At 56.9% G+C, this 461373-nt stretch carries 450 protein-coding genes, 3 tRNA genes and 1 pseudogene (1 of these 454 only partly in view); 236 read left to right on the plus strand and 218 right to left on the minus strand.

The genetic code is table 11. The features are described from left to right. Positions 1-343: 343 nt before the first annotated feature. Positions 344-3430 carry a cyclic nucleotide-binding domain-containing protein gene (locus tag CLV88_RS03975; RefSeq protein WP_341477145.1) on the minus strand — a complete coding sequence of 1029 codons (3087 nt, stop codon included), beginning with the start codon at positions 3428-3430 and terminating at the stop codon, positions 344-346. Positions 3431-3595: 165 nt separating this feature from the next. Here CLV88_RS03975 and CLV88_RS03980 point away from each other — a divergent pair, with 165 nt between their 5' ends. Beyond that, on the plus strand, positions 3596-3967 hold the full coding sequence (locus tag CLV88_RS03980; protein ID WP_243403566.1) for a DUF3307 domain-containing protein: 372 nt from the start codon (positions 3596-3598) through the stop codon (positions 3965-3967). Here the strand turns inward: CLV88_RS03980 and CLV88_RS03985 are convergent. The 7 genes from CLV88_RS03985 to CLV88_RS04015 form a co-directional block, all read right to left on the minus strand. Next, positions 3919-4713 (minus strand): MaoC family dehydratase, encoded by a 795-nt coding sequence (locus CLV88_RS03985; protein WP_165798798.1) that lies wholly within the window; start codon positions 4711-4713, stop codon positions 3919-3921. The two genes, CLV88_RS03980 and CLV88_RS03985, sit on opposite strands and share 49 nt — an antisense overlap. A gap of 61 nt (positions 4714-4774) precedes the next feature. After that, positions 4775-5983, minus strand: a complete 1209-nt coding sequence (locus CLV88_RS03990; protein WP_207797015.1) for a beta-ketoacyl-[acyl-carrier-protein] synthase family protein — start codon at positions 5981-5983, stop codon at positions 4775-4777. A gap of 2 nt (positions 5984-5985) precedes the next feature. Further along, a complete protein-coding gene (locus CLV88_RS03995; RefSeq protein ID WP_106607105.1) occupies positions 5986-6249 on the minus strand; it encodes an acyl carrier protein in 264 nt (87 codons plus the stop codon). A 214-nt stretch (positions 6250-6463) separates the two neighbouring features. Next, positions 6464-6835, minus strand: coding sequence for a rhodanese-like domain-containing protein (locus CLV88_RS04000; protein WP_106607567.1), 372 nt, complete (start codon positions 6833-6835; stop codon positions 6464-6466). 791 nt (positions 6836-7626) lie between these two features. Further along, positions 7627-8979, minus strand: a complete 1353-nt coding sequence (locus CLV88_RS04005) for an SIR2 family protein (protein ID WP_106607106.1) — start codon at positions 8977-8979, stop codon at positions 7627-7629. A gap of 307 nt (positions 8980-9286) precedes the next feature. Further along, positions 9287-11101, minus strand: coding sequence for a translation elongation factor 4 (gene lepA / locus CLV88_RS04010; RefSeq protein WP_106607107.1), 1815 nt, complete (start codon positions 11099-11101; stop codon positions 9287-9289). Positions 11102-11189: 88 nt separating this feature from the next. Continuing rightward, on the minus strand, positions 11190-11783 hold the full coding sequence (locus tag CLV88_RS04015; RefSeq protein ID WP_133169907.1) for a GmrSD restriction endonuclease domain-containing protein: 594 nt from the start codon (positions 11781-11783) through the stop codon (positions 11190-11192). Positions 11784-12052: 269 nt separating this feature from the next. Here CLV88_RS04015 and CLV88_RS04020 point away from each other — a divergent pair, with 269 nt between their 5' ends. Continuing rightward, complete coding sequence (locus CLV88_RS04020) at positions 12053-13711, plus strand: adenylate/guanylate cyclase domain-containing protein (RefSeq protein WP_106607109.1); 1659 nt, start codon at positions 12053-12055, stop codon at positions 13709-13711. Here the strand turns inward: CLV88_RS04020 and arsJ are convergent. The 4 genes from arsJ to CLV88_RS04040 all read right to left on the minus strand — a co-directional run bounded on the left by arsJ (position 13708) and on the right by CLV88_RS04040 (position 17666). Next, complete coding sequence (gene arsJ, locus CLV88_RS04025; RefSeq protein ID WP_106607110.1) at positions 13708-14961, minus strand: organoarsenical effux MFS transporter ArsJ; 1254 nt, start codon at positions 14959-14961, stop codon at positions 13708-13710. The two genes, CLV88_RS04020 and arsJ, sit on opposite strands and share 4 nt — an antisense overlap. A gap of 51 nt (positions 14962-15012) precedes the next feature. Next, on the minus strand, positions 15013-16023 hold the full coding sequence (locus tag CLV88_RS04030) for an ArsJ-associated glyceraldehyde-3-phosphate dehydrogenase (protein WP_106607111.1): 1011 nt from the start codon (positions 16021-16023) through the stop codon (positions 15013-15015). Between the two features lie 13 nt (positions 16024-16036). Beyond that, positions 16037-17089, minus strand: a complete 1053-nt coding sequence (gene arsB / locus CLV88_RS04035) for an ACR3 family arsenite efflux transporter (protein ID WP_106607112.1) — start codon at positions 17087-17089, stop codon at positions 16037-16039. A gap of 244 nt (positions 17090-17333) precedes the next feature. Continuing rightward, on the minus strand, positions 17334-17666 hold the full coding sequence (locus CLV88_RS04040) for an ArsR/SmtB family transcription factor (protein ID WP_106607113.1): 333 nt from the start codon (positions 17664-17666) through the stop codon (positions 17334-17336). 158 nt (positions 17667-17824) lie between these two features. Between CLV88_RS04040 and CLV88_RS04045 the strand changes: the two genes are divergently transcribed. After that, entirely contained in the window at positions 17825-18760 is a 936-nt protein-coding gene (locus CLV88_RS04045; RefSeq protein ID WP_106607114.1) for an alpha/beta fold hydrolase, read from the plus strand. 259 nt (positions 18761-19019) lie between these two features. On the opposite strand, the gene CLV88_RS04050 is transcribed toward CLV88_RS04045, so the two are convergent. Then, a complete protein-coding gene (locus tag CLV88_RS04050) occupies positions 19020-19487 on the minus strand; it encodes an Lrp/AsnC family transcriptional regulator (protein ID WP_106607115.1) in 468 nt (155 codons plus the stop codon). 107 nt (positions 19488-19594) lie between these two features. Here CLV88_RS04050 and CLV88_RS04055 point away from each other — a divergent pair, with 107 nt between their 5' ends. Then, on the plus strand, positions 19595-20983 hold the full coding sequence (locus tag CLV88_RS04055) for an aminotransferase class V-fold PLP-dependent enzyme (protein ID WP_106607116.1): 1389 nt from the start codon (positions 19595-19597) through the stop codon (positions 20981-20983). A gap of 2 nt (positions 20984-20985) precedes the next feature. Here CLV88_RS04055 and CLV88_RS04060 read toward each other — a convergent pair whose 3' ends face one another. Genes CLV88_RS04060 through CLV88_RS04070 form a run of 3 tightly spaced genes read right to left on the minus strand, consistent with a single transcriptional unit; the run spans position 20986 to position 23439 of the window. Next, positions 20986-21612, minus strand: coding sequence for a GNAT family N-acetyltransferase (locus CLV88_RS04060; RefSeq protein ID WP_106607117.1), 627 nt, complete (start codon positions 21610-21612; stop codon positions 20986-20988). Continuing rightward, positions 21609-22364, minus strand: a complete 756-nt coding sequence (locus tag CLV88_RS04065) for an SDR family NAD(P)-dependent oxidoreductase (RefSeq protein ID WP_243403567.1) — start codon at positions 22362-22364, stop codon at positions 21609-21611. Before CLV88_RS04065 ends, CLV88_RS04060 begins: the two co-directional genes overlap by 4 nt. Positions 22365-22386: 22 nt before the next feature. Then, positions 22387-23439, minus strand: coding sequence for a phosphotransferase family protein (locus tag CLV88_RS04070; protein WP_106607119.1), 1053 nt, complete (start codon positions 23437-23439; stop codon positions 22387-22389). A 199-nt stretch (positions 23440-23638) separates the two neighbouring features. Here CLV88_RS04070 and CLV88_RS04075 point away from each other — a divergent pair, with 199 nt between their 5' ends. From CLV88_RS04075 to CLV88_RS04090, 4 genes are read left to right on the plus strand one after another with little or no spacing between them, the layout of a single operon-like run. Continuing rightward, complete coding sequence (locus CLV88_RS04075; RefSeq protein ID WP_106607120.1) at positions 23639-24895, plus strand: imelysin family protein; 1257 nt, start codon at positions 23639-23641, stop codon at positions 24893-24895. Between the two features lie 7 nt (positions 24896-24902). Further along, entirely contained in the window at positions 24903-26450 is a 1548-nt protein-coding gene (locus CLV88_RS04080) for a di-heme oxidoreductase family protein (RefSeq protein ID WP_423827725.1), read from the plus strand. A 1-nt stretch (position 26451) separates the two neighbouring features. After that, entirely contained in the window at positions 26452-27465 is a 1014-nt protein-coding gene (locus tag CLV88_RS04085) for an imelysin family protein (RefSeq protein WP_165798799.1), read from the plus strand. A gap of 1 nt (position 27466) precedes the next feature. Next, complete coding sequence (locus CLV88_RS04090) at positions 27467-28525, plus strand: DUF1513 domain-containing protein (protein ID WP_106607123.1); 1059 nt, start codon at positions 27467-27469, stop codon at positions 28523-28525. Positions 28526-28543: 18 nt separating this feature from the next. Here the strand turns inward: CLV88_RS04090 and CLV88_RS04095 are convergent, their stop codons facing one another. The 3 genes from CLV88_RS04095 to CLV88_RS04105 all read right to left on the minus strand — a co-directional run bounded on the left by CLV88_RS04095 (position 28544) and on the right by CLV88_RS04105 (position 32222). Next, the gene (locus CLV88_RS04095; RefSeq protein WP_106607124.1) at positions 28544-29686 is read right to left on the minus strand and encodes a cytochrome-c peroxidase; all 1143 of its coding nucleotides are present in this window, start codon (positions 29684-29686) and stop codon (positions 28544-28546) included. 90 nt (positions 29687-29776) lie between these two features. Continuing rightward, on the minus strand, positions 29777-30520 hold the full coding sequence (locus CLV88_RS04100; protein ID WP_106607125.1) for a hypothetical protein: 744 nt from the start codon (positions 30518-30520) through the stop codon (positions 29777-29779). 70 nt (positions 30521-30590) lie between these two features. Then, the gene (locus CLV88_RS04105; RefSeq protein WP_106607126.1) at positions 30591-32222 is read right to left on the minus strand and encodes a long-chain fatty acid--CoA ligase; all 1632 of its coding nucleotides are present in this window, start codon (positions 32220-32222) and stop codon (positions 30591-30593) included. Between the two features lie 193 nt (positions 32223-32415). On the opposite strand from CLV88_RS04105, the gene CLV88_RS04110 reads away from it, so the two are divergent. After that, positions 32416-33327, plus strand: coding sequence for a pirin family protein (locus tag CLV88_RS04110; RefSeq protein ID WP_106607127.1), 912 nt, complete (start codon positions 32416-32418; stop codon positions 33325-33327). A 162-nt stretch (positions 33328-33489) separates the two neighbouring features. Here CLV88_RS04110 and CLV88_RS04120 read toward each other — a convergent pair whose 3' ends face one another. Continuing rightward, the gene (locus CLV88_RS04120) at positions 33490-34074 is read right to left on the minus strand and encodes a TetR/AcrR family transcriptional regulator (RefSeq protein WP_106607129.1); all 585 of its coding nucleotides are present in this window, start codon (positions 34072-34074) and stop codon (positions 33490-33492) included. Between the two features lie 98 nt (positions 34075-34172). On the opposite strand from CLV88_RS04120, the gene CLV88_RS04125 reads away from it, so the two are divergent. The 7 genes from CLV88_RS04125 (at position 34173) to CLV88_RS04155 (ending at position 39739) form a co-directional block, all read left to right on the plus strand. Continuing rightward, positions 34173-34415 carry a hypothetical protein gene (locus CLV88_RS04125; RefSeq protein WP_133169908.1) on the plus strand — a complete coding sequence of 81 codons (243 nt, stop codon included), beginning with the start codon at positions 34173-34175 and terminating at the stop codon, positions 34413-34415. 117 nt (positions 34416-34532) lie between these two features. Continuing rightward, positions 34533-35819: a homoserine dehydrogenase gene (locus CLV88_RS04130; RefSeq protein WP_106607131.1), complete on the plus strand. Its 1287-nt coding sequence runs from the start codon at positions 34533-34535 to the stop codon at positions 35817-35819. Positions 35820-36098: 279 nt separating this feature from the next. Then, positions 36099-37061 (plus strand): class II fructose-bisphosphatase, encoded by a 963-nt coding sequence (glpX, locus tag CLV88_RS04135; protein ID WP_106607132.1) that lies wholly within the window; start codon positions 36099-36101, stop codon positions 37059-37061. A 6-nt stretch (positions 37062-37067) separates the two neighbouring features. Next, complete coding sequence (locus tag CLV88_RS04140; RefSeq protein WP_165798800.1) at positions 37068-37628, plus strand: cysteine hydrolase family protein; 561 nt, start codon at positions 37068-37070, stop codon at positions 37626-37628. Beyond that, entirely contained in the window at positions 37625-39367 is a 1743-nt protein-coding gene (gene recJ / locus CLV88_RS04145) for a single-stranded-DNA-specific exonuclease RecJ (protein ID WP_106607134.1), read from the plus strand. The genes CLV88_RS04140 and recJ overlap by 4 nt, the downstream gene beginning before the upstream one ends. Before the next feature lie 169 nt (positions 39368-39536). Next, a tRNA-Glu gene (locus tag CLV88_RS04150) sits at positions 39537-39611 on the plus strand. 53 nt (positions 39612-39664) lie between these two features. After that, a tRNA-Glu gene (locus CLV88_RS04155) sits at positions 39665-39739 on the plus strand. A gap of 67 nt (positions 39740-39806) precedes the next feature. Here CLV88_RS04155 and CLV88_RS04160 read toward each other — a convergent pair. Then, positions 39807-41105 (minus strand): NAD(P)/FAD-dependent oxidoreductase, encoded by a 1299-nt coding sequence (locus CLV88_RS04160; protein ID WP_106607135.1) that lies wholly within the window; start codon positions 41103-41105, stop codon positions 39807-39809. Next, entirely contained in the window at positions 41095-42597 is a 1503-nt protein-coding gene (amaB, locus tag CLV88_RS04165; RefSeq protein WP_106607136.1) for an L-piperidine-6-carboxylate dehydrogenase, read from the minus strand. Before amaB ends, CLV88_RS04160 begins: the two co-directional genes overlap by 11 nt. A 224-nt stretch (positions 42598-42821) precedes the next feature. Between amaB and CLV88_RS04170 the strand changes: the two genes are divergently transcribed. The 3 genes from CLV88_RS04170 to CLV88_RS04180 all read left to right on the plus strand — a co-directional run bounded on the left by CLV88_RS04170 (position 42822) and on the right by CLV88_RS04180 (position 45549). Then, positions 42822-43709: a LysR family transcriptional regulator gene (locus CLV88_RS04170; protein ID WP_106607137.1), complete on the plus strand. Its 888-nt coding sequence runs from the start codon at positions 42822-42824 to the stop codon at positions 43707-43709. A 158-nt stretch (positions 43710-43867) separates the two neighbouring features. Continuing rightward, the gene (locus CLV88_RS04175; protein ID WP_165798801.1) at positions 43868-44698 is read left to right on the plus strand and encodes a universal stress protein; all 831 of its coding nucleotides are present in this window, start codon (positions 43868-43870) and stop codon (positions 44696-44698) included. Positions 44699-44808: 110 nt separating this feature from the next. Further along, positions 44809-45549, plus strand: coding sequence for a sulfite exporter TauE/SafE family protein (locus CLV88_RS04180; RefSeq protein ID WP_106607139.1), 741 nt, complete (start codon positions 44809-44811; stop codon positions 45547-45549). Positions 45550-45564: 15 nt separating this feature from the next. Here CLV88_RS04180 and CLV88_RS04185 read toward each other — a convergent pair whose 3' ends face one another. The 4 genes from CLV88_RS04185 to CLV88_RS04205 form a co-directional block, all read right to left on the minus strand. Continuing rightward, the gene (locus CLV88_RS04185) at positions 45565-46887 is read right to left on the minus strand and encodes a TRAP transporter large permease (RefSeq protein ID WP_106607140.1); all 1323 of its coding nucleotides are present in this window, start codon (positions 46885-46887) and stop codon (positions 45565-45567) included. Beyond that, on the minus strand, positions 46884-47411 hold the full coding sequence (locus CLV88_RS04190; RefSeq protein WP_243403568.1) for a TRAP transporter small permease: 528 nt from the start codon (positions 47409-47411) through the stop codon (positions 46884-46886). Before CLV88_RS04190 ends, CLV88_RS04185 begins: the two co-directional genes overlap by 4 nt. A 492-nt stretch (positions 47412-47903) precedes the next feature. Then, positions 47904-48296, minus strand: coding sequence for a Cu(I)-responsive transcriptional regulator (gene cueR, locus CLV88_RS04200; RefSeq protein WP_106607142.1), 393 nt, complete (start codon positions 48294-48296; stop codon positions 47904-47906). Continuing rightward, a complete protein-coding gene (locus CLV88_RS04205) occupies positions 48293-50776 on the minus strand; it encodes a heavy metal translocating P-type ATPase (protein WP_106607143.1) in 2484 nt (827 codons plus the stop codon). The genes cueR and CLV88_RS04205 overlap by 4 nt, the downstream gene beginning before the upstream one ends. Before the next feature lie 215 nt (positions 50777-50991). Between CLV88_RS04205 and xylB the strand changes: the two genes are divergently transcribed. The 6 genes from xylB to phbB all read left to right on the plus strand — a co-directional run bounded on the left by xylB (position 50992) and on the right by phbB (position 58442). Then, positions 50992-52446: a xylulokinase gene (gene xylB / locus CLV88_RS04210; RefSeq protein WP_106607144.1), complete on the plus strand. Its 1455-nt coding sequence runs from the start codon at positions 50992-50994 to the stop codon at positions 52444-52446. Then, on the plus strand, positions 52443-53747 hold the full coding sequence (xylA, locus tag CLV88_RS04215; RefSeq protein WP_106607145.1) for a xylose isomerase: 1305 nt from the start codon (positions 52443-52445) through the stop codon (positions 53745-53747). Before xylB ends, xylA begins: the two co-directional genes overlap by 4 nt. Further along, on the plus strand, positions 53748-54725 hold the full coding sequence (locus CLV88_RS04220; protein ID WP_106607146.1) for an aldose epimerase family protein: 978 nt from the start codon (positions 53748-53750) through the stop codon (positions 54723-54725). Further along, positions 54722-56026 (plus strand): cytochrome-c peroxidase, encoded by a 1305-nt coding sequence (locus CLV88_RS04225; protein WP_106607147.1) that lies wholly within the window; start codon positions 54722-54724, stop codon positions 56024-56026. The genes CLV88_RS04220 and CLV88_RS04225 overlap by 4 nt, the downstream gene beginning before the upstream one ends. A gap of 321 nt (positions 56027-56347) precedes the next feature. After that, positions 56348-57523, plus strand: a complete 1176-nt coding sequence (locus tag CLV88_RS04230) for an acetyl-CoA C-acetyltransferase (protein ID WP_106607569.1) — start codon at positions 56348-56350, stop codon at positions 57521-57523. A gap of 193 nt (positions 57524-57716) precedes the next feature. Further along, entirely contained in the window at positions 57717-58442 is a 726-nt protein-coding gene (gene phbB, locus CLV88_RS04235; RefSeq protein ID WP_106607148.1) for an acetoacetyl-CoA reductase, read from the plus strand. 46 nt (positions 58443-58488) lie between these two features. On the opposite strand, the gene CLV88_RS04240 is transcribed toward phbB, so the two are convergent. Next, on the minus strand, positions 58489-59193 hold the full coding sequence (locus tag CLV88_RS04240; protein ID WP_106607149.1) for a helix-turn-helix transcriptional regulator: 705 nt from the start codon (positions 59191-59193) through the stop codon (positions 58489-58491). A gap of 114 nt (positions 59194-59307) precedes the next feature. Between CLV88_RS04240 and CLV88_RS04245 the strand changes: the two genes are divergently transcribed. Then, positions 59308-59763 (plus strand): SRPBCC family protein, encoded by a 456-nt coding sequence (locus CLV88_RS04245; protein ID WP_106607570.1) that lies wholly within the window; start codon positions 59308-59310, stop codon positions 59761-59763. Between the two features lie 91 nt (positions 59764-59854). Here CLV88_RS04245 and CLV88_RS04250 read toward each other — a convergent pair whose 3' ends face one another. After that, positions 59855-60013, minus strand: a complete 159-nt coding sequence (locus tag CLV88_RS04250; RefSeq protein ID WP_165798802.1) for a hypothetical protein — start codon at positions 60011-60013, stop codon at positions 59855-59857. A gap of 108 nt (positions 60014-60121) precedes the next feature. On the opposite strand from CLV88_RS04250, the gene CLV88_RS04255 reads away from it, so the two are divergent. After that, positions 60122-61069, plus strand: a complete 948-nt coding sequence (locus CLV88_RS04255; RefSeq protein ID WP_106607151.1) for a transcriptional regulator GcvA — start codon at positions 60122-60124, stop codon at positions 61067-61069. Further along, positions 61066-61929 (plus strand): aromatic amino acid exporter YddG, encoded by an 864-nt coding sequence (yddG, locus tag CLV88_RS04260; protein ID WP_106607152.1) that lies wholly within the window; start codon positions 61066-61068, stop codon positions 61927-61929. The genes CLV88_RS04255 and yddG overlap by 4 nt, the downstream gene beginning before the upstream one ends. Here the strand turns inward: yddG and CLV88_RS04265 are convergent. The 4 genes from CLV88_RS04265 to CLV88_RS04285 all read right to left on the minus strand — a co-directional run bounded on the left by CLV88_RS04265 (position 61926) and on the right by CLV88_RS04285 (position 64912). Then, complete coding sequence (locus CLV88_RS04265; protein WP_106607153.1) at positions 61926-62096, minus strand: YdcH family protein; 171 nt, start codon at positions 62094-62096, stop codon at positions 61926-61928. The genes yddG and CLV88_RS04265 overlap by 4 nt on opposite strands. A 246-nt stretch (positions 62097-62342) precedes the next feature. Next, positions 62343-63827 carry an inorganic phosphate transporter gene (locus tag CLV88_RS04275; RefSeq protein WP_106607155.1) on the minus strand — a complete coding sequence of 495 codons (1485 nt, stop codon included), beginning with the start codon at positions 63825-63827 and terminating at the stop codon, positions 62343-62345. A 114-nt stretch (positions 63828-63941) separates the two neighbouring features. After that, positions 63942-64694 (minus strand): tRNA1(Val) (adenine(37)-N6)-methyltransferase, encoded by a 753-nt coding sequence (locus tag CLV88_RS04280; protein ID WP_106607156.1) that lies wholly within the window; start codon positions 64692-64694, stop codon positions 63942-63944. Next, positions 64691-64912, minus strand: coding sequence for a putative signal transducing protein (locus tag CLV88_RS04285; protein ID WP_106607571.1), 222 nt, complete (start codon positions 64910-64912; stop codon positions 64691-64693). Before CLV88_RS04285 ends, CLV88_RS04280 begins: the two co-directional genes overlap by 4 nt. A 58-nt stretch (positions 64913-64970) precedes the next feature. Here CLV88_RS04285 and CLV88_RS04290 point away from each other — a divergent pair, with 58 nt between their 5' ends. Further along, complete coding sequence (locus CLV88_RS04290; protein WP_106607157.1) at positions 64971-65972, plus strand: polyprenyl synthetase family protein; 1002 nt, start codon at positions 64971-64973, stop codon at positions 65970-65972. 83 nt (positions 65973-66055) lie between these two features. Here the strand turns inward: CLV88_RS04290 and CLV88_RS04295 are convergent, their stop codons facing one another. The 3 genes from CLV88_RS04295 to CLV88_RS04305 all read right to left on the minus strand — a co-directional run bounded on the left by CLV88_RS04295 (position 66056) and on the right by CLV88_RS04305 (position 69727). Then, entirely contained in the window at positions 66056-66868 is an 813-nt protein-coding gene (locus tag CLV88_RS04295) for a 4-(cytidine 5'-diphospho)-2-C-methyl-D-erythritol kinase (RefSeq protein WP_106607158.1), read from the minus strand. Beyond that, positions 66858-68567, minus strand: coding sequence for a tetratricopeptide repeat protein (locus tag CLV88_RS04300; protein ID WP_106607159.1), 1710 nt, complete (start codon positions 68565-68567; stop codon positions 66858-66860). Before CLV88_RS04300 ends, CLV88_RS04295 begins: the two co-directional genes overlap by 11 nt. Positions 68568-68779: 212 nt before the next feature. Next, the gene (locus CLV88_RS04305) at positions 68780-69727 is read right to left on the minus strand and encodes an SDR family oxidoreductase (protein WP_106607160.1); all 948 of its coding nucleotides are present in this window, start codon (positions 69725-69727) and stop codon (positions 68780-68782) included. A gap of 153 nt (positions 69728-69880) precedes the next feature. Between CLV88_RS04305 and CLV88_RS04310 the strand changes: the two genes are divergently transcribed. Further along, positions 69881-70774, plus strand: a complete 894-nt coding sequence (locus CLV88_RS04310) for an AraC family transcriptional regulator (protein WP_106607161.1) — start codon at positions 69881-69883, stop codon at positions 70772-70774. 115 nt (positions 70775-70889) lie between these two features. Here the strand turns inward: CLV88_RS04310 and CLV88_RS04315 are convergent, their stop codons facing one another. Further along, complete coding sequence (locus CLV88_RS04315; RefSeq protein WP_106607572.1) at positions 70890-72539, minus strand: electron transfer flavoprotein-ubiquinone oxidoreductase; 1650 nt, start codon at positions 72537-72539, stop codon at positions 70890-70892. 251 nt (positions 72540-72790) lie between these two features. On the opposite strand from CLV88_RS04315, the gene greA reads away from it, so the two are divergent. Next, entirely contained in the window at positions 72791-73261 is a 471-nt protein-coding gene (gene greA, locus CLV88_RS04320) for a transcription elongation factor GreA (protein WP_106607162.1), read from the plus strand. Between the two features lie 56 nt (positions 73262-73317). Further along, a complete protein-coding gene (locus tag CLV88_RS04325) occupies positions 73318-74340 on the plus strand; it encodes a hypothetical protein (RefSeq protein ID WP_106607163.1) in 1023 nt (340 codons plus the stop codon). Between the two features lie 69 nt (positions 74341-74409). Here CLV88_RS04325 and CLV88_RS04330 read toward each other — a convergent pair whose 3' ends face one another. Beyond that, on the minus strand, positions 74410-74979 hold the full coding sequence (locus CLV88_RS04330; protein WP_165798803.1) for a GlxA family transcriptional regulator: 570 nt from the start codon (positions 74977-74979) through the stop codon (positions 74410-74412). Further along, entirely contained in the window at positions 74927-75313 is a 387-nt protein-coding gene (locus tag CLV88_RS22940; RefSeq protein WP_165798804.1) for a helix-turn-helix domain-containing protein, read from the minus strand. The genes CLV88_RS04330 and CLV88_RS22940 overlap by 53 nt, the downstream gene beginning before the upstream one ends. A gap of 93 nt (positions 75314-75406) precedes the next feature. Between CLV88_RS22940 and CLV88_RS04335 the strand changes: the two genes are divergently transcribed. From CLV88_RS04335 to CLV88_RS04345, 3 genes are all read left to right on the plus strand, one after another. Continuing rightward, entirely contained in the window at positions 75407-76324 is a 918-nt protein-coding gene (locus tag CLV88_RS04335) for an MBL fold metallo-hydrolase (protein ID WP_165798805.1), read from the plus strand. 158 nt (positions 76325-76482) lie between these two features. Continuing rightward, positions 76483-77061: a hypothetical protein gene (locus CLV88_RS04340; protein WP_106607166.1), complete on the plus strand. Its 579-nt coding sequence runs from the start codon at positions 76483-76485 to the stop codon at positions 77059-77061. An 18-nt stretch (positions 77062-77079) separates the two neighbouring features. Next, positions 77080-77421: a hypothetical protein gene (locus tag CLV88_RS04345; protein ID WP_106607167.1), complete on the plus strand. Its 342-nt coding sequence runs from the start codon at positions 77080-77082 to the stop codon at positions 77419-77421. A 170-nt stretch (positions 77422-77591) separates the two neighbouring features. Here the strand turns inward: CLV88_RS04345 and CLV88_RS04350 are convergent, their stop codons facing one another. Genes CLV88_RS04350 through CLV88_RS04365 form a run of 4 tightly spaced genes read right to left on the minus strand, consistent with a single transcriptional unit; the run spans position 77592 to position 81677 of the window. Then, the gene (locus CLV88_RS04350) at positions 77592-79697 is read right to left on the minus strand and encodes a molybdopterin-binding protein (protein WP_207797016.1); all 2106 of its coding nucleotides are present in this window, start codon (positions 79695-79697) and stop codon (positions 77592-77594) included. Then, entirely contained in the window at positions 79694-80185 is a 492-nt protein-coding gene (gene mobB / locus CLV88_RS04355) for a molybdopterin-guanine dinucleotide biosynthesis protein B (RefSeq protein WP_106607168.1), read from the minus strand. Before mobB ends, CLV88_RS04350 begins: the two co-directional genes overlap by 4 nt. 5 nt (positions 80186-80190) lie before the next feature. Next, entirely contained in the window at positions 80191-80796 is a 606-nt protein-coding gene (mobA, locus tag CLV88_RS04360) for a molybdenum cofactor guanylyltransferase MobA (protein ID WP_106607169.1), read from the minus strand. Next, complete coding sequence (locus tag CLV88_RS04365; protein WP_106607170.1) at positions 80793-81677, minus strand: formate dehydrogenase accessory sulfurtransferase FdhD; 885 nt, start codon at positions 81675-81677, stop codon at positions 80793-80795. Before CLV88_RS04365 ends, mobA begins: the two co-directional genes overlap by 4 nt. Positions 81678-81807: 130 nt before the next feature. On the opposite strand from CLV88_RS04365, the gene CLV88_RS04370 reads away from it, so the two are divergent. Both CLV88_RS04370 and CLV88_RS04375 read left to right on the plus strand, forming a co-directional pair. Beyond that, the gene (locus CLV88_RS04370; protein ID WP_106607171.1) at positions 81808-82521 is read left to right on the plus strand and encodes an AzlC family ABC transporter permease; all 714 of its coding nucleotides are present in this window, start codon (positions 81808-81810) and stop codon (positions 82519-82521) included. Beyond that, positions 82518-82844 carry an AzlD domain-containing protein gene (locus CLV88_RS04375; protein ID WP_106607172.1) on the plus strand — a complete coding sequence of 109 codons (327 nt, stop codon included), beginning with the start codon at positions 82518-82520 and terminating at the stop codon, positions 82842-82844. Before CLV88_RS04370 ends, CLV88_RS04375 begins: the two co-directional genes overlap by 4 nt. A gap of 6 nt (positions 82845-82850) precedes the next feature. Here CLV88_RS04375 and CLV88_RS04380 read toward each other — a convergent pair whose 3' ends face one another. From CLV88_RS04380 to CLV88_RS04400, 5 genes are all read right to left on the minus strand, one after another. Then, a complete protein-coding gene (locus CLV88_RS04380; RefSeq protein ID WP_243403569.1) occupies positions 82851-83480 on the minus strand; it encodes a hypothetical protein in 630 nt (209 codons plus the stop codon). Between the two features lie 22 nt (positions 83481-83502). Then, positions 83503-83637, minus strand: a complete 135-nt coding sequence (locus CLV88_RS04385) for an aa3-type cytochrome c oxidase subunit IV (protein ID WP_106607173.1) — start codon at positions 83635-83637, stop codon at positions 83503-83505. Positions 83638-83728: 91 nt separating this feature from the next. Further along, complete coding sequence (locus CLV88_RS04390; RefSeq protein ID WP_106607174.1) at positions 83729-84193, minus strand: DUF6173 family protein; 465 nt, start codon at positions 84191-84193, stop codon at positions 83729-83731. A 13-nt stretch (positions 84194-84206) separates the two neighbouring features. After that, entirely contained in the window at positions 84207-85211 is a 1005-nt protein-coding gene (locus tag CLV88_RS04395) for an MBL fold metallo-hydrolase (protein WP_106607175.1), read from the minus strand. 32 nt (positions 85212-85243) lie between these two features. Beyond that, a complete protein-coding gene (locus CLV88_RS04400) occupies positions 85244-86962 on the minus strand; it encodes an acyl-CoA dehydrogenase family protein (RefSeq protein WP_106607176.1) in 1719 nt (572 codons plus the stop codon). Between the two features lie 118 nt (positions 86963-87080). Here CLV88_RS04400 and CLV88_RS04405 point away from each other — a divergent pair, with 118 nt between their 5' ends. After that, entirely contained in the window at positions 87081-88025 is a 945-nt protein-coding gene (locus CLV88_RS04405) for an L-threonylcarbamoyladenylate synthase (protein ID WP_243403570.1), read from the plus strand. 55 nt (positions 88026-88080) lie between these two features. Continuing rightward, positions 88081-88326 carry a membrane protein insertion efficiency factor YidD gene (gene yidD, locus CLV88_RS04410; protein WP_106607177.1) on the plus strand — a complete coding sequence of 82 codons (246 nt, stop codon included), beginning with the start codon at positions 88081-88083 and terminating at the stop codon, positions 88324-88326. Here yidD and CLV88_RS04415 read toward each other — a convergent pair. Then, a complete protein-coding gene (locus tag CLV88_RS04415) occupies positions 88323-90011 on the minus strand; it encodes a pentapeptide repeat-containing protein (RefSeq protein ID WP_106607178.1) in 1689 nt (562 codons plus the stop codon). The genes yidD and CLV88_RS04415 overlap by 4 nt on opposite strands. Positions 90012-90172: 161 nt before the next feature. Between CLV88_RS04415 and CLV88_RS04420 the strand changes: the two genes are divergently transcribed. Beyond that, the gene (locus CLV88_RS04420) at positions 90173-90691 is read left to right on the plus strand and encodes a hypothetical protein (RefSeq protein ID WP_165798806.1); all 519 of its coding nucleotides are present in this window, start codon (positions 90173-90175) and stop codon (positions 90689-90691) included. Between the two features lie 45 nt (positions 90692-90736). Here the strand turns inward: CLV88_RS04420 and CLV88_RS04425 are convergent, their stop codons facing one another. Further along, positions 90737-91264 carry a DUF3833 domain-containing protein gene (locus CLV88_RS04425; RefSeq protein WP_243403571.1) on the minus strand — a complete coding sequence of 176 codons (528 nt, stop codon included), beginning with the start codon at positions 91262-91264 and terminating at the stop codon, positions 90737-90739. Positions 91265-91369: 105 nt separating this feature from the next. Here CLV88_RS04425 and ttcA point away from each other — a divergent pair, with 105 nt between their 5' ends. The 7 genes from ttcA to CLV88_RS04460 all read left to right on the plus strand — a co-directional run bounded on the left by ttcA (position 91370) and on the right by CLV88_RS04460 (position 98804). Continuing rightward, positions 91370-92263: a tRNA 2-thiocytidine(32) synthetase TtcA gene (gene ttcA / locus CLV88_RS04430; protein WP_106607179.1), complete on the plus strand. Its 894-nt coding sequence runs from the start codon at positions 91370-91372 to the stop codon at positions 92261-92263. Positions 92264-92324: 61 nt separating this feature from the next. Next, complete coding sequence (locus tag CLV88_RS04435; RefSeq protein ID WP_106607180.1) at positions 92325-93878, plus strand: putative bifunctional diguanylate cyclase/phosphodiesterase; 1554 nt, start codon at positions 92325-92327, stop codon at positions 93876-93878. Between the two features lie 110 nt (positions 93879-93988). Beyond that, positions 93989-95809 (plus strand): membrane protein insertase YidC, encoded by a 1821-nt coding sequence (yidC, locus tag CLV88_RS04440; RefSeq protein ID WP_106607181.1) that lies wholly within the window; start codon positions 93989-93991, stop codon positions 95807-95809. Beyond that, positions 95809-96552: an MOSC domain-containing protein gene (locus CLV88_RS04445; protein ID WP_106607182.1), complete on the plus strand. Its 744-nt coding sequence runs from the start codon at positions 95809-95811 to the stop codon at positions 96550-96552. Before yidC ends, CLV88_RS04445 begins: the two co-directional genes overlap by 1 nt. After that, entirely contained in the window at positions 96552-97205 is a 654-nt protein-coding gene (gene yihA / locus CLV88_RS04450) for a ribosome biogenesis GTP-binding protein YihA/YsxC (protein ID WP_106607183.1), read from the plus strand. The genes CLV88_RS04445 and yihA overlap by 1 nt, the downstream gene beginning before the upstream one ends. 45 nt (positions 97206-97250) lie before the next feature. Continuing rightward, positions 97251-98060, plus strand: a complete 810-nt coding sequence (locus CLV88_RS04455; RefSeq protein WP_106607184.1) for an NAD(P)-dependent oxidoreductase — start codon at positions 97251-97253, stop codon at positions 98058-98060. Between the two features lie 48 nt (positions 98061-98108). Continuing rightward, positions 98109-98804 (plus strand): CDP-alcohol phosphatidyltransferase family protein, encoded by a 696-nt coding sequence (locus CLV88_RS04460; protein ID WP_106607185.1) that lies wholly within the window; start codon positions 98109-98111, stop codon positions 98802-98804. Here CLV88_RS04460 and CLV88_RS04465 read toward each other — a convergent pair. The 3 genes from CLV88_RS04465 to CLV88_RS04475 all read right to left on the minus strand — a co-directional run bounded on the left by CLV88_RS04465 (position 98801) and on the right by CLV88_RS04475 (position 102927). Continuing rightward, on the minus strand, positions 98801-99259 hold the full coding sequence (locus tag CLV88_RS04465; protein ID WP_106607186.1) for a methylated-DNA--[protein]-cysteine S-methyltransferase: 459 nt from the start codon (positions 99257-99259) through the stop codon (positions 98801-98803). The genes CLV88_RS04460 and CLV88_RS04465 overlap by 4 nt on opposite strands. 104 nt (positions 99260-99363) lie before the next feature. Next, positions 99364-102297 carry an isoleucine--tRNA ligase gene (gene ileS / locus CLV88_RS04470; protein ID WP_106607187.1) on the minus strand — a complete coding sequence of 978 codons (2934 nt, stop codon included), beginning with the start codon at positions 102295-102297 and terminating at the stop codon, positions 99364-99366. Positions 102298-102498: 201 nt separating this feature from the next. Next, positions 102499-102927: a GFA family protein gene (locus CLV88_RS04475; protein ID WP_106607188.1), complete on the minus strand. Its 429-nt coding sequence runs from the start codon at positions 102925-102927 to the stop codon at positions 102499-102501. Positions 102928-103084: 157 nt separating this feature from the next. On the opposite strand from CLV88_RS04475, the gene CLV88_RS04480 reads away from it, so the two are divergent. Beyond that, positions 103085-103492 carry a group III truncated hemoglobin gene (locus CLV88_RS04480; RefSeq protein WP_106607189.1) on the plus strand — a complete coding sequence of 136 codons (408 nt, stop codon included), beginning with the start codon at positions 103085-103087 and terminating at the stop codon, positions 103490-103492. Positions 103493-103554: 62 nt separating this feature from the next. Here the strand turns inward: CLV88_RS04480 and CLV88_RS04485 are convergent, their stop codons facing one another. Further along, positions 103555-104544: a YcjF family protein gene (locus CLV88_RS04485; RefSeq protein ID WP_106607190.1), complete on the minus strand. Its 990-nt coding sequence runs from the start codon at positions 104542-104544 to the stop codon at positions 103555-103557. After that, positions 104541-105956, minus strand: a complete 1416-nt coding sequence (locus CLV88_RS04490) for a YcjX family GTP-binding protein (protein WP_106607578.1) — start codon at positions 105954-105956, stop codon at positions 104541-104543. Before CLV88_RS04490 ends, CLV88_RS04485 begins: the two co-directional genes overlap by 4 nt. A gap of 111 nt (positions 105957-106067) precedes the next feature. On the opposite strand from CLV88_RS04490, the gene truA reads away from it, so the two are divergent. Beyond that, positions 106068-106835: a tRNA pseudouridine(38-40) synthase TruA gene (gene truA / locus CLV88_RS04495; protein ID WP_106607191.1), complete on the plus strand. Its 768-nt coding sequence runs from the start codon at positions 106068-106070 to the stop codon at positions 106833-106835. A gap of 150 nt (positions 106836-106985) precedes the next feature. Continuing rightward, positions 106986-108107 carry a beta-ketoacyl-ACP synthase III gene (locus CLV88_RS04500; protein WP_106607579.1) on the plus strand — a complete coding sequence of 374 codons (1122 nt, stop codon included), beginning with the start codon at positions 106986-106988 and terminating at the stop codon, positions 108105-108107. A 413-nt stretch (positions 108108-108520) separates the two neighbouring features. Here the strand turns inward: CLV88_RS04500 and CLV88_RS04505 are convergent, their stop codons facing one another. After that, entirely contained in the window at positions 108521-109399 is an 879-nt protein-coding gene (locus CLV88_RS04505) for a helix-turn-helix transcriptional regulator (RefSeq protein WP_165798807.1), read from the minus strand. Between the two features lie 202 nt (positions 109400-109601). Between CLV88_RS04505 and CLV88_RS04510 the strand changes: the two genes are divergently transcribed. From CLV88_RS04510 to CLV88_RS04565, 11 genes are all read left to right on the plus strand, one after another. Then, positions 109602-110189, plus strand: a complete 588-nt coding sequence (locus tag CLV88_RS04510) for a thymidine kinase (RefSeq protein ID WP_106607193.1) — start codon at positions 109602-109604, stop codon at positions 110187-110189. A gap of 148 nt (positions 110190-110337) precedes the next feature. After that, positions 110338-111294 carry an aspartate carbamoyltransferase catalytic subunit gene (locus CLV88_RS04515; RefSeq protein WP_106607194.1) on the plus strand — a complete coding sequence of 319 codons (957 nt, stop codon included), beginning with the start codon at positions 110338-110340 and terminating at the stop codon, positions 111292-111294. 103 nt (positions 111295-111397) lie between these two features. Further along, a complete protein-coding gene (locus CLV88_RS04520) occupies positions 111398-111970 on the plus strand; it encodes a hypothetical protein (RefSeq protein WP_106607195.1) in 573 nt (190 codons plus the stop codon). Between the two features lie 110 nt (positions 111971-112080). Further along, positions 112081-112464 carry a hypothetical protein gene (locus CLV88_RS04525; RefSeq protein WP_133169910.1) on the plus strand — a complete coding sequence of 128 codons (384 nt, stop codon included), beginning with the start codon at positions 112081-112083 and terminating at the stop codon, positions 112462-112464. Further along, positions 112461-112901: a hypothetical protein gene (locus CLV88_RS04530; protein WP_243403573.1), complete on the plus strand. Its 441-nt coding sequence runs from the start codon at positions 112461-112463 to the stop codon at positions 112899-112901. Before CLV88_RS04525 ends, CLV88_RS04530 begins: the two co-directional genes overlap by 4 nt. Further along, positions 112898-113431 (plus strand): aspartate carbamoyltransferase catalytic subunit, encoded by a 534-nt coding sequence (locus CLV88_RS04535; protein ID WP_106607198.1) that lies wholly within the window; start codon positions 112898-112900, stop codon positions 113429-113431. The genes CLV88_RS04530 and CLV88_RS04535 overlap by 4 nt, the downstream gene beginning before the upstream one ends. 15 nt (positions 113432-113446) lie before the next feature. Then, positions 113447-114730 (plus strand): dihydroorotase, encoded by a 1284-nt coding sequence (gene pyrC, locus CLV88_RS04540; RefSeq protein ID WP_106607199.1) that lies wholly within the window; start codon positions 113447-113449, stop codon positions 114728-114730. Beyond that, complete coding sequence (plsY, locus tag CLV88_RS04545; protein ID WP_106607200.1) at positions 114730-115338, plus strand: glycerol-3-phosphate 1-O-acyltransferase PlsY; 609 nt, start codon at positions 114730-114732, stop codon at positions 115336-115338. The genes pyrC and plsY overlap by 1 nt, the downstream gene beginning before the upstream one ends. 559 nt (positions 115339-115897) lie before the next feature. Further along, on the plus strand, positions 115898-116371 hold the full coding sequence (locus CLV88_RS04550) for a YHS domain-containing (seleno)protein (protein ID WP_106607580.1): 474 nt from the start codon (positions 115898-115900) through the stop codon (positions 116369-116371). A gap of 647 nt (positions 116372-117018) precedes the next feature. Further along, positions 117019-117240, plus strand: a complete 222-nt coding sequence (locus CLV88_RS23280) for a helix-turn-helix domain-containing protein (RefSeq protein WP_243403574.1) — start codon at positions 117019-117021, stop codon at positions 117238-117240. A 609-nt stretch (positions 117241-117849) separates the two neighbouring features. Next, positions 117850-118206, plus strand: coding sequence for a helix-turn-helix domain-containing protein (locus CLV88_RS04565; protein WP_106607202.1), 357 nt, complete (start codon positions 117850-117852; stop codon positions 118204-118206). A gap of 229 nt (positions 118207-118435) precedes the next feature. Here CLV88_RS04565 and CLV88_RS23725 read toward each other — a convergent pair whose 3' ends face one another. Further along, entirely contained in the window at positions 118436-118621 is a 186-nt protein-coding gene (locus CLV88_RS23725; RefSeq protein ID WP_106607203.1) for an aldehyde dehydrogenase family protein, read from the minus strand. Positions 118622-118847: 226 nt separating this feature from the next. Here CLV88_RS23725 and CLV88_RS04575 point away from each other — a divergent pair, with 226 nt between their 5' ends. Further along, the gene (locus CLV88_RS04575; protein WP_106607204.1) at positions 118848-119000 is read left to right on the plus strand and encodes a hypothetical protein; all 153 of its coding nucleotides are present in this window, start codon (positions 118848-118850) and stop codon (positions 118998-119000) included. 249 nt (positions 119001-119249) lie between these two features. Here CLV88_RS04575 and CLV88_RS04580 read toward each other — a convergent pair whose 3' ends face one another. Continuing rightward, a complete protein-coding gene (locus CLV88_RS04580) occupies positions 119250-121532 on the minus strand; it encodes an adenosylcobalamin-dependent ribonucleoside-diphosphate reductase (RefSeq protein WP_106607205.1) in 2283 nt (760 codons plus the stop codon). 166 nt (positions 121533-121698) lie between these two features. On the opposite strand from CLV88_RS04580, the gene CLV88_RS04585 reads away from it, so the two are divergent. Beyond that, complete coding sequence (locus CLV88_RS04585; protein WP_106607206.1) at positions 121699-122130, plus strand: DUF1489 family protein; 432 nt, start codon at positions 121699-121701, stop codon at positions 122128-122130. 55 nt (positions 122131-122185) lie between these two features. Here CLV88_RS04585 and hisG read toward each other — a convergent pair whose 3' ends face one another. Genes hisG through hisS form a run of 3 tightly spaced genes read right to left on the minus strand, consistent with a single transcriptional unit; the run spans position 122186 to position 125459 of the window. After that, a complete protein-coding gene (gene hisG, locus CLV88_RS04590) occupies positions 122186-122875 on the minus strand; it encodes an ATP phosphoribosyltransferase (protein ID WP_106607207.1) in 690 nt (229 codons plus the stop codon). Further along, positions 122872-123957 carry an ATP phosphoribosyltransferase regulatory subunit gene (locus tag CLV88_RS04595; RefSeq protein ID WP_106607208.1) on the minus strand — a complete coding sequence of 362 codons (1086 nt, stop codon included), beginning with the start codon at positions 123955-123957 and terminating at the stop codon, positions 122872-122874. The genes hisG and CLV88_RS04595 overlap by 4 nt, the downstream gene beginning before the upstream one ends. Then, positions 123957-125459, minus strand: a complete 1503-nt coding sequence (hisS, locus tag CLV88_RS04600; RefSeq protein WP_106607209.1) for a histidine--tRNA ligase — start codon at positions 125457-125459, stop codon at positions 123957-123959. The genes CLV88_RS04595 and hisS overlap by 1 nt, the downstream gene beginning before the upstream one ends. Before the next feature lie 137 nt (positions 125460-125596). Here hisS and CLV88_RS04605 point away from each other — a divergent pair, with 137 nt between their 5' ends. The 8 genes from CLV88_RS04605 (at position 125597) to CLV88_RS04640 (ending at position 132921) form a co-directional block, all read left to right on the plus strand. Continuing rightward, positions 125597-125791, plus strand: coding sequence for a SlyX family protein (locus CLV88_RS04605; RefSeq protein WP_106607210.1), 195 nt, complete (start codon positions 125597-125599; stop codon positions 125789-125791). A 318-nt stretch (positions 125792-126109) separates the two neighbouring features. Beyond that, positions 126110-126991, plus strand: a complete 882-nt coding sequence (locus CLV88_RS04610) for a 5-bromo-4-chloroindolyl phosphate hydrolysis family protein (RefSeq protein ID WP_106607211.1) — start codon at positions 126110-126112, stop codon at positions 126989-126991. A 21-nt stretch (positions 126992-127012) separates the two neighbouring features. Beyond that, complete coding sequence (locus CLV88_RS04615; protein WP_106607212.1) at positions 127013-128212, plus strand: toxic anion resistance protein; 1200 nt, start codon at positions 127013-127015, stop codon at positions 128210-128212. Between the two features lie 56 nt (positions 128213-128268). Further along, on the plus strand, positions 128269-129129 hold the full coding sequence (locus CLV88_RS04620) for a DUF2927 domain-containing protein (protein ID WP_207797017.1): 861 nt from the start codon (positions 128269-128271) through the stop codon (positions 129127-129129). 23 nt (positions 129130-129152) lie between these two features. Beyond that, on the plus strand, positions 129153-130295 hold the full coding sequence (locus tag CLV88_RS04625) for an SPFH domain-containing protein (protein ID WP_106607214.1): 1143 nt from the start codon (positions 129153-129155) through the stop codon (positions 130293-130295). Positions 130296-130379: 84 nt separating this feature from the next. Next, complete coding sequence (locus CLV88_RS04630; RefSeq protein ID WP_106607215.1) at positions 130380-131492, plus strand: TFIIB-type zinc ribbon-containing protein; 1113 nt, start codon at positions 130380-130382, stop codon at positions 131490-131492. Between the two features lie 11 nt (positions 131493-131503). Further along, complete coding sequence (locus CLV88_RS04635) at positions 131504-132184, plus strand: nitroreductase (RefSeq protein WP_106607581.1); 681 nt, start codon at positions 131504-131506, stop codon at positions 132182-132184. Further along, positions 132181-132921 carry a nuclear transport factor 2 family protein gene (locus CLV88_RS04640; protein ID WP_106607216.1) on the plus strand — a complete coding sequence of 247 codons (741 nt, stop codon included), beginning with the start codon at positions 132181-132183 and terminating at the stop codon, positions 132919-132921. The genes CLV88_RS04635 and CLV88_RS04640 overlap by 4 nt, the downstream gene beginning before the upstream one ends. Before the next feature lie 4 nt (positions 132922-132925). On the opposite strand, the gene CLV88_RS04645 is transcribed toward CLV88_RS04640, so the two are convergent. The 3 genes from CLV88_RS04645 to CLV88_RS04655 all read right to left on the minus strand — a co-directional run bounded on the left by CLV88_RS04645 (position 132926) and on the right by CLV88_RS04655 (position 137474). Further along, positions 132926-133993 (minus strand): DUF2235 domain-containing protein, encoded by a 1068-nt coding sequence (locus CLV88_RS04645; protein WP_106607217.1) that lies wholly within the window; start codon positions 133991-133993, stop codon positions 132926-132928. Beyond that, positions 133971-136268: a xanthine dehydrogenase family protein molybdopterin-binding subunit gene (locus tag CLV88_RS04650; RefSeq protein ID WP_106607218.1), complete on the minus strand. Its 2298-nt coding sequence runs from the start codon at positions 136266-136268 to the stop codon at positions 133971-133973. The genes CLV88_RS04645 and CLV88_RS04650 overlap by 23 nt, the downstream gene beginning before the upstream one ends. Before the next feature lie 75 nt (positions 136269-136343). Continuing rightward, on the minus strand, positions 136344-137474 hold the full coding sequence (locus CLV88_RS04655; protein ID WP_106607219.1) for a type III PLP-dependent enzyme: 1131 nt from the start codon (positions 137472-137474) through the stop codon (positions 136344-136346). A 107-nt stretch (positions 137475-137581) separates the two neighbouring features. Between CLV88_RS04655 and CLV88_RS04660 the strand changes: the two genes are divergently transcribed. Continuing rightward, complete coding sequence (locus tag CLV88_RS04660) at positions 137582-138019, plus strand: Lrp/AsnC family transcriptional regulator (protein WP_106607582.1); 438 nt, start codon at positions 137582-137584, stop codon at positions 138017-138019. Between the two features lie 37 nt (positions 138020-138056). On the opposite strand, the gene CLV88_RS04665 is transcribed toward CLV88_RS04660, so the two are convergent. Beyond that, a complete protein-coding gene (locus CLV88_RS04665; RefSeq protein WP_106607220.1) occupies positions 138057-138947 on the minus strand; it encodes a LysR family transcriptional regulator in 891 nt (296 codons plus the stop codon). A 103-nt stretch (positions 138948-139050) separates the two neighbouring features. Here CLV88_RS04665 and CLV88_RS04670 point away from each other — a divergent pair, with 103 nt between their 5' ends. From CLV88_RS04670 to CLV88_RS04680, 3 genes are all read left to right on the plus strand, one after another. Then, positions 139051-139929, plus strand: a complete 879-nt coding sequence (locus tag CLV88_RS04670) for a phytanoyl-CoA dioxygenase family protein (protein WP_106607221.1) — start codon at positions 139051-139053, stop codon at positions 139927-139929. Positions 139930-139943: 14 nt separating this feature from the next. Next, positions 139944-140570 carry an HD domain-containing protein gene (locus CLV88_RS04675; protein WP_106607583.1) on the plus strand — a complete coding sequence of 209 codons (627 nt, stop codon included), beginning with the start codon at positions 139944-139946 and terminating at the stop codon, positions 140568-140570. A gap of 368 nt (positions 140571-140938) precedes the next feature. Continuing rightward, positions 140939-144028 (plus strand): valine--tRNA ligase, encoded by a 3090-nt coding sequence (locus CLV88_RS04680; RefSeq protein ID WP_106607222.1) that lies wholly within the window; start codon positions 140939-140941, stop codon positions 144026-144028. A 109-nt stretch (positions 144029-144137) separates the two neighbouring features. Here the strand turns inward: CLV88_RS04680 and CLV88_RS04685 are convergent, their stop codons facing one another. Beyond that, positions 144138-144929 (minus strand): crotonase/enoyl-CoA hydratase family protein, encoded by a 792-nt coding sequence (locus CLV88_RS04685; protein WP_106607223.1) that lies wholly within the window; start codon positions 144927-144929, stop codon positions 144138-144140. Positions 144930-145049: 120 nt separating this feature from the next. Here CLV88_RS04685 and CLV88_RS04690 point away from each other — a divergent pair, with 120 nt between their 5' ends. Both CLV88_RS04690 and CLV88_RS22945 read left to right on the plus strand, forming a co-directional pair. Continuing rightward, positions 145050-146153 (plus strand): pyridoxal phosphate-dependent aminotransferase, encoded by a 1104-nt coding sequence (locus CLV88_RS04690; RefSeq protein ID WP_106607224.1) that lies wholly within the window; start codon positions 145050-145052, stop codon positions 146151-146153. Between the two features lie 77 nt (positions 146154-146230). Beyond that, positions 146231-146407: a hypothetical protein gene (locus tag CLV88_RS22945; protein ID WP_165798808.1), complete on the plus strand. Its 177-nt coding sequence runs from the start codon at positions 146231-146233 to the stop codon at positions 146405-146407. On the opposite strand, the gene CLV88_RS04695 is transcribed toward CLV88_RS22945, so the two are convergent. Continuing rightward, positions 146404-147606, minus strand: a complete 1203-nt coding sequence (locus tag CLV88_RS04695; RefSeq protein WP_106607225.1) for a pyridoxal-phosphate-dependent aminotransferase family protein — start codon at positions 147604-147606, stop codon at positions 146404-146406. The two genes, CLV88_RS22945 and CLV88_RS04695, sit on opposite strands and share 4 nt — an antisense overlap. A gap of 228 nt (positions 147607-147834) precedes the next feature. Between CLV88_RS04695 and CLV88_RS04700 the strand changes: the two genes are divergently transcribed. Continuing rightward, positions 147835-149664, plus strand: a complete 1830-nt coding sequence (locus tag CLV88_RS04700) for an ABC transporter ATP-binding protein (protein ID WP_243403582.1) — start codon at positions 147835-147837, stop codon at positions 149662-149664. Here the strand turns inward: CLV88_RS04700 and CLV88_RS04705 are convergent, their stop codons facing one another. After that, the gene (locus CLV88_RS04705) at positions 149665-150345 is read right to left on the minus strand and encodes a TIGR04283 family arsenosugar biosynthesis glycosyltransferase (RefSeq protein ID WP_106607226.1); all 681 of its coding nucleotides are present in this window, start codon (positions 150343-150345) and stop codon (positions 149665-149667) included. 72 nt (positions 150346-150417) lie between these two features. Here CLV88_RS04705 and ygfZ point away from each other — a divergent pair, with 72 nt between their 5' ends. Next, on the plus strand, positions 150418-151158 hold the full coding sequence (gene ygfZ, locus CLV88_RS04710; protein ID WP_106607227.1) for a CAF17-like 4Fe-4S cluster assembly/insertion protein YgfZ: 741 nt from the start codon (positions 150418-150420) through the stop codon (positions 151156-151158). Between the two features lie 49 nt (positions 151159-151207). Here the strand turns inward: ygfZ and efp are convergent, their stop codons facing one another. Then, positions 151208-151771 (minus strand): elongation factor P, encoded by a 564-nt coding sequence (efp, locus tag CLV88_RS04715; RefSeq protein ID WP_106607228.1) that lies wholly within the window; start codon positions 151769-151771, stop codon positions 151208-151210. 217 nt (positions 151772-151988) lie between these two features. Between efp and CLV88_RS04720 the strand changes: the two genes are divergently transcribed. Continuing rightward, positions 151989-152309 (plus strand): DUF6280 family protein, encoded by a 321-nt coding sequence (locus CLV88_RS04720; RefSeq protein WP_106607229.1) that lies wholly within the window; start codon positions 151989-151991, stop codon positions 152307-152309. A 166-nt stretch (positions 152310-152475) separates the two neighbouring features. On the opposite strand, the gene CLV88_RS04725 is transcribed toward CLV88_RS04720, so the two are convergent. From CLV88_RS04725 to CLV88_RS04735, 3 genes are all read right to left on the minus strand, one after another. After that, complete coding sequence (locus tag CLV88_RS04725) at positions 152476-153375, minus strand: hypothetical protein (protein ID WP_133169911.1); 900 nt, start codon at positions 153373-153375, stop codon at positions 152476-152478. A gap of 134 nt (positions 153376-153509) precedes the next feature. Continuing rightward, the gene (locus CLV88_RS04730) at positions 153510-154925 is read right to left on the minus strand and encodes a TolC family outer membrane protein (RefSeq protein ID WP_106607231.1); all 1416 of its coding nucleotides are present in this window, start codon (positions 154923-154925) and stop codon (positions 153510-153512) included. 42 nt (positions 154926-154967) lie between these two features. Continuing rightward, positions 154968-155621 (minus strand): protein-L-isoaspartate O-methyltransferase family protein, encoded by a 654-nt coding sequence (locus CLV88_RS04735; RefSeq protein WP_106607232.1) that lies wholly within the window; start codon positions 155619-155621, stop codon positions 154968-154970. A 230-nt stretch (positions 155622-155851) separates the two neighbouring features. Here CLV88_RS04735 and CLV88_RS04740 point away from each other — a divergent pair. Continuing rightward, positions 155852-155925 (plus strand) — tRNA-Cys (locus CLV88_RS04740). 68 nt (positions 155926-155993) lie between these two features. Here CLV88_RS04740 and CLV88_RS04745 read toward each other — a convergent pair. From CLV88_RS04745 to CLV88_RS23730, 3 genes are read right to left on the minus strand one after another with little or no spacing between them, the layout of a single operon-like run. Next, entirely contained in the window at positions 155994-157025 is a 1032-nt protein-coding gene (locus CLV88_RS04745; RefSeq protein WP_106607233.1) for a site-specific integrase, read from the minus strand. Next, positions 157022-157213 (minus strand): hypothetical protein, encoded by a 192-nt coding sequence (locus CLV88_RS04750; RefSeq protein WP_024096637.1) that lies wholly within the window; start codon positions 157211-157213, stop codon positions 157022-157024. The genes CLV88_RS04745 and CLV88_RS04750 overlap by 4 nt, the downstream gene beginning before the upstream one ends. 24 nt (positions 157214-157237) lie before the next feature. After that, a complete protein-coding gene (locus CLV88_RS23730; protein ID WP_106607234.1) occupies positions 157238-157456 on the minus strand; it encodes an Arc family DNA-binding protein in 219 nt (72 codons plus the stop codon). Positions 157457-157516: 60 nt separating this feature from the next. Between CLV88_RS23730 and CLV88_RS04760 the strand changes: the two genes are divergently transcribed. Beyond that, positions 157517-157831, plus strand: coding sequence for an Arc family DNA-binding protein (locus tag CLV88_RS04760; protein WP_106607235.1), 315 nt, complete (start codon positions 157517-157519; stop codon positions 157829-157831). A 2-nt stretch (positions 157832-157833) separates the two neighbouring features. Here the strand turns inward: CLV88_RS04760 and CLV88_RS23655 are convergent, their stop codons facing one another. After that, complete coding sequence (locus tag CLV88_RS23655) at positions 157834-158250, minus strand: hypothetical protein (protein WP_341477141.1); 417 nt, start codon at positions 158248-158250, stop codon at positions 157834-157836. A gap of 383 nt (positions 158251-158633) precedes the next feature. Between CLV88_RS23655 and CLV88_RS04770 the strand changes: the two genes are divergently transcribed. Further along, positions 158634-158846 (plus strand): helix-turn-helix domain-containing protein, encoded by a 213-nt coding sequence (locus CLV88_RS04770; protein WP_106607237.1) that lies wholly within the window; start codon positions 158634-158636, stop codon positions 158844-158846. Between the two features lie 2 nt (positions 158847-158848). Then, on the plus strand, positions 158849-159049 hold the full coding sequence (locus tag CLV88_RS04775; protein ID WP_106607238.1) for a hypothetical protein: 201 nt from the start codon (positions 158849-158851) through the stop codon (positions 159047-159049). A gap of 437 nt (positions 159050-159486) precedes the next feature. On the opposite strand, the gene CLV88_RS04780 is transcribed toward CLV88_RS04775, so the two are convergent. The 8 genes from CLV88_RS04780 to CLV88_RS04815 form a co-directional block, all read right to left on the minus strand. Then, a complete protein-coding gene (locus CLV88_RS04780) occupies positions 159487-160260 on the minus strand; it encodes a type 1 glutamine amidotransferase (protein ID WP_106607239.1) in 774 nt (257 codons plus the stop codon). Next, positions 160257-160946, minus strand: coding sequence for a GntR family transcriptional regulator (locus CLV88_RS04785; protein WP_106607240.1), 690 nt, complete (start codon positions 160944-160946; stop codon positions 160257-160259). The genes CLV88_RS04780 and CLV88_RS04785 overlap by 4 nt, the downstream gene beginning before the upstream one ends. Positions 160947-160981: 35 nt before the next feature. Next, positions 160982-161947, minus strand: a complete 966-nt coding sequence (locus tag CLV88_RS04790) for a threonine ammonia-lyase (RefSeq protein ID WP_106607241.1) — start codon at positions 161945-161947, stop codon at positions 160982-160984. Between the two features lie 4 nt (positions 161948-161951). Further along, the gene (locus CLV88_RS04795; protein WP_106607242.1) at positions 161952-162755 is read right to left on the minus strand and encodes an aspartate dehydrogenase; all 804 of its coding nucleotides are present in this window, start codon (positions 162753-162755) and stop codon (positions 161952-161954) included. Positions 162756-162819: 64 nt separating this feature from the next. Next, entirely contained in the window at positions 162820-163635 is an 816-nt protein-coding gene (gene ehuA / locus CLV88_RS04800) for an ectoine/hydroxyectoine ABC transporter ATP-binding protein EhuA (RefSeq protein WP_106607243.1), read from the minus strand. Continuing rightward, complete coding sequence (ehuD, locus tag CLV88_RS04805; RefSeq protein WP_106607244.1) at positions 163635-164303, minus strand: ectoine/hydroxyectoine ABC transporter permease subunit EhuD; 669 nt, start codon at positions 164301-164303, stop codon at positions 163635-163637. Before ehuD ends, ehuA begins: the two co-directional genes overlap by 1 nt. Before the next feature lie 3 nt (positions 164304-164306). Further along, positions 164307-164972 (minus strand): ectoine/hydroxyectoine ABC transporter permease subunit EhuC, encoded by a 666-nt coding sequence (ehuC, locus tag CLV88_RS04810; RefSeq protein ID WP_106607245.1) that lies wholly within the window; start codon positions 164970-164972, stop codon positions 164307-164309. A gap of 65 nt (positions 164973-165037) precedes the next feature. Continuing rightward, the gene (locus tag CLV88_RS04815; RefSeq protein WP_106607246.1) at positions 165038-165883 is read right to left on the minus strand and encodes a transporter substrate-binding domain-containing protein; all 846 of its coding nucleotides are present in this window, start codon (positions 165881-165883) and stop codon (positions 165038-165040) included. A gap of 183 nt (positions 165884-166066) precedes the next feature. Between CLV88_RS04815 and CLV88_RS04820 the strand changes: the two genes are divergently transcribed. From CLV88_RS04820 to CLV88_RS04890, 16 genes are all read left to right on the plus strand, one after another. Beyond that, complete coding sequence (locus CLV88_RS04820) at positions 166067-167224, plus strand: M24 family metallopeptidase (RefSeq protein ID WP_106607247.1); 1158 nt, start codon at positions 166067-166069, stop codon at positions 167222-167224. Then, the gene (locus CLV88_RS04825; protein ID WP_106607248.1) at positions 167221-168054 is read left to right on the plus strand and encodes a phytanoyl-CoA dioxygenase family protein; all 834 of its coding nucleotides are present in this window, start codon (positions 167221-167223) and stop codon (positions 168052-168054) included. The genes CLV88_RS04820 and CLV88_RS04825 overlap by 4 nt, the downstream gene beginning before the upstream one ends. A 687-nt stretch (positions 168055-168741) precedes the next feature. Next, the gene (locus tag CLV88_RS04830) at positions 168742-169068 is read left to right on the plus strand and encodes a hypothetical protein (protein WP_106607249.1); all 327 of its coding nucleotides are present in this window, start codon (positions 168742-168744) and stop codon (positions 169066-169068) included. Between the two features lie 64 nt (positions 169069-169132). Further along, positions 169133-169711, plus strand: a complete 579-nt coding sequence (locus tag CLV88_RS04835; protein ID WP_106607250.1) for a lytic transglycosylase domain-containing protein — start codon at positions 169133-169135, stop codon at positions 169709-169711. After that, the gene (locus tag CLV88_RS04840) at positions 169711-170001 is read left to right on the plus strand and encodes a TrbC/VirB2 family type IV secretion system protein (RefSeq protein ID WP_106607251.1); all 291 of its coding nucleotides are present in this window, start codon (positions 169711-169713) and stop codon (positions 169999-170001) included. The genes CLV88_RS04835 and CLV88_RS04840 overlap by 1 nt, the downstream gene beginning before the upstream one ends. A gap of 7 nt (positions 170002-170008) precedes the next feature. Continuing rightward, positions 170009-170287, plus strand: coding sequence for a VirB3 family type IV secretion system protein (locus CLV88_RS04845; RefSeq protein ID WP_096789458.1), 279 nt, complete (start codon positions 170009-170011; stop codon positions 170285-170287). Then, positions 170277-172643 carry a VirB4 family type IV secretion/conjugal transfer ATPase gene (locus CLV88_RS04850; protein WP_106607252.1) on the plus strand — a complete coding sequence of 789 codons (2367 nt, stop codon included), beginning with the start codon at positions 170277-170279 and terminating at the stop codon, positions 172641-172643. The genes CLV88_RS04845 and CLV88_RS04850 overlap by 11 nt, the downstream gene beginning before the upstream one ends. Beyond that, positions 172636-172794, plus strand: a complete 159-nt coding sequence (locus CLV88_RS22950; RefSeq protein ID WP_165798810.1) for a hypothetical protein — start codon at positions 172636-172638, stop codon at positions 172792-172794. The genes CLV88_RS04850 and CLV88_RS22950 overlap by 8 nt, the downstream gene beginning before the upstream one ends. Then, complete coding sequence (locus CLV88_RS04855) at positions 172787-173935, plus strand: lytic transglycosylase domain-containing protein (RefSeq protein ID WP_423827726.1); 1149 nt, start codon at positions 172787-172789, stop codon at positions 173933-173935. The genes CLV88_RS22950 and CLV88_RS04855 overlap by 8 nt, the downstream gene beginning before the upstream one ends. Next, positions 173932-174711, plus strand: a complete 780-nt coding sequence (locus CLV88_RS04860; protein WP_106607254.1) for a type IV secretion system protein — start codon at positions 173932-173934, stop codon at positions 174709-174711. Before CLV88_RS04855 ends, CLV88_RS04860 begins: the two co-directional genes overlap by 4 nt. Before the next feature lie 4 nt (positions 174712-174715). After that, entirely contained in the window at positions 174716-175366 is a 651-nt protein-coding gene (locus CLV88_RS04865; protein WP_106607255.1) for a VirB8 family type IV secretion system protein, read from the plus strand. 3 nt (positions 175367-175369) lie between these two features. Then, complete coding sequence (locus CLV88_RS04870) at positions 175370-176065, plus strand: TrbG/VirB9 family P-type conjugative transfer protein (protein ID WP_106607256.1); 696 nt, start codon at positions 175370-175372, stop codon at positions 176063-176065. Continuing rightward, complete coding sequence (locus CLV88_RS04875; RefSeq protein ID WP_106607257.1) at positions 176058-177371, plus strand: TraB/TrbI/VirB10 family type IV secretion system protein; 1314 nt, start codon at positions 176058-176060, stop codon at positions 177369-177371. The genes CLV88_RS04870 and CLV88_RS04875 overlap by 8 nt, the downstream gene beginning before the upstream one ends. A gap of 2 nt (positions 177372-177373) precedes the next feature. Continuing rightward, complete coding sequence (locus CLV88_RS04880) at positions 177374-178369, plus strand: ATPase, T2SS/T4P/T4SS family (protein ID WP_106607258.1); 996 nt, start codon at positions 177374-177376, stop codon at positions 178367-178369. Next, positions 178362-178538: a DUF4177 domain-containing protein gene (locus tag CLV88_RS04885; RefSeq protein WP_106607259.1), complete on the plus strand. Its 177-nt coding sequence runs from the start codon at positions 178362-178364 to the stop codon at positions 178536-178538. The genes CLV88_RS04880 and CLV88_RS04885 overlap by 8 nt, the downstream gene beginning before the upstream one ends. A 20-nt stretch (positions 178539-178558) precedes the next feature. Further along, on the plus strand, positions 178559-179557 hold the full coding sequence (locus tag CLV88_RS04890) for a TrbL/VirB6 family protein (RefSeq protein WP_106607260.1): 999 nt from the start codon (positions 178559-178561) through the stop codon (positions 179555-179557). 68 nt (positions 179558-179625) lie between these two features. On the opposite strand, the gene CLV88_RS04895 is transcribed toward CLV88_RS04890, so the two are convergent. Beyond that, on the minus strand, positions 179626-180087 hold the full coding sequence (locus CLV88_RS04895; RefSeq protein ID WP_106607261.1) for a P-loop NTPase family protein: 462 nt from the start codon (positions 180085-180087) through the stop codon (positions 179626-179628). Between the two features lie 301 nt (positions 180088-180388). Here CLV88_RS04895 and CLV88_RS04900 point away from each other — a divergent pair, with 301 nt between their 5' ends. The 4 genes from CLV88_RS04900 (at position 180389) to CLV88_RS04915 (ending at position 184493) form a co-directional block, all read left to right on the plus strand. Then, a complete protein-coding gene (locus CLV88_RS04900; protein ID WP_106607262.1) occupies positions 180389-180865 on the plus strand; it encodes a hypothetical protein in 477 nt (158 codons plus the stop codon). A 217-nt stretch (positions 180866-181082) separates the two neighbouring features. Further along, entirely contained in the window at positions 181083-182180 is a 1098-nt protein-coding gene (locus CLV88_RS04905; protein WP_106607263.1) for an ABC-three component system protein, read from the plus strand. Next, positions 182173-182664 carry an ABC-three component system middle component 2 gene (locus CLV88_RS04910; RefSeq protein ID WP_106607264.1) on the plus strand — a complete coding sequence of 164 codons (492 nt, stop codon included), beginning with the start codon at positions 182173-182175 and terminating at the stop codon, positions 182662-182664. The genes CLV88_RS04905 and CLV88_RS04910 overlap by 8 nt, the downstream gene beginning before the upstream one ends. Further along, positions 182661-184493, plus strand: a complete 1833-nt coding sequence (locus tag CLV88_RS04915; protein ID WP_106607265.1) for an AAA family ATPase — start codon at positions 182661-182663, stop codon at positions 184491-184493. Before CLV88_RS04910 ends, CLV88_RS04915 begins: the two co-directional genes overlap by 4 nt. 120 nt (positions 184494-184613) lie before the next feature. Here CLV88_RS04915 and CLV88_RS04920 read toward each other — a convergent pair whose 3' ends face one another. From CLV88_RS04920 to CLV88_RS04950, 7 genes are all read right to left on the minus strand, one after another. Continuing rightward, complete coding sequence (locus CLV88_RS04920) at positions 184614-186506, minus strand: type IV secretory system conjugative DNA transfer family protein (RefSeq protein WP_106607266.1); 1893 nt, start codon at positions 186504-186506, stop codon at positions 184614-184616. Next, entirely contained in the window at positions 186499-188307 is a 1809-nt protein-coding gene (locus CLV88_RS04925) for a relaxase/mobilization nuclease domain-containing protein (RefSeq protein WP_106607267.1), read from the minus strand. Before CLV88_RS04925 ends, CLV88_RS04920 begins: the two co-directional genes overlap by 8 nt. Continuing rightward, on the minus strand, positions 188294-188884 hold the full coding sequence (locus CLV88_RS04930) for a hypothetical protein (RefSeq protein ID WP_106607268.1): 591 nt from the start codon (positions 188882-188884) through the stop codon (positions 188294-188296). The genes CLV88_RS04925 and CLV88_RS04930 overlap by 14 nt, the downstream gene beginning before the upstream one ends. A 174-nt stretch (positions 188885-189058) precedes the next feature. Continuing rightward, positions 189059-189340: a hypothetical protein gene (locus tag CLV88_RS04935; protein WP_106607269.1), complete on the minus strand. Its 282-nt coding sequence runs from the start codon at positions 189338-189340 to the stop codon at positions 189059-189061. Beyond that, positions 189337-189552, minus strand: coding sequence for a hypothetical protein (locus CLV88_RS04940; protein ID WP_106607270.1), 216 nt, complete (start codon positions 189550-189552; stop codon positions 189337-189339). The genes CLV88_RS04935 and CLV88_RS04940 overlap by 4 nt, the downstream gene beginning before the upstream one ends. Further along, positions 189549-189752 carry a hypothetical protein gene (locus CLV88_RS04945; protein WP_106607271.1) on the minus strand — a complete coding sequence of 68 codons (204 nt, stop codon included), beginning with the start codon at positions 189750-189752 and terminating at the stop codon, positions 189549-189551. Before CLV88_RS04945 ends, CLV88_RS04940 begins: the two co-directional genes overlap by 4 nt. Further along, the gene (locus CLV88_RS04950) at positions 189749-190627 is read right to left on the minus strand and encodes an ArdC family protein (RefSeq protein WP_106607272.1); all 879 of its coding nucleotides are present in this window, start codon (positions 190625-190627) and stop codon (positions 189749-189751) included. Before CLV88_RS04950 ends, CLV88_RS04945 begins: the two co-directional genes overlap by 4 nt. Before the next feature lie 488 nt (positions 190628-191115). Here CLV88_RS04950 and CLV88_RS22830 point away from each other — a divergent pair, with 488 nt between their 5' ends. Beyond that, on the plus strand, positions 191116-191376 hold the full coding sequence (locus tag CLV88_RS22830) for a hypothetical protein (RefSeq protein ID WP_165798811.1): 261 nt from the start codon (positions 191116-191118) through the stop codon (positions 191374-191376). Positions 191377-191493: 117 nt separating this feature from the next. Here CLV88_RS22830 and CLV88_RS04955 read toward each other — a convergent pair whose 3' ends face one another. From CLV88_RS04955 to dctP, 11 genes are all read right to left on the minus strand, one after another. Further along, entirely contained in the window at positions 191494-192057 is a 564-nt protein-coding gene (locus tag CLV88_RS04955; protein WP_106607273.1) for a sarcosine oxidase subunit gamma, read from the minus strand. After that, positions 192050-195007 carry a sarcosine oxidase subunit alpha family protein gene (locus CLV88_RS04960; RefSeq protein ID WP_106607274.1) on the minus strand — a complete coding sequence of 986 codons (2958 nt, stop codon included), beginning with the start codon at positions 195005-195007 and terminating at the stop codon, positions 192050-192052. The genes CLV88_RS04955 and CLV88_RS04960 overlap by 8 nt, the downstream gene beginning before the upstream one ends. Then, entirely contained in the window at positions 195004-195291 is a 288-nt protein-coding gene (locus CLV88_RS04965; RefSeq protein ID WP_106607275.1) for a sarcosine oxidase subunit delta, read from the minus strand. Before CLV88_RS04965 ends, CLV88_RS04960 begins: the two co-directional genes overlap by 4 nt. 11 nt (positions 195292-195302) lie before the next feature. Then, a complete protein-coding gene (locus tag CLV88_RS04970) occupies positions 195303-196550 on the minus strand; it encodes a sarcosine oxidase subunit beta family protein (RefSeq protein ID WP_106607585.1) in 1248 nt (415 codons plus the stop codon). A 320-nt stretch (positions 196551-196870) separates the two neighbouring features. Next, positions 196871-197881, minus strand: coding sequence for an Ldh family oxidoreductase (locus CLV88_RS04975; RefSeq protein WP_106607276.1), 1011 nt, complete (start codon positions 197879-197881; stop codon positions 196871-196873). Positions 197882-198001: 120 nt separating this feature from the next. Then, on the minus strand, positions 198002-198916 hold the full coding sequence (locus CLV88_RS04980) for a dihydrodipicolinate synthase family protein (protein ID WP_106607277.1): 915 nt from the start codon (positions 198914-198916) through the stop codon (positions 198002-198004). Beyond that, positions 198913-200061: a mandelate racemase/muconate lactonizing enzyme family protein gene (locus CLV88_RS04985; protein ID WP_165798812.1), complete on the minus strand. Its 1149-nt coding sequence runs from the start codon at positions 200059-200061 to the stop codon at positions 198913-198915. The genes CLV88_RS04980 and CLV88_RS04985 overlap by 4 nt, the downstream gene beginning before the upstream one ends. 31 nt (positions 200062-200092) lie before the next feature. Further along, the gene (locus CLV88_RS04990; RefSeq protein WP_106607279.1) at positions 200093-201358 is read right to left on the minus strand and encodes an FAD-dependent oxidoreductase; all 1266 of its coding nucleotides are present in this window, start codon (positions 201356-201358) and stop codon (positions 200093-200095) included. Positions 201359-201506: 148 nt separating this feature from the next. After that, complete coding sequence (locus tag CLV88_RS04995) at positions 201507-202799, minus strand: TRAP transporter large permease (protein ID WP_106607280.1); 1293 nt, start codon at positions 202797-202799, stop codon at positions 201507-201509. Continuing rightward, positions 202793-203380, minus strand: a complete 588-nt coding sequence (locus CLV88_RS05000) for a TRAP transporter small permease (RefSeq protein WP_106607281.1) — start codon at positions 203378-203380, stop codon at positions 202793-202795. The genes CLV88_RS04995 and CLV88_RS05000 overlap by 7 nt, the downstream gene beginning before the upstream one ends. Positions 203381-203461: 81 nt before the next feature. Beyond that, complete coding sequence (dctP, locus tag CLV88_RS05005; RefSeq protein ID WP_106607282.1) at positions 203462-204463, minus strand: TRAP transporter substrate-binding protein DctP; 1002 nt, start codon at positions 204461-204463, stop codon at positions 203462-203464. Between the two features lie 195 nt (positions 204464-204658). On the opposite strand from dctP, the gene CLV88_RS05010 reads away from it, so the two are divergent. Next, positions 204659-205669: a LacI family DNA-binding transcriptional regulator gene (locus CLV88_RS05010; RefSeq protein WP_106607283.1), complete on the plus strand. Its 1011-nt coding sequence runs from the start codon at positions 204659-204661 to the stop codon at positions 205667-205669. A 219-nt stretch (positions 205670-205888) separates the two neighbouring features. On the opposite strand, the gene CLV88_RS05015 is transcribed toward CLV88_RS05010, so the two are convergent. The 8 genes from CLV88_RS05015 to CLV88_RS05050 all read right to left on the minus strand — a co-directional run bounded on the left by CLV88_RS05015 (position 205889) and on the right by CLV88_RS05050 (position 213923). Continuing rightward, a complete protein-coding gene (locus tag CLV88_RS05015; RefSeq protein WP_106607284.1) occupies positions 205889-206803 on the minus strand; it encodes a dihydrodipicolinate synthase family protein in 915 nt (304 codons plus the stop codon). A gap of 18 nt (positions 206804-206821) precedes the next feature. Then, positions 206822-208327 carry an aldehyde dehydrogenase (NADP(+)) gene (locus CLV88_RS05020; RefSeq protein ID WP_106607285.1) on the minus strand — a complete coding sequence of 502 codons (1506 nt, stop codon included), beginning with the start codon at positions 208325-208327 and terminating at the stop codon, positions 206822-206824. Positions 208328-208339: 12 nt separating this feature from the next. Continuing rightward, on the minus strand, positions 208340-209488 hold the full coding sequence (locus CLV88_RS05025) for a fumarylacetoacetate hydrolase family protein (RefSeq protein WP_106607286.1): 1149 nt from the start codon (positions 209486-209488) through the stop codon (positions 208340-208342). A gap of 38 nt (positions 209489-209526) precedes the next feature. Beyond that, positions 209527-210192: an RraA family protein gene (locus tag CLV88_RS05030; protein WP_106607287.1), complete on the minus strand. Its 666-nt coding sequence runs from the start codon at positions 210190-210192 to the stop codon at positions 209527-209529. 33 nt (positions 210193-210225) lie between these two features. Beyond that, a complete protein-coding gene (locus CLV88_RS05035) occupies positions 210226-210954 on the minus strand; it encodes an SDR family NAD(P)-dependent oxidoreductase (protein ID WP_106607586.1) in 729 nt (242 codons plus the stop codon). Positions 210955-211123: 169 nt separating this feature from the next. Then, complete coding sequence (locus CLV88_RS05040; RefSeq protein ID WP_106607288.1) at positions 211124-211966, minus strand: fumarylacetoacetate hydrolase family protein; 843 nt, start codon at positions 211964-211966, stop codon at positions 211124-211126. 12 nt (positions 211967-211978) lie between these two features. Then, on the minus strand, positions 211979-212725 hold the full coding sequence (locus tag CLV88_RS05045; protein WP_106607289.1) for an SDR family oxidoreductase: 747 nt from the start codon (positions 212723-212725) through the stop codon (positions 211979-211981). 25 nt (positions 212726-212750) lie between these two features. Continuing rightward, entirely contained in the window at positions 212751-213923 is a 1173-nt protein-coding gene (locus CLV88_RS05050; protein WP_106607290.1) for a pyridoxal phosphate-dependent aminotransferase, read from the minus strand. A gap of 110 nt (positions 213924-214033) precedes the next feature. Between CLV88_RS05050 and CLV88_RS05055 the strand changes: the two genes are divergently transcribed. Continuing rightward, positions 214034-214459 (plus strand): Lrp/AsnC family transcriptional regulator, encoded by a 426-nt coding sequence (locus CLV88_RS05055; RefSeq protein ID WP_106607291.1) that lies wholly within the window; start codon positions 214034-214036, stop codon positions 214457-214459. Positions 214460-215146: 687 nt separating this feature from the next. Here the strand turns inward: CLV88_RS05055 and CLV88_RS05060 are convergent. The 12 genes from CLV88_RS05060 to CLV88_RS05120 all read right to left on the minus strand — a co-directional run bounded on the left by CLV88_RS05060 (position 215147) and on the right by CLV88_RS05120 (position 226868). Then, positions 215147-216148, minus strand: coding sequence for an ABC transporter permease (locus tag CLV88_RS05060; RefSeq protein ID WP_106607292.1), 1002 nt, complete (start codon positions 216146-216148; stop codon positions 215147-215149). Positions 216149-216159: 11 nt separating this feature from the next. Beyond that, positions 216160-216915, minus strand: coding sequence for an ATP-binding cassette domain-containing protein (locus tag CLV88_RS05065; RefSeq protein ID WP_106607293.1), 756 nt, complete (start codon positions 216913-216915; stop codon positions 216160-216162). A 14-nt stretch (positions 216916-216929) separates the two neighbouring features. Next, positions 216930-218147 carry an ROK family transcriptional regulator gene (locus CLV88_RS05070; protein ID WP_106607294.1) on the minus strand — a complete coding sequence of 406 codons (1218 nt, stop codon included), beginning with the start codon at positions 218145-218147 and terminating at the stop codon, positions 216930-216932. A gap of 78 nt (positions 218148-218225) precedes the next feature. Continuing rightward, positions 218226-218870, minus strand: a complete 645-nt coding sequence (locus tag CLV88_RS05075; RefSeq protein WP_165798814.1) for a nucleoside/nucleotide kinase family protein — start codon at positions 218868-218870, stop codon at positions 218226-218228. Beyond that, a complete protein-coding gene (locus CLV88_RS05080) occupies positions 218863-219681 on the minus strand; it encodes a PfkB family carbohydrate kinase (RefSeq protein ID WP_207797018.1) in 819 nt (272 codons plus the stop codon). Before CLV88_RS05080 ends, CLV88_RS05075 begins: the two co-directional genes overlap by 8 nt. Positions 219682-219707: 26 nt before the next feature. Then, positions 219708-220781, minus strand: a complete 1074-nt coding sequence (gene fba / locus CLV88_RS05085) for a class II fructose-bisphosphate aldolase (protein WP_106607297.1) — start codon at positions 220779-220781, stop codon at positions 219708-219710. Between the two features lie 10 nt (positions 220782-220791). Then, complete coding sequence (locus tag CLV88_RS05090; protein WP_106607298.1) at positions 220792-222279, minus strand: family 43 glycosylhydrolase; 1488 nt, start codon at positions 222277-222279, stop codon at positions 220792-220794. A gap of 78 nt (positions 222280-222357) precedes the next feature. Further along, positions 222358-223434, minus strand: a complete 1077-nt coding sequence (locus tag CLV88_RS05095) for a sugar ABC transporter substrate-binding protein (RefSeq protein ID WP_106607299.1) — start codon at positions 223432-223434, stop codon at positions 222358-222360. A 409-nt stretch (positions 223435-223843) separates the two neighbouring features. After that, positions 223844-224041, minus strand: coding sequence for a hypothetical protein (locus tag CLV88_RS05100; RefSeq protein ID WP_106607300.1), 198 nt, complete (start codon positions 224039-224041; stop codon positions 223844-223846). A gap of 269 nt (positions 224042-224310) precedes the next feature. Further along, complete coding sequence (locus CLV88_RS05110) at positions 224311-225612, minus strand: type II toxin-antitoxin system HipA family toxin (RefSeq protein ID WP_106607302.1); 1302 nt, start codon at positions 225610-225612, stop codon at positions 224311-224313. A gap of 1 nt (position 225613) precedes the next feature. Continuing rightward, on the minus strand, positions 225614-225865 hold the full coding sequence (locus CLV88_RS05115; protein WP_106607303.1) for a helix-turn-helix domain-containing protein: 252 nt from the start codon (positions 225863-225865) through the stop codon (positions 225614-225616). 139 nt (positions 225866-226004) lie between these two features. After that, complete coding sequence (locus tag CLV88_RS05120) at positions 226005-226868, minus strand: hypothetical protein (RefSeq protein WP_106607304.1); 864 nt, start codon at positions 226866-226868, stop codon at positions 226005-226007. A 532-nt stretch (positions 226869-227400) separates the two neighbouring features. Here CLV88_RS05120 and CLV88_RS05135 point away from each other — a divergent pair. Both CLV88_RS05135 and CLV88_RS05140 read left to right on the plus strand, forming a co-directional pair. Beyond that, positions 227401-227667, plus strand: a complete 267-nt coding sequence (locus tag CLV88_RS05135) for an HNH endonuclease signature motif containing protein (RefSeq protein ID WP_207797019.1) — start codon at positions 227401-227403, stop codon at positions 227665-227667. Positions 227668-227685: 18 nt separating this feature from the next. Next, positions 227686-228063 (plus strand): hypothetical protein, encoded by a 378-nt coding sequence (locus CLV88_RS05140; protein WP_106607307.1) that lies wholly within the window; start codon positions 227686-227688, stop codon positions 228061-228063. A 511-nt stretch (positions 228064-228574) separates the two neighbouring features. On the opposite strand, the gene CLV88_RS05145 is transcribed toward CLV88_RS05140, so the two are convergent. Further along, entirely contained in the window at positions 228575-229357 is a 783-nt protein-coding gene (locus CLV88_RS05145; protein ID WP_243403575.1) for an IclR family transcriptional regulator, read from the minus strand. Positions 229358-229464: 107 nt separating this feature from the next. Between CLV88_RS05145 and CLV88_RS05150 the strand changes: the two genes are divergently transcribed. The 6 genes from CLV88_RS05150 (at position 229465) to CLV88_RS05175 (ending at position 237736) form a co-directional block, all read left to right on the plus strand. Beyond that, the gene (locus CLV88_RS05150; protein WP_106607309.1) at positions 229465-231066 is read left to right on the plus strand and encodes a GMC family oxidoreductase; all 1602 of its coding nucleotides are present in this window, start codon (positions 229465-229467) and stop codon (positions 231064-231066) included. 116 nt (positions 231067-231182) lie between these two features. After that, positions 231183-232277 (plus strand): TRAP transporter substrate-binding protein, encoded by a 1095-nt coding sequence (locus CLV88_RS05155; protein WP_106607310.1) that lies wholly within the window; start codon positions 231183-231185, stop codon positions 232275-232277. A 124-nt stretch (positions 232278-232401) separates the two neighbouring features. After that, complete coding sequence (locus CLV88_RS05160; protein WP_106607311.1) at positions 232402-234882, plus strand: TRAP transporter large permease subunit; 2481 nt, start codon at positions 232402-232404, stop codon at positions 234880-234882. Between the two features lie 3 nt (positions 234883-234885). Continuing rightward, the gene (locus tag CLV88_RS05165) at positions 234886-235938 is read left to right on the plus strand and encodes a DUF475 domain-containing protein (protein ID WP_106607312.1); all 1053 of its coding nucleotides are present in this window, start codon (positions 234886-234888) and stop codon (positions 235936-235938) included. 20 nt (positions 235939-235958) lie between these two features. Next, positions 235959-237266: a histidinol dehydrogenase gene (gene hisD / locus CLV88_RS05170; protein ID WP_106607587.1), complete on the plus strand. Its 1308-nt coding sequence runs from the start codon at positions 235959-235961 to the stop codon at positions 237264-237266. A gap of 65 nt (positions 237267-237331) precedes the next feature. Then, positions 237332-237736, plus strand: a complete 405-nt coding sequence (locus tag CLV88_RS05175; RefSeq protein ID WP_106607313.1) for a universal stress protein — start codon at positions 237332-237334, stop codon at positions 237734-237736. Between the two features lie 197 nt (positions 237737-237933). On the opposite strand, the gene CLV88_RS05180 is transcribed toward CLV88_RS05175, so the two are convergent. The 5 genes from CLV88_RS05180 to CLV88_RS05200 form a co-directional block, all read right to left on the minus strand. Beyond that, a complete protein-coding gene (locus CLV88_RS05180) occupies positions 237934-239082 on the minus strand; it encodes a Gfo/Idh/MocA family protein (protein WP_106607314.1) in 1149 nt (382 codons plus the stop codon). 1 nt (position 239083) lies between these two features. Further along, complete coding sequence (locus CLV88_RS05185; protein WP_106607315.1) at positions 239084-240142, minus strand: sugar phosphate isomerase/epimerase family protein; 1059 nt, start codon at positions 240140-240142, stop codon at positions 239084-239086. A 70-nt stretch (positions 240143-240212) separates the two neighbouring features. Beyond that, a complete protein-coding gene (locus tag CLV88_RS05190; protein ID WP_106607316.1) occupies positions 240213-241172 on the minus strand; it encodes a substrate-binding domain-containing protein in 960 nt (319 codons plus the stop codon). A 106-nt stretch (positions 241173-241278) separates the two neighbouring features. Further along, positions 241279-242298 (minus strand): ABC transporter permease, encoded by a 1020-nt coding sequence (locus CLV88_RS05195; RefSeq protein WP_106607317.1) that lies wholly within the window; start codon positions 242296-242298, stop codon positions 241279-241281. Continuing rightward, positions 242295-243818, minus strand: coding sequence for a sugar ABC transporter ATP-binding protein (locus CLV88_RS05200; protein ID WP_106607318.1), 1524 nt, complete (start codon positions 243816-243818; stop codon positions 242295-242297). Before CLV88_RS05200 ends, CLV88_RS05195 begins: the two co-directional genes overlap by 4 nt. A gap of 207 nt (positions 243819-244025) precedes the next feature. Here CLV88_RS05200 and CLV88_RS05205 point away from each other — a divergent pair, with 207 nt between their 5' ends. From CLV88_RS05205 to CLV88_RS05240, 8 genes are all read left to right on the plus strand, one after another. Next, positions 244026-245057, plus strand: coding sequence for a LacI family DNA-binding transcriptional regulator (locus CLV88_RS05205; RefSeq protein ID WP_106607319.1), 1032 nt, complete (start codon positions 244026-244028; stop codon positions 245055-245057). A 403-nt stretch (positions 245058-245460) separates the two neighbouring features. Beyond that, complete coding sequence (locus CLV88_RS05210) at positions 245461-246294, plus strand: FAD binding domain-containing protein (protein WP_106607320.1); 834 nt, start codon at positions 245461-245463, stop codon at positions 246292-246294. 12 nt (positions 246295-246306) lie between these two features. Continuing rightward, positions 246307-246801 carry a (2Fe-2S)-binding protein gene (locus tag CLV88_RS05215; RefSeq protein WP_106607321.1) on the plus strand — a complete coding sequence of 165 codons (495 nt, stop codon included), beginning with the start codon at positions 246307-246309 and terminating at the stop codon, positions 246799-246801. Beyond that, positions 246798-249218: an aerobic carbon-monoxide dehydrogenase large subunit gene (locus tag CLV88_RS05220; RefSeq protein ID WP_106607322.1), complete on the plus strand. Its 2421-nt coding sequence runs from the start codon at positions 246798-246800 to the stop codon at positions 249216-249218. The genes CLV88_RS05215 and CLV88_RS05220 overlap by 4 nt, the downstream gene beginning before the upstream one ends. 111 nt (positions 249219-249329) lie before the next feature. Next, complete coding sequence (locus tag CLV88_RS05225; protein WP_243403576.1) at positions 249330-250184, plus strand: AAA family ATPase; 855 nt, start codon at positions 249330-249332, stop codon at positions 250182-250184. Next, positions 250184-251365 carry a vWA domain-containing protein gene (locus tag CLV88_RS05230; RefSeq protein ID WP_207797020.1) on the plus strand — a complete coding sequence of 394 codons (1182 nt, stop codon included), beginning with the start codon at positions 250184-250186 and terminating at the stop codon, positions 251363-251365. The genes CLV88_RS05225 and CLV88_RS05230 overlap by 1 nt, the downstream gene beginning before the upstream one ends. 8 nt (positions 251366-251373) lie before the next feature. Further along, the gene (locus CLV88_RS05235; protein WP_106607324.1) at positions 251374-252189 is read left to right on the plus strand and encodes an XdhC family protein; all 816 of its coding nucleotides are present in this window, start codon (positions 251374-251376) and stop codon (positions 252187-252189) included. A gap of 113 nt (positions 252190-252302) precedes the next feature. Further along, complete coding sequence (locus CLV88_RS05240) at positions 252303-252755, plus strand: SRPBCC family protein (protein ID WP_106607325.1); 453 nt, start codon at positions 252303-252305, stop codon at positions 252753-252755. Positions 252756-252795: 40 nt separating this feature from the next. Here CLV88_RS05240 and CLV88_RS05245 read toward each other — a convergent pair whose 3' ends face one another. Further along, entirely contained in the window at positions 252796-253659 is an 864-nt protein-coding gene (locus CLV88_RS05245; RefSeq protein WP_243403577.1) for a MurR/RpiR family transcriptional regulator, read from the minus strand. Between the two features lie 123 nt (positions 253660-253782). Here CLV88_RS05245 and CLV88_RS05250 point away from each other — a divergent pair, with 123 nt between their 5' ends. Genes CLV88_RS05250 through CLV88_RS05265 form a run of 4 tightly spaced genes read left to right on the plus strand, consistent with a single transcriptional unit; the run spans position 253783 to position 257550 of the window. Beyond that, entirely contained in the window at positions 253783-254565 is a 783-nt protein-coding gene (locus CLV88_RS05250) for an N-formylglutamate amidohydrolase (RefSeq protein WP_106607327.1), read from the plus strand. Continuing rightward, positions 254562-255146 carry a TRAP transporter small permease subunit gene (locus CLV88_RS05255; RefSeq protein ID WP_106607328.1) on the plus strand — a complete coding sequence of 195 codons (585 nt, stop codon included), beginning with the start codon at positions 254562-254564 and terminating at the stop codon, positions 255144-255146. Before CLV88_RS05250 ends, CLV88_RS05255 begins: the two co-directional genes overlap by 4 nt. Continuing rightward, positions 255143-256462, plus strand: coding sequence for a TRAP transporter large permease (locus CLV88_RS05260; protein WP_106607329.1), 1320 nt, complete (start codon positions 255143-255145; stop codon positions 256460-256462). The genes CLV88_RS05255 and CLV88_RS05260 overlap by 4 nt, the downstream gene beginning before the upstream one ends. Before the next feature lie 53 nt (positions 256463-256515). Further along, on the plus strand, positions 256516-257550 hold the full coding sequence (locus tag CLV88_RS05265; RefSeq protein WP_106607330.1) for a TRAP transporter substrate-binding protein: 1035 nt from the start codon (positions 256516-256518) through the stop codon (positions 257548-257550). Positions 257551-257572: 22 nt separating this feature from the next. Here the strand turns inward: CLV88_RS05265 and CLV88_RS05270 are convergent, their stop codons facing one another. Continuing rightward, positions 257573-258229, minus strand: coding sequence for a ceramidase domain-containing protein (locus tag CLV88_RS05270; protein WP_106607331.1), 657 nt, complete (start codon positions 258227-258229; stop codon positions 257573-257575). A gap of 69 nt (positions 258230-258298) precedes the next feature. Between CLV88_RS05270 and CLV88_RS05275 the strand changes: the two genes are divergently transcribed. From CLV88_RS05275 to CLV88_RS05285, 3 genes are read left to right on the plus strand one after another with little or no spacing between them, the layout of a single operon-like run. Beyond that, a complete protein-coding gene (locus CLV88_RS05275; RefSeq protein ID WP_106607332.1) occupies positions 258299-258991 on the plus strand; it encodes a metal-dependent hydrolase in 693 nt (230 codons plus the stop codon). Between the two features lie 28 nt (positions 258992-259019). Further along, a complete protein-coding gene (locus CLV88_RS05280; RefSeq protein WP_106607333.1) occupies positions 259020-259988 on the plus strand; it encodes a nuclear transport factor 2 family protein in 969 nt (322 codons plus the stop codon). Further along, positions 259988-261166, plus strand: a complete 1179-nt coding sequence (locus CLV88_RS05285) for a M24 family metallopeptidase (RefSeq protein ID WP_106607334.1) — start codon at positions 259988-259990, stop codon at positions 261164-261166. Before CLV88_RS05280 ends, CLV88_RS05285 begins: the two co-directional genes overlap by 1 nt. Here CLV88_RS05285 and CLV88_RS05290 read toward each other — a convergent pair. Next, entirely contained in the window at positions 261163-261612 is a 450-nt protein-coding gene (locus CLV88_RS05290; protein WP_106607335.1) for a nucleoside deaminase, read from the minus strand. The genes CLV88_RS05285 and CLV88_RS05290 overlap by 4 nt on opposite strands. A 63-nt stretch (positions 261613-261675) precedes the next feature. Here CLV88_RS05290 and CLV88_RS05295 point away from each other — a divergent pair, with 63 nt between their 5' ends. Continuing rightward, positions 261676-262470, plus strand: a complete 795-nt coding sequence (locus CLV88_RS05295; RefSeq protein WP_106607336.1) for a pseudouridine synthase — start codon at positions 261676-261678, stop codon at positions 262468-262470. A 20-nt stretch (positions 262471-262490) separates the two neighbouring features. Here the strand turns inward: CLV88_RS05295 and dnaE are convergent, their stop codons facing one another. Continuing rightward, positions 262491-266009 (minus strand): DNA polymerase III subunit alpha, encoded by a 3519-nt coding sequence (dnaE, locus tag CLV88_RS05300; RefSeq protein WP_106607337.1) that lies wholly within the window; start codon positions 266007-266009, stop codon positions 262491-262493. Between the two features lie 163 nt (positions 266010-266172). Between dnaE and CLV88_RS05305 the strand changes: the two are divergent. The 5 genes and pseudogenes from CLV88_RS05305 to CLV88_RS05325 all read left to right on the plus strand — a co-directional run bounded on the left by CLV88_RS05305 (position 266173) and on the right by CLV88_RS05325 (position 272556). Beyond that, positions 266173-267213, plus strand: a pseudogene (locus CLV88_RS05305) (IS3 family transposase). Between the two features lie 691 nt (positions 267214-267904). Then, the gene (locus tag CLV88_RS05310) at positions 267905-269449 is read left to right on the plus strand and encodes an ABC transporter ATP-binding protein (RefSeq protein ID WP_106607589.1); all 1545 of its coding nucleotides are present in this window, start codon (positions 267905-267907) and stop codon (positions 269447-269449) included. Further along, positions 269446-270525 (plus strand): ABC transporter permease, encoded by a 1080-nt coding sequence (locus CLV88_RS05315; RefSeq protein ID WP_106607338.1) that lies wholly within the window; start codon positions 269446-269448, stop codon positions 270523-270525. The genes CLV88_RS05310 and CLV88_RS05315 overlap by 4 nt, the downstream gene beginning before the upstream one ends. Beyond that, positions 270525-271445: an ABC transporter permease gene (locus CLV88_RS05320; RefSeq protein ID WP_106607339.1), complete on the plus strand. Its 921-nt coding sequence runs from the start codon at positions 270525-270527 to the stop codon at positions 271443-271445. The genes CLV88_RS05315 and CLV88_RS05320 overlap by 1 nt, the downstream gene beginning before the upstream one ends. 40 nt (positions 271446-271485) lie before the next feature. Then, positions 271486-272556 (plus strand): BMP family ABC transporter substrate-binding protein, encoded by a 1071-nt coding sequence (locus CLV88_RS05325; RefSeq protein ID WP_106607340.1) that lies wholly within the window; start codon positions 271486-271488, stop codon positions 272554-272556. A gap of 169 nt (positions 272557-272725) precedes the next feature. Here CLV88_RS05325 and CLV88_RS05330 read toward each other — a convergent pair whose 3' ends face one another. Continuing rightward, positions 272726-273385 (minus strand): GntR family transcriptional regulator, encoded by a 660-nt coding sequence (locus CLV88_RS05330; RefSeq protein WP_106607341.1) that lies wholly within the window; start codon positions 273383-273385, stop codon positions 272726-272728. A gap of 124 nt (positions 273386-273509) precedes the next feature. Between CLV88_RS05330 and CLV88_RS05335 the strand changes: the two genes are divergently transcribed. The 14 genes from CLV88_RS05335 (at position 273510) to CLV88_RS05400 (ending at position 285016) form a co-directional block, all read left to right on the plus strand. After that, the gene (locus tag CLV88_RS05335; protein WP_165798815.1) at positions 273510-274016 is read left to right on the plus strand and encodes a TRAP transporter small permease; all 507 of its coding nucleotides are present in this window, start codon (positions 273510-273512) and stop codon (positions 274014-274016) included. A 3-nt stretch (positions 274017-274019) separates the two neighbouring features. Continuing rightward, complete coding sequence (locus CLV88_RS05340; protein ID WP_106607343.1) at positions 274020-275306, plus strand: TRAP transporter large permease; 1287 nt, start codon at positions 274020-274022, stop codon at positions 275304-275306. A gap of 19 nt (positions 275307-275325) precedes the next feature. Next, positions 275326-276336 carry a DctP family TRAP transporter solute-binding subunit gene (locus CLV88_RS05345; RefSeq protein WP_243403578.1) on the plus strand — a complete coding sequence of 337 codons (1011 nt, stop codon included), beginning with the start codon at positions 275326-275328 and terminating at the stop codon, positions 276334-276336. Positions 276337-276356: 20 nt separating this feature from the next. Then, complete coding sequence (locus CLV88_RS05350; RefSeq protein WP_106607344.1) at positions 276357-277325, plus strand: C-terminal binding protein; 969 nt, start codon at positions 276357-276359, stop codon at positions 277323-277325. After that, the gene (locus tag CLV88_RS05355; RefSeq protein ID WP_106607345.1) at positions 277319-277951 is read left to right on the plus strand and encodes a bifunctional 4-hydroxy-2-oxoglutarate aldolase/2-dehydro-3-deoxy-phosphogluconate aldolase; all 633 of its coding nucleotides are present in this window, start codon (positions 277319-277321) and stop codon (positions 277949-277951) included. Before CLV88_RS05350 ends, CLV88_RS05355 begins: the two co-directional genes overlap by 7 nt. A gap of 23 nt (positions 277952-277974) precedes the next feature. Then, positions 277975-278625 (plus strand): RraA family protein, encoded by a 651-nt coding sequence (locus CLV88_RS05360; protein ID WP_106607346.1) that lies wholly within the window; start codon positions 277975-277977, stop codon positions 278623-278625. A 74-nt stretch (positions 278626-278699) separates the two neighbouring features. Continuing rightward, entirely contained in the window at positions 278700-279890 is a 1191-nt protein-coding gene (locus CLV88_RS05365; protein ID WP_106607347.1) for an L-dopachrome tautomerase-related protein, read from the plus strand. A 61-nt stretch (positions 279891-279951) separates the two neighbouring features. Continuing rightward, the gene (locus tag CLV88_RS05370) at positions 279952-280872 is read left to right on the plus strand and encodes a sugar kinase (protein WP_106607348.1); all 921 of its coding nucleotides are present in this window, start codon (positions 279952-279954) and stop codon (positions 280870-280872) included. Further along, positions 280872-281576 carry an SDR family NAD(P)-dependent oxidoreductase gene (locus tag CLV88_RS05375; protein ID WP_106607349.1) on the plus strand — a complete coding sequence of 235 codons (705 nt, stop codon included), beginning with the start codon at positions 280872-280874 and terminating at the stop codon, positions 281574-281576. The genes CLV88_RS05370 and CLV88_RS05375 overlap by 1 nt, the downstream gene beginning before the upstream one ends. A 16-nt stretch (positions 281577-281592) precedes the next feature. Continuing rightward, positions 281593-282120 carry a 2,4'-dihydroxyacetophenone dioxygenase family protein gene (locus CLV88_RS05380; protein WP_106607350.1) on the plus strand — a complete coding sequence of 176 codons (528 nt, stop codon included), beginning with the start codon at positions 281593-281595 and terminating at the stop codon, positions 282118-282120. Then, positions 282098-282496: a methylglyoxal synthase gene (locus tag CLV88_RS05385; protein ID WP_106607351.1), complete on the plus strand. Its 399-nt coding sequence runs from the start codon at positions 282098-282100 to the stop codon at positions 282494-282496. The genes CLV88_RS05380 and CLV88_RS05385 overlap by 23 nt, the downstream gene beginning before the upstream one ends. Before the next feature lie 131 nt (positions 282497-282627). Next, positions 282628-283455 (plus strand): ABC transporter substrate-binding protein, encoded by an 828-nt coding sequence (locus tag CLV88_RS05390; protein WP_106607352.1) that lies wholly within the window; start codon positions 282628-282630, stop codon positions 283453-283455. After that, positions 283455-284285: an amino acid ABC transporter permease gene (locus CLV88_RS05395; protein WP_106607353.1), complete on the plus strand. Its 831-nt coding sequence runs from the start codon at positions 283455-283457 to the stop codon at positions 284283-284285. The genes CLV88_RS05390 and CLV88_RS05395 overlap by 1 nt, the downstream gene beginning before the upstream one ends. Further along, positions 284282-285016, plus strand: a complete 735-nt coding sequence (locus CLV88_RS05400) for an amino acid ABC transporter ATP-binding protein (protein WP_106607354.1) — start codon at positions 284282-284284, stop codon at positions 285014-285016. The genes CLV88_RS05395 and CLV88_RS05400 overlap by 4 nt, the downstream gene beginning before the upstream one ends. A gap of 9 nt (positions 285017-285025) precedes the next feature. Here CLV88_RS05400 and CLV88_RS05405 read toward each other — a convergent pair whose 3' ends face one another. The 3 genes from CLV88_RS05405 to CLV88_RS05415 are packed head-to-tail and all read right to left on the minus strand — an operon-like array spanning position 285026 to position 289636. Beyond that, positions 285026-285688: a TetR/AcrR family transcriptional regulator gene (locus CLV88_RS05405; protein WP_106607355.1), complete on the minus strand. Its 663-nt coding sequence runs from the start codon at positions 285686-285688 to the stop codon at positions 285026-285028. Between the two features lie 4 nt (positions 285689-285692). Beyond that, positions 285693-287237 carry a trimethylamine methyltransferase family protein gene (locus CLV88_RS05410; RefSeq protein ID WP_106607356.1) on the minus strand — a complete coding sequence of 515 codons (1545 nt, stop codon included), beginning with the start codon at positions 287235-287237 and terminating at the stop codon, positions 285693-285695. Next, positions 287234-289636, minus strand: a complete 2403-nt coding sequence (locus CLV88_RS05415; RefSeq protein ID WP_106607357.1) for a GcvT family protein — start codon at positions 289634-289636, stop codon at positions 287234-287236. Before CLV88_RS05415 ends, CLV88_RS05410 begins: the two co-directional genes overlap by 4 nt. 182 nt (positions 289637-289818) lie before the next feature. On the opposite strand from CLV88_RS05415, the gene CLV88_RS05420 reads away from it, so the two are divergent. Continuing rightward, on the plus strand, positions 289819-291534 hold the full coding sequence (locus CLV88_RS05420) for an amidohydrolase (RefSeq protein WP_106607358.1): 1716 nt from the start codon (positions 289819-289821) through the stop codon (positions 291532-291534). 2 nt (positions 291535-291536) lie between these two features. On the opposite strand, the gene CLV88_RS05425 is transcribed toward CLV88_RS05420, so the two are convergent. Then, positions 291537-291992: a MarR family winged helix-turn-helix transcriptional regulator gene (locus CLV88_RS05425; RefSeq protein ID WP_106607359.1), complete on the minus strand. Its 456-nt coding sequence runs from the start codon at positions 291990-291992 to the stop codon at positions 291537-291539. A 324-nt stretch (positions 291993-292316) separates the two neighbouring features. Between CLV88_RS05425 and CLV88_RS05430 the strand changes: the two genes are divergently transcribed. Continuing rightward, positions 292317-292898, plus strand: a complete 582-nt coding sequence (locus CLV88_RS05430; protein WP_106607360.1) for a VOC family protein — start codon at positions 292317-292319, stop codon at positions 292896-292898. 43 nt (positions 292899-292941) lie between these two features. On the opposite strand, the gene CLV88_RS05435 is transcribed toward CLV88_RS05430, so the two are convergent. The 3 genes from CLV88_RS05435 to CLV88_RS05445 all read right to left on the minus strand — a co-directional run bounded on the left by CLV88_RS05435 (position 292942) and on the right by CLV88_RS05445 (position 295995). Next, on the minus strand, positions 292942-294456 hold the full coding sequence (locus CLV88_RS05435) for a tripartite tricarboxylate transporter permease (RefSeq protein WP_106607361.1): 1515 nt from the start codon (positions 294454-294456) through the stop codon (positions 292942-292944). 1 nt (position 294457) lies between these two features. Next, entirely contained in the window at positions 294458-294940 is a 483-nt protein-coding gene (locus CLV88_RS05440) for a tripartite tricarboxylate transporter TctB family protein (RefSeq protein ID WP_106607362.1), read from the minus strand. Between the two features lie 68 nt (positions 294941-295008). Beyond that, the gene (locus CLV88_RS05445) at positions 295009-295995 is read right to left on the minus strand and encodes a Bug family tripartite tricarboxylate transporter substrate binding protein (RefSeq protein ID WP_106607363.1); all 987 of its coding nucleotides are present in this window, start codon (positions 295993-295995) and stop codon (positions 295009-295011) included. A gap of 108 nt (positions 295996-296103) precedes the next feature. Between CLV88_RS05445 and CLV88_RS05450 the strand changes: the two genes are divergently transcribed. The 7 genes from CLV88_RS05450 (at position 296104) to CLV88_RS05480 (ending at position 301834) form a co-directional block, all read left to right on the plus strand. Further along, positions 296104-296772: a response regulator transcription factor gene (locus CLV88_RS05450; protein ID WP_106607364.1), complete on the plus strand. Its 669-nt coding sequence runs from the start codon at positions 296104-296106 to the stop codon at positions 296770-296772. Then, complete coding sequence (locus CLV88_RS05455; protein WP_106607365.1) at positions 296762-298141, plus strand: sensor histidine kinase; 1380 nt, start codon at positions 296762-296764, stop codon at positions 298139-298141. The genes CLV88_RS05450 and CLV88_RS05455 overlap by 11 nt, the downstream gene beginning before the upstream one ends. After that, complete coding sequence (locus CLV88_RS05460) at positions 298120-299127, plus strand: ABC transporter substrate-binding protein (RefSeq protein WP_106607591.1); 1008 nt, start codon at positions 298120-298122, stop codon at positions 299125-299127. The genes CLV88_RS05455 and CLV88_RS05460 overlap by 22 nt, the downstream gene beginning before the upstream one ends. An 83-nt stretch (positions 299128-299210) precedes the next feature. Further along, entirely contained in the window at positions 299211-300287 is a 1077-nt protein-coding gene (locus tag CLV88_RS05465) for an NAD(P)/FAD-dependent oxidoreductase (protein ID WP_106607366.1), read from the plus strand. Continuing rightward, a complete protein-coding gene (locus CLV88_RS05470) occupies positions 300287-300943 on the plus strand; it encodes a DUF938 domain-containing protein (RefSeq protein ID WP_106607367.1) in 657 nt (218 codons plus the stop codon). The genes CLV88_RS05465 and CLV88_RS05470 overlap by 1 nt, the downstream gene beginning before the upstream one ends. A gap of 86 nt (positions 300944-301029) precedes the next feature. After that, complete coding sequence (locus CLV88_RS05475; protein WP_106607368.1) at positions 301030-301368, plus strand: carboxymuconolactone decarboxylase family protein; 339 nt, start codon at positions 301030-301032, stop codon at positions 301366-301368. Between the two features lie 61 nt (positions 301369-301429). Continuing rightward, entirely contained in the window at positions 301430-301834 is a 405-nt protein-coding gene (locus tag CLV88_RS05480; RefSeq protein ID WP_106607369.1) for an EF-hand domain-containing protein, read from the plus strand. A 73-nt stretch (positions 301835-301907) separates the two neighbouring features. Here the strand turns inward: CLV88_RS05480 and CLV88_RS05485 are convergent, their stop codons facing one another. Then, positions 301908-304415: a GcvT family protein gene (locus CLV88_RS05485; protein WP_106607592.1), complete on the minus strand. Its 2508-nt coding sequence runs from the start codon at positions 304413-304415 to the stop codon at positions 301908-301910. A 180-nt stretch (positions 304416-304595) separates the two neighbouring features. Between CLV88_RS05485 and panC the strand changes: the two genes are divergently transcribed. Both panC and panB read left to right on the plus strand, forming a co-directional pair. Further along, positions 304596-305441: a pantoate--beta-alanine ligase gene (panC, locus tag CLV88_RS05490; RefSeq protein ID WP_106607370.1), complete on the plus strand. Its 846-nt coding sequence runs from the start codon at positions 304596-304598 to the stop codon at positions 305439-305441. Next, positions 305438-306247: a 3-methyl-2-oxobutanoate hydroxymethyltransferase gene (gene panB / locus CLV88_RS05495; protein ID WP_106607371.1), complete on the plus strand. Its 810-nt coding sequence runs from the start codon at positions 305438-305440 to the stop codon at positions 306245-306247. The genes panC and panB overlap by 4 nt, the downstream gene beginning before the upstream one ends. Positions 306248-306259: 12 nt before the next feature. Here panB and CLV88_RS05500 read toward each other — a convergent pair whose 3' ends face one another. From CLV88_RS05500 to CLV88_RS05520, 5 genes are all read right to left on the minus strand, one after another. Then, entirely contained in the window at positions 306260-307327 is a 1068-nt protein-coding gene (locus CLV88_RS05500) for an NAD-dependent epimerase/dehydratase family protein (protein ID WP_106607372.1), read from the minus strand. A 98-nt stretch (positions 307328-307425) separates the two neighbouring features. Further along, positions 307426-308826 carry an FAD-binding oxidoreductase gene (locus CLV88_RS05505; protein WP_106607373.1) on the minus strand — a complete coding sequence of 467 codons (1401 nt, stop codon included), beginning with the start codon at positions 308824-308826 and terminating at the stop codon, positions 307426-307428. Positions 308827-308885: 59 nt separating this feature from the next. Then, on the minus strand, positions 308886-310655 hold the full coding sequence (gene ggt, locus CLV88_RS05510; protein WP_106607374.1) for a gamma-glutamyltransferase: 1770 nt from the start codon (positions 310653-310655) through the stop codon (positions 308886-308888). 35 nt (positions 310656-310690) lie between these two features. Further along, complete coding sequence (thpR, locus tag CLV88_RS05515; RefSeq protein WP_106607375.1) at positions 310691-311260, minus strand: RNA 2',3'-cyclic phosphodiesterase; 570 nt, start codon at positions 311258-311260, stop codon at positions 310691-310693. A gap of 3 nt (positions 311261-311263) precedes the next feature. Continuing rightward, entirely contained in the window at positions 311264-312250 is a 987-nt protein-coding gene (locus tag CLV88_RS05520) for a 2-hydroxyacid dehydrogenase (RefSeq protein WP_106607376.1), read from the minus strand. 119 nt (positions 312251-312369) lie between these two features. Between CLV88_RS05520 and CLV88_RS05525 the strand changes: the two genes are divergently transcribed. Further along, the gene (locus tag CLV88_RS05525) at positions 312370-312873 is read left to right on the plus strand and encodes an SH3 domain-containing protein (RefSeq protein ID WP_207797021.1); all 504 of its coding nucleotides are present in this window, start codon (positions 312370-312372) and stop codon (positions 312871-312873) included. 57 nt (positions 312874-312930) lie between these two features. Continuing rightward, positions 312931-313701 (plus strand): phosphate/phosphite/phosphonate ABC transporter substrate-binding protein, encoded by a 771-nt coding sequence (locus tag CLV88_RS05530; protein ID WP_106607593.1) that lies wholly within the window; start codon positions 312931-312933, stop codon positions 313699-313701. Between the two features lie 62 nt (positions 313702-313763). Here the strand turns inward: CLV88_RS05530 and rpe are convergent, their stop codons facing one another. Further along, positions 313764-314453, minus strand: a complete 690-nt coding sequence (gene rpe, locus CLV88_RS05535; RefSeq protein ID WP_106607378.1) for a ribulose-phosphate 3-epimerase — start codon at positions 314451-314453, stop codon at positions 313764-313766. 286 nt (positions 314454-314739) lie between these two features. Here rpe and CLV88_RS05540 point away from each other — a divergent pair, with 286 nt between their 5' ends. From CLV88_RS05540 to CLV88_RS05550, 4 genes are read left to right on the plus strand one after another with little or no spacing between them, the layout of a single operon-like run. Beyond that, positions 314740-315630, plus strand: a complete 891-nt coding sequence (locus CLV88_RS05540; RefSeq protein WP_106607379.1) for an urease accessory protein UreD — start codon at positions 314740-314742, stop codon at positions 315628-315630. A gap of 1 nt (position 315631) precedes the next feature. Continuing rightward, positions 315632-315934 (plus strand): urease subunit gamma, encoded by a 303-nt coding sequence (locus CLV88_RS05545; protein WP_106607380.1) that lies wholly within the window; start codon positions 315632-315634, stop codon positions 315932-315934. A 16-nt stretch (positions 315935-315950) separates the two neighbouring features. Next, on the plus strand, positions 315951-316115 hold the full coding sequence (locus CLV88_RS22955; protein WP_165798816.1) for a hypothetical protein: 165 nt from the start codon (positions 315951-315953) through the stop codon (positions 316113-316115). Beyond that, positions 316112-316420, plus strand: coding sequence for an urease subunit beta (locus tag CLV88_RS05550; RefSeq protein WP_106607381.1), 309 nt, complete (start codon positions 316112-316114; stop codon positions 316418-316420). The genes CLV88_RS22955 and CLV88_RS05550 overlap by 4 nt, the downstream gene beginning before the upstream one ends. Positions 316421-316565: 145 nt before the next feature. Here the strand turns inward: CLV88_RS05550 and CLV88_RS05555 are convergent, their stop codons facing one another. Beyond that, entirely contained in the window at positions 316566-317156 is a 591-nt protein-coding gene (locus CLV88_RS05555; protein WP_106607382.1) for a hypothetical protein, read from the minus strand. 73 nt (positions 317157-317229) lie between these two features. Here CLV88_RS05555 and ureC point away from each other — a divergent pair, with 73 nt between their 5' ends. The 12 genes from ureC (at position 317230) to CLV88_RS05615 (ending at position 326806) form a co-directional block, all read left to right on the plus strand. Then, a complete protein-coding gene (gene ureC, locus CLV88_RS05560) occupies positions 317230-318978 on the plus strand; it encodes an urease subunit alpha (RefSeq protein ID WP_106607383.1) in 1749 nt (582 codons plus the stop codon). A gap of 11 nt (positions 318979-318989) precedes the next feature. Next, entirely contained in the window at positions 318990-319574 is a 585-nt protein-coding gene (locus CLV88_RS05565; RefSeq protein ID WP_106607384.1) for a hypothetical protein, read from the plus strand. Positions 319575-319812: 238 nt separating this feature from the next. Continuing rightward, the gene (locus CLV88_RS22960) at positions 319813-319923 is read left to right on the plus strand and encodes a DUF1127 domain-containing protein (RefSeq protein WP_165798817.1); all 111 of its coding nucleotides are present in this window, start codon (positions 319813-319815) and stop codon (positions 319921-319923) included. Between the two features lie 37 nt (positions 319924-319960). Next, positions 319961-320440 (plus strand): urease accessory protein UreE, encoded by a 480-nt coding sequence (ureE, locus tag CLV88_RS05575; RefSeq protein WP_106607386.1) that lies wholly within the window; start codon positions 319961-319963, stop codon positions 320438-320440. Continuing rightward, positions 320376-321074 (plus strand): urease accessory protein UreF, encoded by a 699-nt coding sequence (locus CLV88_RS05580; RefSeq protein WP_423827727.1) that lies wholly within the window; start codon positions 320376-320378, stop codon positions 321072-321074. The genes ureE and CLV88_RS05580 overlap by 65 nt, the downstream gene beginning before the upstream one ends. Next, positions 321071-321481: a DUF3995 domain-containing protein gene (locus CLV88_RS05585; RefSeq protein WP_165798818.1), complete on the plus strand. Its 411-nt coding sequence runs from the start codon at positions 321071-321073 to the stop codon at positions 321479-321481. Before CLV88_RS05580 ends, CLV88_RS05585 begins: the two co-directional genes overlap by 4 nt. A gap of 1 nt (position 321482) precedes the next feature. After that, positions 321483-322118 carry an urease accessory protein UreG gene (ureG, locus tag CLV88_RS05590; RefSeq protein ID WP_106607389.1) on the plus strand — a complete coding sequence of 212 codons (636 nt, stop codon included), beginning with the start codon at positions 321483-321485 and terminating at the stop codon, positions 322116-322118. Between the two features lie 113 nt (positions 322119-322231). Continuing rightward, a complete protein-coding gene (locus CLV88_RS05595) occupies positions 322232-322906 on the plus strand; it encodes an energy-coupling factor ABC transporter ATP-binding protein (RefSeq protein ID WP_106607390.1) in 675 nt (224 codons plus the stop codon). Next, positions 322906-323502 (plus strand): energy-coupling factor transporter transmembrane component T family protein, encoded by a 597-nt coding sequence (locus CLV88_RS05600; RefSeq protein ID WP_106607391.1) that lies wholly within the window; start codon positions 322906-322908, stop codon positions 323500-323502. The genes CLV88_RS05595 and CLV88_RS05600 overlap by 1 nt, the downstream gene beginning before the upstream one ends. A 93-nt stretch (positions 323503-323595) precedes the next feature. After that, positions 323596-324132 carry a biotin transporter BioY gene (locus CLV88_RS05605; protein ID WP_106607392.1) on the plus strand — a complete coding sequence of 179 codons (537 nt, stop codon included), beginning with the start codon at positions 323596-323598 and terminating at the stop codon, positions 324130-324132. 9 nt (positions 324133-324141) lie between these two features. Further along, positions 324142-325656: an AMP-binding protein gene (locus CLV88_RS05610; RefSeq protein ID WP_106607393.1), complete on the plus strand. Its 1515-nt coding sequence runs from the start codon at positions 324142-324144 to the stop codon at positions 325654-325656. Continuing rightward, entirely contained in the window at positions 325631-326806 is a 1176-nt protein-coding gene (locus CLV88_RS05615) for a thiolase family protein (protein ID WP_106607394.1), read from the plus strand. Before CLV88_RS05610 ends, CLV88_RS05615 begins: the two co-directional genes overlap by 26 nt. A 116-nt stretch (positions 326807-326922) precedes the next feature. Here CLV88_RS05615 and ilvD read toward each other — a convergent pair whose 3' ends face one another. Next, the gene (gene ilvD, locus CLV88_RS05620; protein WP_106607395.1) at positions 326923-328773 is read right to left on the minus strand and encodes a dihydroxy-acid dehydratase; all 1851 of its coding nucleotides are present in this window, start codon (positions 328771-328773) and stop codon (positions 326923-326925) included. Between the two features lie 235 nt (positions 328774-329008). Here ilvD and CLV88_RS05625 point away from each other — a divergent pair, with 235 nt between their 5' ends. The 16 genes from CLV88_RS05625 to CLV88_RS05700 all read left to right on the plus strand — a co-directional run bounded on the left by CLV88_RS05625 (position 329009) and on the right by CLV88_RS05700 (position 349605). Beyond that, the gene (locus tag CLV88_RS05625; protein WP_106607396.1) at positions 329009-329506 is read left to right on the plus strand and encodes a lactoylglutathione lyase family protein; all 498 of its coding nucleotides are present in this window, start codon (positions 329009-329011) and stop codon (positions 329504-329506) included. 422 nt (positions 329507-329928) lie between these two features. Beyond that, positions 329929-331206 (plus strand): urea ABC transporter substrate-binding protein, encoded by a 1278-nt coding sequence (gene urtA / locus CLV88_RS05630; protein ID WP_106607397.1) that lies wholly within the window; start codon positions 329929-329931, stop codon positions 331204-331206. 93 nt (positions 331207-331299) lie between these two features. Next, positions 331300-333279, plus strand: coding sequence for an urea ABC transporter permease subunit UrtB (gene urtB, locus CLV88_RS05635; protein WP_106607398.1), 1980 nt, complete (start codon positions 331300-331302; stop codon positions 333277-333279). Between the two features lie 141 nt (positions 333280-333420). Next, on the plus strand, positions 333421-334653 hold the full coding sequence (gene urtC, locus CLV88_RS05640) for an urea ABC transporter permease subunit UrtC (protein WP_106607399.1): 1233 nt from the start codon (positions 333421-333423) through the stop codon (positions 334651-334653). Beyond that, positions 334650-335390 carry an urea ABC transporter ATP-binding protein UrtD gene (gene urtD, locus CLV88_RS05645; protein WP_106607400.1) on the plus strand — a complete coding sequence of 247 codons (741 nt, stop codon included), beginning with the start codon at positions 334650-334652 and terminating at the stop codon, positions 335388-335390. The genes urtC and urtD overlap by 4 nt, the downstream gene beginning before the upstream one ends. Before the next feature lie 3 nt (positions 335391-335393). Continuing rightward, positions 335394-336089, plus strand: a complete 696-nt coding sequence (gene urtE / locus CLV88_RS05650; protein WP_106607401.1) for an urea ABC transporter ATP-binding subunit UrtE — start codon at positions 335394-335396, stop codon at positions 336087-336089. Positions 336090-336156: 67 nt separating this feature from the next. Continuing rightward, the gene (locus tag CLV88_RS05655; protein WP_106607402.1) at positions 336157-336915 is read left to right on the plus strand and encodes a sulfotransferase; all 759 of its coding nucleotides are present in this window, start codon (positions 336157-336159) and stop codon (positions 336913-336915) included. Positions 336916-336994: 79 nt separating this feature from the next. Continuing rightward, positions 336995-337738 (plus strand): SDR family oxidoreductase, encoded by a 744-nt coding sequence (locus CLV88_RS05660; protein WP_106607594.1) that lies wholly within the window; start codon positions 336995-336997, stop codon positions 337736-337738. A 186-nt stretch (positions 337739-337924) separates the two neighbouring features. Continuing rightward, on the plus strand, positions 337925-338509 hold the full coding sequence (locus tag CLV88_RS05665) for an ANTAR domain-containing response regulator (protein WP_106607403.1): 585 nt from the start codon (positions 337925-337927) through the stop codon (positions 338507-338509). Next, the gene (locus CLV88_RS05670) at positions 338506-339681 is read left to right on the plus strand and encodes an ABC transporter substrate-binding protein (protein ID WP_106607404.1); all 1176 of its coding nucleotides are present in this window, start codon (positions 338506-338508) and stop codon (positions 339679-339681) included. Before CLV88_RS05665 ends, CLV88_RS05670 begins: the two co-directional genes overlap by 4 nt. Before the next feature lie 263 nt (positions 339682-339944). Next, positions 339945-341309, plus strand: coding sequence for a CmpA/NrtA family ABC transporter substrate-binding protein (locus tag CLV88_RS05675; RefSeq protein ID WP_106607405.1), 1365 nt, complete (start codon positions 339945-339947; stop codon positions 341307-341309). Between the two features lie 103 nt (positions 341310-341412). Further along, positions 341413-342495 (plus strand): ABC transporter permease, encoded by a 1083-nt coding sequence (locus CLV88_RS05680; RefSeq protein ID WP_106607406.1) that lies wholly within the window; start codon positions 341413-341415, stop codon positions 342493-342495. A 6-nt stretch (positions 342496-342501) separates the two neighbouring features. Beyond that, positions 342502-344184, plus strand: coding sequence for an ABC transporter ATP-binding protein (locus CLV88_RS05685; RefSeq protein ID WP_106607407.1), 1683 nt, complete (start codon positions 342502-342504; stop codon positions 344182-344184). 5 nt (positions 344185-344189) lie between these two features. Continuing rightward, entirely contained in the window at positions 344190-346634 is a 2445-nt protein-coding gene (gene nirB / locus CLV88_RS05690) for a nitrite reductase large subunit NirB (protein WP_106607408.1), read from the plus strand. After that, positions 346631-346963, plus strand: coding sequence for a nitrite reductase small subunit NirD (gene nirD / locus CLV88_RS05695; RefSeq protein ID WP_106607409.1), 333 nt, complete (start codon positions 346631-346633; stop codon positions 346961-346963). Before nirB ends, nirD begins: the two co-directional genes overlap by 4 nt. Further along, positions 346963-349605 (plus strand): nitrate reductase, encoded by a 2643-nt coding sequence (locus CLV88_RS05700; protein ID WP_106607410.1) that lies wholly within the window; start codon positions 346963-346965, stop codon positions 349603-349605. Before nirD ends, CLV88_RS05700 begins: the two co-directional genes overlap by 1 nt. A 27-nt stretch (positions 349606-349632) precedes the next feature. Here CLV88_RS05700 and CLV88_RS05705 read toward each other — a convergent pair whose 3' ends face one another. From CLV88_RS05705 to CLV88_RS05730, 6 genes are all read right to left on the minus strand, one after another. Then, on the minus strand, positions 349633-350469 hold the full coding sequence (locus CLV88_RS05705) for an alkaline phosphatase family protein (protein ID WP_106607411.1): 837 nt from the start codon (positions 350467-350469) through the stop codon (positions 349633-349635). A gap of 83 nt (positions 350470-350552) precedes the next feature. Further along, positions 350553-352190, minus strand: a complete 1638-nt coding sequence (locus CLV88_RS05710; RefSeq protein ID WP_106607412.1) for an ABC transporter ATP-binding protein — start codon at positions 352188-352190, stop codon at positions 350553-350555. Then, positions 352187-353002, minus strand: coding sequence for an ABC transporter permease (locus tag CLV88_RS05715; protein WP_106607413.1), 816 nt, complete (start codon positions 353000-353002; stop codon positions 352187-352189). The genes CLV88_RS05710 and CLV88_RS05715 overlap by 4 nt, the downstream gene beginning before the upstream one ends. Before the next feature lie 11 nt (positions 353003-353013). Then, positions 353014-353970 carry an ABC transporter permease gene (locus CLV88_RS05720; RefSeq protein WP_106607414.1) on the minus strand — a complete coding sequence of 319 codons (957 nt, stop codon included), beginning with the start codon at positions 353968-353970 and terminating at the stop codon, positions 353014-353016. 1 nt (position 353971) lies between these two features. After that, positions 353972-355561, minus strand: a complete 1590-nt coding sequence (locus CLV88_RS05725; RefSeq protein WP_106607415.1) for an ABC transporter substrate-binding protein — start codon at positions 355559-355561, stop codon at positions 353972-353974. A 302-nt stretch (positions 355562-355863) separates the two neighbouring features. Continuing rightward, positions 355864-357852: a CocE/NonD family hydrolase gene (locus CLV88_RS05730; protein WP_106607416.1), complete on the minus strand. Its 1989-nt coding sequence runs from the start codon at positions 357850-357852 to the stop codon at positions 355864-355866. A gap of 326 nt (positions 357853-358178) precedes the next feature. On the opposite strand from CLV88_RS05730, the gene rsgA reads away from it, so the two are divergent. After that, positions 358179-359252, plus strand: coding sequence for a ribosome small subunit-dependent GTPase A (gene rsgA, locus CLV88_RS05735; protein ID WP_106607417.1), 1074 nt, complete (start codon positions 358179-358181; stop codon positions 359250-359252). A 63-nt stretch (positions 359253-359315) separates the two neighbouring features. On the opposite strand, the gene CLV88_RS05740 is transcribed toward rsgA, so the two are convergent. From CLV88_RS05740 to CLV88_RS05770, 7 genes are all read right to left on the minus strand, one after another. After that, entirely contained in the window at positions 359316-359930 is a 615-nt protein-coding gene (locus CLV88_RS05740; RefSeq protein WP_106607418.1) for a trimeric intracellular cation channel family protein, read from the minus strand. After that, positions 359923-361329 (minus strand): FAD/NAD(P)-dependent oxidoreductase, encoded by a 1407-nt coding sequence (locus tag CLV88_RS05745; protein WP_106607419.1) that lies wholly within the window; start codon positions 361327-361329, stop codon positions 359923-359925. Before CLV88_RS05745 ends, CLV88_RS05740 begins: the two co-directional genes overlap by 8 nt. Further along, complete coding sequence (locus CLV88_RS05750) at positions 361316-361630, minus strand: (2Fe-2S)-binding protein (RefSeq protein ID WP_106607420.1); 315 nt, start codon at positions 361628-361630, stop codon at positions 361316-361318. The genes CLV88_RS05745 and CLV88_RS05750 overlap by 14 nt, the downstream gene beginning before the upstream one ends. Further along, positions 361608-362705, minus strand: coding sequence for an NAD(P)/FAD-dependent oxidoreductase (locus CLV88_RS05755; protein WP_106607421.1), 1098 nt, complete (start codon positions 362703-362705; stop codon positions 361608-361610). Before CLV88_RS05755 ends, CLV88_RS05750 begins: the two co-directional genes overlap by 23 nt. A gap of 306 nt (positions 362706-363011) precedes the next feature. Continuing rightward, positions 363012-364286, minus strand: coding sequence for a bifunctional folylpolyglutamate synthase/dihydrofolate synthase (locus tag CLV88_RS05760; RefSeq protein ID WP_106607422.1), 1275 nt, complete (start codon positions 364284-364286; stop codon positions 363012-363014). After that, the gene (accD, locus tag CLV88_RS05765) at positions 364283-365263 is read right to left on the minus strand and encodes an acetyl-CoA carboxylase, carboxyltransferase subunit beta (protein WP_106607423.1); all 981 of its coding nucleotides are present in this window, start codon (positions 365261-365263) and stop codon (positions 364283-364285) included. Before accD ends, CLV88_RS05760 begins: the two co-directional genes overlap by 4 nt. Before the next feature lie 64 nt (positions 365264-365327). Beyond that, positions 365328-366209, minus strand: a complete 882-nt coding sequence (locus tag CLV88_RS05770) for a CPBP family intramembrane glutamic endopeptidase (RefSeq protein WP_106607424.1) — start codon at positions 366207-366209, stop codon at positions 365328-365330. 184 nt (positions 366210-366393) lie between these two features. On the opposite strand from CLV88_RS05770, the gene CLV88_RS05775 reads away from it, so the two are divergent. The 3 genes from CLV88_RS05775 to CLV88_RS05785 all read left to right on the plus strand — a co-directional run bounded on the left by CLV88_RS05775 (position 366394) and on the right by CLV88_RS05785 (position 369966). Then, on the plus strand, positions 366394-367167 hold the full coding sequence (locus CLV88_RS05775) for a DUF6478 family protein (protein WP_106607425.1): 774 nt from the start codon (positions 366394-366396) through the stop codon (positions 367165-367167). Positions 367168-367189: 22 nt separating this feature from the next. Beyond that, positions 367190-367564 (plus strand): hypothetical protein, encoded by a 375-nt coding sequence (locus CLV88_RS05780; RefSeq protein ID WP_106607426.1) that lies wholly within the window; start codon positions 367190-367192, stop codon positions 367562-367564. 374 nt (positions 367565-367938) lie between these two features. Further along, a complete protein-coding gene (locus tag CLV88_RS05785) occupies positions 367939-369966 on the plus strand; it encodes an NADPH-dependent 2,4-dienoyl-CoA reductase (RefSeq protein ID WP_106607427.1) in 2028 nt (675 codons plus the stop codon). A gap of 72 nt (positions 369967-370038) precedes the next feature. On the opposite strand, the gene CLV88_RS05790 is transcribed toward CLV88_RS05785, so the two are convergent. Then, entirely contained in the window at positions 370039-370977 is a 939-nt protein-coding gene (locus CLV88_RS05790) for a hydrogen peroxide-inducible genes activator (RefSeq protein WP_106607428.1), read from the minus strand. A gap of 120 nt (positions 370978-371097) precedes the next feature. Between CLV88_RS05790 and CLV88_RS05795 the strand changes: the two genes are divergently transcribed. Both CLV88_RS05795 and CLV88_RS05800 read left to right on the plus strand, forming a co-directional pair. Then, the gene (locus tag CLV88_RS05795) at positions 371098-372069 is read left to right on the plus strand and encodes a sodium-dependent bicarbonate transport family permease (RefSeq protein ID WP_106607429.1); all 972 of its coding nucleotides are present in this window, start codon (positions 371098-371100) and stop codon (positions 372067-372069) included. Between the two features lie 293 nt (positions 372070-372362). Continuing rightward, positions 372363-373268 carry a LysR family transcriptional regulator gene (locus CLV88_RS05800; RefSeq protein ID WP_106607595.1) on the plus strand — a complete coding sequence of 302 codons (906 nt, stop codon included), beginning with the start codon at positions 372363-372365 and terminating at the stop codon, positions 373266-373268. Between the two features lie 106 nt (positions 373269-373374). Here CLV88_RS05800 and CLV88_RS05805 read toward each other — a convergent pair whose 3' ends face one another. From CLV88_RS05805 to CLV88_RS05820, 4 genes are read right to left on the minus strand one after another with little or no spacing between them, the layout of a single operon-like run. After that, positions 373375-374367 (minus strand): OmpA family protein, encoded by a 993-nt coding sequence (locus CLV88_RS05805; protein ID WP_106607430.1) that lies wholly within the window; start codon positions 374365-374367, stop codon positions 373375-373377. Next, positions 374364-374936, minus strand: coding sequence for a peroxidase-related enzyme (locus CLV88_RS05810; RefSeq protein WP_106607431.1), 573 nt, complete (start codon positions 374934-374936; stop codon positions 374364-374366). The genes CLV88_RS05805 and CLV88_RS05810 overlap by 4 nt, the downstream gene beginning before the upstream one ends. Positions 374937-374947: 11 nt before the next feature. Next, positions 374948-375679 carry a GNAT family N-acetyltransferase gene (locus CLV88_RS05815; RefSeq protein WP_106607432.1) on the minus strand — a complete coding sequence of 244 codons (732 nt, stop codon included), beginning with the start codon at positions 375677-375679 and terminating at the stop codon, positions 374948-374950. Continuing rightward, positions 375676-376395 carry a competence/damage-inducible protein A gene (locus CLV88_RS05820; RefSeq protein ID WP_106607433.1) on the minus strand — a complete coding sequence of 240 codons (720 nt, stop codon included), beginning with the start codon at positions 376393-376395 and terminating at the stop codon, positions 375676-375678. The genes CLV88_RS05815 and CLV88_RS05820 overlap by 4 nt, the downstream gene beginning before the upstream one ends. Positions 376396-376444: 49 nt before the next feature. On the opposite strand from CLV88_RS05820, the gene sfsA reads away from it, so the two are divergent. After that, positions 376445-377173 (plus strand): DNA/RNA nuclease SfsA, encoded by a 729-nt coding sequence (sfsA, locus tag CLV88_RS05825; protein WP_106607434.1) that lies wholly within the window; start codon positions 376445-376447, stop codon positions 377171-377173. 199 nt (positions 377174-377372) lie between these two features. Next, on the plus strand, positions 377373-378179 hold the full coding sequence (gene map, locus CLV88_RS05830) for a type I methionyl aminopeptidase (RefSeq protein ID WP_106607435.1): 807 nt from the start codon (positions 377373-377375) through the stop codon (positions 378177-378179). A gap of 29 nt (positions 378180-378208) precedes the next feature. Here map and CLV88_RS05835 read toward each other — a convergent pair whose 3' ends face one another. From CLV88_RS05835 to rsmD, 3 genes are all read right to left on the minus strand, one after another. Beyond that, positions 378209-379069, minus strand: a complete 861-nt coding sequence (locus tag CLV88_RS05835) for a DUF2189 domain-containing protein (RefSeq protein WP_106607436.1) — start codon at positions 379067-379069, stop codon at positions 378209-378211. Between the two features lie 154 nt (positions 379070-379223). Beyond that, positions 379224-379874 carry an HAD family hydrolase gene (locus CLV88_RS05840; protein ID WP_106607437.1) on the minus strand — a complete coding sequence of 217 codons (651 nt, stop codon included), beginning with the start codon at positions 379872-379874 and terminating at the stop codon, positions 379224-379226. Continuing rightward, complete coding sequence (gene rsmD, locus CLV88_RS05845) at positions 379871-380434, minus strand: 16S rRNA (guanine(966)-N(2))-methyltransferase RsmD (protein WP_106607438.1); 564 nt, start codon at positions 380432-380434, stop codon at positions 379871-379873. The genes CLV88_RS05840 and rsmD overlap by 4 nt, the downstream gene beginning before the upstream one ends. Positions 380435-380571: 137 nt before the next feature. Between rsmD and CLV88_RS05850 the strand changes: the two genes are divergently transcribed. Further along, positions 380572-381060 (plus strand): peroxiredoxin, encoded by a 489-nt coding sequence (locus CLV88_RS05850; RefSeq protein ID WP_106607439.1) that lies wholly within the window; start codon positions 380572-380574, stop codon positions 381058-381060. A gap of 46 nt (positions 381061-381106) precedes the next feature. Here the strand turns inward: CLV88_RS05850 and CLV88_RS05855 are convergent, their stop codons facing one another. The 6 genes from CLV88_RS05855 to CLV88_RS05880 all read right to left on the minus strand — a co-directional run bounded on the left by CLV88_RS05855 (position 381107) and on the right by CLV88_RS05880 (position 386985). Beyond that, on the minus strand, positions 381107-381397 hold the full coding sequence (locus CLV88_RS05855) for a 4a-hydroxytetrahydrobiopterin dehydratase (protein WP_106607440.1): 291 nt from the start codon (positions 381395-381397) through the stop codon (positions 381107-381109). Further along, positions 381394-382581 carry a GNAT family N-acetyltransferase gene (locus CLV88_RS05860; RefSeq protein ID WP_106607441.1) on the minus strand — a complete coding sequence of 396 codons (1188 nt, stop codon included), beginning with the start codon at positions 382579-382581 and terminating at the stop codon, positions 381394-381396. Before CLV88_RS05860 ends, CLV88_RS05855 begins: the two co-directional genes overlap by 4 nt. Positions 382582-382692: 111 nt before the next feature. Continuing rightward, positions 382693-383451: a glycerophosphodiester phosphodiesterase family protein gene (locus CLV88_RS05865; RefSeq protein ID WP_106607442.1), complete on the minus strand. Its 759-nt coding sequence runs from the start codon at positions 383449-383451 to the stop codon at positions 382693-382695. A gap of 6 nt (positions 383452-383457) precedes the next feature. Then, positions 383458-383919 (minus strand): RidA family protein, encoded by a 462-nt coding sequence (locus CLV88_RS05870; RefSeq protein ID WP_106607443.1) that lies wholly within the window; start codon positions 383917-383919, stop codon positions 383458-383460. 100 nt (positions 383920-384019) lie between these two features. Further along, a complete protein-coding gene (locus CLV88_RS05875; protein WP_106607444.1) occupies positions 384020-385339 on the minus strand; it encodes an HlyD family type I secretion periplasmic adaptor subunit in 1320 nt (439 codons plus the stop codon). Then, entirely contained in the window at positions 385336-386985 is a 1650-nt protein-coding gene (locus CLV88_RS05880) for a type I secretion system permease/ATPase (RefSeq protein ID WP_243403584.1), read from the minus strand. Before CLV88_RS05880 ends, CLV88_RS05875 begins: the two co-directional genes overlap by 4 nt. Positions 386986-387260: 275 nt before the next feature. Between CLV88_RS05880 and CLV88_RS05885 the strand changes: the two genes are divergently transcribed. From CLV88_RS05885 to CLV88_RS05895, 3 genes are all read left to right on the plus strand, one after another. After that, positions 387261-388040 carry an MlaA family lipoprotein gene (locus tag CLV88_RS05885; RefSeq protein ID WP_106607445.1) on the plus strand — a complete coding sequence of 260 codons (780 nt, stop codon included), beginning with the start codon at positions 387261-387263 and terminating at the stop codon, positions 388038-388040. Then, positions 388027-388638, plus strand: coding sequence for an MlaC/ttg2D family ABC transporter substrate-binding protein (locus CLV88_RS05890; RefSeq protein WP_106607446.1), 612 nt, complete (start codon positions 388027-388029; stop codon positions 388636-388638). The genes CLV88_RS05885 and CLV88_RS05890 overlap by 14 nt, the downstream gene beginning before the upstream one ends. 92 nt (positions 388639-388730) lie before the next feature. Next, positions 388731-389144 carry an ACT domain-containing protein gene (locus tag CLV88_RS05895; protein ID WP_106607447.1) on the plus strand — a complete coding sequence of 138 codons (414 nt, stop codon included), beginning with the start codon at positions 388731-388733 and terminating at the stop codon, positions 389142-389144. A 2-nt stretch (positions 389145-389146) separates the two neighbouring features. On the opposite strand, the gene CLV88_RS05900 is transcribed toward CLV88_RS05895, so the two are convergent. The 3 genes from CLV88_RS05900 to CLV88_RS05910 all read right to left on the minus strand — a co-directional run bounded on the left by CLV88_RS05900 (position 389147) and on the right by CLV88_RS05910 (position 393195). Then, a complete protein-coding gene (locus CLV88_RS05900) occupies positions 389147-389578 on the minus strand; it encodes a GNAT family N-acetyltransferase (RefSeq protein ID WP_106607448.1) in 432 nt (143 codons plus the stop codon). A gap of 18 nt (positions 389579-389596) precedes the next feature. Continuing rightward, the gene (locus CLV88_RS05905) at positions 389597-390841 is read right to left on the minus strand and encodes a dipeptidase (protein ID WP_106607449.1); all 1245 of its coding nucleotides are present in this window, start codon (positions 390839-390841) and stop codon (positions 389597-389599) included. A gap of 125 nt (positions 390842-390966) precedes the next feature. Continuing rightward, complete coding sequence (locus CLV88_RS05910; RefSeq protein ID WP_106607450.1) at positions 390967-393195, minus strand: transglycosylase domain-containing protein; 2229 nt, start codon at positions 393193-393195, stop codon at positions 390967-390969. Between the two features lie 257 nt (positions 393196-393452). On the opposite strand from CLV88_RS05910, the gene CLV88_RS05915 reads away from it, so the two are divergent. Continuing rightward, entirely contained in the window at positions 393453-393791 is a 339-nt protein-coding gene (locus CLV88_RS05915) for a P-II family nitrogen regulator (RefSeq protein ID WP_106607451.1), read from the plus strand. A gap of 26 nt (positions 393792-393817) precedes the next feature. Continuing rightward, entirely contained in the window at positions 393818-395149 is a 1332-nt protein-coding gene (locus tag CLV88_RS05920) for an ammonium transporter (RefSeq protein ID WP_106607452.1), read from the plus strand. Between the two features lie 73 nt (positions 395150-395222). Here CLV88_RS05920 and CLV88_RS05925 read toward each other — a convergent pair whose 3' ends face one another. Beyond that, on the minus strand, positions 395223-395510 hold the full coding sequence (locus CLV88_RS05925; protein WP_106607453.1) for a hypothetical protein: 288 nt from the start codon (positions 395508-395510) through the stop codon (positions 395223-395225). A 279-nt stretch (positions 395511-395789) separates the two neighbouring features. On the opposite strand from CLV88_RS05925, the gene hemP reads away from it, so the two are divergent. Beyond that, positions 395790-395948, plus strand: coding sequence for a hemin uptake protein HemP (hemP, locus tag CLV88_RS05930; protein WP_106607454.1), 159 nt, complete (start codon positions 395790-395792; stop codon positions 395946-395948). Continuing rightward, positions 395945-396421: a hypothetical protein gene (locus CLV88_RS05935; protein ID WP_106607455.1), complete on the plus strand. Its 477-nt coding sequence runs from the start codon at positions 395945-395947 to the stop codon at positions 396419-396421. The genes hemP and CLV88_RS05935 overlap by 4 nt, the downstream gene beginning before the upstream one ends. A gap of 14 nt (positions 396422-396435) precedes the next feature. On the opposite strand, the gene CLV88_RS05940 is transcribed toward CLV88_RS05935, so the two are convergent. Further along, positions 396436-397041 (minus strand): MliC family protein, encoded by a 606-nt coding sequence (locus CLV88_RS05940; RefSeq protein ID WP_207797022.1) that lies wholly within the window; start codon positions 397039-397041, stop codon positions 396436-396438. Positions 397042-397428: 387 nt separating this feature from the next. Here CLV88_RS05940 and CLV88_RS05945 point away from each other — a divergent pair, with 387 nt between their 5' ends. Next, on the plus strand, positions 397429-397971 hold the full coding sequence (locus CLV88_RS05945) for a hypothetical protein (RefSeq protein ID WP_133169915.1): 543 nt from the start codon (positions 397429-397431) through the stop codon (positions 397969-397971). A 276-nt stretch (positions 397972-398247) separates the two neighbouring features. Here the strand turns inward: CLV88_RS05945 and CLV88_RS05950 are convergent, their stop codons facing one another. Together CLV88_RS05950 and sseA are read right to left on the minus strand one after the other, a co-directional pair. Further along, complete coding sequence (locus tag CLV88_RS05950; RefSeq protein ID WP_106607457.1) at positions 398248-399432, minus strand: amino acid aminotransferase; 1185 nt, start codon at positions 399430-399432, stop codon at positions 398248-398250. Continuing rightward, positions 399432-400289 carry a 3-mercaptopyruvate sulfurtransferase gene (sseA, locus tag CLV88_RS05955; RefSeq protein WP_106607458.1) on the minus strand — a complete coding sequence of 286 codons (858 nt, stop codon included), beginning with the start codon at positions 400287-400289 and terminating at the stop codon, positions 399432-399434. The genes CLV88_RS05950 and sseA overlap by 1 nt, the downstream gene beginning before the upstream one ends. Positions 400290-400457: 168 nt before the next feature. Here sseA and CLV88_RS05960 point away from each other — a divergent pair, with 168 nt between their 5' ends. Continuing rightward, complete coding sequence (locus tag CLV88_RS05960) at positions 400458-401222, plus strand: hypothetical protein (RefSeq protein ID WP_106607459.1); 765 nt, start codon at positions 400458-400460, stop codon at positions 401220-401222. Here the strand turns inward: CLV88_RS05960 and smpB are convergent. Next, the gene (smpB, locus tag CLV88_RS05965; RefSeq protein ID WP_106607597.1) at positions 401205-401687 is read right to left on the minus strand and encodes an SsrA-binding protein SmpB; all 483 of its coding nucleotides are present in this window, start codon (positions 401685-401687) and stop codon (positions 401205-401207) included. The two genes, CLV88_RS05960 and smpB, sit on opposite strands and share 18 nt — an antisense overlap. A gap of 165 nt (positions 401688-401852) precedes the next feature. On the opposite strand from smpB, the gene CLV88_RS05970 reads away from it, so the two are divergent. After that, entirely contained in the window at positions 401853-402959 is a 1107-nt protein-coding gene (locus tag CLV88_RS05970; RefSeq protein WP_106607460.1) for a THUMP domain-containing class I SAM-dependent RNA methyltransferase, read from the plus strand. A 77-nt stretch (positions 402960-403036) separates the two neighbouring features. Here CLV88_RS05970 and CLV88_RS05975 read toward each other — a convergent pair whose 3' ends face one another. Both CLV88_RS05975 and CLV88_RS05980 read right to left on the minus strand, forming a co-directional pair. Beyond that, positions 403037-405976, minus strand: coding sequence for an error-prone DNA polymerase (locus CLV88_RS05975; protein ID WP_106607461.1), 2940 nt, complete (start codon positions 405974-405976; stop codon positions 403037-403039). Positions 405977-406121: 145 nt separating this feature from the next. Continuing rightward, positions 406122-406775 carry a pseudouridine synthase gene (locus tag CLV88_RS05980; protein WP_106607462.1) on the minus strand — a complete coding sequence of 218 codons (654 nt, stop codon included), beginning with the start codon at positions 406773-406775 and terminating at the stop codon, positions 406122-406124. 101 nt (positions 406776-406876) lie between these two features. Between CLV88_RS05980 and CLV88_RS05985 the strand changes: the two genes are divergently transcribed. Together CLV88_RS05985 and CLV88_RS05990 are read left to right on the plus strand one after the other, a co-directional pair. Further along, positions 406877-407287 (plus strand): nuclear transport factor 2 family protein, encoded by a 411-nt coding sequence (locus CLV88_RS05985; RefSeq protein ID WP_106607463.1) that lies wholly within the window; start codon positions 406877-406879, stop codon positions 407285-407287. Between the two features lie 4 nt (positions 407288-407291). Then, positions 407292-407996 (plus strand): SGNH/GDSL hydrolase family protein, encoded by a 705-nt coding sequence (locus tag CLV88_RS05990; protein WP_106607464.1) that lies wholly within the window; start codon positions 407292-407294, stop codon positions 407994-407996. Here the strand turns inward: CLV88_RS05990 and rarD are convergent. From rarD to CLV88_RS06050, 12 genes are all read right to left on the minus strand, one after another. Next, a complete protein-coding gene (rarD, locus tag CLV88_RS05995; protein ID WP_106607465.1) occupies positions 407993-408898 on the minus strand; it encodes an EamA family transporter RarD in 906 nt (301 codons plus the stop codon). The two genes, CLV88_RS05990 and rarD, sit on opposite strands and share 4 nt — an antisense overlap. A gap of 79 nt (positions 408899-408977) precedes the next feature. After that, positions 408978-409487, minus strand: a complete 510-nt coding sequence (locus tag CLV88_RS23735) for an REP-associated tyrosine transposase (RefSeq protein ID WP_106607466.1) — start codon at positions 409485-409487, stop codon at positions 408978-408980. 70 nt (positions 409488-409557) lie between these two features. Next, on the minus strand, positions 409558-412008 hold the full coding sequence (locus CLV88_RS06005; protein WP_106607467.1) for a GcvT family protein: 2451 nt from the start codon (positions 412006-412008) through the stop codon (positions 409558-409560). 56 nt (positions 412009-412064) lie between these two features. Continuing rightward, on the minus strand, positions 412065-412961 hold the full coding sequence (locus CLV88_RS06010; RefSeq protein WP_106607468.1) for a homocysteine S-methyltransferase family protein: 897 nt from the start codon (positions 412959-412961) through the stop codon (positions 412065-412067). Next, on the minus strand, positions 412958-414022 hold the full coding sequence (locus tag CLV88_RS06015; protein WP_106607598.1) for an alcohol dehydrogenase catalytic domain-containing protein: 1065 nt from the start codon (positions 414020-414022) through the stop codon (positions 412958-412960). The genes CLV88_RS06010 and CLV88_RS06015 overlap by 4 nt, the downstream gene beginning before the upstream one ends. Positions 414023-414089: 67 nt before the next feature. Then, the gene (locus CLV88_RS06020; RefSeq protein ID WP_106607469.1) at positions 414090-416552 is read right to left on the minus strand and encodes a GcvT family protein; all 2463 of its coding nucleotides are present in this window, start codon (positions 416550-416552) and stop codon (positions 414090-414092) included. Between the two features lie 11 nt (positions 416553-416563). Beyond that, positions 416564-416830: a hypothetical protein gene (locus CLV88_RS06025; RefSeq protein WP_106607470.1), complete on the minus strand. Its 267-nt coding sequence runs from the start codon at positions 416828-416830 to the stop codon at positions 416564-416566. Continuing rightward, positions 416830-417225 carry a GFA family protein gene (locus CLV88_RS06030; protein WP_243403579.1) on the minus strand — a complete coding sequence of 132 codons (396 nt, stop codon included), beginning with the start codon at positions 417223-417225 and terminating at the stop codon, positions 416830-416832. The genes CLV88_RS06025 and CLV88_RS06030 overlap by 1 nt, the downstream gene beginning before the upstream one ends. Further along, the gene (locus CLV88_RS06035; RefSeq protein WP_106607471.1) at positions 417218-417589 is read right to left on the minus strand and encodes a GFA family protein; all 372 of its coding nucleotides are present in this window, start codon (positions 417587-417589) and stop codon (positions 417218-417220) included. Before CLV88_RS06035 ends, CLV88_RS06030 begins: the two co-directional genes overlap by 8 nt. Before the next feature lie 10 nt (positions 417590-417599). After that, complete coding sequence (locus CLV88_RS06040) at positions 417600-418160, minus strand: helix-turn-helix domain-containing protein (RefSeq protein ID WP_106607472.1); 561 nt, start codon at positions 418158-418160, stop codon at positions 417600-417602. A 127-nt stretch (positions 418161-418287) separates the two neighbouring features. Beyond that, the gene (locus tag CLV88_RS06045; RefSeq protein ID WP_106607473.1) at positions 418288-418743 is read right to left on the minus strand and encodes a GAF domain-containing protein; all 456 of its coding nucleotides are present in this window, start codon (positions 418741-418743) and stop codon (positions 418288-418290) included. Between the two features lie 57 nt (positions 418744-418800). After that, positions 418801-419973 carry an acetyl-CoA C-acyltransferase gene (locus tag CLV88_RS06050; protein ID WP_106607474.1) on the minus strand — a complete coding sequence of 391 codons (1173 nt, stop codon included), beginning with the start codon at positions 419971-419973 and terminating at the stop codon, positions 418801-418803. 174 nt (positions 419974-420147) lie between these two features. Here CLV88_RS06050 and CLV88_RS06055 point away from each other — a divergent pair, with 174 nt between their 5' ends. The 3 genes from CLV88_RS06055 to CLV88_RS06065 all read left to right on the plus strand — a co-directional run bounded on the left by CLV88_RS06055 (position 420148) and on the right by CLV88_RS06065 (position 422616). Further along, positions 420148-420477, plus strand: a complete 330-nt coding sequence (locus CLV88_RS06055; RefSeq protein WP_106607475.1) for an STAS domain-containing protein — start codon at positions 420148-420150, stop codon at positions 420475-420477. 32 nt (positions 420478-420509) lie between these two features. Beyond that, positions 420510-420944, plus strand: a complete 435-nt coding sequence (locus CLV88_RS06060; RefSeq protein ID WP_106607476.1) for an ATP-binding protein — start codon at positions 420510-420512, stop codon at positions 420942-420944. A gap of 94 nt (positions 420945-421038) precedes the next feature. Further along, on the plus strand, positions 421039-422616 hold the full coding sequence (locus CLV88_RS06065) for a gamma-glutamyltransferase family protein (protein WP_106607477.1): 1578 nt from the start codon (positions 421039-421041) through the stop codon (positions 422614-422616). Between the two features lie 13 nt (positions 422617-422629). Here CLV88_RS06065 and hspQ read toward each other — a convergent pair whose 3' ends face one another. Next, complete coding sequence (gene hspQ / locus CLV88_RS06070; protein ID WP_106607478.1) at positions 422630-422956, minus strand: heat shock protein HspQ; 327 nt, start codon at positions 422954-422956, stop codon at positions 422630-422632. A gap of 83 nt (positions 422957-423039) precedes the next feature. Between hspQ and CLV88_RS06075 the strand changes: the two genes are divergently transcribed. After that, on the plus strand, positions 423040-423921 hold the full coding sequence (locus CLV88_RS06075) for an AEC family transporter (protein WP_106607479.1): 882 nt from the start codon (positions 423040-423042) through the stop codon (positions 423919-423921). Between the two features lie 95 nt (positions 423922-424016). Then, positions 424017-424604 (plus strand): transglycosylase SLT domain-containing protein, encoded by a 588-nt coding sequence (locus CLV88_RS06080; protein ID WP_106607480.1) that lies wholly within the window; start codon positions 424017-424019, stop codon positions 424602-424604. A 43-nt stretch (positions 424605-424647) separates the two neighbouring features. On the opposite strand, the gene CLV88_RS06085 is transcribed toward CLV88_RS06080, so the two are convergent. The 4 genes from CLV88_RS06085 to CLV88_RS06105 form a co-directional block, all read right to left on the minus strand. Next, a complete protein-coding gene (locus CLV88_RS06085; protein ID WP_423827728.1) occupies positions 424648-425247 on the minus strand; it encodes a LolA family protein in 600 nt (199 codons plus the stop codon). 90 nt (positions 425248-425337) lie between these two features. Further along, complete coding sequence (locus tag CLV88_RS06090) at positions 425338-428319, minus strand: DNA translocase FtsK (RefSeq protein WP_106607481.1); 2982 nt, start codon at positions 428317-428319, stop codon at positions 425338-425340. Positions 428320-428337: 18 nt separating this feature from the next. Continuing rightward, positions 428338-429519: an aminotransferase class I/II-fold pyridoxal phosphate-dependent enzyme gene (locus CLV88_RS06095; protein WP_106607482.1), complete on the minus strand. Its 1182-nt coding sequence runs from the start codon at positions 429517-429519 to the stop codon at positions 428338-428340. A gap of 293 nt (positions 429520-429812) precedes the next feature. Beyond that, positions 429813-431141 (minus strand): amidase, encoded by a 1329-nt coding sequence (locus CLV88_RS06105; protein ID WP_106607484.1) that lies wholly within the window; start codon positions 431139-431141, stop codon positions 429813-429815. 11 nt (positions 431142-431152) lie between these two features. On the opposite strand from CLV88_RS06105, the gene CLV88_RS06110 reads away from it, so the two are divergent. Then, positions 431153-432442: an FAD-dependent monooxygenase gene (locus CLV88_RS06110; protein ID WP_243403580.1), complete on the plus strand. Its 1290-nt coding sequence runs from the start codon at positions 431153-431155 to the stop codon at positions 432440-432442. Positions 432443-432548: 106 nt separating this feature from the next. On the opposite strand, the gene CLV88_RS06115 is transcribed toward CLV88_RS06110, so the two are convergent. The 5 genes from CLV88_RS06115 to CLV88_RS06140 form a co-directional block, all read right to left on the minus strand. Continuing rightward, positions 432549-432731 carry a Trm112 family protein gene (locus tag CLV88_RS06115; RefSeq protein ID WP_106607486.1) on the minus strand — a complete coding sequence of 61 codons (183 nt, stop codon included), beginning with the start codon at positions 432729-432731 and terminating at the stop codon, positions 432549-432551. Further along, the gene (locus tag CLV88_RS06120) at positions 432728-433372 is read right to left on the minus strand and encodes an LON peptidase substrate-binding domain-containing protein (RefSeq protein ID WP_106607487.1); all 645 of its coding nucleotides are present in this window, start codon (positions 433370-433372) and stop codon (positions 432728-432730) included. The genes CLV88_RS06115 and CLV88_RS06120 overlap by 4 nt, the downstream gene beginning before the upstream one ends. Positions 433373-433398: 26 nt before the next feature. Further along, the gene (locus CLV88_RS06125; protein WP_106607488.1) at positions 433399-434328 is read right to left on the minus strand and encodes a tetratricopeptide repeat protein; all 930 of its coding nucleotides are present in this window, start codon (positions 434326-434328) and stop codon (positions 433399-433401) included. 139 nt (positions 434329-434467) lie between these two features. Further along, the gene (locus CLV88_RS06130) at positions 434468-435256 is read right to left on the minus strand and encodes an exodeoxyribonuclease III (RefSeq protein ID WP_106607489.1); all 789 of its coding nucleotides are present in this window, start codon (positions 435254-435256) and stop codon (positions 434468-434470) included. Positions 435257-435708: 452 nt separating this feature from the next. Continuing rightward, positions 435709-436395, minus strand: a complete 687-nt coding sequence (locus CLV88_RS06140; RefSeq protein WP_106607491.1) for a response regulator transcription factor — start codon at positions 436393-436395, stop codon at positions 435709-435711. Between the two features lie 186 nt (positions 436396-436581). Here CLV88_RS06140 and ribA point away from each other — a divergent pair, with 186 nt between their 5' ends. Together ribA and CLV88_RS06150 are read left to right on the plus strand one after the other, a co-directional pair. Next, the gene (gene ribA, locus CLV88_RS06145; protein ID WP_106607492.1) at positions 436582-437673 is read left to right on the plus strand and encodes a GTP cyclohydrolase II; all 1092 of its coding nucleotides are present in this window, start codon (positions 436582-436584) and stop codon (positions 437671-437673) included. Continuing rightward, entirely contained in the window at positions 437670-438164 is a 495-nt protein-coding gene (locus CLV88_RS06150; protein ID WP_207797023.1) for a L,D-transpeptidase family protein, read from the plus strand. The genes ribA and CLV88_RS06150 overlap by 4 nt, the downstream gene beginning before the upstream one ends. A 66-nt stretch (positions 438165-438230) precedes the next feature. Here CLV88_RS06150 and CLV88_RS06155 read toward each other — a convergent pair whose 3' ends face one another. Both CLV88_RS06155 and CLV88_RS06160 read right to left on the minus strand, forming a co-directional pair. Continuing rightward, positions 438231-438881 carry a YggS family pyridoxal phosphate-dependent enzyme gene (locus tag CLV88_RS06155; protein ID WP_106607494.1) on the minus strand — a complete coding sequence of 217 codons (651 nt, stop codon included), beginning with the start codon at positions 438879-438881 and terminating at the stop codon, positions 438231-438233. 106 nt (positions 438882-438987) lie between these two features. Further along, positions 438988-439908, minus strand: coding sequence for a porin (locus tag CLV88_RS06160; protein WP_106607495.1), 921 nt, complete (start codon positions 439906-439908; stop codon positions 438988-438990). A 316-nt stretch (positions 439909-440224) separates the two neighbouring features. On the opposite strand from CLV88_RS06160, the gene CLV88_RS06165 reads away from it, so the two are divergent. Further along, positions 440225-440701: a DUF3576 domain-containing protein gene (locus CLV88_RS06165; RefSeq protein ID WP_106607496.1), complete on the plus strand. Its 477-nt coding sequence runs from the start codon at positions 440225-440227 to the stop codon at positions 440699-440701. Positions 440702-440785: 84 nt separating this feature from the next. Here the strand turns inward: CLV88_RS06165 and CLV88_RS06170 are convergent, their stop codons facing one another. After that, positions 440786-442045: a glycosyltransferase family 4 protein gene (locus CLV88_RS06170; protein WP_106607497.1), complete on the minus strand. Its 1260-nt coding sequence runs from the start codon at positions 442043-442045 to the stop codon at positions 440786-440788. A 185-nt stretch (positions 442046-442230) separates the two neighbouring features. Here CLV88_RS06170 and leuS point away from each other — a divergent pair, with 185 nt between their 5' ends. From leuS to CLV88_RS06190, 4 genes are all read left to right on the plus strand, one after another. Beyond that, positions 442231-444789 carry a leucine--tRNA ligase gene (gene leuS / locus CLV88_RS06175; protein WP_106607498.1) on the plus strand — a complete coding sequence of 853 codons (2559 nt, stop codon included), beginning with the start codon at positions 442231-442233 and terminating at the stop codon, positions 444787-444789. Further along, positions 444776-445279 carry an LPS assembly lipoprotein LptE gene (gene lptE / locus CLV88_RS06180; RefSeq protein WP_106607499.1) on the plus strand — a complete coding sequence of 168 codons (504 nt, stop codon included), beginning with the start codon at positions 444776-444778 and terminating at the stop codon, positions 445277-445279. Before leuS ends, lptE begins: the two co-directional genes overlap by 14 nt. Further along, positions 445276-446301 carry a DNA polymerase III subunit delta gene (gene holA, locus CLV88_RS06185; RefSeq protein WP_106607500.1) on the plus strand — a complete coding sequence of 342 codons (1026 nt, stop codon included), beginning with the start codon at positions 445276-445278 and terminating at the stop codon, positions 446299-446301. Before lptE ends, holA begins: the two co-directional genes overlap by 4 nt. Before the next feature lie 115 nt (positions 446302-446416). Then, complete coding sequence (locus tag CLV88_RS06190; RefSeq protein WP_106607501.1) at positions 446417-447007, plus strand: glutathione S-transferase family protein; 591 nt, start codon at positions 446417-446419, stop codon at positions 447005-447007. A 62-nt stretch (positions 447008-447069) separates the two neighbouring features. Here the strand turns inward: CLV88_RS06190 and CLV88_RS06195 are convergent, their stop codons facing one another. From CLV88_RS06195 to CLV88_RS06205, 3 genes are all read right to left on the minus strand, one after another. Beyond that, positions 447070-448224, minus strand: a complete 1155-nt coding sequence (locus CLV88_RS06195; protein ID WP_106607502.1) for a TIGR03862 family flavoprotein — start codon at positions 448222-448224, stop codon at positions 447070-447072. A 424-nt stretch (positions 448225-448648) separates the two neighbouring features. Next, positions 448649-449260, minus strand: coding sequence for an enoyl-CoA hydratase/isomerase family protein (locus tag CLV88_RS06200; protein ID WP_106607503.1), 612 nt, complete (start codon positions 449258-449260; stop codon positions 448649-448651). Beyond that, the gene (locus tag CLV88_RS06205; RefSeq protein ID WP_106607504.1) at positions 449257-450009 is read right to left on the minus strand and encodes an SDR family oxidoreductase; all 753 of its coding nucleotides are present in this window, start codon (positions 450007-450009) and stop codon (positions 449257-449259) included. Before CLV88_RS06205 ends, CLV88_RS06200 begins: the two co-directional genes overlap by 4 nt. 152 nt (positions 450010-450161) lie before the next feature. On the opposite strand from CLV88_RS06205, the gene CLV88_RS06210 reads away from it, so the two are divergent. From CLV88_RS06210 to CLV88_RS06220, 3 genes are all read left to right on the plus strand, one after another. Then, positions 450162-451664: a DUF2125 domain-containing protein gene (locus CLV88_RS06210; RefSeq protein WP_106607505.1), complete on the plus strand. Its 1503-nt coding sequence runs from the start codon at positions 450162-450164 to the stop codon at positions 451662-451664. A gap of 114 nt (positions 451665-451778) precedes the next feature. Then, positions 451779-453125 carry a TldD/PmbA family protein gene (locus CLV88_RS06215; RefSeq protein ID WP_106607506.1) on the plus strand — a complete coding sequence of 449 codons (1347 nt, stop codon included), beginning with the start codon at positions 451779-451781 and terminating at the stop codon, positions 453123-453125. Continuing rightward, positions 453112-453885: a 3'(2'),5'-bisphosphate nucleotidase CysQ gene (locus CLV88_RS06220; RefSeq protein ID WP_106607507.1), complete on the plus strand. Its 774-nt coding sequence runs from the start codon at positions 453112-453114 to the stop codon at positions 453883-453885. Before CLV88_RS06215 ends, CLV88_RS06220 begins: the two co-directional genes overlap by 14 nt. On the opposite strand, the gene CLV88_RS06225 is transcribed toward CLV88_RS06220, so the two are convergent. Next, positions 453886-454623, minus strand: a complete 738-nt coding sequence (locus tag CLV88_RS06225) for a glutamine amidotransferase (RefSeq protein WP_106607508.1) — start codon at positions 454621-454623, stop codon at positions 453886-453888. Between the two features lie 144 nt (positions 454624-454767). Between CLV88_RS06225 and CLV88_RS06230 the strand changes: the two genes are divergently transcribed. Together CLV88_RS06230 and lpxK are read left to right on the plus strand one after the other, a co-directional pair. After that, entirely contained in the window at positions 454768-455991 is a 1224-nt protein-coding gene (locus CLV88_RS06230; protein ID WP_106607509.1) for a 3-deoxy-D-manno-octulosonic acid transferase, read from the plus strand. Then, the gene (lpxK, locus tag CLV88_RS06235; protein ID WP_106607510.1) at positions 455988-456995 is read left to right on the plus strand and encodes a tetraacyldisaccharide 4'-kinase; all 1008 of its coding nucleotides are present in this window, start codon (positions 455988-455990) and stop codon (positions 456993-456995) included. The genes CLV88_RS06230 and lpxK overlap by 4 nt, the downstream gene beginning before the upstream one ends. A gap of 47 nt (positions 456996-457042) precedes the next feature. Here lpxK and CLV88_RS06240 read toward each other — a convergent pair whose 3' ends face one another. Further along, on the minus strand, positions 457043-457735 hold the full coding sequence (locus tag CLV88_RS06240) for a DsbA family protein (protein ID WP_106607511.1): 693 nt from the start codon (positions 457733-457735) through the stop codon (positions 457043-457045). Next, positions 457736-458251: a DUF721 domain-containing protein gene (locus CLV88_RS06245; protein ID WP_106607512.1), complete on the minus strand. Its 516-nt coding sequence runs from the start codon at positions 458249-458251 to the stop codon at positions 457736-457738. A gap of 86 nt (positions 458252-458337) precedes the next feature. Between CLV88_RS06245 and mutY the strand changes: the two genes are divergently transcribed. Beyond that, positions 458338-459396: an A/G-specific adenine glycosylase gene (gene mutY, locus CLV88_RS06250; RefSeq protein WP_207797024.1), complete on the plus strand. Its 1059-nt coding sequence runs from the start codon at positions 458338-458340 to the stop codon at positions 459394-459396. A gap of 63 nt (positions 459397-459459) precedes the next feature. Beyond that, positions 459460-460593, plus strand: coding sequence for an alkane 1-monooxygenase (locus tag CLV88_RS06255; RefSeq protein ID WP_106607514.1), 1134 nt, complete (start codon positions 459460-459462; stop codon positions 460591-460593). A 31-nt stretch (positions 460594-460624) separates the two neighbouring features. Here CLV88_RS06255 and CLV88_RS06260 read toward each other — a convergent pair whose 3' ends face one another. Further along, positions 460625-461373, minus strand: the 3' portion of a protein-coding gene (locus tag CLV88_RS06260; protein ID WP_106607515.1) for an adenylate/guanylate cyclase domain-containing protein. It continues 658 nt past the right edge of the window; the window shows 749 of its 1407 coding nt (coding positions 659-1407); its start codon lies beyond the right edge, outside the window; it ends in the stop codon at positions 460625-460627.

Raw genomic sequence — 461373 nt, forward strand, 5'->3', positions numbered from 1 at the left:
CTCGTCCGCCGCTCCGTCTGGCGCCCCAACCGCGCCTCAGCGCCGCCGGTAAGGGGGGTTCTAAAGTTACCAATCAAAACCCGCAACCCCTTTTTGTAGGTTTTCGCCAAAAAAGTTCGAAGTCCGAAATTTCCCCAATAAATCAGCAAATTCACACCCAAATCTCTTTCGATTAGACACTGCGCGCGCTCAGAACCGGCACTCTGACCTTCTTTTCTCGTGAATCAACCACATGAATCGCCATGATCTTGAAAAAACAGCGAGTACTTCAGACGTGAAAGTTGATTGCTGACGCACGTTTTGTGCCCAGCTACATCCAAGACATATGGGGTTTGCCCAAAACTCAGGAATCGTCGTCGGAATCATTGTCTTTCGGTGCACCAACATACCCAGCAACGGCTTGCAGAATGCGGAAAGCCGTAGACGCGTCATTCTCGACGACTGCCATGAACTCGGATTCGCCGAGGCGCAGCATATCTAGATCGGTCTTAGCGTACATATCCAATGCCCGCTTCTCTTTGCGCAACAATGCAAGTTCACCCACCAATGTACCTGGCCCCGCAACGGCTACCAAATGATTGACACCATCATCAGTCTGATATCCCAGCCCAGCTTCGCCTTCGAGGATCAAATAAGCACCATCAGCTGGGTCGTCGCCCATTCGGAACAGATATTCACCCTGTTTCTCTTTGTGCCACTGCGCACCAAAAGCAAGCAAGCGAAGCTGGCGGCGAGACAAACCAGAGAACATATCCGTAGACACCAGCGCTCGCATTTTGCGGCGCAAATCGGCGCTGGCAGCGTTGTCAATCTCTTCTATCTCGCCTTCTTCACCGTCTTTCAGGCGCCCGTGCTCCAGTTCAAGGAAGATGTCGAACGCATCCGTGTCTTCAAACTCTTCCTCAAGGAATATCTGCGTCGTGTCAGGCAGCAGCCGTCGCAAGTTCTGGACAATGCCAGCGCGCTCTTCTTCGTCATAGCTCGCGAGACATCTGTTAAGGATCAGCACGTCTGGCCGTTTGACTGCTGCCCTGCTAATCGCCAGTGGCTCTAGGAACGCCGTTGGCAGCCCCGCCCCGGCAATGCCCGATGGCACAGCAAACAACAGCTCAGCAACCTGTTGCTTCATGCCCGCCTCATCAAGCGCCTCTGCCACGATATCGCGAATGGCCTCTCCGCGCGGCCCGGCTGAAGCGGACAATTTACCGTAGATCGCATTTTCCAGCACACTCAGCCCTGGAGCAAACTTGTCTTCCTCCAGCGGAGCGAAATAAACCACCAGCCATTCAGCCAGCTTTTCGGACTGAGCCTGACGCAGCTCCAGGATTGACGCCTTTAACTCGTCGTCAAAACCAGGGCCGATCCGTTCTGCCGAAACCTCAAACGGCAGTTCAAGCATCTGAACCAGCTCACTGCGTTCCATCGCTTCAAGACCGACCTGCCTGCTTTTCTCGACCAAGCCGACCTTGGTTGTAAACACATCTGGATTTAGCCCCAGCTGACGGAAGAGAGGGTGATCGGTGCCATCTACGCCAAATGTCTGGTTAAGCATTTCGACCACTTCCTGGGACATGCGCAGGATACCCTCTTCCAGACCCAACTCGTGCAACAGGTCGAGGAAGTCGCTAATCGCTTCTTTGGAAGTGTCTTCAATAGGTTCCCGCGGTGTTGCAAAGAACAGGTTGGCCGCAACCGGAAGTGCTGGGTTATAAACGGCGGGGTCAAACCGGTAGAATGCTTTGTCCAACCCTTTCTCAATCAGCTTCTTCTCGATCACTGGGCGCATTTCAACGAGTGCATCTGCCAATTCGGGAGGGTCAGCCTGCTTAAAGGTCTGATCCAATCCGCGACGGAACAGTGCGTTGCCGGCTCCTGTAGCGTCCATCAACTCCAGCCACCAGGCATGTACCTCGTCCTCATCGGCCATGTCAGCCAACGAGGGGTCAACCCAATCCGAAAAGAACCGATCCGGGCTGTTACCAGTCCGATTGGATTCATACGCTCGCTTCTTATCTTCCGTCTCTCCTAATGGATCGGGCAAATCAGCCAACGGACGGCGCTTGAGTGGCATAAGGATATTGTGACCAAACGTCCCCTCGAACACATAAGGCGACGGATCCGCATACCCTACCCGTGTCGCAATCACACGTTGGTGCAAATCGGAAACATCAGTTTCACCAATTTCGATTGTGCCACCAACCGGCAATATCTCTCGCGTGAACAGCTCAGCCACGGCGCGCCGCTCCTCGGCGTCCTGCGAACTAATCGCCACCACGGACCCTTGCGGAAGGGTAACCGTTAGATTTTCAAGAACCGAGTCACCGTCGTGATCTCGGACAAACACTTCTTTCAAATTGATGTCGCCCTTCAGGCGCGGGATTTCGTCCGGCTCGCCTTCCAAACGGTCATCATCGATCATGCCATGGGGCGTGAAGCGTTCCAGAATCAATGTCCAACGCAAGGAAAGATCCTGAGCACGGTTGTAATAATTCAACAGCTCCTTCCAAGGACCAGACAGATCCTTGTAGGCCGCCAATGCCGCGACCAAAGCACCCAGCGAAACTTGACCGCGAATAACCAGAATGCCGCCAACCAAGTAAAAGAAGAACGGCGTCAGCTGCGTAATGAAGTTGTTTAGAAACTTCATAAAGAACTTTTTCTTGTAGATCGTCAGACGGATCAGGAACAACGTGCCTAACCGTCGCGTGATCCGCGACATCCGAAAACGCCAGCCACCATTGACCCGCAACTCCGGCGCGCCCGTAGCCGTTTCGCCTATTTCGGCGGCCAGATGGCGAACTTCCTGAATGCGATCTTTGTTGTGCAGGTTGATTTGTCGCTGCAACTTGGGGATCAGCCACGCCTGAAATGGGATCAGCGCAATGGCGGCCAACCCGAACCAGACACTTTGTAGGAACAGGAATGTCAGAATGGTCAGCATTTGTCCGGCCTGCATCACCGGCACACTGATCGCATCGCCCATCATGCCGCCCATCGGCTCGGCCTCAGACGTGATCATTGCCACAAGTTCGCCTTGTGACACGCGGCGGAGATAAGGCTGAGGGAAACGGGTCACCCGGGAAATCAGAATGAACCGAAACCGCCGCAGCATCCGCTCAGACAACACGCCCTTCATGGTGTTGATCCGCATCTTCATCAAACCATGCCCAAGCACAGCAACGAGGAACAACACGCTCAACGTGATCAGAAAAGTTTCCTGCGCCATTTCGATGTTAAACACATCGATAAAGCTTTGCTCGGCGTCGATCGCGTCGTTAATGATCCGCTTTGGCAACTCCAATGTCAGGAATTGCAACGGAAACAAGCACGCCGTCAGGACCAGCAATACCATCTGATCCCGTTTCGAAAACTTCCAGATAAAGGAAAAAAGTGTGGGTTCTATCGCCTGCTCTCCCCAATTGCCCATCACATCGGGCAATATCCTCTCAGTGTTCCGGTGATGCTAGCAATGTTACGCAACGGAATTCAAACGCTTTCTTGGTCTAAACTGCAACATGCGTTTGCGATAACGTGATTGTGGCGCTAGGCTCTTGTTAACGGGGACAATAAAAGGCCACGATCAATGGATCAAAGCATGGTGCTTCTGCTGCTGTTTGCAGCTTTCCAGATCAAACATCTGGTGGCCGACTTCTTTTTGCAAAATGCAAAGATGATTATGGGGCGCGAGCGCTATTGGCATATGGGGCGCGCTCAACATGCCGGTATTCACGTTATATTCAGTATTCTGGTGCTTTTTGTATTTGGCACGTCCGCTTCATTGATCTTCTGGATCGCATTGATCGAATTTATTGTGCATTTCCATATCGACTGGGCCAAGGCGCGCATCTCCGTCGATATGAATCTTTCCCCCGATCAGCCTATGTACTGGTATGCGATGGGTACTGACCAGGCACTACATCAATTGACATATGTCGTGATGGCGTGGGCTTGGTTGACGTTCATCTGACCAACTTCGCCTGACGGTCTTAACTGAACATCCATAACTGCCGCGATCACGCGCTCCGTCGTCAAAACAAACTGTCGCACAACCGTAAGCGCTCCTTGTGCGTTCCATTTTCGTGGCACAACAACAAAATCCACGGCCTCGCCAACCGGAACCGGCGCCATAAATCGTGTTTTCATCTGCTCGATGCGAGCCTCTGCTTGCGCATGACCTAGCGCGTATTCCGCCAACCCACACAGCAACATACCCGGAAGAATGGTCCCGGACAAACCAGCGGCGCGTGCTGCTGTGTCATCAACATGTATAGGGTTCTTGTCATGCGTCAGGTCAAGATACGCGCGCACATCACTCATCTGGATGGCACCAAGCGACACCCATTGCGCGCCCTCTGCCGCAAGCTTCTCGTGAAATTCCGCCCCTTTCAGCCCCTGCAACTCAGACCGAGCAGCCAATCTCAATCTGGTTTGCATCACGCTCGAAAAACCGGCATCTTTACCAATCGCAAAGTCGAAACCGATACTGCTGCCCGCATATTTTTCGGTAATTTCGATTTCGATTTCAGTTGAATTCTCGGGCAAATCAAAACGATTAAACTGCTGAAATTCGTGCACCAAAGTTTCCCCTGGCTGAGCCGTCATTCCCTCCGTTGCTTTGACAATCTGACCATCGCCCAAAAGCATCGCCGGGGCGATCAATGGCATGTCTGGTCCTGCATCTGTACCAACCAGACGCATAAGCAAATCTCTCATGATGGCTCGCTGGGCCTCTTGGGACACATCCAAACCCGAGACGACAACCTGTTTGTTGACCCTAGCCATATGCGCGCAAGATAAGCGTCACATTGATGCCGCCAAACGCCAGCGAGTTAGACATCACCGCATCCGTGCTTATGGCGCGCGCCGTGTTGGAAACTGGGTCAATTCCGATCTTGGAATCAATTTCGGTGAAATTGATTGTCGGTGGTGCGCTTTGCTCGTGCAGTGCCCCAATTGCAGACACCAACTCTAGCGCACCGGCTGCACCAAGCGCATGCCCATGAACTGGTTTGGTTGATGAAATTGCCAACTCGCTCAAATCATCCCCAAAGACACGGCGCAACGCATCGACTTCGTTAACGTCGTTTGCAACCGTGCCGGTTCCATGTGCATTTACATAGCCAATATCAGACGCGCTCAGCCCCGCATCCTGCAAGGCGACGTTCATACACGCAGAGGCCCGCTCGGCATCGGGACGTAGCAAGTCGCCAGCATCCGAGTTTGTACCGTATCCTGAAATCTCACAAAGAATCTCAGCACCACGCGCAATAGCACTTTCCGCTGTTTCTACTACAAATACGCCCGCACCTTCACCCAATGTCATACCATTGCGGTCTTTGCTAAAAGGCCGGTTCTTTGTCGCAGACATCACGCGCAGCAATTCCCAAACCCGAAACACGCCGCTCTCGAGCGGAGCTTCAGAGCCTCCGGCAAGACAACGCTCCATCGCACCGACCTTAACCATCTGGTAAGCTAGGCCAATGGACTGACTGGCCGAGGAACAAGCCGTCGCCATGCAATACGCAGGGCCGCGCGCGCCAAACTCCATCGAGACCCAACTCGCTGCGGCGTTATTCATGATCTTTGGCACAGACATAGGGTCCAGCCGCATGCTGCCCTCTGCGCCAAATTTGAGGTAATTCTTGTTCAGCGTCTGAGCGCCGCCAAACCCTGATCCGATAGACACGCCACACGCATCTCCGAAATCCGCGGTCTCTAACCCCGCCTGTTTCACCGCTTCACGCGCCGCTAACAATGCGTAATTCGCAACCGGTTCACGCATCCGGTGCGCCATTTCTTCATCTATCGCCGCTTTGGCTTCGGGCGACATGGCTGCGGCTGTACCGACGCGTTGAACATCAATTTCTGGGAAACGCACCGGACGCACGCCGGACACGCCAGCCTGCGTCGCTGAGATCAAAGCCTGCGCGCCATTCCCGCACGCCGAAACGGCTCCCATTCCGGAAATGACAACTCGTCTCACGTTCAGGCTGCCTGTGCTTCTTCGATTTTGGTAATAACCAGATCAAGCAGGTCTTGAACGGTTTCTACTTCGCTCAACTCGTTATCCACAGAAATGTAGACATCGTACTTCTCTTCAATCGCCATTAGAATCATAACAAAATCAGCCGATTGGATATCCAGATCTTCTAGGCGTTTTTCCGGAGCAATGTCGGACACATCCACCATGCCTTCGTCGGCGACCAGAGCAATCAGCTCTTTGGTCAGCGTCTCTTTGTCCATGCTCATCTGCGTCCTTCCAACTTACTGGGTCGTCATCCCGGTCCCTTACGCGCTGGCCGGGTTAACGACAAGTTTATTGAGCAATGCGTAAAACTTCCAGTCGGAATTTGGAACCTCGTGGCAACACATTTCACCCAATGCCTGTTCGGCATCGCGTCGGTATTACGTCGGTATTGCGTCGGTGTAAATCACCCAACTGCCTGCAAGGGCATGCATTTGCTCATGCCGTTGGGCCACCTGCATCGACCCAGTCTTTTAATCCACCCAAATTCCACACTTCGCGGTAGCCCATGTCCTTGAGCAACTTGCCCGCAAGAGCCGCCCGCCCGCCAGAAGCACAATGAAGAATCAGAGGGCGATCAAACTGCAATTCAGGGTCATGCGAGGGCAAGGATGGATCAGCGCGAAATTCCAGCATGCCGCGTGAGATATGATGCCCGCCTTCGGCCCGCCCGCTGGCCTGCACCTCTGCCCCATCGCGCACGTCTAACAACAACGCCCCCTGCGCCATCTTAGCCCGCGCCTCCTCGGTGGAAATTTTTGGAACAACAGCGTGGGCAGCTTCAAGCATGGCAGCAGCAGTCAAGGTCATGGTGGTCTCCATTGGTCAGTTTTGACCAACCTAGAACACATGCGAGTTTTTGCAACCGTATGGCAAACGCAGAAAAGGCGTCAGGGGCTCGGACATCACAGAGAGGAAACCTCTCCAAATCCGCGATCCTGACGCCTTCTTGGAATGATCACACCTTTGGGCGGGACCCGCCAGCATATCCATTCGCTGCTCAGGCAGGCCGGGCGTTCCTCTGACGAGGAGCCATCTGTTCCGCCATTGCTGCGGGATCCGAATCCTGTGACGTCCGCCCGAACACTAGGGCTGCCCCTCGCGCCCAAACCTCGTCCCAACATCCGCTCCCCCCAACCGATGATCAAGGTTGCCCCGTCTCACCGGCCACGCGCTGGCTTTTTGCGCTACCTTCCCGCCTCGGCTTGATCCGCGACCCTCATAAGAGTGCCGCAACCATCGCGACGTTTCAGCCAGCGTCCTGTTGCCCTCAACACGGGATCCGACGCGTTTCCGCACCCTCCCCCGCTCCGACCCCAAGAGACCTTCGCGTCCCGCGTGGGGCGTTTTGACCTAAGCCTAATGCCCCTTGCGTTAAGATCAGGTTGGGTCACGAACCCTGAGTCGGGCAAGGGATTTTTTAGGAGGGATGTGGGTAAGCCCGTGGGGAGGTCTGGGAGTAAGTTGTGGATAAGATGGGGATGGGTTGGGAAAGCTGTTTTGTTGGGCAGATTTGTGGGGGGATGGAAGTTTTTTGGGGTGGGCAAATTTAGGCTCAAACGAAATGCCTTCAAAATATCGGAAATAGCTTAGGGCTCGTCTTAGACCAAGTGTACTTCATAGCCCACTCCGTCCCGAACGGCTTCGAGCAATTCGACACAAGCTTCGGAATACATTTGCGCTTTTGATTTTTTACTGATGCGGACAGTACCGTGGTACTGATTATCCGACGCCTTTATATCCACATCCTTTTCATTCTTGATCTGTTTGATCAACTTGTCGGCGCCATGCCAAGTTGCATACCCGAGCTTTCGTCCAACTTCTGTGAGATTGTACGGATAACTCGCCGAAAATCCCGTTACCGGCTGCAATGTGCCAATTCCAAAGACCTTGGCAAACTGCTCCTTTGTATCAACTTTGTTCCGGATCAATTCAAAGTCCACCTCGAACATTTGCTTCGGGATGTCGGATCTTACAAGTTGATAAGATCTTGCCAAAAGTGACCGAAGAACTTGTGGGTTAACGTTGGACAAGGGAGCGTTGTGTCCAAAAGCCTTAAAAACCCATTCAAAATCCTTGGTTTCAATGGCGTTAACTCTAACGCCCTTGTCAGCAGAAACCTGCAGAATTTTTTCGAAGGCCGGTGTTTCACCATTAGGTCGCGTGAGAAAGAATATGTTTGGAATTGTGCCTCCCTTTATTTCGACAGCTTCATCCAAATCCTCCAAGATTTTGCGAATATTGGTATCTTCAACTCTGTAACCGACAAAAAGAATGGGATGCTCAGCAAAAAAGGTAAGCAATTTGGCCGTAAGATACTTCCGCTTGGCACCAAAAGCCAAATAGTCACTGGATGTCAAAACCATTGAACTAGGCTTTTCAACTGTGCCGTGAATTTTGTAGATTTCTCCAATGATGGCAAACGGTGCCGAAATCAAACCCGCGCCCAAAATCGGTTGATATCCCGGAAGAGTTTTCTCCAAAACACCATCATAGTTAGTAGTGATTACCGCATGAGGTCGAATAGACGCGAATGCAGAGGCTTCGTCTTGATACTGCTCCGCAATACCTGTGCCGAACCCCTTGATGTGCTGCGCAATCGCATACTTTAGGTAGATATCGGCTGGTACTTTGACCTCGAACAGTATTGGCGGAAACTCAGCGCTTCCGGCTCCCCATGCCCAAGACTGGTAAGCGGTGGCAATTCGTTCTGCAACTTCGGGAAGACCTACTTCTTGTTGGGTAAAGAACTGAATTGGCTTGTCAATTTCCGGACATTTTTCAATCGCCCAATCGAGAAGACTAAACCATGTAGGCGCTGAAATCCAGCGTCGACTTAGTCCGGAACCCACAAAAACAATTGGCTGAAGGGGGAACTTTTCTCGAGTCGAAATTATTTTTTGAGTTTGCTCTATTTGGTATTTTTCAACTGCTTCCACGTCGAGATCTGACATTTTTTTCCTTTGTTTTCTCGCAGTTCACTGCGCGATCTGGGGCGCGTATATGGAATAAGATATGCAACTAAAAGGAGTATTCAAGACAATTCCCCGGATCACCTGTGATCCGGATAGCGCCCGACCCCGCCCCTCAGGGCGGGTGCGATCCTTGGGGTGGTGGCCCTGCGGATGGGTCTGGGAAGGAGAAAGGCCGCTCGTGGGAGCGGCCTTTTGGGTGTTTGGGGCGCGAGTATCGCGCCTTTAGGAACGGGGTGCGCCCGCGAAGGCGTGGCCTTCGCTTCCGCGCACTCGCGCTTAAAATGGACTAGTCATCCATTTTGAGTGCACTGATAAACGCCTCTTGCGGGATGTCCACTTTCCCAAACTGGCGCATCTTCTTTTTACCCGCCTTCTGCTTGTCCAGCAGCTTGCGTTTCCGCGTGGCGTCCCCACCATAACATTTCGCGGTCACGTCCTTGCGCAGCGCTGACAATGTCTCACGCGCAATCACCTTGCCGCCAATCGCCGCCTGAATCGGGATTTTGAACATGTGGCGCGGGATCAGATCTTTGAGCTTTTCGCACATCGCCCGGCCCCGCTGTTCGGCGCGGTCGCGGTGCACCATCATCGACAGCGCATCGACCGGCTCATCATTCACCAGCACCGACATCTTGACGAGGTTATCCTCGCGGTAATCCTCCATCTGGTAATCAAAAGACGCATAGCCTTTGGTCACAGATTTCAGACGGTCGTAAAAATCAAACACCACCTCGTTCAGCGGCAGGTCATAGACCACCATCGCGCGGCTGCCCGCATACGTCAGGTCAAGCTGGATGCCGCGACGGTCCTGACACAGTTTGAGCACGTCGCCCAGATAATCATCCGGCACAAGGATCGTCGCCTTGATACGCGGCTCAGAAATATGGTCGACCTTGGACATATCGGGCATGTCGGCGGGATTGTGCAGGTCGATCTTCTCGCCCATCTCACCGTCCTTGCCCTTCATATAGACATGGTAAATCACGCTGGGCGCGGTGGTGATCAGCTCGATATTATATTCCCGCTCGATCCGGTCGCGGATCACCTCGAGGTGCAGCAGACCAAGGAAGCCACAGCGAAAGCCAAAGCCCAGCGCTGCGGATGTTTCCATCTCAAAGCTGAAAGACGCGTCATTCAGCGCCAGCTTATCGATGGCGTCGCGCAAGTCCTCGAACTCGGCACTGTCGACCGGGAACAGACCACAAAACACCACCGGTTGCGCAGGCTTAAAGCCCGGCAGTGCCACTTCGGTGCCATTGCGGTCATTGGTGATGGTGTCGCCCACACGGGTGTCACGCACCTGCTTGATCGACGCTGTCAGAAAGCCAATCTCGCCGGGGCCAAGACTGTCAACCATCTGCATCTCAGGGCGGAATACGCCCACGCGGTCAACATGGTGCAGGGTGTTGTTCGACATGAACTTGACCCGCATGCCTTTCTTGAGCGTACCGTCCATAATGCGTACCAGAACAATCACACCAAGGTAGGCGTCGTACCAGCTGTCCACCAGCATCGCTTTAAGCGGCGCGTCCAGCGTACCTTGCGGGGCAGGCAGATCCTGCACGATGGATTCAAGCGTTTCATGAATGCCAACCCCGGTTTTCGCCGAGACCTGAATAGCGCCCGTGGCTTCAATGCCAATCACATCCTCGATCTGTTCCGCCACGCGGTCGCAATCAGACGCGGGCAGGTCAATCTTGTTGAGAACCGGCACAATCTCGTGATCCGCGTCGATGGCCTGATACACATTGGCCAGCGTCTGTGCTTCAACCCCTTGGGTGCTGTCGACAACCAACAACGAGCCCTCAACCGCCTTCATCGAACGGGAAACTTCATAGGCAAAATCCACGTGACCAGGCGTGTCGATCAGATTGAGCACGTACGTCTCGCCGTCATCGGCCTTATAGTCGATGCGGACAGTGTTTGCTTTGATCGTAATGCCACGCTCGCGCTCGATATCCATGCTGTCGAGCAGCTGTTCCTTCATGTCACGATCTTCCACCGTGCCCGTCTCTTGGATGAGGCGGTCAGCAAGGGTGGATTTGCCATGGTCAATGTGGGCGACAATGGAGAAATTGCGGATTTTGTTCAGGTCGGTCATAGATGCGGGATATGGAGTGGAAACTGGGTTTGGTCAAGGTGGATTGAGCGCGTCGCGACCTTGGCCGCATCAGGCCGAAAGTTCAGTGTCAGCCTATTGGCGCTTTTGAAGAGTTGTGGGGGCGGCATGCAGCGTCCTTAGTGCTCCAGATTCTAATCGACTCCTGCGCAGACAACGTGAGTTCATAAAGCTCGATGGCAAACAGGAACCGCTCTACATATTCGCATGCAAAATGCCGGTTCATCGGCAGCACCTGATCCGGCCCCGCATCCCCCTTGGCAGTGTTCGCCCGCGCCTCGACCACCAATAGAAACCGAGGATCGTTGAAGAATTTTTTGCGTTTCGCGCGGGTCCAATCCTCGGCGCCATGGTCCCAAGCCCAGCAGACCGGGACCAAATGATCTATATGCACTTTGCGCGCATCGATGTTTTCAAAGACGTGACCTGTAAACCTGTCTTGCCAACTGCCCCGCACAACGCGAGTGCCAGCCGTGTTCCAAACCACAGGGGCAATACTGCGCTGATCCAGAATCTGGGCACGCGTATCCAGTCCATCAATGACGCGCCATCGCCCAAATGCGGCGCGATCACATGGATCAGCGGCAACAATTGAGCCACCCACAAGTGCAACAACACTTCCAAATGCGATTATCGCAAACAATTTTCCGAAGGCTTCAACCATTTCCAACGCACCGTTAACCTTCGTTAAGAAATAGTTAACGCCGCACTCAGTCCAATCAGAGATCGCATACATCGTTAACGCGCGGCATTGCCGCTGAATTGAAAACTGATCCGATTTCCAGAAAATTGAAAAAGAGCGCCGATTTCGCGACAGATCCCCACTGCCCCGACGTAAAAGAATCCGATACCGCCTCTTGAACCCACCTATGGCAAACCCAGATTCTGAACTACACTGTTTAGAAACCACCCAATCCGATACGGACTAAAATTATGAACCGCCGACTGACCATCCTGATGTGCGCTGACCTTGTTGGCTATTCCGCTCTTATGGGAGAGGACGAAGCCTTGGCGGTGCAGTCTGTGCGCGATCTAAAGCAGCGCTTGTTGGAGCCTGTGGCGGCCAATCACGGTGGCGAGGTGCTCAAGCGAATGGGCGATGGCTGGATTTTGGCATTCCCAGGTGTAGAGGCCGCGCTGAACTGTGCCGAAGAGGTGCAGACAGGGCTGGCCGAACACGAGGTGATTAAGCTGCGTATCGGCTGCCACATCGGCGAGATCGTCGAGGACGAAGACGATTTTTACGGAAATGGCGTCAACATTGCCCAGCGTATTGAGACCGAAGCGCCTCCGGGCGGTGTGATGCTATCCGAAGACCTGTTCCGTCAGCTTTCGGAGAACCGCCAGAGCAATCTCAACGATGCGGGCATGTTCAACCTCAAGAACATCGCCACGCCGATGCGGCTTTATCAATGGCGCCCGGCGAACCTGACCACGGCACCCGATGCAGGCGCCCTGCCCTCAATCGCAATCGAAGCAATCTCCTTTGCGCCAGCAACGCCCGACAACGAAGCTTTGGCGATGGATCTGCACGAAGGAATCGTTCAGCAGTCAGTCAAGCGCACAGGCATTACAACGGTAGATGCAGCCCAAGATCCCGATACGCCGACAATCTTTCTGTTGCGCGGGCGGCTTCGTATTTCTGGAACGCGTGGGCGTTTTACGGTTTCCCTCATGATGCGCGACGACATGAGCATGATCTGGTCTGGTACCTACGAAGGTGACACCAGCGACGTCTTTGCTTTTTGCGACGATGTACTGGCCCGCGCCGAGTCTGACATCAGGCTGCAAACCGTCCAGCATGATGGCGACCGGCTTATTCACCTGCGCGACGAACAGCTCAGCGTATCAGAGCTGCGCGCGCGCGCAGCCAACCTGTTTTTCCGTCAGGACCTCGAAAGTTGGCAGGCAGGATATGATGCGCTTGACCGGGCGGTAGCGCTGTCGCCGCGCGACGGCATGTCGCTGGCCATGCGCGCCCATAGTCGGATCAACAACTGGGGTATCAATTTTGAAGACACAACGGATGAATTAAAGGCGTCTTTGGGGCGTGATCTGGATTTGGCGGTCGCAGAGCACCCGCCTTCGGATTTTGTCTTCTGGTCGCGCGGCTCTTACAAACTGCGGCTCTGCGACGACATTGAAGGCGCCCGTTTCGACATGCGCCGGTCACTTGATGCAAACCCTAATTTTCTTGGTGGCGCGGATCTTGGTGCCAACATCGCGTTGCGCGAAAACCGTTTTCGCGAGGCGCTGGAGATTTTTGAGGCCTTTGACGCGCTTGGGGCTGACAATCCCTTCAAACTGTCTCGCCTGTGTTTTCGAACCCGGCTGAAACTGAGTGATGGCGATCTTGAGGGCGCGCTGCGCGACGCGACCGAGGCCGCGTACCTTGCGCCAACTGACCGCGCCGTGCAATTGCTGCGCGCACTTGTGTGTCTCAAAGCAGGCGATCAACCGGGGCTGGACGCTGCGCGCAATTCCGCGGTCGAACTAACCAAAGGCCCATCTGTTCTGATCCAGAAACTGCCCTTTTCGCCGGAATTTCAGTGGATCAATGACGCGTTGCACCCAGACGCCGATCCGGTCTAACGCAACCTGTTGGCGGCCAGCGTGGATGCCCCCGCCATCAGTGCCGCCGTGAACAGACACAGCGGCAGTCCACCGATCTGGTATGAAACACCCGACAACAATGTGCCCAGCAGCCGCCCGGCGGCGTTGGACATGTAGTAAAACCCCACATCCATCGTGACACGTTCACCTGTTGTAAAGGCGAGGATCAAATAGGAATGCACCGACGAGTTCACGGCGAACACAAAGCCAAACACCAAAAGGCCCGCAACCAGAATGATCGTCAGGTGGGGCGCTTGGGCCCAGACAGCTGCAGCTAGCGACAGCGGGATCAACGTCAGCACGCCAACCCAGACCACAGCCTTGTGAACGATCTGCGGCGTTGTGCTTTTGGCGGCGTTCAAGAGCTTGGGTGCCATGCCCTGCACAAACCCATAGAGCACGATCCACACCGCCATAAAGCTGCCGATCATGAAGAAAGCCGCGCGGTTGCCCTCTTCGGTGCCATCCGAGAGCACACCGTAGAAATAGATCGGAATGCCCACCACAAACCAGACATCACGCGCGCCAAACAAGAACATCCGCGCCAAAGACAGGCGGTTCACGTTGGTGTCCTTGGAAAACACCTGACTGAATTTGGCAGATTTTTTGCCCTGCGGCAGTCCGGGCGGCATGAACACAAAGACACCGATCAGGATCACCGCCAAGACAGCCGCCATTATCCAGACCGACGCGACAAAGCCCCAAACTGACAACAGCACCGCCCCAAGAAAAAACCCAAACCCCTTCACTGCGTTCTTGGAACCGGTCAGGATTGCGACCCAGCGAAACAACGTGCCATCCCCGGCGGGGGCAAGTATCTTGACGGCGGATTTCGCCGACATCTTCGACAAGTCCTTGGCCACGCCAGACAAGCCCTGCACACACATTACAAAAATGACCGAGGTTGTCAGACCCCACGCGGGGTCAAGCTGCGCGAGGGCCGCAAGGGCGACAATCTGAATGCCCAATCCCGCATAAAGCGTTGAGGTCAGCCCAAATCGTGCCGCCAACCACCCCGCAGACAAGTTGGTAACAATGCCCATCAACTCATAGAGCAGAAACAAATACGCCAACTGCACCGCAGAAAACCCGAGCGTGTGAAAGTGCAACAGCACCAGCATACGCAGTGCGCCATCGCTGAGCATGAACGCCCAATAGGCAGCGGTCACAATGAAGTAGGCGGCAAGCCCCTCTGGCTTTTTCCGAGGGCTTTGGGTGTCAATTGTCATATCACACACTTCCAACAATTGCCGGGGGCGCCCCCGGCCTAAAGATCACAGTCAGAGCGACGCCAGAACCATCCGCGTGACATCTGCCAGTCGGAAGGCATAACCCCATTCATTGTCATACCAGGCGTACACTTTGACATGGCGCCCATTCACGACGCGGGTCGACATTGCATCCACGATGGTCGAGCGGTCGTCATTTGTGTAGTCACAGCTCACTAAGGGCCGCGTTTCATACCCCAGAATACCCTCAAGCGCGCCTGCGGCCGCTTTCTCGAATAGCGCGTTCACCTCCTCGGCGGTGGTGTCCCGGCACACGTCGAAAACAATGTCGGTCAGCGACGCGTTGAGCAGCGGCACACGTACCGCATGGCCGTCGATACGCCCGTCAAGCTCCGGGAAAATCTGGATAATCGCCTTGGCCGAGCCAGTTGTGGTCGGGATCAGCGAATTCAGCGCAGAGCGCGCGCGGCGTGGGTCTTTGTGGGCGCGGTCCACGATGACTTGGGTGTTGGTCACGTCGTGAATGGTGGTGAAACTCGCCTGTTCGATGCCAAGCGCCTCGTTAATTACCTTAACAACTGGCGCAATGCAGTTAGTCGTACAAGAGGCGGCCGTGACCACTTTGTGCGTCTGTGCATCATAGGTGTCATCGTTCACGCCATGGACGATATTGGCAACGCCGTCGTCCTTGACCGGAGCCGACACAACCACCTTTTTGACACCTGCATCAAAATAGGGTTGCAGCTTGGCGTTGCTCTTGAAAACGCCGGTACAATCCACGACCAGATCCACGCCCAGCTCTTGCAGCGGCAGCGCCTCAATCGCGCGCTCATTGGTGAAACGCATCTGTTGGCCGTCGATAGTGATGCTGTCTGCATCATAGGCAAAATCGGCGCGCCAGCGGCCGTGCACGGTGTCGAACTCCAACAGGTGCGCGTGCAATTCCGCATCGCCAGTCGCGTCGTTCAACAGCACAACCTCAGCCTCAACGCCCAGATCAACAAAGCTGCGGATCACAAGCTTGCCCATACGGCCAAGGCCGTTGATTGCAATTTTTGTCATTTCACATTTCCTCTTAAGACGGGAACCAGCCGCGTGTGCGATTGGCAAAAGCAACAAGCGAGAGCATTACCGGCACTTCGACCAAGACCCCCACCACCGTGGCCAGCGCAGCGCCCGATCCCAACCCAAAGAGCGAGATCGCGACCGCGACGGCCAATTCAAAAAAATTCGACGTACCAATCATCGCGCATGGCGCGGCCACATTGAACGGCACTTTCCACAGGCGCGCAGCACCGTAGGCGACAAAAAAGATGCCATAGGACTGGATCAGCAAAGGGATCGCGATCAATAGTATCACCAGTGGACGGTCCAGAATGACCTGTCCCTGAAATCCAAAAAGCAACACAACCGTCAGCAAAAGACCGGCGATGGAGAACGGCTGCACCCTCGCTTTGAACGCATCCACCGCCGCCTCGCCGCCTTTTTGCACTAGCTGGTTGCGCGTGATCAATCCGGCCAACAATGGCAACGCCACATACAGCACCACCGACAAAACCAGCGTATCCCACGGTACGGTGATGTCCGTCACACCCAGCAGAAAGGCGACGATCGGTGCAAAGGCAAACACCATCACCACATCGTTCACGCTAACCTGCACCAGCGTATAGGTCGGATCACCCTTGGTCAGGTTCGACCAGACAAACACCATCGCCGTACAGGGGGCCGCGCCCAACAGGATCACCCCGGCCAGATAGGCCTGTGCATCATCTGGTGGGATCAGTCCGGCAAAGACGAACTGAAAGAACAACACGCCGAGCGCTGCCATGGTGAATGGCTTGATCAGCCAGTTCACCACCAGCGTGATCACCAACCCCTTGGGCCGGTCGCCAATCTGGCGCAGCGCGCCAAAATCAACGCCCACCATCATTGGATACACCATCGCCCAGATCAGCACCGCCACTGGCAGGTTGACCGAGGCGACCTCAAGCGAGGCAAGCACACCGAACAGGGCGGGAAACAGGCTGCCCAATGCCAGTCCTGCACCAATCGCCAGCGCCACCCACAGCGAGAGCAGCCGTTCAAATGTACCCAACCCGGCTTGGGCCTTCAGGGACTGATCACTCATCTACATGTCCTCGATTAAAAAAGTCGCTGGTCGAATCCAGCCAGACGCCCCAGTAGGGTGACCTTGTCCAACGCGACACACGGCAAGTTGGCAAAGACCGAGATACGGTCCCGCCGAAAATAAACCGCGTATTTCCGCCAAGGTTTCACGTTGCAAAACAGCCCCCGCCAAAATCGAGCGTACCGATTGTCCGATCCACGAAAAGGGCGCACTATACGTTTTGTCGGCCACGTCATCTGGTCCTTTAGCAGCTACACGTCAGGTCTTGGATCAATGGTTGGCAAAGATCTGGCCGGCCGCCACAGCAATCCTGCAACAAAAAACCCAACAGGCCCTGCAACCCCTCAGTGTCCGCGAAATAGCGGATCGCCCGCCCCTCGCGTTGATTGCGCACAAGTCCGGCATTCAGAAGCACCGACAGGTTTGCAGAAAGGGTATTCTGGCGCACATCCAGCGCTTCGGCCAATTCCCCGGCCTGCATGCCCACCTCGCCCTTGGTGATCAAAAGGCGGAACACGTCCAACCGGGTCGGTTGGCTCAGGGCGGCAAAGGCATTCAGGGCGTCTTTTTTATCCATAATTCATGAATTATTGAAATGAATGAAATTCCGCAATCGATTCCTGCGCCATGGGTATGAATTTTTTGTAACAGCGACGCGTCCTGCCATTTGCCGCTTGAACTCTGAGTGCTAATCTGGGCTCGCTTGCCGCAAGGTACACACGGAGATCAGCTGTCATGGCGACGATACTGGCAATATTGGCTGTGATGCTCATCGCTCTGGTGGTGCGCACGCAAATGCTGGCCCGCAAGGCCGAAGCGGCCCTGCCCGCGCCGGGGGCGTTTCAGCAAGTCGATGGCGCGATGCTCCATTTTGTCGAACAAGGCCCCAAGGATGCCCAAACACTTGTGCTCATTCACGGGCTTGCGGGCAATTTACATCATTTCACCTATGGCATGAGCGATCTCTTGGCGCAGGATTTCCATGTCATCGCTGTAGACCGTCCGGGCTGTGGCTATTCCACTCGTGACAATGATGGACTGGCCCATCTGGGAGAACAGGCAGAGATGCTCTGGGCCTTTTTGGATGCGCGCGGCGTGAAAAACCCTGTGCTAGTGGGCCATTCGCTCGGCGGATCTGTGGCGCTGGCCATGGCGCTTCTCCGCCCTGATCGGCCGTCGGCGCTGGCGTTGCTCTGCCCGGCCACGCACCCCATGCCCAAAGCCCCCGCCGTTTTTCGCCCCCTGCAATTGCGCAGCACGCTCAGCCGCCGCCTGTTTGCATATACCATCGTCTCGCCCATGACGCGTCTGATCCAGCCAAAGGTGCTGCGCAGCGTCTTTGCCCCCGAACCTGTGGTGCCAAACTTCCAGACCCGTGGCGGCGGATGGCTGGCCTTACGCCCGGAAACCTTCATTTCGGCCTCGGCGGATTTGATGGGAACCAGCGGCGATGTCGCGAGCCTGATTGACCGCTACAAAACCGATCTCAAAACCCCCGGCGCCATCCTGTTTTCCGAAAACGACACTGTCCTCTCGGCCAGTCACCATGGCACGCCGATGGCGCAATACGGCCTGCCGATGAAAACCCTACCGGGGCGGGGCCATATGATCCCAATGACAGCACCGAAAGAATGCGCAGATTTTGTTCGCGAGATTGCCAGAGCGACCTAGGGTCAGGATCCATTAATCCCGCGCCACAGGTTTGGCGGATTTTCTATTTAGCCAAGATCAAGGGCGAAGGAATAGCGGTCTATTTCACGGCCATGAGACAACGTCAGCCTGAAAATCTGCCAAATCCAAAGGGCGTCAAATCCGCTTCATCTCAGCGGCTCGGGCCGCTCAAAATGTGAACCACACTTACCGTCACGCCCCAAACCGCTGATATTTCGCAGATTTGGCGACAGAGATGCAGGATAAGTGGATCCTGACCTCAGGTAAACACATCTAGCGGCCTGTCTTCCAGCATGGTTTCCATCGAGAAATACCCGGTGACCGTGTCCAGTTCATACCCTGTGGTCAAACGTCGATACACCGCATCATAGCCGGACATACCCGTTGTCACGATCTTGAGCATATAGTCCCAATCGCCACCGATCCGGTGCATCTCCATCACTTGTGGAATGCGCGCGACATGTTTGCGAAACCCTTCGGCCCATGACATCTCGTGATTGCGCGTGCGCACCATCACGAACACTGTCAAATCAAGCCCAAGCGGCTCTGGGTCGATACGTGTCCGTGTCCCTAGCAGGACACCATCATCCTCCAACCCCTTCAAGCGTCGCCACAGCGCGTTCTGGGAAAGTCCGACCTTTTCCGCCACCGCCCGTTGCGACAAAGAGCCATCCCGTTGCAACAGGTCGAGTATCTTTCGATCAATGTTATCAATTTTTCGCGTCATTTAGATCAAATGACACAACTATTTTAAAATTTCCATATCAAATAGGCAAAAATGATCTATCGATCACAGCTTATCTTCTTCTCATGACGACGAGCAAGAGGTGTCCCATGACCAATCAGAATGCATTTGACCGGTTTTCTTCCAAACTCTCTCTAACCGGCGATCGCTTGGCCGATCTGCGTCTGGGGATGATTGGCGGGGACACCTCGATAGAGACGCCCTTTGGAACGCGAAAGCTCATCTATGCCGACTACGTCGCGTCTGGCCGTGCCTTGCGGCAGGTCGAAGACTTCATCATGGAAGAGGTTCTGCCGTTCTACGCCAACAGCCACACCGAGGCATCCCATTGCGGCGCGCATATGACACGCCTGCGCGAAGACGCACGCGCCACGGTCGCACGCCTCACAAACGCGTCTTCCAAGGACCACGCTGTTATCTTCTCCGGCTCCGGCGCGACCTCTGGCCTGAACCAACTTCGGCACATCCTCAATGTCGGCTCGGACACAACCGTTCTGGTTGGCCCTTACGAGCATCACTCGAACTTGCTGCCATGGCGCGAAAGTGGCGCACGGGTAATTGAGATCCCCGAAGGCACTGCCCCCGGCCCCGACATGACACTCCTAAAGGCCGCTCTGTTAGAACATACCAAAACCGGGCCAGTGGTTGTCGCCATGAGTGCCGCAGCAAACGTGACCGGTGTGAAAACTGACATCGTGGCAGTCACCCGCATTGTTAAATCATATGGCGCCACCATGATCTGGGATTATGCGGGTGGCGCCCCCTATCTGCGCATGGATATGACCCCGGCCCCCGACTCACCCATCGACGCAATCGTGTTTTCCGGGCACAAATTCATCGGCGGCCCCGGTGCCAGCGGCGTACTCATCCTGCGCCGCGACGCGGCACGCGCGGCCACACCCTACCGCCCCGGCGGCGGGACTGTTGCCTTTGTGAACGCCCATCAGCACGATTATGTCGATCGTTTGGAACAGCGCGAAGAAGGCGGCACCCCCAATGTGATTGGCGACATTCGCGTCGCGCTCGCAATGCTGGTCAAAGACGCCATCGGTCAAGACTATATGGATGCGCGCAATGCAGAGCTGGCGCATCGCGCGGCAACCGCGTGGGCTGATCATTCCAACCTGCATCTGCTCGCCGCAGATCGGGCCGAACGTCTGCCTATCCTGTCGTTTGTCCCAATCGGGCATGACGGCCAGCGCATCGACCATAACGCCTTTACCCGTGCCCTGTCAGACCACTACGGCATACAAGCGCGGGGCGGTTGTTCCTGTGCGGGCCCATACGTGCATCACCTGCTGGACATCGACGATGCAAACTCATCCCAAATTCGCGACGACATCCTGACCGGAGGCGGCACCAGCAAACCCGGTTTTGTCCGCCTCAACCTCAGTGTGCTGATGAGTGACGAAACCGTAGACTTCATTCTGAACGCGGTGACTGAACTGGCTGGAAACTGGGTCGCCCAAGCAGCCTGAGGCTACTCTGCTGGGCGGCGCATAACCCAATAATCGCAGCCCGTTACGGGTTCGTGGAATGGTCCGTGCTCTGCAAAACCCAGCCGTGTATAAAAGGGCATATTGCGTGGGGTAAATGTCTCCAGATAGGTAGCCACCCCCGCCGCATCTGCCTGTTCCAAAACAGGTAGGATCAGACCGGCCCCAAGCCCTTGTCCCTGAAATTCGGGCGACACCCCAAGGATGGAAAGATACCAATCCTCTGGCTTAGCAACCGGCGTCGTTGTCACAGTCATGTTCTCATTGATCTCTTGATAACAGCGCAGGCATTCAGCCCCCATCGCCGCCCGCAAGACCGCTGCTTTGGATTGCGACTTTGCGTCTGCGTCGGTCACGCTCATAGGTTTTGCCCAGATTGACGCCCCATACGCACCCGAGGGCGGCGTACACAGCACGCCAAACCGTTCAGCCTCCAGTGCGGAATAGTCATAATAGGCTAACATGGCGGCGCGACTGTCTTGTCCCGCAGGCGCTCGAACCTCAAGCGCATGGTAGAACGGGTCCACGGATAGCGCTGGATAGAGCGCTTCGGAATAAGGGCGAAACCTGCGCGCTTCGCGGATCAATGCCACGGCCTCCATACCACTCATATCGCCGTGAGACCGCCATCAATGGCGATCGCCTGCCCGGTCATAAACGAATTTTCAGGTGCGCACATCCACAGCATCGCCTGCACCACCTCCCCTGGTTCGGACACGCGCCCCATTGGCACGCGAGATGCGATATGATCATAAGCTTCTTCTCGGCTCGTCGATGTCCGTTCGCCGACCTGATCGGCCATTTCATCAAACAGCGGCGTGGCCGAGAAGGATGGACAAAGCGCGTTGATCCTCACCCCCCGTCGCGCATTTTCATCCGCCGCTGCGCGTGTCAGCCCCACAACCGCGTGCTTCGCCGCCGCATAGGCCGAAAGCTGCCCCGCCCCAACCAGCCCCGCGGCGGAGGCAACATTCAAAATCACGCCCTGCCCCGCAGCTTGCATGACCGGGATCTGAAACTTCATCCCCAGGAAAACACCGCGCGCATTCACTGCCATTGCAGTGTCAAACTCGTCCACACTCAGCTGTTGCAGCGGAGCTAGCCGATGCCCCAAGCCCGCATTGTTGATCGCAACGTCTAGCGCGCCAAACCCGTCAGAAACCCGCGCGACATGCCCTGCGACTGACGCTTCCTTGGTGACATCCACATGTTCTGTGATCACGTCAGCGCCCTTGGAACGCAGCGATTGCGCCACCTCCTCCAAGGCATCCCCCGCGATATCCGAAAGGGCCAGTCGCGCGCCTTCGGCTGCAAACCGTGCTGCGGCCAGCGCTCCAAACCCGCTCGCCGCGCCCGTGATCATCACAACCTTTCCCTGAAACCGCTCACACATTGCGCGCGGCCTCCAGCCCGGCTTCTGCAAACTTGGGCACAAAGGCCCCCAGCCGCATGGCCCGTTCAGGCTCCGAGGCATTGCCGTCCAATGCACGTTTCATCACACCCTGTAGGATTGCGCCCATGCGAAAGAAACTAAACGCCAGATAAAACCCAAACCGATCAATCCCAGCCAGCCCCATGCGTGCGCAATAGGCCGCGATAAACGCCTCGTCCGACGGAATACCCAAACTCTTCCGGTCCACCCCGGCCAACCCGCGCCCCTCATGACCAGGCGGCATTTGCCACTGCATGATGACCGAGGCGAGATCTGCAAAGGGGTGGCCAATTGTTGACAATTCCCAATCCAACAACGCCACAATGCGCGGCGCATCAGGGGCAAACAGCATGTTGTCGATGCGAAAATCCCCATGCACCAGCGTGCGCCGCCCATCATCCTGCGGCGCATTGTTTGTCAGCCACGCAATCAGCGCGTCCATCTGCGGCAGCACTTTGGTCTCGGATGCGCGATACTGCTTGGTCCAACGCGCAATCTGTCGCTCGTAATAATTGCCTTCCGGCCCATAATCCGACAACCCAACGGCCTTGATGTCGACCATATGCACAGCGGCCAGAACGCGGTTCATCTCGTCAAAAACCTGCGCCCGTTGCTGTGCATCCAATTCCGACAATCGCGGATCGTCAAAATTGCGCCCCTCAACGTGATCCATCACGTAAAACGCCGACCCGATCACCGCGTCATCCTCGCATAACACATGAACGGGCGCGACCGGCACGTCCGACCCGGCCAAGGCACGCTGCACCCGAAACTCGCGATCAACCGCATGGGCGGATTTGAGCAGCACTCCCGGCGGTTTGCGCCGCAGTACATAACTTCGCCCCGGTGTACGCAACACATAGGTCGGGTTGCTTTGCCCTCCAGCGATCTTTTCCGCCAAAACAGGCCCGCCAAATTCGGCAAGATGTGCACCCAGCCAATGCTCTACCGCTTGTGTATCCAGCGCATGTGTCACATCTGCGTCCTCCGAGGCGGCGGTAATCATAGGGCGTTTGTCTTCACCACCACGGTAGGCGGTTTGCCTTCTAAGGCAAGCGTCACCCACTAAAACATCGCGTCACTTGCGACCGCAATTATCAAACTAAAACAGTCAACATTATAATTGACTCTTTTAGTCGACAAATATACCTGAGTAAAAATATCAAATAACGGCCCGCGCCGAACCCTTAACCCAAGGACCCCAAATGCAATTTTATAAATCCCTCTGCCTGACCGCTTTGTTGGCAACAACCGCCTCTGCCGCCTACGCCGTTGATCGCGACGCTATTCTCGACAATTACGCAAACATCGCGCTGGCCGGATACCAGGACAGCCTGACCCTGGTCCAAAAGCTGAAAACCGCTGTTGAAGCACTGGCAGCAGACCCGTCCGACGCCACACTTCAGGCCGCCAAAGAGGCATGGCTCTCTTCACGCGTCCCATACCAACAAACCGAAGCGTTCCGGTTCGGCAACCCGACTGTCGATGAATGGGAGGGCAAAGTGAACGCTTGGCCACTGGATGAAGGTCTGATCGACTATACTGAAGGCGATACCGGCCTGAATGAAGAAAACCCTTTCTCCACCGCCAATGTGATCGCCAACGCGTCGTTTGACGTCGCAGGCCAGACCGTGGACGCATCCGAAATCACACCGGCCTTGCTGGAAAGCCTGCACGAGCTTGATGGCATCGAAGCCAACGTGGCCACCGGCTATCATGCCATCGAATTTCTGCTCTGGGGTCAGGACCTGAACGGCACCAACCACGGCGCCGGCGAACGCCCTGCCACTGATTTTGACACCGCCAACTGCACAGGTGAAAATTGCGACCGCCGTGTTCAGTACCTGGTCGCCGCGACCGACCTGTTGATCACCGATCTCGAAGACGCCGTGGCCAACTGGTCAGCTGAGGGGCAAGGCCGCGCAGATGTGACCGCTGATACGACACAGGGCCTCGTGATGGCATTCACCGGCATGGGCTCGTTGTCTTATGGCGAACAGGCGGGCGAGCGGATGAAGCTTGGCCTGATGCTGCACGACCCAGAGGAAGAGCATGATTGCTTCTCCGACAACACCCACAATTCGCACTATTACGATGGTCTGGGCGTGCACAATGTCTACACCGGTTCCTATGTGCGCGTTGATGGTTCGGTTGTGTCCGGCCCGTCGCTGCACGATCTGATCACAGATCTGGACCCGTCTGTCGCAAGTGCCCTGATGAACGACCTCAACACTTCAGTCATTGCTCTGGGCAACATCCGCGACGTCGCAGAATCCGGCATGTCCTATGATCAGATGATCGCTGTCGACAACGAAGCCGGGAACGCATTGGTTCAAACCGCAATTGACGGTCTTGTGGCACAAACCCGCAATATCGAACGCGCCGTTGCGCTGGTTGGCCTTGACGGTGTCACCATCGAAGGGTCCGACAGTCTCGACAATCCCAACGCCGTCTTCCAGTGAGGGCTATATGACCCTAGCGAATGTATCAGAGCGTGCCCCCAGCCGCTCTCTTACCATGGTGCTGGCGCTTTGCGCCGGCACTTCTGCTTTTGCGTCCCCCTATGGCGAACCGCATCTTGACGTGATCCCACGGACCGAGATCGAAACGGCCCGCATTCAGGCCGTCACCGCCCCCACAAGTGATTTCACGCAACCCGAAGTTTTTGAAACCCGCCCCGCCGGTGCCGCCACAGCGACGGCACAGCCCAGCGCAAAGGCGTTTCTAAACCCGTCGACCAATATGAACGAAGACGTCGGGCTCGATTTCGTTGTCGGCCAATCCCTGTTCGAAAAACTCTGGGTTCAGGCCCCGACGGCCACGATCTCAAGCGATGGCCTCGGCCCGCTTTATAACGCACGCGCCTGTTCGGTGTGCCACCCGCGCAATGGTCGCGGACGCCCCCCGACGGGCGCACATGACAACACCGGCTCGCTGTTCATGCGCGTCTCTATCCCCAAGGCGATATCCGCGCTCAGCCCTGCGGAACTGGAACGCCTCTCTAACGCGCCTGAACCGCAGTATGGCCTGCAAGTTCAAGATAAATCCATCGCCGCCGTTTCGGCGGAGGGGCGCACCCGCGTATCGTACGAACCGCTCCCCGTCATCTTGGGTGACGGCACTGTGATTGAGCTGCAAAAACCAACCTACACGCTGGAGAATCTCGGCTACGGTCCCTTGCACCCACAGGCGCAGCTGTCGCCACGCGTTGCGCAACAGATGATAGGCCACGGCCTTCTGGAAGCCATCCCCGAGGCGGACATTCTTGCTAATGCCGACCCCGCCGATACGAACGGCGACGGCATTTCAGGCCGCGCCAACCGGGTCTGGTCTGCGCCTTTTGACCAGTGGATGCTGGGCCGATTTGGTCACAAGGCGGGCGCGCCCACCGTGCGCGGCCAGTCCATGGACGCCGCCAATGGCGATATTGGCCTGTCCAGCCCATTGCGCCCCGCTGCCTCTGGCGATTGCACCCCTGCCCAGACCCAGTGTCAGCGGGCGCCTAACGGCAACTCACCGTCACAAGACAATGTCGAGATATCCGAAACCGTCATGGACCTTATGACATTCTATACCCGCAACATTGCCGTTCCGCGCCGCCGTAATGCTGACGACCCAACTGTCCTGCGTGGCAAGGAACTCTTTTATGATGCAAGCTGTACCGCCTGCCACACGCCAAAATTTGTCACTCACCGACTCAAAGATCGCCCCGAGCAGAGCTTTCAGCTGATCTGGCCTCATACCGACCTTTTGCTACATGACATGGGTGATGGGTTGGCGGATCACCGCCCGGAATGGCAGGCGACCGGGCGCGAGTGGCGCACGCCACCGCTTTGGGGTATTGGCCTGACCCAAACCGTCAGCGGCCATTCGCAATTCCTGCATGATGGTCGCGCCCGCACCCTACTCGAGGCGATCCTGTGGCACGGGGGAGAAGCCAAAGCCGCGCGCGATGCGGTGCGCCAGATGCCAAAACCCGACCGCGACGCACTTATCGCCTTTCTGGAGTCCCTCTGACATGATCCGCCCTTTCGCCCTTGTCATCGCTACGCTCACGGCACCGCCCGTACTCGCACAGGAACCCGACCACGCGGCCTTGCGCGAACGCGCGCTCATCGTGTTGGAAACCCAATTCGCTGCCTTTCGTGACACCAGCGCTGATCTCGCAAGCCGAGCCGAACGTCACTGTTCCAAGGGCATCCCCAAAGACGTCTTTGCCGATCAGTTTCGCGCCACATGGCTCGCTTGGGCACCGCTTGATGCCTACCAGTTCGGCCCAATCGAACAATGTGGCGCGGTACTCTCCATCGGCTTTTGGCCTGACAAAAAGGGGTATGTTGGCCGCGGCGTCAAAAACCTGCTGACCCTGCCCGCCGAAACGCTTTCTGATCCGGCCACCATCGCCCAGGCGTCCGCCGCAGCGCAGGGTCTGCCGGCCATCGAATACTTGCTGGATTCAGACCTGCCCGTCTGCCCGGCAGTCATTGGGCTATCAGCCAACCTGCGAGTCATGGGGCAAATGCTCTATGATGACTGGTTTGCACCCGACGGCTGGGCCGACCTCGCCCGTGCAGCTGGTCCTGCCAATCCGATTTACCTGTCTGAGGCCGAATTTACCAAGGCGCTGTTCACAGCGGTGGATTTTGGCCTCACCCGCATGATTGATCTGCGCTTGGGCCGCCCGCTGGGCACATTTGACCGCCCCATGCCACGCCGCGCCGAGGCGCACCGCTCCGGGCTCAGTCTCGACATCTTGGACACCCAACTCGCCGAACTGTCCCGCCTGATCCAAGACGGTTTAGGTGATGCCACCGGACCCAAAGGTCCCGAAATCCTTGCAGAATTTGACGCAGAACGTGCAAAAATCGACCGCTTTGATGCCCCCCTTGATCAGCTTGTAAGCGACCCGATCGGTCGGTTCCGGGTCGAGGGGCTGCTATCGGATATTCAGGTCATACACTCCCGTCTCGCCACTGATCTTGGCCCGGCGTTAGGGGTGAAATCAGGCTTTTCCGCCGCCGACGGCGATTGACATGCGCCGCCGTCACTTCCTGCTTGCCGCCACGGCTACCCTAGCAGCCCAAACCACACCGCTGTGGGCCGATATTGGCGACGCGCTGTTCCTCACGGCGGGCAACACGCCGGACAATGCAACATGGCTCGTCGGGCTCACGGCCTCGGGTGACATTCGTTTCAAACTGCCCCTGCCCGGTCGCGGCCATGCCGCTGCCGCCCATCCCCATGCCGCCGTTGCCGTGGCATTTGCCCGCCGCCCCGGCACGTTTGCGATTGTGTTGAACTGCGCCACAGGCGACACAGTCGCCAAACTCACCACCCCGGCTGGGCATCATTTCTATGGCCACGGCGCGTTCACATCCGATGGCCGCTACCTGCTCACTACAGAAAACGCCTATGACATCCCGGACGGGCGCATCGGCATTTGGGACACCGAACAAGGCTATGCCCGCGTTGGCGATGTCCCCTCGGGCGGTATTGGCCCGCACGAGATCATCCGCCTTGCCTCCGGTGATTTTGCTGTTGCCAATGGCGGCATTCAGACCCACCCGGATTTTGCCCGCTCCAAACTCAATCTGCCCACCATGCGCACCAATCTCGCGCGGCTCAGCGCCACCGGTACGATACTGTCCAAAATCGAACTGTCAGGCGAGATGCGGCAAAACTCGATCCGCCACATTGCCGCCGCTGCCGACAACACCGTCGTCGCGGCGCTGCAATGGCAGGGGCCGCCCACTAAATCCGCTCCGCTGATCGCCCACTTTGCCCCCGGCCGTGAGGCTGCGCTGCTCGATCACCCCGCCACCGCGCGGCTCAACCACTACGCTGGCTCTGTCGCCATCAACGCCTCAGGCACCCAAACCGCTGTCACCGGCCCCAAAGGCGGCCATGTTCTCTTTCTGAATGCATCCGGCGCGCCCAGCGACTCCCCCCTGTCTAGCGCCAGCGGCGTTGCGCGGCATAAGGACGGCTTGTTGATCACCTGCAAAGGCGGCCTGGCACTGTACCATGATGGCGCTCTCATGCGCATCGCCATCCCGGCGCGTGGAGTTGGGATAACCATCTCGTGGCCGTAACCCAGACCTGAACCCGCATCACTCTACCAACAAATGCTCATACCGCGCATCGGTCAGAGTCTTCATGAACGCGACCAGCGCATCGACCCGCTGATCATCCAACGCAGGTCCATGGGTCAGTTCTTCAAACGAAAGCGTCTTGCCGTATTGCGGTACGCGAAACGGCTCTCCTGTTTCTGGATTAATGCGCCGGGCCTCAACGCGGGTGTTGTACTGATTGTAAAACAACACAACCGTGCGCAGGTCTTCGAACACCCCATTGTGCATGTATGGCCCGGTTACAGCTACGTTTCGCAAGGTCGGCGTGCGAAATTTTGCGACCTGCGCCGGATCGCCATCCACAACCGGGTTCGCCGCCAACCCCTCATCCAACGTCCCTAGCGCCACGCCATTCTGCGCGCGCAGCTCCACATTCTCCGGCACACCAATATTGTGATAGCTGTAGTTACTAAACGTTTCGCGCGGGTCAATTGGGCTTGTTCTGAGCTGGTGGCACAAATTGCAATTGGTGAATTGTTCCGAGAAAAACAAAACCCGCCCCAGCTCTTCCAACCCTGAAAGCTCGACCTCGCCGCGCAGGAACCGGTCATATTTTGACTCAAACGGGCTGAACTCGGGCGTCCTCTCAAAGGCTGCGATGGCTTGGGTCATCGCGCTATATGCCGTCTCGGGGTCGTTCAGCACATCCGCGCCAAACATGGCCGGAAACGCCTGCGCATAAATCGGGTCTTCCACTAGTCGCGCCAGAACGCTGGCTTTGTCTGGCATTCCCATCTCTGCCGGGTTTAAGGGTGGCCCACCCGCCTGATCCTCAAGTGCCGACGCGCGCCCATCGTGAAACTGGCCGCCAACCCACGCACCGCTCGCATCTTTGCCAAAGGCAGGCGTGAACGCCGCATAACTGGCTGTGGGCGCGTTGCGGTCGCCAATAGAAACGCCATCATCCCCAATCGACGCCATGCCGCGCGGGTCAGCAAAGGCATATTCCGGATCATGGCACGTCGCACAGGCTTGGGTGCGGTTGGCCGACAGGTTCACGTCAAAGAACAGCCGCTCCCCCAGCTCATCTTTGGTTGTCGGACCGGTATCATCCAATGACACCGCTGCGGCGCCGACACTGCACAGCAATGCCGCCGCCGCGAACAGGTATTTTCGAAACATCCTTGCGCCCCCTAATTACCGACAGATTTAGTCGGCTTTATTGGAGCACGCCTTGATACAAGTCAATCACTGCCCCGCTTGGGGCAATTGTCACGCAGCTTCAACCGCCTTCTCGACCTGACCTGCGCCTGGCGACATCAACACAAAGCCCATCGCCGACACAAATCCAAAAATTGAGAACAACGCAATCCACGCACCGGGGCTGTTTCCGCTCATGTCAACAAAATGCGCGAAACCCATTTGCGAAGAAAAGAAAATCCACCCCGAAACCACCATCGCGATCCCAAATTCAGTCTGGCGCTTGAACAACCGCAGCACAGCCGCCACCGACAGAAACAGGATCGTCGCATTGTGCGCCGCCGTCCCGGTCACTGTGTGTTGATGATGGTTCAAAAACACCATCGCCAGAACGGCAAACGCCACAATCACGTTGATCGCCAAAGACGTGTCTTCGCCAAATTTATGCATCATCACCAGACCGGATATACCGATCACCAAAAACGTTCCCATCAGCGAAACATGCTCTTGTTCCGCATGGCCCGCGCCGTCAAAAACACCAAACGGAGGGTGCATGATGAATGTATCGGCCAAGATATAAATCGTGGCAAAAATGATCATGCCCCATGCTTCACAGCGATTGTAAAATCCGATGTGGCCCGCCGATAAAATGGCCAACCCACCTACAATGACCAGTCCGCCGCCCATCGAAAAATGGCCCCAGAACTGGTCAATAATATTACTTGGCCGATGATCGACCATCCAAAAAAACAAAAGCACAGCAAACGCCGTTTGCACCAACAAATACGAAAAAAACGAAATTAGATTGATCTTCATAAGTATCCCCTAGCCGTACTCCTACTATTGAGCGGCACGTCCTGACAACACATTTTTCTCACCCCGTTTTTCAAGTCTCGCGCATATCAGGCAGCTTATGGTCGGCGTAGATTTTGCGCAGCGTCAGCTTGCTCACCTTGCCTGTCGCCGTCAGCGGCAAGTCCTCAGCAAACACCATATCATCCGGCATCTGCCACTTGGCAAAATGCGGCTCTAACAGTGCGATAATACTGGCCATATCCGGCTTGTCTTCTCCCGCTGGAACCACCACCAACAGCGGGCGCTCGTCCCATTTGGGATGGGCAATCGCGATGACCGCGCAATTGGCAACCTGCGGATGCGCCATAACCGCGTTTTCAATATCCAACGAGCTGATCCACTCACCCCCGGATTTGATGAGATCCTTGGCACGATCCGTCAGACTCAGGAAACCGTCCTGATCAATCGTCGCCACATCACCCGTGCCAAACCATCCCTCGCTGTCAAAAGCGGCAGACGACGCTTCTTCGTTCTGGAAATAGCCTGACGTGATCGCATTTCCCCGCACGAACAGCTCACCTGCGGCGTCACCATCATGGGGCAGTCGCTGACCATCCTCGTCGACGATTTTCATCTCTACACCAAACACGCGCCTGCCCTGCTTGGCTTTGATGGCTACCTTCTCCTTTAACGGCAAAGCGTCCATCGACACGGGTAGATTGCCCTGCGTGCCAATCGGACTCATCTCGGTCATGCCCCACGCGTGGCACACATTCACCCCCGCGCTCTCAAAGGTTTCGACCATGCTCGCCGGTGCCGCTGATCCCCCAACAACCATGTCTCCTAAGCCAACCGGCATACGCCCTTGCTTCTCGACCTCCGACATAAGCCCCAACCACACTGTTGGAACGCCCCACGCGGAATATACGTTTTCCGCGTCCATCAGCCGAAAAAGGCTTACCCCATCCAAAGCGCCTCCCGGAAAAACCAATGACGCACCGGTCAGTGGCGCAGTATAGGGCAGGCCCCACGCATTCACATGAAACAACGGCACCACCGGCAAAATCCGCCTACCCGGTTGCAGCGCGGCAGGCAGCGACAGCGCAACAAACATGGCGTGCAATACTGTTGAGCGGTGTGTGTATAGCGTCCCCTTCGGATTTCCCGTTGTGCCCGAGGTATAACAAAGACCGGCCGCCGTCTCTTCGGGAAACTCAGGCCAATCAATGGTGTCGGGTTGCCCCTCCAGTAACTCTTCGTAACACAGGTAGTCGCCTTCAGGCATATGTGCTCGGTCGGTCATCACCACGACCATTAACCCATCAGGCCACTGCGCTCTTTGCGCCGCGATAAGTGGGACAAAGGTCAGATCAACAAACAGGATTTTATCCTGCGCGTGGTTGACGATATAGGTCATCTGCTCGGTCGAAAGGCGTGGATTGATGGTGTGGCAAACCGCGCCTATTCCCGAAATCCCGTAATACAGCTCAAAATGGCGATACCCGTTCCACGCCAGCGTGGCGACCCGGTCGCCCAAAACAACACCATGCGCGCGCAACCCGTTGGCCAATTGGGCCACCCGCCTCGCGGTGTCGGCATAGGTTTGGCGATGAACATCCCCCTCTGTGCGTACCGAAACCACCTCTCCAGCCGGGTGAATTTCAGCCGCATACGTCAAAATGTCCGCCACTTTCAGTGGACGCATCATCATTGATCCAAGCATATCTGGCTCTCCCCTGCCGTTTGATTGGTTTTTCGAATACGTTAGGCCCAGTGTTGAAGATTGCAATTCCTTACTGCGCACCCTTGTGTTGCAAATGCACATTTCGCGCACAGGTCTCGTTCATTCGCGCACGTTGCCAGTCGTTGTTGCCGGGTCGACGCGGCCCTAAATTGGAAGTGAAAGGAGACACACCATGTCCATCCGTCCCGTACTGGAAACCCGCGCGGCCCAACCCACAATGGAGGGCGCCGGCGTACACCTGCACCGCGTGTTCGGGTTTCGCGACCCCGAAGAGCTTGATCCGTTCCTGATGATGGATCACTTTCGCAACGATGATCCAAGGCTCTATCAAAAGGGGTTCCCCTGGCACCCGCACCGTGGCATCGAAACCATCACCTACATTATCTCAGGCGCGGTCGAGCATCAGGATTCACTTGGTAATACCGGCAATCTTGGCGCCGGTGACGTGCAATGGATGACTGCAGGCTCGGGCATTTTGCATCAGGAAATGCCAACACCTGATCCGCAAGGTGTGAACCATGGATTTCAGCTATGGGCCAACTTGCCCGGCGCTCTCAAGATGACCGATCCACGGTATCAGGATGTCGAGGCCCGTGAAATTCCCGAGATTACAGATGATGACGGCACGCATGTGCGTGTGATCACGGGAAAGTTCTGGGGCCGCTCCGGCCCGGTCGACGGAATCGCGGCTGATCCGGTGTTTCTCGATGTCACTGTACCGCCGGGCGTTAGGAAAACACTGCCCATTGACACGTACCGTCGCGCATTTGCCTATGTATTCGAAGGTGACGCTGCTTTTGCAGATGCTTCCGCCCCGACAGGTGTGCTGTTGGAAAAGGAAGTGGCGGGCGAAGAGGTCAACATTCGCGACATGTCCGGTGATCGAACATTGATCCGCTTCGGCACCGGTGACGAAGTCACGGTTCAGGCTGGTGAGCGTGGGGTGCGATTTCTTTTGATATCAGGCACCCCCATTCAGGAACCAGTTGCATGGCATGGCCCCATAGTGATGAACACACGGGCAGAATTGGAAAAGGCATTCAGCGATTTGCGCAACGGAACATTCATCAAACCGGCGCATTAAGCGAAAAGGCGGATTGGGGGCGCTGCCCCCGCCGCCGTAAACGGCGCCTCCCCCGGGATATTTAGGGCGAAAGGAATGGGCGAAAACGCAAAACCATCAGCGCGCGCCAATCCCGAGGCCGTCAGGCCGAGACATCCTGTGCGCCAAAGGCGCGCCTTTGGATCAGGCGCCCACCGCATTTCGCACCATATCAGTATAGATCTTGCCGACCTCTTCCAGAGACAGCCGCCCACCCTCACGAAACCAGGTATTCACGCCAGTCAGCATAGCGATCACCGCCATAGTAGCCACTTTGGTGTCTGCAACCTGAAACACTTTTCCCTCAACACCTGCACGCAGAATCGCTTCCAGCTGATCTTCATATCGGCGCCGCATTCGCTCGATAATCGCAAAGTTATCCGGGCCAAGGTTGCGCAATTCCATATAAGCAATAAACACCTCGTCCGGGCGCTCAGCATGAAAATTCAAGTGAAGCTGCGTAAACTCATCCAAAGCTTCCAGCGGCTCTATCGATTTGCGCACAGAGCTTGCTTCCAGCAACTCTTCCATGTGCGTCTTCATCAACTCAAACAACAGCGTCTGTTTGTCGGGGGTGTAGTTATACAGCGCCCCCGCCTGCACCCCGACCTCTCTTGCAATCTGGCGCATGGAAACAGCCGCATACCCGTGGCGCGCGAATAGTTGCAAAGCCGCCGCGCGCACGCGCGGGCCGGTGATGTCAGAATGTGATCCAGTGGTCCGAGCCATATTTAGAAAGTTAACTGAACGCTTGTTCCTTTAAAACCCCTGCTTGCCCTGTTCCCAACTGTAATGCACAACAGGTTCAGATCTTTCGGAATCCGCTCATGAAACGTATGCTCGCCTCAATTACTATTATTCTCATCGCCGGGTGCAGCCCTCAGGCCCCGGACCAACAGATCGACGATGGTGTCGCGGGTGCAGAGCCTTATCCGGACTTGATTCCCCTTGAACAAGTCCTCGTTGTCGACACCCCCCGCCTAAGCGAAAACAGTGAGGATGACTTGGAAGCGCGCGCGAACCGTCTGCGTCGCCGCAGTCAGGAGCTGCGCAACACGCCTGTTCAATAGTCAACTTTCAAAAGCATGCACAATTGACCACTTCCGATGCCCAGGTGCCGTTGCACAGCACATCGGAACCAGCTAAAGGCCACTCAATCACTTGTATCCATCTAAGGAGAGCGCCAGATGACCACCCCCCTGCGTCTCGGGATTGCCGGGCTTGGCACCGTCGGTGTCGGCGTCGTCAAGATCGTCCGCCAGAAAGCCGACCTTCTGGCCGCGCGCACCGGGCGCCCTGTGGAAATCACCGCCGTCTCAGCCCGATCCCGTAACAAAGATCGTGGTGTGAACCTATCAACCTATGCATGGGAAGATGATCCTGTCGCATTGGCCAAGCGCGACGATGTCGATGTCTATGTCGAGCTCATGGGCGGCGAAAACGGCCCTGCCAAAGCGTCTATCGAGGCCGCGCTCGCCACCGGCAAACATGTCGTCACCGCGAACAAAGCTCTGTTAGCGCATCATGGTCAGGCACTGGCTCAAACCGCCGAAGCTGCCGGTCGTGTCATCCGTTTCGAGGCCGCCGTAGCCGGTGGCATCCCGGTGATCAAGGCCCTGAGCGAAGGATTGGCAGGCAACGAAATCACCCGCGTCATGGGCGTGATGAATGGCACGTGCAACTATATCCTCACCCGGATGCAGGACGCAGGCCTTCCTTACGAAGAGGTCTTTGAAGAAGCCAACAAGCTTGGATACCTCGAAGCGGATCCAAACCTTGATGTTGGTGGTATTGATGCCGGCCATAAGCTCTCGCTGCTCTCTTCGATTGCGTTTGGTACACAGGTTAATTTCGCCGGTGTCGAACTAGAAGGCATTCAGCGCATTTCAACCGAAGACATCCGTCAAGCCGAAGATCTTGGCTACAAGATCAAACTGCTTGGCGTGGCGCAATTGACCGGTCGCGGTCTGGAGCAGCGCATGTCACCATGCCTTGTGCCCGCTGACAGCCCGCTGGGCCAGCTCAAGGGCGGCACCAACATGGTCGTAATCGAAGGCGACGCCGTGGAACAGATTGTTCTGCGCGGCCCCGGCGCGGGCGAAGGCCCTACGGCCAGCGCCGTGATAGGCGATGTATGTGACATTGCGCGCGGCTTCCGCTTGCCGACGTTTGGCATTCCCGCCTCAGACCTTGTTGAGGCCAAGACCGCACAATCCAATTCCCCGGCCCCATTCTATTTGCACCTCACGCTGGTGGATCGCCCTGGCGCACTGGCCAAGATTGCAGCGGCACTTGGTGAACACGGGATCAGCATCGACCGGATGCGGCAAACCCGCCACGACGACACCGCAGCGCCCGTTCTGATCGTTACACACAAAACGCAGCGCTCTGATCTGGATGCGGCTATCAATGCCATGCAGGCATCCGGTGTGATGGCGGCGGATCCGGTTGCATTGCGTATCGAGACGGTCTGACCAAACGCTTTCAAATGGGCGCTCTGGTTTTGCCGAAGTGAACGTCCTTGCCACCATCATAGGATGTAACGGATACGCCGCGCGCCTATATTCGTCCTTTGTTTGTGCTATCGTTTGATGCATCGCACCAAAAATTGACGGTACACCACCGACAATTCACACCATTTCGCGGTATTCAACGTCACATCGTCCTTTTTGGACGTTCCCAACGGGCATGGGCTTGTGACGTCGCTTTGCCTGCGCTATTCGGTCCTCAGATCTCAAAGCAAGGACTTTTCCATGACGCAGGAAGTTGAATTTCGCGACCGTATGCTCTCTCTCGGTCTGGCCCGTGTGGCTGAACAGGCCGCCATCGCATCGGCCACGTTGATCGGCAACGGCGACGAAAAAGCGGCCGACCAAGCCGCCGTCAACGCCATGCGCGAACAGCTCAACCTGCTCGACATCAAAGGTGTCGTCGTGATTGGCGAAGGCGAACGCGACGAAGCGCCGATGCTTTTCATCGGTGAAGAAGTCGGCAACGGCAACGGCCCTGGCGTGGATATCGCCCTTGACCCGCTCGAAGGCACCACCTTGACCGCCAAGGATATGCCAAACGCCCTGACCGTGATCGCAATGGGACCTCGCGGCTCCATGTTGCATGCGCCTGACGTCTACATGGACAAACTCGCCATTGGCCCAGGCTTCCCCACTGATGTCGTCTCGCTCGACATGTCGCCTAAGGAACGTGTCGAGGCGCTGGCCGCGGCCAAAAATTGCAAAGCTTCCGACATCACGGTCTGCATTCTCGAACGCCCCCGCCACGAAGAAATGATCGCCGAAGTCCGCGCCACTGGCGCGTCGATCCGCCTGATCACCGATGGTGATGTTGCTGGCGTCATGCATTGCGCCGAAGCCGAAGAAACCGGCATCGACATGTATATGGGTCGCGGCGGCGCCCCCGAAGGTGTGCTCGCAGCAGCAGCCCTGAAATGCATGGGTGGCCAGATGTGGGGTCGATTGACCTTCCGCAATGACGACGAACGCGGACGTGCGGCCAAAGCTGGCATCACCGATCTCGACCGTATCTATGCACGCGACGAAATGGTCACGTCCGACGTGATCTTTGCGGCAACCGGCGTCACTGGCGGTTCGCTCTTGCCACGCATCAAACGCACACCGGAATGGGTTGAAACCACAACCTTGCTGATGCGTTCCAAGTCAGGTTCCGTGCGTCGCATGACCTATCGCAACCCGGTCTAAGGGCTGATGCGCGCGCTTGTCTTAATCGACATTCAGGAAGGGATGGACAGCCCTCTCTGGGGCGCGCGTAACAATCCCGACGCCGAAACCAATGCGGCGCGCCTTTTGGCGCGTTTTCGCGAAACCGGCGCGCCCATCGCGCATGTTCACCACGTCTCAAAACGCCCTGCCAGCCCGCTGCACCCGGACAATGGCGGCACTGCGATCAAAGCCATAGTGACCCCACGTGGCGATGAACCGGTCTTTTCCAAATCCACCAACTCTGCCTTCATTGGCACCGATCTGGAACGGCATTTGCGCGACAGCGGTGTCACCGGCCTCGTAATCGCGGGTCTGTCGACCCCACAATGCATCTCTACATCCATGCGCATGGGGGCCAATCTCGGCTTTGACGTGTGGCTCGCCCATGATGCCTGTGCCGCCTTTGAAACTCATGCGATCACGACGTGGCGCGACGGGCTACCACCGCTGTCTGCGCAGCAGATTCATGATACCGAGGTGTCCATGCTACATGGCGAATTTGGACAGGCCCTCAGCACAGACGCCATTCTCAAGGCCTACCCATGACCGATTTCCTCGACGTCTCCGCCTCTCTCACCGGACGCCGCTGGATCGGCCCCGCCGCAGAAAACCATCGCGCCGCCGAAGCGCTTCAGCAGGACACAAACCTGCCCCCCGCCCTCTGCGCCATCCTCGCGCGGCGTGGTGTCAGCGCCCAGGACGCCGCCAGCTTTCTCGACCCCAAGCTGGCCGACCTGCTGCCAGACCCGCGCAGCATCAAAGACATGCAAAAAGCCGCCAGCCGCTTTCTGGCGTCCGTCTCGGCACGCCAACGCATCGCGGTCTTTGCCGATTATGATGTCGATGGCGGCACGTCCGCCGCGCTCCTGATCACATGGTTGCGTGCCATGGGCCAACAGGCCACGCTCTACGTGCCCGACCGCATAGACGAAGGATATGGCCCCAATGAGGCGGCAATGGCCGCCCTCGCCGACAAACACGACCTGATCATCTGCGTCGACTGTGGCACCCTTTCTCACGCACCCATCGCTGCCGCCAAAGGCGCGGACGTGATCGTGCTCGACCACCACCTGGGCGGCGAAACCCTGCCTGACTGCCACGCTGTGGTGAACCCGAATCGTCAGGACGAATCCGGTGATCTGGCCCATCTCTGCGCCGCTTCTGTGGTGTTTCTGATGCTGGTAGAAGCAAACCGACAAATGCGCGACCAGAACACGCGCGGCCCTGACCTGATGTCGCTGCTCGACCTCGTCGCACTTGCCACCGTTGCCGATGTCGCCCCGCTTACGGGCGTCAACCGCGCGCTGGTCCGCCAGGGTCTCAAGGTTATGGCACGCCGCGACCGCCCCGGCATTGTCGCCTTGTCAGATGTCTCGCGTATGGACGCAGCCCCCAACACCTACCACCTCGGCTTTCTGCTTGGCCCCCGTGTCAACGCAGGCGGCCGCATCGGTCAGGCAGATCTTGGCGCGCGCCTGCTCTCCACTGATAACCCGTCCGAGGCCAGCGCCATGGCTGAACGCCTCGACCAGCTCAACACCGAACGCCGCGATATCGAGGCAGCCGTGCGCGCCGCTGCTCAGGAACAGGCCGAAGAACGCGGGTTTGACGCCCCTCTGGTCTGGGCCGCTGGCGAAGGCTGGCACCCCGGCGTAGTCGGCATCGTTGCCTCCCGCCTCAAGGAAAGCACCAATCGCCCCGCCATTGTCATCGGCCTTGACGGCGACGAAGGCAAAGGCTCGGGCCGTTCCATCTCTGGTGTCGATCTTGGTGCCTCAATCCAAAGGCTCGCCGCCGAAGGGCTGCTGATCAAAGGTGGCGGTCACAAAATGGCCGCTGGCCTCACCGTTGCCCGCGACAAACTGGAACCCGCCATGGAACGGCTGTCCGAACTGCTCGCAAAACAGGGCGCGGGCACTGCTGGCCCGGCTGACCTCAAACTCGATGGGCTGCTTATGCCCGGCGCTGCAACGGTCGAGCTGGTGCAAGATATCGAAAAGGCGGGCCCCTATGGTGCGGGCGCCCCCACTCCACGCTTTGCTTTCCCAGAGGTCGAGATCAGGTTTGCCAAACGCGTGGGCGACAGCCATCTGAAAATCTCCTTTGGCGACGGTGGAGGCGCGCGCATTGACGCCATCGCCTTTGGCGCGTTCGATACCGCCCTTGGCCCAGCTCTCGAATCGCATAACGGTGCTCGCTTCCATCTCGCGGGGCGACTGGAAATCAACACATGGGGTGGGCGCCAATCCGTGCAACTACGCCTCGAAGACGCCGCGCCAGCCTAACCAAACCGTCCCAACCCCTTCATTTCGCCAATAATACTTCGGGGGAATCGCTGCTCAGCAGCGATGGGGGCAGCGCCCCCAACCCCACCTTCGAAAAACCTCTGCCGCACGCAAATTTCCACTTGCGCATAACATCTGCTTTCACTAATTACGCCTCACGCTTCGGCACGGCCCGTTCGTCTATCGGTTAGGACGCCAGGTTTTCAACCTGGAAAGAGGGGTTCGATTCCCCTACGGGCTGCCAGTCGAAGCAGGTTCACAGAGCCACGGCTCTGACCTAGAACCAAATGCCAGTGTGGCCCGTTCGTCTATCGGTTAGGACGCCAGGTTTTCAACCTGGAAAGAGGGGTTCGATTCCCCTACGGGCTGCCACGCACATCCTTGAAACTCCTCCGAAATCTGAAAACACCGCATATTTTTGCCGCCACAAAGCGGCTGCTCAAACACGCCTAGGGCGCCCGCCCCGGAAGCGGTTCAGCGCATGTGCAACCCCCGCCCCAAGCTCGAAATAAGCCGTCCTTGCCACCTTGAAACCTTCGCGATACGTGTCCGTGATCGGCACCGGCACGCGCGTCATATCTCCCGACAACATCGCCTGAACTGCGCATTTTCCGAAAACGGTCCCCGGCCCGATTCCCCGGCCCGAAAACCCAAAAACTGACAACCCATCCGGGCCAATGCTCTGCACTTTGGGCAGATGGTTCGCCGTCATGGCAATAGCCCCTGACCAACTGTGCTCAAACGCGGCTCCGGACAGCTCCGGATAAATCTGCGCAAGCTTACGCGCTGCCCAGGTCCTGTGCACCGCACCCAAACCACCTGTCACATTGCCAACCCCGCCAACAATCACACGCCCCTCGGTGTCAACGCGCACCGAACTCATGACCATGTCCGTGTCCCAACATCCTTCGCCTCCAGGCAGGATGGTTTCACGCTGGGCCTCCGACAAAGGGGCTGTCGCGAACTGACTGTAATAAACAGGTACAAATTCCGGTTTTGAATACGGCCCCAGACGGCTTGCATAGGCGTTTGTCGCCACCAAAAGATACCGTGCCCGCACCTGATGCCCGTTGACATCTGCAACCCAAATGTCGTCGACACGCCGGATCTTCTGGACCGCCGAATGCTCAAATATCTGTGCGCCAGCGCTCTGCGCCGCCCTGGCCAAACCGCGCACATAGGCCAGCGGCTGGATTGTCCCGGCCCTTGGGTCGAACAGACTGCCGAAAAATGCAGTGGAACCTGTCCGGCGCTCCGTCTCCTCTGCATCCAACAACACAACCGGGGCACCCGATCGGTTACCCTGCTGAAACCGTCGTTTCAACTCGTCCAAACCGGATGGCGCATGCGCCAGATGCAATGTGCCGTTGCGCGTCGCCTCGCAATCGATCGCATGGTCCTTGATCAGCTGAAACACAGCGTCTGGCGCACGGCTCAGCACATTGACCAGATGCGCCCCGACAGTTTCCCCAAGGTGTTTGACAATATCGTCAGGCGGCAGCCAAAGCCCCGCGTTGACCAGCCCGACATTACGCCCCGATCCTCCGTGGCCAATGGTATTGGCCTCCAGAACCGCAACGGAAGCGCCTAGTTGTGCGCCCTCCAATGCGGCCGAGCAGCCGGTGAACCCCGCGCCAACAACCAAAAGGTCAACCCGAAGCGATTGATCAACTGCGCGCGCTTCCGGTCCCGCCTGATGGCTCTCCCGCCAGAGGATGTCTTCTCTTTCAGATGTCAAACCTGATTCCTTGCGCCAACGGCAGCTCGCGGGAATAATTCACCGTGTTGGCTTGGCGCCGCATATAGGCTTTCCACGCATCCGAACCGCTTTCACGCCCACCCCCGGTGTCCTTTTCGCCGCCAAACGCGCCACCGATCTCAGCACCAGACGGCCCGATATTCACATTTGCTATGCCGCAATCCGAACCAGCGGCGGACAGGAAATATTCCGTCTCACGGATATCGGTCGAAAATATGCAAGATGACAGCCCTTGCGGCACGGCATTCTGTAGCGCTATCGCCTCATCCAACTCCCGGTATCTGACCACATACAGAATGGGGGCAAATGTCTCATGATGCATAATCTCTGACTGTTCGGGCATTTCGACAATGGCCGGATGCGCATAAGCCGCGTTGGCATGCGTCGCACGCAGCGCCTGACCGCCGCCATGCACCGTGCCACCCTCGCCACGCGCTGTCTCAAGCGCTGCATCCATCGCCGCCAATGCCTGCGCATCAATCAACGGACCAACAAGCGTACCATCCTCCAGCGGATCGCCGATAGGCAATCCCCGATAGGCTGTGACAAGCCGCGGCACCAGCGCGTCATAGACATCTTCATGCACAATCAACCGTCGCAGCGTCGTGCATCGCTGTCCAGCGGTCCCCACGGCCGAAAACACAATCGCGCGCAGTGCCATTTCCAAATCTGCTGACGGAGCAACAATCATCGCATTGTTGCCGCCCAACTCCAGAATGGTGCGCCCCAGACGTTTGGACATGTCAGCAGCCACTGCACGCCCCATCGGCACCGATCCGGTTGCCGAAATCAGTGCAACATTCTTGTGCGCCGTCAGCGCCTCGCCCAAATCACGCTCGCCAATCAACACCTGCGTCAGCCCCTCAGGCGCGTCTTCGCCAAACTCCGCACGCACACTTTCGCAAATCTTCTGAACCGCCAGCGCGGTCAGCGGTGTTTTCTCCGATGGCTTCCATATCACCGGGTCACCACACACCAGCGCCAATGCCGCGTTCCAGCACCACGGTGCGACCGGAAAGTTGAACGCGGTGATCACACCGCACACCCCCATCGGATGCCAGGTCTCGCGCATCGAATGACCGGGCCGCTCAGATGCAATTGTAAGACCATATAGCTGGCGCGACAGTCCAACCGCAAAGTCGCAGATATCGATCATTTCCTGAACTTCACCAAGCCCCTCTTGCAGGATCTTGCCGCATTCCAGCGTCACCAACGCCCCCAATGCCTGCTTCTGTCGGCGCAATTCTTCACCCAATAGCCGCACAAATTCGCCCCGGCGCGGTGCCGGAACGCTGCGCCAGACCAGAAAGGCTGCGTGGGACTTTTCGATCATGGCATTCGCTGTCGAAACGTCGTGCACAGCCAGCTGTGCAATCTCGGACCCGTCTACAGGTGTCTGAACAGTCAGTGTGCCACCGCTCAGGTCAGATGCGGACAATCCCGCCGCGCTGAGAATGTCTTTGTATGACATGTGATTATTCCTTACTCATTTCGGGCAGGTGCGCAACCTTGCCGCCGCTCTGTTCACTTAACTGAACACTCTCTGCAATCTCCAACACAGCAACACGGACCGGTCACGGAAAAGGGCTGTGAACACTCAACCCAGCCCCCACCTTGTGCGCTTGTGGAAAAGATAGACGCCAAAAACAACGATAAAAATTGACATCTGCGCACAATCACTGGAGAAAAACTCACATGATAGCACCGCGCCGTTTTCTCCCCTCAATCAACTCCCTACTCGCCCTAGAAGCTGTTGAAAGGCTCGGCACAGCCTCGGCTGCGGCTGAGGATTTGTCGCTGACCCACTCCGCCGTCAGCCGTCAACTCAAGGTTTTGGAAGAACAATTGGGCGTCGCGCTTTTCGTCCGCTCTGGCAAAAACCTGCAACTAACCGCCACCGGCGCGACGTATGCACAATCTGTGCGGGTGTGTCTGAACAGTCTCGCCCGCGCCAGCCTCAAGGTCAAAGCAGCGGGCGCAAAGGCCAGCTTGAACCTCGCGGTTTTGCCGTCGTTCGCGCCCTATTGGCTGGGCCCGCGCCTTACGGGGTTTCTGTCCACGCATCCCGGCATTCTTGTAAACCAAAGCACACGCATCAAACCGTTTGATTTCGAGAACGAAGACTTTGACGCAGCCATCCACTACGGCGCTGCGGATTGGCGCGGCGCGCACCACCGGCCTTTGCTCAAAGAACGCATAATACCGGTCTGCGCGCCCGGTTTTGCCGAAGCACTTCCTTTGTCACCGGGCGCTCTTTTGAAACAGCCCCTGCTGCATCTGGATAGCCGCCCCGGAGCGTGGGAGGACTGGTTCAAGGCGCATGGGCACGACGCGCCACAGCTTCGCGGCATGTTGTTTGATCAGTTCACCAACATGGTCGAAGCCTCAGTATCCGGGTTGGGTGTCGCCCTTTTGCCTGAGTTTCTGGCAGAGCAAGAATTCCAACGTGGCCGCCTTGTATCCGCCAGCGCTGGCTACATTGACGCAGGCGGCACTTACTTTCTCGTCTGGCCAAAGACCAAACAGGCCAGTGAACCGTTGACGCATTTCCTGAACTGGTTGTCGCGCAATGACACGTCTTAGGATTTGAACCTAACATAGCACTCCGTAACCGCGGCCTCTCACAAGGAAATGTGCAATCCCCGCGGCATTTCGGCCAACCGCCCTTTGACCGCGCGCAGAACTCTCCTATGTTACAGATCAAGCGGTTCACGCATCCAAACTCTCTCACGGAGGTTCTGTTGAAGTCCATTGTAGTTGCCACCGACCTTTCTCCGCGCTCGGATCGGGCGTTGCACCGGGCATTGCGCCTCGCGGCCAAGCTTCAGGCCCATGCCCATGTTGTGTCGATCGTCGATGACGCCATGCCCGAGGACATGGTCGCCGACCTGTCCACCAATATCAAAGAGCGCCTTGAAACCTATCTCAGCACCTTGGATCTGGATGCACAAACCAGCGTCGATGTTCTGCTTGGTGACCCGGTTGAGCAGGTCAATGAATTTGCTGTCGCTAAAGAGGCTGGCCTGCTGGTGCTGGGTGTGCACCGCCGCCGTGGCTTCCTCGACAGCCTGCGTGAATCCACCTCCGAACGCATCGTCGCGGCCAGCATGGTTCCCGTGCTGATCGTCAAAGACCTGAATGATGGCGACTATGAAACCGCCCTCGCCCCGGTCAGCTTTTCCCAAGCCTGCGCCAACGCATTGCGCGCAGCCTCTGTCATCGCACCCGAGGCCGAACTGCGCAGCTATCACGCTCTGCATGTACCCTTTGCCGGGCTGACCGGTGGCTCCAGCGGCACCGAGATGTCGCGTGCCGTGCGCCGTGAAACCGAAGAGAAACGCGACGATTGGATGAGCTCGGCCAAACTGCCAAACGGTTTGGCATCGCCCGAGATCATCACTGGCAGCCTGTCGCAGGTGCTCGACAAGCAGGTCGCGGAACAAAACCCGGACCTGATTGTATGCGGCACGCACACTCGCGGCCTCGCCATGCATAAACTGGGCAGCTTCGCCGCAGAATTGCTGCGCGATCCGCCGGCCGATCTCTTGGTCTCGCCCCCCGCCGCGCGCTGAACGTCACCAAGGCTGGCGAACAATCACGCCAGCCTTGGACCACTCATTGGACAATCCCCAAGCTTCCCTGTAAGCGCATTTTGATCTCACGCGCAGCAAGGGGCTATTTCATGGATTTCTGGATCGTTGCTGCGCTCGCCGCATTCCTGATGGGTTTGTCCAAGGGCGGCGTTCCAATGATCGCTCTGCTCGCTGTCCCACTGATGTCGCTCTATATGGATCCGGCGCTGGCCGCTGGCCTGTTGTTGCCAATCTTTATTGTGGCCGACATGTACGCCGTGTTTCTGTTCCGCAAAGCCTTCTCGCGGCGCAATCTGAAAATCCTGTTCCCGGGCGCGATTATGGGCATCCTGACCGGCTTTTTTGCGGTCTCTTATGTCCCCACTTCGGCTGTGAAACTGCTTGTGGCGGTGATTGGCTTTACTTTCCTGTTCAATGCCCTGCGCAGTCGCTTTTCCAAATCAGAGATCCCCGCGCGCCCCGCTGACGTCCCACGCGGGTTGCTTTGGGGCAGCGTCGCTGGCCTGACCAGCTACATCTCCCACGCGGGCGGTCCGCCTTATCAGGCGTATGTCCTGCCGCAAAAGCTCGACAAAATGGTTTACCTCGGCACCACGACGATCTTTTTCACCGTGGTGAACCTGCTCAAAGTACCGCCGTATATCGTCGCTGGTCAGATCACGACAACCAGCTTTGGCCAAGCCTTATGGCTCGCACCTGCGGCCCTCTTTGGTGCATGGTGTGGCGCAGCAATCTCGCGTGTTTTGCCCGAGAAAATCTTCTTTGCATTGGTCGAAATTGCGCTTGGCGTCGTATCCATCAAATTGGTGGTCGAAGTCCTGTGGGCCTAATCCTTTGCGGCACCGCTAGTAAATCAACCACACAAGCGCCAAGGTAATTGACGGGAACATCGCCAATATCGCGACCCTCACGATATCCGCCATCACAAACGGTGCAGTACCTCGGAATGTCTCGCTGATCGGGATATCTGGCGCCATCGTGTTAATCACAAACAGATTCATCCCCACTGGTGGCGTGATAAGCCCAACCTCGACGACGATCAGCACAATAATTCCGAACCAAAGCGCGAATTCTTCCGTGCTCATCCCGAAATCAAGTGAAATCATGATCGGGAAAAAGATCGGCACCGTCAAAAGCACCATCGACAAGCTGTCCATCACACAGCCAAACACCAGATACAGCACCAACACGCAAAACAGCACAAACCACGGGCTGAACCCCTGATCCAGCACCCATTGCGCCGATGTTTGTGGCAGCTGCGTCAACGCCAGAAAGCTGTTGAACATACCCGCGCCCAGCACGATCAGGAAAATCATGCCGGTCGAATTGGCTGTGGTCAGGATCGAACTCACGATCTTTTGCCGGTTCAAGCCCCCCGTCACCAACGCCACCAGCCCGGTGCCCGCAGCGCCTACGGCCGCGGCTTCGGTGGGCGTAAAGATACCCGCATAGATACCACCCACCACGGTCAGGAAGATCACAATCACCGGCCAAACAGCCGCCAGCGCCTTAAAGCGCTCACCAATCGGTTTGCGCTCCAGCGCATCCCCCGATCCCGGTACAACACGCACGTAAATCGCGATCACCAGCATATAGCCAATTGCCGCCAGAATGCCCGGCACAAAGGCCGCAACAAACAGTTTTGCAATATTCTGCTCGGTCAGGATCGCGTAGATCACAAGGATGACACTCGGCGGGATCAGAATACCCAGCGTGCCGCCTGCCGCCAAAGTCCCCGTCGCCAGCGGCCCGCTATATCCATAGCGGCGCAGCTCGGGCAAGGCCGTTTGCCCCATCGTTGCCGCCGTCGCCAAAGACGACCCGCAAATCGCACCAAACCCGGCGCAGGCGCCAATGGCAGACATCGCCACACCCCCCTTGAGGTGCCCAAGCCAAGCCTCTGCCGCTTTGAACAACCCCTTGGACATGCCCGACAACGTGGCGAACTGACCCATCAACAGGAACAGCGGTACAATCGACAGCGAATAGTTCGAGAAAGTGCCATAAACGAGGTGCTTCATCTGCCCCATCGTCATCATGGTCGAGCCAAACACGATCCAAGTGCCCCCGAAACCGACCGCCATCATGGCCAATCCAATAGGAATGCGCAGGAAAATCAGCGCCAGTAAAACAGGGAAAGACCACAGGCCGATTTCAATATTGCTCATGCCGTTTGTTCCGTCGTCTTACCAAAAAGGGCGCGCGTACTGCGCAAAACACAAAATCCAGCCACAACCGCAAACACCACCGCCCCGGCCAGCGACGCGGCATAGGCCATCCAAATCTCGAATTGCAGGATAAAAGTGGTTTCCTTATAGGCGAATTTGTCTGACATCCCCAGATACAGGCGCCACGCAATGACATAGGCGGCGATCAGCATCATGACATCGGCAATCAAATCTATCACCCGGTTGCCAAACTGCCCCAGCAAGGACTGCAACAAATCCACCCTCGCATGGCCTCGGGTATATTGGCACCACGGCAAAAACGAAAAAATTGCAAAGGCCACCCCGGCTTCGACCAGCTCAAAATCACCCGGAACCGGAGCCAACCCGATTGGGATCAAGGCGCGTCCCGTGATCGACACACAGGTCATAATCACCAGCCCAATCAGCACCACACCGCCCAATATCGCCATCGCGCGCGCCAGAAACTCAACCGCCTTATCAAGCAGATCATACAAGGATTGCACGTCCACCGCCCTCCCTTGAGCCACTCGACCCCGCCGGATGCTTTTTCCAAAGCATCAGGGCCAATACTCCGCCCCGTACCGCTTTGGATCACCAAGCGGTACAGTCTCCTCACTGTCTCATATCAACTACTTGATCAGTTAACAACTATTTACTGACCGCCCGGTCGATTAAATTTCATTGTTGGTCTATGTATTGAAAAAAACTATCGCATGATGGTCCATCAAAGGGCGGTCAAAGGCGTTGTTGTCAGACACCATCACGCGAATGATGATCTCGCACGGCTGCCATTGCGCGCTCACACTCTCGATCTGTTTCCGACTGACTTGTCGGCAACCTGTTGAAATCATGTTTCAACACTGTCCGCTTGCTGCACCGTTCATAGATCGCAATACCACAACCAGCGGCAAATACTGCCGCGGCAAGAATATATACAATTTCCATGAATTCAGGCTATGTGCAGACCGCGCCCAACACAACGGTGGTGGGTCGGATCAAACCGCCCCACGCTCCAGATCTTTCAGAATCGGACAATCGGGGCGGTCATCCCCCGCACACGCCCCCACCAGATGCGACAAGGTCGCGCGCATCGCCTGCAAACCTTCGATCTTGGCATCAATCTCACGCAGATTTTCCTCGGCGACGCGCTTCACATCTGCGCTCGCGCGCGATTGGTCAGCGTATAGCGCCAACAGAGACCGACAATTCTCAATCGTGAACCCCAATGACCGGGCCCGCCCGATAAAGGCAAGTCGGTGCAGGTCTTTCTCATCAAAATGGCGATAGCCGTTTTCGCTGCGCGCGGGGGTAATGAACCCGATATCCTCGTAATACCGGATCGTCTTTGCCGGAAGTCCCGACCGCTTCGCCACATCGCCGATGTTCATGCCGTCACCTCGCCCGTGCGTACCGATCCAGGGGCCTGCACATCGATTTGCACACCAATCCCGCGCAGCCGCAGCGCGTTGCTCAAGACAAAGACGCTCGATAGCGCCATCGCCCCCGCCGCCAGCATCGGCGACAGCATCGGACCGCCAAAAGGAAAGAGCACTCCTGCCGCCACCGGGATCAGAACCGTGTTATAGCCAAAGGCCCAGAACAGGTTCTGCCGAATGTTACGCATTACCCGCTGGCTCATCGACACTGCGTTCACCACGCCACCGACGTCCCCCGACATCAAAACCACATCCGCCGCCTCAATCGCGACATCCGTGCCCGTGCCAATCGCCACGCCCACGTCCGCTCGCGCAAGCGCCGGGGCGTCGTTGATTCCGTCGCCCACAAAGGCCACCGCGCCCACCTCGGATTGTAGCGCTTCTATGGCGGCGACCTTGCCTTCCGGCAAAACCTCGGCGCGCACATGATCAATACCCAGTTCCTGCGCGATCACCTCGGCCGTGGAACCATTGTCCCCGGTGATCATCGCCACGTTGAGACCCATCTCATGCAGCGCTTTCACCGCAGCGCGGGCGCTAGGTTTTATCGGATCAGCCACTGCGATCAGCGCCGCAACGCACCCGTCGACGGCCACATAAAGCGGTGTGCGTCCACGTTTGGCCAACATTTTGGCCTGTTCGCGCAATTCGTTCAGCGCCACCCCCTCGGACACCATGAACCGATCCGCGCCGATGGCAACGTTGCGCCCCTCAACAACCGCACGCACACCAAACCCGGCCACGGCCTCGAACGCGCTAGCTGGCGCGAGATCCGCGCCTGCCGCTCGCACAATTGCCCGTGCCACCGGATGTTCAGAGGATTGCTCAACACTTGCCGCCAGCCGCAGCAACCCGACCTCCTCAAACCCCTCAGCCAGCACCACATCGGTCAGTTCCGGCTGCCCCGCAGTAAGCGTTCCGGTCTTGTCAAAGGCCACCACCTTACAGTCGCGCAAAGTCTGCAACGCATCGCCCTTGCGAAACAGCACGCCCAACTGCGCCGCTCGGCCTGTGCCCACCATGATCGACGTCGGCGTCGCCAGCCCCATCGCACAGGGGCACGCAATGATCAGAACGGCCACCCCGGCCACCAGCGCGCGGCTCAACACCGGCTCCGGCCCCAGCGCCAACCACGCCATAACCGTCAATAACGCGACCGCCAGAACGGCGGGCACAAACCACGCCGTAATCCGGTCGACCAAGCCCTGAATCGGCAACTTGGCCCCCTGCGCGCGCTGCACCATCTCGATGATCTGCGCCAGCATCGTCTCCGCGCCGACCTTTTCGGCCCGAAACATCAGCGCGCCAGTTCCGTTCACTGTGCCACCGACAACCTGCGAACCCGCGCTTTTTTCAACCGGCACCGGCTCGCCTGTGATCATGCTCTCGTCAACCCAGCTCGCGCCTGAGGCCACCACGCCATCCACCGCGATCCTCTCGCCCGGACGCACTTGAACCAGATCACCCACGGCGATCTCGTCTATTGCCACCTCGACCACAACGTCTGCGCGCTCAATCCGCGCCGTGCGCGGTTGCAACCCCACCAGCGCCTTGATTGCCGCGCCGGTACGCCCCTTGGCCCGCGCTTCCATCAAGCGCCCCGCCAGGATCAGCACAACAATCACCGCCGCCGCCTCATAATACACGTTCGCCGTGCCCACCGGCAGCGCACGCGGCGCAAAGGTCGCCAACACCGAAAACGACCACGCCGCCGACGTGCCCAGCGCCACCAGCGCGTTCATATCCGGTGCGCCCTTGAACAGCGCCGGAAACCCTTTGGCATAAAACATGCGTCCCGGCCCGGCCAACACCAGCGTGGTCAGCACAAACTGCAAGTAATAGCTGTTCTGAAGCCCAATTGACCCCGCTACCCAATGGTGCATTCCGGGGATCAGATGTGATCCCATCTCCAAAACAAACACCGGCAGCGCCAAGACCGCGGCCAATATCGTGCGCTGTTTTAACGCCTCAAACTCGGCCTCTTTGCGCGCACCCGTATCGTCTGCAACCTCAGCCAGCGTTGCCGGGTATCCAGCTCCGCTCGCCAGTGCGGCAACGTCGTCGGCACGGATCACACCGTCGATAAATCGTACTCGTGCGGTTTCGCTTGCTAGATTTACCTCTGCCGAAACCACGCCGGCACCTTCGCTGAGCGCAGCTTCGGCCCGCCGCACGCAGGACGCACAGCTCAACCCTTCCAGCCGCAAAACCACCTCGCGACTCACCGCCGGATATCCGGCCTCGCTCAGCGCTTCGATCAGCTGAACGGGCGTTGCAGGTGCGTCATACCGGACCTCGGCGGTCTCGGCGGCCAAGTTGACCGACGCCGCCGAGACCCCTTCAACACTTGCCAATGCACGCTCTGCACGCCCCACGCAGGACGCGCAGTTCAACCCTTGAATCTGGAATTGCACAGAACCCGGAAACGCCATGATCTCACCAACTTGACTGTCTGACACGGTACATAAACCTTCCAGTAAGAGGAAGGTCAAGGCCGCACCAACCCTCCTCTGAAATCGGGACAACACGTCGCATCAGACAGCCCGCCTAAATCCGCCTTTTTCGAAAAAAGTGAATTTGGTGTTTGATATTTTATTTAATTTGAGTCTAAAATTTAACTGGGAGACATTTTGAGGGAGGAGCAATCGTGTTCATAGGACTTGACCTAGGCACATCAGGACTGCGCGCGCTTGTCATTGACGAGGCGCAGAAAATCGTCACCTCCAGCGAGGCACATTACGACACATCCCGCCCCCACCCCGGTTGGAGCGAACAAGACCCCGGCGCGTGGACAGACGCCTGCCAAACCGTCTTTGCAAAGCTGCGCGACAGCCATCCGGCGGAAATGCAGGCTGTGCGTGCCATTGGTGTTTCGGGCCATATGCATGGCGCCACTTTGCTGGACACCTCAGGTGCACCGTTGCGCCCCTGTTTGCTTTGGAATGACACACGAAGCGCCGAACAAGCCAAACGCCTTGACGAAAATCCAGCGTTCCGCGCGCAATCTGGTAATATCGTTTTCCCCGGTTTCACCGCGCCCAAGGTGCTCTGGGTCGCAGAAAACGAACCAGATGTATTTGCCCAAACCGCCAAGGTGCTCCTGCCCAAAGACTACCTGAATTTCTGGCTCACTGGGGTCTATGCCTCCGACATGTCCGACAGCGCCGGGACAAGCTGGCTGGATGTCGGCGCGCGCGACTGGTCAAATACCTTGCTTGATGGCTCGGGCATGACGCGCGCCCAAATGCCCACCCTCTTCGAGGGCTCCGCCCCTATCGGCACCCTGCGCCCGGATATCGCCAGCACACTCGGACTGTCGCCAGAGGTAATTGTGGCGGCGGGTGCCGGTGATAACGCGGCTGCCGCCTGTGGCATCGGCGCTCTGTCAGATGGTCAAGGGTTCGTATCACTCGGCACGTCGGGTGTGCTGCTCACCGGGCGTGATGGTTTTGCGCCCAATGCCGACAGCGCCGTGCACACCTTTTGCCATGCTGTGCCAAACCGCTGGTACCAGATGGGCGTGATCCTCGCCGCGACGGACAGCCTCAACTGGCTCTCTCGAAATCTTGGGCAATCTCCGGCTGCTCTGACCGCAGCCCTTGGTGATACAATCTCCGGCCCCTCTTCCTTGCGCTTTCTGCCCTATCTCTCGGGTGAACGCACACCGCACAACGACGCCGCCACACGCGGCGCGTTTCTTGGCCTCGACATTTCGCATGGCCCCACCGACCTCACCCAAGCGGTAATCGAAGGGGTCAGCTTTGCCCTGCGCGATAATCTCAATGCGCTTGCCTCTGCCGGGGCGTCACTGTCCAGCCTGATCGCCATCGGCGGCGGGGCACAGTCGCGCTATTGGGTCGAGCTGATCGCCACTCTTCTCGACATGCCCATTGACCTGCCAGCCAAGGGCGAATTTGGCGCCGCCCTTGGGGCCGCCCGCCTCGCGCTCTGCGCGGCTACAAATGCCGACCCTGACACCGTGATGACCCGCCCGGACATCGCTGAAACCATCGCTCCGCGCAGCGACCTGCGCGATGCATACACCGCGGCACATGCTGCTTTCACCCAATCCTATCCTGCCATAAGGGGCCTGACCCAATGACCGACTTTTTCGCAAATATCGCCCCCATCGCCTTTGAGGGCGCCGACAGTACAAACCCGCTCGCCTTCCGCCACTACAACCCGGACGAAGTTGTCATGGGCAAACGCATGGAGGATCACCTGCGCTTTGCCATCGCTTATTGGCACTCTTTCGCGTGGGAAGGTGGCGACCCGTTTGGTGGTCAGACCTTTGAACGCCCCTGGCACCCGCAAGACCAGATGGCGACCGCCAAAATCAAGGCCGACGCCGCATTCGAAATGTTCGACATCCTCGGCCAGCCCTATTTCTGCTGGCACGACGCCGATATCCGCCCTGAAGGCGACAGTTTTGCCGAGAGCCTCAAGAACTTTGAGGCGGTCATCGACTATTTCGGCGAAAAGATGTCAAGCCGCGACGTCAAGCTGCTTTGGGGCACCGCCAACATGTTCAGCCACCGCCGCTGGATGTCGGGCGCGTCAACCAACCCCGACCCGGATGTGTTCGCCTATTCCGCCGCGACCGTGAAAACCTGCATGGATGCCACACTGAAATTAGGTGGCGAAAACTATGTGCTTTGGGGTGGGCGTGAGGGCTATGAAACCCTGCTCAACACAGACATGGGCCGCGAACTCGACCACATGGGCCGCTTTCTCAACATGGTGGTGGATTACAAACACAAAATTGGCTTCACCGGCACGATCCTTGTGGAACCCAAGCCACAAGAACCCTCAAAGCACCAGTATGACTATGACGCCGCAACCTGCTTTGGGTTTCTGCAAAAATATGGGCTGGAAAATGAGGTCAAACTCAACCTCGAACAGGGCCACGCCATTCTGGCTGGCCACAGCTTTGAACACGAGATTGCAACCGCTACCGCCCTCGGTGTGCTTGGCTCAATCGACATGAACCGCAACGACTATCAATCCGGCTGGGACACTGACCAGTTCCCCAACAACGTCCCCGAAGTGGCGCTGGCCTATTACCATATCCTGCGCGATGGTGGTTTCTCGACAGGCGGAACCAATTTCGACGCGAAACTGCGCCGCCAGTCGCTGGATGCCGAGGATTTGATCGCCGCGCATGTCGGCGGCATGGACATTTGCGCGCGCGGGTTGAAAGCTGCGGCAGCGATGATCGAAGACGGTGGGCTTGATGCCGCCCTTTCGGAACGCTACGCCGGATGGGACACAGATGCAGGCAAAGCCATGTTGAACACCGATCTGGACACGCTCTTTAATCAGGTGCACTCAGGGTCCATCGCCCCGGCCCCAAAATCGGGCCGACAGGAGATATTGGAAAACTACGTCAACAGGTTTGTCTGAATGCCGCACGCGCCGACGCCCGACCAGATCCGCCAGACCACGCTTGAGAGCGAGACCATGTCGGTCACAATCCTCAATCTGGGCTGCATCACCCAGGACTGGCGGGTGCGCCACGCTGGGGCCGATCTACCCATCGTGCTCGGCTATCGCGCGGCCACAGACTATCTCAACAACCCGGCCTATCTCGGCGCAATCGTAGGGCGCGTCGCCAATCGGATTGGCGGTGCTGCCTTTGAGCTCAACGGCGCCCGCCATACCGTCACCGCCAACGCGCCACCCCATTGCCTGCATGGCGGCGATATGGGCATTTCCAAACGTATCTGGGAAATGGACGCTGACGAAACTCGCGCGGTCGAGCTGCGCCACACCTCGCCCCACGGTGATCAGGGATTTCCGGGCGAGGCCGTGTTTACCACCACCATCACCCTCTCGGGCACAACGCTCACCTATGACATGCGTGCCACGGTTGACCGGCCCACCCCGATCAACCTTGCTCAACACAACTATTACAACCTGATGGGACGCGGCACCGCCCACACGCACACCCTGCACATCCCCGCCAACCAGATCACCGAACGCAGCGACGATGGCATTCCCAACGGCACCTACCATGCCACCGCTGGAAACCGGTTCGACTTCACCAGACCACGCGCGATCTCTGACGCCGACCCGGCCCGTGAAGGTTATGATGACAACTTGGTTCTCTCTGCGCCGCACACCACCCTATCGGCACCCAATGGCCTCTCGCTATCGCTGACGACTGACCAGCCGGGGCTACAGCTCTACTCCTCCATGTTCCTGACCGAGGAACACACACCCCACGCGGGCCAATCTCACACCCCCTATTCCGCCATTTGCCTCGAGCCTCAGCACTTCCCCGACGCGCTCAACAAACCTGGTTTTGCGCCCATCATCGCCACCCCGGGTGCGCCTTATCACCAGCGCCTCACCCTCGAACTCTCCGGTGCCTCGCGATGATCCGCGCCCTTGCTATCGCCCTGTTCGCCCTGCCCATCACGGCAATTGCCTCCGAGCTACCCAAACCCGATGCCACATTCCCCGAACCGGACATGGCCCGCGTCGAACTGGGCTGGCAGCTGTTCTACGACCCGATCCTGTCAGGCAGCCGCACCGTCTCTTGTGCCACATGCCACCACCCGCGCCTTGGCACGGGTGACGGGCTGTCACTCGGCTTTGGCGACGGCGCCTCCGGCCTTGGCATCGACCGTGTGATCGACCCAGACAACCCACCCGAACAGCGCATCCCGCGCAACGCGCCGGGCCTGTTCAACCTCGGCGCGTCCGAATTCACCGTCTTTTTCCACGACGGACGTCTGGAAGAGGACCCTTCCCGGCCCTCCGGCCTACGCACCCCCATGGGCACCGAAATGGAATCTGGCTTTGACAGCGCACTCGCCGCACAGGCCATGTTCCCCGTACTCTCGGGCGACGAAATGGCGGGACATTACTCTGAAAACGATGTGGCCCAAGCCGTGCGCCAGGGCCTCATCACCGGCCCCGGCGGCGCTTGGGACATCCTCGCCAAACGGGTCGAAGCAATCCCAGCCTATCGCACAGCCTTCGACAACGTCATCGGTGTCGATACACCAATCCGCTTCCATGACATCGCCAACGTCATGGCCGATTTCATCCGCTTCGAATGGCGGGCCGATGACAGCGCGTTTGATCGTTTCCTGCGTGACGGTACCCTACTGCCACCCGAGGCCATGGCAGGCATGGACCTGTTTTACGGCAAGGCGCAATGCAGCACCTGCCACACCGGCCAATTTCAAACCGACCACAGCTTCCACGCCATCGCCATGCCCCAGATCGGTCCGGGCAAGGCCGCCCGTTTTGAGCGTCACAACCGCGATGTCGGACGGATGCGCGTGACCGGCGATCCGGCGGATGCCTACGCCTTTCGCACACCCACATTGCGCAACCTGCCCGAAACTGGCCCCTACGGTCATGCCGGTGCCTACCCGACCATCGAAACCGTGGTGCGTCACCACCTCGACCCTGTCGCAACCCTGCGCAGCTATGATCCAGCCGCAGCCCTCTTGCTGCCCCCGGACTATGCCAGCGATTTTGCCTTGATGCGCGATCCCACTGAAATCAACGCCATCGCCGCCGCCAACAAACTCGCCCCAACGCCTCTGAACGACACAGAAGTTGCGCAAATCGTTGCATTCCTGCGCCAGCTGCACGATCCGTTCAGCGACGAGAATCGCCTAGGCGTGCCCAAAGACGTGCCAAGCGGACTGCCCGTTGATCAATAATGAGGCACTTAGCTATGCACCTGCGGCATAACGCACCTGCAATCGCGTAACAAACGCGCAGGCCGCTTATTCCATCAGCACAGACTGGTTGCGCTAAACTTCTTTATCCAACAAGACATTACCGTATTTTCACCCGTCGCAGGCGTATGGAGACTGCCTGCAATTTTCCGCCAACATGCCCTTGCACCCCCCAATCCGCAAATCGCGATTGTTGCCGCATTGCGGCAAATGGGGTATCCACATCGCGGAAACCGGAGCTTGCGCAAAACCGATCCAAAAGGGGCCGCGCTGCGCCACCACATTTTGGTAAAGGAAATATGCATGACCAACGTAGTTATCGCCTCCGCCGCACGTACGGCTGTCGGCAGCTTTGGCGGCTCGTTCGCCAACACCCCGGCACATGATCTCGGCACAACGGTCCTCAAGGCTCTGGTCGAACGCGCAGGCGTCGATCCTTCGGAGGTTTCCGAGACCATTCTGGGCCAGGTGCTGACCGGCGGTCAGGGTCAAAACCCAGCTCGTCAGGCGCATATCAACGCCGGTTTCGCCAAGGAAGGTGCCGCTTGGGGCATTAACCAGGTCTGCGGTTCGGGTCTGCGCGCCGTCGCTTTGGCAGCACAGCATGTGCAACTGGGCGACGCCAGCATCGTTGCTGCCGGTGGGCAGGAAAACATGACCCTCTCCCCCCACGTCGCAAACCTGCGCGCGGGCACTAAAATGGGCGACGTAAAATATATCGACTCGATGATCCGCGACGGTCTGTGGGACGCCTTCAATGGCTACCACATGGGCCAGACTGCGGAAAACGTGGCCGAGCAGTGGCAGATCAGCCGCGACGCTCAGGACGAGTTTGCCGTCAGCTCCCAGAACAAAGCTGAAGCCGCCCAAAAGGCTGGCAAGTTCGCCGACGAAATCACCCCCTTCACGGTCAAAACCCGCAAGGGCGACATTGTAGTAGACAGCGATGAATACATCCGCCACGGCGCCAATATCGAGGCGATGGCCAAAATGCGCCCCGCCTTCACCCGCGACGGCACCGTAACCGCCGCCAACGCATCTGGTCTGAACGATGGCGCCGCCGGCGCTCTGGTCATGTCTGCGGACGAGGCCGAAAAGCGCGGCATCGAGCCATTGGCCCGCATCGCGTCTTATGCGACCGCCGGTCTGGACCCGTCGATCATGGGTGTCGGCCCGATCTATGCCTCGCGCAAGGCACTGGACAAAGCAGGCTGGGCCGTGGGCGATCTGGACCTGGTCGAAGCCAACGAAGCCTTCGCCGCTCAGGCATGTGCCGTGAACAAGGACATGGGCTGGGATCCTTCGATTGTAAACGTAAATGGCGGCGCGATTGCCATTGGTCACCCCATCGGTGCCTCCGGCGCGCGCGTCCTGAACACCCTGTTGTTCGAAATGCAGCGCCGCGGTGCCAAAAAGGGTCTCGCGACACTCTGCATCGGTGGCGGCATGGGCGTGGCCATGTGCCTCGAGCGCCCATAATTTTGCACCTGTAGGTATACCCCAAGGGCGCCTCACTGGCGCCCTTAATTACACATCCTAACCAGTATTCTGTTTCCCCTCTTTCACCACCCCATCGGGACTGCGACATTATAAGCGCGAAATGATATTGCACCCAACAATCTTTCTGCGTAATAAAATTACAGACGAATTAGGACCACATAGGAGAGTTACCATGGCAAGAGTTGCACTCGTCACCGGCGGATCACGCGGTATTGGCGCGGCCATTTCAAAGAAACTTCAGTCCGAAGGCTATTCTGTCGCCGCTACCTACGCGGGCAACGACGAAGCCGCCGCAAAGTTCACCGAAGAAACCGGCATCAAGACCTACAAGTGGGACGTTGGTAGCTACGATGACAGCGCCGCAGGTATCGCACAGGTCGAAGCCGATCTTGGCAACATCGACACCGTTGTCGCCAATGCGGGCATCACCTGGGACGGTTTCTTCCACAAAATGACCCCCGAACAGTGGAACAAGGTCATCGCAACCAACCTGACAGGCGTGTTTAACACGGTGCGTCCCGTCTGGCCCGGCATGCGCGAGCGTAAGTTTGGCCGCGTTGTCGTGATCTCCTCGGTCAACGGCCAAAAAGGTCAGGCCGGTCAGGTAAACTATGCCGCCACCAAAGCAGGCGACATCGGCATTGTCCGCTCGCTGGCCCAAGAAGGCGCGCGCGCTGGCATCACCGCCAACGCTGTCTGCCCCGGCTATATCGGCACCGAAATGGTCCGCTCGATCGACGAAGACGTGCTGAACAAGCACATCATCCCCCAGATCCCTGCCGGTCGCCTTGGCGAGCCAGAAGAAATCGCGCGCTGCGTGGCTTTCCTTGCTTCCGAGGATGCGGGCTTCATCAACGGCTCGACGATCTCCGCAAACGGTGCACAGTTCTTCTCCTAAGACTGTCCCGATAGACCTCCAAAGGCCGCCTCACTGGCGGCCTTTTTTATGCCTTGCTCTCACGGCCCTCAGGCGTCGCCATCTCAGCTTCCCACTCACGGATCAGCGCCACGCGACGGCCCGGATATTTTTCGCCCATCACCATGAGAGATTGCACCCGGTCTGTGCGAAAATGCCGGAACCCCGCCCGTGCCTCGCACCACGCTACAATATACCGCGTCCTGTCCAGAAACGCGATCATGAGCGGCCAGACCACACGGTCACTCGAACGCCCCTGACGATCCTCATACTGTAATTGCAAGCGATAGCGTTCACGGATGGCGTGACGCAGCAGCGCGCTGTCAAACCGCTCCTCGATCCGTGATTTGGTCTGAATTGGCTTGCTGGTCCCGTCCAGCACAATGGGCCGCAACTCTTTCGGAATCACCTCCGACAGCTTGCCCACCAAATCCCGCGCAGCGCGCGCCAGCGATGGATCGGCCTCAGCCGCGACCCAGGCCGCACCCAACGCGGCCGCTTCTAGTTCATCTGCCGTCAGCATGAGTGGTGGCATGTCATAGCCCTCGTCCAGCACATATCCCATACCGGCCTCGCCCGTGATCGGGATACGCTGTGCGAACAACTCTGCCATGTCACGGTAAAGCGTTCGCAGCGATATCTCCAACTCATCGGCCAGTTCTCTGCCGGTGATCGGCGCCCGCGCCGACCGTAATATCTGGATAATCTGAAAAAGCCGGTCCGTGCGACGCATTTTTCGCCCCTACTGTCATGCTGCTGCCATAACGCTGTCAGCAGTGCCCCGGTATTGCAAGGTTACCAACCCACTTCGCGCGCATTTGCGCATCTGAACAAAATAGGTTTCCTGATGATTCACTTCGAACGCAGCCTCACCATTGACGCAACACCTGAAACAATCTGGGGCATTCTGGGCCGCTTTATGCACATCGACAGCTTCGCACCCGAAATCACCTCCGTAGATGCATTGACCCAAGGGCCCGACGGCATCGGTTCCAGGCGTCGCAACCACTTCAAAAACGGCACTTCTCTGGTCGAGGAAGCAACCGCCTGGGAACCCGGTGTCGGCTATACGGTCGCTCTCTTTGACATGGCTGCCATGCCCCTGCGCGCGGCCACTTCCACCATCCGCATCACCCCCCAAGGCACCGCATCACGTGTCATTTGGACATTTGACTATCGCGTCAAATATGGCCCCCTGGGCTGGCTCTTGGGTCAGACACTGATGAAACTGATGATGGGCAAAGTCATCGATGCCAACCTGTACGGGCTTGCAGAACAGGCAGGTTCAATCAAAGCCGCATAGTCCAACCGGTCCGCCCCGCGGACCCGCCTCGCAAAACCAAAAAGGACCGCACCCAACGGTACGGTCCTTTGTTTTGCCTCGTAAGCACAATTTATGCGCAGCGGGGCGGCTCCGTAAGAGCGACACGGCTCAGCGGAACATGACGTTTGCGAAAGATCCAGCCAAAGATTGCAACAAACACGGCGCTGCGCTCGGCATGGGCTGCGCGATAGGCTTGGGCGGTACGGGTATTGGTGGCAACTTCGATCATGGCGTGATCCTTTCTCAAGACCATTTGAACTGATCCCAATATGCCCATTGAAAACAAAAGCCACAAACGAGACTTTCCAAGCCTTCAGTTAAGTTATACTTAAGTGATATGTCTGATCGCCTACCCCCCCTCACCGCCCTGCGCGCCTTCGAGGCTGCTGCCCGCCACATGTCCTTTGCCCGCGCGGCAGACGAATTACACGTTACCCCCGCCGCGCTCTCATTTCAGATCAAATCACTCGAAGATCACCTCGGCACCCCGGTCTTTCTGCGTCTTAACCGCGCCGTCGACTTGACCGAAGCAGGCCGCGCCCTCGCTCCCGGCGTGACCGAAGCGTTCCAGACACTGAACACCGCTTGGCGCTCAACCCAGCGATTGACTAATGACACCACGCTCATGGTCACCGCCGGACCCGCCTTTACGGCCAAATGGCTTGCCCCACGGTTTTACGAATTTGCCCGCGCCCACCCCGACATCGACCTGCGGTTTTCGGCCACTCTGCGCGCGCTGGATTTCACCCGAGACGAGGTTGATGTGGCAATCCGCTTTGGCATGGACAAGGCAGAGCCCGGCCTTTGGTCGCTCCCCCTCGAAGGCGAATGGGTCTGCCCCGTCATGACGCCAGAGATGGCCGAACGGTTCCCAACCCCGGAAAGCCTCGCACAGGCCACGCTGATCCACGACGACTCAATATCGTTCCTGCGTCCCCGTGCCGACTGGGCGGCATGGTTTCGCCTGATGGGATTGCCATTTGACGCCACCCACGGCCCCCGCTTCACCGGCGCGGATCACGCAGTTGACGCAGCCCTTGCCGGTGCTGGCATCGTCATGGGGCGGCGCGCGCTGGTGGTCAAAGATCTATTTGAGGGGCGCCTTGTCGCCCCTTTTGCCCACGCGATCGAACTGCAGGCCCGGTTCCGCTTTGTCTGCCAGTCGGGTGCGGAAAACCGGCCCCATATTGCGGCCTTTCGCCATTGGGTGCTGGACGAGGTCGCAAAAACCACTAGCGTGACCGACGCGTTACAAAAAACCCACATCATGGATATCCCGGAATGAGCCGCACCACCGCCACCCTTGTTGGATTTGTCGCCGTGCTGCTCTGGGCGTTGCTTGCGCTTTTCACTGTGGGCACCGCACCCACCCCGCCCCTTTTGCTGAACACAATCTGCTTCACCATTGGCGGAACCATCGGTTTGATCTGGACCGCACGCACAGGGGGCTTTGGCCAACTTCTGCGCATCCGCTGGACGGTCTATGTATTTGGTACTTTGGGCCTCTTTGGCTATCACGCGCTCTATTTCACCGCCCTGCGCCTCGCGCCACCGGCTCAGGCCGGGCTGATTGCCTATTTATGGCCCCTGCTGATCGTGATCTTTTCGGGCTTCCTGCCCGGTGAAACCCTGCGGCGCGGCCATCTGATTGGCGCGTTCTGCGGCTTTCTGGGGGCCGCCCTGATCATTGGCGGCGGCGGCAGCGGCTTTGACCTCGCCGCCCTGCCCGGCTACCTGATCGCGCTGGCCTGCGCCCTCACCTGGTCCGGCTACTCGGTTTTCTCTCGCCGCTTGGGCGACGTACCCACTGCCAGCGTGGCCGTATTCTGCGTCGCCACCGCCATCCTGTCAGGCGTCATGCACCTTGCGCTGGAAGAAACCGTCTGGCCGCGAAACACGCTTGCATGGGCCTCGGCCCTTGCACTTGGCGCCGGTCCCGTGGGTCTTGCCTTTTATGTGTGGGATATTGGGGTCAAACGCGGTGACATACAACTTCTGGGCACCGCCTCCTATGCGGCACCGCTGTTGTCGACACTGGTTTTGGTGGGTTTTGGTGTTGCAGAGCCAAGCTGGTTATTGGCTGCTGCAACCGTTCTCGTCACCGGCGGTGCCATCATCGCGGCCCGCGCCAGCCTAACGTCTTAAGCTGTCACAGACAGTCGTGTAATTTCTTCCTTGAGCTTCAGTTTTTGCTTTTTCAGCTCAGCAATGGTCAGGTCACTCGATCCTGGCGATCGCTGTTCCGTTTCCACCTGATTTGAGAGGGCTTCGTGCTTGCGTTTCAGTTCTTCCAGGTGTGCGCTTACGCTCATTCGGTATCTCCTCTCAGATTAAAACAACTTGGACAGTCCAGCACAATTCTCGCCACCTGTCACGCTGCAGTTGCATCAAATTTGTGACAGCAAGAGGAATATTGCCGATCATTTCCGCACAGATGCCGCGCTCAGCCGCCGCCACGCACCTCCATTCGCCAACAAGAAACGCCCGCCGCGCACCTGCAAAAGTCGCGACGGGCGTTTTTCACAAAACCATATACCCGAATATTTGGCGCAGGTTTTCTAGGTCATCACGGTCGTGATCACGAAAAAGATCACAGCCGACAGAACCGCTGCAGCGGGCACCGTAATCAACCAGGCCGCAATAATTGTCAGGAAATGCGACCGTCGCACCAATTTGCGCCGTCGGCGTTCTTCACGCGAATACTGGGTGCGCTCTGGCATCGTTTGCCGCGTCTTTGCAATCCGGCGCTCCGCATCCCACTCGCGGAAAAAGCCAACACCAAATACCGCACCGACCGCGATATGTGTCGAACTCACCGGCAGCCCCAACCAGCTGGCCACGATCACCGTGATCGCCGCCGAAAGTGCGACACAATAAGCGCGCATCGGGTTCAGTTTGGTAATCTGCCCCCCCACCATGCGGATCAGTTTTGGACCAAACAGTAACAAACCAAAGGAAATTCCAAAGGCACCTATAACCATCACCCACAGCGGGATAGACACGGCTGCAAGGAACCCTCCGGTATTAGAAGCCTGCACAATAGCCGCAAGCGGACCAACCGCATTGGCAACATCGTTTGCACCGTGGGCAAAGCTCAGCAACGCCGCTGACACCACCAGAGGAATGCCAAACAGCACTTTCAGCGACTTGTTGCGATTCTCCAGCCCTTCCGACTGCTTACGGATAACAGGGATCATCACCAGCCAGATCAATACACCAATCGCCGCACCAATCATCAAAGATGTCGGCAGGTCGATCTTGATGATCTTTTTCAGACCTTTTAGCGCCAGATAAGACGAGAACGCTCCGCCCATAATCCCGACCAAAACCGGAACCCAAACGCGCGCCGCGGCAATCTTGTCGTCGCGATAGATAATGCGCGACTTGATCAACGCCAGGAACATGGCCGCAATGACCCCACCCAAAACCGGCGAAATCACCCAACTGGCAGCAATCTTGCCCATCGTGGGCCAGCTCACAGCGGCAAATCCTGCCGCCGCGATACCGGCGCCCATAACACCACCCACAACCGAGTGTGTGGTTGAAACAGGTGCGCCCACCCATGTGGCCAGATTAACCCACAATGCCGCCGACAGCAGCGCCGCCATCATCGCCCAGACAAACACCGTCGCCGTCCCCATGCTCTCAGGGGCAATGATTCCCTTGGCAATTGTGGACACAACATCACCACCAGCGATCAACGCCCCGGCGCTCTCGAAAATCGCCGCAATGGCAATTGCGCCCCCCATTGACAGGGCGTTCGCCCCCACGGCCGGGCCCATGTTGTTGGCAACGTCATTCGCCCCGATATTCAGCGCCATATAGGCCCCAAGACAGGCCGCTATGACCACGATCATGGTATTATTGGCTTCGCCAAAAAATAACATCGCCGCCAGACCGGCAAGTACAACAAATACCAATGCAACCCCAAGGCCAACCATGGGTCGCCCGATTGCACCGGTAGCAACTTCAAGTCTGGAAAAACGGCGAAGATCGCGATCCAGGGTTTCTAGGTGGCGTGGATCGCCCGGTTGGTCAGCCATTGGTGATGTCCCTCGATATTTGGAACGTCCTTAAGGGCAAGCGGGCCGACTAATCAACTACGCAGTTTGTACCAAGGCGAGATCGAGCAAAAATGTCTCATGGCGCCCCGGGCGCTACCCCCAGCTCAACTCCGCGCCTTCGCGCAAAACCGCCCGGATTTCGGGCCGATAACTCTCTTGATCGGCGGCATGGGTCGCACCATCATGCATCACCACACCAGAATGAAGCCGAAACGCCGCCCGCCCACCTTTGCGACCACGCACCAGCACCAGACCCGCCTCGCGCCCCTCTCGCGCCTGCAACGGCAACACCTCGACCGAGCCCAACCGCCCGGAAATTGAGGCGAGCAAATCCGGTAGCCGCTCGGCCCGATGGATAAACGTGGCGTAACCCTTGGGGGCCAATCTCTTGGCAGCCACCTCCACCCACTTGTCTAACGGTGTAGCCTCGCCCATCGCCACCTCTCGCCCCGCATTTGCCGCCGCGGTGCTGGCTGCCCGGTCAAAATAAGGTGGGTTGGCCATCACATGGTCAAAACTCTCTTGCCTAAGCGCTCCCGGTAACGCTGCCAGATCCGCCACCGCAATTCGCGCGGCGATGCCATTGCACTCTGCATTTAACTCTGCCAGCGCCGCATAATCCGGTTGCAGCTCGACGCCGGTCAAAACCACCCCCGGCACACGCGCCGCCAAACAGAACATTGCCGTGCCGACACCACAGCCCAGCTCCAGCACACGCTCGCCTGTCTTTGCCGTAACCGACGCGGCCAATAGCACCGGGTCAACGCCCGCGCGATACCCGCGCTGGGGCTGTGAAATACGCAACCGCCCGTCCAGATACCCGTTTTCAGTGGTCTTTACGCTCATCCAGGTCGGCCCAAGTCGATACCGTTGTCCAGCATGACAACCTCGGCCGCCTGCAACAAATCGCGGTGCACCATCAATCGGCGCGGAAAAATTCCGATGGATCCTTCCAACACGCTCATATTTACGTCCATTTCAAAGCAGTCTATACCCTCCCCCCGAAGCAGGGCTGTGGCAAATGCGATGATCGTCGGGTCGTTACTGCGCAATAGCTCTTTCATACCGGGGATGTAAGGATAGAGAGCGTCTGTTGTCGACCCCTCTGACAGGAACTTGAGCATGAGTCTCGATCACGCCGCGCGCAAACCGCACGAAGCCCTCGCCAGCCTGCTGGCCGATGAACTGAATGACGTCAACACGCTCATTACCGAGCGTATGGCCTCCAAACACGCCCCGCGCATTCCCGAAGTCACCGCCCACCTTGTTGGCGCAGGAGGCAAACGTCTGCGCCCGATGCTGACATTGGCCGCGGCGCGGCTGTGTGGCTATACCGGTCCCTATCACGTGCATCTGGCGGCAACGGTGGAATTTATTCACACCGCTACTTTGCTGCATGACGATGTGGTCGACGAAAGCGCCCAGCGGCGTGGTCGCCCCACTGCCAACCTGCTGTGGGATAACAAATCGTCTGTTCTGGTCGGTGACTACCTGTTTTCGCGCGCCTTCCAGTTGATGACCGAAACTGGCTCGATTGATGTGTTACGCATCTTGTCCAACGCGTCGGCCACCATTGCCGAAGGCGAGGTGCTGCAACTCACCGCAGCTTCGGATCTGGGCACGGACGAGGGTATTTACCTACAGGTCGTGCGCGGCAAAACCGCCGCATTGTTTTCCGCAGCGACCGAGGTAGGTGGCGTTATCGCGGACGCTGACCCGGCCCATGTGCAGGCGTTGTTTGATTATGGCGACGCGCTTGGGATTGCCTTCCAGATCGCGGATGATCTGTTGGATTATCAAGGTGATACCAAGGAAACCGGCAAAAATGTAGGCGACGATTTCCGCGAGCGCAAGCTGACCCTGCCAGTGATCAAAGCCGTCGCACAAGCCACCGATGAAGAGCGCGCCTTTTGGGATCGCACCATCGCCAGAGGCCGTCAGGAGGATGGCGATCTGGATCATGCACTGGCATTGATGGGCAAATACGACACGCTGACCGCCACACGACAAGATGCACTTGGCTGGGCAGAAAAGGCCAAAACGTCTATCGCCACTTTGCCTGAGCAAGAGATTCGCACATTGCTAAACGATATTGCCGATTACGTGGTTGCGCGCCTGAACTGAACCCGGTTTGGGGGCCAGCCCCCGTCCCGGCGGCGCCGGGACACCCCCGAAGTATTTTGGGCGAAATGAAGCGGAATGGGCGTTTAGCTGAGCGTGCAGTCCTGTACCCACCACGTGGGATGCTTGTCCGAGAGCTCTTTTGCGGCGCTTGCCGCCTGTGCGCGGCTTCCAAACAGGGCAAAGCAGGTCGAACCGGAGCCGGACATGCGAGTCATAAGAGCATTTGGCAGGGCGCGCAGCACCGTCAAAACTGTGCCGATTTCTGGTGCGACACTTATTGCAGGGTTCTGAAGGTCATTGCGTTGCTGCGCCAGCCAGTCGACAAATCCGGTGATACCGGCAAAGCGTGGCAAAGAATGTGCCATGGCAGGGTTGTCTTTCTTCTTTAGGCGCTTGAAAACCTGCGGTGTTGCCACCGGCACCCCCGGATTGGCCAGCACTGCAAAAAGTTCGGGCAATCCAGGCACTGCACTCAGATGATCTCCAACCCCTGACATCCGCGCCGCACGCGCCATCACGCAAACCGGCACATCCGCGCCTATTTGCAAGCCGCGATCCGCGGGCATACTGCCCACCGCGCGCAATACCGCACCGGCATCTGACGACCCGCCACCAATGCCGCCGCCATGTGGCAGGTTCTTTTCCAGCCGCACATGTCCACGCCAACCGGCCAGTTCAGCCGCGCGCCAGACGAGATTGCGCTGATCAACGGGCACTCCCGAGGCAAAGGGCCCATCTACGTCCAGATGCATCGCTTTGCGTGGGGAGAACCACAGCCGATCCCCGACATCCGCAAAAACAGTAAGTGAATCAAGCAGATGATACCCGTCTACCCGCTGGTCCGTCACATGCAGTGTCAGATTGATCTTGGCCGGGGCAAATGCCTCAACCGTCATTGGCCACCTGTAAGGGTTCAGCCCCTTCTTCGGACAACACCGTGTCCAGACCCACTTCAAGTTTGCGCCGGATACGATCTGGCTTGGCCTCTTCCGAGGTTTCGTCATCCACAAAGCTCAGCGCACGACGCCACTGAAACTGCGCCTCTAGTGTGCGCCCAACCGCCCAGTACACATCGCCCAAATGGTCGTTCACTACAGGGTCCACCGGCATCAGCTCGGCGGCGCGTTCCAGATGGCCCACCGCCTCTTCGTAGCGCCCCAAACGGAACAGGACCCAGCCCAGCGAATCCACGATATAGCCGCTGTCCGGACGCGCCGCGACGGCGCGTTGGATCATATCCAATGCCTCGTCCAGCTTGATCTGCTTTTCCACCAGCGAATAGCCCAGATAGTTCAACACCTGCGGCTGATCCGGGCGCAGTTCAAGCGCGGCGCGAAAGTCGGCTTCAGCCATATCCCAATCGTCCAGCCGCTCGTGCGAGATTGCCCGCGCATAGTAGATGAACCACTGCCGCTCCTCGGCATCGTCATATAGGGCCAGAGCACGATTATAGGCTGCGACCGCACCCGCAAAATCCCGTTCTTGGCGCAGCAGATCGCCCAATGCTGTATGCACCACCGGCAAATCAGCATGGCTGCGCGACAATTGCTCCAGAACCTCGATGGCGGCGTCGGCCTTGCCCGAAACACGCAGCGCCTCGGCCCGACCCATTTCAGCCGCATGGAATGACGGGTGGTCAGCTGGAACACGTTTCAGGACCTGTGTCGCCAATTCATAGCGGCCCAAAATTTCCAACAACTCTGCGCTCAGCAACACGGCTTCGATATGATCAGGGCGCAGAAATTCGGCAACGCGCACGTAAAGCAGCGTGTAGTCGGCATTCGCCTCGTTCTGGAGCGCACTTGCGAGCGAAAAGAAGACCTCGGCCACACCGTCGGCGGCACTTGTGACTTGCGAGAACGGCAGTATATCGCCTGCTTCCAGCTGATCCCGCATCAGGCGCAAGGACGGATCCAGATCAGACCCAAACGCCTCGTCCAGCCGCGCAATCGCATCCGGGTTGCGCTCCAACTGGCTGAGTATTTCCACTTCGGCCATGATTGCACGGCGCGTCGATTCCAGCCCCTGAAGCCCGCCGTTTTCGAACACTTCATAAGCGCCTTCAAAGTCACCAACAGACGCCAACGCAAGCGCGCGGTGATACCCCGCAAAACCGGCCAGCCCCTGCTCCTTGGAGACGTCGTCAAATGCGGCCAGCGCCTCGGACATGGCACCGCGGCCAATCTCGGCCCATGCCAACATCAGACCGTCCACAAGTGGCCCAACTTTTCCATCACCGCGCAGCTGTTCAACCAGCTCGGAATAGGCACCGTCACGCACCTTGTCGGCGGCCGTCACCATATTGGCCAACTGGCTGCTCAGGCCATCTGCCTGCATCTTGCGCGCAATCGGCATCGCGCGGTCCAGTTCGCCCAGTGCGAGATAGGCCAGCACCGCATTTTCCAGCAGCACCGGATTGCCCGGATCGCGCGTCAACGCCTCGCTGTAATACCGCGCGGCGGCGGAGTAGTCGCTGTTGATCGTGGCCTGTCGCGCCGCAAGATACGCCCCCGACAATCCTTGCGCCATGGCTGGCACGGAAACAGCAGCCACAAGGGCCGCAAGCGTTGCAGTTCGAATGAATGAAAACGGCAAGAAAGGGCTCCTCAATGCGGCGTTCCACAAAACCTAGTGGTCTGCTGAGCAACACGCAATGCCACCTTCCGGCAAATGCCGCCCAATTGCCTCCTGATTTGATGACGTTTTTGGCAAAGCCACCTTAGTAGCGCCAAAAGCAGGCAAGCATCCGCCCATAGGCCGCGATGATGAGTCCGCAATGCTCCACACACGCTGTTGTAGCGTTGGCATCAAATGTGCCAGCGGAACTTAGTTTCTGCCTCTGAGAGGTCCCACAGTTTGGTCATGACTGCCTTGTCATAAGCATACGGCTCCAGAGTTCCTTTGCCGACTGGACCAACCCACTCCATGCGCCCCGTCGGACCAAAAAGCGCGCGCTGCTCCGGTCCAACTTCGGTGGCGCACATCACCTCTGGATAGGCCCCCTTTTGCGCTGACTGCACCATTGGGGACAGTGACATGAGCCCAAAAACAAACCTCGACAACCGGCTCCCACTGGTTTTGATCAGCGATGTCGCCGAAGAACCGGGATGGCAAACATATACTTCGACAGTTTTGCGCGCGGCCCTGATCCGATCTTGTAGTTCATAGGCAAACATCATCTGCGCCAACTTGCTCTGGCTATAGGCGGGATTGGCGCTGTAATTCCTGTCCCAGTTCATGTCTTCGAACTGAATTGTCCTTATCCCCATTTTGTAGCCAAGGCTGGCCACAATCACGATCCGGCCACTAGCCGCTTCGATGCGGTCAAACAGCATCCCGCACAAAACAAAATGGCCGTAATGGTTGGTGCCAAGCTGGCTTTCATGACCATGCTTCGTAAAGGTCTGACTGGGCACCTGCGCAATCGCGGCATTACAGATCAGGGCATCAATCCGGCGAACAGTCTCGCGCAGTTTTGCCGCAGCGCTGCGCACGCTGTCGAGATCCGCAAGGTCCATGCGAACAAAGCTCACCTCTGCATCTTCACCAAACTCATCTCTCAGCAAATCTAAAGCAGCGCTCGACTTTTCGGCGCTGCGGTTGAGCATCACCACCCTTGCGCCTTTCGACAATAAAATCCGCGCGGCCTGAAAACCCGTACCGGCGTTTGCCCCAGTGATGAGAAAGGTCTTGCCCACAAGTTGCCCAAGGCGTTCGGGCGTCCAGCCCATCGGGCCAAATTGAGTATCTGCCATTTCATTGGTCCCCTTGAAGTCGACATTCGCTTCAATCCATGACCAACAAATAACTCTCACTTTCAGCAAAAAACAGGCGACATCATCGCAAATACTTGCCTGATCGTCTCAACTACGTTGCATGGTTTCGCGTTATGCATCTAAGTTACCGACATGATCCAAGAGCAAATCAAACACATTATCCAAAACCGGACACTCCGCGACGGCCTTATGGAGACCGGCATCAACGGTGTACAGATTTTTCGCGCAACTCAGGCCATGCCATGTGTACCCGCAGTCTATGAACCCAGCGTAATCGCCATCGCAAGCGGAACTAAGGAAGCAGTGCTCGGCGGTGCGCGGTACGTGTATGACAACAAACAGTATCTGGTCTGCCCTCATTCCATGCCGGTCAAAGCCGGAACACCCAACGCATCACCAAATGCCCCGCTTTTAGGTGTCTACATTTCACTCAACCCGCGCGTGATGCGTGAATTGGCAATCGAAATGGAAAACGCTGGCGGCGCAATATCCACGGCGCGAGACCGCCCCGTATCAAACGGGATCAAATTGGCACATTGGGACAGCACGTTCTCTGACGCACTGTTTCGACTGCTGCAATTGGGCGATAGCGAAACGGATACCGCCGTTTTGGGCCCCACCAGGTTGCGCGAGCTGTATTACGCCATCCTAAAGGGAGAAGCCGGTGCATTCGCGCAACAGGCATTTGGCGCTGGCAATGCCATCTCTCGGTCCATCGCACATGTTTCCGCCAATCTGAACACTCCGATTTCGATCGACGACATGGCCACCCGCGCGGGCATGAGCCGCGCCGTGTTTCACCGCAAATTCAAACAAGCCACAACCATGTCACCCATCCAGTTTGTGAAATCGATGCGCCTCAACACCGCTGCGGCAAAAATTGCAGAGGGCCTGACCGTTAACCAAGCAGCCTTGGACGTTGGCTACATCAGCCCATCTCAATTCAGCCGCGAGTTTAAGCGCCTGTATGGCCAGTCTCCAAAACACTGGAGCGACGCACAACACACCTCGATGGCAACCGTGTAGCCCAGCTTTAACATTGCCGCCAAAAAAAGCCCCCGCAGTCTTCTGCGAGGGCGTAAGATGTTGGTTCTTCAGTGGCCTTTCAATCAGAGCGTTAAACGCTCCGACAGCACCAGTATTACATATTCGGATAGTTCGGCCCGTCACCACCTTGCGGCGTGACCCATGTGATGTTCTGGCTCGGGTCCTTAATGTCACAAGTTTTGCAATGCACACAGTTCTGGAAATTCACCACAAACCGTGCGTCCTTGCCTTCCTCCTCAACCACTTCATACACACCTGCCGGGCAATACCGCTGCGCGGGTTCTGCAAATTTCGGCAGGTTTACCTTAACCGGAATGCTGTCATCCCCCAGGCGCAGGTGGCAGGGTTGGCTTTCCTCGTGGTTGGTCATCGCAAAGGACACGTTGGTCAAACGGTCAAACGACAGCTTGCCGTCCGGTTTGGGATAATCAATTGGCTTGTGCTGATCCGCAGGTTCGGTCGCATCCGCGTCGTTCTTGCCGTGACCAACCGTACCAAACAACGAAAAGCCAAGCGTGTTGGTCCACATGTCCAGACCACCGAGCACCAGCGACGGCACCAGCCCCCATTTGGACCAGATCGGCTTAACGTTGCGCACTTTCTTGAGATCTTTGCCGATCTCACCGGTGCGCACTTCGACTTCGTAGTCGCTCAGCTCATCGCCCGACCGGTCCGCCTTGATCGCCGCATTTGCGGCCTCGGCTGCAGCCATGCCAGACAGCATCGCGTTGTGGTTGCCTTTGATGCGCGGCACGTTGACCATACCCACCGAACAGCCCAACAGCGCGACACCCGGCGCAACCATCTTGGGCATTGACTGATAGCCGCCCTCGGTGATCGCGCGCGCGCCATAAGCTACGCGCTTGCCGCCTTCCAAAAGCTCAGCAACCATCGGGTGATGCTTGAACCGCTGGAATTCCATATAGGGGAACAGGTGCGGGTTCTTGTAGTTCAGGTGCACCACGAAACCGACATAAACCTGATTATTCTCAAGATGATAGATGAACGAACCACCACCCGCGTTTGAATTCAGCGGCCAGCCCATCGTGTGGGTAACGCTGCCCTCTTTGTGCTTGGCCGGGTCGATCTCCCAGATCTCCTTCATGCCAACGCCAAATTTCTGCGGCTCTTTGCCCTTTTGCAGGTCGTACTTGGCGATCACCTCTTTCGATAGCGATCCGCGCACACCTTCGGACAGGAACACATACTTGCCCTGCAGCTCCATGCCCGGCTCTGTGTTGGCGCCATAACTGCCATCAGCCTCAAGCCCAAACACACCTGCGACAACACCCTTAACTTCGCCATTGTCACCGTAAACCAACTCAGAACACGCCATGCCGGGGAAAATCTCAACACCCAGCTCCTCAGCCTGCTCCGCCATCCAGCGGCACACATTGCCCATAGACACGATATAGTTGCCATGGTTGTTCATCAGCGGTGGCATTGGAAAGTTCGGAATACGCACTTCGCCTGCTTCGCCCAACATATAAAAGTGGTCTTCCTTGACCGGCGTGTTCAGCGGCGCGCCCTTCTCTTTCCAGTCAGGTATAAGCTTGTCCAGCCCGACCGGATCCAGCACCGCGCCCGACAGGATGTGCGCGCCCACTTCCGACCCTTTTTCCAAAACAACCACGTCGAGGTCCGCGTCCAGTTGTTTTAGGCGGATCGCCGCTGACAGACCCGCAGGCCCCGCTCCGACGATGACCACATCATATTCCATGGCTTCGCGTTCGATTTCCGACATTGGGTTTCCTTCCGACAGGCGAGCGTAACTTTGTTTCGCGCTTGCTATCCCGTTCGACAATATTGCGTCAATCACAACCCGACGACATTTGATGATAAATCGTCCAGTGATATGCCCAAACATGATATTTGCGCTTGCAAAGCCGCCTGTCTCTTGCTTTTCACGTCTCGCACGGGGCACTCTGCCCCTGTCACATACAAACGACCCGCCGCCTAATTTTTGGGCGGCACCGGACCAACGGGAACAAACCCATGGATAAACTACCTATGACACGCGGCGGGTATACGGCGCTTGAGATAGAATTAAAGCAGCTCAAATCTGTTGAGCGCCCCGCCATCATCGAGGCGATTGCAACCGCACGCGAACTTGGTGACCTCAAAGAGAACGCCGAATACCATTCGGCGCGCGAAAAACAGGGCTTTATCGAAGGCCGCATTAAAGAACTTGAGGCGGTGATTTCACTGGCCGAAGTCATTGATCCTACCAGCCTCTCGGGCACGATCAAATTTGGCGCCACTGTCACGCTGGTCGACGAAGACACTGACGAAGAGAAAACCTGGCAGATTGTTGGCGAACACGAAGCCAATGTCGAAGCCGGCCTTCTCAACATAAAATCCCCTATCGCCCGCGCTCTGATCGGCAAGGACGAAGGTGACAGCGTCGAAGTGCGCACACCCGGCGGCGGTAAAAGCTACGAAGTGCTTTCAATCGAGTTCAAATAAAACCGCTTTCACACCAACTGCGCATAACGCGTCACCAGTCAGGCAGTTTCAGCCACATGTCAGAAGACACCGACAGCAAGCCCACACCTTTGGGCATCTATGACAAACCAGAGCAACCGCGCGTGACCGGCATCGAGTTCATCGCGGTCGGGCTCAGCTTTGTTTGGCTGGCGGGCACCGTAGTTTTCTTTCTGGTGCTGAAACCTGAAACTGCGGGTGGCCTCGACAGTCTGCGCTTTATGATGACATTGCTGGCCATCTTTTTGCCTGTGGCCATGATCTGGGTGGCCGTCACTGCGGCGCGGTCCTCTCGGGTCATGCGCGAAGAAAGTGCGCGCCTACAGGCCGCAATCGACGCCATGCGCCGCACGTATGTCGCCCAGTCCCAGGGCACGCAGCCGGCAATACTGGAACCATCAGTCGCCAAGAAACTTGACGAGATTGCCGCCGCCACACGCAAAACTGAAACCGCGCTGGCCACCTTCTCGACCTCTCGCGAACGTGACACCGGCGCCATCCGCAAAGCCCCCGAACCGGAACCGCCTGCCGCGGATCTGGCCGATCAGGGGTCCCTTGCCCTCGGCACCCCCGCCGAGGAACTGACACCACCACTCCCACGCGAAGATTTTATCCGCGCGCTGAATTTCCCCGAAACCGCCGAGGACAAAGTAGGTTTCACCGCCCTGCGCAAAGCCCTGCGGGATCGCCAGACCTCGGCTCTGATCCAGGCCAGCCAGGATGTGCTAACCCTGCTCAGCCAGGATGGCATCTATATGGACGATCTGCGCCCGGATCTGGCCCGCCCGGAAATCTGGCGGCAATTCGCGGGTGGCGAACGGGGTCGCGCCATTGCAGCACTTGGCGGCGTGCGTGACCGTTCTTCGCTTGCCCTGGCCGCTGGGCGCATGAAACAAGACCCGATTTTCCGCGACGCTGCCCACCATTTCCTCCGCCGCTTTGATCAGGCTTTTGTCGAATTCGAAGAAACCGCCACCGACGCCGACATTGCCGCGCTTGCTGACACCCGCACCGCCCGCGCCTTTATGCTGCTGGGCCGTGTGGCCGGTATCTTCGACTAGGGTCCAACGATAGAGAACGAGACCGCAGCCCATATTGAGCTTGCCCAAACATTTCGCAGGGAAACAATACTACCCTGCACCAGCGGACTTGAGCGCAAACCGATTCCGAAACTCTGTTGGCGTCAAACCGGTTTCCTGAATGAACTTTCGCCCAAATGACGAATGATCGGAATATCCGGCTGCAAACGCGATGTTCTGAACAATTTGGTTTGAGTGTATCAACATGTCTTTGGACTTTTCGATTCTGACAGCTTGAACATACGCCATCGGCGGCAAACCCGTGATAGACGAAAACCGCCGAATAAACGTGCGCTCCGACATCCCCGCAACCGTGGCCAAGTCCCTGATGGAATACTTTCCGTCGAAGTCTCGTTCAATCGCCAGCTGAGCCTTCCGAACACCGGGGTCTCCATGCGTCAGATTTGGCGTAAACCGCCGATAACGCCGTTGGTCCCTTTGCCCGACATCGACCACAAATCTATGCGCCGTTTCAATCACCGCATCGCGTCCGATAAAGCGATCAATCAGCGCCAAGCAGAGATCGACCCATGCCATCATTCCGCCCGCCGTGATTAGATCAGCATGCTCAATCAATATCTGGTTTACGTCCGTCGCCACCATTGGATAGTGCTTCGCCATATGGGGCTCCAGCCCCCAATGCGTCGTGACTATCCGGTTGCCCAAAACATCCGCCTCGGCCAGCCAGACCAGCACAGACCGAACACAGGAGCGCGCCCCGCGTATGCTCCTGCTTGAGCCGTTCAGGAAGATCGCAGCCAACATCAACTTCAATCTCCTTAGTCGCCGGAGGCAAAACATAGACATCATACCCACAAGCCATTTCGTCGATAATCGAAACGGACATTTGGCGCTCATTGCTCAGACTGCCCGCAAAGCTCAACATTTCCTCAATCCCAAAAACGGCTGACTGAAGCGCGTTGTCATAGCGCAAAACGGCTAGGCGAAGCGGCATAATGGCGATCTCTGCATATATTTGGTCATGATTGCCAATAGTCCACCCGCCCGCACCAAGCAATACTTGGCAAAAGAAACACAGGACACTCCCATGACCTCACTTAAAATGACCCGACGCTCATTCTCGTTTGCCCTTGCCGGGGTCACGGCAGGCGCCGCTTTTCCAAGCACAAGCTTTGCCGCGGAAGTCGCAACCATCACGGTCGGTGACAAGACAATTTCGATGCTGTCAGACGGCCACTTTGACATTCCGCCTGCGTTCTTCACCGACGCCGACGACGCAGCGCTAGCCGCAGCCGGAAACCCTATCGAGATCGGGGCAACTGTCTGGCTAATCCAGACAGTTGACCGCCGGATTCTGGTCGATACCGGCTCGGGTCAGGCATTGGCCGGCATGTTCCCAACAGTTGGTAAGCTTGATGCTTTGCTGACCGCCGAGGGTATCGAAAAGGCTGATATCACCGACATCGTCCTGACCCATATGCACGCCGATCACATTGGCGGGCTGTTGGGGGAAGATGCTGGTGGATTCAGCAACGCGGCGGTGCACGTCTCCCAAGCAGAATGGGGATTCTGGACCAACCCCAGTTTGCTCGACGCCACGCCAGAAAGTGACAAGCCGATGATCGGGCTGTTGCAATCCATTGCTGGCCCTATTGCCAATCGTGTTACGACCTATGTCGATGAAGCCGACTTGGGCGATGGCATCACTTTGGTGCCGATGAACGGCCACACGCCCGGACATAGCGGTGTTCGCGTCACGGCCAAGAACAGTAATAATTTCCTAATCGTAAGAGACGCAATTATCTCCGAGTCTCTCCAATTTGAGAACCCAAAAGTGCGTTATGCGCTGGATTTGGATCCCGAGCAGGCCATTGCGACCCGGACCAGTCTGCTGAACACGTTGGCCGAAAGCGGTGACGTTTTCTCAGCCACTCACCTGACCTATCCAGCAACGGGTCGCGTAGTACGTGCAGGCAACGTCTTTAGATTTGAGCCTCTGACATAGGCGCGGCCCAAAGTTGCCCGTGAAAAACTTTTGACGGGCCACCTTCGCAAATCATCGCATCTTGCGACGATGGCCTGAGCGAACCGCCCGCAAAACCACCCAAGGTTGAGGAGAATCCGTTTTTTGGGTATTATGTGCAAATTCATTCTGGATTTTGCATGTTCTATTCCTTGCCCCAACGCGCCCTTGCGGTGCTTTTTATCCTATTTTTGTCGGCCTGCTCCGGACTGCGCCTTGTGCCCGCTTACAACCCGGACATTGTTGATGGGATCAACGCTTACCATACAGAGATGCTCGAGTTTATTTCTACGATGGAGACCAAACGCACACCCATTTCCGGCAGCTACAAATCCGAACCCGTCACCACCTTTTACGCCGCCTCCGACGCGGCCCTTGGCAATCTGGTGGTTCAGGCCGAGGCTCTTGAACCTAATGATGATTGCGCCTCTTCACGAGTAACCAATCTGGGACTTGGCCTCGTCACCGCAGAAGTGGATGCTGTCAGAACCGAGCTCGACGAGGCCCTTGGCCGCGACACGCCAGCGCTAACTGACGCCGATCTCTCAACCGGCAGCTGCACCGCCATTGTCCTCAAGGCGTTGCGGGCCAATCATAACTCAATGGCGGACCTGCACCGGCTTGAGGGCAAACTGGTTAAACCCACTTCAACACTCCTTCGCGACCTGATGAACGATTCCGTTCGCATCGCCTTGACCGCGGAAAATGCCAAACGCTAACCCAAAAGGAGCACCACAATGCCCGATCTCAACGATCTCAAGCCAGATGTGTTTGTGCCCCAGCTGCTGAACGTCGCCAGAACCACCGCCGGGCCGCTCTGGGATGACATTCAACAAACAGCGTCCCATGAATTTCGTGTGTTAGCGCTTCGCATCCGCGACATCGGCGAAGGTGTCGCATCCGGCGATGTAAGTCGCACTGCGGCCCGCATTCTGTTCCGCATGGCCAAACGCAATCTGATTGCCACCATCGCCATGCTCACCATCATGATCGAGGCCGCAGCCCAGAAACTGGTTAACGCGGTCCTCAAAGAAATCAAATCCATCGTCAATGGCGCGCTCGGGTTTACCCTCGTCTGATCTGTGCGCGGCACTCCGTTGCGTTTTCGCCAAGTTGGCGCCCGCAGCGTTAATTGGCACTTCCTGCCCCTCAAGCGCCGAAATGACACCGACGCAATACCGACAGAATACCGACGTTATGCCGATTTCCCGTTTTGGCGGCCGGCAACGCCGTTAAAACTTGGTCAAAGTCACAACCCAAACGCTGTATATGGATAATACGTCACCGGCGTACCCGGCGTGATGTCCATAGCCTCGTCCGGTAACTCGACTAGCCCTTCGGCCCAACTCAGCCCGCTGATCCGCCCAGACCCTTCCGAAGCAAACACCTCGACCTGACCCTCACGCAGCCGCGCGCGAAGATACTCGCGCCGCCCCGGTTTTTTGCGCTTGGAAAACCCTGCGGGCACCGTCAGCGCTTGTGGCATCTGCCACCCTTCGCCTGCCAGTAACCCCATGGCAGGCCTTGCAAAAATCAATGTGCACACCAATGCCGCCACCGGATTTCCCGGCAGCCCAAACACCGGTTTGCCACCCCAAATACCGAGTGCGAGCGGGCGCCCCGGCTTGATCGCAATCCGCCACAGCGCCATTGCGCCGCTCTCGTTCAACAACGCCGAAAGGTGGTCCTCATCCCCCGCCGAGGCCCCGCCCGACGTCAGAATCAGGTCCGCATTTTCGGCCGCACGATCCAGAAATTCCCGCAGCGCGGCCCGGTCATCCGGCGCGCGCCCCATGTCCACAGGCTCAAACCCAAACCGTTTGATCGCCGCCAAAAGCATCGGGCGATTCGCATCATAAATCTGATCCGCCCTCGCCTCAGTTCCCGCTTCGGCCAGCTCGTCTCCGGTTGAAACAACTGCGACTTTCAAACGCTTGTAAACAGGCAGTTTTTCTAAACCAACCGCCGCCGCCAATGCCAGATCCGCAGGCGTCACACACCGCCCCTCAGCCAACGTCACTTCGCCGGCCAAAACGTCCTCGCCGGCCTTGCGGGTATTGGCCCCAAACCTTAACGGCCCCCGAAACGCGATGGCCTCGCCGTCTGTCGTTACATCCTCCTGAAGGATCACCGTATCCACCCCATCAGGCAGCGCAGCACCGGTCAGAACCCGCACCGCGTGGCCCTCGGGCAAGGTGCCCTCAAACGGCTCACCCGCGGCAGAGCGCCCTTGTACCAAAGGCATTTCCTGTGCGCCGTCCACGATATCGGCATGGCGCAGACCATAGCCATCCACTGCCGTGTTGGGCAAAGGCGGGTTGGACCGGCGCGACACCACGTCCGCCGCAATCACCCGATCCAGCGCCGCACCTAACGTTAACTCCTCGGACGGCACAACCGTGTATAATCGTGACCGAATACTCTCCAGCGCCTCGTCCACCGGCGTCCAATGCGCCCCCGGCGGCAACGCAAAACAATCATCCTTTAACGGCGGCGGGGTCAATGTCGTTTTGGCGGCAGCCATCAGTTCGTCCTCAAATCCAAGCCCGAGAATCCATCCTTCTTCCGAGCCATCCACATCTAACATAGCCTGCAAACGCTCGGCTTTCAGCCTCGAAAGCGCCCGCGCCATCAGGCGCACCTGCGCCGCATCGCGCACTTCTCCCTGCGCTTCGGCCTCCTTGACCACCGGGTTTATCAACCCTGGCCAAACCTCGACCAACGCCACCGGCTTATCCAACGTTTCAAATGGCCAAACGGCTATGTGCCCCAGAAATTGCCGTCGCAATCGCGTCAGCACCGGCACCCCCATCAGGACCTGTCCTCCAACCGATCCCGCCCCGCTCAGCTGCCAACAGGTAAAGGCCCCTTTGGCTTGTTCTTCAACCACTCGTCGATCTGAAAACGGGTTTACATACAAATCCTTACGCCTTGGCAACCCTTGGATATTCCGCTTAAGCCCATTGCCCCAGAACGGCCCCCGCCCGCCAAATCGCTGGTTAATCTCACCCGCCAAATCAAACCGGTTATTCGCCTTTGGGCTGTCTTCAATCCGCGCCTCCAGCCAGTCCCACAAAGCAAACGGATCATCTGACCCGGCCACCGCACGCGCAAACCCCTTAGGATAGCCAAACGGAAAATCGACCCCGATAAACACCCGACGCCCCGCCGCCAGCTCATCTCTGATCAGCGCAGCCAGATACGCCGCCACCACATCCCGGTTGCGGTGATATTTCGGTGCGTCTGCGATTCCGGCGCGCGCGACGCATGTCCAGATCGCATCCCGTTTGGGCACCGCACCACGGTCGTTGCCCGCTGACCAATCCAGCATGACAACCGTGTCGAATGCGCTCAAAGACCAACCTCTTTCAGGACAAAATCCGCAATGCTTACCGTGTCGTTCAGGTCAAAAACTGGCCGGTCGCTATCCACTGCCACATCCGCTGCAATTGCGCGCACTGTGGGATCTTCCGGTGCAATCAACGGGTTACCCGTCACCGAGCGATGCGCTTCCACTTTGGGGTGCGCGTCACGTTTGTAGCCTTCGACCAGCACCAGATCGACCGGTGCCAACTTGGTCAGCAACGCCTCCAGAGTTGGCTCCTCGTCATTGCGCATCTCATGCATCAGCGCCCAGCGGGTGCGGGATGCCAGCAAAACCTCGCGCGCACCTGCATCGCGGTGGCGATAGCTGTCCTTGCCCGGCTGATCCACGTCAAACGTGTGATGCGCGTGTTTCACCGTCGATACGCTAAACCCGCGCCCGGTGATCTCGGCCACCAGCCGTTCCATCAGCCCGGTCTTGCCCGCATTCTTCCAGCCGACGACCCCGTAAATTCGCATTATTGTCAGTTCCCTATGGCCAAGCTGCGCGCGTGTTCCAGATCCTCTGGCGTGTTGATATTGAAAAACGCATCGTCATCAAAGGGCGCCGATGCCGCACCATGTTTGTCCGTCCAGAGCACGACCTTGCGCAGCCCATCCTCCAACGCTGCGTGTAAGTCCGCGCGCAGGTTCACCGGCCACAATCCAAAGGTAGGATGGCGGTTCATACGGCCCCCTTCCTGCGTTGCGGCCAAGGCAATTGGCGTGTTGGCGCCATTTGCCGCGCGCTGCAAACGGGCCACCAGATCAAGCGGAAAAAACGGCGTATCTGCCGCCGCCGTCACGATATACTCAAACCCCTGCCCGGCGGCATATTCCATGCCCGAAAGCACCCCTGCCAATGGACCCGGATAGCCCGGCAACGTGTCGCCGACCACTGGCAGGCCGTATTCGGCGAACCGATCCGGGTTACCATTCGCGTTCAGGGCCAGCCGCTGAACCTGAGGACCAAGCCGATCAATCACCCGATCCAACAGCGTGCGCCCTTCAAGAACCAAGGCCCCCTTGTCGCCGCCCCCCATGCGGCGCGCCTGACCGCCCGCCAGAATAACACCCATCACATTGTTCATCGGCCCGCTCCCTTGCGTCGATGTTTACGGTCCTCTTCGGCCACGGCACTGGGGTCGACATCCCGCACCAGCCGCGCCTCTCCGCTCAGGCACACAAACCGTCGCCCGCGCATCCGACCGATCAGGGTCAGCCCCACCTGCTGCGCAATCTCAACGCCCCACGCAGTAAAGCCAGAGCGCGACGCAAGCACTGGAATGCCCATCAACGCCGTCTTGATCACCATCTCCGATGTCAACCGCCCTGTGGTATAGAGCATCTTGTCTCCGGGTCCTTCGCCCGCGTCAAACATCCACCCGGCGATTTTGTCTACCGCATTGTGCCGCCCGACATCCTCCATATAGACCAACGGCTTATCGCCGCGGCACAGCACCGTGCCATGGATCGCCCCAGCCTCTAGGTAGAGCGAGGGAGTGGTGTTGATCTTGTGCGCCAGCGCATAGAGGTCACTGGTGCGCACCTGCGCATTAGGCAGTTCAACCCCGTCCAACCCTTCCATCATATCGCCAAACACCGTGCCAACCGCACAGCCCGACGTGCGGGTCTTTTTCTTGAGCTTTTCCTCGTGGTTCGTCGCTGCCTTTGTGCGCACAACAACCACTTCCAGCTCTTCATCATAATCAACCCCGGTTACCCCATCCTCGGGCTTTAGCATTCCTTGATTAAGCAGGAACCCAAGGGCAAGGTATTCAGGGTAATCACCAATTGTCATGGCAGTAACGATTTCCTGACTGTTCAGATAAATCGTCAGCGGGCGTTCTTCGACTACTGAAATCTCGATTGGCTGACCTTCGTGATCATGCCCCGTCACCGTCCGCGTTAACCGCGCAGCGCCCGGATTAGGTGCAATCAAATAGTCGCTGACATTTTCAGGTTTCGACATGATCGCCCCTTCCCAAACCCACAATTCTTAGCGCAAGCTAAGCCTGATTCTGAGAAGTTACCACCAACGATTGCAACTTGAATGGCGCTGCGCTACGCGTTTGCGTCCGGGACATTTTTCGCGAGGGCCCATGTCCACCAATTTTGACAAGTCCACATTCTGGCGCGGCTTTCGCGACGGTGTGCCGTTTATCTTTGTGGTCGGGCCGTTTGGCATGCTGTTTGGCGTTGTCGCAACCGAAGCTGGCCTGTCGATTTTTGAAACCATGTCATTCACCATTCTGGTGATCGCTGGCGCGGCTCAGTTCACGGCGATCCAGTTGATGACCGAACAAGCGCCCACCATCGTGATTATCGCTTCTGCGCTGGCCGTAAACCTGCGTCTGGCGATGTATTCGGCCTCGATCACACCGCATCTCGGCGCCATGTCGCTGTGGCGCAGGGTGCTTGCGGCCTATTTCCTCGTCGATCAGAACTATGCGCTTTCCACGGCTAAGTTCGAGCAAAATCCTGATATGACGCCCGGACAAAAATTCTCATACTTCATGGGAGCAATCGCGCCCGTTGCGCCAAACTGGTATCTCGCAACTCTGGTCGGTGCCCTAATCGGCAAGACCATTCCCCCGGAACTGGCGCTGGATTTTGCGTTGCCGATCACTTTTCTAGCCATGCTCGGCCCAATGCTGCGCACATCTGCGCACCGCGCGGCGGCGCTGGTGGCCGTCGCGGTTTCACTCAGTTTTGCTTGGGTGCCGTTTAACCTCGGGCTGATCATCGCCGGGGTGGCTGGCATGATGACCGGGGCCCAGGTTGAACTCTGGCTGGAAAAACGGGGGCAGACATGAGCGACACTACAACCCTCTGGATTGTCATCGTTGCGCTGGGGATCGGCAGCTTCGCACTGCGGTTCGTTTTCCTCGGCCTCGTTGGCGACCGGGCCATGCCGCCATGGGTGCTACGCCATCTGCGCTATACAGCCGTCGCCATTCTGCCCGCTCTCGTTGCCCCGCTCGTACTTTGGCCCGCAGCGACCAACGGTGCCCCGGATCCGTCTCGCATTGCGGCAGCAGCGGTCACGCTGGTACTTGGCATGTGGACTAAAAACATCTTTCTGAGCATCGGCGGCGGGCTGGCCACGCTATATGCCTGCCTGTACCTGATTGGCTGACACCACTCAGTTATTCAGTTCATATTCCGGCACAAAATCTGCGAGCACATTCGATTTGTCGTCGTCGTCATACTCATAAAGCCGCTCATAGCTTGCGCCTTTTTTGGCGAAATACTCGGACAGCTTGACCGGATAATATGTCTGTTTGGCATCTTCAAACCCCGGAAGGCTCGCGATCAGGGCCGATGTTGTATAGGCGCATTGCGCTTCGGTGACCGGCCCGATTGTCTTCGATCTCTGCAAGGCCAGCTCAGCCACAGCCGGGCTAACCTCCAACTTTTGCACCACGACATGATATGTCTCACGTGCGTGATAGCGGGTGTATTGGTCAACCAGATACGGCGTCATTCCGTAAACAACATCGTTCTTGGCCGCGATACCCTCCGCGCGGAATGATCCCGCCGGGTCAAACGCAACCCGCTCACTGGCGCTAATCAACAGCGACGTGTGCGCCCCTGCACCAGACGAGTTCGATATCATTGTATAAAGTGTCAGGCTGGGTGGTCCGGCGGGCACATACCGCGCCCGCGCCACATCTTCATCCGGCGAATTGGTTTCAACCGGGTTGCGCACCGCACAGGCCGCAAGCGACGCCATTACAGCCATCGCCAAACACAGGCGCAGCACATTACGCATCAGGGAAATCCTGTTTCGAACCTTAGCCGTTGACCAATGCAATAAAGATCAGCGCGGCAATCGAAACGCCCGCGACCCAAGTTGAAGCCTTGATAAAGCCTTCAAAGGTTTTCTTTTGAACTTCGATATCCATCGAGCCGTGCTTGTGTTCCGCCATTGTCGCGTTCCTTCGTATCCAACTGTCAGCGATTTAACCTATTCGATCAGGCCTGTCACCACGACAATCGCGCACAGTAACAGGCTTTTCTTCAGGCTTTGGTCAGGTCTTGGGCCAATCGGAACCCGATACGGTTCGGTTCGGCCGTTTCAATCTGTTTGGGCAATGCGCGCAACATCACGTTCAACTGGCTAATATGCTGTACCAGCTGGGTTTTCACACCGCTCGAATCGGTGCCATAGAACGTGACCAGATCAGGGTCGAAATACCCCATCCCCTCAATTCTCAGCGCGCCAGCGTGTCCACCCGTAAACCCCATGGCGACCTCATGCTCATTATCCAGCTGCTTTTCAAAGTTCTGGATGTAAAGAATCAGCCGCTCATAGGCCCATTGCGCCTGGCTTTTCTCGGTCACGGGTGTCTGCGCAACCGCGTCGGGCACTTCGCAAGGGGCCACCTCAGGATCGGCGTGTACCTCATGCCGACGCGGTATTGCTGCTGCTTCAACGGCCTCTGCCGTGGTTCTTATCTGATCCGCCTCTACGACCGTCGACATATGTACTCATCCCTTAATCAACGCTTTGCCAAACCCATGCGCCATCGTCGCGCAATGTGCGGCTTGCTTCACCAACATGGTAAAGGTGGTTGAGATGAGCAAGGGCCTCGACCAATGCTAAGCCATAAGCGCCCTTGTCGATGCTGCGCTTGAACAGCGGTGGGAAACACTCCCCTGCGGAGCGTGGCGTTTCAATGAACTCGCGCAGACGCGCCAATGCGCCATGGTGATTCTCGACCAATTGCCGCATCCGCACCGGCGCACCTGTAAACGGCAGCTTGTGCCCGCCCAGAACAAGCTGATCCGGTCTGGCAAACAACGCCAGCCGTTCACAGCTCTCAAGCCAATCGGCAACAGGGTCCGCTTCGGGCTCTGTCGCATAAACCCCAATGTTCGAGCTGATCGACGGCAGAATCTGATCGCCCGACAACACCAGATTGTCGTCTTGGCTCCAAAGCGTCGCGTGTTCGGGCGCATGGCCATTGCCGATATGTACGTCCCAGTGCCGACCACCGGCCTGGATCACATCACCCTGCTTGATCCGCCTAAAGCCCAACGGCAACGGCGCGACAACGTCGGAAAAATTAAACGGACGCTCACTCTTGCGCTCGTTAAAAATCTCTTCGTCCATGCCGCACTTGCGATAAAAATCCAGCGTTTCCTGACGTGGGACCGCCTGTTCATCCAACTGCAACATGCGCGCGAACAGCCACGCGGTACGCGTTGTCCACAGGCTCGCGCCAAAGTCTTCCTGCAGCCAACCAGCAAGACCAACATGGTCCGGATGGTGATGTGTCACGATCACACGCGAAATTGGTTTCCCGCCCAACGGCCCGTCCATCAACCTGCGCCAGATCGCCCGGGTGCGCTTGCTGTCAAAACCGGTATCGATCACCGTCCAGCTGTCGCCGTCGTCCAGCGCATAAACATTCACGTGATCCAACGCCAGTGGCAGCGGCAGACGCATCCAAAGAACGCCTTCTGCCACTTCAATGGCCTCACCCTCGGCAGGTGGCATTTCCCATGGGTATCTGATCCCACTCACATCGCTCACACTGCACCCAACTCTTCCGGGCTCAACGCGTACAAATCATTCGCCCCTTGCACCGCATGGGCCAGACATCCGGCATGTTCTGGTAAAAGCCGCGTGATGTAAAACCGCGCCAACTTGCTGCGTGGGCCGTTCCCCTGTTCGGCAATTGCTGCGCGCAGATGGAAATACCCTCCCAACACACGCGCAAACCCTTTCAGAAACGGCACTGACCCGGCAAAGCGTTCATTCATCTCTTGTGTAACCATCCATTCAGTTGCCTCGCGGAGCGTTTCTGTGGCCTGCCAGACAGGTTCCGCCAAATCGGCCATATTGTCGCGCACCGATTCCGCGCATTCTTCGATCTCATCCAACAAGGCATAGGCCGCCTCGCCGCCATCCATCAGCTTGCGTCCAACAAGGTCCATCGACTGAATGCCGTTTGTACCCTCGTAAATCGCGGTCACACGCACGTCCCTTGCGTATTGGGCCGCGCCCGTTTCTTCGATGAACCCCATGCCACCATGTACCTGCACACCTGTCTCTGCGACCGCGATTCCAGTATCCGTACCAAAAGCTTTGGCAATGGGCGTGAGGAACGCAGCGCGCGCTTTCCAGTCCTTGTCGCCAGTGGCCGTACCCATGTCAATCGCAACGGCACAGGACATTTCGATGGCGCGTGCCGCATAAATTTCGGCCTTCATGGTCGTCAGCATCCGCCGCACGTCTGCGTGATCCATGATTGTACCGGTGCCGCCTTCAAACGGGCTGCGGCCTTGCTTGCGTTCCAGCGCATAGGCCAGCGCGTGTTGATAGGCCCCTTCGGCCGTACCAATCCCCTGTCCGCCAACACCCAGACGCGCGTTGTTCATCATGGTGAACATGGCGCGCATCCCATCATGCGCCGCGCCGATCAACCATCCGGTCGCACCGTCATATTGCATCACCGCCGTCGGAGACCCGTGCAGGCCCAGCTTATGCTCAAGGCTCACCACTTTCAGGTTATTGGCGACACCCGGCGCGCCGGTATCATCTGGCAGAAACTTGGGCACCATGAACAGGCTGATCCCCTTGGTGCCGGGCGCGCCATCAGGCAATCGTGCCAGAACAAGGTGGCACACGTTTTCGGTGAAATCATTATCACCCCAGCTAATATAGATCTTCTGACCGGACACCGCATAGGTGCCATCGCCATTCGGCTCGGCTTTGCTGCGCAACGCACCCACATCCGACCCGGCGGCAGGCTCGGTCAGGTTCATGGTTCCCGACCATTCACCGCTGATCAGCTTGGGCAGGTACAGTGCCTTAATCTCATCACTCGAGTGATGTTCCAGCGCTTCGATCTGTCCCTGTGTCATCAATGGGTTAAGCTGGAGCGACAAACACGCCGCCGCCATCATCTCGTTCACTGCCGTGGTGATTGCATGGGGCAACCCCATGCCACCGAACTCCGCACCGGCGCTGGTGGAAATCCAACCACCTTCGGCCACCTTCCGATACGCGTCACCAAATCCCGGCGAGGTACGCACAACACCGTTTTCCAGAACTGCGCCCTGCAAATCGCCATTACGCTGCACTGGGTACATGACTTCCTCGCACATGCGCCCTGCTTCGGTCAGGATCGCGTCGACAACGTCACTGTCAGCATCAGCAAACCGCTCTGTCTCTGTCACCCGCGCAAAATCGATGACGTTTTCAAAAAGAAACTGGAACTCGGACACAGGTGCGCGAAAGGGCATGGTAATCTCCAATAGGCTTGGCTTTGCGTGCTGGCGCTTGTATGCAGCATTTCACCTTATGGTAAGGGGGCACCTGCCCCGAAAAAAGCGAAACGCCACGTCACAGGAGCCGCGCCCCGTGCAGACCCAAACGCTTGCCCCGGATACGGCAGGGCTTGAGATCGCCAGCGCATTGCTTGCCTCGGGTGGGCTGGTCGCGTTCCCAACCGAAACGGTCTACGGCCTTGGCGCAGACGCAACCAATGACATGGCTGTGGCCCGCATATTCGAGGCCAAGGGCCGCCCGCGCTTCAATCCGTTGATCGTGCATGTTGACAGCGTGACGACGGCTAAAACCCTTGTGCAATGGACAGATACCGCCGACCGACTCGCTGCTGCATTCTGGCCCGGCCCTCTTACGCTGGTTCTGCCGCTCAAGGCCAATTCTCCGCTCTCTGCGCTGGTCACCGCCGACCTTCCGACGCTTGCTGTGCGCGTGCCCGAACACCCCACCGCCCGTGCCTTGCTCGCGCGATTTGGTGGCCCGGTTGCCGCGCCTTCGGCCAATCCCTCGGGGAAGATCAGCCCGACAACCGCCCAGCATGTTGCGGCTGGCCTAACAGGCCGTGTCGACGCCATCCTTGACGACGGCCCCTGTGATGTAGGGGTGGAATCCACCATACTCGGCCTTTGGGAAACGCCCATCCTGTTGCGACAGGGCGGCTTGCCACAAGAGGCCATTGAAACCGCCGTGGGCGCACCCTTAGCCACCCATCAGGCCGACGACAAGCTGACCGCCCCCGGCCAAATGCTGTCGCATTATGCCCCCGGCGCCAAAATGCGCCTCAACGCCAACAAAGTCGACGCAGGCGAGGCGTTGCTTGGCTTTGGCACCGTTGAAAATGCCACCCTAAACCTCAGCCCAGCCGGTGATCTGACCGAAGCGGCCGCCAACCTGTTTAAACATCTGCACGCGCTCGACGCGCAATCGCCCGGCACCATTGCTGTGTCACCCATCCCAAACCGCGGGCTGGGCCGCGCCATTAATGACCGGCTTGCACGCGCCGCAGCGCCGCGCGACTAAACAACCGTTTGTCGCGCCCCTTTCCGAGCGCCTCACGAGCGTCTAAATAGGCTTCATGTCTCCGCTTGCCCATATCGCGGCGCTGCCTGTGCGCGCCTACCGGCTGATTTTCAGCCCATGGGTTGGATTCAATTGCAGGTATCAACCCACTTGCTCGGCCTATGCACTGGAAGCGCTGGAAAAACATGGTGGCCTCAAGGGAACGTGGCTGACGATACGCCGCATCGGGCGCTGTCACCCGCTGGGCAGCAGCGGCTATGACCCTGTACCGCCCAAAACCACGCCATCAGAAAAAGACTAATTCTCAAACGGCTGCACGCGTTTGATCCGCACCAACCCACGCGTACCTACCCGCGCCTCCAACTCGGCAAAATCCATAACGCTGTAAAGTGAGGCGACCTCCATAGCCTCTTCCAGCGATATTGCGTCTGCCTCAAATCGATCCGGCACAAAACTGCCCGGCGCGACCGTTGCCGCCAATTGCTCCAGCGCATCCGCGCCGATCATGATGGCGCCATCGAAATCAACTGATCCCACATCCGCCCCCGAAAAATCGGCATCCAACAAAACCGCCCCGCGAAACGTCCCCGCTGATACCCGCGCCGTCTGAAACTGCGCCTCGACCAGCGTCGCGCCATCAAACTGCACCGCAAGCGCATTCACGTTTCGAAAATCTGGCCGCAACAGGTATGCGCCGGTGAAATCCGTTCCGGCCAAATTGGTGTGATAGACCGCAAGTTCCTTGCTATAGGGTGGATTGATCGCCTCACCTGGAACAGAGGCAAAACTGACATCCCTCATAAACGCCTTTTGAAACCGCGCACCCGTCAGCGCCGCCCCACCAAAATCGGTCTCAAACACCTGTGCATAAGACAGGTCTGCATAGGCCAGCCGCGCTGATTGCGCCGATACTGTTGGCAGTATCAAACCCTGCGCATAGGCATAGCTCAGGTCCAACCCGTAAAAACTCAGAACCTCAGTATTGCGAATGCCCGATTGCAACAGCGCCGTCAGCAACTGACCACGCTCCGGGCTGGCCGGCCGATCCACCAACCCCAATCCACCGGTCTCTTCTTCCCAGCCAAAGCCTTGCGACATCGCCGCCCATGTCTGAGGCAAATCCTCGCGCCGCCGCGCAAGCGCGTCCCGCAGAATATCGCCCTGATCATGTGTCGTTATCCCGCCTTTAAGGAACCGATACGGACGTGTTGCAAGGCTGGCGGACGAGATCCGCATGATCAGCCCAAGATCAAGATCCTGCAACGGATCCAGCACCGGAACCGATCCATCCACGCTGCGCGCGCCCGACCCGGTTTCCGGCACGCCTTGCGCCGCCATCACCCGGTCCACCGCTTGACCGAGTTCACCGGCAATCGCTGTGATCTCAACTACCAGCTGCGCGTTGCGCGACGCCTCGGCCAGCTGCACCGTGTACTGATCAAGCGTGATTTGCTGATCAATCCGGGTGTTTTGCTCTGCAAACAAAACCGATTGATCCTGTAACAGCTGGTTTTGCCTAAACAACAGCGCCGTGCCCGCCAGCGCCGCCATCGCCGCGATCAGGGCCGTTAATGACCCGATGATCCAGCGCCGCGTCGACACCCATGCATACCGCGCGAACGCCATGTGAACCAAGTCACGCGCTGCATCCGTGGCCTTTTGCGGGTTGCGGTCAACTGCGCCGCGCGCCACCTCTGCCAGCGGTTCGGCAAAACTCTCCAGCTCGGTCTGTGCAAATCCGAACAAGCGACGCAAAAGTGGCTTTCGAAATAGATAAACGGCCAAACCAAACGCGCTGATGAACATCAACGCGGTCAAGAACACCAACAGCAAAATACCTGCTGCATCCTCGACGATGCCCAGCCCAGAGAATGCGATCAGAAACCCGGCAGCCACGCCAAACCCAAACACCAAAAGCCCCATCGAGCCGGTGTTAAACCAACCACCCCGTCGCACCGGTTTCTTTGTCTCGTCGTTTTCAGCCATTAAATCACCCAATCAATACTGAAACCGTCGCAAAACCACACGCATCTGACAAGCCTGCTGTGTCGCCGCGTAAACTCTGCAACGGCGATGAATGACGCTGGACAACGTCAGATACCGCCCCTACCGTTGCAGTTGCAATTTTCAAAACCGGGAGAGTTTGAATGCGTATTTCAACCAAATTTATCGCGACCTGCGCCGTGGCCGCAACGGCCGCATTTGGCGCGACAACAGCCATGGCAGAAAAGTTTGTCGGCTATGGCAAAGTCGAGGGCTGGAATGTCTATGTCGACACGGAACAAAACACTTGCATGATCGAAACCAAAGATGATTTCGACAACGTTGTGCAGATGGGCATGACCAAGGAACCGGGCATCGCCTATATCGGCGTCTTTACCAAGGAAAAGACCGATATCAAAAAAGGCGACAAACAGGGTGTCGCGATCCTCATCGGAGAAGAACTCTACTTTGGCGAAGCCACGGGTATGCGCGGCAACATCACCAAAGGCTATTCTGGCGGTGTCGTGCTGACCGACAATCCAGAGGTGTTTGACGCCATCGCAAAAGAATACACCATGACCGTCTTTCCCGAGACAAGCTATTCCTTCTTTGTCGACCTGACCGGCACTTACAAGGCCATTGAAATGGGCCGCAAATGTATGTCCGAACAGCAGGGCAGCTAACCATTAGTTGTGGTGGGGGCGTCTGCCCTCGCCACACGTGCCTGCCTATTTTTTCTCAAAAAATATCGTTGCCTCACCCACGTGAATGCCCGATTGACGCATATACGCCCGGTTCAATAGCCGCCCATCTTCCAACAACCACATCCAGTCGTCAAAACTCACTCGGATCGTGCCCGATCCGTCCGCTTTGGGCAGGTCGATTGTATAGCGCCAGTTGAACGTGTCGCCATTCTCTTGCCCTACGGCCACACCTTGCACACCATCCGCTGTACCCGACCAGGTATCCGGCCCGGTCTTGGCAAGCGTCCAAATGCGTGTCTCCTTTGAACCATCCGAATAGGTAAACCGCTCGTCCAGCACCAGCACCTCACCGTCCCACGTACCCGTGATCTCTACCTTGAACCGTCGCTGTATACGGCCCAACACATCCTGAAACTGGCCATATGCAACACTGCGCCCGACAAAATACTCTTCTAGGTTCAGGTCTTTGTCGCTCAGCTTGGGCTGTTCCAGAGACGGTGCGCCACAGGCGGTCAGTAAGGCGAGGCTAAGGGCGGCAATCAATGTTTTCACAAAATCTCTCCCCGATTTGTACAGATTACGCTCCGCGTCGCCAAATGGATGACCCGTGCCCAACAACGCTTGCCCGACGCGCCCCTTTCCAATAAAGGCGGGCGCATGCTTGACGATCTTGATGATATCCACCCGCTGTTCCACGGCGCCCCGTCCTCAGCCAGCTTCAAAAAGCTGCGCAAACGCATCGTGCGCCAAACGCGCGAGGCGATTGAGCAATATGGCATGGTCGACCGCGCCGGAGCGCCCACCGAAGGCAAGCGCGACAAGTGGCTGGTCTGTCTTTCTGGTGGCAAAGACAGCTACACCCTGCTCGCCGCACTATATGAATTGAAATGGCGCGGTCTGCTGCCGGTTGATCTTCTGGCCTGCAATCTCGATCAAGGCCAACCCGGCTTTCCCTCGACCGTTCTGCCTGAATTTCTGGAACGCATGGGCGTTGAGCATCGCATCGAATACCAAGACACCTATTCCATCGTGAAAGACAAGGTGCCCGCTGGCCGGACCTATTGCGCGCTCTGCTCCCGTCTGCGTCGCGGCAACCTTTATCGCATTGCCCGCGAAGAAGGCTGCACCGCCGTTGTGCTCGGCCATCACCGCGACGACATTCTGGAAACCTTCTTCATGAACCTGTTTCATGGCGGACGTCTGGCGACAATGCCGCCCAAACTCGTTAACGAAGAGGGCGATCTGTTTGTCTTTCGCCCCCTAGCGCATGTCGCCGAGGCCGATTGCGAGAAGTTTGCCCGCGACATGAACTACCCAATTATCCCCTGTGACCTGTGCGGTTCGCAGGACGGGCTGCAACGCCAGCAGGTCAAACAAATCCTTGATAAATGGGAGAAAAACAGCCCCGGTCGGCGTCAGGTCATGTTCCGTTCGCTGATGAATGTTCGCCCAAGCCACATGCTCGACCCGAAATTGTTCGATTTTAACGGTTTGGCACTTGGTTCTGTCAAATTTGAACAAATAGACCCGGAAATACCGAAGTTGCGTTAACCGTCGGCTCAGGTTGTGGCCCTACTTTGGATGAGAATCAAATCCATTAGGGACACGATACATGCCACTGCGCCCCGGAACTCTTTTGCCCGCACTCAAAAGCGTCCTACGTAAATTTACGGGACTTTGGCACGACTTTCCGCTGGTGTTCCCTGTGGCCACTATGCTCGCCTGGATCATTGCCGGGGAAAAGGGATTGCTAGTTGCGGCATTTCTGCTGCCCTTGCCGCTGCTTCTGTCACGGGACGCCGACACTCATTCGATCAGGCGCAGGGCCAGCGAAAACGACGGACTGACCGGATTGTTTCTACCTGCAACCTTTGATCGCAAGCTTGAGGCAATGATGGGGTCCTTGCCGGAAACCGGTCGTACAACCGCCTGTTTTTCTGTCAAAATTGACCATTTCGCCCGCTTGCGTGAAACCCATGGCGACTCCGATGCAGAGGAGGTTCTGCGCGCAACGGCAAACCGCATTTGCGCCGCGCTACGCTCAGATGATCTTGTCTGCCGTTCGGGTGATGCCACCTTTATTATTGCGCTTGATCCCGTGCGAATCCTCGATCTGGAATCCAGCCTTCAGCTTGCAGTGCGCCTGCAAACCGCCATTGAAGAGCCGGTGCCGCTGAAGCTGGCCTCTATCTATGCAACATGCTCGATCGGGTTTTGCCTCGCCGGCCGGCTGCGCGACGCAACGGCGCGCAGCCTCGTCCAAGCCACTGAAATGGCCATGTCAGAGGCGCGTCGCGCTGGCGAATCCAATATCCGTGCCTATACGGTCGACATGCGTCATCGCGTCACCACGCGCCGGAAAACCGAAGGTGAAGCAGCGCGCACATTGGAACGCGACCAGATCCGCGCGTGGTATCAGCCGCAGATCTCGACGGACACTGGTCAAGTTACTGGATTCGAGGTTCTGGCCCGCTGGGAACACCCGGAACGCGGCATTCTGGCACCGAATGAGTTTCTCGACGTGCTTACCCAAACGGGCCAGATGTCACGCCTTGCCGACTATATGCTGGGTCAGGCGTTGAACGCCGTGCGTGCATGGGACGAGGCAGGGCTGACGGTGCCCATGGTTGGCGTCAATTTTTCTGGCGACGAACTGCGCAGCCCATCCTTGCTGGACCGGATCAAATGGGAACTCGACCGCACCGACCTCGAACCAACCCGAATTTCAGTGGAAATCTTGGAAAGTGTCATTGCCGGTTCACCCGATGACATGGTCGTGCGCAATGTCGACGCTCTGTCAAATCTGGGATGTATGGTCGATCTGGACGACTTTGGCACGGGCCATGCCTCAATTTCCTCGATACGTCGACTTTCCATTTCCCGGCTCAAGATCGACCGATCGTTCGTCACGCATGTCGATACCGACCCGGAACAACAACGCATGATTGCCGCAATCATCACCATGGCTGAGCGTTTGGGCCTCGAAACACTGGCCGAAGGTGTGGAAACTGCCGGCGAGCACACCATGCTCGCGCAGTTGGGGTGCAAGCACGTACAGGGATTCGGCATCGCCTGCCCAATGCCGTTTGCAGATACGATCCGTTGGATCGAGCAACACCGCGCAAAACTCTGCACAACCCCGGAAATCGGCCGAAAGTCTGGTTGAACGCCGCGATCCCCGCCTCCAGAGGCCGCAGAACGCCACAATCCACTTGACCTTTGGGGCACACCTCTGTTGAACCACCCCAACGTTTCAAAGACAGGTGGCCATCGGCTATGGACGATCAGAACAAGAACCTCATTCTTGCGACAGTGCTCAGCTTTGTCGTGATCCTGGTTTGGTTTGTCATGTTCCCTCCCCCGGAACCGGCACCCCAGGATCCAAACGCAGCCGTGACCGAAACCGACGGCACCGTGCCTCTGGCCCCCTCGGCCACCGCGCCAGCCGCAACCGGCACCGCAGACACCGGCAGCGCGGCGACTGAGACCGTCGCCGCCGATGCACCGCGCATCGACATTGATACTGATCGCCTCAGCGGTTCTATCTCGTTGCTGGGTGGCCGCATCGATGATCTGAAACTCAACGATTACCGCGAAACCATCGACGAAGATTCGCCCATCGTGTCGTTCTTTTCGCCCTCTGGCGAGCCAAGCGCATATTATGCGTTGTATGGTTGGGCCCCCGGCGCCGGGCTGACCCACGATCTGGTTCCTGGCGCAAACACGCAATGGTCCCTTGGTGCAGGCGACACCTTGACTGTTGCGACCCCGGTTACTCTCGAATGGAACAATGGCGCGGGCCTCACCTTCCGCCGCACTATTTCGATCGATGAAAACTACATGTTCTCGGTTGAGCAATCTGTTGAAAACAACGGTGCGGGCAACGTTTCGCTTGCGCCTTATGGTATCCTTGCCCGTCACGGCGAACCGCAGGACCTTAAAAATTTCTTTATCTTGCATGAAGGTCTAGTCGCCATGGCCGATGGCGAGCTCACCGAAGCCGATTACGACGACATGACCGACTACCCCTTCAACCAGCGCGAGGGCGCTCGGGCTGAAGTCACGCAAGTCAACGAAACCGGCTGGATCGGCTTCACAGATCACTACTGGATGGCCACGCTCATTCCCGAAACCGGAAGCCCGTTCAAATCCGTTGCCAAGTTCGATGAACGCCGCGACATCTACCAGACCGAAGCTGTCATGCCGACGCTCACGGTGGCCCAAGGCACAACCGCCGCCACCACGTCGCGCCTGTTTGCCGGGGCCAAGGAATGGGCCACCATTCGCGAGTATCAGAACGAAGGCGACGTACAGGGTTTTCTCGACTCAATCGATTGGGGCTGGTTCTTCTTCCTTACAAAACCCATGTTCGCCCTATTGCACTATCTCAACGGCATCATTGGTAACATGGGTTGGGCCATCATCGGTCTGACCATTGCCATCAAGATTATCGTCTTCCCGTTGGCTTACAAATCCTACGCCTCCATGGCCAAGATGAAGGAACTCCAGCCACAGATGGAGGCCCTGAAAGAGGCAGCGGGCGACGATAAACAAAAGATGCAAAAGGGCATGATGGAACTCTACAAGAAGGAAAAGGTGAACCCCGCCTCGGGCTGTCTACCGATCCTGATCCAGATTCCCATCTTCTTCTCGCTCTACAAGGTTATCTTTGTCACGCTCGAACTGCGTCACGCCCCTTGGTTGGGCTGGATCACGGACCTTTCGGCACCTGATCCATCTTCGATCCTGAACCTGTTTGGCCTTCTGCCGTTTGCCACCCCCGACCCCAACTCGATCATCGCGATTATTTCGCTTGGCATCCTGCCGATCCTTTTGGGTATCTCGATGTGGTTGCAGCAGAAACTGAACCCGGCGCCCACGGACCCGACCCAGCAAATGATCTTTGCGTGGATGCCTTGGGTCTTCATGTTTATGCTGGGCAGCTTTGCTTCGGGACTGGTGCTGTACTGGATCACCAACAACGTGATCACCTTCACACAACAGTACCTGATCATGCGCACCCACGGCTACAAGCCTGACGTGTTTGGAAACATCCGTTCCAGCTTCAAGCGCAAGTCAAAAACGGACGCAAAATAATGGGTCATGTCACGGCCCTGTGGCGGCACCCAATCAAGGCTCATGGGCGCGAGTCCATGGACCGGGTCACCCTTACCGAAGGACAGACCGTCCCATGGGATCGCCGTTATGCCGTGGCACATGAAGCCGCAAAAACGACAGGGGGCGAATGGGCCCCCTGTGCCAATTTCTCCCGCGCGGCCAAGGCGCCCTCGCTGATGGCGATCACCGCTCGCGTCGATGAAGCGGCTGGCAAAATCACGCTGTCGCACCCTGATCTCTGGGACATGACATTTGATCCCGAAACCCAAGGCGACAAGCTAATCCAATGGGTCCGTCCTCTCATGCCCGCCGACCGTGCTGCCTCTGCAAAGGTTGTCACCGCCGGCCCACGCGGCATGACTGACAGCCCATTCCCGTCAATCGCCATCCACTCTACCACCTCTCACAAAGCGGTCGAGGGGCGCCTAGGCCGCTCGCTGTCAACTGAACGCTGGCGCGGCAATATCTGGCTCGACGGTTTTGCGCCCTGGGAAGAATTCGACTGGATTGACAAGACACTACGCATAGGCTCAGCCGAACTGAAAGTGCGCGAGCGCATCACCCGTTGCCTTGCCACAACCTCAAACCCCGATACCGGCTATCGCGACGCGGACACGCTTGGCGTGCTGAACGACGCCTTTGGCCATCAGGATTTTGGCGTCTACGCGGTCGTCACAAAGTCTGGTGACATCTCTCTCAATGACACGGCACAGGTACTCTGATGCAACTCCCTTTCCCCTTGGTCGAAGACCTCGATCCCTTGGCCGTCGAAAAGGGTCGCAAACTCTTTGCCGGTAACAATTCCGACTTCCTCAAAGGTGTGGTGGCCATGTCTGGCCTGCCTCCCGGGGACCGGATCGAAGTATGCTTTGCCGGGCGCTCAAACGTGGGCAAATCCAGTTTGATCAACGCCGTGACGGGACGTACCCGTCTTGCGCGCGCCTCCAATACGCCGGGCCGCACTCAGGAAATCAATTTTTTTTCCCTGACCGACAGCCACTATCTCGTCGACTTACCCGGCTATGGCTACGCCAACGCCCCGCTTGCCATCGTTGAAAAATGGCAGCGGCTATTAAAACAATACCTTTCTGGACGCGCCAATCTGCGCCGCGCCTTTGTGCTTGTCGATACACGCCACGGTATTAAATCTGTCGACGAAGAGATTATGAGCCTGCTCGACAGCTCGGCCGTCACCTTTCAGGTCGTCATGACTAAGGCAGACAAGGTCAAGGACAAAGACCGCCAAAGGATTCTAGAACAAGTGCGCGAAAGGCTCTCCAAACACCCGGCCGCCTTCCCCGAAATCGTCATGACTTCCTCGGAAAAGGGCGACGGCATCGCCACCTTGCGCGCCATCATCGCCGGGCTGGACTGAACCCACGTCTCCGCGCATAGTCTCCCGAGAAAGGCGGCTTGACGCATGACGCTTACGGGAATTGGGATCGCCGGATGTGGCCGTATGGGCGCGCCAATGTTGGCCGCGCTACGTCGGGCTGGGTTTGACGCCACCGGTTTTGACGTTAAGCATCGTGACCAATTCGGTCCCCTCGCGGATCACATGCGAGCCTTGGGTGATTTCTCTCAATGCCTAAGAATTCTCATCACTGTGGTCCGTGATATCCATCAGACCGAAAACGTTTTGTTCGGTGCGCAACACCTTGCCCGCTCTCCGTCACTGGAAACGATCATCATCTCGTCAACTCTCAGCCCGCGCTATACCAAAGCGCTGCGTGACCGTGTCCCGGATCACATCACGTTGATCGACGCCCCCATGTCTGGGGCAGCCATCGCCGCCGAACAGGCGCGGCTTTCATTCATGTTGGGCGGACACGCGGCTGACCTCGACCATCATCAACCTTTGTTTGACGCAATGGGCGCGCATTTTCACCGCATGGGACCCTTTGGAGCCGGAATGCAGGCCAAGGTGCTCAACAACCTATTGGCGGCGTCAAACACGGCCATGACCCGCCTCGTTCTGGACTGGGCCGACGCCGCCGGGATCGACGAAGCCAGACTCTTGGCGCTGATCGGCACGTCATCGGGTCAGAATTGGCTCGCCTCCGGCTTCAACGAAATCGAGTTCGCCCGTGATGGTCATGATCCAGAAAACACAATCGGAATCCTTGTAAAAGACGTCGCCACCGCCCTCGACGCTGCGCCTCCTCAGGCCGACACCACGCTTCCTGTCGCGGTTCAAAACACAATTCGCGCCCTCAAACCTCGCCGTTAGCATACGCCCCCCGTTGCACCCGCGCCCCATTTGCGGCATGACACACTCATGACACCCCAAGTGCGCGCTCTTTCCGTCCATCTCTTCACTGCCACAGGCGCTGTTTTTGCTATGCTTGCAATGCTCGCAGCCGTTGAGGGCAAATGGAGCCTTATGTTCCTTTGGCTGGTCGTGGCTTTCATCGTTGATGGGTTAGATGGCCCGATGGCGCGACGATATCACGTCAAAAAATACGCACCCGAGTTTGACGGCGTATTGCTCGACCTGATCATCGACTACCTAACTTATGTGTTCATCCCTGCCTTCGCGCTTTTCAAGTCCGGGCTCATGGACGGCTGGACTGGATGGGTCGCAATTATCGTGATCACCTTCGCATCGGCGATGTATTTTGCCGATACCCGAATGAAAACAAACGACTATTCCTTCTCCGGCTTTCCGGGGTGTTGGAATATGGTTGTGCTGGTGATTTTTGCGCTGGAACCCAACTTCTGGGTTAGCCTAACCATTGTCACCGTGCTCGCGATCTCGATGTTTCTACCGATAAAGTTTGTGCATCCGGTTCGTACCGCGCGCTGGCGTGCAATCACACTGCCAATGGCGCTTGCATGGACGTTCTTTGCCGGCTGGGCCGCATGGGTCGATTTTCACCCGGAAAGCTGGGCCCACTGGGGGCTTGTGATCACATCGATCTATCTGCTTGCCGCCGGTCCGGCACAACAACTGATTTTTCGCGAAAAACTCTAAATTAGAAACCCGCCAGCGCGTTCATGGCGCAACAGCCAAACCTTGCTTTCCACACCGCCTGCACCCGAAAACCCGGTCAGCCCCTTTGCGCCCATAACGCGATGACACGGAATAATAATCGGGATCGGGTTGCCACCGCAGGCCTGTCCGACCGCCTGCGGCATGGCCCCCAACTCCTTAGCGATTTCACCATAAGTGCGTGTATATCCGATTGGAATGGCAGACATTGCCGCACAGACTGCGCGCTGAAACTCTGTCCCTTCAACACGCAAAGGGAGATCAAAGACATCCAACTCTCCCGAAAAATACGCTCTTAGCTGCCGCTCTGCCGCCCTCAAAACCGGTGTATCGTCGCACTCACCACGCGCGCCGCCCCACTCCAGCCGCACTATCGCGCCGTCGTCATCGACAATCCGCATGTCCCCTAAGGGGCTCTCAATCCAACATTCCGCCATACTCCCACCTTGCCAATGAAAAAGGCGCCCCGCAACCGAAACGCCTCTCTTCATCTTGACAGAAATACTTCGGGGGTCCGGGGGCCTGGCCCCCGGTCTCGCCTTCAGCTCAACGCGTCGTTACAACGTCCGCAAACACCGTCATGCGTGTGATTGCCAACATCCGGCAAGATCTTCCAGCATCGCTGACACTTAGCCCCTTCTGCCTTTTCAAACACCACACCCACACCGTCAGCTTCCGGCAACCGGAACGCTTCTGCAGGGCTTGGATCGCCAGACAGCTCCACGGCCGATGTGATGCATACATCTTCAAAGGTCACACTCTTCAGCGCCTCCAGCACATCGCTGTCGCGCACATGTACAACCGGCGCTGCCTCCAGTGAGGCGCCGATCACCTTTTCGGTTCGTTGCACTTCCAGTGCCGCAGTCACAACGCGGCGCACCCCACGCACCTTGGCCCATTTTGCGGCCAAGGGTTCGTTTAACCAATCCGCTGGAGTCTCGGGGAAGTCTTCCAAATGCACCGAGCTTTCAGCGTCGCCAAACCGCTCAAGCCAAACTTCTTCCATTGTGAACACAAGGATCGGAGCGAGCCATGTCGTCAGTCGATGATAGAGGATATCCAGCACGGTACGCGCGGCCCGGCGGCGCTCCGTATCCCCGTCGCAATAAAGCGCATCTTTGCGAATATCAAAATAGAACGACGACAGGTCCACAGTGGCGAAATTGAACACCGCACTAAATACACCTTGGAAATCATACGCCGCGTACCCTGTGCGCACTTTGTGATCCAGCTCTGCCAAACGGTGCAGCACCCAGCGTTCCAGCTCGGGCATATCAGCCACGTCCATTCGGTCCGCCTCGGTGAACTCACTCAGCGACCCCAACATGTAGCGCATTGTGTTGCGCAACCGGCGATAGCTGTCCGCCACACCTTTCAGGATCTCTGGCCCAATCCGCTGATCTGCGGTGTAATCCGTCTGAGCCACCCAAAGGCGCAGGATATCTGCGCCGTATTGCTGCACGACCTTTTCAGGTACGATGGTGTTGCCCAACGATTTGGACATCTTGTTGCCCTTCTCGTCCAGCGTGAACCCGTGCGTGACAACGTTGCGATAGGGCGCGCGGCCCTTGGTGCCACAGGCTTGCAGCAGAGATGAATGGAACCAACCACGGTGTTGATCGGTGCCTTCCATGTAAACATCGGCAATGCCATCCTCGGTGCCATCTGCCCGGTCGCGCAACACAAATGAGTGCGTGGAACCGGAATCAAACCACACGTCCAATACGTCAAACACCTGTTCCCATTCGTCCGGATTGTAGTCGCTGCCCAAGAACCGCGCCTTGGCACCATCCTTATACCAACAATCCGCACCTTCGGTTTCAAATGCCGCTACAACACGCGCGTTGACAGCCGGATCCCTCATAAGGAAATCCTCGTCATGTGGCATCGCGTCTTTCTTGACAAAACATGTCAGCGGTACGCCCCATGCGCGCTGACGGCTCAAAACCCAATCGGGGCGCGTCTCGATCATGGCGAACAGACGGTTTCGGCCCGTTTGCGGGTGCCATTTAACCAGCTTGTCGATGGAATTTAGCGCACGCTCCCGGATGGTATCTCCCATCTCGCTCTGCCCGTCATCGATGTCGCGGTCCACAGCAGCAAACCACTGCGGCGTGTTGCGGAAAATCACCGGCGCTTTGGAACGCCAGGAATGCGGGTAGCTGTGTGTCACTCGGCCCCTTGCGATCAACGCGCCGCCCTCGGCCAGCTTACTGATCACAGCGGTGTTTGCACCGCCTTCCTTACCTTTGGGCGTGATGATCACTTCGCCACCAAACAATGGCAATGACTGCCGGAACGACCCGTCTTCGATCACGTTATGGGTCATTTGCAACCCGTGTTTGATACCAAGGATATAGTCGTCCGCACCGTGGCTGGGTGCAGTGTGCACAAACCCGGTCCCCGCCTCGTCGGTCACGTGATCACCAGGCAGCATTGGCACATCGAAATCCCACTCACCCTCGCCACCATCAACACTGCGTAGCGGGTGACCACATATCACCAGATCCAACTGATCCGCAGACACATCCCGTTTACGGATAAATTCATCCACCTTGGCCGACTTCATCACGTCTTCGGCCAGATTGTCGGCCAGCAGGTAATGATCACCTTTCTTTGCCCAATTCCCCTCAGGAGCCGAGGTGACTTTATAAAGTCCGTAGCTCAATTCAGGGTTAAACGCGATGGCGCGGTTTGACGGGATCGTCCAGGGTGTGGTGGTCCAGATAACCACATTCACACCGATCAGCTGTGACCGTGCGCCGGTTTTCTCTACCGCACGTACAATCAGGAATTTCACCCAGATTGTGTGGCTCTTGTGGTCGTGATACTCGATCTCGGCCTCGGCCAGCGCGGTCTTTTCGACCGGTGACCACATCACGGGCTTTGACCCCTGATAAAGCGTGCCATTCATCAGGAATTTCATGAATTCTTCGGCGATCACCGCCTCAGCGTGGTAATCCATCGTCAGATAGGGATCGTCCCAGTTGCCCGTGATCCCCAGCCGCTTGAACTCTTCGCGTTGGATGTCGACCCATTTCTCGGCAAAGGCGCGGCATTCCTGACGGAATTCGATCATGTCAACCGCATCCTTATCCTTTCCCTTGGCGCGGTATTGTTCCTCGATCTTCCATTCAATGGGTAGACCGTGGCAATCCCAGCCGGGCACATAGCGGCTGTCATGCCCCATCATCTGATGGCTGCGCACGATCATATCCTTGATCGTCTTGTTAAGTGCGTGTCCGATATGCAGATGCCCGTTCGCATAAGGAGGGCCATCATGCAGGGTAAAGGGTTCGCGACCCTTTTTCTCGCGCAGCTTGTCATACACCCCAATCTGTGCCCAGCGCTCCAGCCAACCGGGCTCGCGTTTGGGCAGGCCTGCGCGCATTGGAAAATCGGTTTTTGGCAAGTTCAGCGTGGATTTGTAGTCAGGTGTGTCCTGAGCGGTATCAGAGGTCTTATCGGCGCACATCTCGCGGCGTCCTTCATCTATCGGATCATGTTAGGGGTGTGTCAGGGCGGCGCGATGTCTCAAACGCCTTGTCCCGGCGGCTCGTCTTGCTCAGAGCGCCGGGCATATAATTCGAATAATGATCGCGAAATGGGCCATCATGCCCGCCTTATAGGCTTGGATTTGTGCGGGGTCCAGAGCTTGCACACCCGGCCCTATCCCTTACACCTCATAGGTGCTCAAGTCCTCGGGCGCGTGCAATAACGTGCCTTCGTATTTGGGTAAATCATCCTGCACCTTCAGCCAGGGTAATTTGCTCTGAAAGTTGACATGAAACTCTGGCTTGAATTCGCGCGGATCATCCAGCGTCGCTGCATAGAGATGCATCCCCCCTGCATAATGATCCGCCTCAAACCCCATCGGTGTGCCGCAGGTCGCACAAAAGTGCCGCCGCACCCGCGGCGAACTCTCATATGTGCGCACGTCGTCCCCGACCCATCGAAACGCCTTCTCCGGCAAGCCCAGCCACGCCACGACAGGAGCTGCGCAATTGCGTCGGCAATCGTCACAATGGCAATAGCACGCCCAAGTTACTTCGCCCTCAAAAGCAAATCGTGTTTGTCCGCACAAACACCGCCCCGTCTTTTCCATGCAAACCGCTCCCTAGCTCTCCTGGCAAAACTTTGCACATCAAAGCCTGACGGGACCCGCCCAGAAGCGACATTTTGCACCCACCAGCGATCTGTCATTTCACCCGACCCCACGGCGCGCTATGATCTGCCAACCAATTCTTTAGTGAACATAACCCATGCCCGCACTCCCCCCACGCTTCAACATCTCCCGCGACGACATCGCACGCGTTGTTGCCGCTTTTTACGAGCAGGTCCGCGTCCATCCCGGTCTAGGTCCCGTCTTTGCCGCCCACGTCACCGACTGGCCCTCGCATGAAGCTAAAATTACCCGTTTCTGGGCAAACGCCATCCTGCATGAACGGGGCTATGATGGGAATCCTGTCAAAATCCATCGCGATGCTGGCAATGTCCGTCCCGGCATGTTCGAACCGTGGCTGGCTTTGTTTGACCACACTTTGCGCCACGAGCTCACGCCCGAACAGGCCCGCGCGTGGTCCGCGCTCGCCCACACGATCGGCCGATCCCTGCGCGCCAGCGTCGTCGAGAAAATGCAAGGCCCCGGCGGCGTCCCGATACTGCGCTAACAACGTGCACCCAAGCGAGGAAAGCCCGCAAGGGCTTGAGGAGCGCGCGCGCCAAACCAATTTTACCGATCGAACAACCCAGTCAATGACCGCTTGACCAAGCCCGACACCTTTGGCTGACGCGCTTCGCCAAATGGCATCGGACGACACACCTCCATCGCCGCGACACCAACCCGCGCCGTCAACGCGCCATTGACCAGACCTTCGCCAAACCGCCGACTTACCTTGGCCAACGCGCCCCCACCTACCAATGTTCCAATCAAATCGTCACCCGCAGCAACGGCACCTGTGGCCACCAAATGCGTCATCACGGCTCTGAACAATCGCCAACTGCCAAGCGTCCCGGATCGCCCACCGTAAATTTCGGCAATGCGCCGTATCATGCGCATGTTCGCAGACAGCGCAGCAACCACGTCCGCCAACGCCAGCGGAACCAGCGCTGTGACCATCGCTACCTGCCGCGCTGCGGCTTCCACCTCTCGCTGCGCTGCCGTGTCCAAAGGCGCTAAAACCTCCGCCTCGGCCATCACCAACAACGCATCCCCATCCAGCACGTCACCGCGCCGTTCCGCGAGCCGCTCACGTCCCCAGCGTGTATCCGAGCGCCCCTGATAAAACCGATCCAGCCGATCCGCCACATCCCGCGCATCCGCAAGCTCACCTGACACCACCGCCGCATCCGCAACTGACCGCAGCTGATCCACCCGACGCAACCGTGCAAACCCCGCCAGCTCACGCAGAACCAACGCCAAAGCCACCACTAACAACGCGCCTCCCATGGCCATAAAAACCATGCCAAGCGTCGGAGAGCGCGCCACCAATCCGGTGGCAAAGTCCCACGCCGTCACCGAAATCCCCGCTCCCAGGAATCCAATTAACAGGCTCCAGAACAACTTCCCCAACCAGGATCCCTTACGTGCGCCCACCTGGGCTGCCACCTGCATTGCCCGCCCTTCTGGGCTGGGCGCCGTCAGATCCGGCACTGGCGCCGCATCCTCGACCTTGACCGAGGGTTGATCCTCAAGATCAATCAAAACAGGGCCCTTGCTCACAACCGATCTCCAATCAAAAACTGTGCCGCCCGATCCAACCGGATATGGGGAGGCCCATCACCCGCCCGTAAACTCAACGGGGCTGGCGCAAACTTCATTACTTGATAATCCTGATCCAGCCACGCGTCGGCCCCCTGCCGCGCGGGTCCCAGCAGCTGCGCCGGATCATCCGGCAGCGCGCCGGGATAAAACGCTGCCTGCCTCCCTGTCTCCAGCAGCCGCCCCCGAACACAATCAAGCTCGCGGCCATCATGGCGTACCTGTTCCTCTGTCGTTGCGCGTAAAGACGCTAGTGACATCGCTTGCGTCATTGCGCCTGCAAATTGTGCCCGATCAGATGCATCACCCGTCAACGCCTCCATGATGGCCGTCAACTGAGGGTGCTGTGTGTGGTGTAAATGGTCCGCTTTTGTCGCCGCAAACAAGATCTTTTCGACCCGCTTGCCCAACAGTAACCTTGTCAGAAACGCATTCCGCCCAGGGCGAAAGGCCGTCAGAATGTCGGCCAATCCGGCTCGCATATCCTCTACCGCACGTGGCCCTGCATGGATTGCGCCCAACGCGTCAACCAAGACCACCTGCCGGTCAATCCGGCTGAAATGATCGCGGAAAAACGGCTTTACCACCCGCGACTTATAGGCCTCAAACCGCCGCTCAAACGCCCGCCAAAGCGACCGACGGCCGGGCCGCTCAGCCTCTGGCAACGGCGCGAACGTCAATACCGGCGATCCATCCAGATCACCGGGCAGCAAAAACCGCCCCGGCGTGCAGTCATGGTACCCGGCACCGCGTGCCGCATGAAGATACCCGGTAAATGTTGCCGACAATCCCTTGGCCTGCACCTCGTCCAAATCTCCAGCTGGATCCACATCGCGCACCGCCGCGCGATACGCGTCGGCCTCGTCGCGCGGTTCGATCCGGGCCAACACCTCCCGGCTCCACTCTGCAAAGCTCTTGTCCAGCAACCCGAGGTCCAGCAACCACTCACCCGGATAATCCACGATGTCCAGATGCACGGTACGCGGCCCTTGCAACCCTGACAGCAACCCAGATGGTCGCACCCTCAACGACAAACGCAGCTCACTGATCGCGCGTGTACTGTCCGGCCAATGCGGCTCTGGTCCGGTCAAGGCAGCCAGATGAGTCTCATAGTCGAAACGGGGCACAGTATCATCTGGCTGGGGTTGCAAAAATGCCGCCTCGATACGCCCTTCGGACGCGGCCACCAATTGCCCCATGCGGCCCCGATCCAACAGGTTCGCGACCAAAGACGTGATAAACACTGTCTTGCCCGACCGCGCCAACCCGGTCACACCCAGCCGGATCACAGGCTCAAAGAACGTCTCCGACACCGTATCACCCAAGGTCTCGACCCCGCGTGCCACGCCGTCCGTCAATGACGAAAATACCAAACCGCCTGCCCCTTTAGTCGTTGCTTGCAGAAAATCTAGTCCCTCACCGCCCCATTTTCCAGTGCCACTGCCCGCTTCAAATCCGAGAGCGAATCCTCTATCGCTCACCCCATGCCCAGATACGCTCTCCAAGTCGAATACCACGGACACCCCTTTGCCGGGTGGCAACGTCAGGCCGACCAACCTTCGGTGCAGGGCGCGATTGAAGCCGCGCTCGCCCGCATTGAGCCCGGCCCCTTTACCATCGCCGCCGCCGGACGTACCGATGCAGGCGTGCACGGTCTAGCGCAGGTCGCTCATGCCGACATGGCCAAGGAGTGGGATCCCTTCCGCCTGTCTGAGGCGCTGAATTACCACCTTAAACCCAACCCCATTGCCATTGTCCAAGCCGCTCGAGTGGACGATGACTGGCATGCCCGTTTCTCTGCCCATGAGCGCCGCTACCTATTTCGCATCTTGATGCGTCGTGCACCGGCCACCCATCAGGCGGGACTTGTCTGGCAGGTCAGCCAGCCCCTTGACGCAGATGCCATGCAAGAGGGTGCCAATCACCTGATTGGCCATCATGATTTCACAACATTCCGCAGCTCCATCTGTCAGGCCGCCAGCCCGCTCAAAACGCTTGATGCACTTGATGTGGAATCGGTCGATACCCTGTGGGGCCCGGAAATCCACTTCCACGTGCGTGCCCGCTCCTTCCTGCACAATCAGGTCCGCAGCTTTGTCGGCACCCTCGAACGGGTCGGCGCTGGTGCATGGGCTCCTGAGGACGTTCGCACCGCGCTGGACTCCAAAAGCCGCGCCGCCTGCGGCCCTGTTTGCCCGCCACAGGGGCTCTATCTAGCCGGTGTCGGCTACCCGTCCGATCCCTTCACCTGATCCGCTTCTCAATGTTCCTCAATACCTCGGGGAGTCGCAGCTATGCTACGATGGAGCGGCGCGCAACTCCCCGCTTTCCTCTAGGGAAACCCTTGACCATCCGCGTCCGGCATGCTCACCCTGACGACCATCCATTTCGCGAGGGCGTCCATGTTCAAGCCAGCTATCACAGGCACCGGGGTGTTTACCCCTGAGCAAATCATCACAAATGACGAACTGGTCGAAAGCTTCAACGCTTATGTTGACCGTTTTAACGCCAAAAATGCCGACGTCATTGCCACTGGCGACATCGCTGCGCTGGAACATTCCAACAGCGATTTCATCTTGAAAGCCTCCGGAATAGAACAGCGACACGTGATCGACAAAGCAGGTGTGCTTGACCCAAAGGTTATGCGCCCGAACTTACGCCAACGGACCGATGATGAACCTTCGCTGATGTGCGAAATGGCACTTGATGCCTGCCACAAAGCACTCGAACAGGCCGGAGTCGCCGCAACTGACATCGACCTTGTCATATGTGCCGCCTCCAACCATGAACGCGCCTATCCGGCCATAGCCGTCGAAATCCAACAGGCGCTTGGTGCGGGTGGGTTCGCGTTTGACATGAACGTCGCCTGTTCCTCGGCAACTTTTGGCATTCAGGCCGCTGCCGACATGATCCGCTCAGGCTCAGTCCGAAAAGCCATCGTTGTGAACCCGGAAATCTGTTCGGCCCACCTCGAATGGCGCGACCGGGATTGCCACTTTATCTTTGGCGACGTCGCCACCGCCACCCTGATTGAGCGCGACGAAGACGCCGAGGGGCCGCATTTCGAAATCATCTCAACCCGTTGCTCGACCCAGTTCTCAAACAATATCCGCAACAACAATGGGTTCCTGCGCCGTTCACGCCCGGACGGCATGATCGACCGGCGCGACATGCAGTTCATGCAAAACGGTCGGAAGGTATTCAAAGAAGTGCTCCCGATGGTTTCAGCACACATGCTAAGCCATTTAGAAGACGAAAAACTTGCCCAGTCTGACCTAAAGCGGCTTTGGCTGCATCAAGCCAATAAGACCATGAATGATTTCATTGGAAAAAAAGTTCTTGGGAAGACCCCGGAACCAGGTCAACAACCCAACATCCTACAAAACTACGCAAACACCTCATCCGCAGGATCCATCATTGCATTTTCCCAACACTCTCAAGACTTAAGGCTGGGCGAAATCGGCATGATTTGCTCGTTTGGAGCTGGCTATTCAGTTGGTTCAGTTGTCCTGAGACGCCAGTAAACCCAACTTCCGATTCGTTGGAGTGGCTTTCTTGTCATGCAGGACACTACTATAAATCACAGCAATATCGCCATTAACTACCATTAATGACAGTAATTTATTACCAATTAGTTTGGGATTCCCTACCAGACAGAGTAATTTCCCTAGGGTAATCTGGTGCTAGGAAGTTGCAGTACACGCGAGTGCCCACATCCCCAGGTAGGCCAGTGTATTGTGAGGGGAAAGTTAATAATTTACCCACTTCTGCTTTGTGCTGTCCCGTGCAGAGCTATTTTGATCGATGCGCACACCCGTGCAACTCGAATTTCCTCTAGGTCTTTTTATGACGCATGGGTGTTTCAGGAAACTGAGACACCCAATTACTTTGTGTCGAACAGTTTCGCCAGAATTTCTCGTCTCGATCCAAACTCTTGTCAGCGACGGCGAATTTTGCCGCGACCTGCTTCAACCACGCCCATTTCAACCAACACAGACGCCTGACCATCATCCAGATGTGCAAGCGGGTCCGGCAACAATCCCATACTCATTGCCAAAGCCGCTAATTCCGCGCGATTGCCCAGCCCGGTCTTCTTTAGAATCTGGTTCATCCGCTGCCGTACGGCTGACACGGTTACACCCAGACGCTCTGCGATTGTCTTGTCCTGCAAACCCGCCCCGATCAATTCCAACAGTTCGCGCTGTTTGTCAGAAATTGCATTGCGTTCCGTAAATTCGGCCGCAAAATGGGTCATATAACGCTGAAACCCCGACATAGCGGCGCTTTGCAACACCCAACCGTGTGTCTGAATGATCAGATGCATGTCGCGTTTGGCGTGGTCTCCGGAAAACGTAATCAGCGCAGCTTGTGGCGGCGCATGAACACGCAACGGAATTGAAAACCCAGACCGCATCCCGCGCGCCGCAGCCTCGCGCAATACCAAATAACGCGCCTCTGGAACGTGATGAAATTCATCAGCAAACTCTAAACCAACTGCAATTGGTGTGAGATGCTTCATTGCGTGGCTTCTAAAATAAGACCACTTGGATAAGTCAGGATCTTGATTGGAGGATGTCAACCAGGTTGAGTCATACGACGTGCGTACAAACAGCGTTTTCTTCCAGTTTTCATAACTGCTCGCCGACACCATATCGACATAAGGCACGTTCAGCGTCCGTCCCAAACCAACAAGCAGGCGCCAAACGTCCGACGAATGCGCAGTCGTTTCCAGATCCACCAGAAAATTGTGCAACAGTTCGGGCACATGGCGTTCGGCATCCAAGAGAGGACGTCGCTCTGGGCCAGATATTAACACGATGTCACGTTCCTTGTTTGTATGAAGAGCGCCGCGCAAATGCGATTTTTTGAATACTAAAACCAATTCGCGGCATCTTGAAACCCCTATGAAAGTTGCATGCCATTGAGTCATGCGCATGCGACGCGGGCATTTCTGTTTTCTCCCTTCATGCCGATTAGAGTCTTGAACCTCAAGGCACTCGCGTCTTATCACCGCGCCCATGGCCAAGCTCTATTTCAATTATTCGACGATGAACGCCGGCAAATCCACAGTGCTTTTGCAGGCGTCTCACAACTACCGTGAACGCGGGATGCAAACCTATTTGCTAACCGCCCGCTTTGACAATCGAGCTGGCGATGGGCGCATTGCGTCGCGCATTGGCATTTCGGCTCCCGCCGATACGTTTGACGAAACCAGCGATCTGTTTGCACAAATCGAAACGCGTCTCACAATAGGCCCGCTCGCCTGCGTTTTCATCGACGAATCTCAGTTCCTTTCGGAAGAACAGGTCTGGCAACTTGCGCGCGCGGTGGACGATCTCGGAGTGCCCGTAATGTGCTACGGCCTGCGGGTTGATTTTCAAGGCAAGCTCTTCCCCGGTTCAGCCGCCTTGCTAGCGCTGGCCGATGAAATGCGCGAGGTGCGCACAATCTGTCATTGCGGCAAGAAAGCCACCATGGTTGTGCGTCAGAACGAAACCGGCAACATTTTGCGCGAGGGCGCACAGGTTCAGATAGGTGGCAATGAAAGCTATGTCTCGTTGTGCCGCCGTCACTGGCGCGCCGCCATGGATGACGTGACCGATTGAACAAAAAAGGGGGCTAGCCCCCCACTCAAAAAACACTCCGCGTTTTTTACTCCCCCCGAAGTATTTTTAGCGAAATGAAGAGCACCTGCTTGCCCCGACGAGGGCGGCTTTCTATAACGACAGCATCCATGAAAAAAGAGGTCCACGCATGACATTCCGCCAGAAGCATCTTCTCGGGATTGAAAATCTTGGCCCAGATGAAATCATCGCCCTGCTGGATCTGGCCGAACAATATGTCGACCTCAATCGCCGCGAACTCAAGCATTCGGATGCTTTGACGGGGCTGACACAGGTCAACATGTTCTTTGAAAACTCCACCCGTACACAGGCCAGCTTTGAATTAGCAGGCAAACGCCTGGGCGCGGATGTGATGAATATGGCGATGCAGGCCAGCTCGATCAAAAAGGGCGAGACCCTGATCGATACCGCGATGACGCTAAACGCCATGCACCCCGACCTTCTGGTTGTGCGCCATCCCCACTCGGGCGCAGTTGATCTGCTGAGCCAAAAGGTAAACTGCGCCGTTCTGAATGCAGGCGACGGACGCCACGAACACCCGACACAGGCGCTTCTGGATGCGCTCACCATCCGCCGCTCAAAGGGCCGCCTGCATCGCCTGAACATCGCGATCTGCGGCGATGTCGCCCATTCACGCGTTGCGCGCTCGAACCTGATCCTGCTTGGTAAAATGGAAAATCGAGTCCGCCTTGTTGGCCCACCCACGCTGGTGCCTGCCAATTTTGCCGAGTTCGGCGCCGAAATTTACGAAGACATGCACGAGGGCCTGCGTGACGTCGATGTGGTCATGATGTTGCGCCTCCAAAAAGAGCGCATGGATGGCGGCTTCATCCCCTCTGAGCGCGAGTATTACCACCGCTACGGGTTGGATAGAGACAAGCTTTCTGTGGCGAAACCTGATGCCATCGTTATGCATCCCGGCCCAATGAACCGCGGCGTAGAAATCGATGGCGAGATTGCCGATGACATCAACCGCTCTGCCATTCAGGAACAGGTTGAAATGGGTGTGGCCGTGCGCATGGCTGCGATGGACCTGCTCGCCCGCAACCTGCGCGCCACGCGCGCCGCCGAACCGATAGAGGCCTGATTGTGAGCGAAGACCCGAAAGATCCCCGCGCCTCTGGCATGGTCGCCATGGTTGCCCTGATCGTGATGTTCGCCTTTGTCGGCCTGATCGTCTGGGTGGGCGGATGACCGCGCTGCAGGTCGCAGAGAAAGAACGCGGAGTGATCCGCGTCTTTGCGCTGGACCTGCCAGAGAGCGACCTGAAACGCCTCACCGATCCGGCCAAACACGATCCAACCCCGCAAGCTACCGTCGCCATGCTAATCGGTCTGGACTGGCTCGAAGATGGCGGGTTCGAGATATTTGAAACCGATGTTCTGGGCGAACTGGGGCTTGCCGGATATCTGGCCAATGGTGGTGGCGTGGCACCGGCTGATCTAGCCGCCAACCGAGACCGTCTTAACGCCTATGATGGTCCGGTCCTTATCCTCTATTCCCGCGCCTTTGGCGGCGCGCCAACCTTGCTCAAACCCGGCCCTGGTGTCGCTCACCTGGGCACGTGGCACGAAGACATCGCGCCCGTGTCATTTGAAAAACTGCCCAGTACCGCCGCATTTGGCACTGCAGATCCATCCGCAACTGGCACGCCTAGTGATACACCGCCAAAATCGCCGTTTCTCACCGTCTTGTTGGCAATTCTGGCCCTGCCCATCGCCGCGGCTTTTCTTTTCATCTTGATCTACGGGATGCTCAATTGACCGCCCACCCTTCGCCTGAAACGCTCCCTTTTCTAGACCTGCGACCGGACGAAAAAATTTCGAGTGTCTGGCGCCCGGAGTTCCGCTTTTTCCTAGCGAAGCTATGCTTTGTGTCCAGCCTCACCGCCCTGTGCCTTGGCACCGGGATGCGGGTGGGTACAGGTATTTCAAATCCCCTGCTGTGGCTCGGCGCGTTTATCTTGTCGGCCGCCGTCTACGCATTCATTTTCGATGACTTTCTGGAATGGCGCGCCCGCAAAGGCGACGTGTGGGTGCTGACCAATATGCATCTGGTCTATTTCAACCCAAACGACGAAACCTCTCCTGCTGCCGTGCCACTTTCAGCGATCGAAACTGTTTCAGGCTGGATGTTCTGGGGCGTACGAGTTCGGCTTGTCCCCCGTGATCAATTGATGATGCTGTTCCTCGCCGACCGGACGACGGTGCGCGATACGATCCGCGCGCATTTGCCACCAAAAGAGACCACCAAATGACACGATCCATGACCCCGGACAGTCCCCTTGGCGATGGTGAGACGATACTCACCAGTTTTCGAGCGGACCGTGCAACCTATATTCAGGCAAACACATGGCTTGCCGCAGGTGCAATGGCGGGCGGGATGCTCATTCTCTGGCTGGTCGGCAATCCGCATGTCTGGACCGGTGCAATTGGCGGGTTTGCCGCTGTGGCGGTGCGTGCGTTTTACATGATGTCCGAGGAACTCTCGGTCAGATGGGATCTCACCAACCAGCGACTGCTCGGCCCAATGGGCCGCGCCATCCCTCTCTCGGCAATAAAGAACTTCAACACTCTGGGCAATATGGTTCAACTGGTCACCCATTCAGGCGACAAACACCTGATCAAATACCAACACGACCCCGCGCACATCATCGCCACCCTTAAGCACGTCGCGGCAGGGGGCACACCTTGACCGACGGTTGGGACGGCATCCTTGATCCGGACGAAGAAATCCTGTGGCAGGGTCGCCCTGACGGTGCAATTGTCTTTTCCGTTGACCGGATCATCCCGTTTGTCTTTGGCCTGTTCTTTGCCGGTTTCGCCCTGTTCTGGATGATCATGGCCGCGCAGGCCGGCGGATTTTTCTGGATGTTCGGCCTGTTGCATTTTGGCGTAGGCATCTCCTTTTCCATCGGCCCGATCCTCTGGTCAGCCTATCGTCGACGCAACAGCTGGTATACACTAACCAACCGCCGCGCCTTTATTGCCACCAATCTCGCGATCCGGGGCAAATCACTCGACAGTTACCCCATTACCGGATCGACCATCCTGGAGATTGTGGACGGCCCTATGCCTTCGCTCTGGTTTGCCAGCAGACCCAAACGCAGTAAACACGGCACCCGAAATATCAAGATTGGGTTTGAACGCATCGCCCAGGCGCGCGACGTTTATCGGGTGATGCGTGACATTCAAATGAAAGACCGGCAAAAGCAGGCCGACTAACCAAGAGACCGCGCTATGACCACACTCTTCACCAATGCCCGCCTGATCGACCCTGAAACCGGCAGCGACGCCCGCGGCTGGCTGCTGGTACGTGACGGTCATATCGCCGCCCGAGGCGAGGACAGCCCGCAAGGGCTGGAGGAGCCGACCGAAACCATAGACTGCAAGGGCAAATGCCTTGCCCCCGGCATTGTCGATATCGGGGTCAAGGTTTGCGAGCCCGGTGAGCGCCACAAGGAAAGCTACAAAACCGCAGGACTCGCCGCTGCAGCTGGCGGCGTAACAACCATTGTGACCCGCCCCGACACCACGCCCGCAATCGACACGCCTGAAGCGCTCGAATTTGTCGAACGCCGCGCCAATGAGGCCGCACCGGTCAATGTCCGCCCAATGGCCGCCCTGACCAAAGGACGGGCGGGCCGTGAAATGACCGAATTTGGCTTTCTCATGGATGCAGGCGCCGTGGCTTTCACCGATTGCGACCATGTCGTTCCAAACACCAAGGTTCTCTCGCGCGCGATGACCTACGCCCGCTCGCTGGGCGCGTTGGTCATCGCACACCCACAGGAGCCAGGTCTTTCCGCTGGCGCCGCCGCGACATCAGGCAAATTTGCCGCCCTGCGCGGCCTGCCCACTGTCACACCAATGGCCGAGCGCATGGGGCTGGATCGTGACATCGCTTTGATCGAGATGACAGGCGTCAAATATCACGCAGACCAGATCACCACCGCCCGCGCGCTGCCTGCTCTGGAACGCGCCAAACAAAACGGGTTTGACATCACCGCGGGCACATCGATTCACCATCTGACCTTAAACGAACTCGACGTCGCCGACTATCGTACCTTTTTCAAGATCAAGCCGCCGCTGCGCTCCGAAGATGACCGCCTTGCCATTATCGATGCGGTCAAAACCGGCCTGATAGATATCATCTCCTCCATGCACACACCTCAGGACGAGGAATCCAAACGCCTGCCGTTTGAAGAAGCCGCCTCTGGAGCGGTTGCGCTGGAGACGCTACTCCCGGCAGCAATGCGCCTTTACCATGCAGGCCACCTGACCCTGCCCGACTTGTGGCGCGCCATGGCTCTTAATCCGGCCAAACGTCTCGCTCTGCCCTGTGGGCGTCTCTCGACAGGGGCACCTGCCGATCTGGTGCTGTTTGATCCGGACGCCCCATTCATCCTTGATCGCTTCACTCTACAGTCCAAATCCAAGAACACTCCGTTTGACGGGCAACGTATGCAGGGTAAAGTGCTGGCCACCTATGTTGGCGGCGCCCCCGTCTATCGGAGAGACTGATGCCACTGATCGAGAACACCCCTGCCATTCTGCTGCTTTGGGCCGTGATCGGCTATCTGCTGGGGTCCGTCCCATTTGGCATGGTCATCAGCCGAGCCATGGGCCTCGGCAATCTGCGCGAAATCGGCTCGGGTAATATTGGCGCAACCAACGTGTTGCGCACTGGTTCAAAGCCTGCCGCTGCCGCGACTCTCGTCCTTGACGGGGGCAAGGGGGCTATCGCCATCCTGCTGGCTCGAGCGCTCGCAGGTGAAGATGCCGCGCAAATTGCTGGCTTCATGGCTTTCCTCGGGCATTGCTACCCCGTCTGGCTCGGCTTTAAAGGTGGCAAAGGCGTCGCGACGTTCCTTGGCACGCTGCTCGCGCTCGCATGGCCGGTCGGCATTGCATGCTGTCTGACTTGGCTTGCCACGGCCGCCCTGACGCGCATCTCGTCCCTTTCGGCCCTAACCGCCGCCGCCTCCAGCACGATATGGATCGTTTTCCTCACCACCGGTGAGGCCTTTATTCTCGGCGTACTTCTCACCCTACTGGTGTTCTGGCGACACCGTGAAAACATCAGGCGCCTGCGTGCGGGCGAAGAACCCAAGATCGGCAAACGAACCTAAAATCAAGTCTCTGCGCTCGCGCTTGCCCCTTTTGTCATCGCCGCACTGTTCTTTTGGGTTTTGCTGATCCAGATCTTTGCGCTGTGGTTTGGCTAACTCTCATGTCTTTTCTTCGCCGGTCACAAGTTTGCGATCGCCCTGCGGTACGTCCAACCACGCTTTCTGACATTCGCATTTATCGACCTCGCTCTAAACCTCGCGACACCCAAATTCTTTGTACCTTTCCTTCGTCTGAATGGTCATAAACCAGACTTTCAAGCCATCTTGCCCATTTGGCAATTCGGCCTCTTGGTTGCGACGGTCTGGGGTAGAGAATTTACATCTCCATACCGCGCGATCTTGTTTTTTCTAACCACGACAGCTAGTTAACGCCAAAATGTGCGAAATTGCACACCTATTCCGCGCTCAGACACACACACCTTTTGTTGTTTTGAATGTGAACGCATCCACCTCCATTTGCTTATCATGGCAGCGCAATTTCGTTGCCTGAAAATTGAAGATCTGGACGGGTGGTCAATTTCGGGCCGCGTTGTTCACAAAAGGACCAAAAGGAAAAACCATGAACACATTCAAATCTCTCGTCGTTGGCGCAGCGCTCGCAGTCACTATGGCCAGTTCGGCACTCGCCGCTGGTGTAGACGTAAACGCGACCCCAACTGGCCTTGCGCTGCAAGGGTATGACGCTGTGGCCTACCACACAGTTGGCGAACCAACCAAAGGCGACTTCCAGATTACTTCGGTCTACAACGAAGCGACCTACCGCTTTGCCTCCGAAGAAAACAAAGCCAAATTTGACGCCGACCCAGAATCGTATGCGCCGCAATACGGTGGCTATTGCGCCTTTGGTGCTGCCATGGGCTTCAAGTTTGACGGCGACCCAACTGTTTGGAAAATCGTCGACGGTGAGCTGTTTCTGAATCTCGCGCCTTCGATCCAGACGCGCTGGGAATCTGACCTCGATAACCTGATTGTTCAGGCCGACAACAACTGGGTTTCCATCGAAGACAAAGCTCCAGCTGAACTACAGCAATAAGCCATTTCACCACCCCGCGCTCTTTCGGCGTGGGCTACCACTCACGACAAAAGGCGGCACCTGGTGCCGCCTTTTTTTTTGTCGAGGTCGAAGTCAGGCAGGGCAGAATACCAGCCCGGCGATTTTTATCCGATTTCACGCTTAACTCCGTAACCGCGATACCTTAATCAAGACGGAACTTCGCAAGAGGCTGGCTCGTGTGAAACAACGCCAACCCACACGCCCAAGAGACAACGCCTTCACCATCTTCCAACAGCAAGAATGAAACAAGAATGGGCTTCACTTTCGCTTGTCCCGCTTGGTAGGCTTGGTTGAGGTCGACGCTTGCAGGTCTGAAACTTCGCCAAAACAATTGATCCAGAAAACTTCACCTTCCAGGCTTTACCTTTCTTGCATACTCTAGCAGTCGGCAAAATTCTTTCTGGTGAGGTTTGAGTGGCTCTGGCTGAGAGTTATTTATGCCCCAATCGGAATCTCGGTTGCTAGCCCAAATTGGATTTGTGCAGCTGCGATGGGGCAATGAATGAGGTCGTAGGCAATCTGGTCCTGTCGCGGTTTGATGCCGCTCCCCTGATAGCATTCTTTTGTTGATTATCACTGAGAACTGGCCCGGTATTCCCATAAATTGTCACTGAGAGTTGGCCCAAGTGAACACACTTGCCCGACGGTTTTGGTTGAGGGGATTTTTGAGTGGCTTTCGACACTACGCATTGCGTGACAAAATACCATTTCGCGAGATTGCCCGGCGGACGGGTTTGTCTCGAAGTACCATCAAGAAGTATCTACGCGAAGGCGCGGTGGAGTCGAAGTTCAAGACACATAGGCGCCCAAATAAGCCTGACCCGTATGCGGATCGTTTGTCAGCTTGACTTTTGATTCAGACCCGCAAATCACGCAACGAACGGCGAACTGTGAAGCAGATGCATGCAAATCTCGTGAAGATTGGATACGACGGCCCTAAGAACGGATTGCAGCCTTTGCCCGGGCCTGGCGTGACGATCGGCATCGCCTGAGCAGACAGGCTGTCGTGGAACGTTCTTTCCTTTGACCTTTCAGCCTGGTGAAGCCTTTCGGTGCGACTGGAGCGAAGACTGGGCCAATATAGGCGGTGAACGGATCAAGCTTCAGGTGGCCCATATTGAGTGTCTGACGTCAGCACCCATGGGTCCAATTTTGATAAGAGAGAGTTTTCGGACAACTGGCTCATCGTTACCATCAAGGAGTGGACGATGAGAAAGTAAACAAAGAGTCCTGGCGAGAAGGTCGTCAAAGACATCAAACGGGCCACGTGCAAGCAATATTCCAATGAAGAGAAGATTAGGTTCGTGCTAGACGGGCTGCGCTGCGAACACTGACAAGGTGAAGGAACTGCACCGCGAGGCGCGGGACCTCGAGGAGGTGGTTGCTGAGCAGACGCTCGAACATTGGCCATGCTCAGCATTGCCCGCAGGACATTCTACCATTGGTAAGATCGTTACCTGCAACGCGGGAATGCTGGCCTTGCAGATCAATCCCCCAAGCCCAAACACGTTTGGAACCGCCTGCCAACGGAAGTGAAGCGCAGGTCTGTCAAGCTGGCGCTGGAGCAAACGGAGCAGTCGCCACGCGATTTAGCGGTGATGTTCACAGATCACGAACGATACTTTGTATCGGTATCCACAGTGTATCGCAATCTCAAGGCACATGACCTAATCACCAGCCCTGCATTCATCGTGCTGAAGCCCGCCAATCAGTTCCAGCATGAGCCAACAGCCATCAGCCAGCTTTGGCAGACCGCCACATCCGCACATTTGCTAAACGAGTCGGCGTTGATGCTAAAGACTATGGCTTCTTGAGGCGCGTGTTTTGTTAAGCCACCGACGTATTGTGTATTTCTCTACGCAAATTTTTTGGTTGGATTTGGCAGATTGAACCCCTGAAAGGGTATCGCCAGCCATCTTTTGCGAGTTGAAAGTTGTCCTGCGGCACAAATCTTGTCTCAAAAAACCGGGCATGTGCTATATCCTGAAATGGCGCGATGCTGTCAGGTCAACGACCTTAGTGCGCCTTTAGGTGAAGGTTGATCTATTTTTCCCGCGTATATGACAGCAACTCACCGATATTTCCTTCGGTACCGATCCCACTTTCTTTCCATCCCCCAAATGGCGGGCCACGCGCCCAAGTCACCGGGCCGTTGATTTCAATATAACCCGCCTCCAGGTCATCCGCTGCCTGGTGCGCAAGGATTCGGCAAAGAAATGAAACACACATGGCGCACCTATTCCGACCCGCGCGAAACGCGCAAAACTGGAAAGCCCGCAGGCATCAGGAACTAAGGTCCGATTGCACAGGGTGCACGTTGCAGCAAAAGTTTTGCCCCAACTCAGAGGCCCGCGCAGTCCATCGCGAGAAATACGAAATCGTCAGAGCCTTCGCACGCCAATGCACCGCGTAAGAGTTCAATGTCACCGCGCAGAAACGACGACAGAAAGTTGAGATGCTCTTCGCACACCTCAAGCGCCTCCTTGGCCCCGGGCGGCTCCGATTAAGGGGACCTTGCGGCGTTCAAGATGAATTTACTCTCGCATCCATTGCCCAAAACCTCCGGAAACTAGCAAAACTCAGGCCTATGAGCCCAGCCTTCGGATAAGAAGGCAACCCAACCTCGAACATCCCAATAAATCAACGCGTTTTCACATGTCAAAGCGCGAGAAAGGAAGAGTTTTTCAACACAATCCGTCCGTGGGCACCCCTGATCATTGAAGTAGAATCGGACCATTGGCTAAATTCAGTTTTTGGAAAGAATTTAGCCAATGGCAAATTTATGAGCTCTACATGGCAATCCCTAGGGTCAAAATGGCAATACTATGGGTGCGTCCACAGAGCTCAACTTTCCCGATTATCCGCATTTTGAATAGCCACAGCTCATGCAAGTCATACAACCTTCCACCATCTGCACATCAAACTGACCACAGCTGGGGCAAGCTTTACCTCTCGGCGCCTCTCCAACGGCGACAACCTCGGCCTTTGGGTCTGACTTGAGGCCCATCCCCTCGCCTTCTATGAAACCGATAGCAATCATGTGCCGCTCGATCACACCGCCAATCGCTGCGAGGATAGATGGGATGTATTTCCCCTCCATCCAGGCACCGCCACGCGGATCAAACACAGCTTTGAGCTCCTCAACCACAAACGACACGTCCCCACCGCGACGGAATACAGCTGAGATCATGCGCGTGAGTGCAAGTGTCCACGCGTAATGCTCCATGTTTTTGGAATTGATAAAAACTTCAAACGGGCGTCGGTGGCCATTGATAATCACGTCATTCACCGTCAGGTAAATAGCGTGCTCACTATCGGGCCATTTCAGCTTGTAGGTCGCCCCCTCCAGCGTCTGCGGCCGTTCCAGCGGCTCAGACATGTAAATGACCTCTCCACCATCGGCCAAATGATCTGCTGGTTGTTCACCCGGTGCAGTTTCTGCGCTCTCTGACACGGCGAGAACCGATCCGGTCACATCATTGGGACGGTATGTTGTGCACCCCTTACAACCCGTGTCCCACGCCTGCATATAGACATCCTTGAACGCCTCAAAACTGATGTCTTCGGGGCAGTTGATCGTCTTTGAAATACAGGAATCGATCCATTTTTGCGCAGCAGCCTGCATCCGCACATGTGCGGATGGCTCCAGCGTCTGAGCATTCACGAAATACTCGGGCAACTCGCGATCACCAAACTTGTCCCGCCACATCTGCACAGCATAATCGACGACTTCTTCCTCTGTGCGCGATCCGTCCTTTTGCAGGACTTTACGGGTATAGGCATAGGCGAAAACTGGCTCGATCCCGCTGGAAACATTACCTGCATAAAGGCTGATTGTACCGGTTGGCGCAATCGATGTCAGCAACGCGTTGCGGATCCCATGCTCGCCAATCGCCGCCTTCACATCATCGTCCAACTGCGAAACCAACCCGCCGCTCAGGTACTTCTCAGCATCAAACAGCGGAAAAGCGCCCTTTTCTTTGGCAATATTCACCGACGCCAGATAAGACGCGCGCGCAATTGCCTTCATCCAGACCTCGGTCTGAATAGCAGCCTCTTCGGACCCATAGCGCAATCCAAGCATCAGCAACGCATCAGCAAGCCCGGTTACACCAAGGCCGATCCGGCGTTTCGCTTGCGCCTCAGCCGCTTGTTCAGGCAATGGGAACCGCGATGCATCCACAACGTTGTCCATCATCCGCACGGCGGTCGCGACCAGTTCGGTCAGCTCGACTTCGTCCAGTGCAGCGGCATCTTCAAACGGGGCCTTAACCAGTCGCGCAAGGTTGATCGAGCCCAGCAAACACGCGCCATATGGTGGCAACGGCTGCTCACCACACGGGTTTGTCGCCGCAATAGTTTCCACATAGTTTAGATTGTTCAGCTTGTTGATGCGGTCGATAAAAATCACGCCCGGTTCGGCATAATCATAGGTCGACTGCATGATCTTGTTCCACAGATCACGTGCTTCGACCGTATGATACACTCGGTCACCGAACTTCAACTCCCACGGACCGTCCGCCTTAACGGCGTCCATGAACGCATCTGTAATCAAAACGGACATGTTAAACATGCGCAGGCGGGCCGGGTCGGATTTTGCCGTTATGAACGCCTCGATATCCGGGTGGTCACAGCGCATGGTCGCCATCATTGCGCCACGGCGCGACCCCGCGCTCATGATGGTTCGGCACATCGCATCCCAAACATCCATAAAGGACAATGGCCCCGACGCATCTGCCGCCACACCCAAAACATCGGCCCCCCGCGGGCGAATGGTCGAGAAATCATAGCCGATACCGCCACCTTGCTGCATTGTCAGCGCGGCTTCCTTCAACATGTCAAAGATGCCTGACATACTGTCGGGCACCGTGCCCATAACGAAACAATTGAACAACGTCACATTGCGCGCGGTGCCTGCACCGGCGGTGATGCGGCCTGCCGGTAGATATTTGAAGTCTTCAAGCGCGGCATAAAACTTGTCTTCCCAAACCGCCGGGTCTTTTTCGACCCGAGCCAGATCACGCGCGATCCGTCGCCAGCTGTCTTCGACTGTCTGGTCAATTGGCGTGCCATCCGCCTCTTTAAAGCGGTATTTCATGTCCCAGATCGACTCTGCGATGGGGGCGGCAAAACGGCTCATCAACGTGATTCCCTGTAACTGCGCGTTTCTTGAAGAGGTACAAATCTAACCCAAAATGATTAGCGGTAGCAACGGCATTTACGCGCTCAAAACACAATAGGTTGAAGCTGGTACGACAAAGGGTACTATATAAAGCCCACTATCGGGAAGAATCTGGGGACAAGCTGTGGATAACTATATTAACCTGATAAAGCTTAGCGTCGGATCAGAGAGCGTAGAAACCCTCATTGACTGGCAGGAAAGCCGCGCCGCAAAAACATCTGACGGATTGCCGCGTCATGTCACTCGTATGTGGCCCAAACGCGAGGCAGAAATTTTGCGAGGCGGATCCATTTATTGGGTCATCAAAGGCACGATCCAGTGCCGTCAGCGCATTTTGCGCCTCGACGAAGTCATTGGCTCGGATGGCATTCGTCGATGCGCGATCGTGCTCGATCCTGAAGTTCACCGCACCCAAGCCGCACTCAAGCGCCCTTTTCAGGGCTGGCGCTACCTCAAGCCCGAGGATGCGCCCCCGGACCTGCCGCATTCACGCGAGGCCGATGATGCGCTGCCCGATGACCTCAATCGCGCCCTCGCGGAAATCGGTGTGCTCTAAGCTCCGATGATAGCCCACGAGGGCTTGAAGAATTGCCCCACCGCGCAGCCCCTGATCACCCCAACTTATTCAACAAGGCGCGCATCGCGACCTTTTCATCGCCTGATGTAACCGCCACACGGCTACGCCACAATGTCGCCTGCGAGCGCAGAATAGGTCCGTCCGTCAAAATTTTAAGGTGGTTCGCGCGCAAAGTTTCCCCGGTCGAGGTAATATCCGCCACCGCTTCGGATGTCAGGTTCTTTACTGTACCTTCCGTGGCGCCTTGACTGTCGACCAACTGATAATCCGCCACGCCGTTCTCACGCAGATAATCCCGCACCAATCTGTGATACTTGGTCGCGATCCGCATCCGAAACCCGTGATTTTGACGAAACGCCGCAGCAGCCGCGTCCAAATCGTCCAACGTATCAACATCCGACCAGCAGCCCGGAACAGCAATGATCAAATCAGCCTGACCAAAGCCAAGCGGCGCAACCTCTTGAACCTGCTGTTCCCAGCGGCCCAGTTTTTCACGGACAAGATCCGTTCCTGTCACACCCAGATGGATCCGCCCCGCCGCCAACTCGCGCGGAATCTCCCCGGCCGACAACAGCACCAGCTCGACACCGCCGACACCTTTGACAGCACCGGCATACTCGCGTTCTGACCCAGTCCGTGACAACTCGATGCCGCGTGCCCGGAACCAGTCAAATGTCTTGTCCATCAGTCGCCCTTTGGACGGCACACCCAGCTTGATACTCATAACTGCGCCCCCAATTCGACCAATAGACCCGGACGGATCACACCGCCCACCGCGGGAATCTCGCACCCCTGCCCCAACACGCGGGTTAAGGCATCATAGCGCCCACCCGTTGCCACAGAAGGCAAATCCGGGCGTCCGGGAACCGAAAACCCAAAGACAAACCCGTCATAATATTCCATCGAGGTACGTCCAAAACTGGCTTCAAAACTCAGATTGTCGACATCCACACCGCGATCTGCCAGCGCGCCGATCCGCTCTTGCAAGCGGAACACAGCTTCGGTGATGGCGGGCATATCCACTGCCAGATCGCGGATTTGTTCCAAGGCGAACGGCAGCGTCTCGCGCACGTTTAACAACGTATCGATCAATTCCACCTGACGCGCGCTAATAGGTGTCGCCTCGGCATCTTCACGCAGCGCTTCAATGCGCTCGGCTACCTCTCGCTGCGTTCGCATCCCGATGTCAGGAAATCCGTGCACCAAAGGCTCCGGGTTGTCCAGCAAAGCCTGTCGCGTTGGGGGCGCTTTACTGCGTCCGGAATACCGATCAAGCAAGGCACGAAACCGGCTCGGTCGCCAGATATGGCGCATCAGGGCCGCTTTGCGACGTTCTGTTGTATCCAGCCCACGCACAGCTGCCGCCAGAATACCAATATCCCCGGTTGCCGCGCGCAGTTCCATGTCGCCTAACGCATTCTGGATCACTGCAAACACTTCGGCATCCGCCGCCGCCGGGTTTTCCCGGTCAAAAACCTCGAACCCGACCTGCACATACTCATTAGCGCGTGCTTCATCGTCTTCCTGCCGCCGAAACACCTCGCCTGCATATGTGTACCGCGCAGGCTCAGCTCCGTCGGTCATGTGTTTTTGCACCACCGGCACCGTAAAATCAGGGCGCAACATCTGTTCACCGCGCAACGCGTCACTGGTTACATAGGCCCGTGCGCGGATGTCTTCACCATAAAGGTCCAAAAGCACTTCGGCAGGCAACAGGATTGGCGTTTCGACCACTTCTGCGCCCGCAGCTTCAAACTGCGCCCGCAGCTTAGCGGCACGCGCCCGAATTTCAGATTTCCGAGACATCACACGCCCTGCCCGTCCAGAATTTCGCGCACCTTCGCCACCAGATCACCACGAGGCACTTCAAACTGGCTCGGGCGCTCTTTCCACTCTTCCAGTGTTGCGCTCTCGGCAATCTTTGCACCAAGGATCAGGTCCTTAATCTGCACAATCCCCTGTTCCTTTTCGTCACCACCTTCGATGACAGCAATTGGCGAGTTGCGTTTATCGGCGTATTTTAACTGGTTGCCAAAATTCTTGGGATTGCCAAGGTAGACTTCGGCGCGAATGCCCGCATTGCGCAGCTCTGCTACCATCGCTTGATAATCCGCCATCCGGTCGCGATCCATCACTGTGACCACGACAGGCCCGGTCGCGCGACCACCCATGCGCCCCTTTTCACGCAACGCGGCCAACAGGCGATCCACCCCGATCGACACACCCGTCGCTGGCACCGCCTGTCCTGTGAACCGCTTGACCAAATCGTCATACCGCCCACCACCGGACACCGAACCAAACTGACGCTTGCGGCCCTTTTCGTCAAAGATCTCAAAGGTGAGTTCAGCTTCGAACACCGGACCGGTATAGTATCCCAATCCGCGCACAACAGACGGATCAATCTCGATCCGATCCGCACCGTAACCGCCCGCGGCCAGAAGCTCACCGATCTGCTCCAGCTCTGCGATACCTTCGCCGCCAATGGCCGAAGCCCCAACAGCGCCGCGCAGGTTTTCGAACGTCTTGGACACATCGTCCGCTTTGGATGTCAGGAACGCAAGCACGGGCTCGGCCTGATCCTCGCTCAGCCCGACTCCGTCGATATAGGCACCAGAAGCATCAAGCCGCCCTTTGGTCAGCAACGCACGCACACCGGCCTCGCCAACCTTGTCGAACTTGTCGATCGTGCGCAGCACATTGTCACGCGCGCCTTCGCCTTCGGGCAGGCCCATGGCTTCCAGCACGCCGTTCAGAACCTTGCGATTGTTGACGCGCACCAGATAGTCGCCACGCGGAATGCCAACGGTTTCCAGAGTGTCGCTGAGCATGGCGCAAATCTCGGCATCTGCTGCCATGCTGGCGGTGCCGACCGTATCGGCGTCACACTGATAGAACTGGCGATATCGCCCCGGACCCGGCTTTTCATTGCGCCAGACCGGCCCCATTGCATAACGCCGGTACGGTGTGGGCAGGTCATTGCGATGTTGCGCATAGACTCGCGCTAATGGCGCTGTCAGGTCGTAACGTAGCGCCATCCAATCGCCACGTTTACCTTCCGTGTCGTTCTCGTCAAACTCCTGCCACGCAAAAACGCCCTCGTTGGGACGATCCACATCTGGAAGGAACTTGCCCAGCGCTTCAACGGTCTCAACCGCGCTCGATTCCAAGGCCTCAAAGCCATAGCGGTGATAGACCCCGGCGATCTGATGCAGCATCTCTGCACGGTCGCTCACTTCGGCGCCGAAATAGTCGCGAAATCCCTTCGGCGTAATTGCCTTGGGGCGGGGGGCTTTTTTCTGCTTGGCCATATCCTGGTCTCTCAGGCTAAGAATATCGCCTTGGCCTTTACCCAATGCCCGACGCAGGGGCAAGGCAATGCTCAGATTGAAGTACCCAGCTTTGCGGTGGTCTTGACCCAGTCTTTGTCACACTCTAGGCCGATTGCATGGAAAAACTCGAAGAGCAAATCGCCCATCTGACCCGCACGCTGGAAGAGCTGAACGAGGTCGTCGCCCGTCAGGATAGCGAAATCGCGGTACTGACGCGGCGCGTACATATGTTGATGGAGCGTGAAGCCACCCGTGAGTCGGAAGGCGGCGGCGGCATTGTCATGGGCGACGAGCGACCGCCGCATTACTAACGCGGTACTCCCGCCGGTTGCCAACGCATCTGCGATGCGTTTGTCGCCCGTTGGGCGTGGCCGGGGCGCTGCCCCGGAGCCCCGAAGTATTTCAGGCGAAATGAAGACTTGTGAGCAATTGGCGGACGCTTTGCGCGAATTTGCGCCCACGGTTTGTGGGAAACGGCGATCTTCCCCCTAGCGTTGCCTGCGGTTTCTTCCTAGATTTCTGCACAGATTATCAAGGACCACACCCATGTCCGGCACCGGATTACAAAAGCTCTCATTTGTTCTGCTGATCATTTTGATTCTCTACGTAACGATCGCAGGGGGCGTATAATGGCGCAAAAGTTTGGTGGCAAATTCAGCCCCGATGGCAGCCCCGGTGGCAATGCAGCGCCACAGTCAGAGCCCTTTCACGGTGCTTCCCGAAGTAAAGTTGGTGGCCGGGTGAACTTGTTGTTTATCGCGCCTTTGCCCTTAATCTGGCAAGCCTTTGGCAATGGCGCGACGGCGCTGGCACTCAATCTTGTCGCACTGGGCGCATTGATGCTGGCCGCGTGGATGACACGCGAGGGTTTGTTTGCACAAGAAGCGTATGACGCACGCAAAGTGGCCCGTCGCCCTGCGTTTCCACGCAAGCTGTTGGGGTCTGTTTTGACTGGCATCGGGTTGGCCATTGCAGGATTTGCAGCCGGCGGAGGCATAGCTGCACCAGCCATCTATGCGGTAGTCGGCGGCGTCTTGCATAGCCTGGCCTTTGGCATAGACCCAATGCGCAACAAGGGCATGGAAGGTGTCGATCAGTTTCAGACTGACCGCGTTGCCCGCGCCGTGGAAGAGGCAGAGGCCCATTTGCGTGCCATGTCTGACGCTATCAAACGCTCGGGTGATCGCGCGCTGGAAAACCGGGTCGACAGGTTTCAGCAAACTGCGCGTGTGCTGTTTCGCACCGTTGAAAACGATCCACGCGACCTGACGGCGGCGCGGCGCTACTTGAGTGTATATTTGCGGGGCGCGCGTGACGCGACAATTAAGTTCTCCGACATATATGCCCGCAATCGCAGCGCAGACGCACGGGCCGATTTCGAAGCGTTGCTGGATGATCTCGAAGAGAACTTTGCGACCCGAAACCAGAAACTGCTGCTGGATGACCGCAGCGATTTGTCCATTGAAATTGACGTTTTGCGCGAACGACTACAGCGCGAAGGCGTGCGTTAAACCATTTAAAGAGGTGTCCAAATGTCAGAATCCGTCAAACAGAAAGCCCAAGCTGCGCTGGCCGAAATTGATGCCGTGACGGCCGTTGAGTTGGCTGAACCTGCACCGGCCAACCAGGTGGTCGCGTTAGAGAAAGCCGATGCGCCCCTCTCTGCCGAGATCACCAAACGTATGGCCGAACTGGACATGTCCAACACCAACTCTATTGTCTCGTTCGGGTCAGCGGCTCAGGCCGAGCTTCAGGAAATCAGCCAGGCCATGCTTCAGGATGTCCGCAACAAGGATGTTGGCCCGGCCGGCGATTCTCTGCGCGACATCGTCACTACCATTCGTGGATTTTCCGTCAGCGAACTGGATGTGCGCCGCGAACGCAGCTTTTGGGAAAAGATAACCGGCAAAGCCGCACCATTTGCCAAGTTCACCGCCAAGTTCGAAGACGTCCAGGGCCAGATCGACAAGATCACCGACAATCTCTTGGGCCATGAGCATACGCTGCTCAAGGACATCAAATCCCTTGATGTGCTCTACGACAAAACTCTGAATTTCTACGACGAACTGGCGCTCTATATTGCTGCGGGCGAAGCCAAAATCGCCGAGCTCGACAGCACTGCTATACCGGCCAAGGAGGCCGAAGTTGGCGCAGCCGACGAGAATGCCCAGGTGATGAAGGCGCAGGAATTGCGAGACCTGCGTGCAGCGCGTGACGATCTGGAACGCCGCGTGCATGACCTGAAACTGACCCGTCAGGTGACCATGCAATCCCTGCCTTCGATCCGTTTGGTTCAGGAAAACGACAAATCACTTGTCACCAAAATCAACTCGACACTGGTTAACACCGTGCCACTCTGGGAAACCCAACTGGCCCAGGCCGTCACCATCCAGCGCAGCGCCGAAGCCGCCGCAGCCGTGCGCGATGCAAACGATCTGACCAACGAACTTCTAACCGCCAACGCCGCCAATTTGCGTGAAACCAACAAGGTCGTACGCGAGGAAATGGAACGCGGCGTGTTCGATATCGAAGCTGTCAAACAGGCCAATGCTGACCTGATTGCCACGATCAATGAAAGCCTGCAAATCGCCGATGAGGGCAAGGCGCGACGCGCCTCGGCCGAAGAGGATATGAAGAAAATGGAGGCCGATCTGCGCGATACACTTGCCTCGGCCAAGGCGCGCCAGACCGGACTGGGCGACACCACTGCGACCTCTGTGCCAAACGCGTGAGGGCCCTGAAAGGCATATGCTTGGCGCTTAGTTTGGCGTTTGTGACGGCCTGTGAAATGCCGGAGCCCACGGACAGCGCACCTGCCGTGCCAGCCCCTTACATGCCCTCAACCGAAAGCGAGTCCCTGCGCAATTATTATGCGCATGTTCAGTCCGACCTTTTGGCGCGTGGGCTATTGCGCACCGATGGCGGCGGTCCTGACACGCCTTTCACACCCGATATGTTGGCGCGCAACTTCGAGCGCATAGCCTTTTATGACGAATACGCCTTCAACAGCGGCCTCAGCGCCCCCAGCGGACGGGCTGGGCAGTTGCGCCGGTGGTCAGGCCCCGTTCACGTTGCTGTGGAATTCGGTCCCTCGGTCCCGAATGAACAGCGCAAAATAGATCGAGACACGCTTTCGAACTATGTGCCCCGGCTGGCCAGTGCAACGGGGCATTCGATCGCGCTCAAATCGTCCCGGGCCAATTTCCACGTTCTGGTCATGAGCGAGGACGACAAACCGGCCCTCAACGCCCGCATAAAACAGCTGTTACCCGGCGCAAGCACAGCCACGCTGAACTTATTCTCAGACTTACCTAAGAACATTCACTGCCTTGTCGTTGCCTTCTCTGACCAGACCAACTCAAACGACTACAATGGCGCAATCGCGGTGATCCGTGCCGAACACCCGGACTTGTTGCGCAAATCCTGTATCCACGAAGAGGTCGCCCAGGGGCTTGGCCTCGCCAATGATAGCCCAGATGCACGCCCGTCCATTTTCAACGATGATGACGAGTTTGCCTTGCTCACCACCCATGACGAAAAACTACTGTCGATCCTATATGACAGCCGTTTGAAAATCGGCATGGAGATCGAACAAGCCCGCCCCGTTATCCGCATTCTCGCGCGCGAAGCATCCGGCGCGATTTACTGACACCCTCGAAAGGAACCTCAACTATGGGCATTTTCGATTTCCTCACAGGCGAATTTATCGACGTCATCCACTGGGTGGACGACACCCGCGACACGCTGGTCTGGCGGTTTGAACGGGAGGGCCATGAAATCAAATATGGCGCTAAGCTGACCGTGCGCGAAGGGCAATCAGCCGTCTTCGTGCATGAAGGCCAGTTGGCAGACGTCTTCACCCCCGGACTTTATATGTTGGAAACCAACAACATGCCGGTGATGACCACGCTCCAGCATTGGGATCACGGTTTCAAAAGCCCTTTCAAATCCGAGATTTATTACGTCAATACGACACGGTTCGCCGATCTGAAATGGGGCACCAAGAACCCGATTATGGCGCGCGATCCAGAATTTGGCCCTGTGCGCCTGCGCGCCTATGGCACCTACGCGATCCGCGTCGTCGATCCGGCCCGCTTCCTGACCGAGATTGTTGGCACCGATGGTGAGTTCACCATGGACGAGATCAGTTTCCAGATCCGCAATATCATCGTTCAGGAATTCTCCCGCGTGATTGCGGGCTCCGGCATCCCCGTGCTCGACATGGCCGCCAATACCGCCGACCTGGGCAAACTGGTCGCCGCCGAAATCTCCGGCACACTGGCCGAATACGGCCTTTCTATGCCGGAACTCTATATCGAAAACATCTCACTGCCTCCCGCCGTCGAAGAGGCCATGGACAAACGCACCTCCATGGGCATCGTGGGCGATCTGGGTAAATACACGCAATTCTCCGCCGCCGAAGCCATGACGGCTGCCGCCCAAACGCCAAACTCTGGTATGGGCGCTGGCATGGGAATGGGCATGGGCATGGCGATGGCCCAGCAAATGGCCAATCCTGGCCCTTGGGGCAGCCGCTCTGCGGCCCAAGCACCCGCGCAATCCGCCCCCGCACCACAGGCGGCCGCCGCACCGCCACCACCACCACCCGTCGAACACGTCTGGCACGTTGCCGAAAACGGCGAGACCAAGGGACCCTTCTCCAAGGCCGCCTTGGGTCGTATGGCCTCAGGCGGCGAACTCACACGAGAATCCTATGTCTGGACCGCCGGTCAGGACGGCTGGAAATACGCCGAAGACGTCCCCGAACTGGCACAGCTCTTCACCATTCTACCGCCCCCCCCACCCGGCGCCTGAAAATCTCGCCCCAGCGTCCACAACGCGCCGGGGTACCCACATTCTCAATGTTTGCAAATACCCCCGCCGGAGGCTTGAAATCTCATGTCCCAAACTCCTCCACCGCCCCCCGCGCCCAAGGAAACACACCGCTTCCCCTGCCCTAACTGCGGCGCGGACTATCGCTTTGCACCCCAGCAATCCAAACTCGTCTGCGATCATTGCGGCCACGAGGAAGCCACCGAACAAGGCGACCGCGCCGCCGCGATCACTGAACTCGATTTCAAACAGGCGCTCGCGGATCAACTCCCCAATGCCGAAATCGTCGAGGCCCGCGTCTCCACTTGCCCAAACTGCGCCGCGCAGGTCACGTTTGATGACACCACTCACGCCGCCGAATGCCCCTTCTGCGCTACACCCGTCGTGGTTGACACAGGTCTCCACCGCCAGATCAAACCACGCGCTGTGCTACCCTTCCAGCTTGAGGAACGCGCCGCCCATGACGCCATGAACACTTGGCTCGGCAAGCTGTGGTTCGCGCCCAACGGGCTTCAGGAATACGCCCGCAAGGGCCGTAAAATGGACGGCGTCTATGTCCCCTATTGGACCTATGATGCCGATACAAAGTCCTCCTACTCTGGCGAGCGTGGCACCATCTACTACGTAACCCAAACCGTGATGGAAGACGGAAAACAGGTGCAAAAACAGGTCCAGAAAATCCGCTGGCGACCGGTCTCGGGCCGTGTTGCACGCTGGTTTGACGACGTCCTTGTCCTCGCCTCCCGCGCACTTCCTAAATCTCACACCGACGCGCTCGAACCGTGGGATCTCTCTGCTCTGGAACCCTATTCACCCGAATTTCTCGCGGGCTTTCGCGCCGAAGGATATTCCGTCGAACTTCAGGATGGCTACGATCAGGCCCGCACCCACATGGACAGCGTCATCCGCCGTGACGTGACCTTTGATATTGGTGGCGACCGTCAGCGCATCCACCGCGTCTCCACCGCTGTCAGCGACGTGACGTTCAAACACATCCTCCTGCCGGTCTGGCTCGCCGCCTACAAATACCGCGGCAAAACCTACCGCTTTGTGGTCAACGGCCAAACGGGCCGGGTTCAGGGCGAACGCCCCTGGTCCGCATGGAAAATCGCCATCGCGGTTGTGCTCGGCGCTATTGTCGCTGGCGGGATTGGCTATGTCATAGCCCAAAACCAATGACCGGATATACAATGCCCCAGCACGCAACCCTTCAGGATCTCCTGAACACCCGTCACTCCTGTCGGGCGTTCCGCCCTGATCCGGTACCGCGCGACGTGATCACGCAAATTCTGCAAGACGCAGGGCGCGTACCCTCTTGGTGTAACGCCCAACCGTGGCATGTCTACCTGACCAGCGGTGCCGAAACCGAGGCATTTCGCACGACCATGCTCAACGCAGTCGATACAAAATCCTCAACCTGCGATTACGACCCACCCACGAGATATTCCGGGGCGCGACTTGCTCGCCGCCGTGCCTGCGGCCTGCAACTCTACGAAGCGGTTGGCGTAGAACGCCGTGACAAGGCGGCGCGCGCAGCGCAAATGCGCGAAAACTATCGGTTTTTCGGCGCGCCTCATGTCGCCCTGATCACCTGCGCAGCGGAATTGGGCACCTATGGCGCGCTCGACTGCGGTGGCTTTATCACCGCCTTCTGCCTCAGCGCTCAGGCGCAGGGAATTGCCACCATCCCTCAAGCGGCACTGGCGTTCTATGCCACTGAAATCCGAGCACATTTCGATATTCCCGAAACCCGCAATATCCTCGCCGCCATCTCTTTTGGCTACGCCGAAACAGACGCGCCGGCAAACGCCTTCCGCACCGACCGCGCTGAACTGAACGAATTTGTAACTTTCCACGGGGATCCGTCGTGACCTCTAAAAAACACCTGCTCCAGAAGCTGCTAAAAGGCATTGAAACCGGCGATCCAGAGGCCGCGTCGGTGGTCGATGAAACCCGCTACATCCAACACAATCCACAAACTCACGAAGGCAGCGAGGGCCTTGCCACCCTGTTCGCCCGACTTGCCAAAACCAATCCCCGCGTCACCTTTTGTCGTGTTTTCGAAGACGGCGATTTTGCCTTTGCCCATAACGAATACGATTTCGCCAGCATGCGCGCCGCGTTTGAGATTTTTCGGTTCGAAAATGGGTGCGCGGTTGAACATTGGGATAATATCCAACCCCTCAAGGGGCCAAACCCCTCGGGACGCGCTATGCTGGACGGCACCACAACAATCACCGACATGGACCAGACCGAAAACAACCGCTCTTCTGCTCGCGCATATGTCGAAACCGTTTTAGTTGGCCAAAACCTCGACGCGATCGACACCTTTGTCGCTCCTAACCTGATCCAGCACAATCCAGACCTGCCAGACGGAAGCAGTGCCTTGCGCGCCGCACTCACTGGCGCATGGCACTACACACGCCTGCACCGCGTCCTTGCCGAAGGAAACTTTGTGCTCTGCGTCTGCGAGGGTCGTTTCCACGGCACGCATTCCAGCATTTACGATCTGTATCGCTTTGAAGGTGGCAAAATCGTCGAACACTGGGACACGATCGAGGCCATCCCGCCGCGTGACCAATGGAAAAACAACAACGGCAAGTTCTAACCGACTACTCCGCCGACACCAGTGTACTTTTCATTTCACCGGCATGAACAAACGGTAGCGCTGTGGCGTGAATACTCTCCGAACTGTCCTGGCCAACGACTCGCCGCTTGCGCAGCAGAAACATACGCCCCCAACTGCGCCAAGTGCCCACCATCGGCGCGTCCGCATCCGTGGCAAACCGATCCCGCCACCCTTCGGGCAAATCCAGCCCGCACAGCTCGATTTTTTCCAGCATCCAAATCAGTGAAATATTGGACAGCGGCCGCGCCGCCTCAAACCCGCCCAACATGCCGCCAATATCACCATGTGCGCCGCGAAACCAAACCTGCTCTGACCGTCCACTCCACCCATCCGGACATTCCCACAGGATCGGCTCAAACGCCTCACGCGTCTCATCCAGCGCCAACGCATGATAGCCGTGTTTCACCACCGGGCTCAGATGATGGTTGTGAAACTCATGGCGCTGCTCGGTTGCGCGCCACAATACCGGCAACCGCAACCCCAGTGCCTTGACCGTGTCCCATACGCCCACCATCTCGATTTCGACATCCGCATGGCAGTGAGCTTGCGCAAACACCTGCGCCGTCTCACTGTCGGGCGTGCATTCATAATGCCGATAGGCCGTGCGAATATTGCGCTCCGTCGCGCAAGACGCCTTAAGCAGCCCCACTCGGTCAATCACACCGGCTAACGAGCGCACTGCAAATGCCCCGCGGGAGTAGCCCAGCAGGAATATCCGGTCACCAGGGCGATACCGCGACGCCAAATACCCATAGGCACGCCGGATCTGGCGATTTATGCCCCGCCCCATCATCACGTCCAGCGTCTGACGCCATCCGTGCCATTGCACGCCCGCCTCATAGTAAACCGACACGCTTGGCCCCATCTCCTGCAACAGGCGATAGGTCAGGCCGGCGTTGGTCTCATGCCCGGGCTCAAGCGTGGACATAGTGCCATCCAGAATGATCACATGAGTTAGCGCACCCCGGCGAGGCGTCGCCTTGGAATGGCGAGAGCTGAGCTTTTCGCCCAGCCAGCCAAAAATCCGCTCATGCAGCCGTTTCAGAGGCATCCCTTAACATTTCCCATACTCTTAGAGGCGTAAACGGCATGTCCGCCTGCCGAACACCGCGCTCCCATAGCGCGTCCTGCACCGCATTTGCCGCAGCCGCCATCGCGCCCACTGTGCCCGCTTCGCCGCACCCTTTCATGCCCATGGCATTGGCGGTCGACGGCACGGCCTCGGTTGTAAAACCGATCATCGGCAAATCACCCGCACGCGGCATTGCGTAATCCATAAAGGTCGCGGTCAGCAACTGACCGTCTTCATCAAACACGGTATGCTCCATCAGCGCCTGTCCAACGCCCTGCGCCACACCGCCATGCACCTGCCCTTCAGCCAGCATCGGGTTGATCAGATTACCAAAATCATCAACCACATTATAGCGGTCCAGCACCACCTGCCCGGTCTCCGGATCTATCTCAACCTCGGCGAAATGCGCTCCATTGGGGAACGAACGCGCGTCCAGCCTTGTGCGCGCTTCGTGCATCATCAGGTCATCCCGACCATCCTCGCGCGCCATCGCCGCCGCTTCCAGCATGGTCGGTGTGAGGTTCGATCCTTCCGCGCGGAACTGTTCATGGTCAAACAACAAATCGTCCGGTGAAACACCCATTTTCCCCGCCAAATACGGCGTAAAGGCCGCAACCATCGCGTCCACGGTCGCCAGGGTTGCCGTATTCTGCACTGTCACAGATCGCGAACCACCCGTTCCGCCACCTTGCTTGATCCGATCGCTGTCGCCCTGCACAACATCAATCAAATGGGCCGGAATACCGGTCTGATCCGATAGGAATTGGGCATAAACCGTCTCGTGTCCCTGCCCGTTACTTTGTGTCCCGACATAGATCGACGCTGTACCATCCTCATTGAATTCAACCTTCGCGCTTTCCGCAGGATCACCCAAAATGCTTTCGATATAGTAACACAAGCCCACACCACGCAGCTTACCCTTGGCCGCACTTGCGGCCTTGCGCGCGCAAAAGCCGTCCAGATCGGCGAATTCTGCCGCCCGGCTTAGAACACGATCAAAATCACCCACGTCATAGGTCTCATCCGTCGCAGACTTATAGGGAAACGCATCTACCGGAATGAAACTGCGCCGCCGCAACTCCAGCGGATCTACCCCCAGCTCCCGTGCCGCACGGTCCATCAGACGCTCCAGAACGTATATCGCCTCTGGCCGCCCTGCGCCTCGAAATGCGTCAACCGGCGTGGTGTTGGTATAGATACCGTCAACCTGCAACCAAGTATGCTGCACGTCATAAACCCCCATCAACACGCGGCTGAAAAGCTGTGTTTGGATGGCCTGCGCAAACTGCGAATTATAGGCCCCCATATTGCACACCGTCTTGACCCTATACCCGACCGCCTTGAGGTTTTCGTCAAACGCCATCTCTACCAGCGACACCAGATCGCGCCCGGCATTGTCCGACAGCATCGCTTCGGTCCGGTCGGCCATCCACCGCACCGGTCGCCCCGCAATCCGCGCCGCCTGCGCGATTACAAAGGGCTCGTTATAGGACATGCCCTTCATTCCAAAACCGCCACCCGTATCCGGGTTGGTTACACGCACCTGTTCACCATCCAGCTTAAAGATCCGGATCATGTCGTCCTTTGGAACCCAGACCCCCTGACCGTTTATCGCAACGTGCGCACGGCCCTCGACCCATTCAGCATAAGAACCGCGCGGCTCCAGCGAATTCACAATGACCCGGTTGTCGCCCACCTCCAGCGACACTACATGCGCCGCGTTCTCGAACACTTCCGCTGTCGCGGCTTCGTCCCCCAACCCCCAGTCAAACGCCTTGTTGTCGGGTGCTTCGCTATGCAGCGTCTCCCCTCCCGCGGCCAGCGCCATATGAGCGGGTAGATCGTCGAAATCGAAAACGATCATCTCAGCCGCATCACGTGCCTGATCAATGGTTTCGGCCACGATCACGGCAATCGGCTCGCCAACATATCGCACGCGCCCCTGCGCCAGTAGCGGCCGCTTGGGCCCAGCGCCCTTAGTGCCATTACGGTTCTTGACCTGTGTCCCCGTTAATGTCGCGTCCAGCCCGGCAGCCTCCAGATCGGCCTGTGTCAGAATACAGACAACACCTTCCAACTCTGATGCATCCGTAATATCCAACTCGGCAATCTCGGCATGTGCGACCGGCGAGCGCAAGAAAAACGCCGAAAGTGCGCCATCCGGCGCAATGTCGTCCACATAGCGCCCCTCACCGGTCAAAAACCGCGTATCTTCCGTCCGCTTGACGGATTGGCTTTTGCCAAACTTTTCCATTTCCGTGCTCCAGTGGGTCCCATCGTTATAATGGAATGTAGCCCTCCCACTTGCAGTGTCCAGTCCACGAATGTCTCACAATTCAGAGACGTTTATGACAACTTGGCGACCGTAGCCATTAAACCCCGTGGAAATCGACGCAGAATAGGCCCCCATCGCGCGGATCAACACATAATCCCCTTCACGCAAATCTTCGGGCAATGGCATTTTTTCGGGCAGACAATCCAGGCTATCGCAAGTCGGCCCGAAAACGACGTATGGAATGGCCCGCCCAAGGACCGTTGAACCATCTCCCCGGAAGACCTCAACCCGCTCTGGCACCCCAATATCGCGTAGTTCAGTCAACGCACCGTAAACGCCATCATTTAGATAAACCGCCCCATTGCGCACCGTTTTCACCCGAACAGCTAACGTAAATGCTTCTGCCACCATCGCCCGTCCCGGTTCGCAAACCAACTCTGGTGCGCTGACCCCAAAGGCCCGTAGCGTCTCTTTGGAAATACGCGCGAAAATGGCCTCCAGATCCGGCTTTGCTCCGCACCGATGGGCCGCAAAGCCACCGCCAACATTCAACCGATACAGCTCAACACCCGCAATCCGTGCAACATTTGCAGCTTCGGTCACATATGTGGCCCAGGCCCCCGGATCAGCACACTGCGTTCCGGGGTGAAATGTCAGAGACGGACGGAACCCCATCTCACATGCATGCTTTAGCAACCTTACCGCCGTGTCCGGATCCGCGCCGAACTTGTCGCCAAAATCATAAGCCGCCCCCGCGACAGGCAATCGAAACCGCACGGCTATTTCGGTTCCATTTCGCGGCAGATCCGCCAGCTTCTCCAACTCGCGCAGACAATCCACCGACCAGCTTTTTACACCGTATTTTAGCGCTCCAGCCACCTCTGCGATTGAGCGCACCGGGTTGTGGTAATGCAGTATCGCCTGTGGATTGACATCCCGCACGTGCTGCATTTCCAACGGCGAAGCAACGTCAAACGCTTCAATGCCGGCCCCGATAAGGTTTTCCAACACCGCCATCTGATCATTGGCTTTGACCGCGTAAGTAACCGTCCCATCAAACCCGTCTAAAAACCTCTGTGCTGTGGCCTGCAAAACGTCGGGGCAAAAATACAAAACCGGCTCGTCGGGCTGATACTTCTCCAGATGCCAGCGTGGCGTTGGCCAAAGGGCGGGCTGATTGCGCATATAAACCTCTTGTCCTGCTCCTTCTCAGCTTGAGGCAGCAATCGCTCGATTTCATGCGGCAAAGCGGGTATTTTGCCTCTAACTTTGGGCAAAATGACGAAGACATCATGCATATCGACAAAACCGACCAATCCCTGTTGGCGCTCCTGTCGGACAACGCGCGCGCTCCAGTTGCCACTCTGGCGCGTAAGCTCGGTCTTGCGCGGACAACAGTTCAGGCACGTATCGACCGGCTGGAGCAATCTGGCACAATCGCCGCCTACACCCTTCAACTTGGCGATCAGGTGAGGCCCCGCATTCATGCAACTGCGTTGGTGTCCATCGAACTGCGCGCGGGCCCGTCGGTTCTGCAAAAGTTGAAAACTCTCAGCGCTGTTGAAACCGTGCACACCTGCTCAGGTCGCGTTGACCTGATCGTCCAACTCGCGGCCGATACCACGTCCGAACTGGACGAAACGCTTGACCGAATTGGTGAAACCAAGGGGGTGAAAAACTCCGAAAGCCTAATCCACCTCAGCACAAAACTTAATCGAGCACGCGGGTAAACTGAGCTCTTTTCAGAATACCAAACGCATACAACATCTAATCCCACCCCTGCCGCGCGATCCAGTCTAACAGCCAATCCCGAAACCGCCGCGCCGGGGGCCGTAGCCCGGACAAACTGTCATAAACCAGATGATAGGCTTCGCTGCCTTGCACAGAAACGCCCGGCAGGCATGGCGTCAATCCCATGCCGTTCATCTCGATATCGCTCGCCGGTGCCCGCGCAAGTGCTATTCCCCGCCCTTCGCGCGCCATGGCCATCGCCATCAGGCTACTATCCGCATATACGATCCGTCGCCCACCGGGTCGTACCTTTCGATCCTCCAGAAACTGCGACCAACCCGAACGATGGGTACCGACTTCGATCAACGGCCACTCCAAAAGGTCCGAAGGGTGCGCAATACGCTCCGCGACATTTCGCACCGTCACCGGGAATAGGCGTTCCCCCATCAGCCGGTCACTTTCAGCGCCATAAGCATGTGGATTGCCAAAGATAATCTTCAGATCGCTAAAGCCACCCTGCAAATCGGATGCCGAATTCCCCGTCGACAAAACAACCGACACACCCGGATGTTGCTCCTCGAATTCAGCCATACCGCGCGACAGTATGCCATGGGCAAAAATGAGCACCGATTGCACATACAGGCCCTGCTCGCGCGTTTGCCCAAACAAGCCTTCTGTGGCCTCCTCCAACGTCATCAAGGCTTGCTGCACCGGCGGCAAGTAGGCCCGCCCAGCTTCCGTTAGGCGCACGGCATGGGCGTGACGTATAAAAAGCGGCGCCCCCAGCCGCTCTTCCAACGCGCGCACCTGTTGGCTGACCGCCGCCGCCGACATGTTCAACTGCTCAGCAGCGCGCGCAAAACTCTCTGTCCGCGCCGCTGCTTCGAACACACGCAACCAATTGAGCGAGGGAATTCTGCTCTGCATGCATGTAGCATAAGTAAAACTTAGCCTGCCCCGCAAGAGGTGTCATGCTGTCAAAATCACAGTTGCGACTAACCTGCACTTAACGCAAATTGCGAGGTTTCTAATGCTCCCCTCACTCCCTCTGGAAAACGGACACCTGTCCCAAAACCAGAAAGATCAATACTGGCAAGACGGCTATCTCTTCCCTCTTCAAGTCATGGCCACAGAAGAAGCCCACGCTCTGCGCCGCGAATTAGAATCCATCGAACACAATTGGCTAAACGCCGGTTTACCCTTGCCGCTCAACACGTACAAACGCGTGAACGCACAATGCGTCTTGCCCATGGCACATCGCATTGGCGCGGACCCGCGTATTCTGGATATTGTTCAGGGGTTGATCGGCCCCGATATCCTGATTTATGGCGTCGAGTTCTTTATCAAGGAACCACACACCAAGCACCGCGTTGGCATGCATCAGGACCTGACCTATTGGGGCCTTGGTGCCATTGACGGTCTAGTCACAGCATGGCTCGCCCTGTCGCCCGCCACTTCGCAATCGGGCTGTATGGACTTTGTGCGCGGCTCGCACAAAAATCCGATCCTGCCGCACGAAGACACGTTTTCCGAAGACAACCTGCTTAGCCGTGGTCAAGAAGTGCGCGTTAATGTCCCTGACACCGACAAGGTCCCGATTGAAATCCACCCGGGTCAAATGTCACTGCACCATGGCCTGACAATCCACGGCTCCGGCCCAAACACCTCAAACGACCGCCGCATCGCCGCTGTGATCCGATATGTCACGCCTACCGTGGCCCAGCAGGTCGCCGACAAAGATTATGCCATGCTTGTTCGCGGCGCGGATCGCGCGGGCAACTTCATTAACTATGCGCCTCCGCGCACAGCTTTCTCTTCAGAAAGCCTTGCGCTCTACGAAGAAATCCGCTCCGCTCAGGCCCAGGCCACGATGAAGGGCACAGAAAACGCAAAAGGTCTCTATGCATGATGGACGCGCAAAAAATGGAAAAGGTCAACTTTACCCAGATGAAAGATGGCACTAAGGAAGAGTATGAATTCCTGACCGCCCACGAAACCGACCATACGAAACACACAGCCGACCGCCTGCTCAGAGCCTTGGTGGAACTGGATGAAAGCCTGTCCGGTTACCAGATCACACGCCTTGGTCACTCTGTGCAATCCGCCACCCGGGCTTGGCGGGATGGGGCCGATATCGACTGGGTTGTCTCAGCACTGTTGCACGACATTGGCGACATCTATGCGCCATATAATCACGACGAATACGCCGCCACGATCCTGAAACCCTTTGTACGCGAACAATGCGCCTGGGTGGTACAAACCCATGGCGACTTCCAGATGCTGTACTATGGCCACCATCTCGAAGGCTTTGACCAGCACAAGCGCGAACGCCATCGCGGACACCCTTATTTCGACGATAACGCAGTTTTTTGTGAACGCTGGGATCAAGCGAGCTTTGACCCGGCTTACGTTACCTTGCCGTTGGAGTTCTTTGCCCCAATGGTGCGTGAAGTTTTTGACCGGCCACCCTACGACCCAGAAATCATCCGCCCCAGCGCCCGCGAGCCACTGCAAAATAAACTTGTCGCATCCCAGCGTCTCCAGGCGTGACCCAATGGGGCACGCCCATGGGCGTGCACAGTATGTGCACCTTCGGTGCTGAATTGGGTATTTGAGAACATTGAGAAATCTCAAAGTGCGCCCGGCAATGGCCCGGCTTCGCGGTTTGATAAACCCAAGGCGGGGACATCACCGCGCGACTTCTCAACGTTACGGCCATCGGCTCCCCAGCCTGTACCTCACGATCATCAAACACAATTTCAGTTAAAAAAGTGTTCTGCCGCTTCTCAATGTTCAAAAATACCCAACTCTGGGCCGTCCATTTGCGCTGTCCGGTGTGAAAAAACCAATGCGCCCTCCTTCCCCTTTGCCCCCGCATTCGATACAGCATCCCGCGACCACTAAAGGGATCAAGACGCATGCCGATGGAAAAAACATTCAACGCCGCTGAAGCCGAAAGCCGCCTCTATGCAGCATGGGAACAGGCCGGTTGCTTTACCGCAGGTGCCAACGCCAGACCCGGCGCTTCGACCTATTGCATCATGATCCCGCCCCCAAACGTGACCGGCGTCCTGCATATGGGCCACGCCTTCAACAACACGTTGCAGGACATCCTGATCCGCTGGAAACGTATGCAGGGCTTTGACACGCTCTGGCAGCCGGGTACAGACCATGCAGGCATTGCCACCCAGATGGTGGTAGAACGCAAGCTGGCGCAAACACAGCAACCATCACGCCGAGAGTTGGGCCGCGAAAAATTCCTCGAGAAGGTCTGGGAATGGAAGGGCGAAAGCGGAGGCACCATCGTCAATCAGCTCAAGCGCCTTGGCGCCTCCTGCGACTGGTCCCGCGAAGCCTTTACCATGTCCGGCGCACCCGGCGCCCCCGAAGATGTTGCTGGCGGCAACTTCCACGATGCCGTGCTCAAGGTCTTTGTCGATATGTACAACAAAGGCCTGATCTATCGCGGCAAGCGCCTCGTGAATTGGGACCCACATTTCGAAACCGCCATTTCTGACCTCGAAGTGGAAAACATCGAAGTCGCTGGCCATATGTGGCACTTCAAATACCCGCTCGCCGGCGGCGCGACTTATGAATATGTCGAAAAAGACGAAGACGGCAACGTCACCCTGCGCGAAACGCGCGACTATATCTCGATCGCCACAACCCGGCCTGAAACCATGCTGGGCGATGGCGCCGTCGCCGTGCACCCCTCGGACGAACGCTACGCGCCCATCGTGGGCAAGCTCTGTGAAATCCCAGTGGGCCCCAAAGAGCACCGCCGTCTGATCCCGATCATCACCGATGAATACCCGGACAAAGACTTCGGCTCTGGTGCGGTGAAAATCACTGGCGCGCATGATTTCAACGATTATCAGGTTGCCAAGCGCGGCGGCATTCCAATGTACCGCCTGATGGACACCAAAGGCGCAATGCGCGCCGATGGCGAAGACTACGCGGCTGCCGCAACAATCGCCATGTCGGTGGCCAAAGGTGAGCGCAGCCTGAGTGAAAACGAGGCAGACGCCGTCAACCTCGTCCCAGATGATATCCGTGGCTTGGACCGGTTCGAGGCGCGCAAACTGGTGGTAGATCAGATCACGGCCGAAGGTCTCGCAGTGATACACAACGTCACCGAAGAGGGCCCGGAGGGTCCCGAAGAGGTGCTGCGCCCCTACGTCGAAAACAAACCGGTCATGCAGCCCTTTGGCGACCGCTCCAAAGTTGTCATCGAACCGATGCTGACCGACCAATGGTTCGTGGACGCCAAGAAAGTCGTCGGCCCCGCGCTCGACGCCGTACGCGACGGCACCGTGAAAATCCTGCCCGAAAGCGGGGAAAAGACCTATTACCACTGGCTGGAGAATATCGAGCCTTGGTGTATCTCACGCCAGCTTTGGTGGGGGCACCAGATTCCGGTTTGGTATGGAATAAAACTAACAAAAAATGAAGATGGCACCAAACAATTCGACCTCAGTGGCCGGATAGCTCATTGTGCTCCTACTGAAAGCGAAGCGATAGAGTGGTTCCAAAACTACTATGGAAGTGAGGTAGATTTAGTTCCCTCACCTCCAACTGATCAAGAATTGAGGGAAAACTACGAAGCCGGTTTGTCTGTTTTTACGATGGTGAAGGCGTTCGAAGTTCAAGGCGAAAGTGGTAAATTCAAACTACCCGTTTACCGCGACCCCGACGTCCTCGACACCTGGTTCTCCTCCGGCCTCTGGCCTATCGGCACACTCGGCTGGCCCGAAGACACGCCGGAGATGGCGAAATACTTCCCGACCTCGACCCTCGTCACAGGGCAGGACATCCTGTTCTTCTGGGTGGCGCGTATGATGATGATGCAGCTTGCCGTTGTCGATCAGATCCCGTTTGACACCGTCTACCTGCACGGCCTTGTGCGCGACGCCAAGGGCAAGAAGATGTCGAAATCCACCGGCAACGTCATGGACCCGCTCGAGATCATCGACGAATACGGCGCCGACGCGCTGCGCTTTTCCTCGGCGGCCATGGCGGCCCTCGGTGGTGTGTTGAAGCTCGACATGCAACGTATTGCTGGTTATCGGAATTTCGGCACCAAGCTCTGGAATGCCGCCCGCTTTGCCGAGATGAATGGCGTTTACGACACCGACGTAATACCGACGCAATACCGACGTGATACCGACGTGGCCCAAACGGCCAATAAATGGATCATCGGAGAGACCGCCAAAGTGCGAGAAATCGTTGATGAGGCCCTCAGCAGCTTCCGGTTCAACGATGCCGCAAATGCGCTTTATGGCTTTGTCTGGGGTAAAGTCTGCGACTGGTATTTGGAGTTTTCCAAACCGATGTTTTCGTCCGAGGACGAGGCCGTCGTCGCCGAAACCAAGGCCACCATGCGCTGGGTCATCGACCAGTGCCTGATCCTCTTGCACCCCATCATGCCCTTCATTACAGAAGAGCTCTGGGGCAACCTCGGCGCGCGCGAAAAGATGCTGGTGCACACCGACTGGCCAACCTACCAAGCTGCTGATTATGTAGACGAAAACGCCGATCGCGAAATGAATTGGGTGATCTCGGTGATCGATAATGTTCGCTCGGCGCGCGCCCAGATGCACGTGCCCGCCGGACTAAAAATCCCCATGCTTGTCAGCGAGCTGGATGACGCCGGTCGCGCCGCCTGGACGCGCAACGAAGCGTTGATCATGAAACTGGCCCGTATCGACAGCCTGTCGGAAACGGCCGAGTTCCCAAAGGGCTCGATCACCGTCGCAGTTGAGGGAGGCAGCTTTGGCCTGCCTTTGGCCGATATCATTGACATCGACGCCGAAAAAGCCCGCCTTGAAAAGACTTTAGGTAAATTGGCCAAAGAGCTGGGCGGCCTTCGCGGGCGTCTCAATAACCCCAAATTCGTGGCCTCCGCCCCGGACGAGGTGGTCGAAGAAGCCCGCGCCAACCTCGCTGCACGTGAAGAAGAAGAAGCCAAACTGAAAGCGGCATTGGCCAAGCTGGCCGAGCTGGGGTAACACCTTGGAATAAGGGCGTGTCACCGGTGGCCTGCCACCACGACACGCCCAATCCGTGCCCAAGGGCGATAGGTTTCGTAGGTCGGACAATCTTGTCCGACTTACCAGATCAGTCGAAATTTGGCTTCCGTTTCTGTAGGTTAGAAGCAATCGTTTCCATTTGATGCGGCTTCCCGATCAAACCCGCCTGCACACGACTTTCTTCAAGCAACACTGCATCTTGATCCCCCATATGCGCCTCGGCAAACCCGATCAACTCCTTGGCGGCGCGGATGGCAGATGGGCTCTTTTCGGCAATCTCTTCAGCGAGCGCCAGCGCCGCCGCCACAGGATCTTCGGCAAGCTCTGTCACTAAGCCCCATTCCAACGCTTGCTCCGCCTCAAACGGTGCAGCAGAATAAGTCAATCGCCGGATGACATCGCTACCTGTCAAGTGCGGCAACAGTGCCATACCGCCCATATCCGGCACAATCCCCCACTTTATCTCCATCACCGCCAGCTTGGTTCCCGGTGCCGCAATGCGCACATCCGCGCCCAAGGCAATCTGGAAACCGCCACCATAAGCGACACCTTGAAGCGCGCAGATCACCGGCATCGGCAACTTGCGCCAGACCATCGCAACCTGTTGGAACAGATTTGCATCGCCATACGTCCGAGGCATCAGAAAACTCTCCGGATCTTGCCCCGCCATCGCGCCAAAAGACATGATGTCCAACCCAGCGCAGAACGCCTTTCCTTCGCCAGACAGCAACACCACGCGCACCTCATCTCGCGCCATGAGTCCCTCGCCCGCCTCAACAATGGCTTGCATCATTTTGGGATCCAACGCGTTCATCTTGTCGCCACGGGTCAGCGTCACGTGTGCTATGTGATTCTCGATTTCGACAGATACGCGAGACATGACGTCACTCTCCTCCGGTACAGTTCTCGATACTCTCTATCGAGCTCAACTCGAATGCTACACTAACGTCAGGGCATTTCGTGCTTGTTGCATGACGGCCAATGCGCCACTCTTTACCACATGACAGGACCACGCTTTACCAAACTCGCACAAACCCTGCCCGCTACCGTGCCTTTTGTCGGCCCCGAAGCTCAGGAGCGCGCGCGTGGAGAACCCTTTTCCGCACGCCTTGGTGCCAATGAAAACGTCTTTGGCCCTTCTCCCAAGGCCATCGCCGCGATGCGGGACGCCTCGTCCGATATCTGGATGTACGGCGACCCAGAAAGCCACGATCTCCGCTATGCGTTGGCAGCATTCCACAATGTGGGCCCACAGAATATTGTCGTCGGCGAAGGCATTGATGGGCTTCTTGGGTATCTCGCACGTTTGCTCATCGAACCGGGCGATGCTGTCGTCACTTCAAATGGCGCTTACCCCACATTCAACTACCATGTCGCGGGCTACGGGGGCATTTTACACAAAGTACCCTACTTCAATGACGCCGAAGACCTGCCAGCGCTGCTCAAAAAGGCCGGCGAGGTTGGTGCAAAGCTTGTCTATTTTGCAAATCCCGACAACCCTATGGGCAGCTGGCACACTGGCGGAGACATCGCCGCCGAACTGGATGCACTTCCAAACGGTTGTGTGTTGCTCCTCGACGAGGCCTATGTCGAACTGGCCCCACCCGGAACAGCAGTACCAATTGACATCAACGACGCTCGCGTCATTCGAATGCGCACCTTTTCCAAGGGCTATGGTATGGCTGGCGCAAGGGTCGGGTACGCGCTGGGACAGGCCGACTTCATCCGCGCCTTTGAAAAGATCCGCAATCATTTTGGTTTGAACCGCGCCGCCCAAGCTGGCGCGCTTACTGCGTTGCAAGATCAGGCTTGGCTCGAACAAACCGTAGCAAAGGTGACCGCCTCACGCGACATGCTCTCCGAAATTGCTGCCAAATATGAGCTCGCTGCGCTTCCATCAGCCACCAATTTCGTCGCGATAGATTGCGGCCGTGACGACACCTATGCAAAGCTCATATTGGAGGGCCTTGTTAAACGCGGTATTTTTGTTCGTATGCCCTTTGTCGCGCCCCAGAACCGGTGTATCCGCGTTAGCTGCGGACCAGCCCGTCACATGGCATTGTTCGACGCCGCCCTAGAGGAGGTGTTGGCCGAGATTGGCTGATGAGGCAACTGCACAAAAAAAATTGATCCCAGTCAGCACGATTCGCAGTTAACCTCTCAAACCGGGAGGATGTCAGCATGTCTCGTCCAATTCAGCGTGTTGAAAACTATACGATCACTTGCCTTGTGATGGGTTTTGTAAATCTCATCTGGATATTTGGCGTATTGTGGGTGGTCTGGGGTTTGCCTGCGGTGATGGTTCTCGCCGTGATCCTGAACGCGGGCATTGACCGTATCGGTCAAAAAACTCGCTAGACGTCCGAGCCAGCAATCACCGCCGCCGCCGCATCCACGCCGCCAACACCGTGCGGAATGCCCAGTGCAACCAAACCTGTCTGTACAGTTGCCAACATCCCCAGAATCATCTGCGCATTCACATGCCCCATGTGCCCAAATCGAAAGAACCCATCACTTTGGGGATCTTCTTCGGTCGCCATGCCCAACCCGATACCAAGCGTCAAACCCGCAGTTTCCTGAGTCCAACGCCGCAACGACGTCCCGTGCGGCACACCAATTCGCAAGGATGTTACAGCATGACTACGATGCGTCGGCTCGGTTATGTTCAACTCAAACGGTCCTTGCATGGCCCAAGTTTCAGAGGCGGCCCAAATCGCGTGTGCCAAAATCTTATGGCGTTTCCAAACGTTTTCCAGCCCTTCTTCATGGATCATGTCCAGTGCAGTTCGCAGGCCATACAAATGATGTGTCGGTGCAGTGCCGCAGAAATGAAGCGCGAAAATCTCTGGATTAGTGCGCGGTCGCCAGTCCCAGTATTTACTGACCCGGCGCATTTCGCCCCGCACACGATCTGCCTTGTCATTATAGAATACAAACCCCACGCCAGCCGGCACCATCAGACCCTTCTGGCAGGCTGCAACCATAACATCGACACCCCAATCATCCATCTCAAAGCGGTCACAGCCCAGCGACGCGATGCAATCAACCATCAACAATGCCGAATGCCCTGTGCTGTCAAGCGCCGCCCGAATTGCCGCAATATCAGACTTGGCAGAGGAGGATGTGTCCACGTGCACAGCCAGAACAGCTTTAAAACTATGGGATTTGTCTGCCGCCAATGCTTCGGCCACTCGCGCAACATCGGCGGGCTGGCGACGCCCAAACTCAAGCACTTCGCACTCCACTCCCAGCGCGCGCGCCATGTCCGACCACCCATGCCCGAACCAACCCGACGCCAGAACCAGAACCTTGTCGCCTTCTTCGACCACATTGGCCAGCGACGCTTCCCAGACCGCGTGACCATTGCCGATATATATCGCCGCCTCATGCTGCGTTCTGGCCACACGCTTTAGATCTCTCAGGATGTCGGGCATCATCCCGATCAATTCGCCTTCATAGATGTTAGGCGATGCGCGGTGCATGGCACGCAGCACTGCGTCCGGCATCACCGAAGGCCCTGGTATCGCCAGATAGGTTCGCCCCTGATTCAGATCCATATGCACACTCCCATTCAGCCAAGCGACCCTACTGCCACAGCTGGTAAGGTCAATATGGTCGAAGCGGCATTTTTCGCGCACACCACAGCGGAAAAACGCGGCACACCCATTGCCTCTGGTTTCGGGCCGTGCTCGGTTGTAAATGGTCACCAAAGCGACACCCCGGACACAAGGGCGACACCATTGGCACAACCGAACCAGGATAATAGCCAAAAAAGCGGCGAACTGATGCGCTGGGTGTGGACCGCCTATTTGCGTAAATACAAGTGGCTGCTCCTTTTTTCCGCTCTGCTCATGGCGATTGAAGGCTCTTCTCTGGGTGCCATCAGCTACATGGTCAAACCCATGTTTGACACCGCGTTTTCGCAGGGTAACGAAAACGCCCTGTGGGCTGTCGGCCTGATAATCACGGGAATCTTCGTTCTTCGCGGCATTACCAGTGTTCTGCACAAAGTCATCATGACCGCTGTTGCGCAAAACGCCTCAACCGATTTGCGCATCGACATGCTTGGCCATCTCATGCGTCAGGACAACGCGTTCCACCAAACGCACCCTCCGGGGTTTTTGATCCAGCGTGTCCAGTCCGACGTGCAATCCATTAACGGCGTCTGGGCTGCATTTATCACTGGTGTTGGCCGCGATTTCATCTCGTTGATCGCGCTTCTCGGCGTTGCAATTAGCGTCGATTGGAAATGGACCGTCGTTGCCTGTGTTGGAACGCCATTGCTCGTTTTGCCTACGCTCGCCGCTCAGCGATTTATTCGAAAACGCTCGCGCGAAGCCCGTGACCTTGGCGCTGGCCTTGCAACACAGTTGGATGAGGTCTTTCACGGCATCGTCCCGACCAAACTCAACCTGCTTGAGGAATACCAGGCCAAGAAATTTCGCATTGATTCCAAACAGCTTGTACGCGCCGAAGTACGCGCCCGTTTTGGCAGCGCCTCTATCGCGGGTATGGTCGACCTGACCGCCGGATTGGGTTTTTTCTGCGTGCTGATCTATGGCGGTGGTGAAATTATCGCCGGTGAAAAGACCATTGGTCAATTCATGAGCTTTTTCACCGCCATCGCAATGATGTTCGAGCCTCTGCGCCGCCTCGGTGGCATGACCGGCCTATGGCAAGTTGCGGCATCTTCTATAGAACGCATCAAAGAGCTGCTCGATGTTCAGCCCACCCTTGTGGACCCCACTAATCCACTGGCACCCCCCAAGGAAACCCCCGGCGTCGAACTCAGCAATGTGCACCTCGCCTATGGCGATGCAACTGTGCTTCAGAACACGTCTTTCGTGGCGGAAGCGGGCAAAACCACAGCGATTGTTGGGGCCTCTGGTGCCGGAAAATCAACGGTCTTTAATATTCTGACCCGCCTGGTCGACCCTCAATCCGGGTCGGTCAAGGTTGGCGGCGTCTCTAACCAAGACCTATCTCTGGCCGATCTGCGCGGGCTGTTTTCCGTCGTCTCCCAAGACGCCCTGTTGTTTGACGAAACTCTGCGCGAAAACATCTTGCTCGGGCAGACAAACGTGAACGATACCCGCCTCCAAGACGTGCTCAAGGCAGCTCATGTGGCCGACTTCCTGCCCAAGTTGCCCAACGGCCTTGATAGTGAGGTAGGCCCACGCGGATCCAACTTGTCAGGCGGCCAGCGCCAGCGCACGGTCATTGCCCGCGCGCTTTTGCGTAACACACCCATTCTTTTGCTAGACGAGGCCACATCCGCCCTCGACGCGCAATCAGAAACCGTAGTGCAGCAAGCGCTCGACCGGCTGTCCAAGGGGCGCACAACACTTGTGATTGCGCACCGTCTTTCAACAGTTCGGGAAGCCGACAAAATTGTGGTCATGGACAAGGGCGAAGTTGTGGACCAAGGCACCCATACCGAGCTGCTCGCGCGCGGGGGGCTATATGCGGAGCTCTACAACCTGCAATTCAACACCGAAGGTGAAACGGCCGAAGCCAAGGCACTCAAACCCGTCGCAATCGATCCCGCGCCGAATGCTCGACCAGCGCAATCGCTGTTCGCCCGTGCGCTTTCTCGTTTGCCTTGGGTGCGCTGATCAACGCCGATAATCCGCCGCCAGCCGTTCTGGTGATGCTCCCATGAAATACCGCAGCAATATGGTCAAGTTCCGCGTTCCTCGCCGCAACCATCCTGCTTTGGCGTATTTCTCGCCGCTCGTTTCGGCAGTCGAAGGCAGCGCCACCAACCGCCCACTAAGCGCAAGCGCTAATGCGACATCCTCCATCAGCGGAACGTCTGGATACCCTCCCGCGTGCGCATAAGTCTCGCGCGCGATCAATAAGCCCTGATCCCCGTAAGGCAAGCCAAATACCCGTGACCGTAGATTTGCCCACCCCGAAACTACGGTCGGGGCCAATCCGATTGTATCGAAACGCAATTTGAAATACCCGGCGCGATCTGGATGGCCCATATGTGACATCACGCTTTCGGTCCATCCTTCGGCCAAAACCGTATCTGCGTGTAGAAACAACAGCCACCTCCCCCGCGCCTTTTCCGCACCCACCCGCAATTGCCCACCGCGCGAAGGTGCGACTTGCACGACGTCCGCCCCGGATTCCTGTGACACCTCAACAGTGCGATCACTGGATCCTCCATCCACCACGATCAGTTCGCGGATAAGCCCACACTGAACACCCTCGAACAATGCCGACAAACACGCCGGAAGCGCCTCTTCAGCGTTAAACGTTGGGATAACCACACTCAGCGGTGCGCGCATTTTCCAGTCCAGCTCTGTTCATTCACGCGGATGCTTCTATATGAAGATAGTGAGCAAGAACAGGACCCCGCTATGGACCGCCCCAGAACCATTCTTCGCGTCTCAGGCGCCGACACCAACCATTTCCTGCAAGGGCTTGTCACCAATGACATGGATCACCTGACAGATGGGCTTCTGTATGCCGCGCTACTAACGCCCCAAGGCAAATACCTGGCGGATTTCTTTTTGAAACGGGACGGCGCGGATGTTCTCCTTGATGCTGACGCCGAACAAGCACCGGGCCTTATGGCGCGCTTAAATATGTATAAGCTGCGTGCCGATGTTTCGATTGAACAATCGGAGCTTCACCTGCATCGCGGGACAGGGGACACACCCACTGACGGTGTCGCTGATCCCCGCACATCGGCGCTTGGATGGCGCGCATATCGCAACGCTAAGCAAACAGACGACACGACCGATTGGGATGCCCTACGCGTCGCCCACAAGGTCCCTACAGCCGGTATCGAACTTGGCCCCGAGAGCTATATCCTTGAAAACGACTTTGAGCGCCTCAACGGTGTCGATTTCCGCAAGGGGTGTTACGTCGGCCAAGAAGTCACTGCGCGCATGAAGCACAAGACCGAACTGCGCAAAGGTCTCGAACGCGTTGAGTTGTCAGGCACTGCAGAGATTGGCACCCCCATTACCCGCGAGGATCGCGCGGTTGGCACGCTTTTTACCCGGTCCGGCGGTCAGGCATTGGCCTACCTGCGCCGCGACCGCGCCGTCGGTAACATGCGGGCAGGCGACGCCATCATTCGCTTTACCTCATAAACAACAAAGCCCGCCAAAGGCGGGCTGAGTTTCGCGAACCATGCGCAAGTTACGCGCGTTCGGAATAATCCATGGTCTCGGTGTTGACCACAATATCCTCGTCTTGTCCCACAAAAGGTGGCACCATGACCCGAACGCCATTGTCCAACACCGCAGGCTTGAACGAATTCGCCGCGGTCTGACCTTTTACCACCGGTTCTGTCTCAACGATTTTGCACACGACTTTCTGTGGGAGCGATGCGTTCAACGCCTCATTCTCATAAAATTCGACAACGATCGTCATTCCGTCCTGCAAAAATGGGCGGCGTTCGCCCAATAGATCCGCAGGCAACTGGATTTGCTCATAGGTTTCGGTGTCCATAAACACCAGCATCCCGTCATCTTCATATAGGAACTGCTGATCCTTTTGCTCCAAACGGACACGCTCGACTTTGTCCGCGCTGCGGAAGCGTTCGTTCAACTTCGATCCATTGCGCAAGTTGCGCATTTCGACCTGCGCAAATGCGCCGCCCTTACCCGGCTTTACGTGGTCCACTTTAACTGCAGCCCACAGGCCACCATTGTGTTCCAGCACATTGCCGGGTCGAATTTCATTACCGTTTATTTTGGGCATTTAGCAAAACCATGGCAGAGAGGTTGATCCAATTTGGTCCGATCCTATATCTGCATGGCTGACGAGAGGCAAGGTCTCAGACCTCGCAATGCGCGCCCCAAACGCCATGCGTAAATTGCATAGAAGCTATGCAAAAACAGCCTATCCGAATCAGATGAACTACGTCATAAGGGGCGTCACGCCGAAAACGCAAGAGCAATAATACAAGGACGACGAGATGACCGATTTCGTTGATGGAGCGGCTTTCAATAATGAACAAGGCAACCGCGCCCGCAAACTTTTTGCGGCAGTTGTTTTGGCCGCACTGGATGATGCCATCGCTGACGACAAGAAATATGGCAATGGCCCCGAGCAAATTGCTCGTTGGGCACGCTCGCGGGATGGCCGTGAAGTACTGTCATGCGCTGGTATTGACCCGAACGAACGTGTCGTATCGGGCCTGATGGACTTCGTTGGCAAAGGTGTGCGCACCTCAGTCGCTTTGTCGCGCGAAGAAAGCGAACGTCGCAATGCCGCTGCGCAGGCTGAAGCTGCCTAAGCAAACCATATTTCTGAAAAAGACGGCGCTCCTCTCTTGGGAGCGCTGCTTTTTTTGGCCATTTTTTGCGGTAATCTGCGACGCGTAGGAACTGACGAGGCTATTCCTTGTTTGGCCTTGGAAAAACCTCGAACGAAAGTCACTCAGCGTTGCTTCAGTTCAAACCTTAATCCAAGTCATGAGCAGCAAGTGCCCTGTGTATCTCGCGGCGCACCAACTTGCGCACGTTACGTGTGATACGCTCCCCCAGCGCCCCCTGAAGCTCCTGACGTACGATATCAGCAACCATTTCGCGCAGTATGTCTTCATCTATTACAGCGGCCTCATCAACCGCCTGCGCGACCTCTGGCACCGCCTCTTCAATGATTTCGTCGCTGATGACAGCTTCAAAGCCGCTCGCCGTATCGAATTCTTCCGTCACCGTGTTGTTCGGCACTTCCCAAGAAGACACTTCAGGTTCGGTTCCGGCATAGTCACTGTCACCGGGGGAGTCAGGTTCTTCAACCAAACCATCCCCATCGCGCCAGTGCACGATCCGTGCGTCTAAAACCCGCTGGAAATCGAATGGTTCTTCTTCGTCCAAGCCGTCTTCCGCAAGCTCATCGTCGACTAAAGGCTGTTCACTAACCTCCGAGACTTCAAGCGCTTGAGCATCCCCATCTAACGACACGCCGAGGGCATTTTCATACGCTCCGCCAAAATCGCTCTCCTGAGCGGCATCTGACAATTCAGCGCCCTCTGTCGAGTGCTGGGGTTCATCACAATCAGTAACCTCACCGCCTTCGCGATAGTCTCCCTGCTCTACTGGCTTAGACGGTATACCCGCCTCGTCAAGCGCTACCTCCACGCCTGAATCACCTTCAGCTGACATCACATTATCGGGATCAGATTCGGCTTGATCAATGTCTGTTTCGTCTTCCAAAACGCGCAATGCGGGTGTCAAAACCAGAGCGGAAGGCGTGTCTTCGCGAACGGTTGCCAGATTAGAAACTGCCGCCTTGGGTACATCCTCGACGTCGTTGGCAATCACAGATCTGGTGGCACTCGCATCTCGATTCTCTGACACGAGTCTCCGAATAGACGTCAAAACGTCTTCAATTTCACTGTGTTTTACCGGGTCAGGCATTCTTCAGCACCACTCATTCCTCAATGGAAGTGTAGCGACTACAGTCTCTTGGCACAACCGATAGGGATAATTGCTTACTCTTTGCCGAGCGACTTGAGGACTTTATCCAACTGTTGACCGCGCTTTGTATTCACCGCCGGCGCGTCCTTGACCAGATTATAGTATGCTTCGGGGTCGTACTGCTCGACACGCAGATTCAAATGATCTACCGTCAGCAACCCCATGGATGACAAGACCGCATAGGCGGCAATGACCTGCGTCGCTTGCGCTGAAATCAGGTTCGCTTCAGCGTCCAGCAAGTCTTGCTCAGCCGTCAATACATCCAGAGTAGTCCGGGCGCCCAGCTTCGCCTCTTCCCGCACACCTTCAAAGGCAATGCGCGCCGCGTCCACTTGACGTTCACTCGACGTGATCGCTGCGCCAGCAGCTATCAGCGTCGCCCATGAACTACCCGCCTGTTGGCGAATACTATGTCGCGTAACATGCAAAGACGCGCGAACAGCATCTCGTTGCGCCATAGCTTGACGTGTCAGGGCCGACAGGCGTCCGCCCGCATATATTGGGCCGCTAAAACTGAACCCGATGGACGAGCTATTTGAAAAATTGTCGCTGCCAAACTCTTGGTCTGTCGCCAAACGCCCAGTCAGGCTGATCGTAGGCCCCATGTCGGACTTAGCACGCATTACATTTAGCTCAGCTGCCGAAATCTCATGCTGGATCCGCACCATGTCCGGGTGCGACCGAATCGCGACTGCCTTGGCATCCTCTACGGAGCGGGCTGTGTACGGCAATTGCGAAGGCGAAACCAAGCGCCCTGGCCGACTTCCAATTGCCGCCGCATAAAACTCCTGACTCGTTGCAAGATCACCCTGCGCCGCTGAAAGCTCAGCACGCGCTCCTTCAAGCCGAGCCTCGGCAAGCGCCACATCTGTACGGGTGACTTCGCCGACTTCAAAACGATCCCGCGCAGCTTGCAATTCGCGCTCCAAAACTCGCAGGTTATTTTGCCGCAACAAAACAATTTCTTCGTCCCTAACGACGAACATGAACGACTGGACCGCGTCAAACAGAACAAATTGCTCGACAGAAATCAGTGATTGACGCGTTGCCAAAACGGTTTCCTTGGACGCATCAACAGCTAGCTTGGTTCCACCATTGTCAAACAACAACAAATCAAAAGACAAACCGATCGCCGCATTTTGCGTAGAATTGTAGCGAGTTGAAGCAGTGGCCGCAGACCGTACACCACTATTTAGGTGACCAACCTCACCAAACCAGCTGATCACAGGGCGTAACAGAGCTAAGGTAGCGGCGACGTCTTCGTCAGCAGCCCGCAACAGTGCGCGGTTTTGCTGTAGCAATCCGCTGTGATAGTAGGCTTCCGCCAACGCGTCTGGCAAAGTCTGCGCCTGCACGTTTACACTCAAACCAACTGAGGCGCTCAACACCAAAAATCCGGTGCGAATCGCTTTGTGAATATCGTAGAACATACCTGCCTCTATCCTTTGCGGTGCATTGCCAGGACCAACCTCTTACAACTCGAAAGTGTAGTCTTTTTGAAAACCCGGCAAAACCGGTGCCGTGGCGTTGAAAACAAAGCGCCAGTTGATTTCGCCATTCAGTTTGCTGCCGACCCGCACGGCCCCCAAAGCCCCATCCATAAACAGTGTGGCAATACGGCCGCCTTCTTTCAACTGCGATTTTAGTGCTTCTGGCAAAATCTCGACACCGCCTTCCACGACTATCACGTCATAAGGGCCATGCACTGCGGCGCCCTCATTTAAGTCACCGACTTGGACGACGACATTATCAACTCCATGCTCAACCAAAAGGCTTTGCGCTTCGCCCCCACGGGCCTCATCGTCTTCCAACGCGACAACTGCCTCTGCCATCCGCGCGATAATGGCGCTGGAATACCCCAGCCCGACACCTACATCCAAGACCAACTCATCTTGCTGAATATCCAACGAGTCAAGCATTTTGGCCAAGACACGAGGGTCAATCACGACGCGATTTGCATCCAGATGAATGTGCTCGCCAATATAGGCCGCGTCGCGTTTTTCGTGCGGCACAAACGATTCTCGCGGCACATTCAACAGTGCCTCGATAACGGTATACTTAGTAACATCCGATGGTCGTACCTGCGTGTCCACCATTGTGGTGCGAAGGTCAGTGAAATCCGCCATTGCAACCTCATCCGCTCTTGTTCGAGTTGCTCACTCTTGCCACACCTACTTGCTGTGGGCAATGTCCCACCTCCATAATTTGCAGCCGCGCGACCATCGGCCAAGCCGGTTGACCGCCATTTTGTTGTTATTTCCCTTTACGGCCGCTGCCGGGCGTAAAAAGAGCTTGCGCCGCCCAATTTTTCGGACCATTTAAGCGCCATACGTCGGGTTCCCCGACCACCACAGTTGGCGAGTTGGCGGAGTGGTGACGCAGCGGATTGCAAATCCGTGTACACCGGTTCGATTCCGGTACTCGCCTCCAATAAAATCAATGACTTGCGTCATCCCTCTTCTCCTTCACTGCCGTTTTTGAAACAAGCGTTGAAACTTTCACGTTTCGGTCTTGCTTCGTTCCATACGGTTTCTTGCCTCTTGCGCGCGCTTCGCCAGCTCCCTTTGCCGGATCGGCCCGCCATATTTTTTCAGCATCTCAACACCTGAGTGACCGGTGACGGCTTTGACCATCTCGTCATCACATCCGGCTAAATAGAGCTCGATGGTCGCGTTTTTCCTGAGCCCGTGCGTTTTGTAGTAGCTCGCCTTCTCATGCTTCATCTTCTTTTTGATGGTGCGCATTTCCTCCGCAACGATGCGGTAGCTCACCGGTCGACCTTTGGGGTCGGTCACGAGAGTACCGTCCGTTCGCGCGAGTCCGTCGAGATGGGTCTTGAGGCGATCCGTGAGCGGGATCCACAGCGGCTTCTCGGTTTTGCCTTGAGTGAAATCGAATCCCTCATCCGAAAAGTGCGCCCACTTCATCTTCACGACATCGCCAATGCGCTGGCCCGTGCCAACGCAAAGCTCGTAGACCAGCCGCGCGCGTTTTGAAGCCAGGGCTTCGAACTCTGCTCGAACATCGTCTGGCCAAGGCTCCCACCCGTCGCTTTGCTGCTTGAAGAGCGGAATGCCCTTCGCCGGATTGCCATGCTCTTTCTTGATAAAACCAATCAGACGGGCGTGGTTCATCAAGACGACCATGACCTGGACGAGATAGTTGGCTTGCCGCCAGTGATCCGCATTGGCGCGGTGCAATTCGTAAATGTGATGGGTTTCGATCCTGGCCGGGTCTTTCTCCGCCCATATCTCACGAATGTGGCTGATGTAACGCCGATAGTCGGATCTCGTCCGGGGCTTCAGCTTCTTGTAGGCGTCGCTCTCGTAGTAGCTGAGAATCAACGCCTCAAAATTGCGCTTCACCGGCGCAGGCGCTGGTTTTCCCTTCAGCAAGCGATTGTAGTGATCCCAAAATTCCGGTGTGCCCGCTTCCTCGTGCATCATGACGGAGATGCCGCGCGATCGCCGGATGAACCGTAGGTAACCCCTGTCACTATAGACGTATTTTGGCAGGCTCTTGCGGGTCATTCGCCCATTCTCAAGTCGCTGTTGAGAAAGTCGTCGGCGGCCTCTGGCGCGACCATATTCGCATCGACGATGACACTGCCATCAGGCTTGATCTCGAATTTCGCGCGCTGCCAACCTGCCTCCCGCGCCTCGCGGATAAAGGCTGAGGCCGCTTGTTTCGCTTTCGTCTGTGCACTTGCTTTGGTCATCGTCTCGACACCTCTCTCACCTCGTTAACAACGCGCATTATCACACTGATTCATATTGATATTTCCAATTGAACCGAGTGTGGAACGCCTGTCCTTCGCCGCGCGAATGGCTCGGATAACTTCAGAGTTTTGGGAGTTGCCATTGCGATCGGACTCCGCCTTGATCCACTCCTTGAGCTCTTGCGGAAGCCGAAGCTGCATTGGTTTACGACTATTCATGAAACGCCTCCAGGTTGAAAACATACCCCGTTAGTGGCACTTAGCCACTATTGCGTCAATCGAATTTTATGGCACAGTGCCACCATGTCAGAACAAAGTGCTCAAAATCAGGACAAGTTCATCGTGCGATTGCCGGATGGCCTTCGTGACCGGATACGGCTTGCGGCCGAGAGCAACCACCGTAGCATGAACGCTGAGGTCGTTGCCGTCCTTGAAGAAAACTACCCCGCGCCAGTCCCGGAAAACATCGGCGACCCCGCAGCCCGAATGCTATTCTGGCTCGCCAAACGAATCCGACGGAGAAGCCCGCAACCGGGCTCACCCAGAGACAAGCAAGCCGCCCTATACGAGCGTATTGCGGGCGATATTTCGGAACGCATGAAGGATATCGGGGAATAGCCTTAGTAGGCCACCCACTCGTATCCATGGTTGCCTTCGTGATCTTCCCATTCAACGCCAACCCCGCGTCGCCAATTCGATGACGAACAGCGCCGCGACGGCAGCACCCACTGCGGGGCCGCCGCTGGTGTCGTGCGTTGCCAACCGAATTCGCCCTGCGTGCCATAGGTCCCGAGGAGAATATTGTAGCTCTCAGAACAGTCATCGTCGCGACCGCGTTCGCGATGGCTGTAGTACCGGACATCCCAGACACGGATCGAGCGCACGAAATCGAATTCCAGACCACTGATGTCGATATCGGCACCGCCTTCAGCCGTCTGTGTCAGAATGACTTGGCCGAGCGTCTGACCTGTTTGGTTGCTGGCCTCCCAAATCTTTGGGGCCGTGCTTTGCAAAGACACCCGCTCAGAAACACCCATCGGGCAGCGCCAGATTTGCAACGGCGGCTCGATCGGCCAAGGCGTAATCCGCCTAATGAAAACCGCACGAGAATGGGCACATTCTGCTGAAGTTGGCCACCCGCCAGCCAGGCAAAGCAGAATGGCGCAATCAACTTGGTAGGCTTTTACTGCCTGCGGAGCCAAGCTGGAAACGACACTTATGGCGACCCCGCCAAGCAAATTTCGGATGGATTTGAGCCACATATCAATAAGCGCCTTTCGACTTCATTACTATAATATTGATGGTTGTTGCCCAACTTCGCCCCGCACACCATATGCGAGCAAGGGATTAGATCCACTCGCGCGCACTTTGTGGAATATATTCCGTAGAGCAATTCTTGTGATCTGGCCGAATACAGGCCATGAAATTGAGGGAAACAGTAGGGTTAAATATTCGGAATCTAAGAAATTCCAGAGGATTGAGCCAAGAACAATTAGCCTTAGCTGCTGACCTGGATCGTAGCTATATCAGCGAGATCGAGCTCGCGAAATTCTCAGCATCGATCGATGTTCTAGAGCGGATCGCGCATGCTCTCGAGGTCGCTCCCAAGGAATTGTTTAACGAGAGGGGCTAGTTTTGCCCGAATTTGAGAGTGGTCGCACAACAGCCGAAGCCATCGGCCGCATTACGTGCATCAAAACAGGCGTCGAAATCGGCCTACTTTATCTGTGGGATAACGGCGACACGCAGGCCGCGCTGCACGAAGACGGCCTGCTTCGATCGACAATCTGCCCAGAGCAACAGGCAGGACCGGACCTTGGTGCAAATCGCGGCTAAGAGCCGGAATGAGCCCTGAGTGGAAGTGACAAAATCTCGCTGCGCGCGCTCGCAGCACAAAATTCGCCACGACCGCATCATTTTCAGCGCTGCTGTGCGGCGTGATAACCAGCCGTTTACGTATGTCACAGCGATAAAGAGAACACGGATCTACAGGATGCGGACTTTCCGGACTTGCGCAGTCGCCGCTATTGTTTTTAAGAAACCTGATGCGTTTTCAGCGACGTAGTTGCGGTGCCGCAGCTGTTTTTACCAGACCGGGTGTTCGAATGCGTTGAACCCAACCGAAACCAGGCCGAATGTTCGCCACCTCCTGTTTAAGGCATCGAGATCAGGGCAACGCCAATTTCCCAATAGGTACGCCGAAGCAATCTGCGCAAATGCTGACACAGTTTTCCCGAACAAAAGCGAAAACGAGTTCAGATTCCGTATTGGTCCTATGGGCTCAACGTGACTGGACGTTGTTCATTCAGCTCTTTCGAAGCAATCTTCATGAAGTTTCGGATCAAATCGGCGCCATCCTGATCATCCGAATAGTTCCCGACATGCTCAGGTTCGGTCTGCTCATACATACAGGACCAGACGGATCGGCGGGATTCCGGATGGAACTGAGTTGTGTACCAGTGGTTACCATGGTCGATACAGATGGCGCTGCTTTCACCGATGCGGGCCAGGACCTTTGCCTTCTGCGCGTCTGATGGGATCACATGCAGATAATTGGCGAAGTTGAAACGGGGGGATGTGGACAGGCCCTCAAACAGGGGGTGCTGACGCCCAAGCTCTGTCAGCTCAATCTCATATGTTCCGGCAAGAGTCCCTCCGGCGCGGCCATCGAGCACGCCATCCTCGAATTGTGTCGATACCAGTTGATGTCCGCCACAAATGCCAAGCAAAGGCTTCCCGGCATCGCGATATTGGCGCAGCCAGGCATAAAGCGCGCGCAGCCAGGGACGGTCCTCAGTAACCACATGCATCGTGCCGCCGAGGATGACACAGTCGACATCATCAACTGCAGGCAGTGCATCACCGCGACAAATGTCGACACCGGATAGTGAAAAACCCGTTTCCTGCGCCACGGGGCCAAACCAGTCCACGATCCAGTCTTTTTCCTGGCCGGATGAACATAAGCCTCCAAAGTGATCGGGGTTGAAAAGTACATTTTCGCCCAACATGGAAATGAACAGCAAGGAGCGTTCAGCTTTTTCGGTCATGTCGTTTCTTTCTCTGTCTTGGATGGACCAGTTTCGAACAAAGTGCCGCCTTCCTCTTGGATGGCATCCAGACGCGACACGACCACCCTGAGATAGGTTTTGTGAATCGAGGCCGTCAGCCTGACATCGCCGATCTCCAGACTGCGGCGCAACATTCGGATCTCATCCTTCAAATCCTCGACCTGGACGCGCATATCGACGCGATCCAGCAACAGGAACCAAAAGCGCGCGGACTGATAGAACAATGTGTCGTTGATGTCCTCCAGCACTGCGTTGGTGGTCAGTTCATGCAGGATTTTGTGCAGGCGCAGAAGCACCCGAGCAAATTCGCGTTTGTCGTGATTGTGCAGCATTGCATCGCAGCGCGCTTCTAGGTCGCGCATTTCGTCCAGTATGGCCGGGTTCCGAGGAGCCGGAGTGGAATCGCCCATCGCATCCATGAGCCGCATTCGCACGATATAGATATCGCGCATGGATTTCAGATCGACCGAGGTAACGATGGTGCCATGCCCATGCTGGCTGGAGATCAGGCCATTGTGTTCAAGCTTTTGCAGCACGTCCCGCATCGGCGTGCGGCTGATGCCGAATTCCGCGGCCAGTTCCCGTTCGTTCAGACGCGTACCAGGCTGATAATCAAGAAGGCAGATACGCCTGCGCATTTCGAGATAAATATCATTTTTGGTCATGCGCTGCTCACTATCTGTCGCGGGTAATCGCCAACTTATGCCATCCACTCAAGAAAACTGTCCATATCGACGTTGCCGCCCGATACCAGAGCAACGATGGTCTGCCCTTGCAAGGCGTCATTGTTCGACAAGGCGGCGGCCACAGACACCGCGCCGCCGGGTTCGGCAACAACCTTGAGTTCGGTGAAAAGAACCCGCATTGCGGCGACAACGTCTGGCTCGTGGACGGAATAGCAACCAGACAGAGTTTTCAAGTTGATTGGAAAGGTCAACTTCCCGGGTCGCGCTGTCACGATCGAGTCGCAAATCGAGCTGTGACCCGGCTCAATCGACAGGGCCGTTCCCGCCGCCAATGAGCGCTTGGTGTCGTCGAAATTTCGGGGTTCAGCCGCCCAGATTTCAGTGTCCGCATGGCGCGCAAGCATGGCCGTGGAAAGCCCGGCGATCAGCCCACCGCCTCCGACCGGGCAAATGACCTTGTCCGCTTGCACGCCAAGCGCGTCCAACTGCTCAGCTATTTCCAGTCCGGCTGTGCCTTGCCCGGCCATCAGATGGTAGTCGTCATAAGGTGGCACCAGCGTTGCGCCGGTTTTTTCGGCGATGTCCCGGGCGATTTCGGCACGGTCACCCGTTTGGCGGTCATAGGTGATGACCTCAGCCCCCCACTGGGCGGTGTTGTCCAGCTTTATGCGGGGCGCATCGGAGGGCATCACGATTTTTGCCGCAACCCCCATCGCGCTGGCCGCTGCGGCGACACCTTGCGCGTGGTTGCCGGAGGAATAGGCCACGACCCCCGCCTTGCGCTGTCCTTCGTCCAGCGACGCAATCTTGTTGTAGGCCCCGCGAATTTTGAACGAGCCGGTCTTTTGCAGGCATTCCGATTTGATCAGCAACCGGAACCCAAGCGCGTTGTTCAGCAGAGGAGATTCCAGCAACGGGGTTCGGATCACGACATCCCGTAGCCGCTCGGCTGCTTGCGCAATCATATCGAAAGTCAACATGGGGTCACGTCCCTACTTGCAAGGTTGAATGGAAACGCCGCAACAGGGCAATCACGCTTCGGGCGGTAATGATACCGGTGGCCGGGTTTTCAGCGCTCGGACGGCCCTGAATGGACATTGTAAAATCCGAGCTGTCGGATGTTACCTCTACCGAATGCGTGTTTCGCGTCAGGGATGGATCAGCCCAGACCTCCATGTGCGTCCTGTCCGGGCCAAGCCCTGCCAGGCTGATCGCGGCCGCGACATTCACGTTGGCGGGAAACTCGCGTGCCACCTCGGTGACACTGCCCGCAATGACTTGCATTGGCTCACGTAACGCGGTCAAATCAATCCCCGACCGCGCAACAAACGGCGCCTTCACCAGGCCATCGATTGGTTTGCGGGTGACAATCTTGACCGTATGGATTTTCCCGACGTTCGCTGCATTCAACGCGTCGAGCCCCAACATCGCCCCTGATGCGACAAGGATGCGGCCCCCGGTCTCGTCCGCAAGCGAGATCAGGTCATCCCGGCCAAGAAGCTGACTTGCCGAAAGGACGATCAGGTGCTTGCCCGCCCGCAACACAGGCTCAGCCAAATCACCGAACAACGCAGGGGGCAACGCCTCGATGACGCAATCGCTTGCCTCCGCCAAATCTGCGAAGTCGCGCACTGGTACCGGGTGTCTCAGATTTTCATTCAACGCGGCTGCTTTTTTGGCAGTTCGTGCCGCGATGCCGCTCAGCCCGCACTCGGGAACGTCGCCACGATCCAATGACCGCGCAACTTCAGCGCCAACAGCACCGATACCGGCAACTCCAATCCTCATGGCGCGCCCTTCCTGAGCAGCGGGTCTTCTGGAAACCGTTCTGGGATCAAAAGTGATCTCATGTTCAATCCGCCGCCTTCACGGCGGACAGGAATTGCTGTGTGCGCTCACGCTGGGGATTGCCGAACAGACCCTCCGGAGGACCCTGTTCTTCGATCTTCCCCTGATAAAAGAAACAGACACGGTCCGAGATATCGCGCGCAAAGCCCATCTGGTGTGTCACCATCAACATGGTGAGGTTATGTTCGGCCACCAGCTTGCGAATGACACCGGTCACTTCGCCGATCACCTCAGGGTCTAACGCCGAGGTGACTTCATCAAACAGCATTACCTTGGGGCGCATGGCCAGTGCCCGGGCGATGGCGACACGTTGCTGCTGACCGCCGGACAGACGTGACGGATGCTGATCCTTTTTGTCGATCATGCCGACCATCGACAACAACTCTTCGGAGCGGTCTCGGGCCTCGGCCTTTGGCAAACCCAGCACCTGCACCGGCCCTTCCATGCAGTTCTGCAGCGCGGTCATGTGCGGGAACAGATTGAAATGCTGAAAGCACATACCGATCGAGGACCGCGCCCGACGCAGGTATTTTGCGTCGGCGGGCACCAGAACCCCGTTTTTGGCCATATGCGTAAGCGGTTGGCCATCAACATAAATGACGCCGCCATTGATGGTCTCCAGGGTCATCAGCATCCGCAGAACGGTGGTTTTGCCCGATCCGGACGGGCCGATCACGGTGACCATCTCACCCTCCGACACATCCAGATTCAGATTGTCCAGGACGGTCAGCGCACCATAGCTTTTGGTTACGTTCATGAACCGTACCATCGGCACGTCGGGCCCGCTCAGTTCCAGTGGGTATTGCGACATATCTTCCATCAGTTCATTCCCAGTTTCTTACGCACCCAGGCTTCAAAGACCCGGATCAGCCCGGCAGCGGGCAGTGAGATCGCCAGGAAGATGATCCCGACCATGGTATAAGGTTCCAGATACCGGTAGTGTGACCCACCAATGGCATTCGCTGCCTGCATCAACTCGGCCACGCCGATAACCGAAAGCATCGGTGTGTCCTTGAATATCCCGACCAGATAATTGCCCATCCCAGCCAATGAGGGCGGCAGGGCCTGGGGAATGATAACGCGGAAATAGGTCTTGGTAGTGCTCAGGTTCAGTGCGGTACAAGCCTCCCACTGTCCTTTAGGCACAGACTCGAGGCCACCGCGATAAACCTCGGACAGATAAGCCGAATAATGCAGCCCGATCGCGATCATCCCCGCTACCCAGGGACTGAGGCGTATCCCGAATTGCGGGCCGACAAAGAACACAAAGAAAATCTGCAGCACCAGCGGCGTCGATCGGATGAACTCGACACATTCCCGCACCACCATTGTGACGATGCGCGACGGTGTGCGTTGCGCCAGTGCAAAAACCAGCCCCAGTACCACTGCGATCCCATAGCCGATTCCGGCAGCGGCCAGCGTGTTCAGCGTCGCCTGCAAAAGCCGGGGGAGAATTTCAAAGGTAAAATCCCAACGCCAGTCAAACATGGCCTAAGCCCTTCCCAGTTTGCGCGCCATGATGCGCTCGAGCCAGCGCATAAATGGGGTCACGATCAGCCTTGCAAGGATGTAATAGATGATCAGGGCCGTCCCAAAGGCCTGCGCAGACAGGAAAGTCGACCCGTTTATTTGCTTGGCTTCGAACATCAGGTCAGTGACCGAGATCAACGACACCAACGCGGTCGCCTTTAGCAACTCGATCATCAGGTTGCCCCATGGCGGCAGCATGTTCAAAAGCGCTTGTGGCAGGATGATGCGATACATCCGTTTGGCCGGGGACATCGAGATCGCATAGGCCGCTTCCCACTGCCCTTTGGGGACCGACTGAATGCCGCCGCGAACGAGCTCGGCACCATAAGCCCCAAGGTTCAGCCCGACGGCGACGAAACCGGCATAGAATTTGTCCAGCGTCAATCCGAAGAGAGGCAGGACAAAGAAGATCCAGTAGAGCTGGATAAGAAGAGACGTGCCACGGAAGATTTCAATGTAAACCCCGGCTGTCCAGCGCACGGCGACATTGCGTGACAATTTCATCAACCCTGCGGTCAGCGCGAGCAGAATGGCAAGCATGGCCGACAAGAAAAATTGCGCGATCGTGACGAGCGTTCCGTCCAGATAACGCGGTGCGTTCTGGGCGAGAAATTCCCAATATGACATGACGTATCCCGGATGGCGGACGTAAAAGGCGGGCTGAACCTGGCCCGCCTGCTAAAGGAATGCCGTCAACGGTTCTGGCAAATCCATTCGGTTTTCACGCTTGGATCCGGAACCTGCAGTTTGGTGTATTCGAATGGCGCGACCGCCGCGAGCATCTCTTCTGAACCCAGGTAATCCGCCTGAGCAGCGTTGAAGGCTTCAAGAAAGTCGCTGTCTTCCGGACGGAATCCGATACCAACCCAGTTCTGGGTCCATTCGGGCAGCGCATTGGGATCGGTGACCTCAAGCTCACCATTGGATTGGGCCGCCAGGTTTTTCCCGGTGAAGAACGTCACAGCGCCTGCATCAGCGCGACCAACACGCATCGCGGCAAGAATCTCGGTTGCTCCGGGCACTTCGAGTATCTGATCGGCTGCCACGCCTTCGCGTATGGCGGCATCAACCGTGTTATAACCCGCGCCTGTGACCATTGTGGCACCCTGATCCTTGATGTCAGCATAAGAGGTGATGTTTTTGGGATTGCCGACAGGAACCACAAAAGCATCGCCGAAAATCCCCATCGGCTCGGAGAAGTCGATACTCTCACAACGCGCTTCAAGAATGTACATGCCACCCGTGATGATATCAAAGCGATTGGCTTTAAGGCCCGGAATTAACCCGCCCCAATCTGTCACGACGGGCTCGATGTTGTCGTAGCCCATCGCCCTCAGGACACCCAGCGTGTGAACGTTTGCAAATCCAAGTGGGACGTCGTTGTCGCCGGGGAAAGCCCACGGCACTTCATTGGAGAAACCAATCCGAATGGTTTCGCCACTTTCAATGCGATCCATCAGCGGACCAGCAAGCGTCGACGTCGTGACCCCCACTATCGCTGTGGCGGCGAGGACGGTGGTTTTTAGTATCTGATACATTGAACTCTCCCTGAGTTGTTTTTCTGATTCACAGTTATTGGTATACCTTATGGGGAGAGAGGTGTTGAGGCAAGCAAAAGATAGCTGGAAAAATAGGGTTATTGCTGAGATAGATCTCACTTGACTGAATATTGGTATACCTTAATGGTTATAAAAAGAATCGAACTTAATGCGGAGATACAGATGATCGAACATGCCCCATTCCCCAAAGACGAGCTGGACCGTCGGATTAACCGGGTAAAAGCCGCCTTGGCCGAGCAGGATCTCGACGGGGTCGTAATCGCATCTCCGGAGAACATCTATTATCTGACCGGAATGGACCACTGGGGGTTCTTTGCGGCTCATGTTCTCGTTGTGAACCGAGATGGCGAGATGGCGCTGATCTGCCGGGCCATGGAAAAGATCACGTTTGACAATCAGGTAAGAAACGCCCGGTTCTATGGTCATCAGGATCACGAAGAGCTTTCTGACTACGTGGTACAGGCGATGAAGGACCTAGGCCTGTCCGGTGGTCGCGTCGCGCTCGAAAGGCGCAGCCTGTTCTTGCACCTGCATCATGCCGAAGGGATATTGGCAAAGGCGGAGGGCGTCGAATGGGCGGACGGATCCGGTCTGGTCGACAACCTGCGACAGGCAAAGTCCCCGCTGGAAATCGAATACACACGCAAGGCCGCCAAGGCCGCAGATGTCGGCATGAGCGCTTGCATTGACCTGATCCGCGACGGCGCGACAGATTATGAGATTGCCGCTGAGTACATGCGCGCCTCGACTCTGGCGGGTAGCGAGCCGACCGGCTTTGGCCCGTTCATTCGCCCTGCCACTCGCTCGGGCGAGGAGCATACGACCTGGCGCGGCGAAACCTTCCGAAACGGTGACGCGGTGTTTCTGGAAAACGCCGCATCCTATCGCAAATATCATGCGCCCATGGGGCGACTGGTGCATGTGGGCAGCGCGCCGGAGGGTGCTGAGAAATCGGCAGAGCTGGCCATGGACGGCATGAAGGCAATTTGCGCTGCATTGAAAGTAGGCGGCAAGGCCGGGGACGCATATGCCGCCTGGCGCGAAGTTGCGGCAAGCGGCGGCCTGGCAGACTACGAACGGCATCATTGCGGCTATATGGTGGGCATCGGATTCTCGCCCAGCTGGACAGGTGGTTCGATGGTGACCAGCCTTTTCCCCAGATCAGAGCGCACGCTGGAGGTCGGCATGGTGTTTCACGCTCACAGCTGGTTCACGAACACTGATGTCGTCGACTATTTCATCTCGAACACGGTCATCCTGACCGAGGATGGTGCCGAAGTGCTGACCGCCACAACACCCGAGAGCCTTGTCATAAAATGATGACACGCACCGAAAGGCACACAATGCTGACCCAAGAGCACATAGCCGCTTATCAAAACGATGGCGTGGTTCGGATCAAAAACGCATTCTCGCAAGAATGGCTAGACGAAGTTCGACGTTCGATTGAATTTGGTCGCGCCAATCCGGGGCCGATGTATCTGGACTATTCCAAAGACACCAATCCGGGTACCTACTGCGCGGATATGTGGATCTGGCGCGAAAATGCCCACATGAAGAATTTCATTTTCAATTCTCCAGCGGCGGAACTTGCAGGCGAAGCTATGGAGGCCAGTTCAGTTGCGCTCGTGACTGACAATTGGTTGGTGCGCGAGGCCGGCGCGGTGAACAGAGCACCCTGGCACCATGACAATCCCTATTTCGATGTCAGTGGCGAATGGTGTATACTGTGGATGGGACTTGAACCCGTGCGTCAGGGTGAGGGCGTGGTTTTTCTCAAAGGTTCTCACAAATGGGGGCGCAAATTCATGCCTCTCAGCTTTGCCGGCACCGGACAAAAGGCCGCACTGCAAGAACCCTATGAGCCCACACCGGACTTTACTGAAAATCTGGCTGATTATGACGTGCTGGAATTTGATCTGGACCCCGGTGATTGCCTGATCTTCGATTCCCATACGTTACATGGCGCGCCCAATCCCGTACCGCCTGAACGTTCCGTCAACCGTCTGACAATGCGCTTCGCCCACGGGAATGCAGCGTTTGAAAAACGAGGCAGTTGGACCGACGCACAGACTGAATACTGGCAGGCTCATGGCATGAAAGAGGGCGAACCTATTGTGGGCGATCTGCTGCCGCTTGTGTGGAGCCGGTAGCTCCTTTCCGACTCCGACGCCAAGCGGCGAAAGAACAGTTCGAATTCGGTGTCTCATGATGGATTCCAATGGCCGGTTCAGCGACATCGGTTGCCTCCCAGCGAAAAGCTTGCCGCAGCTGCGAAGGAATGCTGCGCTAGCAATAGCGGCGCCAGCAAATGTCGGCAAAGTCCCGCCTTGGCGACCTTCGTCGCCGCGTTTTTGAACGGCAGCTTTCTCTACAGTGAGGACGGGCGTCATTTCCTCACGCGGCCCTGAAGCTCCAAAACGCGCGCGTAACCTTCGCTGACCTCGCGCGCTTGTTCGAAGACCTCTCGCCGCTCCTGATCCTGACAACGGAAGTACCTGCTCGACTTCGGCAAAATACGCCTCAGCATCACGCCTCAACAGGTCAGATATGCCCTGACATCATCGGGATCGGTGGGCATCCATGGCGACACTGGTGGCAGGCAACTGCCTGCGATCGAGGCTGATCCCCAACCCAAAACAGCCAGAGCCGCCCATGTTTGTTTCAAAAGCGCCATATTATCTTGGCTCAGCCACTCTGTTGCAGTAAATTCGTTTCAACGCATGAAAGGCGCATTAATACAAAATGCACCTATTGATTGCAAGATTATAATATTGTATCGGTTGGGTGGTCCATGAGGGACTGCCGGGCCAATGCACAATTCTGTAAGGCTCGATCCTATGAATTTGATGCAAGACGCCCCCAATGTTGTCAGCGAAGACGGGCTGCGCACACTGCTTGCCGAAGGACATTCGGCGGATGTTGTGTGCCGGGTTACGCCCACACGAACAGGTGCTCAATGGTCCGGAGTTTGGACGGTGCATTGCGTCTCGCCAGATGGCGAGACGCGTCGCCTGCTCGTTACCGCGCGCAACAACATGGCAGCTCGGGAATTCAAGACAATCAACGGCTTATCGAGCTTCCTTGCTGGGCTGGGCGTTTCGATCATTTCTATCCCGATGTTTGAGAGCAAAGTCGCCTCGCATCAGCTGGACAACGCGGACTAAGTTACTTGCCGCCCTCGCAGCATTCCTTGCTGCACCCGCCTATTCTGAAGGCTTCGTTCTTTCCATGCGGGCTGATGGTCAGCTGGAGACCAAAGCACCGCAATCGGGTTTCGCACAGAGCTATGTCGACGGTATTGGCGCAAACCCACCAAAGCTGATCGTTTTCGCCACGCCTGAGCGTGAAGCACCGCCTCCTGCACCTACCCGCGTGGTTCCCCGCCCCGAGATCCTCGCAGCCCTTGAAAGCACCGCGCATCGCTATGGCGGGCACCCTGCGCTGCGCCGCGCCGGTCTGTCGGTGACGGAATGGCAAGTACTCTTCCAGGCGAACATCGAAATCGAAAGCGCCTATCGACCAAATGCGCGCAGTTCCACAGGCGCGATTGGCCTCGGGCAGTTGATGCCTGCGACCGCTGCGCAGCTCGGTGTGGATCCCCATAATTGGCAAGCAAACCTCGATGGTTCTGCCCGTTACCTTTTGATGATGCTTGCACAGTTCAGAACGCCAGAACTTGCGCTGGCCGCCTATAACGCGGGACCCGACGCGGTCGCGCGCTACGGCGGCATTCCCCCTTACCGAGAAACCCAAAACCACGTGCGCCGCGTCATGGCCGTGCGTGATCGACTAACTGGAGCCTCCTGATGCACACACAAATCCGTACGATCCTGTCGCTGGCTCTGGCCAGTTTGATGATTGCCGACCCGGCTTTTGCGCAGAGCATTGACCTTTCGCCGGTGCAGAACCTTTTGCAAGGCATCGTCGACACGATCACTGGCCCCTTGGGCATTGTGATCGGCACCCTAGCTTTGATCGGTGTGTTTCTCTCCTGGCTCTTTGGCATCCTCGACTTCCGCCAAGCCCTCTGGGTGCTGGTGGCAATCGCGGGCATCGCGGCCGCGCCGACCATCGTAACCGCCATCTGGGGCGCGTAAATCCGGCATGGCAACGCAAACCCGCCTCTTCCTGGGCCTGATCCGGCCGCCAAAGCTCATCGGCTTGCCGATCATGTATGCCATGGTCTGGCTCTTCGGGTTTGTGTTGTTGTTTCTGTGGGTCCAAAGCTGGCCAGTGATCATCATTGCCGCTCTAGCCTATCCTGCGCTGTGGAAAGCGGCAGACTGGGATCCGGCCTTTCTTGAGGTGATGGTTACATCGCTGCAGGAAACGCCGCCTACCCCGAACCGCAAGATCCATTCTGGGGACAGCTATGCTCCGTGATCCTTCGGATGATCTTGCAACGCTGCCAGACTGGGCGCGCAAAGAGCGGCCGATGGCCAGCATGCTACCCTATGTCAGCCTCGTGAATAAAGTGACGATCCGCACGCGCGGCAATGCACTGTTCCAGTGCATCCGTCTTGACGGCGTCAACAGCATGACCAGCGATGACGCGCATTTGGAAAAAATCCGCGCGCTCTTCGCGGCGATCATCGCGCAAATCGGGCCAGAATACAGTTTCTACGTGCACAAGGTCTCAAAAGCGATCGAGACCGTCTTGCCCCCGGTGCCCAATGAGGGGTTTGCGCAAACGCTCGATACCCGTTGGCAAGCGGCGATGGCGCTGGCCGGATTGCGAGACAAAACTCTCACGCTCACGGTGCTAAAGCGTCCTCCCCTTGGAACGCGGCTGCGTCTGAAGCGCTCGGACTCAATCGCACAGCTGAAAGATCAGACGGCCAAGCAGCTGCGCAAGCTCGAGGAGGTCGTCGGGTTTCTGCTGTCGTCTTTTGCCGAGATGAACCCGCGTCTGCTCGGCGCTGAAAGCGGCGAGCTACTCGGGTTCCTCGGAGCGCTCAATATCGGCCAAGAGCGACCCCTCTTCGCAAAATCCCGCTTTGGCATCATTGCCGAGGATGTTGCCAACACCCGCGTCACGTTTCAGGGGCGAAGCTTCACGCTCGACGATGGGAAGGCGGGCAAGCGGTTTGGCACCAGCTTTGCGATCAAGACTTACCCAGCCAAAACCTGCTGCACCATGTTCGATGAACTGAACCTGCCGGTCGACATGGTGGTCACGCACTCCTTCACACCGATCAACAGCAACATCATGGCCAGCCGGATCAAGCGCCAACAGCGTCTGATGAAGGCCAGCGATGACGGCGCGATTTCCCTCGCCGAAGAACTGGTCGACGCGCTGGACGACTTGGAATCCAAACGGCTCAGCTTTGGCGATCATCACATGACAGTCACGGTTTTCGCCGAGGCCGAGGAAAAGCTAGAAACCATCGCAGCTGAAGTGCGCAACATCGCCGCCAGTGAAGGCGTTAATCTGGTGAATGAGAGCTTCGCAGCGCGCACCCACTATTTCGCGCAACATCCAGGCAACGGACAGATGCGCAGCCGTAAGGCCGCTATCACGAATACGAACTTTGCCGATCTCGCGGCGCTGCATCGCAGTCAATTGGGCAAACCCGGAGACAATGTACCTTGGGGCAAGCCGATCAGCCTGTTTCCAACGCCTGAACGCTCGGGCTTCCTGTTCAACTACCACGAGACCGGACAGCCAGACAAAGAGCCGACCGGTGGCCATACTTTGATCCTTGGCCGCCCTGGCTCTGGCAAGTCGGTGTTGTCAGCTTTCCTCATGACCCAAGCCCGCCGCTGCGATGCGCGCGTGTTCGTTTTTGACTATCGCGCGGGCATGGAAATGGCGGTGCGGGCCAATGGCGGGCGCTACAGCGCCATCAAGGCGGGTGAAGCAACCGGCCTCAACCCTCTACGCACGGAAATCGACGGGCGCGGGCAAGCCTGGCTCTCCGATTGGTTGGCCACGCTGCTGCATCGTGCCGACAAGCCCCTGAGCCCGGTTCAGATCAACCGCATCCAAGAAGTGGTGCGCCAAAACGCCGGGGCGAGCGATGCCGCCCTTCGCAACTGGCAGGATCTGGCCTCGCTCTTTGTGGCAGGGGCGGACGAAGGGGATCTGTTCGAACGGATTCAGGAATGGACCGCTGATGGTCGCTATGGCTGGATCTTTGGGCAAAGCGCCGAGGATACCTTCTCGCTCGATGGTGATGTCGTGGGGTTCGACCTGACCGGCATTCTCGACAGCGAAAGTGAGAAGGAACGCATGGCGGTCCTGTCCTACCTGTTTCGGCGGGTGGAGCGGGTGATCGAGGATCGCAAACAGACGCTGATTATCATCGATGAGGCCTGGAAAGCGCTCGACAACCCGTATTTTGCCGACCGGCTGAGCAACTGGCTGGTCACTGCGCGCAAACAGAACGCGGTCGTCGTGATGATGACCCAATACGCAAGCCAGCTTGAGAAAACCCGCACCGGCAAGACGATTGTCGAGGCGGTGCCGACGCAGCTTCTGCTTCCAAACATCCGCGCCTCGGCCAGTGATTACACCATGCTCGGTCTCACCGAAAAAGAACTCGGCGTTCTGCTCGGCACAGGCAGCAATTCCCGCTTGGCGCTGGTACGCGATGATCAAGGCTCGGTGGTGATCGACGCTGATCTAAGCGCCCTTGGCCCTTACCTCACGATCCTTGGCGGCATGGAAAAAGGCGAAGCGCTGGTTGGTGCAGATTATCGCCAGAATCCCGATTTTTGGAGACAGATGGATGCGTAGATTGCTCGCCTTGACCCTCACCCTTTTGACCATGACAGCCTGCGCCGAATACCGGCCGTCAGAGGCAGAGTGCTTCAACTCGTTTGCTGAGGTCAGCCGCAGCGACTGTAATTTTGTGCTGCTCGGACCGATTGGTAGCCTGGGTGAATAGCTTCCGCCCACATATCCTTGCGGGCTTGGTCTCGCTGGCCGCGCCAATGGCCTTTGCCCAAGGTGTGCCAACCTTTGATGTGGGCATGTTCCTGCAGCGCGAGCGCGTGTTGCAACAGGGCGAACAAGATCTGGCGCTGCAGCGGGATCGGTTGACCAAAGAAGAAGAGCTTGAAGAGCTCGAGCAAGAGCAACTCGACGCACTGGAAAACATCCTTAATGCCGCGACGTTGGCCAGCGGAAATTCAGGCGCGCTGGTCGCGAGTTTGGAAGCAGGCTCATCACCTGAAAGCGCTGCAGACACGCTTTACGGTCCGGTCGACCCGAACCCCGGCGCGGCCCAGATGTTCGGCGATGCCTCTGGCTCCATCGAACAGCTGATTATTCGCGCGGCTCAGGAAACGCACCATATGTCCGGCGTGGGCGCGGCGAGTTTGTCGCCCAAGCAATGGCGCTGCCTATTGCAGGCCCTGATCTGGCAAGAAAGCCGCTTCACCATCGGCGCTCGCTCCCCGGTCGGCGCATTCGGCCTGACCCAAATTATGCCCGGCACCGCGCAGGATCTCGGGATTTACCCGGCCTATTATGAAAACTCCTACATCCAGGTCACCGGCGGCGCGCGCTATCTGGCGCAGATGCTGGCGATGTTTGATGGCAACATCATTCACGGGCTGGCCGCCTACAATGCCGGTCCTGGCAATGTGCAGCGCTACAGCGGCGTGCCGCCTTTTGCTGAGACCCAGCACTACGTTCAAGTAATCCCTGAGCGCTACAATCTCTACCTTGCCCGTGTTGGCGGCGTCGATGCGCTTGGAACAATCGATCCCGTTCTACTCGCCAACTCCACCATGAGCCTCACCTCCTTCGGCGCAGGGGTCTATGGCGATTACTCCTTGGTCTCGGTGCAAGCGGCCGCGCTGCGCGTGCAGGACATCATCACCCGCATTGGCGAGACAGATGACATTCACGCGGCCATGTCGCTCAACACCTATGCGCGGGCCGAGCTCGCTCGCCTGATCGCAATTCGCACGCGCCTAAAAGCCGCCCATACCCGCCCGCTTGGCTCGGCCGAGCTGGCCATGGCGGCCGCGCAGGCCCGCGAACAAGACTTCATGCAATTCGATCTGGAGGCACTCCGATGATCCGCTTTCTTTCAGCCATAGCCACTTGCGCGTTGTTGTTCGCGTCACCCGTATCTGCCCAAGGCGTTCCGACGGTCGACACGCGCAACATCGCGCAGGAAATTCGCCAGCTGCAGCAGATGCTGGAGGATTTCGGGATCCAGACCGACCAGCTCGACACGCTTCTCGAACAGCTCGACCTGGTGCAACAGCAACTTGACACACTCAATGAGACCTATGCTGCCCTGACCGGCGCAACAGACATCATCGAGATGGCTATGGGCGGCGATCTTGACGGCCTCCTCGACCAAGAGTTCGGTGATCTCCTTGGCACCATCCGGCAAATCCAAAGTGGCGATTTCAGCGGCCTTATCGGCAATGCCGCACCTCAGATGGAAGGCCGCATGACGCAAGCCTTGGAAGATGCAGGGTTTGACCAAGACAGCCTGTCCGACATGGCCAGCAGCGGCAATCCGGGCGCGGAACGCATCGCCAGCCAGGCGAGCACCGGGGCGGTGATGTCAGCGGCGGCTGAGAACAGCTATGAAGAGGCCGCGCAATCCCTCGAACGAGTGGAACAGCTTGTCTCTCTGATCCCGGATATGGAAACGCTCAAGGAAGCCGTCGATCACAACACTCGCGTCACAGCTGAACTCGCGATCGCCATGACGCGCATGTGGGAACTCGAAGCCATTCAGACCGTCGGCGCGGGCCAATCCGGCGTGGTTGATGCCGCCACGCTGGCCGAAGAGCGCCGCTACATGGACTTCACCCTGCCAGACCTGCGCGCTGACTGATCCCATGAACAGTGAGGCAGAAATCATCGAAGAAGAGCTCGTCTACGGCGCACGACGACGCGAGCTCATGTGGCAGAAACTGGGGCTGACAGGCATGGCGTTTGGCATCGCAGGTTGCCTCGCCGCCGCCCTCGTGGCCCTGCTCGACGTGGACCCGCCGCCCATGATCGTGCCCTTTGATAGCCAAACCGGCATGGCCCTCCCCAATGCCATGGTCGAAGCGGTCTCACTCACGGAACGCCCCGCTATCATTGAGGCACAGGTCTACCGCTATGTCATTGATCGAGAGACATACAATCAGCTCGACAATGACGTGCGCGTGCGGCGGGTCCTGGACCAGTCGGACGGCGCGGCCGCTGCAGGACTGCGCGCGCTTTGGACCAGCGGCCACGAGGCCTATCCGCCAGACAGTTACGGCACAGATGCCCGGCTTGATGTCGAGGTGCTTTCGATCACCCATATCAGCGTCAATCGCGCCCAGGTGCGCCTGCGCAAGCAGCTCAACTCACCGCGCGGCTCTCAAAACGGGCTATTCACCGCAACGTTGATGTTTGAGTTTCGGCCCGAGAATAGCCGGTCGATCGATGATGTCTGGCAGAACCCCTTCGGCTTCACTGTCACCGAATACGCGATCCGCTCGGATCGTTTGGAGTAACCCATGCCCCGCCTGTTCCTGATCCTCGCCTTCCTCGCTACGCTCACTGGCACCGCCTTTGCCGAAACCCAGCCGCGCCAAGGTCCCTATGATGCCCGCGTTCGGCTGGCCACCTATCAGGATGGGCAGGTCTACCGCATCCGCACCAGCCTGACCCATGTGACCAGCATTGAATTCGGCCAAGGCGAGACCATCCGCTCGATCATTGCAGGCGACACTGAAGGGTTCCTGTTGGATGGTGTGCCCGGCGGTCAGGCCTTTGCCATCAAACCCGTCTCGCGCGGCGCGCATACAAATATCACCGTCTACACCAATCGGCGTAGCTACTATTTCAACGTGACCGAGGCGAGCTCGCCGACCTTCTACGTCATTCGTTTCACCTATCCCGAAGCGGCACCACGGCAATCCCGAGTGGCCGCAAGCCAACCTGCAAACCACGCTTACGGCGTCAGCGCGCGATCCGAGATCACCCCACGCGAAATCTGGGACGACGGCACCTTCACCTATTTCCGTTTTGCAACGAACGCACCGCTTCCCGCGATCTTTCGATGGTCTGGGGGCAATGAGCGGAGCGTGAATGCGCACGCGCGGCCAGACGGCGTGATCCGCGTGTCAGGTGTCAGCGATCGATGGGTTCTCAGGCTCGGCGAGGACGAGATTTGCGTCCAAGAGATGAGCGAGGCAAACCGCGATGAGTGAAACAGCTGAGCTTAAGAAGCGCCTCGAAGCGCTTGAAGGAAAACGACAAAACCCAAGGGCACGGCCGTCTGTTGTCACTATCGCCCTGGGCATCGGGGCAATCGCCGCCCTTGGCGGCCTCTTGCTGTTGTTCTCTGGCGGCTCTGAACCCGAAAGCCTGGAAACAGCCTCACCGGATGAATTCCAAGCGGCAGGACCGGGGTTTGGTACGCTCGAACCCACGCCTGCGCCGATTGAAACATCGCCACCGCCTGAGCCGGAACCGGCCAGCGAAACAGAAGAGCTGCGTGCGCAAATGGACGCCATGCGGCGCGAGCTCGAAGCCATGCGCAACGCACCTGCACCTGAAGCTCCAACTGTCGACCTCGAGGCATTGGAAACCTTGGGCGCAGAGATCGACGCCCTGCGCAGCGAGGCAGCTGCAACGCAAACCGCCTTGCGCGAAGAGTTGGAAGAACGTGCGCGGCAAATCCAGCGCCTGCAGAACGATCTTGAGCTTGCACGCCTGGAAACCCCTCGCACGCCTGCACCAACCGGCCCAACGGCCGAAGAGCTGCGCCTTCAGGAACTCGAGCGGCGACGGCAAGCGGAGCTTGAGGAGCTGCAAGCCCGTATCGCCAGCCCAATCATCGCCTTTGGCGGCACCGGAGGCGGCAACAATGAACCCGCCGCGCAGCAGCGGCGGCTTGATGGCGACACAGACTTTGTCCGCAACGGCGCTGAACCTGCTGAGGTGACGCAAGCCCAGTTGATCGTGAACCCTTCAAACACTGTTGTTCAGGGCACGATGATCCAGGCCGTGCTCGAGACCGCAATCGACAGCTCGCTCGCCGGTCAGGTCCGCGCGATGGTGTCCGAAGATGTCCACGCCTATGACGGCTCGCGGATCCTGATCCCGCGCGGCGCGCGTCTGATAGGACGGTATCAATCTGGTCTCGACATCGCGCAGCAACGCGTAACCATCGCCTGGGACCGGATCATTCTGCCCAGCAACCAGACTGTTGAAATCAGTGCCTTCGGTGGCGACGAACTGGGGCGGTCCGGCACAACTGGATTCGTCGACAGCCGTTTCGGCACGCGGTTTGGGTCAGCCGCCCTGATATCGCTGATCGGAGCCTTGCCCGCCGTGGCAGCCCAGAACACCGAAGATGAGATCGCCTCGGATGTCCTTGAGGGCATTGGCGAAGACCAGCAAGACAGCGCGCAAAGCGTGATTGGCGAATACCTCTCCGTCTCGCCCGTGATCTATGTCGACCAAGGAGCCCGCGTCACAGTGATGGTCGACCGCGATCTGGAGATCTTCTGATCATGGCGGCCAGCTATCTGCAAAGCTCGATGGACAAGATCCCCGAGGCGCGTGATCCGAAGCTGATCGAGCTTTGCATCAACCCCGACGGCACGCTGTGGGCGGAGTTTCAGGGTGATCACTTCATGCGGTCCCTCAGTCGTCGGCTCTCGCCCAATGAGATCAAAGACCTTGGCAATCAGATTGCTTCCGCCGCGAACACCACGCTCAGCCGGACCAAGCCCATCGTGTCGGTCAGCATCACCTACCGTGACCGCCCCATCCGCGCGCAAGTCATCCAGCCTCCCGCCGTTGATGGCGGTTATGCGATCTCCCTACGGTTCTTTGCGGACCTGCCGCTGGAGCAGATCAAGCTGTCCTACCTATTCGGGAAAGAACGCAGCAATGAGGGCGCAAGGCGCAAGTGCAATGCCGAGCTGCGTGATGTTGTGGCCACGGGCGACATCGATGCCGCGATCAAGTTTTGCGTTATCTACAAGCTCAACATGATCGTGTCCGGCGGAACCTCGACGGGCAAGACCGTCACGGCGCGAAAGATCCTCTCATTCGTCTCCGCTGACGAGCGTATCATCACCATTGAAGAGGCGGCCGAGCTGCGCCCGACGCAGCCAAATGTCGTCACGCTGATGTCTGACCGCGACGAAGCCATCCGCAGCGCTGATGTCCTGCTGACCTCTTCCCTGCGCATGCGGCCTGACCGCATCGTCCTGGGCGAAGTGCGCGGCAAGGAGGCCATGACCTTCCTCGAGGCCATCAACACCGGGCATGGCGGTTCTCTCACCACGCTCCACGCCGAAACACCGCAACTGGCTGTTCAACGCTTGGCGATCGCCGCCCTGAAAACCGATGTGCCCATGACCTACCAGGACATGAACGACTACATCACCCGCTCGATCGATGTGATCATTCAAGCCGGTCGTCATCACGGCGCGCGCGGTATCACCGAATTCTACCTGCCGATTGATCCGGCCCTAGCAAAGGAAACAGCCAATGTTTGAATACAAGATTGAACAGATCAACACCGCGAAAACAAAGCCACCGAAGGTCGAGGCACAGCTGACCGCCCTTGGTCAGGATGGCTGGGAGCTCGTCTCGGTCGTGCCAGATTTCGATGGCGAACACATCCTAAAGGCCTTCCTGAAGCGGCGCACTGGCGCAAGCGCCTAAACCTAACCGAGGAGACTCCGATGGGCGTCGTCACCTGGATGGTTGAGACAACCGACAACTTTCTGGCAGACGCAGCCCAAACAACTTTTGGCAACGTCGCGGGGCAGCTCGGCGGCGTCATCGCCGTGGCCTCGACGCTCGCCGTGATCGGCGTCTTCCTCAACATGATGTTTCAGTACAAATCCATGGATGGGCGGACCGCGTTCTGGTTCGCCCTCAAGCTCATGCTGATCTCCCTCTTTGCGATGAATTGGGTCCAATTCAACGCGGTGGCCAGTGCCCTCATCAACGGGCTCGACCAGCTCGCAGGCGGCATGGTGGCAGGGCTTGGCGGCGGCGGTGCAGGTGCGTCATACTTTGCCGAGGCCTTTGACGACCTCATCGAAGAGTTCGGCGACTACCTAAACGCGGCCGGTGACAACATGCATTGGATGGCCGGGGCCCTGATCGGCGCGATCGGCGCGTTCCTCTTGGGCGTCATCGGCGCTCTCTGCGGGCTTGTCCTGATCTTCGCAATGATCATGCTGGCCTTCATGATCGGCATCGCCCCAATCATGATCGCACTATCGCTGTTCGATGTCAGCAAGGACTATTTCCATCGCTGGCTGTCCAGCACGGTATCCTATGCGCTCTACCCACTCGTGATTGCAGGGGTGTTTTCCACCGTCGTCGGGATGTCGCGCTCACTCATGACCGAACTCGGAGACCCCACCGGCGCAAGCAACATCGGCGCGCTGGTGCCCTTCTTCATGATGATGTTCCTCGCAGGCGGCATGATCATCGCCACCCCGCTGATCGTCCGCTCAATCTCAGGCAACTTCATGATGGCCGGACCGCCGAGCATTCCGGGACCGGGCGGCTTCGCCAAAGGCTTGATTGGCACCAAGGGCTCAAGGGCGCGGGCACGGTTTGGGTCCAGGTCAAATGCTGAGATTGCAGGGGCTGGGATACGTCAGGCAGGCAATGCGACCGTTTCGATGATTCAGAGAGTTGCTGAACGGGCGAAGCGCTTAGAGTGAAATCGGCCCTTAGCCACCATTGATAGCAGACTGGGGGAACATACCCCCCAGCCGATGGTTGGTCTAGCTTAAGCTTCCGCCTTACGATCTGCTTGAATGGCGAGATCGATTACGTAATGGACCAGAAACGCCTCGATCAAAGAAAGCGCGTACTCGCTATCAATTGGAAGCATATCGGAGCTTAAATGGTGATTATCGACGTACTCTGCCGCATCCCAGAGCCGCCGCGTTTCAACTGGGTTATCAGGCTCAATCCGACGTATCACCATTTCGAACGTGCTGTTGGCCAGCTCAATCGCTTCTTTACGGTAAGCATCATCGACTGGCAGAGAAGTGATCTGATAGCCTGTCCGAGGTCGTACAGTCGGCTTTGGCTTCTGTGCTTCATAGTCCCCGATCAAGAGACCCCAGCTCGCATAGCCTTCTTCGTTGGCGATACGCGCATACGCTTGATTGAGCGGGATTCCCTCAGAGCGGCGCAACAGCTTTGCTTTGCGCTTAAGTTCATTGATCGGTGCTGATAGGTTCATTTGAGTTTCTCCTATTGCGAGCAAAAATACACAATCCCTCCTTATGTGTGCGCTCGAACAGAAAAAGCTCTATTTCAAACCCTGCATGCTGAATACTTTCCCGTCGGAGGGGGGAGGCTGGGGTGTCAGCTCAACCTAATGATACTTTCATACAAGACGGGTTTCAAGTGCCACCGGCCCAAAGCTCCCGTTGAAGAAACCCACAAGTGCTTCAGGGCAGCGTATCCAAATCGGACGTTACTTGCTACCAATCGCTAAGCGGCTATGGTTATGCGGTTTTCATAAGGGCGCGGCAGTTTCGATGATTATTAAAGTAGACTATGCAAAGACTGAAGAGCATCCAGTTCAAGCTATCGAACTATTCAAAGTCATGATGCGGCTTGAATTTTCCATCAAAGAGATTGGCTACTGTAAAGCCACAGGTAATCAAAATGCATCGGTCGATTGGGATCGGTTTGCTAATGAGTGTCTTGGGGCAGTATTCTTCGATGCTGTTAAAACAGCAGGTAGAGCAGTCACCTTAATCGAGACACCACCCAAGCGCCAAGCCGCTGACGGAAACGGCCACCTGAGTTGGGAGCAGACTGGCCCAGTATCGAACATACAAGATTTAATCGGGTCTCTTAGACGTGTCAGGAACAATTTATTCCACGGAGGGAAAAGCGGCGACCCCGACAGAGACCGAAACGACGCGCTGGTCCGAAATGCCTTGGCTGTGATCCATGACATCTTGCTGCGTGATCAAGATCTGCGAATGATGTTTGAAGGAAAATACTGAGCCAATCGGCCGGCGGCCGTATGCAGATCGTTTCTTCGGACCAAGTGACGCACCGAATGTTTGACTTCATCTCGCCCCACACACTGAGCACTTCTTAGATGACGAGAGCTTCCCAAGTTCCCAATCAGTAAAATTGGATTTAGAACGCCCATGTCGTTTGACCGTCGGAGCAAAATAGAGTCTCCTATAAATTGTCGGGAGATAATGAGAAAACCAATTGATTGAAGACAGCGACCTGAAAGAGATTAAACCTAAACCTGCGACATGCGCGGCATCGCCGGAGCATGTGATCAGTGGTTTGCCGATTCCAAAGGTCATGCGCATCCGCACTTTCAGCCCCGACGACTGGGAAGATTTCATTGAAGAGTGGTCCACGAGCCTATCGGGCGCTTACTTAAAAGTCAGGCGTTTCGGTGGATCGGGCGATCTCGGCGTCGATATCGCCGGGTTCACCTCCAAGACTGGATTTCAAGACGTTTGGGACAACTACCAATGTAAGCGCTATGATCATCCACTACGGCCGAGTGATATCTGGGTCGAATTAGGGAAGATCATCTACTACTCCTATAAAGAAGAGTACCTCCCGCCGAGGCAGCACTATTTCGTTGCCTCTCAAGGTATTGGCACGACGCTCGAACAACTGCTCAACAAGCCTGATACGCTCAAAGCCAAGATGCGCGAAAACTGGGAAAAGCATTGTGAGAACGAGATTACCTCGACCGAAGAGATTCCTCTTACCGGCGCCCTCGAAGCTTATTTTGACGCTTTTGACTTCAGTATCTTTACCTCAAAGTCTCATGTCGAACTGATCGAAGGGCACAGCACGACTGGTTATCACGCCGTCCGTTTCGGTGGGGGCTTGCCACCACGTCCCGACCCAGGCAAGCCGCCAACGACGCCGGAGGATTCAGAAAGCCGCTACATCAGACAGCTTCTCGACGCCTATGGTGATCAGCTCGGGACGGCCATGAACGATATTGTTGCACTTGAGGCCAATGTTCCGATAAAGCGCGACTTCCTGCGGCAGAGAGAGCGCTTCTACCATGCCGAGTCGCTGCGCAATTTTGCGCGTGACACGGTGCCGGAAGGAACGTTTGCGGCGCTACAAGACGAGGTTTGGCATGGGGTTATCGATATCTGCGAGGGGCATCATCAGGACGGATTCGAAAGGATGCGTACAACGCTGACGCAGGCGGCTGCACTCTCATTCACTGCAAACCCGCTCTCGTCTGTCACTAAGAAACAGGACTGCCAGGGGATTTGTCACCAGTTGGCCAACGACGATCGATTGACGTGGGTGCCGGATGATGGATAGCGATCGCAGCCCCACTCCGTTTAATAGCCCGCTGGAGACCGGTGTTCGGTCGCTGGCAATCTTGCATGCGGCCTTTCCTGCGGCGTTCGACCTCCAGCGTTTGGTTGAGATGGACTATCTGGTCGTCCATTCCGGTGACGCCGAAGGCCCGGAAAGCCTGCACGCCCCGTTGCCGCTGCGTGCCGGAGAGCTGCTTGTTCGGCATAGCCTAATTGAAAAAGGCCTAATTCTGATGATGAGCCGTGGCCTCGTGCGAAAATTGCCTGTACACGAAGGTTTCGCCTACATCGCCTGTGAGGCTGCCGCCCCGTTCATCGCCTCATTGAGTGACGAATATTCTGTGAATCTGAAAGAGCGCGCTTTGTGGGCCGTGCAAAGGTTCGCCGACATGCCGACCGATGAAGTCCGACGCTTTACGCATCAGTTCTTTGCGCGCTGGTCGAGCCAGTTCCAGTCCGTCCAACAGATAGGAGATGGCGCATGAGCGATGGCTATCTCCAGCTTCGAAGTATTCGTTTCCGCGGTCCAAAGGCGGGGGCGGAGCTCGATTTTCAGTCCGGCGTGAATGTGGTCTGCGGTGCCTCCGACACTGGAAAGTCATTTCTCGCGGATTCGATCGACTTCATGTTGGGCGGTTCCGCGCTGAAGGAGATTCCGGAAAGGGCAAAGTATGATCAACTCAACCTTTGTTTAGCGGCAGCCGGAGACGAAGAGTTCAAATTGCAGCGCTCGATGTCCGGCGGCAATTTTAAGCTGTTTGATCTGAGCGAAGGCGATGACGCAGAGCCCAAAACGCTCAAACAGAACCACGCGCACGATAAAACTGACAACTTGTCAGGATATCTCCTCGACAAGATCGGTCTCCTCGGAAAGCGAGTACTCAAGAGTAAAGTGAAGGGCACAACGCAGAGCCTAAGCTTCAGAAATCTTGCGCGGCTCGCCATTGTCCAGGAAGGCGAAATCCAGCAAACCGGCTCGCCCTTTTGGAGCGGCCAATACACGACCAAAACTTCCGAGATCGCCACCGTCAAACTGCTTCTAACCGGACTCGACGACTCTTCGGTTGTGCCTGATGCTGATCAGTCTCCCGACAATACCCGCCAGATCGCCCTTATCGACGAGCTTCTCTCTGACCTACAGACAGAGATCGAAGACCTTGGCGAAGATCGGGAAGAGCTTGAAGAGCAACTCGAAAGACTGGAAGGGTATATCGAAACCCGACGCGAAGAACTTTCCGCTTCACAGAAGGCCCTCGACGAGCTTCTTGGCAAGCGCAGGGAGCTGTTCGAGCAAAAGCAAAAAGCCTCGGACCGACTCGACGAAATCATTGATCTTCTCGCCCGTTTCAGGTTGCTTGCCGACCACTATGATGTCGATCTCAAAAGGCTCACCGCCATCCAAGAGAGCGGCTCGATGTTTGCCCATGTTGAACGGGTGGCCTGTCCGCTTTGCGGCGCAGAACCGGAAGCGCAACACGTTGATGAAACATGTGATGGCGATGTCGAGGCCGTCGTTGCTGCGGCGACAGCCGAAATCGAAAAGATTCAGCGGCTTCAGGAAGAACTCGAATCGACGGTTGCGGATTTGACAGCAGAGTCAGGAGAACTCTCGGTGTCTTTGGAGGCCATCGAGGCCAACTACGACGCGCTGAATGAAGAAATTCAGAAATCCGTCGGGCCTGACGTCACCGAGGTCCGCGCTTCATTTTCTGCGCTCGTTGAGGAGCGCTCCAGTGCCCAAAGGGCCGCTGATCTATTTGCCCGGCATGACAATCTCGTTGTCAGAAAGACCGGCTTGCTCGAAGAGGACGACAATCCTGAGTCCACAAATTCGGATGTAACAATTGGCATACCTGAGTCTGTCGCACACGAGTTTTCTGCAAAGGTTTCAGAGATATTGAAAGCCTGGCATTTTCCTGGCGAATGTCACGTGTACTACGACAAGGTCTCTTCCGATTTCGTAATCGACGGAAAACCAAGATCGAGTCGCGGCAAGGGCCTTCGCGCGATCACTCACGCCGCAGTGAACATAGCCCTGCTCGAATACTGCCAGTCAAACGGTCTGTCGCATCCCGGCTTCGTTGTTCTCGACTCCCCGTTGCTTGCGTATTTCAAACCTGAAGGTGACGAAGAGCTGGCTCTAAAAGGCACGGACCTGAAAGAACGCTTTTACGACTATCTCATCGAGCACCACGGACTGGACAGCCAAGTCATAATTATCGAGAACCAGCATCCGCCAGAGCGCATCGAAGAGCATGTGGCCCTGACAGTGTTTACAGGCAATCCGACCGCCGGTCGATACGGCCTTCTCTAAAGGCAAGAGACCTTTGTGCCGTGCTAATTGCGAGCAACTATTTCGCTCTTGCTACAGAGGTCTGCTTTCCGGCAGTATCCTGAGGTCTTCGCACCCGCAGCGAATTCACACTTTCCACCCTCATCCCTGAGCTGCTTCCTTCATAAATCTCTCCACCCGATCTTTTCCAGCCTGATACTCGCCCAGACCAGGCTCGTCGCCAGACGTTACTTCCCGCTGTTCGCTGGCCAAGGCATCGATCTCTTCGCGCCGCTTGGTTCCATCCACAGAGCCATTACCCGAAGCCGCTGTTGGCATCTCAAGCGCCCCGATTTTTGCTTCCAACGCCTTGATCTGCCCTTGCAGGCCACGCATTTGGCCCCCAGCTGATGGATATGGCAGATCGCCAGTTTGCTGGTCGAAGATCTGCTTTAAGAACCGATCGTCATAGTATTTGATCCGCTTTGCACGAATGGGCATTTGCGCGTCGACCACCAGAACGATGTCATCAAGATCCATGCGCCGCGCCTCATCCTCGGGTAGCAGCGCGGTTTCTTCGGTCCGTTCAGACATGCTCCGCCCAGCAAATGGGTTGCGGCCGATCGACCGTGAACGGGTCACAACGCGCTTGGTTGTTTTGCCGACGGCTTTGCTGAGCTCTTCGATGGTCTTTTCATCTGAGGGGGTCAGGTAGAGCTTAATGCCTGCGTTGCCCTGCAAGGCACGTCGGGCGTTCTCGCCATAGATCTCGTCCAACGCCGGGATCGTCTGCGTTACCATCGCAAGGTTGGCCCGATAGGATCGCAGGGTTTCGATGCTATCTAAGACAATCGGCATTTTCCCCAGGCGGTTGAACTCATCGAGCATGATCATCACTGGCCAGGGTTCGTCTTTGCCGGGTTCATGGTCCTGCAGCGATGCCAGCAAGTCCGAGAAAAACAGGCGGATCAGTGGCGCGAGCGGTTTCACCATCAACGGTTCGACCACCAGATAGACAGAAAAAGGCGTCTTGCGGATATCGCGAAAGTCGAAGTCTGACGTTGCGGTTGCCCGATCGATGGCGGGGTTCGACCACTGCTTGAGCCCAGATGTCATCAAGAGTGACAGATAAGAGGTCAGCGTATCGTTGTTGGTCGAGGCCATGCGCATGAAGATCAGCTTGGCGGCTGGATTGACCACCTCGTCGGCGCGGCGGCGATATTCCTTCTGCTTGTCGCCACCTGATGCGGTGATACGGTAGATCTCGCCCAATGTCGGCCGTTTGCGCTCGAAGGCCAAAAGTCCTGCCGCCACGAACAGATCGATACCACCATCAAGAAGCCCCTGCACCCGATCGTTATCAGCTTGCAGGAACAGTGAGGCCAGGAGTTGCAGCTCCATCTGCTGGCGATCGACGTTGTCCAGCGCCGATATGCGCAGCAATGGATTGTATCGGTGCGATCGGCCGTCCTTCCAATCAGTGGGCGCGAACCGGAACACCTTGCCGCCCTGCGCGGCCCTGTGGCGCGCCGTCGCCTCGAAGTTCTCGCCCTTCACGTCCAGCACCACAGCACTGCCCTGATAGGTCAGAAGGTTTGGGATGACGAAGCCCGTCGTCTTACCGCGTCCGGTCGGGGCCACGATCAGGGCATGGGGGAAGACCTTGGACATCACAAAGGGTTTTCGGCTCTTGGGTGTGCCCATTTTCCCGAGGACAAAGCCATGGCCGGGCTTGCCGAAAAAGCCGTTCCGCTTCATCTCTGACATGTACTGCCAGTGGGTTTCACCGAATTTGGTCAGCGCGTCGTTCATCAACACAGCACTTAGCAAAACACCGGCGCAGGTGCATATCCCGACGATCAAGTGAACGATCTGCATATCGGCCGGATGGGTCGCACGAAGCCCTCCATAGCCGCGCGCCAGCATCAGAAAATCGATATCCGCGCCGACCCCGAACCAGCGGAACGTCAGAAAGGCCGACGCCAGAACATAGCCCAAAGCCGCGCCCAGAGAAGCAAAGCTCATGACGCCGAATGCGATCCGAGCCTTACCCATGTGTCACGCCCTTTTCGCCATCGGCATCGACGTGCCGCTCGCGCTGAACATCAATTTCTTCATTGGCGATCTCATCAAGGACATGCTCCATCGCCACACTGTTTGCCAGTGCGGCGTCGCTCTGCAGATAGGCCTTGGCCGCATACAGCCGGTCGAGACGATCGCTCATATGTTCATCAAGCGTGGTCTCATCGCCGATCGCCAAGTCCGGGGTGCTTTCTTCACCGACCAGTTCCTCCAGCTCGGCACGCAAGGTCTCGCGTTCCAGATCACTGTGGAAAGGATCTGCGGTTGGGTCGTCCCTCATACGGCTCAGGATGTCAGCGGTGGTCGGCGGCAACCTGTCGACTATGGCATCCCGCCGGTCGGCCTCCACCGCCCCACTGTCTTTGAGAATCTCAGCATCGGCCAACAAACGGCCCAGATCACTGTGCACCTGGTCGAGGCGGTCGATCGCTTTTTCGAGCTCATCGGCGCGTGACAGGTCAAAGCCCTCCTTATCGGCAATCGCCTTCAAATCTTGCCCCAGCCATTGCCGTTCCAACGCGGCATTGCCTGCGCCGATTTCAACGCGACGCGTCACCTCCCGTGCATCTATGCCGGTGCCTTTCAAAGCCTGTTCAAGACGTTCGGCAAGAGCTGGATCTTGCAAGGCTCCTTGGGCCTCAGCCTGAATGTTGGCAGCCGAATAAATCCCGCTTTTGGACGCGTCTTCGAGCAAGGTGTGGGACTGCGTTCCCATTGGGCTGAGATGCGACAGTGAACGATAGATGTCGTTCAGCTCGTGTTCGAGCGCAGCACGCCGATCCACTGGGGCCTCTGCAACAATGCGCTCGGCTTGGTTGATCTTGTCGTGAAAGGCATCCACGACCTCATCAAACGAATGCTGTTCTTCGGCCATGCCATATACCTTTCCATCTGCTTCAATCGGTTTGCCCTGCGCCAAAAGCGTTGCGGCCTTGTCCAAGGCTGCTGCAATGTCGTGCTGGTTTTCGCGCGAGGCCTCGGCAGCCAGGCCTCGATAAAGCCGCGCGTTCTGCGCCACCTCACGCAAGGTATGGTCGAGCTCTGGACCAACGCGCTCGCGCTCGGTCAGCTTTTGGCCCGTGGCTTCCGCGCGACGCTGGTCAACATCGCTCGGCCTCTTCGTCGTGATCCCACGCTCGAGCTTTCGCGTCGCCTCAAGGCGCAGCCCATAGCGGTCCGACACCTCAACCATCGCCTCGCGAAAACTGTCGTAGTTGAAGTGGTGCCCTTCCTTCAGAAAGAAGAACTCCCCATCCTTACTGCGCCGGTTCAGAACGATATGAGCGTGCGGGTGGACCCGGTCTTCATGAACGGCAGCGACATAGTCGAAGTGGCTGCCTTCACCCTGAAAAAAACGCTCGCAAATCTCGCGCGTGATCTCGGCGACATCCTCGCCGCGCGTGCCAATTGGGAAGGCCATCAAGAGGTGCGAGGTATGTCCCAGCTTGGGATGGAACCCCTCATTCCATTGCGCTGAAAACCGGCGCGTGACCTGCTCGATCTCTTTCGCTGACAGAACGCTTTGGCCGTCATATGTTCCACGGCTGTCGATGATAAAGCTGGACTTGGTGGTCAGGTATTCCAGCTGGTTGCGCAGCTGCGTTTTATTGTGCGTGCCGCCGTCACGAATGGCTTTGAAGATCGCGGGGGAATGCCCCATGGCGGCGCGCGCCATTTGCTTGGCACGGGCGCGCGGGGCGCTGCCGCGAATGCGGCTCCAGTCGCGATCGAAGAAGGCATCCTGCGCGGCGGCAACGGCGCTATGCCGAGCCATCGGCAAAGCCCCCCAGAACGCGGGCAACCTCGCCGGATAGCGCACTTCGGCGGCGCTGCGCCATGTCCTGCACCTGGTCCGCAATGTCGAAGATCAGCCCGGCCAAGGCTCGCACCTGACGATGGGCTGAGTTGCCATAAGGCGGCGTCTTGCCCTGGCGCTTAGCCTCGTTCAGGCGCTGTGCAATCTGATTGATGTTGTTGCCGGTGCGATTGAGCGAGGCCGACAGCCCCTGCATCTGATTGGCCATTTCATCGTCGGGAACGAAGAGATCGTTTGAGGCATGGATCAGCCGCCGCAGCCCCTCCGCACGGCTGGCGATGTCATGCCGCGTCAGCACCGCATCAAAGCTCGCAAGCTCTTTTGGCGTGAGCCGGACATTCACCAGTTCAGAGCGCACGCGCGCATCAAACTTGCGGCTTTGATCGGCCTTCAAGGTGTAGAAGATACTGCGGGTCGTGACACCGAATTCGCGGGCCAGATCCTCAATCGGCATCCCCTCGGCACGCTTGCGCACGATGGAAAAACGTTGGTTCTGCGTCAGTCGCTTGTGCCGTGGTGCGCGCGGCTGGCCCATGTGAAGTAATCCCCCCTATTTCTTGCCAGCATCATACAGGCAGCCCTGTTATGGCACTTCGCCACAATTGATTCAATATTATAATATTGCATCAACTGCCTGTATTCCGTTTGGAGCAGCCATAGGCTGCGACCGCCGGGCAAAGCCCGGCCAGATGCGCAAGGCATGGCACCACTAGTCGTGGTTCCACGCCTCAGCATCGCTAAGCAATTGCAGCGCTATTGCGCGGGCCGCCCCTTCGGCGCTGATATAGGTCTGATGATCGGGCAGCTCGTGCAGATCAAAGGGCTGTTGCGGGTCGTCCGGGGTCTCTACTCGGACATAGATCGCCCAGCCATCGATCAGCGCCAGATCGTCACAATACTCCTGCCCGCCATCGGGCAGATTGCAGAACCCATGTAGATGCACGCTGGCGCGACCCTCTCGGGCCGCTTGTTTGACTTCGGAGAATTTCATGATGAAGCCTCCGTGCAATCTGCCATGAAGAACTCTTCCGGCAGCCCATTCAGACGCGTGCCGTCACGGTTGGTCAAACCGATAGCTGACCCGTTCCGCGCGAAGGTGATGAGGTACTGCCCGAGGCAATCGCGCGTCACTACATAACCCCTGTTTACCCAATGAACACGGTTGCCCGCGTCCACTGCTGTTTTGATCTCCGCCAAGGTCACTGCAACACCTCCTCAAGGATTGCGAGCGCCCCCAGACAATCGTCGATATAGGGCTGCTCTTCGCCTTCCAGATCGTTGAGTTCCAGCCGGTTCAACACCGCGTAGAGCGTGGCGCGCGCTTCGCGGGCGGCGTTCCGAAGGCTCACGGTATCTTCCAGACGCGCAGTCGAGGAATCATCGCTGTGATGGTCCGGAGTCATGCTGCCACCTCCTTGCTCTGACTTGCTGCGTGTAAAACAAAGTCGGCAGCTTTCTGCGCCTCCGACGCCGCGCGAAAAACGGCCCGTTTGTCTTCTTTGAGCGCTTTCAACCACCCTTCGACATAGGCGGCGCTTTGGTCGAATTCCGGCGCGACGCCAATCTGAGCACCAAGGAAACAAGCACCGATTTCCGCCACCAGCTCTTCAAAGGCGTAGGCCTCGCGGTTCGCAAATTTCTTGATCCGCTCAAGCCGCTTTTCGCTACCGGTCCAGTGGATAACCTCATGGGCCAACGTCCCATAGTAGCCTGCCGCAGCGTGAAAAGTGGCAATCGGCGGCATGTGGATGTGGTCTTTGGCGGGGCTGTAGTAGGCGCGCGGGTCGTCGCTGGTCAGGATCTCCGCCCCTGTCCGGCTGAAAAACGCCTCAAGCCCAGGATCAGCCTCAGTGCCAAGATCGCGCGGGGCCTCGGGACGGATGTAGTACTCCTCAGGCAAACCTTCGATCTGATCCGCGTTGAAGACGCGGTATGCGCGCGCATAAGGCAGTTCTTCCTCAATGCCCAATTCGTTCTCTCGGGTGAACGTCCCGTATTTGACCACGGTCGACGACGATTCGCCTTTTCGAACCTGTCCGCTCAGCTCTTGCGCCTGCTTGTAGGTCATCCAGCGGTTGGATACATAACCATGCTTGGCCGCCATGACCCAGAGCATCAGGATATTGATCCCGCGATACTCTTCCCCGTTGTGTCGGGTCGGCAGGGCGATGCCGGACGCGCTTCCGGTCCACGGTTTGCGCCATGGCGGCGTGCCCGCCTCGATCTCTGCAATAATGGTGTCGGTGACATGGGCATAAACATCAAACTTCGGTGCCATTTGTGGCCTCCTTGATCAAATTGACGCGGGTGAGGCTTCGCGCCCCCTTTCCGCCGATGGGCTGCGCCTCGGCCACCTGATCTGACCGAATACGCATGTATTCGGCGGAACAGAGTGGGAGAGGGCAAAGCCCGACCCACGGCCCTGGCCGGGGCTGTCAATCGGCCACATTTGCGAAGAAAATGTCTGCGCCAAAATCAGACGCCAATTTGCCCCGCGAGGAATGGCTCGCCTGCGAGACAGGGGAAATTGGTGGCTGATTTTGGGGATGGACTAAGGTTGACCGCCACGGTCAGGGGTGTTGGGCGGACCAAACCAAAGGAATGATGCCTGAATCGGGGTGAGCGGGCCAACGGCCCGTTGAGCCCCTGTTCAGTCGATTGGAATTTGTCGCCCGCGCACCAAAGCGCGGGCTCGTATCCATATTCGGGAAGATATATTTTTTCGGACCGTCGGAAAGAATGAAACTCGGCTGGTGGGAGACTTTCATGCTGAACCACCTGAAACCGACATTGAAACTTCTTCGAAATCGAATTTTTCGTTGCGCTGCCGCATGTCCGCTTGGAGCCCAACCTGTTCCTTGGATTTTCTCGCTGCTTGCACTCGCAGCGTCAGGAATGCCAAGTGAGCAACAAGTTCGGTGCCGCTATGCAGCGGAAGCAACGGTCATTCATACAGGCTGCAGCGAGAATCACACGTGGAATTCACAAGTCGCGGACGAAGCCGAAACTGGACAACTGCGTGGTTAACCCTAAGCTTTGGTACCTAGGGCCAAAAGATCAAGCAGTTGTCATGGGAAGTCTCCTGTACGTGGTTCCGCCGCGGTCGCAGTAGCGGCGGGTTAGTTCAGAAAGTAAGCCGATATTTCAAAGGGCCGAACGGGCGGCAGTCTCCAAAGCATGGTGCAGAGAGCCCGCGTAAGAGCGCGGGCCAAGAACCGCGTAGTGGCTGGCAGTTTCAAAGCAGATGATCACACAGCTAAGGTGCTCCAGCAGCGCGCGTGTGGCGCTCCCGGGCTCCATCGCAGCCAGATTGACGCCGCTCAAACGTTCAAACACACCCCGGCACGCACCCTCCAGATCAAAACGGCACCAGCCGTCTGTTTGCTCTGTTACCGAGGCTAGGCCCTCCACGGCATCCGCGAGTTGGTAGGACATAAGTTCATGCTCCGGGATTTCTGCGGAGATCAGCCACTGATCCTGCGCAAACCAGCTAGCCGCGTATGAGCCCGCTGCGGCGTGCTTCCCGACCGCAGGCAAAGCTAATCCCAGCATGGCCTCGGCCGCTTTCCGGCCTTCGTCTTCGCGCCCCCTACGCAATGCAAGCGAGGCAAGCGCCCGGTTCGGAACCTCAGTGATTGTCAGCCCATTGAATCGGTCGACACGCGGCGTTTCTCCCCAAAGCGGGGTGATGGATTGAAGATCAAGCACGCAGGCGCCCTCCTTCCGGGTCAAAGAAATGTGTGGGAATGACCTGAGCCTTTACATCGGTTCCCCGCACGGGATCGACTACGCGGATAATCTCGCCCATGCGCTGATCACCGCCTTTGAGAAAGGCCATTCCGATGGAGTGCCCCAGATGTGGCGAGATACAGGCTGATGTCACATGCCCCTGTTCGCTGTCGATATGAACAGGCGCAGTTTCATTCACCAACTGGGAACCGGCGGTTATCACTTCGCTTTGGTTCACGGGCTTCAGGCCGACAAGGCGCAATCCATTGGGATCAGTCAGCCCCTCCCGCTGGTCCAGTGTACTGCCGATGCTGTCTTTTTTGCGGGATACCATGCGCCCCATACCCAGCATCAGTGCGGTGGCCCTGCCGTCGAGTTCGCGACCCGTCGGGTGGCCTTTCTCAATGCGCATGATGTCGAGCGCCTCAAGACCATAGGGAGCTACTCCAAGATCTTGCCCCAACTCTAGCATTCGGCGCCACAGCGCATCGCCATAACGGGTGGGAACAGCCAATTCATAGGCCAGTTCACCCGAGAATGAGATCCGAAACAGGCGTGCCCTCAGGCCGCCGCACAGCGTCACGGAATCGCAGGCCATGAACGGGAATGCCTCGTTTGAGATATCAAACTCGGAATCCACAATCCTCTGCAGCAGTTCGCGCGATTTCGGTCCAGCGATGGCATACTGCGCCCAAGCCTCTGTGGTCGAGATCAGCTGCACGTCCATGTCCGGCCACAAGCATTGACGGGCAAATTCCATGTTTCTCAGAACCGCCCCGGCATTGGCTGTTGTGGTCGTGATGACGAAGTGTTCTTCCGCCAATCGTGCAGCGGTGCCGTCATCGTAACAGGCGCCATCTTCGCGCAGCATGATGCCATAGCGCACCTTACCCACTGCCAGCTTGGCAAAACCATTGGCATAGACCCTGTTCAGGAATGACGCGGCATCCGCGCCCTGAACGTCGATTTTTCCCAGTGTGGTCACATCGCAGATGCCCACATTCTTGCGCACGTTACAGGCCTCTCGGTCAGCGGACTGGCGCCAATGGGTCTCGCCCGGCTGCGGAAACCAGCGCGCCCGCATCCAGTCGCCGGCAACGTCAAAGGGCGCATTATGTTCTCTGGCCCATTTGTCAGTCGGGGTTTCGCGCGTCGGGTGGAAGTGTTTGCCCACCGTGCGCCCGCCGATTGTGCCCAGTGCAACCGGTGTATAGGGCGGCCGGAAAATCGTCGTTCCCGTTTCGGGGATCGATTTGCCGGTCAGCTCGGCCATTATTGCCAAAGCATTGACGTTAGCAGTTTTGCCCTGGTCAGTGGCCATGCCGAGAGTAGTGTAGCGTTTGAGATGCTCGACCGATCGGTAGTTCTCCTGATGTGCCAGCTTAACGTCCTTGACGGTCACGTCGTTCTGCTGGTCCAGCCAAGCCCGGCCCTTGCCATGGGGCACATGGTAAAGTGGCTGGAGGTTATAGGCGCCGTTATCGGCGCGCGGCAGCTTCAATGCGCTGGCGGCGATACCCAGGCTTTCCAGGGCAGCCACAGCTTCTTCCGCCCCGCTGCGCATTGCGTCTTCAGTCGAAAACAGGCCTTTGGCCGCACCCGCCACCGACATGCCAACTGGGATGTTCCGGCCGGGAACGAAAGCTGCAATACTCTCAATCCAGACAGGACGGCCGCCCTGGTGGCAGGTCAGGTGGACGTTGGGATTCCAGCCGCCAGACACGCCCAAGGCGCCACAGGCTAGCGTTTCCTCGTGGCCATCCGCTTGACGGACCCGGATGCTGCTCAGGCCATGCCGCCCCTTGGTGCCGATAACATGCGCGCCACTGATCAGCCGCACATCCGTCAGTGTCGGCGCATCCAGCCGGGCATCGACGATGGCTGTGACATCAACACCTTTTGCCATCAGGTCTACCGCAGTGCGATGGCCATCATCATTGTTGGTGAAGACCGCCACCTTCCGCGCGGGGGTTGCAGCCCAGCGGTTGGCATAGGCCCGCATCGATCCTGCCAGCATCACCCCCGGACGGTCGTTGTCCGGGAAAGCAATTGGACGCTCGGTTGCCCCGGCACAAAGGATCGCGCGCTTTGAATAAACCCGCCACAATGTCTGCCGCGGCTTCCCTGCCACAGGGGTTTGCAGATGGTCTTGCACCCTCTCAACCACACCGTAAACCCCGTGGTCAAAGGCCCCCATCGCCGTGCTTCGCGGCATCAGGCGCACATTGTCCATCGCGGTTAGCTCGGCCAGAGTCTGCTCAACCCATTCGACCGCAGGCTTTCCGTCGACATCTTCCTGTTCGACGTTCAGGCGCCCGCCAAAACGGCTATCTTCATCCGCGAGGATGACGTTTGCGCTTGCACGGCCCGCGGTCAGTGCCGCCATCAGGCCAGCGGGCCCACCCCCAATCACCAGCAGATCGCAATGGAGGAAGCCCTTTTCATATTCATCCGGGTCATCTTCCCCAGACAGGCGACCAAGGCCTGCAGCTGAGCGGATGATGGGTTCATAGACTTTCTCCCAGAAAGCCGCCGGCCACATGAACGTCTTGTAATAGAAACCGGCGCTCAGAATATCCGAGAACAAATCGTTCAGGGCAAGCAGGTCGTAACGTAAGCTGCCCTTGTAATTCTGGGAGCAAGCAACCAGCCCTTCGTACAGCTCCGCTACTGTAGCGCGTGTGTTTGGTTCCTGCCGGGCTCCACTGCGCAATTCGACCAGCGCGTTTGGCTCCTCGGAGCCAGCGGTGAAAATACCACGCGGACGGTGATACTTGAACGATCGACCCAGGAAACGCACGCCATTGGCCATCAGGGCAGACGCCAGCGTGTCGCCCTCATACCCCAGATAGGCACGACCATCGAAATTGAAGTTCAGTGGCTTTCCGCGGTTGATCAGGCCGCCATTCAAACGGTTGGATTGGGTCATTTGCTGCGCCCCTGCTTGCGGGCCACATCGCTGGCCAGTTCGACATTAGTGATTTCATGCGTCACCGTGTTGCGTGTTACGACTAGCCACGAGCGGTCGCCATGCTCGTGATACCAAAGCTCGCGGTGCTCCCCGGCTGGATCATCACGCAGGTAGACGTATTCGTAAAACTGATCCATCGCGTTCCCGGCCTGCCAGTCGGGACGGTCAATCAGGCAAGCATCGCCGAGATAGGTGAATTCCTGCCGGTCACGCGGCCCCAAAAGAGGGTGATTGATAATCATTTGACCGCTCCTTACTGCCGGTTCGGGTTCGGGCCTTGGCCCTTTTCATCAAGCAGGTAGCCGGTCCGGAACCGGTCAAGACGATAGGGCTTGGCAAGTTCATGCGGCTGTTCTGTGCTTAGAAGATGAGCAAAGCATTCGCCGGCTGCGGGTGTTGCTTTGAATCCGCCGTAGCACCAGCCGCCGTTCAAATAGAGACCCTTGATCGGCGTTTCGTCGATCACCGCATGGCCATCCATGGACATATCCTGCAAACCGCCCCATGCCCGCAAAAGACGAGCGCGCGACAGCATTGGGAACAAGGTCACAGCGGCTTCAATCACCGATTCAAAGACCGGCAGGTTGCCCCGCTGGGCGCAGGAATTGTACTGATCCAGGTCGCCTCCCATAACCAGGCCGCCTTTGTCCGACTGCGAAATATAGAAGTGACCTGCGCCATAATTGACTTGGCCGGGAATGATGGGCTTGAGCCCTTCAGACACGAAAGCCTGAAGAACATGGCTTTCGATTGGGGTACGAATGCCCGCCATGTCCATCACTCGGCTGGTATTTCCAGCTACCGAGACACCAACCTTCCTTGCGCCGATGAACCCGCGGGTTGTCTCAATCCCCAGGACCTTACCTTGCTCAATCCGGAACCCCATAACTTCGCAATTCTGAAGGATATCTACTCCGCGCCTGTCGGCCGACCGCGCATATCCCCAGACCACAGCGTCATGGCGGGCGGTGCCACCGCGCCGGTGAAGATAGGCACCCGTGATAGGGAAACGTCCGTCGAAATTCATCGAGGGGTACATCTTGCGCACCTGCTCAGGCCCCAAAATCTCGCCATCTGTGCCTTGCATCCGCATGATGTTGGTTTTGCGATAGTGGTCGTCCCTCTCTGAGTCGTTGTGGTGCACGAACAACAAGCCACGCTGTGAGTGCATGACATTGAAGTTCAACTCCCGCTCCATCTTTTCCCACAGGCCAACACTGTGATCGTAGAAGCGGGTATTTGGAGGCAAAGTGTAGTCACCACGCACAATTGTCGTGTTACGCCCGGCATTGCCGGACCCAATCCAGCCTTTTTCGACCACTGCGATGCTTTTCTCACCATATTTCGTCGCTAGGTAATGTGCAGTCGCCAACCCGTGGCCTCCGCCGCCAATGACAATGATGTCGTAATTGGGTTTGGGTTCCGGATTGCGCCAAGCAGGCTTCCAACCTTTTTGGCCATTCAAGGCCTCTCTAATGACTCTTAGCCCTGAGTACCTCATGGCATTCTTTTCCTTTATGGCATGGGTGCCCATTTGGCACCCAGTTCGTGGAACCGGCCAGTTTCAACGCTGATGTGGGCAATGCCGAATCCCATGTTCTGGAACGCTTAATGCTCATAAGTTAATCGATTAACTTCCAATTCGTCAATCACCTTCAACGCCAATAGGAGTCGCAGTTCAAGTATCACTTACAGTGCTGGGCGTTCGCCCGGGTGGGCGGACGCGTGCCCGATACTTGCGTATCGGGCGGGTAAACGCGATCAAATGCGACACCCTCCAAAAGACAACTCAGGCAACCAAATGGCGATCTTGTGCCTGATTCACGAATCGGGACGACTACAAAGCTCTTGAATGGTGGCGACAAGTTTCGCATCTATGGCACGGTTGGTTGTATCATTGCGGTTGTTGTGGCGCCTTGCGCCCGGCAGACGAGATCCCGGAATTGCCTCGTATTTTTCGAAAAACTCTTCGCAATGGCCCTCCCAACCTTCACCGGCCAGTAGTGATGGCGAAAATGCCAGGAAAAACTCTCCCCCACGGGGAGGGCCACCATCACCGTTGTCGGCATCTTGCGCTTCATAGCTAAACCGTTCACCGGTCGCACCAGCCGCCAAGAGTTCAACCATCGTTGCAATAGCAGAACCCTTGTGCCCTCCGAAGGGAAGCAAAACGCCTTTCAAGATTGCTGCCGGATCGGTGGTTTCATTGCCATTCTCATCCAATCCGGTTCCAAGGGGGACCGAATGGCCATCTCTTGCGGCAATTGCAACATCGCCGCCTGCCATTGCGGAGGTTGCCATGTCGAATACAAATGGTGGTTTGTTTTTCCGTGGCCAGGCAAAAGCGAGCGGATTGGTACCAAATAAAGGCTTGTTTGAACCATGTGGTGCGACATTTGGCATATAACTTACACAAGCCATCCCTGCCAAATTTTGTTCGGCCAATGCCTCAACTTCTGGCCAAAGGGCAGCAAAATGATGCGTGTGGGTAAGAGTCATTACTGCGATACCGAACTCACTCGCTGCTTTCGCCAGCGCTGGAATACCTCGCTCGATTGCCAAGGGGGCATACCCATCGTCGCCATTCGCGTTAACAATTACAGGTGATTTGTTGGAAATCTGCGGATCGGCGGCGCCGTTGACCTTCCCACTACGTAGGGATGCCACATATCCGGGCACCCTGAACAAGCCGTGGGAATGAGACCCGTCTCGCTCAGCAGCAACAACCGTCCGGGTCAGGGCCCCGGCGTTTTGAGGGTCGCATCCATTTTGGGTGAATGCTTCTAGTGCGAGATCATGTATCTCACTCAGCGATAGGTTTACGACGGTCATTAGAAAAGCCTCCTCAGCCGGGCACGGAACGAAATCGAATTTTGTAGCGCAGTATTATTCATGACTTTCTTCTTTTGGTGTCTGGGCCATTGTTTATGGCGGGTGATGTTGCGGAATATCTCAATTCAACGGTCCCAAGTGTTTCGAGAACCGGCGGATGCATGCTGCGCCGAAATCAGTCGCTGGCAATGAGGGTTCTCGGCTGCCGCCAAGCTCAATTCCCAAACGCGCTGCGGCCAGCATCTTTCCATAGGTCAGGAAATGTGGAATTCCCTGCATGATAAAGCAGAGAACCGGCAATAGATCGGCATATAGCTTATCGGCCCGCTCTTCGGTCCCAGCAGTGAATTCAGCGAAAATTTCGCTGGTCTTATCTACCGTATCAATCGCCGGGATCAGCCCACTGGCACCCGCGCGCAGGTTGTCAGGTAATTCCAGTCCGCACCGACCATTGAAAAGCATCACGCTATCCCCGAGCTCTGACGCGACAGACTCAAGATTGACGGCGTTGCATTCCAGTTTCGCGATGGTGAAATTTTCGTGGTCATTCGCAAGCGCGATCAAGCTCTGGTTACTTAGTCCGAAGCCAAGGAACTCCGGCGCGTTCTGAATCCCAACCGGGCAATCGACCGCCGAGATAATCTCGGAGAAAAAGCCCGCCAGCTTTGCATCGTCCATTTTCTGCGAGGGAGGCTGGAGCATCAGTGCCGACACGCCGCTTTGAATTGCTCGCTTCGAAAACTCAATCTGCTCGGTGATCGTATCGCCATAGACGGTCGCCAAGAGCGGTTTGCGTCCTTCAATGCGCTCCGCGACGACTTCAAGGACCTCGATGCGCTCATCGAATGTCAGCTTCGAGACCTCCGTACCCAGCCCCAGAATCGCAACTCCGGCAGCCTGGGTGCCCAAAGCCGCATCCACCTGACGCCGAAACGGATCCTGGCGCAATACACCGCGATCGTCAAAGAACGCATAGAGCATTGGATAAATGCCGGGCGATACGACCGCAGATGAATTGTCTTGCAATGCTATCATGTTACCTCCAAACCATTCTTCTTGTCGTAGGCTTCTGCGGCCCGACCAACGGCGTCCTCGTTCAGGGTAAATCCAAGACCAGGGGCGGACATGACCGGAATTTTCCCGACATTTGGCGCCAGATCCGGGCTTTCGACGATGTCCTCTTGCAGGAGTTGCCACATGATCTGATTGCCATCATCCAAATTCGGAACACCCGACGCAGCTTGTATCGAGGCGCAGGTGGTAATTCCGGTCTCCCAAACACCGTGAATACACACGTTGATGTCGAATACCTGAGCTATCGCAGCGACGCGGCGGAACCCAAGAATACCTCCAGTTTCGTGCAGACCCACAGTCAGCAGGCTTGCCGCACCGCTGGAGCACATCGAGTGAGCCTCCTCTAGTGTGTACACGGACTGGTCGGCGGCAATTGGGACTGAGCAGGATTGTTTCAATGCCTTCAATGCCGGAACGCCGGCAATCGCCGACACCGGCTGTTCAACCATCTCGAGATCATACTTGGCGAGCTTATTGATCATCACCTGGGCCTCCATCAAGTCCCAGGCCTCATTCGGGTCGATCCGAAGTCGCTTGTTGCCAATTGCCTTTCTGACAGCTTCGACATTGGCCATATCTTTATCGTTGGTGTATCCGGCCTTGAGGTAAATCACTTCAAAGCCGTCCGACGCCAACTGACCGGCATGTGCTGCAACCTCTTCCGTACTGTCTCCCTGGACAAACCCCATGAAACTCACCGTGTCATGGATCTTCCCACCCAACAGGGCATGAACCGGCAGATCCAACGATTTGCCAAGTGCATCCCAAAGGGCCAATTCAACACCTGCAAACGCAAAATTGCCTATTCTTGGATGAGATTGGCTGGCATAGTGATGTCCAAAATTTTGCGTAAAGAGCTGTTTCATCAAATCGGTGATCTGAGTGATGGGCTGCCCTATCAGGACCGTTTTAGCGGTTAGTAAGAGCGCATGGATCGCCTCTGGGGACGTCATCGTCGGGGCGGTTTCGCCGTAGCCGACGACGCCCGCATCCGTTTCGACCTCAATCAGGATTGTTGTTTGACCAAGATTCTTGCCCATGGCCCAGACATAGGGCGTCTTGAACTTGGAAAAGAGCCGTGTGAGGCGAATATCTTTTATTTTCATGACCTTGTCTTCCATTAGGTTTATCTTCTGTCTAGTGTGATCGAGTTACTGCATAGCTGGATGCGTCCAAGGCTGTTGGCTTGCCCATGATGAGGTCAGCAAGCAACTCTGCCGACCCGGTGGCGAGGGTCCAACCCAGATGGCCGTGCCCGGTATTGACCCAAAGCCCCTTGCTGGATGCTTCGCCGATATAGGGCAAACCGTCAGCACTCATCGGGCGGAATCCAGTCCACGGCTCGCGCTTGCAGCCGTCAAGCGTCTGCGCAAGGTTGGGGTAAACGGATTTGGTCAGGCGATCGAGTTGCCGGATTATTTTGGGGCTTAGAGTGTCGTCATGCCCGGCGAACTCGGCAATTCCAACAGCGCGCAATTTGCCATTTATTGGAACAATCCCGACATGCATCCCTTCGTCGATAACGGGATACGAAGGCAGGTCGTTGACGCCGGTTGTATCGTATGTGACCGAGTACCCTTTCACGGGGCGCACCAAGATTGATCTTGCGTCGTTTGCAGCCAATTTTCTTGTATTGGCCCCAAGGGCCAGAATGGTATTCTTCGCCCGAATATCTCCGATTGTTGTACGCGCGCCGATGACCTTTTCGCCTGACATCAGCAGTTCATTGGCTTGGCAACTAACATGTATTATCTGACCGGAAGCGACGAGGTCATCGCGGAGGATTTGACAGAATTTTCGCGATTCCGCCACCACATCAGCGGAAAAACGAATTCCGCCTGCCAGCTGCGGGGCCAGCGCTTGAAGGTGCGGCTCAGCCTCAACAGTTTGATCAGGCGTTAGTGCCTCCCAATCTAGCCCAACCTCACTGAGGTGACGATTGGATCTGATCTGGGCTTCCAGACCTGGTTGGTCGCGGTAGATTTTGATGGTGCCACATTTTTTGGCTTCGAATTGGTCTGCGTATCCTTTGTAGTATTCCTCAAAGACATCCATGGAAAAGAGCGCCAGTTCGAGCAATCGGCGGGTATGGAGTTCGTGCAGATGCGGCTTTGAGTTCTTGAGAAATTGCAGGCCCCATTTGAACAGGGACGGGATAGCTTTCGGCTTGATCCGCACTGCGGAATTTTGTGTCACGATTGACCTCAAAAGCGTGGACAATATCCCTGGCGAATTCCATGGCATAGTTTGTGAAGGCACCAGCATCGCACCGTTTGCAAAGTTGGCACCAAGACCGACATCCTCGTTGGCCTCCACCAGCACGACCGAGCAGCCGCGTTTGGCCAATCGGTGGGCCGTTGTGATGCCAATCAGCCCACCGCCGATTATGAGCGCGTCCGCCATCACGACTTGTCCGTGATATGAGCGTGGGCAGCGAAATCAAAATTGGCTTTCGGAGCCAGAATTTCAGCAACGACAACCGTCGCCCGGTTTGAAGGAACAGAGTTTTGCATACCAACTTCTTTCTATTCTGGCTGGTGTTTTCGTGTTGCTAGGAGCCGAAGAACATGTTCGGCAACCAAAGAGCGATCCCAGGGATAAATGTGGTGATCAGCAAAGTTGGCAGCCAAGCAAACACGATGAAAATCAGTGTCGGCCAGATCAGTTGTCGGACAGGCACGTCTGTCACTTGCGATCCGAGATACAGAAGCGGTGCCGTTGGCGGCGTGATGTTGCCCATGCCAAGATTGACACCAAGAACGGCGGCAAAGTGGATTGGATCCATTCCAGCTCCAACAGCGATGGGTAGCAGAAGCGATGCGCTCAGGATGATTCCGCTGATATCGTCCATCAGCATACCAATCAGAAGCATGACCAGATTGAGCATCAGGAAAATCATTATTGGGTTATCTGAAATGGAATAGATCAGATCCTCGGCGAGACCGGGAATATCTTCGAAAATCAGGAAGCGACTGGCGATTAAGACTGTGAAGATCATGACCATGACCACGCCGATCGTGATCGCCGAGTGTTTCATACTTTCATAGAAGGTTTTGAGTGTCAGGCCGCGGTAGACGAAGAAGCCCACCGGAATGGCATAAATTACGGCGACGCCAGCGGCTTCGGTGGGCGTCATGATGCCACCATAAATGCCGCCCAGAATGATCAGTGGCATCAGGATCGCCGGTGTTGCGATGGCTGTCTTACCAGCAAGTGCACGGAAGAAACGTTCCGGAACTTCGGTAACCAGAATCTCGGTATCCTTCCGAAGGATCACGAAATTCACGATGATCAACAGGGTCATAAGGATCAGTCCTGGTACGACCGTTGCGAGGAAACACTCAAGAACGTTCAACTGACCGACCCAAGCATAGAGCAACTGTGCGCCGCTTGGCGGAATCAATAGGCCTAGAGGACTCGCACTGATTACCAATGCGCCGGAAATGCCTGCGGGATACCGTGCCTTGCGCAGATGCGGCATGATGATCGAGCCGATGCAGGTCAATGTGGCGGCACCGCTGCCCGAGATTGCGCCGAACATCGCACTGGCCACGACCGAGGCAGCAGTTAGCCCGCCGCGGAGATGGCCGAACATAAGCTCTGCAATCTCGACAATCGGCTTTGCAATTTTGCCCCGCTGCATAATATCGCCAGCCATGATGAAAAGAGGAATGGCCAGCAGGATAACTGAATTCATCTTCCAGTGGCCCGTCGCGAAGAACCCAGAGACATCGTACCCTCCGGTATAGGCCAGAAGGATCAGCACACCGCCAAAGGCCAATGGAACCGAGACGCCGATTGCCAGCAGGACGCAGATAAGGATTATGGCGATGAGGATTACCATGTCACAACCTCCTCTTCATCGGGCTCTGCCCGTCGCGCATTCTCCATGGCCTCGGCATATCGATCGGGGCCCACTCGCAGCATCAGGAAGATCGACAAGGCGCTGTAGAACGCCATAAACACGAACCCCACGAAAATTCCAAAGCGTGGAACAATAAACGGAATCTTCAGGGCGATGGTGGTTTTCCATTCAGGATATGCCGCGATCTCATCCGCAATCATCAGCCAGGCCCAGTAAACAAGTACCAGCGTTATGGACAGCTCGATGATCTGGATCACGAGCTTGCGAAGCCACAGCAGTGTTGAATTTTCGGTGACTGTATCAAGAAGATCAGCGTTGATCTGCTTGTCGTAGTAAGTGCCAAGCGCACTGCCCAGAAAGAAGACCCAGAAGCAGATCGGCATGAGCCATTCTTCGTAGGCAAAAAGATCGCGTTCCAGAATGTACCGGAACAACACGACAAAGAAGAACGTTATCGGCAGTATCGGAAGCGCGACCGCGACCAGGACTGACTTTATCCGAACCATCAGCCGAACGAACCGGCTCAGACCGGGTGGCAATGCATCTTCAAATAGTACCATCGAAAGTTCACTCCCCGTTAAGAGGGGGATGCCAGACAATCACGGCATCCCCAATTAATGAGCAACCAAAGAAAATCTTGGTTACTTGGCGGTCAGCTCGTCGATAAGGTCCTGCCCAACCAAGTCCGCCAGTTCCGGCCAGACTTTTTCCTGGATGTGGGCAACCATCGCAGCGCGCTCTTCAGGGCTGTACTCAAGAATTTCCCAGCCAGCTTCCTTCAGCTTTTCGACGAAGCCTTGATTGCGGTCCCAGGATGTGTTGATCGCAACGTTGGCGGCTCTCTCGGCGGCAGCCCGGATAACGTCGCGCTGTTCCTGGTTCAACTTCTCCCAGGACTTGCCACTGGCATAGAATGATGACGCTTCGATAGCCGTGTTCACGGGAATAAAGTATTTCCCCACGCCGGCGGCCGCGAAGGTCGAATAGGCCCATTCCGGCGTACAGCAGATCGCTCCGTCGATGACGCCAGATTGAAGCGCTGGCAGAACCTCCGCCCAGTTCATCGTTGTCGTCCGATACCCGAGGCTTTCGGTGGTCTTTTTGGCGACCTCTGAACTCCAGACGCGGATGTTCACGCCCTTATCACCGAAACCGGCATAATCGGTAGGTTTTTCGTTCGCGACAATACCGACCAACCCTTCACCGGTATTGGCAAGATAGACCAGCCCCAGGTCGTCCATGATCCCGGCCAGGATCTGGTTAAACTTGGAGTCCGGGTTGCCGTAGACCGCTTTCAATTCGTCAAAAGTCGTCACCAACCCTGGCAGGTTCATGACTTCCAGCCGAGGATCGGCCTGAGCGTAGATGAACGCTTGTACAAGGTCGATATTGCCGCGTTGGGCATCCTCGATCAGTTCTTCGCCGGATCCCAACTGTGAGGCCGGGAAATAGGAGATTTTCACGCCTACGTCTGCGTCTTCAATCTCTTTGATCATGTTTTCGACAATCTCGTGGCCGAAGTGGTTGACTGGATAGGTCCCGGCCAATTTCAGCCTGACCGTGTCGGCAAGGGCTGTTGTTGCAAGTAGGCCTGACAACGCCAGCCCCGAGATTATACCGAATGCATATTTTTTGAGTTTCATGTTCGTATCCCTGTTGTGAATTCGTTTGGCTCCGAATGCTTGGGTAGTTCTGCATGGGAGTCACGCAAAGTTAATCGATTAACTTTTACAAATCAAATTAAATCGATTAACTCTGACTTCTCATGGGCAACTTGCCCGAAAGAACGTTGGAAATTACTACCCTAGGCAACCATAACCATAGGAAAAATAATAAGAATGCAGAAGCCGACCCTTAGTCAAATCGCAAAACAGTTAGGACTTTCCACTGCAACTGTTTCTTTGGCGATGAAGGAAAACAGCCGAATCTCGGACCAGACGCGCGCCAGGGTCAAAGAAGCGCTGCGCGAATCTGGCTATGTCTATCAGCGTTCCGCGGCAGGATTGAGGAAGTCAAAGACTGACACGGTGGGTATCGTGCTTAACAACGTGTCCGACCCGTCCTTCAGCGAGATTCTGGGAGCGATTGAAGGTGAACTTGCCAAAGTAGGAAAAACGGTCTTCCTGTGCAATACGGATGAAAAAGTGGAGAGACAATCCGAATTCATCAGGAAAATGTCTGAGTACAATGCAGATGGCATCGTCCTGGTTCCTGCGATTGGAACTCAGGCGACCGACCTGGAAGAGATGAAGAAATTCAGCCCCCCAATAGTGTGTGTCTCGCGAGAGATCAGTGGCTATCCCATCGATTCAGTCGTGGCTGATGAGACACTTGCGGGTTACACGGCGGCAAAACATCTGCTTAACCTTGGTCACAGACGCATTGCCGCTGTTGGCGGCACAGTCAATATTTCCCCATTTAACCGTCGCATGAAAGGCATCAGGCAAGCATTTGACGAAGCGGGTCAAGAGTTCGATCGTGCGCTTGTTTTCGAATGCCGCCCTGTTCGTGCTCAGGGATACGAAGCAGCGGCGAGAATTCTGGATGTCGAAGATCCGCCGACTGCTGCCATCGGATATAATGCTATCGTCACCCTTGGACTGAAAGCCGGTTTGCAGAGGTTGGGAAAAAAAATCGGAGAAGATTTCTCGTTGATCGCGAACGAGGGGATCGATGAGTTGCAACACACCAATCCGCCGCTGAGTACGACAAGCATTGATCTGCAAGAGATGGGGAGAGTTGTCATTCAACATCTGCTAAGCCGTATCTCGGATCCGACAGCGCCAACTAAACTCACTCTCGTCCCGACAGAATTGATCCTGACTGATAGCGTTAGCTCACATCGTTAAAGTATGTCGCGTTCTATCGTATTGATTTCGACCAAGTGCAGTATACGGTCTCGTTGGGTTGAGAAGAATGTGGGAGCGGCCTATGTCGCGAACGTGAAAATCACCGGCTCCTCCCGCAAGGCACCAATCCAAGAACTGTTCTCATCATGCCATAGTTGGCCGAGCGGGGCAGTTGCGGCCTATGTTTTTGGTTCAACGATGCAACCGCCCAGTCTTACTTCACTTGCCCCAGGACAGGACGAGCGGATCAATCGGCCGAAGAATATCCAAGAGCCCCGCAAGGGTCTCAGGATGCAACGGTGCAATCGGGTGGCGGCAGCAGTCGGAATTGATCACCCCCCCCTCCATCATCGCGGCCTTTGAGGCGCGCCAAAGGCACTGGCGGTTTTCGAAGTTGATCACCGGCAGCACCTGACGGTAGACTTCGGATGCACCTTCGCGGTTGCCTTCGGCGTGCAAAGCCAGAATGGGCTTGATCTTGTCGGGAATTGTGGCAGAGGTCATGGTGCCAGTAGCTCCGGCATCCAAGTCGGCCATCAATGTGATACCTTCTTCACCGTCGAAGGGGCCTTGAATCGCGTCACCGCCTGCAGCAATAAGCTCGCGCAGCTTACCGGTTGCCGGAATGCACTCGATCTTAAAGAGCTTCACCATCTCGATTTCGCGGGCCATCCTGACCAGAAGCGGCACAGTCAGATCATTGCCGGCCATCGGCGCATCCTGCACCATGATCGGGATGCCCACCTCGCCGACCGCTTCAAACTGCTGAAAAATTTGCTCCGGCGTCCCCCGCAGCGTTGTCCCGTGATAGGGGGGCATCAGCATCACCATGCTGGCGCCAAGCGATTTCGCGAGACGCGCGCGCTCCACCGCAATCTGGGTTGCGAAGTGGCTGACAGTCACGATCACCGGCACCCGGTGCGCCACATGTTCCAGCGACAATCGAGTCAGCACTTCGCGCTCTTCATCAGACAGCACAAACTGCTCGGAGTAATTCGCAAGGATGCAGATGCCATCGACGCCCGCATCGATCATGAAGTCGAGCACGCGCTTCATACCCTCAAGGTCGAGTGTTCCATCGTCATGAAAAGGGGTCGGGGCAACCGGCCAGATGCCTTTGTACATTTTAGCCATAATATTATCCTTGGACGTTCATTTCAGATCTTGAGGCAGCAGTGCCTCTGGCATGTTTTGAAAGCATACAGGCCGAAGGAAACGTCGGATCGACAGAGTACCCACCGAGGTCGCACCAAAATTTGTCGAGGCCGGATAGGGGCCGCCATGGACCATCGTGTCAGATACTTCGACGCCGGTCGGAAAGCCGTTGACCAAAACTCGCCCCGCCTTGCGCTCAAGGATTGGCATCAAGGCCTGCGCCTGGGCGGTGTCGTCTTCACTCATATGGACGGTGCAGGTCAGCTGCCCTTTAAGTCCCTTCGCAACAGCAGTCATTTCGGCCGCATCTTCTGCTTCGACAACCAGGCCCAGCGGACCGAAGACTTCCTCGGCCAACGCATCATTTGCCAACCACTCACGCGCAGTGACGCGGAAAAGGTACGGCGTTGCATTGCGCAGGACGCAGGTGGTGGTGAGGATTCCCTGCACGCTGGAATTGGCGCGGATCCGGTCGCGCCCATCGCGATAGGCTGCGGCGATCCCGTCAGTCAGCATTGTCTGCGCGCCAACCTGCTCCAATGCCTTGGTAGCTGCCGCAACAAAACGTTCGGCATCTGCGCCCGACTGCACGACGGCAATCCCTGGATTGGTGCAGAACTGGCCGGCTCCCATAGTCAAGGAGCCGGACCAGCCCTCGCCCATTGCCTCAGCACGGGAGGAGAGAGATCGTGGCAGCAGGAACATCGGATTGACTGAGCCAAGTTCGCCAAAGAACGGGATAGGCTCTTCGCGGGATGCGCACAGATCGAACAGGGCCCGCCCGCCACCCAGCGAACCGGTAAAGCCAACCGCCCTAACCAATGGATGCTGAACCAGCGCAGCTCCTACGTTCCGCTTGTCTCCTTGGATCAGGTTGAACACGCCAGGGTGCAGATCCATCGCCTTCACGGCCTTGTCGATGGCTTGAGCCACCAGCTCCCCCGTTCCCGGGTGCGCTGAGTGGCCTTTGACCACTACGGGGCAGCCTGCGGCCAATGCTGCTGCGGTGTCACCCCCTGCGGTCGAGAAGGCCAGTGGAAAATTCGAAGCACCAAAGACCGCAACCGGGCCAATGGGCCGCTGAACCATATACAGCTCAGGCCGCGGCAGCGGCTGCCGGTCAGGCAAGGCGCTGTCATGGCGACGGTCCAGATAATCGCCTTTCAGGATATGCTCTGCGAACAAGCGCAGCTGGCCGACAGTCCGACCGCGCTCACCGGTCAAGCGAGCCTCGGGCAAACCTGTCTCCTGGCTTCCGATCTCAGTGATTTCATCTCCAAGGGCGTCAATTTCATCTGCAATCCGGTGCAGGAACGCAGCACGTTTTTCCACGCCAGAGTAGCCATAGGACCAGAAAGCCTCTTCAGCCGCCTCACAGGCACGTCCGACAAGATCCACCGTTCCGACAGCAAAGTTATGGGCGGAGCCGTGAGCAGGCTGTGATGAAAAAGTGCTGGCGCTGCCTAGCCATTCGCCGGCAATCAGATGTTTTCCGTTTAGCATGAGTGTCTCCGTTCAGAGCAGGCCACGGCGGGCCAAATTGCGCATCAGATGCGAGGCTGCGAAGTCCCAGGGCGGGCATTCGGTAGAAAGGCGCACGGTATTGACCAAAGCACCCAGATCAGAGTTTGAAATGGTCACGACGTCGCCCATTTTGTGCGTGAAACCACCCCCGGGGTGATCACGGTCCTGGGTTGGAGCGAAAAGGGTTCCCATCATCAGCATGAAACCATCGGGATACTGGTGGTGCGCACCATAAGCCTGCCCAACCAGGTCAAGCGGGTCGCGGCTGATCTCGGCCATTGTGCTGTGACCGTCCATCACAAAGCCATCCTCCCCGGTAACCCGCAAATCAAGTTCCGCTTTACGCACATCCGCGATCGAATAGGTTCCATCAAAGAGGCGAATGGCAGGTCCTACCGAGCTGGCAGCATTGTTGTCTTTTGCCTTTCCAAGCAGCAGCGCCGAGCGGCCTTCGACATCGCGAAGGTTCACGTCGTTGCCGAGCGTGGCACCCTTGACCTCACCCCGGCTGTTTATCGCCAGAACCACCTCCGGTTCCGGGTTATTCCAGCGCGACATTGGATGCAGGCCGACGCTTGCACCCCAGCCAACCGAAGACAGCGCTTGAGCCTTGGAGAAAACTTCTGCATCCGGGCCAATTCCGACTTCAAGGTATTGCGACCAGGCTTCCTCGGCGAGAAGCGCGTTCTTCAATTGAATTGCTTGGTCTGACCCGGGAACAATCCCGGTCAGGCTATCGCCTAAAATAGTCTCGCAGCGCCCGCGGATCACCTTGGCCTTGGTAGGATCACCGAGTGCCTGCTCTTCAATCACCCGCTCCAACATTGAGGATACAAAGGTCACGCCACATGCTTTAACTGGCTGCAGATCGCAGGGCGCCAGAAAATAGGGTAATTTAGGATCAGGCCGTTCGACGGAACTCTCCTCGAGCTCGCCCAGCGTGCAAACTGCTTCGCCTGAGGCAGACTTGATCCAGCCCGCCGGATCGTCCTGCTCAAGCAGGTCGCGTACTGTTGCCACTTCACGCGAGGTCACATCGACAATGCATCCGTCGCGCAAGTGGCAAACCGAAGGCCCTGAAACCGCTGGATTCCAGACCCGCAAAACAAAACAGCCCTGGTCAGGCAAACCGATATGCATATTCGTATCTCCAAGTGCTGTTACGCCAGTTTGACCGCTCAGAAGCGCCCGTAGGTCAGGTAGGCTTCTTTCGGATCCGTCCCGCTACGGATAGCCGAGCGGACCTTGTTCTCGGTGTTCATCACTTCCTCGACCTCAACCACGATCTCTTCTGCGATTTCACCTGGGATAAGGATGGCCCCATCAATGTCGGCAATCAGAAAATCCCCGGGCTTAACGACAACGTCACCGATCTGCACAGGGACTTCCATTTTGTCGACCGACCATGCGCCCACCACATCGCGGGCGGTGTAGAAGCGATGGAAAACGGGGAAACCGATGTTACGAATGAAATTGCTGTCCCGACACCCGCCATTGGTCACATATCCGCGCACACCGCGCATCTGGAGCGTCTCGGCAGACAGTTCCCCCATCATCGCGATGTCGTCAGTGTGGCCATTGCAAACTACGACATGGCCAGACGGCGCTGTTGAAAGGAAACCCGTCCAAGCCAGCAGAGCATCATCAGCACTAATCCCAGGTTTTGGTGTTCCTGAAATTGTGAAAACGGGACCAGCAAGAACATGAGTATCGTCAATCGGCCGGATGTCTTTGGGCAGAACAGTATTGTCTATCCCTCTCTCGCGCAGGGCGTCATAAACTGCACCGCTGTAGCATTTTGCAAGGCGTTCGGTGAGAGCGGCTTTTTTGTCATTATCTGTCATGGGTTTTCCTCCAAGTGACTTAATTTACAAGAGTTAGTAGGTGGCCCGGCCGCCAGACAGATCGAATACAGCTCCAGTGGTGAAGGAGTTTTCAGGTGAAACCGCCCAAACGATCATCTTCGCGGCCTCTTCGACCTCCAGGAACCGGCCACGAGGGATTTTGGAAAGCATATAGTCAATGTGCTCCTGGCTCATCTGGTCGAAAATCCGGGTCCGGGCCGCAGCCGGCGTCACGCAGTTTACTGCAATATCGTAGCCAGCCAGTTCCTTGCCCAAGGACTTAGTCAAGCCGATCACCGCGGCCTTGGAAGCCGAATAGGCGGAAGCATTAGGATTGCCGTCTTTGCCTGCGATGGACGCGACATTCAGGATGCGTCCATAGCCTTGCTCTCGCATTCCAGGAACGCAGACGCGGTTCACATAGAATGTGCCGTTCAGGTTAATGTCGATGATCTTGCGCCAAGCTTCGGGATCGTAGGTGTCCAGCGGTTCGTTGGGACCTGCGATCCCAGCACTGTTGATCAAAATCGAAGGAATTCCCGCTGCCTCGCAAGTACGCTTGTAGGCCGCTTCCACCGAAGACAGATCGGTGATATCGCAGTCCACCGCGAAAGCATTGCCGCCCAGAGCAGCCATTGCGTCCCCGTTGCTTGCATCAATGTCCCAGCTGACGACCTTCGCACCTTTTTCGATCAGAAGCCGAGCCGCAGCCAGGCCTATTCCCTGCGCACCGCCGGTTACGATTGCAACTTGGTTTTCCATCACTTTGTCCTCCTGATGAAAATCACGGCTACAGGCAGCCTTCATTCACTGGGCTTGCCTTTTGAGACCGATATGGATGTAGGCCTCGGGAAAAGATGGACCGGGCAACCAATATAGCTGGCCCAGGAACAGCGCCAATGGGGTGAACGGCCTGGCGCCGGGGAGAAGGTCAGCACTGCACAACGTCCTGGCGCTGCACGCCCAGGCCTTCGATGCCGAGTTCCATCTTGTCGCCCGCCTTAAGGTATACGGGCTCAGGCTTGATCCCCATGCCCACACCCGGAGGTGTGCCGGTGGAGATGATGTCGCCTGGCTGCAGGCTCATGAACTGTGACAGGTAAGAGACGATGTGAGCCACCCCGAACACCATTGTGTTCGTGCTTCCGTCCTGGCGGCGCTCTCCGTTCACTTCCAGATACATCGGCAGATTCTGCGGGTCAGAAACCTCGTCGCGGGTCACCAGCCAAGGTCCAATAGGACCGAACGTGTCGGCAGATTTGCCCTTGGTCCACTGCCCTGCGCGCTTGTTCTGGAAATCACGTTCGGAAATGTCGTTGATCACGCAGTAGCCCGCAACATGTTCGAGAGCTTCTGCCTCATCGACATATTTTGCCTCTTTGCCAATTACGACGCCCAGTTCAACTTCCCAGTCGGTGGCCTTCGAGCCGCGGGGGATTTCTACCGTGTCGTTGGGACCGCAAATTGCCGAAGTCGCCTTGGCAAAGATCACCGGCTCCGGCGGCACCTCCAGCCCACTTTCCTCGGCATGGTCGGAGTAATTGAGCCCAATACAGATGAACTTGCCAACACCGCCGACGCAGGGCCCATAACGGTCGACCTCAACGGCAGGCAGCGACGACAGGTCAGCTTCGGCAATGCCGGCCAGGCCTTGATCCGTCAGAACCTCACCGGCAATGTCATCCACCAAGCCGGACAGATCGCGGACAACACCGTCAGCGTCGACGATACCGGGTTTTTCGTGCCCTTTCGGGCCATAACGCAAAAGTTTCATGATAGTCTCCGTTCAGAGGGCCCAGCCGCCGTCGATGATATGGGCCTGGCCCGTGGTGAATCCGCTGGCATCCGAGGCAAGGTAAACTGCAAGCGCTGCAATTTCGTCTGCATCGCCAACGCGCCCCATAGGCTGGCGCGCGATGAATTGCTCCCGCGCCGCCTCGTAATCGCCCGTGGCCCGCAACCGGTCGTGCAGCGATGGGCTATCTACGGTGCCAGGGCAGATCGCATTGCAACGGATGCCTTGGGTTACGTAGTCAGCAGCGATCGCCTTGGTCATGCCGATGACCGCTGCCTTGGACGCGCAATAAACAAAGCGGTTTGGAACGCCCTTCAAGGAGGATGCCACCGAGGACATGTTGATGATCGACCCCTTGCCCTGTTCAAGCATGCCCGGAAGGACTGCCTTACACAGGCGGTACATGGCCTTGGCATTCAGATCGAAGGCAAAGTCCCAATCTTCCTCGGTGCTATCCAGGATGCTGCCGGTATGGACAAATCCAGCGCAATTGAACAGCACATCCAGCCTACCAGCTTCAGGCAGTACCCGCTTGATGTCTTCGGGATCGGTTGCATCCAGTTTCCATGCGGTAATGCCGTCAATCGCATTGAGCTCAGCTAGCGAAGTCTCATTGATGTCTGTGGCAATGACCGAGGCGCCAGCCTGGGCAAAGGCCTCGGCGCTGGCACGCCCGATACCCTGCCCAGCGGCAGTAATCAGCGCGGTTTTACCCTCAAGGCTGAGTTGATACGTCATGTCTTTCCTCCCCGATATTGAGGCATCACTTCGAGAGGAACGGCTCGAGCCGCTTGAAGGCCTCTTCCAGCACTTCTGCCGGCTGCGCGTAGCAGAGCCGCAAATAACCTTCTCCCTGCGGACCGAACGCCACGCCCGGCGCTAGCCCGACCTTGGTCTGCTCAAGGATTTCACCAGCCGCAGCGAAGCTGTCAGTCAGCCCGTCAACTCGGAAGAAGCAGTAGAAAGCACCATCAGGCTCAATGAACTCCACCCGCGAAAAAGCGTTGAGGCGTTCTGCCGTGATTTCGTACCCAGCCTGGATCTTGCTCAGTAGGCTGGCAATTTCTTCCTCACCGTCGCGTAACGCGACAATGCCCGCTTCCTGGACAAAGCCGGCTGTGCAGGACGTGTTGAACTCGGTCAGCTGACCCAGCTTAGCCTCGAACACGGCTGGCGCCGTAATCCAGCCGAGCCGCCATCCGGTCATCGACCAGCACTTTGAAAATGAATTGACGGAGATCAGCAGATCCTCAGGCTCCGCAATAGACAGGAATGACGGCGCATGCCGACCGTGGCGGTAGAGCCGTGTATAGACATCATCAGCAACGATCCAGATGCCATGCCGACGGCAATGTTCCAGAACCCGACGCTGCTCCTCAACCGGCATAGTCCAGCCAGTAGGATTGTTGGGCGAATTGATCACTACTGCCTTGGTGCCCGGGGTCAGCGCTGCGATTAACTCTTCCACGTCCAGCGCCCAGTGAGCCTCCTTCGGCGCAATTGATACGCTTGCGATCTCTGCACCAGTTGCTTTGAAAGCACCGATGATGTTTGGCCAGCCCGGCTCCACTGCGACAACCCGGTCGCCGGGTGTTACAAGAAACTCCGCAGTCAGCATGAGGCCTTGCATACCGGAAGGAGTTACTGTGATCTGCGCCGGCTTCAGGCGGCTGCCCAATAGGTCGTTGCTGTAGGTGCAAATCGCCCGCCGCAGCGGCATCGCGCCATTATTCGGCTGGTACATGTGATTGCCGACCTTGAGCGAGGAAACTGCCGCATCCACGATCAGCGGATTGGTCGGCCAGGCTCCCTCTCCGAACCAGAGCGGCAGGACACCTCCCTGCTTCATTCCAAGTTCCGCAACCTCACGGATCTTAGAGGCTTCCAAAGCCTGCGCACGGGACGAAATCGAATTGAACAGAGCTGCGTTTTCCATAACAGAAATGTCCGTCAATACCGCTAGCTTTGTCGCCTGTTAAAACGATTGAAATCATAGGCAATCTGCCTATAACGTAGACAATCTGCTTTCCGGGAACGGCTTGAAAAATGCGTGATGAGATCGACGAGCAAATTCTTGAGACGCTGCGCCGGGACTCGCGTACTCCAATCACTGAACTGGCCAGGAAGGTGGGACGCTCCCGTACAGCGGTGCAAGCACGGCTAACGAAACTAGAGCAAACGCAGCAAATTCTAGGATACACCATCAAGGAACCCTCGACTGTTGAAACAGGCGGCCTAGGCGCAATTGTCCTGATAAGTATGGAGATCCGCAGTAAGGGAGAAGCAGCGGCACGCGAGTTTGCGAGCATGCCAGAAGTTGCAAGCTGTCTAAGAGTCATAGGAGACCACGACTTCGCGCTGCTCATCAAGCCAATCGAAAAGCCGCGTCTGAATTTCATGTTGGAGCAGATCTATAAAATCGATGGCGTCAAGCGCACCGAAACGATCATGTCACTTTCCAAAGAGTTCTAAACGACTACCGGCTTCTAAGGTTGCTGAATTATACTGGTTTAACCGAGTTGCACACCGATGAATGTCCCCAAACAGAAAGTCGTCTGCGATGCAACAAATAGCGTGCCGCGCCTGCGAGCAGATGCTGTGTCAGCAAACACCCGGAAGGGCAACGGCGGAAAAGTCCCGCATTGTGCCAGTTCAGGCAAGACGCAGTGAAGGGTCAATATTCGAACAAACCGAGCAAAAACCGTTACCGCCAATTCAGCACTCAACTGGACCCGCCCCTATCAGTCTCCCTCTCTGGCCAGCCAGAAAGAAAAAACTGCCACGTCGCGGTTGCCCCAGCCGCACCAAACAGCATCGCCCAAAACAAGTTTCCGTTCACAAGCTCCAAAATTGACCATCCAAAGCACAAAAGCGAGACTGCGACCCGCCGCCATAGCGAAAGAAAAAAGGGCGTTCGTAACTCAAACATGTTCATCGGGGCGTCGCTTTAAGGTTTCGGAAAACGGAAAGTTGGACTCCTGTTACGATAGAGGCGACAGAATGCTCGATCAACTTTCGCCTCTATCCAAGGTTTCGGGTTTCAGTTTCTGCTGAAACAATCGGTTACACGCCGTTGTCGTCGGACCAGCAACTCTGAAGTCCACCTCCTCGGAATCGCGATCTACATCTCAGGCGGCCTCGCCAGACTGTCGGTCGCGGTCACTTCACCACTTCAATCTTGCTGCGGTTTAGAGAAATCGCGATAGCGGCGATCAGCAGCAGGCCTAGGGCAACTTGACTCCAGGACGGCGGAACTCCCGCAATTGTCAGTCCGTTTCGAACGATTGTCAGTGTCAAAGCACCAATTATCGTTTTGACAACGCTGCCGTAACCGCCGGTCAGGGGCGTGCCGCCCAGGGCAACGGCAGCGATGGCGTCGAGTTCCATCATCATTCCGGCCTGGGGGGTAGCCGCCCCGGCGCGCGCAAGATTGACGCAAGCCGCGAGACCAACCATCAGCCCTGCGGCGGCGAAAACTTTGATCTTAAAGGTAGTGACGTTGATGCCGACGAGGCGCAGCACTTTTTCGTTGCCGCCGACGGCGCGAAGCTGCTGGCCGAAGACGGTTTTCTCGTAAAATACCCACATGCCAAAGGCGACGATGGCGGCGATGATGAAGATCGCCGGGAACTTGCCCATCGATAACAACCAGGGTGCCGCGACGGAGGAAATGTTGCCTCCGGAGGCGCCGCTATCGGCCGTGATGTAAATCGAGGTTCCGTCGGACATGATGATGACCAGCGCGCGCACGATGATCAGCATGGCCAATGTGGTGACAAAGGACGGGATCTTCAGAAGCGAAATGATACAGCCGTTGACCATACCGACGAAACCGCCTGCCAGGATACCAAGGATCAGGCCAACGTCTCCGAACCACAGCATTCCCAAAGCGCCGAGAAAGGCCGAAAAGGCAAGGCTGGAGCCGATGGAAATATCAATTGATCCGGTTGTGACGATCATCAACTGGGCAAAGGCCAGAAGTAGAAGAACAGGCGTTTGTTGGGCGATGAAGGTCCAGTTGCGGACAGACATGAATCGGTCGCCAGAGATGGCCCAGAACATCAGGATAACCAGCGCGATGGCGATGAAGGGCACATAATCGCGCAACTTTTCGACCCTTTCGGGCGTGAGGAAAGGCTGGGCTGTAGCTGTATCGGACATGGCGTTTCTCCTCATTCGCCTAAGGTGATGGCTTTGACGAGCCGATCTGATGTGATTTCGTCGCGCTTGAACTCGCGCGATGTGACACCGTGATGGGTGACAATGATCCGGTCTGCCAGACGACGCACCTGGTCGAGATTGTGACTGATCAGGATAAATGACGTGCCATGTTGATCACGGACATCTTCGACCAGCCGCTCAACCTCGGCGGTCTCGTTCGGGCCAAGGGCGGCGGTCGGTTCATCCAGAATAACAATGTCGCTCCCCCAGGCAATCGCGCGACCGATGGCGATGCTTTGCTGCTGCCCACCTGACATTGATGAAATTGGCTGCGACAGGTCCTGAACCGTGGTGACGTTGAGTTGCTCGAGCACCTCTCGCGTCTTCTTACGCATCTTTTTTTCGTCAACAAACAGCCCCCACTTTCGGGGAATACGGCCGAGAAACAGATTGTAGGGGGCAGTCATGTTGGGAACCAGCGCAAGGTCCTGATAAACGACCTCTATCCCGCAGGCCTGCATGTGAGACACGCTGTGGTCCGCCCGTGATACCTCGACGCCCTTGATGCATATGCGCCCGCTATCTGGCACATGCGCGCCAGACACGATCTTGGCCAAGGTCGATTTTCCGGCCCCGTTTCCGCCAACGATTGCGACAACTTCGCCGCGCTTGAGGTCGAATGACCCGTCCCGCATCGCCTGCACGCCGCCGAAGGATTTCGTGACGTGCTCAACCGTCAAAAGCGGTTCCGCGCCTGATCCATTCATTTCCATTCTCCCTGTCACCCCGTATCGTTGGTAGCCTTGTCTTGAGTTTCTCGCGCTGACCCCAAATAGGTCTGTGAAAACACATCCAAAAATGTGCCTTTGAGAACGGTGTCCTCTGTCAGGTTGCTGAGTTCGATCACAACTGAGCGGTACACGCTCGGAAGGACCGCCTTTTCCACTTGGCGTTTGATTGCGTCCAGAAATGGCTCTCCCAACAGCGCATATTCGTCGCCAATTACGATCAGATCGGGGTTGGCGAAATTAATGCAGTTGGTGATGCCCTGGGCGAGGTATCGCGCGACCTTGTTAACTTCTTCCGTCGCTACCGGGTCGCTATCTGCATAGGCCGCGACCACGTCCGAGAATGTGGCTTCTGTGGTTAAACGGGCCGTTGCTCGTTCACGAATGGCACGCAGTAGCGCAATTCGAGACGCGAATATCTCAAGGCAGCCGGTATTTCCGCATTTGCACTGCGGTCCATCGACTTTGATTGACATATGACCCATCTCACCCGCCAGGCCGAGCGCGCCTCGGTAAACTTCGCCGCCAACAACGAGGGCTGAGCCGATGCCTTGCCCAGCGGAGACATAAAGCAAGACTTTCGCCCCATTTTTGTGTGCGGTGTGGCGCCACTCGGTGAGCGCGGCTGCCTTCGCGTCGTGTGTGGAATGCAATGGTATGTTGGGGAAACGCGCCCGAAGCTCAGGGATCAGATCAAAACCCTGCCATTCGGGACTTTCAGTTATCAGAATGACACGCTCATCGCGTTCAAGGAATGGCCCTGGAACCGCAATGCCGATACCATCAATCTGCTGCAAGCCTGCGACCCGCCGTTCCAACGCATCCGCAATATCGCTGAATGTGCTTGCTGCAGGCTGTCCCCGTGGAATGGGGAACTCTTCTGGCTCAACGGGTTCTCCGCGCAGGTTAAAGCCCGCGATTGAGAAGCTGCGTCTTTGCAATCGCAAGCACAGGATATGCCGCCCGCCCGCGGAGAAATCGAGGTTGATCGACCGCCTGCCGCGCCCCCCTTTGACGAGGCCCACTTCTTCAACAATTCCGTCATCAAGTAGCGGGCCAATGGCGCGCGTGACCGTCGCTTGGTCAAGTCCTGAAACGACGCTGATGTCCTTGCGCGAACATGTCCCGAGGTCGTGAAGTGCTTTCAATATGACCTGTCGATTGTGGCCCTGTACGCCTTCAATCGACAATCCTTTTTGTGTCGCCCTCATTGCTCGCACCCTCCAAGTTGCTGATATTTCCAGCATAGTGGGAATTGCTTGCAGACGACAATGAATTGATAGCCGGGATCAATCATCTGCGTGCTCATAGAACAGGATGTCCTCGCGCTGCCGATCATTCCTGATGATCCGAGCATTTGGCATATCGGTGCGATTAATTTTTTCTAGCGCTTCACTTTGCGACCGCCCGCTTCTTTGGTGCCGCACCATAAGTCTCTGGCGGAGCACCTCATCCGGCGTATCAACAAAGATGGACAGGTTGAACGCGTCGCCCGCGGCCCGCCAAGGTTCGGTCTTAGAAAGCACGTAGTTTCCTTCGACAACGTAGACGCCCTCGGTCCCGGAAATTCTGGTCCCTTCAGGTATGGGGTCATGCCTTTGGCGTGAGTACACCGGCCACCAAAGAGAGGTTCTGGCCGCCAATCGCTGAACCGCTGCGACAAAGGCGTCAGCATCGAACGTATCAATTCGGCCTTTCGCGGGGCGTAGCCCCAAAGAGTCCAGTTGCACATTTGTCAGGTGGAACCCGTCCATGGGACAAAAGCAAGCTTGTTCCCCAGCGGCATTAAGATCGCCGACCAATCGCTCTGCAAGGGTGGACTTGCCGGTCGCAGGCGGCCCCGCAATCCCGATCAGGAATGGCGCGCCCTTGCGGCCAAATTGATCCAAAACGGTCTGTAACAATACATCATATGTACGAATGGTCTTAGGCACGCATCCAGCTCCGAGTGCCGGCAAATTCGCAAGATTTCGCGGCGATCCGGTTGGCACCATCTAAGGCCGCAACAAATTCACCGGTTTCGGCGTATGCATGGCAAAACGCGCCGTGAAAGATATCACCAGCACCCATGGTATCCACGGCGGCAACCTCCACCGCCGAAATTTCGCCAGATGTGCCGCCGTCCTGCCAAATGACGCCATTTGCCCCGCGCGTTATGGCCCAACGCGATATCCCGAGATCGTTACACATTTCAGCGAATGCGCGCGGTCCCTCAGGCAAAAATACTTCCGAAACGACGGGCACATCGGCAAGCCGAAGAAAATCAGGCGACCAGTCTTTCCAACTTCCACCGTCCAATATGACCGGGCCATCAAAGGCTCGGATGTTGTCGAAGTTTTGCTCGACAAAGGGGCGTTCGTATTGGTCTAGCTGGATCAGGTCAATGTTGCTGGCGAACAAATCGCGTCCGTCCTTTAGACGGCTGCAATCATCCTGTGCACCGTTGACGATCATTCGGGCACCGAGGCTGCGTGTCGAAACGACCGTCGACAGGGGGATCTGGTAGTCAGAGTCATCGCAAATGTCACACAGATCGACACCGTAGGTGTTCAAGTCATCGGTCACAAAGTCTCGAACAATCCCCTTTGCACCCATAGAGGTAGCCAAGGTTGCATTGCCACCAAGATAAGAAAACACCATAGCCGCGTTCAGTGACGATCCACCGGGTATCAGATCATTTGCCATCGCTTTAGCTTTGCCGTCCGGGCCAGGAAAATCCTCAACCAGGGCGATGATGTCCAGCACGGACCGACCTATGAACAACGCGCGGGTCAAGCCGCGGCAACACGCGGATCAAGCACGCCCTCCGCATAACGCTTGGCCATATCGGCCACCGAAATCGGCTTGATCTTGCGCGCCTGTCCGGCGGCTCCAAACCGTTCAAACCGATCTCGAACCAGCGTCTCAAGTTCTGCCATCGCCGCCAGAATGAAGGCGCGCGGGTCAAAGGCTTGGGGGTTTTCAATAGCAAATCGGCGCATCGCCCCGGACATCGCCATTCGACAGTCCGTATCAATATTGACCTTGCGCACGCCATGCTTGATGCCGCGTTCAATCTCTTCTACGGGTACACCCCATGTTTGCGGCATCTCGCCGCCATATGCATTGATCACGTCTTGCAAATACTGTGGAACGGAACTGGATCCGTGCATCACCAAGTGCGTTTCAGGCAAGCGTTTGTGGATCGCTTCAATCTGGGTCATCGACAGAATGTCGCCATCAGGGGCACGGGTGAACTTGTAAGCGCCGTGAGACGTCCCACATGCAATCGCCAAAGCGTCAACTTTGGTCGCCTTAACAAACGCAGCGGCCTCGTCCGGATCAGTCAAAAGCTGATCTCGATCCATCTTGCCTTCCGCGCCTGATCCGTCTTCTTGTCCGGCTTCGCCTGTCTCCAGTGAGCCAAGCACGCCAAGCTCACCTTCAATTGACGCTCCAATCCAGTGGGCTATCTGCGCCACCCGACCGGTGATATCGACGTTGTGTTCGTAGTCAGCAGGCGTCTTACCATCACCCATCAACGAGCCGTCCATCATGGCCGAGGTAAATCCCGCGCCGATTGCACTCACGCAGGCCTGTTCATTATGGCCATGATCCTGGTGCAGGCAGATGGGATTGTCGGGGTACATCTCGGCCAGTGCCTCTACGATCCCGACAATCATCCTGTCACCAGCATAGACGTTGCGCACATTCAGGCTGGCCTGAAGGATCACTGGCGCGTCACAGGCGCGCGCCGCGTTCATGATCGCCAGACCCTGTTCCATATTCGAAATGTTGAAAGCTGGCACGCCATAGCCGTGCTCAGCGGCATGATCGAGGAGTTGTCGGAGAGTTATCAAGGGCATGTGTTTGGCTTCACTTTCGGAAATTCAGGTCATGAAATGTCGCAGAACCTTCCTGCACAAACAGTCCGCAGGCGTCGGTGTTTGAGATGTCGTAAACCCGGAACGAGGCGACAACCTGCCCGGCAACAAAGCACTCGATAGCAGATCCGTTTCGCAGGATTTGAACGCGGTACCGCCTATCTTCGGGCGTAAAGGCCAGTGGCCGCTCCACCAACGGGCTGTCGATCTCCTGGCTGACTTCGATACCGTGCCGTTCATTCAGAACCAGACTATCCCAGAGGGGATCCATGGCGGCAGGCCAGCGATCAAAAACCACGCGTTCCTTCATCGGCTCGATGGCAAGGCTGTAACCACTGTCGAGGTGATCACCGCCGCGCGGTTCGATCAGAACACCGACAGCTTCAGTGTTGGCGGCGGGTTCAATGACGACATCCAGAAGCACGTCATCCCGATCTGGTCCATCCAGAAACGCATAGGCATAGCTGCCGGTGGCGTCACATTGTGGGCTATATCCGCCAGCCCAATCGCCCAGCATGGGGCGAAGCTGGTGCTCGACAGATGTATCATAGCTGTCATCCACTTCCTGAGGCAGACGGCTGACCAGCGTTCCGTCAGGCAGCGCGGCCAGTTCACGCGGACTGCCCAGTTCGCCGCCCCAGACCCAGCTGCGCTTGGGGCCGTGGTGTTTGCGGAACGGAATCCACGCGAAACTGAACCGACGTTCGCCGTCGCTGGCAGATTTAGCTGCATAGAAGCGGCGCCCATCAAGACTATCGAGCTTGCGGCTTTCCCAAGGCCCTTCGGGAGATCTTGCCACACGGTAAAGTGTCTGCATCCGCTCAGAGTAACGGCTTTCAACCAGATACCACCAATCCCCAAGCTTGAAGATTTCGGGGCATTCCGGGCAATGGGTCAGCATGGACGAGGCCAGCGGCGGACCAACTTCCCAGTGTTCCAGGTCGTTGGAGGTGGCAACCGCTACACAGCCGCGACGAAACTGTGGCCCGTCTTTCAGGCGCGCTGAAATCAGCATCTTGAAGCAACCCGCTTCTTCATCACGGTAGACGAACGGATCGCGCCAATCGACGGTTTCATACCAACGCGGATCGGGCAAGATCAGGGGGTTGCCGCCTGATTTGTCCCAGGTTTTCATATCGGTGGATGTCGCCTTGCAAATGCTCTGCGGCGAGGCGGACTGGCGATTGTAGCCCGTGTAAAAGAAGTGAAAGACGCCTTCGTACTCAATCACCGAGCCGGTCCAAATGCCATCACCATCACATTCACCATGCGCGCCGGGGCCGAACGCGTCGGGCATAACCGTCCAGCTCACCAGATCGTCTGATTGCAAATAGGCCGTTGAGACGCGGGCGCGCTCTACATATTCCCATGCGCCGACGGGGGGCTGGGAAAAGAACAGGTGCCATTTTCCATCATGGTAAAATGGCATGGTATCGCCAGCAGCGGCACCTCGTTCAGGAGCATAGCCGAATAGTCTCATCGCAGACCTCAAAGAAATATGTTGAATGGTAAGCACCCCCGACCAACCGAGTCGGGAGTGCCTCGTGCATGGGAGAGGTTATTGCACGTAGTCCCGCCAGTTTTCCTGCCAGTTGTTGATGAAGCCCACCAGATCAGCGTCCGGATTATGAACTTTGCTGAGGCTGCGCACAGTCTCCGGCGACAGAATACATCCGTTCAGCAAACCGTTTGCATAGGTTTCCACATTGTCCGAGGTGACCGGGATCAAGCCGACCTTCGGCTGCGTGTCCTCGATCGGATGACCATGCAGGTAGTCGTAGAGCTGGATCAACCCGAAGCCGCCAACCATCCAGTGACCGCCGATCGAGAATTCAAGCTCGCCTTCGGCAATGAACTGAGCGACCTGTTCGTCAATGTCCGTGGTGATGACGGCAATATCGTCGCGCCCGGCCTGATCGATAGCGAATTTGCTGCCCAGACCGGCAACCGCGCCAATCACGATAAAGGCGTCCACTTCCCCTAGGGCGAAGCGGGCGATGTATTGTTCGGCATATTTTTGGCCGTTTTCACGGCTCAGCACATCCCATGCTTCTGCCACAACTTCGACGCCACCGGCTTCGAGTTCACGGGCAACACCTTCCCAGATCTCGGTCGCAGAAATGTTGCCCTTCTGGGTCCAGATCATGGCCACTTTCTCGTAACCAAGCTCAACGGTCGCTCGGCCCATGGCTTCACCCCAGGTGGCGTTGTTTTGTGTGACTTGGGCAATGAAATCTTCGCCTTCGTAGTCATCGTCGTAGCTGGAGACGACCAGACGGCCAACAGCAATGCCAGGAATGTCATTGTCTTCGAGAAGGCGTGCAACCTGGATACCCGCAGGCGCAGTCAGGGGGTTGAAGATCAACCCGTCCGGCTGGCTCGCCATGATAGATTCGGCCTGCGAGACATGTTGTTCCTCAGAGTTTTGGTCATCGAACTCTCTCAGTTCCACACCAAGTGCGTCAGCGACGCAACGTTCAAATCGATGGCGATTGATAACCCAAGGGTTAGTTTCAGGTTGGCCAAGATCCGCGATCACCAGATCAGTGCGGGAATGGCTATCTGCGATTGCCGCGCCAGCGAGTGGCAGCAAAGCAGCCGTCGCAAGCAGGGTCTTTAGAAGGTTCTTAGTCATGTTCTCCTCCCTGGAGAGTATTCAGTTTGTAAGGCAATGGTCGAATCAGCCTATTAAATGCGTAACGCAATTAATTGCTTCTCGCAATAAATGTTTGCTCGCACCGCAAACCGGCGGTCGCCGAGGCAGCGTCGGACAAAGCAACTTCGACCAAGAAAGAAGACGTTGGAGCGCTGGATCACTTTGACCCGTGCGCAATCAAGCGTAGCTATTGGTTCGAGCTCAGCGAACGGTAACTTCGTCCCGCAGAGCACCAGTTCCGCCAACTGCCGATTTCGCACTTGTAGCGAAGGTCCGGTCTATAGGAGTTGCGCCGATGCGACATCGGATACTTGTTGAAGTCCAATTGGCAGCGATCCACACTCAGCTTCGGTTTTTCCGGGGCGGAAAACCCGCCCCGGCGCACCGGTCACTCGGCAACTGGATCGTCATCGCGGCGTGGGAAGGCGACCATTTCGACGTCGGGGAACATGCTGTGTTTGACGTTGATCGACGTGACGTTGCCGCGGTCGTCGGTGTTGACGAAGAGCACGCCGCAGCGGTCCCAGAAGTTCTTGCCGTCTTTTTCACCGGATTTGACGTTCAGTTTCAGAGTTTGAGTAGCCATTGTTTGATCCTCATTTTGAGTGTTTCGATGAACACGACCAACGCGGGCACCAAGGAGATGTCAGCTGGAATATTGGGTCGCGAGGAATGCGCTGGCGCAGGGGAATTTTCTTGTTGAAGCGGGGCTTGCACCGCGTCCGGCACGGCTGTCCGCTTATGTTCAGCAATCAGAAACACGGCGTTGAGGATCTGAGTTTGGCACGCCAACCTGACCTGATTTCGTTTGAACCAGAATAGACGCGTTTTCGCACCAGGCAGGCGCAACCCGCTTTAGTTCAGCAGGTGCAACCTAGCCTTCAGAGCGCCGTCGATCGAAGAAAGCAACGCCTCAGGGAAACCCTCCGGAAGCTGATTGAACGTGGCCTCAACGATCGCTTGTGAAGTCTCCTGCAGTTCTTCGAATAGGCCCTGTACGACAGCGCGGGATAAGCCGGATTGAACTCCGGTCTCCACGATGTGCCGACCAACGATATTCGAAACCTTGTAGTGGTTTGAGTTGCCGAAATTCATGGCCAGTTTGAAGTACTTTCGCTCGATCTGTCGCGCATCGACAGTCGGCTGCACCGTCAAAACGTCGTAAAGCGGTGTCATGCGAAAGCGACCGCCGGGTAAGAGGCTGACGCTGAAGTTTTTACCATGTCCGTCTGTCGCGCCCAGCAACCAGAACAGGACATTCGCTTTGAAAAAATCGTACCGGTCTTTGTTGGGGTCATCACTTCCCAACAATAGATCCATGATATCTGAGATTCCTGGGCCGCCCTCGTTCTGGTACTTCTGGGTAGGCACAACGGACAATGCTTGACAGCAATCCTCCTGCGGCAGACGGATCAAGCGGCCATCAGACGTCCAGCGCCGATCAAAACGCTCAACCACCAAGGCTTGCTTGTCGCCAAACTGAGCCATTTCAACATTCGCAGCCCGAAGCCCAAACGCTTCCATCATCTTCAGGCAAAGGTATTCGTTTTCTACACTGTCAGACAGATCCATGCCATTGGGCAGCCTGCCGATTTGCGGCTTGATGATGTGCGTGGTTGGCGTCGTGCCGGTTGGCTCAATCCACTGGCCACCTTTACGAAGCAGCGCCGTTTTTTCCTGCGCGCCCGCGACGGAAATTCGGAAGTCATTCTCGCGGCGAATGCCCAGTGGCGCGAGATCAAGATCGCTCAAAATTGCCCCAATCTGAGCCTCATTCACAACTTCTCCAGTCAACTCGGACATTGGCTGTGGCTCTTGCCCGTCGGGCAGAAACTGAAGCGCGCCGATACAGTCTCGCCCAATTTGTGACAGTAAGCTGAAGGCATCGACGCCCTCGGCCCCGACGCGTTCTGCTACCCTTCGACGGATTAGGTCACTGTCTGGCAACAGGTTGTCAAAAACGGCCATCACAGGTGCGCCGATGTACCGGTTCTCCTGCAATGGCAAAGACAACGACACCGGCATCCGGTGCTCCCAGTCGAGCCAGTCTCGTGCATAGGCGAAACTGACGCCGCCTGAAGGCTCACGTACCAGCTGGCCCACGAGCCGCGAGTTCAGGAACACGTTCAGCGGTGTGTAGCTGCGCTTGCGGCCCATGTCAGAAAATGTCCTCTAGCCCGTCTGATGTGCCTTTGCTGCGCTCGGCCACCGTGATCTCGAGGTCCAAGGCCGCAATCAAATCGAATAACGTTTCCAGCTTTGTGCCCCCGCTGCCGTTCTCGATCTTGGAAATTGTCTCCTGCCAGACACCGCTCATAGCGGCGAGTTCCTTCTGGGTTAGGTTCTTGGCCTTCCGAGCCCGGCGAATTGCGTGGCCCAAGTTTTTTGATGTACGAACGAGGTGCTTCATGGCGGTTCTCCTGCCACTGTATATGACCCCTGGATCATAAATTGTCAATATGATCTCCAAATCATAAAGTCGCAGTATGATCCAGGCATCATAAACCTCAACAGCGTTGCAAGCTGCCTCCCAGACTTCGCCAATACAATCACGCCTGCATCCCCGCCGCGCGCACCTGCTCAAGCGTCACCAGCTTTGACGCAATCAGATCCTCGATCTGCCGGTTGGTGATGTGGCGGCACAGGGGATGGCGCTCATGGATCCACTCGGCAAGGCTCGCACGGCCTTTGGCTTCAGCCTCTCGCGCCTTCTCGCGGTCGGCCTGGATCTGGGCCAGTCCCTTGTCCCACCGGCGCATCTTGAACCAGTTATCCGAGAAACAGACCTTGCTGCGCGTGTAGCCCTCACTTTCCTTGGCATAGGCCTCGACCGCCTGTTTCAGATCATCGGGCTTCAGCCCTGCCTTCAGGGCCGCAGCGATCAAGCGCAGAGTAGTCCGCCGGTCTCGGATCCTGTCTTCGGGATAGGCTGCTAAGATCTTCTCAGCTTCAAAATCTTCAACCTCCTCCGCCGCCTCGCGCTTGCGCGTAGGTGGTTTATGGATGGTTTTAGGATGGTTTGGGGTCCACAGTGAACCCCGTACCCCGTTCACCGTGGACCCCGTACCGGGTTCAGGCTGGACGGGGTTCACAGTGACCCCCGTCTCAATATCGGGCTCGGCCGTGGGTTCGAGCGCGGCCACCCGCTCCAGAACAATGCGGTAAATGACGGTGTAGCCATTCTTGCAGTGCCGCCGCCCTGTCTCGATCAAAATGCCTTCGCGCAGGAAGTCGATGATTGTACGCTTCACCGTGCTTTCGCTAAGCTCTGTGTGGCGCTGGATCGTCCCCTTGGAGCACCATATGCCCGAGCCGTCGTCGCTCGCCTTATCAGCCAGGAACATGATGATCTGCTTGCGCGCGGCGCTGCCGAAGCGACGCTCAGCGCATTCATTTGCGATACGCCAGCTCATTGGACCACCTCACGGTTCAGAGGCCGCGGAAAAGCTGACTGAGCGTTTGCGGTAAGGCATTGGCCCGCGCTAAGGTCTTCCGAAAGCTGACAGGCTTTTTCTATTTGGCCCCGGTTCACAGTTGCCGCTGTGACGGGGCCTTTTTCGTTTTGAACCGGCGAATTTGGCTTTGAAACTTTCGCTTTTTGTTCACTTTTTGCCAGGGGGTGTTTTGCACCCTTAAGCCCTTGTTTTCGCTTTATCTCTTTCTGGATTGCAAATCCGTCTAGACCGGTTCGATTCCGGTACTCGCCTCCATTTAAAGTCAAGCACTTAGCCATCTCCTTCTTGTGCCCCTAACGGGGCGTTTACAGTTGCGTTTACATTTTTGCCCTCGCGACGCTGCTTTTCGCGCTTCAGTAAGTCGAGAACTTCCGCGCTCTCTGAAGGCGAAACGGCGGCATAATGTTCTATGACGGCGGCTGCGTAGCGAAGCGACCACCCCATGTGATTTGCGATCTGGTTGAGACCAAGGCCTGCGCGGAGAAGCCTTGTGGCTACCAGCCAGCACATTGTCGATCACATCGACACCAACCGAATGAATAATCGCCCGGAAAACCTTCGCTGGATCACGAAACTTGAGAACATCTTACTGAACCCGATCACACTTAAGCGGGTTCTTGAGGCATACGGTTCCGTTGAAGAGTTCTTTGCCGACCCCACGAAGCCGAAGCATAAGTCGCTTCCGAACCAATACGGCTGGATGCGCACGGTAGCGGGTTCCCAATTCACCCACTTCCCCGCCTTCCAACATTCCTAAAAAAAAGAGATTGGTCCGATGCAAGATTGCGAGACCACTGACACAGCCCTACCCAAGCAAATCGAACGCGCACATGTCGTTGCCGCTTGCCTCATGGTTCTGACGCATGAGGTCTATAACGCTGGGCTTGAAACCCAAACTGCCTTGGACTTGCTTCGCGACGCGCCGGACAAAATCGAGGCCGCTCTTACTCGAGGTTCTCGCGCCCTGGTAGTTTACCGGCTCGATAAACATGGGGCGCGGAGTATCGTTGGTGAAAGCGACGCTCGACTGAAGCACTTTGTCGCCACTGCCGAACAGTCACACGCTCCCATGTTTGGTTTCTGCCCGGCCGCAATTGCCGAGGTCGCCAACTGTATCGAGGCCAGTCTCGGCTCCTTGCGAAAGGATGCCTGACCCATGCAATACGAGCGTTTCCAAAACACAAATACCCCTTCCTTTGGCCCTGAGATTGAAGCCGAGGCCAAGGTGGAGGAAGGCGAGCGATTGGTTCACCTATCCTTTTGAAGTGAAATCCCGGTCTTGAGGGATGGCCCTCAAGGACCGGCCTACGAGGTCTTAGGCCACGATCCGAGCGAAGTTGAGCTAGGTCGGCTCAACTCCGGTTCCGCACCAGTCCTCAAGGATCATCGGCGTGACGTGGACTCGATGGTAGGGACGGTAGTTTCCGCCCAGATCGAGGGACGCCGAGGCCGCGCAGATGTGCGGCTCGCAGACACGAAGGAACCCGCATCATGTTGGGAGCCGCCGCGCTGACCACGAACCGAAGCATGTACCCGAAAGACCTCAGCGCAAGGCAGCCAGAAGGTAGAGACAGGTAAACCCAATCCGAGCGAACCGCCTTGGCGGGCCATTTGATTGAGCAAGATCGCTTGACCGAGGCGACTTTGTTACCGAATTCCTAAGCCTAGTTAGGTTCGCCATTTGGCGAAAAGATGGCCTCTCTTATCTTGTTGGCAGCGCCTTGAAGCGTTGCGAGATGGGACAATGCAACATCAAATGACAGTCTCTGTAGCGGCCCGTGAATCGCTAGAGCCGCGACAAATCGGCCGGAATGATCTGTGACCGGGACGGCAATCGCGATCATCCCGTCAAGAAACTCCTGACGATCGAGCGAATAACCCTTAGCGGCAATCTCCTTCAACTCAGCCAATAGTGTGTTTGGATCGGTATGTGTTTGATCAGTCAGCTTTTCTAACTTCATCGAAGCCAGAAATGCGCGCCGACTGCGCGGAGGCATACATGCAAGAAAACACTTGCCGCTGGCGGTGCAGTGGAATGGTACGTGGGTGCCAATCGGCAACTGAATCCGAAAGGGCCACGCCGTTTCAACCCGATCTGTATAGCTCATCCCGAGTTTTTCAGGGACTACGAAGTTGACGGTCTCGTTCACTTCGCGGGCAACTTGAACCAGTATTTGGTGCCGAGCAATGTGCATACGGGACGCATCCAGTAACCCCGCCGAAACATCGCGCAGCCGACGGGCCGGCTGATATCGCTTGGAATTGCTCTGCTGCGTCAAAAACCCAGCCTCGACCAAAGTGTTGCACAAGCGGTGCACTGTTTGCTTGGGCAGTCCGATTTCCTGATTGATCTCGGTGGCGGTGAGCGGGTGGTCACTCTTGCTAAGTGCTTCGAGGATCAAAAGCGTTCTGATGTTGGTCGGTATTCGATCGCTTTCTTCCGTCACACTCTCAGCTCCAAAAATTGACAATTGTTTTATCTGCGAATCGTTGTAGCGTATCCATTGTGCGAAAATCGAGATAAAAAGTCTCATTTATTGACAAAAAGGGTGAAATGGAGTTCGATTTTGTAATTATCGGGGCCGGTTCCGCCGGATGCGCACTTGCAAACCGGTTGTCCGAAAGCGGGCGGTTTTCGGTTGCGCTGTTGGAGGCGGGGCCGCGGGATCTAAACCCTTGGATTCACGTTCCGGTCGGATATTTTCGGACAATGGGCAATCCCGGCACCGACTGGCAGTATCGGACAGAGGCGGATAACGGCATTGCTGGGCGATCCATTCCTTGGCCGCGTGGCCGGGTGCTGGGCGGGTCTTCTTCTATCAACGGGCTGCTTTATGTCCGTGGCCAACCCCAGGATTATGACGGTTGGGCCCAGTTGGGCTGCTCGGGGTGGTCATGGGAGAGTGTTCTGCCGTATTTCAAGCGCTCGGAAACTTGGAAAGGCGCGAATGGCGCGGAGCTTCGCGGGACGGATGGACCATTGTCAGTTCAGACTTCGCGACTGTCACGCGACATTGTCGATCACTGGATCGAGGCGGCTGTGAATGCCGGCTACAAGAGGGCTGAGGACTACAACGGTGCCGATCAGGAAGGTGTCGGGCATTTTCAATTGACGATGAAGGGGGGACGGCGGTGTTCCTCAGCGGTGGCCTATCTGAACCCAGCGCGCGGGCGAAAGAACCTTGAGATCATCACCAATGCGCAGACCGAAAAGGTGGTTCTGAAAGGCAAACGGGCCGTTGCAGTACGGGCACGGATCAACGGCACCATGACCGATATTCGCGCCCGCCGAGAGATTGTCCTGAGTGCGGGGGCTATTGGATCGCCGCAGATATTGATGCTTTCGGGTGTCGGTGATCCGGCGGAGTTGCGACCCCACGGGATTGATGTGCAGGTTGAGAGTAAGGGTGTGGGCAAGAACCTTCAGGATCATTTACAAGCCCGCCCGATATTCAAGACTGACCTCAGCACAATCAATGTAGAGACAGACAGTTTTTTCAAACAGGCCATGATCGGGTTGCAATACCTGGTCTCTCAGACCGGTCCAATGACAATGGCGGCCAGCCTGGGAACTGGTTTCCTGAGAACTGAAGAGCATCTCGAAACGCCGGATATTCAGTTTCACATTCAGCCCTTTAGTGCCAATAATGCCGTCGAGGGGCCGCACCCGTTTTCGGCTTTTACCGCGTCGGTCCTGCAATTGCGGCCAGAGAGCGCTGGGCATTTGACGCTGACGTCCAGCAGCATGGATGATCATCCCAAAATCCATCCGAATTACTTATCGACCGACACCGACTGCCGTACAATCGTGCGTGGCATTCAGGTGGCGCGCACGATTGCGCAATACGAGCCGCTGAAGTCACATGTAACCGAGGAATACGCGCCGGGCGTTGACGTGGCCTTTGACGACGAAGAGGCGACGCTCGATTGGGCAAGGCGGTCGGCAGTGACAATTTATCACCCCACGGGGACCTGCAAGATGGGCATTGACGAGTGTGCGGTTGTCGATCCTCGTTTGCGTGTACGGGGCCTGGAAGGGCTGCGCGTGGCGGATGCATCGATCATGCCACGCATCGTAAGCGGAAACACAAATGCCCCGGCGATCATGATCGGGGAAAAGGCAAGTGATCTGGTGTTGGAGGACGCGGATTCATGAGCTGTTACCAGAAAGGAATGATGACGGCAGGAAATTGAAGACGTGAACCGGGGCTAAGGCCTTCGCCCCCGGTCACACAAAGATAAATCAGAAGGCAACACCTTTGGGAGGTTAAGATGATAAACGCTAAAACACTGGCGGCAGGCGCAGCAGCGCTGGCGCTGATGGCAACCAGCGCTATGGCCGAAAAAGTCCTGCGCATTCAGTCGGTTCTGCCAAATACTGCCGACGAAGTATTCATGCTCAACGAGTTCGGCAAAGACGTGGCCGCCTTGACCGGCGGCTCACTTACAATCGAAGTGCTGCCCGCAGGCGCTGTTGTCGGCCCGCGAGACATCATGGATGCGGTTGATGCCGGACTGGTCGAAGGCGGCTTTGCATGGACCCACTATTGGGGTGGCAAGCACGTTGCGGCCAACCTGTTTGGGGCACCTGTGGCGGGTGCCGGAGTTGGCATGGACAACATCGCATTTCTGAGCTGGTTCCAATATGGCGGCGGCAAAGAGCTCTATGACCGTCTGTGGGAAGAGATGGGCGTAAACGTCAAAGGCTTCATGCTTCAGCCAGTTGGCCCTGAGGCGCTGGGCTGGTTCCCTGAGCCGATTAAATCCATGGATGACTTCCGCCAGATGCGGTTCCGCGCACCTCCGGGCATGGTGGGTGCAGCCTATGCAGATGTTGGTGTACCTGCCGTTGCGATGGGCGGTGGCGACATCCTGCCTGCGCTTGAGAAAGGCACAATTGACGCAGCCGAATGGTGCTGCCCCAAGCCCGACTCTGTCTTTGGCTTCCAAAAAGTACTCAAGCACTATTACCTGCAAGGCTTGCACCAGGTTGTTGTGAATGCGGACATGTATGTGAACCTCGACTTCTACAACGACCTGACGGATCTTGAGAAAAAGGCGTTGGAAGTTGCAGCAACTGCGTCTCTGTCCAAGTCAATGTCCTATCGCATCTACGAAAACGGTAAGGCGCTTAAGGATCTGACCGACAATCACGGTGTCATTCTGGAAGACACGCCTGCCGACTACTTTACCGAGTATATGGCAGCGGCAAAAAATGCGCTTCAAGAAGCGGCGGACGAGAATGAGTTCTTCGCGGAAGTGTGGCAATCACAAAAGGATTTTGCTGACGTTGCGGTTCCGTTCTGGGCCGGGGCGCAGGCCTCCAATGCGAGCTTGGGCAAAGCCCATGCCGACACACTTAAGTAACGCTTAGCAATCAAGAAAACCCGCCTCAGTGCAGTGCGCCGGGGCGGGTCCATCACGCGCTTTGCCCTGTATTGGTAAGCCGCCCCGCTAAAGTGGGCCGCTTTTGAATAAGGGGACGATGAGAATGGCAGACGAAGTCAATCCAGACGAGCTGGAAATTGCCGACGAACTTATTGCGGAGCGGCGATCTGAACAGCCGGGCGAGACTCCTGAAGATATGACCGCGTGGCAGCGCCCCATAACGGCGGCCATCGACGTGATCAACTATCGGGCGGGTCAACTTATCTCATCCCTGTTGGTGCCGTTGATTGCGGTCGTAGTCTACGAAGTCTTTGCCCGAAACTCGTTTTCGATCCTGTCCAATGCAGGCATGGGAGAATTTGCCCGGTCGCTGGGGCTGGGCCCGACACTTTGGGTCTACGACACCAGCCGCATGTTGGCCGGGGTGCTGTTTATGGCAGCGGCAGGCTACGGCCTGATGCGAGGCGTACACATCCGGGCGGACTTTCTATATCGCAACTGGTCAAGCAAGACACAGGCAACAGTTGACGCAATTTTGTATCTTTTGTTCTTCATCCCCGCGATGATTTTTTTCACTGTGGTGTCTGCGCAATTCTGGTGGCTGGCTTTTTCAACGGGTGAGACAATGCAGATCGACAGCGCATGGGGGCCGCTTTTGTGGCCAGCACGCACTGCGATGCCAGTTGGCGGCTTCCTGTTACTGCTGCAAGGCATTCCCGAGATTTTCCGAGCGTTTCATAAAATGGGCAAGGAGCGGGAACGCATTTTTGTAATCGCGCTACCGATCTACCTCATTGGTTTGACTTGGTTGGTGCTGGCGATCTTTGCCCCCGATCTGGTTCCAGGTGGCGAATGGTTCACCAACATCATGAGTGCCCGACCCAATATTTCGAAGCCAACCATTGGCTTGATCATGCTGGGTGCGATGCTTTTCGTGATTTTCATCGGGTTTCCGATTGCTTTCACACTCATATTTCTGGCTTTCGTGTTTGGCATCTGGGGTGCCAATTTCAAGCTGACGACGCTGTTGATGACGCTGAACACCAACTCGACAATGTTGAACGATCAGCTGATGGCCGTGCCCTTGTTCGTTCTGATGGGAATCGTGATGGAGCAAGCGGGGCTGATGGAACGTTTGTTCGGCTCCATCCAGATGATCATGTCGCGCGTGCGTGGCGCCCTTTATATCGCGGTGCTTGTGGTTTCAACGATCTTTGCAGCTGCGACGGGCATTGTTGGGGCATCTGTGACCATCCTAGGCATCATGGCCGGTGCCACGATGAGCCGGTCAGGATATAATGTGCAGCTTGCGGCGGGGACAATCACCGCCGGTGGGACATTGGGCATTTTGATCCCTCCGTCTATTATGCTGATTGTGATGGGGCCGGTACTAGAAGTTTCAGTATTGGATCTGTTCCGGGCCGCATTCATTCCCGGCGCGCTGTTAGCGTCGCTCTATCTGCTCTACACGTTGGGCCGGTGTTGGTTGAATCCAGATCTTGGGCCGATCCTTGCTGAAGAGGATCAGCCGGTTACATCCAACAATTATGGCGCCGAGGTTGTCTTGATCTGTCTTGGCGTGTTGGCCGTGTGCCGCGTGTTTGGTTGGGCGCTGGGTGGCTCGTTTTCCGGTCTCTTCCCGTTTGCCGGCCTTATTGCGACGCTTGCCGCAATTTGGCTCGCCTATCTTGCCTACAAGAAATTGACAATCCTGCGCATCGTGGCCGCAATTGTGGTCGGCGGGCAAATCTTGCTGTCGGTCAGTGCCCTCTTGGCGGGTAGCATGTCCGGGACCGCGACGGTTCTCACTGTTGCCTGGCTGTTCTTCATAACGGTCGCGGGCTACTTGATCCTGCCGATTTACAGGTCGGACGCAAAGGAGAACTTCTATTTCTCAGATCTGTGGGATGAATTCTTTCAAGGGCTGATGCCGCCCACAATCCTAATCAGTTTTGCGCTGGGTTCAATCTTGTTGGGGTTGGCGACACCAGCCGAGGCCGCCGCAATGGGGGCATTCGGTGCGATCCTCTTGTCTATTGGATATCGCAAATTCACGTTCAAGGGGTTTGGCGAATGCTTAATAAAGGCGCTGGAAATCACGGTATTGATCATGTTCCTTGTGGCCGCGTCGAATTTCTTTGGTGCAGAGTTCTCCAATCTAGGCACGCCCAAGATGCTGACAGACGGCCTATTGGCCTTGGACATGTCGCCCTACATGGTTCTGATCCTGATTATGGCGCTGGTGTTTCTGCTGGGTTGGCCATTAGAGTGGGTGCCGATTGTTCTGATCGTGGTGCCGATCCTGCTGCCCACGATCATCGCGCTTGACCTGCCGGGATTCGAAAGCAAGTACGACCTGTTGGTGTGGTTTGGCATTCTGGTGGCTGTGAATCTGCAAACTGCGTGGTTGTCGCCACCTGTGGCACTATCAGCGTACTTCCTGAAGGGCGTGGTGCCCAATTGGGACCTCAGAGACATTTACCTCGGCATGATGCAGTTCATGCTGGTGCAATTGCTCGGGCTTATCCTGTTGTTTACCTTTCCGCAGCTGGTGCTGTGGTTGCCCAAAGTCATGGGAGGCTGAGGCATGATCAGTGCACAGCGTTCGACACTTTCCTATCTGAAATGGCCTCTGATCGTGACGTTTGTCGGTCTGGTGTTATCCGGCTGGCTAGGCTGGGCTACAGAAGGCACCCTTGGCGGCATCCTGTCGTTCCTGTTAATCGGGAGTGTACTGGCGGCGTTGGAGATCGGGTTGTCTTTCGACAATGCCATTGTGAATGCCAACAAGCTGGAAGACATGACGCCGGTCTGGCGACAGCGGTTTTTGACGTGGGGCATCCTGATCGCCGTATTCGGGATGCGCATTGTTTTCCCGCTGGCGATTGTCGCGATTTTTGCGTGGATCAATCCGTTTGAGGCGATGAAGCTGGCCTTGTCGGACCCAGACGAATATTCGCACATCATCGAAGGCGCACATGGATCCATCGCTGCATTTGGCGGCACGTTCCTAATGATGGTGGCGCTAAAGTTTTTTGTGGACGAGGACAAATCCATCGACTGGATTGTCGGGCTGGAGTGCCGATTGCGAAAATGCGGGTCGGTCCGGGGGTTCGAGATTGCGTTGGTCCTTGGGATCATGTTGAGCATCTGCTATTTCCTGCCGACGCATTTCCAATCGACATTCCTGTTCTCGGCAATCATGGGCCTATTGGTGTTCACGTTGGTGGATGGGTTGGGCACTTATCTGGACTATAAGTCAAACCAGATGGCCCAGATGGGCGCTCGCGGCGGTCTGGGCGCTTTCCTGTATCTCGAAGTACTGGACGCCAGCTTTTCATTTGACGGTGTTATTGGCGCCTTCGCGTTGACAGCGAATATTCTGTTGATCGCGATTGGGCTGGGAATTGGCGCTATGTATGTGCGCTCAATGACAATTCTGTTGGTCGAAAAAGGTACGTTGCAAGAGTTTCGCTACCTCGAACATGGGGCGTTCTATTCGATTTTCGCCCTGTCCGTAGTCATGTTTGTGCAATCGCTGACCCATGTGCCTGAGATCCTGACTGGGGGCATGGGTGTGGCTTTTATCGGGTACGCATTCTTCTCATCCATTCGCCATAATCAACGAGAAACCCAATAATGGATCGGACATCGCGCGCCATGACAAGAACCTATCTCAAGAAAGCAACGCTAACGGCAGTGTCGGATGCGACCGAAGTCCGTGAAACCGTGTCACGAATTTTGCAGGAGATAGACACGCACGGAGATGCGGCAGCGCTGGAATATGCTGCGAAGTTTGACAAGTACGACGGCAACATCCTATTGACCGAAGAGGAAATCGCAGCGGCGGCGGCAAAGGTGCCGCAGAAGTTGAAGGATGATATACGGTTTGCACAGGACAATGTGCGCCGGTTCGCAGAACAGCAAAAACAAACGGTTTCTCATATTGAATATGAAATTGTGCCGGGTCTAATTGCGGGGCAAAAGGCTATCCCAGTTGCGGCGTCAGGATGCTATGTTCCAGCGGGTCGCTATCGCCACATTGCCAGCGCCGTTATGACGGTGACTACGGCCAAGGTTGCCGGGTGCAATCATATCACCGTGTGCAGCCCGCCCCAACCTGGAGAAGGCATCAACCCGGCTATTGCCTATGCCGCCAAGGTCAGCGGCGCGGACAAAATCATGGCGATTGGTGGCGTTCAGGCAGTTGCGTCCATGGCGTTTGGGTTGTTGGGTCAGCCCAAAGCAAATATCATCGTTGGCCCCGGCAACCAGTTTGTCGCCGAAGCCAAGCGCAGTTTGTATGGTCGTGTCGGTATTGACATGATCGCAGGTCCAACCGACAGTCTGGTCCTGGCCGACAAGGACGCGGACGCATTTATCGTCGCTACTGACCTAGTTAGCCAGGCGGAACATGGCTATAATTCACCGGTGTGGCTCGTTACCGATGACGGAGCACTGGCAGAGAATGTTCTGCGTTTGGTTCCCGATCTAATCGAAGCGCTGCCGGCGCTCAATCGCGAAAACGCTGCCGCAGCATGGCGGGATTATGCAGAGGTGATCTTGTGTACGGATCGCGAGGAGATGGCGGCGACATCAGATGAATACGCGCCCGAGCATCTTACGGTTCAAGCGGCTGAACTGGATTGGTGGCAAGACCGCCTAACATGTTATGGTTCGCTCTTCTTGGGCGAGGAAACCACTGTATCGTATGGTGACAAAGCGTCAGGGACGAACCACGTTCTGCCAACGTCGCGCGCAGCAACATATACTGGGGGCTTAAGCGTTCATAAGTACATGAAAATCGTGACATGGCAGCGCGCTACACGCGAAGGTTCTAAATCAATTGCCCAGGCAACCGCGCGTATTTCGCGACTGGAGGGCATGGAAGGCCACGCCCGCGCGGCCGATGTTCGGCTGGCCAAATACTTCCCGGATGAGGATTTTGATCTATCGGCAGATGGATGAATCGCAACCAAAGAGCAAATCAGATTCGGGGCACAACTGGCTCCTAACCATAGTCGGAGGTTTCCATGTACAACAAAATTCTTGTTCCATTGGCGTTAGATCACGGGTTGTCGCATCTACTACTAGATATCGCGCGCGGGCTGTTATCGGCGAAGGGCGAGATTTTAGCGCTGCATGTCGTCGAAGAAGCATATGGACTCGCGCGCGCAACGCAAAGTGATGCGCAAGCGCGATTGGCATTTGAACGGTCTCAAACTCTTATGAAAGACAAGATGTCAGGAGAGCTGGGTATTCACGGCCATGTGGTCGAAGGTCATGTGTATCGCAGCATTATCGAGTTCGCTGCTCAGCATGAGATAAACTGCATTGTCATGGGGTCACACAAGCCTGGCCTGAGTGACTACCTGTTAGGCTCAACCGCCGCACGTGTGGTGCGCCATGCGCCATGCGCCGTACATGTTCACAGGTAGCCCCAAACGTCTAAAGTCAAGATTTCCGGCCACCAAAGCGCTGAAGACTACGTAATTCCACCGAAAGGTGTACAACTCATCATCATTTAATACATTTTGATAATAGCTGGTCTACCAACGGCATTCAGCCACACCGATAGAATGCCGTTAGTACAAGAGGTCGTGTGCAGTAAGTGAAAAACTATCACTGATTGTTTCTAGAACTTAACCCACGCAGCGTTACGATTGGACGAAGCGACACACGCTTCAATAAACGCAACACCTCGAACGCCATCGTAGACTGTTGGATAAACCACCTCCGGGTCGGTTTTTTGCCCCGCCTGCCGACCGCGTATTGCCTTCGCCGCTTCAGCATAGATGTTGGCAAACCCCTCCAGATACCCTTCTGGGTGCCCACCCGGTGTTCGTGAAACTCGCGCGGCGACGGAATTCGCGGCCACCCCACCTCGAGTAATCAGGCGTTTTGCCTCGCCAAACGGCGTATACCACAGATAGTTTGGATCTTCCTGCGCCCATTCCAGCCCGCCCTTGGAACCATAGACACGCAATCGCAGCGCATTTTCATTGCCTGGTGCAACCTGACTGGACCACAGCATCCCACGCGCACCGCCCTCAAATCGCAGCATTGTGTGAGCATTATCATCCAAACGGCGGCCCGGAACAAAGCTTTGCAAATCGGCCGCGAGAGATTCAGTTTCTAGACCAGTGACAAAACTTAGCAGATTAAAGGCATGGGTTCCGATGTCCCCAATTGATCCACCAACTCCAGACCGGGCCGGGTCGGTCCGCCATTCTGCCTGCTTGTTGTCTTGCAATTCCTCCGCTTCAGTCAACCAGTCCTGAGGGTATTCTGCCTGCACAACACGAATGTCACCAATGTCACCTTTGCTGACCATTTCACGAGCCTGTCGTACCATAGGATACCCAGTGTAGTTATGGGTAAGCACAAATAGCGCATTCGACTTCTCCGCAGCTTCCAGGAGTTTCTTTGCATCCCGTAAATTTGACGACAAAGGCTTGTCACAGATGACATGGATTCCTCGCTTTAAGAACTCGCGGGCCGCAGGAAAGTGCATATGGTTGGGTGTAACGATTGTGACTGCTTCGATACCGTCCTTAAGCCGTGCTTCGCGCATGGCCATCACCTTGAAGTCATCGTAAATCCGATCCGGCGCAAGACCAAGCGCCCTGCCAGACGCCTGCGCCCTATCCGCTGTCGAGGACAACGCACCCGCGATCAAGTCAAAGTCACCATCTATCCGCGATGCGATCCGATGAACGTCGCCAATGAACGCACCCGCTCCTCCTCCAACCATTCCTAATCGAATTGGACGTGCATACCCCATATCAGTTTCCAATCCCGAGCATCCGACGGTTGGCCTGCGCGTTGGTCTCGCCACCTGCAAAGTCGTCAAACGCCTTTTCAGTTACGCGAATAATATGATCTTTTACAAAACTAGCCCCTTCACGCGCACCGTCTTCTGGGTGTTTCAAGCAGCACTCCCATTCGACAACAGCCCAACCGTCAAAATCCATGGCAGCGAGCTTGGAAAAGATCGCCGGAAAATCGACTTGCCCATCACCCAGCGAACGGAACCGACCAGACCGATCCACCCAGCTTTGATAGCCAGAGTAAACACCTTGTCTACCAGTCGGATTGAACTCCGCGTCCTTGACGTGAAACATCTTGATCCGATCGCGATAGATGTCCAAATTGTCTAAATAATCAAGGCACTGAAGCATATAGTGCGATGGATCATAAAGCATGTTCGCACGCGAATGGTCTCCCAGCTTTTCAAGAAACATCTCGAACGTGACACCATCATGAAGATCCTCGCCCGGGTGAATTTCGTAACAGACATCAACTCCCATATTTTCAGCGTGGTCTAAGATGGGGCGCCAGCGTCGCGCAAGCTCTGTAAAAGCTTCATCAATCAGGCCTGGCGGGCGTTGCGGCCACGGATACAAGAAGGGCCACGCCAACGCGCCCGAGAAAGTGGCGTGCGCATCGATCCCGAGGTTGTGGCTCGCTGTCAGTGCCAGCTTAACTTGGTCAACGGCCCAGGCCTGTCGGGCGATTGGGTTGCCCTGAACTTCAGGCGCGGCAAAAGCATCGAACGCTTCATTATAGGCAGGATGCACAGCAACAAGCTGCCCTTGAAGGTGGGTTGAGAGTTCCGTTACCTCCACACCGTTTTCCCGCGCGGTTCCCAGAAATTCATCACAATATGATTTTGAACTTGCCGCAAGTTTGAGGTCAAAAAGTCGACTGTCCCAACTGGGAACCTGCACACCGGCATAACCACAATCGGCCGCCCAATTAGTTATAGAGTTCCAGGAATTGAATGGCGCTTCGTCCGAGGCAAACTGCGCAAGGAAGAGCGCGGGGCCCTTGATCGTTTTCATCACATGTCCTTAGGAAAGTTTTGATGGGAGAGAGGTTTACCCCTCTCCCAAGTGCTGCAATCTACCGCCCTTAAAAGGGAGAGTCTGGGAAATAGAAGGACGCAGCATTCTCAGGTGTAATCAGTGTCGCACCAAGGATGTAACGCCCGGCCACGGGCCCGTTCGACTTGAACGCTTGAACGGTGACATCCATCGCCGTCGCAATCATTGCAGGCGGATAGAGCACGTCGACTGGGATAAGTTCATCACCATCCATAATCGACTTGATAATCTCTTTCATACCAGCGCCGCCAACAACGAACATACCGTCACCGTCGCGCCCCGCTTGCTTAAGCGCTGCAACAACGCCAATTGCGATGTCGTCATCCTGCGCCCAGACTGCGTCAATGTCCGGGAAACGGCTCAGGAAATCTTGCATGACCTCGAAACCATCGTCGCGGTTCCAATTGGCGTGTTTGTGATCCAACACGTTTACCCCTGACCCCTCCATCTCGGCCATGAAGGCATCAAAGCGCTCATTGTCGATCAAGGTCGGAATACCGCGCAACACAACTATGTTGTCGCCTTCACTCAGGCGGGTCTTCATATACTGTGCCGACACGCGTCCAAGCTCCGGATTGTTCCCGGCAACATAGATGTCTTCGATACCTGGCTGGCTTAGTCCTCGGTCGACGACCGTAATCAAGGCGCCCGACTTTTTGACGTTCAAAACAGGATCGGTGAGTGGCTCAGATTCAAATGGCAACACAACCAACGCGTCAATCTGATGCACAGATACCAGATCCTCAAGCGCGCTTGCCTGAGCACCTGGATCGGGTGAATTGACAAGTATGAGATCCACATCCGGATACAGTGCCTCCAAGCGTTCTTCGGCCTTTTCCGCATGCCAATTCATCCCAGAGGCCCAGGCATGTGTCGGTGTAGGGTAGCTGACCCCAATCTTGATCTTTTCCTGCGCAAGTGCCGCTCCGCCACTCAGGGCAACAGCCCCTACCAATGCGATGGCGCTGAGTTTGGTTAGTGTTTTCATGATTTTCTCCTCCGATAGTTGGTCTCTAGGCGCACTTTTCCTGTCCGGTGACGCCGGTTGTTTCTTTGGCGGGGATGACAGGCCCCGTTTTAGGATGTGAAACTACTTAAGTTGTGCGGATCTTCGATTTACCCCAACTGGCCCGTTGCAGCATAACGGCTACAATGATGATCAATCCTTGCATCGTTCCGTTCAGATAGTTCGAGATCATGTCTGTGAAGTTCAGAATGTTGCCAATAGTTGTAAGGATCAGCGCCCCAAGGATTGTCCCGCCAATCCGGCCATACCCCCCCTTGAGGACCGTGCCTCCAATGATCACTGCCGCTATGGCTTCAAGTTCCCACAAAACACCTGTTGTCGAAGATGCTGACCCCAAGCGAGGCACATAAATGATAGTTGCCACTGAGACGCACACGCCTTGGATCACATAGGTTAAGGTTTTGACCCGATCCACTTTGATTGCAGAATACTTGGCGACAGCCTCGTTTGATCCGATCGCCGTGCAATAACGCCCAAATGCGGTTCGGTTCAAAAGAAACCAACCAGCGACCGATACGATGATAAAAGCCCAGACCGGGATCGGCAGGCCCAGAAAACTGTCGTAATAAACAGGGCGATAGGTGCCGCGCAGGTCGAAATTCAGCGACAACGTGCCGCCATCCGCAAAATACGTCACTAAAGACCGGTAGATGCCCATTGTCCCTAACGTGACAATAAAGGCTTCGATTTTGCCCTTGGTCGTCAAGACACCGTTAATAAGCCCTGCCCCAAAACCTAGAATTACTGAACATCCACAACCCAGCAGGACTGTCGCGACTCCCGTGCCAAACGCATCGACTGCGCTGTTCATGATAATGATCATGACTCCTGCAATCGCCGCTGCCATTGATCCGACCGAAAGATCAATCCCACCCGCCGTGATAACAAAGGTTGCCCCGATGGCGATAATCCCAATGAACGCAGAGCGCGTCAGAAGGTTCGTCAGATTTCCCTCACTCAGGAATGCAGGGTTCAACAAAAATCCGATCACGCAGAGCACAAGCAGCGCAATTGCCGGTCCGGCCGTTTTGATGTCAAACTGCATCGACCTTCCTTTCAACTCTGAATTCGTAGTAACTTCGCTCATGCCGCTTCCTCCTGTTTAAGGCCGGCCGCGTAGCGAACGATCTCGGCTTCGTTGATGTGATCACCTGTCAAAGATCCCATGACTCTGCCCTCTCGCATCACGATCACACGATGACAAAGTCCAATAATTTCGGGCATTTCAGACGAAATCACCACCACAGACACGCCCTCGGCCGCAAGCGCAGCGATGAAATGATACACCTGCTGTTTTGTGCCAACATCGATGCCGCGTGTCGGCTCATCGATGACTACAATGCGCGGCTCTGCCTCCATGACCTTGGCCAACAACAGTTTTTGCTGATTGCCGCCAGACATGTCGCCCACGTTGATACTCGGGTCTCTAGCACGGATGTCAAAACGCCGAATGGCACGTTTCAACGCGACCTCTTCTGCCGCCTTATCCAATCGCAATCGTTTTACAAATTGATTCAGCGCAAACAGCGTTAAATTGGGCCGCATGCGCTGCTGCATAAGCAAACCCTTGGATTTGCGATCTTTGGTCAGATACGCAATGCCCGCATCCCGCGCCTTGGCAACCGAACCGAAATTGGCTGATTGTCCTGCGACGAACACCTCGCCATTTTCAATAGGTATTAACCCGCACACCGCCTCGAACACCGCCGTACGACCTGCGCCGATCAATCCTGAAAACCCGAGGATTTCACCTTGACGCAATTTGAAGGAAACGTCGCGAATGCCCTTACCGCTCAGCCCCTTCACCTCCAAAATGGTATCGGCATCAAAGTCCACTTCGTTCATCGGAGGATAAAGATCGGACAGCTCGCGCCCGACCATCATCTGCGCCATTGCATCTGGCGTAAGTTGATCGGCATCTTGCGTTGCGATCCACTGCCCGTCGCGCAAGATCGTCACCCGATCAGAAATTTCTTTCACTTCGCCGAGCTTGTGCGAAACGAATACAATTGCGACGCCTTGTTCCTTCAATCGGCGCACTTGTCTAAAGAATATTTCAGTTTCTGCTTCCGTTAGTACAGCAGTGGGCTCATCCATAATCAGAACACGAGCATCTCGGCTGATTGCCTTCACGATTTCGACCATTTGCTTCTCCGCAATTGATAGGTCAGAAATCCGCGAAGCTGGTGAAATATCCAATCCCACCGCATCTAGATAGCCGCGCACCTTTTGGCGCATCTCCACTCGGCTTAGAACACCGCCACGCCTCAACTCTCGCCCCAGAAAAACATTTTCCTCAACGGTCATCTGTTCAGCAAGGTTAAGCTCTTGGTGAATCAGCACGATACCCAGATGCTCTGCTTCACCGTTGGGCGGCAGCTTGACCTCCGTTCCATCCAATAGAATTCGACCCGAAGTGGGTTTGTGAAATCCGGAAAGGGTCTTTATGAGCGTCGATTTGCCGGCACCATTTTCGCCAATTAGAGAGTGAACCTCTCCAGGTCGAATGTCAAAGCTGACACTAAAAAGCACCGGCACAGACCCAAACGACTTGCTGACACGTTCCGCGGCAAGGATTGCCGTTTCTTTCTTCGGACTCTTTTGCATATCGGCTCCCCCCGAATAGCACACCGATTTTCCCCAAGTGTGCGCGCTGTTTGACCGATGTAAACCTTTTCATCATTTATGTAAACCTTTACATACTACAATGTAAACCTTTTCAATGCAAAACAGCGGAGGTATAGACATTCCTAAGCAACTGGAGTTGAACCTAAATTTCCTCGAAGGGCACTTCCACAATCCGGAATCAACTTAGTGAACGAAAACAGCAACAAACCCGCAACAATCGAAGATGTCGCTAAATTGGCAGGCGTCTCAATTGCGACGGTTAGCCGTGCGATTCGAAAGCCTGAGAAAGTCGCTGAAAGCACCCGCAAAAAGGTGACACAAGCCATTGCTCGAACTGGCTATACCGCAAACGCAATGGCCCAGAATCTGCGGATGCAGCGCTCTAAAATGGTCATGGTGCTGACATCCTCAATTGCAGACCCCAATTTCCCCGGCATCCTGATTGGGCTGGAAAAGACCGCGAATGAGCGAGGATACGGTGTTTTGATCGGCAATACGGAAGGCACTATCTCCCTTGAGGAAAACTACCTCCGGTTTTTGTCCGCTGGCATGGTGGACGGGCTTGTCCTGTTGACGGGTCATTTACCTGTCGCAGGCTGGCCCAAGAGCCCTGCTGGCTCGTTCCCTCCAATGGTTGCTGCAACATGCCCTGCGTCCGGCGCGTCAATACCCTATATCGGTACGGACGATGTTGCCGCCGCCAAGATGGCGACTGAATATCTCGTCTCACTTGGCCACAAAAGGATCGTTTACGTTGGCGCGGGTTCCAGCGATCACATCTCTGACCTGCGCCACCTTGGTTATCGCAAAGGATTGGAGGAATCCGCCACTCCCATTGAGGATTGGCGCGTCGATGGCGACGGTAGCAGCGAGGGTGGGCGTGCCGTTGTGGAACGCTTGTTTATCAAAGACACCCTTCCAACGGCCTTCTTTTGCTACAACGATGACACCGCGATTGGTGTAATCAGCGCATTGCGGCTACGCGGTCACAACGTACCCAGAGACTTTTCTGTAATTGGGTTTGACGACATTCCCTTTGCCAACAATATTACCCCCGCTTTGACAACGATCCGCCAGCCAAGAAACAAAATTGGCGAAATCGCAATGGCGACCTTACTGGACCAACTCAGCAGCCCTACGAAAGAGGCGTTCCAAACGTTGCTTCACGGCGACCTCGTCGTTCGCGAGAGTTGCGGTCCAACAAAAAGCGAAGTTTAACGCTCAAAGGCACACGCCAGTACCCAATGTGGATGTCTCGCTTTTTTTGTGAGTGGGTACGGCTACTCTTTGGAGGTTTTGGGCAGCGAATTATTTCTGTTTTTTCGCTTCCTTTCCCAAGCCTCCAAGAACCAAAGCTCTTGACGGACCTATTGGCGCAATACGTCACAACTCAACGTTTTCCAGGCTGACCAAGCAACACACGATCCAGATACGACAGGCTAGCGAGCAGCCTTAATATCGGTTTGCACCACCGTCCCAAAAGTCGTTTTTCGTGCACGCCATTCGCATTTCGTGCACAAACACCTGTTTTTCATGGCCCAATCGTTGGTCGAACAACTTCTATCCGGCACAGATTTCGAACGCTTACGTAAGCAGGAAGTCAAACCGGGAGGAACTAGGGATGATCCCAGCTAATTTTGAATACCATCGGCCGTCAGAAATCTCTGCCGCAATTGGTATCATTCAGCAACATGGAGACGAGGCGCGCGTGGTCGCCGGGGGTCACAGCCTGATCCCGATGATGAAACTGCGAATGGCCGAAATGGGTCACCTTGTAGATCTTCAGGACATAGAGGAACTCAAAGGTATCGAATTCTCCGATAGCTCTGTCGTTATGGGGGCAATGACAACCCAGCATGAGCTGATCGACAACGCCGACCTTGCCTCGCGTCTACCCATCTTGCGCGAAGCCGCTCTGCAAATCGCCGACCCGCAGGTTCGTTATATGGGTACCGTCGGCGGGAATGTCGCTAACGGCGATCCGGGTAACGACATGCCGGGCTTGATGCAGTGCCTCAATGCCACCTTCGAAGTTGTCGGCCCCGATGGCAGGCGCTCTATCCCTGCCCGTGATTTTTACGAAGCTGCGTATTTCACCGCGCGCGAAGATGAGGAAATCTTGACCAAGATTTCCATTCCTGTACCCGCTACCGGAACCGGCTACGCCTATGAAAAACAAAAACGCAAAATTGGTGACTACGCCACTGCCGCCTCTGCGGTCATGATCGGGAACGGTGCCGCATCAATTGCAATGACAAACTTGTCCGACACGCCAATCTGGTCTGAGGCCGCTGGCACTGCCCTCGCCGCCGGTGATGTCGACGGCGCCGTCGCCGCCGCCCTGGATGCCATTGACCCGCAAGAGGACATGCGCGGCCCTGTCGAATTCAAGAAACATGTGGCCGGCGTTATTCTACGCCGCGCCATCGCCCGCGCTCAAAGCCGCGTCGGGTAAGGGAGAAATACCATGAGCAAAATGCACGTCAAACTGAACCTCAACGGCGAAGAAGTTGAAGGTCTGGCAGAGCCACGCACCCTTCTGATCCACTTCTTGCGCGAGAACCTTAAGGTAACCGGCCCACATATCGGATGCGAAACCTCGCATTGTGGCGCCTGCACTGTCGATATCGACGGCAAGTCTGTAAAATCCTGCACCGTTTTTGTCGGGCAAGTGAACGGCAAAGACGTCACTACAGTCGAGGGACTCGTGAATGATGACGGCTCACTCGGCATTATTCAGGAAATGTTCCGTGAACATCACGGTCTGCAGTGCGGCTTCTGCACCCCCGGTATGATTACCCGCGCGCATCGGTTGCTTCAGGAGAATCCAAACCCAACCGAGAAAGATATCCGCTTTGGCATGGCTGGCAATCTCTGCCGCTGCACTGGATACCAGAACATCGTCAAGGCAATCGCGGCATCCGCCGACATGATGAACGCTCAAAAGGAGGCAGCGGAATGAAGGACGAAGTACCCACCACCGAAGAACGCGTCGCCAACCTCAAGGGCATGGGCTCATCGCGCAAACGTGTCGAAGATGTCCGCTTTACCCAAGGCCGGGGCAACTATGTCGACGATATCAAACTCGACGGCATGTTGTTTGGCGATTTTGTACGTTCTCCCTATGCCCACGCGCGTGTCACCACGATCCACACTGAAGAAGCAATGAAGGTTCCCGGCGTGCTTGCCGTGATCACCGCAGCCGACCTCGAACCACTCGGCCTGCATTGGATGCCAACGCTGGCCGGAGACAAGCAGATGGTTCTGGCTGACGGCAAAGTGCTGTTTCAGGGACAGGAAGTCGCCTTTGTTGTCGCAACCGACCGTTACGCCGCCGCCGATGGCGTTGAAGCCGTCGAAGTGGATTACGAAGAACTGCCCGTCGTCGTGGACCCTTTCAAGGCAATGGAACCGGACGCCCCCGTGCTGCGCGAAGACCTCGAAGGCCAGACCGAAGGTGCGCACGGCCCGCGTCGCCATCACAATCACATCTTCACGTGGGAACAGGGAGACAAAGACGCGACCGAAGCCGTTATGGCCGAGGCAGACGTTGTTGCCGAAGAGATGATCTACTACCACCGTACCCACCCCAGCCCGCTGGAAACCTGCGGCTCGGTGGCATCGATGGACAAGGTGACAGGCAAGCTGACCCTTTGGGGCACATTCCAGGCCCCTCACGCGATCCGCACAGTGGTTTCCTTGATCTCTGGTATTGCCGAGCACAATATCCGTGTCATCTCACCCGATATCGGCGGCGGTTTTGGCAATAAGGTCGGCGCCTATGCGGGGTATGTCTGCTCGGTTGTCGCCTCAATTGTCACCGGCAAGCCCGTGAAATGGGTCGAAGACCGCATGGAAAACCTTATGTCCACCGCCTTTGCGCGCGACTACTGGATGCAGGGAAAAATCGCGGCAACCAAGGAAGGCAAGATAACTGGCCTGTGGTGCCACACCACAGCAGATCACGGCGGCTTTGACGCATGCGCCGACCCGACCAAGTTCCCGGCCGGTTTCATGAACATTTGCACCGGGTCCTATGACATCCCCACAGCCTATCTGGCGGTGGACGGGGTCTATACCAACAAGGCTCCGGGCGGCGTGGCATATCGCTGTTCGTTCCGAGTAACTGAGGCGGCCTATTTCATCGAGCGCATGATCGAAGTACTCGCGATCAAGTTGAACATGGACGCCGCCGAACTGCGCCGGATCAACTTTATCAAAAAAGAACAGTTCCCATATAACTCGGCTCTGGGTTGGGAATATGACTCGGGCGATTATCACACCGCTTGGGACAAGGCGCTCAATGCGGTTGGATATGACGACCTGCGCGCAGAACAGGCCCAACAGCTTGAAGATTTCAAGGCTGGCAAGACCCGCAGGCTTATGGGCATCGGACTGACACACTTCACCGAAATCGTCGGCGCCGGGCCAGTCAAAAACTGTGATATCCTAGGGCTTGGCATGTTCGACAGTTGCGAAATTCGCATCCACCCCACAGGATCGGCGATCGCGCGCCTTGGCACAATCAGCCAAGGTCAGGGCCACGCCACAACCTTTGCCCAGATCATCGCTAGCGAGATCGGCATACCCGCCGATGACATCACACTGGAAGAAGGGGACACCGATACGGCACCGTATGGGCTTGGCACCTATGGCTCTCGTTCCACTCCGGTGGCCGGAGCGGCGACGGCCATGGCTGGACGCAAGATAAAGGCCAAGGCCCAGATGATCGCAGCGTATCTTCTTGAGGTGCATGACGACGATGTCGAATTCGACGTGGATCGCTTTGTGGTCAAAGGCGCGCCAGAGCGGTTCAAGACGATGAAGGAGATCGCTTTTGCCGCCTATAATCAAGCTATTCCGGGTGTGGAACCAGGCCTTGAGGCGGTCAGCTACTATGACCCTCCCAACATGACCTATCCTTTCGGGGCCTATATCTGTGTGCTAGACATTGATGTGGACACTGGCGAAGCAGAGGTACGCAAGTTCTATGCGCTGGATGATTGTGGCACGCGGATTAATCCGATGATCATCGAAGGGCAGGTACATGGCGGCCTGACCGAGGCACTGGCCATCGCGATGGGACAAGAGATTGCCTATGACGAAATGGGCAACAACAAATCTGCGACGTTGATGGACTTCTTTATCCCCACGTCTTGGGAAACGCCCAACTACGAAACCGATCACACCACCACCCCTAGCCCGCATCACCCGATCGGTGCCAAGGGTGTTGGCGAAAGTCCGAATGTCGGTGGCGTTCCTTGTTTCTCAAATGCGGTGCATGATGCGTTCCGCCCATTTGGGCTAACGCAGAGTCACATGCCCCATGACCATTGGCGCATCTGGAAGACGGCCAATGGCTTGGGGCTGCACAGCTGAGTGCGGATTAACTGAGAGAGGTTTCGGATCGGCCTTTGGCCGATCCGACCGAAGCGGGGGCCAGCCCCCGCACCCCCGAAGTATTTCTGGCAAGATGAAGAGAAGCGGCCCGTGACCCATTTGGAACTGCAAGGAAGTTTGAGCGCAACCGGCTATGTGGCCGATGAAAGCTTATCGATGGCGTTGCACTTGGCGCTTGCACTGGGCCGCCCACTTCTGATTGAGGGGCCCGCTGGTGTAGGAAAGACTGAAATTGCCAAGGCACTAGCCGAAATGCAGAGCATCGAATTGATCCGTCTGCAGTGTTACGAGGGGCTGGATGCCTCGCACGCGATCTATGAATGGAATTACCAGCGCCAACTTCTCTCAATCCGGGCGGAAAACACTTCTGAAGAAGAATTGTTTTCGGAAAAGTACCTGCTGAAACGTCCTCTTTTACATGCAATTTCGCGAGACAAGGCTCCGGTACTTCTGATCGACGAGATTGATCGGGCGGACGAAGAGTTCGAGGCATATCTTTTGGAAATTCTATCGGATTTCCAGATCACCATCCCGGAACTTGGCACGATCCACGCCAAGACACGCCCGATTGTGATTCTAACGGCGAATGGCACCCGCGACCTCTCGGACGCGCTGCGCCGCCGCTGTCTTTATGTTTACGTCGACTATCCCGACCGTGACAGTGAGCTGGCAATTTTGCGAAAACGCGTGCCTCATGTCGAAGACCGACTCGCACGTCAGATTGTTGGCACCGTGCAGGCCATCCGCCGCGAAGATCTCGACAAAACCCCTGGTATTGCCGAAATGCTTGACTGGGCCGCTGCGCTCTCAGGGCTTGGTGTCAACGACCTGACCGAAGACCGCGCGACGTTACAGGCGACCCTCGTTTGTCTGTTGAAAACCGCAGCGGACCGCGGCGCGCTGCCGCCAGAAGTGCTTGATCGTATCCTTGGAAAAGTCGCCTGATGGTCGTCACACACTTTCCCTCTCGCGCTGCTGGCGTGGCCGACCGTATGTCAGGGTTCATCGCGCATCTGCGATTGAATGGGCTAAAGCTCGGCCCCGGTGAAACAGGCGAGGCGCTGACCGCTTTGACCCAGGTTTCAGCGACTGACGTTCAAGAAGTGCGTCTTGCGCTCAAGACGCTCCTGGTGCCTGACGCGGACACTTGGAGTACGTTCGATGCTCTCTTTGATGCCTATTGGTTTAATGCAGGCAAAACCCGATCTGGCACTGCGTCCACTCATGTCCGGACTCAATCTGCACGCCCAACACTTTGGCAACCTCATCTAAATGGTGCGGGGGCCGACACCGAAGGCCAGAACGAAACTACACCCAGTCATGGTGATGGCGACGCTGAAGGGGTCGACGGCCGCCTCATTGCAACGCGCTCAGCAAACCTTCGCAAACGCGACCTGCGCGAACTGATGGATGAAGAGACATTGCGCGAGGCGGAGGCCGCCGCGCGTCGTCTGGCTCAGGCGATCCGCGACCGCCGTTCGCGCCGCCGCAAGCGCAGCCAGCGTGGCGCATTGCTCGATCTTCGCCGCATCCAGCGAACAAGCCTCGCCAGAGGCGGAGAGCTGCTAGACCTGCATTATCGCAAACGTCCAGACCGCTCGATGCGCATCGTTGCAATTGCCGATGTTTCAGGCTCAATGACCGTGTACTCACGCGTCTTTCTTGCCTTCATCAAGGGTCTCATCGACACCGACACCAGTGCAGACGCATATCTCTTTCACACCCGCCTCATGCGTATCACTCCAGCTTTGCGCGATCACGATACTCTGCGCGCGGCTGGGCGGCTTTCACTCATGGCCGAAGGCTTTGGCGGTGGCACCGATATCGGCGGCTGCCTTGCAAATTTTGTCAAAAACCACGCCGCCAAAGCAGTGAACAACCGAACCGTCGTGCTGGTATTGTCTGATGGCTATTGCACCGGAACGCCAGAAGCTCTCGCCGACAGCCTGTCAAAAATTCGCCGCAAGGCGCGTCGAGTTGTCTGGCTCAATCCGCTGTTGGGTTGGAAAGACTACGCCCCGGTCAACGCGGGTATCACTGCTGCGTTGCCGCATATCGATGCCCACCTCCCCGCCAACACGCTTGATGCGCTCGCCGCGCTTGAGCCACAGTTTGCCAAGCTATGAGGCCATCCATGGGACACTTTGATATCTTCGACACGATAGATACCCTGCGCCAATCCGGCGAACCATTCTGTGTCGCTACCGTGGTTCGCACGGCCGATGTGACCTCTGCCAAAGCGGGAGCAAAAGCCGCTGTGACGTCTTCGGGTGAGATCATTGGCCATTTGGGCGGCGCTTGCGTTCAGCGCGCTGTTCGCAGCGCCGGGCAAGTGGCCATTGACTCAGGAGAGACAGGCGTGATCCGCGTAAAACCATCAAGCAAAGTCGTGGATCTCACTGATCAGGACGGCGCTCAAGTTTACAAAAGTGGCTGCCCGTCTGGCGGCACTGTGGATGTTCTGATCGAGCCCTACGTTCCTCCTCCCAAGCTTGTCATCTTTGGCAACACACCGATCAGCCGCGCCCTTGCTGCCCATTCTGCACTAGCAGGATACCGCGTCGTTACACCTTCTGAAATGAACTTCGCCGAGTCGGTCGAAACTTTTGCTGATCACGACATCAGCGCGCTCACAATCACCACGCGCGACTTCGTGGTCGTCGCGTCTCAGGGCGCAAAAGATGGCGTTGCCCTGCGCGCGGCCCTCGAAAGTCCGGCACGGCGCGTGTCGATGATCGCCTCTCGTCGCAAGGCCAACGCCTTGACCGCCAAACTTGCCGCTGACATCCCACAGGACAAGATCGACCGGCTTAAGTCCCCGGCAGGTCTCGACCTCAAAGGCATCGATCCTCAGGAAATCGCGCTCTCGGCGCTTGCCGAGATTGTCATTTGGCGCAACACCGACGCCAAGGCCCCAAACTCCGGAGACAGCCATGAAAACACTGCGTAACTGGATCACGCGCTGGCGTGCACCTCAAGCAAGCGCCCTTACACCGGAAGAGCGCGCCGAACTTGCTCTGCGCAGCTTTCCCAAATGTTGTTGACCTAAAGGACCCATAAGACATGGAACTAAATGACGAAATCCGCATACCTGCGCCCAAACAGGTGGTTTACGACGCGCTCAATGATCCCAACATACTGCGCCAATGCATCCCCGGTTGCGAAGAGCTGATCCAGCACTCCCCATCCGAGCTTGAGGCCAAAGTCGTGCTCAAGATCGGACCGGTCAAAGCCCGTTTTGCCGGGACTGTGGAACTCGACCAATCGGGGGCACCCGATGGCTTTTCTCTCTCCGGAGAAGGCAAGGGCGGCGCAGCAGGTTTCGCCAAGGGCGGCGCCAATGTCACCCTAACAGAAGACGGAGACGAAACTATTCTGGCTTACACTGCAACTGCAGATGTCGGCGGTAAAATCGCCCAGCTTGGCAGCCGCTTGATCAAAGGAACGGCCAAAAAACTCTCTGGCGCATTCTTCAAGAAATTCGCCGAAGTTGTCGGAGAGTCAGTCGAGGCTTAACAGTATTTGGGACGCGCGCTGGAAACCACCGCGTCCCAATCTATCGATTGGCGTTTTGGCCAAATTTGCGAAACAATCGGGTGCGGTCAAAGGCTTGCTCAAGCTCTTCGGTACGCGATTTGACTGACTCCCACAATCGTTCCTGCGTTTCCGCAATCGCACATTCCAACAATACCAAAACCGCCGCCATGGAATCCCAAGCTGACGGTGCCGCAACCCGCATTCCAAAAGTGTGTTTGGCAAACCTGTGAATAGGCGAGCGCCATTGATCCGTGACCAAAACAATCTCAGCGCCACGCTCATGACACATCTGACCTATTGTCAGCGTCGTGTTTTCATAACGCCGTACATCCAGCGCCACCAAAACATCCCCCTCCCGCACCTCCAAAAGGTCATGCGTCCATGATGCCGCCTCAGGCAATAGCCGCACATCCGGGCGTACCATTTGTAGATGCAGGTAAAGATACTGTGCCAAAGCCCCGGTGATCCGACCGCCCGCAATGAAAATCCGGCGATCCGGGTCACACAACAGACTACAAAGGCTGTCAAACTCTGCGGGATCAATATCTTCAAGGCTCCGGCGCTGGTTCTCAATCGCTCTGGCGCCGAACCGGTTCAGAATGTGCTCGTCCGGCAATTCCGATTTCCACTCATCCCGCTTGGCAGCTGGATCTAAAATCATCGCCTTCAGCTCTAAACGCACTTGTGCCTGAAACTGCGGATAACCGCCAAAACCTGCCTTTTGCAACATCCGCGCGACAGTCGTTGTCGAAACTTTTGCGATCCCAGCCAATTCGGTGATACTGCCAAGCCCTACCACAGGATAATCGTCCAACAACGCTTGAACCAACTGCCGCTCACTAGGCGTCATCTGGTCACGCGCGGCCATTATCCTGTCGATCACCCGCACTCTTTCACCTCTCTTGCTGCCCCATAATGTCAAAAATTAGCCACCTCAATCAAGAGTGGAAAATTCCATGCAGGAAAATTATTGACAGACGCTCCAGCTCCGTGAAACTTTTCACAGATGGACACCTCATCTTTCAACGAGTCGCGATCCAGCGACGCCACTTTCGGCCCCGCGGTGCATGTCACGCCATCTAAGTCGGCCCCGTCCATCATTGTCGTGTGCGAACATGCCACAAACCGCGTACCCGAAACGCTTGGAACTCTCGGCCTTGATGCCCAGTCACTCGACGCGCATATCGCATGGGACCCAGGTGCGCTCGGTGTGGCACAAGCCCTGAGCCAACACCTCGACGCGGTTCAGGTGCATGGGGGCATCTCGCGGCTCGTCTATGATTGCAATCGCCCACCCCAAGCGCATGACGCAATTCCCGTCACCAGTGAAATCTTCGCGATCCCCGCTAATGCCAACCTGTCGGAAAAGGACAAGGCTGTTCGGGCCGCCAACGTTTACGCCCCTTTCCGCGACATGCTCTCCCAAACCATCACAAACAATCGCGACACGCTGGCCCTGATGGTAACTGTGCACAGCTTTACCCCAATCTACCGCGGCCAACCGCGCGACGTCGAACTTGGCCTTTTGCACGGCAAAGACCCCCGGTTTGCCACAGCAATGCTGGCCGCCAAACCGGCAAGCATCACCCTTAACACCCAGCTCAACGCGCCCTACTCGGCCACCGACGGTGTCGCCCATACGCTCGACGTTCACGCCGCACCGATCAACTTGCTGAACGTTATGCTCGAAATCCGCAATGACCTGATCCAGACATCAGCCCAGCAAAGCGAAATCGCTGAAGCGCTCGCGCTATGGATCAGCACGACGCGTGACGGGTTCACCTCATGATCCGCGTCATGTCCGGATATGTGTGTATTGTTGATGCCGTGAACTATCGCATCGGACGCGTGATGATGTGGGGCCTCTTCGTGATGATGGGCATCCTCCTGTGGTCTTCAATCTCGAAAACCTTCTTCCTGCCGTCCCTCTGGACACTGGAACTCGCCCAATTTGCCATGGTCACCTATTATATCATGGGCGGCCCCTACTCGATCCAGCTCGGCTCAAACGTCCGCATGGACTTGTTCTATCACAGCTGGAGTGACCACCGGAAAGCATGGTTCGATGCCTTCACAGTGCTACTTTTGATCTTCTATCTTGGCATTCTCTTTTACGGAGGCTTAGGCTCCACGGCCTATTCTCTGGGGTATTGGGGCGACAACCCGTTTGCCTTCTTCACTGGCCTCCTAAACGGGTCCGAGGAAATCGGACGCATGGAACGTGCCTCATCGGCTTGGCGTCCCTTTATCTGGCCCGTCAAATCCATCATGGTATTCGGCTTCTTCCTGATGCTGCTTCAGGCCATCTCGGAATTTCTAAAGGACATTGCCCGCATCAAAGGGCACGAGATCGGGGTGGCCCGCACATGAGCCAGGAATATATCGCGATCTTCATGTTCGCCTCAATGATGTTGATGCTCTTTACCGGGCAACGCGTGTTTGGCGCCATTGGCGCTGTTGCCTCCATCGCTGCGCTCGCGCTGTGGGGCACGGGCGGGTACGACATTCCATTCTCTGCGGCCATGAAGCTGATGAAATGGTATCCATTGCTCACGCTGCCGATGTTCATTTTCATGGGCTATGTGCTCAGCGAAAGCAAACTCGCCGACGATCTCTATCGGATGTTCCACGTCTGGATGGGGCCGATGAATGGCGGCCTTGCCATTGGCACAATTGCCCTCATGGTGCTTGTATCAGCAATGAACGGTCTCTCGGTGGCGGGTATGGCTATCGGCGCGACCATTGCCCTACCCGAATTGCTACGACGCGGTTACGACAAGATCATGGTGACCGGTGTGATACAGGCCGGTTCAAGCCTCGGCATCCTTGTGCCCCCCTCCGTGGTACTGGTGCTCTACGCCATGATCGCACGTCAACCCGTGGGACAACTCTGGCTTGCTGGAGTTATTCCAGGCCTGATGATGGCGGCGATGTTCATCTTCTACATATGGCTGCGCTGCCGCCTCCAACCCGAACTGGGTCCGGCTATGCAAGACGCCCATCTCGTTTCACGCGCCGAGAAACTCCGTGTGCTTGGCGCGGGTATCCTGCCACTTGCGATTTTCGCCGCCATGATGGTCCCATTTGTTAACGGTTGGACCTCGCTTGTCGAAAGCTCCGCCATCGGTGCGCTTACAGCTCTTGTAGCCTCGATCCTCAAGCGGCGTATGACATGGGCGATCTTTGAACTTTGCACCAAACAAACGTTGGCGATCTCTTGCATGTTCATGTGGATCATCCTTGCCGCCCTCGGCTTTGGTGCGGTCTTTGATGGCCTTGGCGCGGTTAAAGCCATCGACAACCTCTTTACCGAACAAATGGGTCTTGATCCGTGGACGATCCTAATCCTGATGCAGCTCAGCTTTATCATCATGGGTACGTTCCTCGATGACACTGCAATGCTGGTCATCGTCGCGCCGCTCTACGTCCCCTTGGTTAAAGTGCTCGGCTTTGATCTCATCTGGTACGGTGTGCTCTACACGATCACGACCCAAATTGCCTACATGACGCCACCGTTCGGCTATAACCTGTTTCTGATGCGCGCCATGGCCCCACCAGAAATTGGCCTCAAGGATATCTATCGTTCCATCATCCCATTTGTCGGGGTCATGGTTCTTGCCCTCGCAATCATTATGGCCTTCCCGCAAATCGCGCTTTGGCTGCCAAATTTTGTTTACGGAAAATAACGAGAATGCCCTAAGGCATCGCTGATTAGAAACCAACTGGAGAGGATAAACCAATGACAACAAGACGTAATTTCCTAAAAACCACCGCCCTTGGCGCCGCAGCGGCCCCGCTGGCCGCGCCTGCGCTTGCCCAATCCACGATTAAATGGCGGATGCAGACCTATGCGGGCGCTGCCCTTGCTGCTCATGTCATCGATCCTGCAATCGAGATGTTCAACAAGATCGCAGGCGACCGTATGCAGATCGAATTGTTTTATGCCGATCAGCTGGTCCCCACCGGAGAGCTTTTCCGCGCCATGCAAAAGGGCACCATCGACGCCGTGCAATCGGATGACGATTCCATGGCCTCCCCCACCGAAGTCACAGTGTTCGGAGGCTACTTCCCGTTCGCCTCGCGCTATTCGCTCGATGTACCGGTGCTGTTCAACCAGTACGGTCTGGCCGAAATCTGGGACGAAGAATATTCCGCCGTTGGTGTAAAACACATCTCAGCTGGCGCATGGGATCCGTGCCATTTTGCCACTAAAGACCCGATCAACTCGCTTGCTGATCTCAAGGGAAAACGCGTCTTTACCTTCCCAACCGCAGGCCGCTTCCTGTCACAATTCGGCGTGGTGCCGGTATCGCTGCCTTGGGAAGACATCGAAGTCGCCGTGCAAACCGGCGAACTCGACGGCATTGCATGGTCTGGCATAACCGAGGATTACACCGTCGGCTGGGCAGATGTGACCAACTACTTCCTGACCAACAACATCTCGGGCGCATGGGCAGGATCGTTCTTTGCCAATATGGACCGCTGGAACGAACTGCCCGAAGATCTCCAGACGCTGTTCAGGGTTTGCTGTGATCAGTCACATTACTACCGTCAATGGTGGTATTGGGGCGGAGAGGCCAACCTGCGCGTCAACGGAACCAAAATGCAGCTGACCACGATCCCGGATGACGATTGGGCACAGGTCGAAACAGCCGCCATTAAGTTCTGGGACGAAATCGCAGCCGAAAGCCCCACCAAGGCCAAGGTTGTCGACATATTCCGTAAATACAATGCCGACATGCAGGCCGCTGGCCGCCCATATCGCTACGGTTAACCAAAGTTTCGCAAGGCGGGGTTCATACCTCGCCTTGCGTCTTCAAATGCCGCCGCAACACTTCGATCATCCATCCCAGCATGATCGCATTCAGCACATGCCAAAGGAAGTGCGTCCCTAGCGGAATTGCATCGCAAATCGGCTCGTCCAGACTGCGCATCACCAGCGAAACAACCAGTATCGCCGCCCCAATGCCCAGCCCTTTTGCTACGTTCGGCACCCTGGCGCGCAGCAAAACCGCATAGATCGCAATCAAGGTTGGCACCGGCCAATACCCCGCAGAACTGCCGATAAACGGCACCATCTGAAACAACGGCACCGTCACATAAGCATACGGAAAAAACAGCACCGTCGCGCCCAGCGCCGCGAACCAGCGCATCCCCCAATAATACCGGTTCGCCGCCCAGATATAGATCAATACATAAATCGCGATAGGCACCACATCCGCGACCGCAGACCAAACTTCGGCATGGGTGTGAAACAGGTAGCTTCCTAGCCCAATCATCCCCAGCACCACGCACAGTAATCGCGCAGTACCTAACCCCGGTTCCTGCACACGTCGCCACATGACATACGCCGCAATCAAAAACGCTAGGTTTGTGACCGCATTAACCGGTTCCGCCCAATACATCGGCCCCAATCGCTCGCAATAACCGTCAATCTGACGTGTCCAATCCATTGCGCCCTTTCCAGAATCCAATCCCGTGCTAACCTGATGGCAACATACGTCATTTCAAGGGGCACTCACATGCAAATCATCTGGCTCGGCCACGGCTCGTTCCGCATCGAAACTGGCGACAAGGTTCTTCTCCTTGATCCATGGCTCACGGGCAACCCAGTCTTGCCCGAGGAACAGCATGATACGGCCATTGGCGGGGCCACGCACCTTGTGTTGACCCATGCCCATTTTGACCACGTCGCCGATATGCTGCCTCTGGCCCGCAAGCTCTCAATCCCCGTTGTTGGGCAATACGATCTTATGGGCCATTGGGAAGAACACGAGAAAATCACCACTATCGGCTTTAACAAAGGCGGTACGGTCGACTTCGGCGGTGTTTCACTCTCCATGGTCCCCGCCTCCCACAGCACCTGTTTTGGCACGCCAGACGGACCGAAATCTTCAGGCACCGAAGTTGGCTATATGCTGCGCGCAGAAGGTAAAACAGTCTACATTTCTGGCGATACCGACATCATGGCTGACATGGATTGGATGGGCGACTACTACAAACCAGATGTAGGCATCCTTTCCGCCGGCGGTCATTTCACCATGGACATGAAAGGAGCCGCCTACGCCGCCAAACGCTATTTCAACTTTCATACGGTGATCCCCTGCCATTACGGCACATTCCCGATCCTTGAACAGTCAGCCCAAGCGCTGATCGACGGTTTGCCCGGCGTCAACGTGATCGAACCTACTGTCATGCAGGCGATCGCAATATGACACTCATTGTCTGCACTCAGGCTCCGCCATGACCGAACATTCCGCCGAAATAGAAGCCATCGTACGCCGTTTCACATCGTCGATACGCGACCACAATGTAGAAGACCTGCCGCACTACTTTTCGCTTTCCGCCGCCACCACCTATATCGGCACCGCCGTCGGTGAAATCTGGCAAGGGCAGATTGTCCGCGATGGCATCGCTGCGCATCTGGCCGAAGTACCCGATTTCACCGAAAGCGATGTCCAGATTGACGCGTTCGAAAACGGCTCTACTGGGTGGGCGACCTACCAAAGCAAGTTCAAGTTCCACTCAACAGGGGCAACCGGTACGCACCGCGCGACCTTTGTGTTTGTTCTGGAACACGGCGCGTGGAAGTTAATTCAGCACCACATTTCCGAGGCCACATCCAACATCGAAAAGCTGGGAATCGAGCACACAGCATTTGCCGATCTGCTCACCGCCGCAGAAGCCGGCACTTTCGATTTTGGCTCTGAAGGTCTCGCCACGATCATGTTCACGGACATCGTAGACAGCACACGCATCGCTCTAAATCTCGGTGATCGGCAATGGCTGCAACAACTAGATGATCATATCACAAAGGTGACAGAGATCATCGAACAACATAGCGGCACATTGGTGAAATCACTTGGTGATGGAACCATGTCCGCCTTCCCTTCTGCAAGCAATGCGCTCACAGCGGCACAAGCAATTCGCCATATGACAAGCCAATCCTCACAAGAACCTGCTCTTGTTGTGCGCATCGGACTGCATACAGGCGAAGTCATTCGATCTCGGGACGATTTTTTTGGGAATGTCGTAAACAAAGCAGCTCGTATAGCTGGCTCAACCTTGGCTGGTGAAATTCGCCTGTCTGATGCAACGCACTTGATCTCTGGCATCTCCACCGAACTAGATTTCTCTGAACCTGAAATATTATCGCTCAAGGGAATCCCGGGTGACCACATAACCTACCTGCTCATAGCCAAGGACACATAATGCCCGCCAGTGATTTCAGCACCAACGAATACAACGCTCGTATCGCAAAAACTCGCATCGCAATGACAGAACAGGGCATCGACACGCTCATCGTTGCCGACCCGTCAAACATGGCGTGGCTCACGGGTTACGACGGGTGGAGCTTTTATGTCCCGCAAGCTGTCATCTTGCACGCGGCCGGCGACCCAGTTTGGTGGGGCCGCACCCAAGACCGCCCCGGTGCCGCCCAAACAACATGGCTGCCAGCCGACAACCTGCTCGACTGGCCCGAAGAACACGTTCAGCACCCTGACCACCACCCGTACGAGGCGCTTGTGACCCATCTACGCGACCGTGGCTGGACCAAATCCCTCGGCGTTGAAATGGACAACTACTATTATTCCGCCGCATCCCATCGCGTCCTCTCGGATGCATTAGGCGCGGATAACATCGCGGACGCAACCGGCCTTGTGAATTGGCAACGTGCCGTCAAAAGCGACGCCGAACTCTTAATGATGCGCAAAGCAGGCCGCCTTTCCGCTCATATGCACGCCACATTGCGCGCTGGATTTAAATTAGGTCGCCCTAAGCACGAACTTGTTGCCGAAGTTCAGGCTGCCGGTATCGCAGGCTTGCACGACCTTCCCGGCGACTACGCCGCAATCGCCCCAATCGCACCCTCCGGTCGCGAAGCCTCCGCCTCCCACATAACGTGGAACAACCGGCCACTGACAGCAAACGAGGCCACCTATTTTGAAATCTCCGGCTGTTATCACCGCTACCATTGCCCGATTAGCCGCACTCTCTTCGTCGGAGAACCGCCTGCCGATATCCGCCGCGCGGAAGAGGCGGTTCTTAGCGCCATTGCCGATACATTCGCAGCTGCAAAACCCGGAACGACATGCGAAGACGTCGCGGCTTGTGTTTACGAAAGTTTCGCCCGCGCCGGATACGTCAAAGGCAATCGAACCGGATATCCAGTCGGCCTCAGCTACCCACCAGATTGGGGCGAACGCACCATGAGCCTGCGACCCGGTGACACCACTCCACTCAAGGAAAATATGACCTTCCACCTGATGCCCGGCCTGTGGACCCCTGACTGGGGTGTCGCCATCACCGAAAGCTTCGTGATCACGCCAACCGGCGGTCAACCACTTGCCGACATCCCACGGGAAATCCACACTATCCCGAGCGCCTAGCGCATCCGTGCAAAAAACGCTTTCAGCAACCGCTCGGATTCAACAGCACCAATCCCGTCATACACTTCGGGCACATGATGGCTCTGGGGATGCGAAAACACGCGTGGCCCTTGCGCTACGCCGCCAGATTTCGGGTCAGCTGCTCCATAATACACACGTGCAATCCGCGCCTGCGATATCGCACTTGCACACATCGGACACGGCTCCAGCGTCACGTATAGGTCGTGCCCCGCCAGCCGTTCACTTCCCAGGATCCGGCACGCCTCACGGATTGCGACAATCTCTGCATGTGCGCTCGGATCACACCATTCCCGCACCCGGTTGCCCGCCGCCGACACGACCTTCCCGTCGGGCGAAACCACAACCGCTCCAACGGGCACTTCTCCGCGCTTCTCCGCTGCACGCGCTTCTTCCAGCGCCTGTTCCATTTGGCTTGTAAATGTCATGCACTCTGACATGCCCCGCCTTGCCCCCTTTCGCAATCCCCCAAACCCGGTTACAGGAAGTGCATGACCCAAGACAGCCAATCCCCGTCCACACCTCAGGGCGACCGCATCGCCAAAGTCCTCGCCCGAGCCGGAGTCGCCTCCCGCCGCGAGGCTGAACGCATGATCGAAGCAGGCCGCGTCTCAGTGAATGGCAAAAAGCTATCCTCCCCGGCGCTCAACGTCACGGTCAAAGATCGCATCACGGTTGACGGCAAGCCCATTCGCGAGGCAGAGCCCGAGCGGATCTGGCTCTATCATAAACCTTCGGGCCTTGTGACGACGAACAAGGATGAAAAGGGGCGCGAAACGATCTTTGATCACCTGCCCGAAGACCTTCCGCGCGTCATGACTATCGGTCGTCTTGATCTCAACTCCGAAGGGCTGTTGCTGCTGACCAACGATGGCGGCGTCAAACGCAAACTCGAACTCCCATCTACCGGATGGTTGCGCAAATATCGCGTCCGCATCAATGGCCGCCCTACCGAAGACACGTTTGCCCCGCTGCGCAATGGCATCGTTGTTGAACGCGAGCATTTTCAACCAATGGAGATCACACTTGACCGCCAACAAGGTGCAAATGCTTGGGCCACCATTGGTTTGCGCGAAGGCAAAAATCGTGAAATCCGCCGCGCGATGGAGGCTATAGGCCTAACCGTAAATCGCCTGATCCGCGTCTCGTACGGGCCCTTTCAACTCGGCGATCTCAAAGCGGGCAAGGTTGAAGAGGTGCGTCGTCGCATCGTGCGCGATCAACTCGGGCTCGACGGCGCCAAGCCACCAGAAGTTCGCAAAAAACCCGTGCGCAAACGCCGCTAACTGCGCGCGCGTTTCGCTCATCAGAACTCTTCGACGCTCATCACCCCATCCAGCGATTTCAATGCGCCTTTGATTTGCGGGTTCACCGGGAACTCGGCCTTTAAATCCATCTCCACGTCCCCCGGCAACTCCGGGTCCAGCAGACACACCATCACTGGCCCCTTCGGCACCCCGCGCAGGCTTTCTGCCGCGCCCTGCAACACATTTGCCACCGGCGCCACGGCCTCTGCCCGCTCAAGGAATATCCTTAGCCCAACCGCGCCCGCATCCGCGACAATCGTGTCCACCGGGGCCACCGACTGCGCAAGCAGCTTAAGCTGATCGCTTTCCATCTCGGCTTTTACGGTCACAACGACCTTGGCTCCGGTTTCCAAGAACTCACGAGATTTTTCAAGCGTCTCGCTAAAAATCGTCACCTCGTACGCCCCGGTCGGATCGCTCAACTGCGCAAACGCAAACCGATTGCCCCGCGCCGATTTGCGCTCTTGCCGCCCAGACACGCGCCCCGCAATCTTGGCAACGAGCGCGCCACCGCGCGCCTTTTCCGTCAACTCATCCAGCGTCAGAACCTTCTTACGCTTGAGCGCTCCCATGTAATCCTCAAGCGGGTGCCCAGACAGGAAGAACCCGATGGCGCGCGCCTCTTCATCCAGCCGTTCCGCAGGCAACCAATCCCCCACAGGTGACAATCGCGGCTCTGGCAAATCATCCCCTGCCTCGCCAAACAACGACACCTGATTGCTCGCCTTTTGTTCAAAAATTGCAGACGAATATCCAACCAGCGCATCTAGGCTGGCCAGCACGCGATGCCGATTTGGATCAAGCTGATCAAACGCCCCAGACCGCGCCAACATCTCCAGCGGGCGCTTGCCGACTTTCTTCAAGTCCACGCGCCGCGCAAAATCAAATAGCGTCGCAAACGGCTTTTCCGCACCGTCCACGTTGCGGCCCGCCACAACGAGGTTCATCGCCTCGACACCGACGTTTTTCAACGCACCTAACGCATAGACCAATGCACCATCAACTACCTTGAACATCGCATCCGAGCGGTTCACGCATGGCGGCACATACGGCAACTTCAGCGCCTTTTTGACTTCCTCAAAATAGACCGCCAACTTGTCCGTCAGGTGAATATCGCAATTCATCACCCCTGCCATAAACTCCACCGGATGGTTCGCCTTTAGCCATGCCGTTTGGTAAGACACCACCGCATAGGCCGCCGCGTGGGATTTGTTAAACCCATAGTTGGCGAACTTCTCCAGAAGGTCGAAAACTTCGGACGCCTTCTTGGCCGGCACACCGTTTTCCGCAGCCCCCTTCTCAAATTTAGGCCGCTCAGCGTCCATCGCCTCCTTGATCTTCTTACCCATCGCCCTGCGCAATAGGTCCGCTCCGCCAAGGCTATAGCCAGCCATAACCTGCGCAATCTGCATCACCTGTTCCTGGTAAACGATGATACCTTGGGTTTCTTCCAGAATGTGGTCGATCAGGGGATGCACTGATTCAATTTCACGCAACCCATTCTTGACCTCACAATAGGTCGGAATGTTCTCCATCGGCCCCGGGCGATAAAGCGCCACCAGCGCAACAATATCCTCGATACACGTCGGTTTCATCCGCTTAAGGGCATCCATCATGCCCGTCGATTCCACCTGAAACACCGCCACAGTTTTGGCCGACGCATAAAGCTTGTAGCTTGCTTCATCGTCCAGCGGGATGGCGTTGATCTCGTTCTCCGCCCCCTCTGCCGGCTCATAAAGCTGCGTACCATCCGCAGCGATGTGAATATGCCTCCCGGACGCATGTATCTGCTCGATTGCGTTTTGAATCACCGTCAGCGTCTTCAAACCCAAGAAGTCAAACTTGACCAAACCGGCCTGCTCAACCCACTTCATGTTGAACTGCGTCGCGGGCATATCCGAACGTGGATCTTGATATAGCGGCACCAACGCATCCAGCGGACGGTCGCCAATCACCACTCCCGCCGCGTGGGTCGAGGCGTTCCTCAGCAACCCTTCAACCTGCTGACCATAAGTCAGCAAACGGTCCACGACCTCTTCGTTGCGCGCCTCTTCGCGCAAACGCGGCTCATCCTGCAAAGCCTTCTCGATCGACACCGGCTTCACGCCTTCGACCGGGATCATCTTGGACAATCGGTCCACCTGCCCATAGGGCATCTGCAAAACCCGGCCAATGTCGCGCACCGCCGCCTTGGACAACAACGCACCAAAAGTGATGATCTGCCCCACTTTGTCCCGCCCATATTTCTGCTGCACATAGCGGATCACCTCTTCGCGGCGATCCATGCAAAAATCGATGTCGAAATCAGGCATCGATACCCGCTCTGGGTTCAAAAACCGCTCAAACAGCAGCGAATAGCGCAGCGGGTCCAAATCGGTGATCGTCAAGGCGTATGCGACCAGCGACCCCGCACCAGATCCACGCCCGGGCCCCACCGGAATGCCCTGATCTTTACCCCACTGGATAAAGTCCGCAACGATCAGAAAATACCCTGGGAACCCCATTCCCTCGATAATATCCAACTCGAAATCAAGCCGTTCCTGATATTCCTCCACCGATACCGCGTGCGGAATCACAGCAAGGCGTTTTTTTAACCCTTCATTGGCGATCCGGCGCAGTTCTGCCACCTCGTCATCCGCAAATTTGGGTAGGATGGGGTCGCGCAAATACGCCTTGAATGCACAGCGTTTGGCTATTTCTACGGTGTTTTCAATCGCCTCAGGCAAATCTGCAAACAGCGTGACCATCTCTTCGGGGGACTTAAAGTAATGCTGCGGCGTCAATCGCCGTCGCCCCTCCTGCTGATCGACATAGGCGCCCTCAGAAATACAGATCAGCGCGTCATGCGCCTCGTACATCTCCGATTTCGGGAAATAGACATCATTTGTCGCGACCAGCGGAATATCCATCGCATAGGCCATCTCGACAAACCCGCGCTCACTCAACCGCTCAGCCTCGGGCGCACCGCCCTCTCCCGGATGGCGCTGCAACTCGATATACAACCGATCGCCAAAGATCCGATGCAAACGCGAAATCAGCGCCTCGGCCTCCGCCCGCTGCCCGTGTCGTAACATCCTTCCCGCAGGCCCATCCGGTCCACCGGTCAAGCAAATCAACCCGTCAGAATGCGCCTCCAGCTCGTCTAGCGTGACCTGCGGCAACTGTCCGCCCTTGTCTACGTACAGGCACGAGCTCAATTTCATCAGGTTCTCATATCCTACTTCGCTCTGGCTCAGCAGTACGACTGGCGCAGGTGCTGGTGCCTGCGTTCGCCCGGATTGATCCGGATTTGGCATTTCCAGATCCACCTGACAGCCGATAATTGGCTGAATGCCTGCTCCGCTGGCCGTAACCGAAAACTCCAACGCCGCAAAAAGGCTGTTGGTGTCTGTAATCGCAACCGCTGGCATACTCATATCGGCGCACATTCCGGGCAATTTCTTTACCCGGACGGCCCCTTCCAAAAGCGAGTATTCAGTATGCGTGCGGAGATGAATGAATCGTGGTGTGCTGCTCATGCAGCCACTCTAGCCCAGCCCGCTAAGTTCCGAAATCCCGAACCGACCTGTCACCATCAAACTTGCATTGCTATGCTCGAAAAAGACGATCCAAGGGTAATCCTGCCGGAAATTGTGGGTGTTTAGAAGTGGAATTTTCTCAACAATGAACGAGGAGATTCTGATGAGGAAATCGAAGTACAGCGACGCTCAGATCCTGAACATTTTGAAGCTGGCTGATAACGGCGTTCCGGTTGCTGATCTGTGCCGTGAACATGGTAAGAGCTCGGCCAGCTTCTACAAATGGCGGGCGAAGTATGGCGGGATGGATGCGTCGCTGATCTCGCGGATGAACGCGCTGGACGAAGAGAACAAGCGCCTGAAGCGGATGTACGCCGAGAAGAGCATGCAGAATGACCTGCTGAAGGAGGCCTTTGGGGAAAAGTGGTAAGGCCATCTCAGCGCAAGGAGATGGCGCAATGGGCCGTGCGATACAAATCTGCCAGTATCCGGTTTGCGTGCCAGACGTTCAGCATCGGCGAGACCTGCTATCGGTATCAGACGAAACTGAGCGGCGAGAACGAGCTGATCGCCAATTGGCTGGTGGCGTTGACGGATCGGAAGAAGGCGTGGGGGTTTGGCCTGTGCTTTCTGCATCTGCGCAACGTCAATGCTTGGCTGGAACCACAAGCGGGTTTACCGCATCTATTGCGGGTTGGAACTCAATGTGCGGATCAAACCGCGCAATCGGCTGCAACGGGACAAACCGGAACCGCTGGCTGTGCCGGAAACACCCAACGAAGTCTGGTCCATGGACTTCATGGCCGACCAAATCGTGGATGACTGGTCGTTCCGCACGCTGAACGTGCTGGACGGCTTCAACCGCGAGGAGCTTGCCATCGAGGTGGGTTTCTCGCTGCCCTCAGAACGGGTCGTCCGAGCGCTGAACCAGCTCATTGGCTGGCGTAGAAAGCCACTGGCCATTCGCGTTGATGTACATTCGGCCCGGCAAGCCCAGCAGAACGCATATGTAGAGCACCACAACCGCACTGTCATGACGGAATGGCTGGGCCGGTATCACTTTGAATCCATCGCAGAGGTTCAGAATCATGCAATCCGCTGGCTCTGGACACACAACAACGAACTTCCGAACAACGGTATCGGTATCGGTATCGGTATCGGTATCGGAGGAATGACACCAATCCAGAAACTAAAAGCAGCATAGATTCTACTTTTGGACCCCACCAAAAATGGGGGAAATACCGATTGATCTTGCGTTTGTGGGTTCGGCCTGAAGAAGCGCGAGACCGATTATGTTTATGAGATTTAGCGACGGAATAATTGGGCCACAAACCAAACGGTAGATTATTCTGCCGGGCTTCCTTGACTCAGGACTCTCAGTTCGACAGCTGATTATGCAATCTATGGCGGGTAGACTGGCTGCTCGCTGCGCCGACGCTCGGTTTATAATCCGCCAAACCGCCAGAATTGGTACATTTACAAAGACCAACGCTGGCCGCTTTCCTCAAGGCTTGCCTCTTACTCTCCAGACAAGTCCAAAAACCGCGAAGCGCGCCATGCTCCAAAACGCAATGAACTACTAATTCTCGTTCTGGCCGCACTGTGCGCCGCGCACGAAATCCTCGCAAAGGCGCTGCACTTGCAACAAATCAGCCTAAAAGATAATCACTCTCACCTAGCAACACTTTCAATAATTCGTTGAAAATAGGATGGCATTACCCTTTATAAACACACACATTTTCCAAAAATCTTACACGTAAACACTCCAAAACCGTGCCCCATCCCGTGTCTCTAACCCTAAGTTCCTCTTGCTAAATCCGCCCTGCACTTCCTAGTGTGAGGCCGCTAAAAGCCATTCAGCACCCAATCAGCCCTCGGCCAAAGGAACGCACATGATGAGCGACACCGGACCCTTGCTAAGCATCTCCGGCCTGACCAAGGCCTATCCGGGCGTCGTCGCCAATGACACCGTGTCGTTTGATATCGGCCAAAGCGAGGTGCACGCGCTTTTGGGGGAAAACGGGGCCGGCAAGTCCACGCTCGTGAAAATGATCTACGGGCTCGTTAAACCCGACAGCGGCACCATGACATGGAAGGGCCAGCCTTTTACACCAGCCGAACCCAAAGCTGCCCGTGCTGCGGGGGTCGCCATGGTGTTTCAGCACTTCTCGCTGTTTGATGCGCTCAATGTCGCCGAAAACGTCGCGCTTGGCATGGAGGATCCGCCCCCCATGCGCGATCTGGCGCGCAAAATCCGTCAGGTTTCCGAAACCTACGGCCTACCGCTTGATCCCAACCGCACCGTTGGCGACCTCTCTGCCGGTGAACGTCAGCGGGTCGAAATCATTCGCTGCCTGCTGCAAGACCCCAAGCTTCTGATCATGGACGAACCCACCTCGGTCCTGACCCCGCAAGAGGTCGAAATCCTGTTTGAGACATTGAACAAGCTCAAAGCCGAAGGCACCTCGATCTTGTATATCTCGCATAAACTCGAAGAGATCCGCACCCTCTGCGATCACGCCACCATTCTGCGCCTTGGCAAAAACGTCGGCGAATGTGTTCCTGCCGAAACCTCTGCGCGCGATATGGCCGAGATGATGGTTGGCGACACATTGCAAACACCGACCCGCTCAACCGAAAAGGCAGGCGACGTGGTACTCGACGTCTCTGGCCTCTCGCTAGAACCGGCCAACCCATTTGGCACAACGTTGAAAAACATCCATTTTACTGTGCGGGGCGGCGAAATCCTTGGCCTCGGCGGGGTCGCGGGCAACGGGCAAGACGAATTGCTCGCGGCGCTGTCTGGTGAAACGCCGACATGGCCCGACGCAATCAAGGTCAAGGGCAGTGAGGTCGGTAATCTTGGCCCCAGTGCTCGCCGCCGTCTAGGCATTTTGGCAGCACCCGAGGAACGGCTCGGCCACGCCGCTGCCCCGGATATGAGCCTTACAGAAAACGCCCTTCTCACCGGTGCTATCCGCGAAGAACTCACCTCAAATGGTTTTGTGAACTGGTCGGGCACCACATCCTTCGCGGAAAACATCATCAAATCCTTTGACGTGCGCACCCCCGGAACGCATGTCGCCGCCCGCGCGCTCTCTGGCGGCAATTTGCAAAAGTTTGTCATCGGCCGCGAGGTGCTTCAACGCCCCGAAGTGTTGATCGTTAACCAACCTACATGGGGCGTCGACGCCGCCGCCGCGGCAGCCATCCGCCAATCGCTACTGGACCTAGCGGCCGGTGGTGCCGCCATTGTCGTCATCTCTCAGGATCTCGACGAGCTGATGGAAATCTCTGATCGCTTCGGCGCTCTCAACGAAGGTCGCCTATCCGACATTCGCCCCGCCGCAGGTCTCACCATTGACGAAATTGGCCTGATGATGGGTGGCGCACACGGCATGGAAGCCGCTCATATCGGCGCAGAAGGAACTCCGGCATGATCAAGCTCGAAAAACGCCCTATGCCGTCGCGCACCTTATCTGTGGCCACACCCCTGATCGCAGTCGCGATCACAATGATCGCTGGCGGTTTGCTATTCTCCGCCCTCGGCAAGAACCCGTTTGAGGCGATCCGTACGATTTTCTGGGATCCAATCTTTGGAGAGTTCGCCTTTTATTACCGCCCGCAATTGCTCGTCAAAGGCGCGCCGCTTGTACTCATCGCGATCGGCCTCAGCCTTGGCTTCAAGGCAGGTATCTGGAATATCGGTGCCGAAGGCCAATACATCATCGGCTCCCTGTGCGGAGCTGCTGTTGGCCTAGCGTTCTACCCATTTGACAGCTTTGTCGTCTTCCCGCTTATGATCCTTGCCGGAGCGCTTGGCGGTTGGGCCTGGGCCATGATCCCGGCACTTTTAAAGGTCAAATTTGGGACCAACGAGATCCTCGTCTCGCTCATGTTGGTGTATGTGGCCGAACAGCTGCTCGCCTCCATGTCGCTTGGCTTACTTAGAAACCCCGAAGGCCACGGCTTCCCTGGTTCACGCAATTTCAACGACTACCCTGCTGGCACGTCATGGATCAATGAGGCCGCAGGCCTGCACTGGGGCATGGTCTTTGCCTTCATTGCGGTGATCTTTGCTTACATCCTTCTCAATCGCCACATCCTCGGCTTCAACATCCGTCTCACCGGCGAAGCCCCCCGCGCCGCGCGCTTTTCAGGCGTCAGCCCAACACGTTTGATCCTGTTCTGCCTTGGCACCTCAGGCGCTCTCGCTGGCCTCGCGGGTCTATTCGAGGTCTCAGGCCCCGGCGGTCAGGTGAGCATCGACTTCAATGTCGGCTACGGATTTACAGCGATCATCGTCGCCTTCCTTGGCAGGTTGCACCCGGTCGGCATCCTGCTCGCGGGACTGCTCATGGCTCTGACTTACATTGGCGGCGAGATCGCCCAAGGCAACCTCGGCCTGCCCTCCGCCGCCATTCAGGTCTTTCAGGGAATGCTGCTGTTCTTCCTTCTCGCACTTGATCTTCTCACCAATTACCGCGTGCGATTTGCCGTAAAGGGAGCTGCTTAATGGATCTGTCCGCAATCAACCCCGTCCTGCTGATCGCCTCACTCATGGTCGCGGCCACACCACTGCTCTTGGCTGCCATCGGTGAACTCGTCGTCGAAAAGGCCGGTGTCCTGAACCTCGGCGTCGAAGGCATGATGATCGTCGGCGCGATCTCCGGCTTTGCCATTTCGGTCGAAAGCGGCTCTCCGATGCTCGGTCTTATCGCCGCAATGATCGGTGGCGCGCTACTCTCGCTGCTCTTTGCCTTCCTCACTCAGTTTGCGTTGGCCAATCAGGTCGCCTCTGGCCTTGCCCTCACCCTCTTCGGCCTCGGCCTCTCTGCCCTCATGGGGCAGTCCTATGTGGGCATCAAACCCCCGGCTATGGCCACACTGGACATTCCGGTCATCTCTGACATCCCGGTGATCGGCCCAATCCTCTTTTCCCATGACCCTGTGCTTTATATTGGCATTGCCCTCTGCGCCGGTGTTTGGGCTTTTCTCAAATTCTCACGCGGAGGCCTTGTGCTGCGCGCGGTCGGAGAAAGCCACGATGCAGCCCATGCCCTCGGTTATAACGTCATCCGAGTGCGAATCCTCGCCATCATGTTTGGTGGCGCCTGCGCCGGTCTGGGCGGGGCGTACATCTCGCTGATCCGCGTACCGCAATGGACCGAAGGCATGACCGCAGGAATCGGCTGGATCGCTTTGGCACTTGTCGTATTCGCAAGCTGGAAACCGTGGCGGGTTTTACTTGGTGCTTACCTTTTTGGCGGTATCAACGTTCTGCAACTCAATTTGCAGGCTGCTGGCATTGCCATTCCAGTCGAATACTTGGCAATGTCGCCCTATCTGATAACCATTCTAGTGCTGGTTATCATGTCGGCTGATAAGAGCGGTGCACCTGCGTCACTCGGCCGAACATTCCATGCCTCTCAGTGAGGCCAACACAAAAACGACGAACCAACCGGGGAGAACCAAAATGAAACTGACCAACTTGCTTACAAGCGCAGCCATGGCGCTTGGTCTGGCAACTACCGCAATGGCCGCAGACACTAAAGTGGGCTTTGTCTATGTCGGACCCGTCGGCGACGGAGGCTGGACATATGAACACGATCAGGGGCGCAAGGCCGTGGTTGAAGAGTTCGGCGATGCCGTTGAAACCGTTTATGTCGAAAACGTCCCCGAGGGCGCCGATGCAGAGCGCGTGATCACCCAGATGGCCCTACAAGGCGCTGATCTGATCTTTACAACTTCGTTTGGCTACATGGATCCCACGATCAACGTGGCCAAAAAGTTCCCAAAAGTGAAGTTTGAACACGCCACCGGCTATAAACAGGCCGACAACGTGTCCGTCTACTCGGCCCGTTTTTATGAAGGCCGTGCCGTTCAGGGTCACATCGCTGGTCAGATGACCAAAACCAACACTATCGGATACATCGCTTCATTCCCGATCCCCGAAGTTATTCGTGGCATCAATTCGGCTTATATCCACGCCAAGGAAGTGAACCCCGATATCCAGTTCAAGATTATCTGGGCCTATACATGGTTTGACCCCGCGAAAGAGGCTGACGCAGCCAAGGCGCTGATCGAACAGGGTGCCGACGTGATCCTTCAGCACACCGATTCGACAGCACCTCAAGCGGCCGCTCAGGCAGCAGGCAATGTTATTACATTTGGGCAAGCGTCAGACATGAGCGAGTACGCCCCTTACCCGCGCGTTTCTTCCATCATTGATGACTGGGCCCCCTACTATGTGGCCCGCACCAAGGCCGTTATGGACGGCACATGGGAAAGCGTGAATACATGGCATGGCATCGGTGACGGCATGGTCGGAATCGGTGAAATTTCGGATGCAGTTCCCGCCGAAATCAAAGCCTCGGCTCTAGCACTCAAAGACAAACTGGCCGACGGCTCCTATCACGCTTTCACCGGCCCGTTGAAAAAGCAGGACGGATCGGACTGGCTGGCAGACGGCGAAACGGCTGATGACGGCACTTTGGCCGGTATGAATTTCTACGTAGAAGGTCTGGACGCGGAAATCCCGAACTGATCAGGACGAAACCCAAATTAACGAAAAGCCCGCCAAATTCGGTGGGCTTTTTTGTTATCGGCACGACGTAAAGACGGTCTAAGCGGATTGGCCACTTAGGCCTCAACAGAGCAAGGGCATGTGATCTTAGCCCCGCATAGGCCAAACTGGCGCCATAAGCTTGTGCCCCCTACTCGGGGCTCGTCGCCTCAATCCAATAGGAACCCTCTTTCCGATCAATGTGGTACTTCAGGATATTCAGCGCCTTATGAGCGTCCTGCTCAAGTACGGCATCCGTCAATTCGCAGTGCTCCCGAAATGATTTTGCCATGTGATCGGTGTGCCGGCCCAATCGATTTCTTATTGCCGCCATCTTCAAGGCGATCGTTTGATAGGCATCGTTCAGAAACCGATTGTCCGAGAAATCGAAGAAGTATTGGTGAAAGGCCGTATCCTGAACCAAATACTCCCCATCGTCTCCCACGGCTCTTGCCGCCGTCATTTTCTCCACGCAGTCCTTCAACGCCTCATGCAACCCTTTCGGATGTGCTTGGATCGCCAGAGCCAGAGCCGTGGTTTCAAGACACACCCGAGCGTCACAAAGCTGCGCCAGCTCCTCAGGCTCAAGACTAAAAACAAATGATCCGCGCTGTGGCTCGACAATTAGCAAACCTTCCGTTTCAAGGCGGTTTATCGCCTCGCGTACGGGCGTTCGACTGACCTCCAGATCTCTTGCGATTCGAGCTTCCGACAACTGGCTTCCCAGTTCAAAACCCCCGGATACAATGCGCTGACGAAGATTTTCCGTCACCAATTCTGTTAATGATTTCGGGCGATTAAACGGGCTCATATGGCTCTCCTCCACAAGACCTTATCAGTACCTATTCTGGCATACAATATACAAGTGTTGACATGTTAGCATACTGTATGCCAGTTTCGACTCACCTTGAAAGACCGCGATGGGAGGAGCGTCTTTGCACTTACTTGAGACATGGATCGTCAGACTGAACAGGGCGCTGGTTGCCTTCGCGTTGGCGGCTGTATTCCTCATCGTTTTTGCCAACGTTGTGGGTCGCTACGGCTTTGGGTCGTCTTTTGCTTGGGTCGAAGAGGTTGCGCGTCACCTTATGATCTTAGGCGCCTTCTGCGGAGCAGGTCTTGCACTGCGCGAAGGTCGGTTGGTTGCGATCACAACGGTTCCTGACCTGTTGCCAGACACGCTGGCGACCACCCTTCGATGGGGCATCGTAATCGTAATGTTTGCCTTCATGGCAACCATGCTTTGGTTGGGAATTCGCTTTGTTGAATTTGGTTGGAACAAAGAAACCATGTCGACAGGCATCTCTCGCGGCATTCCATACCTCGCCATTCCGATTGGCTGCGCCCTGTTTTTGATACAGCTCCTGTTCTTCGCAAAGCGCTTTGTCGCACAGGAATTCGAAGCAGGCCTCGATCCCGAAATTGAAAAGCTTGAGGTCTGAACCGTGGCGAAAACTCTGATTATTCTCTTCTTTGCCACCCTGTTCCTTAGCGTTCCCGTGGCATTCACAATGGGCATCGCCGGGCTTTCGGCAATCTTCATCAATGGCGGTCTAAACCCTTTGGTTGCCACCCAGCGTATGTTCGCTGGCATTGACAGCTTCCCGCTGATGGCCGTGCCCTTCTTCATCTTGGCGTCCGAACTTATGACCGCATGCGGGCTTACCAACGCCCTGCTGCGCTTTGCAAACGCCCTTGTTGGGCACGTGCGCGGTGGCTTGGGTCACGTAAACATCCTCGTTTCGATGCTTTTTGCCGGGATTAGCGGCTCGGCGTTGGCTGACGCAGCAGGGCCATCGGCCATTGTGATGCGGATGATGCGTGAAGCGGGTTATGAAAAGAACTACGCTGGAGCGCTTTCAGCCGCAACCGCCACAATCGGCCCCATCATTCCGCCGTCGATCCTTGCCGTTATCTTCGCAATCTCTACAAATGGCGTGACCGTTGCGGGTCTCTTCCTTGCAGGCATCGTTCCAGGCGTCCTGCTCGGCGTGTCGCTGGCCATTGCAAACCACTTTGTTTCTACGCGAAACGGCTATCGTGGTCGCGAACACCGTGCATCCGCCTCTGAACTTCGCAGTGCCACGTTCTCGGCAGTGCCCGCGTTGATTATGCCAGGCATCATCCTCGGCGGCATCCTTTTTGGCGTCTTCACACCAACCGAGGCTGGGGCCGTTGCATCCGCGTATGCGTTGTTCCTTGGTTTCATCCTGCGCGCTTTCACTGCTCGTACGCTCTACGCCGCTTTTGTACGCGCGGCAGTTGTGACGTCGTCGGTATTCCTGATCGTCGCAATGGCATCCATCTTTGCATGGCTGTTGACTTACCTTCAGATTCCACAGGAACTCGCGAAACTCATCACAGAGATTACGGACAGCCGGCTCGGCATCCTCTTTATCCTCGCGGCTTTCGCGCTGATCTGTGGTTTTTTCATCGATACTCTGCCCGCGTTGATCATTCTGACACCGATCCTCGGGCCCATCGCATACTCGGCGGGCATTGATCCGCTGCAGTTTGGCATGATGTTGGTACTGAACCTGACCATTGGCATGATCACGCCTCCGGTCGGGCCCGTGCTCTTCGTCATCGCCACCGTCGGTCAACTCAAGATCGAGGCTCTGTCAAAAGCGGTTCTTCCGCTTCTGCTAGCCGAACTCATTGTGCTGCTTCTCGTCATTCTCGTGCCGGGCGTCAGCACCTTTGTCCCCAACTTCTTTGGATTTGCGAACTGACATGAAAGGGAGGAATACCATGAAACCCATGTCTAAACTGATGACTGCGACCGCAGCCATCGCAATCACCGCCGCAGGCGCTGCCTCGGCAAAAGAGCTCAAGTATGCTCACTTCCAGGCAGCTGACCTTAGCTCGCCTAAACACGCTGCAGCTCTGGCTTTCGAAGCCTGTGTGGAAGGCAAAACATCCGGGTCGATCGACGTCCAGATCTTCCCCGCGTCCCAGCTGGGGGGCGGTTCGGAGATCATGGAAGGTCTGCAACTGGGTACAGTTCAAATGGCTGCGATCCACGATGGTCCTATCTCCGCTGTCTACAAACCGTTCTCGGTTCTGGCGATGCCGTACCTGTTCGACGACCAGGCGATGGCATGGTCTGTCATGGACGGTGAATTCGGCGATGCACTGGCCGACGACATGCTGGCAAAAACCGGAATCCGCAACTTCGGCGTGGCAGACAACGGCGTTCGTAACTTCACCAACAACGTGAAGCCCGTTGCCGAGCCTGCCGACATGGAAGGCCTGAAAATGCGCGTTATGACCGCGCCGGTCTGGATCACACTCGTCGAAAGCCTTGGCGCTTCGGCAACTCCGGTTCCATGGCCAGAACTGCCTGGCGCTCTGCAGCAGGGTGTTGTGGATGGTCAGGAAAACGGCGTGACCAACATAGTGAACGCGTCGCTTTATCAGCACCAGAAATATGTGTCCCTCGACGGTCACGTGTTCAGCTGGCACGCATACCTGATGTCGGACATGTTCTACGCATCGCTGACAGGTGACGAACAAGCCGCTGTCAGCCAGTGTGTGGAAATCTCCAAAACCATTCACCGTGGCATGACTGCCGCTCAGGACGCCAACGCAACTGCAATCCTGTCCGATTTGGGCATGGAAGTTGTTCCGGTTAGCCCAGAGCAAAAGGCAATGTTCCGTGCGGCAGCTCAGCCTGCAGTGCGCGAATACATCGTTGGTGAGATCGGTGAAGACTGGCCAAACCGCCTCGACGCAGCCGTCGAAGCCTACAAAGCTCAATAAAAATACCTAGGGACCGTCACATGACTAGCCAAACCATCGCAATACTTGAACCCGGTTACGCACGCTACGATACCGAACGCTCGGTGTTAGCACAGCATGACGTTCAAGTCTTATCGGTGGCCGGTGACGTCGAGGCGGTCCCTGCGCTACAGGCATTGGACCCGGTTGCAATACTGGTGCGCGAGCGCACGGTGGATAAGTCCGTGATCAATGCCTGCCCAAATCTGAAAGTCGTCGTCCGCTACGGAGTGGGCGTCGACAACCTTGACCTTGATCTGCTGCGCGCACGTGGGATCTACGCTGCCAATGTCCCAGACTACGGCGCCGAAACCGAAGTCAGTGAGCACGCATTGGCACTGTATTTGGCAGTCCAACGGCGTGTTCCATCCCGTGACATCGAAATTCGCGATGGCAAATGGGGTATTGGACAGGCCGCGATGATTCCTAACCGCGAGAACGCCATTCTCGGCCTCATCGGATGTGGCAAAATTGGTCTCAAGGCCGCTGAGAAATTCCGCGCCCTCGGCTTTACCAAGGTGATGGTCTTTGACCCCTACATGACAGATGAAAATGCGACGACCGCGGACGTGGAAAAGGTGGATCTCGACACGTTGTGTTCGTCCGCCGATGTTATCAGCCTACACGCACCGTTGACCCCAGAAACCCACCATATTCTGAACGCCGACCGCATCGCACAGATGAAGCCAACCTCCATCGTTGTCAACGTATCGCGCGGCGGCTTGGTCGATGAAGCAGCTCTCGCTGAGGCTTTGGTGGAAGGGCGCATTTTTGGGGCCGGTATTGATGTGTTCGAACAAGAACCGGTTTCCCAAGACCACCCTTTGCTCAAGAGCCCGAATACTGTCGTCTCTGATCACGCAGCTTGGTACTCCGAGCGCTCGGTGGCGGTTCTTCAGAGTAACGCTGCACACGAAATCGACCGTGTTCTGCAGGGTCAGGCCCCTCAAAGCTGGGTAAACCCATGGTAAATTTTATCGAAAAATTGCGCGCAGCGCGCGTCGTCCCAGTTATCCGACACAGCAATCCTGACATTGCCATGGCGGCCTGCGAACTATTGGTCGGCGCTGGGATCAAAGCGCTTGAAGTCACGACAACCGTTCCCCGTGCCGACACGCTCATCGCAGACCTTCGCCAGCGGTTTCCAGATATCTGCACCGGTGCCGGAACTGTTTTTACCGCCGCACAAGCACACGACGTTCTCGCTGCAGGTGCCGAGTTTGTCGTGTCACCTTGCTGGAGCGAAACCGCCGCACCGGTCATTCTGGATGCTGGTATCCCCTATTTGCCTGGCGCGATGACACCGGGCGAAGTGCATCACCACGCCGAAAACGGCGCGTCCGTGGTCAAGGTTTTCCCGGCTGACGCGGCTGGCGGCCCCGGTTTTCTCAAGGCACTCAAGTCGGTTTTCCCTGATTTGGCCCTCATGCCAACCGGCGGCGTCTCTCCCGAGAACGCCACCGCTTACCTCAACGCTGGTGCCGTCTGCGTCGGCATGGGGGGCAAACTTCTTCCCGCAAGAGCGCTCGAGGCAAACGACCTGCCTCTGGCACGCGAACAAATAAACACGGCCATTGCGGCCGTCTCGATTCACTAATTATGAGTTAAAAGGACAAGACAATGAACACTCAAGAAATCGTAGCCGCCTTCCGCGACGTGGCAACAGCTTCGGTTGCTGACGCCGTTGACAAAATTGCTGGCAAAACCGGCTTCCTGCCGGAATCCATGAAACCACGCATCAACGAAAAGAAAATCGTTGGCCCAGCCGTCACCATTCTGGAAGGCCCATCTGACGAATTTCTGCCCCCCCAGCACGCGCTGGACGCCATAGACGAGAGCGAAGCCGGTTCGATCATCGTAATCTCGACAAACGGCACCACCGACGTTGCACTCTGGGGTGGCCTGATGACTGCTGGCGCCGTTGCAAACAAGCATGAAGGCGCGGTTCTCGATGGAGGCGTGCGCGATCTGGTGGAAATCAAGCGCGACTATGACTTCCCGGTCTACTCCCGCTGTGTAAACCCTGGCACCACTTTGGGCCGCATCAAAACGCTTGCCTCGAATGTCGAAGTCGCGATGGGCGAAGTCATTGTTCACCCCGGCGACATCATCGTTGCGGACGTTGACGGTGTCGTTGCGGTTCCCCGCGATCACGCCGAAGCGGTCCTGGAAATGGCCCGCGAGATTGACGAACGCGAAGCGGAACAAGCGCGCCTGATCATCGAAAGCGGCTCGCTGCGTGAAGGTCTGGCCAAATACGGCCGCATCTAATTCTAAGTTTCCAATCGTTCCGCAGGCTGTTGCAGCAGCCTGCGGAACACCAAAACTCAGCAAGGGAGGAATACATGCTGAAACGACTGATCAACACGGTTGCCCTTACAACCATTCTGGCTACCCCGGCGCTCGCGAACGAGCCCGAGGTAGTAGTGGAATGGAACAGTTTGCCCTACTCCGTCAAGGACGAGGCAACAAAGGCAGCTTGGGAGGGTAGCGAAATTTACGGTCGCGCATTGGTTCAGGGCGCGAAAGTAGACAGTGAGGGGAACATTTACGTATCCACGGCCCGTTGGGGCGGAGCCGAAATTCCCTCAACTTTGTCTAAGCTGGTTCAGAACGGCGACACTTGGGAACTCGAAGCATATCCCAACGAAGCGATGAACAACATCGCCGACGCAGCTGGCCTCAAGGCCGTTCTGGGCTTTGAGATTGACCGCAATGACGTAATGTGGATCCTCGACCAAGGCCACGTTGCAGGCCCTCCTTACAAAAACGGCGACGCCAAGCTTGTTCTGTGGGACATTAAAGCTGACAAAGAAATCCAGCGCTACGTCTTCTCAAACGAGGAAGCTGACGAAAACTGCTCGTTCCTGAACGATCTCGCCGTCGACAACGATACAGGCTTTGCCTACATCGCCGACAGTGGCATCTTTTGCGATCCCTTGCACGGTGGTCTGATTGTTTATGACAGCAACACAAACTCGGTGCGTCGTATTCTGGATCAGCACCGTTTCACCAATGACGAGCCGAACTTTTTCTTCAACATCGACGATCGTACAGTCCTCAGCGGTGGTAAAATGCGAACCGGTGCAGACGGTATCGCATTGGCTGGTGACAAAGAGACGCTCTATTGGACCAACCTGACCGGCAACCACCTCTATAGCCTCCCAACAGAGGTACTACGCGACTTCGACACAAACGAAACGGTGATTGAAAACGCAGTAGAAGTTGCCGCCGTATTGCCTTCTAACACCGATGGCATGACGGCTGACAATGCTGGAAACATCTACATGACCGCCCTCTCGCTGGACGGCATCATGAAGTTTGACGAAAGCACACGTCAGGTCAGCCGTTTCGTACATCACCCTGAAATGAACTGGCCTGACGCGCTGGCGTGGGGCCCGGACGGCGAAATGTATGTGGTCTCCAACCACCTGCATATCTGGGTTGATGGCGACATGAACTTCGAAAATCCCGAAATCCCGAACTTCCGCATCTGGAAGATTCCTGGGGTTGGACAAAGCTACACAACTGAATAATCCTCCCTACAACTTGGCCAGCCCTCTCTTGAGCTGGCCCCTTTCATAAGAAGAGATCAAAATGACACCCGATATTCTCTGCCTTGGTGAACCAATGCTGGAATTCAACCAGCAACCTGACGGCAACTACCTGCCAGGACATGGCGGCGACACATCCAACTGCGCAATTGCTGCCGCACGTCAGGGCGCGTCCGTTGGTTATGTAACGCATATCGGGGCAGACACCTTTGGAAATTCCTTCATGGACCTATGGAAGTCCGAAGGCGTCGACACATCCACCGTGTCTCAGGTCGACAGCGCCCACACAGGCGTGTACTTCGTGACGCATGGCGCCGATGGCCATGAATTCAGCTATTTCCGCGCCGGTTCCGCCAGCAGCCGCATGGGTGCAGAACACCTGCCTGTCGCCGCGCTCGAACAGGCCAAAATCCTCCATGTCTCGGGCATTTCCCAAGCGATTTCCGACACCGCCGCCGACGCTGTGTTCAAGGCAATCCGCATCGTCAAAGCCGCTGGCGGCAAGGTGTCTTACGACACCAACCTGCGCCTGAAGCTATGGCCCATCGAACGCGCCACGGCCGTAACGCATGCCGCCATGGCCCAATGCGACATCGCCCTACCGGGGCTTGATGACGCACAGCAACTGACCGGCCTGACCGACCCCGACGAAATTGCCGATTTCTACTTGAACCTCGGCGCAAGCGTCGTTGCTCTTACACTTGGCGCGGACGGCACACTTGTCGCGACGCCCGAGAAACGCGAACGCGTCAAGGGCCGCCGCGTTGAAGCGGTCGACGCCACTGCGGCGGGCGACACGTTTGACGGCGCATTTCTCGCTCGCATTTCCAAAGGCGACGATCCATTTCAGGCCGCTCGCTACGCAAATGCCGCTGCCGCGCTCTCAACCCAAGGATACGGCGCAGTTGAGCCGATGCCTCACAAAGACGCCGTCGAAGCATTCTTGGCAGAGGTTGTCGAATAATGCCGCACGCAGTTATCATTGGTGGCACTCGCGGCATTGGTGCAGGTGTCGCCAGCACATTACGCGACAAGGGCTGGACATTAACCGTTACCGGCGTCAGTTCAGAAGAAGTTGCGGACTATCTCGCAGTGAACCCGCAGGACTCCGCAACTCAACTCGACGTTCGCGACACTACGGCCGTCAATGATTTTTTCGCTGGGCTGAATACTCTGGACGGGCTCGTAAACTGCGCAGGTATCCTCGCGCGGGGTGCTGAATACGATATCGACATGTTCGAAACCGTCATCGACATCAACCTGACTGGCACAATGCGTTGCTGTCTCGCGGCCCAGCCTTTGCTGGCCGCATCCAAAGGTGCGATTGTGAATACGGCTTCAATGCTCAGCTATTTCGGCGGCCCCCTAGTTCCGGCCTACTCGGCGTCCAAGGGTGGCGTGTCGCAGCTGACCAAGGCTCTGGCAGGCAAATGGGCCGAAGACGGCATCCGCGTCAACGCCGTCGCGCCAGGCTGGATCGCAACTGAAATGACCCAAGCCCTTCAGAACGACGCAGAACGCAGCGATCCAATCTTGGGACGCACCCCCCTAAAACGCTGGGGAAAAACAACCGAGGTCGGGGAACTTGCCGCATGGCTTCTGTCAAAGGATGCGGCATTTGTCACCGGCGCCATCTACCCTGTTGATGGTGGCTATTCAGCAATGTGAGCGAGGAGAAAACGCGATGCCTGTCCAAGGACAAGACCACGACCCCAGAATGCCCTACCAGCTGCCGTTCCCTCAGGACGCGCAAGAAGAAATAGTCATCCCAGAGGCCGTGGCCACAGACGAACGTATCTGGGTGCCTCAGACCGAAAACGTGTCATTCCGTCCACTGTGCCTGAACCGGTCTCAGGGATACTGGATGAACCTGCTGCGTGTGCGTAAATCCGGCGTTCTGTCCCGCCACAGACATCCCCAACCCGTGCATGGCTTTGTGCTTAAGGGGCGCTGGCACTATCTCGAACATGATTGGACCGCTGAAGAAGGCGGCTATGTCTATGAACCACCCGGCGAAACCCACACGTTGGTTGTCCCCGATGATGTCGAAGAGATGATCACCTATTTTCAAGTCAATGGTGTAATGCTTTACGTCGACCCTTGGGGTAAAACCATGGGATACGAAGACGTCTTCACAAAAATTGACATGTGCAGAAAACACTACGAAGACGTCGGACTCGGAGCTGACTATGTCGAACAATTTATCCGGTGATACATTGCGGGTTGCACTCGTGGCCCACGACCAAAAGAAAGACGCGCTGGTCGCTTGGGTTGAAACAAACGCCGAGCATCTCGAATCGGCGCAACTCTACGCCACAGGCACAACCGGGTCACGCATCAACGATGCGTTGCCCGTTCTCAATATCCATTGCCTCAAAAGCGGCCCCTTAGGCGGCGATCAACAGATCGGCGCACTGATCTGCGAAGGAAAACTGGACGCGCTTTTCTTCTTCATCGATCCCATGTCGCCAATGCCACACGACGTTGACGTCAAAGCGCTGAGTCGCCTCGCGATCGTTTACGACCTGCCATTCGCAAACAGCCAGAGCACAGCCACTTACGTGCTCAAGGGCCTTCTTAACGGTTAAGGCAGCCGCAGACTTTGCCGCGTACTAACCTGGCAACCGTCTCTCCCTGACTGTCGGATCGATTCAATCACTGGACATTCAACGCGTCTTCCCGTTTCCTTGGAGCAACCCGTGAAACAAGAGGTATTTCCATGCGCTCAACTCAGTTCCTGACCGCCCTAGGCCTAACAATCTGCACTTTCCCCGGCATCGCCCTCGCCGATGGGCACTGCGCCGCCGGAAAAACACTCGAAGACGGCAAGCTGACCATCGCAACCGGGAACCCTGCATATTTTCCTTGGGTAATGGATGACGCGCCGGAATCAGGCCAGGGTTTCGAATCCGCTGTTGCCTATGCCATCGCCGCGGAGATGGGTTTTGAAGCTGACAATGTTGTTTGGGTGCGCTCCGGCTTTGACGAATCCATCCAACCTGGCGCAAAGAATTTCGACTTCAACATGCAGCAGTTTTCGATCACCGAAGACCGTGAAAAAGTAGTCGACTTTTCAATGCCTTACTATTCTTCGGCCATGGCTGTCCTAACCACACAAGGCGTGGTTGACGCGGGCGCGGAAGCAAATCTTGCCTCACTCAAATCCCTGAAATGGGGGGCCGACGCCAACACCACAGCCGTGCCGCTTCTGATGAACCTCGTCGCGCCCGACAGCGATCCATTGCTCTATAACGACAACACCGACGTCACCGCCGCTATTCAGGCTGGCCAGATTGACGCCGCCCTCTTCGATCTGCCCACAGCACTTTACCTTTCGGCGGTTGTGGTCGAAAATGGCACCCTGCTGGGCCAGTTTCCCGCCGACCGGTCCGAAAACCCGGACCAATTTGGTGCGCTTATGGAAGAAGGTTCGCCCCTCAAGGCCTGCGTTGACGAGGCAATCACGGTCCTTTCAGAAAGCGGTGCATTGCAGCAGATCGAAGCCAGCTGGCTCTCTGAAACAACCGGTGTACCCGTAATCAAATAATGACGACACCATCATCCGGCCTGACCCGCCGACAGGAATATGAACGCCGCCAGCGTCGACGCTCGCTCGTCATCGCTGGCTCGTCCACCGCTTTGATCATACTTGCCATCGTGCTGCTGGTGCCATTGGCACCAGGCTGGGAACGTGTGCAAAACAGCTTTTTCAACGCAGAGGTCTTTGCCAAGTCCTTTCCCAAGTTGCTCAGCGCCTTTCTCGTCGATGTCGCTATTTTCGCATGGTCTGCACCTCTGATCGCCATTCTCGGATTGGCCATCGCTCTGGCCCGTGACGTGCGCAACCCGGTCCTCTACCCTCTACGCCTCTTCGGTATGGTCTACACCGACGTGTTCCGCGGTGTCCCTGTCGTGCTAGTCGTATATCTGATTGGCTTTGGCATACCGGGTCTTGGCTTGCCCCGCCCGTGGAATTCACCTTACATCTGGGGCACTGTTGCTCTCGTGCTGACCTACTCGGCCTATGTCGCGGAAATCTTCCGCTCCGGCATCGAAAGCGTGCACGCCTCACAACGCAGCGCTGCCCTGTCCCTAGGTCTCAGCAGCTCAGACTCAATGCGCTTTGTGGTTCTCCCCCAAGCCATCCGCCGTGTGATTCCGGCTCAGATGAACATGCTGATAGCCTTGCAAAAAGACGTCGCCCTGCTCTCCTTCATTGGTCCGGTCGAGATTTTCCGGCAGGCCGGTGTTTTCAAATCCCTGCTCGCGAATTTCACACCTTATGTCGTAGCCGCTCTGATCTTCCTTGTGATCACCGTCCCGACAACCCGTCTCGCAGATCACCTCATTTCCAAACAGAACCGGGCCCGCTCGTGAAACTCCGCCTCGATCAGATCAAGAAGACTCTCGGCAACCGTCTTGTGCTGGATGGCATCTCGTTGGATGTGTCCCAAGGTGAAATGATCTGCCTGATCGGCGCGTCAGGGTCTGGCAAATCGACCCTTTTGCGCTGCATTAACCTGTTGGAACCATTGGATGATGGCGCGATCTGGCTGGATGGTCACGACATCGCAACCCCCGGCCTTGATCCGCAACCGGTGCGCCAGAAAATTGGCATTGTTTTCCAGTCCTATAACTTATTTCCACATATGACAGCCTTGGAAAACGTTCTCCTCGCCCCACGCCGTATCACCAAGAAATCACGCGCCGACCTGATGCCGCATGTTGGCGAATTGTTTGAACGCTTTGGCCTGTCCCAACATATGGACCAATACCCCGATCAGCTCTCTGGCGGGCAACAGCAACGCGTCGCGATCGTGCGCGCATTAGCGATGAAACCCGAGATCATGCTCTTTGACGAAATCACCTCAGCCCTTGATCCGGAACTGGTTGGCGAAGTTCTCGAAGTCCTCAAGGCACTCAAACGCGAAGGCATGACCATGATCCTCGCGACCCACGAAATGACCTTTGCGCGCGATGTGGGTAATCGCGTCTGTTTTCTCGATCGCGGGCGCATCCTAGAACAGGGCCCGCCGGAACAGGTGTTCAACACCCCCAAGGAACCCCGCACGCGTGACTTCCTCGCCCGTGTGCTAAACCGCGGCTAGGGTCGGAAACTACTCCCAGAAGCTCTGCGCATAGACACTAAATTCCTCAATTTCGTCCGGACGTGCTTCAATCCCTGTAAACGTCAACAAATAATGCGGCAGCAGCCTCAGCCGAAACGCGACCGGTTCATTCAGCTGCGCCAGATCATAACCGATCTGCATATAATACAGCACCCGCGCCCGCGTAATAGCTTCCAGCTCATCGTACCCATAACGACAAAACATCTTGGTTAATGCATCCACACGTTGCGCGTCGGACTGGTCCAGCAAATCTCGCACCTTGTCCGACCGACGCGCCCAGTCCCTAATTGCAAAATCCAGTGCCGTATTGAACAACGCCGGGTTCACCACACAGCGATGCACGTTGCACACCGCCGCAGTGATCGTTGCCGCCTCGGCCTCTGCCTGCCGGATCAACGCCCCGGTATTGGTCGCCTGCCAATCGGCCAACAACGCGTCGAGCAGCTCCTGACGGGACTTGAAATACCAATAAAACGAAGATCGCGACACGGCCATATGCGCGGCCAAATTCATCACTTTGACCTGCTCTACCCCGTCCGAAACCAATACATCGCGCGCGACATTCAGCCAATCGTCACGCGTGACTTTGACATTGCCACCCAATGGCTCGGCTTCGGGATTATCACGGTGCAGGACTGTCTTGGAATTCATGGCATCAACTTTCCGGTGGGGCACCCCCCTCGGATATGCGCCGCTCAATGAACCGATGCAAGTCATTCAACCCACTTGCCTTCGGTTCCGGAGCTGGAGAGTTAGCCACGATGTCTTGCCACAGCGCCGTGGCGCGCTGATTGGCATCTTGTGCCCCCCGCTCTGTCCATGTTCCAAAATTGGCGTAATCGTGCAAAAACGGCTCGTAAAACGCGGTCTGATACCGCTCCATCGTCTGTGGCGCGTCAAAGAAGTGACCGCTCGGCGCGACTTGGGTCAATGCAGTGTCATAGCCAATTTCATCCGCCCCCGCCTGTGCCCCAGCACACAGCTCGGCCACCATATTCAACACTTCGGCGTCGCAAATCATCTTCTCAAACGACACTGTTAACCCCCCTTCCAGCCACCCGGCGGAATGGATCACAACACTGGCCCCAGCCAACAGGCACCCCCACAAACCAAACTGGTTTTCGTTTGCGGCCTGAATGTCATTGCTATTCGACGCAGACCCGGCCGCAGAACGCCACGGCAGCCCAAGGAACCGCGCCAACTGTCCAGCCGCCAAAGACGCCTGAAAATGCGACGGCGTGCCAAAGGCAGGCGCGCCGGACTTCATGTCTACATTTGATGTGAACGTACCGTAGCAAATCAGCGCTCCAGGCGACACCAACTGTGTCAGTGCAATTGCTGCCATCGCCTCGGCATGGCTCAACGTGATCGCCCCGGCCACCGTGATCGGCGCCATCGCCCCCATCAACGTGAACGGCGTCACGATCGACATTTGCCGCATCCGGGCAAAATCAATCAGCCCCTGCGCCATCGGAATGTCCAATGTGCGCGGACTGTTTGTATTGATGATCGTATAACTATGCGGCGCGGCCCGAAACGTCTCATCCGAAAGCCCGCGCGACATGCAAAGCATCTCGAAACACTCCATCACCTGCGGCGTCCCTCGTGAGAAAAAGAACGGAAACTTGTCCGTCAATTCCACCTGCGCCTTGGTGGTAAAGTAATGACGCTCATGTGGTGGAATGTCCTGCGGCTCGACTTGCGGCGACACCATCTGGAAAACGTCAAAATGATGGGTCATCTTCAGGAAATCGATGTAATCCTGTCCCGTCGCTGGCCTGCGCCCCTTCACCAGATCCGTCGCATTTGGCGCACCCGCCCCTGGTTGGAACACAAGACTGCCCAGCTCCAGAACAAAGTCGCGGTTTCGTGCGCCCGCACGACATTCAATCGACTTTGGCGCCGTCGCAATCGCCGACTCGATAATATCGCGCCCAATATAGACCATGTCGTCGTCAGAGACGCGCGCCCCCGCTTTCGCGAATATGTCGCGCGCCTCGGGCAGCAAGACCCGGATGCCCATCTCTTCCAACAGGCGCAACGCGCTTTCATGCATGTGCGCGATCTGGTCCACCGCAAAAACATCCATCGTCGCGAACGGGTTCTTTAGCTGGCGATAGTTGACCTCGCGCTTGGACGTCCCACGATCCTCCTGCGATTTGCGCCGGCCTCTGCGCCGCTCTGGCCTTTGGCCGTTCATGCTCTCATGGCCTTGCCCGCCGGATCATAGGGCGATGCCTCAATAACACGCGCGGTCCGCTCAACCCCAACAATATGCACACTCAGTTCACTGCCCACTGCCGCCTTGGCCGGATCAACCAGCGCCATGGCAAGGGATTTCTTCAAATGATGCGCATATGCGCCAGAGGTCACAAAGCCTACGCGTGCACTATCCGACCAAATCGGCTCATACCCGCTCGCGTCCGCATCCGCCGCATCAATCTCCAGCGTAACTTGAACCTGCGCAGGCCCATTCCCGTTACGCTCAGAAATAGCCGTATCCTTGCCGATGAAATCTTTGTCCCAATCGATCCAGCGATCCATGCCAGTCATGCCCGGCGTGTACCCTTGCGTGAACTCTGCCGACCAAATACCGAAACTCTTCTCAATCCGCGTGCTCAGCATGGCGTTAAAGCCAATTTCGCGGATGCCCAAGGGCTCCCCCGCCTCCAGCAACATCCGCCGCAGCGCGATGTGATCGCCATATCGACAGTTGATCTCATAACCTTTCTCGCCGGTAACTGACATCCTCGCCACTTTGGCCCGCACCAGCCCGACATCAAACGCGCCGCATTGCATGAATTTCAAACCCGAAATGTCCTGCTCCACCACGCACTCCATAACTTCTTCGGATTTGGGGCCAATCACCGCAAATCCGCATATCTCTTCTCCCAGATCACGCAGGCTGACGCCCTCCTCCATGTGGTCATCAAACCACCGCATATGCCACGCGCGCAGGTAATAACTGCCCATGATCCAAAAGGAGCCATCCCCCCAGTTCAAAACCGTCAGATCACCCATAAGCCGCCCGGTCTCGCTCAACATCGGCGCAAGCTTTGCCCGCCCTGGTGCTGGCAACTTGCTGGCCATGATCCTGTCCAGCCACGCTTGTGCGTTTGCCCCTGAAACTTCGAACCGCGAGAACCCGGTAATATCCAACAGCGCCACACCCTCGCGGATGGCTTTGCACTCTTCGGCAACAATCTCATGCGCATTCGAACGTTTCAGCGTCGGCGTCTCTTCGAACCCCTCAGGCGCAAAGTAGAGCGGCACCTCTAGGTCCCAGCTGACGCCCCATCTGCACCCCGCCTGTGTCATCCCGTCATGCGCCGGCGCCATCTTCAGCGGCCGCCCCGCAGGCAATTGTTCATTCGGATAGGTCATCACGAACCGGCGTGAATAGAATTGCCCGGTGGTTTCTCGGATATAGCGCTTGTTCTCGGCATAGGTCCCATATCGCGCCACATCCACCCCATAGACATCCGCCTCTGGCTCGCCTTCTATGATCCACTCCGCCAGCGACTTGCCAACGCCCCCGCCCTGCAAGAATCCAGCCATCACCGCGCAGGCCGTCCAATATCCGCGCTTGCCCGGCACCGGACCAACCAACGGGTTGCCATCCGGCGAGAAAGTGAACGCTCCGTTCACCCACGTCTTAATGCCGGCCTCTTGCAAACAAGGATAGCGCTCAAAGCCAAGCATCAGCTCATTCTCGATCCGCCCCAGATCCTCCTGTTGCAGTTCAAACCCATAAGACCAAGGCGCACCGTCTTCCATCCAATGGTCATACTCAATTTCGTAAATCCCTACGAGCATCCCATTCTGGTCCTGCCGCATATACGTGAACCCCTCAAGATCCACCGTCATCGGCAACTCGTGATCCAGCGCGGCCACCTCCGGTATGCCATCGGTAATCAGATAGTGATGGTTCAACGGGCTAACCGGCAGCTCAACCCCCGCCATGCGGCCCACCTGCTTGGCCCACAATCCAGCGGCATTAACAACATGCTCGCACCGGATCGTGCACTTTTCGGTGACCACTTCCCATCCCTCAACCGTTTGGTTCAACTCTAGAACCCGGTTATTCTCGACCACGGTCGCGCCACGTTTCTTAGCCGCTCCGGCATAGGCATGCACGGTCCCGGTCGTGTCAATATACCCCTCGCGATCTGCCCACAGACCGCCCATAATACCGTCCCCCGACATGACCGGATTCAACGCAACCGCCTCGTCTCGTGTGACCAACCGACAATCATCAATGCCTATCGTCTGGAAAACGCGATAGGCCGATTGCAACCATTCCCAGCGCTCTGGCGTTCCCGCCAGCGTCAATCCACCAGTCATGTGCATCCCGACAGATTGCCCACTCTCCTTCTCAATTTCACTCAGCAAATCAATGGTATACGCCTGTAGTGACGCGATATTCGGATCAGCATTCAGCGCATGAAAACCACCCGCCGCATGCCATGACGACCCCGCCGTCAGAATTTTGCGCTCGATCAGACACACATCTGTCCAACCCATTTTGGCCAGATGATACAAGACCGACGCCCCCACGACGCCCCCGCCTATAACAACCACACGGTAATGCGAATTCATACGACCCTCCCCAGCGTGAACGCACTCACGCTAGACACACTGTTCACTTCTGTCTAGACATTTATGTACAGAGCCTCCTCCACGAAACAGTAACCGCAAAAACCCGCTCTTAGACCAATTGGCAAATTGACACGCGACAGCACGGGCAATCACACTCATGGCGCATTTCAAGGACCTGTCGCATGACTCATTTTAGCCGCCTGATTTCCGCGCTGATCGGCGCAGCCGTACTCGCAACACCCGTTTTGGCCCAAGACATCGCTGACCGCATTTACACAGGCGGTCCCATTCTCACAATGTCCGACCATGCCCCCCGCGCCCAAGCCGTCGCAGTGAAGAACGGTCACATACTCGCCGTCGGTTCACTATCTGATGTACGCCCACATTGGGGCGACAGCACGCAGACGTATGACCTCGCCGGGCGCACCCTGCTGCCCGGATTTGTAGACAGCCACGGCCACGCCGTCATGGGAGGGCTTCAGGCACTTTCCGCCAATCTACTGGCCGCGCCAGACGGCAACGTATCCGACATTGCAAGCTTGCTCGACACATTGCGCGGTTGGACCGCTGACCATCAAGCGACCGTTGACGCAACCAATCTCATCGTTGGCTTCGGGTACGATCAATCCCAGCTGGCCGAGCTGCGGCACCCGACCCGCGCAGACCTTGATCAGGTCTCAGCCGACATTCCGATTATCATCGTGCACCAATCGGGTCACTTCGGCGCTGCAAACTCGGCAGCGCTCGCTCTGGCTGGCATCACCGCTGATTCTGAAAATCCCCCCGGTGGCATCATCCGCTTTGACGATACCGGCCTGCCCAACGGCGTTCTCGAGGAAAACGCATTCTTCATCGTTCTCGGCGCACTGCTCGACGGCCTCGGCGAGGAAGGCTTCAAATCCTTTGCCCGCGCAGGTGTCGATCTCTGGGCCAGCTTTGGCTACACCACCGCGCAAGAGGGGCGTGCCACCCCTCAAGTCGCCGCTATTGTCGACATGGTCGCCGCCGAGACACCCTTGCCCATTGATGTCGTCGTGTACGCTGATGTACTTGTGGATCGCGAATTTGTCGCTCAAAACCATGGTCATGAGTACCAGAATCGCGTGCGTATTGGCGGCGCCAAGCTCACAATCGACGGTTCACCCCAGGGGTTCACGGCTTTGCGCGACCGGCCTTACTATGATCCGGTGGGCGACTATGCGGCGGGCTATCGTGGATACGCTTCCGCCACGATGCAGCAAGTCACCGACGCCATTGACTGGGCCTTCGCCAATAACGTTCAAATCTTAACGCACGCCAATGGTGAAGGCGCATCCGACATGTTGATCGCCGCCGTAGACGCCGCTACCCTATCTCATGGCGTGGCTGACCGCCGCCCTGTCCTGATTCATGGCCAATTTCTGCGACCGGATCAGGTCGACAGCTACAAACGCCTCGGCGTTTTCCCGTCCCTCTTTCCTATGCACACATTCTACTGGGGCGACTGGCATCGTGATCACACTGTTGGGCCAGAAAATGCTGACAATATTTCACCCACCGGTTGGTTGCGTCAGCGTGATATGATCTTTGGCACACACCACGATGCGCCCGTGGCCTTCCCAGACTCCATGCGCGTTCTCAGCGCCACGGTGACACGCCGCACCCGCTCAGGTGACATCCTCGGCCCCCATCAGCGTGTCGATGCAATGACCGCACTCAAGGCGATGACAATTTGGCCCGCGTGGCAACATTTTGAAGAGGGCAGCAAAGGATCACTGGAGCCTGGCAAGCTTGCCGATTTTGTGATCCTGTCGGATGATCCAACGGCCGTTGATCCCGAGATTCTTGCAAACCTCAAAGTGCTCGCCACAATCAAAGAAGACAAGGTGGTGTTCGACGCCTTGAAGCGAGACGAATAGGATTAGCCAGTGCGCGGCAATAGCCGCGCCAGCAACCCGACCAGCGTCTCGCGTTCTTGATCAGACAGCGGGGCGAGGTTCAGATCGTTCACCAGCCCGACCGCGTCATACAAACGCTCAGCCAACTGATTGCCCGCTTCCGTAACATGAACTGCGTGAGCTCTGCGGGAATTTGGATGCGGTCGCCGTTCGATCAAACCGCGCTCCTCTAATCCGTCCAAAGCGCGGCTGATGACATACGCCGGACGATGGTAGTATCGTCCAATTTCCGCCTGGCTCAACGGGCCATGCTCCAGAGCAACCATCAGGACCGGGAAATGCGGCAGGCTCAATCCCAGTTTCTTAAGTTCGGCTGTAAGGCGCTGCTGGCTCTGGTGAGAAACCTCTTGAACCATCCATCCGAAGCTGGACAACCTTACCCGACGTGCGTGTTCTTCCGCATTCATACGTCTCGCCATAAGGCCTTCATCACCTTCTCGCAACAATTGCGTGATTTGATAACGAAAATGCTACAAACCGTCATATCGCGCGCCACAACTCAGTCACCCCTATCAAAATTACCAGCTCAAGGCAGAGGCGAGCGCGCGCTCGGTCCCTAGCACGCGGTCCAATTATGGCACCTACGCGATACCGACGAACTACCGACGCAATACCGACGTGCCATTTCACGACGAAACGCCCGATGTCTGATTATCGCAATTCGCGCACACGTCTCGTGCGCTGCTCCTCTATTTGAGGCGCCCAGAAGGTACTGTAAGCTATCCCGAACGAGAGGAGACTTCATGCGCAAGATCCAAGCACAGGGCGTGCACCACATCACTCTGACCGGAGCGGACCGGCAGACATCTATCGATTTCTGGGAGGGGTTATTGGGTATGCCCTATATCTTCGACCAACCCAACCTCGATGACCCGAACGAGGGGCATCTCTACTTCGATCCCGGCGACGGTCGCTTGATAACCGTCTTCACCAACGAAACCCGCAAACCAGACCCGCAGCGCACACCGACCGAACCGGGTTGTGTGCATCACATCGCGTTCAACCTCAGCCGCGCCAGCTGGTTGCAAGCGATTGAAAGGCTTGATGAAAGAGATATTGAGCACTCAGGTGCTCGGGATCGGGGGTTCATGGATTCCGTCTATTTCAAAGACCCGATGGGACTACTTATCGAACTGGCCACCTACAAGTTTGAACCCCCGTTTGGATGCTCTCATGCAGATGTCCTTATCCGTGCCCACCGTCTGCGCGTCGCCCGCGGGGATTACAATATCGCCGAGGGCCATCTCGCGGATGCCGTGGAAGAACTGGTGCAAGAGCGCCAAGGCAGCCTCTCATCCGACCGTAGCGCCCAAGACCCGTACTAAACCTTCAGGTAGGTCGGACAAATTTGTCCGACCTACGAAACAATCAGTCCCCGTCAGCCACTCCCTCAGCCCGCGCCCGCGCACGGCGTGCCCGATAGCTCGGCAACACCACTAATAGCAACGCAATCGCCAACAAACCAAGGGTCATCGGACGTTCCCAGATGAACGCGACCCCATCATAAAGCTGCATTGAACGAGAGAAGTTATCTTCCAGCATCCCGCCCAGAATGAAGCCAATAAGCAGCGGCGCGAGTGGATAGTCAGCAAACCGCAGCGCTGTCGCGCAGACCCCGAATCCAACCAGCAATAACAGTTCCGTCGCGTTGTTTTGCCCGATATAGGCCCCCATCAGTGTAAAGAACAAAATAAATGGAATCAGATAGTTACGCGGCACAGATAGAACTTTTGCAATATACGGGATCAGCGGCAGGTTCAGGATCAGTAGCACGAGATTGCCAATGAACATCGACATGATCACGGCCCAGAAAATCTGTGGCTCATCGATCATCAACCTCGGCCCTGGCGTCACGTTCAACGCAATCAGTGCGCCCAACAAAATCGCCGTCGTTCCGGACCCCGGAATACCCAAAGTCAGCAACGGCACAAATGACCCGGTACAGGCCGCATTGTTCGCCGTCTCAGGCGCCGCCAATCCCTTAATCGACCCTTTACCAAACTCTTCCTGCTCGGCCTTTGGCGCAATATTGCGCTCGACTGCATAGCCCAGGAAACTCGCGATTGTTGCGCCTGCGCCGGGCAGAACCCCAATAAAGAACCCTTGCAACGACTGACGCCCAATGACCGGTGCAATGGCCCTGGCCTCACTGCGGGAAATGCGCAAATCCTTGATTTCTCCGTCATTTCCCCCGCCCATCTCTTTAGGCTTCAGCACCAGAAAAAGCGCTTCGGGTAGGGCAAACATTGCCATGGCCAGCGTGATAAAGCCAAAGCCAGACTGCAGATCCATGATCCCCATGGTGAATCGCGGCATGTTAAACAATGCGCCTTCACCAACAGTTGCCATGATCAACCCAAGCACCGTCATCATCAGTGCCTTTGCTACCTGCCCGGTTCCGGCAAAAGCGGCGATTGCGGACAGACCCACCACCATCAGCGCGAAATACTCCGCCGAATGAAATAACAAGGCCACCGACGACAGCGCTGGTGCAAAAATCATCAACAAAAGTGCGCCGACGCTACCACCCGCAAAACTTGCAATCGCGGCGATGGTCAGAGCTTTGCCCGCCTTGCCACTTTTCGCCATCGGATAACCGTCGAAACTAGAGGCGACAGTCCCCGCCACCCCCGGCGCGTTCAGCAAGATCGAAGAAGTCGAGCCCCCAAAAATCGCGCCATAGTAGACGCCAGCCAGCAGGATCAACGCCGCCGACGGATCCCCCATCGAGATCGCTACCGGGATCATGATCGCGATGATCGACATCGGCCCCAAACCCGGCAACATGCCAATGAATGTCCCAATTAAACACCCGCCGATCACCATCAACAGGTTCTGAACAGACAGTGCCGTTTGTAGACCAATCAGAAGTCCTTCAAGCATGTCAGCCTCCGATAAAGCCCGGCAACGGGCGCAAATAAATGCCCAGCACCTGCTGGACTAAATACCACACGACAAGTGTCGCAAAGAGAGCGATAGGCACCATGATGTGCCACTTACGTTCGCCCAGAATGAAAGACCCAAGGATCAGGAAGGCGGACGTGGAAAAGATAAACCCAAGCGGACGCAGACACAGCGCATAGGCCACCATCAACGCAAGCAACATCAATGCTTGGCCAAGGTGGTAATCCCCTAACCGCCTGTAATCTATATCCAGCTCCTTCTCCTCGCCCTTTTCCAATCCCAGCAAGATGATCAATGAGGCGACGATACCTAGCACAGACAATACCTTCGGAAAGGTGCTCGGCCAAATTGGGTTGCGACGCATGAACGGGGCCAAGCCACTATCCATTGTGAACCAGGCGGCATAGCCATAGGCCAAACACACGCCCAGCAAGACCAACGCTATCCAGCGATCCAAGGCCATCTGCATCTCCTGTCGGGTAAATCAAAAGACGACAGAGCGGGCATGCCGCTCTGTCGTGCGTAGGGTCTTCAGAGGAAGCCCAGTTTCTTCATCAGGTCACCAATGACCTTTTCCTGATCTTCTAGGAACGATTGGAAATCGTCGCCTGAATTGTGGATGTTCACCCAACCGTTGCGGGCGCGCACTTCTTCCCACTCGTCGGTTTCATACATCTCGCCCAGCGCTTTCTGATACATCGCCAGCTTGTCATCCGGCAGACCTGGAGCCGCAAAGAACCCGCGCCAGTTCACAAACGATGTATCGATGCCCTGTTCCTTCATGGTCATCGCATCAGGGGCTGCAGACACTCGCTCATCCGCAGTGACACCAATGATTTTCACTTCGCCTGCATTGGCCAAATCAACCGCTTCTGAGAAACCAGTCGACAGCGCTGCAATCTCGCCCGACAGCAACGCCGCCATGGCTTTGCCGCCAGCGTCGTAAGGGATGTACTTCACGCCCAGCGCGTCTTTGCCAGCCGCTTCCATCACCATCGCCGCCACCAGATGGTCCATACCGCCTGGAACCGATCCGCCGCCAATCGCGGTCTTGGATGGATCTGCGTCATAGGCCGCCATCAGGTCTTCCATCGAATTGATAGGGCTGTCTTTGCCCACAACCATTGCGGCGTAATCGCCGATAGTGCCCGCGACCAATGTAAGATCCCGGAAGTTATGCGGGAACACACCGGTTAATGAGCGAATGACAATCGGCGTCGAGTTCACCATCAGCGTGCCGTGGTTACTCTCGGCGTTTTCGATTAAGAAACCGATGGCTTTACCACCGCCGCCACCGGACATGTTTTCGTAAGACGCATTGCCCACTATGCCCGCCTTGGTCAACGCCTCGCCTGTTCCGCGTGCCGTGCCATCCCAGCCGCCACCGGCACCGCCGGGGATCAGAAAGTGGATGCTGTCGGCAACCTTGTGGCCGTCCGCCATTGCGGACCCACCAAAGGCCATTGCGGCGACAGCCGTCGCCATCAGGGCGCGGCGGCCCAGTTTGAATGTCGTCATGATTTCCTCCCAATTTGACAACTGTCCGAAAGACGGCTCAGTTGAAGAGAGAAAAACACCATAACCTGACACAAACCTGTCACGCTCTCAGAAAGGCGCAATCGAGACATGAAATTCCTGCTGGTCGAGGACAATCACGAGCTGGCCAATGCAATCTGCACGCGGATGCAACTGGATGGTCATGTTATTGATCACGCTGACAGAATCCAAGAGGCTCAAGCCTTCTCTGAAACCGGTGAATACGACCTGATCCTACTCGACATCATGCTTCCGGATGGCGACGGACGCAACTTTCTGAAACAGCACCGTGCCCGCCAAAATGACACCCCGGTCATCGTTTTAACGGCGCGCTCTCAGGTTTCCGACAGAATCAGCATGCTTGATCTTGGTGCTGATGATTATGTCACCAAGCCTTTTGATCACGAAGAACTACAGGCCCGATGCCGCGCCGTTTTGCGCCGCAATGCGGGGGCGGCCCAGTCTGTTCAACGGTTAGGTGACGTCGCCTTTGACTCGGTTGCCGGGTCGTTGACGGTCGGCGATTGTGTCATTCAGCTGCGCAACCGGGAACTGCGCCTTCTGGAAGTTTTGTTTAACGCACCCGGTCAGATATTTTCCAAGCAAAAACTCTTTGATCGTCTGTTTTCTTACGACGATGACGTTTCAGAAAACGCTATCGAAGTCTATATCGGCCGCCTGCGCAGACATCTGGAACCTTCACAATTGCGCATCACAACCCATCGCGGTTTGGGATATAGGCTGGACCATGACGAGTAGCGCGCCTGCCGATGTTCAGGTCCGTGGTGCGCTGCGCAACCGGTTGGTTATTTCATTGGTCGGCGGCGCGGCTGTCTTGGCAATTCTGATCTTTCTCGTGGTGCGCAGTTACGCAGCCCAGATCGCACAGCAAGGACAGGATGACGTGCTTGGCGCGTCTGTTACCTCGATCCTCGACGCCGCGATCATACGCAATGGCGTCATCCAGATTGACATTCCATATGCATCGTTTTCCATGCTGAACACTCCGTCGGACGACCGGGTTTTCTACGCGGTTTATCAGGACGGAACTCCTATCTCGGGCTACGCCGACTTGCCTCCACCTCTTGACACCAACGCTACGAAAAACGACTTTCGCACTGTCACCTACAACGGCACCCCAGTAAGGTTGGCCACAGCGGCGCGCGTTCTGATTGGCGCGGATGTCCGCACCGAGGTCAAGGTCTCGGTCGCACAAACACGTGACGCACTTTCAGGCACACTCAACCGTATCTCACGTAACGTCGCTCTCTTTGGCGCGGGGTTCTTTCTATTGGCCACAGTGCTGTCGTTCTGGGCTACGTCGACAACCATTTCTCGTTTGCGACGTCTGACCGACTCTGTGACCCGCCGTGGCCCCAAAGATCTCAGCCCGGTCGCCAAACCCGTGCCCGTCGAAATGGCGCCGCTTGTTTCATCGCTCAACTCGCTGATGTCGCGACTGGATCAATCCCTGCACCGCTCCGAAGACTTCATCGCCGAAGCGGCGCACCGCGTTCGCACACCACTTGCTACGGTTCGCTCTCATGCCGAGGCAACGCTACATCGCGTTGAGCGCGAGGAGAACCGCCAGGCTTTGCGCGCTATGATGCGCGCCATTGACGAAAGCTCCCGTGCCGCCGGACAGTTGCTTGATCACGCCATGATCACTTTTCGTGCCGATCATCTGGAACTACAAAACCTCGATCTCGTCGACTTGGTTCAGGATCTTGTGACACGCCTCACGCCAATTGCGGACATGAAGCACATTGACCTACGTCTCACCGGTGACACTTCGGTGCCCGTAAGCGGCGATCCCATCCTATTGCAGAACGCATTGCGCAACCTGATCGACAACGCCCTCAAATACGCGCCGAGCGAAACCGAAATAAGCCTAAATGTAACCACAGCCTCGCGACCAACTGTCGAAATTCGCGATCAGGGCGCGGGTTTTCCAACGGCAAACATGGCCGATCTGGTGTCCCGCTTTTCGCGCGGCGAAAATGCCAGCGATACTATCGGGTCCGGCCTTGGCCTTACCATCGCCCAAGACGTCGCGGCGGCCCATGGTGGCGCGCTGGTACTGTCCAACAATCCAAAGGGGGGCGCATGCGTAACCTTGTCACTCTGATCTTGTGCTTCCTGCCTGCCCTCTCGTCGGCCCAAGATTGGGAAGACCGGCAATTTTTTGGCACGACATCGCCAACGCAAACTCTGCGGGTGCTTTCCTCAACTGATACAGCGCTTTTCGAACCCATTATCGACCATTTCCTGCAATCCAACCGCGACATTGCAGTTGAATATCTCGTGGCCAGCACCGCAGACATCGATGCCGCATTCCGCGCGACACCAGAACGGTTTGACGTAGTGATATCCAGCGCGATGGACTTACAATTTAAACTGGTCAATGACGGGTATGCGATTGAAATAGAAGACTTACCTGCCCCCGATTGGGCTCAGTGGCGCCAAAGCCTGTTTGCCTTTACTGCTGAACCTGCGGCCATAATACTCAATCGAAACGCGTTTCGCGGCCATCCCATTCCACGCACCCGCCAGGAATTGATCCAAGCCATGCGCGCGCGTCCGGACATCTTTGAAAATCGCCTGGGAACCTATGATGTCCGCCAATCCGCGCTTGGATATCTTTTTGCCACGCAAGACGCGCGCGCGTCCGAAACTTATTGGCGTTTGATGGAGGTTATGGGCAGTCTCGGCCTACGTCTCTATTGCTGCTCAGGTGACATGATCGACGATCTCACTCGTGGCGATCTGGTCGTCGCATACAACGTACTGGGCAGCTACGCCGCCGCCCGCACTGAAAACGCGAATGTTCTGGAAATCATATTACCTTCAGAATTCCCCACAACAATGATGCGCACAGCTTTCGTGGCGGCACAAACCGACAAACCGGAAACGGCGGCGTCGTTCACGCGGTTTCTGGTTGAGATGCAGCAAGCGAATTCAGATCACGCGAGTTTCCCACTGCCACCGCTGAACCCAGCGGAAAACGTCGACAACCAATCCACCATCGCATTGGGCCCGGCATTGATGACGTATCTGGACACGCTTAAGAAACGAACATTTCTGCAAGAATGGGAAAACGCGGTTTTGCAATAGCGGCCAGATTCATCCCTTTTCCCACATCACATTCCATGCCACTCTCTCCTCGCTGAGCAGAAACAATACTCATTGGGAAAAACATGATCGACTTTTTGGTGATTGGTGGCGGCATTGCGGGCGTATCCGCTGCCGCTCGGTTATCAGAATTTGGCAAAGTAACACTGTTGGAGCGCGAAACTGCATTGGGCTACCATGCGTCCGGGCGCTCCGCCGCTTTGTTTGAATCAAATTACGGCCTCAAGAGCACCGTCGAGCTTTCAAAAGCCAGCGCCGAATTTCACACCAACGCCCATGGCGGCTTTCTAAGCGCTCGCGGCCTCTTGGTATTGGGCAAAGCAGGTGAAGCAACCGATTTTGCACATGCCTGCGATAACCTGAATGTCGCGCCCATCGACGTTGAACGTGCCTTTGAACTTGTCCCTATACTGGACCCCGCAAATGTCAAACACGCAGCCTTTCACAAGGCCGCTTATGACATCGACACCGATCTTCAAATTCAAACCTTTGCTCGCGTTTGCCGCCAAAATGGCAGCGCGGTGCTGACCAACCAAGATGTCACTGACATCAAACGATTAGACGCTGGGTGGGAAGTCACCTCATCGGGTCAGGTCCATAATGCCCGGATGCTCTTTAATGCAGCCGGTGCTTGGGTTGATCACATCGCTGAATTGGCGGGAATTGCTCCCTTGGGCTTCACCCCATTGCGCCGGTCCATGGCGCGCATTCCCGCACCTGCCAATCATGACGTCAGCCCGTGGCCAATGATGTTGGGATGCCGCGAAGATTGGTATGCCAAGCCGGATGCAGGCAGCCTCTTGGTTTCCCCCGCCGAGGAAGACCCGATGTCTCCCTTTGATGCTTGGCCCGACGATATTGTGCTGGCCGAGGGGATCGCCCGTTATCAGGAGTTTGTGACCGAAGATGTGACCCGGCTAACCGCAAGCTGGGCGGGCTTGCGCACATTCTCACCAGATCGCAATTTGGTCCTTGGCCCCGCTCTGGACGATGCCGGGTTTTTCTGGGTAGCCGGGCAAGGTGGATATGGGTTCCAGACCGCGCCCGCCGCTTCACAACTGATTGTGGATCTTGTTACCGGCAAGCCTTCTGACCTCGACCCAGACACGCTTGCAGCTATAAACCCCAATAGGTTCGCCTGATGCCAGAACGACGCAAACTGCCGCCCAGCGCTTCGGTTGCAACGCCGGATGAGAATGGCAAACTGTTCGCCCCATCACCAGATCGCAATGCAGGGGTCATTACTGATTTTGTATCTTCCGTCGCGCCGGTGTCGGGTAACGCATTAGAGATTGCCAGCGGCACCGGCCAGCATATCATTCAACTGGCCGCCGCCATGCCCGGCCTGCACTGGCAACCGACCGAAATCGCCCCAGAACGCCGTGCCAGCATCGACACGTATCTGTCTGAGGCCAATCTCTCCAACACTTCCCCTGCAATCCAACTCGACGCAACTGCGCCCGGTTGGGGCGCGCACCACCAAGGGCAAAGCCTGATCTTGTTGGTTAACCTGCTACACCTCGTGAGCAAGGCAGAGGCGCAAACCCTTGTGGCAGAGGCCGCACAAGCCCTGAAATCAGGGGGCCTCCTAGTGGTCTACGGTCCTTTCATGCGCGGTGACACCTTGATCAGCGAAGGCGACGCACGTTTTCACGCCAACTTACAATCTCAAGATCCAGAGATCGGGTACAAAAGCGATCAAACCGTTATTAAATGGGGCATCGGCGCCGGCTTATCGCACCAACGCACCACCCAAATGCCAGCCAACAATCTGGCGTTGTGCTGGCAAAAAACCTGAAAATCCCCACCCGATCTGATCCGGATCAATAAACACATTCCAAAAGTAGTATTTGTCTCATCCGATATCACACTTTGGAGCCTCTAATGAGCTGGACAGAAAAACTTACCGAAACCCGCACACAACTACGCTCGCTAAATAAAACCATCCCGGATGCTACCCGCGCCTTTGGCGGATTGGGCAAAGCTGTCAAAGAAGGCGGTACGTTTGATTTCAAAACCAAAGAATTCATCGCTCTTGGTATCGCGGTCGCAATGCGCTGCGACAACTGCATTGTCCTGCATTGCGAGGCGCTGCTTAAGGCAGGTGCCACTCGGGAAGAGGTTGGGGATGTTTTGGCCATGACCATACAGATGGGCGGTGGGCCATCGATGATGTATGCCGCCAAGGCGCTCGATTGCTTTGACACGCTTGCAAAGGGCTGACACCGTCTGCGCAACCTCTTAACATTGCACCAACTCAGGCTTTTCCAGATCGGACCACATTATGACTCGTTTTCTACCCCCAATCGCGGCCCTCGCCCTTGTTGCGACTCAGGCCACCGCCACAGACGCGTCTTTTCTGGAAAACTGGGATCTGGATGACGATGGTGGCGTGACATGGACGGAACTCGAAGATCTGCAACGCAAGATTTTCAGCACGTATGACATTGACGGTGACGGTGCACTCAATAGCGAGGAATACACAGCCTTTGACAAGGACCGCGCCGCCACAGCTGAGGCGACGGGCGACGCACATCACCGCCTCGCCGTGCATGGCATGGCCCGTAATCGATTTGACACGAACCTTGACGGTCTGGTGACATTCGAAGAGTTCCAAACCGGCTTGCGCAATTGGTTCAACAAGAACGACGGCAACAAAAACGGCATCTTGGAGTCAGGCGACTACTAGGCTCATCCGATGCCGCAAAAAGGGGCCAAGGCACATCATACGCCTTGGCCTTTCGTCTCTTTCACAAACGGGTTTACCCGTTCATGCGAATGGTTTCGTTCTTTGGGTCATAAGGGCTGTCACAGGTCACAACCGCATCCCAAAGCTGATCCTGCATCTTGACCTTAAGCTTGGTGCCTTCAATCACCAACTCCGGCTTGATATAGCCCATTCCAATGGATTTCCCGAACGCCACAGAATAACCACCTGATGTTAAGCGCCCTACGCGCTCGCCCTCCGGTGTATAAAGCACTTCGCGCCCCCATGGATCGGCATCCGACGGCCCATCAATCAGCAGCGTACAGCACTTTGCGCGTACACCCAGCGCCGCCATGGCCTCTTTGCCGTGGAACTCTTTGGACTGATCAATAAACCGCGGCAGATCAGCCTCGGCTGGCGTCGCATCCCGGCCCAGCTCATTGCCAAACGCACGGTAGCTTTTCTCCTGACGCAGCCAGTTTTGCGCCCGCGCCCCAACCAGCTTGATCCTGTGCTTCTCGCCCGCCTGCATCAACAGATCCCAAAGGTAGTTCTGCATCTCAATCGGATGATGCAGCTCCCAGCCCAACTCGCCTGTATAGGCCACGCGGATTGCGTTGACCGGGCACATACCCAGCTCGATCTGTTTGGCCGACAACCAAGGAAACCGCTTGTTGCTCAATGCCGTGTCCTTGTCGGCATCTACGATGATCTCCTTCAAAACGTCGCGCGTTTTGGGGCCTGCGATGGCGAACACGCCCCACTGGGTGGTCACGTCCTGAATTTCGATGTAGCCGAACTCATCCAACTTATCCTCGGCCGCCTTACGCAGGAAATCTGCGTCATATTCGGTCCAGGCACCGGCAGATACGAGGTAATAGTTGTTCTCGCCATTGCGTACGATGGTGTATTCCGTGCGCGTTGTACCATGCGCCGTTAGCGCATAGGTCAAATTGATCCGCCCCACTTTGGGCAACTTATTACAGGTGAACCAATCAAGGAACGCCGTCGCGCCGGGCCCTTTGACCACGTGTTTGGTAAAAGCCGTCGCATCAATCAGCCCAACACCTTCACGAATGGCCTTCGCCTCGTCGACTGCATACTGCCACCAGCCACCGCGACGGAAAGACCTCGCGTCATGGTCAAAACTCTCAGGCGCATCCAGCGGGCCATAATAGTTCGGACGTTCCCAGCCATTCACCCAGCCAAACTGCGCCCCAAGCGCCTTTTGCCGGTCAAACGCTGGTGCCGTGCGCAACGGGCGTGCGGCGGGTCGTTCTTCGTCCGGATGGTGAAGAATATAGACATGATCATAACACTCTTCATTCTTTCGCGCCGCGAACTCGGTTGTCATCCAGTTGCTGGAATACCGTTTCGGGTCCAACGAGGCCATGTCGATCTCGGCTTCGCCGTCCACCATCATTTGGGCAAGGTAATACCCTGTTCCACCTGCCGCCGTGATCCCGAATGAGAAACCCTCGGCCAGCCACATATTGCGCAGCCCCGGTGCTGGACCAACCAGAGGGTTACCATCCGGTGTATAGCAGATTGGACCATTAAAATCGTCCTTCAACCCACTTTCCTCGCATGATGGAATGCGGTGGATCATTGCCATGTACTGTTCTTCGATCCGCTCCAGATCAAGCGGGAACAGGTCGGCTCGGAAACTGTCTGGCACACCATGCTCAAACACCGCGGGGGCGTTCTTTTCATAGACGCCCAAAATCCAGCCGCCACGCTCTTCGCGCACATAGCTTTGAGCATCCGCATCGCGCACAACCGGATGTTCCTGACCGCCATTTGCGCGGTACTCGACCAAGGCCGGATCTTTGTCCATCACGATAAACTGGTGCTCAACAGGAATCGCCGGCATCTTGATGCCCAGCATCTTGGCAGTACGCTGAGCATGGTTGCCAGAGGCAGTCACAACATGCTCGGCGCTGATCACGATCTGTTCGTCACCCGGCACCAGATTGCCGCCCTTTTCAACCATCTTGGTTAGGGTCACGTCCCAGTGGTCGCCCTTCCACTCAAACCCATCGGCCTGCCATTTGCGCTCAATCATGACCCCACGTTGGCGTGCGCCCTTGGCCATTGCCTGTGTCACATCCGCCGGGTTAATATAGCCATCTTCGGTATGATATATCGCACCTTTCAGGTCTTCGGTGTTGATCAGCGGCCAACGTTCCTTAATCTGATCAGGTGTCAACCATTCATAGTCAACACCACACGTCTCTGCCGTGGACGCATAGAGCATGTATTCGTCCATGCGCTCTTGCGTCTGCGCCATACGTAGATTGCCGACTACGGCAAACCCGGCGTTTAGCCCGGTTTCCTCTTCCAGCGTTTTATAAAAATCCACCGAGTACTGGTGAATATGGGTCGTGGCATATGACATGTTGAACAGCGGCAAAAGCCCGGCCGCGTGCCACGTCGACCCAGATGTCAGCTCATCCCGCTCGATCAGCATGACATCTTCCCAGCCCGCCTTGGCCAGATGATAGGCAATTGAAGTTCCGACGGCACCCCCGCCTACGACCAGCGCTTTGACATTCGTTTTCATTGTCCAGACGACTCCCAAGACATCCCTTTGAACAAGAGTCTTACTCGATATAAAAAACCGCGCAGGGTCCAGCCGACGCTTATGTGCGCGAAACCGACCTTGGTGTGGCGTAAAAATAACTTGCTGCAACGCAGCAACAAGGCTAAACACAGAACCCATCTTGGGAGGAGACAAGATTACATGCGGGTTTGCCGTACAATTACCGACTGCCGCGCCATTGTTGCTGACTACAAAAGCAAGGGCGAAACTGTAGGCATGGTCCCGACAATGGGGTTCCTGCACGCGGGTCATATGACGCTTGTGAAACTCGCAAGTTCCAAGGCAGACCGCACAGTCGTCTCAATCTTTGTCAATCCATCCCAGTTCGGCGAATCCGCCGATCTTGACGCTTACCCTCGCGACGAGCCCCGCGATCTGGCAATGCTGAAAGCTGCCGGTGTTGACCTCGTGTTCATCCCCGACGTCGACACCATGTACCCACCGGGCGACGAAACCGTCGTTGAAACAACCCGCCTGGCCAACATGTTACATGGCAAGGTCAGACCGGGTCATTTTCGCGGCGTTACAACGGTCGTGTCGCGACTGTTCAACATCGTTCAACCTGACATCGCCTGTTTCGGCGAAAAGGACTACCAACAGCTGCAAATCATCAAACGCATGGTGGCCGATCTACACATGCCTGTGCAGGTGATCGGCGGCAAAACCGTGCGAGAAGACGACGGCCTGGCCATGTCATCGCGCAATGTGCGCTTGTCGACACAGGATCGCGCCGCAGCACTGGTCTTGTCCCGCTCACTCGACGCAGCTGAACACGCGGTACAATCAGGGACTACCGTTGAAAAGCTGCGCGATGTTATCGCGTCAACTATTAGGGCAGAGCCACGTGCCGCCCTCAAGGGGCTGGACATTGTCGCCGCAGAAAGCCTCAATGAACTCAGCGGGTTCGTCAACGAACCCACCGCAATAATGCTCTCCGTCGCTTTCGGAGACATCCTTCTGATTGATCAAAGGGTCGTCACACCATGAGCAAACAAGCCCCCATCCGCCGCACCACCGTGCCCCAAATCGCAGCGCGCAAGGGCGGCGAGCCTATTGTCTCGCTGACATCCTACCACGCACACACGGCAGCAATCGTCGACAAATACGCAGACTTCATTCTTGTCGGTGACAGCCTCGGCATGGTGATGCACGGTATGGAAAGCACAGTTGGCGTACCGCTTGACCTGATGATCATGCACGGCAAAGCGGTGGTTCGCGGCACCAAAAAAGCGCTTGTCGTGGTCGACATGCCCTTTGGAACTTACGAAGAAAGTCCCGGTATCGCCTTTCGCAACGCCGCCCGCATTATGAAGGAAACCGGCTGTGGCGCGGTTAAGCTTGAAGGCGGCGCGCGCATGGCTGAGACAATCCGTTTTCTGACCGAACGTGGCATCCCGGTAATGGCCCATATCGGCCTCACCCCTCAATCCAGCAACGTCATGGGCGGCTTTAAAACGCAGGGGCGCGACGAAGATGACTGGCCCGTACACGAGGCCGACGCACAGGCCGTGACCGAAGCAGGTGCCTTTGCCATTGTGCTCGAAGGTATGGTCGAACCCCTCGCCGCCCGCATCACCAAGCAGATATCGATCCCGACGATCGGCATCGGTGCCAGCTCTGATTGCGACGGCCAAATCCTGGTGCTCGAAGACATGCTGGGCCTGAACGAATGGACACCCAAATTCGTCAAAGTCTACGGCGACCTCGGCCCAGCCATCGAACGCGCCGTCAGCCAATACGCCGACGAGGTTAAAAACCGCAGTTTCCCTAGCGAAGACGAGGTTTACCGTTAACGCGAAAACTACTTACTTCTTAATGTACCCATCTTCGATCATCTTGGTGAACATGTCCTCCATGCTCTCCTGCATCGGACGATAGCTCATGCCAAGCGCCCGGATGCTTTTGGAGTTATCCCCGCGCCACGGCACATTCACCGTGCGGCTCACAAACTTGCGATCCATCCCCAGCAGAGGGCCAACCAACCAGACCAGCCACTTAGGCAGCGCTTTTTTGGGCAACGGGTATTGATCCGCAAACTTCGGTCGCAACGCCAGCGCCATTTCCAGCAAATCGGTTTCGTGCCCGGACACAATATGCCGCCCCTCGGCATCCGCCAAATATCCCGCTGCCAAATGTGCCTCGGCCAGGTCGCGCACATCCACAACACCAAACCCTAGCTTCGGTGCGCCCATTCGGGCCGTGCCATCCCCCAGTTGCCTGAGGATGTTAAAGCTCTGCGATGTCGGCTTTGCCTGTACCGCAGGCCCAACTACCAATGACGGGTTCACCACCACTAATCGCCAACGTTCCTGAGCCTCAGCGATCTCCCAAGCGACTTTTTCCGCTAGCGTCTTGGAATAAGAATAGGGCTGATACTCCAGAGACGCCGTTGTGTTCCACATATCTTCTGTGATGCACCGGCCCGGCACATCTAATGTATCCTGCGCATCCGTGTAAATCGCCGCACAACTGCTTGTCAGCACTACGCGATGCACGCTTTCTACGCGGTTCGCTTCTTCCAATACATTACGCGTGCCCTTGACCGCCGGGTCGATCAGCTCTTTTTGCGGGTCTTTCACTGAAATCGTAAAGGGTGACGCCGTATGGAAAACCACGCCACACCCCTCCATCGCCTCGGCATAAGACCCTTCTTTCAGCAAATCGGCCTTGAAGAATTTGATCTCACCAGGGCTTGCTTCGGCTATCGCCGCCAGATGCCCCACCTTGGCTGCATTCTCCGGATCACGTACAGGCGCATGAACTGTTGCACCCGCCTCTAACAAACGTCTTACGATCCACCCGGCCACATAACCTGTCGCACCTGTGACCAACACCGGCTGGTAGGTGGCCACTTCAATAGGCTTGTCTGCCATACCGTCACTCCCGCAAATCCACTGGTTGTCACCTAATCAAACTACGCCAGCCCAACAATAACAGATTACGCCAGCAAACTAGCAGATCATGCCAACCGCTAACCAACGATCTTGCCCGGGTTCATGATATCATCCGGATCAATCGCCGCTTTGATAGCCTCCATCACACTCACGGCCCCACCCAGTTCGCGCCGCAGATAGGGTTTCTTGCCCTGCCCAATGCCATGCTCGCCGGTGCAAGTGCCATCCATCGAAATCGCCAGATCATTCAGCCAGGAAATAAACGCCGCACCAGCAGCAACCTCATCAGGGTTTTCCATGTCGATCAGCGGTAATGCGTGGAAATTCCCATCCCCAACATGCCCGACAATCGGCGCCAACAGGCCCAGTTCCGCCGCCTTGTCTTGCGCCGCAGTCACGCATTCGGCCAACCGCGAAATCGGCACACAAACATCCGTAGAAATCCCCTTGGCTCCGGGCCGCAGGGCCAGTGTTGCCCAATACATATCATGGCGTGCCTGCCACAGCTTGTTACGATCCTCGGCTTTTGTGGTCCATTCAAATCCCGAGCCACCAACGTCACCAGCAATTTCACCAAATATTTCTGCCTGCTCCGCCACACTCGCCTCAGAGCCATGGAACTCAAGCAACAAAAGCGGCGATATCGGCAAATCCAGCCCGGAATAGGTGTTGGCCGCCTCCACGCTTTTCTCATCCAACAGCTCGATCCGCGCCACTGGCACGCCGTACTGTATGGTCGCCATCACTGCCTGGCAGGCCGCGTCCACTGTTTCAAACGAGCAGCGCGCCGAAGACATCGCCTCGGGAATACCCTGCAATTTCAACGTGATCTGCGTGATGATACCAAGTGTCCCTTCGGCCCCGACCATAAGCCGCGTAAGATCATACCCCGCGCTCGATTTCTTGGCCCGCGTCGCCGTACGGATGATTTCACCAGACGGCAACACCACCTCAAGCGCCAGGACATTGTCCTTCATCGTGCCGTATCGCACTGCATTTGTGCCACTCGCACGTGTCGCCGTCATTCCACCGAGCGAGGCATTCGCCCCCGGATCAATTGGGAAAAACAGCCCCTTGTCGCGCAAATAGGTGTTCAACTGTTCGCGCGTTACACCTGGCTGCACCACACAATCCAGATCCTCCGGATGCACCGCTACAATCTGGCTCATCTCGCTCAAATCAACGCAAATCCCACCCGCTGGCGCATTGACCTGCCCCTCAAGCGAAGTGCCCGTACCATACCCGATCACCGGCACTTTGTGCTCTGCACAAACACGAACAATTGCAGCAACATCTTCGGTAGATTGCGCGAAAACCACGGCATCAGGCGCTTGATTTACAATCCAAGTCGTCGTGTGCCCGTGCTGTTCACGCACGGATTGACCGGTCTGGAACTTCTCGCCAAAACGTTGCTTTAGAATGCCGGCCGCCGCCGCAATACCATCTTCATTGCGCGGCAGATCCAATGCCTCACCCATAGTCTCTCTCCCCGATATCGCGCCAAGCCTATGCCTTGCGCGACATCCGGGCAACCACTCTACTCACCAAAGGCCAGACCTTCGCGGCGCGGGTCGGCACCGCCGCTTAATCCGTCACCCACCGCAATAACATGCAGTCCGGAATTCAACCCGCGTTGGTTTACTTCGAACCCCATCGCTTCAAGTGGGGCAAGCAGGGTTTCGCTTTCCATGTCAAAGGTCCCGAACCGATTGACCAGATGCGGTAACGCAGCGGCGTCCTGCGCGTTCATGCCCCAATCCAGATGCGCAATGATCGTCTTGGCCACATACCCAATGATCCGGCTGCCGCCGGGCGATCCGATCACAAGCGCCGGCCTTCCGTCTTTAAGCACAATGGTTGGCGCCATCGAAGACCGCGGCCGCTTGCCCGGCTCGACCCGATTGGCAACCGGCACGCCATCCACGTGGCTGCGGAACGAGAAATCGGTCAGCTCATTATTGAGCAGAAACCCCGCAGCCATAACCCGACTACCAAAGCCATTCTCGATGGTCGTCGTCATACTCAGCGCATTCCCGTAACTATCAACAATCGAGATATGAGAGGTTGAAGGATGCTCAATTGCGTCGTCATCGGCCCAGTTCAGGGCGTGGTCAAATTCCGGTTTGCCCGGCGCAACAGCCTCCAACGCGCCCTCGCGATCCAGCAACTTAGCTCGCTCTGCCAGATAATCATCCGCCAGCAAACCATTCGCAGGCACCGGCACATAATCGCTATCGGCCATGTACCGCCCGCGATCTGCAAATGCCAAACGAGATGCATCGCCAATCAACCGCCACGCCTCGGGGCTATCCGCGCCCATCCCGGCCAGATCGAAATGTGAAACCATCCCCAAAATCTGCCCAACGGTCAGCGCCCCGGACGAGGGCGGACCCATCCCGCAAACCTCATAGGCATGATACGTCACACATGCCGCAGACCGCTCTTTTACTTCATAAAGCGCTAGATCAATTGCCCGTAGTTCGCCGGGTCGTTTCGCCCCTCGCACCGCGCTCACGATATCCGCAGCAATATCGCCTGTGTAAAACGGATCAGCCCCCTTTGCTGCCATTGCCTTTAGCGACGCAGCGTAGGCCTCATTCATCAGCAGATCACCTGCTTTCAACGGGTCTCCGCCAGGCAGGAAATAGCTGGCCGTGGTTGGATGCGTTGACAATCGCTCAACATCTCGCTCAATCGACGACGCCATGCGTGGCGACACGATGAAACCCTCTTGGGCCAGCGAAATCGCGTCGTCAAACAATCCCGCCCATTGCGCCTTACCCCAACGACGCTGTGCTTCTTCCATCAACATTGGTGTACCCGGTACGCCAACTGACAATCCACCGACAACCGCGTCAAAGAACCCAAGCCGCTCGCCATTTTCATCTTGAAACAGACGCGGTGTGGCGGACAATGGCGCGGTTTCTCGCCCGTCCAAGGTGGTCACTTCACCACTCTCGGCATCGTACCAAACCAGAAACGCACCACCGCCAAGGCCAGAGCTTTGAGGCTCAACCAACCCAAGCACTGCCTGCACTGCAACCATGGCGTCTGCTGCCGTACCGCCTTCTCGCAAAACGTCGGCTCCAGCTTTCACGGCCAAAGGATGGGCCGCCGCCACCATCCATTTCTCGGCGTCATACGGCATTCCGGCATCTTTCGCCGCCTGCGCCGCTTTCAATTCTTCGGGAACAATGGCTCCCAAAATGGTATCCGCCTCAGGCGCGACCGCGTCTGCCGCTTCCTGAGCGGCAACTGCACCGGCAAGAACAAAACTCAAAACACAAGCATTCAAAATACACGACATGCGACTCTCCCCTTCAGGTTGAACTTGAACCAACCTTATGACAGTCGAGGCGCTTCACCAAATCCAACGAATGGGTAATCCGCCAAAATGTGGTGAACCGCTCTTTCTGGCGTCAACACAGACTCAAATAGGCTGAAGCTAGTCGCCATAACTTCCGGCAATACAGGCACTGATTGGGTGCTCAGGAAATGACCCAGCCGCGCCGCTTCGTTACCCTTCAACCCGCCACCAAACCGCGTGATCGTGACATGCGGATGGAACCGTTTTCGCTCTGGGGCGGCACCAACCAGCCTCGCGGCGCGACGCACACCATTCTCCAGCGCCAACAACTCGGCGCAAGGGTCGACCCGCAACGTCAACACCTTAGGAACCGACCCACCCAGCGGCTCGAACCCAGCCAACCGCAACGTAAACGGCTCTACTGTTAGCGCATCCAGTTCTTCGTGAAGTGCCTCAAGCGCGGCTGCGCTCTGGTCTCCAAGGAACGCCACTGTCAGATGCAAGTTTTTCTTGGGCACGGATCGCCCTACAGGCACCTGCGCCTGTAGCTGCACAATTTCCGCACCCAGCGCCGCAGCCAGATCAATGGCCACAAACGCCCGCATCGATCAGAGCATCGCCGGAACCACCAGATCAGGCGGTCGATGCCCATCATCATGGGTTTTGATATTAATGAGCACTTTCTCACCCATCTCAATCCGACCCTCAACAGTGGCCGAACTGATATGTGGCAACAGAACCACATTGGGCATGTCCCGCACATCCGGATTCACTTCGTTGCCATGTTCGTAAACATCCAAACCGGCACCTGCTATCTGACCCGATTTTAGCATACGAACCAACGCATTTTCATCGATCACTTCGCCACGTGACGTGTTAATGATTACGGCTGTGGGCTTAAGCAAATTCAACCTGCGTGCATTGATCAGATGAAACGTGGATGGCGTGTGCGGACAGTTGACCGAAATCACATCCATCCGCGCCAACATCTGATCGAGACTCTCCCAATAGGTCGCCTCGTATTGCTCTTCAATCTCCGGACGTAAACGGCGGCGGTTGTGATAGTGTATCTGCATCCCACAGGCCTGCGCACGTCGCGCAACCGCTGTGCCGATACGTCCCATACCCAATATACCCAAACGCTTGCCGCTGATCCGCCCACCAAGCAGTGCCGTTGGTGCCCAACCGTCCCAAGTACCACTTTGCATTCGGTGCGACCCTTCTGGAATGCGGCGCGTCACACTCAGAATCAGCGCAAGCGCCATATCTGCGGCGTCATCGGCCGATACACCGGGCGTGTTCGATACTAATATCCCCCGCTGGCGCGCCGTCGCAACGTCAATGTGATCAACACCCGCGCCATAATTTGCGATCAGTTTCAGCTTTTCTCCCGATTGCGCGATCAGTGTGCTGTCGATACGATCCGACAGCGTAGGGATCAGTACATCTGCCTCTTTGACCGCCGCGACCAGCTCTTCTCGTGTCATAGGTGTGTCATTCTCGCGTAACTTGACATCGAATAATTCCGACAATCGAGTCTCTACCGATTCAGGCAACCGTCGCGTTACGACAACACTGAGACTTTGCTTTGGCATCAAGGGGCTCCCAATACTTTTAAATCTGGCGCGTGGGTGCCACACTGCCTTACAGGCCGACGGGGCACAAGAACCCGCGGCGCATATCGAGACAGAAAAACACAGGCAAGATGTCTACCATGGGGAGATTCCCACTCATTGTCGTCGCCGCCGCGTTTGTGGTGGCGCTAACTGGCGCCGCGATTGCAGAATCTGCACGTGGGCCTGTTACGAACCTTCCGTTGCCACGCTACGTGTCGCTCAAAGCAAGCAAGGCAAATGTCCGGCGTGGCCCGTCCCTTACGCATCGTATCGACTGGGTGTTCAAACGGAAAAACATGCCGCTTGAGATCACAGCAGAATACGGCCACTGGCGCCGTGTTCGCGATATCGAGGGGCTTGGCGGTTGGATTCACTATTCGCTGCTATCCGGTGCTCGAACGGTCATCGTTGAACAGGATATGATGCCACTAAACGTGCGTCCGGAATCTGACACGCCGATGGTTGCGCACCTTGAACTGGGTGTTGTCGCGCGACTGGGTGAATGCGGTCCGGACTGGTGCCGCCTGAACGCAGGCGGTTTCAAGGGCTGGGCGCCTAAAACAAATCTATGGGGTGTTCAGGACAGCGAACTGCGCGACTGACAATCCTGTGCATCCGCGCTACAGCTTGGGCACTTCAACTTCGCCAGGGTAATGACTATGATTGCAAGCCTGATGATGTACGCCCGTCCGGAACTGGCCGACGCACATGCCAACTTTTGGCGGCATATCAGCGCTCGCCTAATTGCATCAGGCGTAAAAAGCCCAAATGACCTCAGTCAATCGACAGAAGAGTTCCACGTCTGGACTCACCCAAACCTGACCCTTTCACAAACATGCGGAATGCCTTACCGCCTTTGGTTGCACGATCAGGTTTCATTGGTCGGCACACCGGACTATACACTGCCTGACTGTCCACCTGGATACTACAACAGCGCAATAATCGTCCGCGCCGACGATCCGCGCGCGGACGTCACAGCCTACCGTGACGCCATATTTGCCTATAACCAAACTTTTTCACAATCGGGCTATGCGGCGCCTTGGTGGCACCTGAAACCGCACGGTTTCTGGTTCAATAGTACGTTTCACTCCGGCGCTCATTTGGCATCAGCCCGCGCTGTGGCCGACGGAGCAGCAGACATCGCCGCGCTTGATGCGGTGTCCTGGCGGCAAATGCAAACCTACGATCCAATCGCGGCGCGACTTCGTGTTCTGAACTTTACAGCACCCACTCCGGGCTTGCCGCTGATAACTGCACGCAACAATGACCCAGATATTGTTTTCGAAGCAGTATCAAACGCGATCAATGACCTCAGCGATCTGGAACGCACGGCATTGGGTCTCACCGGCTTGGTGCGTATACCGAAAGAACGCTACCTCACCGTGCCCAACCCGCCACTAGACTACGCGACACCAACGCCAAGTACCTGAAAAAATAAACTCTGTGCAATCGACCGCAGAAACCAGACAGGCAATAACGCGTTTTCCCTAGATTAGATCGCCGCTTCGGCAGCTGCCCGAATGGCACGGATATTCTCACCATACACCTCAGGCTGATCAACGGACCCTCCTTTGAACACTGCCGAACCTGCGACCAATACATCGGCCCCCGCCGCTGCGACCAGCGGCGCGGTCGTGACGTCAACACCCCCGTCGATCTGAATGTAAATATCACGATCCCCGATCATTTCGCGCACGCGACGGGTCTTGTCCACGCCCGAATGAATGAACTTCTGTCCACCAAATCCGGGGTTCACGGTCATGATCAATACCATATCGACAAGGTCCATGACGTGCTCAATGCTCTCCAGCGGCGTGCCGGGGTTCAAAGATACTCCTGCTTTAACGCCCTGCGCCTTGATCGCCTGCAATGTGCGATGGATATGCGGCCCGGCCTCGACATGTGCTGTGATCATATCCGCGCCCGCTGCGGCATAGGCTTCGATATACGGATCCACCGGCGCAATCATCAGATGCACGTCCATGAACGTCTTTACATGCGGGCGAAACGCCTTAACTGCTGGCGGGCCAAATGTCAGGTTCGGCACAAAATGCCCGTCCATCACATCCACGTGCACCCAATCCGCGCCCTGAGCTTCAATCGCGCGAATTTCAGCGCCGAAATTAGCAAAATCTGACGCCAGAATGGACGGAGCAATCTTGATATTGCGGTCAAAAGCCATCTGAGTTCCCATCTGTTCTAAAACCAAGCCATCCCCAGCCCGGCCCGCTTAGGATAGCGGTGATATGACACGTTCTGAAAAGCCACCAAAACGCTCGATTCGACTTGGCCGGAAAATGCGCGCGCGCTGGGCAAAGTGCAAATGATTTCCCGCACCCTTCAGTTCGGCAGGCCGTTTGCAATTCGCTCAAGTTTTGTGCGCAATCGACCAATGCGCTCAAAATTGCGCCAGCTTTCTCAGCAAAGCTCAAAAATACAGCACCATATCTTAGAACTGTCACACCACGATGTCACAGTTTGCACGAGTTAAAGGAGAGCGTCCCATCACCGCATTGGCCAAAATACAACTGGGGGCCAACCCCGTGGTCGCTGCGCGCAATTCTCAACCGCGCGCTATCGGGACGGCCCTCGTTCGCACCAAGCAACGCGCCACAGAAACTGTACTCGATGACTTCCGCCTCTCTGGTTCTTGCCGTGTGCTTTTCCCTCGTCGCCAAGACAAAACGCTCGAAGCAGTGCTGCTCAACACATCCGGCGGTGTAACAAGCGGTGATCGTTTTGACATCACCGCTATCGCGAGCCGGGGTACATCTTTAACTCTGACAACACAGGCCGCAGAACGCGCCTACAAAAGCGTCGATGGCCAACCGGGCAGATTGAACAACACTCTGACAATCCAAGACGGCGCGCAACTTGACTGGTTGCCACAAGAAACCATCTTCTTTGATGGGTCATCGCTTGCCCGAAACCTTTCTATCGACATCGCGGCCTCGTCCCGCTTTCTGATGGTCGAACCCATCGTCTTTGGCCGAACAGCCATGGGTGAAACAGTCCGATCAGCCACCCTGACTGACCGTGTCGATCTGCGCCGCGACGGGCGTTTGATATTTGCTGACCGCATCAGCCTAACCGGCGACGTTCAATCCCATCTCGACCGCCCCGCAATCGCTGGCGGTGCGCGCGCCATGGCGTCCATCTTGCTCGCGGCACCCGATGCTGAACGCCATCTCGAACCATTGCGCGACCTGCTCCCGCCCACTTGCGGAGTCAGCCTGATCCGTGATGGCCTTCTCTTTGCGCGCCTGCTCGCGTCCGACGGGCACGACCTACGCGCGATCCTCAATCCTGTGTTGCGCACTTTGCGCGGCACCGATCTTCCCCGAACATGGATGCTCTGACATGCAACTCACCCCCCGCGAAAAGGACAAACTGCTGATTGCCCTGGCCGCCGAAGTGGCGCGCAAACGCCTCGCGCGCGGCGTCAAACTCAACCACCCCGAAGCCATCGCCCTGATCACCGACGCCGTTGTCGAAGGTGCTCGCGATGGGCGTTCCGTGGCAGACCTGATGCAGGCTGGCGCCCAGGTCATCACCCGCGAACAGTGCATGTCCGGCATCCCCGAAATGATCCACGAAGTTCAGGTCGAAGCCACATTTCCCGACGGAACCAAACTCGTCACCGTTCACGACCCCATCCGCTGACACGACAGGAGACACCATGAAACATCTGCTCGCCCCCATCACCGTCCTTCTGGCAACGCCAACTCTTGCGCATGAAGGCGTGCATTTGCACCCCCACGCCTCTGATCCCTCTTGGCTACCGCTCATCGTGGGCACCGTTGTCGTCGCCACATTAGGTCGCCTCGTTTGGGTCCGCCGATGATCCCAGGCGAGCTTTTCCCTGCGTCCGGCGATCTGGAACTGAACCCCGGCGCGCCCGTAACTACACTTATGGTCGCCAATACCGGCGACCGTCCCGTTCAGGTCGGCAGCCATTACCACTTTGCCGAGGCCAACAGCGCGCTGGAATTTGATCGTGACACCGCCATGGGCCAGCGTCTCGACATTGCAGCGGGAACTGCGGTTCGTTTTGAGCCAGGTCAGCGACGTGAGGTCTCATTGATTCCCCTCTCGGGCAATCGCACTGTCTACGGGTTCAACAAACAGGTCATGGGCCCCCTCGCATGATCTTCCTCTAGGAGACTGAAATGACTGTATTACTCACGAATCCCTTTGTTGCCTCGATGTCTGGCTTCGCAGTGTTTTCCGATATTCTCGAAAAACAACTGCGCTTTTCATATGCCATGGCGCAGGCGCTGACGACTGTACCCAACTATTCGCCGGTACCTTCGGTCAAACCGACCACGCCTGCGCCGGCACCCAAAACAGTCACGCGCCGCAAGCCAGCAGCAAAACCGACCTCCCCGAAGGCTGCAGCCAAGTCCGCAACCGTAACAAAACTCGCGCCAAAATCCGCCACAGAACCTGCCAAGAAAACGGCGGCCAAGACAACAACTGCGCGCACAACCGTTACGCCAACCGCGACTCGAACCAAGGCCACGGATAAAGTGGCGACAACACCAGCAGTCAAAACCGCTGAAAAGCCGACACCTGCGGCCAAATCCGCGACGTCACCAAAAATAGCCACCGTGCCCGCTTCGAAAACTGTAGCCGCCCCCGTTACAGCGACGAAACCCGCTGCAAAAACCAAACGAGCGGCAGCCACCGTCGCGCCAAAGGTTGCACCAGCTAAGAAGGACGACGCCAAACTGGCCGCGACGCCCGCCAAATCCACCATCAGTGCCAAAGCAACCGCTCCAACTGCGGCAGCAAAGGAAACGACACGATCTGCACGTCGCGCCCGCAAACCGTCCAAGCCGCCCGCAATGCCGGGCAAGGCAACCAAGAAAAAATAAGCCGCCACAACAAAATGTTCTGAGTGCGTAACGGCGCACTCAGAACACTTCGCGCCAGACTTTCAAACATTAGGACCGATCATGCCCGCCAAAATCTCCCGCTTTGACTATGCCGCCATGTTTGGCCCCACAACCGGTGACAAGGTACGGTTGGCGGACACGGACCTGATTATCGAGGTTGAACGCGACCTAACTGCCGATCTTGCTGGCGTTGGCGCAGGCGGCAATGCGCCTTACTATGGCGAAGAGGTAAAATTTGGCGGTGGCAAAGTCATTCGGGACGGCATGGGCCAGGCCCAGACCACCCGCGCCGAAGGGGCGGTCGACACGGTTATCACTAACGCGCTGATCGTGGATCACACCGGCATTTACAAGGCTGATGTCGGCCTCAAGAACGGACGCGTCGCCAAGATCGGCAAGGCCGGCAACCCTGACACGCAACCGGGCGTCAACATCATTGTCGGCCCCGGCACCGAAGCCATCGCCGGAGAGGGCAAAATCCTCACCGCCGGCGGTTTCGATAGCCACATCCACTTCATCTGCCCACAACAGATCGAAGACGCGCTGCATTCGGGCCTCACCACCATGCTCGGCGGTGGCACCGGACCTGCGCATGGTACATTGGCCACCACTTGCACGCCCGGCCCATGGCACATTGGCCGCATGCTGCAATCGGCTGACGCCTTCCCGATGAATCTTGCCTTTGCGGGCAAAGGCAACGCCTCACTGCCCGCCGCGCTTGAGGAACAAGTCGCCGCAGGCGCCTGCGCACTAAAGCTGCACGAAGACTGGGGCACCACCCCCGCAGCCATCGATTGCTGCCTCTCGGTGGCCGATGCCATGGACGTGCAAGTGATGATCCACACCGACACACTCAACGAATCCGGATTTGTCGAAAACACAGTCGCCGCCATGAAAGGCCGTACTATCCACGCATTTCACACCGAAGGCGCAGGAGGGGGCCACGCCCCTGACATCATCAAAATCTGCGGCGAAGAACATGTCCTGCCCTCTTCCACGAACCCCACACGACCGTTCACCGTTAACACCGTCGACGAACATCTCGACATGCTGATGGTCTGTCACCACCTCGACAAATCCATCCCCGAGGACGTGGCCTTTGCCGAAAGCCGCATTCGCCGCGAAACCATCGCTGCCGAAGATATCCTGCACGACATGGGCGCATTCTCGATCATTGCCTCTGACAGCCAGGCCATGGGCCGCGTCGGAGAGGTTTTGATCCGCACTTGGCAAACCGCCGACAAAATGAAGAAACAACGCGGGCCACTGGCCGAAGAAACCGGCGACAACGACAATTTTCGCGTCCGGCGCTACATTGCCAAATACACGATTAACCCCGCCATCGCCCACGGTCTGAGCCATGAGATTGGCTCCATCGAAGAAGGTAAACGCGCTGACCTCGTCCTCTGGAGCCCGGCTTTCTTTGGAGTGAAGCCCGAAATGGTGTTGATTGGCGGATCCATCGTCTGCGCCCAAATGGGCGACCCCAATGCCTCGATTCCCACGCCCCAGCCGGTCTATTCCCGCCCCATGTTCGGCGCCTTTGGTCGCGCCGTAGAAAATTCAGCAGTGACTTTCGTTTCCGAGGCCGCTCACGCTGCCAACATCGGCAATACGCTCGGACTGGCCAAATCCACCCTTGCCGTCCAAAATACCCGTCAGATTGGCAAGTCTGACTTGCGCCTGAATGACGCGACTCCAGAAATCGAGGTGAACCCCGAGACCTACGAGGTCCGCGCCAATGGCGAACTCCTGACCTGTCAGCCTGCCGAAGTGCTGCCCATGGCACAGCGCTATTTCATGTTCTGACAGGAGCTTTCATGCGCACTGCAACTCTGATCCTCTCACTTATGGCCACCCCGGTTCTGGCCGATTGTCCGACGATAAAAAATATGTCCGCCGGAATCCGCCTAACTGATATGGATGGTGGGGCCGAAACCTATCGCACTCAATCCGACCTGTTCGTAAAAGGCGACTACAAGGACGACGTTGGCACCGGATCCGAATTCCTTTTGCTCAAGGGCATCTATGTCGTTGAATCGTTTGATCTCGACTATGGCAAACGCGTATTAGGCTCACGCGTTACACACGCCTATCCACTAAAACCCGCCGAAGCCCCGGTGCCCGCATCCGGTGGACGCTGGGATACCGAGGTGATGACCCTTGATGGCGCCGACGTAATAAACCAACGCGAAAGCTATATCTTCGGCCCGCTCACTCAGATCACAATCGGTGGCTGTTCCTATGACATGCACACCATTTTCGCGATCTACCACGACGAAGACGGATACGAAGAAAAACTGCACTACTTGCCCGAACTGGGTTTCGCATATCTGGCAGAGACCAAGTCCAAAGATCATTCAGCCGAAACCTACACCTATGTCCGGATCGAAACCCTGCCATAACCATCGCTGCATTGCAGCAAACGCAACGCAGCATTGCCCAGAGTGACCCTACTCATGTCTCAAATACTTACCCATATTGTTTCTCAACGACACACACTCCAAAACCAAATGTCCGAGGTTCGAAATGGCTTATACTGCAACTCCCTCAACTCAAACTTATTCGCTGTCCAAAATCCTGGCAGCTCCTTTTGTCGCGTTCGCCAATTTTTGCGTCACCGTTGCCGAAAGCAACAGCCGCATGCAACAGGTCCAAGCGCTTCAGAAGCTCAGCGACGCGGAACTGGCAGAACGCGGCCTGACACGCGACACCATCGTGCGTTTTGTGTTCCGCGATCACATGCACATCTGATTGCGCCAGCTACCACTTTGAGTTCGGAGGGCCTCGCATGACCGCCCTCCCTACCGCCCATCGTTACCATGACCACGCCCACGCGCCCGCGTCGGGAACCGTCTCCCTCTCCTACGAAGAACGTTTTCTGCGCCGTAAAATGCTATGTACCGCAGACGGCGAACGCTTTCTCGTGGACCTACCGCAGACAACATCGCTCGACCATGGCGGCGTACTTGTTCTGACCGACGGGCGCGAAATAGCCGTCAATGCCGCACCCGAGCCGTTGCTCCAGATCACGGCCCACGAGCTCACCCGCATCGCGTGGCATGTAGGCAATCGCCACACCCCGTGCCAGATCGAGGCTGATCGCCTCCTGATCCAACCCGATCATGTCATCCGCGATATGCTTAATCTACTGGGCGCAACCGTTACGGACGTCACCGAACCCTTTACACCCGAAGGCGGTGCTTATGGTCACGGACGCACGCACGGTCATGATCACTCGCACCCACATGCGCATGACCATGCGCATTGACCCGATCCTGACCCTCACTCAATGGCTCTCGCCCTCCTACCCGGTGGGCGCGTTCACGTACAGCCATGGCCTTGAAAGCTCTGTGCATTCCGGCATGGTGCATGACGCGCCCAGTTTTAGCGAATGGTTAAAAGATGTCCTGTCTCACGGCGCAGGACGAAATGACGTGATCCTGCTCGCCGCCGCATATAACACCAACAGCGAAGAGAGCCTGCACGGGCTCGATGAGCTGGCCCGTGCCCTTGCGCCTTCTGCCGAACGGTTGCTGGAAACCGATCAACAGGGCGCGGCCTTCGCGCAAACCACCGGTGCCGTCTTTGACACTGATCTCTCCAGGCTCACCTACCCCGTCGCGATTGGGCGCGCCGCTGCCCTACAACAGCTGCCCTTGCGGGACACCGCGCGCCTATTCTTGCACGCTTTCGCCGCCAGCCTCACGTCCGCCGCCATTCGCCTGATCCCGCTTGGCCAAACCGCTGGCCAAACCGCGCTGCATTCCGTCACACCACTCTGCCAATCCATCGCGGATCAAGCCATCACCCAATCTCTCGATGATCTCGGTGCATCTTCATTTGCCACCGACATCGCTTCGATGGCCCACGAAACCCAATACTCAAGGCTGTTTCGCTCGTGACTTTCTTCGCGACACTTCTATCCGTTGCTTTGATTATACCCGCTGCATTGCATCTGCTCTGGGCCGTTGGTTACTGGACACCGATCCGAGACGAAACAGCGCTCGCCCGCGCCACGGTGGGGGCCAAGGGCATCACGCAAATGCCCGGCCCTGTGCCCTGCGCGGTGGTCGCGGTAGCGCTCTTCTTTGCGGCCATCCTGCCGCATATCCCATCTTTCCCCATGCACGGCCTGCTCATGACAGGTGCCGCCACAGTCTTTCTGTTGCGTGGCATCGCCACCTACACGCCGCACTGGCGCAAGCTGTTCTGCGAAGACCCCTTCGCAACACTTGACCAGCGTTTCTTCGGCCCGCTGATCCTCGCAATCGGCGCCGCTTTCGTGATCCTCAACTTCATAGGAGCCTGACATGGCATCTCCAAATGGCCCCCTTCGCATTGGCATCGGCGGTCCCGTCGGCGCAGGAAAAACCACCCTCACTGCCAATCTCTGCCGTGCCCTGCGTGATCGCCTCTCGGTGGCGGTCGTGACCAACGATATCTACACCCGCGAAGACGCCGAAGAGCTTATGCGCCAACAGGTTTTGCCCCTCGAACGCATCAAAGGCGTCGAAACCGGCGGGTGTCCACACACCGCCATCCGCGAGGACGCCTCGATCAACCTCGCCGCAATCGCCGAACTTAACGCCGCGATCCCGGACCTCGACATCATCATGATCGAATCGGGTGGCGATAACCTCTCCGCCACCTTCAGCCCCGAACTCGCCGATCTCACCCTCTACGTGATCGACGTGGCAGCCGGCGAAGAAATCCCCCGCAAGGGCGGCCCAGCCATCACAAGGTCTGATATTCTCATCATCAACAAGACCGACCTCGCACCCCATGTCGGTGCCTCGCTTGACGTTATGGAACGCGACGCAACCAAAATGCGTGGCACCCGACCGTTCATTTTTACCGCCCTGCGCCACGGTACAGGCGTCGACACCCTCCTACCCCTCATCGGGGAAATTGGCGGCATCCCGGAGCTTATGGGCGAACTCGCTTAAAACACGCAGGGTCTACCGTTCGGGGCGCAGGACTCATGACCTCGCCTCAACCCGCCTTCACCCGCCGCTCAATTTCCGCTAAGTCCCCACCAAACCACCCGACGGGACGCGCAATGATTCAGATCGAAAACGTCAGCCTCAGCTACGGCACTCGCGCTGTCCTGCACGACATTTCCCTCACGCTTACCGAACGCCGCATCGCTATCATCGGTGCCAACGGGTCGGGCAAGTCCAGCTTCGCCCGCCTCCTGAACGGCCTCCTCCTGCCCACCTCCGGCACCGTGCGCATCGACGGTCAGACCACCAAGGACAACGGCAAGGATATCCGTCGCAAAGTCGGCTTTGTCTTTCAGAACCCGGATAACCAAATTGTCTTCCCCGTCGTCGAGGAAGACCTCGCCTTTGGCATGAAAAATCTGGGTTTTTCCAAAGACACCATTGCGACCAAAACCACAGACATTCTGACCCGCTACGACATGCTGCACTTGCGCGATCACCCCGCGCACTTGCTCTCGGGTGGGCAGAAACAGCTGCTCGCAATCTCGGGCGTACTGGTGATGGAGCCCATATATCTGGTGCTCGATGAACCCACCACCCTGTTGGATTTGCGTAATAAACGTCGCATCTCTGCCGCGCTGAACGCGCTTGGTCAGACCATCATCCTTACCACTCATGACCTTGACCTGATCGCGGCTTACGACCGCGTCATAGTGTTTGACGAAGGGCGTGTGGTGATCGATGACACACCCGCCAATGCCATCCCGGCCTATGAAAGCCTGATGGCCTGATGCTTGATCTCTATTCTCCCGGCACATCGCCCCTTCATCGCCTGCCGCCCGCGCCCAAGATGCTGGCTCTCATGATCTCGGCCACTCTACTCTTTATCAATCAAAGCCTACCGCTCACCCTCGTCGCCACTCTCGCCACACTGACCCTCTATCCACTCACACAACTCACCCTGAAACAGGCCGCCGCCCAGATCCGTCCACTCTTGTGGATCTTCGGCTTGTTCTTTGCGGTGCAATGGTACTTCTCCGGCATCCAAATGGCCGCCTACGTGGTCCTTCGCCTTGCCGCACTAATCCTACTGGCCAGCCTCGTGACCCTGACCACCCGGTCTTCGGACATGATCGACACCATGACCTCGAGCCTGCGCTTTCTAAAACCACTCGGTGTGAACCCGGCCAAGGTTGGATTGGCCATATCGCTCGCCCTGCGTTTCATCCCTGTACTGGCTCAAATCACCACCGAAGTACGCGAGGCTCAAAAGGCTCGCGGCCTAGAACGCTCGATCATCGCGACAGCCATGCCTGTCGCCATCCGCACCATCAAGATGGCGGACGATATTTCTGATGCGATCGAATCCAGAGGATATCGTCCCTAAAACCACGCCATTTTCCTGTCTCGACCTTGCAGGCGCTGCACTGCGGCGTATTCCGCGCCTCTATCAAAATCAAAACGACCCAAGGACAGGACAATGGACACCAAAAGCATCGTCTACATCGCCCTCTTCGCCGCGTTGACCGCAGCGCTCGGCCTCATGCCCCCGATCAGCTTCGCAGGCCTCGCCCTGCCTCCAATCACCGCACAATCTCTCGGTGTCATGCTTGCCGGTGCCGTTGCAGGTGCACGCCGTGGTGGCTTTGCCCTGCTGCTCTTTATCGCTCTCGTTGCTGTTGGCCTGCCGCTTCTGGCCGGTGGTCGTGGCGGTCTTGGCGTCTTCTTTGGAACATCCGGCGGCTTCCTGCTCGCTTGGCCGCTCAGCGCTGCTCTGATCGGCTATCTCGTCACCAAAAAGTCCGACGTATCATTCCTGATGACCGCAATCTACATCGCCCTCGGCGGTATTGTTCTGATGTACGCCATAGGTATCCCTTGGATGGCCTTTATCGGCAATCTCGGCCTCTCAAAATCGATTACGATCATGGTGGCCTATGTGCCCGGCGATCTGGTAAAGGTGGTTTTGGCGACGATCATCGCCCGTGGCTTGCGCCGCGCCTTCCCGAACCTCTAAGGACTTTGCTTGCCACTTCGCATTGCAATAGAACACCACGCCCGCCAGCGCCCCGATGCGCTGGCGATTGCCATTTCCGGGCACCGCCTGACCTATGCTCAGCTGCACAATCGCATCGCCCGCCTGAACACGGCCCTCGCCGCCCTCCCAGCTCAGGCGCGCGATACGCTCGACCTCCCGCAAGACGGGCGCCTCTACGCATTTGCCGCCGGCAACCACCCAGCCGCCGCGACGCTTCTGCCCGCCGCGTTAGCAACACCGCACGCCGTCGCCCTGCTCGATCCCCACTGGCCAGATGCTCTCCACCACCAGACTCTTGCCAAACTCCCCCCAGACGCAATTTTTTGCCTCTCCAACCAAACGGGCCTGATCGATGCGGCCCGAAACCTCGGCGTTCCGGCCATCTGTGTTGACACCGACGCGTTTGAGATCTTTCTCGGAGACGATCCCTCCACTCTGCCTTGGACTGCTCCGACGGACATATTCCTAGTGGGCTTCACCTCAGGAACCACCTCGCAACCTAAGGCTTTCGCGCGCGCGCGCCACTCTTGGCGCGCTTCGCTCGATGCCTCGCGCCTCGCCTTTGCTCTGACCGACCAAAGCAACACATTTGCCCCTGGCCCGCTCTCTCATGGTGTCTCCCTCTACGCCATGGCCGAAACCCTGGATCTCGGCGCCGCGTTCCATACAATCACCAAGTTCGACCTCCCCGAAGCCCGCCGCGCCATGGCCGAGGCTCGCCGCATTGTCGCCGTGCCCACCCTTCTTGGCACGCTGGCGAATGGCTCAGCTCAGGAACAAATCGTCGAAATAACCACCGCCGGGGCCAAGCTCGACCCCGCACTCCTCACCCGCGCCCGCGCCCATTTCCCGCGCGCGCGCCTACACGAGTATTACGGCGCGTCCGAGCTAGGCTTTGTTTCGATCAACACCCATGGCCGCCAAAGCTCCTCCGCCCCCGCGCACAGTGTCGGTCACCCGTTCCCACACGTGTCCCTATCGCTCCGCCAAGATGGCGCGGAAGTCGCTCAAGGCACTCCCGGAACTATCTTCGTGCGCGGCGATCTTGCGATCGACGGCTACCTCTGGGGAGGACGTAACAGCGGCTTCCGCCGAGAAGGCCCGTGGGCGACGGTTGGCGATATCGGCCAACTCAACACTGACGGGTCACTCTCAATTTTAGGGCGCGAAGGCGGCATGCTCATCACGGCAGGCCACAACATTTACCCACAGGAAATCGAAACGGCGCTGACTGATATCCCCGGCATCACCGGCGCCGTGGTGCTTGGCCACACGCATGCCTCACGCGGGCAAGAGCTTGTTGCTATTTTGCAAGGCGACACACCGCTTGATGAAATTCGCTCCCGCCTCGCCATCCATCTGCCACGCTACAAACTGCCGCGCCGCTATCTCGGGATCACCAAATTCCCCCTGACCCAAAGCGGCAAAATCGCCCGTGCCACACTTGACACCTGGCTAAAAGAGGACAATCCAAACCTTGTTCCCCTCGCCTCTGCCTCCTGATCGCCAACCAGTGATCATCGCGGCCCGCCGCAGCGCCATCGGGCGCGCTGGCGGCATATTTTCCGGACTTGAAACAGAAGTGCTCGCCGCCCCTGTCCTGCGCGCCGTCATCGAAGATGCTCGCATCAGCGAGGAAGAGATCGACGACGTCATCCTCGGCAACGCAGCTGGCCCTGGCGGCAACATCGCCCGCCTTTCACTCCTTCAAGCGGGTCTGTCGACTCACATTCCCGGCCTCACCGTCGACCGTCAATGTGGCTCCGGGCTAGAGGCCGCCATTCTTGCCTGCCGCCTGATCCAGTCCGGCGCGGGCCAATGTTACATCGCCGGTGGCGTCGAAAGCCAAAGCCGCGCGCCTCTGCGCACCCTGCCAGCAACTCAAACACTGCCAGAACACAGCTACAAACGCGCCCGCTTTTCACCCGACGCAATTGGCGACCCGGAAATGGGCGCCGCCGCCGACACAGTTGCCGTGCACCACAGCATCACCCGCGAACGCCAAGATGCTTTCGCCCTGCAATCCCAATCCCGCGCCGTCGCTGCGCAATCGGCTGACATGTTCAAAGCTGAAATCGCCCCTGTCGCTGGCCAATCAACCGACGAATGCCCCCGCCCCAACATGACCGCGGCCCGCCTTTCCCGACTGCGCCCAACCTTCACACCTTTTGGAACAGTGACCGTCGGCAATGCCTGCCCGCTGAACGATGGCGCCGCGGCGCTCGTCGTGACCTCCGCCACCCGTGCGGGCGTTCTCGGCCACACAACCGCACTCACCTTCCTCGACGCTGCCACCGCGGGGGTCGACCCAAACCTCCTTGGCATCGGCCCTGTTGCCTCAACCCAAAAACTTCTCGCGCGAAACCCGTCCCTCTCGCTCAGCGACCTCACTCACCTCGAATTCAACGAAGCGTTCGCGGCCCAGACCCTTGCCTGTTTGGACGCTCTGAATATCCCTGAATCACTCCCCAATCCCCACGGCGGAGCCATCGCCCTCGGCCACCCCTTTGGCGCCTCCGGTGCAATCCTGCTCGTGCGCTTGTTTTCCCAACTGATCCGCCCCCCTTCCCTCAGAAACGCGCTCGCTATGGCCATGATCGGCATCGGCGGCGGCCAAGGCATAACCGCTGCATTCCGCCCCCAATCGCTCTAACATTCTCAATGTTGCAAAATACCCCGGGGAGTCGCCGGTCACGGCGACGGGGCAGCGCCCCAAACCAAAACGGGGCCGCACTTGCGACCCCGTTTCCATATCATAACTGACCCAAATCAGTCTTCTTCGTCCAGTATCCGAACGGCCCCTGTCGAAGCGTTCGAAACGTGCGCCGCATAGACTTTGAGGGCTTTGGACACGGCCCGAGGACGCCCCTCTGCCTTCCAGAATTTTTTGTCCGTCTGCGGGTGGTTCGCCCGACGCTCCGCCAACACTTCTTCGCTCACGTCCAAATGAATGCTGCGGTTGGGCACCGAGATCTTGATCTTATCGCCATCTTCCACAAGCCCAATTACACCTTTCTCCGCCGCCTCCGGCGAGGCGTGACCAATCGATAGCCCCGCGGTGCCGCCTGAGAAGCGGCCATCCGTCAGCAACGCACATGTCGTATCGAGCTTTTTCGATTTCAGGTAAGCCGTAGGATATAGCATCTCCTGCATACCCGGCCCACCTTTGGGTCCTTCATAGCGGATGACCACGACCGAGTAAGGCTTCACTTCGCCCTGCAGGATGCCATGCATCGCGTCTTCCATCGATTCAAAGACCTTGGCCGTGCCTTCAAAGTCGTACATCTCCTTGATCACGCCAGCAGTTTTCAGAATACAGCCCTGCTCGGCGATATTCCCAAACAACACGCACAACCCGCCCTCTTCCGAATAGGCGTTCTCAAAGTCGCGGACACAGCCTTCCTCGATATCCAGATCCAGCTCAGTATACATGCGCGACTGGCTGAACGCCTGAGTCGTGCGCACGCCACCGGGGGCGGCGATATAAAGATCGCGCGCCTCATTGCCCGCGCTTTCACGGCGCACGTCCCACTTGTCGATAAACTCACCCATGGTCCGTTCATGCACCGTCGCGCAATCGCGGTGAATTTTACCTTCACGGTCCAGCTCGCCCAGGATCCGGGCAATCCCGCCTGCACGGTGCACGTCTTCCATGTGGTATTTCGGCGTAGACGGCGCGACCTTGCACAAATGCGGCACCTGACGGCTCAGGCGATCCATGTCGGCCATGGTGAAATCCACCTCGCCTTCATGTGCAATCGCCAACAGGTGCAGAACCGTGTTTGTCGAACCGCCCATGGCAATGTCCAGCGCCATCGCGTTTTCAAACGCGTCAAAGTTCGCGATGCTGCGTGGCAACGCAGACTCGTCGCCGTCTTTGTACCAGCGCTCGCACAGCTCAACAATCTTGTGACCCGCTTCCTTAAACAGCGCTTCGCGCTTGGAATGTGTCGCCAAAAGCGATCCATTGCCCGGTAACGCCAGACCCAGCGCTTCAGCCAAACAGTTCATCGAGTTTGCAGTGAACATACCCGAGCACGATCCACAAGTTGGACAGGCAGATCGCTCCAACTTGTCGACCTCTTCCTGAGAACGGTCTTCATCCGTCGCACCAACAATCGCGGTCACAAGGTCGGCCTTGTGCTCGCCATCCTGCAAAATCACCTTGCCAGCTTCCATTGGGCCACCCGACACGAATACCGCCGGAATGTTCAGGCGCATCGCCGCCATCAGCATACCGGGAGTGATCTTGTCACAGTTCGAAATACACACCAGCGCGTCCGCGCAATGGGCATTGGCCATATACTCAACGCTATCCGCAATCACCTCACGGCTCGGTAGCGAATAAAGCATCCCGTCATGGCCCATGGCGATGCCGTCATCCACGGCAATCGTATTCATTTCCTTGGCGACACCGCCGGCTTTCTCAATCTCGCGCGCAACCAGCTGGCCCATGTCCTTAAGGTGCACGTGCCCCGGTACAAACTCCGTAAACGAATTCACCACAGCGACGATCGGCTTGCCGAAATCCTCGGTTTTCATACCCGTCGCACGCCACAACGCGCGCGCTGCGGCCATACGGCGGCCAAAGGTCGAGGTTTTGGAGCGAAGATCAGGCATGGCGGGTCTCCCTGAGAATGGCTGATACCGTTAAAAAGACGTGCGCATGAGGTGTCATCACCCAAGCCGATTTGCAAGGTATTACGGGCATTTTCTTAGCCATTTAACCTGGTATCCCCATTGGTCCGGCCCATTTCCGACCAAACTGCTATGAGGACCATTTGAATTGTGTCACGGTTTACTCAGGTTTATTCCTACCAACTTTTTTCAACTCTCTCATTTTCCGGAGGACAAAATGTCACCAACGCCCAGAACTTTTTCTCATATTGGTCTGTCCGTCCCAGACGTTGACGCGGCCGTCGACTTTTACCGCGATGTTTTGGGGTTCTACACAATCATGAAGCCAACTGACATATCGGAAGATGACACAGATATCGGTAGAATGTGTTCTGATGTCTTCGGTCAGGGCTGGCGCAAAATCCGCATCGCCCATATGGCCACCGCAGACCGTGTCGGGATCGAAATATTTGAATTCGACGGAAACCGCCCGCCCAAGGACAATCTCGACTTCCGCACCCACGGCACGTTTCATTTTGCTATTCAGGATCCAGATGTCGAAGGGCTTTTGGCCCGCATCGTTGCCGCAGGTGGTAAACAACGCATGCCCATCCGAGAATATTTCCCCGGCGAAAAACCCTATCGGATGGTCTACGTCGAAGATCCCTTTGGTGTCGTGTTTGAGCTCTACAGCCATTCTTATGAACTGACCTACTCGGCAGGTGCATACGATTAATCCCGGCGTCTCGCGTGCCGCTCTGAGAGGAATCGCTAGCATAATGCCGCTCAAAAAGCGGCCCAATAAACTGGAATTCAAACCGCCTCTGGGTGGTTTCACTAAAATTTTGACTGAGGTTTCGCCCATTAATCAGGCATCAACGCCCATGTCAGCACAACAATTCATCACATCTCTCCAAGCGCCCAAAAAAACGGCGTCCTAAATTGCACCTGCAGCATTGTCGAACAAGGGTAAGGCACCCGACGCGCAACCGGACATCACTGCCAATTTGCACAATATATCGGGTGTGTGACGACCTTACGAATTGGACCTCGAAACAGGTCGCCACACGGATCGCAACAAACAGTTGCAGGGTCTGAGGTAAAACCAATTGCGCCTCCGCGCAAGAGTTTGCCCGCTCGCCCTGCAGGAGGATGCTTATGAATTTCCTGAAATCCACGCTCGCAGGCTCTGCCGTTTTCGCCGCCCTCGCCAGCGCAGCCTACGCCGCTGACACGATCAAGGTCGGCGTTCTGCACTCACTCTCGGGCACTATGGCCATCTCTGAAACGACTTTGAAAGACACCATGCTAATGCTCATCGATGAGCAGAATGCCAAAGGTGGCATTCTGGGCAAACAGCTTGAAGCAGTTGTCGTGGACCCAGCTTCTGACTGGCCACTCTTTGCTGAAAAAGCCCGCGAACTGCTCACCGTCGAAGATGTAGACGTGATTTTCGGTAGCTGGACCTCAGTGTCTCGCAAGTCCGCCTTGCCCGTTCTTGAAGAACTTAACGGCTTGATGTTCTACCCAGTTCAGTACGAAGGTGAAGAAAGCTCCAAAAACGTTTTCTACACTGGCGCCGCGCCGAACCAACAGGCAATCCCGGCAACGGATTATTTCCTCGACGAATTGGGTGTCGAAAAATTTGCATTGCTAGGCACCGACTATGTCTACCCACGCACCACGAACAATATTCTTGAAAGCTACCTCAAGGACAAAGGCATCGCCGCTGACGACATTTTCGTCAACTACACGCCATTCGGTCACTCTGACTGGTCCAAGATCGTCGCTGACGTGGTCGCATTGGGTGCAGACGGTAAAAAAGTTGGCGTGATCTCGACCATAAACGGCGACGCCAACATCGGTTTCTATAAGGAGCTGGCAGCAGCTGGCGTATCAGCTGACGATATTCCCGTTGTGGCGTTTTCGGTTGGCGAAGAAGAACTCTCCGGCCTGGACACAACCAACCTCGTTGGACACCTCGCAGCATGGAACTACTTCCAATCGGCGGAAAGTGACCTCAACGAAGAATTCATCACAGCGTGGAAAGCCCGCATGGGCGAAGATCGCGTCACCAACGACCCGATGGAAGCGCACGTGATCGGCTTTAACATGTATGTCAAAGCGGTCGAAGCTGCGGGCTCCACCGATGTCGACGCTGTACGCAGCGCCATGTATGGCCTCGAAGTGCCAAACCTGACCGGCGGAACTGCCGTAATGCTGCCCAACCACCACTTGGCCAAACCAGTCCTGATCGGCGAAATACAGGAAGACGGACAGTTCGACATCATTTCCCAAACCACGGAAGTTCCGGGCGATGCATGGACAGACTTCCTGCCGGAATCAGCAATCCTCAAGTCTGATTGGCAGTCCTTGGAATGTGGCATGTACAACACTGAAACCGAAAGCTGCGTCCAGTTGCTCTCGAATTACTAAGCATGACATTGATGCAGGGGGCACTTTCTCCCTGCATCACCTTCCAGCTCCTGACAAAAAACACTTCCCAATAATCAATTTCTGGTAGGACACATGCGGGCTCTTCTCGCCGCCATCGCGGCCGTTTTTCTCTTCTCCCCTCCGGCCCAATCCCAAGAAGCCGCGCCTGCCGCTTCTGAACTGGGTGCGATCCAGACGATTCTTCAAGAACACGGCGACATCATCGCCAAAGGCTCGCGCAAAACCATCGCCCCAGCGATCGAGGCCATCGCTGCCAGCGGTCTCACACAGGCTCAGACAGTTCTGCAAACTTGGCAATCCAAGGACATGTGGCGCCGCAAGTCCGACGGACTGTTCTTTTCAGGCGAAGAAATCGCCAAAAAAACTTACCGCCTTACTGATTTCGACACAGGCGAAGCCATCGGTGAATTAGACAAGGGCGACCTCAAACAGCTCAAGCCCAACAGCGGCGTACGCGCCCTGATCGGCGTTGCACTAGTCCAGTTTCAACTCTCAGATCCCGACGCCACCCGCCGCCTTGAGGCTCTGACGGCCATTCAGCGTGATCCCGAGATCAGCCACCTCGCCCCGCTACGGGCCTCCATTCCCGGTGAATCTAACCCAACAATCAAGGCCCGCAAGGAACAACTCGAAACCCTGCTGACCATCAGCTTTGACACGGACGAGGCCGCCCGCATCGCTGCCATCACCCGCATTTCGGGTGACATCTCTCTCGACACACGTGCAACGCTCAACACCCTGCTCGACACCACCCGAAAAGTCACTGCCGGGGCCATCCCCGACGGCGAAAATGTCGCCCGGTCGCTCATTCCGGGTTCCGACACGCTGTCAGTAGATGACGCTTACTCCCTGCTTGCGACCAAGGGCCTCGCTCCACCGCGCATTCCTGACAATGAAATTCGCACCGCGCTCGCCGCCAATATCGACGGCGGCTCAGTCGGCGGCGTACCTGTCGCCAGCCTCACCAGCACCGAGGCCCGCGAACGCGCCTATGCCTCGCTTGTCGATAACGGCCTCGCCGCACCGCAACCGACCCAATCTGAGATCACCGCCGCTCTCACTGTCCACAGCTTCTTTGACGCCTATCTGGAGCCCTCCTCCGCCGTCACCGATGCCGCTGAAACCGCACTTTCCGCTATCGAAACCCGCGTCGCCCTCAACCAGACACTTGACCTCGCACTGGACGGCATCTCACTGGCCTCAATTTTCTTCCTCGCTGCCATTGGTCTCGCCATCACCTTTGGCGTAATGGGTGTGATCAACATGGCACATGGCGAATTCATCATGATGGGCGCCTATACCGGCTACGTCGTCCAGCAACTTGTTCCGAACTACACCGTGTCGATCCTCATCGCCCTGCCTCTCGCCTTTGCCGTGACTTTCGCCGCCGGCGTCGCGATGGAACGGCTCGTCATCCGCCACCTCTACAACCGCCCGCTAGAAACACTGTTGGCGACTTTCGGAATCTCGATCGCCCTGCAACAGATCGCCAAAAACATCTTCGGCACCCAGGCCCGCCCCCTCACTGCGCCCGCATGGCTCGATGGTGCATGGGTGCTGAACGACGTGGTCTCAATCAGCTACATCCGCATCGCCATTTTCGTCTTGGCGCTGATCTTTCTTAGCGTCTTTCTCTTCATCATGAAACGCACGCGCCTCGGTCTCGAAACCCGCGCCGTCACCCAAAACCCTCGCATGGCCGCCTCGATGGGTATCAACCCTGACAAGGTCAACATGCTCACCTTTGGCCTCGGCTCCGGCATCGCGGGCATCGCAGGCGTTGCCATCGGCCTCTTTGCCAAAGTCACCTCCGAACTTGGCTCTGACTACATCGTGCAATCCTTCATGACTGTGGTTGTCGGCGGCGTCGGCAATATCTGGGGCACCCTCGCAGGTGCCGCCATGATTGGCTTCCTGCAAAAAGGAATCGAGTGGATGAACCCATCCAACACGCTCGCAGCCCAGACCTACATGATCATCTTCATCATCATCTTCATCCAATTCCGCCCCCGAGGCATCATCGCCCTCAAGGGCCGCGCAGCAGGAGACTGACACTATGCCGCTCTGTTTCTCCGCCCTTTGGGTCACACCCATCAAACTGCATTCATCTTGCCAAAAATACTTCGGGGGTGTCGCCAAGGGCGACGGGGGCAGCGCCCCCAAACCCCAAAAACCACCCAAAGGCGCCCGGCCATGACCAGATCCCTCTTTGCCCGCAATCCTTCGGTGCTGATTTTCCTGTCTTGCCTCGCGCTCTTCACACTGGGCGTCACCGCCCTGTCCGAGGCGATGGGCACCGGCATGGTCTCCACCAGCTTTGTCAAAACACTCGGAAAAACTCTATGCCTTTGTCTGATCGCCCTCGCGATGGACCTAGTCTGGGGCTACACGGGTATTCTCTCGCTGGGTCATTTCGCCTTCTTTGGACTGGGCGGATACATGATCGGCATGTGGCTAATGTATGAGCGCACCCGCGACATCATCGTGTCTTCCATGGCCAACAATGAAATACCCCCCACCCAGCAAGAAGTCATTGACGCTATTGGCAACCAGATCTTTGGCGTCGTGGGCAGCTCGGATTTCCCACTCATCTGGGCTTTCTCCCACTCACTGACTCTGCAACTGATCCTCGTCGTCGCCGTGCCCGGCCTGCTGGCATTAATCTTCGGCTGGCTCGCCTTCCGCAGCCGTGTAACCGGCGTCTACCTCTCCATCCTGACCCAGGCGATGACGCTTGCTCTTGCGCTCTACCTCTTTCAGAACGACAGCGGACTGCGCGGCAATAACGGTCTCTCCGGCCTGCAAAACGTGCCCGGCCTTGACGACGTTCCCCAAGCCACCGTGTCGCTATGGTTCCTGTGGGCCTCAGCCCTCGCACTCGGACTCGGCTACCTATTTGCTGCATGGGTGGTCTCGGGTAAGTTCGGCTCGGTCCTGCGTGGCATCCGCGATGACGAGGCGCGCGTGCGTTTCCTTGGCTACTCGGTCGAAGGGTACAAACTCTTCATCTTCACCGTCACCGCCATAATCGCAGGCATCGCCGGGGCGCTCTACTACCCCCAGGCGGGCATTATCAACCCGGCAGAAATTGCCCCCATCGCCTCAATTTACCTCGCGGTCTGGGTGGCTATAGGTGGACGCGGCCGCCTTTATGGTGCGGTCATCGGCGCTGCCTTCGTTTCACTTGTCTCCACTTGGTTTACAGGCGGCCAAGTGCCGTCGGTTCCCTTAGGTTTCTATACCGTCGACTGGGTCGACTGGTGGCAAGTGGTGCTGGGCCTCTCTTTCGTCTTAGTTACCCTTTTTGCTCCCAAAGGCATTGGCGGGCTCTTCGACTACTTCACCGGTCGCACCCCCCCTGATCGCCACGGTCAGGATCTCGGCCCCGGCGCGGGCTCTCTCCAGGAACAAGAGGCCGACACATGAGCACCCTTCTCGAAGTTTCCGGCGTTTCCGTCTCCTTTGATGGCTTCCGCGCGATCAACAACCTGTCCTTCCAGATCGGCGCCGCCGAAATGCGCGCCATCATTGGCCCCAACGGCGCCGGAAAGACCACGTTCATGGACATTGTCACTGGCAAAACCCGCCCGGATGAGGGCCGCGTAATCTGGGGTGAGAAATCGGTCTCGCTCCTCAAACTTTCCGAGGCCCAAATCGCCCGCGCCGGGGTAGGCCGCAAATTTCAACGTCCTACCGTGTTCGAGGACCAATCTGTCTTCGACAACCTCCTGCTGGCACTCAAGAAAGACCGCAATCCGCTTGCTGTTCTCTTTTATAAACGAGGCCCAACAGACACGGAAAAAGTAGTGGCACTGGCGGAACAGATCGGACTCAACGAACAGCTTTACCGTAAGTCCGGTGAACTCAGCCACGGCCAGAAACAATGGCTCGAAATCGGCATGTTGCTGGCCCAAGAACCGCAACTCCTGCTGGTTGATGAACCCGCCGCGGGCATGACGCCGGAGGAACGTGAACACACCACCTCGATTCTGGTCGAGGCCGCAAAAACACGCGCGGTTGTCGTTGTTGAACACGATATGGAGTTTGTGCGACGCCTGAACTGCAAAGTCACTGTCCTGCACGAAGGGTCTGTGCTGGCCGAAGGTTCACTCGACCACGTCACCTCGAACCAAGAGGTCATCGATGTTTATCTGGGGCGCTGAAACATGCTGAAAATCGACAATCTCAACCTGCATTACGGCAGTTCGCAAATCCTGCATGACATCTCATTGCAGGCCGAACTCGGCAAGACCACCTGCGTCATGGGCACCAACGGCGTTGGCAAGACCTCACTGCTCAAAGCCATCTCCGGCACTCACACGCGCAGCTCCGGAAGCATTACAATAAATGGCAAGCCAATTGACGTGCTCCCTGCCCACGCCATGGCCCAACTCGGCGTTGGCTATGTGCCTCAAGGACGTGATGTCTTTCCGCTGCTCACTGTGCGCGAAAATCTGGAAACCGGCTATGCATGCTTGCCTAAATCAGAGCACTTCATCCCCGATGAAATTTTTGAGCTTTTCCCGATCCTCCAAGACTTCCTGCACCGACGCGGTGGCGATCTGTCTGGCGGCCAGCAACAACAGCTCGCCATCGCTCGCGCCTTGATCACCAAGCCTAAACTCCTTTTGCTTGACGAACCTACCGAAGGCATCCAACCAAACATCATCAAACAAATCGGCAAGGTCATCGACTACCTGCGTGACCGTGGCGACATGGCCATTATCCTCGTCGAGCAATTCTTCGACTTCGCCTATGACCACGCCGACAGCTTCGTCATCCTGCGCCGCGGCGCCGTGGTGAAATCCGGCACCTCCGACAGCCTCAGCCGCCAAGAACTACTCGAGGCGGTTTCAGTTTAGCCCGCCCTTGCTTTAAAATGCCACAGGTCCGAATGTGTATGCATCGCAAGCCTCACTTCGGACCCAAATGGACAACACTTACCCTCTGCGCGCCGCGCTCTTTCACGACGCCACGCCGGTCCTGCCACGTCCCGGCTTTGCCTTTCGCCGCACCGGGCGTAAAATTATTTTCATTGGGTTCAATAAAACCGCGACATCCTCACTTGCCATGCTGATGATGGCCTCGGGTATCCTGACCATCCATTCCTCCGGCAACGGAAAACTTTTTGGTCGTCCAGAGGCAGAACAAGCCACTATCCCCCACGCCACGCGCCACATCAAAGCCAACCTCGACGCCCAGCGCCCACCGCTCCACGGTTTGGAAGGCTATGATGTCTTCATTGATCTCACCGTCGGCCCGCACGATCTCAACCTGCGCTTTGCCGAATTCCACGCGGCCTACCCGGACGCGCTTTTTATCCTCAACACACGATCCGTCCAAGGCTGGCTCGCCTCGCGCCGCGCCCACAAAAAGCTGGTTCAGATCACCGCGAAATATCTCGTCCTGCGCCCGTGGCAGGTGCTCGAAAAATGGCGCAACGATTTTGCGACCCACCACGCGAACGCCCGCACCTATTTCGCCCGAAACGCCCCAGACCAATTCTTCGAATGGCCGGTTTCCGCGCCTCCGGAACAACTCGCTACCTTTTTCGCTCGCCACGACATCCCGCTCGCCCCTTCCCTCTACTTCCACATCCGCGAAACCGGCGGCCTTTTCCTGCCGCCCCCACTCAAAGCCATTGCACACCCCACAGAAATCCCCATCCTTCCCTCGAACCAACCTTGAATTCTCAATGTTTCAAAGTACCCCCCCGGAGGCGCCCGCCATCACCAAACACCCGGCAACCAACGAAAAGGACACATTCATGCGCCTTGAAAACAAAACCGCTATCGTCACCGGCGGCGCCTCAGGCTTCGGCGCTGGGATCGTCGACAAATTCCTTACCCAAGGCGCGCGCGTCATGATCGCAGACTTGAATGAAGAGGGCGCAAAAGCCAAGGCGAACGAACACGCAGACGCCTTCGGACATCACGTCGATGTCGCAGACAGCGAAAGCGTCGCCAACATGATTATCACCGCCCTGTCTCAGTGGGGCCATGTCGATATCCTGGTTAACAACGCTGGCGTCACCCACCTCCCTGCCCCGCTGGACACGATCACCGAGGACGATTTCGATCACGTCTTTGCTGTGAACTGCAAATCTATCTACCTCACCGCCCGCACTCTTATTCCCCATATGAAACAGCGAAGCGCCGGAACAATCCTCAATGTCTCGTCCACCGCAGGTCTCTCACCCCGCCCCAACCTGAATTGGTACAATGCCTCCAAAGGCTGGGTGAATACCGCCACCAAAACCATGGCCGTCGAACTTGCGCCCTTTGGCATCCGCGTAAATGCCCTTAACCCTGTCGCAGGCGAAACGCCCCTTCTCAAGAGTTTCATGGGCGAAGACACCCCCGAAATGCGCGCCAAATTCCTAGCCTCAATCCCACTAGGCCGCTTCTCACAACCCGAGGATATGGGCAATGCCGCCTGTTTCCTCTGTTCGGACGAGGCCAGCATGATCACCGGCACTCTGATGGAGGTCGATGGCGGGCGCTGCATCTAGCGAGGACAGCCCGCAATGGCTGGAGAAGCGCGCTCGCAACGTTGCTCAATTTTCGTGCAACCGTGCACATTAATCTGGCAGCGACCCTTAAGACGCCTTTGCGCTGATCCCTTAGCCTCGTATCTTGCGCTTCCCGCTCGTACCAAAAGGGTCGTCCAGCCTCTCAAAAAAGAGACCGCCCGCCCCGTGACAACCACACTCAAAATCCTCGTTGTCGAGCCTGACAAATCCCGCGCCCATGCTATCATAGATAGCCTCGCGACAACTGGCGACCACCACATAACAGTGCTCTCGGGTCATACGGGCCTTGCTCGTTCGGTCGCCGATTTCAACCCCGATATCGTGCTGGTCGACATCACCAATCCCTCGCGCGATATGATCGAAGAACTCACGCTGGCCTCATCGCCTCTGGAACGCCCCGTCGCCATGTTTGTAGACCGTAGCGACGACAGTATGACAAAGGCCGCCATCGAAGCCGGCGTCTCGGCATATGTGGTCGATGGCCTACGCACAGACCGTCTCAAACCGGTCATGGACGCCGCCATCTCGCGCTTTCGCATGTTCCAGCGCCTGCGCACCGAACTCGCTGCAACCAAACGCGCCCTGGAAGAACGCAAGATCGTCGACCGCGCCAAGGGCATCCTGATGCGCGCACGTGGTCTTTCAGAAGACGAAGCCTATGCGCTCATGCGCAAGACTGCGATGGGACAGGGCAAAAAGATCGTCGATGTCGCCCAAGCCCTCGTGACCGCGTCGGACCTGCTGTCATGAAAACACAATCGCTGAACATAGGCTTCATGCCTCTCGTCGACGCAGCTCCCTTGATCATCGCGCATGAACTTGGCTTTGCTGAAGAAGAAGGGCTCACCCTGACTTTGCAGCCCAGCCCGTCATGGTCCACTCTGCGGGACCATCTGGTGCTGGGCCAAATCGATGCCGCACATATGCTTTCTCCCGTCCCCATCGCCATGGCGCTTGGGCTGGGCGGCATCAGCACTCGGCTCGACGCACTCTCCGTTCTCTCCGTCAACGGCAATGTTTTTGGCGTCTCCAACGAACTCGCCAGCCGCCTGCGCGCCAGCGAGTTTAAACCCGATTTCACCGATGCGCTCGCCGCCGGCCAGGCATTGGCCCAAGTTTCCGGGGAATTGCGCATCGGTGTTCCGTTTCCCTTTTCCATGCATGCTGAACTGCTTCACTACTGGCTGGTCACTTTCGGCCAAACCGCTCCACAGGCGCTCAAGGTGCGCACTATCCCGCCCCCTCTGATGGCAGACGCCATCGCTTCCGGCGAAATCGATGCGTTTTGCGTTGGTGAACCGTGGGGATCCATCACCGTAGAAAACGGCGGCGGAGAGTTGCTCCTGCCTGGTGCGCGCATATGGCAATTCTGCCCTGAAAAAGTGCTCGCCGTACGTAGTGACTGGGTCAGCACCAATGACAATCTCGCCGGCCGTCTCTTGCGTGCCACATGGAAGGCCGGGCGTTGGCTGGGGGACGCCTCCAAACTCTCAACCGCCGCAGAAATCCTCGGCTGGCCGGAATATCTCGGCATTCCCGCCGAAATTCTAGAGCGGTCTCTCACCGGTCATATGATCGTATCTCAACACGCGCCCGTTCAACGCGTCCCGCGCATGGTTGCGTTTTTCGACGCGGCCGCCACGTTTCCATGGAAATCTCAGGCGGCTTTCATCGCAACGCAACTCGCCAATCGGCACGGTCTGGATCCGATCGCCGCTGCCCGAGACGCTGCAACGATCTTTCGATCCGATCTCTACCGCCGTCACCTCGCCCCACTGGGCGCAGATATGCCCGGTGCGTCCGTAAAACTCGAAGGCGCGCTGGCCGTGCCAACGTCGGTCGCATCTGACAACGGCACCCTGATTCTCGGACCGGATGCGTTTTTTGACGGCCGAATTTTTGATCCACCAGTTCTCGAATGAACAAAAAATGTGCACTCGCAGCAAAATTATGCTGCGATGCGGCGCATTCAACCTGTTCTGACGCCAACACAGCTTGCGCCATAGGCTCCCCCGGCGCCTAATGAACCCAAGCCGGAACAAAGACGTTCCGCAAATTCCTCCCTCCCCGAAGCAGGGGAACCCCAGAGCAAAGCCGCTCGACCCGTTGCCCTCCCACAACGTCGGTCCAGCGGCTTTTTTTTATTCCCCCACCTGCCACTCAGGGGCCTAACAAAGGAAGTAACATGAAACGCATCGCATCTCTCCTTGCAGCCACCACCATGCTGGTCACCCCGGCCATGGCTGAACTCGAACTTGAAAAAGACGAACTGACATTTGGCTTTATCAAACTCACCGACATGGCCCCGCTGGCCGTGGCCTATGAACAAGGCTTCTTTGACGACGAGGGTCTCTTCGTGACACTCGAAGCGCAAGCCAACTGGAAAGTTCTGCTGGACGGCGTGATCGACGGCCAGCTCGACGGCGCGCATATGCTCGCCGGCCAGCCACTCGCCGCGACGATCGGTTACGGCACCGAGGCGCACATCATCACCCCCTTCTCCATGGATTTGAACGGCAACGGCATCACCGTTTCCAACCAGATTTGGGAAGAGATGAAGCCATATGTCCCCCTGATGGAAGATGGCCGCCCGCAGCACCCGATCTCTGCCGCCTCAATGAAACCTGTGGTCGAAAAATACCAGTCCGAGGGCAAACCCTTCAATATGGGCATGGTCTTTCCGGTTTCGACACACAACTACGAACTGCGCTACTGGCTCGCTGCAGGCGGTCTGGAGCCGGGTTTTTACAGCCCCGAAAACATCTCAGGTCAAATCGGCGCCGATGTTCTGCTCTCCGTCACGCCCCCACCGCAAATGCCCGCTACAATGGAAGCAGGCACAATCTACGGGTACTGCGTCGGCGAGCCGTGGAACCAGCAGGCCGTGTTCAAAGGCATCGGTGTCCCTGTTATCACCGACTACGAACTCTGGAAAAACAACCCGGAAAAGGTCTTTGGCATCACCGCCGAATTTGCCGAAGAGTACCCCAACACCACGCTGGCTGTCGTCAAGGCTCTGATCCGCGCGGCCATGTGGCTTGACGAAAACGACAACGCCAACCGCCCCGCCGCCGTGGAAATCCTGTCCCAGCCCGAATATGTCGGTGCAGATTATGACGTGATCGCAAACTCCATGACCGGCACATTCGAATACGAAAAAGGCGACAAGCGTGAAGTACCGGACTTCAATGTCTTCTTCCGCTACAACGCCACATACCCGTTCTATTCGGACGCCGTCTGGTACCTGACCCAAATGCGCCGCTGGGGTCAGATCGCCGAGTCAAAATCAGACAGCTGGTATGACGAAGTCGCCAAGTCGGTCTACAAACCCGAAATCTACCTCGAAGCCGCCAAACTTCTGGTCGACGAGGGTCTTGCGAACTCTGCGGACTTCCCTTGGGAAAGCGACGGCTACAAGGCTCCGACCCCTGCCGAAGATATCATCGACGGCATCGCATATGACGGTCGCACCCCGAACGCCTATCTCGAAAGCCTGCCAATCGGCCTTAAAGGCGACCAGAAGGTCGTCGGTACAGAGATCCAAGGCTAAGCAACAAGCGCGCTCCTCGGCCCCTTTCGGGACTTCCTCGCGATGAAAGCCCGCAAGGGCTTGAGGAGCGCACCCCCCCGCCATCCGTCCAAGGACACGCCCCATGACCGCAATCGACCCCCAAGCCCTGGCCGATGAAGAGCGCGAAGCCCGTCGCGCACGTCTCTTCACCCGCATCAACAAGGCCGACACCTGGTTTCAGGTCCTCGGCCTCTCCTTCGTCACCCCCATTCTCAAAGCCGCCGCAGGCGACAACCCCAAAGCGCAGGCCAAAAAAATCTGGCGGCTGCTCGGCGTTCCTGTTCTTGCCATCCTCGGTTTCCTGCTGCTCTGGGGCACACTCGCCCCACAGGTTCAAACCTCACTCGGTGCAGTCCCTGGCCCTAAACAAGTCTGGACCGAGGCCGTTAATCTTCACCAAGACGCACAGGCCAAAGCCGCCAAAGAGGCGAAATTCAATGCGCGGGTCGACGCGCGCAACGCAAAATTCATCGCCAATGGTCAGCCCGAAAAGGTCAAGCAAATCGCCTATACCGGCTCGCCCAGCTACTACAACCAAATCTGGACCTCGATCAAAACCGTCTTTTTCGGCTTCCTGATCGGTTCGATTATCGCAATCCCGCTGGGCATCCTCGCTGGCCTCTCGCCATATGCAAACGCCGCCATCAACCCACTGATCCAGATATTCAAACCGGTCTCCCCATTGGCTTGGCTCCCAATCGTGACCATGATCGTGTCGGCCACCTACACTGTAGACGACGGTTTGTTCTCCAAATCGTTCCTCAACTCGGCCATCACCGTGACGCTCTGCTCTCTGTGGCCGACGCTGATCAACACCTCCCTGGGGGTCGCGAGCATCGACAAAGACCTCATCTCGGTCTCCAAAGTTCTGAAAATGAACACATGGACCAAGATCACCAAACTTGTCCTGCCCTCCGCCCTGCCATTGATCTTCACCGGTCTGCGCCTGTCGCTGGGTGTGGGATGGATGGTGCTGATCGCCGCCGAAATGCTGGCCCAGAACCCCGGCCTTGGCAAATTTGTCTGGGACGAGTTCCAGAACGGCTCGTCCTCATCACTGGCGAAAATCATGGTGGCCGTCTTCACCATTGGCATCATCGGTTTCCTGCTTGATCGCCTGATGTACGCCATCCAGTCGCTCTTTACCTTCTCCTCGAACCGGTGATCTGACATGAGCATTCTCACCTTCGACAACGTCTCCAAATCCTTCGGTGAAGGCACCGCACGGACCGACGTACTCAAAAACATCAACCTAAATGTGAAGGAGGGCGAGTTCCTCGTCCTCCTCGGCTTCTCCGGCACCGGCAAGACAACGCTGATCAACCTGATGGCAGGCCTCGACACACCGTCAAAAGGGGCCGTCACCTTCAAAGGCAAACCAATCAATGGCCCTGGCCCGGAACGTGGTCTGATCTTCCAGAGCTACTCGCTCATGCCGTGGCTCACCGTGAACGGTAACGTGCGCCTTGCACTCGACAGCGTGTTCCCGAAGATGCCCAAGGATGAGAAATCGGCCAAAGTGGCCCATTACGTCAATATGGTCGGCCTCTCCCATGCAACGCACCGCCGCCCGGCAGAACTCTCTGGCGGCATGCGCCAACGTGTGAACGTCGCCCGTGCCTTGGCCATGGACCCCGAAATGCTGCTGTTGGACGAGCCGCTTTCTGCGCTCGACGCCCTCACCCGCGCCAATCTGGCGGACGAGATCGAACATATCTGGACCGAAGACAAAAAAACCTGCGTCCTGATTACCAATGATGTGGACGAAGCAATCATCCTCGCGGATCGTATCATCGCTTTGAACCCCGATGGCACACTTGGCGACGAGTTTACCGTCACCATTCCTCGCCCTCGCGACCGCATGGAAATGAACCACCACGACGGGTTCAAACGCCTGCGGGCAGACATCACTAAATACCTGATGGATGTGGGGATCGAAGCCAAAACCGAAGGCACCAAAACCCTACCCGACGTGACGCCAATCCATGGTGTTCCCACCGCCGTCAAAGACGCGCAAAAGGGCATGATCGACCACAACTTCCTCGACTTTTCGCAATTACACAAAGTCTACCCAACACCCAAAGGCCCGCTAACCGTTGTCGAAGACTTCGACCTCAAGGTGCAACGCGGCGAGTTCATCTCGCTGATCGGCCACTCTGGCTGCGGCAAATCCACTGTCCTCACCATGGCCGCTGGCCTGAATGAGATCTCCAAAGGCGGTATTCGCCTTGACGGTCGTCACGTCGAAGGCGCCGATCCAGAACGCGCCGTAGTGTTTCAGTCGCCCAACCTCTTCCCATGGCTCTCGGCACGTGAAAACGTCGCCATTGGTGTGGACAAGGTCTACCCCAAGGCTTCGCGCAGCGAACGTCAGGACGTGGTCGACTATTATCTCGAACGCGTGGGACTTGCCGACGCCATGGACCGCCCAGCACATTCCATGTCCAACGGTATGAAGCAACGCGTCGGCATCGCCCGCGCCTTTGCCCTCTCGCCAAAGCTCCTCTTGCTCGACGAACCCTTTGGAATGCTCGACAGCCTCACCCGCTGGGAATTGCAAGAGGTGCTCATGGAGGTCTGGGACCGCACCAAAGTAACGGCCATCTGTGTTACACATGACGTTGACGAAGCCATCCTGCTGGCTGACCGCGTGGTTATGATGACCAACGGCCCACAGGCCACAATCGGCAAAATTGTGGATGTCGACTTGCCTCGCCCGCGCACACGCAAGGCGCTTCTGGAACACCCCGACTACTACACCTTCCGACAGGAAGTGCTCGATTTCCTAGAGGAATACGAACACGGCGCCAAACCCACGCCAAAAACCGCCCCCAAGGCCATCGCAGCAGAGTGAAAGCCATGACCCAGAAACTGATTATCATCGGGGCCGGCATGGCTTCGGGCCGCGCCCTCGAACATCTGTTCGAGCAAGCTCCCGACGCCTTTGACGTCACCCTTTTCAACGCCGAACCTCGCGGCACCTATAACCGCATCATGCTGTCACCAGTACTTTCGGGCGACAAGACGTTTGAGGAAATCCTCACCCATACCGCCGAATGGTACGAGGACAATAACGTCACGTGCCGCTTTGGCGAAAAAGTGGTCGCCATTGATCGAAACGCCAAAACCATAACGGCAGATAATGGCGACGTGCTGGCCTATGACAAACTGATCATCGCCACCGGCTCCACGCCATTCATCATTCCGCTTCCCGGCCATGATCTTGACGGTGTCATCGCCTATCGTGACCTCGAAGATACCAACGCAATGATTGCCCTCGGCGAAAGACCCGATGCACGCGCCGTGGTAATCGGCGGTGGCCTGCTTGGGTTAGAGGCCGCGGCTGGCCTCAAGGCACGCGGTGTCGACGTGACCGTTGTGCACATTATGGGCCACCTGATGGAGCGCCAACTGGACGAGGCCGCAGGCTATCTCTTGCGCAAAGCGCTGGTCGACAAAGGTATCACCGTCAAATGCTCGGCCAATTCCAAAGAAATCCCTGGCGAAAACGGTCGCGTCAAAGCGCTCCTTCTGGATGATGGTACCGAACTTCCCTGTGACCTGCTGGTGATGGCCGTCGGCATCCGCCCTTCCATCGCATTAGCCGCAGAGGCTGGTCTCGCCACTGGGCGCGGTATTCACGTCGACGACCACATGGTCACATCCGACGACAGCATCCTGTCACTTGGCGAATGTGTCGAACATGAAGGTAATATATTTGGCCTTGTCGCACCGCTATATGATCAGGCCAAAGTCATTGCCAAAACCCTGCTCGACCAAGAAGCGACCTTTGTGAACAAAGACGTCTCGACCATGCTCAAGGTCACCGGTTGTGATCTCTTTTCCGCTGGCGACTTTGCCGACGGAGAAGGGCGCGAAGACATCGTCTATCGCGATCCGGCGCGCGGCATCTATAAACGCCTTGTGATCCAAGAGAACCGTATTATCGGTGTGGTCATGTATGGCGACACCGCAGACGGCAACTGGTTCTTTGGCCTACTAAAAAGTGGCGAAGACATTTCCAATATGCGCGACACTTTGATCTTTGGGCCTGCCTTCCAGGGGGGTGCCCCCTCGGACCCTATGGCAGCCGTTGCAGCCTTACCGGCTGACGCAGAAATCTGCGGCTGCAACGGCATATGCAAAGGTCAGATCGTCGACGCCATTCAAGGCGGCGCAACAACACTGGATGATGTCCGTGCCCAAACCAAGGCCTCCGGCTCCTGCGGCACCTGCACCGGTCTCGTCGAACAGGTGCTTTCAGTCACGCTTGGCGATGACTTTGTACTGCCAGCCAGCAAATCTGTTTGCGGTTGTACCGAGTTCACTCACGAAGACGTGCGCCGCCTGATCAAATCGCGCGAGCTGAAATCACAGCCCGCCGTCTGGCAGGAACTTGGCTGGAATACACCAAACGGCTGCCACGTCTGCCGCCCGGCAATCAACTATTACCTGCTTGCCGATTGGCCGTTGGAATATGCCGACGACCCACAGTCGCGCTTTGTGAACGAACGCAAGCATGCCAACATTCAAAAGGACGGCACCTATTCGGTGGTACCCCGTATGTGGGGTGGCATGACCAACCCAACCGAGCTGCGCGCCATTGCGGATGCGGCTGAAAAGTTCAATGTGCCGACCATCCACGTCACCGGTGGCCAGCGCATCGACCTTTTGGGGGTCAAGGGCGAGGATCTGCCCGAAATCTGGTCCGATTTGAACAAGGCTGGCATGGTCTCGGGACATGCGTATTCCAAAGGTTTGCGCACCGTCAAAACCTGTGTCGGCAGCGACCATTGCCGCTTTGGCACTCAGGACAGCACCGGGCTTGGCATCCAACTTGAGAAAATTCTCTGGGGCTCGTGGGCGCCACACAAGCTGAAACTGGGTGTCTCTGGTTGCCCGCGCAACTGCGCCGAAGCCACATGCAAAGACATCGGCGTCGTATGTGTCGACAGTGGATACCAGATTGGTATCGGCGGCGCCGCGGGCATGGACGTTAAAGAAACAGAATTGCTCTGTCAGGTCGCAACCGAAGCGGAAGTGATCGAAGTCATAACCGCCGTGACCCAAGCTTATCGCGAAGGCGGTAAATATCTCGACCGTATCTATAAATGGTTGGCCAAGGTCGGCATGGACTGGGTCCAGGAGAACGTCGTGGACGATCTTGAGAACCGAAAGGCACTGGCTGCGCGTTTCGAACTCTCACAGTCGATCTATCGCAAAGACCCATGGGCAGAACACGCCCGCGAAAGAGCCGACACATACCAACCCATCGCAAACCTGACACTGGAGGCGGCAGAATGAACTGGATCGACATTGGCAAGCTCGACGACATTCCCCTGCGGGGCGCGCGCGTGGTGAAAACACCCCTTGGCTGCGTCGCAGTGTTTCGCCCAACAGAAACCGAGGTGTTCGCCACCTCGGACCGCTGCCCACACAAGGGCGGTCCGCTCTCCGAAGGTATCGTACATGACCGCAAGGTCACATGCCCACTGCACAATTGGGTCTTCTGCCTCGAAACCGGCGCTGCTCAAGGGGCTGATGAAGGCCAGATCGAAACCTTTGCCACTCAGATCATTGACGGGCGCATTCTGCTCGACTCCAGAACGCTCCAAACCGAGGCCGCAGCCTGATGAAAGACTTTGATCTATCCCCCGCAAACGCCACCTGCACCACCTGTCCCTATTGCGGGACAGGCTGTGGTGTTCTGGCTGCACCTGATGGCGCTGGCGGGTTGACGATCAAGGGCGACCCGACGCATCCGGCCAACGCGGGCCGGCTGTGTTCCAAAGGATCGGCGCTCGGAGAAACCGTCGCCAGCGACGGTCGTCTCCTCACCCCGCAGATCGACAACCGCCCCGCAAGCTGGGATCACGCGCTCGATCTGGTCGCGTCCCGATTTTCCGAGACCATTGCCAAACATGGACCGGATTCCGTGGCTTTTTACGTCTCTGGCCAGCTCCTGACGGAAGACTATTATGTTGCCAACAAACTGATCAAAGGCTTTTTAGGCACTGCCAATATCGACACCAACTCGCGCCTTTGCATGGCCTCCACTGTCGCGGGCCACAAACGCGCCTTTGGCACCGACACCGTACCCGGCACCTACGAAGACCTTGAACAGGCAGACCTCGTCGTGCTTGTCGGCTCCAACCTCGCTTGGTGCCACCCGGTGCTCTACCAACGCCTCGCCGCTGCCAAGGCCACCCGCCCCAACATGCGCGTCATTGCTGTCGACCCCCGCCGTACCGCCACCACCGATCTTGCCGACATGCATCTAGCCATCAACGCCGGTACCGACGTCGCCCTGTTCAACCGTCTTCTCAGCGAAATCCACGAACAGGGCGCCGTGAATGCCGAGTTCGTCACCGGCCATGTAACCGGCTTTGACGCAGCACTTGATGCGGCTAGCTCAACAGACGTAACCGTCACCGGCATCCCCCATGCCCAGTTGACCGAGTTCCTGAACCTCTGGATACGCTCAGAAAGGGTCGTGACGGTCTTCTCCCAAGGCGTGAACCAATCCGACCATGGCACAGATAAAGTCAACGCCATCCTCAACTGCCACCTCGCTACAGGCCGTATCGGTCAGCCGGGTATGGGTCCTCTGTCTGTCACCGGTCAACCCAACGCTATGGGTGGGCGCGAAGTCGGCGGACTCGCCAATATGCTCGCCTGTCACCTCGACATCGAAAATCCTGAACACCGCGCCCTTGTCGGCGGCTTCTGGAACGCGCCCAACCTGCCGGACCACGCCGGCCTTAAAGCAGTCGACATGTTTCGGGCCGTCTCTGAGGGTAGGATCAAGGCGCTCTGGGTCATGTGCACCAACCCCGCCGTCTCGCTGCCACAAGCTGATTTCGTGCGCGACGCCATCGCCAATTGCGACTTCACCGTAGTTTCCGACCTCACTGCCACAACTGATACCGCCTGCCTCGCCAATGTTGTGCTCCCTGCCACGGGCTGGGGCGAAAAGGACGGCACCGTCACCAACTCGGACCGAGTTATCTCGCGTCAGCGCGCGGTGCTACCCAAAACCGGTCAATCCCGTCACGACTGGGACATCATATCCGACGTCGCCCGTCGCATGGGGTGGCAGGACGCCTTCGACTATTCCACCCCGGCCGAGATATTCCGCGAATACGCCGCCCTGTCCGGCCTCGCCGCCGCGCAAGGCAAAGACTTCGACATCTCCGGACTGTCAGACCTCACCAACTCCGAGTACGACGCTCTGCACCCCACCCGCTGGCCTATCCCAACGCGCGGCACATCCGGCGACCGCATGTTTGCCGACGGGCGTTTCTTTACGCCCTCCACCCGCGCCAATATGCTTGCCCTGACACAATCTAGCGCCCCGCCCGCCGTCCGTGGAACCTACCGCTTAAACACTGGTCGAATCCGCGACCAATGGCACACCATGACACGCACGGCCCTCTCCCCTCGCCTCAATCAGCACACCGGCGAACCATTTCTTGAGATCCACCCACAGGACGCCCTTGCCATCGGCCTCAAGGCGGCGGACCTCACCAAAGTTGAAAGCCGCCATGGCTACGCTATTCTGCGCGTCCTGATCACTGACCGTGTAAGACCGGGGGCCGTGTTCGCGCCAATCCACTGGACCTCTGAATACGCCTCCGCCGGGCGTATTTGCACCGTGATTCCTTCGGCCACGGATCCGATATCCGGTCAACCAGATACCAAGGCAGCGCAAGTCTCGATTACCCCCTTCGCGCCTACATGGTACGGCTTCGCCGTCTCCTCATCACGCCTGTCTCCCGACACAGGCTATTGGGCCGCCGCTCGCCACCCCTCTGGCTGGCGTACCGAGCTTGCCGGCCAAAACACGCCAGACAGCTGGGAAACCTTCGCCCAAACCCTCTTCGCAGCGCAGGACGCCACCTTCTCCAGCGTCATCGATCAAACCCGTCGCACCGCCCGCGTCGCCCTACACCAGAACGGCCAACTCATAGGTGCACTCTACGCCGCGCCCAACCCCGTTGCCGTCTCACGCTCGTACGTTGCAAACCTTCTCGGAAGCCCCGGCCGAACCGCGCTCGCTGGACACCCCGGCGCAGACCAACCAGACCCCGGCACCACGATCTGCGCCTGCTTCAACGTCGGCGTGAACACAATTTTGAACGCCATCACAACGCAAGATCTGCTTAGCGTTGAGCAAATCGGCGTTGCCCTTTCCGCGGGGTCTAATTGCGGCTCCTGCAAACCGGAACTGGCCGCCTTGCTGACCTCTGCACGAACAAAGACCGCCGCCGAATAAACCATTTTGTCAAAGCCAATAAAGGCTCTAAACCAAAAACGGCTCCGCCTTCATCGAAGCTGGGGCAGCAACCCCCATCAGTTTCAAAACTGTTGGCGCCAATTGAAGCTGATCCAGCAGCACATTCCCCGCGGGCCCATCAGCATCACCAAAATAATACAGCGCAAATTCCTGCTGCAACGGATCATGCCCGCCATGATGGCCACGCGTGTCCTGTCCATGATCGGCAGTCACGATCACCTCATACCCCGCTGAGCGCCAACGCGGAATGAACGGAGCCAGCATTTCGTCCATCACGAAACAGGCATGGTCCATCTCATGGCTCTCATGCTGAAACCGATGCCCCATACTGTCCAGCGTACAGGTATGCAGCATCCCGTAGTCCAATCCATGCCGCAAGCACAGCGACGTCAGCGTTGCAAACAAATCCACATCCGACGGCGTCATCTGATTGATCAGCCCATAGCCTGCCATCGAATGAAACCGTCCATGATTGATGCTTTCACTCTCAGGCTCATCATACTCGATGTCGCGCACATGATCGAATGGCGCGCGGTTGAAAAACTCTGACCAGAATGAATGCGCCACAGCCCCGGTCACCCCGCCTGCCTTGCGCACTTCGCTGAACACGTCCGGCTGATCCAACCGAAACACATTACGGTTGCCTGTGCACCCATGCACCTGAGGCGTCACCCCGGTATGGATCGACGCATAACAACTTGCCGAGGTAGATGGCAGGACCGAACGCATACGCCACTTGCGTGCCGCGCCACTTTGTACCCAACCCTCAAGATTGCCGAAAAGACGTCCCCAATTGCGCCATGGCACTCCATCCAGCACGATCAACAACACTTTGCGCTTCATGTCCTCAACTCCCAAACGCAAAGAAAGGGCGCCCAAAACGCCCCTTCATCTTTCCAAAAATACTTCCGCCGGAGGCACAAAATCTAGTTCCCCGCGCTCTCCATCTTGCGGTTCGCGATAACTTCTTCCAGCCAGCCCAGTTTCATTTCCGGCACCGAACTCAGCAACAAATCAGTATAATCATCAAACGGCGGGCTCAAAACATCCGTCTTGCCGCCATACCGCACAACCTCGCCCTGATACATTACCGCAATCGAATCCGCGATTGCCTTCACGGTCGCCAGATCGTGGGTAATGAATAGATAGGCCACATCTTCGACTTTCTGCAAATCCAGCAACAGCTTCAGAATGCCGTCGGCCACCAATGGGTCCAATGCGCTTGTCACCTCATCGCAGATTATAATCTTGGGTTTAGCCGCAAGCGAACGTGCAATGCACACGCGCTGCTTCTGCCCACCAGACAACTCCGCCGGATACCGATCCATAAAGGCTTCACCCATCTCGATCTCGTCCAGCAACTCGACTATCCGCTTTCGTTTTTCACTTCCTCTCAGACCAAAATAAAACTCCAGCGGTCGCCCGATAATGGTTCCAACCGTTTGGCGCGGGTTCATCGCCGTGTCCGCCATCTGATAGATCATCTGCAACTCTCGCAGGTCTTCCCGAGAACGCCCGCCAAGGGCGGCGGAGAGATCTCGCCCGGCAAAGTGGATATTGCCCGCACGCGGCGGCAACAAACCGGTGATCACACGGGCAAGTGTTGACTTGCCTGATCCGCTTTCACCCACCACAGCCAACGTTTGACCAGGATGCAATTCGACGTTGATATTCTTCAGGACATCAAAATTGGTGCCGCGATAGCGTGCTGTCACACCTTCGACCTTCAACACCGGCTCGGACGTTGCGGTTTTTTCCTCGTGATCGATTGAACGCACAGACACAAGCGCCCGAGTGTAATCTTCCTTTGGCGCGTTGATGATCTGATCGACACTGCCATATTCGACCATATCTCCCATCTTCAGCACCAGAATGTCGTCGCTCACCTGCGCCACCACAGCCAGATCATGCGTGATGTACAGCGCCGCAACACCGGTATCCCGGATCGCTTCCTTAATCGCCTTCAACACATCTATCTGTGTGGTTACATCCAACGCAGTGGTCGGCTCGTCAAAAACGACTAAATCCGGTTCAGGACAAAGCGCCAACGCCGTCATGCACCGTTGAAGTTGCCCTCCTGATACCTGATGCGGATATCGATTACCGATATTCTCCGGATCCGGCAAACCCAACTTGCGAAACAGTTCCACCGCCCGCGCCTCTGCGTCCTTCTTGGAAAACTTTCCATGCCGCACAGATGCTTCGATGACCTGGTCCATGATCTGCTTAGCCGGGTTGAAACTCGCCGCTGCCGATTGGCTAACATAGGTTACTTCGCCACCACGCAGCTTGCGCACATCATTTAGGCCCGACTTCAGGATGTCTCGGCCATTGACCCAAACCTCGCCGCCAGTAATTTCTACTCCGCCCCGGCCATAGGCCATGCTGGCCAACCCAATGGTCGATTTCCCGGCCCCGGATTCCCCAATCAATCCCAACACCTTGCCCGGCTCGAGATCAAAGGACACCCCGTGCACAATCTCAATGTCACGCGGCTTTTCGCCCGGCGGATAGATCGTCGCGCCGATTTTCAGGTCGCGGACTTTTAACAATGTCTCGCTCATCCGCGGCCTCCTTTCAACGACGTGGTACGGTTCAGGACCCAATCAGCCACCAAATTCACACTGATCGCCAACGTGGCAATTGCCACCGCTGGATAGAGCGCGGCTCCAATGCCATAGACAATTCCATCCTTGTTTTCTTTCACAATACCACCCCAATCGGCCTCTGGCGGTTGCACACCCAGACCCAGGAACGACAGTGTAGATACGAACAGCACCGCAAAGATAAAGCGCAGTCCCATTTCCGCGACCAACGGGCTCAGCGCATTGGGCAGTATCTCGCGAAAGATCACCCAAACACGCCCCTCGCCGCGCAGTTTTGCGGCCTCGACGTAATCCATCACGTTGATGTCCACCGCCACGGCGCGGGCCAGACGATACACGCGCGTGCTATCCAGAAAGCCCATGACAATGATCAAGATTGGCACCGTCACCGGCACAACCGAAAGCACAACCAGTGCAAAGATCAACGTCGGGATTGACATGATCAAATCCACAAACCGGCTCATCACCTGATCGACCCAGCCGCCAATTACAGCGGCTGCAAAACCCAAGATGGACCCCGTTGTGAAACTCAGAATAGTTGCCGCCGTAGCAATCCAAATTGTCGTACGTCCGCCATAAATCATGCGGCTCAACAAGTCTCGACCAATATTGTCAGTGCCCAGCAAATGCTCCTTGCTCGATGGCTCCCATACGCCGCCAACAATTTCAGCCACCCCATAGGGTGCGATCAGCGGCGCGAAAATCGCCATTAGGAAATAAAGGCTGGTGAAAAAGAGGCCGACGACAGCTGCAATAGGTAAATTTTTCATCTCTGCCTCCCCTATTTCGGATGCCGCAAGCGCGGGTTGGCCAGAATCGATACGACGTCAGCGATCATGTTCAACCCGATGTAAACGGCTGCAAAGATCATGCCACAGGCCTGCACCACGGGAATGTCGCGCTTGCTCACGTGGTCGACCAGATACTGGCCCATACCTGGATAGGTGAACACCACTTCGACTACCACAACACCAACCACCAGATAGGCAAGATTCAGCATCACAACATTCACAATGGGCGCAATAGAGTTCGGGAACGCATGGCGCCAGATGATGACGAACATCGACATGCCCTTTAGCTCGGCTGTCTCAATATAAGCCGACTGCATCACGTTCAGAATGGCAGCTCGGGTCATGCGCATCATATGCGCCAAAACAACTAACGTCAGAACCGCCACCGGCAATGCAATGGAATTCAGCTTCTGACCAAGGCTCATGCTATCATTAATCATCGCCACCGAAGGTGCCCAGCGCAGCTTTACCGCGACGATGTACATGAGCACGTAGCCGATCAGGAATTCCGGGATCGAAATCGACGCCAACGTAACCGCCGAGATCAACTTGTCAGGCCAGCGGTCGCGATAGCGCACCGCCAACAGCCCAAGGAAAATTGCCAACGGGACCGAGATAATGGCCGCCCAGAAGGCAAGGAAAAGCGTATTTTTCAATCGGTTGCCCAGGCTCGACGCAATATCCTGACCACTGGTCAGCGCGGTGCCTAGATCGCCCTGAACCAAACCGCCCAGCCAGCTTAGATAACGTTGCAACGGCGGATCGTTCAGCCCCAGCTCCGCGCGCAAATTGGCTAGCGCTTCGGGCGTTGCAGATTGTCCGAGAATGGATTGAGCCACGTCTCCTGGCAGGATGATAGTGCCAGCAAAAATCAGAATGGAAACGAGGAAAAGAAGGAGAAGTCCCAGCGCGATGCGCTGGGCCAACAGTTTCAGGATGGGTGACATCTCAGGCAGTCGCCCACATTTTCAACGGTGCCTGCATGTCCATCATGCCAAAGCCCTTGTGGCCGTCAATCCAGCCGTCAACCCGATCCGATGTCGCGCCAACAAAGTCGTTGAACATCGGGCAGATCAAACCGCCTTCGTCGCGGATGATGGTAGACAGGTCCGCATACATCTGCGTGCGCTTCGCCAAATCCAGCTCGGCGCGTGCAGTTACTAGCAACTGATCGAACTGTTCGTTAAAGAACCGCGTATCATTCCAGTCTGCGCTCGACAGATAGGCTGTCGACAGCATCTGATCTTGAACCGGACGTCCGCTCCAATAGCTGGTGCAGAATGGTTGCTTGTTCCAAACTTCCGACCAATAGCCATCATTGGGCTCACGCTTGATTTCCAGTGGGATACCAGCGGCCTTGGCCGATTGCTGGAACAACGCTGAGGCATCCGGCGCACCGGGGAACGAGTTGTCCGAGGTCCGCAATAGGATCGGCCCGTCATGCCCGGATTTCTTAAAGTGATGCGCAGCCTTGTCAGGATCATATGCGCGCTGTTCAGCTTCCGAGAACAACGGATAAGACGCATTGATTGGCGAGTCATTCCCGACAGACCCATAGCCAAACAGAATCTTATCGACCATTTCCTGACGGTTGATGCCATATTTCAGCGCCAGCCGCAGGTCATTGTTGTCAAATGGTGCCGTGTTGCAGTGCATGATAAACACGTAATGGCCCGGACCGGCTGTCGAATGAACAGTCACACCCGGTACGCGACCAATCAAACCAGCCGTACGTGGTGGTACGCGACTGATCATGTCCACCTGACCAGACTGCAACGCCGCCACGCGGGCGGTGTCATCGTTGATAACAATGATTTCGACTGTGTCGGCGTGGCCCAACTCACCAGCATTCCAGTAGTTCGGGTTCTTCTCCGCAACAACGCGTACACCCATATCCATGCTCTTGAGGATGTAAGGCCCAGTGCCAATTGCCGCCGTCGGATCATCCTTACCGCCATTAGGCTGAATCATCAGGTGATAATCGGTCAGTAGATAAGGCAAATCAGCGTTGGCCTGATCAAGCTCAAGGATGAAGTTGTCGCCTTCCGCGCGCATACTCGCAATCCCGCGCAACAGTCCCAAAGCACCTGACTTGGTGTCTTCACCTGAATGGCGCTCAATCGTGGCCAATACGTCATCTGCGGTAACAGTCTTGCCATTCGAGAAGGTCATGCCGCTACGGACCTTAAAGGTCCATGTCTTCGCATCGGCGGAGGCTTCTACACTTTCGGCCACACGTGGCTCCAGCGATCCATCGGCCGCAAGAATCATCAGCGGCTCACCCCACAAGCGGCTGACCATGGTCCCCGCCGAGTTGGTGGTCGTTGCCGGATCAAGGCTATCTGTTGTCGAGGCACCTTCGATGCCGACCCGGATGGTTCCGCCCGTTTGCGGCCCAGCGGCGCGAACGGCGCCCGCCAGCATTGTATTGGCAGTCGCCGCCGTCAAACCCAGCGCACTGGCGCGGCCCAAAAAGCTGCGGCGCGACAGGCGCCCAATCGCGGCCCGCTGGCTCAAATACTTCAGTTCATCATTCATTTTTGGTACTCCCCATCTGAATATGTCGTTTTTTTACTATGCTGCGGGTCAGGAGCGACACAAATCAAGGAAAAAGTGTTACGGCCATTCAAGATTTTGACCTTGCAATCCCGGATTCTCGTCTTTCCAAAGTACAATTGGCCAATGCTAATTGGCTCCTGATCGCGAACGGCACCATCCACAGACAGAAAAACTGACCCAACGTCAGCAGGTTACCCCATCCGTCTGTCCGACACCACGCGGTAATCAGCCTCAACGCGCATATCCACTCTCCGTGACCACGTCGTCGGGGTATCACTTCATCACAAACGCGGTACGTTTTCGCTCCATTTGCGCTCAAACACCTTGTCTGAACCCTCCATGACGTCCAGCTCGGCTTCAACCAAAAAACTGCCCGCAACTGCGCGCAAACGCACCATGGCTTCGGTCCGCACCTCCCAATCGTCTCTGGCCATCGTACGTACCCAGCGAAACTCAGCCTCCGCCGATAGCGGATCATCCTCCTTGATCGAAAACCGCTCCCGCACAGTCGTTGCGCTGGTCAATCCAGTTGCCAAATCGCGCACAGCGCCGTCATCGCCCTCGATCTCCAACCGAATCTCACGTGTCGCACTGTCCCGAATCACCCGCTTGCTTTCGCACCCGGCTCTTACTCGCACTTCCTCTAGCGGTTTTGCCGAGCGTGGCAGCTCAAACGTCCACTCGTCACCAGCCGCCAGCGCGCGTACCGGCAAGCGCAGATCGCCACTTGCAATCTCCAGCGTCGCCATCTCCGCCTCGGGCCACATAAACGGCCAATAACTGGTCGAAATCGCCACCCGCAACCTGTGCCCCACTGGCAAGCGGTACGCGCACTGATCCAACACCACCTCGCCTTCAACCAACTCGCCTACCGGCAAGTCTTGCAACGCTTCGCGCCCGTTTCTCTGGCGCAGGTTCAAAACCCCGTGGCTTATCAACGCGCTTGTCCCGTCAGGGCGCAGGTCGCACAATCGCACCGCCACCTGCGCACTCGGCTTGTCGGACCGCAACCGCAACCGCACCACAGGCGCGCCGACAATGTCGCGCGCCTCATCCGTCACGTCCCCGTCAAAGCAACAGCTTAACGCATCATCGCCGCGTTGATCGCCCGGCAATTCTCCGGGGCCAAATCCGAACGGAAAATACTCTCCCGTCGCCTGCCCGCAACCAAGCGCCGGAAACACCTTTTGCCCGGCAGCCCCCGCGGCATCCGACAGACCGTCAGCTGTCAAATGCCAACTCTCTGTATGCAGCTCATGCTCCAAATCCCGCATCGCGATCCACCGACCGGGCCGCGCCTCATAACTCACTTGTGGTTTCACCGAATCCATCAGCCACGCGCGATACGCCGGCAAATCTTCAACCCCATTTTCCACACCTTTTAACCAACGGTCCCACCACTGCAGCATCTCGCCCAGAAAATCGATCTGCGGCCCTGGCACTGCAAAATGCGGATACTTGTGGTTCCATGGCCCAACCAGCCCCTTAACAGGCGCATCTAGGTTATTAACCAGATGTGCAATCGAGTTGCGATACCCGTCATGCCACCCGCCCACGCTCAACACGGCGGCATTTATCGCACTGTAATCTTCACAGACCGACCCGTGCTTCCAATAGTCATCCCTGACCTGATGCTGCACCCAGGTCTTGGCCAAAAACGGCGTATTCTCTAGCCGCTCCATCCACATCTCACGCCAACCGTCCCCGACAATCTCGGGATCAGGCGGCAGCGCGAACCAGCCAAGAACCGTCGCCGCCCAGCCGGGGTTTTCGCCCAGCATCACACCGCCCTTATAATGGATGTCATCAGCATACCGATCAGTGGTCGAACAAATGCTCACCACCGCCTTCAACGGCTCAGGCTTCAGCGCAGCAATCTGCAAACCGTTGAACCCACCCCAACTGATCCCCATCATGCCGACATTGCCACTGCACCACGCTTGCGCGGCCAGCCACTCGATCACTGCCACCCCATCCGCCAACTCCTGTGGCGAATACTCATCGTCAAACAGACCCTCGCTGTCCCCGCATCCGCGCATGTCTACCCGCACACAGGCATACCCATGCCCCGCCATATAGGGATGGGTCAGCGCGTCGCGCTTTGCCGTACCATCCCGCTTGCGATACGGCAGAAACTCCAGAATGGCCGGGACCGGATCCTCCCCAACTGGGCGCCAGATCCGCGCCGACAACCTTGTGCCATCCGCCATCGGAATGGCTACATGCGCGTGCTCTTCCACATCAATCGGAAATTCTTCGACAACCTGCATTGCATCTCTCCCTGTCCCGAGATCACCCTGCAACCTAGGCTGTGCTCTTGGCAACCCGCCTACGAGCCCCCCCCTTTTGGCCGCGCTCGCGACATTGACAAAACGTGCCGCACGTCCTACCTCAAACCCATAACGATGGAGACTTGATGTCCTGATCAGGCCGGAAGGCAACGCGCCTTCCACGTGCAAAATGACAGCTTTCCGGAGACGTCCCGCACCAGCGGTCGACGCCCACTGATTTGCACATTACAACCAACCACATGTATTTCGCCTCGGACCGCCTGCAACAGACGTTTCGATGGCATGAACATTGAAAGTTCAAAGCGATGACACGGGACTATTCCCAATTCCTGCCCACCAGCGGCACCCCGACCCCAAAACGCCAACTCTCCGCGCTGGAGCGGCTGGGCTGGCAACCCTTCTTTGCCCAGCAAACTGACCTCGAAACCCTGGTCGCCACACCGCCCGTGCGTGCTGTTGAACAGCACCGCAGCGGCCTTCGTGTCATGGGCGACGGTATCGACACCACCCTGCCACCGGGGCCAGAGGCGACAGTGGGCGACTGGCTTCTCCTCAATCGTGACCTGCCCGCCAACAGCGCGGTGCTAAACCGCAAAAGCCTGTTCCAGCGCCGCGCGCCGGGCACGGATCGGCGTATTCAGCTGATCGCGGCCAATGTGGACACAGCCTTTATTGTTTCGTCCTGTAACGCAGATTTTAACATCGCCCGCCTCGAACGTTTCGTGGCTGTTGCCTTTCAGGCCGACGTGACACCTGTTGTCCTGCTGACCAAAGCCGACCTCTGCGACGACCCCTCAGAATTTGCCTCACAGGCCCGCACTATCTCTGACCGTGTCCCAGTCCTCACGCTGAACGCGCGTTCCGGCGAACCCGCAACCGCGCTTACGGATTGGTGCAAACCGGGCCAAACCGTCGCCTTCCTTGGCTCCTCTGGCGTGGGCAAATCCACACTGGTGAACGCGCTTTTTGGCACCGGTATCGCGGCCACCGCTGGCATCCGCGAAGACGACGCCAAGGGACGCCACACCACGCGTCACCGCCACTTGCACTTCACCGCCGATGGCTGCGGTGTTCTCGACACACCCGGCATTCGCGAACTGCAACTGACCGAGGCGGACGAAGGCGTTGCCGACGTGTTCGAGGACATCACCGAGCTTGCCACCCAATGCCGCTTTAACGACTGCAAACACGACACCGAACCTGGCTGCTCCGTCCGCGCGGCACTTGAAACTGGCGCGATTGACGAAAACAGACTGGCCCGCTGGCGCAAACTTGTCGCCGAAGAACGGTTCAACACAGCGTCGATCGCCGAACGCCGCGCAGATGACAAAGCGTTTGGCAAAATGGTGCGCTCTGTCATGAAACATAAGAAACGCTAGTATTCAGCAGGCACCTCAGCGCCCGTCCACCTCGCTACGGTGGAACGGGCGTTGTTCTTGCGCCTACCCTTGTGACATTCGAGCGATTACAAATAGCCGCGCCACCAACATCAGCGCAAAACACGTCACCAGCGCCACGGCCTGATCGACCAAAGAGATCAGACCCACAAACACGCCGCCTCCAACCAACGAAATCGTCGCGTAAAGATCTTCCTTCAAAACCGACGGCGTTACATTGCACAAAATGTCTCGGATCATTCCGCCAACGGTTCCAGTGATACACCCAATGATCACAGCAACGAACGGATGCGTCTCCATCTGCAACGCGACTTCGACACCGACCAATGTAAACAGCGCTAGCCCCACGGCGTCGAACTGCATCAATAGTCGCAACCGCCGTCCATTGCCTGACGGCAGACGCGTTGCCACAAAATACGCCGCAGCAGCCACAGGAATGGCCACCATCAGATAGGTCAAATCCGTGATCCAGAACACCGGCACCCGTCCCAGGAACAAATCTCGCACGGTCCCGCCACCTACGGCGGCGGCCACCCCGATGACGGTCGCACCAAACAAATCCAACGTGTGCCGCGCACCCTGAATGGCGGCGGAGGCGGCCATTACAGCGGTCGCCAATACAGTCAGACCAAAGACCACATGGCTCAATGGTTCAATCATGCCCGCCAGCCTGCTCCAACGGCGCGTTCGGGTCATGCAGCGCCGCGACCTGCCCCAAGGTAACGGGCTTAAGCGGTGGTCGCACACGGACATATCCGGTGTCATCCATGCTCCGATTGTTCGCATCGGCCAGAATGCGCGAAACAGACAGCCCACAATACCGCCCCTGACACCGCCCCATACCGGCACGGGTAAAGGCTTTGGCTTGGTTCGGCCCCAAACAGCCTTGCTCAGCTGCTTCGCGGATCTGCCCCGCCTTAACCTCTTCACAACGACACACCGTCACCTCATCTTCCGGCGCCAACGCCTCATGATAAGGCGGAAAAGCGCGGTCAATGAATGGGCGAATGCTCAGCTCTACATTCCGCTGCCCAATCAGTGGATTGGCACGCCGATCCCTTTCGGCCCGTGGAAGTGAGCCCAATTCGTGTGCGACGGCTAAACCAGTGATCCGCCCAGAAAGCTCTGCAGACATCGCACCACCAATTCCCGCACCATCCCCGGCGATCCAGACACCGTCACACTCTGTGCGCCCCCACGGATCGACCTTTGGCACAAAAGCGTTCTGTTGTGCGTTCCAATGATGCTCGATTCCGGCCATCCGCGCAGCCTGCACATCCGGGACAACCCCATGATGCAGCAGGACAGTGTCTGTCGCCATTTCGTGAATGGCACCACCACAGGAAAAATGCACCGCGTCCACACGCCGACTACCGAGTAGGGCAATATTGCGCGACTTGACGTAACGCGGCACCCCAGCGTTGCGCAACTCGTTCAGCGTCGCCGCGCCTTTTTGCAGATACCGCCATCCCCGCATTGCAGCGCGCCAATGAGTCATTGCCCTGCGCATATCGCTACGCGTTTGTGTTTCGACCAAGGCCTTGGGCGGGAAACCGGCGCGCACTAACTGAACAGCCACCAAATACAACAGCGGGCCCGAGCCAACCAGCACGGCCTCTCTTGCTACAATCCCAGACTGTTTCAGCATGATCTGCGCCGCACCGGCCGTCATGACACCCGGCAAAGTCCACCCCGGCACCGGCATCGCCCTTTCCAAGGCTCCCGTCGCCAACAGCACATGATCTGCCTCGACCAAATACTCACCATCTGGTGTGCTATAGGCGACGTGGTTCTCCTCAATCGACCAAACTCGCGCCTTGGCCACATAGTCCACATCAGATTTGGCTACAGCATCTGTCAGCAACGCACCCCGGCGGTAATCACGGCCCAATACTGCACCACGCAACTCCGATCCCACTTCTACATTGCGAAAAATCTGCCCACCCAGTGTTGCCTGTTCATCCAGCAACAATACCCGAACACCTGCCTTCGCTGCCTCAGCGGCGGCCGCCATCCCTGCGGGTCCGGCACCAATTATCGCCAAGTTAACGCGATGCATAGGGCCCTTCCCGCATTCTGCGCGCAGGTTGCACATCCAACCCGGTTTCAACTTCCATCAAACAGGCCTGACGCGTTTCGCCGTTCACCAGAACCAGACAATCGAAACACGCGCCCATCATGCAAAAGGGTGCCCTCCCGACCCCGCGGTGCGATGTCTGGCGAAACGCATCAACCCCCGCCGCCATCAATGCCGCAGCAAGGTTGCTGCCCTCCGCCAGCTGATACTCCTGCCCGCCAAAGCGCACGGGCACGCGCGGCGCACCGCTCTCCAGCTCTTCAAATCGCGAAACGGGCTTCACCGAACACCTCCAGATCGGGTGCGCCTTCACCCTTTAATAGCCACTCTGGCAACCGGCGCGCATGTGCCGCGGCCAGCGTCACACCGCTATGACACGTAACCAGAAACGCTCCCGGCATCTGCTCACTTTCCTGATATATCGGCAACCCATCAGGGGACATAACCCGCAACGCGCCCCAACTGCGCACCAGTTGCGCGCGCGCCAAATCAGGATAGGCCGCAACGGCTTCGGCTGCCAACTGCGCCATGCCCTTGCGCGTCACCGCGTCATTCTGCCCAACCAGCTCATTGGTCGCACCGATCTGAACCGCGCCCTCATTCACTTGACGCGCAATCAGCGACGGACGCCGGATCAATGGCGCCAGCTTCTCAGTGATCAAAACCTGCCCCCGTTCAGGGCTCAGCGGCGCTTTGAACCCGAATTTCGGCCCCAGCTCAGCCGCACCAAGCCCCGCCGCCAGAACAACCCGGTCCGCTTCAATCCGCGAACCGTCAGAGCACCCCAAATCAAAAACCGCGCCGTGTGTGACCGACAGAACCTGCTTACCTGACAAGATCTCGCCGCCCAATCGTCGAACTTCTTCGGCCAACGCCCGCAACAAACGCAGTGGATTGACCTGCCCATCCTGATGATGCAGCAAAGCTCCAACAACGGCGTCGCCAATTCCGGGCTCTTCCTTGCGTAGTTCCTTAGCGCTCAATACTTCGAACGGATAATCACCGTGCAAAATGGATTGAATTTTCGTGTATCGCGCCGCCCAATCTGCCAAACTGTTTTCGCTGAAATGCAGGTCCAATCCGCCATGTTGCTCCAACGACAGGTCAAATCCAGTGGCATCTTCTAGCTCTTCCGCGAAGTCTGACCACGCGGCCGCTGCCGTTTGGCTCCAACGAGCATAAACTGGTTGTTTCAACCCTTTGCCCTGGACCCAGACAAGGCCAAAGTTCCCACGGCTTGCACGCAGGGCGTCATCAGCGCCATCCAGAACCGTGACACCCAAGCCGCGCTTTAGCAGCCCCCATGCCACTGACAGGCCGACAATTCCGCCTCCAACAATGGCAAAGTCCGAACTCATAAAATACTCCCGACCCGCGTGAAATTGCACGCCTAGGTTTAAATACAGCCCGCGGTCCCGGCTGCCAATGTAAGAGTTGATATCACAACGTTATTTGGGGGGCACCCGGCCCCCCATTTTCCTGCCTGCCTGTCCCGCATACCCAATGGATTTTCTGATCATTTGCTTATTTTTATTGCCGAAAATCCGAAGGCTTGCTCGACTATACGCGCGACGAATCGAATCAGTCAATGGGGTGATTCGCAAAAACGAATCATTTCCGCGAATCGCTCGCGAACAAGTTGACATGTCTCAACAAGCGCGGGCCTAGCCGTTTTCGCGCAAAATAGCGCCCGCCAGATACAATGACCCGCAAATCAGCACCCGCGCGCCCGGCTCCGCCTTCATAATCCCTTCCAGCGCGGCCAGCACACTCTCGGCCTCTTGCGCTTTCAGACCAACGCCTCTCGCGGCAGCAGCCGTCTCAGGCGCTGGCAACGTATTGGGCTCTCCGGGGATCGATACTGCCGTCAGGCTGTCGGCGACTGCCGCCAATGGACGAAGATATCCATCAATATCCTTGGTATTCAGCATACCGCAAATCAGATGAGTTGGCCGTTTACTCAACCCGTTCAAATGCGCGCCCAACGCAGCGCCTGCCGCCGCATTATGCCCGCCATCCAACCACAGCTCTGCATCGCCTGCCGCATCGATCAGTGGCCCTTGCTTCAAACGCTGCATCCGCGCTGGCCAGCGGACATCTGCCATTGCCGCTTCGCAAGCTGCCTCATCCGCACCCAGATACCGCAGCGCCGCCAATGCCGCGCCCGCATTCTCGATCTGATGCGCGCCCGGCAACGCGGGCAACGGCAGGTCCAATAGCCCTTTCTCGTCCTGAAACACCAACCGTCCGCGCTCTTGGAACACATGCCATTGCTGTCCCTGCGCAATCAACGGCGCCCCCAACGCCGCCGCTTTCGCCTCTATCACGTCCATCGCTTCATCCGGCTGAGGCCCCACGACACATGGCACACCGCGCTTCAGAATACCCGCCTTCTCGGCAGCAATCTTGGCAATGGTATTTCCCAAAAACTGCTCGTGATCGATCGAAATTGGCGTGATCACAGTCAACTCAGGCGCCTCGACAACATTGGTCGCATCCAAGCGCCCGCCAAGCCCCGTTTCAAGCAGCGTATAATCCGCCTCAACACGTGCAAAGGCCAACAAGGCTGCACAGGTCGTAATCTCGAAATAGGTAATGTTTTCACTGCCATTAGCACTGTAACACTCGTCCAGCACCTCAGTCAGATGCGCCTCGTCAATCAGTGTCCCAGCCAGCCGGATGCGTTCATGAAACCGCGCGAGATGCGGGCTGGTATAGGCATGCGCACTTTTGCCCATGCCTTCAATTCCAGCCTGAATCATCGCCTGCGTGGACCCCTTTCCATTGGTCCCTGCCAAATGGACGACACTGGGCAATCTGTCTTGCGGATTGTCCAGTGCTGCCAGCAAACGCCACACGCGGTCCAGCGTCAGATCAATGATCTTCGGATGCAGCGCCATCATCCTTTCAAGGATGACGTCAGATGTCGCTTGGGTCATTTCTTAGATTTCTTGGCCATTTTAGCGTCCTCAGACGCGGTTTCCACTTTGGCCTGCGCGGCACCCTTTTCCACACTGTCGTCGCCCTCGACCATCTCTGGTGCAGGCAAATCACCTGCAACTGCTGGCGGCAAACCGAGCAACATCCGCGTGATAGTGATCAACTCACTACGCATCTCGGTACGTTTGGTCACACGGTCCAACATACCGTGATCCAACAGGTATTCAGCCCGCTGAAATCCTTCGGGCAGTTTTTCACGAATAGTCTGCTCAATCACCCGAGGGCCCGCAAAACAGACCAACGCGTTAGGTTCGGAAATCTGCACATCCCCCAACATCGCATAAGACGCAGTTACCCCCCCGGTTGTCGGGTGCGTCAGCACCACGATATAGGGCAAGCCCGCCTCCTTCAGCATCTGCACCGCCACGGTCGTGCGCGGCATCTGCATCAGGCTCAGAATGCCTTCTTGCATACGTGCACCACCGGCAGCCGAAAACAGGATCAAGGGACGCTTCAGTTCAACCGCGCGCTGCGCCGCTGCTATGATCGCATTGCCCACATACATGCCCATGGACCCACCCATGAACGAAAAATCCTGGCACGCGGCCACAATGGGCGTGCGCCCAATTTCGCCTTCGACCACCAACATGGCCTCTTTTTCGCCGGTCTTCTTCTGGGCAGCCTTCATCCGGTCCGGATATTTTTTTTGATCGCGGAACTGCAACGGATCCGCTGTCGGCTCTGGCACGGCCACGTCGACAAATACGCCACCGTCAAACAACGCCTCAAACCGCGCGCGTGGCGTAATTCCCATGTGGTGGTCGCACTGCGTACACACATTCAAGTTCGCTGACAGTTCGCGGTGAAACAACATCGTTCCGCATTCATCACATTTGGTCCAGAGGTTGTCCGGCACTTCGCGACGGGAAAAGATCGAGTTGATCCGGGGGCGGACGTAGTTGGTGATCCAGTTCATGGGCCTTTTTGCCTTTCGGGGTTCTCAACACGCTTGAAATAAGACGCTACGTCAGGAATTGCAATCAGCGTCGCACCGCCACTCGCGCGGCCAACCACGCACACAACAACACGCCGCCCTCTACTGGCATCAACGCCATAAGTATTTCGGTGTCCTCGGGACCAAAGGGGAACGTATACAATGCTAGACCGTCCCAATACCCATTAGTTGCAGCAAGGCTCATCGCTACAAAATTATTCACCACATGCAGAACAATCGCCGGGGCCAGCGTGCCAGTGCGGGCCGTCAGGTCTGCGGCAACCAATCCAAAGGCGACCGCCCAGATCACCAGCCATATGGCCACATCGCCGTAAACTTCAACATCATAATGCAGCACTCCAAACAACAGACTCGGCAACACCATCCAAATCAAGGGAGAGCGAAAACGGGCCGCCAACTGGCTCTGCAAATATCCGCGAAACACCAGCTCCTCTGCCCCACATTGCAGAATCAGCAAACCAAGGCTCAGTGGCAAAAGCCGCAACCACAGCCCCCAATCCATCGCCCGCTCCGGTGTCACTTCCTCAGGCGATGGCACCAAAAACAGCACCACATAGAGAATGACACAGGCCTTCAACACCTGACGCCCCTGCGTCACGAAAGCGAGCCGTGGGCCTAATAACGAGCGCAAAGATCGCCCATGCACCAAGGCCAACGCCAACCACAACGCGGCGACCATACAAGAGAAGCTGCCCAGCAACAGCGCCATACCGCGCACCGTAGTACCTTGGGCAATTTCGTGGATGACAGACGGGCCGCCCAACTGTGTAACCAACACCCCAAACCAGGCGAAATTCAGTACGATCACCGCAACCACCATGACCACCAGCCCCATTCCCAATTGCATCAGTGACGCAGACGAGCGGGCCGGTTCGATAAGGATATCATGAGGGCGATAGGCGTTCATGGCGACGACCTACAGCGAAATCAATTGAAATCGCAACAAAATACCCGCACACCCCTTGCTCAAATCGAAAATAGGCGTTTGTTTGATGGCAACCATTTGGGTAAATAACAAAAAAGCCGGCGCCACTTTGTTGCGTTCGGAGACAAATCAACCACACGACGGATGACGTCGGATCAACAGGGGCATGATGGCGCTAGGAAGCAATATCTTACAGCGATTTTATCAGCGGGGCGTTTCTCGTTACTGGGCGCATCTCGCGCGTCGCGCGGAGCGGACCGATCTAGAAGCGTTGCGTAGCCAGCGTCGCCGTGCACGCAACCTGCGTCAACATCTCGATACGCTGATTTCCACGGCGGAAAGCCGTTTGGCGCTGCCCATCATCGGCTCGAACTCTTTTCCAAAACCTCACGGTACCGATTGGGCGTGGCGCCCGGAACTCTGGCGCGAACCAACCCCAACCAAGGGTATTGCAGCAGTGGGGAACAAAGAACGACTGGGTACAGAAGTAACCCTGTTTCATGATTGCCGCATTTCAGAGCTTACATTGCGCCAACTACGAAACAACCGCCAGCGCGACCTGGCTCCTTTTGGCATTCGTATGGATGTTTTCCGCTTTGACGGTTCCTTTTTGTCCCTCGTGGTCGATCTCCCACCAGAGGCGGCACAGGATCTGCGGCGCAGCCATGTGATCCGCATCGATACCATTGTCGAAATGGAAAAACCGCTCGAAATCTTTGCCCGCCTCAATATCCGCCACGGTCCTAACACCGAACAGATCGTGCGCGAACTCCCTCTCTCCAAAGAAGACATCCGCGTGGAGTTTGATCTGGCCTATTCCAACCTCAATGAAAAGCGGGTCGAACAGCTTTGGCTAGACCTGATTTTTGAGGGGCCGGAAATGAACCAAGTCATCCTGTGCGACCTCACCCTCAGCCGCCGCCCCCGCGCCGAATTCTGACCCTATCTCAGGAGCCCATCCCATGAGCCACATAACCCTGACCAAGACCCGACTTTTCGAAGGCGTCTGGGAGGGCGTGTTGCGCGTTGAAGGCGGTGATGACGCACCGACTTTGGACGTCACATATCTCGACAATCCCGTGCCAGATGTCACGGTTGCCAAACGGGAAGACGGCGAAGGATGGGCCGTGCAAGTCCCGATCCCGGTCGAAGCACTGTGTGACGGGGCGCAAACCATTCTGATAAATGACCAATCCAGCGGTGAAAGGCTGGAGAGCATCACCTTTATTTCCGGCGAAGCGCTGGCCGATGATCTGCGGGCAGAACTCGATCTGTTGCGGGCAGAACTCGACATGCTCAAGCGCGCCTTTCGTCGGCATTGCGTCGAAACGATGTAACCCCCCAAATCCGGTAGCACTCCCGCCCGGTCGTCCTGCATCAAAGATGCCGTCGACCCGTTGGGCATGGCTCGGCCGTTGGCCGAGCCTAATGCGCTCCTTCGACCGGATCGCGCAATTCAGGAGTCGCATACTTAGTTTACAAGCCCTCCGCATTGGGTCTCCGCAGCCTAATCGTTAACGCACTCCGTCGCAAAACGACACCGACGCGATACCTACAGAATACCGACGTAATACCGACGTTCCATTTTGGGCCATTCCCGAGCATTAACCATCTGACCCTTATTCCCGACTGCAGTCCCAAACTGACGCCGCGTTTCGCGTGACAGGCGCTTAAGTTTACGTTCTGGTAAACCGGCAAAGAGGAGGCTCTCATGACTCAATACCCCCATCTGCTGGCACCACTTGACCTTGGATTCACCACCCTAAAGAACCGCGTTCTAATGGGGTCGATGCATACCGGGCTGGAGGAGACCAAGGACTGGAACCGGGTCGCTGAGTTTTACGCCGAACGTGCCCGCGGCGGGGTCTCCCTGATCGTCACAGGTGGCATGGCCCCCTCGCGAGAAGGTGGTGTTTTCCCCGGCGCGGCGGGCCTGTTCAACGATCAAGACATCGCCAACCACCAGATCGTCACCGACCGCGTTCACGACGCAGGTGGCAAGATCGCCATGCAAATTCTGCACGCTGGACGTTATGCATATGGCCCAGAATGCGTGTCGGCCTCTCCTGTCAAATCCCCGATTTCTCCGTTTCCGCCCAAGGAGTTGGACGAAGACGGTATCGAGAAACAGATCCATGATTTTGTCACCGCCACCACCCGCGCCCGCGCCGCTGGCTATGACGGTGTCGAGATCATGGGTAGCGAGGGCTACTTTCTCAACCAATTCCTCGTCACCCACACCAACAAGCGCACCGACCGCTGGGGCGGCAGCTACGAAAACCGTATGCGCCTGCCGGTCGAAGTTGTTCGCCGTTGTCGCGAGACCGTTGGCGACGACTTCATCATTATCTACCGCTTGTCGATGATCGACTTGATCCCTAACGGTTCGACCCATGAAGAGGTGGTGCAGCTCGCTCAAGCTATTGAAAACGCAGGCGCAACCATCCTCAACACCGGCATTGGCTGGCACGAGGCACGCATTCCCACCATCGCAACATCCGTACCACGCCGCGCCTTTGCGTGGGTCACCAAAAAGCTGATGGGCAAAGTGAGCATCCCCGTGATCACGTCAAACCGCATCAACATGCCCGAAGTAGCCGAAGAGGTCCTTGCTGAAGGGTGCGCCGACATGGTTTCAATGGCGCGTCCTTTCCTTGCCGATGCGGATTTCGTCAACAAGGCGGCAACGGGAAAAGCTGACCAGATCGCGCCTTGTATTGCCTGCAATCAGGCCTGCCTTGATCACACCTTTGGTGGCAAGCTCACATCGTGCCTCGTGAATCCGCGCGCATGCCATGAAACCGAACTGACCATCTTACCCACCGAAACAGCTAGGAAAATTGCAGTGGTTGGCGCAGGGCCCGCCGGCTTATCCGCCGCGCTCACCGCTGCTCAACGCGGCCATACCGTGACGCTTTTTGACAAGGCTGACAAGATCGGTGGACAGCTCAATATCGCCAAACAAATTCCCGGCAAAGAAGAATTCTGGGGGCTCGTCGATTGGTATGACACGATGGTCGCCGACTCTGGCCTCGAACTGCGCCTTGGTGAAACGGCCAACGCGCAAATGCTTGAAACCTATGACGACGTCATCATCGCAACCGGCGTCATACCCCGCGACCCGGCTATTCCCGGACAGGACCATCCTATGGTGCTTAGCTATATCGACGTGCTGCGCGACAAGAAACCTGTCGGTACGCGCGTCGCCGTGATCGGCGCAGGTGGCATTGGCTTTGACGTCTCCGAATTCCTTGTCCACGAAGGTGAAAGCCTGACCGAAAATCTCCCCGAATGGATGGTCGAATGGGGCGTTGGTGATCCTGAAACCACCCGCGGAGGGCTTGTTGCAGCCGGCGCGCAACCACACGCTCCCGCACGTCAAGTGACACTGTTGCAACGCAAGGCCAAGGCACTGGGCAAAGGATTGGGCAAAACCACCGGTTGGATTCACCGCGCGGCATTGCGCATGAAAGACGTGCAAATGGTCGGCGGCGTGAACTACGAAAAGATTGACGACCAAGGTTTGCACATCACTTACGGCGCGGCTCGCGAAAACCCTCAGTTGATCGAGGTCGACAACGTTGTGATCTGCGCCGGGCAGTTACCTGAACGTTCGCTTGCGGACGCGTTAGACGCCAAAGGGGTGAAGGTTCACGTGATTGGCGGAGCGGACGTTGCTGCCGAGCTGGACGCAAAACGCGCCATCGATCAAGGCACGCGCCTCGCTGCCTCGCTCTGATCTGCAATCAAACGGCAAGGCGGAGCTTAAATAGGCGTGATCAACTTGTTGAAGACGCCAGCACACTCGATGCTAGAATCTCACAGCGCCTTGGGCAGCTGCACCGGACAATGGCGCCATGATCCGCTCCGCTTCCGCACTCAGCGCCTCAGCCAGACGCCCACTCCCCGGTCGCCGCTCCGGCCCTTGCGGTTGGATCAGAGCAAGGGACCGCATGGCCATTGGCGAAGCGATTGGGCGCAGCGAAATATCATCGCGCCGGATTGCCTCTGCCGCCGCATAAACCTGCGGCAGCACGGCCACGCCTGAACCAGCCGCCGCCATCAATCGCACCGCATCCAGGCTGGTCCCTTCATATTCATCCGACACATGCGCGCCAGCCGCCTCGGCCAAGGCCGCAACGATCAACGACAGCCTGTGTCGGCGTCCAAGCGTCAGAATGGTACGCCCTGCCAAGACTCCGGGCTCAACCGGCCCCTCGCCTGCAAGTTCATCATCTCGTGCCACGGCAATCCACAACGTTTCATCAAATAAATGCATCTTGCGCGTCCCCGGATGATCCTCGGGGGTGGACAAGATCATATCTAGCCGCCCTGTGCTCAGCCCCTCTTCCAGATCCTGTGTCGCCTCTTCGCGCACCACCAACCGAAACTCAGGATACTGCCGATGCAACCCGGCAACGATCCTTGGCAATAGATACGGCCCAACCGACGGTAAAATCCCAAACCGCAATCGCCCCTCGAAAATGCCATTGCCGCGAACCGAGGCCCGCAAATCTTCCATGTCGTGCAAAATCCGCCGCGCGCGCCGTACAATGTCTGCCCCACCCGAGGTCACGATGGCACCGCGCCGCCCCCGGTTAAAGACCCGCACCCCCAATGCCTCCTCGGCTTCAGCCACCTGCGCCGACAGGCTCGGCTGGCTGACATTTAACCGTGCTGCCGCCAGTCCGAACTGGCCGGTTTCTGCAACCGAAACCAAATACTCTAACTGACGCAATGTCGGCTTCATTAATCTGCCCCTTTACATAGGTAAATCCTATGTAAAATACTGTTTTAATATATTGGATCAATTGAAATCTGCAACTTATCCCCGACGGAATGCCAGAACACGCGCCAAGGGACCAAACACATGACAGCAATTTTTGACACACTCGCGACCAACCTGCTGGTCCCGACCATTCTCTTTTTCCTGTTAGGCCTCATTGCTGCTGTCATGCGCTCTGATCTCTCAATCCCGGACGGCGCGGCCAAGCTCATGTCGATCTACCTGCTGTTTGCCATCGGTTTCAAAGGCGGGGTTAGCATTTCAGGCAGCGGAATCACCCCTCAGGTCATCGGAACACTCGCCGCCGGCGCGGTGCTCTCCTTTGCCATGCCGTTCATCGCCTTTGCGCTCCTGCGCTTCATGACCCGGCTTGACACTTTAAACGCCGCCGCCGTCGCCGGACATTACGGCTCGATCTCTATCGTGACATTTGTAACGGCCTCTAACCTGCTCGAAGGGCGCGGCATTGATGCCGAAGGTTACATCGTCGCGGTTGCCGCCGTTATGGAAGTACCCGCTATCATGTCGGCCCTCTGGCTCGCCGCGCGCGGCACTGGCGGCGCAAAGCTGAGCCCGGCGCTTATTCGCGACATCCTTGGCAATGGCTCGATCGTGCTTTTGATTGGCGCATTCGCAATTGGCGCAATCACTGGACAAGATGGTTTGGAGCAGATCGACGAATTTATCGTTGTACCCTTCACGGGCGTTCTGTGCCTCTTCCTGCTCGATATGGGTCTTTCCGCGGGTCGCTCGATCATGAACCACCGCGATGACGTATCGCTCAGTCTTGTGGCCTTTGGCTGCGTCATGCCTGTCATCGGATCGCTGCTTGGGCTCATCTCGGCGCTTGTGGTCGGCTTGTCCCCCGGCGGCACGTTCCTGCTGATGACGCTTGCGGCCTCGGCATCCTATATTGCAGTCCCCGCTGCCTTGCGTATCGCCCTGCCTGATGCGCGCCCCGGCATTTACCTGACACTCTCTCTTGGCATCACCTTCCCGTTCAACCTCACCATCGGCCTCCCGCTCTACAGCACAATTGCCATGTGGTTTGTTTAAAACCTCAACTATGCCTTCCCCGTCAGCCCTAATGAAACTATCGCCTTGTGAACCATCTGGATTGAAAACAAACTGAAACAGACCTTCGCGCTCCGCTGCGCGAAGGTCGCTTGTGCGAAGGCGGTACACACCGCGTTCTACTGATAATCTCGCGGCCATAAACAACTGTTTCCCTGTTTCCACGTCGCAAACGATGCGCAACAAATCCCTGATATTGTCCGCCCATTGCCCTCATCTTGCCTGATTTGGCCGCGATACCTGATCCTCGAAGAAGAACTCAGAAGGACCGAATGATGGATCGCCTGACCGAAATGGAAGCTTTTGCCACCGTGGTGGATCAGGGTGGCTTCACGGATGCCGCCAAGAAAATGGGCATCTCCAAATCCGCCGTGTCCAAGCACGTCTCAAGCCTTGAGGCCCGCCTTGGTGCACGCCTCCTGAACCGGACAACGCGCCGCGTAAGCCCGACCGAAATTGGTCTTGCCTATTACGACCGTGCCCGCCGTGTCCTCAATGATGCCGGCGAGGCCGACGCGCTTGTCACCTCGATGCAATCCGCGCCTTCGGGTCTCTTGCGCATCTCCGTCGCAACCGACTTTGGTGTCAATCACCTAAGCCCGGTTCTGGGCGAATTCCTCAACGAATTCACGGACATCACTGTCAACATGGTTCTCAACAACCGCTATGTTGAGCTGATTTCCGAAGGCTTTGACATGGCCATCCGTATCGGTGAACTCGAAGACAGCACGCTACGCGCTCGCAAGCTGACCGAGACCACTAAACGTATGATCGCCAGCCCCGAATACTTCAAACGCTACGGCCGTCCGCAGAAAATCGACGATCTCAACGATCACAAACTTCTGCATTATTCCAGCCAATCCAATGGCGCTGTGTGGAAACTGACCGCTCCTTCGGGTGAAAAACGTCAGGTGCGCACTGCTGGGTGGCTCTCGGTCAATGACGGTCAGTCGCTGTTGAACGCAGCTGTCGCAGGTCTTGGCATCGCATACTTGCCCAGCTTCCTCTATGCCGACGCACTAGAGCAGGGACTAGTCGAAGACGCCATTCCAGACCTGCCCATGGAAACCCAAGGTATCTACGCCGTTTATCCTCCGGGTCGGTTCACTCAGCCCAAGGTACGCGCCTTCATAGATTTCCTGGTACACGCATTTGCCGACAAGGGCCCAAGCGCCTGGTAAACCTCACGAAACCCTGACGATTTCCCCTGGCTTTCCCGATGAAAGCTCACTACTGACCCGGTCCCCTTGGCCCGGGTCTTTTTTTGCCAGAAACAACCGGCTCAGCCTATTTCGTATTCAACAATACCGCCTCAACCCGCCGGTTGGCATTGCGTCCGGCCTCCGTAAGGTTAGACGCAATTGGCGACAAAAAACCAACCCCGCGCGCCTCCAATTGTGATTCGCCGACGCCATGAACCTCAACCAATCGCGTGCGCACCGAAGTCGCCCGTCGCCGCGACAGCTCAGTGTTATTCTGCAAAGACCCTTCGCTGTCCGTGTGCCCCACCAGCGCAACACGTCGCTCTGCATCGTCATTCAGATATGTCGCCAACGCCGCCAGCGACCCAAACGGTCCCTCGCCCAACTGTGACGAGCCGGTTTCAAACACCAGATCGGACAAAACAATGTGTCCAGTTCTCTCCAAAACCAGCGAAATATCACTTGCCTCAACCACCGCCGGGCGCAGATCCCGACCATCATCGGCCTGAACCGGCACACCAACATGCGGTGCCTCTTCCAAAACCGGAGCAGTCGATTCTGCCACCACTCGCACGGAATCGATCATCAACTGCGGGGCCACCTCAATTATTTGCACCATCCCCGCCTGCGCAGTCCGGCTGACCAGAATACCAATGGCTTCTGGTCCGGCATCTGCCTCTCGCGACCCTGCCAAAAACCGAAAATCGGCCAAGTCCACGAACATCTCCGGTGGTGGCATCACCTCGGTATTAAACCGGAAATCGAAACCACCGCACAATTGCGCATCACAAGACAACCGAATCTCATAGCCAGTTCGCAACAACTGCGCTGTCAGATCGGCCATGACATCAGCGGTCCCTGTAAACCCACTGCCAATCCGCCAACTACGCCGCCGCACACCGCCGCCATAACGCTCACTTGGCACCGCTCCGTTCACAAAGACGCCAACAGGTAATGTGTAATATCCAGCCGCCGTATCAAACTGGCCGATCAGCTGCGCCGAATCCGGCAAAGCCGGATCAAACGCCGACACCACACCGGGCCATAGCGCCAAACTTATGCCAAGCGCTCGGATCATCTGGCCAGTGAGTGATACTCTTCATTTGGTCGCATATCCGTGGCCGAAGCGACGCGGTTTGACATGTTGTAAAACCCGGCGACATTGGCGATATCCCAGATGTCCTGATCGCTGCACCCCGCATCGCGCAGCCCCTGACGGTCCGACTCTTCAATCGTATAAGACGCCATCGTCATCTTTTCGGCAAAGGCCAGCATCGCGCGCTGTCGCGCATCCAGTTGCGCCACCCGCCAGTTCATCACCATCTTCTCGCCCAGCGCCGGATCACCCGAATATTGGCGAACCGCCGCGCCATGCGCGACCAGGCAGTAAAAACACTTATTCACCGAACTCACCACCACAGCGATCATTTCGCGTTCCAGCTTGCTCAGCCCGCTCTCACCTAGCATCAGATCATTATACAGCGCCGTGAACGCATTGAGCTTGTCCACATGGATCGCATACGCCTTGAGCACATTGGGCACCATGCCCAGCTTTTCTTGACAAATCTCAAAATATCGCTGTGTTTCAGGCGGCAATGGGTCCAGCATCGGAATATCCAATGCCGTAGGCTGATCTGAACTGGACATGAAGGCCTCCCTTAAGCCGTTGGTTTTTGTCGGTAATGATACGTTCCCACAACAGACATCCCAAGGGAAGCATAGAGACCATTTGCGCCGGTATTACGTGTCGTACAAATCACCGCCAACGTATGCCCGCCGTGCTCCAGCACCCAGAACGCCGCCCGTTGCATCAGCCACTTTCCAACACCTTGCCGCCGTTGAGCGGGTAGAATTTCCAACGCGTGCACCATACCGACACCGTTATGCATCGCCAGAAAGGACGTACCCGCAGGCTGATCCCGCCAACGCGACACAAACCCTGTCTTGGGCCCCACGGCACGCTTCATGACTTCAACACGGTCTGGTCCGATCCCACCCGTAGCCCACATCTCTTCCATGATCCTCAGCGGCTCCCACGCCGGGATCGCCGCAGTTCGCGGGGGGCGCTCGGTGGCAATATCCGCGGCGCGCGCAGCAAACATCGTCACCGGGTCGACCACCTCATAACCCATTTCTGCCAATAGCGCATCCAGTGCGTCCTCGCCCTCGCGGATCTGAAACAACGCCCCCTGCCCCAATGCTGCCATTGCCCCTTCTGCGCGCCAGATGTCTTCTGCCGTTACCGGTCCATTTGCTGTCGCGGCCGACACCCGTTTCCCGCCGCCGCGGCCATCACGAATGGTAAAAGGCCCGCTTTCGCTTGTCGCAAATGGCGGCCATGTGCCCTCAACAACATCGTACATCTGCGCAGCGTCAGGCAAACTCGTCATCCAAAGACCTCTGCCAGCTTGGTCATCGCCGCATCCACACGCGCACCATCTTGTCCACGGATCACGATATTCGCACCATACACACCATCTCGCTGAAATGGGTATGACCCGATAGAGAGGTCCGAAAAATCAACCGCCAACGCCCCCAACGGTCCGGCAATATCGCCCTCCCCCTTCATCACGCGCAACGTCTGCGACAACACAGGGGCACCCCCTGTCAGCGTCGGCAAAACACTGGCGACCATGGCTTGGAAAACACTTGGCACCCCCGCCATCACATGCACGTTTTCCACCGTAAATCCCGGCGCCACAGACACAGGGTTGTCGATCAACGCCGCTCCATCCGGTATCCGCGCCATGCGCAATCGCGCCTCGTTCAGTTCCTGACCCGACCGGTCGTAATGCGCTTGCAACAACGCCCGCGCATCGGCCCGCACATCAATCGATCGCCCAAAAGCAGACGCGATGCAATCAGCGGTGATATCATCATGCGTCGGCCCAATTCCACCGCTGGTAAACATGGTGTCATACGACTTGGACAAAGCGCGCACCGCCGCTACGATCCCGTCAGAATCATCCGCCACCACCCGTACTTCACGAAGGTCGATCCCCGCCTTGGTCAGCTCCCCGGCAAGGAAGTACATATTCGCATCCCGTGTGCGCCCAGACAAAATTTCGTCACCGATCACAAGCATTGCCGCTGTTGGGTTCGCCATCCCTCTACTCTCCTTGTCACAAGCGTTCTGCAGGTATAGGCCTCCGCCCATGCGCTTTCAAACCCCTCTTGTTCCCGCCGTGCTTATCCGTCGCTACAAACGGTTCCTTGCCGACGCCCGCCTGATGGATGGTACCGAGGTTACTGCCCATTGCGCCAATCCCGGCTCGATGATGGGTCTGGCCGATCCCGGCACCCGCATCTGGCTCGAACCCAACGATGACCCAAAGAGAAAGTTGAAATACGGCTGGCGGCTGGTAGAGCACGAAAACGGTCATTTCACCGGTGTCGACACCTCTGTGCCCAACCGGGTCCTGAAAGCCGCCCTTATGGCCCGCGCCATTCCGGAACTCGCCGAGTATCCGCTTGTCCGCCCGGAGGTCAAATATGGTAAAAACAGCCGGATTGACTTCCTGTTATCCGCCGACACCCTGCCCGACCTCTATGTCGAGGTAAAATCCGTCACCCTCTCGCGCCGACCGGAAACGGCCGAATTCCCAGACAGTGTTACGGCACGTGGAGCCAAGCATCTTGATGAACTGAAATCCATGCTCGCCGACGGTCATCGCGCCATGATGTTCTACCTCGTCCAACGCACCGACGCCAAACAAGTCACTCTGGCTGCAGACATCGACCCCAAATATGCAGTTGCATTTGACGCCGCCCGCGCCGCTGGCGTTGAGGTGATCGCATATAGCTGCACCATTACTCCGCACCGCATCGACATCGGCCCTTCGCTGCCTTTTTCCCGCGAACCCTGGAAACACCTCACAAGTTGAGTTTTTGGCATTTGAGAACACTGAATGACGCGCCCGTGCATTTCTCAATGATCAAAAATACCCCGGGGGAATCGCTGCGTGCTGCGATGGGGGCAGCGCCCCCAAAATCACCCAGTTTGTCAAAAACGCTTACCCTCTGGTTCTTTCCCGCAATTACTCTTAAATAAAGCCGAAACTCAGAGCCGACGGAGCAAACCCAATGATTGGCAAAGGCCGCCAGACCCGCGACGGGATCCGTATCTATGACACGTCAGATTTTGCAGGTATGCATACCGCTGGCGCTTTGGCCGCGCGGATTTTGGATGAGGTGGCCAAAATGGTCATTCCTGGCCAGACCACAGCCGCCATCGACGCTGCGATCGAAGCCAAGGTGGATGAAGCGGGCGCAAAATCCGCCACCATTGGCTATCGCGGGTACGAGCACGCCAGCTGCATTTCAGTCAACCACGTGGTCTGTCACGGTATTCCCGGCGACAAGAAACTTAAGGATGGCGATATCCTCAATATCGACGTCACTGTAATTGTCGACGGTTGGTATGGTGACACATCCCGTATGTATGTGGCTGGCAAACTCCCGCGCAAGGCCGAGCGCTTGATCCAGGTCACACATGATTCGCTCATGTTGGGGATCGAAGCCGTCAAACCCGGCAACACCTTTGGCGACATTGGCAACGCCATCCAATCTTATGTCGAGAGCCAACGCATGTCAGTTGTACGCGATTTTTGCGGTCACGGGCTTGGTCGTGTCTTCCACGCGCCGCCTAATGTGCTGCACTACGGTCGCCCCGGCACCGGCGCACGGCTCGAAGAGGGCATGTTCTTCACTATTGAACCCATGGTGAACCTTGGACGCCCCGAAACCAAGGTCCTCGCTGATGATTGGACCGCCGTCACACGCGACAAATCCCTGTCCGCCCAGTTTGAACATTCGATTGGCGTCACATCTGATGGTTGCGAGATTTTCACAAAATCACCAACCGGCAAGTTCCACCCGACCTATAGTTGACGGTATATCTTCAGGCCATCAGCTAAGTTTCAGTCGTAGCTGATCGCTTTGCGGTACAGATGCCAAGTCGCGTGTCCGAGTATTGGCAGCACAAGAACCAACCCGATAAAGAACGGCACCGAACCCAATACCAGCAACCCGGCTACAATCGCCCCCCACACGGCGACAACGGCTGGGTTCTTCATAGCAACTCTCATGGATGTCGCCACGGCCACGGGCAACCCAACCGGTTTGTCTACCAGCATTGGGAAACTCATCATCGACGTCACCAGCACCACGGCGGCAAAGATGAATCCCACCCCGCAACCAATCCAGATTAGCGCCCAGCCGGCTGGCGTCGACAATACGTTACTCATCAGCCCCACCATCGTCTTGGGCAGTTCCGGTCCCATCGTTGCGCCATATATTTCGAGCGCGACAACCATCCAGACTACATACAACCCCATCAAATACAGGCCCAATACCATGATAGGCCCGAACACCCGGCTTTTTAATGACAACAGCGCAACCGCCCAGCTCACTTCGTTGCCATCTTCATGCTGTCGACTCATCTCATAAAGCCCCACAGCAGCCAGCGGCCCAAGCAGCGCAAAACCTGCCGCCATTGGAAACACCAGCGGGATCATCGCGCTGTCAAACGCTATCAACGTCAATGCAAGGCCAATCAACGGGTAAACCATAACCAGCACCAGAACATCGCTGCGGCTGCGCCCCATATCGGCCAGCCCCAGACGCAACGCCTCGCCAATGTCGCTCATATTAAGGCTGTGCACGCGCGGCGACACGCGCACGTCGCTTCCCATACCTTCGGCAACGTCGCCCATTCGCTGCCCGGCGCCACCCAAAACACGCGCTCCCCAGCTTAGCGGATTTCCGATTGTCTCAACCATTGCGTCCTCCTGATTTCATCAGGCAGGCCGCGTCGTCAGCCAGAATGTGCAGGATGCTCGAAACCCGATCACGGGGTCAGAACCTCTTGGGCGGCCTGCATCTCATGGAATCACTATAGCACAAGTCTTTGAAAACCCCCGCACGTTCCCGCGATCAAGGGGTGAGCGACAAAAGATCGTGCAACGCGTCGATGTGCTCGATCACTTCGGCCCCCATGCCCGACACCCGCCCCAACGCGCCGTTTTCATCAAACCCAATGGCGCGGATACCTGCCTTTTGGGCCGCAATTACACCTGCTGGGCTGTCATCGATCATCACACAAGCCGCAGGATCCACGCCAAAGTGTTCCGCCGCCATCAATAGCAACCCCGGATCCGGCTTAGCTGGCCCATGTGTGTGTGGTGACCAGATACGCCCGTCAAAGTGGTCCCACAGCCCGGAAGGGCCCAGCGACACCTGCATTTTTTCCGGTGGTCCGTTCGAGGCCACGCAATCAGGAATGTCCAATGCTTTTAAGCGCGCCAACACCTCTGGTATTCCGGGCAGCACCCGAACACCGGCGCGCAGTGTGTCAAATATCTGCGCGTACATCTCATCGACCCAGCCATCTGCCAAATCGGCCCCCCGCCGCCGCGCTTCCTCGCACGCGCTATAGATCGTGCCACCCACAAACAACCCAAGACACTCAGTAGGTGACAGGTCCAACCCGTACTCGGCCAAATTGCGCGAGATGACAGTACAAGTCGCCACCTCTGTGTCGACCAAAACACCGTCACAATCAAAAATAACCAGCTCCGGCCTCACGCGCCCGCCTCCAAAAATGTCACATGCGTGTCACCATATTTGCGCTGATCCAACAGTTCAAAACCATCCGGCGCAAGTTGTGGCGCGTTCTCTTCCCAAACGATCAATGCCTCAGGCGCAATCCATCGCCCTGCGACCGCAACCGCCAGCGCCTTGTCTCCCAGACCCTTGCCATAAGGCGGGTCCAGAAACACCAGATCATACGGCGCATCCGCATTCAAAGGCAGTCGCGTTGCATCACGCGCTACCAATCGGGCCGCGCCCTTGGATCTGGTCAATTGAATATTCTCGCGTACAAGTGACCCCGCTTTGCGCCCGTCATCCACAAACACAACGGACTCTGCCCCCCGCGACAATGCCTCCAATCCCAGCGCGCCGGTCCCGGCAAACAGATCCAGCACCCGAGCGCCCGTGATCGGGTCTCCAAATTTGCCTCCCATCAGCACGTTGAAAAGGTTCTCGCGCACGCGGTCCGTGGTGGGGCGTAAATGTGCACCTGCATCGCCCTTGCCAACACTGGCCAATGCCGTGCCGCGGAACTGTCCAGCAATGATCCTCACATTCTGCCCCTTGCTATCTGTTTTCCCGATTATTCACAAAACCGTGTACTGCCTTCATCTTTCGGAAAAAAAATTGCGCCAGCGTCGCGCGACCCTATATCGCCACAATATGGAAACGCAATGCAGAGAGAGTTCTCATGACAATTGAAATCGGCACAAAGGTCCCCAACGGTACATTGATGAAGATCGGCGCGGACGGCCCTGAACCTATCTCGGTAGATTCACTACTTGAAGGTCGCAAGGTTGTCCTGTTTGGCCTGCCGGGCGCGTTCACCGGTACCTGCACCTCGGCCCACCTGCCCAGCTTTATGCGCACCGCACAAGCGTTCCGTAACAAAGGCGTCGACGAGATCGTCTGCGTTGCGGTAAACGACCCCTTTGTCATGGACGCATGGGACAAATCCACGAACGCATCTGACAGCGGGATCACCATGCTGACGGATCCAACCGGCGAATTGGTCAAGGCCATGGATCTTGGCTTCTCGGTACCAGAGATTGGCTTTCTCGACCGCTCACGCCGCTTTTCTGCGCTTGTCGAAAACGGCGAGCTGAAAGTCCTGAACGTCGAAGAAAGCCCCGGTGTGTGCGAACTTTCCGCCGGTGAAACGCTGCTTCACGCGGTTTGATAGGAAATCGTGCCTCGGGTTTCGGCTAGAGGCACATTTCACCTAGTTAAAGACCATCCATCTTACGCGCCAATTTTGCGTCCAGTGCGCTGATCCCACCCACGTCATGCGTCGTCAGCACGACCTCTACCCGGTTATACACATTGCTCCATTCCGGGTGATGGTTCCACTTCTCGGCCCACATTGCGGCCTTTGCCATCCATCCAAATGCCTCGACAAAATTGGCGAACGTGTAGGTCTTGGAAATCGCATCGCGTCCCTCGACCATGGCCCAACCATTCGCAAATAGTGGCTCCAGAACAGCGTCTCTGGCGGCGTCACTCAACAATTCGCTCATTGCTGTTCCTCCCTGTGTTCCTTGCGAAACGGTCCCCAGGCCGTCATGACTTCGATCTCTTCACTCACTGCCCTGCGCTCAGCATCCAAGTAGCGCGCAATCGCATCCGCAAATCCGGCATCACCAATCCAATGCAGCGAATGTGTTTCCACGGGCAAGTAACCCCGCGCCAGCTTGTGTTCGCCCTGTGCTCCGGCCTCAACCCGGCCAAGACCATGCGCAATCGCCCAGTCCATCGCCTGATAGTAACACAATTCGAAATGCAGGCATGGATGATCTTCGACACAGCCCCAGTACCGCCCAAACAGACAGTTCCTGCCAATCAAGTTCATGGCCCCCGCGACCGGCACGCCACCGCGCTGCGCAAAGATCAGCAATATGTCGTCACGCATCGTTTCATGAGCAATTTCAAAAAAACCGCGCGTTAGGTACGGCGTACCCCATTTGCGCGCGCCGGTGTCCTGATAAAACCGCCACATCGCGTCCCAGTGTTCCGCGCGGATATCATCGCCCGTCAGGCAATCAATATAACCGCCAAACGCCTGCGCCCTCTCGCGTTCTTTGCGCATGTTCTTGCGCTTTCGCGAACTCAGCGACGCCATGAATTCAGCAAAGCTATTATAGCCGCGGTTTTCCCAATGATACTGCTGGCCGGTTCGGCGCATCAGCCCCATCGCTTCTCCCGCTTCGGCCTCAGCTCCCGCACAGAATGTTACATGTAACGAAGACACCTCGTTATCCGCCGCGACCTGAACAGCGCCCTGTACCAGTGCCGACATCCCCGCGCCTTCAAACCCCGGTCGCGCCAGCAAACGCCGCCCCGTCACCGGCGTAAATGGCACTGCCATCTGCAATTTTGGGTAATAGCGCCCGCCAGCCTGCTCATAGGCATGGGCCCAATTGTGGTCGAACATGTACTCGCCCTGACTGTGCGACTTGGCATAAAGCGGCGCGACGGCGATCACATCCTGCCCGACCCGCGCCGTCAGGTACCGGGGCTGCCACCCCGTCCCCGGCCCAACTGAACCACTGGCTTCCAGTGCTTTTAGAAATCGGTATGTGGTAAACGGATCGACAGGCCGCCCACCAACCGCAGTTTCGGGATTGGCACAGGCATCCCAATCGCTCGCGGCAATGCTTGCCAGCGATCCGTGCAATTCGATCTCGATCTGTCCACCATCCATAAACCGCGCCTCCTTTAGTAACTATCTGGCAACGCCGCGCAAACATTCAAGCGCAACAGCCGCCGCGTCTGACAAGGCCGCGTGATCCCGCCGTCGCGAGCCATACATGACTTAAGAAAACTGCGCCAAATATCCTTCAAAGGTCACATTGTCCGCCACCTTGCGCGCCTCGGCCTCTTCCGCTTCAGACCGGATCGTCCAACACAGTACCTTGGCGCCCGCCGTTTTCAATTCCGCAACCCGATCCCGGCCCAAATCCGCCGCCTCATGGCTGATAAAACAGGCACCAACCCGGTCATAATCCGGAATTTCACGCATTCGGGCGCGCACCTCCTCGGGCACCAGCAACCAATCCTCTGCCGGATAGCTTTCCGTTGTAATCCCACGCGGGATATCGGGCGCGATTTCGGCCAGCTTCAGTACACTTTGCGAATTGAACGACATGACAGCCAGCGGCCCGGCATAATCACGCGCGGCAACCGCAGTCGCCGCCTCCAACGCTCCAATATTCGGGCCCAATGCGCCGTCCTGATCCTTCAGCTCCACCAAAACCGGCACCCGCCCGCCAACAATGTCCAGCACCTCAGAAAAGGTCGGAATACCCTCATCCCCACCGTTCAGTGATATCGCCGCCAGCTCATCGGCGTTGCGTTGCCGCACAGCACCGCTTTGCGCCGTGAGCCGGTCAAGCTGATAGTCATGGAACACCATCGCCTGCCCGTCGCGGGACAATTGCAAATCTATCTCGATCCCATAGCCACGCTCAACAGCCGCACGCACTGCCGCGCGGCTGTTCTCCGGTCGCCCATCGTTGACATCATGCAATGCACGATGGGCAAGCGGTACAGTCAAAAAGCTATTATGCAACATGACAGGTCACGCGATCTGGAAAATGCCTTCGATTTCAACGGCTACACCCAATGGCAATGCCGCAGCAGACACCGCAGACCGCGCATGACGCCCCTTGTCACCAAGCGCTTCAACAAGGAAATCCGACGCCCCGTTAATAACCTGTGGTTGCTGTGTAAAATCCGCCGTCGAATTCACAAAACCCGTTAATTTGACGACCCGCACCAAACGATCAATATCACCGCCACAAGCCGACTTAAGCTGTGCAAGCAACGCTATCGCGCATGCCCGTGCCGCCGCGGCGCCGTCCTCTAACGCCATATCGGCTCCCAATTTACCCAGAATCAAGCCATCCGCGTTCATGCAAATCTGCCCAGACACATAGACGGTGTCACCAGTCACCACATACGGCACATAATTGGCCGCAGGCGCCGGCGAATCCGGCAGCGTTACACCCAGTTCAGCCAATCGAGCTTCAATCGCGCTCATGATATTTCTCCATCATCAAGTACTGCGGCGACGCTAAACCGCGCGCGCCAGCATTAAAACCACAATTCCGAAGTGCAATCGAATTTGCGACGCCCAGGCCTCAGCTCTCTCGGAACGCCTTAGTAAAATAATCCGCCAGCGGTTTGACCAGATAGGCCAGCGGCGTTCGATCCTCAGTCCGCAAATATGCATCAACCGGCATGCCCGGTATTAGCGACAGATTCGCAGGCAGCTTGGCAGCCTCGCCTTCAGAAAGAACAATTTCTGCACGATAATAGGACTGGGCCGTTACTTCGTCCTGAAAAGCATCAGCCGAAATCTGTGTGACCTCGCCAAAAAGCTCTGGCGTGGTGCGCTGGTCGAAAGCCGAAAACCGCAAAGATACCGTTTGACCAGGGAACACTTGGTCGACATGGATAACCGGAACTTGTGCTGCGATCACCAATGGGCGGTCCTGTGGGATAACAAAAAGTACAGTAGCAGCGGGGCGAACAACCGACCTCAGGGCAAACACCTGCATCCCATAGACCACACCAGACACTGGCGCCCGAATATCCAGTCGGGAAAGCCGCTCTTCGATCTGTCTGCGCTGCTCAGACAACTCTACCTCGCGATAGCGCAAATCCCGCAACTGCGTAATTGCTTGTTCACGCCAAGCAGTTGCCAGTTTCAGTATTTCGATATCTATCTCGGTTATGCGGCCCTCTGCTTGGGCGCGCTGCGCCGTCAATTCGCCAACACGCCCGGCCAACCCAGCTTCTTCTCGCCTCAGCGCCAGAACTCGCGTTGCCTGTGCCAACCCCTTATCCAACAATTGTTGCTGATCTTCCAATTCATCCCGGATCAGGTCTAATTGTGTGCTCAACGCGATGGTTTGGGCATCTATGCCTTCAACCTGGTTGGAAATCTGGCCCCGCCGCTTCCCCAGCTGTTCAACCTCTTGCTCAAGCGTCACGCGACGCGCCTCAAACAGCCGCTTCTGGCCGTCAAGCAGATCAAGAATGCCGGCATCGCCCGTTGCGCGCTCCAACAATTCCGGTTCAAAAACCAAATCACTGCTGTTGTCGCGCTCGGCCTCAAGCCGCCCGCGACGCGCCATCAATTCAAACAACTGGCTCTCTGTGATCGCCAAAGTCGAAATCAGAAACGTATCATCCAGACGTAACAGTAAGGCCCCTTCGTCAACGACATCGCCTTCTTCCACATGAATTTCGGAGACAATGCCGCCATCCAGATGCTGAACAACTTGTCGGTTCCGGTCTACTTCCACGCGGCCTGACGCAACAATAGCCCCCGCGATTTCCGTCAAAACCGACCACGTCCCAAATCCACCGACCAGAATAAGCAGGGCAAAACCGCCCACAAGCAGCGGGTTTCTCGCTCCGAAACGTCCCTTGCCATCGTTATTTTGCGTATTCATCGGATGCCTCCAGGGTCCGAAGACCCTTTAATCTGCTGATAATTTTGCAGAACCTCTTTCATAACTTCATCTCTCGGCCCAAATGCCCGTGTTGCGCCGTTTTCCAGAACCAACAACATATCACACTCGCGGATTGCAGCAGGCCTGTGCGCCATAATTAAAACAATCCGGTCGTCTGCCTTTGTAGCGCGGATTGCGCTGTTCAATGCCTCAGACCCCTCGTTGTCGAGGTTCGAGTTAGGTTCATCCAACACCAGCACAACCGGGTCGCCATACATCGCTCGCGCCAACCCAATCCGCTGCATCTGTCCGCCAGACAGTCGCCCGCCATGGCTGGACACGGGTGTGTCATAGCCCTGCGGCAATTTCAGAATCATTTCGTGTGCATCGGCTTTGCGGGCTGCGAAAACGACTTTCTCAGGATCAGGTTTCGGACTGAGCCGCGCTATATTCTCTGCAATCGTACCGTCAAACAGCTCAACTCTTTGTGGCAAATAACCAATGTATTGCCCAAGATCATCAGGTTCGTACTGCTCCAAGGCCGCCCCGTCCAAGCGGACCTTTCCGCCGGCAGCACGCCAGGATCCAGTCAACGCGCGGGCCAAGGTCGATTTACCCGCCCCAGAAGGACCAATTACGCCGATCGCCTGGCCAGGCTTAGCTGTAAAGCTCACCATGCGCAGTACTGCCTGCGCTTCTCCAGGGGGCAATACCGTCAACTGCTGCACGTCGAGCCGCGCCGCAGGAACAGGAAGTTTTGTGCGTAGCTGTTCAGGAGGCACTTCGCTCAGCAAATCCGCAAGACTTCGCCACCCTTGACGCGCTCGCTGAACCAAGGCCCACTGTCCGACTGCCAATTCAATTGGCGCAAGCGCGCGCCCCATTAGGATTGAGCCGGCGATCATGGCACCTGGCGACACTTCGCCTTGCAATGCAAGATAAGCTCCAAGGCCAAGCATCGCGGACTGCAGGAACAAACGAAACGTTTTAGTCGAAACCGAAAATCCGCCACTCAAATCAGATGCTGAGACCGCAGCCTCCAAAGATCCGTTCCTTGCAACTTGCCAGCGTTCGAACGCAGCATTTTGCATTCCCATCGAACGGATCATCTCCGCCTCGCTCTGCATCTGCGAAGACACACGTCCTGCGACGTGTGAAGCATAGCCTGCTTTCTCAAACGGTAATCTTGTCACTGCTTGGTTGAGTACAGTTACCAAAATCAGAATACTGCCACCCACAACAGCCAATAGCCCCAACCAAGGGAGAAATAAAGAAATGCCTACCAAGAAAATTGGCGTCCAAGGGATGTCAAATGCAGAAGTAAGAACTGGAGATGCCATCAATCGCTGAATTGATTCCAGATCGGCCAGCCCTGTTTCAGCCTTCTGCGATTTTCCCACCGAAGATCGCCGCAGCACGGCATCAAAGACCCGCCGATCCAAACGGGTCTGAAACCGCGCGCCAACCCGCGCCATTACTCGGCCACGTGCGTAATCCAAAAGCCCCATCATCGCGAAAAGGAATGCTGCCAACAAAGACAGCGCAAAGAGCGTTTCTTCAGACCGGCTTCCGAGCACACGGTCGTAAACCTGCAGCATGAAAATCGGCCCAGTCAGCATCAATAAGTTGACAAAGCAGCTGAAAATGGCAACTGCCCATTAAAGACCACGGCTTTCCGCGCGCGCCGCGCGCAACTCGTCGCGCCCCATTTGATTTTTGTTGGTCATTATCAATTCTTGATTTTTCTTTTTCACCACTACACATATCCGCACCCACGACAAGACACTGCCCAAACGATGAAACTGGGCCTAAGATGTTCCCAATCTGCCACAATCGTTGTGGAACACTCTTGAAAGCTTGGAGCTGATCGTCAATTAACCTATTGCGCGTTACTTATTCACTTTGGGTGAGAATTTTCTTGATGTCATCACGAAAAACAAAGGCCCCAGCCAAGCTCGGTCGCTCGCTACTGCTGTGCGCCGTGTTGGCGTTGTCGGCTTGTGCTTCCAATGATCAGGTGAGCCGGACAGGTATTTATGACCCAAAGGAAGACGCCAACCGCAAAATGCACGAGTTCAACAAGGACGTAGACCGCTACTTGTTTTCGCCTGCATCCAACGGCTACGGCTTCCTGTTCCCGCAACCTGTGCGCAACAGTTTCAGCCGCTTTGCAGATCACCTGTCGCTGCCTAACGATGTCATCAACCACACGCTTCAGGGCGATCTGGAAGAGGCCGTTGGCACGACTTGGCGTTTTCTAATAAACTCCACAGTTGGCATTGCCGGGTTCTTTGACCCAGCCAGCGCAATCGACATTCCGCGTGATGATACCGATTTCGGCGAAACCCTGCACGTTTGGGGCGTACAAGAGGGCGCTTACGTCGAATTGCCGTTCTTTGGGCCGTCAACATCGCGTGACACGGTTGGACTGATGGCCGACATCGCGCTCAATCCCTTTGTCGTGATCTTCCGTGATCCCACGCAATATATTGGCGTCGCCGCCTACGTCGTTGATGCCATGGGCAATCGCTACGACTTTGACGACACGATAGATTCTATCCTTTACGAAAGCGCGGACAGCTATGCGCAGGCAAGGATCCTGTACCTGCAGAACCGCAGATTTGACCTCGGAATCTCCGGAGAAGACATCTACACTGATCCCGAATTCAATCCGTATGAGGACCCTTATGAAGATTTTTGATCTAATAACCCGTCGCGGATTCATCGCTTCAGCAGGCGCAACTGCGCTGGCATTTGCCCTTCCCGGCACTGCATTTGCACTCAATGACGCACAGGCAAAGGCCCTGATCGACCGCGCTGTGGCCGACATCAACAAGGTCATAAGCTCGGGCAAATCCGTGAATGCCATGATCCGCGATTTCGAGCGGATCTTTGCCAAATACGGTGACGTTCAAATCATCGCGCGCTCTGCCCTTGGCCCGGATGCCCGCGGCCTCTCCAGCTCGCAACTGAACGCCTACACCAAAGCATTCCAGGGGTATATGGCACGGAAATATGGCAAGCGTTTCAACGAGTTCGTTGGCGGTCAGATTGACGTCAAGGGCAGCCGCAAGGTCAAAAGCTTTTATGAGGTCAAGACTTCCGTAAAACTGCGCGGTCAATCCCCGTTCGAGGTTAACTTCCTCGTCTCTGATCGCTCGGGCAAGGACAAGTTCTTTGACATGATTATCGAAGGCATCTCGCTGCGCCTGTCTGAAAAGGCCGAAATTGGCGCCATGCTGGATCGCAACGGCGGCAACATCAATGGCCTGATCAACGATCTGAAAAAAGCCGGCTAAATTTCGCTGGGCTCGAATCTGGAAACAGTTTGGTAACTTGCCCGCGCGGTAAATGGCTGACATGATCACGTCATTTCCAGTAGGGGCGCCGTATGTCTCAGATCGTTAAATCCGCCCATGCCATGATCGCGGGCATGACCCCTCAGCTCAGGCCAGAGGTTTTTGTCTTCTCGACTCTGACAGATCTCGATCAAGCGCGCGATCTTTTGCCGGTCGCCTTTTCTGCGACCCGCGAAGAAGAAGGGTTGTCGCTCGTACTGCCGATCAAGGTGGCTCAGGACGCAGGCCATGCCACGGATCAACCAATGCACTGCATCACGCTGAACGTCTATTCTGCGCTTGACGGCGTTGGGCTTACCGCTGCCGTTGCATCTGCCTTGGCGGCCAAAAACATCCCGTGCAACATGATAGCTGGATATCACCACGATCACGTGCTCGTCCCCGATGATCGCAGCGCCCAGGCGCTCTCAGTTCTTCAAACTCTGCAATCCGCCGCGTGTGCCTGATGTTACGCGTCCATCACGCCGTCCCAGTCATACACGACAACCCCTTCGGTTTCCCGCGCCTTTAACGCGCGATACAGTGCGCGCGCAGGTACATTGTCCACCTCGGTTGCAAGCAACGCTCCTTCGCACCCGATATCCCGTGCTATCTTGAGCAATCTGTCGCAAAGCTCCGTTCCGATCCCCCGGCGTTGAACCTCCGGCGCGACATCAACCTCACTCACGAAAAATGTCGGAGTTTTATCGGGGTGAAACTGCACCACCCCTGACGCAAACCCAATAACCACATCCTCCGACAGTGCAAAAACCAATTCGTGGCCATCATCCGCCACGAACCGGTTAAGCTGCTCACCGATAACCGGGCCGTCAAATACATCTGCACCTATCAAAAAATGGGCATTCGCAGCCGTTAACCGATGATATGAAACGTCGCTCATCAATTCGCCGACATGCCGTCACCGGCTATAAAACTTGGCACGAAACTGCTCACGCAGGCGCAAACGTTCCGGGTATTCCCTCTGGAACTGCTCAGGTGGAACGCCTTCCCAGACCTGGGCATACACACGCATTTTATTGCCGCCATATATCTTGGCCAAATCTTCGTTCGTATATCCCCGCCCCCAAAGATCATCCGTGATCGCGGCGAGTATCTTGGCCAACTCGCCATTCCCTGTCGCGCCACGATTGAACGCCTCAATCATATAGCCACCATCATTATACATCGACGCATTTGCCTTGGCGAAATCCACCACCAACTCGGTTGAAAACATGTCGTCAGACGCAATCCCCACGTGATCAACACCAACCAACTTTACCCAATAATCGATCATGTCCGCCGCTTGCTTGGGGCTAATATCTTCGGGCCAAACGCCGTCCATCATCCACTCGGTAAAGGTCGGCGCGACATATCCACCGGACTGCGCCGCCCTCACGGCCTCAGCATCTTCTATGTTGCGGTAACACCCCTTTGGCGTCTCGTTCGGCCCGTCCCGATACAGGCCCGCCGGAACGGAATGGGTGAACACATACGGCACACCGGGATAGGTCTCGTCCATATAATCCATGGCCTCTCCGGCCGTCTTCTCCCCAGTATGGCTCAAATCCAGCATGATCCCGAAACGCACCATTTCGTCAATCACCGCCCGACCCCAAGCGGTCAGTCCGATATCATTGCCATTATAAGCCGCCAACTGTCCGGAACCTGTCCGGAAAATGTCGTTATATGCCAGGATCATGGATTTCACCCCCATGTCCTTCAAGACCGCCATCTTCTTGAGATCGCCATTCAAAATCGTCGCCGTCTGGCTGTTCCAGATCACCGCCGTCTTGCCTTGGATATGAGCCGCCTCGATGTCGCGCGTTTCGTTCACGATCTTGAACTTGCCCGGCTGTTCCGCCATCGCGGCCCGGAAATGGTAGTGTTGCTCCAGAAGTGTCTCAAAAGACATGTCCGCCGCAGCCAGCGTCATCTCGTGGCCCGTGATGCCGCTTTCTCGGGCGCGAGCGAAATACTCGTGCAACTGGCTGTACTCGGTCCACCCGGTCCCATACGGGCTTGCCAACATGCCGATCACAATCGTGTCCTGCACAAACTGCCGCGCCTCGTCCGATGCGGGCCATGTTTTGCTTTCTTCGCTGGCCATAACCGCGCCAGAAACGCCGATCATCACAGCCACAGCACTCAAAATTTTCCGAAACATCGCGCTACCCTCTCTCCACACTCAGGTCCATTCTGACCCGAAACCGAGATCCGGCAAAGTGTTACATTAGGGCGTCTATTTTATTGCCCCACACATCCTATCGCAGAACAAACACCAAACGCAGCTCAATTCCCGCCAACGATATCTTTGATGATCCCGTTTAACACGTCATCCAAACCCCGTTTTTTCTTCTTGGGGCGCGGTTGCGCCTTCGGCTTGGGCGGCGCGGGCGTGAACGCTGGCAATGCGGTTGGCGTCAGACCTTCGTGCACCCGCACCATTGCTTCGCGCCAGATGTCGGCGGGCAATCCGCCCCCCGTCACCCCGGTCAACGGCGTATTGTCGTCATAGCCCATCCACACGCCCGCTACGTACTCATTAGTGAAGCCGATAAACCATGCATCCCGTGCAGCTTGCGTTGTGCCGGTCTTGCCAGCCACCTGCCAGCCCGGCAATTGCGCCCGCCCACCAGTACCTTCGCTCACGACCTTTTCCATCATCCAGATCAGCTCTCGCGCAGCCGCATCCGAAATCACCCGCTCGCCAATACCGCCGCCGGTGCCCATCAGCGCATTATCATCGCCCAACAGGCGCAACTCAATCAACCCATAAGGCGTCACAGACGACCCACCATTCAGAATGCCAGCATATGCGCCCGACATCTCCAGCAGAGAGCTCTCAGACGCCCCTAACGCCAGCGCCGGACCCGCCGCCAAATCGCTTTCGATTCCAAACATGCTCGCCACCGTGCGCACATTTTCCCGCCCAGCCTGCTCCGACACCTTCACCGCCGGTACATTCAACGAGTTCTTAAGCGCCGTCGTCAGCGTTACTTCGCCATAATGCTCGCCGGTATAGTTCTTCGGGCACCACTCGCCAGACCCCGGAATGTTCTGGCAATAGGGACCATCAATCACCGTGTCATTGGCATGTTTGCCCAGATCCAGCGCAGTCGCGTAGACAAATGGCTTAAACGCCGATCCGGTCTGCCGCTTGGCCTGTACCGCGCGATTGAACGCACCAGACACTTTGGTGCGCCGCCCCCCAACCATAGCGCGCACAGCACCATCTGCGCTCATCACTACAATGGCGGCTTGCGCCTTCGACCCTTCACTGACCTTATTGTCAAACACCCACTTCAGCCCCTCTTCGGCGGCTTTCTGGATGCGCGGGTCCATCGTGGTCTTCAAAACCACGTCCTCGGTCGTGTTGCGTGTAAAGAACTCGGGGCCAGTCGACATCACCCAATCCGCGAAATACCCGCCTGCCTTGGCCTCAGCTGCCGCCGACAACACCGCCGGGTTTGACTGCCAATAGGCTGTGTCCTCGTCTGACAAATACCGTTGTTCGTTCATCAAACGCAGCACCGTCGCCGCGCGATCCTGCGACCGCTGCAAATTCGCCGTGGGCGCCAGCGACGAAGGCGCGGTCAACAACCCGGCCAGCATCGCCCCCTCTGCGGCGCTCAGATTGGCGGCAGGCTTACCAAAGTACCGCTGTGCCGCGGCTTCCGCGCCATAGGCCCCAGCCCCCATATAGGCCCGGTTCAAATAGACCGACAGGATCTCGTTCTTAGTATATTTGACCTCCATCGCGATGGCATAAATCGCTTCTTTGGCTTTTCGCGACAGCGACCCACGGCGGCAATCACGCACATAGTCTGCTTCGCTCTCCCACTCGGTTGCATCATATTCCACGCCCAGGCACATCAACTTGGCCGTTTGTTGCGTGATCGTTGATCCACCATGCCCGCTCAGCGGCCCACGCCCTTCACTCAGGTTGATGCGCACCGCTCCAGCCACGCCGCGCGGGCTGACCCCAAAGTGCCGGTAAAACCGCTTGTCCTCGGTCGCGATCACCGCGTTTTTCAGATCTTCGCTAACTGTATCCGCCGTAACCACGCCACCAAACTGATCACCGCGCCACGCAAACACCTTGCCGTCGCGATCCAAAAGCGTGACCGACCCGCGCGAACGCCCATCTAAAAGCTCCGTTACGTCCGGCAATGTCATGTAGACATATGTCACCGCCAGCCCAAGCAGCAAACCAAACACCATTCCCGTGCGCCATGTAAATCCCCAGACAATCCCCCAGATCCACCGCAAGATCCGCAGAAAGAATGCGACAATCGGATGCCGCTTTTTACTTGGCTTACGTTTCGGCGTGGGTTTGCGCGATGCCTTAACCTTCGGCGACGTCTTCGCTGGTGCCTTGCGCGCCGATTTCGACGCCTTCGGCTTGGCCGCAGGTTTGCTCGACGCTTTGCGCGCAGCTGGCTTCGCCGCCCTCTTAGGCGCGCCACCATAGCGTTTCTCCGCCACCAGCGGTGGCCGTTTTCGTCCTGAATCACTCATGCTGCTGCTCTGCCCGGCATGTTCTTTTGGCCCACCTTAACCCCAATTTAAGAGGTTGTAGACCCAACAACCGACAGGCATCCGTTCGTATTTCGCTTAAAATTTCATCATCAACCCAGTTTTGCGCAATAATTGTGCGTTAACCGTCATTTTTGCCCCCTTTTCCGGCGCGAAACCTTCGATTCTCCGGCGCGCTCGCGTTTTTCTGCACCTGCAAATGCGCGAGGCCCTCCCTCGCCACAGGAAAGGGGAACAAGGTGAAACTCATTATTGCAACGATCAAACCGTTCAAGCTTGAGGAGGTCCGCGAAGCGCTGACCGAGATCGGCGTGCGCGGCATGATGGTCACCGAAATCAAAGGGTTCGGCTCTCAGTCCGGACATACCGAAATCTACCGCGGCGCGGAATATGCGGTGAACTTCGTACCAAAGGTAAAACTTGAACTCGTCGTGCCTGCAGGCATGTCCGATCAGGTCATCGAAACCATCACCAAAACAGCCCAGACCGGCAAAATCGGTGACGGCAAAATCTTTGTGCTGGATGTACAGCAGGCGATCCGCGTGCGCACCGGCGAAACGGACGCAGACGCGATTTAAGCGTCGCAAGGGAAGGAAGACAGAATATGAAAACCCTGATGAAATTTGCTCTGCCCGCCGCGCTAATCGCGCTGCCGGCCATGGGCATGGCGCAAGAGGCCGAAGTGCCCGCCGCCGTACCGACCGATGTGGTCTTTATCCTGAACTCGCTGCTGTTCCTTGTGGGCGGCTTCCTCGTGTTCTTCATGGCCGCTGGCTTTGCCATGCTCGAAGCGGGCCTTGTACGCTCCAAAAACGTTGCCATGCAGTTGACCAAAAACATGGCGCTGTTTGGCCTCGCCGCGATCTTCTACTACCTAATTGGCTACAACTTGATGTACCCCTTGGGCACATGGTCGGTTGAAGGCGTTTTGTCCGGCCTGTTTGGACCCGGCGTACTCGAAGCTGTTGGTGTGACTGCTGATGCGGCCGACGACTATGGCTACGCGTCCACCGGTTCGGACTTCTTCTTCCAGCTGATGTTCTGTGCGGCCACCGCGTCGATCGTTTCGGGTACGCTCGCAGAGCGCATCAAACTGTGGCCCTTCCTTGTCTTCACGATCGTTCTGACCGGCATCATTTATCCGTTCACAGCGTCCTGGACCTGGGGTGGCGGTTTTGTTGGCGAAGCAGGCTTCTCTGACTTTGCTGGCTCGACCATCGTGCACTCTGTTGGCGGCTGGGCGGCTCTGACCGGTGCCATCATCCTCGGCCCGCGTCTCGGCAAGTACAAAGATGGCAAAACCATCCCAATGCCGGGTTCCAACCTGACCCTCGCCACACTGGGTACGTTCATCCTGTGGCTCGGCTGGTTCGGCTTCAACGGTGGTTCCCAGCTGGCCATGGGTTCTGTGGGTGACGTTGCTGACGTATCGCGTATCTTTTCTAACACCAACGCCGCTGCGGCCGGTGGTGTGGTTGCCGCACTGATCCTGACACAGATAATGTACAAAAAGCCTGACCTCACCATGATCCTCAACGGTGCACTGGCTGGCCTCGTTTCGATCACAGCCGAGCCGCTCACCCCATCCTTGGGTGCCGCTACGCTGATCGGTGCTGTCGGTGGTGTGATCGTGGTCTTCGCGGTTCCGTTCCTGGACAAGCTGAAAATCGACGACGTTGTCGGTGCGATCCCGGTTCACTTGATCGCTGGCATCTGGGGCACCATCGCAGTTGTCTTCACCAACGGTGACGCATCGCTGGGCGCTCAGCTATACGGTATCTTTGTAATCGGTGCTGCCACTATCGTGATGTCTGGCGTGGTTTGGTTCATCCTAAAGGCCGTCATGGGTCTGCGGGTTGACGAAGAGACCGAGATCAACGGTCTCGACATGGCGGAACTGGGTATGGAAGCGTATCCCGAATTCACCAACGGCTAATCCAACCAACTTCGAAAAAACACGAAACCCGGGCGGAAACGTCCGGGTTTTTCTTTTTATGAACCGCCCAATGTCAGGCAGCCAAGCCACATGGCTCTGTCGACAGCTCCACATTCAGATGTTTGCGCAACTCCGCAATCAACCGCTGTTGCGCCACGCGCTCCCCCTCATCAACGATTCGCTTTTCACGCGCCTGCGCATCTGCGATCTGGCGGTTCAATATACTCACTAAGGAAAGCTCCCGCGCGCTCCTCCCGATACCAGCGCGCATGTTTTCAGGTTGCGCAATCCGCTTCCATCCATCGGGCGTGTCAGCCAGTTTCAATGCATTAACGATGGCGCGATGCAGACGTTTAACCATGGGCGGGCTCCTTCCTGGATTTCAGATACTAAATCAGAGTGCGACATTAACGATGTCTCCTTGCTGATAATTTAAATATGGGGCCGATCCGGTCACTTTCACCTCACAAAACCGCCAGTGGCAGGAAATGACAAAAACGCGTCCACAAAAGTAAAATTCCGCCCTGCATGGGTTTCCTAAATTTACCCATTGACGAATCCGACTATTTTAGTCAGATATAGCGCATCAGCCACCCGAACCGGGAAGCCAGCGCCAAAACGCGTCACGAATGAGGGTCAGATGACAGTTCAAATGCCAAACACTCTGCAACTCCAGGGAACCCCGGTCCACGAGGCAACCCGCCTGACCGGCGATAATGGACTTGCCCATATCCAACTGGGCGATCAACTCTATACCTTGCGCATCACCCGCGCCGGCAAATTGATCCTCACAAAATGAGCCGCCCAGACAACCACGGCGCCCAGCGTGTCGGACGCATCAGCGATCTTTCACCTGTCGAACGGCTCGCCGTACAATACCTGCGGGAATGGAACAGCACACCAGCGGACCAATCCCGCCTTACTGCCTGCCTTTCAACAGGTCTCGGCCAAACCCGAGGCCGCAACACGCTGGATGTCCTGAATGACCTGATGGAAATCGGCGCACATTATGGGCGTCGCCCTCTCATGCGCCACGGTCGTTCTTGCGATTGTCTGGGCGCGGACGAAGCAGTGTTCGCCTGCCTTGTCGAATCCGCCGCCAGCGCCGAATACGAGGACGCCACAATGCTTGCGGCACTCATTGTGCGTCCAGATATGGCGCGCAATTTCGTTGGGTTGGCGGCTGAATTCGGCATGGCGCTCAGCGCGCTTTTACGTACTCAGATACCAACACCGAATATTGCTCAAATGCAACCGGCGGTGGTTCATTAACCACCGCCACAATGTCAGCCAATATCGTCCTGCCGACAGCTCATACTGATCTTGCCAACTTTCAAATGCGCGTCGCGTCCCTTTGTGTGAAATACGACATCGCGCCCTTCATAACGCACACCGGAACCGGTAGGACCTGCTGTCAAAACTTGCGTCCCTTCTCGCGATGACAATACCGCCCGCGCTGTACCAGCATTCACAAACACCACGCTCAGCGGTAAATCCAGCCCATCGCACACATAGGGATACGGGCCATCCGACGGCCCCTTTTTGCCCCGTGACGCGGCATAGCCAGTTCGAATTTCAGCAATCCGCGCACCGTATTCGGTCGCGACACAGGCCTCCAGCCCTTGATCCGCCTTCCAGCAATCGTCGCGACCCTTGATCCATCCGCGCTGAAAGGCTTTCAGCTCGGCCAACCGATCCGCGCTCAGCGTCCCATCACGCACCGCCAGTTGATACAAACGTGCCATTTCACGATCCAGCGCCGCCAGATCCTCTGAGCCGCAAATCGCAACCTCCGCCGAACTACCCGCCTTTGCGCAATCAAAGGACGGGTCCGCGGCCCAAACAGACCCCGACATCAAACAAGCGACACCCCCAAAAAACAAACTCCGCATCCTGTCGCCTTCCTCACTCAATCGCAGCTCTGCCCATCATGCTATCATGATTTCCAAATGCGTCTCAGCCAAAACACAGCACAGCGCACTTTTCACCCCTCGCACGGCTTCCATTAACGCACAATTGAAACCTCTGCACGAAACTGCTGCAAAGTATCAGTATCAGTATCGGGGCGGTGCCAAGTGTTCATAGGTCTCAGAAAACTTACCTCAATTGCACTTGCGCTCCTGCTTTCGGCGTCTTCTGGCTTTGCACAATCCTCCCATTGTGGCCTGCCAGAAAGCGTTTTCCACCTTGCCAAAGCTCTGAATGGCTCCGTCCACGCAACGCCGCAGGATCGTGTTGCATGGCGCGCGCGCCTGCGAGGATCCATCGAAAAGCTGGATATGGACGCCGTCCAACAAACCCTGTCTTCCGTCGGCCTCCGCGAAAGTCGTTCCATCGTGGGAACCCTGCTCATACAGGCCCACCGCGCCAGCTCATTAGGGTATGAAATCGACCCGAAATCTGTTGACCAAAACGTGACCAATGTAATCCAACTGGATCAATTGGTTTGCAAACTCTCGCAAACCTCTCCCGATCCGTTGCCTATATCCTCCCAAAGCAAGATAGGACAAGTGACCGCCAACCTGAAATTGCCCCGCTTGATCCATAGCGACACGACAACTGCGCGCATGATGCTGCTGCTGGGTTCAGTGTCGCTGACAATCCTTACGATCTACGGTCTGACGCTCGTGTATAACTGGATCTATGCCTACACCCACAACCGTCGCCTGTGCCGTATCCAGGCGGTGATATCTCAAGGGCTGGACGTCATTGACGGGCACATCACACTACTCGATCACAAGGAGTGCCACTTCCAGCCAGTCAATGACGGAGCCCTGGCCCGTGTCGCCACGCTTTCCAATACATCCGGCGTCGCGCTCTAAATCGACGGCCAGTCATATGCAGCACACATTGACACCAAGCTTGGCACCCTCGTTGAGATCACTTTTGAGCAGCGCCTGAACCATACCCAACAATCCGAGATATTCGCGCGCTCCTCCAAACCATTGCGCTTTGCACCCAAACCCACCATGGCCCGCGCCTCTCCTCCCTCAGCGAGAAAGCCCGCACGGGCTGCCGAGCACACACCCGCCCCAAGCACAGAAAAACGCGCGCCGGTGCCCGGGCGCGCGTCCTAAAATCTCACGTTTTTGCTGACGTCAAATACCGGCGTCCACGATCGCCTTGGCCAAAACCGACACGCTCTGCGCATTCAGCCCGGCAATGTTCATACGACTATCGCCAACCATATAGATGGCATTATCCGCACGCAGCTTTTCGACCAGATCCGGCGTCGTGCCGATCTGGCTGAACATACCGCGATGTTCCGCGATAAACCCAAATCGATCCGAACCGCTCAGGCGCTGCAACTCGTCCGCCAACTGCTGACGCAAAGCCAACATACCCGTGCGCATCTCTTCCAACTCGGCCATCCAGTCGGCCTTCAGCTCAGGGTCGTTCAGAATCGTCGTCACAACCCGTGCACCATGATCTGGTGGGAATGAAAAGTTCTGGCGGTTCAGGTGGTTCAGGTTGCCCTGCGTCACTGCCGTGCTTTCGGCCTTTTCGCTGATTGCCATCAACAGACCGGTCCGCTCACGATAGATACCAAAATTCTTGGAACAGCTCGCCGCGATCAAAAGCTCAGGCACCGATGATGCCACCAGCCGAGTCGCTGCTGCATCTTCTTCAAGCCCGTCGCCAAAACCCTGATACGCAATGTCAATTATGGGCAGGCAGCCCTTGTCGTTGATCAGATCGATCACCGATTGCCATTGTGTCAGGTTCAGGTTGGCACCCGTCGGGTTATGACAGCAGCCGTGCAACAGCACCACGTCACCGGACGTAATGTCGCCAAGGTCTTCCATCATGCCGTCAAAATCCACAGCCCGCGTCTCGGTGTCGAAATAGCGGTACTTGACCACTTCGATCCCCAGATAGCCCAGGATGCTGACATGGTTAGGCCAGGTCGGGTTCGAAACAAACACGCGTGCGTTCGGGTTGGCTTGCTTGACCAGCTCAAACGCCTGACGCACCGCACCGGTTCCGCCGGGAGTCGCCACCGCTGCAATCCGCGCCGGATCCACACTGTCGGCCAGCAACAGGTCACGCATTGCCGTCGAATATCCCGCGTCACCAGCCAAACCGGTATAGGCCTTGCTGGTCTGTTCCTCGACAATCCGACGCTCTGCCGCCTTGACGGCGCGCATCACCGGGGTCACCCCTGTCGCGTCTTTGTAGACCCCAACGCCAAGATCGATCTTGGTCGCTCGCGGATCTTCGCGATACAGAGCCATAAGGCCAAGGATCTTGTCTTTGGGCTGTTCTTTCAGATTGGTCAGCATCATGCGTCTCCCGTCGCAATAGGCAGCGTGGGGAATGCGCCCCACTCGGTCCACGAACCGTCATAAACGGCGTAATCGGTCTTTCCAAAACGCTCCATCGCCAGCGCCAGCACACATGCTGTCACACCAGACCCACAGCTGGTGATCGCAGGCTTGGACAAATCCACGCCCGCGTCTTCAAACACAGCCTTCAACGCATCCGGTGCTTTCATTGTGCCATCGGCCTCTAGCAGCGTGGCAAAAGGGACATTCTTAGACCCCGGAATATGCCCGGCCCGCAGCCCTTCACGCGGCTCATCAACCTCTGCACGGAACCGCGCGCCAGCGCGTGCATCGATAATCTCATAGTCACCCAGCTTACTAGCCGACGACACCTGTGTGACGTCCTTGACCAGATGGTTCTGGCGGCGCACCGTCATATGCCGATCCCGGATCACCGGCGGCATATCCTCAATCTCGCGCCCCTCGGCCTTCCACTTTTCAAGGCCGCCATCCAACACTGCGATATCGTTTTGCCCCATCAGCTTGAACAGCCACCAAACCCGCGCCGCGGAGAACGCGCCATTTGCGCCGTAAACCACCACCTGATGGCCATCACCAATGCCCATCGCACGCATCCGAGACATGAACTTCTCTACCGGTGGCACCATATGAGGCAATTCGCTGCGCAGGTCTGCAATCTCGTCAATGTCAAAAAAGCGCGCACCGGGAATGTGCTCGGCGTCATACTCCGCCTTTGCATCCCGATTTTCGGCCGGCATATGCCAGCTGGCATCAATGATACGCAAATCCGGGTCTTTCAGATGCGCTGCCAGCCATTCAGTTGAAACAAGTGTTCTGGGATCGTCTTGTGCCATCAATGCCCCCAATTTCAGAGTCGGCCCTTGCTACTACCCACCCCGCCCGGTGGCAAGCCTGACCCACCATGCAATCCGCCCGCAACTTCTTGAATCTGAGTGATCTGGTGTGGTTACCCCACCCGTATTACCGTTGAACAGCATTTCCCGAGTACAAGAGGCGTACAGATGACATCCACCGGCACCGTTGCAGGCCCCAAATCAGAAAAAAAAATCGTGCTGATCCTCGGCAGCGGTCCGAACGCCCCCGAGACCCGCACATATGCGCGCGGCCACTTTACCAACATTGTCGCAATCAATAACGCATGGCGTATCCGCGAGGATTGGACCCATCTGATCCACCCCGAAGACTTTCCATCCGAGCGCCGCCCCCGGACATGGCAGGACGATCAAACACTGGTCGACTACACCGACTATATCCCGCAACAGAATCGCTATGGCGGTGTGATCTACGCAGGCGGAACCATGGCCTTTACTGCGGGTTACTGGGCGCTTGGCGCGCTCCAACCTGACATCATGGCCTTCATGGGCTGTGACATGGTCTATCCCAGCCAAGGCAAAACGCATTTTTATGGCACCGGCGCTGCCGATCCCTTGCGCGATGATATCACGCTGCAAAGCCTGGAAGCCAAATCAGCACGGCTGTGGTTTCACGCGGCGCAATCGGGCTGTGCCTGTGTGAACTTGTCAAACGCAGAAAGCCGCCTCGTCTTTCCCCGCTCAACCCCTGACACCTTGAGCCACGACGCCCGCGTAACCAAACCACGAGCCGGCATAATGACCCCACCACTCGCCAAAGAAGCAGCACTGAATTACCGCGCGCCAACCGGGCGTTATTGGGAAATGCTGGATCAGTTTCACCCGTCTGAACTGGCCCACGTGGACAGGCTCTGGCGCGAGGCGTGGCAGGCAGCATCAATCGTTGTGGCGTAACAAGCGCTGTTTCTGACGACCCCAGTCGCGCTTGGCCTCGGTGGCACGTTTGTCGTGATTTTTCTTACCCTTGGCGATACCGATTTTCAGTTTCACCAGGCCTTTGTGGTTGAAATACATCACCAGTGGCACCAGCGTCATACCCTTGCGCTGAGTGGCATTCCAAAGGTTAGACAGCTCCTTGCGGCTTACCAGCATCTTACGCTTGCGCCGCTCCATATGCGGAAACATCGCCCGTTCGTATGGCGCGATGTAAGAGTTCACCAACCACAGCTCGCCCTCTTCGACCGCCGCATAGCTTTCGGTGATATTTCCCGACTTTTCGCGCAGCGATTTCACCTCGGACCCGCTCAGGATAATGCCGCATTCCAGATCATCTTCGATGGCATAATCATAGCGCGCGCGCCGGTTCTCGGCGATCACCTTATAGTTAGTCTCGGTACTGGGTTTTGGTTTCTTGGCCATAGTTTGGTTGGGATAGCGCGCAGCCGCGCCGGTGTCCATGGGGGAAAGGGCACAGACGGGGGCGCTGCCCCCTTCACAGCACGCTGTGATTCCCCCGAAGTATTTTTGGCAAGATGAAGAGCATGGCATCTCGCACATGGCGGAGTTTGGCGCTATGGAGGCGACATGAAAAAGTTCGAGATATTCCTGATCACCTCTCCCGGCCTTGAAAAAGCGTTGGTCGAAGAGGTTCGTGAGGCCGGGTTTGCCAAACCCAAGATGATGCCCGGTGGGGTGCGGTTTCGCGGTAACTGGCATGATGTCTGGCGCGCCAATCTGGAGCTGCGCGGCGCGGTTAAGGTGCTGGCGCGGATCGGATCTTTTTCGGCGATGAGCCTTGGGGCGTTGGAAAAACGTGCGCGCGATTTCGACTGGGGCCAGTTCCTGCGCCGCGATATCCCTGTCAAGGTCGAGGTTACGACCCAGAAATCGAAAATCTATCATCAAGGTGCTGCGGCCGAGCGTATTGAAAAGATACTGCGCGAGGATGTCGGCATGGCCATAGATCCGGACGCCGCCGTGGTTCTCAAGGCGCGGATCGACGACAATCTGGTGACGCTGAGCATCGATACATCCGGTGAAAGCCTTCACAAACGCGGCCACAAGGCGGCGGTGGCCAAGGCGCCAATGCGCGAAACCATGGCGGCGTTGTTTCTGCGTCAGATGGGGTTTGACGGATCGCAAACTGTGTTTGATCCAATGTGCGGCTCGGGCACGTTTGTGATTGAGGCTGCCGAGATTGCCGCTGGCCTGCGTCCGGGCCGGTCGCGCACTTTTGCCTTTGAACATCTTGCCACGTTTGACGCCGACGTATGGGCCACGATGCGCCAAGTGTCGGCGTTGACCGCACCGGCATGCCAGTTTTTTGGTGCGGACCGTGACGCGGGTGCCGTAACGTCGTCGCGCGCCAATGCGACGCGCGCCGGGGTTGCTGATTTTACCGATTTCTCTCAGGGCAAAGCCGAAGAGATTGCGCCACCAACGGCTGCTCCGGGCATTGTCATTGTGAACCCGCCTTATGGCAGCCGGATCAGCAACAAGGGGCATCTTTATGGCTTGCATTCCGGGTTGGGCATGGCGCTCAAGGCGCGATTTAGCGGCTGGCGTGTGGGCATCGTGACAACCGAGGCTGGGCTGGCGCGCGCCACCGGTTTGCCACTGCTGGAACCGGGGCCGTCCGTTTCGCATGGCGGGTTGCGTGTGCGTCTTTTCCAGACCGATCCGCTGCCTTAGGTCCGCCGTTGGGACCAAAACGTCAACACCGGTGACGCCAAACCATTCTGACGCAATACCGACGTTATACCGACGTATTACCGACCCGTCATTTTTGGCGTTTCCGGCGCTGTTAACCCCTCTTCCGGGGTCAGCAAATGGCGCAACAATGCCACCGGATGCTGGCGCAGCGTCAGCCGCATGGACACGTAATCCTCTACGACCTGCTCGCCTGCTGTCATCTCTGGCAACAGCGCAGCAGGCTCCATGATCCCCTCGCCATCCATGTCCCCGGCAAACAACGGCAATGGCTTTTCCGCCGTGATCGCCTTGGCCTCCCACAGTGCTTCACGTCGCTTGAGGCCCAATGAGGCAAAGGCATCTGCCTCAGCCAGCCGGGTCAGCACATGCGGCGGGACACCCGCACGGCGCCACACATCTTCGACCGTCAGATAGCCATTGCCGCGTGCCGCCGTGATCCAGGCTGCGTCCTCCTCTCGCAACCGCTGGACCTGACGAAACCCAAGGCGCAGCGCCAGCCCACCGCGTCCATCCGGCTCCATCACATTGTCCCAGAAACTCTCGTTAATATCGACCGGGCGCACCTCGACCCCATGTTCGCGCGCATCCCTAACCAATTGAGCAGGCGCATAAAATCCCATTGGCTGGCTGTTAAGAAGGGCGCAGGTGAAAATGCCGGGGTGATGGCACTTGATCCATGCGCTGGCATACACCAACAGTGCAAAGGACGCGGCATGGCTCTCGGGAAACCCATAAGATCCGAACCCCTCGATCTGGGAAAAACAGCGCGCGGCAAAATCTTCTTCATACCCATTCGCTTTCATGCCCCGCATGAAACGCCCCTGAAATTCGCTGACATTGCCATGTTTCTTGAACGTCGCCAGCGACCGACGCAGCCTATCGGCCTCCTCTGGCGTGAACCCCGCGCCGATAATGGCAATCTGCATCGCCTGCTCCTGAAACAGCGGCACGCCCAACGTCTTGCCCAGCACCTCGCCCAGCGCGTCCGATGGGAAACTCACCTGCTCCTCGCCATTGCGACGGCGAATATATGGGTGCACCATATCGCCCTGAATAGGACCAGGGCGAATGATGGCCACCTCGATCACCAGATCATAGAAATTGCGTGGCCGCATCCGAGGCAGAAAGTTCATCTGCGCCCGGCTCTCGACCTGGAAAACACCAATACTGTCGGCCTCGCACAGCATATCGTAAACCCTTGAATCTTCTGGCGGAACCGACGACAGGCTCAGAGGGTGATTGTGGTGCCGGTCAATCAGATCAAACGCTTTGCGGATACAGGTCAGCATACCCAAGGACAGCACATCGACCTTCAGTATCCCAAGACTGTCAATATCATCCTTGTCCCAACAGATGACCGTGCGATCCTCCATGCTCGCATTCTCGATCGGAACCAGTTCATCCAACCGCCCCTCTGTGATGATGAATCCACCCACGTGCTGGCTCAGATGGCGCGGAAAGCCAATAATTTCATAGACCAGCGCCATAGTCTGTTTCAGGCGGCGATCCGCGGGATCAAGCCCGATCTCACGCATCCGCGCTTCCTCTAGCCCTTGTGCCGAAAAGAACCCCCAAAGCTGTGAGCTGAGCGCCGAGATCGTGTCCTCGGTAAGTCCCATGGCACGGCCCACCTCACGAATGGCGCGCTTGCCCCGGTAATGCACCACCGTCGCGCACAACCCCGCGCGATGGCGGCCATAACGCTCATAAATATGCTGGATCACCTCCTCGCGCCGCTCGTGTTCAAAGTCGACATCAATGTCGGGCGGCTCGTCACGCGCCTCGCTGACAAACCGCTCAAACACCATTGTGCCCACCTCGGGGGACACAGACGTCACGCCTAGGCAGAAGCAAACCACTGAATTTGCAGCACTTCCCCGCCCTTGGCACAGGATATTTCGCGACCGGGCAAAATCGACCACGTCGCGCACGGTCAAGAAATAAGGCTCGTAATTCAGCTTACCGATAAGAGAGAGTTCATGCTCCAGCATGGTGCGCACCTTCTCTGGTGCGCCCTGCGGATACCGCCAGCGCAGCCCCTCATACGCCAACCGTCGCAACCGCTGTGTCGCGGTCTCCCCCTGCGCCACTTCGCTTGGATATTCATAGCGCAGCTCATCTAGTGAAAAGGTACATGTCTGGGCCAGCCGGTCGGTACGGACCAGGGCTTCTTCATAGCCTTCATAGAGCCGCGCCATTTCCTGTGCACTGCGCAGGCGCTGCTCGCCATTGGCCTGCGCACCTCGGCCCAACGCATCCACCCGGCACCCCAAACGCACCGCGCTCAGCACATCGGCCAATCGCCGCCGCCCTCCGTGATGCATCACCGGCATGGTCGTGGCCACCATGGGCAGCCCCAACCGCTCCGCCACCTGCGCGACCGCCGCAAATCGCGCGCCATCATGCCCGTCATATCCCGGCGTCAGCGCCAGTTGCATCCGCCCGGCAAAGCGGCGCGTCAACCCGGTCATATGCGGCCCCCACACATCCGCACCGCCGGAACCCCTAGCCCTCTGTGGCATCGGGTGCAGAATCAATTGCAGCCCCTCGCCCCACTCAAACAAGTCGTCCAAGACCAACCGACAGCTGCCCTTTTCCGCCCTCAACCGCCCCTTGGATAAAACCCGACACAATGATGCCCACCCCTGCCGGCTTTCGGGTATCACCGTCACATCCGGCACATCCTCAAACACCAGCCGCGCCGCCGGAATAAGCCTCGGCACCGCGTAAATCGGCGCACTCTCCGGCGCGGCAACCCCCTCAGGTCGCGGTGGCCCAATCAGCCCCACCCCCTCGTCAAATCGCCGCCGATCACGTACCTTGCGCGCAATCTCTCGCCCTTCGGTATGGGCTCTCACAATCCCCGCCACACTGTTAACATCGGCAATCGCAATTGCGCCCAACCCCACCATGGCCGCGCGGCGCATGTATTCCTCCGGGTGCGACGCCCCGGTCAGAAAGGTGAAGTTCGATGTTATGCAAAATTCGGCAACCATGGCAGCTCTGAACTATATTCACCTTTTGTTCTCATTGCGAGTCCTGAATCCCGCCACATACTCCCGCTAAATGGCACAACACCCATCTTTCATCTTGCCAAAAATACTTTGGGGGAGGTGCGCCCAGCGCACCAGGGGCAAAGCCCTAAAACGCTGCCTTCGCGCGAAAACTCATGCCCTTGCCACTTTCCGGATGATTGATCCTCAGCTCCTCGGAATGCAACATCATCCGTGGCCAATCCAGCGCGGCCCCCGTCGCATAAAGCGGGTCGCCCAGAATCGCATGCCCCAAAGCAAACATATGCACCCTGAGCTGATGGCTCCGCCCCGTCTTCGGGCTCAGCCGCACCCGGCTCTCTCCATCACCCGTGCGCAGCACCCGCCAATCCGTCACAGCAGGCTTGCCATTCTCGCGATCCACCATCTGGCGAGGACGATTAGGCCAGTCGACAATCAACGGCAAATCAACCGTTCCCACCTTGGGATCCAAATGGCCCTCCACCCGTGCCACATAAGTTTTCTTGGTTTTGCGCTTCTCAAACTGCATGGACAACGACCGCTGCGCATGAGCGGTCAAACCAAACACAATCACACCAGAGGTATCCCGATCCAATCGGTGCACCAACAACGCGGTCGGAAACGCCGCCTGCACCCGGCTAAGCAGACAGTCCGCCAAATGCTCACCGCGCCCCGGCACTGACAAGAGTCCGGCCGGCTTATCCACGACAACGATATCGCTGTCCTCATGCAGAACAACCAACGGGTCCATAGGCGGGATATACTCAGACGAAACAGGCATGGCGCTCCAATAGGCGCTTTGGCCCAGCCGAGCAACCCAACGTCACACTTTGCACAGCCGACGCCTTGCGCCACCTTGAGCAAAACACGACAGGAGACACTATGCACCCAACCATCGCTCGCATGATCGATGTCGTCGCCAAAGGAAACGAAACCGACATCGCGCCACTTCTGGCACAAGACGTGGCGTTTCTGCCCCCGACTTACTGGGCCACCTGGACTGGCCGCGAACCCGTCACCGCCCTCTTGGGTCACGTTGGGCAGATCTTCACCGACTTCCAATACCGCCGTATCTTGGGTAAAGACATCAACTGGTCGCTTGAGTTTCAATGCAAAGTTGGTGAGCTGGACGCGGTCGGCGTAGACTTGATTACCTTGAACGACACTGGTGAAATCGCGCATTTCGAAGTGGCCATGCGTCCGCATAAGTCCGTTGCCGCCCTACGAGATGCAATGAACAAACGTGTCATGACAGACCCACGTTTTCTCAAATACAAGGGCGCGCTCGGATAAGCTCATGCTGGACATCTTTGCCCGCCTACCACTCGCCCCCCTACTGCTCGCCCAAGGGTTGCGCGTACGCCGCAACGCCCAGCTCCTTCCCGAACCACCGGGCGCGCGCATGGGCCGCTCTGGCACGGGCCCGGTCTTGCGCCTCTTGATCATCGGCGACAGCTCCGCTGCGGGTGTCGGTGCTGCTACACAAGAGACGGCCCTCTGCGGTCAACTCGTGACTAACCTCGCACGCGATTTTCAGGTAACATGGCGGCTTGAGGCCGGAACCGGCGCAACCACCTTCGATACCCTGATTTCTCTAAAAAAACTCACGCCCGAACCTTTCGAGGTCGTCGTTTCCGCACTTGGCGTGAATGACACGACCCGCTTGCGATCAGAAAAACGCTGGCGGCGTGAACAAACAGAGCTGCTGGTTCTGGTCATGAAAACCTTTGAAGCCCGCCACGGGATCACGTCAGGTCTGCCACCAATCGGCCAATACCCCATGCTGCCACACCCACTGCGCTGGATGCTTGGCCGCCACGCAAAACGACTTGACGATGCGCTCGCAGACCTCGCGTCACACAATGTCGCGCTCACACATCTCGCTCTGAAGCTCCCCTTTGAAGAGCGCTATCTCGCGATTGACGGTTACCACCCCAGCGAAACCGCCTACGCGCTCTGGGCCAATCTGCTTGGCACGCAGATTAGAGAGCTGCTCGCCTAGGCGCGGCCCCGCATTTGCCGGATCATTGGCACCGAATAAATCACCAGCGCGGCCCAGATCATGGGAAAGGCAATCATCCGCCCGCGGTCAATTTCTTCGCCAAACAGAAAGATTGCGATCAGAAAGATCATTGTCGGTGCGATATACTGCATGATCCCCATGGTCGACAGCCGTACCAGCTTGGCCCCATTGGCATAGATCATCAAAGGCACTGCCGTGACCACACCGCCCCCCATCAGCAACCACATATTGATGCTGCCGATCTCAAAATGGCTCTCTCCGGTCGCGACAAGCCACATGACATAGCCCGTTGCTGGCACCAACAGGATCAAAACTTCGAGCAGAAACCCCTGATTGGGTCCGATTGGCAGGGATTTTTTGAACATCGCGTAAAACCCCCAACTAAAGGTCAGCGCCAGCGCCGCCCAAGGCAGCGCACCCGCCTCTAGTATCAGCACCAGAACCCCGGCGGCCGCGAGGCCAATTGCCAGCATCTGCGTGCGGTTCAACCGTTCACCCAAAAATGCGGCCGCAAGCGCGATGCTAAACAACGGGTTGATGTAATACCCAAGAGCTGCATCCAGCGCATTGCCAGACGCAATCGCCCAAACATAAATACCCCAGTTAACCGACACCAACGCCGCCGTCAGGCTCGCCATTGCGATCATGCGCGGGTTGCGCAACGCGTCTCGCAAATCCGACGTGCGCCGCAAGAGGATCAGCACCAATCCCGCCAGCGGCACCGACCAGATGACCCGATGCGCCACCACTTCAGCCGCAGGGATATGCGCCATCAATTTCAGGTAAAGCGGAAGAAAGCCCCAAAAAACATAGGCCCCAAGCGCAAGAGCAAGGCCCTTGGGTGTATCTTGGTCAGTGTTGCGAACAGCGGGCTGTACCATTCCGGATCTCCAATGACATTCGCTCCCGTTATGGCAGTGCTAAACCGAAATGGAACATCTCATTTTGTGCGCCTGCCCATCACATACGCTGATATCGTAAGTCGGACAAATTCGTCCGACCTACCCGCCGCGTCCGATGAGCCGAGGAATAGACCCAATCCTCTGCCCGCCGCACCAGCCCTGCCTGTACCGGGCTTTGATGCACAATCCACAAATGTGCCTGAAAATCGCTCGCACCTCGTATCCGATGCTCCCAAAATCGATTTTGCCACACGCCTTTTTCTCGCGGACGCCGCGCCACACGCGCAAACACAGGCCGATCCGGCAACCGCCGCGAAAACCGCCCCTTGATCGCCTTCCATCGATTTGAAAAATCCATATCCCCCGGTGGCAATGTCCAGATACAATGCATCCGGCTTGGCAAAACTACCCAAGCCGGCGCCGCAAAAGGTTGATTTATCATCGTACCCGCCACGCATTCGCGTAACAGATCCACATTCCGGGTCAATAAATCGCTTGTCTGATCCCGCAAGCACACGGTGAAATACCACGTCCCACCAGCGGTTCGATCGCGTCTATAATTTGGCATGCCCCATAATGGGCACAGCTTGATTAACGTGACCTAAACGTAGGTCGGACATATTTGTCCGACCCCGCCGTCACACTTTCACCCGCTCCGATTTGGGATCATAAATCGGACGCAAAGACGCTTCTGCGCGCACACGCGTGCCCATCACGTCAATCTCGTAACTTGACGCCAGCACCTCCGCCGCGCTCTCACCCACGCAAGGCACATAGCCCAACCCAATCGCACCGCCCAACGTATGACCGTAATTCCCCGAACTCAGATAACCCACGATCTCACCATCGCGCACCACCGGCTCATTGTGAAACAACAACGGTTCTGGGTCGTTCAACCTGAACTGTACTAAACGCGCTTGAGGCCCGCCTTCCTTACGTTCCAACACCGCGCCCTTACCGATAAAATCCGCTTTGTCGGTCTTCACGGCAAAACCCAATCCGGCATCCACCACATGATCCTCGCATGTGATATCATGCCCGAAATGGCGAAACCCTTTTTCGATCCGGCAGGAATCCATCATGTGCATTCCACACAACTTCAAACCCAGGTCCTGGCCTGTCTCGAACAGCGTCTCAAACGCATGTCCTGCCATGTCCGACGACACATAAAGTTCCCAGCCAAGCTCCCCTACGTAAGTCACCCGGTGGGCCCGGGCGTGACCTAGCCCAAGCTCGATATCTTGAGCTGTGCCAAACGGGTTCACCGCGTTGGAAAAGTCATTTGGTGATACTCGCTCCAACAGCGCTCGCGACTGCGGTCCCATCACGGCCAAAACGGCTTCACCCGCCGTCACATCCGTGATCACCACCCGAAAATCACCCACATGCCGCATCATCCACGTCTGATCTGCCAATCGCGTCGCCGCAGGCGTCACCACCAGATAGGCCGTCTCGCTCAGGCGTGTAACAGTCACATCCGCCTCAATTCCGCCACGCGGGTTGAGGAATTGTGTATAAACAATTTTGCCCACCGGCACTGAATAATCACCACCACCCACATAGTTCAAAAATGCCTCTGCGTCCGGTCCTTCCACGCGAATTTTGCCAAAAGACGACATGTCATACATGCCCACATTCTCGCGCACCGCGCGGTGCTCAGCGGCGGAATTTTCGAACCAGTTCTGACGTTTCCAACTGTACTGATAAGCCCGGTCCTGCCCCTCATTTGCAAACCAGTTCGCCCGCTCCCAGCCAGCCAACTCGCCGAATACCGCCCCCCGCTCCTTCAGGTGGTGATGAAACGGTGTGCGCCGCACGCCCCGTGCCGTCTCCTTCTGCCGATACGGGAAATGGTCTGCATAGAGCAGGCCCAGTGTCTCTTTCGAGCGTTCATACAAATAAGTCTTGTTGCCCTGAAACGGTTGCATTCGGCTGACATCCACATCGCCGAGATCAAACGGCTTCTGCCCATCCTCCATCCACTGCGCCAACGCCATCCCGGCGCCGCCAGCGGATTGAATCCCGATCGAATTAAACCCGGCCGCAACCCAGACATTATCCATCTCGGGCGCAAGTCCGAGGTGATAGGCGTCATCCGGTGTAAAGGACTCTGGCCCGTTGAAGAACGTATGGATCCCTGCTGTACCCAACATCGGCATTCGCTCAACCGCCCACTCCAGAATAGGTTCAAAGTGATCGAAATCCTCGGGCAACTGATCAAATTCGAAATCCTTGGGGATGCCCTCCATGGCCCACGGCTTGGCGTTGGGCTCAAACGCGCCCAGCATCATCTTGCCCGCGTCTTCTTTGTAATATGCACACTCATCCGGCACCCGCAGCACGGGCATCTGGCTCAGCCCTTCAATAGGTTCCGAAACTATGTAAAAATGCTCGCACGCATGCAGCGGCACATTCACACCAGCCATTTTCCCAACCTCGTGGCCCCACATGCCTGCACAGTTCACAAGCATATCGCACGCAATATGCCCTTGCGCCTGCCCGTCGTCACTTATCCAATCAACACCTGTTACCTTGCGACCATCACGCGCAATGCCTGCGACCCTGATCCGCTCCTTGACCAAAGCCCCTCTTTGGCGTGCCCCCTTGGCCAGCGCCAGGGCGATATTGGCAGGATCAGCCTGTCCATCGGTCGGCAACCAAACGCCCCCCGTCACCCCATCAAGGTTGACATGCTCATAGCGGGCTTTCACCTCAGCAGGGGACAATTCTTCAACTGGCACGCCAAACGCACGCGCCATCGCGGCGTTGCGATACAGTTCTTCTAGCCGCTCAGCAGTCAATGCAACAGAGACTGACCCCACCTGTCGCAAGCCTGTCGCAACGCCCGTTTCCGCTTCCAACCCCTGATAAAGCTCGGCCGAATACCGCGCCAGTTTGGTCATGTTGGACGACGCACGCAATTGCCCGATCAGTCCTGCTGCGTGCCAGGTTGTGCCACTGGTCAGCTGTTTACGTTCCAGCAAAACCACATCTTTCCAGCCCAGTTTGGTCAAATGATAGGCCACTGAACAGCCCACAACACCACCGCCAATAATAACCACACGGGCCTTGCTCGGTAGTTCAGCCATGTCTCTCTCCATTCATTGCGAAGCCGCCCGACAGGGCGAATGAGCGCACCCGCGCCTCAGATTATGATGTGACCATCGGCTTTCAGCCGCTGAGCTAACTCTCTAATATGGGCCGGCCCCACTTCGCAGCATCCACCCACGAACGTGGCGCCCTGCGCAACCCAACCCATTGCAAAATCGGCATAATCAGAAGGAGTCATATCGGCACGTGCCTTCAATTCCGAAACCGTCCCACCGATCTCCAACGCTGAAATCCCGCTAAATGCATTGGCATAGGCTCCCACTGGGAACCGCGTCTGCAAAAGCGCCTGAAGGTTATCCGTAACCACTTCGGGCTTGGAGCAATTCAACATGACCCCAGCCAATTTCAACCCCGCCAACCTGTCCAACGCAGCCGCCAAAGGTTCGCCAGAACGCAACTTCCCACTGTCATCGTCGTTCAAAGTCATTCCGACCCAGGTCGGCACACCGGTTTCCACCCCGGCCTGCGCGGCGGCCGTCGCCTCGGCAACCGATGCCAGCGTCTCGGCAATCATGACATCTGCATGCGGCGCCTGCATGTCCGCGATTTCACGATAGGCAGGCAGTAAATCGTTATGGCTGCGCATCATGTCGGGACGATACGAACCGTGCAGAGGCGGCAAGCACCCTCCAATCCGCACCCCATTTTCGCCCACGGCTTCGCATGCGCGTTGCACCAACTCAACGGCCCTAGTTTGCAAAGGCACAAACATCTCCGCTACTCCCTCGCGCGCCAGTCGCTCTGGCGTTGCGGAATAGGTATTTAACGTGATCAACCGCGCACCGGCCCGGATAAAATCTTCATGCACACTCTGCACGATATCCGGCTCTTCCATCATCACTTTGGCCGACCACAATGGGTGCGGCGCCATAGACGACCGCCGGATCAGTTCTTGCCCCGTCCCACCATCTTTCAGAATAATTTCGCTCATTTCGCACCCTCACTCGGCGGCAATAGAACCAGCTTTCCGGGCAGAGTCTTTGACAAAAAATCCGCCTGCGCCTGCCCTATGTCCTGCAACGCATAGGTGCCCGACACCAGCGGGCGGATGTCGCCTGCATTCATCAGGTCAACAAGCCTCTGAAAGACGGAAATCGGTTGATAGGTACAGCCGTGGATCGTGATGTCGGACAAATAGATGTCTCTTAAATCAGCCTCAACAACCGGCCCGGCAATCGCACCAGAAACGGCATAGTGTCCCCCCGGTTTCAGCCCTCGGATCAGTTCCGGCCAGATCGTCCCGCCCACGACGTCTATCACAACATCAAAGGCACGGGCTGATGGCGCAACTTCTCGTTCCAAGATATCTGCTGCGCCCGCATTTCGCACGATGTCCGCCTTAGCCGCAGTTGTCTGCCCTGTAACATTTGCCCTACGCAACTTGGCCAGTTGCACCGCCGCCAAGCCTACGCCCCCGGACGCGCCAGTCACCAAAACCGACTGTCCGCAACTGACCCCGGCGCGGGTCAACAGGTTTTCAGCAGTACCAAAGGCACAAGGAATCGCCGCAATTTCTACATCAGTCAAAGGCGACACACTGACATCGTAGATGTCGCTCGCCTCCACCAGACAGTATTCAGCAAAGGCACCATCCAATTCTGATCCCAAGGCGATATAAGCGGTCGGCATTTCATCCGTTGGGCGCGGCAAATTGATTGGCCCCGTGACACGCGCGCCCAACAGGAATTCGACACCATCGCCTACGGCCACGACCCGCCCGCATAGATCACCGCCCTGAATGCGCGGAAAATCGAGCGCACCAGCATGCCCTCCGGCCTCCACGTCCCCGGCCTCGTCACCTGTCGCCCCGGTCACTTCCGAGGCATACCAGCCAATGCGCGTATTTATGTCGGTATTGTTTACACCTGCAGCTGACACGCGCACCAAAACCTGTTCGGGGCCGGGACATGGCACAGGAATGTTCTCGCGCCATTCCAACATTTCGGGTCCACCATGCCCTGTCAGGTATACACCCCTCATCGTTTCAGGGATCATCAAACTCTCCTCTTACGCAACCTTCGTAAGTCGGACAAAATTGTCCGACCTACCTCGGTGCGCATCACGCGCGAAGCCGTGCATTTTCAGGGTCCCACAAAGGCTGATCCTCCTGCACAACCGCGCGGCACTTCTCCCCATAAATATCCACTTGCAGCTCGGTACCCGGCACGGCCAAATCCGCCCGCACCATGCCCAACGCGATCGAGGCGTTCACGCGATACCCCCAACCGCCCGACGTAGTTTCGCCCACAATCTCGTCATCCGACCAAACGCAGGACATATAAGGCGCATCCGCTGCTCCGGCTTCGACAACCAACGTCACAAACTGCTTCTTAACGCCCTGTTGCTTTTCAGACAAAATGGCGGCTTTGCCCGGAAACTCCTGCGATTTGTCGAGTTTCACAAATCTCTCCAATCCACCTTCCAACAGGGAATAATCCGTCGACAAATCGCCTTTCCAAGCACGATACCCTTTTTCCAAACGCAAGCTGTTCAGCGCATACATGCCAAACGGCTTGGCCCCGGCACTGACAATGGCGTCATAGATCGCGGGCATATTCTCCTTGAGCGCATGAACTTCCCACCCCAACTCGCCCGCAAAAGATACCCGGATCAAGTGCGCCGCCTTTCCAGCTACTGTCGCCGCCTGATGGGTCAGCCATCCGGTTGACAGGTCCGCGTCGGTCAGATCACCTAGGAGGTCGCGTGCATTTGGTCCCGTCACAATCAGCGTATCGCGTGTATGCGTCACATCCTCAACCGAAACACCCGCAGGCATCGCCGCACGAAGAACATCACGGTCGTGCCACTGCGCCGTGGCAGCTGTGATCATTACAAACGTATCGTCCTCCAGCCGCATACACGACATCTCGGTCAGGATGCGCCCCCGATCATCGGACACATAAACCAGATTGATCCGCCCAACCTTGGGCAATCCACCCGTCACCAGCCCGCGCAGCGCCTCCGCAGCACCGTCTCCCTTAACCAGAAACCGCGAGAACCCCGGCAGATCCAGCACACCACAATGGTCGCGCACGGCCTCGCACTCTTCCTTGACGCGCTGCTCCCATGGCCCAGAACGGCCCCAAGTGTGCGTCGCCTCAAGCGAGGTATCATCACCATCCTTGGCGAACCAATTGGCCCGTTCCCAGCCGTTATAGGCCCCCATAACACCACCTTGTGCGACAACCCGGTCATGGACGGGCGAGAGCTTTTTGTCGCGGGCAGCGGGCCATTCGTGTTGTGGGAAATGCATGGCGTACTCGTTCCCGTACACTTCCATGCCTTTCTTCACACAATAATCATGATCGGTGTAATCTGTGAAACGACGCGGATCGACAGCCCACATGTCCCATTCGGGCGCGCCGTCAACAATCCATTCAGCCAACACCTTGCCCGCTCCGCCGCCTTGCGCAATCCCAAACGTAAAGACGCAGTTTTCGAACGCGTTCTTTACCCCCGGCATTGGCCCAATCAGCGGCAATCCATCCGGCGCATACGGGATTGGTCCGTTGATCACTCGACTGATTCCAGACGTTGCCATCAACGGCACGCGCTCCATTGCATCCGTCACAATAACTTCGATCCGGTCCAGATCGTCTGACCAAAGCTGAAAACTAAAGTCATCCGGCATTGGGTCGTCATCAGTGTCCCAATGCGCCTTACAGTTCGGCTCATACGGGCCAAGGTTATAGCCGTGTTTTTCCTGACGCAGGTAATAGGATATATCCACGTCGCGCAGCAAAGGCAGTTTGACGCCACCGTTTTCCTTGGACCATGCTTCAACCTCGGGGATTTCTTCGGTTAGCAGATATTGGTGACTCATCACCATCATCGGCACACTGCGCCCGCCATATGGCTTAAACCATTCACCCACACGCTGCGCATAATACCCAGCGGCGTTCACGACATAGTCACACGCAATGTCGCCCTTGTCAGTATGCACCACCCAGCTGTCGTCCGCCTGTTGGGTCACACCCGTTGCCGGACAGAACCGGATAATCCGGGCTCCCATATCCCTCGCCCCCTTGGCCAATGCCTGCGTCAACTGGGCCGGATCAATGTCACCATCCGTTGGGTCATACAAAACCCCTTCAAGGTCATGCGTCTCAAGAAATGGATAGCGTTCCTTAGCTTCTTCGGGAGTCCACATTTCCATCGGAATTCCCTGATACAGCCCCATCGACATGGCGCGCTGGAATTCCTGAATGCGCTCCTTGCTATGCGCCAATCGGATCGATCCCGATTGATGATAATTCATCGGGTAATCCACCTCTTCGCCCAACCGGGCATACAATTCGGTCGAATACCGCTGCATATTCATGATTGCCCAAGAGGTCGAGAACGTCGGCACATTGCCCGCCGCGTGCCAAGTTGACCCGGCGGTCAGCTCGTTCTTTTCCAGTAGAACGCAGTCTGTCCAGCCTTTCTTGGCCAGATGATACAAAGAAGAGGTGCCCACAACACCGCCACCGATAATGACCACACGGGCCTTGGTCGGAAAATCCTTATTCGACTCAGACATCTCGCTCTCCCTCAATCCAAAAGCAAACGGGCCGCCAGCCCGCCAAACACAATCGCCACCAGCTTGTTCAGCGCGGCCGACCCGCGTTGCAACGCCGCGCCAAACATTCCAATCGCCGCGCCCCGACCAACCGTGGTGGCACTGCTATGCCGGCCTCCAGACTCGCCGCAGCTTCTAGCGCATGCAACATCTTCACTCGGTGTCAGGTCCAATAGAACACCCGCTGATACACAGGTCAGGATCAACACCGCATTCATATTCAGCAACGTTTCGGGCATCAGTACCTCGCGATTTGCGGCGCTGTGCACGCAATCTCGTAGTAGTCGCCCTTGTCCTCGACAAAAATATGCCGCTCGGTGTCCAGCCCTGTGTCTCCATCCAGCGTTCCAGCACCGAACGAAATTCCCTCTTGCCCATCCATTTTCCAAAACAGACTGGACCCACAGGTGCTGCAAAACCCTCTTTGCGCGTGTTTTGACGACCGAAACCAACGCAGCGCACCGATCTCATGGATGGTCATGTTCTCCTCGGGCACGCTTGTCGCCGCCCAGAAATGCCCTGTAGTCTTGCGGCACTGTCCACAGTGACAGGCCCAGACAGGGCGCAACTGGCCGCGCACCTCATATCGCACATAACCGCACAGACAGCTCCCAGAACGCACAGCATCAGTCACGTTGCTCGACCCCGTCCCTCAGGGCATAGTAATCACCCTTATCTTTGACAAAGATGTGCTTTTCCAAACTCAACCCTGTCGGTCCATCCACTGCGCCTAGCGCAAAACTGATGGTGTCTTCGTCGTGCGCCGTCCAGAACAGATAGGATCCGCACCGCCTGCAAGAACCCCGCTTGGCCGTAACACTGGCCTCAAACCAGTTCACATCACCTTCGATTTCCAGATCCTCTTCCGGCACAAACGCTGATGACCAAATGCCACCGGATTGTTTGCGGCACTGACCGCAATGGCACATCGACACGCCCTGCGGCGCGCCATGCACCCTGAACCGTATTTCCCCGCATAAACAGCTTCCCTGCAACATGGAGCGCCCCTCAATACACGGGCGGGGCGATCACCCAGATCACCACCGCCGGTTCATCATATGGATTGGCCCAAGTATGGAACTCACCGCGAATGCGAAAACTGTCACCAGCCGCGCAGGTAAAGGCACGCTCACCTACCGTAAGGTCCAGCTTGCCAGACGTGACGTACCCTACTTCTTGGGTGGGACGGCAATTGGGCTTGCCGATCTTGGCGCCGGGTAAAAAAGTTGAGTGCACCACTTCGAAATCATCGGTCAGATCGGGGGAGAGCAGTTCTTCAACCAGCCCCTCTTCGCTCGACCCCATTTTGCGCCGCGCACCCGCGCGCACGACATAGCCTTGCTCATCGACTGGAGCGGTCGATTGACCAAACAGCATCGACATCGACACATCCAAAAGCCGCGCAATCTGGCGCAGGTCGGAAATGGACGGTTCAGACTTGTCCCGCTCCACCTGGCTTAGCCACCCGACCGATCGGCCCAATTGCTCAGCCATATCCGCCAATGTCATCCCACGCGCCTTGCGTAGTGCACGGATATCCGCTCCCAACGTGCTCAAATCATCTGGCATCCGGTGCAACACGCGCGACTCACTCTCGTGAAAAAATTCCCTCGAATTTCACGCTGCCACAGGTCCGTGAAATTTCAAAGCATTTTTTCACGCCGCAACGCGGCGACTAAAGCGCCCAGACCAATCGCTAAACGTTTTGGAACACGGCACTCAGAATTTCCGCCAGACGATCCGCGTCAGTCTGAGAGAACGCGCCAGGCAGGTCGCTATCGATATCAAACACCCCAAGGAGTTGCCCACCTCCATCAAATACCGGCAAAACAAGCTCGGACCGGGTCGAACTGGCACAGGCGATGTGGCCCTCAAATGCCTCAACATCCGGCACCAACTGCACCTCGCCAGTGCGCGCCGCGGCGCCGCAGACACCACGCGCAAACGGAATCACCAGACAGCCATGCCCACCTTGATAAGGGCCAATCTTAAGCGTCTGTGGTTCTGTGACACGATAAAACCCGGTCCAGTCAAACCGGTTGTCGCTGTGATGAACTTCACAGGCGACCGTGGCCATAAGCGCCACGGCATCCGTCTCGCCTTCTGTCAGTGCAGAGATCGTTTGGGTTAGCGTGTCATAATTAACCGTCATATTATGCCTCTTAGTGGGTCAATTCATCACAGACGGTATTTTTCAAAGTTAAGAAGATCAATCCCGCTCGATCGCAATCGCAGTGCCCTCTCCACCGCCGATGCAGATCGCCGCCACTCCGCGTTTCAATCCACGCTTTTCAAGCGCGTTTAGCAACGTGACCATGATCCGCGCACCGCTGGCGCCAATCGGGTGACCCAGCGCGCAGGCGCCTCCGTTCACGTTTACCTTACCCCGTGGCAAATCCATTTCATGCATAAAGGCCAGCGGCACCACGGCGAACGCTTCGTTCACTTCCCAAAGGTCCACGTCGTCCTTGTTCCAGCCGATTTTTTCCAAGAGCTTTTGCGCGGCGGGTACCGGCGCTGTTGTGAACAATCCAGGTTCCTGTGCGTGACTGGAATGTCCGAGAATACGAGCGCGTACCGTTAACCCTTGGGCCTCTGCGGCTGTCTCTGAGGCGATCACCATGGCCGCTGCTCCGTCTGAAATCGAAGAAGAATTGGCCGGAGTAACAGTGCCATCCTTGCGAAATGCCGGTTTCAGGTGCGGAATTTTATCGGGGCGTGCATTGGCGGGCTGTTCATCCACTGAGATTTCCGTCGTTGTTTTGCGCCCCTTTACAGTCACCGGTGCGATCTCTCCGTTAAACGCGCCACTCTCTTGTGCGGCCAAAGCGTTAGATAGCGACATCAGCGCATATTCATCCTGCGTCTCGCGTGTGAACTGAAAGCTCACAGCGCAATCTTCGGCAAACGAACCCATCAGGCGACCTTTTTCATATGCATCCTCGAGCCCATCCAAAAACATGTGGTCTACAACCTGACCATGACCAATACGGGCACCACCGCGCATCTTTGGCAGCAGATAAGGCGCATTCGTCATGCTCTCCATACCCCCGGCGATCATCACATCCCGATCCCCCAGTGCAATTGCATCAAACGCCATCATTGCCGCCTTCATGCCGGACCCGCACATCTTGTTCAGTGTTGTTGCAGGCACGTCATTGCCCAATCCTCCCATAAAACCAGCCTGGCGCGCCGGTGCTTGCCCCTGCCCCGCTGGCAAAACACATCCCATAAGAACTTCGTCCACTGTGGTCGCCCCGGCCCACTCCAGCGCTGCGCGAATAGCGACTCCGCCAAGCTCCGTCGCATCGATGCCTTCAAACACACCCTGAAATCCGCCCATCGGGGTACGAGCCGCTCCCGCGATCACCACGTTCTTCATGACAATTCTCCCTCGCATTTGCTGTTTGTTCACTGCCTTGCCGCTCAATCATTGCAAGGATGTTTCAGAATATGTGGTCGGTTTCAAAAACCATGGCAAGGCGGCGATCACTCACGGGATGGTAAGGAATCACTTTTATGGTGCAAGAAAGTCAGATTGAAAGGAACTTGGACCATGGATTTGTCCAGCAGGGTTGTTGGCGACCTACTCATCGTCTCAGTCAACGAACCACGCATCGACGCCTCTGTCGCGATTCAATTCAAGGATCGGATGCGAGAAGAAACCGATGCTATCACCGGCCATGTTGCGCTGGATTTGTCGCAGGTCGACTTTATCGATTCCAGCGGGCTTGGCGCAATTGTCGCCGCAATGAAGCAACTGGGTTCAGAACATCGGCTGGATTTGTGTTGCCTCAATGAAAATGTGGACAAAGTGTTTCGACTGACCCGCATGGATACCGTATTTCGGATCTTTGCATCAGTTGACGATGCGTTAGCCGCCTGACCCATCCAGTTCCAGAGACAAGGCCGCTTCAAATGGGGACACACGCCAAAACTCCCATTCAGTTCGAACTGCAAGGCACGCCGCATGCTGTTCGCGCCGCACTTTTGCAGCTCCGCGAAGAGACCTATGCCAACGGTGAGGCGCTCGCAAATATGGGATCGCTTGAAATCGTGCTGGGCGAGGTACTGAACAATGTTGTTGAACACGCACTGGCTGGTCGCGTAGATGGGTTGATCGTCGTGCGATGCTTGCATGAGAGCAGCGAATGGCGCGTTATCGTTCGTGACAACGGCATACACATGCCCAATGGAAAACTGCCACCTGGAGTGGCACCCGATGTCGATACAACCCGTGAGAACTTGCCGGAAGGCGGGTTCGGCTGGTCGCTGGTGCGCATGCTGGCCCGCGACCTTCATTATGAGCGATCTGCCGATTGGAATGTGCTCTCTTTCACCATGGATGGTTAGCCCCACAAGCACTGGCTCCCTATAAAACCAAAATCGCATTGGCTTCCCTGAATTGGCCACATACAGTCCTCAAACCAAACGAGGAGTGACGCTCATGAGAGACTTTCAGTTACCCGGGCGATCAGCCGTTTACGCTGCAAACGGAATGTGCGCGACATCCCACCCACTGGCGGCACAGGCTGCGGTCGACATCCTGAAACAAGGTGGGTCCGCCATGGACGCCGCCATCGCCGGAGCAGTGCTTTTGGGTATTTGCGAGCCGCAGTCAACCGGGATTGGCGGCGATTGTTTTGCATTGGTCTCCCCGGCGGGCACCGAAGATGTTCTTGCCTTTAATGGCTCAGGTCGTGCACCTGCCGCCGCGGATGCCGCGCAACTTCGCGCTCGAGGTGAAGCCAAGGTTAGCCTGCACAGCACAGATGCCGTCACCTTGCCCGGTGCTATGGACATGTTCTGCACTTTGTCCGACCGATTTGGCAATCTTGGCCTCGCCGACAGCCTTGCTCCAACCATTCACTACGCCGATGCCGGTGTGCCGGTCGCGCCTCGCGTCGCCTTTGACTGGGCACGCGAAGGCCACGTGCTTCAAGGTGCCGCAAAACTTCACTATCTCAACAATGGCCAACCATTGGCAATGGGCACCATCTTTCGCAGCCCCGGCCAAGCCGAAGTGTTACGTCGCATCGCCCGTGACGGACGTGACGCGTTCTACACAGGCGAGGTTGCCGATGACATGGTTTCAACTCTGAATTCCATGGGCGGCATACATACGATGGACGATTTCGCCCAAGTCGCGGGCACACAAACCGCACCCGTATCAGGCGACTACAAGGGAATTGAGCTCATAGAGCATCCGCCAAACGGCCAAGGCGCAACCGCCTTCTTGCTCCTCAACATTTTGAAACATTTCGACATTTCGTCAATGGATCCGCTCGGCAGCAAACGCGCCCATATTGAGGCCGAGGCTTCAAAACTGGCCTATGATGCACGCGATAGATTCTTAGCAGATCCTGATCATACTACCCGACTGGACCATATGCTTGCCCCCGAAACAGCTGCAAAACTCGCGGCCTTGATCGACCCACGACAGGCGCTGGCCAGCCCTGCACCAGGGGCCGAGGCGGTGCACAAGGACACCGTTTATATCACGGTCGTTGACAAAGATCGCATGGCCGTATCGCTGATCTACTCTACCTTCCACAGCTTTGGCTCCGGCATCGCCTCCGAGAAATTTGGTATCCTCATGCAAAACCGGGGCGCCGGTTTCACTCTGGAGCAGGGCCATCCGAACGAACTAAAGGGCGGGAAACGCCCGCTGCACACCATCATTCCAGGCATGTTGCGGCGCAACGGGCGCGTCGAAATGCCTTTTGGCGTCATGGGCGGGCAATTTCAGCCCCACGGCCATTCCCGCGTTCTCTCAAACATGGTCGATTTCGATATGGACCTGCAAACCGCGCTAGACGCGCCACGCGTTTTCACCGAGGCTGGCAAGCTGCGTGTGGAACGCGGCTACTCTGAGACTGTGCGACAGGAACTGTCAGATCTGGGTCACGACGTGATTATCCCACCGGCCCCCATCGGCGGCGCTCAGGCGATTCGCATATTGGAAAACGGCGTGCTAGAGGCGGCGTCGGATCCGCGCAAAGACGGCTGTGCGTTGGGGTATTAACCCAATGCGCGTCTTAGTTCAGTTGAAAGTGGAGCGGATACGATCCGTCTTCGAACGGACCAAACATTTCATCCAGATCGGGGTGCCCAACGGGCTCGCCCGAATAATCCGCAATAAGGTTCTGCTCAGACACATAAGCCACATAGTAGCTCTGATCATTCTCTGCCAACAGGTGATAAAACGGCTGCTCTTTCACAGGGCGGCTGTCTTCGGGAATGGCATCATACCACTCCTCCGTATTCGAGAATTCGGGGTCCACATCAAAAACAACGCCGCGAAACGGGTGTTTGCGGTGCCGAACAATCTGGCCTAGATGATATTTCGCGCGTGTTTTCAACATTTCGAGCAGCCCCTACCCCGCAAAGGTAGCCCCTTCAAGGGGTCTTTGTCCAATTTTTGCCACATTTCATCGGGAAACAGTCTGTGAACCTTATCTTAACAGTTCTGGAAATCGTTGCCCCAGTATTCTTAGTTGCGGCGCTCGGTTTCGGTTGGGTCAAGCTTGGATTCGAGTATCGAATCCAATTTGTCACGCAACTCGGTGTGAACGTCGCCGTACCCTGCCTGATTTTCACATCACTGATGAAATCGCAAGCCGAACCCGGCACCCTTTTGTCGCTCACTTTGGCCGGATTGGCCGCATATGGCGCAATCACGCTGGTTGGGTGGGGCTTGATGTGCGCGGCCGGGTTAGATCTGCGTACCTATCTAGCGCCGTTCATCTTTGGCAACACCGGCAATCTTGGTTTGCCTCTAGCCCTCTTTGCCTTTGGCCAATCCGGTCTGGAACATGGCATCGTCATATTGGCCCTCACCGCGATACTCTCGTTCACGCTCGGCCTCTGGCTTGTCGCGGGCAAAGGATCCGCGCGCCGCATCCTGCGCGAGCCAATGGTTTGGGCGACCTTGCTCGGCGCGCTTTTTCTCTGGCAGGGATGGGAAACACCCGACTTCCTCACCGATACAATTGGCCTGATTGGGCAAATGGCAATCCCGCTGATGTTACTTACCTTGGGCGTCGCTGTCGCTCGCCTCACGCCGGGCGGAGTAGTTACAGCCGTCTGGCTGTCGGTCGCCAAACTGATCTTATGCACCGCACTTGGCTGGGGCATTGGCCTGACTTTTGGCCTAACTGGCGTCGCCTTTGGCGTGCTGGTTTTACAGATGGCCACACCTGTAGGGATCTCATCGTATCTATTGGCCGAGAAGTTTAATGCCGACAGCGCATCAGTCGCCGGTTTTGCGGTGGTCTCCACCCTAGTTTCAGTAGTCGGCCTGCCCATCATCCTCGCGATCCTTCTCTGAGGAACCCGTGAATCCCTTCTTCAACAATGTGATTTCCCCTCACACCCAGAATCCGCTAGTCTGTCGGAAAAAGAAAAATAGATAGCGAGAGGCAGATGAGCAGATTCATTCTCGCGTTGGTACTGGTCACGATCGTTGCCGCTTGCGGCGGCGGCGATAAGCAGGCACCGCGCAATACTGAAAACGCCTGTGCGATTCTGAAAGAGAAACCGCACTTCAAGCGCGCTTTCAAATCCACCCAGCGTAAATGGGGCGTGCCAGCGCACGTCCAGATGGCCGTTCTCTATCAGGAAAGCCGCTTCATCTCGAACGCACGCACCCCCAACAAATACGTCCTCGGCGTGCTGCCCATGGGCCGCCAAAGCAGCGCCTATGGCTACGCTCAGGCGCTTGACGGAACTTGGGACGACTATCGCAGATCAACAGGCAACCGCTCTGCGCGGCGGGATAATATCAAGGACGCCACCGACTTCATGGGGTGGTACATGAACATTACCCGCGACAAAAACGGCGTGCCCTTGTCCGACGCCCGCGGCCAGTATCTGGCGTATCATGATGGCCACACCGGCTATGCACGCGGCACTTACAAGAACAAATCGTGGCTATTGCGCGTGGCGGACGACGTCAACACCCGCTCTCACCGCTATAAGGAGCAGCTGCGCCGCTGTTTACGCGTCTGGTAACAAACTGGGGCGGCTACGTCGCCGCCCACCTCGCTCAAATCGCTTAGTTATCTCGCCCGATCATCCGCTCGATACTGAACAGGCTATTTGGCAACTCTAGCTCTTTTTCCGTCTCGCCAAGGATCACGGTGGTTTGCCCGCCGCCGCCATCAAAGATCACCCACTGGCGTAACTCTGCAGGGGAATCGGTAAATTTCAGTTGGATATACCCGTGTTCCGGGTGAACTGGATCCTGCGCCGTCACTATTGTCGCCGTCCCGTCATACTCGTGACCGACAACCATATTGGCCTGCTTCAGGTTCACGTTGCGGGCCAAAATGATCGACAGCGGCGTGCGGCGTAATGGATAGGTCTCAGGTGGCTGATTAGAGCGCCCGTCAAATATCGCAACCGCATTGTTCGACGCTAAAACTACTGACGTTTCCGGCGGGTTATACTCAAACCGCATCTTTCCGGGGCGTTTGATATATAGGTTGCCGGTCTGCACCGTCCCATCGTCCGATATCTGCGTAAACGCAGATTTTACGGTGGTCATTCCATTCAAATAGGTCGACAACGCATCCAAAGATAGCTTTTCAGCCATCGCAGGCATGGTGGATACGGCCAGAAATGCTGGCACCAAAAAGAGCTTTTTTATCATCATACCTCAAACCTAAACACAAACCGCCGGGATTCCAGCCCCGGCGGTTCACGTCTGCGCGCGCATCACGTATTGCGCCGAAATTCGCTCAGCTTACTGTTCAGGCACCAGAATTTCACGCTTGCCTACGTGGTTGGCCGGGCTGACCAGCCCCTGCTCCTCCATCTGCTCCACAAGCCGCGCGGCCTTGTTATACCCAATCGCCAGCTTGCGCTGGATATAGCTGGTCGAGCACTTGCGATCTTTAATCACAATCGCAACCGCCGTGTCATAAAGCGCATCTTCGCCGTCGGTGTTCCCACCCGTATTCAAGCCCAGAACCGCATCGATATTGTCGGCCTTCTCCTCGTCCGGCCCCTCGACAACACCGCCAATGTAATCAGGTGGTCCAAACGCCTTGAGGTGATTGACGATCTCTTCAACCTCTTCATCGCTGACAAACGGACCATGGCAACGCGTAATCTTGGCACCCCCCGCCATATACAGCATGTCGCCCATGCCCAAGAGCTGCTCAGCCCCCATTTCCCCAAGGATCGTCCGGCTATCCACCTTAGACGTCACCTGGAATGAAATCCGAGTCGGGAAGTTCGCCTTGATCGTACCGGTGATCACATCTACCGACGGACGCTGTGTCGCCATGATGATGTGAATGCCGCTGGCTCGCGCCATCTGCGCAAGGCGCTGAATGCACGCTTCGATCTCTTTGCCCGCCACCATCATCAGGTCGGCCATCTCGTCAACGACCACCACGATGTAGGGCATCTTTTCGGGCATCAACTCTTCGGTCTCAAACACCGGTTCGCCCGTGTCATCGTCAAAGCCCGTCTGAACCGTCCGGCTAAACATCTCGCCTCGCCCCAGCGCATCCGCAACTCGGCTGTTATAGCCGTCAATGTTGCGCACACCCATCTTGGACATCTTGCGATACCGTTCTTCCATCTCGCCCACGACCCACTTAAGCGCGACGACAGCCTTTTTCGGGTCAGTCACAACCGGGGACAGCAGATGCGGAATGCCATCATAAACTGACAATTCCAGCATCTTGGGGTCAATCATGATCAACCGGCAATCTTCAGGTGTCAGCTTATAAAGCAAAGACAAGATCATCGTGTTAATCGCCACAGACTTACCCGAACCGGTCGTCCCTGCAATCAACAGGTGGGGCATCTTGGCCAGGTTTGCGACAATCGGATCACCACCAATATCTTTGCCCAGCGCCAGCGGCAGCTTTTGGTTGCCATCGCCGTAATCCCGACTGCTCAGTATCTCGCGGAACGCGACCATTTCACGGTTTTCATTAGGCAGTTCGATCCCGATCACACTGCGCCCTGGCACGGTCGACACACGCGCCGACAACGCCGACATCGACCGCGCGATGTCGTCTGCCAATCCAATCACCCGGCTCGCCTTAAGACCCGGTGCAGGCTCCAGCTCATACATCGTAACCACGGGTCCGGGCCGCACACTGACAATCTCGCCCTTTACGCCATAGTCATCCAGCACCGTTTCCAGCATCCGCGCATTCTCTTCCAACGCTTCATCACTCAGATGGTGGCGTGGAATGTCCTCTGCGCTCGACAGCAGGCTCAGCGGCGGCAGCTCGTACTCAACCGCCTTTTCTTCAAATGCCAACGACGGTTGCGCTTCCGCCTTGGCCCGCTCGGATGGCTGCACCGGCTTTTGCATACGCGGTTGAACAACCTTTTTAGGCTGCGCCACCGGGATAGGTTGCGGCGCTGGCGCGGGTTGCGACTTTTGCAATGGCAGAACGCGCGCTTGTTCCGGCTCGGGCATCACATCCTCAGCCATCGGCGCCTGTAGCGCAGATGACATCAGCGGTGGCTCAGACCGCAGCGGCACACCACTTGTCAACGGTGGCTCGGGTGGCAGCTCAACCGCAGCATAATCCGGCTCAGCCAAATAGTCTGGCTGTTCATCCAGAACCAAAGGATCAGGTCCACGCCCGCGCCCCTTGGTCAACGGCTTATCGGGATGCAACTCTGCCGGTGCCACGGTCTCACCGCGCCCCACGCGATTGCGCAGTGCATCGGCGATCTTGGCCTTGATACGGTCTTCGCCCGGCGCATCTGCAATATCTTCTACAAAGATATTCTCAACCAATTCCGGCTCTGGCATCGGCTCTTGGGCCGGGCCAGGCACCGCGCGCTTGATTAATGCCGGCATCCTCAAACGTGGCTTCGGCGAAACAGGCGTCGCAACCGGCGCGGAAGTTGTCACAACCGGGTCCGGCGCCATCGCAACCGGCTCAACATATTCATCTTCAATAACCGCATCGCGCAGTTCGGCCGCAGCAATCTCCGCCGCTTGCGCCTCTGCAACGGCGCGCGCCTCTTCCTCGGTGCGGCGCACAATCTTGCGTTCACTGCGCCTTTCCTGCGCAGTCCGCGCCGCATGCACCGCCCCGGTGGCCCCACGCCCCAGCGCCGTCATCAACGCTGCGTAGCCCAGCACCAGCCCCAGCATCGCAAGGCGCGCAATCCGCTGCAATTCTTCGCGGGTAAAACCCAACACAAACAGCGCCATTGCCACAAAGGCGAGCCCCGTCACCAACGACAACAGCTTTACGCCGGTCGATGCACTCACCGGCAAGATGGTCAGCAAAGCGCCGGTGATCGTGTCACCAAACATGCCCCCCATACCAAAACTATGTGTCCACGCATCACCCGGTGTAAGCGTCGAGGCATAAACAGCCCCCATCGCCAGCATGATCGGCGACAAAACCACCCGATTCAAAGCCCGCTCTTCACCTTGATGGCACGCAAAGCGCACGCCCCATATACCTAGAACGGCGGCCAATCCCCAACTGCTCCAGCCAATGATCATGAAAAGCGGCGCGGCAATCGACGCCCCGATCCGCCCCATCCAGTTCTGCACCGGCGCATCTGTCACCGAAATCCAGCTCGGATCATTTGGCGTATAGGACACAACCATCGCCGAAGCCATCAGCGCCAAAACGATCAGCGCGATCCCGATCAGCTCTTTGCCCCGTTTCTCGAACGCCGCCTGCATGTTACTGTCCAAAAGCGGGTCCCGCCCCCGTGCCTGATATGCCATATCGATCCCTCGTCGTTCTTATCCGTAAATGCAGTCGCGCAACGTTGTCAGCGCGTCTGCCACTTCGGCTTTTGGGGCCAGCAAAGCGACCCGAATATACTTTTTACCGGGGTTTTTCCCGTCTACATCGCGGCTCAGATAGGCTCCAGGCAACACCCGAATACCTGTCTCTGTCCACGCTTTCACCGCAGCCGCCTCGCCGTTTTCAACTGGCAACCACAAAAAGAACCCGCCACTCGGGCTAACATAGCCTGGCAAATCCTTGAAAATCTCGTCCGCAAGATCAAATTTCTCGCGATACATGCGGCGGTTCTCTTCCACATGCGCCTCATCCGCCCAAACCTCTTGCGCAGCTCGCTGCAACGGCAACGGCAGCGGCGTGCCCGCATAGGTGCGCAACTGGCGAATTTCGCGCATGTTTTCGGCACCTGTGGCCACAAAGCCAGACCGCAGCCCCGGCAGGTTGGACCGCTTGGACAACGAATGAAAAATCACAACGCGATTGGGGTCGGCCCCCATCTCGTGTGCCACCTCTATCGCCCCAATAGGCGGCGTGTCGCGGTAGATTTCGCAATAACACTCGTCCGCAAAAATCCGGAAATCGTGTTTCTCGGCCAGCCCGATCAACTCGCGCCAATAGGCCCGATCCGCCACCGCACCCTGCGGGTTCGCGGGTGAACAGAAATACACAATCGCCGTCTGATCCAGCACCTCTGCGCTCAATCCGGCAAAATTCGGCAGGAATCCTGTGCTCTCATCGGCGGAAACAAATACCGGCTTTGCCCCCACCGCCGTCGCCGCCACGGCATAAACCGGATAAAACGGGTTTGGCGTCAATACCAACGGCTGCTCGCCATTCTTGGTCTCAGGGCACAGCGCCATGGCCGCATTATACAGCCCCTCACGCGTGCCATTCAGCGCCATAATCTGCGATTCAGGGTCCATCTCCACGCTATAACGGCGCTTGATCCAGTCCGAAATCGCCTGCAATAACTCGCTCGCACCTTCATTTGGCGGATACTTGTTGAACCCGGCTGCCTCGCGCGCGATCACATCCGTCACCCATACCGGAAACGGGTGCTTCGGTTCGCCAATCGTCATGTGCACCACCGCACCGCCCGGCTCAAGATGGTCGAGCAACGCCCGCAAACGCGGAAACGCATAGGCCGGTAGGTTCGAGAACCGCTCGGGGAAATTCATTACAATACTGCCTCAGCTTCGGGATCATTACGCCCCGTTTGCAACCAAACTACCCAAGCCCCGGGCGTTCGTCCAGAAAAATGCCGTCAATTCGACCACTTGTGGCCCTCGCGCCACCCCTGCCAAAAAACATGGCCAACACGCCCCTTTGGCCTCCAAGCCCGCCCCATATTTTCCTTGCGCCAAATAATATTCCGAGGAATCGCAGAGCGCTGCGATGGGGCAGCGCACCTCTTTTTTGCCCAAACACCCAACAACGACAGGTCTCTGAACCACGATCTGACACAGCCAAACTACGCCAAAACCGCTTCAGCCGCTGACGCCACCCGCAACAACCGTTCCTCACCCATGGGTAGCCCCTGAATTGTCAATCCACAGCTCGGCACCCCCGTGGGTAGGCTCACACCACATGATCCCAGCAAATTCCCGATCCGCGTATTGCGCAGCGCTAACAAGTTCTCCGTCACATAATACTCGTGATCGGCCATCAACCGCTGCGAATCCGGCGGCAATATCGGCGAGGTTGGCATGACCACTGCGTCATACTGCGTAACCCGCGCATTCCATCGGGCACGCAGCTCGCGCAATCTGTTCCATCCGGCGACAAAGTCTGGTCCCGTAAAGAGGGCGCCGGCCCGAAACCGATCTAAAATCTGATCAAACATCAAATCCGGCGCGGCCTCGATCTCATCACGCCACTCTCCATAAGCCTCTGATGTATAGAGCACTCCGGTCATTTCCATCGCCTGCGCCACTTCTGGTGCGCGAATCAGATGCACTTCGGCCCCGGCCTCGCTCAGCTTGGTCACAGCCGCCTCAAATCCCGCCAACGGCCCGTCACGCACCGCGTCCAATGCCACTGTCTCCAGCACCGCGAACCGCATCCCCCGCACATCTGCACCTCGCAGATCCGGCGCGCGCCCGCCCTCTAACGCGGCCAACATCAAAGCAGCGTCTTCTACGGTGCGGCACAAAGGCCCCACCGTGTCAAAACTCCGACATAACGGCACGGCCCCCTCACATGAAACGCGCCCCGCCGTGGTTTTTAAGCCCACAAGGTCGTTCCACGCCGACGGAATGCGTACCGATCCGCCTGTGTCCGAGCCAATCCCAACAGCCGCCAACCCAAACGCCACCGACGCCGCCGCCCCGGAGGACGAACCTCCCGGCACTGCGCGCGGGTCATTCACACAGGGCGGTGTCGCCGTCACCGGGTTCAACCCCAGCCCCGAGAACGCCAGTTCCGACATGTGCGTCTTGCCCAGACACACCAGCCCTAGCGCAGTGGCATTTCGCAACACTTCCGCATCCTGCCCCGGTACTCGATCCTTCAACAAAGCCGACCCCGCCTCGGTCTCCACCCCAGCTGTATCAAACAAATCCTTCCAGCTGACGGGCACACCGTCCAGAGGCGAAAGTCGCATGCCCGCACGCGCGCGTTCCGCCGCCGCTTCTGCCTCGGCAATGGCCCGTTCATGTGTCACCCGAGCGTAGATCCGGTCACGATGATCATGGCTGTCAATCGCCCCAAGAAAGGCTTGCGTCAGAGCCACCGGGTCAATGGAACCATCCCCGATACCACGCCCCAGATCCGCCGCGCTCATCTCCAGCCATTCAAACATCGCACATCCCTTTGCCATCACGTGAAATCAACGGTAGCGACGTAGATGCACATGGACAATCCCACAGCTGTGCCCATATTAGCCGCATGACCTATGACAGCGACATATTGATCGCAGGTGGCGGCCTCAATGGTCCAGCCCTTGCACTGGCCCTCGCCCAATCGGGCCTTCACGTTACCGTGGTTGACGCGCGCTCCTCCCCCACCCGTGCCGGCGACAACTTTGACGGCCGCGGCTATGCGCTGGCTCTTGCATCCCAACGTCTGCTGAATGCCATCGGTGTCTGGGAAAATATCGTGGGAAACGCCCAGCCCTTACTGGAAATCAAGGTCACTGATGGCCACGCAGGCCAAGGTCCCGCGCCCTTTTTCCTGCATTTTGATCATGGCGAGATCGAAGAAGGCCCGATGGGCTACATGGTCGAAGACCGCCACCTCTATCGCGCCTTCCTCGCCGCCATGCGAAGCGAAAAACGCATCACCCTGCTCTCAGAAACCAGCGTGACTGATCAATCCGTTGATGCCTCCGGTGTCACCGTTACCCTGTCGACCGGCAAAACTCATCGTGCACGCCTATTGGTCGGCTGCGATGGCCGCGCCAGCGGAGTTGCCAAACGTGCAGGGATCCACCGCACGGGTTGGGGCTACGGTCAAACCGCATTGGTCTGTGCCATTGCACACGAACGCCCCCATAATGGCACCGCGCATCAGTTCTTCATGCCCCCCGGTCCTCTGGCCATCCTACCTTTGCCCGGCAACATGTCTTCCATCGTCTGGTCCGAAACCGACGAAAATGCCGCTGCAATAAATGCTCTACCCGACGAAGACTACATGCAAGTCCTGCGCCCGCGCTTCGGTGACTTCCTCGGTGATATCCAACTCGTCGGCAACCGCTTCACCTACCCGCTCAGCCTATCGCTAGCCAATCACTTCGTGGCCGACCATATCGCATTGGTCGGAGACGCCGCCCACGGTATGCACCCCATTGCGGGTCAGGGCCTCAATGCCGGTCTGCGCGACGTCGCCGCCTTGGCAGACGTCCTGCACGAAGCCCGCAAACGCGGCGAGGATATCGCCTCAATTCAGGTGCTTGAACGCTATCAAGAATGGCGCCGCTTCGACACTAACGCTCTTGTGGCGGCCACGGACCTTACCAACAAATTGTTTTCCAACGACAATCCAATTCTCCGCGCTGCGCGCGATATAGGCATGGGGCTAGTCAATGCCACCCCAACCCTGCGCCGCACATTCATGCGCGAAGCCGCCGGCCTCTCAGGCAACCTCCCCACGCTTATGCGTTAAAAAATAACAACCCGGCCAATACGACCCACACGCTCTTCATCTTGCCAGAAAATACTTTGGGGTGAATTGGGCTTTCGGCCCAAGAGGGGCAACGCCCCTCAATCCTTCACTCCAGAACCCGAGCCTCATCGATCAACATCACCGGGATTCCATTGCGAATGGGAAAAGCCAGCGCGGCCGCCTTTGACACCAGCTCCTGCGCTTCCGGCTCATACACTAGCGTGGTGCGCGTCTGCGGACAGATCAGCGCCTCCAACATGCGGCGATCAAACTCAACTTCCGCCTTCATTGCATCAAATCCTCTCCGGCCCCGCCACGCAAGGCAAACTCAATTAACGTCACCAAGGTTTCGCGCCGCGTTGCCAGCGACGGCGCTTCCAAGAGCGCCTGCTTGTCCTCTGCGTCGAGCTCCAAAAGCATTGATAACGAGTTTATCAACAACTCGTCACTCGCTTCCTTCAAGGTGTCCCAATCGGTCGACAAATCCAAAGTGTCAAAATAGCGCTGCAACAGCCCCATAAACGCCGCCCGGTCAAACCCAGGATCCTTCTCCGCCGGTCCGAGATCGCGCACAAATCCGTCCCAGCTCACATCGCAACGCCGATAGGGCGTAAACCCTTCAACCTCACGCAAAATCCGAAACCGCGAAACGCCGGACAACGTCACCAGATACCGGTTATCCTCCGTTTCGGAAAACTGCGTTATCCGCCCCATACAGCCGATTGTGTGGAGCCCCAAACCTTCGCGCCCCGGCACCTCGTTTGGTTGCACCATGCCTATCACCCGCTGGCCGGATTTCAATGCGTCATCCAGCATTGCCAGATAACGCGGTTCAAATATGTGCAAAGGAAGCCGCGCCCGCGGCAGAAGAAGTGCCCCCGGCAATGGAAACACCGCCAATGTCTGCGGCAATTCAGAAGCTTTGATCATGACCCAGCCTAGCGCGATTTGACCGATCAGGCAAAGATCATCGAACTCAGCTTACGACGTCCATTAAGGACAACCGGATCATTCGCTGGAAGCGCATCAAAAATTGTAAACAACTGTGTCTTAGCTGCGCCGTCATTCCACTCACGATCACGTCGGAACAGCTCAAGCAACTCTGCCACAGCGGCCTCAACTTCACCCGCAGCATGCAACGCTTGCGCCAAATCCAACCGCGCTTCGTGGTTGCCCGGATCGGCATCGACCGCTGCACGCAGCTCAGCTACTGGCCCCGCGTTCTCCGCCTGCCGCGCCAGCTCCAACTGAGCATAAGCCGCTTCAATCTCCGGCGCATCGGAAAATTCTGCTGGCGTACCATTCAGCACCGCCTCAGCCTGATCCAATGCTCCCATAGCGATATTAGCACGAGCCAAACCACCAAAGGCCGCAACGATGGTCTGATCTTGCTCGATGATCGCCGCGAATGTCTCGCCTGCGCTCTCTGCGTCACCCTCGGACAGCATTTCTTCCGCCGCAGTCAGCGCATCGTCCAGCCCATTATCCGGAGCCGCACCGCCACCGGCCTCGATCACACGTGTTACAAAGGCGTCAATCTCACTCGGCGGCAATGCACCCTGAAACCCGTCAACCGGCTGACCCTGCCAAAAGGCATAAACGGTTGGAATGGACTGTACACGCATCTGCCCGGCAATGGCCTGGTTTTCATCCACGTTGATCTTGGCCATCTTCACGGCCCCACCGGCTGCCGTCACCGCCGCCTCCAGCGCCGGACCAAGCGTTTTGCACGGGCCACACCACGGCGCCCAGAAATCCACGATCACCGGCACGGTCATCGACGCGTCGACAACTTCGGTCATAAATGTTGCTTCGCTGACTTCCTTGATCAGATCGCCTGCCGATGCCCCGGCCTGCGCCGCGTCGCCTTGTCCCAGTTCAAGCATTTTTCAGCTCCTCAAATCCATTTCTTGCGCACTATATGTGCCTTCCGCGTTCAGAATGAAAGCCTCGATTCCCGCTAACAATCCCGCAAAATATCAATCCAATCGCAATCTTCGCGCAGTCCCGCAACAGGCACAAGCTTCACAAATCAAACGATGCAAACACCGGCGCATGATCGCTTGGCTTTTCCCAGCCCCGTGCTGCACGCAAAACACGGCTCGAATGACCGGCATTCGAGATATCCGGCGTCGCCCAGACGTGATCCAACCGCCGCCCCTTGTCAGCCGCGTCCCAATCCCGCGCACGATAACTCCACCAACTATAAAGCTGCCCTTCGGGGATATCCTGCCGCGTAATGTCGATCCACCCCCCGGCCTCTTGCGTCTCTGCCAGATGCTGCACTTCGATAGGCGTATGGCTCACCACCTTCAATAGCTGCTTGTGGTTCCAAACGTCATCTTCGCGCGGCGCAATATTAAGATCACCCACCAGAATAGACTTTTCCGGGCGCTCGGCGCTGAACCAATCGCGCATCTCAGTCAGATAATCGAGCTTTTGGCCAAACTTCTCATTCACCTCGCGATCCGGTTTGTCACCGCCCGCGGGCACATAGAAATTATGTACCGTCACACCATTCTCCAGCCTTCCAGCCACGTGACGTGCATGGCCCAACCCTGCAAAATCCTTATCACCAACATCTTCAATTGGCATCTTTGAGAAGATCGCAACACCATTATAACCCTTCTGCCCGCGCGCAATCACATGGGTATAGCCAAGTGCGGCGAAGCCTTCGGTTGGAATCTTTTCCACCGGACTCTTGCACTCCTGTAGGCACAGCACATCCGGAGCTTCTTCTTCCAGCAATTTCAAAACGATAGGCTCGCGAAGTCGCACCGAGTTGATGTTCCATGTGGCCAGCGTAAACGACATCTGCGCGTCCCCTCAAATCCCAAATTTGCTGCACCCTAACCCGCTCTAGGGGAACTTGCCATCCATTAAGGCACCAAGAATTGCCTCGCCACTGCACCAATTTGACTCGCGACACGGGTACAAAACTCTGCCTGCTGCAAAGGGCCAGAACCCATCACGCCTTTACCCTGCATAACTAGAGCCCACCACTTCCCTTCGCCCAAATTACTCTGGGGTGAATGTCCGATTTTCAACAGAGCGACAATGCGCCTACCTCCCGCGACCACAAAAAAAAACCGGGCACAAGGCCCGGGCAAGTCCAACAGGGAGGTACATGTCATTACCCGGACATGCACGGGATCCGTCTTTGAAGCATATAAGATGTCGCTCATATGCTTCTTTGACTCATATCAAAAAACTGCCTTTCGCGCCAGTCAACCAGTCACCGCAGGGTTGCAACTGCGACTTTCCAGTCACGCGACGAGCCGATAGCCACCGCTTTCCGTAATGAGCAAACGCGCATTTGACGGGTCGGGTTCGATCTTCTGGCGCAGGCGATAGATATGCGTTTCCAGCGTGTGTGTCGTCACTCCTGCATTGTATCCCCAGACTTCATGCAACAACACATCGCGCGCCACTACACCATCTGTCGAACGGTACAAGAATTTGAGAATATTGGTTTCTTTCTCGGTTAGTCGGATCTTGCGCTCTTCTTCAGTGATCAACATTTTCATGCTCGGCTTGAACGTATATGGGCCGAGCTGGAAAACCGCATCCTCGCTCTGCTCGTGTTGGCGCAGCTGCGCCCGAATACGCGCCAGTAGAACCGGAAACTTAAACGGCTTCGTCACATAGTCGTTCGCACCCGAGTCCAGGCCGAGAATGGTGTCAGCGTCGCTGTCATGTCCGGTCAGCATCAGGATCGGGCTCTTTACCCCCTGTTTGCGCATCAAACGGCACAGCTCTCGCCCATCCGTGTCCGGCAAACCCACGTCGAGTATCACCATATCGTAAAGGCTCTCCTTGGCCTTCACCATCGCCTCCGAGCCGTTGCCAGCTTCAAAGACATCAAAATCTTCGGTCATGATCAGCTGTTCAGACAGAGCCTCGCGCAGATCCTCATCGTCATCTACCAGCAGAATTTTCTTAAGCTGTGCCATCTGGCCTCCTCGCTTTTCGCCGTCACGTGTTGTTCTGTTCAACATCTGGAGCGTAAACGCCGATCCGACAAGATTTGCTGCAATCTGCTCACGCCCTCGTGTCCCCGGACTGGTATTTGTTTCACATTGCTGCCAATAAACCTACATCTGACACGCCCCACTGAAACATAGGACCACCGCATCTACATGAGTTTTTCGCCAGACATCGTCGAACGTCTTGCCCGCGCACGTGCCGATTTACGCATGGGTGTACCCATTGTCATGACCGGCGACGGCACTGCTTTGCTTGTCCTTGCGGTCGAAACCCTCACACCGGCACGTTTGGCCGACACGCGTGAGCTCGGCGGAACACCTGCGCTGGTCATCACGTCACGTCGCGCCGAAACACTCAAGGCACGTGCCTATGACGGCGACATCGCTCGCATCCATTTGCCACATGATGCAGACATTCATTGGCTCAATAGCGTCGCTAACCCAGATGACGATATGCGTGCACCGATGAAGGGCCCTCTGGCAAGCCAGCGCGACGGACGGGCTGATCTCCATCGCACCGCCGTGCGCCTTGTGAAATCCGCCCGCATCCTGCCTTCGGCCCTGACACTGCCACTGGAAAACGCCGCCAGCTTTGCGCTTGAACACGGCCTGACCGTCCTTCCGGCGGATCTCGCAGAACCGCATTTGTCATCGACCAGCCCCCTTCACCCAGTCGTGCACGCCCGCTTGCCAATGTCACTGGCCGAGGCCGGTCGCCTGCATATCCTTCGCCCCGAAGATGGCGCCGAGGAACACTATGCGATCGAGGTTGGCCGCCCCGCACGGGACAAACCCGTGCTCACACGTCTGCACTCTGCCTGTTTCACCGGTGATGTGCTGGGAAGCCTGAAATGCGATTGCGGCCCCCAGCTTCACGCCGCTCTTGCCCAAATGGGCACCGAAGGTCACGGCATCCTGCTCTACCTCAACCAAGAGGGGCGCGGCATTGGGCTGGCCAATAAGATGCGTGCTTACTCGCTTCAGGATCAGGGCTTTGACACGGTCGAGGCTAACCACCGCCTCGGCTTTGAGGATGATGAGCGTGACTTTCGCATTGGCGCTAACATACTGAAGGAAATGGGCTTTTCTCAAGTGCGCCTGATGACAAACAACCCTCGCAAAATCTCGATGATGGAAAGCACCGGCCTCACCGTTACAGAGCGTGTCCCGCTCAGGGTTGGCGAATCCGCACACAATCGCGCTTATCTCGCGACCAAGGCGGCCAAATCCGGACACCTTCTTTGAGTCCGCACAACCTCATCCTATCCCCGCGCGGTGTCCGATTTATGGGGCGTATGTTCCCGTGCTCCATAGGTCGCGGCGGTCTGCGGTCCGACAAGCGCGAAGGCGACAGTGCAACCCCACTGGGTCACCATAAAATCACCGGCCTGCTCTATCGCGCCGACCGGCTCTCAGCACCCGCACCATGGGCCATGGCGGTTGGCAAAGACGACCTCTGGAGCGATGCTCCCAATACACCTGACTACAACCACCTCGTCCGCGCACCCTACACCGCCAGCCACGAGTCTCTGCGCCGCTCTGACCCACTCTATGACGTGATACTCCTAACCAACTGGAACTGGCCAGACGCCAAACCTCATGCTGGCTCCGCCATTTTCCTGCATCAATGGCGTCGTCCAGGTTATCCAACAGAAGGCTGCATCGCCTTTGCACGCAACCACCTCCATTGGATCGCCGCTCACGCCCCACCCGGCACGCGACTGATTGTCAAATAATCGCGCTAAAATGCGCCCGCACTTCGGTACCTTCTTCGCCCACTCGCCAGAACAGCGCCCAGTGCGTCAGTAATCACGCGCTCCGAATATGGCCGAACCGACCCGCACATGCGTCGCACCCAACGCTACCGCGCGTTCAAAATCGCCACTCATTCCCATACTCAGCCCGTCCAGCCCATTGCGCTCAGCAATCTTGGCCAATAACGCAAAATGCAAGGACGGTTCTTCTTCCACCGGCGGCAAACACATTAACCCGACAACTGGCAGGTCCAGCGCCCGGCACTCGGCAACAAAATCATCCGCATCGCCCGGCAGAACACCGGCCTTTTGCTCTTCTTCACCGGTATTCACCTGAACGAAAAGCTTGGGACACTGTCCCAGCTCTTGCGCCAACCGCGCCAGTGTTTTTGCCAGCTTGGGCCGATCAAGCGAATGAATAACCTCGAACAGCTCCATTGCCTGACGTGCTTTGTTGGTTTGAAGTGGCCCTAACAGATGCACCTCGGCACCGTTATATTTTTCTCGAAAATCCGGCCATTTGCCAGCGGCCTCCTGCACCTGATTTTCGCCAAACACCCGGTGCCCCTGCGCCAGAACCGCCTCGACCACCTCGTCGGGCTGCCGTTTGCTTACAGCGATCAACTCCGTCGCGCCCAGCGCACGGCCAGCCTCAGCTTCTGCTTTACGAATACGGGCAGTGATTTCTTCAAGTGACATACGGCCAACCTCTGATGAACTTGCCCGCAAAAAACACAAAAACTAAGCAAAAGAAAAGGGCGAACTCCGAAGAGTCCGCCCCGAAACTTAGATGTTTCCAGTCAACTTAGAAGTTGAACTGAACACCTGCGTCAGCAACGGTGTCGCCGTCGGATGCGGAACCGATACCGGCACCCAGAGTTACACCACCGCCCAGCGAGTGGCGAACGCCAAGCCCGTAGGAAGTGTCATTGCCTGCAGCACCACCGGAAGAGAAGTTGGCGTTGATCGAAGTCGCTGCGGAGATCGCATAGGAACCCGATGCACCGAACATTGTGTCAGCTGCGGTGTCGTTGTCACCAACCAGAACTGCGTAGGAGAAGTCGCCGAACGAGCCGTCAACACCCAGTGCCCACTGGCTACCTGCGATGTCGCTGTCGCCATAAGCGGCACCAACGCGGTGATCACCGAAGCTGTAGCCAGCACCGATCTGCCAGTACTCATCAGTTGTCGACGCAGTGTCGTTCAGAGTGTACGAGATCGACCCTGTGAAGCCAGAAACAGTGTAGCGACCTTTGATGGTCTGAGCTGCTGCTGCGCCTGCGCCGAAGCCAGTTTTGCGGAAACCGTTGAAGTTCGAAGACTGCTCCTGGAAGTATGTGTAACCAGCGCCGTGGCCACCCCAGTTCAGAACGTCACCCGAGTCGAACACGTCGGAAACGTGACCTACGTCCAAGCGGAAGCCGCCTGTCGTAACTGCGAAACCAGCACCACCAACAGACGCGGCGTTAGCTGCATTGCTGCTGAAGCCACCGTCGTTGGCTTCCCACCGGATACGACCTTCGAACTTCAGGCCATTGTCGGTTTCAGAAATGCCGGTCACGGTCAGACGGAAGCGGTGATCCAGAGCCGACTCGTGAGTGTTGCTGTTGGCGCCATCGGCGTCATAAACCAGACCGAAGCGGCCGTAGCCACCCCAAGTGATTTCTGCTGCGGCCATGCCAGCGGTGGCGATCAGGGCCGTCGAAGCGAAGAGAATTTTTTTCATGAGTTTTCCCTCGGATTTCCATTCATGCGCCCAGCTCGGAGAATCCCAACTGGGTATGCCGTAGTCTGTCGCTCTTTTGGGGGGTCATTTGCAAGCTTGGCAAAACCGCAGACGTCAAAGTCACGGCAAATGGTGCAGACTTGCCACAGTCATCTGAGCGCTAGCGGCAATCGAACCGGATTTGGCGCCAAAATGGGTCATTTACCGCCGACTCACCATTCCAAGAGTCTCAACAGACCGACACACTCCAGCAAGAGCCTTGCTCAACAGGGCTTGCTTGGCTAGGAGAGAACAAACGTTGACTTGAGGCAAAACCATGAATTCAGTTCGCCGTCCCGTTATATGTATGATGCTCATCGCATTCGCCGCACTAAGCGCGTGCGGCAGCAGTAGCACGTCACCGTCTGGCCTTGCCGTAGATGGACGCAATACAGAAATCTCGCAGGAACGCGAAACGATATGGGACGCATTTGGCCCCGACAACTCCGATGTAGAGGTCAGGGTAAACAAATATCTTTGGGCCGCCTCTTTGGAAGTATTGGACTTTCTCCCGGTTCAAAGCGTCGATCCCTTTTCCGGCGTAATCGTGACTGGCTATGGTACACCACCGGGCAGCGGCCGTTCTTATCGCGCCGCCGTTTACATCCGTGACCCCGCACTGGATGCACGGTCTTTGAACGTTGCAATGCAAACACGCGGCGGCGGTGCCGTGTCAGAGGGCACGATTCGCGCCGTTGAAGACGCGATACTGACCCGCGCACGCCAGCTGCGTATCGCTGACGGCAAACTCTGACCTGTAACATTGCAACAGGCTTAAATCGCCAATTAGGCCACCTCTGGATATCAGCGGTGGCTTTTTCTTTGCCCTCGACAATGGTCAGGTACGCACTTTTTTGGGTGGCATTTTATTTAGCCGGTCAATCCAATCCAGCTGACGTGGCAGACAAACCGACTGCAAATCATACGTCTCTACCGCCAATTTCCGTGCCGCAGCACCCATTTGCGCCCGCATGTCTGCACTGTCCAAAACCGTACAAATCTCATCAACCATGCGATTCCCATCGAAAAACGGGAATAGCCGCCCGGTCTCACCATGCCGGATCACTTCCCTTAACGGGGCTGTGTCGCTGGCCACAATCGACGCACCCGCAGCCATCGCTTCGATCAATGACCAACTGAGCACGAACGGATATGTCAGATACACGTGTGCCTTGCTGATCTGTAGCAGTCTGAGAAACTGATCATAGGGAATTTTGTTCAGGAAATGCACCCGGTTCCAGTTCGGCGTCGAAATCTGACCGCGCACTTCGTCAATGAAAATCTGCTTCCAACTACGCCCCTCAGGCGGCCTAGAGCCATAGCTCACCCCATCACCGCCCACGATCAGCACTTGCGCATTTGGGCGCGCCTTCAACAGCTCAGGCAACGCTCGCATAAACACATGGTAGCCGCGATAAGGTTCCAGATTGCGATTCACAAAGGTGATCACCTCATCGTCTCGCGTCAGCACCCGCCCGTCCCCCAACCGGTACGTCACCTCTGCGTTCGGCTTCACCACCGTCGTGTCGATCCCATCATGGATCACATCAATGATTTGCCTGTATTCCTCAGGAAAGCTGTCCGCCTGAAACTGTGTCGGACTGATCCCCATGTCGGCAATCTGCGAATGCATCATGTTGTTAAGGTTCTTCAACCTCAGCCGGATCGCGTCAGTTTGTTCATCTGCTTTAGAAAACTCCGGGTCAAACCCGACATCATTATCCTCGCTTGAATAATAGAGCTCATAATACAGTCCGATCCGCGCACTCGGCCACAAATCACGCAGAAACATCGACTCGCCCCACCCCGGATGCGCCACGATCACATCCGGTATATATCCCTGATCCCGCAACTTTCGCGCCGCAATGTAACAGGATTCGGCGCGCAACAGCTTGGTTTCAAAGTCCACCAGCCACGGATGCACACCCTGCCCCGGTTTGCGCTTAATCTCATATGGCAGCAACTTCACGCCTTGCCACCTCGTTGGTTCTTTCACGCGCAATGTCAACGCCACTGCTTCGTGTCCCTTGGCAACCAACGCGGGCGCCAGGTGCTTGAACTGACCGGGGAAATTCTGATGGATAAAAAGAACTTTCATAAAATCTCTGCCCGACAAATTATTAGTTTTGACCTGTATACCCCAGAAATTACTGCCGCCAAGCCCGGTGAATTATCAAAATAAACGCCATGCACACTGGACCGCGCGCGACTTGACGCATATCACCTCTCGCGAACTGCGCCGCAGAACTGCGGCATGCCATGACCAATTGAGAGAGACTGTCCATGTCGCGCTACACGGCCGCCGAGATCGAACATAAATGGCAACAGGCTTGGGCCAAGGCTGACACCTTCAAGGCTGTCCGCGATCCGTCCAAGCCAAAATACTACGTGCTGGAAATGTTCCCGTATCCCTCGGGCAAGCTGCATATGGGCCACGTGCGCAATTACACGATGGGCGACGTCATCGCGCGGCATAAAATCTCGACCGGCCACAACGTGCTGCACCCCATGGGCTTTGACGCCTTTGGCATGCCTGCCGAAAACGCGGCAATGGCAATTGGGGGCCACCCTAAAGAATGGACCTATTCCAACATCGACACCATGGTTGACCAGATGAAGCCGTTGGGCCTTTCACTTGACTGGTCACGCATGTTCGCAACCTGTGATCCGGAGTATTACGGCCAGCAACAGGCGCTGTTCCTCGATTTCCTCGAAAACGATCTGGTTTATCGCAAAAACGCAATCGTGAATTGGGATCCGGTCGACATGACCGTTCTCGCCAATGAACAAGTGGAAGGCGGGCGCGGCTGGCGCTCGGGCGCACTTGTCGAACGGCGCGAACTGACTCAATGGTTTTTCAAAATCTCCGATCACTCCGAAGAATTGCTCGACGCGCTGGATACGCTTGAAAACTGGCCAGCTAAGGTCCGTCTGATGCAGGAGAACTGGATCGGCAGGTCGCGAGGCCTGCAATTCTCATTTGAACGCACAGACGCGGGCGAACCGATCACTGTCTACACCACACGTCCTGACACGCTCATGGGCGCGTCTTTTGTTGGCATTTCGCCCGATCACCCGATTTCCAAAGAGATGGAAGCGGACAATCCTGAGCTGGCCACCTTCCTCGCTGAATGCCGCAAGGGTGGCACCACCGAAGAGGCCATCGAAACCGCTGAAAAGCTCGGCTATGACACCGGCATTCGCGTCAAACACCCGCTCAACCCCGATTGGGAACTCCCGGTCTGGATCGCCAACTTTATCCTGATGGATTACGGCACCGGCGCGATTTTCGCCTGCCCAGCACATGACCAGCGCGACCTCGATTTCTGCCGCAAGTACGACCTGCCGGTGATCGACACCTTCTTTGCGCTCGATGACGCCAAGCCGGTCGAAAACACCGCCTTTGTGCCTCTCAAATCCGAAAAAGTGAAATGGGTCAACCACTTCGCTGGCTTGGAAGAAGCCACAGGCGAAGAGGCGATCAACGCCACCATCGACCTCGCTGAATCTCAGGGCTGGGGCGAAGGTGTGACCAAATTCCGGCTGCGCGACTGGGGCCTGTCCCGCCAGCGCTATTGGGGTTGTCCGATCCCGGTTGTGCATTGTGACGCCTGCGGCGTGGTGCCTGAAAAGAAAGAAAACCTGCCGATCGAACTGCCCGACGACGTCACCTTTGACAAACCCGGCAACCCGCTTGATCGCCACCCCACATGGCGCGACTGCGCCTGCCCATCCTGCGGCGCGCCAGCCAAACGCGAGACCGACACGATGGACACTTTCGTGGACAGCTCGTGGTATTTCGCCCGCTTCACCGCCCCGCGCGCCACCACCCCCACGGTTGCCGAGGACGCCGCCTATTGGATGAATGTCGACCAGTATATCGGCGGCATCGAACACGCGATCCTGCACCTGCTCTATTCGCGCTTCTTCGCCCGCGCGATGCATATCTGCGGCCACCTGCCCGAATCGGCCAAGGAACCCTTTGATGCGCTCTTCACGCAGGGCATGGTGACCCATGCGATCTTCAAAAACGCCGAGCGTACGGATGAGAATGGTCGCGCCATCTATCACTACCCGGCCGAGATTGAAGACCGCGACGGTGGCACGTTCGTCAAGGAAACAGGTGAAAAAGTCACCGTGATACCCTCGGCCAAAATGTCGAAGTCCAAAAACAACGTGGTGGATCCCGTCGACATCATAACCTCCTACGGTGCCGACACGGCGCGCTGGTTTGTGCTGTCCGACTCTCCCCCCGAACGCGACGTGGAATGGACAGCGTCAGGCGCAGAAGCTGCATTCAAACACCTCTCCCGCGTGCACCGCATCGCATCGGATGTAGCCACCGCCGAAGACGGCCCGCATGGGTCGGATGAGGCGCTCTTGCGTGAAATGCACAAAGCCATCCGCGACGTGACGCTCGGTGTAGAAAGTTTCGGCTTTAACGCCTCCATCGCCAAGCTCTACGGTTTCACAAACACTCTCGCCAAATCCAAGGCGGGATCGGCAGCCAAGCGCGAGGCCACCAAGACGCTGGCACAGCTCATGGCCCCCATGACCCCACATCTCTCCGAAGAAATCTGGCAACTGCTTGATGGTGACGGCCTGATAATCAACGCGGTTTGGCCCGCCGCGGACGAGGCGATGCTGGTCGAAGCCAACGTCACCCTGCCAATCCAGATCAACGGCAAACGGCGCGCGGAAATCAGCGTACCGGCAGACTTGGCCAACGAAGAGATTGAAAAACTGGTTCTCGCCCACGAAACTGTCACCAGCCGGTTGGAAGGGGCCCAGCCCAAGAAACTCATCGTCGTCCCCGGTCGGATTGTAAATGTCGTCATTTAACCGTCGTTCACTATTGCTTCTCACCGCAGCATCCGGGCTCACGCTCTCGGGCTGCGGCTTTGAACCGGTCTATGGTACCGACGGCGCGGCCACCGCACTTCAGGACAATGTCGCAATCGACGAACCCAACGACAACGCCACCTACCTCTTGGTGCGCGAGTTAGAGGATCGTTTGGGTCGCGGGCGCGGAGGCGAGGATTTTGGACTATCCCTCAAGATCATAACCGATCAGAAATCCGTCGGCCGGACCGTGGCACAGGTCACGACCCGCTTTGATATCACGGGCGAGGCAACCTATTCGCTGCGCAATCTCGACTCCAAAGAGGTCGTTACCACCGGCAAGGTCAATAGCTTCACCAGCTACTCCACCACCGGTTCCACAGTGGCCGAACTTGCCGCCGAAACGGATGCATTTGAACGGCTGATGGTGATTCTCGCTGACCTCATCGTCGCTGACCTTCAGGCCTATTCCACCACCAACCCGCTATGAAGCTCAACGCCCGCGACAGTTCCCGTTATTTCGACAATCCGGACCCGGACAAAACCGGCCTACTGATCTTCGGGCCTGACGCGATGCGCGTGGCCATCAAACGCCAAGAGGTGATCGCCGCACTGATCGGCCCCCAAGGCGAAGAGGAAATGCGCCTCTCCCGCATTCCCGGTAGCGAGCTGCGCAAGGATCCCGCGCGCCTGAATGATACCATCAAGGAAGTCAGCTTTTTCCCCGGCCCCCGCGTCGCTTTTGTCGAAGATGCCACCGACGCCGCCGCGCCCGCCATTCTGACCGCGTTAGAAGACTGGCAACCGGGTGACGCACAAATTATTGTCACCGCCGGTCAGCTCAAAGCGTCATCCAAAATTCGAAAAGCGTTTGAAGGCCATCGCAATGCCTACTCTGTCGGCATCTACAATGATCCCCCGACCCGCGAAGAGATTGAGGCCGAGCTCACCCGCTCCGGCCTCACCAATCCCGACCGCGAGGCAATGACCGACCTCACCAACCTGTCGCGCGAACTCGACCCCGGTGATTTCCGCCAGACCTTGGAAAAACTCGCGCTTTACAAACTAAAGGACGACACCCCCGTCACATCAGATGATATCCTTGCTTGCGCGCCCCTTTCGACCGAGGCCGTTCTGGACGACATCCTCAATATCGTGGCCGAAGCCCGTCCCCAGGAAATCGGCCCTGTATTGCGCAAACTTCAAGCGCAAGGCGTGAACCCTGTTACTCTGCTGATCTCAGCAACCCGCCACTTTCGCGCGCTCTACACTGCTGCTTCCGACCCCGGAGGCGCTTCGGCGGGTATCGCCCGCATGCGTCCGCCCATCTTTGGCCCGCGCCGCGACCGTATGCTGCGTCAGGCACAGGGCTGGGGCGCGCCAAAACTAGAGCAGGCCCTCACCGGCCTTACTGACACCGACCTGCAATTACGCTCTGCCGGTCAACGCGCACCAGACATGGCGCTCGTCGAACGCCTGTTTCTGCGCCTCGCAATGCTCGGACGCCGCTGACGTGAGGTGGCCTACAAGGGCCAAGGAGCATGCCAACACATCACCCACCAATTCTGCGCCCTTGCCAGATCCGGTTCTCCCTGCCACCCTTCGATAAAACTTGAAGGAGCACCTCATGTATGACGTCATCGGTATTCCCGTCACTCGCACCTTCCGCGTACTGTGGATGCTCGAAGAATTGGGCCAACCCTATAACCACACGGCCGTCCCCCCACATGATTCCAAGGTCACTGAGCTGAACGCAACTGGCAAGGTTCCCGTCCTGCTTGACGACGGCGCCGCAATCATCGATTCCACCGCCATCATGACCTATCTCGCCGACAAACACGGTGCCCTGACCTATCCCCCCGGCACCATCGAACGCGCTCATCAGGACAGCATCACCCATCTCGTGCTGGATGAAATCGATGCCGTCCTCTGGACGGCATCGCGCCACAGCTTCATCCTCCCCAAAGAAAAACGCGTCGGCGAGATCAAACCTTCACTGATGTGGGAGTATTCGCGCAATATCAATAATGTGATGCAGCGCATGAAGGGCCCTTACCTAATGGGTGATATGATGACGATCCCCGACATCATCCTGGCTCATTGCGGCGGTTGGGCGCGCGCAGCCAAATTTCCTTTGGATAACGAGAACTTTAAAACCTATCTCCAACACGTCCGCGCCCGACCAGCGTTTCAGAAATTGGCCGATGGGCTAAAGTAGGGGGCACTGCCCCCATCGCCACAAATGGCGAATCCCCCGAAGTGTTTTTGGCAAGATGAAAGTCAGGACACCTGTGACCAGCGCAGTGCGTGATTTGCAGCCCAACGCCCAGTGGCAAGACAGGCTGTTAGCAGGTAGCCGCCAGTTGGCGCTTCCCAGTCTAGCATTTCCCCGGCGGCGAATACTCCTGGATGATCTTTGAGCATCAATCCCGCATTCATCGCATCAAGCCGCACCCCCCCTGCTGTTGATATCGCCTCGTCCATTGGGCGGGGTGGCCCCAATCTCATAGGCAGCGCTTTGATCAATGGCGCGAGATCATCCGGCAGTGGCCGCGCGAACTCCATCAGCAACGCCTGTTTCACTGGTTCCAACCGCAGTGTTTTGCGCAGATGGTTCGAAAGGCTTGCCTTGCCCCTTGCGCGGCTCAACCGTTTGCTTATTTCTGCTTCGCTCAGGTCAGGCAACAGGTCCAGCACCAGCGGCACGCCGTCTCGCAAAGCGCGGGAAACTGCATAAATGCCACCGCCTTCAACGCCTCGCCGGGACACAACGAACTCGGCGCGCACCGGCTGATCTCCGCATGTCAAAGTCACATTTTTGACTGGCGCCCCAAAGTGGCGCGTCATATGCGCCGACCAATCCACTTCGAACCCCATATTCGCCGGTTGAAAAGGCGCCAGCGGCACATTAATCCAATCAGCCCATGCACTATCCGACCCAAGTCGCGCCCAGCTTGCCCCACCACAGGCCAGCACAGTCACTTCCGGGCAAATCTCTTGCCGCCCTAAAGGTGTCTCAAACGCAAACGCACCGCCAACCCAACGCCAGCGCGTACGAATTTCAACGCCTTGTGCTTCAAGACGCCGCAACCATGCACGCAACAAAGGTGAAGCCTTCATCGCGCGCGGAAATACGCGCCCGGATGATCCAGTAAACATTTCCTGTCCCAAACCTTCTGCCCAGGCACGCGCGTCGTTCGGTCCAAATTCTTCTAAAATCGGACGCAAGTTTGGCGCTGCCTCTGCGTAAGCAGATAGGAATTTGGCAAATGCCTCATCTTTGGTCAGGTTCAAGCCAGACTTTCCCGCCATTAGGAATTTTCGTGCTACCGTAGGTTTGGCCTCTACGACAATCACGCGTGCGCCAGCCGCAGACATTACGTCCGCTGCCATCAAACCAGCGGGGCCGCCGCCTATGACCAAAGCTTGCGTCATCTCATTCTTTGATTGCCATCAGTTTCCGCACTTGTCTTGCCTGCAAGCCTATCCGAACACAATGGATAACCAATATGTCCGTTCCTGTATGCTTAAAGTACGGTCGTCTATTCCCGGCAAACCCAGTTCAAAGCCTGCACCGCTCCATTTCTTGCCTAAAAGTGAAAAGGGAAGTCCACCTTTTGTTTGACGATTTTTAATCAGCCCCGACGAATTCGACGTCCAGATTTCATTCTAAGATCCAAGATCCGTACCGCCAATTTCGGATCACATCACACCTGAAACTTCTCAATGTTTCAAAATACCCATAGCACTATGCTCGTCGCATTCATCCAGGTGGAGGATGATCTTGACACCGACGCAATGCAGACATTTTACCGACGTAATCCCGACGTGCGGACTTGTTCGTTTCGGTCCCATTCAACTAGCGACAGAGAGTCTTGATTCCGAATGCGATCTCTGATCGCGCGGCTAGCGTACTTGCCGCCAGATCACGAGCACAATCCAGCAACGCATCACTACCTACGATCCGCTCCACTAAACCATAGCTAAGCGCCTCTTCGCAGGTCAGTTTTTGCCCGCCCATCAGGATCAGCTTGGTACGCGCAGGGCCGATTAGTGCCGCCATACGAACCGGGTCTGATGGTTGCGGTAAGAACCCAAGCTTCATAACAGGATAAAAGAACTTCGCCCCATCAACCGCCAACCGCACGTCACAGGCCAAAGCCATGCCCATCGCTCCTCCGGCAATGGTGCCATTAAGCGCGGCAATGCTTAGCCCGGGTAGCGCCGCAATGGCGCCGGACAAGCGCTCCCAGACATCGCTTGTCGCCAGCCCACCATGGGCCTCATCCAGGTCTGCTCCTGCAGAAAACACCTTACCTTTGCCCGTCAGGATCAAAGCCTGCGCTTCTTGTGCGTCCTCGGCAATGTTGGCCAGCTCAGTCAGCATCGCGTGGGTCAGAGAATTTGCCTTGTCGGGGCGATTGATCGTCACAATCCACAGCCCTGACGCCTCACGTGCCAGCTCAATCATACCAGGCCGACCTGCTTCCTAACACCTTCATCCCTAAGAGATATTTCGTCACCCAGCCACGTATCGGCGTCCGAACCACACATCCACAACAAGCATTTTGCAGGCCACTCTGGTGGAATGTGATCTGACCAATCCAGCTTACTCACAGGATTGATTCCACTGGCTTTGATCTCCCTTTGCATCTGTGTTGCCACTGTACCGGGCGACAGGCCAATGGCGCGGATACCCTTGTCGCGCGCTTCCTTATCAATACATCGAGTCAACATATTTACGGCAGCTTTAGAGGCGCAATAATGGCTCCAGGCTTCGACGGGGCCATGCGCCGCGCCAGAACTGATCGTCAGGATGGAGCCCCCGCCCGTCGCCTCCATCACCGGCATGACCGCACGCATGCCGTGGTAGACCCCTTTCAGATTGATATCGATCACCTGTCCCCAATCCGCTGGAACGGATTGATCCAAATGAGAAATTGGTTCCACCACGCCAGCGTTGTTGATCAAAATGTCGACGCCGCCAAACCGTTCAACGGTCGCTGCAACCACCGCTGTAACCGCGTCATAGTCGGCTACATCACAGGCCATCGCCATCGCGCTGCCACCAATTTCGGTCGCAATCGCATCGATTGCGTTTGAACTGCGCGCTGTCAGCACAACATTGGCCCCAGCTTCTGCAAAAACCCGCGCGGCACTCTCTCCGATCCCACGACTCGCGCCTGTGATAATCACCGTTTTTCCAGCAACTTGCGACATGTCATCCTCCTAAGAAATGCTTCCTCAAAGACCTAGTGCCCATTTTCATTTCGGTCCACCCCGACTTTGTGACTTGTCACCATACGCTTCCTACTTGACCCTACCGCGCACTCGCACGAAGCTGGTGCAGACTATTTTGAAAGGGATATCCCATGAATTTTGCAAAGAGAATTGCCGCGCCCAGCCTGCTGGCGTCTGTATTGCTGTCGTCGACTGCCCTTGCCGATATCGGTGCCCGTGATGTCTGGGAAAGCTGGCGCAGCTATCTAGGTGGTTTCGGATACGACATATCCGCTAGCGAGAACACCGACGGCAACACGTTGAATATCAAAGATTTCACCCTCGGTATGAAAATACCTGAGGATGACGGCACCGTCACTGTTGAAATGGGTGGCTTGCAATTTGTCGAAAATGGCGACGGTACGGTCGAGGTAGTCATCCCCGCCGAAATGCCGATCCACTTTTTGGTGAAAGCCGATGGCGAAAACGTCGACGGGACTATAACCGTGTCCAGCAAGGGGTATTCAACCATCGTGTCGGGTACACCAGAAGAGATGGTTTACACGTACAATGCCTCTGAAATTGGCGTCGCACTCACCGACTTGACCGTCGACGGAGAGGTAATTCCGGGTATCGTCGCCAATGCGATCATGGGTGGCGTGCTTGGCCGCTCGTCGATGGCAGTTGGCGAAACCGTGGCCACTCAACAAAAGATGAGCATCGAAACCCTGAACTACACTATTCAGGGCACCGATCCTGACGGTGGAGGGTCGCTTGACGTTAAGGGCGGCATAACTGGGATCGACATGGATTTCGACGGAGTGGTGCCACTGGGCGACTATACCGAAGACCCTCAGGCCTTCTTTGAGGCCGGGTTCGACATCGCTGGTGGATACACCCTCGAAGGCTCCGAGATGACGATGCAATTCATCGAAGACGGGGCAGCAGGTAATATGTCCTTTAATACTGGCGCCGGTGAAATGGGGATGGAGATGAACAACTCCATCATGGCCTATAGCGGCATCGTTCAGGACGTCGCGCTCAACATGCTCGTGCCTGATGTTCCACTGCCAATTGACGTCAGCTTTGGCGAGTTTGGTTATGGCTTTGAAATGCCGCTGCAAGCTGGCGACGAACCACAAGATTTCGGTTTTGGCCTTGTTCTTGGCGACTTGTCAGTTTCTGAAATGCTGTGGAGCATGGTCGATCCCGGACAGGTACTGCCGCACGATCCAGCCACGCTGGTGCTAGATTTGTCTGGCAAGGCAACTTTGTTTGCCGATTTGATGACGCTGGACGAAGACGCGTCTGAAGTACCCGGAGAGCTGAATTCTCTGACCTTGAACGAGTTATTGCTCAACATCGCGGGAGCAAGCGTAACGGGCACGGGTGACTTCGTCTTTGACAATACCGACATGCAATCATTCGACGGTTTCCCCCGTCCCGAGGGCGCACTGGATCTCAATATCACCGGTGTGAATGCGCTGATGGACAAGCTGGTTGAAATGGGTCTCCTCCCAGAAGAACAAGCCATGGGCGCGCGCATGATGATGTCGATGTTCTCCGTTCCCGGCGAAGGTGAGGATACACTGACCTCGACCATAGAGGTCAACGAACAGGGTCACGTGTTGGCTAATGGTCAGCGACTCAAGTGACGCAAACGGCTTTATGATCCATGGGGCCGCTTCCGGGCGGCCCTTTTTTGTGCCGGACCTTGCGCAATCGCCGCCTGCGGTCTACCTGATGCTAAACAACATTGCAGGGGCACGATGAGCCAAACTCTGGAAAACCACGCACAATCCCTTCTGGAGGCAGCTACGCACGCCGGGGCCGATGGGGCAGATGCATTTGTGGTGCATGGCACCTCGCTCTCTATTGATGTGCGCGAAGGCCATCTTGAACAGGCTGAGCGCTCCGAAGGGCTTGATCTGGGACTGCGGGTTTTTGTGGGCCAACGACAGGCAAATGTATCTGTCTCCGACGCCCGCCCCGAAACCATCGCCACTATGGCCGAACGCGCTGTTGCTATGGCGCGCGAAGCTCCCGAAGACGAATTCATCGGCCTCGCCGACGCCGCTCAGCTTGCAAATGGCTGGGACATTGCGGCACTCGAACTGATGGACCCGACTAAAGAGCCTAATCCCGCCGATCTGCAATCTGATGCGCAGGCGACTGAGGCCGCGGCAATGAACGTCGTGGGCGTGTCACAGGTGCAATCCGCCACTGCTGGGTACAGCCACACCAGCGTCCACTTGGCCGCTTCCAACGGGTTCTCAGGCGGGTATGAGCGTACCAGCCGAGGCACCTATTGCACGGCCATAGCAGGCACCGGTGACGCGATGGAACGTGACTATGACGGAGACGGGCGCATCTTTCAGTCCGATTTGCGCTCTCCCGAAGACATTGGCAAAACGGCCGGTCTGCGCGCCGTTGAACGGCTGGACGCGCGCAAACCACAAACCGGCACATACCCTGTGTTGTTTGACGAACGCATTTCTTCGTCGTTAATCGGCCACCTATTGGCAGCAGCTAACGGAGCCATGATTGCGCGCGGTTCGTCGTGGCTGCGCGATAAACTTGGGCAACAAGTCCTGCCCACTGCCTTGTCACTGATCGAAGATCCGCACCGCCCGCGCGTGTCAGGCTCTCGCCCGTTTGACGCTGAAGGTCTACCAACTCAGCATCGCGCCATCATCGACGACGGCGTGCTTACAGGATGGACGCTGGACCTTGGCAATGCTCGCAAACTGGGCATGGCTCCAACGGCAAATGCGGCACGCGGTGTCTCTTCCCCGCCATCACCGTCCACGTGGAACGTTGCCCTGACACAAGGAGCCCAAACGCCTGAGGAGATCATGCGCGATATGGGCACCGGCTTGATGGTCACGTCCCTGATCGGGTCCACCATCAACCCAAATACGGGCGACTATTCACGCGGAGCCTCCGGGTTCTGGATCGAAAACGGCGAAATCGCATATGCGGTGAACGAATGCACAATTGCGGGCAATCTGCATGACATGCTCCGCAATCTCGTCCCCGCCAACGATGCCCGTGCCCACTTGTCCCGCGTTGTTCCGTCTTTGCTTGTACCGGGGTTAACCCTTGCCGGAAACTGACCTCGACCTGCTGCTCTCGGCCGCGAAAGAGGCCGGGCGCATAGCCACCAGCTTCACAGGCCCGACGGCGCAAACATGGCACAAGCCGGAAAACGCAGGTCCTGTCACCGAAGCGGATCTGGCTGTAAATGAGATGCTCGAGCGCGAATTGCGCGCGGCGCGCCCGGATTACGGCTGGCTGAGCGAAGAGTCTCTGGACAACGGTGATCGGCTATCAGCCAAGAGCGTCTTTATCATCGACCCGATTGACGGCACTCGCAGTTTTATCGACGGATCAGACACTTGGGCTCATTCATTGGCCATCGCGGTGAACGGTGTCGTGACCGCAGCGGTGATTTATCTGCCCTTGCGCGACAAACTCTACAGCGCCACCAGCGGCAGCGGCGCCTATCTCAATGGCGCCCCGATCCGATGCGCAACGCGTGCCTCGCTCGACGGCGCAAACCTCCTCGTGACGCGCCCGGTCATGGAGCCAAAACATTGGAAATCTCTCCCCCCAGACATCAAACGCAGCTACCGCCCCTCGCTAGCTTACCGCCTCGCGCTAGTGGCCGAAGGACGCTATGACGGGATGCTGACCTTGCGCCCAACTTGGGAATGGGATATTGCCGCCGGCGATTTGATCCTGCGAGAGGCTGGTGCTACGACCTCAAACCGAAGCGACGGTCCGCTGTTGTTCAACAATGCAGACCCACGTTTGAAGGGTATGGTTACGGCCAATGCAGACCTGCATCGCAATATCTGTTCTGCGCTTGCGTAGTCAGCCCCGATAGCGCTCCACGAAATTCTTCAGAATCTTTTCGGGTGCATGCACATCTGCCGCCCGACACATGTCGATCAATTTCTGCGCATCTTCTGGCGGGAAATAGCCTTTGTGCTTGTAAATATTGATCCGCACCTCAAACCCATCACTATCTGCCTCTGGGTGAAACTGCGTGGCATAGACGTTTTCGCCAAAACGGATCATTTGATATGGACATGTTGGCGCGCTGATCAGGTGCACGCACCCTTCGGGTAGGCGCTGAATTGCCTCCTTGTGGCCAACAAAAGCCTCGAACTGCTCTGGCAAACCCACCAAAACCGGATCACTTTGACCTGCTTTCGTCAGAGAACAATCCGATGTGCCCACCTCTTCCGAGTACCTCTCCTTGGAAACGACCTTACCAAGATGATGACCCAAAATGCCAATTCCGTAGCAACAGCCCAGAAATGGGAAATCACGCGCTGTGATTTCCGGCATTAGTGATAATACCGCGTCTTCAATCCGCGCTTCGACCGGGGTTTTCTGCTCAGGTGTATCACTCACACAGCCCGGCCCGCCACCAACAATCACGCCTGCGTAATTCTCCAACCGCAGATCAGCAGGCAGCGGGTCCTGATCTAATCGGACACGACGCACTTCTTTCGCCGACAGCCCGCTTTTGGTTAGAATGGCGGTAAACTCGTCATCCGACGCTTCGGTTTCAGGGCGCAATTGCAAGATTAGAAATGGTTTCATGGGCTATTCCCGTCAAACAACGTTGCAAATGGGTGCCCGATTGCGCCCTTCTCGTCAACCGATCAGGTCACACACGTCTTCACCTCTTGAGGCCGCCCCTCATCGCGCCTAGTTTGCAGTCACACCCAAGTCCGGAGTCGCCCAATGGCACGCTCGCTCAGCCTTGCGGCCTACATGGCCTTTGCACGCCGTCAACCGACCAGCCTGCCTAAAATCACCATGCCGCGTGCGGATGGCGAATTGATCTGGATACATTGCGCCGATCCTGATCGCTCCCGTACGCTGGCACAGCTTGGTCTTCGCCTCGCCGCACAACGTTTGAATGCGACGGTTCTGTTGACGACATCACCCGGCCAACGTCCTAAACAAGAGTTGCCAGAAGGTGTGGTGTGGCAGGAATGCCCTTCAGAAAACCCCAGCGACGTACGCGTGTTTCTCAATCATTGGCGGCCTGATCTGATGGTCTGGCTTGGCCCGTGGCTGCGCCCTGTTTTGATCGACGATGCCAAACGCCGCGGCGTTGCGTCAATTCTGGTAGAGGCCGATACACTCGGACTCGCCAATCGTCGCTGGCGCTGGTTGCCGGAGCCGACACAGGCAACTCTGCGCCTATTCAGCTCCGTTTTTGCGATGCATAGGATGGCGGCTGATAGATTTCAAAAACCACTTAAGGACACGCCGACAATCGTACATAATAGCGGCCCATTGTCCGAGGAAAGCCAACCTCTGCCCTACAATGAAACCGACCTGAATGAGCTACGCACAGCCTGTGCTGGGCGTCCGGTCTGGCTCGCGGCGCGAATGCAACTTCAGGAACTGCCTCTGGTGCTGAACGCGTATCGCAAAGTTCTGCGCCTGTCGCACCGGATGTTGCTAATCGTTGTCCCCGATACTCCTGAATGCGCACCAACCATGCGACAGGCGCTTATTGATGCGGGCTTGCGCTTCTGCGAATGGGAAGATGGCGCTTTTCCCAATGACAACACCCATGTTCTTTTAGCCGAAACGACTGATGAACTGGGCCTCTGGTTTCGCGCAGCTCCAGTCACTCTGATGGGGTCATCCCTCGCATCTGGATTTGGTGGCCGTGACCCACTTGAACCCGCAGCGCTTGGTTCAGCTATCCTCCATGGGCCAAGCGTACGCAGACACCTTGACGCCTATAACCGCCTGTCCAAGGCAGGCGGCGCACAGCTTGTTAAAGACGCCAATGGGCTTGCCGAACATTTGACCCGCCTGACCGCACCAGACAAAGCTGCGGCTATGGCCCATGCAGGTTGGCAGGTTGTGTCTGCAGGGGCAGAAGTGTCGGACCAGATTGTTGCCGAAGCCCAGCGCCTGCTGGACGAAAAAGAGGTCTACGCATGAGACCCCCATCGTTCTGGCAAAACCCACCAGAGCGCCCCGGCTGGCAAGCGCGTCTTTTGTCCCCTTTGGGGCATCTCTATGGGCGCACCACCAGAAATAGGAATGCCGGACTGGTCAACGCCCTTCGCGCCGACATTCCTGTGATTTGCATTGGCAACCTGAACGCTGGCGGCACCGGCAAAACCCCCACTGCAATCGCGCTTGCCCAGCATCTTCAATCTCAAGGCTTAGAACCACATGTCGTCTCGCGTGGCTATGGCGGGTCGCTTCACGGTCCGGTCCAGGTGTCGGAACGTACACATACCGCGGACCAAACAGGTGACGAACCACTGCTACTTGCGGCATTTGCCCCTACCTGGGTCGCCAAGGATCGCGCGCTTGGCGTGACTGCGGCACAAAAGGCCGGGGCCGATCTGATCCTGCTTGATGACGGGTTCCAGAACCCAACAGTGCACAAAGATGTCTCGATCATCGTGGTCGATGCTGCACGTGGATTTGGCAATGGCCGCTGTATCCCCGCAGGCCCACTGCGCGAACCGGTCCAGCAGGGATTAGCCCGTGCTGATCTTGCCCTATCGATCGGCGACGCCTCAGCTCAGAGGCAGTTTCAAAGCCAATGGGGTGCGCAAATCACATTGCCCCACCTCACCGGGGCCTTGACCCCGTTGCAAACCGGCATGGACTGGGCCGGCACCCGGTTTTTGGCTTTTGCTGGCATCGGCCATCCGGCCAAGTTTTTTGAAACACTGCGCAACCTCGGAGCCAATGTTATTCGCGAACAACCGCTGGACGATCACCAAAAGCTCTCCACCACGCTGTTGACCCGCCTCGAAACCGAGGCCCGCAACCTTGGTGCACAACTTGTCACCACTGAAAAAGATGCTGTGCGCCTGCCCCAAGAGATGCGCCCGCGAGTTTTGACATTGCCCGTGCGGCTTGCCGTCGATTGCTGGGCGCCTCTCGACAGCTTAACTCAAGCACGGCTCAACCATCTCAAAAAATAAGGCCGCCTCGAATGGGCGACCTTTGGCGTTCTTCAGCGTGGATTGCATTAGCCTTCCAGCTTTTCGTCCAACAGCTTGCTCAATTCGCGATAGCTCATGTTCGAATGCTTATCGCCATTGATGATCAACGTCGGCGTCCCCGAGATGTCATCTGCACTCGCGTTTTCCTGATACCACGCAATCAAAGCCTTGGCCTTATCTTCGTTCTGCAAACAGGCCTGCAATTGATCGTCTTCCAGACCGGCAAGACGCCCGGTCTTGCGCAACGCATCGGCAATCGCCACAGGATCACCCGCGCGCGACCATTCCGACTGCGACTCCATCAACAGATCGGTGATGCCAAAGAACCGCTCTTGTCCGCCACAACGCGCCACCATCGCCGCCCACAGGCCAAAGCGATCAAAATATACATCACGGAAAATGAACTTAACTTTGCCAGTGTCAATGTAGTTCGCCTTCAGGTCCTTAAAGACATTCTCATGAAAGCTCGCACAATGAGGGCAGGTGAATGAGGCATATTCAATCATCGTAATCGGCGCATCCTCAGCACCCATCACCATCTCGACAACCTCGTCAGAGTTTGCCGACGCTTCGTCCGAGGCCACCAACTGAACGTTTTCGATCGCGTCCAGCGTCAACGTGTTCTGGGCCAGTGCGCTCTGCGTCGGCTGGGCAAACCAATAGGCGCCGCCCGCCACAGCAGTCGCCGCCACCAATGCAATCGGAATGAGACGGTTCATCTAAAAACCTTTCTTTTCATTTTTGTGTTTCGTCATAACATTTCCTGCGAGCCGCTCTAACGCAGCGCGCAAATCTGGGTCGCCCACAGGTGCCGCCACTTTGGCGGCCTGCTCTTGAACCTCTGGATCGGGCCCCGATTTTTCCGCTTTGGGTTTTGGGGCAAAATTTGCCTGTCCTTCGGCAAACCCTGTCGGCGCGGTCTGGGTAAATCGCAAACGCGCAATCGCATTATAGCCATAGGCTGCATTGACCCGCGCCCGCAGCGTTTCTTTTTGCATCTCCAGCATTGGCGCCTGCGCACCTGTGGTCAGCACCGTCAAGGTCGCACCAAACCCTTGCCGTCCGTATTTCACATCAACCGGTTTACAGATCTTGGCGATATCCTCACCTACTATTTCGCCCCAATGGGTGATCACGCGCGACACCGCAAAACCACGGCTCTCGCCCGCCGACCGTATCCGGTCGCGCAACAGCGAGGACGTGCGTTTGAAACCTTTGGTCGTGGCGCGGCGCATGACGGTCTTGCATCCTTGTCTCAGGCATTATCTTAGTGTGCCAGCGGCGTCGCACCAGCGAAACCGTCTCAAAAAGGAGATAACAGTTGCGTGAAATGCCACAAGCCTCGGACTTGTTGGAATGGTATGACGCCCATGCGCGCAAAATGCCATGGCGGATTGCGCCTGCAGATCGGATGCGCGGCGTTTTGCCAGACCCATACCGCGTATGGCTTTCCGAGATCATGCTCCAACAAACCACTGTTGCCGCTGTCAAAGATTATTTCGAACGTTTCACCGCCCGCTGGCCGACCATTCAGGCCCTGGCCGACGCCGAAGACGGCGATGTCATGGGCGAATGGGCTGGGCTCGGTTACTACGCCCGCGCGCGCAATTTGTTGAAATGCGCCCGTGCAATTGCAACCGATCTCGACGGACAATTCCCCGACACAATGGAAGGGCTGCTGGCCCTGCCCGGCATTGGGCCTTACACAGCCGCCGCCATATCGTCGATCGCCTTTGATCAGCCCGCCACGGTTGTGGATGGCAATGTAGAACGCGTCATGGCGCGCCTGTTTAACGAACACACACCCTTACCCGAGGCCAAACCGATCCTAACCGATTTCGCCACTAACCTGACCCCGCAACAACGCCCCGGCGATTATGCACAGGCGGTAATGGACCTTGGAGCAACCATTTGCACGCCGCGCAATCCAGCATGCGGTATCTGCGTCTGGCGGTCGCCTTGCTTGGCGCGAGAACTGGGCACAGCCGCGGAACTTCCCCAAAAGACGCCGAAGAAACCCAAACCCATCCGCTATGGCACCGCCTATATCGCCAGCCGAGTAGACGGTGCGCTACTGCTCGAACGCCGCCCGGACAAGGGGCTGCTTGGTGGTATGCTGGGATGGCCCGGCTCGGACTGGACCGAGGGTGAAACACCGCCCCATGCCGCCCCCATCCGCGCGGAATGGAAAACACAAACCGCCGAAGCGCGCCACACCTTCACCCATTTCCACCTACGACTAACCGTCAAAACATCGCTCGTACCGATGGATCGCGAACCCAAGATTGGTGAATTTCTGGCATTGGAAGACTTTCGCCCATCCGACTTGCCCACTGTCATGCGCAAGGCGTTTGACCTTTATCGCAACGTAAACACCTAATCCAATTGCCGCGCGCGTTGCGGCACACCATACTGCACACGCGTGTGTGTGAGAGGAGAGATCATGGTTTCGTCATCGCAAATCGCAAAGTTCAGTAGTGCGCTGCCATTCTGGCTGTCTATCTTGCTGGTTCCGCTGATCTGGATCGTGGCCAGTGCGGGCGGTTGGTGGGTGATCCTGTTACCGATTTGCACCTGGTTCCTCTTTTCAGTTCTGGACGTCATAACCGGGTTGAACTTGGAAAACGCTGATACCGAAACGTCCGAGGACGACCTCTACTGGTATCGCGCAATAACCATGATGTGGCCGTTTCTTGAGTTCGTAACGCTATTTGGCCTGATCTACTACGCCACACATACCGACCACCTCTCGGTCGCGGCCATGGTTGGGCTGTTCTTTGGAATGGGAATCCTGTCGGGCACAATCGGCATCGTCTATAGCCACGAACTGATGCACCAAAAGAATAAGACCGAACGTTTCCTGGGCGATTTCCTGCTCTCGATGGTGCTCTACTCGCACTTCCGCTCTGAACATCTGCTGGTGCATCACCGCTATGTTGGCACACCACGCGATCCGGTGACCGCACGTTATAACGAAGGCTTCCTGCGTTTTTTCCCGCGTGTCCTGCGCGAGTCGCTGATATCCGCGTTCAAGGCGGAAAGGGCCAAGCTCGAACGCAAAAACCTACCTTGGACTGATTTGTCCAATCCGTTCTTCAGGTATTGGGCACTCCAAGGCGCGATGCTATTGCTCGCGCTTATTTTGGGCGGATGGGTCGGTTTGCTATTGTTCTTGTGGCAAGCGCTGAGCGCCATTTGGCAGCTGGAGCTAACCAATTACGTCGAGCATTACGGGCTTACCCGCAAACACCTTGGCGAAGGCAAATACGAACATGTCAAACCACATCATAGCTGGAACGCCGCGCACAAGGCGTCAAACTGGTTGCTGATTAACCTCCAACGCCATTCGGATCATCACTACAAACCCGACCGCCGCTTTCCATTACTACAAAACCATACCGCCGATGAGGCGCCGCAATTGCCATTTGGCTACCCAATCATGACCGTGACCGCGATGATTCCACCCATATGGCGGCGTGTAATGAACCCACGTGTGCGCAAATGGCGCGCGATGTATTATCCCGAGATCACCGATTGGATGCCTTACAAAAAGGCAACCAATCCCTTGCCACGCTGAACAACGGGTAGGTCGGACAAATTTGTCCGACTTACGAAATCGACTGTTCCGCTGGCCGCTCAAACGCCCACACGGTCAGTTTGCGTTCCACACCGCGGATGTCCTGATCTTCGAACCTACGCAGTCCACTTAGACAGTCATGACCGCCTTCCGACACCACTTCGTCGTGCATGCCGTCACTGATCACCAGCCGCGCATTCAAACCACGTGTCAGCGCCTCCAAACGCGAGGCCACGTTTACAGTGTTGCCAACAACGGCAAACTCCAACCGGTTCGCACCAATATCAGCCAGAACCGCAGGCCCGTAATGCGCCCCGAACCCAACTCGCAACGGTATCAGCCCACGCGCAATCCGATCATTGTTCCACACATCCATCCGCTCCATCATGTCATGCACGCATTCCAGCGCATTGATCGCATCTCGCTCCGTCGGCTCCGGCGTGCCAAATGTGACCATCAACCCGTCACCCAAATACTTGTCCAGCGTGCCACCATGAGAAAACACCGCAGTTTCCATCAGAACATGAAACTCCCTCAGCGTCTCGATCACCTCTTCTGGTCGGCGCTCGGCGGCGAACTCCGTGAACCCCACGATATCGACAAACAGCACCGCAATGTCGTGGTTGCGGATTTTCTTGAGTGGTTCATCATTGGTCGACAGCGCCTCAACCACGTTTGGCGAGAAATACCTCGATAGGTTGGTCCGTTCTCGCTCCAACGCTGCATTAGAGCGCAGCAACCCGTTAAACCGACGCACCGACACCGCAAGGCTCAGCGCTA

This window comes from Shimia abyssi (assembly GCF_003014475.1).
GTDB classification, from domain to species: Bacteria; Pseudomonadota; Alphaproteobacteria; order Rhodobacterales; family Rhodobacteraceae; genus Shimia; species Shimia abyssi.

Excerpts from the sequence above, each read along its gene's own strand:
- yihA (WP_106607183.1), top strand. The coding sequence starts at position 96,552 with ATGCAACTCCCTTTCCCCTTGGTCGAAGACCTCGATCCCTTGGCCGTC.
- CLV88_RS22940 (WP_165798804.1), bottom strand. The coding sequence starts at position 75,313 with ATGCCGCTTCGCCTAGCCGTTTTGCGCTATGACAACGCGCTTCAGTCA.
- CLV88_RS05670 (WP_106607404.1), top strand. The coding sequence starts at position 338,506 with ATGAAAACACAATCGCTGAACATAGGCTTCATGCCTCTCGTCGACGCA.
- CLV88_RS05660 (WP_106607594.1), top strand. The coding sequence starts at position 336,995 with ATGCGCCTTGAAAACAAAACCGCTATCGTCACCGGCGGCGCCTCAGGC.
- hisD (WP_106607587.1), top strand. The coding sequence starts at position 235,959 with ATGACAAGAACCTATCTCAAGAAAGCAACGCTAACGGCAGTGTCGGAT.
- CLV88_RS04830 (WP_106607249.1), top strand. The coding sequence starts at position 168,742 with ATGAATTTGATGCAAGACGCCCCCAATGTTGTCAGCGAAGACGGGCTG.
- CLV88_RS04980 (WP_106607277.1), bottom strand. The coding sequence starts at position 198,916 with ATGATAGCATTGCAAGACAATTCATCTGCGGTCGTATCGCCCGGCATT.
- CLV88_RS04930 (WP_106607268.1), bottom strand. The coding sequence starts at position 188,884 with ATGGGCCAGCCGCGCGCACCACGGCACAAGCGACTGACGCAGAACCAA.
- rarD (WP_106607465.1), bottom strand. The coding sequence starts at position 408,898 with ATGGTACAGCCCGCTGTTCGCAACACTGACCAAGATACACCCAAGGGC.
- CLV88_RS04520 (WP_106607195.1), top strand. The coding sequence starts at position 111,398 with ATGACCGCGCTGCAGGTCGCAGAGAAAGAACGCGGAGTGATCCGCGTC.
- panB (WP_106607371.1), top strand. The coding sequence starts at position 305,438 with ATGAGCAAACAAGCCCCCATCCGCCGCACCACCGTGCCCCAAATCGCA.
- CLV88_RS05480 (WP_106607369.1), top strand. The coding sequence starts at position 301,430 with ATGACTCGTTTTCTACCCCCAATCGCGGCCCTCGCCCTTGTTGCGACT.
- CLV88_RS05485 (WP_106607592.1), bottom strand. The coding sequence starts at position 304,415 with ATGAAAACGAATGTCAAAGCGCTGGTCGTAGGCGGGGGTGCCGTCGGA.
- CLV88_RS06025 (WP_106607470.1), bottom strand. The coding sequence starts at position 416,830 with ATGCCCGAAACGTTGCTGAATATGAATGCGGTGTTGATCCTGACCTGT.
- CLV88_RS05230 (WP_207797020.1), top strand. The coding sequence starts at position 250,184 with ATGGTCGTCACACACTTTCCCTCTCGCGCTGCTGGCGTGGCCGACCGT.
- lpxK (WP_106607510.1), top strand. The coding sequence starts at position 455,988 with ATGAGACCCCCATCGTTCTGGCAAAACCCACCAGAGCGCCCCGGCTGG.
- ehuC (WP_106607245.1), bottom strand. The coding sequence starts at position 164,972 with ATGTCATATTGGGAATTTCTCGCCCAGAACGCACCGCGTTATCTGGAC.
- CLV88_RS04660 (WP_106607582.1), top strand. The coding sequence starts at position 137,582 with ATGCATATCGACAAAACCGACCAATCCCTGTTGGCGCTCCTGTCGGAC.
- CLV88_RS05945 (WP_133169915.1), top strand. The coding sequence starts at position 397,429 with ATGGACGCCGTCCAACAAACCCTGTCTTCCGTCGGCCTCCGCGAAAGT.
- CLV88_RS06045 (WP_106607473.1), bottom strand. The coding sequence starts at position 418,743 with ATGACGGTTAATTATGACACGCTAACCCAAACGATCTCTGCACTGACA.
- CLV88_RS05350 (WP_106607344.1), top strand. The coding sequence starts at position 276,357 with ATGACTAGCCAAACCATCGCAATACTTGAACCCGGTTACGCACGCTAC.
- nirD (WP_106607409.1), top strand. The coding sequence starts at position 346,631 with ATGAACTGGATCGACATTGGCAAGCTCGACGACATTCCCCTGCGGGGC.
- CLV88_RS06190 (WP_106607501.1), top strand. The coding sequence starts at position 446,417 with ATGTATGACGTCATCGGTATTCCCGTCACTCGCACCTTCCGCGTACTG.
- CLV88_RS23655 (WP_341477141.1), bottom strand. The coding sequence starts at position 158,250 with ATGGGTGTTTCTGAGCGGGTGTCTTTGCAAAGCACGGCCCCAAAGATT.
- CLV88_RS04645 (WP_106607217.1), bottom strand. The coding sequence starts at position 133,993 with ATGCCTCTGAAACGGCTGCATGAGCGGATTTTTGGCTGGCTGGGCGAA.
- CLV88_RS06060 (WP_106607476.1), top strand. The coding sequence starts at position 420,510 with ATGGGGACACACGCCAAAACTCCCATTCAGTTCGAACTGCAAGGCACG.
- CLV88_RS06010 (WP_106607468.1), bottom strand. The coding sequence starts at position 412,961 with ATGAGCGAAATTATTCTGAAAGATGGTGGGACGGGGCAAGAACTGATC.
- CLV88_RS04790 (WP_106607241.1), bottom strand. The coding sequence starts at position 161,947 with ATGTTGACTTTCGATATGATTGCGCAAGCAGCCGAGCGGCTACGGGAT.
- CLV88_RS05420 (WP_106607358.1), top strand. The coding sequence starts at position 289,819 with ATGACTCATTTTAGCCGCCTGATTTCCGCGCTGATCGGCGCAGCCGTA.
- ileS (WP_106607187.1), bottom strand. The coding sequence starts at position 102,297 with ATGTGCGCCGATAAGACCTCTGATACCGCTCAGGACACACCTGACTAC.
- CLV88_RS05700 (WP_106607410.1), top strand. The coding sequence starts at position 346,963 with ATGAAAGACTTTGATCTATCCCCCGCAAACGCCACCTGCACCACCTGT.
- CLV88_RS04875 (WP_106607257.1), top strand. The coding sequence starts at position 176,058 with ATGAGTGAAACAGCTGAGCTTAAGAAGCGCCTCGAAGCGCTTGAAGGA.
- glpX (WP_106607132.1), top strand. The coding sequence starts at position 36,099 with ATGACGCAGGAAGTTGAATTTCGCGACCGTATGCTCTCTCTCGGTCTG.
- xylA (WP_106607145.1), top strand. The coding sequence starts at position 52,443 with ATGACCGACTTTTTCGCAAATATCGCCCCCATCGCCTTTGAGGGCGCC.
- CLV88_RS22960 (WP_165798817.1), top strand. The coding sequence starts at position 319,813 with ATGCAACAGGTCCAAGCGCTTCAGAAGCTCAGCGACGCGGAACTGGCA.
- CLV88_RS05805 (WP_106607430.1), bottom strand. The coding sequence starts at position 374,367 with ATGATCCGAGCGCTTGGCATAAGTTTGGCGCTATGGCCCGGTGTGGTG.
- CLV88_RS05705 (WP_106607411.1), bottom strand. The coding sequence starts at position 350,469 with ATGAAGCGCAAAGTGTTGTTGATCGTGCTGGATGGAGTGCCATGGCGC.
- CLV88_RS04305 (WP_106607160.1), bottom strand. The coding sequence starts at position 69,727 with ATGGCAGATACTCAATTTGGCCCGATGGGCTGGACGCCCGAACGCCTT.
- fba (WP_106607297.1), bottom strand. The coding sequence starts at position 220,781 with ATGCCCTTGATAACTCTCCGACAACTCCTCGATCATGCCGCTGAGCAC.
- CLV88_RS05675 (WP_106607405.1), top strand. The coding sequence starts at position 339,945 with ATGAAACGCATCGCATCTCTCCTTGCAGCCACCACCATGCTGGTCACC.
- CLV88_RS04325 (WP_106607163.1), top strand. The coding sequence starts at position 73,318 with ATGTCAGAAGACACCGACAGCAAGCCCACACCTTTGGGCATCTATGAC.
- CLV88_RS05870 (WP_106607443.1), bottom strand. The coding sequence starts at position 383,919 with ATGAGCGCGATTGAAGCTCGATTGGCTGAACTGGGTGTAACGCTGCCG.
- CLV88_RS04685 (WP_106607223.1), bottom strand. The coding sequence starts at position 144,929 with ATGTCTCGCGTATCTGTCGAAATCGAGAATCACATAGCACACGTGACG.
- mobB (WP_106607168.1), bottom strand. The coding sequence starts at position 80,185 with ATGCGAATTTACGGGGTCGTCGGCTGGAAGAATGCGGGCAAGACCGGG.
- CLV88_RS05375 (WP_106607349.1), top strand. The coding sequence starts at position 280,872 with ATGCCGCACGCAGTTATCATTGGTGGCACTCGCGGCATTGGTGCAGGT.
- CLV88_RS04510 (WP_106607193.1), top strand. The coding sequence starts at position 109,602 with ATGGCCAAGCTCTATTTCAATTATTCGACGATGAACGCCGGCAAATCC.
- CLV88_RS06165 (WP_106607496.1), top strand. The coding sequence starts at position 440,225 with ATGAATTCAGTTCGCCGTCCCGTTATATGTATGATGCTCATCGCATTC.
- CLV88_RS04140 (WP_165798800.1), top strand. The coding sequence starts at position 37,068 with ATGCGCGCGCTTGTCTTAATCGACATTCAGGAAGGGATGGACAGCCCT.
- CLV88_RS04945 (WP_106607271.1), bottom strand. The coding sequence starts at position 189,752 with ATGACTCCGGACCATCACAGCGATGATTCCTCGACTGCGCGTCTGGAA.
- CLV88_RS06170 (WP_106607497.1), bottom strand. The coding sequence starts at position 442,045 with ATGAAAGTTCTTTTTATCCATCAGAATTTCCCCGGTCAGTTCAAGCAC.
- yidC (WP_106607181.1), top strand. The coding sequence starts at position 93,989 with ATGGACGATCAGAACAAGAACCTCATTCTTGCGACAGTGCTCAGCTTT.
- CLV88_RS05985 (WP_106607463.1), top strand. The coding sequence starts at position 406,877 with ATGCACCCAACCATCGCTCGCATGATCGATGTCGTCGCCAAAGGAAAC.
- CLV88_RS23730 (WP_106607234.1), bottom strand. The coding sequence starts at position 157,456 with ATGTTTTCAACCTGGAGGCGTTTCATGAATAGTCGTAAACCAATGCAG.
- CLV88_RS05035 (WP_106607586.1), bottom strand. The coding sequence starts at position 210,954 with ATGGAAAACCAAGTTGCAATCGTAACCGGCGGTGCGCAGGGAATAGGC.
- yidD (WP_106607177.1), top strand. The coding sequence starts at position 88,081 with ATGTCTCCGCTTGCCCATATCGCGGCGCTGCCTGTGCGCGCCTACCGG.
- CLV88_RS23725 (WP_106607203.1), bottom strand. The coding sequence starts at position 118,621 with ATGTGTGTTTCATTTCTTTGCCGAATCCTTGCGCACCAGGCAGCGGAT.
- CLV88_RS04630 (WP_106607215.1), top strand. The coding sequence starts at position 130,380 with ATGTCCCAAACTCCTCCACCGCCCCCCGCGCCCAAGGAAACACACCGC.
- ureG (WP_106607389.1), top strand. The coding sequence starts at position 321,483 with ATGGCATCTCCAAATGGCCCCCTTCGCATTGGCATCGGCGGTCCCGTC.
- CLV88_RS05185 (WP_106607315.1), bottom strand. The coding sequence starts at position 240,142 with ATGAAAACGATCAAGGGCCCCGCGCTCTTCCTTGCGCAGTTTGCCTCG.
- CLV88_RS05725 (WP_106607415.1), bottom strand. The coding sequence starts at position 355,561 with ATGAATGATGAACTGAAGTATTTGAGCCAGCGGGCCGCGATTGGGCGC.
- CLV88_RS04890 (WP_106607260.1), top strand. The coding sequence starts at position 178,559 with ATGGGCGTCGTCACCTGGATGGTTGAGACAACCGACAACTTTCTGGCA.
- mobA (WP_106607169.1), bottom strand. The coding sequence starts at position 80,796 with ATGAACAATGTGATGGGTGTTATTCTGGCGGGCGGTCAGGCGCGCCGC.
- truA (WP_106607191.1), top strand. The coding sequence starts at position 106,068 with ATGCCCAGATACGCTCTCCAAGTCGAATACCACGGACACCCCTTTGCC.
- CLV88_RS04250 (WP_165798802.1), bottom strand. The coding sequence starts at position 60,013 with ATGATCGAAGTTGCCACCAATACCCGTACCGCCCAAGCCTATCGCGCA.
- CLV88_RS04480 (WP_106607189.1), top strand. The coding sequence starts at position 103,085 with ATGCCCGCACTCCCCCCACGCTTCAACATCTCCCGCGACGACATCGCA.
- CLV88_RS06230 (WP_106607509.1), top strand. The coding sequence starts at position 454,768 with ATGGCACGCTCGCTCAGCCTTGCGGCCTACATGGCCTTTGCACGCCGT.
- CLV88_RS06080 (WP_106607480.1), top strand. The coding sequence starts at position 424,017 with ATGAGCAGATTCATTCTCGCGTTGGTACTGGTCACGATCGTTGCCGCT.
- CLV88_RS04465 (WP_106607186.1), bottom strand. The coding sequence starts at position 99,259 with ATGGCGGAATGTTGGATTGAGAGCCCCTTAGGGGACATGCGGATTGTC.
- CLV88_RS04255 (WP_106607151.1), top strand. The coding sequence starts at position 60,122 with ATGTCTGATCGCCTACCCCCCCTCACCGCCCTGCGCGCCTTCGAGGCT.
- CLV88_RS04605 (WP_106607210.1), top strand. The coding sequence starts at position 125,597 with ATGGAAAAACTCGAAGAGCAAATCGCCCATCTGACCCGCACGCTGGAA.
- CLV88_RS04455 (WP_106607184.1), top strand. The coding sequence starts at position 97,251 with ATGACGCTTACGGGAATTGGGATCGCCGGATGTGGCCGTATGGGCGCG.
- CLV88_RS04080 (WP_423827725.1), top strand. The coding sequence starts at position 24,903 with ATGACCCTAGCGAATGTATCAGAGCGTGCCCCCAGCCGCTCTCTTACC.
- CLV88_RS05920 (WP_106607452.1), top strand. The coding sequence starts at position 393,818 with ATGAAAACCCTGATGAAATTTGCTCTGCCCGCCGCGCTAATCGCGCTG.
- CLV88_RS05450 (WP_106607364.1), top strand. The coding sequence starts at position 296,104 with ATGAAATTCCTGCTGGTCGAGGACAATCACGAGCTGGCCAATGCAATC.
- CLV88_RS04230 (WP_106607569.1), top strand. The coding sequence starts at position 56,348 with ATGACCAACGTAGTTATCGCCTCCGCCGCACGTACGGCTGTCGGCAGC.
- CLV88_RS05855 (WP_106607440.1), bottom strand. The coding sequence starts at position 381,397 with ATGAGCGAATTGTTGAGTGACGCCGCCAGAGACGCTGTTCTGGAGCCA.
- leuS (WP_106607498.1), top strand. The coding sequence starts at position 442,231 with ATGTCGCGCTACACGGCCGCCGAGATCGAACATAAATGGCAACAGGCT.
- CLV88_RS05810 (WP_106607431.1), bottom strand. The coding sequence starts at position 374,936 with ATGTCCAGTTCAGATCAGCCTACGGCATTGGATATTCCGATGCTGGAC.
- ureE (WP_106607386.1), top strand. The coding sequence starts at position 319,961 with ATGACCGCCCTCCCTACCGCCCATCGTTACCATGACCACGCCCACGCG.
- CLV88_RS04780 (WP_106607239.1), bottom strand. The coding sequence starts at position 160,260 with ATGACCGAAAAAGCTGAACGCTCCTTGCTGTTCATTTCCATGTTGGGC.
- CLV88_RS05545 (WP_106607380.1), top strand. The coding sequence starts at position 315,632 with ATGCAACTCACCCCCCGCGAAAAGGACAAACTGCTGATTGCCCTGGCC.
- CLV88_RS04110 (WP_106607127.1), top strand. The coding sequence starts at position 32,416 with ATGTCCATCCGTCCCGTACTGGAAACCCGCGCGGCCCAACCCACAATG.
- CLV88_RS06020 (WP_106607469.1), bottom strand. The coding sequence starts at position 416,552 with ATGTCTGAGTCGAATAAGGATTTTCCGACCAAGGCCCGTGTGGTCATT.
- CLV88_RS05580 (WP_423827727.1), top strand. The coding sequence starts at position 320,376 with ATGGTCACGGACGCACGCACGGTCATGATCACTCGCACCCACATGCGC.
- CLV88_RS04995 (WP_106607280.1), bottom strand. The coding sequence starts at position 202,799 with ATGGTAATCCTCATCGCCATAATCCTTATCTGCGTCCTGCTGGCAATC.
- CLV88_RS06200 (WP_106607503.1), bottom strand. The coding sequence starts at position 449,260 with ATGATTGAGCTGGCACGTGAGGCGTCAGGGCTGTGGATTGTGACGATC.
- CLV88_RS04395 (WP_106607175.1), bottom strand. The coding sequence starts at position 85,211 with ATGCCACCTGCCGAGGGTGAGGCCATTGAAGTGGCAGAAGGCGTTCTT.
- CLV88_RS04705 (WP_106607226.1), bottom strand. The coding sequence starts at position 150,345 with ATGCGCGCACCGCTGAGTGTGGTTATCCCAACGTTTAACGCTGAAGAG.
- CLV88_RS05355 (WP_106607345.1), top strand. The coding sequence starts at position 277,319 with ATGGTAAATTTTATCGAAAAATTGCGCGCAGCGCGCGTCGTCCCAGTT.
- CLV88_RS05850 (WP_106607439.1), top strand. The coding sequence starts at position 380,572 with ATGACAATTGAAATCGGCACAAAGGTCCCCAACGGTACATTGATGAAG.
- CLV88_RS05970 (WP_106607460.1), top strand. The coding sequence starts at position 401,853 with ATGAAAAAGTTCGAGATATTCCTGATCACCTCTCCCGGCCTTGAAAAA.
- CLV88_RS04345 (WP_106607167.1), top strand. The coding sequence starts at position 77,080 with ATGCCCGATCTCAACGATCTCAAGCCAGATGTGTTTGTGCCCCAGCTG.
- holA (WP_106607500.1), top strand. The coding sequence starts at position 445,276 with ATGAAGCTCAACGCCCGCGACAGTTCCCGTTATTTCGACAATCCGGAC.
- CLV88_RS04860 (WP_106607254.1), top strand. The coding sequence starts at position 173,932 with ATGATCCGCTTTCTTTCAGCCATAGCCACTTGCGCGTTGTTGTTCGCG.
- CLV88_RS04915 (WP_106607265.1), top strand. The coding sequence starts at position 182,661 with ATGAGCGATGGCTATCTCCAGCTTCGAAGTATTCGTTTCCGCGGTCCA.
- CLV88_RS04675 (WP_106607583.1), top strand. The coding sequence starts at position 139,944 with ATGGAAAAGGTCAACTTTACCCAGATGAAAGATGGCACTAAGGAAGAG.
- CLV88_RS04835 (WP_106607250.1), top strand. The coding sequence starts at position 169,133 with ATGCGGGCTGATGGTCAGCTGGAGACCAAAGCACCGCAATCGGGTTTC.
- CLV88_RS05470 (WP_106607367.1), top strand. The coding sequence starts at position 300,287 with ATGCCAGAACGACGCAAACTGCCGCCCAGCGCTTCGGTTGCAACGCCG.
- CLV88_RS05460 (WP_106607591.1), top strand. The coding sequence starts at position 298,120 with ATGCGTAACCTTGTCACTCTGATCTTGTGCTTCCTGCCTGCCCTCTCG.
- CLV88_RS04020 (WP_106607109.1), top strand. The coding sequence starts at position 12,053 with ATGAACCGCCGACTGACCATCCTGATGTGCGCTGACCTTGTTGGCTAT.
- plsY (WP_106607200.1), top strand. The coding sequence starts at position 114,730 with ATGCCACTGATCGAGAACACCCCTGCCATTCTGCTGCTTTGGGCCGTG.
- CLV88_RS04015 (WP_133169907.1), bottom strand. The coding sequence starts at position 11,783 with ATGGTTGAAGCCTTCGGAAAATTGTTTGCGATAATCGCATTTGGAAGT.
- CLV88_RS05020 (WP_106607285.1), bottom strand. The coding sequence starts at position 208,327 with ATGCTAAACGGAAAACATCTGATTGCCGGCGAATGGCTAGGCAGCGCC.
- hspQ (WP_106607478.1), bottom strand. The coding sequence starts at position 422,956 with ATGTTGAAAACACGCGCGAAATATCATCTAGGCCAGATTGTTCGGCAC.
- CLV88_RS04400 (WP_106607176.1), bottom strand. The coding sequence starts at position 86,962 with ATGCCCTTTCGCGCACCTGTGTCCGAGTTCCAGTTTCTTTTTGAAAAC.
- CLV88_RS05430 (WP_106607360.1), top strand. The coding sequence starts at position 292,317 with ATGCGCAAGATCCAAGCACAGGGCGTGCACCACATCACTCTGACCGGA.
- lptE (WP_106607499.1), top strand. The coding sequence starts at position 444,776 with ATGTCGTCATTTAACCGTCGTTCACTATTGCTTCTCACCGCAGCATCC.
- CLV88_RS04030 (WP_106607111.1), bottom strand. The coding sequence starts at position 16,023 with ATGACAAAAATTGCAATCAACGGCCTTGGCCGTATGGGCAAGCTTGTG.
- CLV88_RS04085 (WP_165798799.1), top strand. The coding sequence starts at position 26,452 with ATGATCCGCCCTTTCGCCCTTGTCATCGCTACGCTCACGGCACCGCCC.
- CLV88_RS04615 (WP_106607212.1), top strand. The coding sequence starts at position 127,013 with ATGTCAGAATCCGTCAAACAGAAAGCCCAAGCTGCGCTGGCCGAAATT.
- CLV88_RS05835 (WP_106607436.1), bottom strand. The coding sequence starts at position 379,069 with ATGGTTGAGACAATCGGAAATCCGCTAAGCTGGGGAGCGCGTGTTTTG.
- CLV88_RS04990 (WP_106607279.1), bottom strand. The coding sequence starts at position 201,358 with ATGGCGGACGCGCTCATAATCGGCGGTGGGCTGATTGGCATCACAACG.
- CLV88_RS05095 (WP_106607299.1), bottom strand. The coding sequence starts at position 223,434 with ATGACTAAGAACCTTCTAAAGACCCTGCTTGCGACGGCTGCTTTGCTG.
- CLV88_RS05405 (WP_106607355.1), bottom strand. The coding sequence starts at position 285,688 with ATGAATTCCAAGACAGTCCTGCACCGTGATAATCCCGAAGCCGAGCCA.
- CLV88_RS23735 (WP_106607466.1), bottom strand. The coding sequence starts at position 409,487 with ATGCCAAATTATAGACGCGATCGAACCGCTGGTGGGACGTGGTATTTC.
- CLV88_RS04870 (WP_106607256.1), top strand. The coding sequence starts at position 175,370 with ATGCCCCGCCTGTTCCTGATCCTCGCCTTCCTCGCTACGCTCACTGGC.
- CLV88_RS04090 (WP_106607123.1), top strand. The coding sequence starts at position 27,467 with ATGCGCCGCCGTCACTTCCTGCTTGCCGCCACGGCTACCCTAGCAGCC.
- CLV88_RS05150 (WP_106607309.1), top strand. The coding sequence starts at position 229,465 with ATGGAGTTCGATTTTGTAATTATCGGGGCCGGTTCCGCCGGATGCGCA.
- CLV88_RS05800 (WP_106607595.1), top strand. The coding sequence starts at position 372,363 with ATGGATCGCCTGACCGAAATGGAAGCTTTTGCCACCGTGGTGGATCAG.
- CLV88_RS05890 (WP_106607446.1), top strand. The coding sequence starts at position 388,027 with ATGAAGATTTTTGATCTAATAACCCGTCGCGGATTCATCGCTTCAGCA.
- CLV88_RS06055 (WP_106607475.1), top strand. The coding sequence starts at position 420,148 with ATGGATTTGTCCAGCAGGGTTGTTGGCGACCTACTCATCGTCTCAGTC.
- CLV88_RS05235 (WP_106607324.1), top strand. The coding sequence starts at position 251,374 with ATGGGACACTTTGATATCTTCGACACGATAGATACCCTGCGCCAATCC.
- CLV88_RS05140 (WP_106607307.1), top strand. The coding sequence starts at position 227,686 with ATGCAAGATTGCGAGACCACTGACACAGCCCTACCCAAGCAAATCGAA.
- CLV88_RS04100 (WP_106607125.1), bottom strand. The coding sequence starts at position 30,520 with ATGAAGATCAATCTAATTTCGTTTTTTTCGTATTTGTTGGTGCAAACG.
- greA (WP_106607162.1), top strand. The coding sequence starts at position 72,791 with ATGGATAAACTACCTATGACACGCGGCGGGTATACGGCGCTTGAGATA.
- CLV88_RS22950 (WP_165798810.1), top strand. The coding sequence starts at position 172,636 with ATGCGTAGATTGCTCGCCTTGACCCTCACCCTTTTGACCATGACAGCC.
- CLV88_RS05155 (WP_106607310.1), top strand. The coding sequence starts at position 231,183 with ATGATAAACGCTAAAACACTGGCGGCAGGCGCAGCAGCGCTGGCGCTG.
- CLV88_RS04720 (WP_106607229.1), top strand. The coding sequence starts at position 151,989 with ATGACCGATTTCGTTGATGGAGCGGCTTTCAATAATGAACAAGGCAAC.
- CLV88_RS05070 (WP_106607294.1), bottom strand. The coding sequence starts at position 218,147 with ATGAGGGCGACACAAAAAGGATTGTCGATTGAAGGCGTACAGGGCCAC.
- CLV88_RS04760 (WP_106607235.1), top strand. The coding sequence starts at position 157,517 with ATGTCAGAACAAAGTGCTCAAAATCAGGACAAGTTCATCGTGCGATTG.
- CLV88_RS05330 (WP_106607341.1), bottom strand. The coding sequence starts at position 273,385 with ATGAGCCCGTTTAATCGCCCGAAATCATTAACAGAATTGGTGACGGAA.
- CLV88_RS04690 (WP_106607224.1), top strand. The coding sequence starts at position 145,050 with ATGACAGGACCACGCTTTACCAAACTCGCACAAACCCTGCCCGCTACC.
- CLV88_RS04845 (WP_096789458.1), top strand. The coding sequence starts at position 170,009 with ATGGCAACGCAAACCCGCCTCTTCCTGGGCCTGATCCGGCCGCCAAAG.
- accD (WP_106607423.1), bottom strand. The coding sequence starts at position 365,263 with ATGAACTGGATCACCAACTACGTCCGCCCCCGGATCAACTCGATCTTT.
- CLV88_RS06090 (WP_106607481.1), bottom strand. The coding sequence starts at position 428,319 with ATGGCATATCAGGCACGGGGGCGGGACCCGCTTTTGGACAGTAACATG.
- CLV88_RS04045 (WP_106607114.1), top strand. The coding sequence starts at position 17,825 with ATGGCGACGATACTGGCAATATTGGCTGTGATGCTCATCGCTCTGGTG.
- CLV88_RS05960 (WP_106607459.1), top strand. The coding sequence starts at position 400,458 with ATGACATCCACCGGCACCGTTGCAGGCCCCAAATCAGAAAAAAAAATC.
- CLV88_RS05685 (WP_106607407.1), top strand. The coding sequence starts at position 342,502 with ATGAGCATTCTCACCTTCGACAACGTCTCCAAATCCTTCGGTGAAGGC.
- CLV88_RS06140 (WP_106607491.1), bottom strand. The coding sequence starts at position 436,395 with ATGGCACAGCTTAAGAAAATTCTGCTGGTAGATGACGATGAGGATCTG.
- CLV88_RS05730 (WP_106607416.1), bottom strand. The coding sequence starts at position 357,852 with ATGCAGGTTGTCGAAGAATTTCCGATTGATGTGGAAGAGCACGCGCAT.
- CLV88_RS04365 (WP_106607170.1), bottom strand. The coding sequence starts at position 81,677 with ATGTCGAAACCTGAAAATGTCAGCGACTATTTGATTGCACCTAATCCG.
- CLV88_RS04390 (WP_106607174.1), bottom strand. The coding sequence starts at position 84,193 with ATGTCGACGGTCGTAGAGGCGGATCAGATAAGAACCACGGCAGAGGCC.
- CLV88_RS05365 (WP_106607347.1), top strand. The coding sequence starts at position 278,700 with ATGCTGAAACGACTGATCAACACGGTTGCCCTTACAACCATTCTGGCT.
- CLV88_RS04290 (WP_106607157.1), top strand. The coding sequence starts at position 64,971 with ATGAGTCTCGATCACGCCGCGCGCAAACCGCACGAAGCCCTCGCCAGC.
- CLV88_RS04880 (WP_106607258.1), top strand. The coding sequence starts at position 177,374 with ATGGCGGCCAGCTATCTGCAAAGCTCGATGGACAAGATCCCCGAGGCG.
- rpe (WP_106607378.1), bottom strand. The coding sequence starts at position 314,453 with ATGGCTTTTGACCGCAATATCAAGATTGCTCCGTCCATTCTGGCGTCA.
- CLV88_RS05415 (WP_106607357.1), bottom strand. The coding sequence starts at position 289,636 with ATGAATTCGCATTACCGTGTGGTTGTTATAGGCGGGGGCGTCGTGGGG.
- CLV88_RS05120 (WP_106607304.1), bottom strand. The coding sequence starts at position 226,868 with ATGAGCTGGCGTATCGCAAATGAATGCGCTGAGCGTCGCTTCGGCAGC.
- urtE (WP_106607401.1), top strand. The coding sequence starts at position 335,394 with ATGCTGAAAATCGACAATCTCAACCTGCATTACGGCAGTTCGCAAATC.
- CLV88_RS04225 (WP_106607147.1), top strand. The coding sequence starts at position 54,722 with ATGATCCGCGCCCTTGCTATCGCCCTGTTCGCCCTGCCCATCACGGCA.
- CLV88_RS04375 (WP_106607172.1), top strand. The coding sequence starts at position 82,518 with ATGAGCGACACTACAACCCTCTGGATTGTCATCGTTGCGCTGGGGATC.
- CLV88_RS05255 (WP_106607328.1), top strand. The coding sequence starts at position 254,562 with ATGATCCGCGTCATGTCCGGATATGTGTGTATTGTTGATGCCGTGAAC.
- CLV88_RS04095 (WP_106607124.1), bottom strand. The coding sequence starts at position 29,686 with ATGTTTCGAAAATACCTGTTCGCGGCGGCGGCATTGCTGTGCAGTGTC.
- CLV88_RS06160 (WP_106607495.1), bottom strand. The coding sequence starts at position 439,908 with ATGAAAAAAATTCTCTTCGCTTCGACGGCCCTGATCGCCACCGCTGGC.
- CLV88_RS05500 (WP_106607372.1), bottom strand. The coding sequence starts at position 307,327 with ATGGCAGACAAGCCTATTGAAGTGGCCACCTACCAGCCGGTGTTGGTC.
- CLV88_RS05820 (WP_106607433.1), bottom strand. The coding sequence starts at position 376,395 with ATGGCGAACCCAACAGCGGCAATGCTTGTGATCGGTGACGAAATTTTG.
- CLV88_RS05345 (WP_243403578.1), top strand. The coding sequence starts at position 275,326 with ATGAAACCCATGTCTAAACTGATGACTGCGACCGCAGCCATCGCAATC.
- ehuA (WP_106607243.1), bottom strand. The coding sequence starts at position 163,635 with ATGGAAGATATGTCGCAATACCCACTGGAACTGAGCGGGCCCGACGTG.
- CLV88_RS04330 (WP_165798803.1), bottom strand. The coding sequence starts at position 74,979 with ATGGCGAAGCACTATCCAATGGTGGCGACGGACGTAAACCAGATATTG.
- CLV88_RS04770 (WP_106607237.1), top strand. The coding sequence starts at position 158,634 with ATGAAATTGAGGGAAACAGTAGGGTTAAATATTCGGAATCTAAGAAAT.
- CLV88_RS05525 (WP_207797021.1), top strand. The coding sequence starts at position 312,370 with ATGGGGAGATTCCCACTCATTGTCGTCGCCGCCGCGTTTGTGGTGGCG.
- CLV88_RS05815 (WP_106607432.1), bottom strand. The coding sequence starts at position 375,679 with ATGACGAGTTTGCCTGACGCTGCGCAGATGTACGATGTTGTTGAGGGC.
- CLV88_RS05065 (WP_106607293.1), bottom strand. The coding sequence starts at position 216,915 with ATGAATGGATCAGGCGCGGAACCGCTTTTGACGGTTGAGCACGTCACG.
- CLV88_RS05795 (WP_106607429.1), top strand. The coding sequence starts at position 371,098 with ATGACAGCAATTTTTGACACACTCGCGACCAACCTGCTGGTCCCGACC.
- hemP (WP_106607454.1), top strand. The coding sequence starts at position 395,790 with ATGACAGTTCAAATGCCAAACACTCTGCAACTCCAGGGAACCCCGGTC.
- CLV88_RS05425 (WP_106607359.1), bottom strand. The coding sequence starts at position 291,992 with ATGGCGAGACGTATGAATGCGGAAGAACACGCACGTCGGGTAAGGTTG.
- CLV88_RS04850 (WP_106607252.1), top strand. The coding sequence starts at position 170,277 with ATGCTCCGTGATCCTTCGGATGATCTTGCAACGCTGCCAGACTGGGCG.
- CLV88_RS22945 (WP_165798808.1), top strand. The coding sequence starts at position 146,231 with ATGTCTCGTCCAATTCAGCGTGTTGAAAACTATACGATCACTTGCCTT.
- smpB (WP_106607597.1), bottom strand. The coding sequence starts at position 401,687 with ATGGCCAAGAAACCAAAACCCAGTACCGAGACTAACTATAAGGTGATC.
- CLV88_RS05720 (WP_106607414.1), bottom strand. The coding sequence starts at position 353,970 with ATGTCACCCATCCTGAAACTGTTGGCCCAGCGCATCGCGCTGGGACTT.
- CLV88_RS04650 (WP_106607218.1), bottom strand. The coding sequence starts at position 136,268 with ATGGAAAAGTTTGGCAAAAGCCAATCCGTCAAGCGGACGGAAGATACG.
- CLV88_RS05275 (WP_106607332.1), top strand. The coding sequence starts at position 258,299 with ATGCAAATCATCTGGCTCGGCCACGGCTCGTTCCGCATCGAAACTGGC.
- urtD (WP_106607400.1), top strand. The coding sequence starts at position 334,650 with ATGAGCACCCTTCTCGAAGTTTCCGGCGTTTCCGTCTCCTTTGATGGC.
- CLV88_RS04125 (WP_133169908.1), top strand. The coding sequence starts at position 34,173 with ATGAAACGTATGCTCGCCTCAATTACTATTATTCTCATCGCCGGGTGC.
- CLV88_RS05025 (WP_106607286.1), bottom strand. The coding sequence starts at position 209,488 with ATGCATATCGGTTTGCCTGACCAGGGCTGTTTTGTTTTGCGGGTCTGG.
- CLV88_RS04500 (WP_106607579.1), top strand. The coding sequence starts at position 106,986 with ATGTTCAAGCCAGCTATCACAGGCACCGGGGTGTTTACCCCTGAGCAA.
- CLV88_RS04960 (WP_106607274.1), bottom strand. The coding sequence starts at position 195,007 with ATGACCCAATCCAACCGTTTGAATGGCGGCCTGATCAACCGCGGAAAG.
- CLV88_RS04625 (WP_106607214.1), top strand. The coding sequence starts at position 129,153 with ATGGGCATTTTCGATTTCCTCACAGGCGAATTTATCGACGTCATCCAC.
- CLV88_RS04415 (WP_106607178.1), bottom strand. The coding sequence starts at position 90,011 with ATGGCTGAAAACGACGAGACAAAGAAACCGGTGCGACGGGGTGGTTGG.
- CLV88_RS05320 (WP_106607339.1), top strand. The coding sequence starts at position 270,525 with ATGGATCTGTCCGCAATCAACCCCGTCCTGCTGATCGCCTCACTCATG.
- CLV88_RS04975 (WP_106607276.1), bottom strand. The coding sequence starts at position 197,881 with ATGACCGTCGTAAACCTATCGCTGAGTGAGATACATGATCTCGCACTA.
- CLV88_RS06125 (WP_106607488.1), bottom strand. The coding sequence starts at position 434,328 with ATGCTTGAACTGGGACAAGGCGACGCGGCGCAGGCCGGGGCATCGGCA.
- CLV88_RS05110 (WP_106607302.1), bottom strand. The coding sequence starts at position 225,612 with ATGGGCCGCAAGCGCAGCTACACACCGCTGAACGTGTTCCTGAACTCG.
- CLV88_RS04910 (WP_106607264.1), top strand. The coding sequence starts at position 182,173 with ATGGATAGCGATCGCAGCCCCACTCCGTTTAATAGCCCGCTGGAGACC.
- thpR (WP_106607375.1), bottom strand. The coding sequence starts at position 311,260 with ATGCGGGCGTTTGTGGCCATTGATCTGGCTGCGGCGCTGGGTGCGGAA.
- CLV88_RS04050 (WP_106607115.1), bottom strand. The coding sequence starts at position 19,487 with ATGACGCGAAAAATTGATAACATTGATCGAAAGATACTCGACCTGTTG.
- CLV88_RS05240 (WP_106607325.1), top strand. The coding sequence starts at position 252,303 with ATGGAACTAAATGACGAAATCCGCATACCTGCGCCCAAACAGGTGGTT.
- CLV88_RS05740 (WP_106607418.1), bottom strand. The coding sequence starts at position 359,930 with ATGATTGAACCATTGAGCCATGTGGTCTTTGGTCTGACTGTATTGGCG.
- arsJ (WP_106607110.1), bottom strand. The coding sequence starts at position 14,961 with ATGACAATTGACACCCAAAGCCCTCGGAAAAAGCCAGAGGGGCTTGCC.
- CLV88_RS06050 (WP_106607474.1), bottom strand. The coding sequence starts at position 419,973 with ATGAAGAACGTGGTGATCGCGGGAGCGGCTCGTACCCCGATGGGCGGA.
- CLV88_RS04865 (WP_106607255.1), top strand. The coding sequence starts at position 174,716 with ATGAACAGTGAGGCAGAAATCATCGAAGAAGAGCTCGTCTACGGCGCA.
- CLV88_RS04295 (WP_106607158.1), bottom strand. The coding sequence starts at position 66,868 with ATGACGGTTGAGGCATTTGCCCCGGCCAAGATCAATCTGACACTGCAT.
- nirB (WP_106607408.1), top strand. The coding sequence starts at position 344,190 with ATGACCCAGAAACTGATTATCATCGGGGCCGGCATGGCTTCGGGCCGC.
- CLV88_RS05390 (WP_106607352.1), top strand. The coding sequence starts at position 282,628 with ATGCGCTCAACTCAGTTCCTGACCGCCCTAGGCCTAACAATCTGCACT.
- CLV88_RS04065 (WP_243403567.1), bottom strand. The coding sequence starts at position 22,364 with ATGATCACGGGCGCGGCGAGCGGGTTTGGAGCGCTGGCCGCAGCACGG.
- ilvD (WP_106607395.1), bottom strand. The coding sequence starts at position 328,773 with ATGCCTGATCTTCGCTCCAAAACCTCGACCTTTGGCCGCCGTATGGCC.
- dnaE (WP_106607337.1), bottom strand. The coding sequence starts at position 266,009 with ATGAGCAGCACACCACGATTCATTCATCTCCGCACGCATACTGAATAC.
- CLV88_RS05250 (WP_106607327.1), top strand. The coding sequence starts at position 253,783 with ATGGACACCTCATCTTTCAACGAGTCGCGATCCAGCGACGCCACTTTC.
- CLV88_RS06105 (WP_106607484.1), bottom strand. The coding sequence starts at position 431,141 with ATGTTTGAATGGCTGGAGATGAGCGCGGCGGATCTGGGGCGTGGTATC.
- CLV88_RS05455 (WP_106607365.1), top strand. The coding sequence starts at position 296,762 with ATGACGAGTAGCGCGCCTGCCGATGTTCAGGTCCGTGGTGCGCTGCGC.
- CLV88_RS04970 (WP_106607585.1), bottom strand. The coding sequence starts at position 196,550 with ATGAGGTACTCAGGGCTAAGAGTCATTAGAGAGGCCTTGAATGGCCAA.
- CLV88_RS04120 (WP_106607129.1), bottom strand. The coding sequence starts at position 34,074 with ATGGCTCGGACCACTGGATCACATTCTGACATCACCGGCCCGCGCGTG.
- ggt (WP_106607374.1), bottom strand. The coding sequence starts at position 310,655 with ATGTCGTGTATTTTGAATGCTTGTGTTTTGAGTTTTGTTCTTGCCGGT.
- CLV88_RS05625 (WP_106607396.1), top strand. The coding sequence starts at position 329,009 with ATGTCACCAACGCCCAGAACTTTTTCTCATATTGGTCTGTCCGTCCCA.
- CLV88_RS06115 (WP_106607486.1), bottom strand. The coding sequence starts at position 432,731 with ATGAAGGCGGAAGTTGAGTTTGATCGCCGCATGTTGGAGGCGCTGATC.
- CLV88_RS05215 (WP_106607321.1), top strand. The coding sequence starts at position 246,307 with ATGAGCAAAATGCACGTCAAACTGAACCTCAACGGCGAAGAAGTTGAA.
- CLV88_RS05875 (WP_106607444.1), bottom strand. The coding sequence starts at position 385,339 with ATGAATACGCAAAATAACGATGGCAAGGGACGTTTCGGAGCGAGAAAC.
- CLV88_RS04445 (WP_106607182.1), top strand. The coding sequence starts at position 95,809 with ATGGGTCATGTCACGGCCCTGTGGCGGCACCCAATCAAGGCTCATGGG.
- CLV88_RS05280 (WP_106607333.1), top strand. The coding sequence starts at position 259,020 with ATGACCGAACATTCCGCCGAAATAGAAGCCATCGTACGCCGTTTCACA.
- CLV88_RS04935 (WP_106607269.1), bottom strand. The coding sequence starts at position 189,340 with ATGAAATTCTCCGAAGTCAAACAAGCGGCCCGAGAGGGTCGCGCCAGC.
- CLV88_RS05090 (WP_106607298.1), bottom strand. The coding sequence starts at position 222,279 with ATGAGACTATTCGGCTATGCTCCTGAACGAGGTGCCGCTGCTGGCGAT.
- CLV88_RS04420 (WP_165798806.1), top strand. The coding sequence starts at position 90,173 with ATGCGTATTTCAACCAAATTTATCGCGACCTGCGCCGTGGCCGCAACG.
- CLV88_RS04240 (WP_106607149.1), bottom strand. The coding sequence starts at position 59,193 with ATGCGTCGCACGGACCGGCTTTTTCAGATTATCCAGATATTACGGTCG.
- sfsA (WP_106607434.1), top strand. The coding sequence starts at position 376,445 with ATGCGCTTTCAAACCCCTCTTGTTCCCGCCGTGCTTATCCGTCGCTAC.
- CLV88_RS06120 (WP_106607487.1), bottom strand. The coding sequence starts at position 433,372 with ATGATCAAAGCTTCTGAATTGCCGCAGACATTGGCGGTGTTTCCATTG.
- CLV88_RS05175 (WP_106607313.1), top strand. The coding sequence starts at position 237,332 with ATGTACAACAAAATTCTTGTTCCATTGGCGTTAGATCACGGGTTGTCG.
- CLV88_RS06065 (WP_106607477.1), top strand. The coding sequence starts at position 421,039 with ATGAGAGACTTTCAGTTACCCGGGCGATCAGCCGTTTACGCTGCAAAC.
- CLV88_RS05370 (WP_106607348.1), top strand. The coding sequence starts at position 279,952 with ATGACACCCGATATTCTCTGCCTTGGTGAACCAATGCTGGAATTCAAC.
- CLV88_RS05770 (WP_106607424.1), bottom strand. The coding sequence starts at position 366,209 with ATGAACGCCTATCGCCCTCATGATATCCTTATCGAACCGGCCCGCTCG.
- CLV88_RS05910 (WP_106607450.1), bottom strand. The coding sequence starts at position 393,195 with ATGAGTGATTCAGGACGAAAACGGCCACCGCTGGTGGCGGAGAAACGC.
- CLV88_RS05865 (WP_106607442.1), bottom strand. The coding sequence starts at position 383,451 with ATGTTGCATAATAGCTTTTTGACTGTACCGCTTGCCCATCGTGCATTG.
- CLV88_RS04070 (WP_106607119.1), bottom strand. The coding sequence starts at position 23,439 with ATGATTACCGCCGCCTCGGAGGACGCAGATGTGACACATGCGCTGGAT.
- CLV88_RS05435 (WP_106607361.1), bottom strand. The coding sequence starts at position 294,456 with ATGCTTGAAGGACTTCTGATTGGTCTACAAACGGCACTGTCTGTTCAG.
- CLV88_RS04745 (WP_106607233.1), bottom strand. The coding sequence starts at position 157,025 with ATGACCCGCAAGAGCCTGCCAAAATACGTCTATAGTGACAGGGGTTAC.
- CLV88_RS05285 (WP_106607334.1), top strand. The coding sequence starts at position 259,988 with ATGCCCGCCAGTGATTTCAGCACCAACGAATACAACGCTCGTATCGCA.
- CLV88_RS05180 (WP_106607314.1), bottom strand. The coding sequence starts at position 239,082 with ATGGGGTATGCACGTCCAATTCGATTAGGAATGGTTGGAGGAGGAGCG.
- CLV88_RS05940 (WP_207797022.1), bottom strand. The coding sequence starts at position 397,041 with ATGCGGAGTTTGTTTTTTGGGGGTGTCGCTTGTTTGATGTCGGGGTCT.
- CLV88_RS06155 (WP_106607494.1), bottom strand. The coding sequence starts at position 438,881 with ATGTCACTTGAAGAAATCACTGCCCGTATTCGTAAAGCAGAAGCTGAG.
- CLV88_RS04785 (WP_106607240.1), bottom strand. The coding sequence starts at position 160,946 with ATGACCAAAAATGATATTTATCTCGAAATGCGCAGGCGTATCTGCCTT.
- CLV88_RS04285 (WP_106607571.1), bottom strand. The coding sequence starts at position 64,912 with ATGAAAGAGCTATTGCGCAGTAACGACCCGACGATCATCGCATTTGCC.
- ehuD (WP_106607244.1), bottom strand. The coding sequence starts at position 164,303 with ATGTTTGACTGGCGTTGGGATTTTACCTTTGAAATTCTCCCCCGGCTT.
- CLV88_RS05520 (WP_106607376.1), bottom strand. The coding sequence starts at position 312,250 with ATGCCAAAGCAAAGTCTCAGTGTTGTCGTAACGCGACGGTTGCCTGAA.
- CLV88_RS05550 (WP_106607381.1), top strand. The coding sequence starts at position 316,112 with ATGATCCCAGGCGAGCTTTTCCCTGCGTCCGGCGATCTGGAACTGAAC.
- CLV88_RS05990 (WP_106607464.1), top strand. The coding sequence starts at position 407,292 with ATGCTGGACATCTTTGCCCGCCTACCACTCGCCCCCCTACTGCTCGCC.
- CLV88_RS06225 (WP_106607508.1), bottom strand. The coding sequence starts at position 454,623 with ATGAAACCATTTCTAATCTTGCAATTGCGCCCTGAAACCGAAGCGTCG.
- phbB (WP_106607148.1), top strand. The coding sequence starts at position 57,717 with ATGGCAAGAGTTGCACTCGTCACCGGCGGATCACGCGGTATTGGCGCG.
- map (WP_106607435.1), top strand. The coding sequence starts at position 377,373 with ATGATTGGCAAAGGCCGCCAGACCCGCGACGGGATCCGTATCTATGAC.
- CLV88_RS04000 (WP_106607567.1), bottom strand. The coding sequence starts at position 6,835 with ATGACCTTGACTGCTGCTGCCATGCTTGAAGCTGCCCACGCTGTTGTT.
- CLV88_RS04310 (WP_106607161.1), top strand. The coding sequence starts at position 69,881 with ATGATCCAAGAGCAAATCAAACACATTATCCAAAACCGGACACTCCGC.
- CLV88_RS04985 (WP_165798812.1), bottom strand. The coding sequence starts at position 200,061 with ATGAAAATAAAAGATATTCGCCTCACACGGCTCTTTTCCAAGTTCAAG.
- CLV88_RS04595 (WP_106607208.1), bottom strand. The coding sequence starts at position 123,957 with ATGTCTCGGAAATCTGAAATTCGGGCGCGTGCCGCTAAGCTGCGGGCG.
- CLV88_RS04475 (WP_106607188.1), bottom strand. The coding sequence starts at position 102,927 with ATGGAAAAGACGGGGCGGTGTTTGTGCGGACAAACACGATTTGCTTTT.
- CLV88_RS06085 (WP_423827728.1), bottom strand. The coding sequence starts at position 425,247 with ATGATGATAAAAAAGCTCTTTTTGGTGCCAGCATTTCTGGCCGTATCC.
- CLV88_RS05040 (WP_106607288.1), bottom strand. The coding sequence starts at position 211,966 with ATGAAACTTTTGCGTTATGGCCCGAAAGGGCACGAAAAACCCGGTATC.
- pyrC (WP_106607199.1), top strand. The coding sequence starts at position 113,447 with ATGACCACACTCTTCACCAATGCCCGCCTGATCGACCCTGAAACCGGC.
- CLV88_RS04060 (WP_106607117.1), bottom strand. The coding sequence starts at position 21,612 with ATGAGTGGTATGGAGGCCGTGGCATTGATCCGCGAAGCGCGCAGGTTT.
- CLV88_RS05895 (WP_106607447.1), top strand. The coding sequence starts at position 388,731 with ATGTCTCAGATCGTTAAATCCGCCCATGCCATGATCGCGGGCATGACC.
- arsB (WP_106607112.1), bottom strand. The coding sequence starts at position 17,089 with ATGAGTGATCAGTCCCTGAAGGCCCAAGCCGGGTTGGGTACATTTGAA.
- CLV88_RS05060 (WP_106607292.1), bottom strand. The coding sequence starts at position 216,148 with ATGTCCGATACAGCTACAGCCCAGCCTTTCCTCACGCCCGAAAGGGTC.
- CLV88_RS05310 (WP_106607589.1), top strand. The coding sequence starts at position 267,905 with ATGAGCGACACCGGACCCTTGCTAAGCATCTCCGGCCTGACCAAGGCC.
- CLV88_RS05710 (WP_106607412.1), bottom strand. The coding sequence starts at position 352,190 with ATGAGCGAGACATTGTTAAAAGTCCGCGACCTGAAAATCGGCGCGACG.
- CLV88_RS04075 (WP_106607120.1), top strand. The coding sequence starts at position 23,639 with ATGCAATTTTATAAATCCCTCTGCCTGACCGCTTTGTTGGCAACAACC.
- CLV88_RS05775 (WP_106607425.1), top strand. The coding sequence starts at position 366,394 with ATGATGGCGCTAGGAAGCAATATCTTACAGCGATTTTATCAGCGGGGC.
- CLV88_RS04820 (WP_106607247.1), top strand. The coding sequence starts at position 166,067 with ATGATCGAACATGCCCCATTCCCCAAAGACGAGCTGGACCGTCGGATT.
- CLV88_RS04795 (WP_106607242.1), bottom strand. The coding sequence starts at position 162,755 with ATGAGGATTGGAGTTGCCGGTATCGGTGCTGTTGGCGCTGAAGTTGCG.
- CLV88_RS04655 (WP_106607219.1), bottom strand. The coding sequence starts at position 137,474 with ATGCGCAATCAGCCCGCCCTTTGGCCAACGCCACGCTGGCATCTGGAG.
- CLV88_RS05790 (WP_106607428.1), bottom strand. The coding sequence starts at position 370,977 with ATGAAGCCGACATTGCGTCAGTTAGAGTATTTGGTTTCGGTTGCAGAA.
- CLV88_RS05980 (WP_106607462.1), bottom strand. The coding sequence starts at position 406,775 with ATGCCTGTTTCGTCTGAGTATATCCCGCCTATGGACCCGTTGGTTGTT.
- CLV88_RS06130 (WP_106607489.1), bottom strand. The coding sequence starts at position 435,256 with ATGTCGTTTACGCTGGCCACATGGAACATCAACTCGGTGCGACTTCGC.
- CLV88_RS05935 (WP_106607455.1), top strand. The coding sequence starts at position 395,945 with ATGAGCCGCCCAGACAACCACGGCGCCCAGCGTGTCGGACGCATCAGC.
- CLV88_RS04620 (WP_207797017.1), top strand. The coding sequence starts at position 128,269 with ATGCCGGAGCCCACGGACAGCGCACCTGCCGTGCCAGCCCCTTACATG.
- CLV88_RS04435 (WP_106607180.1), top strand. The coding sequence starts at position 92,325 with ATGCCACTGCGCCCCGGAACTCTTTTGCCCGCACTCAAAAGCGTCCTA.
- CLV88_RS04040 (WP_106607113.1), bottom strand. The coding sequence starts at position 17,666 with ATGGATAAAAAAGACGCCCTGAATGCCTTTGCCGCCCTGAGCCAACCG.
- CLV88_RS05050 (WP_106607290.1), bottom strand. The coding sequence starts at position 213,923 with ATGGAAAACGCAGCTCTGTTCAATTCGATTTCGTCCCGTGCGCAGGCT.
- CLV88_RS06210 (WP_106607505.1), top strand. The coding sequence starts at position 450,162 with ATGAATTTTGCAAAGAGAATTGCCGCGCCCAGCCTGCTGGCGTCTGTA.
- CLV88_RS05000 (WP_106607281.1), bottom strand. The coding sequence starts at position 203,380 with ATGGTACTATTTGAAGATGCATTGCCACCCGGTCTGAGCCGGTTCGTT.
- CLV88_RS05260 (WP_106607329.1), top strand. The coding sequence starts at position 255,143 with ATGAGCCAGGAATATATCGCGATCTTCATGTTCGCCTCAATGATGTTG.
- CLV88_RS05190 (WP_106607316.1), bottom strand. The coding sequence starts at position 241,172 with ATGAAAACACTAACCAAACTCAGCGCCATCGCATTGGTAGGGGCTGTT.
- CLV88_RS05655 (WP_106607402.1), top strand. The coding sequence starts at position 336,157 with ATGGACAACACTTACCCTCTGCGCGCCGCGCTCTTTCACGACGCCACG.
- CLV88_RS04005 (WP_106607106.1), bottom strand. The coding sequence starts at position 8,979 with ATGTCAGATCTCGACGTGGAAGCAGTTGAAAAATACCAAATAGAGCAA.
- CLV88_RS04580 (WP_106607205.1), bottom strand. The coding sequence starts at position 121,532 with ATGAGCCGTTTTGCCGCCCCCATCGCAGAGTCGATCTGGGACATGAAA.
- CLV88_RS05220 (WP_106607322.1), top strand. The coding sequence starts at position 246,798 with ATGAAGGACGAAGTACCCACCACCGAAGAACGCGTCGCCAACCTCAAG.
- CLV88_RS05745 (WP_106607419.1), bottom strand. The coding sequence starts at position 361,329 with ATGCATCGCGTTAACTTGGCGATAATTGGTGCCGGACCCGCAGGGATG.
- CLV88_RS05950 (WP_106607457.1), bottom strand. The coding sequence starts at position 399,432 with ATGCTGACCAATCTGAAAGAACAGCCCAAAGACAAGATCCTTGGCCTT.
- CLV88_RS05860 (WP_106607441.1), bottom strand. The coding sequence starts at position 382,581 with ATGGATGGTGGACAGATCGAGATCGAATTGCACGGATCGCTGGCAAGC.
- CLV88_RS04750 (WP_024096637.1), bottom strand. The coding sequence starts at position 157,213 with ATGACCAAAGCAAGTGCACAGACGAAAGCGAAACAAGCGGCCTCAGCC.
- CLV88_RS05440 (WP_106607362.1), bottom strand. The coding sequence starts at position 294,940 with ATGGCCTTGGATCGCTGGATAGCGTTGGTCTTGCTGGGCGTGTGTTTG.
- CLV88_RS05165 (WP_106607312.1), top strand. The coding sequence starts at position 234,886 with ATGATCAGTGCACAGCGTTCGACACTTTCCTATCTGAAATGGCCTCTG.
- CLV88_RS04670 (WP_106607221.1), top strand. The coding sequence starts at position 139,051 with ATGCTCCCCTCACTCCCTCTGGAAAACGGACACCTGTCCCAAAACCAG.
- CLV88_RS05445 (WP_106607363.1), bottom strand. The coding sequence starts at position 295,995 with ATGACGACATTCAAACTGGGCCGCCGCGCCCTGATGGCGACGGCTGTC.
- CLV88_RS05540 (WP_106607379.1), top strand. The coding sequence starts at position 314,740 with ATGTCACAGTTTGCACGAGTTAAAGGAGAGCGTCCCATCACCGCATTG.
- CLV88_RS05265 (WP_106607330.1), top strand. The coding sequence starts at position 256,516 with ATGACAACAAGACGTAATTTCCTAAAAACCACCGCCCTTGGCGCCGCA.
- CLV88_RS06215 (WP_106607506.1), top strand. The coding sequence starts at position 451,779 with ATGAGCCAAACTCTGGAAAACCACGCACAATCCCTTCTGGAGGCAGCT.
- CLV88_RS04315 (WP_106607572.1), bottom strand. The coding sequence starts at position 72,539 with ATGTCGGAAATCGAACGCGAAGCCATGGAATATGATGTGGTCATCGTC.
- CLV88_RS05210 (WP_106607320.1), top strand. The coding sequence starts at position 245,461 with ATGATCCCAGCTAATTTTGAATACCATCGGCCGTCAGAAATCTCTGCC.
- yddG (WP_106607152.1), top strand. The coding sequence starts at position 61,066 with ATGAGCCGCACCACCGCCACCCTTGTTGGATTTGTCGCCGTGCTGCTC.
- CLV88_RS05160 (WP_106607311.1), top strand. The coding sequence starts at position 232,402 with ATGGCAGACGAAGTCAATCCAGACGAGCTGGAAATTGCCGACGAACTT.
- CLV88_RS04335 (WP_165798805.1), top strand. The coding sequence starts at position 75,407 with ATGACCTCACTTAAAATGACCCGACGCTCATTCTCGTTTGCCCTTGCC.
- CLV88_RS04265 (WP_106607153.1), bottom strand. The coding sequence starts at position 62,096 with ATGAGCGTAAGCGCACACCTGGAAGAACTGAAACGCAAGCACGAAGCC.
- efp (WP_106607228.1), bottom strand. The coding sequence starts at position 151,771 with ATGCCCAAAATAAACGGTAATGAAATTCGACCCGGCAATGTGCTGGAA.
- CLV88_RS05385 (WP_106607351.1), top strand. The coding sequence starts at position 282,098 with ATGTCGAACAATTTATCCGGTGATACATTGCGGGTTGCACTCGTGGCC.
- CLV88_RS05100 (WP_106607300.1), bottom strand. The coding sequence starts at position 224,041 with ATGGCTACTCAAACTCTGAAACTGAACGTCAAATCCGGTGAAAAAGAC.
- CLV88_RS05015 (WP_106607284.1), bottom strand. The coding sequence starts at position 206,803 with ATGGCTAAAATGTACAAAGGCATCTGGCCGGTTGCCCCGACCCCTTTT.
- CLV88_RS05030 (WP_106607287.1), bottom strand. The coding sequence starts at position 210,192 with ATGACAGATAATGACAAAAAAGCCGCTCTCACCGAACGCCTTGCAAAA.
- CLV88_RS06245 (WP_106607512.1), bottom strand. The coding sequence starts at position 458,251 with ATGCGCCGCGCCACGACCAAAGGTTTCAAACGCACGTCCTCGCTGTTG.
- ribA (WP_106607492.1), top strand. The coding sequence starts at position 436,582 with ATGAGTTTTTCGCCAGACATCGTCGAACGTCTTGCCCGCGCACGTGCC.
- CLV88_RS04245 (WP_106607570.1), top strand. The coding sequence starts at position 59,308 with ATGATTCACTTCGAACGCAGCCTCACCATTGACGCAACACCTGAAACA.
- CLV88_RS05925 (WP_106607453.1), bottom strand. The coding sequence starts at position 395,510 with ATGGTTAAACGTCTGCATCGCGCCATCGTTAATGCATTGAAACTGGCT.
- CLV88_RS05475 (WP_106607368.1), top strand. The coding sequence starts at position 301,030 with ATGAGCTGGACAGAAAAACTTACCGAAACCCGCACACAACTACGCTCG.
- CLV88_RS05595 (WP_106607390.1), top strand. The coding sequence starts at position 322,232 with ATGATTCAGATCGAAAACGTCAGCCTCAGCTACGGCACTCGCGCTGTC.
- CLV88_RS05395 (WP_106607353.1), top strand. The coding sequence starts at position 283,455 with ATGACGACACCATCATCCGGCCTGACCCGCCGACAGGAATATGAACGC.
- CLV88_RS05055 (WP_106607291.1), top strand. The coding sequence starts at position 214,034 with ATGCGTGATGAGATCGACGAGCAAATTCTTGAGACGCTGCGCCGGGAC.
- CLV88_RS04900 (WP_106607262.1), top strand. The coding sequence starts at position 180,389 with ATGATTATTAAAGTAGACTATGCAAAGACTGAAGAGCATCCAGTTCAA.
- CLV88_RS04700 (WP_243403582.1), top strand. The coding sequence starts at position 147,835 with ATGCGCTGGGTGTGGACCGCCTATTTGCGTAAATACAAGTGGCTGCTC.
- CLV88_RS06205 (WP_106607504.1), bottom strand. The coding sequence starts at position 450,009 with ATGTCGCAAGTTGCTGGAAAAACGGTGATTATCACAGGCGCGAGTCGT.
- CLV88_RS04180 (WP_106607139.1), top strand. The coding sequence starts at position 44,809 with ATGGATTTCTGGATCGTTGCTGCGCTCGCCGCATTCCTGATGGGTTTG.
- lepA (WP_106607107.1), bottom strand. The coding sequence starts at position 11,101 with ATGACCGACCTGAACAAAATCCGCAATTTCTCCATTGTCGCCCACATT.
- CLV88_RS04550 (WP_106607580.1), top strand. The coding sequence starts at position 115,898 with ATGAACACATTCAAATCTCTCGTCGTTGGCGCAGCGCTCGCAGTCACT.
- CLV88_RS06035 (WP_106607471.1), bottom strand. The coding sequence starts at position 417,589 with ATGTTGCAGGGAAGCTGTTTATGCGGGGAAATACGGTTCAGGGTGCAT.
- CLV88_RS06095 (WP_106607482.1), bottom strand. The coding sequence starts at position 429,519 with ATGAATTTCCCCGAGCGGTTCTCGAACCTACCGGCCTATGCGTTTCCG.
- CLV88_RS05975 (WP_106607461.1), bottom strand. The coding sequence starts at position 405,976 with ATGGTTGCCGAATTTTGCATAACATCGAACTTCACCTTTCTGACCGGG.
- CLV88_RS04220 (WP_106607146.1), top strand. The coding sequence starts at position 53,748 with ATGCCGCACGCGCCGACGCCCGACCAGATCCGCCAGACCACGCTTGAG.
- CLV88_RS04610 (WP_106607211.1), top strand. The coding sequence starts at position 126,110 with ATGGCGCAAAAGTTTGGTGGCAAATTCAGCCCCGATGGCAGCCCCGGT.
- CLV88_RS06195 (WP_106607502.1), bottom strand. The coding sequence starts at position 448,224 with ATGACGCAAGCTTTGGTCATAGGCGGCGGCCCCGCTGGTTTGATGGCA.
- CLV88_RS04130 (WP_106607131.1), top strand. The coding sequence starts at position 34,533 with ATGACCACCCCCCTGCGTCTCGGGATTGCCGGGCTTGGCACCGTCGGT.
- CLV88_RS06240 (WP_106607511.1), bottom strand. The coding sequence starts at position 457,735 with ATGAACCGTCTCATTCCGATTGCATTGGTGGCGGCGACTGCTGTGGCG.
- CLV88_RS05115 (WP_106607303.1), bottom strand. The coding sequence starts at position 225,865 with ATGAAGCACCTCGTTCGTACATCAAAAAACTTGGGCCACGCAATTCGC.
- CLV88_RS05295 (WP_106607336.1), top strand. The coding sequence starts at position 261,676 with ATGACCCAAGACAGCCAATCCCCGTCCACACCTCAGGGCGACCGCATC.
- CLV88_RS04340 (WP_106607166.1), top strand. The coding sequence starts at position 76,483 with ATGTTCTATTCCTTGCCCCAACGCGCCCTTGCGGTGCTTTTTATCCTA.
- CLV88_RS04275 (WP_106607155.1), bottom strand. The coding sequence starts at position 63,827 with ATGGCTGACCAACCGGGCGATCCACGCCACCTAGAAACCCTGGATCGC.
- panC (WP_106607370.1), top strand. The coding sequence starts at position 304,596 with ATGCGGGTTTGCCGTACAATTACCGACTGCCGCGCCATTGTTGCTGAC.
- CLV88_RS04920 (WP_106607266.1), bottom strand. The coding sequence starts at position 186,506 with ATGGGTAAGGCTCGGATCGCATTCGGCGTCATGAGCTTTGCTTCTCTG.
- hisG (WP_106607207.1), bottom strand. The coding sequence starts at position 122,875 with ATGAGTATCAAGCTGGGTGTGCCGTCCAAAGGGCGACTGATGGACAAG.
- CLV88_RS22955 (WP_165798816.1), top strand. The coding sequence starts at position 315,951 with ATGAAACATCTGCTCGCCCCCATCACCGTCCTTCTGGCAACGCCAACT.
- CLV88_RS04515 (WP_106607194.1), top strand. The coding sequence starts at position 110,338 with ATGACATTCCGCCAGAAGCATCTTCTCGGGATTGAAAATCTTGGCCCA.
- CLV88_RS05200 (WP_106607318.1), bottom strand. The coding sequence starts at position 243,818 with ATGCAAAAGAGTCCGAAGAAAGAAACGGCAATCCTTGCCGCGGAACGT.
- ttcA (WP_106607179.1), top strand. The coding sequence starts at position 91,370 with ATGCTTGACGATCTTGATGATATCCACCCGCTGTTCCACGGCGCCCCG.
- CLV88_RS04280 (WP_106607156.1), bottom strand. The coding sequence starts at position 64,694 with ATGAGCGTAAAGACCACTGAAAACGGGTATCTGGACGGGCGGTTGCGT.
- rsgA (WP_106607417.1), top strand. The coding sequence starts at position 358,179 with ATGACACGGGACTATTCCCAATTCCTGCCCACCAGCGGCACCCCGACC.
- recJ (WP_106607134.1), top strand. The coding sequence starts at position 37,625 with ATGACCGATTTCCTCGACGTCTCCGCCTCTCTCACCGGACGCCGCTGG.
- CLV88_RS05325 (WP_106607340.1), top strand. The coding sequence starts at position 271,486 with ATGAAACTGACCAACTTGCTTACAAGCGCAGCCATGGCGCTTGGTCTG.
- CLV88_RS03980 (WP_243403566.1), top strand. The coding sequence starts at position 3,596 with ATGGTGCTTCTGCTGCTGTTTGCAGCTTTCCAGATCAAACATCTGGTG.
- CLV88_RS05270 (WP_106607331.1), bottom strand. The coding sequence starts at position 258,229 with ATGGATTGGACACGTCAGATTGACGGTTATTGCGAGCGATTGGGGCCG.
- CLV88_RS05905 (WP_106607449.1), bottom strand. The coding sequence starts at position 390,841 with ATGTTTCGGAAAATTTTGAGTGCTGTGGCTGTGATGATCGGCGTTTCT.
- cueR (WP_106607142.1), bottom strand. The coding sequence starts at position 48,296 with ATGAACATCGGCGATGTGGCGAAGCGGTCGGGACTTCCGGCAAAGACG.
- CLV88_RS05885 (WP_106607445.1), top strand. The coding sequence starts at position 387,261 with ATGTCATCACGAAAAACAAAGGCCCCAGCCAAGCTCGGTCGCTCGCTA.
- CLV88_RS05780 (WP_106607426.1), top strand. The coding sequence starts at position 367,190 with ATGAGCCACATAACCCTGACCAAGACCCGACTTTTCGAAGGCGTCTGG.
- amaB (WP_106607136.1), bottom strand. The coding sequence starts at position 42,597 with ATGTCATACAAAGACATTCTCAGCGCGGCGGGATTGTCCGCATCTGAC.
- CLV88_RS05530 (WP_106607593.1), top strand. The coding sequence starts at position 312,931 with ATGATTGCAAGCCTGATGATGTACGCCCGTCCGGAACTGGCCGACGCA.
- CLV88_RS06255 (WP_106607514.1), top strand. The coding sequence starts at position 459,460 with ATGGTTTCGTCATCGCAAATCGCAAAGTTCAGTAGTGCGCTGCCATTC.
- CLV88_RS04665 (WP_106607220.1), bottom strand. The coding sequence starts at position 138,947 with ATGCAGAGCAGAATTCCCTCGCTCAATTGGTTGCGTGTGTTCGAAGCA.
- CLV88_RS04885 (WP_106607259.1), top strand. The coding sequence starts at position 178,362 with ATGTTTGAATACAAGATTGAACAGATCAACACCGCGAAAACAAAGCCA.
- CLV88_RS05760 (WP_106607422.1), bottom strand. The coding sequence starts at position 364,286 with ATGACCCAAGCGACATCTGACGTCATCCTTGAAAGGATGATGGCGCTG.
- CLV88_RS06040 (WP_106607472.1), bottom strand. The coding sequence starts at position 418,160 with ATGCCAGATGATTTGAGCACGTTGGGAGCGGATATCCGTGCACTACGC.
- CLV88_RS05505 (WP_106607373.1), bottom strand. The coding sequence starts at position 308,826 with ATGGGTGAGGCATTGGATCTGCCGCGCAATGAAGATGGTATTGCGGCG.
- ureC (WP_106607383.1), top strand. The coding sequence starts at position 317,230 with ATGCCCGCCAAAATCTCCCGCTTTGACTATGCCGCCATGTTTGGCCCC.
- CLV88_RS05600 (WP_106607391.1), top strand. The coding sequence starts at position 322,906 with ATGCTTGATCTCTATTCTCCCGGCACATCGCCCCTTCATCGCCTGCCG.
- CLV88_RS04840 (WP_106607251.1), top strand. The coding sequence starts at position 169,711 with ATGCACACACAAATCCGTACGATCCTGTCGCTGGCTCTGGCCAGTTTG.
- urtC (WP_106607399.1), top strand. The coding sequence starts at position 333,421 with ATGACCAGATCCCTCTTTGCCCGCAATCCTTCGGTGCTGATTTTCCTG.
- CLV88_RS03995 (WP_106607105.1), bottom strand. The coding sequence starts at position 6,249 with ATGAGCATGGACAAAGAGACGCTGACCAAAGAGCTGATTGCTCTGGTC.
- CLV88_RS05715 (WP_106607413.1), bottom strand. The coding sequence starts at position 353,002 with ATGAAAAATTTACCTATTGCAGCTGTCGTCGGCCTCTTTTTCACCAGC.
- CLV88_RS06005 (WP_106607467.1), bottom strand. The coding sequence starts at position 412,008 with ATGGCTGAACTACCGAGCAAGGCCCGTGTGGTTATTATTGGCGGTGGT.
- CLV88_RS04695 (WP_106607225.1), bottom strand. The coding sequence starts at position 147,606 with ATGGATCTGAATCAGGGGCGAACCTATCTGGCGATACCAGGGCCTTCG.
- CLV88_RS04380 (WP_243403569.1), bottom strand. The coding sequence starts at position 83,480 with ATGCGTAATGTGCTGCGCCTGTGTTTGGCGATGGCTGTAATGGCGTCG.
- CLV88_RS04185 (WP_106607140.1), bottom strand. The coding sequence starts at position 46,887 with ATGAGCAATATTGAAATCGGCCTGTGGTCTTTCCCTGTTTTACTGGCG.
- CLV88_RS05900 (WP_106607448.1), bottom strand. The coding sequence starts at position 389,578 with ATGAGCGACGTTTCATATCATCGGTTAACGGCTGCGAATGCCCATTTT.
- CLV88_RS05380 (WP_106607350.1), top strand. The coding sequence starts at position 281,593 with ATGCCTGTCCAAGGACAAGACCACGACCCCAGAATGCCCTACCAGCTG.
- CLV88_RS05465 (WP_106607366.1), top strand. The coding sequence starts at position 299,211 with ATGATCGACTTTTTGGTGATTGGTGGCGGCATTGCGGGCGTATCCGCT.
- CLV88_RS04105 (WP_106607126.1), bottom strand. The coding sequence starts at position 32,222 with ATGCTTGGATCAATGATGATGCGTCCACTGAAAGTGGCGGACATTTTG.
- urtA (WP_106607397.1), top strand. The coding sequence starts at position 329,929 with ATGAATTTCCTGAAATCCACGCTCGCAGGCTCTGCCGTTTTCGCCGCC.
- CLV88_RS04460 (WP_106607185.1), top strand. The coding sequence starts at position 98,109 with ATGACACCCCAAGTGCGCGCTCTTTCCGTCCATCTCTTCACTGCCACA.
- CLV88_RS05565 (WP_106607384.1), top strand. The coding sequence starts at position 318,990 with ATGCGCACTGCAACTCTGATCCTCTCACTTATGGCCACCCCGGTTCTG.
- CLV88_RS04385 (WP_106607173.1), bottom strand. The coding sequence starts at position 83,637 with ATGGCGGAACACAAGCACGGCTCGATGGATATCGAAGTTCAAAAGAAA.
- CLV88_RS05195 (WP_106607317.1), bottom strand. The coding sequence starts at position 242,298 with ATGAGCGAAGTTACTACGAATTCAGAGTTGAAAGGAAGGTCGATGCAG.
- sseA (WP_106607458.1), bottom strand. The coding sequence starts at position 400,289 with ATGGCACAAGACGATCCCAGAACACTTGTTTCAACTGAATGGCTGGCA.
- CLV88_RS04825 (WP_106607248.1), top strand. The coding sequence starts at position 167,221 with ATGATGACACGCACCGAAAGGCACACAATGCTGACCCAAGAGCACATA.
- CLV88_RS05410 (WP_106607356.1), bottom strand. The coding sequence starts at position 287,237 with ATGAACGGCCAAAGGCCAGAGCGGCGCAGAGGCCGGCGCAAATCGCAG.
- CLV88_RS04965 (WP_106607275.1), bottom strand. The coding sequence starts at position 195,291 with ATGATTATCAATCACCCTCTTTTGGGGCCGCGTGACCGGCAGGAATTC.
- CLV88_RS04680 (WP_106607222.1), top strand. The coding sequence starts at position 140,939 with ATGCCGATGGAAAAAACATTCAACGCCGCTGAAGCCGAAAGCCGCCTC.
- CLV88_RS05605 (WP_106607392.1), top strand. The coding sequence starts at position 323,596 with ATGGACACCAAAAGCATCGTCTACATCGCCCTCTTCGCCGCGTTGACC.
- CLV88_RS04815 (WP_106607246.1), bottom strand. The coding sequence starts at position 165,883 with ATGTATCAGATACTAAAAACCACCGTCCTCGCCGCCACAGCGATAGTG.
- CLV88_RS04055 (WP_106607116.1), top strand. The coding sequence starts at position 19,595 with ATGACCAATCAGAATGCATTTGACCGGTTTTCTTCCAAACTCTCTCTA.
- CLV88_RS04735 (WP_106607232.1), bottom strand. The coding sequence starts at position 155,621 with ATGGCGGATTTCACTGACCTTCGCACCACAATGGTGGACACGCAGGTA.
- CLV88_RS04205 (WP_106607143.1), bottom strand. The coding sequence starts at position 50,776 with ATGGCGTTTCCGGGTTCTGTGCAATTCCAGATTCAAGGGTTGAACTGC.
- CLV88_RS05360 (WP_106607346.1), top strand. The coding sequence starts at position 277,975 with ATGAACACTCAAGAAATCGTAGCCGCCTTCCGCGACGTGGCAACAGCT.
- CLV88_RS04950 (WP_106607272.1), bottom strand. The coding sequence starts at position 190,627 with ATGGCACCGAAGTTTGATGTTTATGCCCATGTCACCGACACCATTATT.
- CLV88_RS03985 (WP_165798798.1), bottom strand. The coding sequence starts at position 4,713 with ATGAGAGATTTGCTTATGCGTCTGGTTGGTACAGATGCAGGACCAGAC.
- ygfZ (WP_106607227.1), top strand. The coding sequence starts at position 150,418 with ATGGACCGCCCCAGAACCATTCTTCGCGTCTCAGGCGCCGACACCAAC.
- CLV88_RS22830 (WP_165798811.1), top strand. The coding sequence starts at position 191,116 with ATGCTGAACCACCTGAAACCGACATTGAAACTTCTTCGAAATCGAATT.
- CLV88_RS04895 (WP_106607261.1), bottom strand. The coding sequence starts at position 180,087 with ATGAACCTATCAGCACCGATCAATGAACTTAAGCGCAAAGCAAAGCTG.
- CLV88_RS05680 (WP_106607406.1), top strand. The coding sequence starts at position 341,413 with ATGACCGCAATCGACCCCCAAGCCCTGGCCGATGAAGAGCGCGAAGCC.
- urtB (WP_106607398.1), top strand. The coding sequence starts at position 331,300 with ATGCGGGCTCTTCTCGCCGCCATCGCGGCCGTTTTTCTCTTCTCCCCT.
- CLV88_RS05010 (WP_106607283.1), top strand. The coding sequence starts at position 204,659 with ATGCAGAAGCCGACCCTTAGTCAAATCGCAAAACAGTTAGGACTTTCC.
- CLV88_RS05045 (WP_106607289.1), bottom strand. The coding sequence starts at position 212,725 with ATGACGTATCAACTCAGCCTTGAGGGTAAAACCGCGCTGATTACTGCC.
- CLV88_RS04370 (WP_106607171.1), top strand. The coding sequence starts at position 81,808 with ATGTCCACCAATTTTGACAAGTCCACATTCTGGCGCGGCTTTCGCGAC.
- CLV88_RS04635 (WP_106607581.1), top strand. The coding sequence starts at position 131,504 with ATGCCCCAGCACGCAACCCTTCAGGATCTCCTGAACACCCGTCACTCC.
- CLV88_RS04730 (WP_106607231.1), bottom strand. The coding sequence starts at position 154,925 with ATGTTCTACGATATTCACAAAGCGATTCGCACCGGATTTTTGGTGTTG.
- CLV88_RS04170 (WP_106607137.1), top strand. The coding sequence starts at position 42,822 with ATGATAGCACCGCGCCGTTTTCTCCCCTCAATCAACTCCCTACTCGCC.
- hisS (WP_106607209.1), bottom strand. The coding sequence starts at position 125,459 with ATGGCCAAGCAGAAAAAAGCCCCCCGCCCCAAGGCAATTACGCCGAAG.
- CLV88_RS05290 (WP_106607335.1), bottom strand. The coding sequence starts at position 261,612 with ATGACATTTACAAGCCAAATGGAACAGGCGCTGGAAGAAGCGCGTGCA.
- CLV88_RS05755 (WP_106607421.1), bottom strand. The coding sequence starts at position 362,705 with ATGAGTTCGGACTTTGCCATTGTTGGAGGCGGAATTGTCGGCCTGTCA.
- CLV88_RS04530 (WP_243403573.1), top strand. The coding sequence starts at position 112,461 with ATGACACGATCCATGACCCCGGACAGTCCCCTTGGCGATGGTGAGACG.
- CLV88_RS05315 (WP_106607338.1), top strand. The coding sequence starts at position 269,446 with ATGATCAAGCTCGAAAAACGCCCTATGCCGTCGCGCACCTTATCTGTG.
- CLV88_RS05785 (WP_106607427.1), top strand. The coding sequence starts at position 367,939 with ATGACTCAATACCCCCATCTGCTGGCACCACTTGACCTTGGATTCACC.
- dctP (WP_106607282.1), bottom strand. The coding sequence starts at position 204,463 with ATGAAACTCAAAAAATATGCATTCGGTATAATCTCGGGGCTGGCGTTG.
- CLV88_RS04575 (WP_106607204.1), top strand. The coding sequence starts at position 118,848 with ATGCTCTTCGCACACCTCAAGCGCCTCCTTGGCCCCGGGCGGCTCCGA.
- CLV88_RS04925 (WP_106607267.1), bottom strand. The coding sequence starts at position 188,307 with ATGGCTCGGCATAGCGCCGTTGCCGCCGCGCAGGATGCCTTCTTCGAT.